The organism is Rheinheimera soli, from assembly GCF_031457405.1.
GTDB lineage: Bacteria > Pseudomonadota > Gammaproteobacteria > Enterobacterales > Alteromonadaceae > Pararheinheimera > Pararheinheimera soli_A.
This window is the reverse complement of the sequence record NZ_JAVDWR010000003.1, coordinates 1-345,330: the sequence shown is the minus strand read 5'-3', so window position 1 is coordinate 345,330 and position 345,330 is coordinate 1. Positions and strand designations below refer to the sequence as shown.

The 345,330-nt window shown below is 46.7% G+C and carries 292 protein-coding genes and 4 tRNA genes; 99 read left to right on the top strand and 197 right to left on the bottom strand.

All coding sequences use genetic code 11. The annotated features are described in order from the left end of the window. Positions 1-152: 152 nt before the first annotated feature. The gene (locus J2W69_RS07975) at positions 153-1,049 is read right to left on the bottom strand and encodes a carboxylesterase family protein (RefSeq protein ID WP_310276419.1); all 897 of its coding nucleotides are present in this window, start codon (positions 1,047-1,049) and stop codon (positions 153-155) included. Positions 1,050-1,400: 351 nt separating this feature from the next. Here J2W69_RS07975 and J2W69_RS07970 point away from each other — a divergent pair, with 351 nt between their 5' ends. Beyond that, complete coding sequence (locus J2W69_RS07970; protein ID WP_310276416.1) at positions 1,401-5,255, top strand: PAS domain S-box protein; 3,855 nt, start codon at positions 1,401-1,403, stop codon at positions 5,253-5,255. Between the two features lie 59 nt (positions 5,256-5,314). On the opposite strand, the gene J2W69_RS07965 is transcribed toward J2W69_RS07970, so the two are convergent. The 3 genes from J2W69_RS07965 to J2W69_RS07955 form a co-directional block, all read right to left on the bottom strand. Continuing rightward, positions 5,315-6,970 carry a diguanylate cyclase gene (locus J2W69_RS07965; protein WP_310276413.1) on the bottom strand — a complete coding sequence of 552 codons (1,656 nt, stop codon included), beginning with the start codon at positions 6,968-6,970 and terminating at the stop codon, positions 5,315-5,317. A 156-nt stretch (positions 6,971-7,126) separates the two neighbouring features. Beyond that, the gene (locus tag J2W69_RS07960; RefSeq protein WP_310276410.1) at positions 7,127-8,386 is read right to left on the bottom strand and encodes an ABC transporter permease; all 1,260 of its coding nucleotides are present in this window, start codon (positions 8,384-8,386) and stop codon (positions 7,127-7,129) included. Continuing rightward, positions 8,380-9,075, bottom strand: coding sequence for an ABC transporter ATP-binding protein (locus J2W69_RS07955; RefSeq protein WP_310276406.1), 696 nt, complete (start codon positions 9,073-9,075; stop codon positions 8,380-8,382). Before J2W69_RS07955 ends, J2W69_RS07960 begins: the two co-directional genes overlap by 7 nt. Positions 9,076-9,142: 67 nt before the next feature. On the opposite strand from J2W69_RS07955, the gene J2W69_RS07950 reads away from it, so the two are divergent. Beyond that, a complete protein-coding gene (locus J2W69_RS07950) occupies positions 9,143-9,700 on the top strand; it encodes a DUF3299 domain-containing protein (protein WP_310276402.1) in 558 nt (185 codons plus the stop codon). Between the two features lie 72 nt (positions 9,701-9,772). On the opposite strand, the gene J2W69_RS07945 is transcribed toward J2W69_RS07950, so the two are convergent. After that, a complete protein-coding gene (locus tag J2W69_RS07945; protein WP_310276436.1) occupies positions 9,773-10,330 on the bottom strand; it encodes a ZrgA family zinc uptake protein in 558 nt (185 codons plus the stop codon). Positions 10,331-10,500: 170 nt separating this feature from the next. Here J2W69_RS07945 and J2W69_RS07940 point away from each other — a divergent pair, with 170 nt between their 5' ends. Genes J2W69_RS07940 through J2W69_RS07925 form a run of 4 tightly spaced genes read left to right on the top strand, consistent with a single transcriptional unit; the run spans position 10,501 to position 16,218 of the window. Continuing rightward, entirely contained in the window at positions 10,501-12,036 is a 1,536-nt protein-coding gene (locus J2W69_RS07940; protein ID WP_310276399.1) for a cryptochrome/photolyase family protein, read from the top strand. After that, entirely contained in the window at positions 12,033-13,376 is a 1,344-nt protein-coding gene (locus J2W69_RS07935) for an FAD-binding domain-containing protein (protein WP_310276396.1), read from the top strand. Before J2W69_RS07940 ends, J2W69_RS07935 begins: the two co-directional genes overlap by 4 nt. After that, positions 13,373-14,890, top strand: a complete 1,518-nt coding sequence (locus J2W69_RS07930) for a cryptochrome/deoxyribodipyrimidine photo-lyase family protein (RefSeq protein ID WP_310276391.1) — start codon at positions 13,373-13,375, stop codon at positions 14,888-14,890. The genes J2W69_RS07935 and J2W69_RS07930 overlap by 4 nt, the downstream gene beginning before the upstream one ends. A gap of 59 nt (positions 14,891-14,949) precedes the next feature. Then, a complete protein-coding gene (locus J2W69_RS07925; protein ID WP_310276388.1) occupies positions 14,950-16,218 on the top strand; it encodes a pirin family protein in 1,269 nt (422 codons plus the stop codon). Between the two features lie 16 nt (positions 16,219-16,234). Here the strand turns inward: J2W69_RS07925 and J2W69_RS07920 are convergent, their stop codons facing one another. Next, complete coding sequence (locus J2W69_RS07920; RefSeq protein ID WP_310276386.1) at positions 16,235-17,167, bottom strand: M28 family peptidase; 933 nt, start codon at positions 17,165-17,167, stop codon at positions 16,235-16,237. A 13-nt stretch (positions 17,168-17,180) separates the two neighbouring features. Next, positions 17,181-18,347: a tetratricopeptide repeat protein gene (locus tag J2W69_RS07915; protein WP_310276383.1), complete on the bottom strand. Its 1,167-nt coding sequence runs from the start codon at positions 18,345-18,347 to the stop codon at positions 17,181-17,183. Positions 18,348-18,562: 215 nt separating this feature from the next. On the opposite strand from J2W69_RS07915, the gene J2W69_RS07910 reads away from it, so the two are divergent. Continuing rightward, entirely contained in the window at positions 18,563-19,258 is a 696-nt protein-coding gene (locus J2W69_RS07910; protein WP_310276379.1) for a flagellar brake domain-containing protein, read from the top strand. A 38-nt stretch (positions 19,259-19,296) separates the two neighbouring features. Here the strand turns inward: J2W69_RS07910 and metH are convergent, their stop codons facing one another. From metH to metA, 3 genes are read right to left on the bottom strand one after another with little or no spacing between them, the layout of a single operon-like run. After that, on the bottom strand, positions 19,297-21,924 hold the full coding sequence (gene metH / locus J2W69_RS07905) for a methionine synthase (RefSeq protein ID WP_310276375.1): 2,628 nt from the start codon (positions 21,922-21,924) through the stop codon (positions 19,297-19,299). Then, positions 21,924-22,988 (bottom strand): homocysteine S-methyltransferase family protein, encoded by a 1,065-nt coding sequence (locus tag J2W69_RS07900; protein ID WP_310276372.1) that lies wholly within the window; start codon positions 22,986-22,988, stop codon positions 21,924-21,926. Before J2W69_RS07900 ends, metH begins: the two co-directional genes overlap by 1 nt. Beyond that, the gene (metA, locus tag J2W69_RS07895) at positions 22,985-23,911 is read right to left on the bottom strand and encodes a homoserine O-acetyltransferase MetA (RefSeq protein WP_310276370.1); all 927 of its coding nucleotides are present in this window, start codon (positions 23,909-23,911) and stop codon (positions 22,985-22,987) included. Before metA ends, J2W69_RS07900 begins: the two co-directional genes overlap by 4 nt. 170 nt (positions 23,912-24,081) lie before the next feature. Here metA and J2W69_RS07890 point away from each other — a divergent pair, with 170 nt between their 5' ends. Next, complete coding sequence (locus tag J2W69_RS07890) at positions 24,082-24,960, top strand: hypothetical protein (protein ID WP_310276367.1); 879 nt, start codon at positions 24,082-24,084, stop codon at positions 24,958-24,960. Between the two features lie 174 nt (positions 24,961-25,134). Here J2W69_RS07890 and recA read toward each other — a convergent pair whose 3' ends face one another. Both recA and J2W69_RS07880 read right to left on the bottom strand, forming a co-directional pair. Continuing rightward, positions 25,135-26,193: a recombinase RecA gene (gene recA, locus J2W69_RS07885; protein WP_310276364.1), complete on the bottom strand. Its 1,059-nt coding sequence runs from the start codon at positions 26,191-26,193 to the stop codon at positions 25,135-25,137. Positions 26,194-26,259: 66 nt separating this feature from the next. Continuing rightward, positions 26,260-26,751 (bottom strand): CinA family protein, encoded by a 492-nt coding sequence (locus J2W69_RS07880; RefSeq protein ID WP_310276361.1) that lies wholly within the window; start codon positions 26,749-26,751, stop codon positions 26,260-26,262. Positions 26,752-26,783: 32 nt separating this feature from the next. Between J2W69_RS07880 and mutS the strand changes: the two genes are divergently transcribed. Together mutS and J2W69_RS07870 are read left to right on the top strand one after the other, a co-directional pair. Further along, the gene (gene mutS / locus J2W69_RS07875; protein ID WP_310276358.1) at positions 26,784-29,369 is read left to right on the top strand and encodes a DNA mismatch repair protein MutS; all 2,586 of its coding nucleotides are present in this window, start codon (positions 26,784-26,786) and stop codon (positions 29,367-29,369) included. 144 nt (positions 29,370-29,513) lie between these two features. Next, positions 29,514-31,361: an alkaline phosphatase D family protein gene (locus tag J2W69_RS07870; protein WP_310276355.1), complete on the top strand. Its 1,848-nt coding sequence runs from the start codon at positions 29,514-29,516 to the stop codon at positions 31,359-31,361. Between the two features lie 84 nt (positions 31,362-31,445). Here the strand turns inward: J2W69_RS07870 and J2W69_RS07865 are convergent, their stop codons facing one another. After that, positions 31,446-32,201 (bottom strand): SDR family oxidoreductase, encoded by a 756-nt coding sequence (locus tag J2W69_RS07865; protein ID WP_310276353.1) that lies wholly within the window; start codon positions 32,199-32,201, stop codon positions 31,446-31,448. 137 nt (positions 32,202-32,338) lie between these two features. Between J2W69_RS07865 and J2W69_RS07860 the strand changes: the two genes are divergently transcribed. Beyond that, entirely contained in the window at positions 32,339-33,256 is a 918-nt protein-coding gene (locus J2W69_RS07860) for an AraC family transcriptional regulator (protein ID WP_310276350.1), read from the top strand. On the opposite strand, the gene J2W69_RS07855 is transcribed toward J2W69_RS07860, so the two are convergent. The 23 genes from J2W69_RS07855 to xerD all read right to left on the bottom strand — a co-directional run bounded on the left by J2W69_RS07855 (position 33,220) and on the right by xerD (position 58,770). Then, positions 33,220-34,101 (bottom strand): transglutaminase family protein, encoded by an 882-nt coding sequence (locus tag J2W69_RS07855; protein WP_310276347.1) that lies wholly within the window; start codon positions 34,099-34,101, stop codon positions 33,220-33,222. The genes J2W69_RS07860 and J2W69_RS07855 overlap by 37 nt on opposite strands. Before the next feature lie 62 nt (positions 34,102-34,163). Continuing rightward, the gene (locus tag J2W69_RS07850; RefSeq protein WP_310276343.1) at positions 34,164-36,635 is read right to left on the bottom strand and encodes a circularly permuted type 2 ATP-grasp protein; all 2,472 of its coding nucleotides are present in this window, start codon (positions 36,633-36,635) and stop codon (positions 34,164-34,166) included. Between the two features lie 2 nt (positions 36,636-36,637). Beyond that, on the bottom strand, positions 36,638-37,597 hold the full coding sequence (locus J2W69_RS07845; protein WP_310276341.1) for an alpha-E domain-containing protein: 960 nt from the start codon (positions 37,595-37,597) through the stop codon (positions 36,638-36,640). 3 nt (positions 37,598-37,600) lie between these two features. Further along, entirely contained in the window at positions 37,601-39,052 is a 1,452-nt protein-coding gene (locus tag J2W69_RS07840; protein ID WP_310276338.1) for a circularly permuted type 2 ATP-grasp protein, read from the bottom strand. A 167-nt stretch (positions 39,053-39,219) separates the two neighbouring features. After that, positions 39,220-40,218 (bottom strand): RNA polymerase sigma factor RpoS, encoded by a 999-nt coding sequence (gene rpoS / locus J2W69_RS07835; RefSeq protein ID WP_310276335.1) that lies wholly within the window; start codon positions 40,216-40,218, stop codon positions 39,220-39,222. Between the two features lie 99 nt (positions 40,219-40,317). After that, a complete protein-coding gene (locus J2W69_RS07830) occupies positions 40,318-41,166 on the bottom strand; it encodes a peptidoglycan DD-metalloendopeptidase family protein (protein ID WP_310276332.1) in 849 nt (282 codons plus the stop codon). Between the two features lie 3 nt (positions 41,167-41,169). Then, on the bottom strand, positions 41,170-41,748 hold the full coding sequence (locus tag J2W69_RS07825) for a YqaA family protein (RefSeq protein ID WP_310276329.1): 579 nt from the start codon (positions 41,746-41,748) through the stop codon (positions 41,170-41,172). A gap of 17 nt (positions 41,749-41,765) precedes the next feature. Next, a complete protein-coding gene (locus tag J2W69_RS07820; protein ID WP_310276327.1) occupies positions 41,766-42,404 on the bottom strand; it encodes a protein-L-isoaspartate(D-aspartate) O-methyltransferase in 639 nt (212 codons plus the stop codon). 3 nt (positions 42,405-42,407) lie between these two features. Beyond that, on the bottom strand, positions 42,408-43,160 hold the full coding sequence (gene surE / locus J2W69_RS07815; protein ID WP_310276324.1) for a 5'/3'-nucleotidase SurE: 753 nt from the start codon (positions 43,158-43,160) through the stop codon (positions 42,408-42,410). 28 nt (positions 43,161-43,188) lie between these two features. Then, positions 43,189-44,241, bottom strand: coding sequence for a tRNA pseudouridine(13) synthase TruD (truD, locus tag J2W69_RS07810; RefSeq protein WP_310276322.1), 1,053 nt, complete (start codon positions 44,239-44,241; stop codon positions 43,189-43,191). Further along, positions 44,241-44,723, bottom strand: a complete 483-nt coding sequence (gene ispF, locus J2W69_RS07805; RefSeq protein WP_310276320.1) for a 2-C-methyl-D-erythritol 2,4-cyclodiphosphate synthase — start codon at positions 44,721-44,723, stop codon at positions 44,241-44,243. Before ispF ends, truD begins: the two co-directional genes overlap by 1 nt. Next, positions 44,720-45,421 carry a 2-C-methyl-D-erythritol 4-phosphate cytidylyltransferase gene (gene ispD, locus J2W69_RS07800; RefSeq protein WP_310276316.1) on the bottom strand — a complete coding sequence of 234 codons (702 nt, stop codon included), beginning with the start codon at positions 45,419-45,421 and terminating at the stop codon, positions 44,720-44,722. Before ispD ends, ispF begins: the two co-directional genes overlap by 4 nt. Beyond that, positions 45,418-45,702, bottom strand: coding sequence for a cell division protein FtsB (ftsB, locus tag J2W69_RS07795; protein ID WP_008898114.1), 285 nt, complete (start codon positions 45,700-45,702; stop codon positions 45,418-45,420). The genes ispD and ftsB overlap by 4 nt, the downstream gene beginning before the upstream one ends. 104 nt (positions 45,703-45,806) lie before the next feature. Continuing rightward, entirely contained in the window at positions 45,807-46,451 is a 645-nt protein-coding gene (locus J2W69_RS07790) for a hypothetical protein (RefSeq protein WP_310276311.1), read from the bottom strand. 74 nt (positions 46,452-46,525) lie between these two features. Then, positions 46,526-47,821, bottom strand: a complete 1,296-nt coding sequence (gene eno, locus J2W69_RS07785; protein ID WP_310276308.1) for a phosphopyruvate hydratase — start codon at positions 47,819-47,821, stop codon at positions 46,526-46,528. A 59-nt stretch (positions 47,822-47,880) separates the two neighbouring features. After that, positions 47,881-49,518 carry a CTP synthase gene (locus tag J2W69_RS07780; RefSeq protein WP_310276305.1) on the bottom strand — a complete coding sequence of 546 codons (1,638 nt, stop codon included), beginning with the start codon at positions 49,516-49,518 and terminating at the stop codon, positions 47,881-47,883. Between the two features lie 203 nt (positions 49,519-49,721). Continuing rightward, entirely contained in the window at positions 49,722-51,143 is a 1,422-nt protein-coding gene (locus tag J2W69_RS07775; protein WP_310276302.1) for a tetratricopeptide repeat protein, read from the bottom strand. Between the two features lie 3 nt (positions 51,144-51,146). Beyond that, complete coding sequence (locus J2W69_RS07770) at positions 51,147-52,454, bottom strand: P-loop NTPase family protein (RefSeq protein WP_310276299.1); 1,308 nt, start codon at positions 52,452-52,454, stop codon at positions 51,147-51,149. A gap of 150 nt (positions 52,455-52,604) precedes the next feature. Further along, positions 52,605-54,131 (bottom strand): lysine--tRNA ligase, encoded by a 1,527-nt coding sequence (lysS, locus tag J2W69_RS07765; protein WP_310276296.1) that lies wholly within the window; start codon positions 54,129-54,131, stop codon positions 52,605-52,607. Positions 54,132-54,156: 25 nt separating this feature from the next. Next, positions 54,157-55,255 (bottom strand): peptide chain release factor 2 gene (gene prfB, locus J2W69_RS07760; protein WP_310276293.1). Its coding sequence is split into 2 segments (ribosomal slippage): positions 54,157-55,179 and positions 55,181-55,255, totalling 1,098 coding nucleotides; the frame shifts between segments, so codons are not numbered across the junction. A gap of 137 nt (positions 55,256-55,392) precedes the next feature. Next, positions 55,393-57,123, bottom strand: coding sequence for a single-stranded-DNA-specific exonuclease RecJ (gene recJ, locus J2W69_RS07755; RefSeq protein ID WP_310276290.1), 1,731 nt, complete (start codon positions 57,121-57,123; stop codon positions 55,393-55,395). A 12-nt stretch (positions 57,124-57,135) separates the two neighbouring features. Next, entirely contained in the window at positions 57,136-57,843 is a 708-nt protein-coding gene (dsbC, locus tag J2W69_RS07750) for a bifunctional protein-disulfide isomerase/oxidoreductase DsbC (protein ID WP_310276287.1), read from the bottom strand. A gap of 21 nt (positions 57,844-57,864) precedes the next feature. After that, entirely contained in the window at positions 57,865-58,770 is a 906-nt protein-coding gene (gene xerD, locus J2W69_RS07745; protein ID WP_310276284.1) for a site-specific tyrosine recombinase XerD, read from the bottom strand. A 25-nt stretch (positions 58,771-58,795) separates the two neighbouring features. Between xerD and fldB the strand changes: the two genes are divergently transcribed. Continuing rightward, positions 58,796-59,401, top strand: coding sequence for a flavodoxin FldB (fldB, locus tag J2W69_RS07740; protein ID WP_310276282.1), 606 nt, complete (start codon positions 58,796-58,798; stop codon positions 59,399-59,401). 10 nt (positions 59,402-59,411) lie between these two features. Here fldB and J2W69_RS07735 read toward each other — a convergent pair whose 3' ends face one another. After that, positions 59,412-60,155 carry a substrate-binding periplasmic protein gene (locus J2W69_RS07735; RefSeq protein WP_310276279.1) on the bottom strand — a complete coding sequence of 248 codons (744 nt, stop codon included), beginning with the start codon at positions 60,153-60,155 and terminating at the stop codon, positions 59,412-59,414. Positions 60,156-60,371: 216 nt separating this feature from the next. Between J2W69_RS07735 and J2W69_RS07730 the strand changes: the two genes are divergently transcribed. Continuing rightward, entirely contained in the window at positions 60,372-64,283 is a 3,912-nt protein-coding gene (locus J2W69_RS07730) for a Dyp-type peroxidase (protein ID WP_310276276.1), read from the top strand. A gap of 86 nt (positions 64,284-64,369) precedes the next feature. Here J2W69_RS07730 and J2W69_RS07725 read toward each other — a convergent pair whose 3' ends face one another. Together J2W69_RS07725 and J2W69_RS07720 are read right to left on the bottom strand one after the other, a co-directional pair. Beyond that, positions 64,370-65,563, bottom strand: a complete 1,194-nt coding sequence (locus tag J2W69_RS07725; protein WP_310276273.1) for an amino acid aminotransferase — start codon at positions 65,561-65,563, stop codon at positions 64,370-64,372. A 51-nt stretch (positions 65,564-65,614) separates the two neighbouring features. After that, positions 65,615-66,304 carry a GAF domain-containing protein gene (locus tag J2W69_RS07720; protein WP_310276270.1) on the bottom strand — a complete coding sequence of 230 codons (690 nt, stop codon included), beginning with the start codon at positions 66,302-66,304 and terminating at the stop codon, positions 65,615-65,617. 139 nt (positions 66,305-66,443) lie between these two features. On the opposite strand from J2W69_RS07720, the gene J2W69_RS07715 reads away from it, so the two are divergent. Further along, on the top strand, positions 66,444-66,842 hold the full coding sequence (locus J2W69_RS07715) for a translation initiation factor (protein ID WP_310276267.1): 399 nt from the start codon (positions 66,444-66,446) through the stop codon (positions 66,840-66,842). A gap of 40 nt (positions 66,843-66,882) precedes the next feature. Then, entirely contained in the window at positions 66,883-67,680 is a 798-nt protein-coding gene (locus tag J2W69_RS07710; protein ID WP_310276264.1) for a response regulator, read from the top strand. A 40-nt stretch (positions 67,681-67,720) separates the two neighbouring features. Here J2W69_RS07710 and J2W69_RS07705 read toward each other — a convergent pair whose 3' ends face one another. The 4 genes from J2W69_RS07705 to J2W69_RS07690 form a co-directional block, all read right to left on the bottom strand. Then, positions 67,721-69,394, bottom strand: a complete 1,674-nt coding sequence (locus J2W69_RS07705) for a M28 family metallopeptidase (RefSeq protein ID WP_310276261.1) — start codon at positions 69,392-69,394, stop codon at positions 67,721-67,723. A gap of 42 nt (positions 69,395-69,436) precedes the next feature. Beyond that, positions 69,437-70,735 (bottom strand): amidohydrolase family protein, encoded by a 1,299-nt coding sequence (locus tag J2W69_RS07700; RefSeq protein ID WP_310276258.1) that lies wholly within the window; start codon positions 70,733-70,735, stop codon positions 69,437-69,439. Between the two features lie 11 nt (positions 70,736-70,746). Next, positions 70,747-73,830 carry an amidohydrolase family protein gene (locus J2W69_RS07695; RefSeq protein ID WP_310276255.1) on the bottom strand — a complete coding sequence of 1,028 codons (3,084 nt, stop codon included), beginning with the start codon at positions 73,828-73,830 and terminating at the stop codon, positions 70,747-70,749. 87 nt (positions 73,831-73,917) lie between these two features. Next, positions 73,918-76,911, bottom strand: a complete 2,994-nt coding sequence (locus tag J2W69_RS07690; RefSeq protein WP_310276253.1) for a bifunctional diguanylate cyclase/phosphodiesterase — start codon at positions 76,909-76,911, stop codon at positions 73,918-73,920. Positions 76,912-77,018: 107 nt separating this feature from the next. Between J2W69_RS07690 and J2W69_RS07685 the strand changes: the two genes are divergently transcribed. Beyond that, entirely contained in the window at positions 77,019-77,471 is a 453-nt protein-coding gene (locus J2W69_RS07685) for a c-type cytochrome (RefSeq protein WP_310276250.1), read from the top strand. A 44-nt stretch (positions 77,472-77,515) separates the two neighbouring features. Here the strand turns inward: J2W69_RS07685 and J2W69_RS07680 are convergent, their stop codons facing one another. Next, a complete protein-coding gene (locus tag J2W69_RS07680; RefSeq protein ID WP_310276245.1) occupies positions 77,516-78,157 on the bottom strand; it encodes a cytochrome b/b6 domain-containing protein in 642 nt (213 codons plus the stop codon). Positions 78,158-78,217: 60 nt separating this feature from the next. On the opposite strand from J2W69_RS07680, the gene J2W69_RS07675 reads away from it, so the two are divergent. Continuing rightward, complete coding sequence (locus tag J2W69_RS07675; RefSeq protein WP_310276242.1) at positions 78,218-80,569, top strand: penicillin acylase family protein; 2,352 nt, start codon at positions 78,218-78,220, stop codon at positions 80,567-80,569. A 168-nt stretch (positions 80,570-80,737) separates the two neighbouring features. Further along, entirely contained in the window at positions 80,738-81,904 is a 1,167-nt protein-coding gene (locus tag J2W69_RS07670) for a chorismate mutase (RefSeq protein WP_008898092.1), read from the top strand. Here J2W69_RS07670 and J2W69_RS07665 read toward each other — a convergent pair. Continuing rightward, positions 81,899-83,305 carry an MBL fold metallo-hydrolase RNA specificity domain-containing protein gene (locus J2W69_RS07665; RefSeq protein WP_310276237.1) on the bottom strand — a complete coding sequence of 469 codons (1,407 nt, stop codon included), beginning with the start codon at positions 83,303-83,305 and terminating at the stop codon, positions 81,899-81,901. The two genes, J2W69_RS07670 and J2W69_RS07665, sit on opposite strands and share 6 nt — an antisense overlap. Positions 83,306-83,439: 134 nt before the next feature. Here J2W69_RS07665 and J2W69_RS07660 point away from each other — a divergent pair, with 134 nt between their 5' ends. Further along, the gene (locus J2W69_RS07660; protein ID WP_310276233.1) at positions 83,440-84,318 is read left to right on the top strand and encodes an LOG family protein; all 879 of its coding nucleotides are present in this window, start codon (positions 83,440-83,442) and stop codon (positions 84,316-84,318) included. A 57-nt stretch (positions 84,319-84,375) separates the two neighbouring features. Here the strand turns inward: J2W69_RS07660 and J2W69_RS07655 are convergent, their stop codons facing one another. From J2W69_RS07655 to J2W69_RS07635, 5 genes are all read right to left on the bottom strand, one after another. Then, on the bottom strand, positions 84,376-86,643 hold the full coding sequence (locus J2W69_RS07655) for an arginine/lysine/ornithine decarboxylase (RefSeq protein ID WP_310276231.1): 2,268 nt from the start codon (positions 86,641-86,643) through the stop codon (positions 84,376-84,378). Positions 86,644-86,947: 304 nt separating this feature from the next. After that, positions 86,948-87,151, bottom strand: a complete 204-nt coding sequence (locus J2W69_RS07650) for a hypothetical protein (protein ID WP_310276228.1) — start codon at positions 87,149-87,151, stop codon at positions 86,948-86,950. A gap of 134 nt (positions 87,152-87,285) precedes the next feature. After that, positions 87,286-87,984, bottom strand: a complete 699-nt coding sequence (mtgA, locus tag J2W69_RS07645; protein ID WP_310276226.1) for a monofunctional biosynthetic peptidoglycan transglycosylase — start codon at positions 87,982-87,984, stop codon at positions 87,286-87,288. Positions 87,985-88,102: 118 nt separating this feature from the next. Next, complete coding sequence (gene tyrA, locus J2W69_RS07640) at positions 88,103-89,257, bottom strand: bifunctional chorismate mutase/prephenate dehydrogenase (RefSeq protein WP_310276224.1); 1,155 nt, start codon at positions 89,255-89,257, stop codon at positions 88,103-88,105. A gap of 9 nt (positions 89,258-89,266) precedes the next feature. Continuing rightward, complete coding sequence (locus J2W69_RS07635) at positions 89,267-90,349, bottom strand: 3-deoxy-7-phosphoheptulonate synthase (protein ID WP_310276222.1); 1,083 nt, start codon at positions 90,347-90,349, stop codon at positions 89,267-89,269. A 348-nt stretch (positions 90,350-90,697) separates the two neighbouring features. Between J2W69_RS07635 and J2W69_RS07630 the strand changes: the two genes are divergently transcribed. Continuing rightward, positions 90,698-91,045: a DUF3135 domain-containing protein gene (locus J2W69_RS07630; protein WP_310276219.1), complete on the top strand. Its 348-nt coding sequence runs from the start codon at positions 90,698-90,700 to the stop codon at positions 91,043-91,045. Between the two features lie 105 nt (positions 91,046-91,150). Further along, complete coding sequence (locus J2W69_RS07625) at positions 91,151-91,729, top strand: response regulator (RefSeq protein ID WP_310276215.1); 579 nt, start codon at positions 91,151-91,153, stop codon at positions 91,727-91,729. Between the two features lie 131 nt (positions 91,730-91,860). On the opposite strand, the gene J2W69_RS07620 is transcribed toward J2W69_RS07625, so the two are convergent. The 7 genes from J2W69_RS07620 to ffh form a co-directional block, all read right to left on the bottom strand. Then, complete coding sequence (locus J2W69_RS07620) at positions 91,861-93,087, bottom strand: threonine/serine exporter family protein (protein WP_310276212.1); 1,227 nt, start codon at positions 93,085-93,087, stop codon at positions 91,861-91,863. A 127-nt stretch (positions 93,088-93,214) separates the two neighbouring features. Next, entirely contained in the window at positions 93,215-93,925 is a 711-nt protein-coding gene (locus J2W69_RS07615; RefSeq protein ID WP_310276209.1) for a DNA-J related domain-containing protein, read from the bottom strand. Positions 93,926-93,946: 21 nt separating this feature from the next. Next, positions 93,947-94,306, bottom strand: a complete 360-nt coding sequence (rplS, locus tag J2W69_RS07610; RefSeq protein WP_008898080.1) for a 50S ribosomal protein L19 — start codon at positions 94,304-94,306, stop codon at positions 93,947-93,949. A gap of 22 nt (positions 94,307-94,328) precedes the next feature. Further along, complete coding sequence (gene trmD / locus J2W69_RS07605) at positions 94,329-95,105, bottom strand: tRNA (guanosine(37)-N1)-methyltransferase TrmD (protein WP_405047874.1); 777 nt, start codon at positions 95,103-95,105, stop codon at positions 94,329-94,331. After that, complete coding sequence (gene rimM / locus J2W69_RS07600) at positions 95,105-95,632, bottom strand: ribosome maturation factor RimM (RefSeq protein ID WP_310276200.1); 528 nt, start codon at positions 95,630-95,632, stop codon at positions 95,105-95,107. Before rimM ends, trmD begins: the two co-directional genes overlap by 1 nt. Positions 95,633-95,664: 32 nt before the next feature. Beyond that, positions 95,665-95,916 carry a 30S ribosomal protein S16 gene (gene rpsP / locus J2W69_RS07595; RefSeq protein ID WP_008898077.1) on the bottom strand — a complete coding sequence of 84 codons (252 nt, stop codon included), beginning with the start codon at positions 95,914-95,916 and terminating at the stop codon, positions 95,665-95,667. A gap of 167 nt (positions 95,917-96,083) precedes the next feature. After that, positions 96,084-97,451: a signal recognition particle protein gene (gene ffh / locus J2W69_RS07590; RefSeq protein ID WP_008898076.1), complete on the bottom strand. Its 1,368-nt coding sequence runs from the start codon at positions 97,449-97,451 to the stop codon at positions 96,084-96,086. A 167-nt stretch (positions 97,452-97,618) separates the two neighbouring features. On the opposite strand from ffh, the gene J2W69_RS07585 reads away from it, so the two are divergent. Both J2W69_RS07585 and J2W69_RS07580 read left to right on the top strand, forming a co-directional pair. Further along, positions 97,619-98,428 carry a cytochrome C assembly family protein gene (locus J2W69_RS07585; RefSeq protein ID WP_008898075.1) on the top strand — a complete coding sequence of 270 codons (810 nt, stop codon included), beginning with the start codon at positions 97,619-97,621 and terminating at the stop codon, positions 98,426-98,428. 92 nt (positions 98,429-98,520) lie between these two features. Then, positions 98,521-99,789, top strand: coding sequence for an HlyC/CorC family transporter (locus J2W69_RS07580; RefSeq protein WP_310276196.1), 1,269 nt, complete (start codon positions 98,521-98,523; stop codon positions 99,787-99,789). 49 nt (positions 99,790-99,838) lie between these two features. Here the strand turns inward: J2W69_RS07580 and J2W69_RS07575 are convergent, their stop codons facing one another. The 3 genes from J2W69_RS07575 to J2W69_RS07565 all read right to left on the bottom strand — a co-directional run bounded on the left by J2W69_RS07575 (position 99,839) and on the right by J2W69_RS07565 (position 102,731). Beyond that, the gene (locus J2W69_RS07575) at positions 99,839-100,456 is read right to left on the bottom strand and encodes a transglycosylase SLT domain-containing protein (RefSeq protein WP_310276194.1); all 618 of its coding nucleotides are present in this window, start codon (positions 100,454-100,456) and stop codon (positions 99,839-99,841) included. Between the two features lie 135 nt (positions 100,457-100,591). Then, the gene (gshA, locus tag J2W69_RS07570) at positions 100,592-102,166 is read right to left on the bottom strand and encodes a glutamate--cysteine ligase (RefSeq protein ID WP_310276192.1); all 1,575 of its coding nucleotides are present in this window, start codon (positions 102,164-102,166) and stop codon (positions 100,592-100,594) included. A gap of 109 nt (positions 102,167-102,275) precedes the next feature. Then, positions 102,276-102,731, bottom strand: a complete 456-nt coding sequence (locus tag J2W69_RS07565; RefSeq protein WP_310276190.1) for a CBS domain-containing protein — start codon at positions 102,729-102,731, stop codon at positions 102,276-102,278. Positions 102,732-102,824: 93 nt separating this feature from the next. Between J2W69_RS07565 and J2W69_RS07560 the strand changes: the two genes are divergently transcribed. Further along, positions 102,825-104,372: a methyl-accepting chemotaxis protein gene (locus J2W69_RS07560; protein ID WP_310276187.1), complete on the top strand. Its 1,548-nt coding sequence runs from the start codon at positions 102,825-102,827 to the stop codon at positions 104,370-104,372. Between the two features lie 64 nt (positions 104,373-104,436). Here the strand turns inward: J2W69_RS07560 and clpB are convergent, their stop codons facing one another. The 3 genes from clpB to rluD form a co-directional block, all read right to left on the bottom strand. Next, positions 104,437-107,022 (bottom strand): ATP-dependent chaperone ClpB, encoded by a 2,586-nt coding sequence (gene clpB / locus J2W69_RS07555; RefSeq protein WP_310276184.1) that lies wholly within the window; start codon positions 107,020-107,022, stop codon positions 104,437-104,439. Positions 107,023-107,114: 92 nt separating this feature from the next. Next, complete coding sequence (gene pgeF, locus J2W69_RS07550; protein WP_310276182.1) at positions 107,115-107,849, bottom strand: peptidoglycan editing factor PgeF; 735 nt, start codon at positions 107,847-107,849, stop codon at positions 107,115-107,117. Further along, complete coding sequence (rluD, locus tag J2W69_RS07545) at positions 107,849-108,823, bottom strand: 23S rRNA pseudouridine(1911/1915/1917) synthase RluD (RefSeq protein ID WP_310276179.1); 975 nt, start codon at positions 108,821-108,823, stop codon at positions 107,849-107,851. The genes pgeF and rluD overlap by 1 nt, the downstream gene beginning before the upstream one ends. A gap of 126 nt (positions 108,824-108,949) precedes the next feature. On the opposite strand from rluD, the gene J2W69_RS07540 reads away from it, so the two are divergent. Continuing rightward, positions 108,950-109,702, top strand: a complete 753-nt coding sequence (locus J2W69_RS07540) for an outer membrane protein assembly factor BamD (RefSeq protein ID WP_008898066.1) — start codon at positions 108,950-108,952, stop codon at positions 109,700-109,702. A gap of 97 nt (positions 109,703-109,799) precedes the next feature. On the opposite strand, the gene radA is transcribed toward J2W69_RS07540, so the two are convergent. Continuing rightward, positions 109,800-111,158, bottom strand: a complete 1,359-nt coding sequence (gene radA, locus J2W69_RS07535) for a DNA repair protein RadA (RefSeq protein WP_008898065.1) — start codon at positions 111,156-111,158, stop codon at positions 109,800-109,802. A gap of 115 nt (positions 111,159-111,273) precedes the next feature. Between radA and J2W69_RS07530 the strand changes: the two genes are divergently transcribed. Then, the gene (locus J2W69_RS07530) at positions 111,274-113,826 is read left to right on the top strand and encodes a PilZ domain-containing protein (RefSeq protein WP_310276175.1); all 2,553 of its coding nucleotides are present in this window, start codon (positions 111,274-111,276) and stop codon (positions 113,824-113,826) included. On the opposite strand, the gene J2W69_RS07525 is transcribed toward J2W69_RS07530, so the two are convergent. Together J2W69_RS07525 and serB are read right to left on the bottom strand one after the other, a co-directional pair. Next, positions 113,823-114,719 (bottom strand): alpha/beta fold hydrolase, encoded by an 897-nt coding sequence (locus J2W69_RS07525; RefSeq protein WP_310276172.1) that lies wholly within the window; start codon positions 114,717-114,719, stop codon positions 113,823-113,825. The two genes, J2W69_RS07530 and J2W69_RS07525, sit on opposite strands and share 4 nt — an antisense overlap. Then, entirely contained in the window at positions 114,719-115,792 is a 1,074-nt protein-coding gene (gene serB, locus J2W69_RS07520) for a phosphoserine phosphatase SerB (protein WP_310276169.1), read from the bottom strand. Before serB ends, J2W69_RS07525 begins: the two co-directional genes overlap by 1 nt. Before the next feature lie 83 nt (positions 115,793-115,875). On the opposite strand from serB, the gene J2W69_RS07515 reads away from it, so the two are divergent. Further along, a complete protein-coding gene (locus J2W69_RS07515) occupies positions 115,876-116,490 on the top strand; it encodes a hypothetical protein (RefSeq protein WP_310276166.1) in 615 nt (204 codons plus the stop codon). Positions 116,491-116,514: 24 nt separating this feature from the next. After that, positions 116,515-117,372 (top strand): DUF2971 domain-containing protein, encoded by an 858-nt coding sequence (locus tag J2W69_RS07510; protein WP_310276163.1) that lies wholly within the window; start codon positions 116,515-116,517, stop codon positions 117,370-117,372. Here the strand turns inward: J2W69_RS07510 and J2W69_RS07505 are convergent. The 7 genes from J2W69_RS07505 to J2W69_RS07475 form a co-directional block, all read right to left on the bottom strand. Beyond that, positions 117,367-118,173: a TatD family hydrolase gene (locus J2W69_RS07505; RefSeq protein WP_310276161.1), complete on the bottom strand. Its 807-nt coding sequence runs from the start codon at positions 118,171-118,173 to the stop codon at positions 117,367-117,369. The genes J2W69_RS07510 and J2W69_RS07505 overlap by 6 nt on opposite strands. Next, positions 118,164-118,802 carry a pyridoxamine 5'-phosphate oxidase gene (gene pdxH / locus J2W69_RS07500; RefSeq protein WP_310276159.1) on the bottom strand — a complete coding sequence of 213 codons (639 nt, stop codon included), beginning with the start codon at positions 118,800-118,802 and terminating at the stop codon, positions 118,164-118,166. The genes J2W69_RS07505 and pdxH overlap by 10 nt, the downstream gene beginning before the upstream one ends. Before the next feature lie 53 nt (positions 118,803-118,855). Next, the gene (gene argS / locus J2W69_RS07495) at positions 118,856-120,595 is read right to left on the bottom strand and encodes an arginine--tRNA ligase (RefSeq protein ID WP_310276157.1); all 1,740 of its coding nucleotides are present in this window, start codon (positions 120,593-120,595) and stop codon (positions 118,856-118,858) included. A gap of 24 nt (positions 120,596-120,619) precedes the next feature. After that, positions 120,620-122,206 (bottom strand): peptide chain release factor 3, encoded by a 1,587-nt coding sequence (gene prfC / locus J2W69_RS07490; protein ID WP_310276155.1) that lies wholly within the window; start codon positions 122,204-122,206, stop codon positions 120,620-120,622. 174 nt (positions 122,207-122,380) lie between these two features. Beyond that, on the bottom strand, positions 122,381-122,827 hold the full coding sequence (gene rimI, locus J2W69_RS07485; protein WP_310276153.1) for a ribosomal protein S18-alanine N-acetyltransferase: 447 nt from the start codon (positions 122,825-122,827) through the stop codon (positions 122,381-122,383). 3 nt (positions 122,828-122,830) lie between these two features. Then, on the bottom strand, positions 122,831-123,226 hold the full coding sequence (locus J2W69_RS07480) for a hypothetical protein (RefSeq protein ID WP_310276151.1): 396 nt from the start codon (positions 123,224-123,226) through the stop codon (positions 122,831-122,833). A gap of 12 nt (positions 123,227-123,238) precedes the next feature. Further along, a tRNA-Trp gene (locus J2W69_RS07475) sits at positions 123,239-123,315 on the bottom strand. Positions 123,316-123,543: 228 nt separating this feature from the next. Here J2W69_RS07475 and J2W69_RS07470 point away from each other — a divergent pair. Next, complete coding sequence (locus J2W69_RS07470; RefSeq protein WP_310276149.1) at positions 123,544-123,960, top strand: CBS domain-containing protein; 417 nt, start codon at positions 123,544-123,546, stop codon at positions 123,958-123,960. 70 nt (positions 123,961-124,030) lie between these two features. Here J2W69_RS07470 and J2W69_RS07465 read toward each other — a convergent pair whose 3' ends face one another. From J2W69_RS07465 to J2W69_RS07425, 9 genes are all read right to left on the bottom strand, one after another. Next, positions 124,031-124,795: a hypothetical protein gene (locus tag J2W69_RS07465; RefSeq protein WP_310276147.1), complete on the bottom strand. Its 765-nt coding sequence runs from the start codon at positions 124,793-124,795 to the stop codon at positions 124,031-124,033. 376 nt (positions 124,796-125,171) lie between these two features. Next, a tRNA-Arg gene (locus J2W69_RS07460) sits at positions 125,172-125,248 on the bottom strand. Positions 125,249-125,287: 39 nt separating this feature from the next. Beyond that, positions 125,288-125,364: transfer RNA gene (locus J2W69_RS07455), tRNA-Arg, on the bottom strand. Positions 125,365-125,381: 17 nt separating this feature from the next. Next, a tRNA-Ser gene (locus J2W69_RS07450) sits at positions 125,382-125,471 on the bottom strand. 158 nt (positions 125,472-125,629) lie between these two features. Next, a complete protein-coding gene (csrA, locus tag J2W69_RS07445; RefSeq protein WP_008897327.1) occupies positions 125,630-125,833 on the bottom strand; it encodes a carbon storage regulator CsrA in 204 nt (67 codons plus the stop codon). Positions 125,834-125,948: 115 nt separating this feature from the next. Next, entirely contained in the window at positions 125,949-127,157 is a 1,209-nt protein-coding gene (locus tag J2W69_RS07440; RefSeq protein ID WP_310276144.1) for an aspartate kinase, read from the bottom strand. A gap of 6 nt (positions 127,158-127,163) precedes the next feature. Next, positions 127,164-129,782, bottom strand: coding sequence for an alanine--tRNA ligase (gene alaS, locus J2W69_RS07435; protein ID WP_405047875.1), 2,619 nt, complete (start codon positions 129,780-129,782; stop codon positions 127,164-127,166). 9 nt (positions 129,783-129,791) lie between these two features. Beyond that, entirely contained in the window at positions 129,792-130,277 is a 486-nt protein-coding gene (locus tag J2W69_RS07430) for a regulatory protein RecX (protein WP_310276140.1), read from the bottom strand. Between the two features lie 2 nt (positions 130,278-130,279). Further along, complete coding sequence (locus J2W69_RS07425) at positions 130,280-131,002, bottom strand: hypothetical protein (protein ID WP_310276138.1); 723 nt, start codon at positions 131,000-131,002, stop codon at positions 130,280-130,282. 256 nt (positions 131,003-131,258) lie between these two features. On the opposite strand from J2W69_RS07425, the gene J2W69_RS07420 reads away from it, so the two are divergent. After that, positions 131,259-132,269, top strand: coding sequence for a DUF5924 family protein (locus tag J2W69_RS07420; RefSeq protein ID WP_310276136.1), 1,011 nt, complete (start codon positions 131,259-131,261; stop codon positions 132,267-132,269). A 123-nt stretch (positions 132,270-132,392) separates the two neighbouring features. On the opposite strand, the gene J2W69_RS07415 is transcribed toward J2W69_RS07420, so the two are convergent. Continuing rightward, positions 132,393-134,555 (bottom strand): S46 family peptidase, encoded by a 2,163-nt coding sequence (locus J2W69_RS07415; RefSeq protein ID WP_310276134.1) that lies wholly within the window; start codon positions 134,553-134,555, stop codon positions 132,393-132,395. Between the two features lie 180 nt (positions 134,556-134,735). On the opposite strand from J2W69_RS07415, the gene J2W69_RS07410 reads away from it, so the two are divergent. Together J2W69_RS07410 and J2W69_RS07405 are read left to right on the top strand one after the other, a co-directional pair. Beyond that, positions 134,736-135,245, top strand: coding sequence for a TIGR00645 family protein (locus J2W69_RS07410; protein WP_310276132.1), 510 nt, complete (start codon positions 134,736-134,738; stop codon positions 135,243-135,245). A gap of 140 nt (positions 135,246-135,385) precedes the next feature. Beyond that, positions 135,386-137,518, top strand: coding sequence for a DUF6351 family protein (locus J2W69_RS07405; protein WP_310276129.1), 2,133 nt, complete (start codon positions 135,386-135,388; stop codon positions 137,516-137,518). Positions 137,519-137,573: 55 nt separating this feature from the next. On the opposite strand, the gene pelA is transcribed toward J2W69_RS07405, so the two are convergent. The 17 genes from pelA to kduD form a co-directional block, all read right to left on the bottom strand. Then, positions 137,574-138,791, bottom strand: coding sequence for a pectate lyase (pelA, locus tag J2W69_RS07400; protein WP_310276127.1), 1,218 nt, complete (start codon positions 138,789-138,791; stop codon positions 137,574-137,576). 1 nt (position 138,792) lies between these two features. Beyond that, a complete protein-coding gene (locus J2W69_RS07395) occupies positions 138,793-139,041 on the bottom strand; it encodes a VOC family protein (protein WP_310276125.1) in 249 nt (82 codons plus the stop codon). Between the two features lie 141 nt (positions 139,042-139,182). Next, positions 139,183-140,805 carry an NADP-dependent glyceraldehyde-3-phosphate dehydrogenase gene (locus tag J2W69_RS07390; RefSeq protein WP_310276123.1) on the bottom strand — a complete coding sequence of 541 codons (1,623 nt, stop codon included), beginning with the start codon at positions 140,803-140,805 and terminating at the stop codon, positions 139,183-139,185. An 11-nt stretch (positions 140,806-140,816) separates the two neighbouring features. Beyond that, the gene (locus J2W69_RS07385) at positions 140,817-141,767 is read right to left on the bottom strand and encodes a sugar kinase (protein ID WP_310276121.1); all 951 of its coding nucleotides are present in this window, start codon (positions 141,765-141,767) and stop codon (positions 140,817-140,819) included. Positions 141,768-141,789: 22 nt separating this feature from the next. Beyond that, the gene (gene eda / locus J2W69_RS07380) at positions 141,790-142,446 is read right to left on the bottom strand and encodes a bifunctional 4-hydroxy-2-oxoglutarate aldolase/2-dehydro-3-deoxy-phosphogluconate aldolase (RefSeq protein ID WP_310276119.1); all 657 of its coding nucleotides are present in this window, start codon (positions 142,444-142,446) and stop codon (positions 141,790-141,792) included. Continuing rightward, on the bottom strand, positions 142,443-143,942 hold the full coding sequence (locus tag J2W69_RS07375) for a mannitol dehydrogenase family protein (RefSeq protein WP_310276117.1): 1,500 nt from the start codon (positions 143,940-143,942) through the stop codon (positions 142,443-142,445). The genes eda and J2W69_RS07375 overlap by 4 nt, the downstream gene beginning before the upstream one ends. 11 nt (positions 143,943-143,953) lie before the next feature. Next, a complete protein-coding gene (gene uxaC, locus J2W69_RS07370; RefSeq protein ID WP_310276116.1) occupies positions 143,954-145,378 on the bottom strand; it encodes a glucuronate isomerase in 1,425 nt (474 codons plus the stop codon). A gap of 9 nt (positions 145,379-145,387) precedes the next feature. Further along, a complete protein-coding gene (locus J2W69_RS07365) occupies positions 145,388-146,935 on the bottom strand; it encodes a UxaA family hydrolase (RefSeq protein ID WP_310276114.1) in 1,548 nt (515 codons plus the stop codon). 54 nt (positions 146,936-146,989) lie between these two features. Then, positions 146,990-148,429: a glycoside hydrolase family 28 protein gene (locus tag J2W69_RS07360; protein WP_310276112.1), complete on the bottom strand. Its 1,440-nt coding sequence runs from the start codon at positions 148,427-148,429 to the stop codon at positions 146,990-146,992. A gap of 190 nt (positions 148,430-148,619) precedes the next feature. Further along, complete coding sequence (locus J2W69_RS07355) at positions 148,620-151,583, bottom strand: diguanylate cyclase (RefSeq protein ID WP_310276109.1); 2,964 nt, start codon at positions 151,581-151,583, stop codon at positions 148,620-148,622. 101 nt (positions 151,584-151,684) lie between these two features. Beyond that, positions 151,685-152,725, bottom strand: a complete 1,041-nt coding sequence (locus J2W69_RS07350) for a LacI family DNA-binding transcriptional regulator (RefSeq protein ID WP_310276107.1) — start codon at positions 152,723-152,725, stop codon at positions 151,685-151,687. Positions 152,726-152,737: 12 nt separating this feature from the next. Continuing rightward, positions 152,738-153,514 (bottom strand): IclR family transcriptional regulator, encoded by a 777-nt coding sequence (locus J2W69_RS07345; protein WP_310276105.1) that lies wholly within the window; start codon positions 153,512-153,514, stop codon positions 152,738-152,740. A gap of 8 nt (positions 153,515-153,522) precedes the next feature. After that, the gene (locus tag J2W69_RS07340; protein WP_310276103.1) at positions 153,523-154,818 is read right to left on the bottom strand and encodes a TRAP transporter large permease; all 1,296 of its coding nucleotides are present in this window, start codon (positions 154,816-154,818) and stop codon (positions 153,523-153,525) included. Further along, positions 154,818-155,318, bottom strand: a complete 501-nt coding sequence (locus J2W69_RS07335; protein ID WP_310276101.1) for a TRAP transporter small permease — start codon at positions 155,316-155,318, stop codon at positions 154,818-154,820. Before J2W69_RS07335 ends, J2W69_RS07340 begins: the two co-directional genes overlap by 1 nt. Next, the gene (locus tag J2W69_RS07330; protein ID WP_310276098.1) at positions 155,311-156,327 is read right to left on the bottom strand and encodes a TRAP transporter substrate-binding protein; all 1,017 of its coding nucleotides are present in this window, start codon (positions 156,325-156,327) and stop codon (positions 155,311-155,313) included. The genes J2W69_RS07335 and J2W69_RS07330 overlap by 8 nt, the downstream gene beginning before the upstream one ends. A gap of 129 nt (positions 156,328-156,456) precedes the next feature. Then, entirely contained in the window at positions 156,457-157,299 is an 843-nt protein-coding gene (gene kduI, locus J2W69_RS07325; RefSeq protein WP_310276096.1) for a 5-dehydro-4-deoxy-D-glucuronate isomerase, read from the bottom strand. A 34-nt stretch (positions 157,300-157,333) separates the two neighbouring features. Further along, positions 157,334-158,092, bottom strand: coding sequence for a 2-dehydro-3-deoxy-D-gluconate 5-dehydrogenase KduD (kduD, locus tag J2W69_RS07320; protein ID WP_310276094.1), 759 nt, complete (start codon positions 158,090-158,092; stop codon positions 157,334-157,336). A 422-nt stretch (positions 158,093-158,514) separates the two neighbouring features. Here kduD and J2W69_RS07315 point away from each other — a divergent pair, with 422 nt between their 5' ends. From J2W69_RS07315 to J2W69_RS07305, 3 genes are all read left to right on the top strand, one after another. Further along, the gene (locus J2W69_RS07315; RefSeq protein ID WP_310276092.1) at positions 158,515-161,292 is read left to right on the top strand and encodes a TonB-dependent receptor; all 2,778 of its coding nucleotides are present in this window, start codon (positions 158,515-158,517) and stop codon (positions 161,290-161,292) included. Positions 161,293-161,404: 112 nt separating this feature from the next. Next, the gene (locus tag J2W69_RS07310; protein WP_310276090.1) at positions 161,405-163,873 is read left to right on the top strand and encodes a DUF4861 family protein; all 2,469 of its coding nucleotides are present in this window, start codon (positions 161,405-161,407) and stop codon (positions 163,871-163,873) included. Between the two features lie 31 nt (positions 163,874-163,904). Beyond that, on the top strand, positions 163,905-165,572 hold the full coding sequence (locus J2W69_RS07305) for a pectinesterase family protein (protein ID WP_310276088.1): 1,668 nt from the start codon (positions 163,905-163,907) through the stop codon (positions 165,570-165,572). On the opposite strand, the gene J2W69_RS07300 is transcribed toward J2W69_RS07305, so the two are convergent. Both J2W69_RS07300 and J2W69_RS07295 read right to left on the bottom strand, forming a co-directional pair. Further along, entirely contained in the window at positions 165,569-166,756 is a 1,188-nt protein-coding gene (locus J2W69_RS07300) for a winged helix-turn-helix domain-containing protein (protein ID WP_310276086.1), read from the bottom strand. The two genes, J2W69_RS07305 and J2W69_RS07300, sit on opposite strands and share 4 nt — an antisense overlap. A gap of 3 nt (positions 166,757-166,759) precedes the next feature. Continuing rightward, a complete protein-coding gene (locus J2W69_RS07295; protein WP_310276084.1) occupies positions 166,760-167,488 on the bottom strand; it encodes a tRNA1(Val) (adenine(37)-N6)-methyltransferase in 729 nt (242 codons plus the stop codon). Positions 167,489-167,601: 113 nt separating this feature from the next. Between J2W69_RS07295 and srmB the strand changes: the two genes are divergently transcribed. Further along, positions 167,602-168,861 (top strand): ATP-dependent RNA helicase SrmB, encoded by a 1,260-nt coding sequence (srmB, locus tag J2W69_RS07290; protein WP_310276082.1) that lies wholly within the window; start codon positions 167,602-167,604, stop codon positions 168,859-168,861. A 76-nt stretch (positions 168,862-168,937) separates the two neighbouring features. Here srmB and J2W69_RS07285 read toward each other — a convergent pair whose 3' ends face one another. The 3 genes from J2W69_RS07285 to yaaA form a co-directional block, all read right to left on the bottom strand. After that, a complete protein-coding gene (locus tag J2W69_RS07285) occupies positions 168,938-169,783 on the bottom strand; it encodes a hypothetical protein (RefSeq protein ID WP_310276080.1) in 846 nt (281 codons plus the stop codon). 183 nt (positions 169,784-169,966) lie between these two features. Further along, positions 169,967-171,265 (bottom strand): inosine/guanosine kinase, encoded by a 1,299-nt coding sequence (locus J2W69_RS07280; protein WP_310276078.1) that lies wholly within the window; start codon positions 171,263-171,265, stop codon positions 169,967-169,969. A gap of 120 nt (positions 171,266-171,385) precedes the next feature. Then, positions 171,386-172,165 (bottom strand): peroxide stress protein YaaA, encoded by a 780-nt coding sequence (gene yaaA, locus J2W69_RS07275; RefSeq protein ID WP_310276076.1) that lies wholly within the window; start codon positions 172,163-172,165, stop codon positions 171,386-171,388. Between the two features lie 296 nt (positions 172,166-172,461). On the opposite strand from yaaA, the gene tal reads away from it, so the two are divergent. The 3 genes from tal to J2W69_RS07260 all read left to right on the top strand — a co-directional run bounded on the left by tal (position 172,462) and on the right by J2W69_RS07260 (position 175,402). After that, positions 172,462-173,418 carry a transaldolase gene (tal, locus tag J2W69_RS07270; RefSeq protein WP_310276074.1) on the top strand — a complete coding sequence of 319 codons (957 nt, stop codon included), beginning with the start codon at positions 172,462-172,464 and terminating at the stop codon, positions 173,416-173,418. Between the two features lie 58 nt (positions 173,419-173,476). Beyond that, positions 173,477-175,105 (top strand): glucose-6-phosphate isomerase, encoded by a 1,629-nt coding sequence (gene pgi / locus J2W69_RS07265; RefSeq protein WP_310276072.1) that lies wholly within the window; start codon positions 173,477-173,479, stop codon positions 175,103-175,105. A gap of 120 nt (positions 175,106-175,225) precedes the next feature. Beyond that, entirely contained in the window at positions 175,226-175,402 is a 177-nt protein-coding gene (locus tag J2W69_RS07260; RefSeq protein ID WP_008897291.1) for a DUF3545 family protein, read from the top strand. Positions 175,403-175,479: 77 nt separating this feature from the next. On the opposite strand, the gene ung is transcribed toward J2W69_RS07260, so the two are convergent. From ung to J2W69_RS07225, 7 genes are all read right to left on the bottom strand, one after another. Next, the gene (gene ung / locus J2W69_RS07255) at positions 175,480-176,142 is read right to left on the bottom strand and encodes a uracil-DNA glycosylase (protein WP_310276070.1); all 663 of its coding nucleotides are present in this window, start codon (positions 176,140-176,142) and stop codon (positions 175,480-175,482) included. A gap of 3 nt (positions 176,143-176,145) precedes the next feature. Then, entirely contained in the window at positions 176,146-177,435 is a 1,290-nt protein-coding gene (gene thrC, locus J2W69_RS07250; RefSeq protein WP_310276068.1) for a threonine synthase, read from the bottom strand. 9 nt (positions 177,436-177,444) lie between these two features. Further along, complete coding sequence (gene thrB / locus J2W69_RS07245; RefSeq protein WP_310276066.1) at positions 177,445-178,377, bottom strand: homoserine kinase; 933 nt, start codon at positions 178,375-178,377, stop codon at positions 177,445-177,447. Between the two features lies 1 nt (position 178,378). Next, a complete protein-coding gene (gene thrA / locus J2W69_RS07240) occupies positions 178,379-180,838 on the bottom strand; it encodes a bifunctional aspartate kinase/homoserine dehydrogenase I (protein ID WP_310276064.1) in 2,460 nt (819 codons plus the stop codon). A 214-nt stretch (positions 180,839-181,052) separates the two neighbouring features. Further along, the gene (locus tag J2W69_RS07235) at positions 181,053-182,021 is read right to left on the bottom strand and encodes a GGDEF domain-containing protein (protein WP_310276062.1); all 969 of its coding nucleotides are present in this window, start codon (positions 182,019-182,021) and stop codon (positions 181,053-181,055) included. Further along, positions 182,021-182,632, bottom strand: coding sequence for a hypothetical protein (locus J2W69_RS07230; protein ID WP_008897285.1), 612 nt, complete (start codon positions 182,630-182,632; stop codon positions 182,021-182,023). Before J2W69_RS07230 ends, J2W69_RS07235 begins: the two co-directional genes overlap by 1 nt. Beyond that, positions 182,629-182,994, bottom strand: a complete 366-nt coding sequence (locus J2W69_RS07225; RefSeq protein WP_008897284.1) for a response regulator — start codon at positions 182,992-182,994, stop codon at positions 182,629-182,631. The genes J2W69_RS07230 and J2W69_RS07225 overlap by 4 nt, the downstream gene beginning before the upstream one ends. Before the next feature lie 274 nt (positions 182,995-183,268). Between J2W69_RS07225 and J2W69_RS07220 the strand changes: the two genes are divergently transcribed. Continuing rightward, positions 183,269-185,023: a sensor histidine kinase gene (locus J2W69_RS07220; RefSeq protein WP_310276059.1), complete on the top strand. Its 1,755-nt coding sequence runs from the start codon at positions 183,269-183,271 to the stop codon at positions 185,021-185,023. Positions 185,024-185,137: 114 nt separating this feature from the next. Continuing rightward, a complete protein-coding gene (rdgC, locus tag J2W69_RS07215) occupies positions 185,138-186,034 on the top strand; it encodes a recombination-associated protein RdgC (RefSeq protein WP_310276057.1) in 897 nt (298 codons plus the stop codon). 53 nt (positions 186,035-186,087) lie between these two features. Here the strand turns inward: rdgC and J2W69_RS07210 are convergent, their stop codons facing one another. The 16 genes from J2W69_RS07210 to J2W69_RS07135 form a co-directional block, all read right to left on the bottom strand. Beyond that, positions 186,088-186,927 (bottom strand): HDOD domain-containing protein, encoded by an 840-nt coding sequence (locus J2W69_RS07210; protein WP_310276055.1) that lies wholly within the window; start codon positions 186,925-186,927, stop codon positions 186,088-186,090. 103 nt (positions 186,928-187,030) lie between these two features. After that, the gene (locus J2W69_RS07205; protein ID WP_310276054.1) at positions 187,031-187,450 is read right to left on the bottom strand and encodes an HIT domain-containing protein; all 420 of its coding nucleotides are present in this window, start codon (positions 187,448-187,450) and stop codon (positions 187,031-187,033) included. After that, positions 187,440-190,106, bottom strand: a complete 2,667-nt coding sequence (locus J2W69_RS07200) for an ATP-binding protein (protein WP_310276052.1) — start codon at positions 190,104-190,106, stop codon at positions 187,440-187,442. The genes J2W69_RS07205 and J2W69_RS07200 overlap by 11 nt, the downstream gene beginning before the upstream one ends. Positions 190,107-190,181: 75 nt before the next feature. Next, entirely contained in the window at positions 190,182-191,018 is an 837-nt protein-coding gene (locus tag J2W69_RS07195; protein ID WP_310276050.1) for an MBL fold metallo-hydrolase, read from the bottom strand. Positions 191,019-191,026: 8 nt separating this feature from the next. Then, positions 191,027-192,322 carry an NCS2 family permease gene (locus tag J2W69_RS07190; RefSeq protein ID WP_310276048.1) on the bottom strand — a complete coding sequence of 432 codons (1,296 nt, stop codon included), beginning with the start codon at positions 192,320-192,322 and terminating at the stop codon, positions 191,027-191,029. Between the two features lie 114 nt (positions 192,323-192,436). Then, positions 192,437-193,975 carry a M17 family metallopeptidase gene (locus tag J2W69_RS07185; RefSeq protein ID WP_310276045.1) on the bottom strand — a complete coding sequence of 513 codons (1,539 nt, stop codon included), beginning with the start codon at positions 193,973-193,975 and terminating at the stop codon, positions 192,437-192,439. A gap of 156 nt (positions 193,976-194,131) precedes the next feature. Beyond that, positions 194,132-194,344: a (Na+)-NQR maturation NqrM gene (nqrM, locus tag J2W69_RS07180; RefSeq protein ID WP_233078599.1), complete on the bottom strand. Its 213-nt coding sequence runs from the start codon at positions 194,342-194,344 to the stop codon at positions 194,132-194,134. 160 nt (positions 194,345-194,504) lie between these two features. Then, positions 194,505-195,731: an NADH:ubiquinone reductase (Na(+)-transporting) subunit F gene (nqrF, locus tag J2W69_RS07175; protein ID WP_310276042.1), complete on the bottom strand. Its 1,227-nt coding sequence runs from the start codon at positions 195,729-195,731 to the stop codon at positions 194,505-194,507. Between the two features lie 25 nt (positions 195,732-195,756). Beyond that, a complete protein-coding gene (gene nqrE / locus J2W69_RS07170; RefSeq protein WP_310276040.1) occupies positions 195,757-196,365 on the bottom strand; it encodes an NADH:ubiquinone reductase (Na(+)-transporting) subunit E in 609 nt (202 codons plus the stop codon). A gap of 10 nt (positions 196,366-196,375) precedes the next feature. Then, positions 196,376-197,005, bottom strand: coding sequence for an NADH:ubiquinone reductase (Na(+)-transporting) subunit D (locus tag J2W69_RS07165; protein ID WP_310276038.1), 630 nt, complete (start codon positions 197,003-197,005; stop codon positions 196,376-196,378). Continuing rightward, complete coding sequence (locus J2W69_RS07160) at positions 196,998-197,786, bottom strand: Na(+)-translocating NADH-quinone reductase subunit C (RefSeq protein WP_310276036.1); 789 nt, start codon at positions 197,784-197,786, stop codon at positions 196,998-197,000. The genes J2W69_RS07165 and J2W69_RS07160 overlap by 8 nt, the downstream gene beginning before the upstream one ends. Then, positions 197,779-198,984 carry an NADH:ubiquinone reductase (Na(+)-transporting) subunit B gene (locus tag J2W69_RS07155; RefSeq protein WP_310276034.1) on the bottom strand — a complete coding sequence of 402 codons (1,206 nt, stop codon included), beginning with the start codon at positions 198,982-198,984 and terminating at the stop codon, positions 197,779-197,781. The genes J2W69_RS07160 and J2W69_RS07155 overlap by 8 nt, the downstream gene beginning before the upstream one ends. Positions 198,985-198,986: 2 nt before the next feature. Further along, positions 198,987-200,321, bottom strand: coding sequence for a Na(+)-translocating NADH-quinone reductase subunit A (locus tag J2W69_RS07150; protein ID WP_310276032.1), 1,335 nt, complete (start codon positions 200,319-200,321; stop codon positions 198,987-198,989). A 322-nt stretch (positions 200,322-200,643) separates the two neighbouring features. Beyond that, complete coding sequence (gene fabV, locus J2W69_RS07145; protein ID WP_310276030.1) at positions 200,644-201,837, bottom strand: enoyl-ACP reductase FabV; 1,194 nt, start codon at positions 201,835-201,837, stop codon at positions 200,644-200,646. Positions 201,838-202,032: 195 nt separating this feature from the next. Then, entirely contained in the window at positions 202,033-202,374 is a 342-nt protein-coding gene (locus J2W69_RS07140; RefSeq protein ID WP_310276027.1) for a BolA family protein, read from the bottom strand. 123 nt (positions 202,375-202,497) lie between these two features. Beyond that, positions 202,498-203,121 carry an alpha-ketoglutarate-dependent dioxygenase AlkB family protein gene (locus J2W69_RS07135; protein WP_310276024.1) on the bottom strand — a complete coding sequence of 208 codons (624 nt, stop codon included), beginning with the start codon at positions 203,119-203,121 and terminating at the stop codon, positions 202,498-202,500. A 32-nt stretch (positions 203,122-203,153) separates the two neighbouring features. On the opposite strand from J2W69_RS07135, the gene J2W69_RS07130 reads away from it, so the two are divergent. The 5 genes from J2W69_RS07130 to J2W69_RS07110 all read left to right on the top strand — a co-directional run bounded on the left by J2W69_RS07130 (position 203,154) and on the right by J2W69_RS07110 (position 207,225). After that, positions 203,154-204,293, top strand: coding sequence for a methyltransferase (locus J2W69_RS07130; RefSeq protein ID WP_310276021.1), 1,140 nt, complete (start codon positions 203,154-203,156; stop codon positions 204,291-204,293). 2 nt (positions 204,294-204,295) lie between these two features. After that, positions 204,296-204,850, top strand: a complete 555-nt coding sequence (locus tag J2W69_RS07125) for a YajG family lipoprotein (RefSeq protein ID WP_310276019.1) — start codon at positions 204,296-204,298, stop codon at positions 204,848-204,850. 3 nt (positions 204,851-204,853) lie between these two features. After that, the gene (locus tag J2W69_RS07120; RefSeq protein ID WP_310276017.1) at positions 204,854-205,459 is read left to right on the top strand and encodes a peptidylprolyl isomerase; all 606 of its coding nucleotides are present in this window, start codon (positions 204,854-204,856) and stop codon (positions 205,457-205,459) included. Positions 205,460-205,526: 67 nt separating this feature from the next. Then, the gene (locus tag J2W69_RS07115) at positions 205,527-205,847 is read left to right on the top strand and encodes a hypothetical protein (RefSeq protein ID WP_310276015.1); all 321 of its coding nucleotides are present in this window, start codon (positions 205,527-205,529) and stop codon (positions 205,845-205,847) included. Between the two features lie 55 nt (positions 205,848-205,902). Continuing rightward, positions 205,903-207,225 carry an AmpG family muropeptide MFS transporter gene (locus J2W69_RS07110; protein ID WP_310276013.1) on the top strand — a complete coding sequence of 441 codons (1,323 nt, stop codon included), beginning with the start codon at positions 205,903-205,905 and terminating at the stop codon, positions 207,223-207,225. A gap of 29 nt (positions 207,226-207,254) precedes the next feature. Here the strand turns inward: J2W69_RS07110 and J2W69_RS07105 are convergent, their stop codons facing one another. The 3 genes from J2W69_RS07105 to J2W69_RS07095 form a co-directional block, all read right to left on the bottom strand. Then, positions 207,255-207,500, bottom strand: coding sequence for a helix-turn-helix domain-containing protein (locus J2W69_RS07105; RefSeq protein WP_008897260.1), 246 nt, complete (start codon positions 207,498-207,500; stop codon positions 207,255-207,257). Between the two features lie 369 nt (positions 207,501-207,869). Further along, a complete protein-coding gene (erpA, locus tag J2W69_RS07100) occupies positions 207,870-208,211 on the bottom strand; it encodes an iron-sulfur cluster insertion protein ErpA (protein ID WP_310276010.1) in 342 nt (113 codons plus the stop codon). A gap of 47 nt (positions 208,212-208,258) precedes the next feature. Further along, positions 208,259-208,993, bottom strand: coding sequence for a DUF6776 family protein (locus J2W69_RS07095; RefSeq protein ID WP_310276009.1), 735 nt, complete (start codon positions 208,991-208,993; stop codon positions 208,259-208,261). Positions 208,994-209,050: 57 nt separating this feature from the next. Here J2W69_RS07095 and J2W69_RS07090 point away from each other — a divergent pair, with 57 nt between their 5' ends. The 4 genes from J2W69_RS07090 (at position 209,051) to hemL (ending at position 213,647) form a co-directional block, all read left to right on the top strand. Continuing rightward, positions 209,051-210,754 (top strand): chloride channel protein, encoded by a 1,704-nt coding sequence (locus J2W69_RS07090; protein ID WP_310276007.1) that lies wholly within the window; start codon positions 209,051-209,053, stop codon positions 210,752-210,754. Further along, positions 210,754-211,185 (top strand): CopD family protein, encoded by a 432-nt coding sequence (locus J2W69_RS07085; RefSeq protein ID WP_310276005.1) that lies wholly within the window; start codon positions 210,754-210,756, stop codon positions 211,183-211,185. Before J2W69_RS07090 ends, J2W69_RS07085 begins: the two co-directional genes overlap by 1 nt. A gap of 90 nt (positions 211,186-211,275) precedes the next feature. Then, positions 211,276-212,280 carry an aspartate carbamoyltransferase gene (locus J2W69_RS07080; RefSeq protein WP_310276002.1) on the top strand — a complete coding sequence of 335 codons (1,005 nt, stop codon included), beginning with the start codon at positions 211,276-211,278 and terminating at the stop codon, positions 212,278-212,280. A gap of 80 nt (positions 212,281-212,360) precedes the next feature. After that, positions 212,361-213,647: a glutamate-1-semialdehyde 2,1-aminomutase gene (gene hemL / locus J2W69_RS07075; RefSeq protein WP_310276000.1), complete on the top strand. Its 1,287-nt coding sequence runs from the start codon at positions 212,361-212,363 to the stop codon at positions 213,645-213,647. A gap of 5 nt (positions 213,648-213,652) precedes the next feature. Here the strand turns inward: hemL and J2W69_RS07070 are convergent, their stop codons facing one another. From J2W69_RS07070 to J2W69_RS07040, 7 genes are all read right to left on the bottom strand, one after another. Then, positions 213,653-215,734 carry a winged helix-turn-helix domain-containing protein gene (locus J2W69_RS07070; RefSeq protein ID WP_310275998.1) on the bottom strand — a complete coding sequence of 694 codons (2,082 nt, stop codon included), beginning with the start codon at positions 215,732-215,734 and terminating at the stop codon, positions 213,653-213,655. Positions 215,735-215,801: 67 nt separating this feature from the next. Further along, entirely contained in the window at positions 215,802-216,014 is a 213-nt protein-coding gene (locus J2W69_RS07065) for a hypothetical protein (RefSeq protein ID WP_310275996.1), read from the bottom strand. A gap of 92 nt (positions 216,015-216,106) precedes the next feature. Next, on the bottom strand, positions 216,107-218,254 hold the full coding sequence (locus J2W69_RS07060; protein WP_310275994.1) for a winged helix-turn-helix domain-containing protein: 2,148 nt from the start codon (positions 218,252-218,254) through the stop codon (positions 216,107-216,109). Between the two features lie 17 nt (positions 218,255-218,271). Continuing rightward, positions 218,272-220,533: a penicillin-binding protein 1B gene (gene mrcB, locus J2W69_RS07055; protein ID WP_310275992.1), complete on the bottom strand. Its 2,262-nt coding sequence runs from the start codon at positions 220,531-220,533 to the stop codon at positions 218,272-218,274. Further along, complete coding sequence (gene hrpB, locus J2W69_RS07050; RefSeq protein ID WP_310275990.1) at positions 220,530-222,989, bottom strand: ATP-dependent helicase HrpB; 2,460 nt, start codon at positions 222,987-222,989, stop codon at positions 220,530-220,532. Before hrpB ends, mrcB begins: the two co-directional genes overlap by 4 nt. A gap of 195 nt (positions 222,990-223,184) precedes the next feature. After that, positions 223,185-224,474 (bottom strand): aminopeptidase PepB, encoded by a 1,290-nt coding sequence (gene pepB / locus J2W69_RS07045; protein WP_310275988.1) that lies wholly within the window; start codon positions 224,472-224,474, stop codon positions 223,185-223,187. Positions 224,475-224,553: 79 nt separating this feature from the next. Continuing rightward, the gene (locus J2W69_RS07040) at positions 224,554-225,363 is read right to left on the bottom strand and encodes a sulfite exporter TauE/SafE family protein (protein ID WP_310275986.1); all 810 of its coding nucleotides are present in this window, start codon (positions 225,361-225,363) and stop codon (positions 224,554-224,556) included. 300 nt (positions 225,364-225,663) lie between these two features. Here J2W69_RS07040 and dksA point away from each other — a divergent pair, with 300 nt between their 5' ends. The 7 genes from dksA to J2W69_RS07005 all read left to right on the top strand — a co-directional run bounded on the left by dksA (position 225,664) and on the right by J2W69_RS07005 (position 239,582). Continuing rightward, positions 225,664-226,113, top strand: a complete 450-nt coding sequence (dksA, locus tag J2W69_RS07035) for an RNA polymerase-binding protein DksA (RefSeq protein WP_008897238.1) — start codon at positions 225,664-225,666, stop codon at positions 226,111-226,113. A gap of 2 nt (positions 226,114-226,115) precedes the next feature. Then, the gene (gene gluQRS, locus J2W69_RS07030) at positions 226,116-227,009 is read left to right on the top strand and encodes a tRNA glutamyl-Q(34) synthetase GluQRS (protein WP_310275983.1); all 894 of its coding nucleotides are present in this window, start codon (positions 226,116-226,118) and stop codon (positions 227,007-227,009) included. 76 nt (positions 227,010-227,085) lie between these two features. Beyond that, the gene (pcnB, locus tag J2W69_RS07025; RefSeq protein WP_310275981.1) at positions 227,086-228,528 is read left to right on the top strand and encodes a polynucleotide adenylyltransferase PcnB; all 1,443 of its coding nucleotides are present in this window, start codon (positions 227,086-227,088) and stop codon (positions 228,526-228,528) included. After that, positions 228,521-229,006, top strand: coding sequence for a 2-amino-4-hydroxy-6-hydroxymethyldihydropteridine diphosphokinase (folK, locus tag J2W69_RS07020; RefSeq protein ID WP_310275979.1), 486 nt, complete (start codon positions 228,521-228,523; stop codon positions 229,004-229,006). The genes pcnB and folK overlap by 8 nt, the downstream gene beginning before the upstream one ends. A 72-nt stretch (positions 229,007-229,078) precedes the next feature. Beyond that, positions 229,079-229,870 (top strand): 3-methyl-2-oxobutanoate hydroxymethyltransferase, encoded by a 792-nt coding sequence (panB, locus tag J2W69_RS07015; protein ID WP_008897234.1) that lies wholly within the window; start codon positions 229,079-229,081, stop codon positions 229,868-229,870. 13 nt (positions 229,871-229,883) lie between these two features. Next, positions 229,884-230,726: a pantoate--beta-alanine ligase gene (panC, locus tag J2W69_RS07010; protein WP_310275977.1), complete on the top strand. Its 843-nt coding sequence runs from the start codon at positions 229,884-229,886 to the stop codon at positions 230,724-230,726. Between the two features lie 135 nt (positions 230,727-230,861). After that, positions 230,862-239,582, top strand: a complete 8,721-nt coding sequence (locus tag J2W69_RS07005; protein WP_310275974.1) for a glycoside hydrolase family 94 protein — start codon at positions 230,862-230,864, stop codon at positions 239,580-239,582. Positions 239,583-239,586: 4 nt separating this feature from the next. Here the strand turns inward: J2W69_RS07005 and J2W69_RS07000 are convergent, their stop codons facing one another. Both J2W69_RS07000 and J2W69_RS06995 read right to left on the bottom strand, forming a co-directional pair. Next, entirely contained in the window at positions 239,587-239,994 is a 408-nt protein-coding gene (locus J2W69_RS07000) for a GFA family protein (RefSeq protein WP_310275972.1), read from the bottom strand. Positions 239,995-240,023: 29 nt separating this feature from the next. Further along, on the bottom strand, positions 240,024-240,221 hold the full coding sequence (locus J2W69_RS06995; protein WP_310275970.1) for a PspC domain-containing protein: 198 nt from the start codon (positions 240,219-240,221) through the stop codon (positions 240,024-240,026). A gap of 136 nt (positions 240,222-240,357) precedes the next feature. On the opposite strand from J2W69_RS06995, the gene J2W69_RS06990 reads away from it, so the two are divergent. Continuing rightward, on the top strand, positions 240,358-241,083 hold the full coding sequence (locus J2W69_RS06990; RefSeq protein ID WP_310275968.1) for a sulfite exporter TauE/SafE family protein: 726 nt from the start codon (positions 240,358-240,360) through the stop codon (positions 241,081-241,083). 11 nt (positions 241,084-241,094) lie between these two features. On the opposite strand, the gene panP is transcribed toward J2W69_RS06990, so the two are convergent. Then, positions 241,095-242,735, bottom strand: coding sequence for a pyridoxal-dependent aspartate 1-decarboxylase PanP (gene panP, locus J2W69_RS06985; RefSeq protein WP_310275966.1), 1,641 nt, complete (start codon positions 242,733-242,735; stop codon positions 241,095-241,097). Between the two features lie 334 nt (positions 242,736-243,069). On the opposite strand from panP, the gene J2W69_RS06980 reads away from it, so the two are divergent. Beyond that, positions 243,070-244,947 (top strand): EAL domain-containing protein, encoded by a 1,878-nt coding sequence (locus J2W69_RS06980; protein ID WP_310275964.1) that lies wholly within the window; start codon positions 243,070-243,072, stop codon positions 244,945-244,947. Between the two features lie 128 nt (positions 244,948-245,075). Here J2W69_RS06980 and J2W69_RS06975 read toward each other — a convergent pair whose 3' ends face one another. The 4 genes from J2W69_RS06975 to mpl are packed head-to-tail and all read right to left on the bottom strand — an operon-like array spanning position 245,076 to position 248,756. Further along, positions 245,076-245,846, bottom strand: a complete 771-nt coding sequence (locus tag J2W69_RS06975; RefSeq protein ID WP_310275962.1) for an ABC transporter permease — start codon at positions 245,844-245,846, stop codon at positions 245,076-245,078. Further along, a complete protein-coding gene (locus J2W69_RS06970) occupies positions 245,843-246,769 on the bottom strand; it encodes an ABC transporter ATP-binding protein (protein WP_310275959.1) in 927 nt (308 codons plus the stop codon). Before J2W69_RS06970 ends, J2W69_RS06975 begins: the two co-directional genes overlap by 4 nt. Further along, positions 246,766-247,380 (bottom strand): flavin prenyltransferase UbiX, encoded by a 615-nt coding sequence (locus tag J2W69_RS06965; protein WP_310275957.1) that lies wholly within the window; start codon positions 247,378-247,380, stop codon positions 246,766-246,768. The genes J2W69_RS06970 and J2W69_RS06965 overlap by 4 nt, the downstream gene beginning before the upstream one ends. A 26-nt stretch (positions 247,381-247,406) precedes the next feature. After that, positions 247,407-248,756, bottom strand: coding sequence for a UDP-N-acetylmuramate:L-alanyl-gamma-D-glutamyl-meso-diaminopimelate ligase (gene mpl, locus J2W69_RS06960; RefSeq protein WP_310275955.1), 1,350 nt, complete (start codon positions 248,754-248,756; stop codon positions 247,407-247,409). A 201-nt stretch (positions 248,757-248,957) separates the two neighbouring features. Here mpl and J2W69_RS06955 point away from each other — a divergent pair, with 201 nt between their 5' ends. Then, positions 248,958-249,932 carry a class 1 fructose-bisphosphatase gene (locus J2W69_RS06955; RefSeq protein ID WP_310275952.1) on the top strand — a complete coding sequence of 325 codons (975 nt, stop codon included), beginning with the start codon at positions 248,958-248,960 and terminating at the stop codon, positions 249,930-249,932. Between the two features lie 315 nt (positions 249,933-250,247). Next, a complete protein-coding gene (ppa, locus tag J2W69_RS06950) occupies positions 250,248-250,778 on the top strand; it encodes an inorganic diphosphatase (protein WP_310275950.1) in 531 nt (176 codons plus the stop codon). On the opposite strand, the gene J2W69_RS06945 is transcribed toward ppa, so the two are convergent. Further along, positions 250,766-251,101, bottom strand: a complete 336-nt coding sequence (locus J2W69_RS06945) for a hypothetical protein (RefSeq protein WP_310275948.1) — start codon at positions 251,099-251,101, stop codon at positions 250,766-250,768. The two genes, ppa and J2W69_RS06945, sit on opposite strands and share 13 nt — an antisense overlap. Before the next feature lie 16 nt (positions 251,102-251,117). Between J2W69_RS06945 and J2W69_RS06940 the strand changes: the two genes are divergently transcribed. Continuing rightward, complete coding sequence (locus J2W69_RS06940) at positions 251,118-252,188, top strand: methyl-accepting chemotaxis protein (RefSeq protein ID WP_310275947.1); 1,071 nt, start codon at positions 251,118-251,120, stop codon at positions 252,186-252,188. Between the two features lie 65 nt (positions 252,189-252,253). Here J2W69_RS06940 and J2W69_RS06935 read toward each other — a convergent pair whose 3' ends face one another. After that, positions 252,254-254,470, bottom strand: a complete 2,217-nt coding sequence (locus J2W69_RS06935) for a bifunctional diguanylate cyclase/phosphodiesterase (RefSeq protein ID WP_310275945.1) — start codon at positions 254,468-254,470, stop codon at positions 252,254-252,256. Between the two features lie 310 nt (positions 254,471-254,780). Here J2W69_RS06935 and J2W69_RS06930 point away from each other — a divergent pair, with 310 nt between their 5' ends. Beyond that, entirely contained in the window at positions 254,781-255,695 is a 915-nt protein-coding gene (locus tag J2W69_RS06930) for a TIGR03899 family protein (protein WP_310275943.1), read from the top strand. Here the strand turns inward: J2W69_RS06930 and J2W69_RS06925 are convergent. The 4 genes from J2W69_RS06925 to J2W69_RS06910 all read right to left on the bottom strand — a co-directional run bounded on the left by J2W69_RS06925 (position 255,667) and on the right by J2W69_RS06910 (position 260,105). Next, complete coding sequence (locus J2W69_RS06925; protein ID WP_310275941.1) at positions 255,667-257,832, bottom strand: response regulator; 2,166 nt, start codon at positions 257,830-257,832, stop codon at positions 255,667-255,669. The two genes, J2W69_RS06930 and J2W69_RS06925, sit on opposite strands and share 29 nt — an antisense overlap. Before the next feature lie 106 nt (positions 257,833-257,938). Further along, on the bottom strand, positions 257,939-258,688 hold the full coding sequence (locus J2W69_RS06920; RefSeq protein ID WP_310275939.1) for a TIGR04219 family outer membrane beta-barrel protein: 750 nt from the start codon (positions 258,686-258,688) through the stop codon (positions 257,939-257,941). A 3-nt stretch (positions 258,689-258,691) separates the two neighbouring features. Beyond that, entirely contained in the window at positions 258,692-259,669 is a 978-nt protein-coding gene (locus J2W69_RS06915) for a DUF2333 family protein (RefSeq protein WP_310275937.1), read from the bottom strand. 10 nt (positions 259,670-259,679) lie between these two features. After that, positions 259,680-260,105, bottom strand: coding sequence for a copper chaperone PCu(A)C (locus J2W69_RS06910; RefSeq protein ID WP_310275935.1), 426 nt, complete (start codon positions 260,103-260,105; stop codon positions 259,680-259,682). Positions 260,106-260,432: 327 nt separating this feature from the next. Here J2W69_RS06910 and dusB point away from each other — a divergent pair, with 327 nt between their 5' ends. The 3 genes from dusB (at position 260,433) to purH (ending at position 263,544) form a co-directional block, all read left to right on the top strand. Continuing rightward, positions 260,433-261,407 (top strand): tRNA dihydrouridine synthase DusB, encoded by a 975-nt coding sequence (dusB, locus tag J2W69_RS06905; protein ID WP_310276426.1) that lies wholly within the window; start codon positions 260,433-260,435, stop codon positions 261,405-261,407. Between the two features lie 18 nt (positions 261,408-261,425). After that, on the top strand, positions 261,426-261,716 hold the full coding sequence (fis, locus tag J2W69_RS06900; protein ID WP_008897208.1) for a DNA-binding transcriptional regulator Fis: 291 nt from the start codon (positions 261,426-261,428) through the stop codon (positions 261,714-261,716). 241 nt (positions 261,717-261,957) lie between these two features. Then, on the top strand, positions 261,958-263,544 hold the full coding sequence (purH, locus tag J2W69_RS06895; protein WP_310275932.1) for a bifunctional phosphoribosylaminoimidazolecarboxamide formyltransferase/IMP cyclohydrolase: 1,587 nt from the start codon (positions 261,958-261,960) through the stop codon (positions 263,542-263,544). Between the two features lie 65 nt (positions 263,545-263,609). Here purH and sixA read toward each other — a convergent pair whose 3' ends face one another. Then, positions 263,610-264,095 carry a phosphohistidine phosphatase SixA gene (gene sixA, locus J2W69_RS06890; RefSeq protein WP_310275930.1) on the bottom strand — a complete coding sequence of 162 codons (486 nt, stop codon included), beginning with the start codon at positions 264,093-264,095 and terminating at the stop codon, positions 263,610-263,612. 169 nt (positions 264,096-264,264) lie between these two features. On the opposite strand from sixA, the gene J2W69_RS06885 reads away from it, so the two are divergent. The 5 genes from J2W69_RS06885 to suhB all read left to right on the top strand — a co-directional run bounded on the left by J2W69_RS06885 (position 264,265) and on the right by suhB (position 270,668). Beyond that, positions 264,265-266,391: a TonB-dependent receptor gene (locus J2W69_RS06885; RefSeq protein WP_310275928.1), complete on the top strand. Its 2,127-nt coding sequence runs from the start codon at positions 264,265-264,267 to the stop codon at positions 266,389-266,391. Between the two features lie 19 nt (positions 266,392-266,410). Then, positions 266,411-267,841 (top strand): hypothetical protein, encoded by a 1,431-nt coding sequence (locus tag J2W69_RS06880; RefSeq protein ID WP_310275927.1) that lies wholly within the window; start codon positions 266,411-266,413, stop codon positions 267,839-267,841. 163 nt (positions 267,842-268,004) lie between these two features. Then, positions 268,005-269,276, top strand: coding sequence for an ATP-binding protein (locus J2W69_RS06875; protein WP_310275925.1), 1,272 nt, complete (start codon positions 268,005-268,007; stop codon positions 269,274-269,276). Continuing rightward, the gene (locus J2W69_RS06870; RefSeq protein ID WP_310275923.1) at positions 269,273-269,785 is read left to right on the top strand and encodes a response regulator transcription factor; all 513 of its coding nucleotides are present in this window, start codon (positions 269,273-269,275) and stop codon (positions 269,783-269,785) included. The genes J2W69_RS06875 and J2W69_RS06870 overlap by 4 nt, the downstream gene beginning before the upstream one ends. 79 nt (positions 269,786-269,864) lie before the next feature. Then, positions 269,865-270,668 carry an inositol-1-monophosphatase gene (gene suhB, locus J2W69_RS06865; RefSeq protein ID WP_008900039.1) on the top strand — a complete coding sequence of 268 codons (804 nt, stop codon included), beginning with the start codon at positions 269,865-269,867 and terminating at the stop codon, positions 270,666-270,668. Between the two features lie 47 nt (positions 270,669-270,715). On the opposite strand, the gene J2W69_RS06860 is transcribed toward suhB, so the two are convergent. The 3 genes from J2W69_RS06860 to rpmE all read right to left on the bottom strand — a co-directional run bounded on the left by J2W69_RS06860 (position 270,716) and on the right by rpmE (position 272,433). Beyond that, on the bottom strand, positions 270,716-271,090 hold the full coding sequence (locus J2W69_RS06860) for a rhodanese-like domain-containing protein (RefSeq protein WP_310275918.1): 375 nt from the start codon (positions 271,088-271,090) through the stop codon (positions 270,716-270,718). Positions 271,091-271,433: 343 nt separating this feature from the next. Then, entirely contained in the window at positions 271,434-272,000 is a 567-nt protein-coding gene (locus tag J2W69_RS06855; protein ID WP_310275916.1) for a HutD/Ves family protein, read from the bottom strand. A gap of 220 nt (positions 272,001-272,220) precedes the next feature. Further along, the gene (gene rpmE, locus J2W69_RS06850) at positions 272,221-272,433 is read right to left on the bottom strand and encodes a 50S ribosomal protein L31 (protein ID WP_264345568.1); all 213 of its coding nucleotides are present in this window, start codon (positions 272,431-272,433) and stop codon (positions 272,221-272,223) included. Positions 272,434-272,629: 196 nt separating this feature from the next. Here rpmE and priA point away from each other — a divergent pair, with 196 nt between their 5' ends. The 5 genes from priA (at position 272,630) to J2W69_RS06825 (ending at position 277,807) form a co-directional block, all read left to right on the top strand. Beyond that, positions 272,630-274,792 (top strand): primosomal protein N', encoded by a 2,163-nt coding sequence (priA, locus tag J2W69_RS06845; protein WP_310276423.1) that lies wholly within the window; start codon positions 272,630-272,632, stop codon positions 274,790-274,792. A gap of 29 nt (positions 274,793-274,821) precedes the next feature. Then, a complete protein-coding gene (locus tag J2W69_RS06840) occupies positions 274,822-275,388 on the top strand; it encodes an SPOR domain-containing protein (RefSeq protein WP_310275912.1) in 567 nt (188 codons plus the stop codon). A 119-nt stretch (positions 275,389-275,507) separates the two neighbouring features. Further along, the gene (gene hslV / locus J2W69_RS06835) at positions 275,508-276,026 is read left to right on the top strand and encodes an ATP-dependent protease subunit HslV (protein WP_046520987.1); all 519 of its coding nucleotides are present in this window, start codon (positions 275,508-275,510) and stop codon (positions 276,024-276,026) included. A gap of 11 nt (positions 276,027-276,037) precedes the next feature. Further along, positions 276,038-277,369 (top strand): HslU--HslV peptidase ATPase subunit, encoded by a 1,332-nt coding sequence (gene hslU, locus J2W69_RS06830; RefSeq protein WP_310275909.1) that lies wholly within the window; start codon positions 276,038-276,040, stop codon positions 277,367-277,369. A gap of 27 nt (positions 277,370-277,396) precedes the next feature. After that, complete coding sequence (locus tag J2W69_RS06825) at positions 277,397-277,807, top strand: gamma-butyrobetaine hydroxylase family protein (protein WP_310275907.1); 411 nt, start codon at positions 277,397-277,399, stop codon at positions 277,805-277,807. Here J2W69_RS06825 and J2W69_RS06820 read toward each other — a convergent pair. The 4 genes from J2W69_RS06820 to J2W69_RS06805 form a co-directional block, all read right to left on the bottom strand. Then, a complete protein-coding gene (locus J2W69_RS06820; protein WP_310275905.1) occupies positions 277,804-278,514 on the bottom strand; it encodes a substrate-binding periplasmic protein in 711 nt (236 codons plus the stop codon). The two genes, J2W69_RS06825 and J2W69_RS06820, sit on opposite strands and share 4 nt — an antisense overlap. Positions 278,515-278,520: 6 nt before the next feature. Then, positions 278,521-280,401 carry a methyl-accepting chemotaxis protein gene (locus J2W69_RS06815; RefSeq protein WP_310275903.1) on the bottom strand — a complete coding sequence of 627 codons (1,881 nt, stop codon included), beginning with the start codon at positions 280,399-280,401 and terminating at the stop codon, positions 278,521-278,523. A 148-nt stretch (positions 280,402-280,549) separates the two neighbouring features. Next, complete coding sequence (locus tag J2W69_RS06810) at positions 280,550-281,074, bottom strand: phosphatase PAP2 family protein (protein WP_310275901.1); 525 nt, start codon at positions 281,072-281,074, stop codon at positions 280,550-280,552. A gap of 76 nt (positions 281,075-281,150) precedes the next feature. After that, a complete protein-coding gene (locus J2W69_RS06805) occupies positions 281,151-283,148 on the bottom strand; it encodes a putative bifunctional diguanylate cyclase/phosphodiesterase (RefSeq protein WP_310275899.1) in 1,998 nt (665 codons plus the stop codon). A gap of 385 nt (positions 283,149-283,533) precedes the next feature. Here J2W69_RS06805 and rraA point away from each other — a divergent pair, with 385 nt between their 5' ends. Together rraA and J2W69_RS06795 are read left to right on the top strand one after the other, a co-directional pair. Further along, complete coding sequence (gene rraA, locus J2W69_RS06800) at positions 283,534-284,019, top strand: ribonuclease E activity regulator RraA (RefSeq protein WP_008899164.1); 486 nt, start codon at positions 283,534-283,536, stop codon at positions 284,017-284,019. A gap of 3 nt (positions 284,020-284,022) precedes the next feature. Then, positions 284,023-285,054, top strand: coding sequence for a formimidoylglutamase (locus J2W69_RS06795; RefSeq protein ID WP_310275896.1), 1,032 nt, complete (start codon positions 284,023-284,025; stop codon positions 285,052-285,054). Here the strand turns inward: J2W69_RS06795 and J2W69_RS06790 are convergent. Together J2W69_RS06790 and hutI are read right to left on the bottom strand one after the other, a co-directional pair. Further along, the gene (locus J2W69_RS06790; protein WP_310275895.1) at positions 285,051-286,586 is read right to left on the bottom strand and encodes a putative bifunctional diguanylate cyclase/phosphodiesterase; all 1,536 of its coding nucleotides are present in this window, start codon (positions 286,584-286,586) and stop codon (positions 285,051-285,053) included. The genes J2W69_RS06795 and J2W69_RS06790 overlap by 4 nt on opposite strands. A 73-nt stretch (positions 286,587-286,659) precedes the next feature. After that, positions 286,660-287,970, bottom strand: coding sequence for an imidazolonepropionase (hutI, locus tag J2W69_RS06785; protein ID WP_310275893.1), 1,311 nt, complete (start codon positions 287,968-287,970; stop codon positions 286,660-286,662). A gap of 50 nt (positions 287,971-288,020) precedes the next feature. Between hutI and hutC the strand changes: the two genes are divergently transcribed. The 4 genes from hutC to J2W69_RS06765 all read left to right on the top strand — a co-directional run bounded on the left by hutC (position 288,021) and on the right by J2W69_RS06765 (position 294,202). Then, positions 288,021-288,746 (top strand): histidine utilization repressor, encoded by a 726-nt coding sequence (gene hutC / locus J2W69_RS06780; protein ID WP_310275891.1) that lies wholly within the window; start codon positions 288,021-288,023, stop codon positions 288,744-288,746. Between the two features lie 13 nt (positions 288,747-288,759). Then, positions 288,760-290,436, top strand: coding sequence for a urocanate hydratase (gene hutU / locus J2W69_RS06775; protein WP_310275889.1), 1,677 nt, complete (start codon positions 288,760-288,762; stop codon positions 290,434-290,436). 16 nt (positions 290,437-290,452) lie between these two features. Continuing rightward, complete coding sequence (hutH, locus tag J2W69_RS06770; RefSeq protein WP_310275887.1) at positions 290,453-291,988, top strand: histidine ammonia-lyase; 1,536 nt, start codon at positions 290,453-290,455, stop codon at positions 291,986-291,988. Between the two features lie 186 nt (positions 291,989-292,174). Further along, positions 292,175-294,202: a methyl-accepting chemotaxis protein gene (locus J2W69_RS06765; RefSeq protein WP_310275886.1), complete on the top strand. Its 2,028-nt coding sequence runs from the start codon at positions 292,175-292,177 to the stop codon at positions 294,200-294,202. A 461-nt stretch (positions 294,203-294,663) separates the two neighbouring features. Here the strand turns inward: J2W69_RS06765 and J2W69_RS06760 are convergent, their stop codons facing one another. After that, positions 294,664-295,281, bottom strand: coding sequence for a restriction endonuclease (locus J2W69_RS06760; RefSeq protein ID WP_310275883.1), 618 nt, complete (start codon positions 295,279-295,281; stop codon positions 294,664-294,666). A gap of 191 nt (positions 295,282-295,472) precedes the next feature. After that, complete coding sequence (locus J2W69_RS06755; RefSeq protein ID WP_310275881.1) at positions 295,473-296,372, bottom strand: bifunctional GNAT family N-acetyltransferase/hotdog fold thioesterase; 900 nt, start codon at positions 296,370-296,372, stop codon at positions 295,473-295,475. A 35-nt stretch (positions 296,373-296,407) separates the two neighbouring features. On the opposite strand from J2W69_RS06755, the gene J2W69_RS06750 reads away from it, so the two are divergent. Beyond that, positions 296,408-297,025 (top strand): class I SAM-dependent methyltransferase, encoded by a 618-nt coding sequence (locus tag J2W69_RS06750; RefSeq protein WP_310275879.1) that lies wholly within the window; start codon positions 296,408-296,410, stop codon positions 297,023-297,025. Here the strand turns inward: J2W69_RS06750 and dtd are convergent. Genes dtd through J2W69_RS06730 form a run of 4 tightly spaced genes read right to left on the bottom strand, consistent with a single transcriptional unit; the run spans position 297,003 to position 300,339 of the window. After that, complete coding sequence (gene dtd, locus J2W69_RS06745; RefSeq protein WP_310275877.1) at positions 297,003-297,440, bottom strand: D-aminoacyl-tRNA deacylase; 438 nt, start codon at positions 297,438-297,440, stop codon at positions 297,003-297,005. The genes J2W69_RS06750 and dtd overlap by 23 nt on opposite strands. Next, positions 297,437-298,411 carry a prolyl aminopeptidase gene (gene pip, locus J2W69_RS06740; RefSeq protein ID WP_310275875.1) on the bottom strand — a complete coding sequence of 325 codons (975 nt, stop codon included), beginning with the start codon at positions 298,409-298,411 and terminating at the stop codon, positions 297,437-297,439. The genes dtd and pip overlap by 4 nt, the downstream gene beginning before the upstream one ends. Beyond that, entirely contained in the window at positions 298,408-299,298 is an 891-nt protein-coding gene (locus J2W69_RS06735) for a virulence factor BrkB family protein (RefSeq protein WP_310275873.1), read from the bottom strand. Before J2W69_RS06735 ends, pip begins: the two co-directional genes overlap by 4 nt. A 6-nt stretch (positions 299,299-299,304) precedes the next feature. After that, entirely contained in the window at positions 299,305-300,339 is a 1,035-nt protein-coding gene (locus J2W69_RS06730) for an FAD:protein FMN transferase (RefSeq protein ID WP_310275871.1), read from the bottom strand. A gap of 203 nt (positions 300,340-300,542) precedes the next feature. Between J2W69_RS06730 and J2W69_RS06725 the strand changes: the two genes are divergently transcribed. Together J2W69_RS06725 and J2W69_RS06720 are read left to right on the top strand one after the other, a co-directional pair. Next, entirely contained in the window at positions 300,543-302,612 is a 2,070-nt protein-coding gene (locus J2W69_RS06725) for a S9 family peptidase (protein WP_310275869.1), read from the top strand. Positions 302,613-302,745: 133 nt separating this feature from the next. Beyond that, complete coding sequence (locus J2W69_RS06720) at positions 302,746-303,489, top strand: ferredoxin--NADP reductase (RefSeq protein WP_310275867.1); 744 nt, start codon at positions 302,746-302,748, stop codon at positions 303,487-303,489. Between the two features lie 17 nt (positions 303,490-303,506). On the opposite strand, the gene J2W69_RS06715 is transcribed toward J2W69_RS06720, so the two are convergent. The 3 genes from J2W69_RS06715 to J2W69_RS06705 all read right to left on the bottom strand — a co-directional run bounded on the left by J2W69_RS06715 (position 303,507) and on the right by J2W69_RS06705 (position 305,908). Then, positions 303,507-304,232, bottom strand: coding sequence for a hypothetical protein (locus J2W69_RS06715; protein WP_310275865.1), 726 nt, complete (start codon positions 304,230-304,232; stop codon positions 303,507-303,509). 199 nt (positions 304,233-304,431) lie between these two features. Continuing rightward, positions 304,432-305,082, bottom strand: coding sequence for a substrate-binding periplasmic protein (locus tag J2W69_RS06710; RefSeq protein WP_310275863.1), 651 nt, complete (start codon positions 305,080-305,082; stop codon positions 304,432-304,434). A gap of 103 nt (positions 305,083-305,185) precedes the next feature. Continuing rightward, the gene (locus J2W69_RS06705) at positions 305,186-305,908 is read right to left on the bottom strand and encodes a substrate-binding periplasmic protein (protein WP_310275860.1); all 723 of its coding nucleotides are present in this window, start codon (positions 305,906-305,908) and stop codon (positions 305,186-305,188) included. A gap of 200 nt (positions 305,909-306,108) precedes the next feature. Here J2W69_RS06705 and J2W69_RS06700 point away from each other — a divergent pair, with 200 nt between their 5' ends. Continuing rightward, complete coding sequence (locus J2W69_RS06700; RefSeq protein ID WP_310275858.1) at positions 306,109-307,026, top strand: alpha/beta hydrolase family protein; 918 nt, start codon at positions 306,109-306,111, stop codon at positions 307,024-307,026. Positions 307,027-307,056: 30 nt separating this feature from the next. On the opposite strand, the gene J2W69_RS06695 is transcribed toward J2W69_RS06700, so the two are convergent. The 4 genes from J2W69_RS06695 to J2W69_RS06680 all read right to left on the bottom strand — a co-directional run bounded on the left by J2W69_RS06695 (position 307,057) and on the right by J2W69_RS06680 (position 310,658). After that, positions 307,057-308,865 (bottom strand): ABC transporter transmembrane domain-containing protein, encoded by a 1,809-nt coding sequence (locus J2W69_RS06695; protein ID WP_310275855.1) that lies wholly within the window; start codon positions 308,863-308,865, stop codon positions 307,057-307,059. A 3-nt stretch (positions 308,866-308,868) separates the two neighbouring features. Next, entirely contained in the window at positions 308,869-309,267 is a 399-nt protein-coding gene (locus J2W69_RS06690) for an MAPEG family protein (protein WP_310275853.1), read from the bottom strand. A 93-nt stretch (positions 309,268-309,360) separates the two neighbouring features. Beyond that, complete coding sequence (locus J2W69_RS06685; protein ID WP_310275852.1) at positions 309,361-310,308, bottom strand: HAAS signaling domain-containing protein; 948 nt, start codon at positions 310,306-310,308, stop codon at positions 309,361-309,363. After that, a complete protein-coding gene (locus J2W69_RS06680) occupies positions 310,308-310,658 on the bottom strand; it encodes a PadR family transcriptional regulator (RefSeq protein ID WP_008899139.1) in 351 nt (116 codons plus the stop codon). The genes J2W69_RS06685 and J2W69_RS06680 overlap by 1 nt, the downstream gene beginning before the upstream one ends. A 262-nt stretch (positions 310,659-310,920) precedes the next feature. On the opposite strand from J2W69_RS06680, the gene J2W69_RS06675 reads away from it, so the two are divergent. Then, complete coding sequence (locus tag J2W69_RS06675; protein ID WP_310275847.1) at positions 310,921-311,796, top strand: bile acid:sodium symporter family protein; 876 nt, start codon at positions 310,921-310,923, stop codon at positions 311,794-311,796. Here J2W69_RS06675 and glpK read toward each other — a convergent pair. The 4 genes from glpK to J2W69_RS06655 all read right to left on the bottom strand — a co-directional run bounded on the left by glpK (position 311,776) and on the right by J2W69_RS06655 (position 316,922). After that, positions 311,776-313,284 (bottom strand): glycerol kinase GlpK, encoded by a 1,509-nt coding sequence (gene glpK, locus J2W69_RS06670; protein ID WP_310275845.1) that lies wholly within the window; start codon positions 313,282-313,284, stop codon positions 311,776-311,778. The genes J2W69_RS06675 and glpK overlap by 21 nt on opposite strands. Beyond that, positions 313,284-315,239, bottom strand: a complete 1,956-nt coding sequence (locus J2W69_RS06665; protein ID WP_310275843.1) for a monovalent cation:proton antiporter family protein — start codon at positions 315,237-315,239, stop codon at positions 313,284-313,286. Before J2W69_RS06665 ends, glpK begins: the two co-directional genes overlap by 1 nt. A gap of 170 nt (positions 315,240-315,409) precedes the next feature. Further along, positions 315,410-316,375 carry a universal stress protein gene (locus tag J2W69_RS06660; protein ID WP_310275841.1) on the bottom strand — a complete coding sequence of 322 codons (966 nt, stop codon included), beginning with the start codon at positions 316,373-316,375 and terminating at the stop codon, positions 315,410-315,412. A 211-nt stretch (positions 316,376-316,586) separates the two neighbouring features. Then, a complete protein-coding gene (locus tag J2W69_RS06655) occupies positions 316,587-316,922 on the bottom strand; it encodes a type II toxin-antitoxin system Phd/YefM family antitoxin (protein WP_310275839.1) in 336 nt (111 codons plus the stop codon). A 154-nt stretch (positions 316,923-317,076) separates the two neighbouring features. Here J2W69_RS06655 and J2W69_RS06650 point away from each other — a divergent pair, with 154 nt between their 5' ends. Both J2W69_RS06650 and J2W69_RS06645 read left to right on the top strand, forming a co-directional pair. Next, positions 317,077-317,361 carry a type II toxin-antitoxin system RelB/DinJ family antitoxin gene (locus J2W69_RS06650; protein WP_310275837.1) on the top strand — a complete coding sequence of 95 codons (285 nt, stop codon included), beginning with the start codon at positions 317,077-317,079 and terminating at the stop codon, positions 317,359-317,361. Next, positions 317,358-317,633, top strand: a complete 276-nt coding sequence (locus tag J2W69_RS06645) for a type II toxin-antitoxin system RelE/ParE family toxin (RefSeq protein ID WP_310275835.1) — start codon at positions 317,358-317,360, stop codon at positions 317,631-317,633. The genes J2W69_RS06650 and J2W69_RS06645 overlap by 4 nt, the downstream gene beginning before the upstream one ends. 191 nt (positions 317,634-317,824) lie before the next feature. Here J2W69_RS06645 and groL read toward each other — a convergent pair whose 3' ends face one another. Beyond that, positions 317,825-319,462 carry a chaperonin GroEL gene (groL, locus tag J2W69_RS06640; RefSeq protein ID WP_310275832.1) on the bottom strand — a complete coding sequence of 546 codons (1,638 nt, stop codon included), beginning with the start codon at positions 319,460-319,462 and terminating at the stop codon, positions 317,825-317,827. A gap of 51 nt (positions 319,463-319,513) precedes the next feature. Next, positions 319,514-319,804 carry a co-chaperone GroES gene (locus J2W69_RS06635; protein WP_008899128.1) on the bottom strand — a complete coding sequence of 97 codons (291 nt, stop codon included), beginning with the start codon at positions 319,802-319,804 and terminating at the stop codon, positions 319,514-319,516. A gap of 231 nt (positions 319,805-320,035) precedes the next feature. Here J2W69_RS06635 and cutA point away from each other — a divergent pair, with 231 nt between their 5' ends. The 6 genes from cutA to prmA all read left to right on the top strand — a co-directional run bounded on the left by cutA (position 320,036) and on the right by prmA (position 325,926). After that, positions 320,036-320,356, top strand: coding sequence for a divalent-cation tolerance protein CutA (cutA, locus tag J2W69_RS06630; protein ID WP_310275830.1), 321 nt, complete (start codon positions 320,036-320,038; stop codon positions 320,354-320,356). Continuing rightward, the gene (locus tag J2W69_RS06625; protein ID WP_310275828.1) at positions 320,349-322,163 is read left to right on the top strand and encodes a protein-disulfide reductase DsbD; all 1,815 of its coding nucleotides are present in this window, start codon (positions 320,349-320,351) and stop codon (positions 322,161-322,163) included. Before cutA ends, J2W69_RS06625 begins: the two co-directional genes overlap by 8 nt. A gap of 254 nt (positions 322,164-322,417) precedes the next feature. Beyond that, positions 322,418-322,876 (top strand): type II 3-dehydroquinate dehydratase, encoded by a 459-nt coding sequence (gene aroQ / locus J2W69_RS06620; protein ID WP_310275826.1) that lies wholly within the window; start codon positions 322,418-322,420, stop codon positions 322,874-322,876. Between the two features lie 15 nt (positions 322,877-322,891). Beyond that, positions 322,892-323,347 (top strand): acetyl-CoA carboxylase biotin carboxyl carrier protein, encoded by a 456-nt coding sequence (gene accB, locus J2W69_RS06615; RefSeq protein WP_310275824.1) that lies wholly within the window; start codon positions 322,892-322,894, stop codon positions 323,345-323,347. 16 nt (positions 323,348-323,363) lie between these two features. Continuing rightward, positions 323,364-324,707: an acetyl-CoA carboxylase biotin carboxylase subunit gene (accC, locus tag J2W69_RS06610; RefSeq protein WP_310275822.1), complete on the top strand. Its 1,344-nt coding sequence runs from the start codon at positions 323,364-323,366 to the stop codon at positions 324,705-324,707. A 334-nt stretch (positions 324,708-325,041) separates the two neighbouring features. Beyond that, entirely contained in the window at positions 325,042-325,926 is an 885-nt protein-coding gene (gene prmA / locus J2W69_RS06605; protein WP_310275820.1) for a 50S ribosomal protein L11 methyltransferase, read from the top strand. A 67-nt stretch (positions 325,927-325,993) separates the two neighbouring features. On the opposite strand, the gene J2W69_RS06600 is transcribed toward prmA, so the two are convergent. The 4 genes from J2W69_RS06600 to dusA form a co-directional block, all read right to left on the bottom strand. Beyond that, positions 325,994-326,203: a PspC domain-containing protein gene (locus tag J2W69_RS06600; RefSeq protein WP_310275818.1), complete on the bottom strand. Its 210-nt coding sequence runs from the start codon at positions 326,201-326,203 to the stop codon at positions 325,994-325,996. A 697-nt stretch (positions 326,204-326,900) separates the two neighbouring features. Continuing rightward, a complete protein-coding gene (locus J2W69_RS06595) occupies positions 326,901-327,026 on the bottom strand; it encodes a hypothetical protein (RefSeq protein ID WP_272941642.1) in 126 nt (41 codons plus the stop codon). Positions 327,027-327,028: 2 nt separating this feature from the next. Beyond that, positions 327,029-327,295: a hypothetical protein gene (locus J2W69_RS06590; RefSeq protein WP_310275816.1), complete on the bottom strand. Its 267-nt coding sequence runs from the start codon at positions 327,293-327,295 to the stop codon at positions 327,029-327,031. Between the two features lie 184 nt (positions 327,296-327,479). Further along, complete coding sequence (gene dusA / locus J2W69_RS06585) at positions 327,480-328,481, bottom strand: tRNA dihydrouridine(20/20a) synthase DusA (RefSeq protein ID WP_310275814.1); 1,002 nt, start codon at positions 328,479-328,481, stop codon at positions 327,480-327,482. Between the two features lie 235 nt (positions 328,482-328,716). Between dusA and J2W69_RS06580 the strand changes: the two genes are divergently transcribed. The 3 genes from J2W69_RS06580 to J2W69_RS06570 all read left to right on the top strand — a co-directional run bounded on the left by J2W69_RS06580 (position 328,717) and on the right by J2W69_RS06570 (position 330,981). Continuing rightward, the gene (locus J2W69_RS06580; protein WP_310275811.1) at positions 328,717-329,757 is read left to right on the top strand and encodes a linear amide C-N hydrolase; all 1,041 of its coding nucleotides are present in this window, start codon (positions 328,717-328,719) and stop codon (positions 329,755-329,757) included. Positions 329,758-329,888: 131 nt separating this feature from the next. Continuing rightward, positions 329,889-330,338 (top strand): transcriptional repressor, encoded by a 450-nt coding sequence (locus tag J2W69_RS06575; protein ID WP_008899543.1) that lies wholly within the window; start codon positions 329,889-329,891, stop codon positions 330,336-330,338. A gap of 178 nt (positions 330,339-330,516) precedes the next feature. After that, on the top strand, positions 330,517-330,981 hold the full coding sequence (locus tag J2W69_RS06570; RefSeq protein WP_310275809.1) for a chemotaxis protein CheX: 465 nt from the start codon (positions 330,517-330,519) through the stop codon (positions 330,979-330,981). Between the two features lie 29 nt (positions 330,982-331,010). Here the strand turns inward: J2W69_RS06570 and alr are convergent, their stop codons facing one another. The 6 genes from alr to rpsF form a co-directional block, all read right to left on the bottom strand. Continuing rightward, positions 331,011-332,108 carry an alanine racemase gene (gene alr, locus J2W69_RS06565; protein WP_310275807.1) on the bottom strand — a complete coding sequence of 366 codons (1,098 nt, stop codon included), beginning with the start codon at positions 332,106-332,108 and terminating at the stop codon, positions 331,011-331,013. Continuing rightward, positions 332,108-333,499: a replicative DNA helicase gene (dnaB, locus tag J2W69_RS06560; RefSeq protein WP_127685147.1), complete on the bottom strand. Its 1,392-nt coding sequence runs from the start codon at positions 333,497-333,499 to the stop codon at positions 332,108-332,110. Before dnaB ends, alr begins: the two co-directional genes overlap by 1 nt. A gap of 193 nt (positions 333,500-333,692) precedes the next feature. Beyond that, on the bottom strand, positions 333,693-334,145 hold the full coding sequence (gene rplI, locus J2W69_RS06555; protein ID WP_310275804.1) for a 50S ribosomal protein L9: 453 nt from the start codon (positions 334,143-334,145) through the stop codon (positions 333,693-333,695). Between the two features lie 39 nt (positions 334,146-334,184). Then, the gene (gene rpsR, locus J2W69_RS06550) at positions 334,185-334,412 is read right to left on the bottom strand and encodes a 30S ribosomal protein S18 (RefSeq protein ID WP_008899548.1); all 228 of its coding nucleotides are present in this window, start codon (positions 334,410-334,412) and stop codon (positions 334,185-334,187) included. Between the two features lie 10 nt (positions 334,413-334,422). Next, positions 334,423-334,728 carry a primosomal replication protein N gene (gene priB / locus J2W69_RS06545; RefSeq protein ID WP_310275800.1) on the bottom strand — a complete coding sequence of 102 codons (306 nt, stop codon included), beginning with the start codon at positions 334,726-334,728 and terminating at the stop codon, positions 334,423-334,425. 7 nt (positions 334,729-334,735) lie between these two features. After that, positions 334,736-335,113: a 30S ribosomal protein S6 gene (gene rpsF / locus J2W69_RS06540; protein ID WP_008899550.1), complete on the bottom strand. Its 378-nt coding sequence runs from the start codon at positions 335,111-335,113 to the stop codon at positions 334,736-334,738. A 233-nt stretch (positions 335,114-335,346) separates the two neighbouring features. Between rpsF and J2W69_RS06535 the strand changes: the two genes are divergently transcribed. Then, positions 335,347-336,711 carry a class II fumarate hydratase gene (locus tag J2W69_RS06535; RefSeq protein ID WP_310275797.1) on the top strand — a complete coding sequence of 455 codons (1,365 nt, stop codon included), beginning with the start codon at positions 335,347-335,349 and terminating at the stop codon, positions 336,709-336,711. A 41-nt stretch (positions 336,712-336,752) separates the two neighbouring features. Here J2W69_RS06535 and rlmB read toward each other — a convergent pair whose 3' ends face one another. From rlmB to J2W69_RS06500, 7 genes are all read right to left on the bottom strand, one after another. Further along, complete coding sequence (rlmB, locus tag J2W69_RS06530; RefSeq protein ID WP_127685143.1) at positions 336,753-337,487, bottom strand: 23S rRNA (guanosine(2251)-2'-O)-methyltransferase RlmB; 735 nt, start codon at positions 337,485-337,487, stop codon at positions 336,753-336,755. A gap of 91 nt (positions 337,488-337,578) precedes the next feature. Then, positions 337,579-340,011, bottom strand: coding sequence for a ribonuclease R (rnr, locus tag J2W69_RS06525; protein WP_310275794.1), 2,433 nt, complete (start codon positions 340,009-340,011; stop codon positions 337,579-337,581). A gap of 57 nt (positions 340,012-340,068) precedes the next feature. Continuing rightward, entirely contained in the window at positions 340,069-340,701 is a 633-nt protein-coding gene (locus J2W69_RS06520; protein WP_310275792.1) for a tetratricopeptide repeat protein, read from the bottom strand. A 70-nt stretch (positions 340,702-340,771) separates the two neighbouring features. Beyond that, on the bottom strand, positions 340,772-342,100 hold the full coding sequence (locus tag J2W69_RS06515; RefSeq protein WP_310275790.1) for a S41 family peptidase: 1,329 nt from the start codon (positions 342,098-342,100) through the stop codon (positions 340,772-340,774). A gap of 265 nt (positions 342,101-342,365) precedes the next feature. Next, positions 342,366-343,664 (bottom strand): adenylosuccinate synthase, encoded by a 1,299-nt coding sequence (locus J2W69_RS06510; protein WP_310275788.1) that lies wholly within the window; start codon positions 343,662-343,664, stop codon positions 342,366-342,368. Between the two features lie 133 nt (positions 343,665-343,797). Next, on the bottom strand, positions 343,798-343,986 hold the full coding sequence (locus tag J2W69_RS06505; RefSeq protein WP_127685139.1) for a DUF2065 domain-containing protein: 189 nt from the start codon (positions 343,984-343,986) through the stop codon (positions 343,798-343,800). Then, positions 343,987-345,150 carry an aminotransferase class V-fold PLP-dependent enzyme gene (locus J2W69_RS06500; protein WP_310275785.1) on the bottom strand — a complete coding sequence of 388 codons (1,164 nt, stop codon included), beginning with the start codon at positions 345,148-345,150 and terminating at the stop codon, positions 343,987-343,989. Positions 345,151-345,330 lie beyond the last annotated feature (180 nt).

Here is a 345,330-nt window from a genome sequence, read left to right as displayed (position 1 = left end):
CGTTCTGCAGTTGCGCTTCACTTCGTTCACTGTAGCCAGCTTACGGCAGGACTTTCACCTGCAAGAATGCGCCCATGCTGGGCGCACAAGCAAAAGGCCACCGCAAGGTGGCCTTTTACTTTATTAAATCGCCAGCTCAGTCAACCAAAACCCTACTTCCCCTGCCCCAATAACCAGCCATAAATATCCCAGCCTTCGTACACTTGCCGCCAGGCGTCGTGTTCGGCTTGTTCCAGCATACTAAAGCGCACGTTGGTATGGCCTGACTGGCGCAGTTTCTCAATGCCCGGATAAAAGTTATCTTTATTAATAGCCGAATCACGGCCTGCAGCAATAACCCAAAGCGGTAGTTTAGCTGCAGCTATAGATGGCATTAAATCCGGATGCCCCCAGGCCACGACAGGAGCAGCTGCTGCAAATAACTCCGGGTGTTTGCTCGCCATATACCAGGTGCCAAAACCACCGTAGCTGATACCAGAGATATAAAGTCGTTTGGTATCTGTGTGGTAATTTTTTTGCACTGTGGCAAGCATAGCCAGCAAATCCTGCTCAGCCTTCTCCCAGCCATCTGGCAATAACACAGGCACTTTAGAGATATCAGTCACGGCCTTAGCTGGTTCTATCGCTTTATCCGATGAGAACATCGCAGGGCGTGCAGGTACACCTTCAGTCAAGCGCTTAGGTATATCCTCTTTGCTGCGGTTGGCAATATAAGGCAGCTTGTCCATATCAAACATATGCAATTGCGGCACGACCATAATAAAAGGCAGGTCGCGTTTTTGCACCCATGCCTCATATAAAGGGCCGTGAACCATGGTGTAATCCAGCTCATCCAGGCCATTGCCCCTTTCACCATTGCCATGCAAAAACAACAGTACAGGCCATTTTTGTGCAGCTTTTTGATCACAACCCGCAGGCAAATAGACAAAATACTGCCGCTTTAAGCCATCTACCGTGCTTTGATAATCTTGCCTTAACAGCTGCGCTTCTGACGCTTGCGCAACACTTACCAAAGACATCAGACATAAAAATAGAATTTTGCAGAACATAAAAACTCCCTTTGATACTAAGGCCGCAGGGCTGCTGCTCTGAGTCAGCCAGAATTCCCTGTATTTAAACCCCATGCTCGTCGACTTTGTTGTTTTTGTCATGTCACTTTGTCGAAATTTCAGCCAAAGCTACTGTAGTTTGAGTTATATGCAACAGCGCATTGCTTGCCACAGGAATCGCCGCATTTTCCTTTTGCTACAACAAGTCAGGCTAAACCCTGGTATGCACAACATAGTTTTGTATTTATTCCCGCATTAAAATGCTAAATACATGCTTTGTTTCTTCTTTTTGTTTAAAAGCTTCTAAATTTACAGTTACACTCAATTCATATCTATTGTCTGGAATTTGGTATGCGGGCAGCTTTTCCACCCAATGAAACACAACGTTTAACCACTCTGCATTCGTTGAACATTCTTGATACAGCGCCTGAGGCGGCCTTTGATGCACTGGTACAATTAGCCAGTCATATTTGCCAAACCCCTTATGCTGTGCTGACACTGGTGGATAAAGACAGGCAATGGTTTAAAGCCAAAATTGGTTTTGATCATCATCAAACCTCAAGAGATATTTCCTTTTGTGCCCACAGTATCTTAGAGCCAAATAGTCTGACTTATGTCTCAGATGCCAGCGCAGACCCTCGTTTTGCCGACAACCCTGATGTGCTGAAAACTGAAGGTATACGTTTATATGCGGCTACCCCGCTGACCTTAAGTGATGGAGCTGTGCTTGGTACTTTGTGTGTGGTGGACACCAAAATAAGGGAGCTGACGCCTGAGCAACAACACAGCCTGACATTACTTGGTATGCAGGCAGTGCAGCTATTAGAAGCACGGCAAAAGGCTGAACTTTATTATCGGCAACAACGTACTTTAACCACAGTGATAGAACATGCGCCCTTATTATTAGGCCAGGTTGACACCCAGTTTCGCTACCTGTTTTGTAACCACAAATATGCTGAATGGTTTGAGCTGGAACCCGGCGATATGTTGGGAAAAACTATTCTTGAAGTGTTTGGCGAAGCCCCTTTTGCCGAAGCAAAACCTTCGCTGGAGCTTTGCCTGACCGGAGAACAAGTACATTTTTATGCAAAACCGGACAGCGGTCAGGTTTTTGAAGTCAATTTTGTACCTCAAAAAAATAAACGTGCTGAAGTGGAAAGCATTTTGATTATTGCAGCCAATGTCACAGAAGTGCATCAGCAACAAGCTCAGATCAAGCAGGAACATGACCGGATGGACGCCATTATCAACGGCTCCAACCTTGGCACCTGGGAGTGGAATGTCCAAACCGGAACTACTGTTTATAATCAGCGCTGGTTTGAACTACTGGGCCTGCAACCACAAAGTTGCACTTCGGTTAGCTTGTGGGCTGAGCTCACCCATCCAGACGATTTACTTCAGTCACAACAGTTATTAAACCAGCATTTCGCCCAACAAAGCCCTTATTACGATACCAAATTCAGAATGAGGCATCAGGATGGGCACTGGGTATGGATCCATGCCATAGGTAAAGTGATGAGCTGGACCAGCGATGGTCAGCCGCTATTGATGTTTGGTGTACACACAGATGTCACGCAAGCATTAGAAAAAGAAACCGAAATTCTGCAAACCCGCTCCTGGCTTCAGGCCATTATTGACTCCTCCACTGAAGCAGCACTGATTTCTGTAGACCCAGGCGGCACCATTCAGCTGTTTAATACAGGGGCTGAACGTATGCTGGGCTACAGCGCAGACGAACTGGTGGGTCAGCATAGCCCTGCCTTGTTTCACGATCCGGCAGAAGTTGAAGCTCAGGGTCAGCTACTGAGTAAAAATCATCAGCAGAACATTCAGGGCTTCGACGTCTTTGTCTACCTGGCCAGGCAAGGTCAAAGCGAAACCAGGCAGTGGACTTACATTTGCAAAAATGGCGAACGAAAACAAGTACGGCTGAGTGTGTCGGCCATGCGCGACGAACAAAATAATATCCGCGGTTTTTTAGGTGTCGCTATTGATGTGACCCAGCTGGAGCACTTAAATCATGCCCTGCTGATGAGCGAACAACGTTACCGTTCTATGTTGGATAACTTGCCAGGTGTAGTCTACAGATGCCGTAACGACGCCAACTGGACCATGCTTTTTATCAGTGACGAAGTATTTGCACTGACGGGTTATAAAGCCCAGCAGCTCATCCGCAGCAAAGAGATGAATTTTGGCAAACTTTATCATCCGGACGATGCGGAAAGAACCAACGATTCTGTGCAGCAAGCTTTGGCCAATAAGCAACGTTTTAGTGTGGAATACCGGCTCTATCATAAAGATGGCAGCCTACGCTGGGTACAAGAGCTGGGTCAGGGGGTTTTCGATGAGCAGGGTGAACTGTTATATATAGATGGCTTTATCTGGGATGTATCTTCGCAACACGAAGCCTTACAAGCCTTAAGCTCGAGCCAGCAAAAGTTATCCTCTTTGTATCAGATGGCACCATTGGCGATAGTGCTGAACCGTTTCACCGATGGTGTTTTTCTTGAGGCAAACCCCGAGTTTTATCGCATGCTGGGTTATCAGACTATGGGGGACAGTAGTCAGAATCCATCATTTGTCGACTATGCCACTCTGGCAAACGAGCATATAGCGCAGCTGCAGCATTATGGCCGTTATGGGCCGCAAGAACATGAATTATTGCACTATGACGGGCACTTGGTGCCTGTGTCTGTCACTGGAGTACTGATCCAAAACCATGAAGGTGAACAACAAATCTGGTCCATTATTCAGGATATCACTGAGCGTCGCCGTATTGAGCAGATGAAAAACCAGTTTGTCTCCATGGTAAGCCATGAACTACGCACTCCACTGACTTCTATTTCCGGCTCTCTGGCATTGGTTACTGGAGGTGTGTTGGGTCCTGTGCCAGCCTCCGTGAGGCCTATGCTGGATATCGCCAAAGATAACAGCGCCAGACTCAGCCAGTTGATCAACGACTTGCTGGATATAGATAAACTGGTGGCAGGCAAAATGCATTTTGATATGAGCCTCTGTCTGATTTCAGATCTGCTGGACAAGGCTGTACAAAGTAATCAGCCTTATGCTGCTAAATACGAGGTTCAACTCCAACTGTCTGAGATGCAGGACGCCTTGGTGATGGTGGATGCGATGAGATTTCAGCAAATCATGGCGAATTTATTGTCCAATGCAGCCAAATTCTCCCCTGCAGGTTCAGTCGTTAAAGTACGGTCCATACTGGACGAAGATCAGGTTCGTATTGAGGTAGAAGACCAGGGGCCGGGCATCTCCGATGAATTTAAAGCTTTTATTTTTGAGAAGTTCTCACAAGCTGATGGTGCAGACAGCAGAAAAAGCGAAGGCACTGGTCTGGGTTTATCTATAGTCAAAGAGCTGACCGAACATATGGATGGCAAAGTGGGCTTTTATAACCTGAATAGAGGAGGCAGTTGCTTCTATCTGAGCTTTGCAGAGGCCAGACAAGCCAGCCTGAATCAGCCGAAAATACTGGTGGTGGAAGATGATCCCCATGTCGCTGGATTTATTATGCAACTGCTGCACAGTCAGGGTTATCAAAGCCGTTGTGCTGCAACCCTGAAAGAAGCAATAGCCGCTTTGGATCAGGACCAGTATCAGGCCATTACACTGGATCTGAACCTGCCCGATGGCCACGGTTCAGCTCTTTTTGCTGAACTGCGCAGCCGCAGCCAGTATCAAACCACTCCGGTGTTGATCGTCAGTTCAGAATCCAAAGACAACCATACTCAGTTACTAGGCGGCATCAATGCGCTGGATTGGCTGGATAAACCAGTGTCGCCCTCCTCGTTGTTAGGAAAACTGGAATTATTATTAGGGGCGGATAAAAAACACAGCACCCGGATTTTACATGTGGAAGATGATCCGCACTTAGGCCAAATACTGGCGATGCACCTGGCTGATTTTGCGTCCTCTGTGCAAGCTACCAGTGTTAAATCAGCCTTACAGCTGCTCAACAATCAAAGATTTGATTTAGTCATACTGGATATAGGTTTGCCAGATGGCTCAGGGTTGGAATTGCTGCCTGAATTAGCGGTTCGACAACCACAAATCCCAGTGGTGATTTGGTCGGCTCAGGAGTTAAATCAAGCGCAGCGGCATCAGGTGGACCTGGTGTTAGCCAAAAGCCGAATCGACTTACCTGCTTTATTACAGCAGTTAAAAAACTTACTGCCACCTGTGCAGTAGCACCTGGAGCTGAAACGCTGCATCTTGAGGATCACTTTAGGTAAGCTGCTGAGTTGGTGTTATGCAGGGGGTTGATACAGTTGAGTTTGATTTCGCCCTGCATGTTTAGCGGCGTATAAGGCTTTATCGGCCTGGTCGATCACTTGATCGGTCTGATCTGTGGCTGTCGCCTGGCAAATACCAGCACTGAAAGTACAGTGGAAATTCTGGTAGTCAAAACTAAAAGGCAAGCTGGCAAAAGATTGTCGTAATTGCTCAACCAGACCAAAAGCTTGCTGCTGATTACAGTCAGGTAAAATTAATAAAAACTCTTCGCCGCCATAACGACCAATAATGTCGGTTTTACGCAATTGCTGCTTCAGTAAGCTCGCTAAACTGCTGATCACCTGATCACCAGTCAGATGACCATAGTTATCATTCACCTTTTTAAAGTGGTCAATATCCAGCATCACCACACTTAAAGGCTCACCTGTACGTTCACTGCGTTGCAGCTCATGGCTCAGTCGTTCTTTTACTCTGGCGTGTTGTAATAAGCCGGTTAAGCTGTCTTTTGTCATCATATCGGCCAGTTGTCTGGCGCGTTGGGCTCTGGCAAAAACGGCCACTATTAACGCAGTGTCTGTGATAGGTTTAGTCAGGAAATCATCGCCCCCTTTCACTAACGCCGCCAGTTGGCGTTCACCATCTGTTTCTGAGGACAAATAAATAATAGGTACGCTGAGCCATTCATCCTGTAAACGGATCAGTTGAGCCAGTTCAGGGCCTGAACAACCGGGCATCAATACATCCAGCAAAATAACATCAGGGCGGAAACGGCTCAGGCCATCATAAATTTGTGAAGGGTCCAGCAAAATCTCAGCCCGCAGGCCAGCGCCTTGCAGCACTAAAGCATAATGTTCAGCCAACAGCTGATCATCATCTACTATCAGCACTCTGAAGGCCTCACGCCGCCTTACAGCCAATAAACGCTGTAAGCGGGCTTCCAGCGCTGTGGTATTTAAAGGCTTCACAAAGTAGCCCTGAGCGCCGATACGCACGGCCTGCAGGTGATGTTCAAAGCTGTCATGACTGGTTAATACCAGCACAGGTAAAGCTTCGGATAAACTCTGCTGAAATTCAGCAATATAATCCAGACCCGTTTGTTCTTCATCCGGCAAGGAGATATCAAGGATCAATGCATCAGGTAGCTTCGTTTTCAGCGCCTGATCCAATTCAGCAATGCGCCTGTAACTTTGGAGCTGATAGCCAAAAGTGGCTAAAGTCAGGGTCAGATGATTGGCTATCTCTTCGTCATCTTCCAGTACGTAAATGGTCGCCTTTTGCTCATGCAACAGATCCAGTTTGGCAGAAGTCAGGTTCATCACCTGATGCCCGCTTTGATGGGCGTACTGCACCTGCTGAAAAGTGGTCATAAAACTATTAATTTTGCCAAGATCCGGCACAGACTCGTCTTCCAGCCAGTCTTTTAGCTGCAATTCCAGATTTTTTGCCAGCTTGCCTAACTGCGGCAAACCAAAAGTACCGGCTGAACCCGCTAAAGTATGAAACTTATGTTTAAGCGCAAGCACCACAGAACGCCAGTCCGACTGAGCAGATAAGGTCACCAGGGTACCGACCTGAGAGGCTAAAACTGGAATATCGGCTTGTAACCGTTCCATATATTGATGGTGAAGCTTAGCCAGTTGTTGCTCTAATTTGGATTGCTCTGCAGTCATGCTCTGTCATTTTTCTATTGTAGATGCAGTTCTACTATAACAAATGATTAAACAAATCCCAGTGAGAAATACAAATTTGCCAGGAAATTTGTACGCTATGTGATTAAAACAACAACAAAATTTGGGCATAAACCAGAACGGATATGCCCAAATCAGTTACAACCTGACCATCAGCCCTGAAGCTAAAGCTCTGCGATACGCTAAAAAGGCCGGAATAGCACCCAACAATAAGGTCAGGCCAAGCACAGCTGCCAGTAACAATGCGGTTTGGTCATGCCATGGATTGATGCTGATAAAAAGCCCGTACTGACTGGCTAATAATTCACGGAAGCCCCAGAGACCAGCGACTAAAATAACAAAAGCAGAGCCTATGGATAATAACGCCATCAACAATAACTCCAGCTCGATCAGCAAAAATACAGTGGCAGCCGGAGCACCTACAGCACGTAATATGGCCATTTCACGCTGACGTTCTTTTAACCCTGCCAGCAAGGTTGTAACTATACCGACCAGAGTCGCCACTATGACTAATACAGTGATCAGCAGCAGCATATTTTCCACCATGCTGAGCATTTGCCACAGCTCGGCTAAAGCAACACCTGGCAAAATGGCGGACAGTGGTTCGCCTTTAAATTCATTCAACTGGCGTTGTACAGCAAAAGTTGCCATTTTAGATTTTAGCCCCAGCATATAAGCGGTAATGACTTTAGGCTCTAAATCCATAGCCAGGCTTTGTTCAGCACTGACACTCCGGCCTGGCGCAGGCATACCACCGCCTTGCCAGCCCAAATGAATAGCTTCAATGCCTTCAAGCGGTATATGCACACTCTGATCCACAGGAGTACCAGTGGGAGCCAGAATACCAACCACTTCAAAAGGCTTGTCTTTGTGCTGAGCAAAACTGACGCTGCCAACACCATGCGACAAAATAATTTGTTCGCCCAATGTATAACCGAGTTTTTGTGCGACTACAGAACCTAAAACCGCCTGATACACGCCAGCAAAAACTTTACCCTGCGCCAGTTTCAGTGGCTGCTTTTCACCATACTGATAAAACTTAAAGTAATCTTCGTTGGTGCCTATCACCCTATAACCCCGGTGAGAATCCCCTAAGGAAAGCGGAATACTCCAGGCCACCTGCGGATGAGTTTTTACCTGCAGATAATTCTTCCAGCCGATATTATTGGTGGCATTGCCAATACGAAACACTGAATACAACAACAAGTTCAGTTGGCTGGAACGGGCACCTACAATCAAATCTGTGCCTGATACTGTGCTGGTGAAACTGCTTTTGGCTTCATGACGAATATGATCGATGCCCAATAACAAGGCGATACTGATGGTTAACGAAATAACCGTCATCAGCACTGTGCCTTTGCGGTTCCATAAACTGGCTCTTGCCAACTGCATTAACATGGCTGAACTCCTTTATGTAACTGTTCCATATCCAATTCAAACTTAAAATACGAACGCAAAGCCGGGTCGTGACTGACAAATACCACTGTAGTGCCACACAATTCAGCTTCAGCAAGCATCAGCTGCATAAAGCCGTCTCTGTGTTTATGGTCCAAAGCTGAAGTAGGCTCATCGGCAATCAATAAAGCAGGCTGACTCAACAAAGCGCGAGCTATTGCCACCCTTTGTTGCTGGCCAACACTTAACTGATTGGCTGGCGCTTGCCACAACTGTTGCTCTAAGCCCAGCTTTTGTAACAAGTAACGGGCTCGTTGTTCTGCTTGCGGGATTTTTTTGGCAAAAGCACTGACCAATAATACGTTTTGCAATACCGACAAATATGGAATTAAGTTCAGTTGCTGAAACACTACCCCTATAGAAGAGGCACGTAATTGATCCCGTTTGGCCGCTGATGACGCAGCCATAGACTGACCGGCAATCAAAATATCACCGTACTTACAAGGGTAAATTCCGGCCAGCAAATTCAGTAAGGTGGTTTTGCCTGAACCGGATGAACCATAAATAAATAAATGCTGGCCCTGCTCTAATTGCAGTTTCGGTATATCCAATAAAGCGGCTTGACCCGGCCAACTGAACACTAAAGATTTGAGTTCAAGTGCCGGAATTTTCAGGTCTGTGTGCTCTGACATTACAATGCTCATGTTATGATACGGCTTCTTTTGAGACCTTATAACATAAGCAGAGGCTGAGGCTCCAATGGTTAAATCGTTATACATGGCGTTAATTCTGACTTTGGTCGCATTTACTGCGTTACCGGCAAAAGCTGAAGATTACAAGACATTGGAATGGACAGATTTATTACCGGAAGAAGATTTAAAAAAGATGGAACAACTGCCGGAAATCAGCCATGAAGGTGGCGAAGCTCCAGCGGGCAGTCCATTAAATCAGGCTTATGCTAATCAGGATCCGGCCGCAGCTGCATGGAATGAAGTGTTGATGTCTGCCAATGTAAAGGGCGAACTGAATAACAAAAAGGTGAGGGTTCCTGGTTTTATTGTGCCAGTAGAATACGACGCAGACCAAAACGTCACAGCCTTCTTCCTGGTACCTTATTTTGGCGCTTGTATTCACGTGCCACCACCACCACCAAACCAGATTATTTTTGTCACTAATAAGCAAAAAATTCAGGGTGACATGATTTATTCGCCGTTCTGGATCAGCGGTACTTTAACCACTGAAACCATGAGCCATGATTTGGCAAAATCGGCCTACTCAATGAAAGCCGATAAAATTGAAGAATATAGCTACGAGTAAGTGATTTCTTTCACCCAATAAAAAAATCGGCTTTTTGCCGATTTTTTATTGGGTGATTAATGCTCTGTTGACTTACTGCGACGTAAGAAACAAAGCGCCAGATCCCGCAGCCCAGTCCGCAGCCCCTTGTTCACCGTTCACTATCCACTGCACTGTTACTTTTTCCACTCCAGCAGCAATAGCAGCTAAGTCGAGCGTCAATGCCTGTAAACGTGCAGGATTCTGGCAAACCAGAGTGTAATTGGCATTTAAATCTGCGTGCTGCGGCTTAGTGGTACGTTCTGCTGTTAAATCTGAGCTGATGTCTGTACCGGTTACAGTGCAGTGAGCTTGCGCGTCAAAACTAAACCAGGTGGCGGCGGTAAAATCAGCAATCATTTTTTGCACCAGTTGTTGCTGCGCATCATCTTTAGCCTGATGTTCAAAACCTACCACGTTCGCCGTAGGAGTGGCAAAAGCCAACTCAGCTTCATTGCCTTCCAATACAAAAGTCAGAGTAGCCTGGCCATGAGTATGGCTGCCGTGTTCTTCATGATGATGTTCCTGCGCTGTAATTGCAGCGGCAAACAGACTGCTGGTAAGAAACAGCCCTGATAAGATTGTTTTAGTATTCACGCTTTTTGATTTCATCACAGCACACTCCGAAGCAAAAATTCTGCTTTATCATAACCGCAGCAGCGCCAGTATAAGCGGTCTGCACTGGCTTTTCGCCGCAGCTTTTTGTTCATCCAACGGTATCAGCCTTTTATAACACTCATTGATCTGATTGACAGCCCCTGCCGTATCAAAAAGCAAACTAAATGGCAAAGTCTATGGCGAAGTTAATACTGGTGTTGGGAGATCAGCTCAGCCCTGCACTGCCTTCTTTACGTGACCTGCAACCGCAAGACAGAGTTTTAATGGCTGAAGTAGCCAGTGAAGCCAGTTACAGCCCTCACCACAAGCAAAAAATCATCTTGATCTTCAGTGCTATGCGCCATTTCGCTGCGGTACTGCAGCAACAAGGCATCAATGTCAGCTATATAGATTACCAGCAAAAAGTCAGCAGCCTGACCGAAGCTGTCGCCATTGAACTGGCGCGCTATCCACAGCTGGACCAGATTTGTATCACCGAATGTGGCGAATACAGGTTAGAACAGGAAATTTTAAGCTGGCAACAGCAGTTCCAACGCCCTTTACTGCTGCTGGAAGACGACAGATTTATTGCCACAAAAGCCATGTTTCAGCACTGGGCTCAAGGCAGAACACAATACAGAATGGAGTATTTTTATCGCGAAATGCGCCGCTATACCGGCCTTTTGATGCACAACAATCAGCCTGTTGGCGGTCAGTGGAATTTTGATGCCAGTAACAGAAAGGCCCTGTCCTCAAAACAACAGTTACCGAACATACTGAAGTTTGAGCCAGACGACATCACCATAGCGGTCATAGCTTTGGTTAAACAACAATTCGCCAGCAATATGGGTGATGCAGACAGCTTTAATTACGCTGTCACAGGCAAGCAGGCGCGCCAGGCCTTTTTGCATTTTGTTGAGCATCAGTTGCCACTCTTTGGTGATTATCAGGATGCAATGCAGCTGAATGAACCTTATTTGTTTCACAGCATTTGCTCTATGTACTTAAACTGCGGTCTGTTGGATGTGCGCTGGGTCTGCCAAAAAGTGGAGCTGGCTTATAAGGAAGGCAAAGTGCCGCTGAATGCTGCCGAAGGTTTTATTCGTCAATTGATTGGCTGGCGCGAATATGTGCGGGGTTTGTACTGGTTACTGATGCCAGAATACAAAGAGCGTAATTTTCTTCAGGCTCACACCGCTTTGCCATCCTATTATTGGACAGGCGACACCAAAATGCGCTGTATGCAACAAGCCATTGGCCACACGATAAAGTACGCCTACTCGCATCATATTCAACGGTTGATGATCACCGGCAACTTTGCACTTTTGGCAGGCTTGTCGGTAGATGAAATTTGTAACTGGTATCTGGCTGTGTATGCAGACGCCTATGAATGGGTTGAATTGCCAAACACCCTGGGCATGGCGCTTTTTGCGGATCAAGGCGTGTTGGCCTCCAAACCTTATGCCGCCAGCGGTAAATACATTCAGCGGATGAGCAATTACTGCAAAAGTTGTGTCTACGACGTTAGTGAAACCACAAGCCCCATGGCTTGCCCTTTTAATGCCTTGTACTGGAATTTTCTTGAACGGAATCAGACGCTGCTATCCGGCAACGCAAGAATGCAGCTGAGTTATCAGAACTGGTTTCGTAAATCGGCTGAAGAACGATTACAAATTACTGAAAAAGCTCAGCAGTTGCTAATCCATTTGGAGCAACTATGAGACGGGCTTTGGTGCTGTTTAACCAAGCCATGCGCTGGCATGACAATCTGCTGTTATCCGAACAGGCGGACTTTGACCAACGGATAGCTGTGGTACTGCTGGATCCTGACGAGTATTTGAGTACGCAATATGGCATGCCCCGTGCGAGCATCCAGCGCTTGCAAGCTCAGTTAAAACTGCTGCTGAACTGGCAACAGCAGTGGCAGCACAAGCGAAGGGTGCTGCATATACGTATTGGTCCAACAGCTTTTTGTTTGCAACAACTGGCAGAATTGTACGATGCAGACACTTTAATAGCAGCAGAACCCACAGCACCAGAGCAGTACCAACAGCTACAGCACTCAGGCCTAAAGCTGAAACTTTTTGATATCAACTCTTTATTGCAGCATCAGCTCAGGCCTGATTTAGCTACGCTGCCAAAAAGCTTTTCGGCATTCAGACGAGAACGTGAACCCAATCTTTGGGTACAGCCACCAGAACAGCATGCAGTTTCTGCACAGTTTTATGCAGACCCCAGCCTGGCTCTTGATACCACAGCTTTGGATTTTATCAGCCGTGATCATCAGCCAACAGCAGCACTTTTTAATGAAGCTGCAGGCTTAGAGCGCCTGATGCAATTTATTTGGCAACAACATGCCATCATTCGTTATAAACAAAACCGTAATGCATTGGATGGGGACTGGAACAGCAGTTTGTGGTCTTTTTATCTGGCTAATGGCACTTTATCCCCTTGTTATATCTGGCAACAAGTGCTGGAGTTTGAACAACAGCAGGTCGCTAATGAATCCACCTACTGGCTGCGTTTTGAATTGTTGTGGCGAGAGTATTTCCGCTGGCAAATGCGCCAGCATGGCCGGGCCTGGTTTAGCAAAAATGCCTTTCGGCCACCCCTGGATTTCTCTTCGCCTCAGGCCGATCCACGGTTTGAACTCTGGTGCAAAGGTGAAACTGGCCTGCCTTTTGTCGATGCCAATATCAAGATGCTGTTGCACACAGGCTGGATGTCAAACCGTGGCCGGCAAAATGTGGCCAGCTACCTTATTTTTGAATTGCAGCAGGACTGGCGTTTAGGGGCAGCCTTTTTTGAGCAGCACTTATTGGATTACGACTGCGCCAGCAATTGGTGCAACTGGGCTTATATCGCCGGAGTCGGCAATAGCAGCGCCCGGCAGTTTAATCAAATAAAACAAGCTCTGACTTATGATCCTAAAGGAGATTTTGTCCGGCATTGGTTACCGGGCAAAACTGCAACAGGCTCCTTAGTTCATCAACCAGAGCCACAGGTGCCTGTTCAAGAGTTTTGGTTGCCTTTTTTACAACAACTAAAAGTCAGCTCATGATCAGTCTGGTTTGGTTTAAACGGGATTTACGCATTGACGACCATGGCCCTCTGGCAGATGCAGCAAGGCACGGTGCTGTATTACCTGTTTATATTATTGAACCAGATTATTGGCAACAACCCGACACCTCAGTGCGGCAATGGCTCTTTATTGAACAAAGCTTGCAGCTTTTAAATCAGCAGTTAACAGCTTTAGGTCAGTCACTATTGGTACTAAAAGGCCCTGCTACCCAGGTGCTGCGACAGCTCTGTCAGGAGTTTCCGATAACTCAAGTACTCAGCCACGAAGAAACGGGCAATTTATGGACTTTTCAGCGGGATCTGGCAGTTAAGCAGCTACTCAAAGAGTTGGCTATTCCATGGCTGCAGTATCAACAACATGCGGTATTTCGGGCACTGAAAAACCGGGATCTGTGGGCTGAACAAGCTGATACTTATTTATCAGGTACTTTGTATCCAAAACCAACAGCCTTGCCCTTTCTTTGCCATAGCCGTCAGCCGCTGCAGCCTTTTCGACCACACAGAGCTTTGGATTTAATACCCTGCAGTTCGGCTCAGACTGCCTTTGTTTTGCCCGATACATTACAAAGCTTTTTTAATTACAGAGCCAAAGACTATAGCCGGCATATTTCGTTACCCGATAAAGCACAACACAGCAGTTCTCGCCTGAGCCCTTATCTGGCTTATGGACAACTCAGTTTAAGAGCCTTGCAGCAGCAAACCTTAAGGCAGATCAAACAACAAGCCGCGCTGAGCTTTGGCTTGTCATCTTTTTACAGCAGGTTACGCTGGCATTGTCATTTTATTCAGAAGCTTGAATCCGACCCGTTAATTGAAACCGAGGCCTTGCATCCGGGCTACGCCCGCTTGCGTAAGCAGGACTTTAATTCAGATTGGTTTTGGGCCTGGTCGAATGGATATACAGGCTATCCGCTGATTGATGCCTGCATGCGGTCGTTGCTGGCGACAGGCTGGTTGCATTTTCGTGCCAGGGCCATGTTAGTGGCTTTCGCCTGCTACCACTTATGGCTGGACTGGCGACCGGTTGCTTTACATCTGGCCCAGTGTTTTGTCGACTACGAACCAGGCATTCATTATCCACAAATTCAAATGCAAGCCGGCACCACGGGTATCAATCCAAACCGAATGTACAACCCTGTGCTACAAAGTCAGCAAAAAGATCCACAAGGGCATTTTATCAGACGCTGGTGCTCTGAGTTACGGCTGTTGCCAGACAGTTGGCTGCATCAACCCTGGCTCATGCCACTATCCTTGCAGCGCCAGTATGGATGCTTGTTGGGCACTGATTACCCTATGCCAGTGGTGGACTTGCAACAGGCAATGCGACTGGCCAAACAACGCATCACCGAATGCAAACAGCAGCAGGACTCAGAGTGGTGGCGTGAGCAAAAACATCAGGTAGTGCAACGCCATGCCAGCCGGAAAAGGCCGTCACGGCCTGGTGTTAAATCGGCAAGCTCAGCAGGACAACTTAGCTTAGATCTGAACGAATAGAACTTATACAAGTCTATTTAAGTTATGCTGAGTTCAGTTACCTTAAAAAGGATTTATTTATGACCATCACTGTCAGCCAACATACACCGGGGCAAATACGTCAGACCATCCAAATCAGCAGCCATCAGTTGAATGCAGATGTATCAGAAGCAGCCGGAGGCTCAGCGACAGGGCCGGATCCGCATGATTTATTTGATGCTGCACTCGCCACCTGCAAGGCCATGACGTTACAGCTTTACGCAAAACGCAAAAATATCCCGCTGCAAGAAGTAAAAGTTGAAATCAGTCGGGATGACAGTGCTGAAGCAAAAGGTCTGTACCAGTTGCATGTCCGTCTGGAGTTAATTGGTGAATTAACTACAGAGCAACGGGAGCAATTGCTGACTATTGCTGACAAATGCCCCATTCACAAGCTAATGACTCAAACCGAAGTGCAAGTGCACACCAGCCTGAAAGCTGAACCGGCACCAACAGGCCTGGCAGAACCTCTGATTATTCAGCCACAAGAACGTGATATTGGTTTTATCATCAAACGTTTGTTGCCTGCCAAAGCACAGCGCCGCGTTGGGCCCTTTATTTTTGTTGATCATATGGGCCCTGCTACTTTTACTCCAGACAGCACCGAAGGTGACGTGCGCCAGCATCCACATATTGGTCTGGCGACTGTGACCTACTTGTTTTCCGGTGCTATGCAGCATAGAGACACTCTTGGCAATAATCAGCGCATTGAGCCAGGTGCAGTCAACCTGATGCGTGCTGGTCGTGGCATCGCCCATTCCGAACGTATTCCTGCCGATATTCGTACTGAACAAGTGAAAGTTGAAGGCATGCAAATCTGGTTAATCTTGCCAGAAGACGAAGCAGAATCAGAACCAGCTTTCCAGCATTATCCTGCCGCATTATTTCCGGCAATTCAGGTGCCAGGCAGTGAGATACGAGTACTCTTAGGCGACTATTTTTCCCAGACCTCAGTCGTAAGTTTTCCAGCCCGCTGTTGTTATGCTGAACTGAAACTGACGCCATGCAGCAGCCTGAATTTGCCTAAATCTGAGCAACAGCTGGCCATTTATCTGGCTGCTGGTTCACTGAAAGAACCAGTACTGAGTGCAGGACAAATGCTGGTGATGACCGAAGATTTAACAGTGGTCGCTGGTGATGACGGTGCACATTTTATGGTGTTGGGAGGCGATGAGGTGGAAGATCCAGTATTGCTAAACTGGAACTTTGTAGCTCGTAGTCCGGAGCGTTTAGCCCAGGCTAAAGAAGAGTGGAACAGCGGTGCTTTCCCTCGCTTGGCTGACGATCCGGAGTGGATCCCAGCTCCTTAGCCTCTATCAGAGGAAGTTATTTAGTTTTTCGTGCCGCCTGATACCATTCAGGCGGTTGTCTGTCTAACCAGAGCACCACCTGACTCAGACTGTCAAACATCCGCTGCAAATAAGCAGGGTTAATTCTCTGCCAGTCATCCTGCGGCGTATGATAGTCTTTGTGCGAGTCGACCCCAAAAAACAAAAAAGGAATTCCGGCACGCCGAAAGGGTGCATGATCGCTGGCGTTAGCCCAGTCCAACTGATGCTTCCCTGTTAATCCTTTGCCTCTTTTACGCAATTTCAGCTTCACCGAAAACTCTTGAGTTTTTAAATAGTCCGCTACACCAGGCAAAGAAAATGCACCATACAGATACAACTGATTAGCCCGTTCTCCCCGACTGAGCATATCCAGATTGAGATTTAACACTATGTGCTGCAAGGCTACTGGTGGCGCAGCGACAAAAGCTTTTGCACCAAAAAGCCCCGACTCCTCTGCATCAGTGGCAACAAAAAGATAACTATAATGAGGGCAAGGCTGAGTTTTCAGCAGTTCTGCCAGCGCCAGCATAGCCGCTACTCCAGAGGCATTATCGTCAGCACCGTTGTATACTTTTCCAGCAACAATACCTAAGTGATCATAGTGAGCCGTCATCACAATGTAGGCATCAGGGTGAGTACAACCTTTTAGTTCAGCAATCAGATTAATACCTTCTTTGTCAGAAAAGCCGGACCTGTAACTAAAAGGATGCTGAAAATCTGCTTTTAATGCGGTTAAACCTAAATCAACAAAGCGCTGCTGAATATACTGTCGTGCAAGTTGTGCCCCTTCTGTGGCCGTTTTCCTCCCGCTCATACGATCATCAGATAACTGCTGAATATCATGCAATAAAGCCGATTGAGCCTGCAGAGCACAAGGCGCCAGAGTGCAGAAAAACAGCCAGATAAAATAAACAAAACGACACAGCACTGGCAGAAGTCTCTTAATGTTGCGCAGCCGCAGCTGTCAGCAGTTTTAGTTTGTATTGATAACGTTCACGTTCGCTGCGATTGGGAGCTGATTGTTCGGCCGACTGCAAGTACTGCTGAGCCTTGGCTTTTTGCCCTAGCGACAAGTGAGCTTTGGCCAGACCAAACATAGCCTCAGCTGATTTTTTATCTAAGGTAAGGCTCTTTTTGTAGTACTCAATAGCCTGCAGAGGCAGTCCTGAAGCTAAAGATTCGTGCCCCAGCATAATGTGATAATAGGGATTCAGTTCCCTTTTTGCAGCCACTATACGTTTTAAATGGGTAGCCTTATCTGTTTGTCCCATCACTTCGTAAAGCAAAGCAAGGTTTGCTCTGGAGTTAAGCTGGTCAGGGGCCATTTTCGCAGCTAGCAAATAAGCCTTTTCTGCCAGTTCAAAGTGTTGCTTCTGTCTGTATAGAACAGCAAGGTTATTCCAGCTTTCAGCAGCTTGGGGATCAACAGAAATTGCCGCTTTCAGATAGGCATATGCCAAATCATCTTTGCCATAAATCATAGCTTCAGCAGCCTTATTATTATAAAACATGCCAATGATCTGTGGCTGTTTCAGCGGCACTGACGGAAAATGGCTCTTATTACTTTGCACATCAAAATCAATCACATAATTAAACATATTGTAATTAATACTGCCATGTTTACCTATACTTCTGCCGCCCAAAATATTCAGGTTCACATGACCATTCAACAGGCTTTGACCATTGTTCTGGGTCCAGTATTCTGGGATCTTTATATCACGGAATTCAGTATTCAGGCCCATCTCCTGAGCCAGACTATAGGACAAAATAGTTAAAGATAAACAATTCGCCTGACGAGCGGCTAAGGTTTCTGCAGCAGTCAGGGTCGCATCGTTTTGATAAAGTAAACTGCTGCCTTTTTTTTCAAATAAATAGTTCAGCAACAAATCAGTTTTTACCCGAATGGACTGAGCTGAACCAGTTAAACCCTGAATTTCTGCTTTGGTTTGTTCTGGCAAAGCAAAAATTTGTTCCGGAGTTTCAATAGTCGCATCAACAGGGTTAAACAAATGGTCATTCAGCAGAGCGCCAGGCGCTATGGTTGGAATATTGTTTTGCTGGCATGCAGTTAAAAGCATAACCAAACCAATGCTCAGAAGAAGTTTCATGGCCGTCATCTGTCTTAGCTTTTCATTATTAAACTATAGGGCATTTTTACCAGTAGCGGCTTTTTTCGTATACAGCTCCCATCCCATTTTTTCACCCTTTGGCATAATTGATAAAATCAGTTTCCAAAACGGAAAATAACTTTGCATTTTTATCATATTTGCACTATTAATCAAATATTCGTTCTTGTTTATTTTTTAATCAGGGGTAGTTATCGATGGAACAGTCGTTACTTTCACCCGTGGTGCATGAAAAAATCCGCCACTTACATCCCGGCTCATTAGTGGATTTACAATTTTCACAGCCCAGTAGTTTAAGGATCCGAACTTCCCTGGTTGGTTATGAAAAAAACCGCTATTTGGTGCTCAAACTTCCACAACAAGTGATAGACGGTGCTTATAAAGAGGCATTTGTTGAAGGTAATATAACGGTAGTACGTTGCCTGCTTGAAGGTGACTTAGGTGAATGTATCGCCTTCAGAGCCAGCATTAAAACTATTTCTCATCATCCGGTTCATCTGCTGTTTCTGGAGTATCCGCAACAGATTGAAAACCGATCTTTGCGGGCAAAACAGCGGATCAGGGCTTTTATTCCGGCTTATGTGAACCCGGTGGAACAAGGAGCATTACCAGAGAACTTTTCACTTTATAATGGCTTTGTCATTGATATCTCGCCTTGTGGCTGCCGTTTTTCGATGAAAGTACATGCAGACTCCAGCCAGATCAATAAAGTATCAATAGTGCTGGAGTTACTGGTACCAGGAGAAGAAGAACGTATTCAGATCCCGGGCGAGATTATGAACTGCCATCTGGAATTACAGGAGCTGTCTTTAGGTATTAAGTTTGAACTACCGGAGCGACAAGTCGCTAAAATGCTGCAACGTTTTATCGTAGACACTGCTATCGCCAGCTAGTTGCAGGGTCAGAGCCTTGGCTCTGACCCACCTGTCTATCAGCCTAAATTCGGTGCCAACCAACTTTCCGCTTGTTCAGCACTCCAGCCTTTTTTCGCGGCGTATTCATCTTTTTGATCAATGCCAATTTTGCTGACGGCAAAATACTTGCTGTCCGGATGCCCAAAGTACCAGCCGCTGACAGCAGCGCCCGGCCACATGGCATAACTTTCAGTCAATTGGATGCCGGTTTGCGCTTCCACATCCAACAGCTGCCATAAAGTGCCTTTTTCAGTATGTTCAGGACAAGCCGGATAACCAGGCGCAGGTCTTATGCCTTGGTATAACTCACGAATCAGCTGCTCGTTATCCAGAGTTTCTTCCGGAGCATAACCCCAGAATTCACGTCGAACTTTCATATGCAGGTATTCAGCTAAGGCTTCGGCTAAACGGTCAGCAAGAGCTTTGACCATAATGCTGTTGTAGTCATCGTGCTGAGCTGCAAACTCAGCTGCCAGTTCATCAGCACCAAAACCAGTGCTGACAGCAAAACCACCTATATAGTCAGCAATGCCAGACCCAACCGGAGCCACAAAGTCAGCTAAACAGCAGTTTGGGTTGTCGTTACGCAGCTGTAACTGCTGACGCAAATTAAACAAGCGGCAACGCTCAACTGTTCTGCTTTCGTCTGTGTAAACAATAATGTCATCACCGGAGCTATTGGCAGGGAAAAAGCCAAATACAGCTTTGCCCTGCACTTTTTGCTGCTTAATCATTAAATCCAGAATAGCGTTGGCGTCTCTGTGCACCCGACGTGCTTCCATACCCACTTCAGGATGATTCAAAATGGCCGGGAATTTACCGGACAACTGCCAGGTCAGGAAAAATGGCGTCCAGTCGATATAATCACGCAGCTTTTCTAAATCAACATCCTGCCATAAATGGACACCAGGCTGTTTTGGCGCTGGTACCACTTTGGTTAAGTCCAGTTTGAATTGATTAGCCCGGGCTTGTTCCAGCGTCAGTAGTTTTTCACCTGGCCTGCTGCGGGCATGCTGCTCACGGGCTCTGGCGTATTCGTCATTCACCCGTTCCAGAAAGGCAGGTTTATGTTCTTTGCTAATCAGCGACTGCACCACAGACACACTGCGTGACGCATTAGGCACATAGACCACACCATGTTGGTAATTGTGTGCAATTTTTATCGCGGTATGAGCTTTGGATGTAGTAGCACCACCAATCAATAGCGGTATATCAAAACCTAAGCGGGTCATTTCTTTGGCTACATGCACCATCTCGTCCAAAGACGGCGTAATAAGGCCAGATAAACCAATAATATCGACATTCAGCTCTTTGGCTTTTTGCAGTAAAGTGGCGCAAGGCACCATCACACCAAGATCGATGACTTCATAGTTATTACACTGCAGCACCACGCCAACAATGTTTTTGCCTATGTCGTGCACGTCACCTTTGACTGTCGCCATCAGCACTTTGCCCTGAGCACGAGCGCCGGTGCCAGCTTTTTCCAGTTCGATAAAAGGCTGTAAATAGGCCACAGCTTTTTTCATCACACGGGCGGATTTGACCACCTGAGGTAAGAACATTTTGCCTTCACCAAATAAGTCACCGACCACGTTCATGCCGTCCATCAAAGGACCTTCAATCACATGCAAAGGCCGCTCTACCGTTAAGCGGGCTTCTTCGGTGTCCTGATCGATAAAGTCGGTAATACCTTTGACTAAAGCATGTTCAAGACGTTTATTCACAGGCCAGGCGCGCCAGGCTTCGTCTTCTTTTACGGCAACAGAGCCATCGCCTTTAAATTCAGCGGCAATATCCAGTAAGCGCTCTGTGGCGTCGTCGCGGCGGTTTAAGATCACATCCTCAACCCGCTCACGTAATAACTCTGGAATATCGTCATACACAGCCAACTGGCCTGCGTTGACTATGCCCATGTCCATACCAGCCCCAATGGCATGGTACAAAAACACCGAGTGCATGGCCTCACGCACCGGGTCGTTACCGCGGAACGAAAAAGAGATATTGGACACACCACCAGAGATTTTAGCGTAAGGGCATAAGCGTTTGATTTCACGGGTGGCTTCAATAAAGTCGACGGCGTAGTTGTTGTGTTCTTCTATACCTGTCGCCACGGCAAAAATATTAGGGTCGAAAATAATATCTTCCGGCGGAAAACCAATCTGATGAACCAGAATGTCGTAAGCACGCTGACAGATTTCAACTTTACGCGCTTTGGTATCGGCCTGACCTTTTTCATCAAAGGCCATCACCACCACTGCTGCACCATAACGGCGTAACAATTTAGCCTGATATAAAAACGGCTCTATGCCTTCTTTGAGCGAAATCGAATTGACGACAGGTTTACCCTGAATACATTTCAGCGCCGCTTCAATCACTTCCCACTTGGACGAGTCGACCATAATAGGCACACGGGAGATATCAGGCTCGGACGCCAGTAAATTCAGGTAACGCACCATGGCTGCCTTGCTGTCGAGCATGGCTTCGTCCATGTTGATATCAATGATCTGAGCGCCACTTTCGACTTGCTGACGGGCAACATCCAAAGCTTTTTCGTATTCGCCTTCTAATATCAGCTTTTTAAAACGGGCTGAGCCTGTGACGTTGGTACGTTCACCAACGTTAATAAAACGGGCTTGTTGTCGCATTACCACTCCAGACCAAAAGCTTCTAAACCAGACAAATGAAACTGATGTGTTTTTTCTTTCGGTTGACGTGCAGGTTTTCCTGCCACCACATCACTGATAGCCCTGATATGTTCAGGCGTGGTGCCACAACAACCACCGACAATATTTAAAAAACCCTGCTCTGCCCAATCCGCAATTTCTTTGGCCATCTCCACAGCGTCTAAGTCGTATTCACCAAACTCATTGGGTAAACCAGCGTTTGGATGCACTGAGACATAACATTCTGAAATGCCAGATAGAGTCTCCACATAAGGCCGTAATAAATCCGGGCCTAAAGCGCAGTTCAGGCCAAAGCTGACCGGCTCTACATGAGCTAATGAATGGTAAAAAGCTTCAGTGGTTTGGCCGGATAAAGTGCGGCCTGAGGCATCGGTAATAGTGCCGGAAATCATCACAGGTAAATTGAAACCCAGTTCATCAAATACTTTCAGTACAGCAAAAGCCGCAGCTTTAGCGTTGAGCGTATCAAAAATGGTTTCCAGCATGATGATGTCGGCCCCACCTTCAATCAGCGCATGAGTGGATTCACAATAGGCGGCAACTAAAGTATCAAAGTCGACATTACGATAACCCGGATCGTTTACATCAGGCGAAATAGAAGCAGTTCTGTTGGTGGGGCCTAATACACCAGCAACAAAACGTGGTTTATCTGCCGTGCTGAATTCATCACAAGCCTGACGGGCTAAAGCGGCCGACTCACGGTTGATGCGCGCAGATAAATGCGACATATCATAATCAGCCATGGCTATAGGCGTGGCGTTAAAGCTGTTGGTTTCCAGAATATCAGCACCAGCAGCTAAATACTGGCGATGAATATCCAGAATCAGTTCAGGTTTGGTCAGCACCAATAAGTCGTTATTACCTTTTAAATCAGTAGACCAATTGGCAAATTCAGTGCCACGATAATCGGCTTCCTGTAACTTAAACTGCTGGATCATAGTGCCCATAGCACCATCTAACACCAGAATACGTTCCGCCAACAGTGCACGAAGGGCATCTGGGGTTAACACACTGCGATTGGTCATGACTGCTGCCCTATCTGCTGAATATCAAAAGGTGTGGCCTGATACACATAATAATTCAGCCAGTTGCTGAATAATAAAAAGGCATGGCTTTGCCATAACTTATGTGGACCTTTGGCCGGATCATTTTGTTTATAGTAGTTCTCAGGAATTTTTGGCTCAAGACCTGCGGCCAGATCGCGCTGGTACTCATCATTCAAGGTGGTTAAATCATACTCAGGATGACCAGTGACAAAAACCCGGCTGCCGGTGCTGTTTTGCAGCAAATAAGCGCCTGTCGCATCAGCTTCTGCCAAGACATGCAAATCCGGATGATGTTGGTATTTTTGTTTTGGCACCTGGGCATAACGTGAATGGGGCACTAAAAACTCATCGTCAAAACCCCGAACCAAGGGGCTTAAAGGCTGAGAGACGTTTTGCCAATAGACACCAGATAATTTCTCCCCCCGGATTTCACGCTGCAAGCCATAGTAATGATACAAAGCCGCATGAGCAGCCCAGCATAAAAATAAAGTAGAAGTCACATGCCGGTCAGCCCAGGTCAGAATTTCTGAGAGCTGTGGCCAGTAACTGACATCTTCGTAATTGACTAAACCTAAAGGCGCACCTGTGATAATCAAGCCATCATAATTTTGCTGCTGTACATCCGAAAAATAGCGGTAAAAGCAGTCCAGATGATTTTGTGGTGTATTTTTGCTGACATGGTTGTCGAGTCTTATCAGCTCAACATCCACCTGCAGCGGGCTATTGGCCAATAAGCGCAGCAGCTGAATTTCAGTCGCGACTTTATTTGGCATTAAATTCAGAATAGCAATTTTCAGCGGCCGGATATCCTGCGATAAAGCCCGGCTTTCAGTCATGACAAACACGTTCTCTGCAGAAAGAGCTTCAACAGCAGGCAACTGATCAATGACTTTAATAGGCATAGCATCTCCGACAAGGCTGAAAAATGAGGTTACTCTGGCTCAAAGCTTTGGAAATGTCAACTTCTAAACGTTTAGACGTCTAAATTAAAAAAGTAAAAATCTGCTTTGACGTTTCCAACTGGCTTATTCCTGTTTATGCTTAAAAAATCTGTCACCAACAGGACATACTGATGCAAAAAACATGTTATCCGCTTTTGCTGTTATGTTGTTTGCTGTGGTGTTTTTCCGCTTTGGCAAAACCTATCACTATTTATATCCGAGATGATGTTTACCAGGATTATCTGGCTTTTCTGGATGGTCGTGATGTATTAGAACTGAAAGACTTCAGCGGCAGCTTTATGCGACGGGATGTAGCCGACATGGTATTGCTGCAACAGGCTCTGAAGCTGGGAGGTTTCCATAAAAATTTTCATTACCTGCCGGGTAAAGTGAATTTCCGTAATACCAAAATGCTGGAGAATGGCGAGCTGCTGCTGAGTTTTGATACCTACTGGCTTAGTGATGCCAACAAATTGTCCGATAAGGTCTATATATCCAGTCCTATCGTAAAACGTGGTCACTATATGGCTGGCATTTACGCCAGCCCGGACAATGCCAAAGTATTTGCGATAAAAGAGTTGAATGATCTGCAAAAACTGACCGCTGTGTCGACCCCCAAATGGCATACCGATTGGGCAACTTTATCTGCGTTACCATTAAAAGAGCTGATCAGAGAAGACGAATGGTTAAGTCAGGCCCGAATGGTGCATATGCAATGGGTTGATTTTATGTTGATGCCTTTTTATCCGTCCTCTGACGGCAGCTTTGTGCTGGAGCAAATTAAACTGCAACTGGTGCCAAATGTCGCTGTATTACTGGATGACAGCCGGCATTTTGTTATCAGCAAACAGCACCCGCAAGGCAAGCTGGCTTACACAGCTTTAAATAAAGGGCTGGCATTGCTGGAGCAACAAGGCCGCATTGAGCAACTTTATTCGCAAGCTGGTTTTTTTATCGACCAGAAAAAATACAAAGTGCTAAACCCTTCGCAGCAAAAGGCTAAGCAATAAAGGCAACAAGTAGCGCTATATCCCCGCCACATCATACTTCTGCATAAAAAAATGCACCAAAACAAAGCCGGTAAAAACAACAAACCCGACCTGAGCCGGGTTTGTTTTGCATTTCGTATTGATGTCAGCCTGAGCTACTGCAGCTTGAGCCAGTACAGCTTGAGCCAGTACAGCTTACAGATCCGCTTCTGCGTCAGCTGGCAACATACCAAAATCTTCTGCTGGTGATGGCGCGCCTTTAGAAGGTTCCAATAACAGCATTCGACGTAATTCGTTTTCAATTTCTTTGGCAACAGCAGGGTTTTCCTGCATGTACTTCATGGCGTTCGCTTTACCCTGACCAATTTTGTTGCCTTTATATGCGTACCAGGCACCAGCTTTGTCGATCAGTTTATGCAGTACACCTAAGTCGACTAATTCACCATCTTTGCTGATACCAGCGCCGTACATAATAATAAATTCGGCCTGTTTAAAGGGCGGTGCTACTTTGTTTTTCACCACTTTGACACGGGTTTCGTTACCCGTCACTTCATCGCCATCTTTGACAGAACCGGTACGACGAATATCTAAACGCACTGAAGCATAGAATTTTAATGCGTTACCGCCAGTCGTGGTTTCTGGTGAACCAAACATCACACCAATTTTCATCCGGATTTGGTTGATGAAAATACATAAAGTGTTTGAACGTTTAATATTACCTGTCAGTTTACGCAGCGCCTGAGACATTAAACGTGCCTGTAAACCTACATGGCTGTCACCCATATCGCCTTCAATTTCAGCGCGTGGTGTTAAAGCAGCCACTGAGTCTACAACAATCACGTCTACCGCAGCAGAACGGACTAACATGTCACAGATTTCCAGCGCCTGTTCACCCGTATCTGGCTGAGACACTAATAAATCATCGACGTTTACGCCTAACTTTTTCGCATATACAGGGTCCAGAGCATGTTCAGCATCGATAAAAGCACAGGTTTTACCCATGCGCTGAGCTTCAGCGACGACCTGTAAAGTTAAAGTCGTTTTACCTGAAGATTCAGGACCGTAGATCTCAACAATACGACCACAAGGCAAACCGCCTATGCCGAGCGCTATATCCAAACCTAACGAACCTGTAGGGATAAAGTCGATATCAAGCGCTGTGCTGTCGCCCAGACGCATAATTGAACCTTTACCAAACTGGCGTTCGATTTGACCTAAGGCTGCGGTCAGTGCTTTTTGTTTATTGTCGTCCATTGCTCTCTCCGGTGGATTCTTGGATGCACTCAAAGTGCTGTATGCTCATACAGTAGTCTTTTTGCTTTAGTCTGTCAATAACAAGATCAACTGCTGTAAGACAAAATCGATCGCCTGCTGGCGTACTGTCGCTCTGTCACCATCAAAGATGCGATGCGACAGTACCTGATTGCCCAAAATTTCAAAACAAAAATGCACAGTACCCACAGGCTTAGTGACAGATCCGCCATCAGGGCCTGCAATACCAGACACAGCAACCGCCACTTCAGCCCCGGCAGCTTTGGCTGCACCTACCGCCATTTCCAGTACAGTTTCTTTGCTGACAGCGCCATATTGCAACAAAGTTTCAGCTTTTACACCCAACAACTGTTGCTTGGATTTATTGCTATAAGTGACAAAAGAGCGGTCCAGATAAGCTGAACTACCTGGCACTGCGGTCAACACATAAGCAATACCACCGCCGGTGCAGGATTCTGCTGTGGTGATACTGAAGTTTTTCCGCAATAATAGCGCTCCGAGATCCGCCGCCAAATTGTAGGTGGTTACTGGAATTGTCATCTTTGGTCCAACGCAGGAATTATTAAGCCATTATGCCGCCAGAACAGAAAGACGGGCAAGCCCTAAGCCCGCACACTCCGATGATGCAACAGTACCTTGGCCTGAAGTGCCAGCATCCTGATATTTTGCTGTTTTATCGTATGGGTGATTTTTACGAGCTGTTTTACGATGACGCCAAAAAGGCCTCTGCCCTGTTAGATATTTCCCTGACCAAAAGAGGCCAGTCGGCAGGACAGCCTATTCCTATGGCAGGCGTGCCTTATCATTCGATTGAAGGTTATTTAGCCCGTTTAGTGCAACTGGGTGAATCCGCTGCTATTTGTGAACAAATTGGCGATCCGGCCTTAAGCAAGGGCCCGGTTGAACGTGCTGTGGTGCGTATTGTCACGCCAGGCACAGTCACAGACGAAGCACTGCTTAATGAACGCCAGGACACGCTGGTCTCGGCTTTGTATCAGCAAAAAGGCAGTTATGGTTTTGCTTATCTGGATTTAAGCAGCGGCCGTTTTTTAGTCAATGAAGTTACCCATCTGGATGACTTATTGGCGTTGTTGCAGCGCTTAAATCCGGCAGAAATTTTATATGCCGAAGAGCAGGACTGGCCGGATAGCGTCATTAACCGCAAAGGTGTACGCCGCCGCCCTGTCTGGGAATTTGAGTTAAGCAACGCCAAACGTTTACTGACCCAACAATTTGGCACCCGCGACTTACAAAGTTTTGGTGTGGAACAAGCCCCGGTTGCGCTGATGGCCGCAGGCTGTTTAATGGGGTATGTCAAAGACACCCAGCGCGCTCAGTTACCTCATATCCGCTCTATTGCCTTAGAACGCAATCAGGACTGCATAGTACTGGATGCAGCAACAAGGCGTAACTTAGAGCTGACCCAAACCCTGGCAGGCCAGTTTGATCACACCCTTGCGGCAGTACTCGATCAATGCCAGACCGCCATGGGCAGCCGTTTACTCAAACGTTGGATCCATGCGCCGCTGCGCGATCAGGCCTTGGTGTCAGGTCGTCATCAGGCTGTGGCTGAATTACAGCAACACCATCAAAGCCTGCAGCCACTGTTTAAACAAGTGGGTGACACAGAACGCGTTATCGCCCGTTTAGCACTGCGAAGCGCCCGGCCCCGTGATTTCTCCCGTTTACGCGCTGCATTGCAGTTATTGCCCGAGCTGTCACCTGAATTGAGCCAATTACAAAGCCCTTTATTGACGCAGCTCGCTGCTAAATGCCAGCCACTGCCAGAACTTTGTGATTTATTAGAGCGAGCAATAGTAGAAACCCCACCAATGCTTATTCGCGATGGCGGCGTGATAGCTTCAGGCTACAACGCAGCATTGGATCAATGGCGGGAACTGGCGACAGGTGCCACTGATTATCTGGAGCGACTGGAGCAACGCGAAAAAGAGCGTACTGGTATAGCGTCACTCAAAGTTGGTTTTAACAGAGTGGCGGGTTATTACATTGAAACCGGCCGCAGCGCTGCCGATCAGGTACCAGCGGACTATATTCGCCGCCAGACGTTAAAAAACAACGAACGTTTTATTATTCCTGAATTAAAAGAATACGAAGACAAAGTGCTTGGCAGTCAAAGCAAAGCTTTGGCTTTGGAAAAACAGCTGTATGAAGAGTTGTTTGATTTAACGGCGCCCTACCTCGCTGAATTACAGCAACTCTCAGCAGCATTGGCCGAACTGGATTTACTCACCAACTTTGCAGAACGGGCTGAACAACTGAACTACCATCAGCCAGAGCTGACGCCAGAGCCAGGTATACAGATTGAAGCAGGCCGTCACCCTGTGGTTGAACAGGTGATGACTGAACCTTTTATTGCCAACCCACTTAAGCTTTCACCAGAACGGCGCATGCTGATGATTACAGGCCCGAATATGGGCGGTAAATCGACTTATATGCGTCAGAACGCGCTGATCGTCCTGATGGCTTATATAGGTAGTTTTGTACCAGCAGAGCGCGCTGTCTTAGGCCCGGTCGACCGCATATTCACCCGTGTGGGTGCATCCGATGATTTGGCGTCTGGTCGTTCTACTTTTATGGTGGAAATGACAGAAACCGCCACTATTTTGCATCATGCCACAGCACAAAGTTTAGTGCTGATGGATGAAATAGGCCGTGGTACCAGTACTTATGATGGCTTGTCTTTAGCATGGGCTTGTGCTGAATATCTGGCGCAGCAACTGAAAGCCATGACCTTATTCGCCACCCATTATTTTGAATTAACTGAACTTGCATCGCAGTTACAGGGTTTAGCCAATATCCATCTGGATGCAGTAGAACACGATGAACATATTGTGTTTATGCATCAGGTGCAAGACGGCGCTGCCAGTAAAAGTTATGGTTTACAGGTGGCGCAACTGGCTGGTGTGCCGCGGGTGGTGATCCAAAAAGCCAAACAAAAACTGGCCCAATTGGAACAACAGTCAGTGGTCAGCGCCAAAGCACCAGTTGTAGCTAAAACAGCAGAGCCGTTGCAACAGCAATTATTTGTCGAAGCCGAACCTCATCCAATACTGGAGCAGCTGGCCAAACTGGATCCGGATCAGCTGTCAGCCCGTCAGGCTTTGGATTTGTTGTATCAGCTCAAAGCCAGCTTGTAAAAATGGGGTTGAAAAAGGAGTGTTGTTATTTCTGAACTTAGTTTGCCCCAAGCCGCCAGCTCTGCTCCGTTAGTCTGGGCTGGTCCTATTTTGCGCCGTCTGACGTCAGGCAGGATTTGCCTGTGGTTAGCTACTTGTGAACCAGTGGAATTGAAACTTGAGCTTCAGCCTGAACAAGGTGCAAGGCTCGAGTTTGACGCAAAACAGCTGCAACCCTTTGTGCAACAACTTCAGCTGGCCGGCAAATTGTATCTGGTTTTTCTGGATTTGGAACTGACAGAGACGCTGCCCACTGAACGCTGGATTAGTTATGACTTGCAACTAAAAACCAGCACAGGCGACTGGCAAAACTGGCGGCATTGGGCAGAGGATTTAGTTTATCCAGGGCGTGATTTACCTGGTTTTATTATCAAACCCAAAGTGCATTCGGTATTACATGGTTCCTGTCGTAAACCGCATTTTAGTGCTGATGATGGTTTAGTCCGTGCCGATCAGCAGTTAAAAGACACAACACCGGAGCAATGGCCGTCCTTACTGATGTTAAGTGGTGATCAGGTGTACACAGACGACGTGGCAGCACCTACGCTTTATGCTATTCATCAACTGATAGCCAAACTGGATTTTGCTGACGAAGAACTCCCCTGCTCTACCTTAAGTTCTGCTCACGAACTGCATAGCAAAACGCCCTTTTATTACCAACGCGAGAAACTTCTGCCGGCTACCGAGGCCAGCTATCAGGTATTAAAACAGCTGTTCCAAGGCGCAAAAAAGCCGGTATTTACCACAGACAGCGCTCACAACCATTTGATCTCTATGGCTGAAGTGTTTTCGATGTACCTGCTGGTCTGGTCACCTGCACCCTGGCAGGGCCTTGACTTGCAGATGCCGGAAGGGTTGCTGAAAAGTTTTAGTCCGGCGAGGCAAAAACGTTGTGCCAGCTACACTCAAAACCTGACAGAGTTTAAAGCAGGTTTAGGCCAGGTCAGACGTTTGATGGCTCACCTGCCAGTCGCCATGATATTTGATGATCATGATATTACCGACGACTGGAATTTAACTGCAGAATGGGAAAAAACCGCCTACGAACACCCTTTTTCTCGCCGCATTATTGGCAATGCGCTGATGGGTTATCTGCTATTTCAGGGCTGGGGCAATGCGCCAGAAAAAATACAAGAGCTGTTGCCTTTGTGTCAGCACGCTTTAAACCAACCCGGCACTGAAACGCATGATGAATGTATCAACAGCCTGCTCAAATTCTCTGAATGGCATTACAGCTGGCCGACCCAACCGCCATTGTTAGTACTCGATACGCGCACCCAGCGCTGGCGTTCAGAAACTTCTTTGGAAAAGCCTTCAGGTTTAATGGACTGGGAATCTATTACTGAATTGCAGCAACAACTGCTGGGCCATGACGCTGTATTGCTAGTCTCCCCTGCTCCTGTGTTTGGCGTCAAACTGATTGAAACTATTCAGCGTATGTTTACCAGCTTTGGCAAACCTCTGATGGTAGATGCTGAAAACTGGATGACCCATCCGGGCTCTGCTTATGCGCTATTGAATTTATTCCGCCATCCAAAAACACCACGCAACTTTGTCATTTTATCCGGCGATGTGCATTACAGCTTTGTATTTCAGGTAAAGCTTCGACACAAACAACAAAGCCCATCCATCTGGCAAGTGACCAGCAGTGGCCTGAAGAATGAATTCCCCCACCGGCTACTGGCCATTTTAGATACAGCCAACCGCTGGCTCTACGCCTCCAAATCGCCACTGAACTGGTTTACCAAAAGACGACGTATGAAAATCACTCACCACAAGCCCATAGGCGAAACTAAAGGCCGTCGTCTGGTTAATGCTGCTGGTATAGGGCTATTGGAGCTAACAACTGAAGGTGTGCCCTGCAAAATTCAGCAGCTGTGCTCTGATGGTGAAACCGTCAGTTTTGAGCTGGAAAAAGGCGATGATGAAATGGCGCTGGATTTAAGTTTGTAGAAAAGTTTGCAGAACATCAGCCAATCAGAGTCTTCAGATAAAACAGCTGCACCCGCTTAACGGCTGGGTGCAGCTATAAGCAGCTTAAATACCCTGCCCACCTGAGACTTCAATACGCTGGGCATTGACCCAACGCTGATCTTCCGACAATAAACTGGCCACCATAGGGCCTATATCATCAGCAACTCCGACCCGACCTAAAGCCGTCATATCCGCGAAGAACTTATTAAAGTCCGGCGTATCACGCACTGCACCACCAAAGAAGTCGGTTTCTATCGCACCTGGCGCTACCGTATTAACAGCTATACCACGGCCACCAAACTCTTTTGCCATATAGACGGTCAGCATTTCCACTGCGGCTTTGGCTGCAGCATAAGCAGCCCAGCCAGGAGCTGAAACCCGTGTTAAGCCAGTAGATAAATTCACAATACGGCCACCATCTGCCAGCAAAGGCAACAGTGTCTGCGTCAGGAAAAACACACCTTTAAAATGCACATTCACCAGTTGGTCAAATTGAGCTTCAGTGGTGTGCTCAATGAGCGCATAGTCACCGTGACCGGCATTATTTACCAAATGATCAAAGGTATCGCGTTGCCAGATATCAGTAAGCAAAGTGCGCAGCCGTGCTGCGAAGTTGGCAAAACCTGCAACAGCGCTTGTATCCAGTTGTAAAGCAACAGCTTTGCGTCCCATAGCGCGGATTTCTGTCACTACAGCTTGCGCCTCTTGCTCGCGACTCTGATAAGTGATGATGACATCTGCGCCACGACGGGCAATATTCAGTGCGGTATTACGGCCAAGCCCACGGCTGGCTCCTGTTACTAAGGCAATTTTAGTCATGCGGTTTCTCCTGTGGTTTAAGACCAGTGCATGCTAAAGAAAAGCTGCTTAAGGGTCTTTACCCGAAGATCCGCATTTTTTGCATAATTCTCCAAAGCTCTTGGCGACGTTAACTCCGATAGCCTAGAGTTACACCTATGAAAGATACGCTATTGAACACTGTGCGCCGTTATGTTGAGGCTTATGCCAACCCAAATGGACTTGCACAAACGCCCATTACCGGCCTGACCACTATTCGTTCGAATACCCCAAGCGGGCTCGAATATGCCATCTCGCGCCCACTGGTTTGTCTGGTGTTGCAGGGCCGTAAACAAGTGGTGATGGGCTCAGAGGTGTTTGATTTTAGTGCCGGTGATTCTTTGCTGATCAGTGCCGATGTACCAACCATCAGCCAAATTACAGAGGCAAGCCCTGATGCCCCTTATATCTCACTGGTGCTGGATTTGGATCTGAGTGTGATTGCTGAACTGACGGAACAAATGGTACAGCCCGGACCAGGTACAAAGCATCCGGTGCAGATTCAACCTACCGATCAGCAAGTAGCAGACGCTGCTTTTCGCCTGATGAACTTGTTAGACAGGCCAGAGGCGGTGCCAGTGCTGCACAAACAACTGGTGCGGGAAATGCACTACTGGTTGTTAGCAGGACGCCATGGCGCTGCCATTCAGCGACTTGGCTATCAGGACAGTCATATCAGACAAATAGCCAAAACCGTGGCTGTGCTCAGAGCCGATTTTCGTCAGCCACTGCAGATGGAACAACTGGCTGCTATTGCAGGCATGAGCCCTTCATCCTTTTATCAGCACTTTCGCGCTGTGACCTCTTTGTCACCGCTGCAATTTCAGAAGCAATTACGGTTGATAGAAGCACGGCGTTTAATGCGCGCAGAAGGTCTAAAAGCTGGCAGCGCTGCTTTTGCAGTAGGCTACGAGAGCGTGCCACAATTCACCCGTGAATACAGCAGGATGTTTGGCTTGACTCCGCAAAAAGATACGCTACAAGGAAAAACCAGCACAATTCAAACAGGCACTACATCCACTTCCACTTCTAACTGATGCACACCATGGCCTTGCAGCAAGCCCTTCAGTGGTACAACATCGGCGTAATCGCGGCCATAAGCAAGGGTGATATGACGTTCAGCCGGCATCAGATTATTGGTCGGGTCAAAATCGACCCAACCCAGTTCAGGATCGTACACAGCAAACCAGGCATGAGACGCATCAGCTCCTATTAAACGTGGCTGGCCGTCCGGCGGTGTGGTTTCCAGATATCCACTGACATATCTTGCTGGAATACCTAAGGCTCGCAAACAGCTGACCGCCAGTTGGGCGAAATCCTGACAGACACCTTTTTTATGCAGCAGCACTTCGGACACAGGCGTGACAACGGAGCTGAACTCAGGGTCGTATTCAAACTGCTGAAATATCAAATCAGTTAACTGCTGCGCCAGCTGCAATACGGTAAGCTTCGGGTCAGCGATGCTTTGGATCAGCGCTTTTGTTTCCTCAAGTACAGGGATCATCCGGCTTGGACCTGTGCATAACAGTGCTTTGAGTTGCTCTGACGAATAGCCTTGTTGCTGGCGGAAAAAAGCTGCGACTTCTGGCCAGGGCTGAGTTAAATCCAAAGCCAGACTGCGTTGGCGTGGTAATACTTCCACCACTGAAAAAGCGCTCACCGCCAGTTGCTGATGGGGTGGCTGTAAATGGATAAAATGCTGGGTATTACCAAAGGTATCAGTTCTGGCATAAACCGAAGAGGCTGTTGGCGACACCTGTAGCTCAAAACTGCATAGCTCCTGCGTCGGCAATTGCCGTGGTCGCAGGCAGGCTAAGTTGTAACTGTTGGCCACCGGATGCTGGTAGCAATAACGGGTCAGGTGGCGGATCTGGTACTTCATAAGTTCGGCCTTGTAGGGGCGGGGCTTGTCCCCGCCCGCCTGAAATTCAAATTAATGCCCATTTAAAAGCTCTGCCAGGATTTGCCCGCTTCCGCATGGCTGAAATAGGACAAGGTAATGCTGTCGGACAATTGCCTGAGCACAAGATGCAACTGCTGTAATAAATGACTCAGCTCTGGTGTAGCCTGCAACTGATCATCAAATAAGTGTTCAGGTTCAGCCAGTTGCAGTAAAGATACCAGTTCCACTGCCAGTTTTTGCTCACGGCTTAAAACTGCAGCTGCACCGGGTTTAGGCAGTTGCTGTATTTGACTGGCAAGCCTTGCACACTGATAACCCACTGAACGTGGTGTGCTGTCATCCAGCAGCAGCAAATCAATCACCGCCAGCGGATGCAGCTCGGTTTTATAACGACGTCTGTAGGTCATTAAGGTATCGGTCATACGCAATACAGACTCCATCAACGAAGCGCTGCAGTTACGGCCCTGATCAAAGACAAAGACTTCCTGTAATAAGGTGACACTTTGCAAAGCCCTTTCCATATGCTGACCCAAATCCATAAATCTTAAGGTTTGAGTACGACTCATGGTTTCGTTATTCAGACCATAAATAGCGGTCTGCAATAATATGACTTCATCCAGCAAACGCACCATTTGCTGTGGCTGCTGCCAGTTCAGTGGATTCGGCCATTGCGTCAGCGCCAGCTGTAATTTATCCAGCACATACCAGGTGTCTTCACTGAAGTATTCCCGCACCGACTGCGCATTAAACAATAAATTTTTTAATACCTGCGCCAAACCTGCCGGGTGCTGCAGTGAAAACAATTCACTTAAAGCCTGCTGTAAAGCGCTGGTTTGTTGCAACGAACTCAAAGCTGCACTACCCGGCATAGTGCCATTGGCCTGCAGGCAAAAACGGACTAAGGCTCTGCTGTCATTTTGTTGACCACCTGTCACCTGAAAGCTGGTTAAAAGCGGCACTGTGTAGCGTAAAGCACGGCAGACTAAATTCAGCCGCTCGTTATACCGTCCCAGCCAGAATAAGTGATCAGCGACACGGCTTGGCAGCAAGCCACTATGGCGGGATAACAATATGCGTTTTTGGGTATTTTGCAGCAAGCTGACTGCATGATCCTGATCAGCCAGCACCCAGACATCTTTCGCCACAAAGCCCATACCGTACTGATGTTGCAAACCTTTTGCATCAGGGCTGATGCGTGCCAAAGCACCTGGCATTACCGCAGGCGCATGTTGTTCAGACAATAAACCAAATAAACGCAACACCCCATACTGCTGATGCTGGCCTTGATTCGCGTTCCAGCACGGCACAGCGCTTAAGGGCAACAAGCGGATAGCAATAAAAAGTGTGGGTTCGGCCTCTAGTTGCTGCTGTAACTGCTGTTGTTGCAGCGGGTCCAGTTCAGCCCAAAGCCAGCTTTGGTTGGTGTCTATTCTGCGGAATCTATACTGTGCGGCATCTTGAAGTACATACTGCAACTGATCTGCTTTGCCACACCAGATAGCTGTTGTAGTGGGTAATAGTAATTCTTCATTTAATAGTGCGCGGCACAGCTCTGGTAAAAAAGGCAATAACACGCCAGAGTCCAGCAAGGCGGCTCCTGGCGGATTAGCACAAAACAACTGCTGCTGGCGAATACTTTGTAATAAACCTGCAGTGCCTGTTGAATCGGGATCCAATTCCAGCGCATCACAACGAGCATCAGGTAAATAACGCATCAGACTGTCGACTTGCTGTAAACCTGTGACTGTTTTTAGCCACAAAGCACCATCTTTAAACATCAGATCGGCACTGTGCATCAGGGCTATATCTAAATAATTGGCTAAAAAGGCATGTTCAAAATAAGCAGCATCGCGCTTGCCATGGGTCAATAAACCACAAAGCGGCCGCCGCCCCTCTGCGGTATGGCCTGTGCCCTGCGCAAACACCAGCTGCAATTTACGGAAAAAACCTGCCAACTGGCTTTTGCCAATACTGTGGTTCAGCTCCCCTATACAATGGTTAAATGCCAGCCTGTGCTCCAACACAAAACCTAAGCCTGCCGGCATCTGACTTTGATCGGCATACACACAAAAGGCACCACTCTCATCACGGCCAATATCGACCGCCAGCAAACTCAGCCACTGTTGATGAGTGGGTACCAACTGATGGCAAGGCAACAGGTAGTTTTTGTTCTGGAAAATCAGTTCAGCTGGCAACACTCCTTGTTGTATCAGTAACTGTGGGCCATATAAATCCTGCAGTACTAAAGCAAGCAACAATTGGCGCTGTTTTACGCCTGCCTGCAGCTGTTGCCACTGCACATCACTAATCAGCCATGGCATTAAATCCAGCTGACGTTGTTGCTCCAGCCAGGGGTCAAAAGTGGCACCATTTTCCCGCAACTGATGTTGCAAGTCGGTATGCAGCTGCACCAACTGATCCTGGCTTTGCTGCTGCCACCAGAGTTGCAACTGCTGCCACTGTGGCAAATCAACCCAGCACTGCGGTTCGTTAAACGCTTGGTTTTCTATCATTGTCAGGCCGACATTTGCTGGCTGAGCTCTGTGGAAAATTCCAAATTTGGCGTACTAATCACCTGATGCAATTCAATAATCCCTGTCTGAAATTGGTCAATCAGCTGATGCAGCTGCCCTGTAGTCAGTTCTGCTAAGCTTTGTGTTTTTAACAAGTCCTGCAACAACCAAACCCGCTGCAATATAGCAGCACTATGAGGTAAGCCTTTGGCTGAAGCCGCCACACGATGCAAACAGTAAGCGATGGAACGTGGAAAATCAGCGTAAGTCAGCAAGTAATCCACTGCATCCACCTCTGTGCTTTGATGCGCCAGATAATAGTGGTACGACTCTACGCCGCCTAACGCATTTAAAATTGAAGTCCAGCGAAAACGTGGCCGTTTGATATCCGTAGGCTGCAGCTGCTGCAATACCATCACATCCATAATACGGGTGGTCATATCGGCCCGCTCTAAGTGCCGGCCAATATTAAATAAATCAAAAGCGTCGCTACGCAGCATAGTGCCGTCCAATACGCCAACCACCATCTGGCAGCGACGGCTGACTTCAGTCATTAAGCGGTATCTGTGCTGACGTCCCTGCAACTGCTGGCAATGCTGCTGTAAAAACAAATCCAGTGAATTCAGCTCTTCCCACATATCACGTGGGATCAGCTGTCGCACTGTTCTGGCATTTTGTTTTAGCGCAGTGCAGGCCGAGCGGATAGACACTTCACTGTCGGCATCTGTGATTAAAAAGCCCATCACCTGCTGCTCAATCGTCAAATCGCTTTCGGGTAACTGGCTTAACAGTTCAGCACCATTTTGCCCTAACACATCCAGCAATAATGGCCAACTGAACTGGCTGTCTTTGTGGCTGTCGATCAGCAAATGGCTGGTGGCATTAATTAAGCGCGCCGTGTCGTCCAGCCGCTCCAGATAACGACCTAACCAGAACATATGATCCAAAGATTTTAATAACATAGATCAGACCTCATCGTTAATGATCCAGGTGTCTTTGCTACCGCCGCCTTGCGACGAGTTGACTACCAAAGAGCCTTTTTTCAGCGCCACCCGGCTTAGCCCACCAGTGGTGCAATACAAATCTCTGCCCTGCAAAATAAAGGGCCGCAAATCCAGATGCCGGGGCTCCAGCACACCATCACATAAGGTAGGAGCTGTGGATAACGCCAGAGTGGGCTGAGCAATAAAATTACGTGGATTGGCTTTAATGGCTTGTGCCATTTGTTGTTGCTCTTCTTTGGTCGAACGAGGGCCTATTAAAATGCCGTAACCACCAGATTCATTCGCAGGTTTCACCACCAGTTGGTCCAGATTGGCCAATACGTACTCGCGCTGTTTTTTATCCAGACACAAATAGGTAGGAACATTGTCGATCAGTGGCTGTTCACCCAGATAATAATTGATGATTTCTGGCACATAAGCGTAAATCACTTTATCGTCGGCTACACCCGAGCCAGGTGCGTTAGCAATAGACACATTGCCTTTGGCCCAAGCTTTGATCAAACCCGGAATACCTAAAACTGAGTCTGGCCTAAAGGCTTCTGGGTCGATAAAAATATCGTCGACCCGGCGGTAAATGACGTCCACCCGCTGCAGGCCGTGCAAGGTTTTCAGATAAACAATGTCGTCCTGCACCAGTAAATCGGTATTTTCTGCCAACTCTATTCCCATCTGTTGGGCTAAAAAGCTGTGCTCAAAATAGGCAGAGTTATAAACACCAGGCGTCAACAGCACTATGCAAGGCACATCACCCGGGCGAGGCGATAAAGACGCCAGCATACGCCACAGCTGATGCGGGTAGTCGTCTACAGGGTAGATAAAGGAGTCGGCGAATAATTCCGGAAATACCCTTTTCATCACAGTGCGGTTTTCCAGCATATAAGACACACCGGATGGCACCCGCAAGTTATCTTCTAATACTAAAAACTGACCAGAGCCATCCCGCACCAGATCGGTCCCGCAGATATTAGCCCACACCCCATAACGGGGCGAAATGCCCTTACATGGTGCAAGGTAGTTGCGTGAATCCAGCACTAAGTCAGCTGGCACTATTCCCTCTTTGAGAATGCGTTGATCATGGTACAAGTCGTCAATAAACAGGTTCAAAGCGGCTAAGCGTTGCTTCAGGCCAGCACTGGTTTTTTGCCATTCAGAGCTTGGGATGGTCCGAGGCATCACATCTAAAGGCCAGCAGCGATCGATATTGTTGCCATCTGAATACAAGGTAAAACAAACACCCATAGCGCTAATTGTTTGATTTAACTGCTCTTGTCTTTGAATTAACTCAGCAGAACCGTGGCGGTCGATAAAACGGGCTATAGCCGCAGCTGGTGGTCGTATTTGTCCGTCCGCCTGCACCAGCTCATCAAAACACTGGTCAATTTGTTGATAGTGCCCAAAACTTTTTGCACCCATTGGCGACTCCTTCCCGTCCGATACAAGCCGAACATCATCAGTTCAAGGCCTGTTTTTTTTAGTTCTGTATCAGAAAAGAGCAAGGGTTATGCCAGCACAAAAACAAAAGGGGCTTGCGTCACAGATCTTGTGCGATCAGTGACGCAAACCCCCTTTAGCAGAGAGCGTTATTCCTGGAATAGAGTTTCGATATTCAGCCCCTGGTGAGTGACAATTTCACGCAGGCGACGTAATGCCTCCACCTGAATTTGCCGCACTCGTTCACGGGTTAAACCTATCTCTTTACCTACATCTTCCAGCGTAGAGGGTTCATAACCTAATAAGCCAAAACGGCGGGCTAATACTTCGCGCTGTTTAGGATTCAGCTCGTCCAGCCATATCACCAGATGCTGACGAATATCGGCATCCTGTAATTCGGTCTCAGGGCCCAGCTCTTTTTCATCAGCCAATACGTCAAGTAATTGCTTTTCTGAAGATCCTGCAACAGGAGTATCAACTGAAGTTATTTTTTCATTCAGTTTCAACATCTTGCGTACTTCTTCGACAGGCCTGTCCAATGCTGCTGCAATTTCTTCAGGTGTAGGTTCATGGTCCAGTCGCTGTGATAACTCACGGGCAGCCCGCAGGTAAATATTCAGCTCTTTCACTACATGAATAGGCAAACGAATAGTACGGGTTTGATTCATAATGGCCCGCTCTATAGTTTGGCGGATCCACCAGGTGGCGTAAGTTGAAAAACGAAAACCACGTTCAGGATCAAATTTTTCCACAGCCCGAATTAAGCCTAAATTGCCTTCCTCGATCAGATCCAGCAAAGCCAAACCACGGTTGATATAACGGCGGGCAATTTTCACCACTAAACGTAAGTTACTTTCAATCATACGTTTACGGGCAGCTTTGTCGCCCTTGAGCGCAAGACGGGAAAAATACACTTCTTCTTCGGCGGATAATAACGGGGAAAAACCAATTTCACCCAGATAAATCTGAGTAGCGTCCATAGCTCGCGCGCTATCATTGGCGGTAAATACGTCGTCTGGGGTATTGTCTTCTTCCGCAGCTAAAGCGGCTAAATCGGGTTCAGCGTTATCGTCATCGGCTAAACTAACGTCATCCGTCAATTCAGCTTCTTTGAATTCGATTACATCATCTTCATCTTTATGGCCCATTTCCTTCTCCCACTTCTACAAGCTTTGGGTATCACCTGAACTGCCTGGTTTCCTTACCTCTTCGCCCTTCCGGGGTGATATTTTTATTATTGTATTTAATTATTTTAAGTATCGTGTTGGATCAACGGACTTACCACGGAAACGGATTTCAAAGTGCAACCGGACAGAGGGTGCATCTGTGTTGCCCATTTCAGCTATAGTTTGCCCGCTTACAACAGTATCACGCTCTTTCACCAGCAATTTACGGTTATGCGCATAAGCACTTAAGAAGTCGTCATTGTGCCGGATAATCACCAGATTGCCGTAGCCTCTTAATGCGTTACCCGCGTAAACCACTTCACCAGCTGCTGCTGCTTTTATAGGAGTACCTGCTTTCCCCCCTATATCTAACCCTTTGTTTCCATGTTCAGCGTTGGAGAACCCTGCCAATATAGGTCCACGAACTGGCCAGGCCCACCGCACTTTAGAACTGGAAACAGAATTTGTTGCTGAAGTTGCATTTTCCTTTACTGTCTGCTTCTGAACATAACCCGTTTGATTGTTGCGCGCAACCGCTTTGTTAGCAGTTGTTAATTTACTTTGGCTTTGTTTTGCTGTTTCTACAGTACTGGTCGTACTTTTCTGGCTCTTTACCGCCGAAACAGGTCTTTCAGGCGCGGAAGATGATAATGGAATGTTATTAAAATGTATCTTTTGACCAACTAAAATACGGTAAGGTGGCGCAATATTGTTTAATTTTGCCAGTTGCCGGTAGTCCATACCTGCACGAAATGCAATGGAGTATAAGGTATCGCCCGGCTGCACTGTATGCACAGAACCAGACTGACCTTGAGGGTATTTTTTATAATAATTTTTGATGTCATTTAGTGTGGTGACGGGTGCTGGCGATTGCCTTGAGCTACAAGCGCTTAACACCAAAACCAGACAACACAGACTAAAGAGTTTCATCAGTTAGCGATACACCAGATATAAAACACCGCCCAAAGCTACGGTACCCCAGCCCAGCCAGTCCACTATATCGCGCAATTTTTGCTGCATTTTTTCACCACCCCAATACATTAATCCTGCTACCAGAAAAAACCGGCTGGCACGACCCACAAAAGAAGCGATCACAAAAGGAAAAAATGCCATGCTCATCAGGCCGGCACCTACAGTAAATAACTTATAGGGGATAGGTGAAAAACCAGCGATAAACACTACCCACACGCCGTAAGTCGTAAACCAATGTTCTACTTTAGCAAAAGTCTCCTGGTAACCCAGATACTCAACCACAGGCACTACAACGGGTTCATATAACCATAACCCAAGGAAGTAACCACAGATGCCGCCTAGTACTGAAAACAAGCTGGTGACCCAGGCAAAACGCCAGGCTTTCTCTGGCTGGGCTAATGCCATAGGCGCCAGCATCACATCAGGTGGAATAGGAAAAATGACGGATTCAGTAAAACTTAGCCCCGCTAAGTAACGTTCGGCGTGTCGATGTCTGGCCCAGACTAAAGCTTTGTCGTACATCCACTGAAAAATTTTCAACTACATTGTCCTTTTAATCAAGCCAGTTCGCCCGGCACTAATGGCACAAAACGTACCGCCTCGACATCTTTTTGTTCAAACTCATCACCCATACGGGTAAAAACTCTTAATACCTGTTCCTGAGCACCCACTGGGATCACCAGACGGCCACCTTCAGCAAGCTGCTGTAATAAGGCTTGTGGCACCTCATGAGGCGCAGCTGTGACTATGATGCAATCAAAAGGGGCTTTGGTGGCCCAACCCAGCCAGCCATCGCCATGTTTCATCGACACATTATGTAAATCCAGCTGTTGCAGGCGGCGTTTGGCCTGAAACTGCAATGACTTTATCCGCTCAACACTACAAACCTGTGAAAACAAACGAGCAAGCACAGCGGTTTGATAACCAGAGCCAGTACCAATTTCAAGCACCTTCTGACACTGCTGGGATTGCAGTAACAGCTCGGTCATTTTTGCCACTATATAAGGCTGGGATATCGTCTGGCCCTGGCCTATAGGCAAAGCCGTATTTTCATAGGCTTTGTGAGCCAATACAGCCTCGACAAATAAATGTCGTGGAGTTTGTGCAATAGCAGACAAAACCCGACTGTCCTGAATACCATCCTGCTGAAGTTTTTGTGCCAAAACTGCGGCACTACGATGAGTGACTACTGCCATAACTTAACACTCAATTCCATCTAACCAGTCCGTTAATAATTCCATGCTGCGATAGGCTGTCATATCCACGTGCAAAGGTGTGATAGAAGCATAACCCTGAGCTATGGCGTAAAAGTCTGTGCCAGGACCTGCATCAAGCTCCGGTCCTAAGGAGCCATACCAATAAATAGGTCTGCCCCAAGGGTCGTTTGAACTTTGCATAGTTTCAGCTTTATGCCGCCGCCCCAAACGAGTGACCTGAATACCACGAAGTTGATCTAAGGGCACTGCGGGCACATTAATATTTAAAATCTGGTCCGCAGGCAGCGGATGGGATTTTAATTTTTTAATCACCTGTACTGTAACATAAGCTGCAGTCGCAAAATGCTGTTCATCACGCCCGGCTAAAGACACCGCAATAGCAGGCAAACCTAAATGCCGGCCTTCAGTGGCGGCCGCCACTGTGCCTGAATACAGCACATCGTCGCCTAAATTAGCACCGTGGTTGATACCAGCCACTACCAAATCAGGAGCATCGGTCATTAGCTGACTGATGGCTAAATGCACACAGTCTGTGGGGGTGCCATTGACTGCAATAAAACCGTTGTCCAATAGCTGAGTACGCAAAGGATTCAACAGCGTTAGCGAGTTACTGGCACCGCTGCAATTGCGATCAGGTCCTACTGTGGTCACCTCTGCAATTTCTGCCAGGGCTTTGTGCAAAACCTGTATGCCTTTGGCGTAAACGCCATCATCATTACTTAATAAAATCCGCATTGTTCATCCGCCTTCGCCTAAAAATCACTTAATCCAGTGTGGCGTAATTACGTTGTACGTCCTGGTAATTCACCAGCTCCCGTAATACGGAAGTGGCAAAACAACCGGAATAAAGTTTAAAGCTAACTTTTACATTCTGATCTTGTACTTCGGCTTTCAATTCTGCCGGTAACACCCGGATGGAGCGCCGTTCGGCTCTGACATTCAGTTGTGCCAGCTTGTCGACCCAATGTTGCCACAGCTGCAGGCTTTGTTGCTCAAAAGCCAGTGCGTCCGCTGTGATTAATGGCTCACCCAAACCAGGCAAGCCTGCTGTTGGATGAATATCAGCTTCTGACAAACGTTGACGCAGAGTATCATCCACTTCCGGTACTTTGAAAATGGAGCCTGACCCATCCAGTTGTACCACTTCGCCAGTCAAAATCTGATTAAAAGTACCAGCTTTGACCCGTGCATCGACCTGCAGATTAAACAAAAAAGAACGGCTGGCCGACAGCGCTAAGCCACGTATTTTCCGATCTTCAATGCCACCGCCAGAAAACAGCTGTTCGGCTAAAGCTAAATTACCACCCTGAATACCAAAACGTTGTTCGCCGTAATAATTAGGTACACCTTGTTTCACCAGCTCTAAGCGCTGCAATAATGCCGGAATATCGCTGACATCCCGTAAGGTCAGACTAAATTCGTTGTATTTTATCGAGCCTAACTTTAACCGGCGCTGATGGCGGATAGTATCGAGGATTTTAACGCCCTCAATGTTCCATTCCTGCCAGTTCAGCTGTTGCTTGATTGGTACTGGTACACAAAACCACTGACGGGTTACAGCGTGCCTGTCTTTTAAACCTGCATAACTGACCTGACGGGCTTTACAGCCGACTAACTCTGCCAGCAGCTTAGCGACATACTGGGTATTCTGACCAATTTTTTCCACCAGCAACAGCATATGCTCGCCTGCGCCAGTGGGTGTAAAACTGAGCTCCTCAACCACAATAAAGTCATCAGGTTGTACACGCAATAAGGCTGTAGTTTCAGGCTGGCCGTATAAATAACTTAGTTTTGGCAGCTCCACTTTTTTTTGCATCAGGACTTCACCAACAGCACTACAGCTTCTACGGCTATGCCTTCTTTACGACCGACAAAACCCAGTTTTTCAGTGGTGGTGGCTTTGACATTGACCTGCGATAAACCACAAACTAAATCTTCCGCAATACAGGCACGCATTGAATAGACATAAGGAGCCATTTTTGGCGCCTGCGCCATAATAGTCACATCCAGATTGCCGACTTCGTAACCCAAAGCTTTGACATCAGCAAAGACTTTGCGCAATAAAATACGGCTGTCTATGTCTTTAAAGGCTGCGTCTGTGTCAGGGAAATGATGGCCTATATCACCTAAGGCCATGGCGCCTAATAACGCATCTGATACGGCATGCAGCACTACATCACCGTCAGAGTGCGCCAGCAAACCTTGCTGATAAGGGATTTTTACGCCCCCCAAAGTAACAGGGCCTTCGCCACCAAAAGCGTGCACGTCAAAACCGTGGCCAATACGAAACGGCATCATACAGAATGCTCCAGATAAAAAGCGGCCAAAGCTAAATCTTCAGCCTGAGTAATTTTGATATTGTCAGCATGCCCCTGCACTAGAAGCACAGGCAGTCCAGCCCATTCCATAGCGCTGGCTTCATCAGTGATAGCCACAGCCTGAGCTAAAGCCTGCTGCAGTGCATCCCTGAGTAAAGCGGTGGGAAATAATTGAGGGGTATAAGCATGCCATAAACCGGTTCGATCTACAGTGTGCTCTACAGTCTGCTCTGCAGTGTCAGAGGCTCGTTTCATCGTATCCCGCACCGGCGTAGCTAAAATGCCACCCTGACCAGCTTCGATACAGCTATCAATTAAAAGTTCGATATCGCTGACCCGCACCACAGGACGGGCAGCGTCATGTACCAGCACCCAGGGATAGGCTTTGGCATCAATTTGAAGTAAAGCATTAAGCACTGAATTAGCGCGCTCCGCACCACCTTCCACTCGTTGGATCTGTGGGTCAGCAGCTACAGATAATTCAGGAAAATAAGGATCGTCCGGGCTTAACGCCAGAAAAAATTGTTGCAGCGCAGGAACTTGTTTCAGCCGATGCAGAGTTTGCTCCAGCACAGTCAGACCACAAAGCGGCAAGTACTGTTTGGGCTTATCCGCCTTCATTCGTTTGCCAACACCAGCGGCCGGGATCACAGTCGCAATAGCAGGAACAGCGGTCATTTTTTATCCAGAGGGGTAATGATCCGGAAAAATACTTCGTCATGTCGGATCAAACCCAATTCATTGCGGGCTCGCTCTTCAATAGCATCCAAACCTATTTGCAGATCGGTGACGTCCGCTTTGAGTAATTTATTACGTTTGGTCAGTACTTCATTTTGTTGTTCCATTTTAGCCAATTCAGTTTTATGTGCCCAATACTCCATCACGCTGTGCTGGCCAAGCCATAAGCGGTATTGAAGTGCTGCAAGCAGCGTAAGTAGCAATAAAACTAACAGGCGCATAACGAACCAAAAAATAAAGAGATAAAGGTATTATGAAGCTTATCGGCCAGACTGGAAAGCCCTAATAAAGCCGAAAACAAAGGCTTGCTGTGGAAAAATGCGGCTTAAGGTTGAAAAGGCTTAGCAAAGTTCTGCCAATTCAGCCGGCTGGCCAGCAATAACTCTCTTAAACTCAGCACTCGTGGTATTTTGCGCTCGCTGTTGAGCCACTGATGACCACAACAAGCAGCTGTCATTAAGCTTTTGGTTGGCTTAAGCAGGAATTTATCGCTGTTTTCGTCGGTGAGTGGCGTGCCATTAAAACTAAACCAGCCATGTTCGTTGCAGTGCAGTCGTTGTCCAGCCAGATCAATTTCATCCACTGAATCCAGCCAAACTGTCTCCAGAGACTGCTGATTCTGATACACAGGCACTATCAAAGCCAATTTTTTGTGTTTTAAATAAAACTGCTCAATTTGTTCAATACCCTGCTCTTTGGCCGGACACTGTGGGCTCTGACGTCCCATCCAACTGGCATTCTGGCTATCAATTTCAAGTGGGGATTTATGTGACAAAATACTGCTGGCAGCGCGACGGATATAAAAAGGTAAACTGGCTAAACGTTTTTGCAGACTGGCGAAAAATTCGGGCGGCATTTTGGCATAACGCATTAATTCCCGTTCATACAAAGCATTACAAAGCTCTGTATAATTCAGGTCCTGCGCCGGGCCATGCCACAGCTGATGTTGATCGGCTGAATGTTTTTTCATCCGTTGATGGTAATCAAGGGAGTAAAACCAATCAAGGGGTCAGTTGACCCCTTGTTCAGTTTATCTGACCTGGCTTACGCCTGGCCTTTAATTTCTACACGGCCACGGTACGGAGCCTTAGCGCCTAATTCCTGCTCTATACGCAGTAACTGGTTGTACTTAGACACGCGGTCTGAGCGGCATAAAGAACCTGTTTTGATTTGACCAGCAGCTGTACCTACAGCTAAGTCAGCAATAAAGGAATCTTCAGTTTCGCCTGAACGGTGTGAAATAACTGCTGTGAAACCTGCATCTTTCGCCATTTTAATAGCGGCTAAGGTTTCAGTTAAGCTACCGATTTGGTTAAATTTGATCAGGATAGAGTTACCAATGCCCTGCTCAATACCACGGGTCAGAATCTTCGTGTTGGTGACGAATAAATCGTCGCCCACCAGCTGGATTTTATCGCCCATTTTATTGGTCATGTCTTTCCAGCCATCCCAATCAGACTCGTCTAAACCGTCTTCAATAGAAATGATAGGGAAACGTGTGGCTAAACCAGCCAGGAAGTCGTTGAATTCATAAGAAGTGAATTCTTTGCCTTCGCCAGACAGCTTGTATTTGCCATCGACATAAAATTCAGATGCTGCGCAGTCTAAAGCTAAAGTGATGTCTTTGTTCAGCTCGTAACCTGCTGAAGCCACAGCTTTAGAAATCACAGTTAAAGCTTCTTCGTTTGATTTCAGATCAGGAGCAAAACCACCTTCATCACCTACAGCTGTATTTAAGCCCTGGCTGTGCAGTTCTTTTTTCAGTTGGTGGAAAATCTCAGCACCCATACGCAGAGCTTCAGCGAAAGTTTTAGCGCCAACAGGCTGCACCATAAACTCCTGAATATCGACGTTGTTATCCGCATGCTCACCACCGTTGATGATGTTCATCATAGGTACTGGCATGGAGTACACACCTGGTGTGCCGTTTAAGTCGGCAATGTGCTGATACAGTGGGATTTTTTTGTCAGCAGCAGCTGCGCGGGCTACAGCTAAAGACACAGCCAGAATAGCGTTAGCGCCTAATTTAGATTTAGACTCAGTGCCGTCCAGATCGATCATGATCTGATCCACTTCTGCTTGCTGATAGGCATTTTTGCCGACTAAAGCGGCTTTGATTGGGCCATCGATATTGGCCACTGCAGTACGTACGCCTTTACCTAAATAACGGCTTTTGTCACCATCACGCAGTTCTAAAGCTTCACGGGTACCGGTAGAAGCACCTGATGGCGCGCAACCACGACCCATAGCACCACTGGCCAGGAAAACGTCGGCTTCTACTGTTGGGTTACCGCGTGAATCCATGATTTCACGGGCGATGATATTGACGATCTCAGACATGTAAATCCCCTTCTGTTTGTCGCATAAAAAAGCCGGACTGATAGCCCGGCTGCAACTGGTTAAACGAGTTGCTGTTTCTGATATTTATAAGCGGCGGCCACGAAGCCCTGGAATAACGGATGTCCGTCACGTGGTGTTGAGTTAAATTCCGGATGGAACTGACCCGCCACAAACCATGGGTGTGTAGGTATTTCAATCATTTCAACCAGCTGGTTGTCCGCCGACAAACCAGAGATCTTTAAGCCAGCCTCTTCGAGCTGAGCAACAAAGTTGTTGTTCACTTCGTATCTGTGGCGGTGACGTTCGGCGACGATGTCCTTGCCATAGATCTCGCGGGCTTTTGTATTGGCTTTGAGGTTACAGTTTTGACTGCCCAGACGCATAGTGCCGCCCATATCAGACTTGTCAGTCCGTTGTTCGACTTTACCATCTGAGTCCAGCCATTCTGTGATGAGACCCACCACAGGGTAAGGCGTGTTCTTATTAAATTCGGTCGAGTGCGCGTCTTTCATAGCAGCGACATTGCGGGCATATTCAATCAGCGCCACTTGCATACCTAAACAAATGCCGAGGTAAGGCACTTTGTTTTCACGGGCATAACGGGCGGCCATAATTTTGCCTTCCACGCCACGCTCACCAAAACCACCTGGTACCAGGATCGCATCCACAGTAGAGAGAATATCTGTGCCTTTGCTTTCTACGTCCTGTGAGTCGATGTATTTGATATGCACAGTTAAACGGTTTTTTAAACCTGCATGGTTTAAGGCTTCGTTCACTGATTTGTAAGCGTCCGGCAGCTCAACATATTTGCCTACCATACCCACAGTGATTTCACCTGTAGGGTTGGACTCCTGATACAGCACCTGTTCCCATTCGGTCAGATCTGCTTCAGGGCAAGTAATATGGAAACGACGTACCACTAATTCATCCAGACCCTGTGATTTTAACAGCGCAGGAATTTGATAAATGCTGGATACATCTTTTAACGAAATAACAGCACGTTCTTCCACGTTGGTGAAGAGTGCAATCTTGGCGCGTTCGTTCGATGGTATAGCACGGTCAGAACGACAGACCAGAATATCCGGCTGAATACCAATAGAACGCAGCTCTTTGACAGAATGCTGAGTAGGTTTGGTTTTGATTTCACCGGCAGTGCCCAGGTACGGCACCAACGTCAGGTGCATATACATGGCGCGTTCGCGGCCAAGTTCAGTACCTAACTGACGAATAGCTTCCAAAAATGGTAAGGATTCGATATCGCCTACAGTGCCACCAATTTCAACGATAGCAATGTCATAACCTTCAGCACCAGCAATCACACGACTTTTGATTTCGTTGGTGATATGAGGAATAACCTGAATAGTGGCACCTAAATAATCACCACGGCGCTCACGACGTAATACGTCTGAGTAAATACGGCCTTGGGTGAAGTTATTACGTTTGGTCATTTTAGTGCGAATAAACCGCTCATAGTGACCTAAATCGAGGTCGGTTTCTGCGCCGTCTTCTGTGACGTACACTTCACCGTGCTGAATTGGGCTCATGGTGCCCGGATCCAGGTTGATGTACGGATCCAGTTTAAGGATGGTCACTTTCAGGCCACGGGCTTCTAAAATAGCTGCTAACGATGCAGCAGCAATGCCTTTACCTAAGGATGAGACAACCCCACCCGTCACGAAGATGTATCTTGTAGTCATGAGACCCCTGAGACGCCATTGGCAATAAAGAATTTACGAACTTAGGACGGGGGAAAATTATAACAAAGGGCGGCTGACTGCTCAATCAAAAGGCTGGATAAAAAAATAATAAATCTGCAAAGCACTGGAATGAGTTCAGGTTTGGGCTTAAAACAGAAGAATTGCTTAATTCCCCCCTGTTTACAATAGACACATGGATAACACTAAAAATATTTATCCTGAAGCTGTTTCACAAATTTTGCTTCGGAAAGGTTAGCTTGAGTAGTCACGTCAAGAGCTTCTTGCAGATAAGCTTTAGCATTAAGTCGATCTTCTGGCTTCCCCCTAACCATCCATAATTTAGCGATTTTAGCTTTGCTTAACGCTAAATAAATACTATCTCCTAGTTTTTCAAATGCAGGAACACAAGTATCTAAATATATATGCAGCGCTTCACTTAACTCGCCACGAGCAGCCAGAATATCTGCGACTTTACTTTGTACTATTACAAATTCTCTAGAATCCCCCAGTTCTTTAAATGCTGGAAGTTCTTTTTCAATGCGAATAGATAATTCCGCTTCATAATTTTTTTGCATATGTAAAATATCGGCAACGCGGCCATAAGCAAGAGCAACATCTCGTGCATCACCAAATTGCTGGAAACCAGGGATACTGTCATTCGACAAAATATCTAAAGCAGTATCTATTTTACCAAGTGCTATATAAGCATCAGCAATTTTGAGCTGAGTCATCGCAACTCCACGTTTATCACCAAGCTTCTGATGAACTGGCAATTCAAGCTTCAACCTTATATCTAAGGCCTCATTTAAATCTCCACGAGATTCTTTAATATCAGCGATGCAACTGTATGTAACAGCTATAGAATGAACATCATCCAGTTTGGTGAACAACGGCAAACATTGAGACTCATAAACGGATAAAGCATCATCTAAGTATCCCATTTGATGATACAGACACCCCATCTCCAATGCCAAAGGTGCTGCTATTTCAGGCTCAGTATTTTCATATTGAGCCAACCAGCTTCGAAGCTCGGCTATACGGGCAGCTGCCTTAGCTTTGCTTAAGTTCAGCCTGCTCACATGATCAAAGTTAGGCTGAGGTGGGCTTAGCCCAACCTCATGCTCAGCGCTAAATGTATAAACCCCGCTGCGCCATGCCCACCAATCCGGTGCCTGGTTAATCATTTGGTTGATTGCCGTTTCATCCAGCCATAACACTAATTTGCAGTTTACTGACTGGGCAATATTTTCCCGCAGCAAATTAAATTCTTGCCAGCGTTTTCCATCAGGAACAACGTTAAACCATGCTGCTGCCTGTGTTAGCTGAATTAACTGGTGTGACACAGCTAACTGTTGCAGCCGTTGTTGCAGTTCAAATACATCGGGGATATCAGCACTAAGTGACAGCTGGTTCTCTGCAAAACCAGCCTTTTGACAGACTGCACTTAAAAGCTTTTGTAATTGTTGTTGTAACAATTGGTCGCGACAATCAACCAGCAGCAATTGAAAATCAGGACCATACACTACTTTTTTGCACAAACGACTGAAGCTTTCAAAATGAGCAGGAGTTAAAACGCTGGCACTTTCAAGTACCAATTGATCCACTGCAAATTTTTGCGAAGTCATAATTTAGCCAGCCGACGCTGCGGTATAACCATCCAGCAAACGTACTACAGGATGACTGCGACGCCAGCTGCCGTCGTTGTATTCCATCAATGCCAGTTTATACAACAGATTTTGAATTTGAGTACTAGTGCCTTGATGGCTGTTTTCTGCATCTATTTGCACCAGCAATTGATAATCTTCTGCCGTTAAAAAGCGCCGATAATCAGAAGCCAACTGGTAAGTGGCTTTTTTAAGGTCGTCCATACCAATACGTTCATCGGCAAATTCACAGCACAGCTGTAATAGCCGCAACATTTCACGGGGATGGCCGCCGCTTTTTTTTACTAATTCAGCAATCACTGCTTCATCGGTAAATAAGGAAGGGTCCACACGGCGTATCAGTAGCTCCCTCATTACGCTCAGACCTAAATTACAATCGCTATTGTCGCGCTCCTGCAATTTAATCATAGGCAACACAATATCCTGCAATTTGCCGACTAAATTGCCCTGATATTTTAAGTACAAAGGCGCTGTGTAAATGACAAAAGTCTCAATAGCCAATAGTTGCTCAGCGTCCTGCACAAAAAACCGTTCTGTATCTTCGCTGCGCATTTTATCTGTGCCATCAAGCAAAAATACAATACGCTCAGCACGGCCTTGTTGTTTTAACGCTTGCTCAGCCTCACGCAACAAATGGTTAAATGCATCCGCCAATTGACTGAATCTGTTGCGAACTTCTTCACGCCAGGCAGTTTTGCGATTTGAGCCGGTTTTTGCCGTACTGGTAATTTTACTTAAGAGTTTAAATAAACCAGGTAAACCTGCCTGAACAGAGACTTCACCGCTAATACTGGCGGAAAGCTCGTGAGCTTCCTCTTTGCGGTGTTTTATCTGGCTAAACCACTCAATCACGGGTCTCAGTGCTTCGTCAGTGACAGTGTAGCCATCCGATGTGAGCTGCTCAGCCAGACGTTCGGCCATTGCCAGCATAGTTTCGCTGTACTGCAGGTTATTGCGGTCAAGCTTACTCATCACATCGACTTCAACTACGTAGTATTTTTTAGTCTCATTTAACTGACTGGCGTACTGACGTAACTCGGTGGTTTTACCACTGCCTACATGACCAAAAAGCAACAAATGTACATTAGCCGGAGGCATAAAAACTTTGGATGCAGGGTTAAAACCAAATTTTTTGGCTAATCTCTGATAGGTCTGCTGACTACCCCGGGCTTCCTGAGTTTCCACATAACGTGGATCATCTGCGGTTAATGCCTCTTCATATTGAATTTGCTGCATTACTTCCATCAGATCTTTAGGTGCTTGATAAGTCATGTTCAGTGTTAAACCCTGGTTGATATAAGCAGATAGTAACCTGCCCACTGCGATAGCTCAAGAAACGGCTCGGGACAGCAAGTTAAAACGCTAAGAAATGACAAAGGGCTGTATCAGACAGCCCTTTGTTTAGTTACCAAAGCATTACACTTATGAACCGTGTTTATCTGTATGACGCATATGCGGGAACAGGATCACGTCGCGGATGCTTGGCGCGTCAGCCAGTAACATCACCAGACGGTCGATACCAATACCCTGACCTGCTGTTGGTGGTAAACCATGTTCAAGTGCTGTGACGAAATCTTCGTCGTAAAACATGGCTTCATCATCACCGGCTTCTTTTTGCGCAACCTGTTCACGGAAACGTTCAGCCTGATCTTCGGCGTCGTTTAATTCGCTGAAACCATTGCCTAATTCACGACCACCGATAAAGAACTCAAAACGGTCAGTGATTTCCGGATTGTGGTCGTTACGACGGGCCAGCGGAGAAATCTCTGCCGGGTATTCAGTGATAAAAGTAGGTTGTTGCAGCTTGGTTTCGACCAGCTCATCAAAAACTTCCATCAGAATACGGCCATGGCCATAGTTGGCTTTGACTTCAATACCTAACGACTTAGCCAATTCAGCTACCGCTTCACGGGTCGTTAACTGCTCGATTTTCAGTTCAGGGTTGTAGTGCAGAATAGATTCAGTCACCGACATACGGGCAAAAGGTTTACCAAAGTCAAACAGGTTGCCTTGATAAGGAACTTCAGTAGTACCCAGCACAGACTGCGCCAAACCACGGAATAACTCTTCAGTGATATCCATTAAATCGTTGTAATCGGCATAAGCCCAGTAGAATTCCAGCATAGTGAATTCCGGGTTATGACGGGTGGAAACGCCTTCGTTACGGAAGTTACGGTTCAGCTCAAATACTTTTTCAAAACCACCGACCACTAAACGCTTTAAATACAGCTCTGGTGCAATACGCAGGAACATTTGCATATCCAGCGCATTGTGGTGAGTCTCGAACGGACGAGCCGAAGCACCACCTGGAATGCTTTGCAGCATTGGGGTTTCTACTTCTAAAAAGCCTTTGCTGTTAAAAAACTGACGGATATAAGCCACAGTTTTTGAACGGATTAAAAAGGTTTTGCGTGACTGATCGTTCACAATCAAATCTAAATAACGCTGACGGTAACAAGCTTCCTGATCGGTTAAACCGTGGAATTTATCCGGCAAAGGACGCAGCGCTTTGGTCAGCAAACGGATGTCGTCTAACCATACGGTCAGCTCACCGGTCTGAGTTTTAAACAACACGCCGCTACCGCCAACTATGTCACCTAAATCCCACTTTTTAAAACCTTCGTTGTAGACATTTTCTGCCAGACTATCGCGTGCTACATACAACTGCAGCTTGCCGCCCACGTCCTGAATAGTAGTAAAGCTAGCTTTACCCATAATGCGGCGCAGCATCATACGGCCAGCCACAGTAACCCGGACTTTTTTCTCTTCCAGCTCTTCTTTGCTCAGATGCTCGTACTGAGCATGGATCTGATCCGAAGTGGCATCACGGCGAAAGTCATTTGGAAAAGGGTTACCCAGTTCACGTAAGCCAGCCAGCTTATGTTTACGCTCAGCAATCAGTTTATTAACGTCCTGATGTTCTTCAATTGGATTGTTCTGTTCAGACATAGTAAGTTCCTGATAGTAAGCTAAATTACAAACCGGCTTTTAAGCTGGCTTCAATAAATTTGTCTAAGTCGCCGTCCAATACCGCCTGGGTATTGCGGGTTTCCACGCCTGTGCGTAAGTCTTTAATACGCGAGTCATCCAGCACATAGGAGCGGATTTGACTGCCCCAGCCGATATCTGACTTGGTGTCTTCCAGTGCTTGTTTTTCGGCATTTTGTTTTTGCAGTTCAAACTCATACAGCTTGGCGCGTAACTGTTTGTAGGCGTTATCGCGGTTTTTATGCTGTGATCTGTCGTTCTGACACTGCACCACAATATTGGTTGGTAAGTGAGTAATACGGACCGCTGAGTCGGTTCTGTTGACGTGCTGACCACCAGCGCCTGAAGCACGGTAAGTATCTATACGTAAGTCGGCCGGGTTGATTTCGATTTCAATATCGTCATCCACTTCAGGCGACACAAAGACTGAGGCAAAAGACGTATGGCGACGGTTGCCTGAGTCAAAGGGGCTTTTACGCACTAAACGGTGTACACCGGTTTCAGTGCGTAACCAACCATAGGCATATTCGCCGGTAAATTTAATGGTGCAGCCTTTAATGCCTGCGACGTCGCCGTCAGTCACTTCGTACAATTCAGGTTTAAAGCCTTTGGCTTCGCCCCAACGCAGATACATACGCATTAAAATACTGGCCCAGTCCTGAGCTTCAGTACCACCAGAACCAGATTGAATATCCAGGTAACAATCGGCCGGATCACTTTGACCGGAAAACATACGACGAAATTCCAGCTTAGCCAGCTGAGTTTCTAAACCCGCCAGTTCGGTCTGAGCTTCGATAAAGGTGTCTTCGTCTTCGGCTTCAACAGCCAGCTCCACTAAGCCGGCCACATCTTCCAAACCCTGATCCAGCTTGTCTATGGTACCGACAATCTGCTCCAGCGCTGAACGTTCTTTACCTAAAGCCTGAGCATATTCAGGCTTATTCCACACACCTGAATCTTCCAGCTCGCGGCTGACTTCTTCTAGCTTTTCTTTTTTGGCGTCGTAGTCAAAGATACCCCCGAAGCACGTTAGTGCGTTCAGTCAGATCTTTAATGGCGTTGTATACCGGATTTACTTCAAACATGATTTAAGGCGCTTAGGAAAAAATTGGTGGCGATTGTAGCAATTTTTCTACAGACATGCAGCCATCCCGACAATTTTCTAGTGAGGATTCTGCAGAGGTTTATTTAAAAACCCCTGCAAAACCTGCTTTTCAGGCAACTAGCCGATTTTTTCAATCAACCGCACAATTAACTGCACCGATTGTTGGTCACGGTAATCGTTGATATCGAGCTGATAGGCGACGCGGATCTTTTTTACATTCGCATCTGGCCAGGCTTTGTTATCGGCATTAAACCAGATGGCATCCACCAGAACGCCATCACTGGATTCCAGCATCAGTTTGAGGTGTTTATCCGCCAATAAACGCTGTTGACGGATCACAAAGCCACCTTCAAATACAGGTTCAGGGAAAGCCTGTCCCCAGGGGCCAGCTTGCTGCAACAACTGTGCAAAAGGCACTGACAAGCAATCACTGCCCAAATCACCGTCGGTATAAAGCACTGCGGTCAAAAGCTCTGGCGTCAGGTACTTTTTCGCAACAAAGTTCAGCGCCAGCTTAAAGGTATCAAAACGCTCTTCGGCAATAGTTAAACCCGCCGCCATAGCATGGCCGCCAAACTTTTTAATCAGACCAGGGTATTGAGTGGAGACTTCATCCAATAAATCGCGGATATGTAAACCAGGAATAGAACGGGCAGAACCTTTCAGCTCGCCTGCATCACCTTGAGCAAACACCAACACTGGTCTGTGGTATTGCTCTTTAATACGACCAGCCAGAATTCCTATCACGCCCTGATGCCAGTCGCTCTGGTACAAACACAACACATCCGGCAATTCATCAGAGGCGAAAGACAAAAGCTGCAGATAAGCCTGAGCTTCCTGTTGCATGCCCTGCTCTATTTCACGGCGTTCTACGTTTAAGCTGTCGAGCTCTGCCGCATACATACGGGCACGGGGTAAATCGGGCGCTAATAAACAGCTGATGCCAAGGCTCATATCGTCTAATCGCCCTGCTGCATTTAAGCGCGGCGCTAAGGCAAAACCAAAATCCTGCGCTGTCAGCTTTTCCGCTTTACGGTTGGCGATATCAATTAAGGCCTGAATGCCTGGCCGGGCTTTGCCACTGCGGATACGCTGCAGGCCCTGATGCACCAGAATTCTGTTATTGGTATCCAGTGGCACTACATCTGCTACTGTGCCTAAGGCCACTAAATCCAGCAGATCCGCTAAATTAGGCGCAGGCTGGGTTTCAGTAAAATAGCCTTGGGTCCGAAGTTCAGCGCGAAGCGCCAATAACAAATAAAACGCCACTCCCACACCGGCCAGTTGTTTGCTGGGGAAATCACAATCGGGCTGGTTTGGATTGACAATAGCGTCAGCGTCCGGCAGTTCGTTGCCCGGCAAATGGTGGTCTGTGACCAGCACTTTGACGCCCATTTTTTTCGCCAGCGCTATGCCGTCAATAGCTGAAATACCGTTGTCGACTGTGACTATCAACTGAGCGCCCTGAGCGACCGCAATTTCTGCCATCTCTACAGATAAGCCATAACCGTATTCAAAACGGTTAGGCACCAGATACTCCACATGCTTAAAACCCAGGCTTTTTAAGCCCGTCAGCAAAGTAGCAGTACTGGTGGCACCATCGGCGTCAAAATCGCCGACTATGACAATATGCTGTTGTTGCTGCAAAGCCTCAATCAACAAAGCTACAGCTGCAGATATGCCTTTGAGTAAGGTAAAAGGCAACAACTGAGCTGCGCCTCGCGCCAGTTGCAGCGAGCTTTCAATACCCCGGCTGGCGTAAATTTGCTGGATCACCGGATGGTATTGCGAGAGTTCCGACGAAATAGCCGGCACAGGCCGGCACTGAATTGTTTTGCTGATACTCAAACTGAAACCTGCTTAGGGCGCATCTTGACTCAAGGTGGCAGCTAAAGTTGCTGCTGGCTGGTAACCAGGAATTAAACGGCCATCCGGTAAAATGAGTGCAGGAGTACCATTGATGCCAAAACTTTGGCCTAACTCATACTGCTGAGCCACAGTGTTTTTACAACTGGCTTGTTTTACTGCTTTACCTGCTTTACCGTCAGTCATCGCCTGTTGGGTATCTTTAGCACACCAAATCGACTGCAGTTCATCATAAGTTGCAGACTGTACACCTCCTCGTGGGAAGGCCAGATAACGCACTGTGATACCGGCTTTATTAAAATCGGCCATTTCGTTATGCAACTTGCGGCAATAACCACAGCTGGTGTCCGTAAATATATGCACCACGTATTTTTCATCAGCGGCTTTAAACTCGATGACTGAGTCGTTAAATTCTTTGACACCCGCTTTACGGATATCTTTCAGAATGTCTTCATTGACCAGTTTTTTGTTTTTTAAGTCGTAAATATTGCCTTCAAACAGATACTGCTTATTTTCCGACATAAAAAATAAGCCTTTGTCGGTTTGTACCTGCAACATGCCTGGCACTGTCGAATCCGCTACAGCTTTGACATTTAAACCCACTTCAGAAAAGGCTTTGTTCACTTCAGGCAAACTGACCTGAGCTGTTAATCCGGTACTTAAAAAGGCAGCCATAACGGCGAGATAACTAAACTTCTTCATCTGTATTTCCTGCACCCAAAGTCAGCCTCTGGGATGATGTTGTTGATGTAAACTTTGCAGACGCGCCTGCGCCACATGAGTATAAATTTGGGTGGTCGATAAATCGCTATGCCCTAATAACAACTGTACGACCCTTAAATCTGCACCATGATTCAATAAATGAGTGGCAAAAGCATGCCGTACCGTATGCGGTGACAACTCTGCACTAATGCCCGCCACTTTGGCATAAAATTTAATCCGGTGCCAGAAAGTTTGTCGGGTCATTTGTTGTCCCCTGTTGCTGGGAAAGACTACGTCACTCTGACCATCGAGCAACAAACCACGGCCTTGCTTCAGGTAATTGTCCAGCCATTCCACTGCAGTTTCACCCAAAGGCACCAGCCGTTCTTTTTTACCTTTGCCTGTGACACGCACTAAACCCTGACGCAAGTTGATTTGTTGCAAGGTTAAACCGACCAGCTCCGATACCCGAAGACCGGCCGCATAGAGAATTTCTAACATCACTTTGTCGCGAAACTGAATTAAATCACTGACATCCGGAGCTGACAGCAATAAATCCACATCCTGCTCGGATAAAGTTTTAGGCAAAGAGCGACCAATCTTCGGGTTGAAGACGTCCGACAGCGGGTTTTCTGTGATCTGTCTGGTTTTATGCAAATGACGATAAAAACGTCGCAAACTGCTTAAAGTTCTGGAAGTGCTGCGGGGACTAAAACCTTGATCCACCCGAAACGCCAGGTAGCTATTGAGCAGCATCTGATCAACAGAGCTCAGTTGCTGGCCCTGTTGCTGCAAAAATAATGCGAATTTAGTCAAGTCTGTGCCATAAGCACTTAAAGTGTGTTCACTGACACCTTTGTCCAGCCAGAGCTGATCTAAAAAGGCTTTAATCAGCTGTTGTTCTGAAACGGCCAACACTAATGCCACTTACCTGCTCCCGGGTTAATTTACCTTGTCTGACTTTGTTGGTTTCGACGCTTCTGCTACACTGCTGCCCACAGAAAATGCTGAGTCCCGTCAGATGAAAATTGGTCTTTTTTACGGCTCTACCACCTGCTACACAGAGATAGTGGCAGAAAAAATTCAGGTGCTTTTAAGCACCGACCCAAGCCTGCCGGATGGCAGCAGTGTAACACTTCATAATATTAAAGATCAGCCTCTGACGCTGATGGCTGACTATGATCTGCTTATTTTAGGCATTTCAACCTGGGATTTTGGTGAGCTGCAGGAAGACTGGGAAGCCCATTGGGATGATATCGCTGAAGTGGATTTAAGCGGCAAAATTGTGGCTATTTATGGCATGGGCGATCAGCTGGGCTATGCCGAGTGGTTCCAGGATGCTGTAGGTATGTTGCATCAGGCCATAGCGCCACAAGACTGTATTCGTATTGGTTTCTGGCCTGTTGAGGGTTATGACTTTATTGCTTCCAAAGCAGTCACAGAAGACGGTGAGTGGTTTTATGGCTTAGCTTTGGATGAAGAGAATCAGTACGATTTAACCGACCAGCGCCTGAATCAATGGCTGACTCAACTGATGAATGAGCTGATAGCCCTTTAACATCAAGAGCTTAAAAGCGACTGGTCATTACGTTCTGAAACAGCTGAGTTTTTTGTACTTCAAGATGAGCCTGCTGCAGCTTTTTCACCAGCTCAGCGTCAGTGTTTTTGCTGGCGGCCAGATAAGTTTGTTGCTCCAGTTGCGGAATAGCCAATACAAAAGTTGTGATGCCGGCAGGCAGGGTTAATTGCTGCTCCATTGAAGACAATGCAGCTTGGTCATCGATCACGTAGTCTACTTTGCCTTTGAGCAGTAAACGCCAGGACTCCAGAATATCAGCCGATAAATGCAACTCTTTGCCTTCTTTCATGCCTTGCTGTTTAAGCCATTGGCCCGAAAAGTCCCCTCGTTGCACAGCAATCACAGACGAACCTAAATCTTTAATATGGTTTGGGTTTAAATCTGTGCGGTCCGTTAACCGCACCAACCCAAACCGGTATTTAGCCACAGGTCCAATCCAATGGAACTCGTTTTCCCTCTGCGGTGTTCTGGCCATATTGTAAATCAGTACATTGGGTGTGGAACTGGCGATATAAAAAGCTCTGGCCCAGGGATAAACTTCAATACGGCTTTGCAGTCCGGCTTGTTTTAATGTCGCCTCTACAATCCGAGTACTAAGCCCATCCACTTTGCCCTCGATAATCGTCTGATGAGGGGGCGATAATTCAGTCACAACTCTTAATGCAGTTTGTGCCAAAACAACGGGTGCAAACAACAGCACCGAAACTATACAAAACCGAAAGGTAAGATACATAAGGGGTACAACTCACAGCTTTGATTAACCTCTGATTTTAATCTAGCTTACTCTGCTGCACTGCGCATGACAACGTCAGATACAAGGCTGTCAAAGCATCATAAAACACAGTTTAAGTCCCCTTATTGGAAATATTCAGAGTCTTTGCCTACACTGCTGACTCTGTTCCAGAAACAAACTCTTTGTTTTATTTTCAATCAACACAAGGACTTGACCATGTCACCACAGCACTCAGCACTGACCGAACTTGACTATGACCAGCGTTTAAAAGAGATCTGGCGCTACAGCCAACGAGGTTTGGTGTATCCGGCACCTGAAGCAATTTTCAGCACCTTCTGGTTGTCAGGCCCCATCAGTCGCCTCATGTTAAAAGAACTGATGGCGGAAATTCGTACACAAATTCATCAACAGGCCGGGCTCAAAGATGCCAACACCAGCGTAATTCTTGGAGTGTCTTCAGAACAGTGGCGCCGTATCTGTGCAGAAGAAGCTTTATCTCTGCCTAAAGGATTAGCATTCAACTTTCCAAAGCAGGACAATCCAGCTCACAGTGCCTTATTTGATGGTTCCATAGGAGCTTTTCAGGACTCCGAAGGCGACTTGTGGTTTCATATCAAAAGTGACAAAGCCAAAGCCTGCGAATTAGTGCTGGATTTAATCAGCGAAAGCTTAGCTTCTGTGACAAAATTTCAGATCTCCCAGGCTGCCGCATCCAAATCAGAACGGCAAGATGGCTTAAAAGGCAAAGTACTGGGTTGTCGTTTTTCAGAAAACCTGAATAACCCTGCCGATCCTGTGTCTGTCTCTAAACATTGTATTACCGGCTTTGATGATATAGAGCACCTGGGATCCTCTTATGTACTGGCCCAGCGTTTTATCATCAACTGGGATCAAATCAATGCTATGTCTGAAGATCAGATTGAAGATCTGATAGGCCGTAAAACCAACGACACTATTATTCCGGACAGAGACACCCGCTCCCATATTAAATCAGCCCGGATGCAAGATACTCAAGGCAATACCACGCCCGTATTACGTTTGGGGTTGCCTTTTGGCAAAGCCAGTTTGGTAGGCCAAAGCAGCCGCAGCCCCAAAGGAGCAACTGTCGCCGATGAGCAGGGTATTTATTTTGCCGGTTTCACCAAATCTTTTGCCATTCTGGAAAACATCATGCAAAACCAGATAGGCGCTGTCGCTGGTTTTATGAATGATCGGCTGTTTAACCATGTGAAATCGGATCTGGGTGGGTTCTTTTATATTCCCAGTCTGGCCGATTTAGGTTTACTGGATGAGCCCCGTTATCACAATGATTTCAGCGCCTTGCACCAAAACGACTGGAGCCGCTTCCCCGGAGTCGACTGGTCCAGACTGGACCGGCATTTTGAAGCCGCATCGCCGAACGGTTTAATGTATTACAACCATAAAAACTATCTGTACAAAATGGCGACTATGCCGGAGCAGGAACGTCTGAAATACAATCCACCTTCAGCCCGGATATTGAGTTTGCTGGAGAACATTTTTTCGCTTTGGCAGGACAACTGGTACATCAACAGAAAACAGCAAGAAATAGCTCATGACATTGCCTATTACCTTAAGCAGTATCAAGGCGAAGACACTCCCGCTGATATCTGGCAGGAATCTGTGATGGTGCGTAAAGGCTGGGCTATCCGGTTAACTCTGCATTTATTGGCCAGCCCTGATTATGGTTTCAGAGGCCGTAGAGTGCGTTTGCCGGATGGCAGTCTGGCGCCTTTTTGTGGTCATGCCAATCAAAGAGGTGATGTAGTCTATGGCTCTGATACGTACCGTATTTCAGCCGAAGAAATTATTGTTGGCGCTATGCCGAACCTGTCACTGGGTGAAGGCCGTTATGTGATGAAATACCTGACGGATCAGGAAAGGCAGGATGGTTTTCTGGCCAATTTAAGCGAAGCGTCAGGGGTGGGTCATGTGATCCCTGACTACGAACAGGCTTTGCTTTTAGGGCTGGACGGCATGCTGCAGCAGATCCGGCACTATCTGCAAAACGCAACCAGTGACGCGCAACGCGACTTATATCAATCCAGCCTGCTGGCACTGCAGGGAGTCAGCGAATACTGCCTGCGTTACGCCGCGCTGGCCACAGAAATGGCAGAGCAAATGAGTGCCGGTCAGCAACTGGAAAAACAGAATCTGCTGCAAATAGCCGGGCGGATGCAGAAATTATCTAAAGCCAGGCCTGATACTTTTGTTGAAGCTGTGCAGTTTATTTTTACCTTGCATACCTGCTTGCATCTAAACGGAGAGCCTACTGCTTTGGGCCGGTTGGATCAGTTACTACAGCCATTTTTCGACAAGGACAGTATCAGTCTGCAGCAAGCTCAGGAAGTGATAGATGCGTTTTATATTAAGCTGGATGAAAAAGTGCAGCAAAACCGGATCTTTATGGAAGATCATCAGCCTTTTGGTAATCTGGCGATGGGCGGCAGTTCAGGGCCTTATCCTCAGGGCGCATCTTTAGGGCAATGGATCCAGCAACTGACAGTAGGTGGCACTGTGGCCGATGGTTCTGCGCCTTTCAGTGCCACCAAAGCCGCTTACAATGACATGACCAAGGTATTTATCCGCTCCTCACGTCGTTTGCCGTTAAACGCCCCTTGCCTGTCGTTGCGGACCCGTAAAGATATTCCGCAAGATATATTGGAAGAAGCCGCCATGGCGATCTTATCCGGCGGTGCCCATCCTATTTTGTTAAACGATGAGAAAATCATAGCCGGACTCTATCAGAGCGGCGATCAGGTCGGCGGTGATTTAGACTCAGACCCAAGTGGCGTCTGGCGTTCAAAAGTCAGCCTGCCATCGGCTCAGAACTACGCTTGTGATGGCTGCTACGAGCCTCAGTTCCCGGGTGAAAACTGGTTTTCATTAGGTGGATTTTCGACTTTGCAGCCATTGGAATGTGCCATCAATCAGGGCCGTACTTATTCCTCGGCAGGCCAGAGCTATTTATATGGCCAAATGATTTCAATGACCACCAAAGCACCGGATCTGATTGAGTCTTTTGACGAATTATTGGATTTGTATTTCCTGCATTTTGATTTACTGAACCGCAAAGCCATCAATGGCCAACTGATGGGTTATGGCGCCAATACCGCGTTTTGCCCTTCCCCTTTACTTAATGTGCTGATGAAAGACTGCCTCGCCAAAGGCAAGGATTTTTACAGTGGCGGCACCAGATACAATGTGTATGGCCCTTGTTACATAGCTTTAGGTTCTACTATTAACTCTTTGTATGCCATCAAAAAAATGGTGTTTGATGATAAAGAGGCAGTGACTACTTTAGCTGAATTACTGGAGTGTTTGTGCTGTGACTGGGGCTATAAGATGACGGAACCTTTTATCAGCCAACTGGCGGGGGAAGGCCGTATTGCCGCCCGTTCAGACCGCTTTAAACGTTTGCGTCAAACCGCTTTGGCGATGCCAAAGTATGGCCGCGGTAACGCCGGGGTCGATGAACTGGGCAATTTTGTCATTAGTCGTATTGCCGATATAGCGGTCGAAACTTTTACTCAGCCTTTAGCCCAAACCAAGGCGACTATGCAAAGATTAGCTCAACAGTTTGGCAGCAAAGAATTTCCTTTTGGTCTGCAAATTCAGCCTGGCGTTGGTACTTTTGAAAATCATGTTGAAATGGGTGCATGGAATGGAGCCAGCGCTGATGGCCGTCGTGTTGGCACGACTATAGCCTCAGATATGAGCGCTACCCCTAGTCCGGCCGATTTAGCTGTGGACCATCAATGGGCTGGTTTTGGTCAGGCTCTGGCAGGTTTTGCCGGTTTAGGTGCTGAGAAAATGAGTGATGGTGCGCCCACAGACTTTAATATCAAAGAAGATTTCCCGCTGGAAGCCTTAACCGCTGTACTGCGGCAATTTGCCGATGGTCAGTCGTCTAATATTCTGACGGTCACAGTCGCCAATCCTGACACTTTCAGTGCTGCTGTGACTCAGCCAGAACAATATGATTTACTGCGGGTGAGAACCGGCGGCTGGACGAACTTCTTTACATCCGTCTTCCCGGTGATCCAGCAGCAGCACCAAAGACGGCCATTATCAGCACCGGATGCCAAATGTCCTTTTCATAAAAGTTAAAGAATAAAACGGCTGAAAATAACAAGGGCGACTGATGTCGCCCCTGGTTTATTTGTAGCTTGCATGAAAGCGTGGGAAATCAGGGATTAACCTTTTAACACTTGTGCCATGGCTTTAGCGAAATAATCTATATTGCTGTGATTTAAACCTGCAATACTGACGCGGCTGGAGCCAACCATATAGATGCTATAGTCCTTACGCAGACGTTCAATCTGTTCCTTGTTAATGCCCAGGAAAGAGAACATACCGTGTTGTTTGGTAATAAAACTGAAGTCCCGCGTGATGCCTTCAGCAGCAAATTTATCGATGATCAACTGGCGGTAGTCGTTGATACGATTACGCATCACAGCCAGTTCCTGATGCCATAAAGCCGTTAATTCCTGACTATCCAGAATATGACTGACTACAATAGCGCCATGGGCAGGCGGCATAGAATAAATACTGCGCACTACACTTAACAGCACTGATTTAGCAATGTCTGCCGTTTTGCTGTCGGCTGCCACTATGCTGCAGGCTCCAATACGTTCACGGTATAAACCAAAGTTTTTTGAGCACGAGCTGCACAGGAGCATTTCTTCAACCTGATCCGCTAAATAACGTAAGCCCTGGGTGTCTTCATCCAAACCTAAACCAAAGCCCTGATAGGCCATGTCCACCAGCGGTGTAAAACCTTTTTCTTTGGCCAAATCAGCAAACTGTTTCCACTGCTCAAAGTTTAAATCCATACCACTTGGGTTATGGCAACAGGCATGCACTAATACCACATCACCGGCAGGAACTTGCGCCAGTTCAGTCATCATGGCATCAAATTTTAAACCTTTGGTTTCCCAGTCGTAGTAAGCATATTCTTTTACTGTCAGACCAGCCGCCTGAAACAAGGAGATATGGTTAGCCCAGGTTGGGTTAGTAACCCAGACTGTAGCGTCCGGATTGGCTTTTTTTATAAATTCAGCAGCCACCCGTAAAGCACCAGTGCCACCTGGAGTATGAGCTGTAGTGACACGGCCTGATAACAGTACTTTGTGCTGACCAAAGGCCAGCTTTTCGATATGGCTGTTAAAAGATAAATCACCAGCCATGCCAATATAGGTTTTACTGTCTTCGTTTTTTAAACGCAGTGCTTCGGCTTTTTTCACACAATCCAGCACAGCCGTATGACCTTGCTCGTCTTTGTAGACACCAACCCCAAGGTCCACTTTTAATGGATTTGGATCTTCTTTATAAGCGGCCATTAAACCTAAAATTGGATCTATAGGGGTTGGCTGTAAGTGCGAAAACATAGTTATTACCTGTTAGTTGCGGTGTGAATCGGTCTGTTTCAATTTATCTTATCATGCGGGCAACAGCCCTGGCAGCACAAGACAGATGGCGACTAAGCGGACCAGCGCATCTGTATGGTAGGCCTGACGTTTAAAGGCCTCGGCGTCAATAATACCTGCCAGTTCACCTTTGCCGTTAAATAAAGGCAAACAAGCTTCGGATAAGACCTTTGGATCGCAGGTGTAATACTCACCACCCGCTGTTAAATAAGCTGTGACATCGTTGATCACTTTGGCTTTGCCAGTAAGCCCAACATTACTGTTATTGCTGATGGCTGCAAATTCTGCAGTTAAAGGAAACTCAGCACGGGAAGCGGCACCAAAATAGGCCAGTTTCACCAGTACAGTGTCACCTTGAGGGTTCTGACGTTTTTGGTAAATACCAAACCAGTCGCTGTCATTGGTTTGCTGATAGCTCTGCACTACTGCAGTGAGCTGAGTTAAAGCTGCTGTTGTTGCTTCGTTTTGGCCCAGAGTAGCCGCCAGATCATAAGGTTCATCTGCCAACTGACCAAATAAAGAACAAGCACCGCCTTCACCTAATTCAGGCACCTGATAAGACCAGATTACGGCTGGAGCCGCTGCAACAGAGAGTTGTTTTTTTAATGCGATAACAGCCTGCTCTATAGCCGTCTCTTGCCCTTGCAATACTGCCGCTAACCCAGACTGTTCCAAATACAAGTTAATAGACACTTCAGCCATCCAGATTTCTAAAATTAGCCGTAGTTTACCAGAAGCCTTTTATTTGCCAATGGCTTTTTTTACAGCTTTCATTTCAAACTTGCTGTTTGTTAGTAACTTGTTTATCGTGCGCTTTCTGACGACTTACACAGATTGTTTTATGAGTGGCAAAAAAATCTCGTTAGCCGACTGGCAACAACAATTGGGGCGACCTGCCGAAGCGGCTACAGCAGCAAAAGCAGACGACTTGGTCTACAGTACAGATTCAGGCCGTATTGATAAACCCAAACAGCAAAAAGCTGTGGCTCAAAGTTTTACGGATGGCCATGCACGTTTAAAACGTGAAACCAAAGGCCGCAATGGCAAAGCTGTCATCACTATTTCTGGCCTTGCTGAAAGCACAGAAAAACTGACAGAAATAGCAGCTTTATTAAAGAAAAAGTGTGGTTGTGGTGGTTCGGTCAAGGATGGCGTGATTGAAATTCAGGGCGATCAACGCGAACTGGTGCAACAAGAGCTAACCAGGTTAGGTTACAAACATAAGTGGGCTGGTGGTTAAGCCGCCCCATTTATACCCAAGTCTATTAAGCGAGTGTCTGATGCAACAACTCTGTCCTTCCGATTTATCTATTCTGTTGATTGAACCTTCTGATGTTCAACGCAAAATTATTATTAAACAGCTGGCCGAAGAAGGCGCCACCCAGGTCAGCACAGCCGACAGTATTGCCACTGCTATGGTGCAGCTAAAGCAACATAAAGCCGATCTGGTGATCAGCAGTTTGTATTTTGAACAAGGTACCAGCCTGGAACTGCTGGCAAAGCTAAAAAACGACGCTGATTTAGCGGATGTGCCTTTTGTATTAATTTCTTCTGAAACAAAAAAGGCGCAACTGGAACAGTTTAAGCAATCCGGTGTGGTAGCCATTTTACCTAAACCTTTTAATTCTATTCAGTTAGGCAAAGCCTTAAATGCAGCCATCGATTTATTAAGTCCAGCCGAGCTGGAACTGAGTTTATTTGATGTACATGATGTGCGGGTTTTGGTGGTCGACGACAGCCGTCTGGCCCGTAACCATATTAAACGTGTACTGCAAAATCTGGGCATTCAGCACTTAACTGAAGCCGAGGATGGTCAACAGGCTATTGAGCTTTTGAAAAACAACATGTTTGATTTGGTAGTGACGGATTTTAATATGCCGGAAGTGAATGGTCAGGAGCTGACGCAGTATATTCGTGAACAGAGCCAGCAAAGCCATATTCCGGTCTTGATGGTGACCAGCGAAGCTAATGAATCTCATCTGGCTAATATTGCACAGTCTGGTGTCAATGCCTTGTGTGATAAACCTTTTGAACCAGAAACAGTACGGGCTTTATTAAGCCGTATTATGGAACACTAAAAAGAAGACGGGTCAGAGCACGAGCTCTGACCCGTATCAACTACTTCTGTCTGTTATAGTCTTTACCAAAAATCTTGCCAAAGAAACTGTCTTTTAACCAGACAGGCCGCTGTGGATTATTGGCGACTTCAGTGGTAATACCGAAGTTAATATCCGCAAACACAGCACCTGCATCATAACGGATGGCACCAAAGTCAGCCGTTAAACCTGCAATATCATCTGTAGGTTTGTGGTAATGCTTAGCAAAAAACTTACCCCAGACTTCGCCGCCTTTTTGTTTTGGATCTTTGGATGTAAAGCCTGTCATCAGGAAAACAGAGGGCACACCTTGTTGCACCAAAGTGTAATGATCTGAACGGGTGAATATCGCCTGTTCAGGCATTGGATCCGGGCTTTGCGTGATACCCACTGCAGCTGCCGCTGTGTCGACTGTAGCCCCTAAACTGGAATGATTGGCACCAAATGCAACTATGTCGGCAAAAGGATACAACAACACCGGCATGTCGATATTGACGTTGGCCACCAGCTTATCGATAGGACGGGTTGGGTAATGAGCAAAATAGTCAGCACCTAACAAGCCTTTTTCTTCTCCTGTCACCGCCAGGAACAAAATAGAACGTTTTGGTCGTTCTGCTTGCTGCGCAAACAAACGTGCAGTCTCCAGCATAATACCCACACCTGCTGCATTATCCATCAGGCCATTGTTAATTTTATCTTTGCTACGCACATCGTTAGAGAAACCAATGTGATCTGAGTGGGCCGTTACCACCACATACTCATCTTTAAGCACCGGATCAGAACCTGGCAATACTGCAACCACGTTCGGGCTGCTGATATCTTCCATAGTGGATTCACGCTTTAAATTGATGCTGCCTTCTAAAGCAAAACCTGTGGGCACTTTTTCTGCAGCTAAATCCGCAAAAATATCGTCCAGAGAACGGCTGGCCCCTTCAAATAAGTTTTTGGCGGCGTCCGGATGTAAGTAAGCACCACCCAATAAAGACTCAAATTCACCTTCTGCTTTCCCGTCTTTATGCAACCAGCGCATACGAGGGCTGGTTAAATACATCAGGCTATTGGCATAAGGCCGCACTTTTTCTTCTGCAGGAGTATGCAGGGTAATGACACCTACAGCACCACGTTCAGCCGCGTTTTCTGCTTTTAAACTTTGGATATGAGCCGCTTCTTCACTGGGTAAAAATTTAGGGCGACCACTGAGCATCACCACTATTTTGCCTTTCACATCCAGATTGGCGTAGTCATCCAGACTAAACTCTTTAGACACTAAGCCATAGCCGACAAAGACCAATGGCGCTGTGACATCGGCTTTCGCATGCAAAGTGCTGGGGCCCGTAAAAAACTGTTTTGGATAATCAAAGTCTGTGGTTTTGCCATCTTTAGTCAGCGACATTTTGGCACTGCTTTGCACCAGCATGGCTTTGCGTAAAGGCACAGACTGAAAATAGCCCTGCTCACCGGCTGGCGCTAAACCTAAAGCGGCCAATTGAGTGGCAATATAATTCGACGCAATTTGATGACCACGGCTACCGGTATCCCGGCCTTCCAGGCTGTCATCGCCTAAAAACGTCATATGAGCTTCAATGGCTTTAGCACTGGCTTTTGGCAAGGTTGCTACAGAAGAAGGTGTTGGGGTACTTTGACAACCCGCCAGCACCAGCATGACGGATAAAGCACTGATTGACATCAGTTTCATAGTGTTTCCTTAAAAAAGTCAGGGGCTTTCGCCCCTGACTACTCAGTTTTTAGCCTGATAACGCTGCTGATATTTATCATGTAACTGTTTGTGCCTGTTGTTTAAATCAACAGAACGGCCATCAATCCACATGTAACGCACTTTGTGTCCCAGATAGTCAAAAATATCACCATCAGACACCACCAGAGTGGCAGCCTTACCCACTTCGATGCTACCGATTTTATCAGCCACACCAGCAATTGCCGCTGCATCAAGTGTAACAGAACGTAACGCCTGCTCCGGGCTTAAGCCATAGCTGATCGCCTGGCCTGCAGCAAATACCACGTTGCGGGTATCCCAGTAGCCATCCAGTGACAACGCAAATTTCACCCCTGCTTTCGCCAACTGAGCCGGAGTCTGGAATGACTGGCTGCTGGCTTCATCTGCACGTTCAGGAATGCCATAAGGCGAGGTATAAATCACAGAGACATTAGCGGCAGCAAGTTGGGGGGCAATACGCCAGGAGTCCCGGCCACCCACTATGGTCAGAGCAAAACCATAGTGCTTGGCAAACTTCATGGCTTGTTCAATTTGACGCTCGTCATTGGCATGTACAAACACAGGTAATTCGCCTTTGAAAACCGGGATCATCGCCTGCCAGCGCGAATCCACCGGCAGTTTCACCCCATCGCCCACAGCTTCTGCATAAGCTTTGGCTGTTTTGAAGTAGCCTTCCAGTTCAGCCACCGCTTTTTGATTGGCTTTACGAATATCCTCTGTTTTTTGCGGGCGCCGTGGATTAGAGATCACGTCAGCCCGTGGCCATTTGATATGTAAAGCCACTGCTTCCACCACTGTGGCATCTTTCCAGTTCCAGGCATCCAATTGCATAAAAGCGGATTGGCCCATAATTAAAGATCCATTTGGATACACCAGAGTGTAACTAAACCCATTGGCACGGATGGTAGGTACTACTTCAGAATCCGCGTTGTAGGCGACCTGAGCTTTGATATCCGGGTTGGTTTGAGTCACTTCAGTGCTGTCGTCCGTGGCCCGCACTGCTTCAATTTCAGTTAAACCCAGCTGATTCGCCAAAGCAATCAAGCCCGGATACAAGTGTTTGCCTTGCAAAGACAGCACTTCTGCGCCAGCTGGCACAGCCAGATCTGTGCCTATAGCACTGATTTTTCCGTCGACCAGTAACACATCTGTGTCTTTTAATACGCCCTTTGTCACTGTATGCACTGTGGCATCCTGTAACAAAATGGGGGTGCTTTGTTTAGGTGCCGGCACTATATCGTTCGCTTGCGCTGTCAGACTCAGCGCTGCGGTCACCAGTAAAAAAAGTTTTGTGTGTTTCATTGATGACTCCATTAGTGCTGGTGATCAAAAGCCAGGGATAACACATCATGGTTATCTTCACAGTGCCAAACCGGGTTATTGGCTTTGTACGACGCGCCAGAACCTGCTTTTTCGCTGTCAGAAGCCTGTAACACTTTCTGGATCAGCTGTTGTTTTTCGCTTTTGACCTGCTGTTGTAACTGTTCGTCTGCAGTCAACTGATAATAAGGTGCTCCTTCAATCCAGGTTTGCTGAGCACGGGCGTACACAGACAATGGATGAGCAGACCACAATACGAAGTCAGCTTGTTTACCTTCTTCCACTGAACCTACTTTTGAGTCAATTTTCAGCTGTATGGCCGGGTTAATAGTGACCATATTCAAAGCTTGTTGCTCATCCATACCACAGTACACCACAGCTTTAGCTGCTTCCTGGTTCAGGCGGCGCTGCAAATCCGGACTGTCAGAGTTGATGCTCACCAACACACCTTGTTGCTGCATTAAACAGACATTGCCTGGAATAGCATCCTGCACTTCCATTTTATAAGCCCACCAGTCGGCAAAACTCGAAGCGCTGGCACCATGAGCTTTCATCTCGTCTGCTACTTTATAGCCTTCCAGAATGTGCGTAAAAGTGGTGATATTAAAGCCCATTTCGTCAGCTAATTTGATGATCATCAGAATTTCAGAGGCCACATAAGAGTGAATATGGATAAAGCGTTCTTTGTCTAAAATCTCGACCAAAGTTTTGATGCGGTAATCCACCCGAGGCGGTGCAGTTTTTGCGCGCTCTGAGCTGGATAAATCTTCATACTCAGCCCACTGCGCTTTGTATTCTTTAGCTGCCTGGAAGGCATCACGAATAATGGTATCGACACCACTGCGGGTTTGTGGGTAACGGCTGACAAAATCTTCACCCCAGTTGGATTGTTTGACGTTTTCACCCAAAGCAAGCTTGATGCTTTCTGGTGCACCTTTGAATTTCAGTTGTTCTGAGCTATCCCCCCAACGCAGCTGAATAATTTGAGCCTGGCCGCCAATAGGATTGGCGCTGCCATGCAATAACTGAGCTGTAGTAGTGCCACCAGCTAAACCGCGGTAAATATTAATATCATCGGCGTCTAACACATCGGCAATTCGCACTTCAGAGGTCACAGCATCTGAGCCTTCGTTAACGCCCTGATCAATAGCGATATGCGAGTGTTCATCGATAATACCAGCAGTCAGGTGCATGCCAGTCGCATCAATGGCTTGATAACCTGAAGGCGTAGACAAGTTTTTGCCAATTTTGACAAACTTGCCATCCTTCACCAGTAGGTCCGTATTTTCTAACTTACCAGCCTTAGCTGAAGTCCAGACTGTGGCATTTTTAATATGCACATTTTGCCGCTTTGCTTGTTGTGTCACACCAAAAGCGCGGTTAGGCATAGTCAGCTTTGACAGCAACACAGGTTGTTCTGTGGCTTTTTTCTCATCAGCTTTAGCCACCAAAGGTTGTTGCAGGCTGCTGATGGCAACTATAGCGCCCTCTGCAGTGACTAACTTTCCTTGCAAGGTTTTGCCTTTGAGCTCACCACTAAACTGTGCAACTCCAGAACCTTGTCCCAACGCCTTTAAATCCACCGCAAATTGCAGCTGATTTTTTTGCACAGCCACATGATCCAGTTTGCTGGTTTTATCGCCCAGTTTGACCGAGCCTTCGACTGAGCCTTTTTTATCTGTCAGTTCCAGCGGCAAGCTGCTGCCATTGATACTCAAAGAATAAGTACCGGCAAAGGCTGGTAAGTCCATAGCTGTAAATTCTTGCTGCTGACCACGAACCCAGGTTGCCACTATTTCGCCATCAGCAAATAAATCACCTTTACTGACCACTAAGTCAGCCTGATAACCTTCTGCAATTTTGCCAATCTGCGTATCCAGACCCAGCCATTTCGCAGGTTCAGTGGTCAGCGCCGCCAAGGCTTTTTGCTGACTTAAGCCATAAGACACAGCTTTACGTAAGTTCGGCCAGAACTGCTCTGGTTTCTCCAGCTTGTGCAGGGTCAAAGCAAAGGGAATTTTCGCCTGTTCTAACACAGCAGCGTTAGACGGAGCTCTTTCCCAGTGCCTTAACTGGGCCAGTTCCACATCCAGTTGATCATTCAGTTGTTGCACGGCAGGAGCTGCCGGAAAGGCCAGCGGTAAAATCAGCGGACGTCCCGTCGCTTTGACCTGTTCAATACGACTGTATTCATAGCCAGAAGCCACCAGCGTCGCTTTATCCAATCCAAATTCTTTTAACAGCTTATCAGCGCGTAACAAAGCCTGATCGTCCGTGGCTTCAAACACCACCCCCTGAGTTTTCAGCTGAGCTAAAGCGGCTAAATCAGCATTAAACTCAATAGACTGATTGTAAAAACGCCAGTTGCTTTTACCATAAGCCTGGCTGTACCAATTGGCATCGGCCAGGGTCTGACGGATCAGGGCTATGCTGCCCATCAAAGAAGATGGATAACTTTGAACTGAAGTACCTTTACCAAACGCCATAAACTGATTGGCCTGGGCGCGTAAAACTGCCTCGTTCGGCAAGCCAGAGACCAGGGACGCAACCAAAGCCTGACCGCGAAAGATGCCATCAAAACGCGCGGATTGAACTGTAGTAAAGCCCTGCTGCTGGTAACTTTTTGCTTGTTCAGCATCAGGTTTAAATTCATTGACCCACAGCTTACGGGCATGAATAGCTGCATTACTGGCATTGCCGCCTTTGCGGTCATTTCTGTAGTTCGGCTTACGGCCAAATTCAAAGCCATTACCTTTTCCAGCTTTAGGCAAACCATATTGACTGTATAAATCGATAAAACCCGGATAAATAAAATAACCAGTGGCATCTATGGTCTGATAGCCAGCTGGCACAGCAGCTTTATTTTGAATTTTGCTGATAGTGCCGTTGCTGATCAGTACAGTGGCATTGTCCAGACGTTTGCCTGGTTCAGTGATCACAGTGGCGTTGGTTAAAGCGTAAAGTTGTGGCGATTTATCACGTATGCCTTGAACAGGCGTAGTTTGGTCCGCCGAAGCAGCAGGCAATAAAGCGCAAAGCATTGCCGTACTGCACAAGGACAGTCTTAGTTTGATCATGGATCTTTCCTGGTTGTAGTGGGGCTTTACCCAGAAAAATGCAGCAGGAAAAACAAAGCACAAGGCTGGCTTATTCCCAACAACAGCTTAGAGTTCAGCAGCCCCTATTAGTAATGGTTGATAGCTCAGGTTATATAAGTCCTGCTCTGCCCTTGGCATGCTGAAGTAATAACCTTGCACCAGATAGCAAGCATTGTTTTTTAAGAATTCGATCTGTTCTATAGTCTCAACGCCTTCAGCTACGACCCGCAGGTTCATTTTTTGCGCCATAGCGATAATGGCCGCCACTATGTCCATGTCGTTGGTGTCTGCCGGAATATCTTTAACAAAAGAACGGTCTATTTTCAGCTCGTCTACCGGGAACCGCTTTAAATAACTCAGCGATGAATAGCCTGTACCAAAGTCGTCAATAGATAAAGTCACCCCCAGTCCTTTTAACTCATTTAACTGGGCAATAGCCGCATCAGTGTCGCCCATCAGCATCGACTCGGTAATTTCAAATATCAGTTTGTCAGCGCGGGCGCCGGTGCGTTGCAGTACCCTTTCAACAACTTCGGCCAGGTTTTGATCGGTAAATTGCCGTGCCGAAAGGTTGATAGAAATAGTCACATCATGGCCTCTGGATTGCTGACGACTGATAAAACGACAGGCCTCCCAGATAATCCATTCGCCTATTTCCACAATCAAACCTGTGCTTTCTGCCACCGGAATAAACCGCAGTGGCGGGATCATAGAACCATCAGGCCGGACCCAGCGTAATAAAGCTTCATAACCAATCACCACATTAGTGCGAATATCGATTTTTGGCTGGTAATACAACACAAACTGATGTTCACGTATGGCTTCGCGCAGATGGTTTTCTATTTGCAGTTTTTCTTTGGCGGCGTCGTTTAAATCCTGACTGAAAAAATGGTAGGTATTACGGCCACGGGCCTTGGCTTCATACATAGCCAAATCAGCATGTTTGAGCAACAGCTCTTCATCGGCCGCATCTTCAGGCGCTATGGTAATGCCTATACTGGCACTGATAGCGACTTCCTGGCCTGTCAGTTTGACCGGAGCTGCAAAACTTTGCTGCAGATTTTCTGCGATCAAGGCCGCATGGGCTCTGTCTTTAATACCACTTAAAATCACTGCAAATTCATCGCCGCCCAAACGCGCTATCGTATCTTCTTCACGTAAACGGCTGATGAGCCTTCGCGCTACCTCTTTCAGCAGCTCATCCCCGGCATCATGGCCTAAGGTATCGTTAATACGCTTAAATTCGTCCAGATCAAAATACAACAAGGCAAAATGGTAATAACCACGGGACGACATAGCGATGGCTTTGCGTAACTGGTCACGAAAATAGCTGCGATTTGCCAGGCCAGTTAACATATCGTAATAGGCTAGTTGCTCCATCTTGCGCTGGCTTTCTTTGATAAAAGAAATATCCTGCATAGCACAGACATAGTTGCTGATATCGCCTTTTTCATCCCGTATTGGTGCTATCGCCAGTGACACCCAGAGTTTTCGCAACACATGTTGCAGCAACATATCACCACGCCAATGGTGGCGCTCTTTCAGAGTTTGGCTTATTTCTTCGCCGACAAAAAACATCTCAGCGGCAAATAAAGAGGATAACGGCTTCTGCATCATATGTTCGGCGGTGCACCCCATCAGCTCCAGCATAAAAGGGTTTACATATTCGATATGCAACTCTTTATCTGTCAGTAAAATACCAGAACTGGAAAAGGCGACAGCTTTTGTCAATTTACGGGTGGCTCGTTCGGCTTCTTCTTTTTCGCCTATACGGGTATTTAAGCCTGAGATCAGTTGGTGGATTTCTTCAGCCATGCCATTAAAAGCGCGATTGAGCATACCAATTTCATCGTCATTCTGATCCAGAGTAATTTGCTGTAAATCGCCCCTGCTGATCCGTTGCACCGCAGAAGATAAACGGGTTAAACGCTTTAAAATAAACTGGTAAATGAAAAACTGCAGAGACAAAGCCACGACAACAGCAACAGCTAAAAATATCAGCATCACCTTGTCCCGAAAATCCTGCAAACCGCTGACAACCACCTGCTTATCCTGATACAAGGTCAGGTACCAGTCTAAACGTTGTACTTTGGCCGCTGACACCAGATAGTTAGCTAAATCGGCCTGCAGCAGTTCCGACGCTGTTGGATTTGTGGTCACTTGCTGAATAAAAGCGGCCAGTTCCGGCTTCCGTGGCGCCACTGAGCTGTATCGGGCATCAAAGTTTTGTTGACCGCTGTTTTGCAGTGGTACAGGTTTTTTGCCATCCAGTAACAAGTTGCCCTGAGGATCAAACAACATACTGCGCAAACCTTCGGACGATTGTTCAATGCTGGCTAAATCAAGAAACAATTCATCCAGAATATAGTCACTGCCTGTGACCCCTAAAAACTCATCTGCGGCATACACAGGGATCACCAGGCTGGTCATCCATTTTTGCCAGATAGGATCGTAATAAATAGGAGTCCAACGCGGTAAACGGCTGGGGTTTTGTTCAGGGGTCGCAATATCAAAGAAGATATCTTTGGTGAAATCATGAGTAACAGGCACTTCTAAGGCCCAGTCTGCCGGCGCAATACGGATCAAACCTTGTTTAGAAATAAAGTAAAAGTTAAAAAACTCTTCCAGCATCAAAGGTGCCAGTTGCTGCCATAGCTCTTCACTTTGAACTAACCAGGCGGTTTGCTGCGGATCTAATTTTGACTGCGGAATAAAAGCTGCTGACAAATCATCCTGAATACGTACACTGCCATCCGGCTGAGCAGTGGGTAAAGCCGGAGAAGAGGCTGTGGTTTTGCTGAGATACCGCACCACAATGTTGTTGGCACTAATAGCCTTTTTTTCACGGGTTAAAAAACCGGCATCCAATTCGCGGGCATATTTTTCAGACTGCCGTTTTAATTCGTGCTTTTCCTGTTCAATGAGCACATTTTGTTGCAGCATCAGCACCGCATAAGCGATAGCCGCACTGGCGACTACAGTCAGCATAAACACCAGTAGCGCAAACTTGATGCTAAGGGAATTCATACCTGTAGGTTTGTGAAAATTAACTTCCTTCACATGATTTCCTGAGTTGACAGCGACGGGGTTCAGTTGTAATGCTATTGTGACATACAACAACATCAAACCATTATTGCATCAAAATCAAACAAATGAGAATTAAGCCAATGAAAAATCTGTTCATCTTACTGTCTTTGGGATTGTCTTCTGCTTGCGCTATGGCGGGCAGCGCTTTTACCGACGCTGAAGACGCTGTCACTTATCGCCAGCATAGCTTTCAATTAATACGGCATAATTTCGTCGATTTGGGTGACATGATGCGTGGCAAAGTGCCTTTTGACGCCAAACGTGCGGAAAAACGAGCAGACGCTCTGGCAAGCCTGACCACCTTACCCTGGGAAGCTTTTGAAGTGCCAGGCGCTGATAAAGTAAAAAGTGAGGCAAAAGCAGACATCTGGAAAAACCTGCAGGATTTTCAGCAAAAAGCCCAGCAATTCCAAACTGATGCTTTAGCGCTACAGACTGCGGCTAAATCAGGCGACCAGGCGACTATTAAACCAGCTTTTGGCAATTTCGCCAAAAACTGCAAAGCCTGTCACGACCAATATAAAGCCGACTGATCTCCTTTGTAGCGGGCGGGGACAAGCCCCGCTCCTACGGCGCATTACCATTGTTGATACAAAGACAGTCCTTGCCAGAGCGCAAAAAATCCGGCAAAAACCAGCACCAGCAGCAGATACCACCGCGATGACTTGATTGCGGGTTGTTGTGCTTCAGCATTCAGTTTGCCATGCAACATAGCGCCTAAGACCCCATCTTTTTTCAGCCCGTGAAAAAGCGCTGCAACCACATGCACAGCAATCAGTATCAGCAACAAATCAAAGTTATTGTGATGAAACCAGGACGCAAAAGAAGACCAGTCAGACGACACTGAACCGTATAGTGGCCCTTCGGTCATCACATCATCAGTGGTCATTAATCCAGAGATAAACTGCAATAAAATCAGCGTCATTAAAGCCAGGCTCATATAACCTGACAAGCCTCTGTGGCCTATACCATGCTTAGCTTTATTCCACATCCGCACTAACTCAAGCGGGCTTTGCAGAAAATGACTGAAACGTGCGGTCTCGCTGCCCACAAAACCCCAGATCAAGCGGCTGAGTAGAATAGCAGCAAGTGAATACGCCAGAACCTGATGCACCACGAGATAGCCCTGATCAGCGGTAAACCATAAGCCAGCCAATAACAACAGCTGACTCCAGTGGTAAAATCGTATGGCTTTATCCCATAACTGAATCACTTTCATCTTTTCTCAGTCCTCTATTATGATAAGTTATTGATTTTAACCCATTGGAAGCAAAAACCTATGCTTTGGTTCAAACGGATTTCTATTGCCTTACTGATGCTGATCCTGCTGGTCGCTGGTTTTTTATATTTTGCCCTGCGCAGCACCTTGCCGGCTTATGAAGGCGAATTGCCTGCCGATGTCAGACAACAGGTTGAAATCAGCCGGGATGCACAAGGTTATGCCAGCATCAAAGGACAAAATCGCAATGACGTCGCTTATGCTCTGGGTTTTGTCCATGCTCAGGAGCGATTTTTCCAGATGGATTTATTGCGCCGAAATGCAGCCGGAGAGCTGTCCGAACTTTTTGGTGAAATGGCGCTGGATTTGGATAAAAAACGCCGCATCCACAGATTCAGAGCCAAAGCGCAACGGGGCTTTGCGAAGTTACCAGCTGACCAGAAGCAGTTGCTTCAACGTTATACAGCAGGAGTCAATGCAGGGTTGGCCGCATTAGGCTGGCCGCCCTTTGAATACGCTTTATTAGCACAGGCACCACGCAGTTGGGTCGAAGCTGATTCCTTTTTAGCGCTCTACAGCATGTATCTGGATTTACAGGGCTCTGAAGGCAAAGACGAGCTGGCCATGGGCCTGATGCTACAAAAACTGCCACAAGACTGGTACGACTTTTTATTCCAACACAGCCCGGAGTGGCAGGCCGCCATGGATAACAGCAAAGTCAGCTTTATCCCTATGCCAAAATCAACCTACCCGGCGCTGCTGGCAGGACAAAAAACAGCATGCACTGACTGTACCTTGCATGACAGTGCCGATATCGGCAGCAATAATTTTGCCGTGTCCGGTCAAAGAACCAAAGATGGCCGTGCTATTTTGGCCGACGATATGCATTTAGGGATCCGTGTACCGGGCACCTGGTTTAAAGCTCAGCTGAAATGGACAGAAAACGATCAGGCTTTTGAAGTTGCAGGGGTCAGCTTACCTGGCACTCCAGCCATAGTAGCTGGCAGCAATGGCCATATAGCCTGGGGTTTTACCAACAGCACAGCAGACTGGTCTGATGTCATAGCCTTGAAGCTGGATGAAAAAGGTGAAAAGTACCAAACTGCTGATGGCTGGCAGGAATTCAGTTACCAGAATGAAGTATTTAAAGTCAAAGGCCAGCCGGATGAGCTGGTGCTGCAAAAAGAAACCATCTGGGGCCCTGTGTTGTCACCGCCTTTCCAGAATTATGCCTATCGTTGGGTGGCTCATGATGTGGAAGGTGCCAACTTTAATTTATTAACTCTGGAAAAAAGTCAGGGCGTACGTGAAAGCTTAAAACTGGCGGCACAGATTGGAGTTCCAACCCAAAACTTACTGGTAGCAGATAAAGACGGTGCCATCGGCTGGACTCTGATGGGTGCTTTGCCAGAACGTAAAGTACAGCATATGGATACGCCTCAGGACTGGAGTAATGGCCAGAATCACTGGACAGGGTATTTGTCACAAAGCCGTTACCCACAAATTTACCAGCCCCAATCCGGCCAGCTCTGGACAGCCAACAGCAGAATGATAGGCGGCAAAGACTTAGCATTAATTGGTAATGGCGGTTACGACTTAGGCGCCCGGGGCCAGCAGATCCGTGATGCTTTAACAGCAACAGCACAGCATAGCGAGCAAAGCCTGCATGATATTCAGTTGGATCACCGCGCCTTAATGCTGGCCCGCTGGCAACAGCTGTTATTGGACACAGTGCTGACCAAAGAATTTGTCGCAGAACATAACTTAGAGTCTTATCTGGACTATGTAATGAAAGATGCCAGCCATGCCAGTATAGGTTCAGTAGGCTACTCACTGTTGCGGGCCTTTCGGGCCAAAACACTGGAGCTGACCTTTGCCCCTTTAACGTCCCTGCTGGAAGAAAACAACTTATCAGGCAGGGACCTGAAATTCTCTCTGGAGACTGCGGGCTGGGAAATGCTGCAACAACAGCGTACCGACACTCTGCCTGCCGCATTCAATTCCTGGCGCACCTTATTGCAACAGGCCGTTCTGCAAAGTAAAAAAAAGCTGGAAACAGATTATGGCAGTTTAGCCAACGCCAGTTGGGGTACTATCAATCAGAGCGCTATAGTGCATCCACTGTCAGCTGCAGTGCCTTTTTTCGGCGACTGGCTGAATATGCCAGCAATGCCAATGAATGGTGATAGCCATATGCCCAGAGTACAACACAAAGTGCATGGGCAGTCACAACGTATGGTGGTGTCACCGGGCAAAGAAGCCGAAGGCATTTTAGTCATACCGGCAGGCCAGTCGGGTCATCCGTTATCCCCTTTTTATGATGCCGACCACGATTTCTGGTTAAAGGAGCAGGCTTTAGGCTTTTTACCTGGTGAGCAAAAATACTTGCTGAAGTTACAACCTAAAGCTTGACTTTAGACGTCCAGACTTACTATTGTGGTGGCCATGAAACCAATTCAGATCGCTCGCTTTTTTCGCCTCTTTACCACCCCAACGGGGAGGCGGTAAGTCGCGCGCGCGTGATAAACCAAAAAACCTCCCAGCATCGGGAGGTTTTTTTTTAGCCCAAAGGACGCTTTTATGAGCATAGATTTAGACCACATTCGCCAGCAGATCAGCAGTACAGATAAAGACTTGCTGCAGTTACTGGCCAGCAGACGTCAGCTCGCATTAAGCGTAGCTGATGCAAAACTGGCACAAAACAAACCTATTCGTGATCAAAAGCGCGAAGAAGAGTTGTTGGTGTCACTGATTGAACGCGGCAAGGTACTGGGCTTAGACGCACAGTACGTCACCAAAATTTACCATGTGATTATTGAAGACTCAGTGCTGCAGCAGCAAGCCAAAGTACAAGGCCAACTGAATGGCGACAATGGCCCTGTTTGCCGGGTTGCCTTTTTGGGCCGTCAGGGTTCATACAGTTACTGGGCTACACAAAAGTATTTCACCCGCCGTGCGGAGAAGCTGATTGAAATTGGCTGCGACAGCTTTAACGAAATAGTGCAAGCGGTAGAAACAGGCCATGCCGACTATGCTGTGCTGCCTATTGAAAATACATCGTCCGGCAGTATCAACGAAGTGTACGACTTATTGCAGCATACCCGTTTGTCGATCGTCGGCGAACTGACCCACCCTATCGAACACTGTTTGTTGGGTGTGGAAGGCACTGAGCTGAGTAAAATTCGCCAGATTTGCGCTCATCCTCAGGTAATAGCTCAATGCAGTAACTATTTACAGGGTTTATCCAACGTCAAAATTGAATACTGTGATGCCTCTTCCGATGCCTTTGAGCGGGTACGTAAAGCTCAGGATAAATCTGTGGTCGCCATTGGCGGTGAAGAAGGTGGCAAGCTCTATGGCCTGGAAGTATTAGGCCGTGGTTTAGCTAATCAAAAAGACAACGCCAGCCGTTTTATTGTAGTGGCGCGTAAAGCTATTAATGTGGCAAAAGCCATACCAGCCAAAACCACTTTTATTATGTACACAGGCCAGCAACCAGGCGCTTTGGTGGATGCCTTAACAGTGTTAAAACAACATGGCATCAGCATGGGTAAACTCGAGTCCCGCCCTATTCCGGGCAATCCATGGGAAGAGATGTTTTATGTGGATGTATTCGCCAATCTGGACGATTACGCTATGACCAGAGCCCTGGATGAACTGAACCGCATTACACGTTTTGTCAAGGTGCTGGGCTGTTATCCAAGCGAGGATGTCAGCCCAACCCTGATCACTCAGCAACCTTCATAGTTTGATCTGCTCACCTTTTTCGGCAATTTGGCAATGCAGACCGTAGTCCAGCATACGGCTCTGCAATGCCAGCTGAGCTTTAGGTTCACCATGCACCAGATAAAAGCGTGGCTGACCGCCAATCATTCTGGCCCAGCCTAATAACTCATCCTGACCTGCATGAGCGGAAAAACCACCTATGGTGTGTATGGCGGCTTTAACAGCTACATTTTGACCAAACAATTTCACCCGTTTTTCGCCATCCACCAAACGACGGCCCAGCGTGCCTTTCGCCTGAAAACCAACAAAAATCAGATGATTGCTGCTTTTCCATAAGTTGTGTTTTAAATGATGCACAATACGGCCGCCGTTACACATGCCTGAACCTGCGATGACAATAGCGCCGCCACTGATACGGTTCATGGCCATAGACTCTTCCATACTGGATGCCAGTCGTAATATAGGTAAAAAGGACTGCAAATCACGGGCGCCATAGCCATGCAGCACTTTGGTGTCTTTGCGGTCAAACTCAGCCATCAGCTCACTGTAGATTTTAGTGATCTCTATCGCCATAGGGCTGTCCAGCACCACCATCTTTTGTTTCAACCGGCCCTGATGGTACAAAAGCCCGAGGTAATACAAAATCTCCTGACTACGACCTAAAGCGAAAGCCGGAATAAATACATTGCCGCCTGCTTTGTGGGCTTCATCCAGCGCATTCGCAAACTCTTCCAGCGTATTTTGCAATGGCTGGTGATTGCGATCGCCATAGGTACTTTCCATCAGCACAAGATCGGCAGTCTTTACCGGGCTGGGGTCTGGCATCAGCACTGTAGCCGGGTTGCCTAAATCACCGGAAAACACCAACTGGCGCATCGCCTTACCTTGCTTAACTGCAAGTTGCACTATGGCAGAACCCAGAATATGGCCGGCATCCAGAAACTCCAGTTCCAGACCTTCACAGACCGTTACTTTTTGCTTGTAACCAACAGGCTGACAGTACTCCAGCACTTGCTCCACATCCTGCACTGCCATGACTGGATCCAGCAGCTTTTTACCTTGCCGGGCCAGGTGCTTATTTTGCCAATCTAAATCTTTTAAATACAAATGCACTGAATCTTTTAACAGCACACCAAGCAACAAAGCTGTGCCCTGAGTACAATAAATTTTGCCCTGAAACCCCTTAGCGACCAACAAAGGCAATAAGCCACTGTGATCTATATGAGCGTGCGATAAAATCACGTAGTCGATATCTTTAGGACGAAAAGCAAAACGGAATTTATTCCATTCTGTGATTTGGTTTTCGCCCTGGGTCATGCCACAGTCGAGCAGAATTTGTGTGTTTGGCAGCTTTAACAGATAACAGGACCCTGTCACCTGCTCGGCGGCTCCTAAAAAGGTTAAACTGGCATCTAAAGGCATTGGGTACACTCCGACTTTCTTCTTGGCTGTGGTGATGCTATGTCCATGTTATAACTGAACTGAAGTGTTAAAAGATTAGTCTATATCAAACAAGATGTTAGTTTATTCAGCTTTCCTTTGTATGGAGCTCTTTTATGTCCGCTGATAACCCCTTATACCAACGCCACCTGAGTTCAGCCCGTGAAGCAACGGAGCAACAAAGTCAGGATTTACTCGAACACCCGTCCTATCGACTGGCTTTTGCTGATAATGATTTTTTAATGCAGGACGAATTACGCCATGTGCGTTTGCAACTGGAGTATTTAAAACCTCAGCTGATCCTTGAACAACATCAGGTGAAAGCGACTGTCGTTGTCTTTGGCAGTGCCCGTTTTGTTTCACGACAACAAGCTGAACTTCTGGTCACACAAGCGCAGGATCAACTGGCTTTGGCGCCCGCCGACGCACAACTGCAACAACAATTAAAAACAGCAGAACGTCAGTTAAAAAACAGCTGCTATTACGAAGCTGCTGCCGAGTTTTCGCGACTGGTGACAGAACACAGCCAAAGCTGTCCTGAAACAGCCTTGATGATCATCAGTGGTGGCGGACCCGGCATTATGGAAGCGGCCAATAAAGGCGCTTATGAAACAGGGGGCCAAAGTATAGGTTTGAACATAGTTCTGCCACACGAACAAAAACCAAACCCCTATATCACTCCGGAGTTTTGTTTCCGCTTTCATTATTTTGCCATTCGTAAAATGCACTTTTTACAACGTGCGCGGGCTTTAGTGGCTTTTCCCGGCGGTTTTGGCACTTTAGATGAACTCTTTGAAACTCTGACTTTATTGCAAACCGGCAAAGCCAATACAGTGCCTGTGATCCTGTATGACAAAAATTTCTGGAGCCGTTTGATTAACTTTGATCTGCTGGTCGAGGAAGGATTGATTAAAGCTGAAGATATGCAACTGATCCAGTTTGTCGATACACCGGAACAAGCCTGGCAAGCCATTTGCCATTGTTATCAATTGTAGGGGTCAGAGTAAAATTAATGACCTGGCTATTAATTTTACTCTGACCCCAATTTCAGCTTATTGAGCTTTTACGCAGTCAACAAAGTATTCTTTTTTACCGTTACGTTCTTCACAGACTAAGCCATGGATATAGGTCTCAAAGCCTGGGAAAGCACCGTTAAATTCGCGGGCGAATTTCAGGTAATCTACAATGATGGTATTAAAGACTTCACCCGGCACCAGTAGCGGAATTCCTGGTGGATAAGGCGTTAACATCACAGCTGTAATGCGGCCTATCAGATTATCCAGTGGCACCCTGTCGAGTTCTTTATGTGCCATAGCAGCAAAAGCTTTGGACGGTTTCATCGCTGGTACCAGCTCAGATAAATACATTTCAGTAGTCATCTTAGCGACGTTGTTTTCACGGTAAATCTGGTGAATTTGATCACATAAATCTTTTAAACCAATGCGTTCATATTGCGGATATTTAGCAATAAACTCCGGCAATACCCGCCACAAAGGCGCGTTTTTGTCGTAATCGTCTTTAAACTGCTGCAGCGCTGTCACCATAGTATTCCAGCGGCCTTTGGTTATGCCTATGGTAAACATAATAAAAAACGAATAAAGGCCAGTTTTTTCAATGACTACACCGTGTTCAGACAGATACTTAGCCACAATAGCGGCCGGAATACCCGACTCATCAAAGTCGCCGTCTACGTTTAAACCAGGGGTTAAAATAGTGGCCTTGATAGGGTCGAGCAGGTTAAAGCCTTCAGCTATATCACCAAAACCATGCCAGCTTTCGCCTGCTTTTAACATCCAGGCATCACGGTGATCCAGACCTTCGTCTGTTAAATCATCCGGTCCCCAGACTTTAAACCACCAGTCATCACCGTATTCATCGTCCACTTTACGCATAGCACGGCGGAACTCCAGAGCTTCGTCCAGCGACTCTTCTACCAAAGCTGTACCACCAGGCGCTTCCATCATGGCAGCAGCCACGTCGCAGGAGGCAATAATGGCGTACTGTGGACTGGTTGAGGTATGCATCAGGTAGGCTTCGTTAAACAAATGCTGATCCAGCTTGTTCTGCTTTGCGTCCTGCACCAGAATTTGTGAAGCCTGTGAAATACCAGCCAACAGTTTGTGTGTTGATTGAGTAGAAAACACCATAGAGGTTTCACAACGTGGACGGCCTTCACCTATCGCATGGTAATCCCCATAGAAATCATGGAAAGCTGCATGGGGTAACCAGGCTTCATCAAAATGCAGAGTTTCGATTTCACCATCGAGCATAGACTTAATTTCTTCGACGTTATACAAAACACCATCATAAGTCGACTGGGTAATAGTCAGAACCCGTGGTTTAACATCTGGATTTTGTTCCAGCTTTTCACGGCAGAATGGGTTTGCCATCATCTTCTTACGGATAGTGGCAGGTTCAAACTCGCTACGAGGAATAGGACCAATAATGCCGTAATGGTTGCGTGTTGGCATCAGGAAGACCGGCACAGCACCTGTCATCATAATGGCGTGCAAAATAGATTTATGGCAGTTACGGTCAACCACAACTATATCACCCGGAGCTACAGTGGAGTTCCAGACAATTTTGTTGGAGGTTGAAGTACCGTTGGTCACAAAAAACAAATGGTCGGCGTTAAAAATACGAGCTGCATTACGCTCAGACGCTGCCACTGGACCTGTGTGATCCAATAGCTGCCCCAATTCATCGACCGCGTTACAAACGTCGGCACGTAACATGTTTTCACCAAAAAATTGGTGGAACATCTGGCCTACAGGCGATTTTAAAAATGCCACACCACCTGAGTGCCCAGGGCAGTGCCATGAGTAGGAACCATCCTGTGCATAGTTGGTTAAAGCGCGGAAAAACGGTGGCGCCAAGGTATCTAAATAGCTTTTTGCTTCACGGATAATATGCCGCGCCACAAACTCTGGCGTGTCTTCATGCATATGAATAAAGCCATGCAGTTCACGCAAAATAGCATTAGGAATATGACGTGAAGTCCGGGTTTCACCGTACAGATAAATTGGAATATCCGGGTTGCGATGACGGATTTTATCGACAAAACCTTTTAAGTTTGCCAGCACTGAGTGGCTGTCTTCTGCTGAGCCACCACCAAATTCTTCGTCATCAATAGACAAAATAAAACCAGCAGCCCGGCTTTGTTGCTGAGCAAAAGAGGTCAGGTCGCCATAACTGGTGTAACCCACTACATCCATGCCTTCGGCTTCAATGGCTGCAGCCAGTTCACGAATGCCTGAACCACTGGTATTTTCGGTTCTGAAATCTTCATCTATGATGATCAGAGGAAAGTAAAAACGCATGGAGTACCCCAAGCCGGTTAAAAGTGGGCAAAGGATACTTTATTTTGCAGAAAATTCCTCTAATCCGACCTGTTTTTCCTGCAGAAAAATCGCAAATCAGCCGAATTTGAGCTGAAACCACAATTTGAATACGTATTCACAGTGACGGAAGTGGCTATTGTCACAGAACTGACACAGATATTGGCCATCTTAACTACGGCTGCAGCAAGACGTAGCTCTATTCCTGTTCTATACCCAGACATTCAGGGACTGCATGCAGTCCCTGCTTTTTTGCATTTTTATACCGACAAAACCCAGCTTAAACTCAGCAGTGTTCTGAATTAGCCAGCTCCGCATGTTGTTCAGGGGTATAACCGGCTTCAAGCAGCAAATCCACCAGCTCTTCTTCACAGACACCAACAAAACGCAAATGCTGTTCTGCCTCTTCTATAGGTTGACCTTGCTGTAAACCGGCCCGGATAGTTTTTATATGCACAGAGCGCATAAATTCAGATGTTCTTTTGCCCATGATTAAACTCCGCTTCAACTCTTCAGTTGCGCCGGATCCTAAACAGCCTGAGCAAAGTTTGCATCGAAAAAGCGTTAAAAATCAGAAATCTTCATCGAACAGTCATACCTGAGTCATAAAAAAGTCACACTTGTTTAATTATCAGCTAAACGTTGTTCTATAGGGGCCAACTGTCCCATTTGCTTTAAAATCCATTGCTGGCGTTTATACACGTAAGGGGAAGGGTCTTGCACTTTAAAACGCAGTGGATTGGGCAAAACAGCGGCTAACAGCGCTGCCTGATGACGACTCAGCTTACTGGCTGGCCGCTTGAAAAACTTCTGTGCTGCAGCTTCCACCCCAAAGACCCCTGGACCAAACTCCACACTGTTTAAATACACTTCCAGAATTCGTTCTTTGCCCCATACCAACTCAATCAGGCCGGTAAAGACCAACTCCAGCCCTTTGCGAAACCAGCTGCGGCCCGTCCATAAAAATACATTTTTTGCCGTTTGCTGACTGATGGTAGAAGCGCCTCGCACTTTCTGTCCCCTGCTGTTATAGGCCAGCGCTTTTTCAATTGCTTCGGTATCAAAGCCATAATGATCCGGAAATTTTTGATCTTCAGCAGCCACTACCGCTTGTTTCATCGCTGAAGAAATGTGCTCAAAAGCGACCCACTTGTGCTGTAAATCAAAGTTTTTCTGTGAGCTCCACATGGCTTGAATATGCCGTTCTATCATCACGCCAGTGACAGGGACTGGCACAAAAGCAAAGATCAGCACCAAGCTTAAAGCCAGAATAATCAGGTATTTAATAAGTTTTAGAAATTTACCAAACCAAAGTGAAATCAATGACTTTCCATACAGATAAAAGTTTTCATCAGGTTTGAGTGTAAAGCGGCATAACAAAATGAGCCAGCTTTAGTTGCTGGCTCTTTCGGAGTAGTTCGTGTTTGAACAGCGTGACACTTTAGCTGCGCTCGTCTGACGCTTTTTGTAACAAACGACGGCTTTCCTGCAGGAATTGTTCGGCTAAGGGTCCAAAAAATTGTTGGCCTTTGGCAAACTCCGCCATTAAACCTGCTTTGTCACCCGCAGCTAATAAATGCGATAGCTGATTAAATCTGTGCTGATACCGTTGCAACAAACCAGTGACTGCGCTGGAAGACAACATAATATCTGCATACAGCTCCGCATTTTGTGCAAACAAACGCCCTACCATCGCCAACTCCAGCCGGTAAATAGGTGAACTTAACTCCAGCAATTGCTGCAAATCAGCCTGTTCTTCTGCCAGATGCACACCGTACACCAAAGAGCTGAAGTGGCGCATTGCCTGGATCAGCTGCATCAATTCATCATGTTGCTGCGCTGATTTTTCAGTCAGTACAGCGCCCCACACCTTGAGTTGCTGTATCAGCCATTGATAGTTTTCTAAGTCGCGGCCATGACTAACGACAACCACTTGTTTGGCGATATTACTGATATCAGGGCCAAACATAGGATGTAAACCCACTACAGCACCGCTGTGTGTTTTCAGCATAGCATTCAGAGGCCCGGTTTTGGTGCTGGTTAAGTCAGCCAGCACAGTATCCGCATCCAATTCAGGCAATTGCGCTATCACCTGTTCAGTGACAGCAATAGGCACAGCTATTAATACCAAAGCAGCGCCCTTGACCATAGCCTGAGCCTGATGCCAGTTGTCTTGTTCCAGCACTTCAACCTGAAAACCAGAACGCTGAAATAAACTGACAAAACGTTTGCCTAAAGCACCGGCACCACCCACTACCACCACTTTATCGCCGCTTTGGCGACAGCAAACAAAACCAGCTTCCTGAGTCTGGTACGATTCACGCATTACACGGCGTAATACATCTTCAGTCAGATCAGCAGAAACACCTGCTTCTTCAGCTTGCTGACGGCGGGCTTTAATTAAGGCTTGTTCACGTTCTGGCACATATAAAGGTAAAGCATACTGCTGCTTCACCCGCCCTACTTCAGCAGTCACTGCCGCTCTTTTGGCCAATAACTCCACCAGTTGGCTATCCAGCTCGTCGATTTGCTGACGCAGCGGCAGCAGAGCTGCCATCGGATCGTCTTTCGCTGATTTACTCACAACGTCATTCATCTGTAACTCTCAGGCTGCAACTTCACGTGAGGATTCTTCTGACAATTCTTGTGACGATAGCTGTTGATCCAGATCAGCCAATAAGCCAGCTGTACTTGCCCAGTCGATACAAGCGTCTGTCACTGACACGCCATAGAGTTCAGCTTTACCTTCGACTAAATCCTGGCGGCCTGCATGAATATGGCTCTCAAGCATAATACCTATAATAGCTTTGTTGCCTTTGAGGCGTTGTTCAATCACTGACTGAGCCACAATGCCTTGTCTGTTGTGATCTTTACTGGAGTTGCCATGACTGCAGTCAATCACCAAAGCTTCAGGTAAACGGTGTTTACGCAGCGCTGTTAAAGCTGCCTGCACACTGTCTTCGTCATAGTTAGGTTTAACGCCACCCCGTAAAATGACATGACCGTCCGGGTTACCTGCAGTTTGCACCAGAGACACCTGACCTTTTTGGTTGATACCAATAAAGCTGTGGCCACTGGCGGCTGATTGCAGCGCATTCAGTGCAATATTTAAATTACCATCAGTGCCATTTTTAAAACCAACAGGCATCGACAAACCACTGGCCATTTCACGGTGAGTTTGTGATTCCACAGTACGGGCACCTACGGCTGCCCAGCTGATTAAATCAGACAGGTACTGTGGGCTGATAGGATCCAAAGCTTCAGTCGCGGCTGGTAGCTCCATCTCAACTAAATCCAACAGTAAACGGCGACCTTTGGTTAAGCCCGTTTCCAGATCAAAAGAATCATCCAGATGAGGATCGTTGATAAAACCTTTCCAGCCAACAGTAGTGCGCGGTTTTTCAAAGTACACCCGCATCACAATGTACAGAGTATCTTTGAATTGCAGTTGCAGCTGTTTCAGGCGGCGGGCGTAATCCATAGCTGACACAGGATCATGAATAGAACAAGGACCAGTGATCACCAGTAACCGTGGATCGCGGCCATGTATTATGTCGGCAATGTCCTGACGGGATTTTTGAATAAAGTCAGAACCTGCGCCAGATAAAGGTAGAGCCTGCTTTAACACGGCTGGCGGGCTTAATAACTGCTCAGAGACTATACGTAAATCATCAACAATCTTGCTCATTTTTATGCTCCTGTTTGCATCATGCGTTGCCAAAGCGCCGGTTTTTACTTGATAAATGCAAGCAGAACACCAGTAAACTTATATTTACAACACGTATTTAATTAATTACGAATGCAGGCATATTAAAAACCAAACACACACAAGTCAACCTTTAAAGCCAAACAAATTAAGGAAAGCAAGCAAGATCAACAAAAACAAAATTCGTATAACTATCGTTACATCGATGTCATTTAATCAATTTAGCCCAGATCAAACTTTGTGTTTAGTGCTAAAACCACAGGAACAACGGTCAGAACTGGATGGTCTACACTAAAACTTAACCCACTCTCACTCTGTGTAGGCTAGCTTATGGCTGCTCCCCCTTTTTCACCGCTGCCCGCTTTTGATGAGTTACTCAGCATGGCAAAACAGAACCCGACCGCACTGGATGAGTTACAGAAAAAATTGAATCAGGAGCTTATTGATGCGCAAAGTGACGATAGAGGGAAAAAAGCCATTCAACAAACCTTGTTCAGGCTACAGTCAGAACAGCTGAGATATAAAGCCCCTCTGGTCCGGCTAACCAGAGCCTATCAATTAATGTTGTCGGAAATGAACCGGATGCAGGATGCCCTGGAGCAGTTATGCACGACGCAAAAACCGCCGCAAAAGCCCTGTGCTACCATTTTGCCTTTCAGGTCAAAGGGTCAGGAGTGATAAGTGAAAAAAAAGCGGTTGAAAATCACAAAAAATAAAGTGACAGCGACCTGTGTTCTCGTCTAGAATTGATAAAAATACAAAATATGATACCCATTAACCTGTATGAACAAAAGTAAACACACAGAACCTTTATTGTCGACTCAACAAGCTGCTGATTTACTTGGTGTTTCTTTACGCACCGTGCAGTTGTGGGTTGAGAAAGGTGCTCTGGACGCCTGGAAAACTCCTGGTGGTCATCGTCGTGTCACCCAATCTTCTGTCGAACGCCTTCTGCTGAAAAATCAGACCCAACCTGTTGATAATTCAGTTCGCATTCTATTGGCAGAAGATGATGAGCTACTGAAACAACTTTACAGCCTGCAAATTGAATCCTGGGGTTTACCTATCAGTTTGCAGTCAGTCACCAACGGTATAGCTGGTTTATTAAAAATTGGCGAATGGGCACCACAAATTCTGATCTCAGATTTGCAGATGCCTGAACTGGATGGTTTTCAGATGATCCGTGAACTGAAGTTATCTCCACGCCACGAGAATATGAAAATCATTGTAGTGACTGCTTTAACGGATGCAGAAATTACAGCTGGTGGCGGTTTACCCGACACTGTGCAGTTGATGCGTAAGCCGCTGCTATTCAGCGACTTAAAAGACCGCCTAGAGAAGCTGTTACAAGAGCTGCGTTAATCGCAGCTTATGTCCATGGAGGGACTGTATGTCGCAACTGTCCGGAACGTTATTGCGACGATGTCCATGGAGGGACTGTATGTCGCAACTGTCGGGAACGTTGTTGCGACGCACTTCCACAACAAACCTCACTACAAGGCCTTTCTCGGCGGTAATGCGACATTCGCAAAAATAAACCCAGCCACTAATGACATAAAAATCAAAAAGGTTTGCTGACCTAATTGTTCAGTGGACACCATTTGTTGCCCTGAAACAAAAGCATTTAAACCCATATAAGTTTTACTGCCTGGCACCAGCACTATCATGCCCTGCAAAGAGACGATGCTGGCCGGTGCATTCATCAGCCGGTTAAATAAGTTACCGTATAAACCTACAGCAAAAGCACCGACAAAAGCTCCCAATGCCAGTCCTAGGTAATAAGCGCCCCATATGCTGGCTGCATAGGCGATAAAGCCAGAGGCTAATCCCCAAAGCGCATGTTTCAGCCTGGCTTTAAATACCACCACTAAGCTGCCGCATAAAATAGCGACGGCCAGCCAACTGGTCCATTCTGGCACTGAAGGTGCGATTTGCGGAGGGATCTGGCCAAATAACACCTGACCTAAAGCGACCCCTAAAAAGCCACCAAAATATAGCTTAAACAGCAGCATAACTGCATCCATCACCCTGGCTGTACCTGACACCAAATGCCGGGCCGCCAACTCTGCTAATCCCAGGGTTAAAGCCAGACCTGGAATAAATACAATAATGGAAGACAATACCACCAGGGGTACATTGATCATCGGGTCAATATAGACAGCAACAGCAGTAGCCAACAATGCTGAAATTAGCGCCACCAGTGGTTCCAGCATATGGGCAACACGGCGTGACTTCATCGACCAGAGCACAAATAAATAGACGATAAGACTCAGCACTGTGGCCCAGAAAACATCGTGCCAGCTGGCGCGCATTAGCATAGCAAAAGCACCACCTGCAGCACCAAAAGCAGCAAAAGTGGCCCAGCGGGAATAGGGATTTGGCGCTGCAGCTATTTGATCCAGTCGCAGATTGACATCCTGTAAGGTGAGTTTACTGCTGGCGAGCGCATCCACCAGTTCATCCGTATAAGATAAAGCACCTAAATCCAGTTCGCCTGGAGTCACCCGGGAGATATGGGTGTATTCATTCTCATCGCCAGGGATCCAGAGCACAAAAGTCAGCACTGTAGGCGTAATAGCAAAAGAGCCACCAATTTTCAGCAGCTGTGCCACTTCCTGTAAGTGCGCCTCCAAACGATAAGCAGGTGTACCAAACTTATGCAGCATTTTGCCAAGCTTGACGATAAAACGGCGTTTTTCAATAAAACTGGCGGAATCCACTGTTGGGTCCTTTGTCGCGTTGCAACACAATACAGCTATTGTAGTGGGCTTTATCAACTAAGCATAGAAGTTGATAAGGCTAAGTAGTTGATTAACCCTAAGTTAACCAGGCTAGTCAAACCTGGATTCAGGATGAAAATTCAGCCAGCAACCATTGGTATTCCTGTTGCAGCAGTTGAAAAGCCGCAGCATCGCCGCCTTTATCCGGGTGCAAACGCAGTGCCTGTTGCCGGTAGTTTTTTTTCAGCTGAGCCACTGAATAAGGCTGAGTTAACTGCCATTTTTGTTGAAGCGTGCTAGTGTCGAGCGTTTTGTTCTGCTGGTACAACGCCAGCTTTTTCCAGAATTCATCCAATACAGCCTGCAGTTTATCACCCGTCATAGCCCGCATATTTTGCCAATCCAGATAATAAGCGGCTTTGTCCTGTTGTTCCTGCCATAACGCCAGCGCATTGTCAGGCAAAGCTGTGACTGTATAGACCACAACCTTGGCAAAACCAATATGTAATAAAGCTACTTGCTCCTGCTGCCACTGCGCCTGCAATACAAACAAATGGTGATAAAGAATAAAGTGTTGCTGGAATAACAAGGAGTCGACAGCGAGGCTACGAGGTTCGGGGAAAAAGGCTTTTAATTGATGCAGCAACTCCTGCTCGCTGATCTCTCCTTGTCTGGCTAACAGGAAAGCTTCGAGTGCGGCAACTAAATCGGCTTGCAGTTCGGTATGCATAGTCACATTACAGACCAAAAAATTGTCAGGATCAATTTTTAACAATGCGAAGCGTTGGCCCAAAGGGTGAGCGCCAGGGATGGCTGCGAATAAAAAAAAGGCTGACACAAGGTCAGCCTTTCCAGTCGCTTAGTTAAGCTTTTCGCGGATACGCGCTGATTTACCTGAACGATCGCGTAAGTAGTAAAGCTTGGCACGGCGAACTGCGCCACGGCGTTTCAGCGTAATGCTGTCAATCATAGGGCTGTGCGTCTGGAATACACGCTCAACACCTTCGCCGTTGGAAATTTTACGAACTGTGAAAGCTGAATGCAGACCACGGTTACGTTTGGCGATAACTACACCTTCGTAAGCCTGCAGACGGGTTTTGTCACCTTCTTTCACTTTAACCTGAACAACTACAGTGTCACCTGGGCCAAATGCTGGCACGTCAGTTTTTAACTGTTCGTCTTCAAGTTGCTTGATAATGTTTTGGCTAACTTTGCTCATAACAATCTCACTTTACCTGGAATTAACTATCGTGTTGCTGCAACGCCTGGTGTTCCAATTGGAATTCATCCAGTAATTTGCGTTGCTCCTTAGTCAGAGCCAGGGCATTTAACATATCCGGCCGTCTTAACCAGGTTCTACCAAGAGCCTGCTTCAGACGCCAGCGTCGTATATTTTCATGGTGTCCACTCAGCAACACCGGTGGAACCTCTTTGTCTGCTAACACCGCAGGTCTGGTGTAGTGTGGGCAGTCTAACAAACCAGTTGCAAACGAATCCTGTTCTGCCGACTCTTCGTGCCCCAGTACGCCTGGTACCAGTCGCGATACCGCATCAATCAGCGTCATCGCAGGCAACTCGCCTCCACTCAGCACGTAATCCCCAATTGACCATTCTTCGTCAATTTCGGTTTCAATTACGCGTTCATCAATGCCTTCGTAACGGCCTGCCACTAACAGCAGTTTCGGGTAACGTGAAAGTTCCTGTACACCTTTCTGATCTAATTTGCGGCCTTGCGGCGACAAATACACCGTATGTACATTTCCTCCGGCAGCTTGCTTGGCGGCGCGAATAGCGTCAGTCAGCGGCTGCACCATCATCAGCATTCCGGGACCACCACCAAAGGGGCGATCATCGACGGTATTGTGTTTATCGCAGGTATAATCCCGCGGATTCCAACACTCCACCTGTAACAACCCTTGCTTTACAGCACGGCTTGTTACACCAAACTTTGTAATAGCATCAAACATCTGCGGGAACAGAGTAATAACCCCAACCCACAAACCAACTTGCTGCGACATTAAAAGTCCGGATCCCAGTCTACTAAGATACGTCTTTGCGCGTTATTCACATCCTTAATGACAGAGTCAATCAGGAAAGGGAGTAAACGCTCCGTCTTGCCAAATGCATCGGATTTATTGGCTTTCACAACGAGAACGTCGTTTGAGCCTGTTTCCATCATGTCGACCACTTCACCTAAGTGATAACCAGCCTCGTTCACTACAGACATGCCCATCAGGTCACGCCAATAGAAATCACCCTCAGCAAGCTGGGGTAATGCAGAACGCTCTACTGCGATATCCGCATTGACGTAGAGTTGAGCCTGGTCGCGGTCAGCCACGTCTGCCAGTTTTACGATAAGGCCGTTGCCATGTCGTTTTTTACCGGAGATTTGCATTTGACGCCAGTTACCCTGCACTTGAATTTGCCAGGGTGTGTAATCAAAAATCCCTTCCGGGATATCGGTATAGGAGTTTACTTTTAGCCACCCGTTGATGCCGTAAACAGCACCAAACTTACCTAAGACAACTAAATCTTTACCGTTCAAGGTGAAACTCCGACCTTTATTTATTTTAGCTATTAAGCAGCAGTTTTCTTAGCAGCTTTCACCAATGAAGCAACGCGGTCGCTTAAAGAAGCGCCTTGCGATACCCAGTGGTTGATACGCTCTAAGTCAATACGCGTTTGCTCTTCAGTACCGCTAGCGATTGGGTTGAAAAAACCCACGCGCTCAATGAAGCGGCCATCACGGGCAAAACGGCTGTCCGCTACCACAACTTGGTAAAATGGACGCTTTTTCGCGCCACCACGTTGTAAACGAATAGTTACCATACCGTCCTCTAATAATCGTTCAGGATTTAAAAAAATAACAAACCCCGCGGTCAGACCGTGGGGTCGGTGAATTGTACGGATTTTTACCTGCATTGCAAGGTTTTTCGGGCTTTGGCCGCATATTTCAGCTTTTGCCAAAACCCAACAGTCATAGGGCAGAAAAGGGCTTAACGTGGAGGTAACAGACCTGGTGGTAACTTGCCCCCCATACCCCGCATCATCTTCATTAAGCCGCCTTTACCTGACATCTGCTTCATCATTTTCTGCATTTGGGTAAATTGTTTCAGCAGCTGGTTTACATCCTGCACTTGTGTGCCAGAGCCGGCAGCTATGCGCTTTTTGCGTGAGCCTTTAATCAAATCCGGAAATAAACGTTCTTTTTTAGTCATGGAATTGATGATGGCTTCCATTTTATTGAACTGTTTATTGCCCATCTGATCCATAGCACCAGCAGGTAAGTTTTTCATGCCGGGTAATTTATCCAGCATTGACATCATGCCGCCCATACCACGCATCTGCACTAACTGGTCACGGAAGTCTTCCAGGCTAAAGCCCTGCCCTTTCATCACTTTGGCAGCAACTTTAGCAGCTTGTTCTTTGTCGACCTTCTGCTCGATTTGCTCAATCAGGCTCATCACATCGCCCATACCCAGAATACGGGAGGCGATACGATCCGGATGGAATGGCTCTAAAGCGTCAGTTTTTTCGCCCATACCGATAAACTTAATCGGCTTGCCAGTGATATGGCGGATAGATAAAGCAGCACCACCGCGGGCGTCACCATCGGCTTTGGTCAGGATCACGCCAGTCAAAGGCAAAGCTTCATTAAAAGCTTTAGCCGTATTGGCAGCATCCTGACCTGTCATGGCATCGACCACAAACAGTGTTTCGACAGGGTTGACCGCGGCATGCAGGGCTTTAATTTCGCCCATCATCTCTTCATCAACATGCAGACGACCTGCAGTATCGACGAGCAACACATCAAAAATTTGTAAGCGGGCGTGAGCTATAGCAGCGTTAACTATATCTATAGGTTTCTGACCTACATCGCTTGGGAAAAACTCAACGCCCACTTCTTTGGCTAAAGTTTCTAACTGTTTAATAGCTGCAGGGCGATAGATGTCAGCAGAAACCACTAATACTTTTTTCTTCTTACGCTCTTTTAAGAATTTCGCCAGTTTAGCCACAGAGGTGGTTTTACCCGCACCTTGTAAACCCGCCATTAAAACAACGGCTGGCGGCTGAACATTGAGCGCCAACTCTTCGTTGGCTTCGCCCATCGCATCTTCTAAGGCTTTACGGACGATTTTCAGAAATTCCTGACCAGGTGTCAGGCTTTTGCTGACTTCAATGCCAACAGAACGTTCTTTGACCTGATTGACAAAGTCACGCACCACAGGCAAAGCAACGTCAGCTTCTAATAAAGCCATACGTACTTCACGTAAGGTTTCTTTGATATTATCTTCAGTTAAACGACCACGACCGCTGATGTTCTTCAGCGTTTTGGTTAGGCGGTCCGACAGGTTTTCAAACATAACTTAACACCTGAGATACAATATGGCCGGATTATACCCCAGAGCGAGTAAGGAGTCAGCCGCCATCTTAGCTGAAACTGTCACGCCAATTAGGTGAGCTTGAGCTGTCAAATGCGAGTAATTTGCAATAGAATGTTAAATCTTCACGAATCAACAGGATCTGATTTATGGTAGTTGAGCTGTTACCCGGTGTGGCATTGGTTGGTTATTTGCTGGCAACCGGCATGCTATTGTCTCGTCTGGTGCATCCACAAGGCCCTAACTATAAATTGATGTTCAGCGCCGCTTTGTTGGCTATTGTTTGCCATATGCTGTTTCTGGCTGATTCTATTTTTGCCGACGCTGGTCAGAACTTCAGCCTGCTGAATGTCATTTCACTGGTATGCTGGTTGATCAGCACTGCTATTACTATTACGGCGCTGCGCACTCCAACAGTACTGCTGCTGCCCATTGTCTATGGTTTCTCAGCCCTGACTCAGTTGGCTGTTTTAGTTTTACCTGCTGAAGTGCAAATGCAGCATTTTGAACAGAGCCCAATTTTGCTGATGCATATTATTGTCGCTTTTGTCGCTTACACCTTATTAATAGTGGCCACTTTGCATTCACTGCAAGTGAACTACATCAGCAAAAAGCTGAAACAAAAAGATTTTATGTTAGGTAATCAATTTTTACCCCCATTACTTCAGGTTGAGCAGTTGCAGTTCAGAGTACTGCTGCTTGGTACTTTGTTGTTGGGTTTAACCTTATTCAGTGGCGCCGCTTTTACTGATAACTGGCTGGACGCACAAAACCTGCATAAAAACATACTGAGCTCAGCGGCTTTTCTGGTCTTTGTGCTGTTATTATGGGGTCATGCTCAGTTAGGCTGGCGTGGTCGTCTGGCGATAGCCTTAACCTTTACCGGCAGCATTTTGTTGACGCTGGCTTATTTTGGCAGCCGTTTTGTCCGTGAAGTGATGTTAGACAGGCTCGGATAACAGCTTTTTGCCGCGATAGCCCATTAATTCTTGACTTGATGGGCTGTTCGTAATATCAAATAACTTCGATTAGCCCTACAGGTAAACTACTTTTGGACGATATCTCAACCAGCACCCTTTTTATTGTCTTGGGCTTGCTGGTGTTGTGTTCTGCATTTTTCTCAGCTTCTGAAACCAGCATGATGTCGCTGAACCCCTACAAGCTTAAACACCTGGCCAATGAGCAGCATAAATCGGCTATACGTGTGACCGCTATGCTGGAACGTCGTGACCGGTTAATTGGTTTAATTCTGGTTGGCAACAATCTGGTGAATATAGCCGCATCAGCCACAGCGACAGTGCTGGGGATGAGACTATACGGTGATTTCGGTATAGCCATTGCGACCGTAGCTCTGACTGTGGTTATTCTGATATTCGGTGAAGTCACCCCAAAAACTCTGGCCGCTTTGCATCCTGAAAAAGTAGCCTTCCCAAGTTCAGTGATTTTAAAACCATTGATGAAGCTGTTGTACCCTGCCGTATGGTTACTGAATAAAATCTGCAATACCTTGTTAGGCTGGCTTGGCGTCAGTGCTGAGCAACATCATGGCAATAGCTTAAGTAGCGAAGAATTACGCACCGTAGTCTATGAAGCTGGCGCACTGATCCCGGAACACAACCAAAGTATGCTGGTGGGCGTGCTGGATTTAGAAAAAGCGACAGTAGAAGATATTATGATCCCACGCAACGAATTGGTTGGCATTGATATCAACGACGAATGGAAAGACATAGTGCGTCAGTTGTCCAACAGCCAGCACAACCGTATTTTGTTGTACCGCGACAGTGTGGATGATGCTTTAGGTTTTATTCATAGCCGCGATCTGGCACGTCTGGCGTTAAAAGAACAACTGAACAAAGCATCTCTGTTGCGCTCGGTACGGGAAATTTATTTTATTCCGGAAAATACCCCACTCAATACCCAACTGCACAAGTTTCAAAGCTCCAAAGAGCGTATAGGCCTGGTGGTAGACGAATACGGCGATATTCAGGGCCTGGTGACGTTAGAGGATATACTCGAAGAAGTGGTAGGTAACTTTACGACAGATATAGCAGATAACCAGAATGAAGAAATTCAACCTCAGGTTGATGGCAGTTTTCTGGTGGACGGAGGTATCAACCTGCGCGATTTAAACAGAGATATGCAGCTAAACTTCCCTACAGACGGACCTAAAACTTTAAATGGTCTGGTACTGGAATATCTAGAGGAAATTCCGGAAGCCAGCTTAGGTTTAACTCTGGCGGGATGCCCAATGGAAATTGTCGAAGTGCAGGATAATATGATTAAAACAGTGCGCTTAATGCCCCATTTGCAAAAAAGTTAAAAGCAAAAGGGCGCCTTGAGGCGCCCTTGTTACATCTGTTCTTGTGCGGTTAACCAAACAAACCAAAAAACCAGCCGCGTTTAAATTCATCTTCGCAGCTTTGTAATTGTTGCTGATACATAGTCGCTCGTTGCTGCACCTTACGGGCCGTTTCCATCAGCCAGCGTTTTTTATAATAAGTACCACGTTTATAGCCGCCCCAGCCTTCGTGATAATTCAGATACTGGGCATAGGCATCTGATTTAGCCACTTTATTGATTTTAGTGCTTTTATTCATATACCAGCCCATAAAATCCAGCGCATCATCAAAGTTCGAGCGGGCAGCAAAATAGCGGCCGGTTTCCCGGCCATAGTCTTCCCATGTCTCATCTTTGACCTGAGCATAACCATAAGCCGTACTGGCTCTGCCTACAGGAATAAATCCAAACCAATATTCCATAGGTGGCTGAGCATTATGTTTAAAGCTGCTTTCCTGATACATCATCGCCATAGGCACATGAATAGGCACATCCCATTTGTCCCGCATATCGGATGCCGCATCATACCAGTCACCATGCTCGCGGAAAATTTCACATAAATTAGAACTGTTCTTCGGGGGGGCTGTAGCACAACCTGTTACTACAGTAGCGAGCGATAAGAAGAGTAAAGTTTTTTTAATTTTTTTCATCTGACGCTGAACTTTTTAAAACACAACCAAGACTAACCCAATGAACGGATTCAACCAAGTTTTTGTTTTTCATCCCTGGATTATCCTTATCCTTAGTTTTCACGGCCAGCTTGCTGGCCGTTTTTTTTAAATCCTTTATAGATCTGCAAAATACTGTTCAAGGTACTGATCAAAATTAAGCTCATCGGCCTGTTCAATTTTTTGTTGATCCAGCAAGGATAGCTCCGCCATCTGTTTAAACTCTGCTTCGGTATAAAGCTGATAGTCCATTGCTGCCAATTGTTGTCTGTATTGCTCAGCTAAAGCCAGAGCATAATAAGGACTATCCTGCTGCTGAGCTATTAAGCGGCTTAATAACTTGCCTGAATAGGTTTGATTCGGGTCTAACAAGCCTAAGTAAAACTCTTTGATAGCAGCGCTGTACGAATCACCGCTGTGAGCTGCGTCCATCCAGTTGGCTATAGGCATCAGATCAGCAAACAGCTGTTCAGCCCAGTCCAGCATTAAACGGGGCTGACCATTCTCATTCAGATCTAAATTCCGCTTACGGCCTTCAGTCACCACTTTACGCAGGTTTTGTTCTGTCACCGTCTGTTCATCAGCCGATAAATCCGGGCTTTTTTCCAGTAAACAGTAAATTAAGAACAAATCCAGAAAACGCATTTGTTCGGCATTGATACCCACAGCGCTGAACGGATTCACATCCAAAGCCCGCACTTCAATATATTCGACACCCCGGCGTTTTAAAGCGCAGGTTGGGCGTTCACCGCTTTGAGTGGTGCGTTTAGGTCTTATGGTCGAATAAAACTCGTTTTCAATTTGCAGAATATTGCTGTTGAGCTGTTTGTACTGCCCATCCACTTTGACGCCTATAGAAGCATATTCAGCAGAAGGCGTTGAAATGGCCTGGCGCAAACCTTCGATATAATCCGGCAGATTGTTGTAGCTGATATTCAAACTGGACTGAGCGCTGTTGGTATAGCCCAAGTCACTCATTCGTAAAGAGGTCGCATAAGGTAAGTATAAAGAGCCTTTGCCCAACGTCTGGAACTTGTATTTAGGTTCACGGCCTTGTAAAAATGAGCTGCACATAGCAGGGGATGCGCCAAACAAATACACCACCAGCCAGACATATCTCTTGTAGTTCCGGATAAGGTGCAGGTACTGAGCAGAAATAAAATCCTGCAAGGGACCAGTATCGCCAAGCAATTGCTGATATTCCTGCCAGAAAGCTTCTGGAATAGAGAAATTAAAATGCACACCGCTGATGGCCTGCATCATACTGCCATAACGGTTTTTCAGGCCCTGACGATAGGCAGTTTTCATAGTTCCAACGTTGGAGCTACCATACTGCGCCAGTTGGATTTCATCCTGACGCTCTATAAAACAAGGCATAGAGCCAGCCCAAAGCCGTTCTTCGCCTATATGGGATAAAGCAAACTTATGAATATCAGTCAGTTGCTTTAAAGTCACATCAATATCAGTGTGTGCCGGGGTAATAAACTCCAGCAAAGACTCTGAAAAATCTGTCGTAATTAAAGGGTGAGTTAAAGCCGAACCCAAAGCTTTTGCATGACCAGTTTGCGCCAGTTGACCGTCCGGATTGATCCGTAATGTCTCCCGCTCAATACCCCGTCTGATCCCTTTAATTGCCGTTTGAAATGACGTGGTGCCAAGCGCAGCCAGACGTTGTTCGAGGAAATGACTCAAGCTGATCCCTTATTCTGATAAAAATCAAACTTTAAAATGGGGTGACTCAAATTAAAAAACAAGAGTGACCAAAGATTAAGTTTCTCTGACACTAAATGAGATGATTATTCTACTCTTCTTCTTGCGCAGCGCCATAGGCCAATCTGCTTTTACGGGCCGCCTGCAACACCACCACCCGCATAATATCTTTCCAGGATACTATGCCGATAGCTACATTGTCCTGATCAGTCACAGGCAAACAACCTATATTATGTTTGAGCAATAAAGCTGCAGCTTTAACCACTGGATAATCCTCTGGCACTGAAATAACGGGGCTACTCATCACATGTTTGATTTTGCGGCTGGTGACAAAAATATCTAAGGTTTTTTCAGAGGCTGAGTCCATCACTGGTGCCAGAGCTTTGAAATAATCTTTGACGGAAACTATACCTACCAGGCGTCGCCCGGCGTCAATCACTGGCACATGTTGAAATTTGGACTGGTTAAAAATGCTTTTTAAGGCAGATAAACTCATATCCGGGTCAACCATCGTCAATTTTCTGGTCATAATGGCAGATACTTGCATAATGCTCCTAAGCTCGCTTATCAGAGAGATCTTTGAAATAATGCTGTAGCTTTGATCCAGATTAACTGAATGATAAATAAAAAGGAAATATGCATGAACCGCCGCAACCAGCAGCTTGTTGACCAGGAAGTTCAGTTCGACGCCGGACAGGAGTTAGTTTCTACTACAGACACACGTGGCGTAATCACTTATGCCAACCCGGCTTTTTGTCAGGTAGCAGGCTACACAGAAGATGAACTGTTAGGTAAAAATCATAATCTGGTGCGCCACCCGGATATGCCGGCCGCTGCTTTTGCCGATCTGTGGACTCACTTAAAACAAGGACAATCCTGGCGTGGCATGGTGAAAAACCGCTGCAAAGACGGCCGTTATTATTGGGTTGATGCTTTTGTCACCCCTATTTATCAACAACAGCAACTGGTGGGCTACCAGTCTGTGCGGGTCAAAGCCAGTTCCGACCTGATCCAAAAAGCCGATCAATGTTACAGAGCAATCAACTCAGGCAAGTCTGTCAGCCAGTGGAGCGGTAACAGCAATTTACGCCGCCTTATTGCGCTTTGCAGCAGTTTTATTTTGATAACAGCAGGCGCATTGTTATGGTCACATGCTTTATGGCTGGCCTTGTTGATCCCGGCACTATTCTTTGTGCTGATGTATGACGAATTAGTGGATATTCCAGCTCAGTTAAACAAAATGCGTCAGGACTTCGACTCTGTATCCCGTTATGTCTACAGCGGAAAAACTGCGTTTTCGGTGGCCGATTTCAGAAACCAAATGCAACAAGCCCGTTTACGTACTGTATTAGGCCGCACTAAAGACAGCACCAATAAACTCACCAGTATCGCCGATACACTGGAAGAAGCAGTGCATTTAACCGAACGTGGCATTCACCAGCAAAGCCAGGAGCTGGTCTCTATTGCAACAGCGACTCAGCAATTAAGCAGTACAGTGCTGGATATAGCTGAACGCACAGGTGAAACCAATCAGAAAGTGGGCGAAGCTCAACAAATTTGCCAACAAGCTGAACAAGTGATGCAACTAACAGCCAACACAGTAAAAAAACTGGCGGTTGAGGTACAAGGCGCAGCCAGCACTGCAGATAACTTAGCGGTGGAAGCTGAACGCATTGGTGCTGTGATGACAGAAATTCAGGGCATTGCCAATCAAACCAACTTACTGGCGTTAAACGCTGCTATTGAAGCAGCTCGGGCTGGTGAACATGGCCGTGGTTTTGCTGTGGTTGCCGATGAAGTAAGGGCCTTATCATCCCGCACTCATAAAGCCACAGAGCAGATCCAACGTTCTATTGGTGAGATTCAGCAAACTTTATTGAGCTGGGGTAAAACCATGACCCAAAGCCGCGAGCAAGTGGAAGAGTGTGTGACTCAAACCAGCCACAGCACAGAACAGTTGTCGCAAATTGTCGCTATGGTCAACACCATCGATCATTTATCGTCACAAATTGCGACTGCTGCGACTCAGCAAGGCCAGGTTGCCAGCGAAGTAGCCAGCAATGTGCAAAATATTCAGCATATTGCCGATGAGAACTTAACCAACATGCAACTGGTGGCCGACAATAATAAACGTCTGCACCAGCAAGCTGCTGAGATTGCCAATTTAAGTAAAACGTTCAGCCATTAATCGGCCACTAACAGGCCGTGCAAAAAAAGCCCGCAGCTGCGGGCTTTTATATTTTTCACAGAGGTTAATGTGGGTGGGACGAACCTATCACAAATTTCCCTTCAGCGGCATCCACTGTCACTACTGAGTTCGGCTTAATCTGGCCTTTCAGTAAAGTCTGGGCCAGTGGGTTTTCAATATAGTGCTGAATAGCCCGTTTTAATGGCCGGGCACCAAAGACTGCATCAAAACCTGCTGCTGCCAGCAGATCCAAAGCAGCATCTGTCACCGACAAAGCAAAACCTTTATCCTGCAAACGCAAACGTAAACGCTGCAACTGAATAGACGCAATATGGCGGATATGAGCACTGTCCAGCGGGTGAAATACCACAGTCTCATCCAGTCGGTTTAAAAACTCAGGCCTGAACTGTTTACTCAACACTTCCATCAGCATATCTTTCATTTGCTGATAATCCTGATGCTGGTAATGCTCCTGAATAAGGTCTGATCCTAAGTTCGAGGTCATAATGATCACAGTGTTTTTAAAGTCGACTGTACGGCCCTGCCCGTCTGTTAAACGGCCATCGTCCAGCACTTGCAGCAAAATATTAAACACATCTGGATGTGCTTTTTCCACTTCATCCAATAACACCACAGAATAAGGTTTACGCCGCACTGCTTCAGTTAAATAGCCACCCTCTTCATAGCCGACATAGCCAGGAGGAGCACCGACTAAACGTGATACAGTGTGTTTTTCCATAAACTCCGACATATCAATGCGAATTAACGCATCTTCGGTATCAAACAGAAACTGCGCCAGGGCTTTGGTCAGTTCAGTTTTACCTACCCCAGTAGGGCCTAAAAACAGGAAGGAACCTATAGGCTTATTCGGATCAGCCAAACCTGCACGGGAACGGCGGATGGAGTTGGACACGGCTTCCAGGGCTTCAGCCTGGCCTACCACCCGTTTTTGCAGGTCCTGCTCCATACGCAGCAGTTTATCGCGCTCTCCTTCCAGCATTTTGCTGACAGGAATACCAGTGGCTTTGGATAACACATCAGCAATTTCCTGCTCAGTCACTTTGTTCCTGAGCAGCGTCATTTCATGCATTTCCACTTGTGAGGCTAAATCCAGTCGTTTTTCCAAGGCAGGAATACGTTCGTATTTCAGCTGCGACATCCGGTTTAAATCACCGGCACGGCGCGCGACTTCCATATCCAGCCTGGCTTGTTCTAAGTCCGCTTTGATATTCTGAGTACCTTGCAAGGCGGCTTTTTCTGAAGACCAGACTTCATCAAGCTCGTTGTATTTCAAATCCAGCTCACGAATTTGTTCCTGGATCATGTCACGACGTTTTTTCGTCGCTTCGTCTGTTTCTTTTGCCAGCGCATTGTCTTCCAGCTTCAGCTGAATAATACGACGCTCTAATCTGTCCAGCTCTTCGGGCTTGGAGTCCATTTGCATCCGGATACTGGATGCTGCTTCGTCAATTAAATCAATGGCTTTATCAGGCAGTTGCCTGTCGCTGACATAACGATGCGATAAAGTGGCAGCAGCTACTATGGCCGGATCGGTAATTTCTACCGCATGGTGCAGCTCATAACGCTCTTTTAAGCCCCGCAAAATAGCAATAGTGTCTTCGACTGAAGGCTCATCCACTAATACTTTCTGGAAACGCCGCTCCAAAGCTGCATCTTTTTCAATGTACTTGCGGTATTCATCCAAAGTGGTGGCGCCTAAGCAATGCAGTTCCCCCCGAGCCAGGGCAGGTTTAAGCATATTGCCGGCATCCATAGCACCGTCGGCTTTGCCTGCACCGACCATGGTATGAATTTCGTCAATAAACAGAATAACCCGGCCTTCTTCTTTAGAAAGCTCGTTCAGTACTGCTTTTAAACGCTCTTCAAATTCACCACGATACTTAGCACCCGCCAATAAAGAGCCCATGTCCAAAGACAAGACACGTTTATCTTTTAAGCCTTCAGGCACTTCTTTATTGATAATACGCAGCGCTAAACCTTCGACTATGGCGGTTTTACCCACACCAGGTTCACCAATCAGCACAGGGTTATTTTTAGTGCGGCGCTGCAATACCTGAATACAACGGCGGATTTCTTCATCACGGCCTATCACTGGATCTAACTTGCCGGCTTCAGCCCGTGCCGTTAAATCGACAGTGTACTTAGTGAGTGCCTGGCGACTTTCTTCGGCATTGGGATCATCAACATTCTGGCCGCCACGAATTTGTTCTATGGCTTTTTCAACTACGGCTTTGTCTACACCTAAGAGTCGTAATAAATGGCCTAACTCAGATTTGTCTTCACAGGCGGCTAAAACAAATAACTCGCTGGAAATATACTGATCTTTACGTTTTTGCGCGTATTTGTCGCATAAATTCAGCAAATTAATAGTGGCGGCTGACAGCTGCACATTGGCATCTGCACCTTCCACTTTAGGCACGCGCTCTAAGGCCTGGGATAATTTGGAGCGCAGTTCGTTGGTATTGACACCAATTTTACTGAACAGATCTTTGGTGGAGCCACCTTCCTGATTCAGCAAGGCAAATAGCAAATGAATGGGTTCAATAAACTGATGATCACGGCCTAACGCCATAGACTGAGCTTCGGCTATTGCCAATTGGAATTTACTGGTAAATCTGTCAAGTCTCATAACTTCTCCGCATACATCAAACTGCTGTTGGCATTAAGATGGGGCAGAGCCGGTTAATTATCAAGCGATAAACGTCAAAAATTTGACTTAGATCAGTCCAGCCAGATACAGGACGCCATCCGGCCCGTTTGACCATCCCGACGGTAGGAGTAAAAACGTTCTTTGTCGCTGTAGGTGCAAAAGCCGCCACCATAAACGCCTGACACACCTGAAGCATTTAAACGTAAAGCAGCCAGCTGATATAAATCAGCCAGCCATTTATCGGTTTTATCTGGCACAGCAATAAAAGCTGCGGCGGCTTTGGCATCTTTTTGAATAAAAGCCAAACGCACTTCGTTCCCCACTTCAAACGCCGTGGGGCCTATTGCCGGGCCTAACCAGGCCATCACTGTCCTGGGGTCGGCAAACTGTGCCAGGGTTTGTTCCAGCACACCATCCACTAAACCCCGCCAGCCGGCATGAGCGGCGGCCACCTGAGTACCAGCCGCATCACAAAACAATACAGGCAGGCAATCCGCAGTGAGAACCACTGACACCACACCTTTGATTTTGGTTGTACTGGCATCGGCAGCAAAAGGACCCACTGAAAAATCAGTCTGTTCCAGCACCACACAATCTGTGCCATGCACCTGATTGAGCCAACATGGCTCTGCCGGCATCTTTGCCCCTTGCCTGAACAGCTGACGGTTCAGCAGCACAGCTTCATGCATGTCGTTGACATGACTGCCTAAGTTCAGGCCATCGTAAGGGGGCAAAGAAACCCCACCTGCTCTGGTGCTGACAGCAGTTTGTACATGTGAAGGTGCAGGCCAGTCAGCGTGGAACATCAGGCAAAGTCCAGACCGTGAATATCAGTATCTACACGTAAGGCCATTGTCAACTCGACCATATCGTCAGGGATTGGCGCATGCCATTCCATAATTTCACTGGTGATAGGGTGAGCTAAACGCAACATAGCTGCATGTAAAGCCTGGCGTTTAAAGCCACGCAATACAGTTAATAAGGCTTCATCGGCTTTACGTGGTGGACGTGGACGGCCTGCATACACTGGGTCTCCGACCAACGGATAGTTGATATAGGTCATATGCACACGAATTTGATGAGTACGGCCTGATTCCAGACGTAAACGCAAACGAGTGTGAGCACGGAATTTTTCCATGACACGATAGTGAGTGACTGCCGGACGACCTGAGCTGGTCACTGCCATATGAGTACGTTTGGTTGGGTGGCGGCCAATAGGCTCATCCACTGTACCACCCGCTGTCATAGTGCCGTGGCAAATCGCTTCGTATTCACGGGTAATTTCCCGCTCCTGCATAGCTTCGACTAAATGAGTCTGAGCAGGAATAGTTTTAGCTATCACCATTAAACCTGTGGTGTCTTTATCAAGACGATGCACTATGCCAGCACGTGGCACTTCAGCTATCGAAGGACAGTGATGCAATAAGGCATTTAACAAAGTACCATCCGCGTTACCTGCCCCCGGGTGCACCACTAAACCCGCAGGTTTATTGATCACCATAATATGTTCGTCTTCGTAAACAATATTCAGGTCTATAGGTTCAGCTTCAAAACGCTCGTCATCCGGTAACTCGGCCTGGATCAATACAGACTCCCCACCCAGCAATTTTTCTCTGGGTGTGTTACACAGCTGACCATTGATTTGAACCCAATCGGCTAAAATCCATTCTTTTATTCTGGAACGCGAATAGTCTGGGAACATTTCGGCCAATACCTGATCTAAGCGTTTACCAAATAAATGGTCAGGTACAATTTCTGCAAGTTTTATCTGTTTTGTCATGTCGGAACCAGTTATCCTGTGTGCATACCCGAACAGTCTGGGTTAGAATCGGGCCTTAAAAGGTTATTTTAACGGTTTTACTCCAGACTAAATAGCCAATAGGTTTAAGTAGTAGCGGATTTTTAAATGAAAGTGAATTTTTTAGCCATAATCGCCCTAGCTTTAACACTAACCGCCTGTGCGGGGAACAAAAAAGCTGAAGAAGAACTGGTCAATACGAACCAGTCTGCTCAGCAAATGTATGAAGAAGCCAAAAATGTGCTGGATTCTGGCCTGTATAACAGAGCTATAGAATTACTCAGAATGATGGAAAGCCGTTATCCATTTGGTCCTTTGTCCCGTCAGGTGCAATTGGATCTGATATACGCTTATTACCAAAGCGGTAATACCACGCAATCTTTAGCCAGCATAGACCGTTTTATCCGTCTGAATCCAAACCATCCGGACTTAGACTATGCCTACTACATGCGTGGTTTGAGTAACGTAAAAGTTGATGAAAATGCTTTTCAGGAATTTGTTGGTATAGACCGTGCGGACCGTGATATGTCCAGCACCAAACAGGGTTTTGAAGACTTCAAAATACTGGTCAGCACTTACCCGAACAGCAAATACGCCAACGATGCCAGAAAACGTATGTTTGCCATTAAAGAAAGACTGGTGCGTTACGAATTGCTGGTTGCTGATTATTACACCCGCCGTGGCGCTCATTTAGCGGCAGCCAACCGTTGTAAATACATTGTCGAGTACTACCGTGATTCGCCTCAGGTAGAGCAGGCGTTGCTGATTATGGTTGATAGTTACGACAAATTAGGTTTAGTGAAATTACGTGATGACGCCAAAGCTGTATTGTTACTGAATTTTCCTAACGCTCTGAACTAATATCCCCGTCGTACTATGACTTAGGGAATAAAGACAGAAATAAAAAAAACGGCTTTTATGCCGTTTTTTTTATTTCTGTCTGTGGGTAACTTTGCGGTTACAACGCATCCAAAGCTTCAGATAATTTACTGACCGCTACTACTGTCATTCCCGGAATTGCTTCTTTAGGTGCATTGGCCACTGGCACTATGGCGCGTTTGAAGCCATGTTTTGCCGCTTCTTTTAAACGCTCCTGACCACTGGGTACAGGACGGATTTCACCGGACAGGCCCACTTCACCAAAGACCACCAACTCATTTGGTAAGGCTTTATTTTTAAAACTCGACACCAGCGCCAATAAAGTGGCTAAGTCAGCGCTGGTTTCATTGACCTTAACACCGCCCACCACGTTGACGAATACATCCTGATCGGCCATTTGAATGCCCGCGTGCCGATGCAATACAGCCAGCAACATCGAAATACGGTTTTGTTCCATACCCAAAGTAACCCGGCGAGGATTATTTAATGGTGAATAGTCAACCAGACCCTGAATTTCGACCAACAAAGGTCGGGTACCTTCCCACAACACCATCACAATAGAGCCTGGCGTATCTTCTTTGCCACGGCTTAAAAAAATCGCTGACGGGTTTTTTACTTCCCGCATGCCCTGGCCAGTCATCGCAAAAACACCCAGCTCATTGACAGCACCAAAGCGGTTTTTATTGCCGCGCAGAGTACGGAATCTGTTGTCGGTATCGCCATCCAATAAAATAGAGCAGTCGATGCAATGCTCCAGCACCTTAGGGCCAGCCAGAGAGCCATCCTTAGTGACATGACCGACCATAATGACAGCTACATTATGTTGTTTAGCAAAACGGGTTAAGTAAGCTGCGCTTTCCCGCACCTGAGATACGCTGCCAGGGGCAGACTGAATATCAGACATTTGCATCACCTGAATCGAGTCGATGACCATAATGCGTGGTTTTTCCTGCTGCGCCAGCTGGCAAATAGTTTCAACGTTAGTTTCAGCCAGCATCATTAAATTCTGAGTCGGTAAACCTAATCTGTTGGCTCGCAAGGCCACTTGCTGCAAGGACTCTTCACCTGTGACATACAAAGCTTTGTCTGTCACAGCCAGTCCACACATGATTTGCAGCAGCAAGGTACTTTTACCAGCACCAGGACTACCACCAATCAATATCGCTGAACCCGGCACTATACCGCCACCCAACACCCGGTCAAATTCAGCGAAACCTGAGCTAAAACGGGGTACATCCTGCAAGTCGACCTGATCCAGCCGGATCACTTTAGCCGCAGTAGCTCCGGCATAACCGTCAAAACGCTGTTGTTTTGTTACACTGGGTAAACGTACTTCGCTGATACTATTCCAGGTGCCGCACTCTGTGCATTGGCCCTGCCAGCGCACAAAGTCTGCGCCACAGTCATTGCAGACGTACGCGCTCTTGGTTTTAGCCATTTTTTATCTCATTTAATTAAAAGGCACGATTATTGCTTTTACATCGTACTGGTTTTACTCTAACCCAAATTATTCATACAGGGCTTGCCACTGCCCTGTAAGTGTTTAAGCGAGCATGACAACAAACGACTTACAAGCTTATAGCAGCGTCCTGGAACGTCTGAAACCCCTTATCAACACCCAGTTGTTTGATGAGGAGTTTCGGCTATTGACCGGGGACTTAGCCAAATCGCAGCAATTTCTGATCAAAATGGAATTAAAGCGTCTGGCGCAGCCGTGCACCTATTATATCGATTTACGTGGCAGGGTCGACGGCGAAGTGCGTCCCTTTGAGCATAAAGGCCAAACCCATTATCTGGATGAAGTTGCAATCCAAACCTTTGAAAATGGTTTAAAGCAGTACGGCCAATACACTATTGGCATTTTTGAGGATGTCACCAATACCAATAACAACTTCAGAGTACGACATCAGCAGGAAACCAATAAAAGACTGCAGGACGTATTATCTGGGGAGACGTCGGACAAAACAGTCAACTTAGCAACACTGCCGTCGGATATGGACTCAACGGCCAATGACTATAAAGCCGCTCAACTGATCCGCTTTGCCGGCTATAGCGTTCGCCGTGAAGAGCGAATGAATTTTTCCATTGATATTGAAGTGGTGTTGCAGGATGAAGAACGTTTTCCCGCCAGCACCAGTGACCTGTCAGTATCTGGCTGTAAAATCAAAATCCCGCTGGCGATAGAAATGACAGCCGGGCAAAAAGTTGCCATATTTTTCCGCGGCTTAGAGCAGGAGTTTGCCCTTGGGATCAATAACGGCATCCCTTATCAGGTAATTGATGTAGAGCCAGCAGACAAAGGTTATTACGTGCGGTTAAAACGTTTGCCTTTGGCTGACGAAAAAGGGTTCTCGGAATTTCTGCAAAATTTTATTCACGGCAATAAAAGACGTTACAAAGTGAATCTGGATAACACCTACGAAGCGGTGTTTATTAAAGGTTATGAGCAATTTTATTTACCCCGTATCAGCTCTTTACCTGTGTTTCTGGCAGTCAACGACGGCAAAGCAACCCCATCCTGTGTTTTAACCACAGAAAATAACAGGCACCTGATGCATTATTTTCAGGATGAACGTCAACAGAATGTCTTGTCACAACTGCTGCACGTACGCAGGTTAAAACAATGTCTGGCCAAAGAGGCTAATGAAAACAGCACCGTACTTTATACTTTTACCCATGCGGCCAAAGGCAGATTGTTTTTTTATTCGGCCACAACAGAAGAATTGCTGCAACACCCTGAACTGAAAGCGGTGTTTTTTGGTTTTGGTGCAGCCAAACCCAGCTTCCGGGCATTCCGTATGTCGGTATTACGCACTGTGCCTGCTCATGCTCATATTCCGCTGTCCTTACCCACTACAGCCGATCAGGAAGTACAAAAGCTAAATCAGCCGCCTACACCTTTGATCGCAAATTTTATTCGTAACTTACGCTATATAGTGGCACTGACGGATATCAGCACGGCCCAAAGCAACAGCTTGTATAAAGCTATTACTTACGATGCGGCTTTGCTGAATCAGTTAAAAGTGTTTGGGCATGCCAAACTTGAGCAAATACCTCCTATTGAAAGCGCCTCGGTACAGTATGTGAATTTGCGTTCTGAAAGCCGGTTTTTATACAAAACCACTGTATTGCTGGAGCGCGACAAAGGTGGCGATATTCAGGCCTTTAGCCGTGACTTCTCCAGTAAAGGCATTCAGTTGGAATGTGCTGAACCTGTTGAATTTGCTAAAGGTGATACAGTGCAAATCAGTTTGCCTGAACTGCAAAAGATTACTACTAAACATCAGTTATCGGCTTTACCTTATGAAGTGATGGCGGTCAGTAAAAACAAACTGATTATGAATATGAGAGTGATAGATCCAACCAACGATCATCCAGGCAAAATATTTTTTCAGCAGTTGATTAATAACAACAGAAGCAAACTAACGATGGCTGAGGAAACACCTAAATTCCCTGGTCTTGGCCCTGCTTTACGTAATATGTATATCAAAGCTTTGGATACCTTTGCTTTTTATGTGCACCGTCAGGGCGTTCGTTACAATCTGGATGTAGTAGCACTGGGTGCTAAACCTAATGCTTTACATAAGTTACTGGCTCAGTTCAGTGATGGGCCTGACTCTATAACAATGTTGCCGCTGCTGAAAAACAATGCCACCAATTTGCAGTTTGCTAATCAGCTGAAAAAAATGAAGCGTCAGGAAATCCCCTTTAGCTATGAAGTCTTTTTGCGTTTTACGCCGGATCAGGACAACACAGAACATAGCTTTGAAACAAAGTTTGATTTTGATTTCCAGCTCCATAGCGCGAAAAAAGCTTTTGTGGATGACGTGGTGAATAAAGATTTACTCTTTGCTTTTAAGATTTTTTTATCGCGCACAGGCCGCCCTGATACAGAACATATTGCCAAAGAATTGGGCTATGTCAGTACTTATGCCATCCATAAAGCCAAAGTACTGGAAGAAGAACTCTGGAGTGTGGTGGGCGTGGGTGATGTAGTGGATATCACAGATGAAGTGCTGCTGCGTTTTAACTTAAGCAATGAACAAATAGCAGAGCAGCAGAAAAAACGGCTGACCCTGCTGGCCGGTATCAAACAACCTGTTTAGCTCTGTTTAAGCCACACAGCCAGTTCGGCAAAATGATCCGCACTGGCGCTGGGGTGAGTCAGCATCGAAATATGGTCATAGTCCTGCTGGTGACCATACCTTTTACCCAGCACAGTGTAACGCCCTGAGTTTAACCCTGTTTCTGCCAGAAAGGCCTGCACATCCTGCGGATGGCCTAACAGCTGATCCTTGATGGCAGCAAAATGCCAGCTCTGAGGCCAGCTTATATCTACGCAGGCTGAGGCATAATCAAAACCATCAGTTTGATCGACAAAAGCCCCACCGCGGATCCAGGGAATAGTATCCAGTAAATACTGAGCGGGTTCATTATCAGCACCAAAACGCCATTGTTTTGCCGGTAAATAGCCATAGAAATGACAAAGCAGCGGCGAAAGCCGATTCCAGACCAGATCAATATGCAAACGTTTTTTCAAGCCTCTGACGCTGATTACTCTTTTGCTGCCAAAAGTCACTATGGTTTTAACCTTAGGCAAAAGTTCAGGAAAACGTACTAAACTGGCCGCCAACACCACACCTGCCCAGGAATGCGCCATCACAATGACAGGCTGCTGATGTTGCTGGTACAGATGATTGACTAAAGCCGGAATATCCAGACAAATCAGTTGTTGCTGGCTGTGATTAAAACGCCTGCTGGCTTTAGGGCTGGATAAACCTCGACCCGCGAAATCAGCACAAGCGACCTCAAAACCCCGATCGGCCAGAAAACAGCCTAAACCACGGCCTTTTTCATTGTAAAAGATCCGGCTGTTTTCAATAGCGCCATGCAGCATCAGTATTGGATAAGCTGAATCTGCTTTATCCGGTGTCAACTGCCGCAAATGCAGCTGATAATCGGCGACATTAAGCCAGGTTGAGCTTTGCTGGTGTTGCATCAGCTTTCCAGTAAATACAGCAGTTGCAATAACGAGCCCTGACGTATCGCTGCTTTGGCCTGAGCCTGTACCTTAGGTTTGGCGTGAAAAGCCACACCAAGGCCAGCGACTGCCAGCATAGGCAAGTCGTTCGCGCCATCACCAATAGCCACAGTCTGACTGGCAGGGATCTGATACTGACGGGCAATCTGTTGCACTACATCAGCTTTGGTCTGAGCGTCAACTACAGCTCCCAACACCTGCCCCGTCAGCTTGCCATCGACAATCTCCAGTTGGTTGGCAAAAGTAGCTGTCAGTTTTAAGCGCTGCTTTAAGGCTTCGGTAAAATAAGTGAAGCCACCTGATGCAATCACCACCAGCCATTGATGCTGTTGTAAAAATGCGACTAAAGCTTCTAAACCCGGCATCAGTGGCACAGCATCCAGCACTTGTTTCAGCACTGTATCAGGGGCGTCTTTTAAGGTGGCTACACGCTGACGTAAGCTTTGCGCAAAATCCAACTCACCATTCATAGCGCGGGCAGTCACTGCTGCCACCTGCTCACCTACACCAGCCAGCTTGGCAATTTCATCAATGCATTCAATCTGAATAGCAGTGGAATCCATATCCATCACCAGAACACCTGGTTGCTGCAAAAACACCGGAGCAGGCAAATACACCAGTTCGACAGTCCAATCTTCACTTAACAGGCGTAAGGCCTGAATTTGTTCTGCATTTAAGGCTAAAGGAAAATCGATGCGTACTGCCAAGGCTAAATCTGCATGAGGACGATTCAAACTTAAAGAATAAGCTGCATCAGCAGGTAACAATTGCAGCACAGCAAAAAGCTGCTGCAACGTTATTGTGCCGGAAAAAATCCGCAGACTGGCGGTACTTTGCCCTGTCACTAATCCAGACCAGAATTCTGGTGCTCTGAGGTGATCTGCTGCTTTTTGTTCGCTTTGATAAAAGCCTGAAGCATGCATTAACACAGCGCTACCCGCAGTGCTGGCAGCTGCGCCTTGTGCAGTTAACCACTGAATTAAACTAATGTCGGCAAAGGAGTTTGGGTCAATCTTATAATAAAAGCTCAAAGGGCCACCTGTACTTCATTCTGTTGCCGTGGCATTCTACCGACATTTTTAAAGCATTGTCAGTGTAAAAATCAGGCGAATTGATGCAATTCAGCGGACACCACAGCGGTAAAAACTCAAAATACTTCCGGCTAGCCCAGCTATTGCTGGCACTGCTGGGTATTTGGGTGCTGTCGCAATGGTGGTGGAACAGTAACCAGCAAGGCGAACTTTTGTTCCAGCAACAAAGTACTGAACTGATGCGCTCAACTTTGGTGGCTTTATCTCATACTGCAGCTTATCTGATTGATAACGACCAACTGGAAAGCTTAAATCAACTGACCACTCATATTGCCGCCACGCCTTATTTGCAGGATGTGGTGGTTTATGACGCTAATGGCGTGAAATTATCGGCCTCAGAAGGCACAGCCGCAGCTCAGTTGTTGTATGCGCCTCAGCATGAACAAGCGCTGCTTGCTATGGTGCAGGAGATCACTCAGCAAGACAGGGTGATTGGCTATATCAAAATCAGTATGAAACTGGACGCCAGCTTATTGCCTGTAACTCAAGCCTGGCAACAGCTGATGCGACAAGTATTCTGGATGTTATTACTCTCAGGTGTAGTCGCCTTTATGTTACGCGGCAGTTGGAGCAAAATTGTGCATCAGTGGCAAAAATGGCGAAAAAGCAAACAGGCGGATGCGGCGAATTTGCTTTAGGCAAGATAAGGAGTATTGCTATTTATGAGACTATTCAAATTCAGGCAAGGAAATAGCGATGATTTGAAAGCTCTTGAAAACAGCCAACTGTGGTTTGCCAAAATAGACACTCTAAATGACGAAGAAGAATTCAGTTGGGTGCTCGATAAGAATGTGTCAGATGCTGAATGGGTAAACTTGCTGTGTGAATTTTATCAACGACGTCTCGCCAGATCCAATACGCCAGTGCAGCTTGACGATATGATCAAGACTGTTATTCGTATGCAACAGCCAAAAGCAGAAATAAACGACATACCCCATATTTTTCTGAAAGGTATTGACTCGTTTTTGCATGATATAAAAAACTCCATAGGGATCTGTTCTATGGCAATGGCTTCTGAAGAGCATATTTATCCCTACCCTTTGACAAACCCAGATATTTGGAAAGAATACGCGAAGCATACTGAAGGCACAGCGACTTCTAAATGTTATTGCCTAGAATATGACAGCACAGTTTTGGATAGTTTTTTTGATTCTGGGGAAGATGGCAAATTTACCCATGGTAGGGTTCAATACTCAGAGAACAACAAAGTCATCATCACCGTATCAGATTATGCAGCATACTTGAAAAATGAGCGTAGTTCGGATTTATTGCGTAAAACTAGTAAGGCAGCATTTACAAAAAAATCCAAATGGATGGATGAAGTAGAATACCGTTTTATTTCAGGACGTGTAGGACTGCAATCAATCCCTGTTGAGGCGCTAAAAGCTATTTATGTGCCTAACACGCTTGAAGAAAAACTAAGAGACAAACTATTCGGCATAGTAGAGCGCCAGTACCCTAGTGCGGAAAAAATCGAGTTAACATTGGAAACTCCTTCCGTTGGATTTAGAAAGTTATAACTGGTATTGGAACAGCTGAACAGTGTTGTTATAAAGCACTTGTGCAATTTGCTGCTGATTTTCGTCTCTTAATTCTGCCAGCTCTTTCAGCACCAAAGGCAACTGAGCTGGTGTATTGATCTCGCCCTGAAAACCATTTAGCGGCATAGAAGGTGAATCAGTTTCCAGCACCAACGCGGTAAGCGGAAACTGTTTTACTGCATTGCGGGTTTTCTCTGCCCGCTCATAGGTAATAGTGCCGCCTATCCCGAGTTTAAAGCCGAGATCAATAAAAGCCATGCCTTGTTGGAAACTGCCGGAAAACGCATGCAAAATGCCGCCTTGGGTAAATTGTTGCTGTTTGATGATCTGCAGTAATTCATTCTGTGATTTGCGGTGGTGCAAAATTACTGGCTTTTTTAATTTGCCTGCCAGTTGCAGCTGAAACTCAAAACACTGTTGTTGCAGAGCAAAACTCTGTGCATCCAGCGCAAAATCCAGCCCTGTTTCACCTATGGCGTTTACTTCGGGTAAAGCCGCTAAAGCCTCAAGTCCCTCCAGAGCATCCAGCTGTGTTTGACTTGCCCACCAGGGATGTATACCCAGAGCTATATAAAAACCATAACGTTGTTTTAGTTCCAGCAAAGGCAACCAGGCTGAAGATTGCACTGCAGGCACTAAAAAGCCTTCAACGCCCACAGCTTTGGCCTTGGCCAGATGCAACTCAAGTTCAGGCAATAACTCTGGTAAATCCAGATGGCAGTGGCTATCAAATAATACAGGCCGCATATCGGCGGCCTGTAAAGGAGGGACTATGGACATAAACGCTCTATGGCCCAGCTGCTGCCTGCTTGCTGCTTATACATAAAGCGGTCATGCAGCCGGTGCTCACCGCCTTGCCAGAATTCAATCTGATGGGGTTTGACTAAATAGCCGCCCCAAAAAGATGGAACCGGCACTTCGCCTTGCTCAAATTTATGTTTAATTTCAGCAAATTTTTGCATCAACACCTGACGGGTGGAGACAGGACGACTTTGCTCTGAAGCCCATGCCGCCAGCTGGCTTTCTTTAGGTCTGGATAAGAAATAACTCATCACCTGACTGGTCGGAACCCGCTCTGCCGTGCCATAGACTATCACCTGACGCTCCAATGGATGCCATGGGAAATGCAGACAAACTTTAGGGTTTTGCTCCAGCTCAGAGGCCTTACGGCTACCTAAGTTGGTGTAAAACACAAAACCTTTGCTACTGACATCTTTCAGTAAAACCAGACGTTGTGACGGCTGACCTGACGCATCCACTGTGGCTACACACATAGCTGTTGGGTCTGGTAATTCTGCAGCTACTGCGTCTTTCAGCCAGGCTTCAAACTGCAGAAAAGGATCGGCATTGAGTTTATCCAGATCCAGTTTATCCATGCTGTAACTACGGCGAATATCTGCGATTTTCATCAGTTTGTCCTTTTACACCAAAGGTCTGTATGAAGCGACTGGAGCAAAGCGGATTACATCCGCTCCATTACCTCAATACCTAATAAGTCTAAGCCTTGTTTTAAAGTACGGGCCACCAGAATACTCAGCATTAAACGGCTGTTTTTCAGGTCTGGTTCAATGCCTTCTTTTAATATAGGGCAAGCTTCGTAGAAACTCATAAACTGGCTGGATAACTCGTATAAGTAGTTACACAGCAAGTTCGGCACCGCATCTTTCATCACGGCCTGTAAGGTTTCTTCTAAGCGTAACAGTTTGACGGCTAACTGCTTTTCCTGCTCTTCCAGAAGTTGCAGCGGAGCAACAAAGCTCTCATCTATACCGGCACGGCGCAAAATACCGCTAACTCGGGTATAAGCGTATTGCAGGTAAGGGGCTGTGGCACCTTCAAAACTTAACATGGCATCCCAGCTAAACACATAATCGCTGGTGCGGTTTTTCGATAAGTCAGCAAACTTCACCGCACCTATACCTACTTTACGCGCCACTTCAGCCATTTCTTCAGCGCTTAAGTCTGATGATTTTTGCTCTACGACGGCCTGAGCACGCACTACGGCTTCTTCTAACAATTCAGCCAGTTTAACAGTGCCACCGGTACGGGTTTTAAATGGCTTACCGTCTTCACCCATCATGGTGCCAAAGGGGCAGTGATCATAAGCCACATGATCTTTTAATAAACCCGCTTTACGGGCCACTAATTCCACTTGTTTAAAGTGCAGCGCCTGACGGGCATCGGTAAAAATCACAATGCGATCGGCAGCTAAATCAACACTACGGTACTGGCAGGCCGCTAAATCTGTAGTAGCGTACAGGAAGCCACCACCGGTTTTTTGCACGATAAAAGGTGAAGGATTACCTTCTTTATCAGCCAGCTCCTGCAAAAACACCACTAAAGCGCCTTCACTTTCCACAGCTAAACCCTGCTGTTTTAAGCTATCCACTATAGGCTGCAGCATAGAGTTGTAGGCACTTTCAGGCTTGATATGCTCATGGCCTAAAGTCACTTTTAAGGTTTTGTACACTTCGTCGCTGTGTTTAATGGAGGTGTCGATAAACAGCTGCCATAACTTCTGGCAATGCGCATCGCCACTTTGTAGTTTCACTACATAGTCACGCGACTTATCAGCAAAACCTGCTTCATCGTCAAAACGTTTTTTCGCTTCGCGGTAGAAATCTTCCAGATCGGCTAAAGCCACTTGCTCTAAGTCGATACCAGCGGCCAGTTTGTCTTCCAGATGCGCAATCAACATACCAAACTGCGTACCCCAGTCGCCCATATGGTTCTGACGAATGACTTTGTCACCCCAAAATTCCAGACAGCGCACTACTGCATCCCCAATAATGGTGGAACGCAAATGGCCAACGTGCATCTCTTTGGCCAGGTTTGGCGCTGAATAATCCACTACTACAGTTTGAGGAGCCGGATTAGCGCTTAAGGTTAAACGTGGGTTTTGTGAAGCACCCACCAACTGTGCCGCTAACCAGTCTTTGCGTAAAGTGACGTTAATAAAACCTGGGCCTGCAATCTCTACTTTTTCAGCCATATCGGCTAAATCCAGTAGTTGCACCAGCTGCTGCGCCAAAGCACGCGGATTGGTTTTTAATAACTTGGCAGCCGCCATAGCACCGTTGATCTGGTAATCACCAAATTCAACTTTAGTGCTGATGGTGACAGCAGTATTGGTATCGGCAGGTAAACCCAAAGCCAGCATAGCGGCTTGGGTTTTGGCGGATAATAATTCTTTGATATTCATAAAAAACCTTTGTTCGAGCCTGAATTAATGTTCACGGGTCTTATGGAATTTGATCTTCGGATAACGCTCTATCGACAAATTCAGGTTGACCATAGTAGGTGCCAGATAGGTCAGGTTATCACCGCCGTCCAGTGCCAGGTTCATGCTGGCTTTGCTCTTTAATTCGGTCATTGCTTTATGATCGTCGCTATAGACCCAGCGTGCTGTCGTCACGTTGACGCTTTCGTAAATCGCATCCACGCTGTATTCAGAACGTAAGCGATGCACTACTACGTCAAACTGCAGCACACCCACAGCGCCTACGATCAAATCGTTGTTATCCAGCGGACGGAATACCTGCACTGCACCTTCTTCCGACAACTGCACTAAACCTTTGAGCAGTTGCTTTTGTTTTAACGGGTCGCGCAAACGGATACGGCGGAATAATTCAGGCGCAAAGTTTGGAATACCTGTGAAGTTAAACTTCTCACCTGAAGTGAATGTATCACCAATCTGAATAGTGCCATGGTTATGTAAACCTATGATATCGCCGGGAAACGCTTGTTCCACATGTTCACGATCGCCGGCTAAAAAGGTTAAAGCCTGTGGCACCAGCATATCTTTGCCAATACGCACATGGTGCATTTTCATGCCCTTTTCATATTTACCTGAACAGATGCGTAAAAAGGCGACACGGTCACGGTGTTTCGGGTCCATATTGGCCTGAATTTTAAAGACAAAACCGGTAAAGGCTGGTTCTGACGGCTCAATAACACGAGTGGTGGTAGCACGGTGTTGTGGTGCAGGCGCCCATTCGGTTAAACCATCCAGCATATGATCCACACCAAAGTTACCTAAGGCTGTACCAAAAAACACTGGGGTGAGTTCACCTTTACGGAACAGTTCTAAATCAAACTCGTGGCTTGCGCCTTTGACCAGTTCCATTTCTTCACGTAACTGATCGGCGTAATAACCAACTCGTTTATCCAGTTCAGGGTTATTGATGCCTTTGATCACATCCAGTTCCTGGATGGTATGGCCCATACCTGATTTGTATAAAATAATTTCATCACGGTAAATGTGATACACACCTTTGAACTCTTTACCTGAAGCTATTGGCCAGGTGATAGGAGCACAGGCGATTTTTAATACACTTTCTACTTCATCTAATAAATCAACAGGATCACGAATATCGCGGTCCATTTTGTTCATAAAAGTGATGATTGGCGTGTCACGTAAACGGGTAACTTCCATCAATTTAATGGTACGGTCTTCAACACCTTTGGCGCCGTCAATTACCATTAAACAAGAGTCTACTGCCGTTAAAGTACGGTAGGTATCTTCCGAGAAGTCTTCGTGACCCGGTGTATCCAGTAAGTTGACCAGACAATCCGCATAAGGGAACTGCATCACAGAAGTGGTCACCGAGATGCCCCGCTCTTTCTCCATTTCCATCCAGTCGGAGGTGGCGTATTGACCAGACTTTTTACCTTTGACCGTACCTGCTTTTTGGATCAACTGTCCAAACAACAACACTTTTTCAGTGATAGTGGTTTTACCGGCATCCGGGTGAGAGATGATCGCAAAAGTGCGGCGTTTGTTAATTTCTTCTAAAAACAGTTCGGTAGTCATGCCATCCAACTTGATCAATAAACGAAGCCCACAACATAGCCAAGAAGCAGAGTGGGCTTGGGTTACTTGGGTATAAAGGGAAATTTCGCGCGATTATAACAGCAACCAAAGCGCAGGCACAGAATTTAGCCACTTCAGGCCGGTAAATTATCTGCCTGAGCAGATGATGCGGCTTTAACCTAAAGGCAAAGCCATTAAAATTGCGTCTTCGCGGCCTGTGGCCGTTGGGTAATAACTGGGGCGTAAACCGGTTTGGATAAAACCGCATTTTTCGTACAACTTGATAGCATTGGCATTGGACTGACGTACTTCCAGCCAGCAATCCAGTGATCCCAAGTCTTGTGCCTGCGCAATAAAGTGCTGTAGCAGTTGCTGGCCATAACCTTTGCCCTGAGCTTCGGGAAGCAGTCCTATATTAAATAAACTGGCTTCCATTACGACTTTTTCACCTATGTAAAAGCCGATCACTTCGTCGTTATCATCCATCAACACTGCATTAAAATAACGTTCGCTAAAGCAGGTGCTAAAGGTGCCTTCCGACCAGGGATGGCTGTTGGCGGCTTGTTCTATCTGCAGCATCGCTGGGATATCGGCAGGGGTGGCACTACGTATTAACGGCATGCATCAGCTCTCTTGCTGGAGGCACAACCAGAGCAGCTTTTTCTGCTGAGCTGACTGCAATAATTCAATCGAAGGTGTTACTAAGAGTCCGTTTTGCAACATAGGTTCAGTACAGGCAGGGTTTAACCGCCACTGCAGATCGGGTTGATACTCACTGAGCGCCACTAACACGTCTTTGGCAAAAGTCAGTTCCGGGTTCGGTTCAGAGTAGGATTCAGTATAAACAGGCTCTGCTGGCTGAGCTGTTTCAATCCCAACAGAGATCTCAGCAACTGGTTCGGCCAAAGCTACAACTTCAGCTTCAGGCATTTTAGCCATAGCAGAAAACTCTTGATGTAATTCAAGTGGTTGTATCTGGAGTAAATGCAGCAGTTGCTGCTTAGAAGATAAAGAATTCATATCAGAATGAAGTGGCAGGGGCAGAGGGATTCGAACCCCCAACCATCGGTTTTGGAGACCGCTGTTCTACCAATTGGAACTATGCCCCTAGCGTTGGAGGCGCCATTATACAAAAGAGAGTTCAAAGGTAAAGCAAAAATCTGTCTGCACTGATTTAACTGCACATAAAACATACGTTTCATTCCTTCAAGACCCCTTCCCTGCTTGTTATCCAGTTTTCTAATCAAAAATTACGATACTGGCAAGCTTATTAATTCGTTTTCACCGAAGCATTTATCGGGCTTATGCTGCTTCCATCGCTTCAAAGGAGAAAAGCCATGAGCAAAGTACAAGATATATTCCAACGTGAATTTCCGCGCCTGCAACAAGACGATACGATAGTTCAGGCTGTGCAGCAACTACGACAGTTTAACCTGACTGGCGCACCAGTGTTTAATAAAGAAAATAACCTGGTCGGTTATTTGTCTGAGCAAGACTGTTTAGCCGCTATGTTACACGCCAGCTATTTCTGCAGCCTGCACAATACAATAGCTCAAGTGATGAGTAAAAAGGTGGTCACTGTGCTGACGTCCGATAGCGTTGTAGATAGTGCAGTGATCTTTACCAGCCTGCATTTGCATCAGTTGCCTGTGCTGGAGAATGGTCTGGTGGTTGGGGTACTGAATAGAGGTCAAGTGGTTAGAGCTCTTGAGGCGTCGCTTTGGGACTGTTATGGGGGTGAGAGAGCGGCTTAGGGTTTGGGGCAACCACTTATTTCGTTGGTGAAAGCTTAAAAAGCTTCACCAACTACTGAAGGAACTCAGATTACTTGCCAAGTATTGCTTCAACCGTAATTTGACTAGCGCTGGATGGATACGTGATGCTCTCACCATAGCAATAGCGTTCAGTGATTTTCTTTAAATCGATGATGTCAGCTTCGTATAAAGTAATTCGCATACTTTTTCTGTTGTATTGTGCTTCTGGCTGAGTAACCAACTCGAACTCAAAAAAGAATTCTCCCTTTTTCCAAATAAAATTTTTCTCAAATAATCTCTTAAAAGGAACAACTTTATCTTCAACTGCTATTTTGGGAGGTGGAGGCGCAGTAGAGCTCCATGGCTGATAAAGCTCTTTTTGAAGCTCCTCTTGAGCTCGTTTATAGTCAATTTCATCATCCCGGTCTAGATAGTTCCAAAAACACAAAGTTTGCCCCCAATTTGTGTCCTTTTTTAAATGGAAGGGATAAAACTGTCTTGTAACTAATGGGCTACTTGGATTGTTTGAAGATTCATAGAACAAGTTTGCATTCAAAGTAACTAAATGATTTTTCTGATTTCTGATATGTAGAAACAGTTTTGTTATTTTTACATCATGATGCCCGAGATTCTTAATGCTGACATAGGTCACAACACTAGGATTACCGATCAAGTGTGAAATTGTAATACGCTCATGTATGTCTATTTCTAGTTCTGGTTTTGAAAGGAAAGATCTTATAAGAGGTAATTGGGTCAGTGCCAACGCAAGCAGAGCAAGCATTGTGTTCCAAAAATCCCAATCTAAATAAAGAGGACTAGCTGTTGATTCCATCAAAAATTCTTCCTTTTCCCAGATTCTATCCGAACTATATATGTTAGCTATCTGTATAGACAAGATTTTTAGACGTATCACAAAAGTAGAAGTGCTTGAGAGTATATTTTGCTGTAAAAAAATTACTCAATTACCTGAGCATAGAAATGTAACGGCACCAATGAAGCTTTCTACTTGCCGAATGCAAAAGTTCGCGGCAGGAGGATTGCGTTTGCCGTCCTGGCAAACGTCCCTGCGGGACCGCGCGGAGCGCGTCCAAAATCGTTCCTGACGATTTTGTCGAACCTTGCGGAGGATCTCATCCGCCTGTGTCCACCATCGCCGATCTATTTAGCTGAATTTTAGGCACAAAAAAACCTGCATTTAGCAGGTTTAGTTGTGGTGGACGCAGGAGGATTCGAACCTCCGACCGCTCGGTTCGTAGCCGAGTACTCTATCCAGCTGAGCTATGCATCCATCTGGTACTTTCTTTTTTGCTTCGTCGTTGTAGTTAAGTGGTGGACGCAGGAGGATTCGAACCTCCGACCGCTCGGTTCGTAGCCGAGTACTCTATCCAGCTGAGCTATGCATCCAATCTTAACAGTACAACTGGCGGAGAAGGAGGGATTCGAACCCTCGATAGAGTTTCCCCTATACACCCTTAGCAGGGGTGCGCCTTCAGCCACTCGGCCACTTCTCCGCACTACGTTGCGGCGTGTATATTAATGTCTCAGGAAAATAAGTCAAACAATTTTTGGAGCTGGAAAGCGTGTTTGCTGACCTTTTAAACAATTCGACTAAATATTCGCTACAAAGGCTTAAAAATATACAACTTCTAAAAATGCTAACTATTAAAACTTATTGATCGTCATCGCCGCTAAAGCCACCAGGAGTGCCTTTTTCAGCCTGAATGCGCATATAAATCTCTTCTCTGTGCACTGAAACTTCTTTTGGTGCATTCACACCGATACGAACCTGATTTCCTTTAACACCTAAAACTGTGACTGTGACTTCATCACCAATCATCAGTGTCTCACCAACACGACGCGTTAAAATAAGCATTCTTTGCTCCTTTTGTATGATCCCAGCTTCCAATGGTCACGCTTGTTGTAATCACACTGCGTATACCTGTCCGCTTTATGATAACTCAGCTGACAAATTTATGAAAACCTTGAAGTTAATTAACTGAACCTAATAAAGCAGAGTGTAAAGCGACCGCCACTTTATTCAATTCAGCTTCTGGCACTACGATAGATAATTTAATTTCAGCACAACTGACAGCAACTACCTGCACTGCTAATAACTGCAATTGTTCAAATACTGTCGCCGTAATGACAGGATTTGATTTCAACCCTATCCCTACTATAGATAATTTGCCCAAAGACTTCCTGCTTTGCAGCGTAAAATTTTGCTTCTTTTTCAGTTCATTACAAATATCTTCTACAGTATTCAGATCGTTTTGGTTCAAACTGAATTGCATCTGCACTAAACCGGACGGCGCATACTGCACCTTTAACATGTCGGTCTCAATGGCTAAACGGGCGAACTCCTTCAGCAATGCGATATGTAGCTCGCTACTGAGCTCATTCAGCTCCAACCAGACCTCTCCGGTCTGGCATGCAAGTCCTGTAACTGCAGGCACACTCATGTTCTGGTCCTCATAACAGACTAAAGTTCCCTGATCGGGCCTGAAGCTGGATAACACCCTTACCGGCACCTGATGCATAGCTGCATATTCGACAGAGCGGGAGTGCAATACTTTGGCACCTAAGCTTGCCAGCTCCAGCATACTAGAGGCATCCACATAAGGCAGCCGGAACGCATCAGCACAAATACGCGGGTCCATGCTGTAAATACCGTCGACATCAGTAAATATCTGACATTCGTCGGCTTTTAAGGCCGCAGCTAAAGCCACTGCTGTGGTATCAGAACCGCCACGACCTAAAGTAGTGATATTGCCTTCAATATCTCTGCCCTGAAAACCAGCAGCTATCACAATATGGCCCTGCTCCAGCTCTTGCCATAAACGTTCAGTACCCACAGATAAAATACGGGCGCGGCTGAATTTATTGTCAGTCAGAATTCCTATTTGGTCTGCTAATAAAGAAACCGCAGGATGACCCCGTTTAATCAGCGCCATCGCCAGTAACGCAATACTGACCTGTTCACCACTGGCGGCGAGCATATCGAGCTCACGAGTCGCAGGGCGGTTGTCAATCTGATGCGCCAGCCCAAGCAGCCTGTTGGTTTCCCCTGCCATAGCAGACACCACCACTACTACTTTATGACCAGCATGCACGGTTTGAATGACCTGCTCTGCCACAGCTTCGATACGTTCGGGGGTACCCACTGAGGTACCCCCGAATTTTTGTACATATAAAGCCACTGAGCTTTACAGCTTAGCCGCAATATAGTCTGCAGCAGCTTTCAGCACGCCAGGTAAAGCAGCCACATCAGTGCCACCTGCCTGAGCTAAGTCCGGCTTACCACCGCCTTTACCACCTACTTGTTCTGCAGCCCAGCCAATCAGCTGCCCAGCTTGAACTTTGCCAGTTAAGTCAGAAGTGACACCAGCAATTAAACTGACTTTGCCTTCAGCAGCTGTGGCCAGCAACAAAATACCTGAACCTAATTTGTTTTTCAGCTCATCCACCATAGTGCGGAAAGCTTTTGGATCAGCGCCCTTAAGCTCTGCAATCAGCACTTTCACACCGTTAATAACCTGCACCTGCTCCAGTAATGAAGCACCGGCAGCGCTGGCTAACTTAGCTTTTAATTGCTCCAGCTCTTTCTCTAAAGCTTTGCGGCTGTCCATCGCCTGTTGTACTTTGTCAGCAATAGAAAATACATCGCCCTTCAGCATCGAAGCCACAGTTTGAGCCTGTTGTTCCAGCTTATGCACAAAAGCTAAAGCGCCTTCGCCAGTTACAGCTTCAATACGGCGAATACCTGCCGCTATACCGCTTTCGACGACAATTTTAAATAGGCCGATATCACCGGTGCGCGACACATGAGTACCACCACAGAGTTCAATCGAGAAGTCGCCCATACTCAGTACACGCACTTCGTCATCGTATTTTTCACCAAACAGCGCCATAGCGCCTGCAGCTTTGGCCTCATCGACATTCATCAGACGAGTCAGCACTTCGTGGTTTTGTTGCACCTGCTCGTTGACTAGTTGTTCGATACGGCGGATTTCATCCGCTTTTACCGCTTCAAAATGCGAGAAGTCAAAACGTAAACGCTCTGAACCTACTAAAGATCCTTTCTGCGTCACATGCTCACCTAATACGGTGCGCAGCGCTGCGTGTAATAAATGGGTGGCTGAGTGGTTTTTACGAATAGCTTCACGACGGGCATTGTCGATGGCTGCATCCACTAGATCGCCAAGAGCCAAAGCGCCTTTTAAACTGCCTTTATGGGCAAAAGCTTTACCTACTTTAATGGTATCAGCCACAGTAAACACAGCACCATTGGCCAGGGTTAATACACCAGCATCACCGGATTGACCACCTGACTCGGCGTAAAATGGCGTCTGATCCAGAATCACCAAGGCTTGCTGTCCATCCGTCAGTGTATTGACTGCATTGCCTTCCAGCAGAATTTCGACCACTTTGGCTTTGCCCTGAATTTGGCTGTAACCGGTAAAGTCGGTGCACTGGGCAGAAGTTAAGGCCTGATTGTAATCAGCACCAAAGTTAGAGGCTTGCTGAGCACGTTTACGCTGTGCTTCCATTGCCGCTTCAAAACCGGCCTGATCCACAGTTAAACCACGCTCACGCGCCACATCACTGGTTAAATCCAGCGGGAAACCGTAAGTGTCATACAGCTTAAAGGCTACTTCGCCCGGGATCACAGTACTGCCATGAAGCTCTGCCAAAGCCTCTTCCAGAATACCCAGACCACGCTCTAAAGTTTTACCAAACTGCTCTTCTTCCAGCGCCAGCACTTTTTCAATCACGGCCCGCTTTTCAATTAGTTCAGGGTAAGCTTCACCCATTTGTTCGGCCAAAGCGCCCACCAATTTACTGAAGAACACACCTTTAGCACCCAGCTTGTTGCCATGACGGATAGCGCGGCGAATAATACGGCGCAGCACATAACCACGGCCTTCGTTGGATGGCATCACGCCATCGGCCACTAAAAATGAACAGCTGCGTATATGGTCAGCCACTACACGTAACGACTTGTCGTTTAAATCAGTTGCGCCTGTGATGGCTGCAGTGGCTTTAATCAAAGCAGCAAAGGTATCGATTTCGTAGTTGCTGTGTACGTTTTGCAAAATAGCTGCAATACGCTCCAGGCCCATGCCAGTGTCCACGCTTGGTTTTGGCAGGGGTTCCATCCGGCCATCGGCATGACGGTTGAACTGCATAAAAACGTTGTTCCAGATCTCAATAAAACGGTCGCCATCTTCTTCCGGAGAACCTGGTGGGCCACCCCAGATATGGTCGCCGTGATCGTAGAAAATTTCAGTACAAGGACCACAAGGCCCTGTGTCACCCATAGCCCAGAAATTGTCTGAGGCGTAAGGTGCACCTTTGTTATCACCAATGCGGATAGCACGCTCAGCTGGCACACCAATATGTTTGGTCCAGATATCAAAAGCTTCGTCGTCTGTGGCGTAGACAGTGATCCAGAGTTTTTCTTTTGGCAGCTTGACTACTTCAGTCAAAAATTCCCAGGCGTATTGAATAGCGTCCTGTTTGAAGTAATCACCGAAGCTGAAGTTACCCAGCATTTCAAAGAAGGTATGGTGACGGGCTGTATAGCCTACGTTTTCTAAATCGTTGTGTTTACCACCGGCACGTAAACAACGTTGTGCTGTCACAGCGCGGTTGTAGCTGCGTTTGTCCTGACCTAAAAACACATCTTTAAACTGCACCATACCTGCGTTGGTGAAAAGTAAAGTCGGGTCATTGCCCGGGATCAGTGAACTGCTGCTAACGATTTGGTGGCCTTTACTGGCAAAAAAGTCCAGGAAAGCGCGGCGAAGTTGTGCCGAAGTCATATACATATCTTACTCTTCTTTAAGCTCTGCAAATACAAGTTGGATAGTGTCACTGCCAAAGCCCCGGCTTTGTAAGTAACGCATCCGTTTAAGTTTGTCCTGATAATCCGCTATGGGTTTATCCGCATATTTTTTCCGGTAGGCTATCGTTGCTACCTCAAACCAGTCGATATCCAGTTCTTCCAGCAGTTGCTGTTGTAGTTCTTTTTTAATGCCCTGCTGTGCACAAAACTGGCTAATGTAAAACCATCCATAGCCTTTATGCAACTTTGCATTGACCTGCATACGGGCATAACGTAATTCATTTTGGTAATCCCGTTGCTGTGCCCAGTCCAGCAGTTCAGTAATTTGCTCAGCATCAGCGCCTTTTTGCTTTAACTTTTGCTTCAGCTCCAGCGCGCCGTATTCACGGCGTGATAACAAGCCCAACAGCCATTGCCGCAATTCCTGCTCTGTCTGAGGCTTTGGTTCTTGCGAAGGCTGAGACTCTGTCATGCTTATACTTCCAGCACAGAAGGTGCGGAGTCATCCAGCTGCAAAGCAAAAAAGGCGCTGAACGATAAAAAGAAGGCGATTTGCAACACAGGAATGATCACAATAAAAGCGAAACCAAAAGTAACAATACCTAACATGCCCAGTGCTACAGCCATACTACCAAATAAGGTTAAGGCACCAACATTACGCCAACAGGCTGTCAGGCTTGCAGTTAAAATGGCCTGCAAACGTTGTTCATTCAGGAAATAAGCTATAGCTACTGCATAAGCAAATAACATAAACACCAGACTCAGTACTACAACCAATAAAAACATAGTGGCTGGGTCTGCAATCCCTGCCTGAGTTTGTTCCATCACTTTTGCGGCTAACAGCATCAAAGGAATATTCGCCAGTAAATTAGCACCAGCCAACCGGATAAAAGTGCGACGGTAACGGGCTTCACTAAACACACTAAAAATGAGCTGAAAACTCACTTCTTTTTGCTGTTGCAGCAGTACTATGCTTTTGTAGAAACCAGCAGTTAAAAATGGATTTGCCAGCACCAGCAAGACAGCAAGTACAGGATGCAACTGAGCCACTAAACTCAGCACCGTCATAAAGGCAACCATAGCTATCATAGTGGACGGCGCCAGACGGAATAATTCCCAGGCTTTGGTCAGCCATGAAAGAGCGGCCTGCATGGGCACCCGGCGTATGATTAGTTTTACCTGAACTTTCTGATCCACGAACTATAACCCTTCTGTCACTTCTGCAGCCGCAACCCAGATGGTCACGAAATGAGGTGTATCTTACTGCAAAAGCAGGGTTACTAAGAATAGCTGGAGCAGAAAAAGGCGGTTTTAGCTGTGGATTCTGTGAATTAACAGCAAGTGCCATCAATCTGCAACCAAAACAGCTTTCCAGAGTCATTACAGCGTATAGTGCGGCAGCATAAATTCAAACCGCCGCAGAAGGACAGGAATGAATACTGTTGGGGGTTTGATGAATAGAATAAGCAGTGTTTTTGTCTGGATTATTGAGTTAACAAAAAAATACTCCGGCCTGATGGCCTTATTTGGTTTTTGCACCGGCTTATTCAGCTTATGGCAGATGGAGCAGCGAGAGCAGTTTGCCCAGTTTTTTGCCATCTTAATGGTGATAAGTTGGTTATGGCTGACAGGTGAATATTGGCTGCGTAAAGGCTTATTGAAAAAATTTGGGGTGAGTTTATCCAAAGACTTAACCTGCTTTGTGACCCAGTTACTGCATCAGGAAAGTTTGTTTTTTGCGCTGCCCTTCTTTCTGGCGGCCACCGATTGGGACCAACCCCAGGCACTTTTTACCTCGTTACTCTTGTTCTGCGCTGTAGTAGCCGTAATTGACCCGGTGTACAACAAATTACTGATGAGACGACGTGCTTTATTTCTGGTCTACCACTGCTTTTCTTTATTTGCCGTCTTGATGGTGATATTGCCCCTATTGTTTTTTATGACCACCACTCAAAGCCTGGGGCTGGCTTTGCTGATTTCGGCTGTACTTAGTCTTCCCAGTATCCGTCCTTTACTGACTCAGCCAGGACGCTGGCGTGTGCCTGTGTTGATGCTGCTGTTAGTTGCCATGACTACTGGCATCTGGTTTGGCCGCAGCTTGATCCCTGCTCCTGTGTTGCGCTTAAACGACATTCAATTGAGCCAACAGCTGGATTATGAGCAACGTTTACCTGGTTCAGCTTTTACAGAGCTGACACTGGCACAATTGCAAACAGGCGTATATGCCTATACCTCAGTGCGGGCACCACGGGGTCTGAAAGAGCAGATTTATCATGAATGGGTGCACAATGGTGAGTCAGTTGAACGTATTCGGCTGGATATTTCCGGCGGGCGGGAACAAGGCTACAGAGCCTGGACCCGTAAACAACATTTTCCGAAAAATGCTGTGGGTGAGTGGAAAATTCGTGTGGTGACAGACTCGGGGCAATTGCTTGGGGCTATTAGTTTTACTGTGGCGCCTTAAAGCAACAGTCCCCGGTTTTGATTTGAATTTGAGACGGGCGGGTTGTAGGGGCCGCGGCTTGTCCCGGCCCTTCCATCTGTACCGCGGTGTCGTCTAGACGGGCGGGGACAAGCCCCTACAGGGCTATTCTTTAACTATTGTCATTTCTTTCAGAAGGTTAGTAGCACCATCTACTTTCTCCATCTGCCACAGCATATAACGGCTGTCGACGTGGATAGAGCGGTTGGTGGCCGGGTCGTAGTCCCAGTTGCCTATTATGCCTTCAATCACCCCATCAAATAACAAACCCACTAGTTCAGCTTTGCCATTCAGTGTGGGTGAACCTGAGTTTCCACCTGTGGTATCCACTGTGCTTAAGAAATTCACCGGCAGATTGTTATACACAGCATCTTTGTAGATGCCAAAGTCACCTTCTTTTAAGGCTTTAACCTGAGCTGCTGGCGCATCAAAAGGGTCTATGCCGGTTTGCTTTTGCAAAATACCAGCAGCTGTTGTAAATGGCTGATAAGACACCGCATCTTTTGGCTGGTAACCTTTGATAGATCCATAAGTGACACGTAAAGTGCTGTTGGCATCGGCATACACCGCCTTACCGTTGGCTTTATTAAAAGCAATAATGGCTTCCATCACTTGCGGACGGGCCACCGCCAGTTTACCTTTGTGTTCTTTATCTGCAGTTTCCAAAGCCATATCAGTGTCGTACATAGCCACAGCGTATTGGATCAATGGGTCTTCGCTGGCTTTAAAATCATCCACAGATTTACCCATCCAGGCTAAACGTTCCACTTCATCCGACAAAGTTGTAGCCTGATACACCCCTTCGAGCTTAGTGCGAAGTGCTGCAACATCCAGCTCACCAGAACCTATAGCAAAATAGCCATCCAGAGCTTTTAACCGCTGATCTTTGGGTAGTTTGGCGTAATGTTGCAGGAAATGCAGCATCAACTCCTGCTCTACTTTGGCATCGAAGCTGCGGGATAAACGTTTCATGCTGGCAGAAAAACGTTCTAAATCACGCTCTTGATAACCCATTTCACGTTCTGCATCTGGTTTTTGCTGTTCATGAGCTAAGCGGTATAAACGTTTGGCCGTGTTAAACAACTGACCATAACTTAAATAACTCAAAATCAGATCACGTTGCTGCTTCTCCTGCTCTTCTGCCAGTAATTGCTGCAGGCTGCGCACTGCAGGTGCATATTTTGCCTGACGAGCCGGGCTGGATTTGATCCACAGGTTCAGTCCTTTATCAAACAGGTCTTTACGCTGCTGGATATCACCGGTTTTGTAGCTGTGGATCATACCTTCAAAGTTTTTTGCATAGTTCGCCAAAGACGCCAGAATGCTTTCGTATTTAATTCGCTCTTCTGAACCTTCAGCCGAATGCTGTTTGATCACTGCAATAGCTTCTTCACGGTAGGCTTTGGATAGCGGCAGCACTTGAGTGAACTGGTTTTCTACTTCGGCTGCAGTGTTGTATCTGTTAGTCCGGCCCGGATAGCCTACCACCATCACAAAATCATTTTCTTTCAGTGGCTTGGCTGACACCTTTAAATAAGAAGGTGGTGTAAAAGGAATATTCTCAGCGTCGAAATCTGCCGGCTGACCGTCTTTACCTACATAAGCGCGATAAAACGCATAGTCCCCTGTATGACGTGGCCACATCCAGTTGTCGATATCACCACCAAATTTACCTACACCTGCAGCTGGCGCATGCACCAGGCGCACATCGCGAATTTCCATTTGTTTGATCAGGTAATATTCCAGCCCACCGTGAAAACTATAGACATCACAGCGATAACCCGGCGTTTCACAAGCGGCAATTTGCTCTTTACGCAACTGGCTGATCCGTTCAAAACGCTCTTTGCCTTTAAGCTGGGGGCTTAACTCCTGATTAATCTGAGCTGTGATATTGGTCACTTCCTGAGTGACGAATACCTTAGAGCCTGGTGCAGCCGGTAATTCTTCGTTTAAATCTTTGGCTAAAAAGCCTTTCGCCAGCAGGTTGTTGGTCGCAGTGCTGTTGTGCTGAATACTGCCATAAGCACAGTGATGGTTAGTAACAACTAAGCCCTGATTAGAGACAAAAGACGCAGTACAGCCGCCCAAACTAATGACTGCATTCATTGGAAAAGCGGTTAATTGGGCGATACTTTTGACATCAATTTCCAAACCTTTTTCTTTAAGGAGTTGTTCAAGTTCAGGTAATTGATGAGGTTGCCACATGCCTTCATCGGCATGAGAGAAAGTGGCGATGGACAAAGCCAGCGCAAGCAGAGTTTTTTTCATTCGGAAGTTCCTTGGCATAGAGGCCCAGACAAACTAACAGCATCAGGAAAAAACGCCGATGCTGTTGCGGGTAACGGCGCTCATTGTGCGATATTTTACAAAAAAGTAAAACGGCCAGAGGCTTGAATTTCTGTAGTATTTGCCCCATAAAATGGAGTCGCGAATCAGACAGGAGTACGAATGGAACAGCTAATAGAAAAAACAATGTATGCCACCCGCTGGTTAATGGCCCCCATTTATCTTGGGCTGAGTTTAGCGTTGCTGGCTCTGGGTATTAAGTTTTTCCAGGAAGTGCTGCATATTGTGCCTGTCATTTTCAGCATGAAAGAAGTGGATCTGATTTTAGTGGTACTGTCTTTAATAGACATCTCGCTGGTTGGTGGCTTATTAGTGATGGTGATGTTTTCAGGCTATGAAAACTTTGTCTCCCGAATGGATATTGATGACAATGGCGACAAACTAGGCTGGTTAGGTAAGCTTGACTCCAACTCACTGAAAAACAAAGTAGCAGCTTCTATAGTAGCTATTTCATCTATTCATTTGCTGAAAGTATTTATGGATACCCAAAATATCCCGAATGATAAAATTATGTGGTATTTGCTGATCCACCTGACTTTTGTTTTATCCGCTTTTGCTATGGGTTATCTGGATAAAATCACCAAAGACGCAAGTAAAAAAGATAACTTTTAAAACCTGAAGGATCCCGCCCACTGAACCGGAGTTTTCGTATTCAGGCAACAACAACCTTATGTTCTGGTTTTGCACTATCTGGCTGGAACTGACCCATTCTTTAGCTAAGCTTAACGGACAGCAGCCAACGGAGCTGTCCGATGTTTTCAGCGTTCAGACGTCATAAAATCCTTTGGTTCACACTGCTGCTCTGCCTGCTCTTCGGCCTGCTTTATGTCAGCAGTTTAAGTCCTGGACAACGTTGGCGGGAGCCCAACCCTGTATTGGCCACAGCGCCAGCACAAGCTGGACTCTTGCTGCCAGTATCCAGACATCTGGCTTTTAGCCCACGCCCGGCTGAAACCTTTACTTTCCCTATCGCAGTGGGAGGCACTGGCCCCACTATGCCGCTTTATGCTGGTGGTTTGCACTACCCGCTTTACTGCGGCTATCTGCAGCAAGGCATAACCCAGCCCCAACCAGACAATCAGGCGGGTTGGGGTATTGCCCTTTACAACGACAATGGCAGCCTTAGCGGCTACAGTAAAGACTGCCAGCATCCAACACAACTGTACTTTTATGTACTGGACAGCACTGGACAGCTGGCGACCTATCAGGGCGGCGCCATAGCCGCAGACAGCCTGCTGCTGCGGCTGGAGCTGGGTACAATCAACCGTTTTTTTTATTACATTATTATGCCCATCAGTACGGCAGAGTACGGTTCACAACAAGGCGCATCAGAATGGAATGGCAAACTGATTTATCAGTTTCATGGCGGTGTAGGTATAGGCTATCGACAGGGACATTTAAGCACCACAAGGTTGATCAGGGACCGACAGGAAGAACTGCGTTCAGGTTTCGCCATACTCAGCTCCAGCGTCAATAAGACCAGCCATACCTATAACTTTTTATTGGCAGAAGATACAGCCCGACGGGTCAAGCGGCAGTTTGTTTCTTTGTATGGTGCACCTGAGTATACGCTCGGTATTGGCGGCTCAGGTGGCGGCATAGCTCAGTACTTGTTGTTACAAAACAGCGAGGATCTGCTCGACGGCGGTATTGCCTTATATAGCTACCCCGATATGTTAAGCCAGACGCTGTACGCACTGGATTGTGACTTACTGCACAACTATTACTACTTCAACGCCAGCGATAAACAACACTGGCGACAAGGCGTCAACCGACAGTTGCTGGAAGGGTTAAGTTATTCATCTGATTCCAGCAGCAAATACAGTGCCCAAATCAGCCTGGCGCAGTTGCTCAGCGGCCTGTGGCCAAGCCCTATGTATGGAGCAAGCCAGTGTTTAAATGCCTGGGTCGGTTTGTCTTCATTAGTGCATAACCCTCAGCAAGGCAGGTTGAAGCGTTTTGTCCGTGACGAGCTGCTGAGTCAGGTGAACTGGAGTTACTGGGCTGATCTGCATAGTCTGTTCGGCACAGACGAGCAGGGTGTTGCACATAGCCTCTGGGATAATCAGGGTGTGCAATATGGCCTTCAGGCGCTTAAAAGTGGCGCGCTCAGTGTTGCAGATTTTATTGAAGTGAATGCCGCAGTTGGCAGTTGGCGCCCGCAAAGTAAGATGCAGGCTGAACAGATTTTTTATGACCCTGTCACTGACAGCCCGATGCTGTTATCCGTCTTTGGCAAACATAATATTACCCCCTTGCAACGCATCAGCACTGCAGAGCCTGTCGCAGCGCGTTACAGAGCGAACCTGCACGCAACAGAAAGAGCTTATCGATATGGTCAGTTGTTTCTTGGTATGACCAACAAACCTATCATCGACTTACGTCATTATCTCGATCCAAAACTGGATATGCATCATCTTCAGCCGTCATTTTCAGCCAGACAACGTTTAAAGCTTCGTAACGGGCATGCCGATAATCAGCTGATTTGGGTCAGTCACCCTGACTATACACCTCTGCCAGAAGCTTTAGCTTTAATGGATCAATGGCTGACTCAGGCAGCCAAACCGTCGCAAGCCCAGGATCAATGTTTTACCTCTGAGGGGTCAGTGATAGCAAAAGGAGGCAATGTCTGGCAGCCAGATGGTCAGTGTGCAGCCGTTTATCCGACACTGAGCAACAGCAGGTTGCAGGCCGGTGCGCCGGAGCATGGCTTAATGTTCCATTGTGCTTTAATCAGTGTGGCAGACGCCATCAGCCGGGGTGACTATCTGCCCGCACAGATGCAAGGTTACCAGGCCGAACTGGAGGCCATATTTCCAGCCGGAGTTTGTGACTACAGCCAACGAGATCAGGCCTTACCTGCAGATTTAGACTTCGTGTATTGATAAGCCTATGTTGCTCAGGTGCACAGGAGACTAGATTTAAACACCTGCCAACGGTTCAAAGATGAGCGTCTTTATCTCTGGCCAGCATTGCTTTCCAGCCTGGATAGGCCTTGAGCACAGCCTCAGCATGAGATTGATACCAGCCATAGCCTTGTTGTCGCTCTATCGACAATTCAGCCATGCTGCTGACCACTGTTCCGTCACGATCAACAAAAAGCGGCTGCTGTTTGTCTAAATCATAAAATCTGGCCCACAAAGCTTGAGCCCCGGCTTTTTGCACAAAACGGACGCCCTTGTCACTGCGTTGCATTTCAGTGTTATTGATTTGCTTTTGCCGAAACCAGGCAACCGCCGCCTCTACACTTTGGATCACTGCAGTTGAAGGCTCTGGCAGCTGCATCAGCAACAAGGTGACTTCCGCACTTTCACTACTGACCAAAGCTGGTAATTCATAAGCTCTGGCTTGAACTGCATCAAGAGTCAACGGATGATGTTGGGCAGCCCAAACGGTCAATGTGCCATTCAGCCTGATTTGAGCTTTTAATAACAGCGCTATGCCAAGCTCAAACTGACGTTTTGCCTGATGCCTGAGCCCGGCCTGAACAAAAGCAAACTGCGGCTCTGTGGCAACCTTATTTAATAAGCTTAACAGTTCTGTCATCACATGATCGTTCAGCGTAATGGCATCGTGGTAACCACCACGTAGCGGGTAGGTCTGAGCAAAACCACCATTGGGGTATTGGGCCCTTAATACAAAACGGATAGCACCTTCAATAGCTTGTTGCAGCTCTGGCCTCATTTGTTCAGGGGCATAAGGCAAAAAAGCAGCTAACCAGAGAATTTGTGTGCTGGTGGCCTCATTATCAAAGGTAGGAATATAGTTGGCTTCTGTGCCATACAACTGACCCGGCTGGCGAGCTTGAGTAGCCATATCTGTTCTTTTACTCCAGCCGCCCGACGGCGTTTGAAAAGACACAATCACCTTCGCGATACGGCGGGCTTCTTCGGATAACCAGAACGCTTCGTCAGGCTCAGTCGGAAAGCCAAATTTCAGATGCCTGATTGGTAAGGTGGGGACTGTTTGGGGCAACTGACTCAATTCATGATCCAGTTGTTGCTGATCCAGCAGTTGTAACTGCTTTGAACGTGAAAAATACTGCTGCCACTCTGGTTCCGCCGTCAGTTGTTCCCGCCAGGAGTTACTAAGTGGTTCTGCTGCAAAGACTTCTGCAACAAGACTCAAAGCCACTACCGCCATGTGCAGTCTAAACATACTAAGTCTGATTCAAAACCGCGCCACGACGACACAGCTGCAATGCCAGCCCCCAGGGATCGCGCAGCATCAATAGCAAAGAGCCGTCCGGTAAATTCACTTCATCGACTTGTTGCGCGCCAGCCTGTTGCAGCCTGCAGCTGTCGGCATAAGGATCGGAGCTGACCAAGGCAAGATGCAATAACAAGGGATGCATTTTTGGATAATCCGGCACCTGTTCGGCAGGATTGCAATAAACCTCCAGCATCATCTGATCGCCATCATCGACCAGAAAATGGGTCTGAGCTTCGTCAGCTAAAGCACGCCGGACTCTAATACCTGTCTGCCATCGCTTTAGGTTCGGCGAAATTTAGCGCCACATGCTCAAATCTCATCGTGTTTTTCCACTCTATTAAAACAGAAAATCTGTGGCTAAAAACTGCGATGAACCTTGCTTGATCATCTCTTTCATCAGCGTTATTTGTTCAGGGTTGTATTTACAGGCCACTAAGGTGGGAATAGAAAACTGCAGCAAGGCATCTTCCACCGACAAAGTGCCTTCGGCTGAGTTTTTCCGTCCGGTAAAAGGGAAACTGTCCGGGCTGCGCTGACATTGGTTGTTGATATTAATACGGCCCACCTGATTGGCGAACAGATCCACCAACTCACCTATTTGTTGTGCGTCCTGACCAAAAATACTCAGCTGCTGGCCGTAGTCTGAGTGGATCACATAGTGGATCACTTCGCTGATATCGTCATAGGGCACCACAGGCACTAAAGGTCCAAACTGCTCTTCCTGATACAACCTCATCTGACTGTTGACCGGATACAACAAAGCAGGACGCATTAACGAGCCAGCGCTTTGGCCACCTTCAGGATTTATCACTTTAGCGCCATGCTCTATGGCATTGGCGATTAAGCCTTTGAGAAAGTCAACTTTGCCAGGTTCAGGCAAAGGCGTAATTTGCACTTGGTTTGTCCAGGGTAAACCCAGCTGCAATGCACTGATAGCGTCCGACAATTGCTGGACAAAAGCGTCTGCAATGGTTCGCTGCACAAAAAAGATTTTTAGTGCTGTGCAGCGCTGGCCATTAAAGGACAAAGCACCGGCAACAGCTTCTTTGACTGTTAAATTTAAATCTGCATCCGGCAGTACTATGGCCGGATTTTTTGCGTCCAGCCCAAGTACTGCACGCAGGCGATGTGGCCTTGGGTGCAGTTTTTTTAAATCACTGGCGCCTTTATTGGTGCCGATAAAAGCAAATAAGTCGACACTGCCACTTTCCATTAAAGCTCCCACAGTTTCCCGACCACGGCCGTAAATCACGTTAATAACACCGGGCGGAAAAGACTCTGCAAAAGCTTTTAATAAAGGTTGTATTAATAACACACCATATTTAGCAGGTTTAAAAATAACAGTGTTGCCCATAATCAAGGCGGGGATCAAAGTGGTAAAAGTTTCGTTGAGCGGGTAGTTAAAAGTCCCCATACAAAGTGCCACACCTACAGCAACCCGGCGTATTTTGCCTAAAGTGCCCTGCTCTATGACAAAGTGGCTGGCACTGCGGTCTTGCTGTTTTAAGGCCTGAATAGTGTCGCGAATATAGTCGCAGGTGCGGTCAAACTCTTTGGCTGCGTCCGGCAAAGGTTTACCAATTTCCCACATCAATAAACGGATCACGGCGTCACGTTGCAGCAGCATAGCGGCAAGGAATTTCTCTACCGCCACCACACGTTCCATCACTGCCATCGAAGGCCAAACCCCACGGCCTAAATCATAAGCTTTTAAGGCGGCATCCAAAGCAGCTTTGGCGGCGGCTTCATCCATTAAAGGAGTCGCGCCTAATAAAGTGGGTGTCAGTTCGCCTGCACTGTTACGAAGCGCGACCGGGCTATAGACAGGAGCTAAATCGCCCTGCCATTGACAGAGGGTGCCGTTGAGTAAGTAGTCACGCTGCTCAATCAGACCTGTGAGTTGCCATTGAACAGGGATCTCAGCCGGCGTTGGAAAATACAAAAACAGATCAGCGGACATACACACTCCCCTTAACTAAATGTACTCAAATTAAAACGGCCGGAAAAACTACGGAATTGCTCTTTGCTGACAATAGCGCCAGTGTGTTCAACCACAAAGCTGGCTAACGCCGCAGCGTATTGGCAAGAAGCCAAAGGCGATAAGCCATTGAGTCGGCCTGACAAATAACCACCATTAAAGGAATCTCCTGCTGCTGTGGTATCTATTACTTTTTTAACAGGCACTGCAGGGCTCTGGAAACTTTTGCCATCGCTATAACCCAACACACCTGCCGGGCCATTTTTGACGATGATTTCTTTGACACCCAACTTCTGTAGTTGCGCCAATACATCGGCGGCAGTGGCACTGCCATACAAGACTTTATGGTCGTCCAGCCCAGGCAAGGCCAGATCCGACAAGGCATAGGCTTTGTCAAAATTAGCGCGGCAAAGGTCGGCATCAGGCCAGAGTGCTGGCCTGTAGTTTGGATCAAATACGATCTGCACGCCGTTTTGTTTTAACTCTTTAATTAAATCAAACAGATAGGTACGGTCTTCAGGCGATAAAATCGCCAGACTAATACCAGAAAAATAAAATACATCTGCAGGTAACAACTGCGCCACAGAGCCCTGCTGACGAAATAAGGCCAGGCTTTGTTTGGCCGCTGAGCTGTCGCGCCAGTAGACAAAACTACGTTCGCCAAAACAGTCGGTATTGATCATATACAAGCCTGGGCGGGCTGTTTTGCTGCGAAACACCAAGGAGCTATCGAGTTTTTCCTGCTCCAGCTGGGCGATCAGTTTGTCGCTGACTAAGTCAGTGCCCACTGCAGATAAAAACTTCAGATTCAGTTGCTGTGCTGCGCTGCGCTTGCAGTACACAGCTGTGTTGTAAACATCGCCGGCAAAAGCCTGATGGTAAACGTTATCCACCAACTGGAATAACTCGACCATACATTCGCCAAAAATTATGACTTGTTTCATGGATTTATCCTTTCTTTCAGCCTCAGGCAACGCGGCTATGCTGCACCCGGCTTTGTTCTGCTACAGCAACAGACTGGCGGGTTAATTCAGTAATGGCTGCCCAGTTTTGTTGTTGCACTAAATCTTTAGGCGACAACCAGGAACCACCAGCGACAAACACATTAGGTAAAGCTAAAAACTCTGCCAGATTATTTAAGTGCACGCCACCGGTCGGACAAAATTTAACCTGCTGAAATATACCAGCCAGAGCTTTCAGCATCTCTATGCCGCCAGCTAAATGCGCCGGGAAAAACTTTAATTCTGTTAAACCTAATTCCAGCGCCATCGCCATTTCAGAAGGCGTAGCCACGCCTGGTGCTAAGGCCAGTTCGGTATTCATCATGGCTTTGAGTAAATCGGACGTACTGGCAGGGCTGACCAAAAACTGCGCACCAGCAGCTTTGGCATTATTAGCATCTTTAGCCGATAAAATAGTACCAGCGCCAGTTAAAAGTTCCGGCACTTCAGCACGAATAGCACTGATGCAATCCAGGGCTGCTGCAGTGCGTAACACCACTTCCACAGCTGTGACACCGCCTTGTTGCATCGCCTTTGCAACAGCTACAGCCTGAGCTGGTTGCTCAGCCTGAATAATGGGCAACAACAAGCCACCTTTGAGTAAGGAAGATAAAGAGGTCATTCAACAAGGTCCTGTAAAAAAGCGGCAACATCAGTGCCTTTGGGTAATAAAAGTAAGGGGCAAAGCTGCTGGTAAGCAGTAGTTAATTCAGCTTTAAAAGCATCTGATTGCTGCAATGCAGGAGGAAACACCTGCCTTAACGCCAAAAACAACGCAGTGTCAGTGTCCGCATTACCAGTACAAGCCGCTGCACAATCCAATAAAGGTGCAGCAAACGGATCAACCAAAGCAGTATCGGGTTGCTGTTGATACCTTAGCCTGATAAACAACAGCCAGCTGGCAACCACCAGACTTAATAACTTGATGGAACGACCAGTGGCTAAGTTATCCAGAATGATTGGAAATACCCGCATCGGCAGTTTTTGTGAACCATCCCAGGCAATTTGAGCCAGCAAATGCCGGATAGCCGGGTTGTCAAAACGCTGGAAAATATCAGTGCTGTACTCTGCCGGGTTTAATTCAGCAGGCGCATGAAAAGAGCCAATAATTTCGTCCTGCGCCAGCTTTTGTACAAATTTGCGTAACGCAAGTTGCTGCATCGCATCAAACACAGTTTCCAAGGCACACAAAGAGCCTAAATAAGCCAAAGCCGAATGGGGTGCGTTGAGTAACCGCAGTTTGGCTTTTTCAAAAGCTTTGACGTCCTGAGTGTAAGTCACACCCACCTGATGCCAGGCCGGTCTGTTGGCGGGCAGAATATCTTCGATCACCCACTGACAGAATTTTTCGCGTTTAATAGGCCAGTTATCCTGATACCCCAGTTCTGCCGCCAGCTGTTTTGGCAGTTCTTCATCTGTGGCAGGGGTAATACTGTCGACCATAGTGCAAGGGCACAACAGTTGCTGTTCCAGCCAGTTGGCTAAAGCAGGTTGTTTTTGCCGGGCAAAGGTCAGCAAGGCATGACGTAATTTATGGCCATTGTCGGTCAGGTTATCGCAGCTCAGCACGACAAAAGGAGGTACATTGGCAGCGTACCGCAAAGCCAACGCCTGCACTAATAAACCTATAGCAGAGCGGGCTTTCACGTTAGTTTCTAAATCATGCTGAATATCGGCATGAGTTAAATCCAGCTCACCCAATGTATTTAAGCAGTAGCCTTTTTCGGTGATGGTTAAGGTGACATAAAAGCTGGTTGGCGCTGCTAAACGCTGCAACACCTGCTCGTACTGCTCAGCCGCGACCAACAGCTCACGGATAGACCCCACCACCTGATACTCTGTTTTTTTATCCAGCAATACCAGACTGTATAAACCCTGCTGCGGAGTTAAGGCTTTAGCTAAATCGTTTGACCGCATCGACACCACAGAAATGCCCCAGTCACCACCGTACTTCAGCGCGAGGTCTGTGTACCAGGCCTGATGTGCCCGAAAAAATGCACCTGGGCCTATATGCACTATGCCAATGCCAGTGGCGGACGGGTCATAAGCTGGCAGCTTGAGTTTGCCTTGCAGCTGTTCCAGCAAGGCTGGCTGTAAACCTGGAATATCAATACTCATGCTTTGTCCTTTTAATCCAACTGATAGGCTTGTTTCACCAGCTGATAGGTCAGCTGCTGCGCCAGTTCATGCGCTTCATCTTCGTTTAAGCGATGTTCAGCCACTAAACCTGCTAAAAAACGACAGTCAATACGGCGCGCTACATCATGACGGGCCGGAATAGACAAAAACGCACGGGTATCATCGTTAAAGCCTACTGTGTTGTAAAAACCTGCGGTTTCCGTGACCTGATGCCTGAAACGCAACATACCTTCAGGGCTGTCATGGAACCACCAGGCAGGACCGAGTTTTAACGCCGGATAATGCCCAGCCAAAGGCGCCAGTTCACGGGCATAAGTAGTTTCATCCAGGGTGAACAGAATAATTTTCAGCGCAGCATTGTTACCGTATTTATCCAGCAGAGGTTTTAAGTTGCTGACAAATTCAGTAGGGCTTGGAATATCCGCGCCTTTATCAGCACCAAAACGCTCAAAAATAGACGGGTTATGGTTACGGAAGGCACCAGGGTGAATTTGCATCGTCATGCCATCTTCACTACTCATACCGGCCATTTCCGTCAGCATCTGGCCACGGAATAACTCGGTTTGCTCTTTACTGGCCCTACCGGATAAACACAGCTGAAACAAAGCGCTGGCTTCATACTCTGATAAATTCGCTGTTTTGGCTGTTGGATGACCGTGATCTGTGGCTGTAGCACCATGATCGCGGAAAAACTGCCGGCGAATACGCAGCGCCTGTAAATAACCTTGCCAGTTGTGCGTGTCTTCACCTGTTTGATCAGAAAGCTTCTGGATATTGGCCAGAAAATCAGCACGGTCAGCGTCTATCACGTCGTCTGGTCTGAAGGTGGTGATCACGCGTTTTTCATAACCAGTGCCTTTTAAAGCGGCATGGTGTTTCAGCGAATTGACTGCGCCTTCGGTCGTCGCAATCAGTTCGATATTAAATTTATCCAGCAAAGCACGGGGCTTAAATTCAGGTTTGACCAACTGTTCGTTGATGCTGTCGTAATACAAATCGGCGGTGTCCCTGTTTAACGCATGCTCTAAACCAAAGACGTCATGAAATACGCTGTCGAGCCAAATGCGGGAAGGCGTGCCACGGAACAAGTGATAATTTTTGGCAAAAGTGTGGAAAATTTTGCGGTAATCCGTTTCGACCGGCGTACCGTCTTTGCTGCGGATACCCAAAGATTCCAGCGAGATACCCTGGCTGTATAACATGCGAAACACATAATGATCTGGCAGCAGCAGTAAGCTGGTGGCATTGTCAAAATTAGCGTTGCTAGCGAACCAGCTTGGGTCGGTATGACCATGTGGGCTGACAATAGGCAAGTCTTTAATGCCGGCATACAAACGTCTGGCTATGGCGCGAACTGTTGGATCGGCCGGAAATAATCTGTCTTGATCAAGTACTAAAGGTTTAAAGTTGGCCATATTAAGTCCTTACAGGGTCACGCCATTTTTCCAAATGGCAATTTCTTTGTTGTCTGATAATTCGTTTTGCGTCTGCTTGCCTGAGGCGATATCAATCAGGTAGCGGAAAAACTGGTAAGAAAAATCCTGCGCATTCTGGCCTTGTTGCAACAAAGCGCCGGCATCAAAATCTATCCACTGCGGTTTACGTTTGGCTAAATCGCTGTTGGAGGAAATTTTTACTGTAGGCACAGGAAAACCCAGAGGGGTGCCACGGCCTGTGGTAAACAGCAGCATGGTGGCGCCACTGGCCGCTAAAGCAGTGGACGACACCGCATCATTGCCTGGGCCTTGCAGCAAAGTTAAGCCTTGCTGCTGCACTAAAGCACCATAAGGAATAACCTGCGTCACTTTGGCAGAGCCACCTTTTTGAATAGCACCTAAGGACTTTTCTTCCAGCGTGGTTAAACCACCGGCTTTATTGCCAGGGCTTGGGTTTTCGTAAACGGGCTGTTTGTTGTCGATAAAGTACTGCTTAAAGTCGTTCACCAGAGTCACTATGTCGGAAAACACAGCTTCATTGACAGCACGGCTCATCAGCACTTGCTCAGCACCAAACATTTCAGGGGTTTCAGTCAGCACTACTTTGCCGCCTGCAGCACAGACTAAATCTGCAATACGGCCCACCAGCGGATTCGCCGTTAAACCACTTAAACCATCTGAGCCACCACATTTCATGCCGACCACTAAATCGGACACAGGGCATGCTGTACGTTTGTCTTGTTGCATCAGTTGAATAAGTTCAGCTGCAGCCTCAAGGCCTTGCTCTAACTCATCTTCTACTTGCTGGGCATTAAAAGAGCGTAAACGGTTTTGGTCCAATTCAGGGCAGGCTTTAAGTAAAGCTGCCAGCTGATTGTTTTCGCAGCCTAAACCCAAAACCAGCACAGCACCGGCATTGGGGTTTTGCATCAGCCCAGCCAAGACAGCGCGGGTATGGTTTAAATCATCACCTAACTGAGAACAGCCAAAAGGATGGGTATAAGCAAAGACACCGTCTGTTAAACCAGCAAATTGTTGATTGGCTTTTTCAGCGATTTTCATCGCAGCACGATTGACACAACCTACGGTGTTTAAGATCCACAGCTCGTTACGGGTCCCTACTCTGCCATTGGCGCGGCGATAGCCCATAAAATGCGTAGGTAATTCGGTTGGGAAAGTTAAATCCTCGGCGTTACAGCCCTGATACTGATAGTCAATCTGATCAGACAATAAGGTTTTCAGATTATGTGAATGCACCCAGCAGCCTGCAGGAATATCGTCCTGCGCAAGGCCTATGGCATACCCATACTTGATCACGGCTTCGCCTTTTTTAATCAGCTTCAGCGCCACTTTATGACCTGGCTGAATATCTTCTTTTGCCTGTACATCTTGCCAGGGTTCAATCAAAGCCTGACCAGAAGCTAAAGGCTGCAACACCACCAATACATTGTCGCGTGGATGCACCTGTAACAGGCTCAGCTGAATAGCCGCTGGGTCGGCAATATTTGGGCTACAACCTTTTGTTTGTTCTGTCATGTTTAACCTGCTAAATAGCTTGTCTATCGGTGGCAAATTGAATTTAAAAAAACACTAGCTGCTCTGCTTTAACAGAGCGGCAGTGAGTGCTTTACCATTCAGACTGACGTTTTCCAGTTTAAAATCACTGCTATGCTCCAATACACCTAAGCTTGCTTGCTCAAAGTTGACATCCGTCATCTGAATACCGCTGATACCAGCACGGGGTAAGCCACGAATTTCAAAAGCACGCTGGGCCTTTTTCACTCTGAAATTGCTGATCTTCAGATCTTTGACTTGAGGTAAGAAGTTCCCGGCATCGCCTTCTTCGTAGTAAAAGTTAATCACAATGGCGTCTTTCACTTCACCAATTTCAATATCATCTACCGCAATTTGTTCAATTAAACCGCCGCGCACTGAGTTGGTTTTAATGCGTAAACCCCGCTCCAGATTTGGACTACTCATGCGGCAACGGCGGGCAAATATTTGTTTAGCTCCGCCGGAGATTTCACTGCCAATCACCACCCCACCGTGGCCGGATTTCATCAGGCAATCCTGAATAACCACTTGCTGCACAGGAGTCGCTAAACGACGGCCATCGGCATTGCGGCCAGACTTTAAGGCGATGCAATCATCACCCGTATCAAACAGGCAATTTTCAATCAGTACCCTCTGACAGGATTCAGGGTCGCAACCATCAGAATTGGGGCCAAAACTGATACAGTTAACACCACGGATCACCACGTCTTTACACAGCACAGGGTTGATCAGCCAAAACGGCGAATTACGAATAGTCACGCCTTCAATCAATACCCTTTCACAGCCATAAGGCTGAATAAAAGGTGGCCTTAATCTGTTATTGTCCAGAACACGTTTTTCAACCGGCACACCAGCTTCAGCCATAGCAAACAGCTGATCACGACCTGGTTTTTGGTCCGTTGCAGGGTCCAGCTTCCATGGCGTATGTTTCCATACCCCTTTCCAGGGCCACCAGTTTTCACCACTGGCATTGCCTTCCAGAATGCCTTCACCTGTCACCGCTATATTCTGTTGCTGATAAGCATAAATTAACGGTGAAAACCCCATCAGTTCCACCCCTTCCCAGCGGGTAAAGACTTCCGGTAAATAAGCTTGTGGATCGGTGACAAAAGACAAGACGGCATTTTTTTGCAGATGTAAATTCACGTTAGATTTTAAATGCACGGGACCAGTGGACCAAACCCCTTCAGGCACCACCACACGGCCGCCACCTGCTTTATGGCAAGCGGCAATTGCTTTTTTAATGGCTGAATCACAACGTTGATTTTTTTCAGCACCAAAGGCCGTGATAACAAAATCCCGCTGCGGAAAGGATGTAAGTTTTATATCCCGCAGTATTTGTTCAGCCATAGCCCAGACAGGGTCCACAACTTTAGGCGCAGCAGCCGTCACTTTAAAACTTAACAAAGGTTGCAGTACCGCCGAAGCAGCACAAGCTTTGAGTAAAAAACGTTTTTTCAGATCAGGTATCAGCATTAGTTTTCCCTTTTTCTGCATAAAGCTATGGGTTTTCTGCTGCTTTATGCTTATTTAAAAAGCATAATAACGCATTTGCCACCGGTAGCAATAGCTTAACAAAAAATTTTGCCACCGATGGCAACTGGTCAGAGAACTTCAAAGGAAAGATTCCATTATTGAACTCAAAAGCAGAGAAAACGAGCTGAAATCAGGCAGCGCAGACGCGATTCCGACCTTGTTGTTTAGCCTGATACAAAGCCTGATCGGCCAAAAACAGCAGTTGTTTGGCATCATTCAGTTCATCACTGATAGCAATACCAATACTGACCGTAATACTGATGCCTTCAGCTATCTCCAGCCAGTCCAAAGCCATAATCTCCAGTCGCAAACGTTCACACACCAGCTGCGCTTGTTCCAGACTGGTGGAGGGCATCAATAACGCAAACTCTTCACCCCCCCAGCGGGCAGCACAGTCTACAGAACGGGAATGCTGACGGATTTTTTCCGCTATGGCCACCAATGCCAAATCACCGGCATTATGAGACCATGTATCGTTGATTTGTTTAAAATGATCGACATCAATAAAAGCTAAAGCCAGTGGCTGCTTTACACGTTGCGAACGCATAAATTCTTTACTTAACACTTCATCAAAAGCGCGGCGATTGGCAAGACCAGTCAAACCATCCTGCCTGGCCTGCAAAGCTAAAGCTAAAGTCTGCTGATGCAACTGAGCTAACAATATTGATTTTTCTTCATCTGCCGCCTGCAAACTGTTGGCTTTTTGCTGCAGTTCTGCCGTTTTTTCCGCCACCTGACGCTTTAAACGTTGCTCAGAATTCCTCAGGCTGGACATACGCCAATACAATAACAGCAACAGCACAGCGACAAAACCTAAGCTCCCCAGCCACTGAAATTGGCGGGTTTGCCACCAGTACGGATGTTTAATCAATTCGATGCGCGCCGATTCACTCCATGGACCACCCGAATTTGCCGCCTGCACCAAAAACTCATAACGACCCGGCGCCAGATTGGTGTATTCAGCAAAGTTCTGTTTGCCTCTGTCCAGCCAGTGGGCATCAAAGCCTACTAAACGGCTTCGATACTGAATACGTTCTGGCATCACATAACCTAAACCTGCAAAATGCAACTCCACCCTGTCACTGTCCGGTGGTAATTCAATACTGCCACTAATTTTTTTTGCTACCCCATTCACCAGCAGCTCTTCCAGAACCACAGGAGGTATAGCTTCAGCAAATGCAGCCAAACGGCTCGGCTGTACCCTGCTGACGCCCGAAGCCGTGGCAAACCATAAAGCGCCATCCGCTGCCATCATAGCGGCAGGGTTTGAGCCGCCATTGGCCTGAGCGCTGAGCATACCGTCGCTTTCACCAAACAAATCAAAAGGAATACCCGCCAGGGTGCCATCAGCTACCGCATTAGCGTCCTCGCGGCTGATCCGCAAAATACCTCTGTTACTGCTCAACCAAAAGTTGCCATGCAAATCAGCCTGCACCTGAAAAAATTTATCAAAGGGCATACCGGCTTTACGCCCCACCATCGCCAGTTCTGCCGTGTCTAATCGATAGCGCACTAAACCCCGGTCTGTCGCCAGCCACAGTAAGTTTTTTTCCGGTTGTTCATAAAAATCAAAAGCGTATTCAGCCTGATCGAACTTCGATAAAGATAAGGACTCAAATTGGCCATTCACCAGACGGGTGACCCCAGTGCCGGTCCCCACCCATAACACATCATTTGTTTTGTGCAGTGCTATCACAAAATCTGCGGGCAAGCCTTCGCGAGTGGTGTAACTGCGGATTTTTTGATGCTGATAATGATTCAGGCCCTGTGCTGTCCCGAGCCAAATATCCCCTTCAGGTAAAGGTAAAATAGCCCTGACTTCGTTGGATAATAAACCTGAGTTGCGATCCAGCAGTTTGGTTATCTTGCCTTGGCTATAGTGAAAGACTCCGGACGAGTAAGTTCCTATCAGCACATCGCCCTTTGTCATTTCAGCAAGACTTAACACCGACTGTTCCGGCAGCAGGTTAGCCGCAGCGAGCAATTGGCCGTCTTTGTAACGTGCCACACCTCGTGCTGTACCAATCCAGACACTGCCATCCGAATGCTGTAATACAGTGCGGACAAAATTATCAGGCAGGCCCTGCTCAGTACTTAAAGTGGTAAAAGGCGCATCCCGTAAACGAAATAAACCACCGTTTGTACCAAGCCAGATGCTGTGTTCATTGTCTTCATAAATAGCCAGCACTCTGTTATTTGGCATACCGTGCTGAGCTGTCAGTTGCTCCAGGCCATAATTACTCAGACGGAACACACCTTCCTCAACAGTGCCTATCCATAAATCGCCCTGATGATCGACTAATAATCTGGAGATGGCGGTTTGATGCAGTTCAGGCTGCACTAATACAAAGTCGTTTCCTTGTTGCTGATACAAACCTCGTTCAGTGCCGAGATAAAGCTTTCCCTGATAATAAACCAAAGCGAAGACTGGTAGTTTTGGGCTATTGGCCACAGTGCTTAGTTTGCCCTGATGCAAATAAGCTAAGCCTTCAGCTGTGCCAACCCAAAGCCCTTCGTTATCATCATGCAACAGGCTGTACAGAGTATTGCTGGGTAAACCATGATGCCGGGTCCATTGCTGACGAGAGCCGTCCGTTTGCAGGCAAAACAAACCTCCGCCTTCAGTGCCAACCCAAAGCTGGCCTTTGGCATCTCCCCGAACTTCATTGACTAAAGAAGATACGGCATCCACTGGACGCCATTGCTGATCCTGCAACAAAGCCAAACCACCACGGGATCCACCGATCAGCAAACGTCCTTTGGGATCCAAATGCAAAGCTCTGATGCCGGAGTCTGGCAAACCAGTTTGTTGTTCACGGCCAAAGACTTTAAATTCGCGACCATTGTAACGAGCCACACCTTCCCAGGTAGCAAACCAAAGGTAACCGTCCGGAGTCTGGCTGATACTGTTTATGGTGTTATGAGGTAAGCCCTGGCGGGTATTCCAGCTTTCGCGAAAGTAATCCGTTAAAGCCGCTGTTGCTGCAGTGGCAGAAAATGGCAAAGCCAAAAAAAGCTGCAGCAAAAGTGCAGTGACAATCACACTGAAATTTTTGTTATTTAATAATTTGATAAATTCTGCAAAAATAAACATCAGCGTCATCCCAGTCAGCAGATGGTTTCATTTTTTCTAATAAAACCACTTTACTCTATTTATCAGACCGGGAAAACTAAAAAACAAAAATTCTGCTGAGCTTAGGAAGGAAGTGCCGTCGCAGCCTTGGCTGTGGATTCCCGCACCACCAGGGTAGGCGCTACTTTAGCCGCCACTTGTTGAGCCGCTTTGTCATTTTGTTCAATCACCATAATCATTTTGGTGGTTGCCAGCTGCGCCATTTGCCGCACTGGTCGCCTTATAGTTGTTAATGCTGGTATCACTCTGGATGCCAGTAAGTTGTCATCAAAACCAGCCACCGACAATTGCTCTGGAATAGCTATACCCATTTGATGCGCCACTTTTAGCACGCCAGCGGCCATCTGATCGTTATTGGCAAAAATTGCCGTAGGTAAAGGGCTTTGACTCAACAGACTGCGGGCACATTCAATACCTGTTTCATAGGTATTATTTCCTTCCAAAACACGTTCGGCTTTCAGAGCTATGCCATAAGCAGATAAACCTAATTTAAATCCTTCCATCCGCTCGGTAGAGGATTTATAACGCTGAGGACCACTGATAAAGGCAATATCCTGATGGCCTAACTGAGCAAAATAACGCGCCATTTCCGCAGCAGCGGATCTATCGTCCGACACTACTATATGTTTAGCTTCGTCAATAGCCACAGAAGTCAGTCGTACATAAGGTCGTCCGGCGTCTTTCAGCGCTTCAGCCAAAGACTCCAGCTCAGAAACCGGAGGCAATACAATGACACCATCCAGTTTGGATCTGTTAATAAAGTTCAGGCAGTCCTGCACCAGGGTTTCACTGCGATAACGACAAGGATGCACCACCAGTTCATACCCCAGAGTAGAACAAATTTCCAGCACGCCTCGTTGCACGTCATCTAAGTACAAAGCATCCGGGTTATCGTAAATCAAACCTAATAAATAAGAACGGCTGGAAGCCAGGCCACGAGCCTGAGTATTTGGCGAATAATTCAGTTCAGCGATAATTTTCTCGACCCGGACTCTGGTGCTGTCACCCACACTCAAAGAGCCATTGATCACCCGCGACACTGTGCGTTTTGATACACCAGCCAGTCGGGCAACATCATTAATGGTCGAACTTTTTTGTATCATCCACTTGTCCTGTTATTTATCATTGGCCAGCAAAGCCGGCCTGTAGCACGCCAGACTAATATCGATAGCAGCTTGTTTTACAGCGGCAACCAACAGCGGTAAACGTTGTTTGCATAAAATACTGCTTAAGCCTGTCACCCCAACAGAAGCAACCACTGATCCCTGTGCATTGCGGATAGGCACAGCAATACAACGCACGTTGGCTTGATACTCCTGATCGTCCAGCGCATAACCCCGACCTAAAACGCTTTGCAATTCTACCCGCAAGCGACTGAGATCGGTAATGCTTTGTGCTGTTCTGGCGCTCATTTGCTGCAATCCGGGTAAAGTAGCCAGTTGATCAAAGTAGTTAAAAGCTAAAAACACTTTGCCACCGGCAGAACAATGCAGATCGGCCAAAAAACCTGGTCTGGCAGCCAGATGACTGGGATTAGGGCTGTCACAGACTTCGGCAATTAAAGCACCGTCTGGTCGCGGTAACGCCAGATGACTGGTGAGGCCAGTGCTGATCGTCAATTTATGCAGCACAGGCACAGCCAACTGATGCAAATGATGGTGCTGCAATAAATCCAGTCCCATCTTGTACAAACTGCTGCCCACCCGGTATTTTTTGCCTTCTTTAAACAACATTTGTTGCTGACAAAGGGTTTGTAAAATACGAAAAGCACTGGTTCGGGGCACCGCCAGTTGTTGTTCCAACTGGGATAAAGTTAAACCCGAACCAGAAGCCGCCATTAACTCCATCATACGACAGGCATTGGCAAGATTTGGGATCAAATAACTGGTCATAACAGCTCCTAAAGCCCAAACAAATTAGGCAAAAATTCACTGATAGCCGGCACATAAGTCACCAGCAATAAAACCGCCACCATGGCCAGATACATAGGTAATAGCGGCTTGATCAAGGATTCCAGTTTAGTTTTGGCCACAGCACAAGCGACAAAGAGCACACTGCCGACAGGAGGTGAAACTAAACCGATAGACAGGTTCAAAATCAGCATAATGCCAAAATGCAGTGGGCTCATGCCCAACTCCACCGCCACTGGCAGAAAGATAGGGGTGAAAATCAGCACTGCTGGTGTCATATCCATAAAGGCCCCGACCACCAGTAAAATGATATTGATTAATAACAAAATCAGCAGCGGATTTTCGCTTAAGGTTAATAACCCCTGGCTGACAGTTTGTGGAATGTTTTCATAAGATAATATCCAGGACATAGCAGCGGAGGTGGCGATTAGCGCCATCACTATGGCTGTAGTTTCAGCCGATTTCAGTAAAATAGCCGGCAGCTCTTTAACTTTTACTTCGCGATACACACAGACAGCCAGGACAAAGGAATAGACCACAGCAATAGCACCAGCTTCTGTTGCGGTAAAAGCACCGCTGATAATGCCGCCTATCACCAGCACTATCATCAACAAACTTGGAATAGCTGCGGCCAGCTTTTGGAAAGTTAAAGACAAAGGCAAGCGGGCAGCCAGCGGATAACCTTTCATTTTGGCGTAGCCAGCACAAACCAGCATTAAAGCAGTACCTAACAAAATGCCAGGCAAATAACCAGCCACAAATAAAGCGGCAATAGAGACACCACCACTGGCGATGGCGTAAACGATCATAATATTGCTGGGGGGGATCAACATGCCTGTGGTTGCCGCCGCTGCAGTGACTGCAGCGCTGTAGTTGACGTCATAGCCTTGCTTTTTCATCTCCGGCACCATAAAGCTGCCTATAGCAGAAGTCGCTGCAACTGCCGAACCTGAAATAGCACCAAATAACATACAGGACAATACATTCACCAGTGCCAGGCCACCCGGCAAGCTGCCTACCAAAGCCATAGCAGCTTCAATTAATCGTTTGGCGATACCGCCCCGCCCCATCAACAGCCCTGATAACACAAAAAACGGGATAGCCAGCAAGGCAAAGCTATTTAAACCACCCGCCATGCGCTGCGCCAGCGTAGTGACAGCTGGCAATAAATCCATCGACAGCAACATGGTGCATAAAGTGGCTAAACCAATACAAAAGGAAATAGGCACGTTCAATAACAACAAGGTAAAAAATACCGAAATTAAAATAAGTACAGACCATTCCATTATTCAGCCTCCTCTGCCGGGACTAATTGAATTTTTGCCGCCAGACAGCGCAACTGACACACCCCATAAAAAGCGATCAAGAGCCCGGCCAAAGGCAAGACCAGATAGATCCAGGCTATGCGGATCCCAAGTGCTGCTGACATTTGATTCAGCTCCCAGGTTAGCCACACAAGTTCGCCACCTCCCCACACCATCACAATGGACGCAAACACCACCACAGCAGCAGTCAACACAAAAGCGATACGGTGCTGCCACAAAGGCGGCATCCGGCTGGTGACAATATCCAGACCTAAATGCTGGCCTGTACGATAGGCATAAGCTGCACCTAACATGGCAATCCACAATAATAAACAGCGGGCAATTTCTTCGGTCATTGAACTGGGATTGGTCAGTAAAAAACGTGACAACACCTGCCAGCACACCACCAGCACTATGCTGGCCATCAGCAGCATTAAACTGCGCTTTAATAGCCAATCGACCCACAACACTAATTTAGTCATTGGATGCTCCTGCAGTTTCAGCCTGGATCAACGCAATTTCTGCCATCAAATCGCCCACTTCAGTACCCTGCAGCGACTGATGCAGTGGCTTTACTGCCGCGGCAAAAGCGGCTTTATCCGGATAAATCACTTCCACACCAGCAGCTTTGACTTTCGCTAAGGCATCATCACTGGCCTCTTGCCACAATTCACGCTGATAGCGCACTGAATCATTCATGGCTTGTTGAACCCAGCCTTGCTGCTGTGTATTCAGACTTTCCCAAACAGGTAAACTCATTAAAATCACGTCCGGCACTGAGGTGTGTTCGTCCAGACTGTAGTATTTGGATAATTCGTAATGACGGGATAAATAGAAACTGGGTGGATTGTTTTCGGCACCATCCACTACCCCTTGTTGTAAGGCAGTGTAGAGCTCACCCCAGTCGACGGGAGTCGCAGCGCCCCCCAAGGTTTGTACCATCTGCACAGCAGTCTGGCTGTTAGGTACGCGGAACTTTAAACCTTTTAAATCAGCAGGCTGATGCACAGCTTTGTTGGTGGTATAAAAACTGCGGCTGCCTGCATCGTAATAACCCAAACCATGCAAGCGGGCCTTTTGCATCGAATTGAGTAAATCCTGGCCTATGGCGCCATTCAGCACAGCCCATAAATGCGCGCTGTCCCTGAACACATAAGGCACACTGAACACCTGCATCTTAGGCACAAAACCTTCCAGCGGACTGGCCGACACTTTAGTTAAAGCCAGGCTGCCAATCTGCAACAGTTCTATCAGTTCACGCTCTGAGCCAAGCTGCCCACCACTGTAAATCTGAATATGCATCTGGCCTGCAGAATAATGCTCCAGCCGCTCCGCCATATAAACCATAGCTTTGTGAACCACATGCTCCTGATCCAGCGTATGGGCCATGCGTAAGGTGATCTGCTCTTGCTGGCGCTGACAGCCCACCGTAAACAGCAGCGTCACCAAACTGCAGCACAGCAGTACGCCGCGCAGTGTAGTAATGTTCATCGTCTAACCTGCCTGTTGTCTCTTTTATAAGTCAGCGCTCGTACTACTGGCGCTGTCGAAGGGCTACTGTCTGTCGCAGCAATTACGCCCGTATCATTAAACGAAGCCCTCCCCAGAGCCCCGTGCCCTTTATCTCAATTGATCAGGGCCAAATTTATCCATATCGTGATAATCCAGATTCTCACCCGCCATACCCCAGATAAAGGCGTAGCTGCCAGTGCCGACGCCACTGTGAATAGACCAGGGTGGAGAGACCACAGCCTGCTCATTACCCATCCACAAGTGACGGGTTTCATCAGGTTGGCCCATAAAGTGACAGACAGCCTGACCTGGTGTCAGATCAAAATAAAAATAAGCTTCCATTCGTCTGTCGTGCTGATGGGCTGGCATGGTATTCCAGACACTGCCCTGACTCAGCACAGTTAAACCCATTTGTAACTGACAGCTTTGCACTACTTCTTTAATCATTAACTGGTAAATAATGCGTTCGTTACTGGTGGCTAAAGCACCCATTTCCAGCTTTTTACAATCCGTCATCCGCACATGCTGTATCGGATAAGCATGATGAGCGGGAGTGGAATTTAAATAGAATTTGGCCGGAGTTTCGCTGTTCAGGCTATGGAAACAGACATCTTTACAACCCATGCCCAGATACAAAGCTTCTTTGTTCGCAAGCTCGTATTTATTGCCATCCACTTCAACGAAGCCAGTGCCACCTACATTGATCACACCCAGTTCGCGGCGCTGCAGAAAAAACTCAGCTTTTAGTGCATCCACTGTTTGCAACAAGACGGGAGCCCGAACAGGCACTGCACTGCCGACAATCAAACGTTCGTAGTGGGTGTAACACAACACCAGTTGATCGGCCTGCATCAGATTGTCGATCAAAAAGTTCTGCCGCAGCTTTTCAGTGTCATAGTGCTTGACATCATCGGGCGCTGTGGCAAAACGGTTTTCAAAAATTACATTCATTCTATTCTCCTGCAAATACTGGCGTTAATTAGCCCTACCGGGCCAGCCAGCCTCCATCTACAGCCAACACATGGCCATTGACATAATTACTGGCGCTGCTTGCTAAAAATACAGCTGCGCCTGCTAAATCTTCAGGCTCACCCCAACGACCTGCCGGGATGCGCGCTAATATCGCCTGATTACGAACTTCATCCTGCTGCAAAGCAAAGGTATTGTCGGTACGGAAATAACCCGGTGCTATGGCATTGATATTTAAACCAGAAGTGGCCCATTCATTCGCCAAAGCTTTGGTTAAACCTGTAATGGCGTGTTTACTGGCGGTGTAAGCTGGTACCGTAATACCGCCGCTGTACGACAACATAGATGCAATATTGATAATTTTACCTTGCCCACGTTTAAGCATTTGTGCGCCAAGCAACTGGCTTAATAAAAAAGCCGAATCCAGATTCACCCGCATCACGGTCTGCCACTCTTGCATCGGGTAATCCACCGCAGGAGCACGGAAAATAGTGCCACCGCAGTTCACCAGTATATGTATCTGGCCCAAAGCTAAGGCTTGCTCTGCCAATAAACGCACCTGATCCAAATCAGACAAATCAGCCGCCAGCGCATAAGCCTGACCACCTTGAGCTTCAATCTGACTGGCTGTGGCGCTGGCCCCTTCTACTTGAGAGCTGCAGCAAATCACAGAAGCACCGGCTTCTGCCAATGCCTGTGCAATAGCTTTACCTAAGCCACGGCTGGCACCTGTGACTAAAGCCCTTTGCCCTTTTAACGAAAATAAAGCCGACATTGTTTGACTCCTTTTTTTGTCTGAATCACTGCTCTTTGTTATTGCACTGTTATCGCACAGTCAGGATAGATTTAATGCTCAAAATGCCCGTGAAGTTCAGTCCAATCAGAATTAATTTCATATCTGGAACAAAACCTATTTTATCTGGCGCCAAACTATGCAACATTACCGATACAAAACAACAAGTTAACCATCATCTCCACATAAAACCTCAGGACATGGCTGATTTTTTTTTGTGCGACATTTGACAGTAATCTAAGCTTGGTGTTAGCTTTTTGCCATCGGTGGCACAAAATTGCAAGCATTTTTTGCCACCGGTAGACAAATCAACAGGGAGTCGCACAAAGCGTCTTCCATTATTAAAAATACAGCTGGCATGTACTGGCTGAACGCTTTGAACCAGACAGGACGAGGTAGAGATCATGGCCAAAACCAACACGCCATTTCACCCGAATAAAGTTGCTTTAGCTTTGGCTATTGCAGGTTGTACTTCACTATTTTCTGTATCGGCCCAAGAAACAGCTGAAACTGCACAAGCAGAACAAAGAATTGAAGTGATCGAAGTGAAAGGCAGTTTCCGCGATTCGTTATCCAACGCTTTAAATCAAAAACGCCAGTCGGATGGCGCTATCGACACTATTCTGGCTGAAGATATTGCCGACTTCCCGGATTTAAACCTGGCTGAATCCTTACAGCGTATTCCAGGTATTGCTATTTCGCGTGCAGCAGGTGAAGGCCGCCAGATTTCAGTACGGGGCCTGGGCCCTGAATTTACCCGTGTTCGTATTAACGGTATGGAAGCAGTATCCACCAGTGGTGGTACAGACCAGATTGGTGGTGCCAACCGTGGCCGTGGTTTTGACTTCAATACCTTTTCTTCCGATTTATTCAGCTCTTTGACAGTACGTAAAACCGCATCAGCTGATGTTGAAGAGGGTTCATTAGGAGCAACTGTTGATTTAAGAGCCGCACAGCCTTTTGACTACGACGGTTTTACTTTTGCAGCCTCAGGCCAGATGGGTTACAACGACTTGTCTGAGAAATCGGATCCTAAAACCTCATTTTTAGTCAGTAACATTTTTGCAGATGGTAAGCTAGGCGCTTTATTTTCCGCCTCTTATTCAGAACGCCAAATTAAAGATCAGGGCTCCAGCACAGTACGCTGGAACAGTGTCAACGACTTTGGTTTTTACCAGGGCAATGCTACAGCGCCTGAATTGGAAGAAATTAACGCCGCAGCCAGACCACGCTTACCACGTTACGATTCCTACACTCATAATCTGGACCGTTTAGGTTTAAGTTCATCTTTTCAGTTCAGACCTAATGACGATACAAAAATTGATTTAGATATTTTGTATGCAAAAACAGATGCGACCCGTAATGAAGTATTTTTACAGGGTATTTTAAACGCTGGGGCAAACAGACCAACCACAGCTACTGCAGCCTCTGGTAATACAGGTGTGATGAATGTTGTCGATTATTTTATCGATAATACCAATACCATGACCTACGGCAGTTTTGAAAATGCCACTATCCGTGCCGAAAACCGTTTTGATGAGCTAGGTACTGAGTTTTTGCAGTACAACCTGAGGCTGAAGCAACACCTGACCGATAACCTGAGTATGGATGCCATGATAGGCACAGCCACATCAGAGTTTGATAACCCGGTGCAAACTACTTTGGTAGCAGAAAAACGTGGGGTTGAATTTGCCTATGATTATCGCGGCGCCAACAGAGAAAACCCTGATTTAACTTTTGGTGCCGGTGTCTTTGATCCTAATGACTGGACCTCCAACAGCCTACGATTACGTCCGCTGGGCGCAGAAAATACCTTTGATACCGCAGAGCTTAATTTCACCTATCTGCTCACCGACAATATGACTTTAAAAGCAGGTTTACATTACAAAGACTTTAGTTTTGAAACCTACGAAGCCCGTCGTCAAGCCGAAAACGGCGCAGGTATTGTTTATACGCCAGATATGCTAATGCAATATGATTCAGGTTTAGGCAGCCAGCCTGTTTGGTTAGTGCCTGATTTTGCTGCCATAGATGCTCAGTATGGTATTTACAGCAACACAGGTGCTTTTGCTGTTAGTGCAGACTTCCGCCGTCCTGATAACTATTCAGCCAATGAAAAAAGCTTAGGCGCTTACCTGCAATTGGGTTTTGATACTGACATCAACGATATGCCTCTGCGTGGTAATGTCGGTGTACGTCATGTCAAATCAGACCAGACCTCTACAGCCTGGGCTACTATTGCCGCCAGCCCGACTCAGATCACTGCCGAACATGATTACAATGAAGTCTTGCCGTCACTGAACCTGGCGTTAGAGCCATGGGACGATGTGATCATACGTTTTGGTGCAGCAGAAGTAATGGCTCGCGCTGGTTTGGGTGCTATTCGTCCTGATGTATCTGTTTCTGTATCAGGTGGCAGCCGCACTGTAGGTGGTGGTAACCCACAACTGGAGCCAACCAAAGCCCGCACTTACGATTTAGGTTTTGAATTCTACTTCTCTGACGAGTCGATGTTAGGTGTAGCGTTTTTCTTTAAAGATATTGACAGCCATGTCCAGACTTTACGTGAAACCAAAGCTTTTACTGCAACTGGTTTACCTATCCAGGCAGCTATCGACGCCTGTACAGCTGGTCCTGGTTACAATGCTGATTGTAATGAAAATGTGGACTGGCAGGTGACTACGCCACTGAATGGCCCTGGTGGTGATTTAAAAGGTGTGGAAGTCAGCTATCAGTTGCCTTTTACCTTCTTACCAGAGTTCTGGAACAGATTTGGTTTTATCGGAAACTACACTTATGTTGATGCACAGATGGACTATGTCAGTGCTGCTGGTGTAGTGCAAGCCACCCGTGACTTAAATGGTTTGTCAAAAAACACCTCTGCCGCCACTATTTACTACGAGCATGAGGCGTTAAATGCCCGTGTCTCAATGGCGAAACGTGGTAAATACCTGACCACAGCTATAGGTCGTGATAACAACGATATGGAAGGCACCAACGCCACCACTAACGTAGACGCCTCCATCTCTTATTCCATCAACGACAACTGGAAAATCAGTTTTGAGGCATTAAACCTGACTGATGAAGTCGATGATCAATGGGTCGACTCAGCGGGTGACCGCCTGACCTATTACCATGAAACAGGCCGCCAGTACTACTTAGGCGCTCAATACAAGTTCTAATCTTTTTTGGATAAATAAAACTGGCTTAGCCAAGGATGGCGGCTTTGGCGTGACTTGTGATGTTCTGCTGCAAGTCACGATTTTGTTTTTACTTTCACAATAGGTATTAGCCGTGAGCTATGTTTTAAAGCGACCATTACTGATCTCCTGCCTCACCTTAAGTTTTTTAGCAGCCTGCGGTAAACCAACCCCAGCACCGGAACAACAGGCCGTGGTTGCTCAGGCAGCCACCACCACATCTGTCGCCACCTTAAGCATTCATAACCCCTCTGGTTTCGCCAGAGTGCAAGAAGCCATCTATGTTTCTGCTGCAGATTTAGGTTTAACAGAAAGCGCAGTACAGAATTCAGCTTTTATCGCGACCACAGCACAAGGCCAATTGCCATCCCAGTGGATTGACCGCAACGCTGATGGTCAAAAAGATACCTTAGTGTTAAGCCCTACTCTGAGTGCTGGTGAAACTTTAGCACTGCAAATCACTGCAGGCACAGCCACAGAGTTGCCAAAACAAACTCAGGCTGAAGTTTCGCAAAAAACCGGTGGACAGTGGCAGGACAAAAAATATGTCGGTGGCCATTTTGAAAATGTAAAGCACCTGACTCCGCCCCCCCAATACACAGATCACAGTGAATTTATCCGTTACGACGGCCCTGGTATTGAATCCGATAAAGTGGCTTACCGTATTTATCTCGACTGGCGTAACGGTTTTGATATTTTTGGCAATAAAACCGGTCAGCCTGTGTTAAATCAAATAGGTCAGGATGGTTACAGCTCCTACCATGAAGCTGCTGACTGGGGCATGGATGTGCTGAAAGTTGGCAAAGCTGTGGGCGCCGGTGGTTTTGGCTATTGGGATGGGTCTCAGGTAGAGCGAGTCTCTAAACTGGACGGCCACAGCGTTAATATTATCGAAAATGGCGCTTTGTATTCCGCCCTGACTATCGACTACAAAAACTGGCAAATTGCCGGTAAAACTCTGGACATCAGAGCACATTTGTCGATGACAGCTGGCAGCCGTTTGCTGCAAAATCGCCTGACCTTAAGCCAGCCACTGGATAATCTGGCGCTTGGCATAGTGAAACTCCCTGACACTAAGTTGTTAACAGGCACACTGGAAAGCAGCGGCCATACTTACACTTACCTGGCGACTTATGGCAAACAAAGCCTGGATGGCGCCAATTTAGGCATGGCGATTTTATTTAAACGCGGCAAGCTCAAGGAGTTAACCACAGACGAACATAACCATGTGGCTGTAATGAATGTGTCAGGACAGCATCTGGACTATTACCTGTTAGGTGCCTGGCGACATGAGCTGAATGGCATCACGAATGAACAGCAATTTGTGGAGTATCTGCAGCAGGAAGTGGAGCGTTTAACGTTAACACCACGTTTGAGCTTAAAAACAGCATTCACTAACACACAAACCAATCAGCCTCTGACCAGCGAACGGGCTTTATACTGGAGCCAGCAACTGGCTAACTCTGAGCTGAATCGCCAGGCTGGCCAGTATTATTGGGGCGGTTGGGACACTGAACGGGATAGGCCTGTCAGCTTTGAATACACCACAGGCTTATTGATCCAGGCTTTTGATGATTTAAATAAATACGCCGCAGATCCGGCTTATCAGGCCGTGATCAATAAAATGGCAGATACCTTTGTCACCGAAGACGGCAGCATTCACAGCTATGACGCCAGCAAATTTAATATCGACAGTATCAATAGCGGCAACCTGCTGCTGCGGGTATTTGAACAAACAAAAGAGCCCAAATATCAACTGGCAGCTCAAGCCTTACGTGAGCAATTAAAGCATCATCCTAAAACCTCAAACGGCGCTTTCTGGCATAAAAATATTTATCCGCATCAGTTGTGGTTAGATGGGGTTTATATGGGCATGCCGTTTTTAGCATATTACAGCAGCCTGTTTGAGCAAGGTGCCAGCCTGGATCAAGCCGTGCATGAGTTTGTCGTGACCCGGGAGCAGTTACGCGATGATAAAACAGGCCTGTATTTCCATGCCTGGGATGAGTCCAAACAAATGGATTGGGCTGATAAAGAAACAGGTCGCTCGGCTTACTTCTGGGGCCGTGCTATTGGCTGGTTAGCTATGGCGCTGGTGGATGTGTTGGATTATATACCAGCGGATAACACCGAATTACGCCAGCCACTGCTGAATATGGTAACCGAACTGGCAGCAGATTTAGCCAGGTATCAGGATGCCGAAACGGGCGTCTGGTATCAGATTATGGATAAAGCTGGTGAGCGTGGTAATTATCTGGAATCGAGCGGCAGCAGCATGTTTGTTTACTTTTATGCCAAAGCCATCAATAAAGGTTATTTGCCGAAAGAGCAGTATCTGGATGTCAGTAAAAAAGCCTGGCAAGGCCTTTTAAATGAATTTGTACTGGTGCATCCGGATGGCAGTATCAGCCTGACCACTATGGTACAGGTTGCAGGTTTAGGTGCAGGTCGGGATGGCAGCTATCACTACTACATGAGTGAGCCTGTCTACCGCAACGACAGCAAAGGCACAGGGCCTTTTATTATGGCTGGTGTGCAAATGGCACAGTTGTTAAAAGACTAAGCTGATGCGATTTCTGTTTATCAGGCTGAGTATGATTATATTCAGCCTGTTTTGCCTGAATCTGCACGCCAGTGAGCAACCACTGCGCGTGCAGGTCGCCTTAGATGGCTCAGCGCCTTTTAGCTCTATTCAGCAAGCGCTGGACTCCTTACCTTCGACCAAAGAATGGGCTTTGATTGAAATTGGCCCTGGTATTTATAAAGAAAAGCTCTACCTCAATCGCGACAAAGTGGTTTTGGCTGGCAGCGGTAAAACCAGCACCACCATTGAGTTTGCTGAACTTCGTAAAAACTATTTAAAACAGCAACCTGACGACTGGGGCTCTGCTGTGGTGAATATTAAAGCCTCGGATATAGTGCTGCTGGATTTAACCGTATTTAACAGTTATGGCTCTTTGTATGGCGACCACGACCATCAGTTTGCCATTCGTGGTTTTGAGCAGGCCAGCCGTATTATCACCGACCAATGCCGGGTGATAGCAGGTGGCGCCGACAGTTTAAGTTTGTGGAATAAAACCGGACTGTATTACCACAGCAACTGTTATTTTGAAGGCCATGTCGATTATGTTTGCCCACGCGGCACTGCATGGATAAAACAGAGCCAGTTTTATAGTCAGGCCACTGAAGCCTCACTCTGGCATGACGGTGAACTGGATCAAAATACGAAGTTAGTGGTCACAGACTCGAAACTCTCCGGTATTCAGGGCTTTTTATTAGCTCGCCGTCATTATGACGCCCAGTTTTACCTGCAAAATAATCAGTATTCACCTTTGATGGCAGATAAGCCGATATTCCGTAAAACCTATCCGGATGAACCCAACCGCGACAGAGCCAACTTATGGGGCGAGCGTAGCTATTTTAGTGGGTCCAGTGGTGCCAATTACAGCTGGATAAAAGATAACTGGCCCAAAAACACACCAAAAATCAATGCAGACTGGGTCTATCAGGGCCAGTGGCAGCCTGAACAGCAGTTAAACACCATTCGTAGCTGGTTAAAAGCCAAAGCCCATACTCCGCCAGCCAGACTCTATCTGGTGGGCGATTCCACTATGTCGGATAAAACCAATTTGGCATATCCGGAGCGCGGTTGGGGTCAGTTATTGCCTGAATTTATGCTGCCGCAACTGCAAGTGATTAATTTAGCAGCCAATGGCCGCAGTACTCTTCGTTTTTTAAATGAAGGCCGCTTGCAAATGCTGCTTGATGAATTACAAGCGGGTGATTATGTACTGATCCAATTTGGTCATAACGATCAAAAACAAGACGACCCCAAACGTTATGCCGAAGTGAATACGCGTTACCCAGAGTTGCTGCAGCAGTTTATCCGCGAGGTAAAAGCCAAAGCCGCTATTCCACTACTTGCCAGCTCGATCTGCAGGCGAAATTTTACAGGCAACAGCTTAAAGCGGGATTTAGCCGCTTATGCAGCCCAAGCCAAACAGCAGGCCGAATTGGCTCAAATCGACTTTTTTGATTTACAGAAGCAAAGCTGCGATTTCTGGCAAAAGTCAGGACCGCAAGGCAGTCAGCCGTATTTTATTCAGGTACCAGCTGCTTTGTATCAGAAGTTTCCGGATGGCAAAACCGACAATACCCATTTATCGGTGCAGGGGGCTTCAAAAGTTGCTCAGCTTTTTGTACTTGAGCTTCAGAGACAACAGCATGCTTTGGCGAAGTACATCTACCGAACCAAGCTTTAACCGATAAGCCAGTCGTGAATTTTTGCACTGGCTTTGACCAGTTGCCAGCTTTCACAACCATTAAAAAAGGCATATTCCAGCACAGCTTTGGTCAAAGCCGCTTTTAATGCGTCCGTCAATTTCACTTGCTCATTTAATACTAAATGCTGCAACAATAAGGTTTTGCTGGCTCTGTCTGCTTTGACATCGACCTGGCCTATAAACTGATCTTTATACAATACAGGCAGGCTGTAATAACCTATCTGACGTTTGGCCGCTGGCACATAAACTTCGATCTGATAATCAAAATTAAATAGCTGCTTTAACCTGTCACGCTGGATCACTAAGTTATCAAAAGGCGACAACAGCCAGACTTTATTGGGCAGTTTTTGGGAGATATTGTGAGTAAGCGCTAACTGGGGCCTGTAGTAATATGTCTTTCCATCCAGCAGAAAAGTCTGCAGCCTGCCCTGCTCCAGCTGTTGGTTTAGCTGCTGCTTGAGTGCCAACTGCATATTCTTACGCAGGTAACCTATCTGCTGCATTGTCGCCACAGCCTGACTTTGCAGGCAACGCTCTATTAAATAATCAGCAAACTCAGAGTCTGTAGGTGGCAGATGTTGATGATGATCAGGCCAGACCCGTTCCGCCAGATCATAGACTTTCTGGAACTTATCCCGCCGCGCCACCATCAACTTGCCTTGCATAAAGAGCTGTTCCAGCGCCTGCTTGGCTGGTTGCCAGTCCCACCAGGCACCGTTTTTCTTGCCCGCATTTCCATTTTCACTGGCAAAATCACTGGCCTTCAGTGGTCCTTCGGCTTCAATACGGGCCAGCACTTCATTCATCAGTTGCTGCTCAGGATTAAACCAGTGATTGTTGCCGTTTTGCAGTAACAGCTTTCGCTGCAAACTAAAACGATAATCCTCCGATGGTAAAAATGCAGCGGCGTGCGACCAGTATTCAAAACTCTGTTTTTGCTCCAGCGCCTTGTCTAATAGCTTCGGCTGATAGTTTTTTACTCTGTTATACAGCACATGATGATGTGCCCGTTCCACTACATAAATCGAATCCAGTTGCACATAACTGATTTGCTTTAACACCTCTGCCACAGCCTCTTTACCGGACGCTGGTTTTAGCAAGCCCTGGTGCTGCAACACCAACTGGCGTAACTCTTTTGGGCTAAAGGGGCTGGAAGCGGTCATCAATTAAAACCTTAAATAAAAATCGGCCAGCAGTGTGCGATACTCATCACTGTACTGGCCCGGGCTTTGCTGTATCAAGAGTTCTGTGTGTTCACTCTGGCCAGTTTCGGCACCGGCACTAAAATCCAGTAACTGCAATTTAGCTGCTTTATGAGCAGCGGTTTTGACCAGACAACGCCGCTGTAAAGTCCAGCCCGCCAGTTCTGCCACGGAGATAAAATCAACATCCGCAGGCAAAACCAGACAAAAATGAGCATTCGTAGTAGCCAGCTTTTTAGCAACCACTGCTAAGTCCGTAAAAGATAAGCTATCGGTATGGCGGGCCTGATGCCTTTTTGAGTCAACAGCAGCTAAACTTTGCTGAAAATAAGGCGGATTGCTGATAATCAGCTCAAATCTATGCTCTGGTTGGTTATCCGTCGCCGCATAGGTTAGAATATCGGCCTGAATGACTTGGATTTGTGCCGCCCAGCGACTGGCCGCCACATTATCCTGCGCCTGTATGGCCGCATCCTGGTCCAGCTCAACCGCATAAACCAAAGGGTTCAGCCCTGATTTTTGCATTCGCTGCGCCAGCATCAGAGACAAAATGCCACTACCCGCGCCTATATCCAGCGCTGGGCCTGCCTTGGGTAAAGTTGCCCATGCGCCCAGCAGGAAGGCGTCCGTGCCGACTTTCATCGCACAGCGGTCGTGGCCAACAAAAAATTCTTTACACCGAAAGCCGCTCACTACTGTCCTTACTGACTAAGGCCAAAAGAGTGGCAGTGTATAAGAAGCTGTTTTGTATGTCAGTACAGAACATCATCTTATTAAACGTGATTTAAACAGAAGGTAAGAACAGCGTGAGCGAAATTAACACTGCACAGGAAAAAATGACCTTTGCTGAGTTTCAACTGGATGAGAGCTTAGAGAAAACCCTGAGTAAAGCGGGTTTCAAAGAAGCGACCAGCATTCAGAAACTGGCTATTCCTGTGGCTTTGGAAGGCCGCGACATACTGGCCAGTGCGCCTACAGGCACAGGCAAAACTCTGGCGTTTTTATTGCCGGCTATTCAGTACCTGCTGGATTTTCCGCGTCGTGATCCGGGTTTCGCCCGCGTATTGATCATGACGCCAACCCGTGAACTGGCCTATCAGATTTTTGAACAGGTGCAACAGCTGATTATGCTGACTGACCTGCATGCTGGTGTGATCACAGGTGGAATTAACTATGGCAGTCATAAAGAAACCTTAGAAAAAAATAACGATATTCTGGTAGCGACACCGGGTCGTTTAATTGAGTATCTGGATAACGAAAGTTTCCATGCTGACGAAGTGGAAGTACTGATCCTCGACGAAGCCGACCGTATGCTGGATATGGGTTTTGTCGGTGAAATGAACCGCATTATTCTGGAAGCTAAACGTCGCCGTCAGACCATGTTGTTCTCAGCCACTCTGGAAGGTAATGGCGTCAATAAGTTTTCTGAACGCGCCTTACGTGAGCCTGTGCTGGTTGAAGCCACACCTCCACGTCGTGAAAAAGCCAAAATTCTGCAGTGGATGCACGCAGCGGACGACGCTGATCATAAGCTGGCTTTACTTATTCATATTCTGAAACAGGAAGATGTCAGCAAAGTCATAGTTTTTGTGAAAACCCGTGAGCGTTTAGCCACCTTAACAGGTCAGCTGGAAGCCGCAGGCTTAAAATGCTGCTGGTTACAGGGTGAAATGGCACAGGACAAACGTCAGTTGGCTTTAGCCCGTTTCAGTAACAATCAGGTGCGTATTCTGGTCGCGACCGATATAGCGGCCCGTGGTCTGGATATCGACGATATCACTCATGTGATTAACTACGATATGCCGCGTACTGCTGATGTCTATGTGCACCGCATTGGTCGTACTGGCCGAGCAGGTAAAAAAGGCACAGCTATTTCGTTAGTGGAAGCCCATGATATTGGTGTGGTGGGTAAGGTAGAACGTTACACAGAGCAGCCATTAAAACGCCGTTTTATTGAAGGCATGCGTCCTAAACATAAAGAAGCTAAAGCGCCAACCAAGCAGAAAAAACCTAAAACCGCAGCCAAGAAAAAAGCGCTTAAAAAAGCTGCCAGAGCCAAAGGTTAATTCTCTATTCCATGGTCACAGAGTTCGCGGTAAAACGCAGCGAACTCTGTGACTTCAATCAAAGCTCTGCTTAGTCCTAATCTCCCAGCATCAGCCTGTTATAGTTCTGCACAAAGTCTTGTCGCCGCTCTGTCGGTACTGTTTTTAAATGCAAGTCCAGATAGGCTTGAGTACCAGCCAGTGAATCAATACTTTGATTCAACTGGTCGATAATAGCTTGTCCTGTTTCACTTTTATTGCAGGCGAAATAGGCCAATTGCAAAGGTTGTGCCTCCGCCACATTGTAACCTTCCAGTTTACTGGCATCCGTAGTCGCCAACATAAAAGGATACTCCAGTACAGCTGAAACTCTGTATTGCTGTAGCATAGGCCAAAGCTGAGCTATCTGTGCGCCACTTTGTTTAAAGTATAAATTACGGCTGACGGCATTCTCTTTGAACAACAGATCTAAATCCGAGCCATAAGAGCGCTCCATATCCAGCCCTATGATAAAGTCTGGTTCAGTCAGCAATAACTCACGCAATCTGACTTTACCGCCCCATTGCTTTAACTTGGTTTGTAGTCGCGGATGGAACAAGCTGTCTGCAGGCAAATAGAGTTTCAGCCCTTCAATGGCAGAAAATGGTTTACTGAACAAAAACTCTGCTTCACGTTGTGGATTTTTCAGAATGCTGGCCATGCAGCTATTGGATGAAGTTCGGGTCAATTCACTGGCTTTGGTATGGTTAACCAACGCAAAATCCGGGCGTAATCCAGAGTTATGCGCGAAAATCAGCCGCATTAAACTCAACTCTAAACTTTCGTTGCCAGCTGGCTCCTGGGCTAGCCAATCCGGGGGCATTTTACTTTGAAACTGTACATCCAAAGGTTCTGCTACGGCAAAAAAACTCAAACAACTTAGCAATATAACCTGCTGCCACACAGTATGTACCGGGTTTAGAACTCATAACCGCAGCATAGAAGCTTCTGGACCTTGCTGTAAAGCACTATGTTACATCAGGCCCAACCTGCTACAACCAGCCTGAAACCTCATCAACGCAGAGCTTTGATAAGGTTTCAGGCTGGTCAGTTCATGCTGATATTTTTACGCAGCATCAGACCTTTGTTATCTGTCCCAGTAGCTTTCTTCCAGAGAGTCTTCTTTTTCCGGTAAACCTTTGGATAAACGGGGTGCGTTTTGCACCAGAATAGCGTAGCTAACGCGGTTGGCGTATTTACAGATCTGAGCAAAGGACGAATACGCCAGATAAGGCTGTTCGTGTTTACTGGATAAAGGCAAAGTTTGACGGTGAAAATGATTGGCGGCTATATCATGCAAAATAGCAGCTAAAGCGCCATCGCCTGCTCCATTAGTATTTTTAATCCGCTCAGGCCCACCTAAATAAGGGTCGATGTGCGAGTAAACTTTCACTGGCTGCTGGCAGTCTTTTCTCTGCATAGGGCGGCTGAATTCGAATTCGTTGTAATCAGCCAAAGCACCGGATTTAATTGGATTGGTGGTTTCGCGTTTGACTGATGCGTCTGTGTATCCACATAAATACAAACCCTCAGGGCCTGCGGTTAACAGCACCATATCGACATAATCCAACGCCGCTTCTGCTGCTAACAAAGGATCAGCAAAACCAGTTAAAGCTTCAGCTTCCAGTTCATTCATCGCCAGCACATTGACATACTGTGCCAGAGTTTGCTGGATCACGACCTGATGTTCTTCCACTAAATGTTTAGTACCTAAGCTCATCACTACAGGTACATCAGCAGCTTTGGCATCAGATAAAGTTTTGACCATGGCTTGTTGGATGGGCTGGTCGGTCGCACGCAGCGGATAAGCACTGACCACTACGGCAGCAGCTTTGGAGATAATATCTGTTGGAATATAAGCAGCTGTCAGCTCATCCATATCACCCGGGTCAATCACAAAAGTGCGTTCGCCATCCGGAGTGATCAGAGTAATACCACGACCTATATCACCTGGCACACCTTGCAGATGGTTCATATCCACTTTGCTGCTGGTATGGCATAAGTAGTGATAGGCAGGAGAACCCAATTGGATATTGGACGACATCACACCCAATAACACAGATTTATCGTCGGCCAGTACTGAATAGTTGTGCACTGTGTTGCCAATAGTGCCGCCAGCAAAGTGATCAGAAATAGCATTGGAGCCTACCAGTTCCTGATAAATCAGATCGGCTTTGCCATGTTCGACTAAATTCGATAAGCCTTTGCCTATGCCGTACTTTTGCAGAAATTCATCGCTGACGTTGGCTATTACATCCACTATGGTTTGGTCCAAACCCACAATATAAGTGTCCAGTTCTGGCCGCACTTCGTAGCTGGGTAAAGTCAGCTTAGGCTGAGACACAGGAAAATAATGTTTGAGTTTACGACGACCAGGGAATTTCATAGGGCAACACTCAGATCAATAGAGCCGCGCATTTTAGCAAAAGCCAATTAAAAAAGCGCAACAAAAAGCCGCAGTTTTATGCGGCTTTTTCAGCTTACTTCGCCTAAAAACGGCGAAGTATTAGTTTTGTTGTTGCATCCGTGTAAACACCAGTTTGTCAGCTTTGGAGTCGGCACTGCTAAACTGATAACCGGCACTGTTAAATTGCTTTAAACCATCCAACTGATCAACTTGGTGTTCAATCACATAACGCGCCATCAGGCCTCGGGCTTTTTTCGCAAAAAAACTGATGATTTTATACTGACCATTTTTGAAGTCTTTAAATTCTACATTCACTACTTTGGCCTTCAGCGCCTTTTTATCCACAGCTTTAAAGTATTCCTGAGAAGCCAGATTCAACAAAGTTTGTGAATTTAGCTGTTCGAGTTGCTGGTTTAGTTCAGTACTGATGCGGTCGCCCCAGAACTGGTAAAGATTCTTGCCACGGCCATTTTCTAACGAAGTGCCCATTTCAAGACGGTAAGGTTGCATCAAATCCAGCGGCCTTAATACACCATATAACCCACTTAAAATACGCAAATGCTGCTGAGCATACTCAAGATCTTTTTGTTTCAGGCTGGACGCTTGCAAGCCCTGATACACATCACCATTAAAAGCAAAGACAGCCTGACGGGCGTTGTCCGGTGTAAAAGGCGTGGACCACTCTGCAAACCGCGCCGCATTAAGGCCCGCCAGTTTGTCACTGATATGCATCAGGCTGGACAGCTGAGCAGGTGTCAGATCGCGGCAATAAGGCATCAGTTCAAGGCTTTGATCCAGCAAAGCCGGTTGGCTGAATGCCTGGACTGGTAATGGGCTTTGATAATCTAAATCTTTGGCGGGTGATATCACCATCAACATGGGTTTTGGCTTCCTGTACAACTAAGGTTAGAGACTATATCAAAACATCAGCTTTGATTCGACAATAAAACTCAATACGGACGCGGCTTTGCCATGGTTTTTACTTTTTTTAATGTTAAGCTCAGGTTAACATGAAAGGCGCATGCTCCCTGCATTGCAACAGCTGTATCAGCACCCATTCGAAATGTCGGAAACTTGCCATAAAAGCAGGTTTTTATGTTGTAATTTTCCTACATTTATTTAGTATAAAACTTAATATCACGAAGTTGTGATCAGAAAAACGGTAATAAAACAATATGAGCACATTACTAGAACAGCTAAAAGCAGTGACTACTGTAGTAGTCGATAGTGGCGACTTAGGTGCCATTGAACAGTTCCGCCCTGTAGATGCCACCACTAACCCTTCTTTGTTATTAAACGCCAGTCAGTTGGAGTTTTCTACGCCTTTATTGGCTCAGGCTGTGGCTTACGCCAAAAGCAAAAGCTCAGATCTGGCGACACAAGTCAGCATCGCCAGTGATAAGTTTGCGGTTGATATTGGTACTCAGATCAGCAAGTTAGTTCCAGGTCGTGTTTCTACTGAAGTGGATGCCCGCTTGTCTTTTGATACCCAGGCCAGCATCACTAAAGCGCTGCAACTGGTCGCTTTGTATGAAGAAAATGGCATCAGCAAAGATCGGATTCTGATCAAAATAGCTTCGACCTGGGAAGGCATTCAGGCGGCCCGCCAACTGGAACTACAAGGTATTCAATGTAACCTGACGCTGCTCTTCCATATGGCGCAGGCCCGTGCTTGTGCTGAAGCTGGTGTGTTTTTAATTTCACCTTTTGTTGGCCGTATTCTGGACTGGTACAAAGCAGCCACCAAACAAGATTACACGGCAGAAACCGATCCTGGTGTAGTTTCTGTGCGCGAAATTTACCGTTATTTCAAAACTTATGGCCATAAAACCGTGGTGATGGGCGCCAGTTTCCGCAATATTGGCGAAGTTTTAGCTTTAGCAGGCTGTGACCGTTTAACCATCAGCCCTGGATTACTGGAAGAATTGAGTCAGCAGCAAGGCGATTTAACAGTTCATCTGAAAGATACAGGTGCTACCACACAAGAAGCTGCGGCTTTAACTGAAACAGAATTCCGCTGGGCACTGAATGAAGATGCGATGGCGACAGAAAAGCTGTCGGAAGGTATTCGTAAATTTGCCATTGATCAGCGCAAGCTGGAAAGTCTGATTCAGGCCCAATTACAGGCCTAGTTACAGGCCTGGTTACAAGCTTAATATTTTCACCACAGTGAACACTACAGGAGTTTATATGATGTCGTCTGCAGTCTGGGCTGAATTAAAACAGCTGGCGCAACAGCCTTTGTCCTTGCGTCAGGAGTTTGCCGCAGATCCAAAACGTGCTGAAAAATTTCAGGTTAATGCCTGTGGTATTCACCTGGATTTTGCCAAAAACCTGATCACAGATAGCATCTGGCAAAAGCTGCTGGAGTTGGCAAAACAAAGCCAGATCCAAAGCAAAATGCAGCAGATGCTTAACGGCGACAAAATTAACAACACTGAGCAACGTGCGGTCTGGCACATGGCGTTACGTGCAGATTCAAAAACTCCTTTAGTGTTAGATGGTGTTGATTTGCAACCAGAAATTCAGGCCTGCCATGCACGAATGGCGGAGCTGATTGGCCAGTTGCATCAGGGTGAATACAAAGGTTATCAGGGAGATGCCATCACGGATCTGATCTGGATTGGCATTGGAGGCTCTTTATTGGGCCCACAAATGGCCTGTGAAGCTTTAGCGCCTTTTAACCAAAGCCCGGTGCGTATTCACTTTGCCGGCAATATAGACGGCGCCGTTGTTTCTGATGTGGTGAAAAATTTAGACCCTGCAACGACTCTGGTCTTTGTTGCTTCCAAGTCTTTTGGTACCGAAGAAACCAAACAAAATGCCTTGGCTGTACGTCAGTGGTTCACTGATAAAGGCGCAGACAAAGCCGCTATAGCTCAGCATTTCTGGGCTACTTCGTCCAATATCAAAGCCGCAGCGGAGTTTGGTATAGTGGCTGAACATATTCTGCCGATGTGGGACTGGGTGGGTGGTCGTTATTCATTGTGGTCTGCCATAGGTTTCCCTGTAGCGTTGCAATTGGGCATGCAGCAGTTTCAGCAACTGCTCAAAGGCGCCCGTGATATGGACCAGCATTTTATCCATGCCCCACTTGAGCAAAATATGCCGGTGATTTTGGCCTTGCTTGGCGTCTGGTATATCAATGCCAAAGGTTGTCAGGCTCAGGCTTTGTTGCCGTACAGCCATTATTTACGTTTCCTGCCCTCTTATGTGCAGCAACTGGATATGGAAAGTAACGGCAAAGGAGTGGATGTCGATGGCAAGCCACTCACCGACGCCACAGCTCCGGTAATTTGGGGGGATGCAGGTACTAATGGTCAGCACGCTTACCATCAGTTATTGCATCAAAGTGTATTGGCTGTGCCGTCAGACTTTATTCTGCCAGCCAAAGTCAGCCACGAGCTAAAAGATCACCACCACAGATTAGCTGCTCATTGCTTTGCCCAGACTCAGGCCTTGATGCAGGGTAAAACCTTTGATGAAGCCAAAGCCGAAGTTTTGGCCACTGGTGCGTCAGAAGCTGAAGCTATTGCTTTGGCACCACATAAAGTGTCGCCAGGGAATAAGCCAAGCAACACTTTATTACTGCCGGAATTATCACCTTATTATTTAGGCGCCTTAATTGCGCTTTATGAGCAGAAGGTGTTTTGTCAGGGTGTATTGTGGAATATTAACTCTTTTGATCAGTGGGGTGTAGAGCTGGGTAAGCAGTTATCAACGCCTATTTATCAGGTGTTATCTGATCAACAAAAAAACAGCTTTGATGCGTCCACACAAGCACTTATCGCAAAATTTAAGCAGTTGAACCTGGGCTAAGCCGTTGAATGAACGAAAAACATTCATTTTTCGTTCATATTTGTGTCAAAGAGTTATTTTATTTTTAGACAAAGTGTGGTACTAATTTGTTGAAAATAACAACAACTCAGAGGGGCAACCATGGAAAGCTTCGAAGACTTACTGAATATGTTGGAGCGTCCTGCGACCAAGAGCCGTGCAGTAAAACGCAAGTGGCGCGAAATTGAAGCAGTCAAAGAACGCCAGCGCTTAAAACGAGAACTGGAAGACATAGACTGGACCATAGAGCCTGAGTTAGTTGACATCGAATTAAGTTAATAAAAAGCCCCGGCAGCAATGTCGGGGCTTTTTATTTGGCTGTAATTCAGGCCCAATTCTAATCAGGGTACCTCTGGTTACACCTGCCAGCAGATTGGTTGTTTGCCTTGTTGCTGCAGCAATTCATTTGCTTTGGCAAAATGTCCACAGCCCAAAAAGCCACGATGCGCTGACAAAGGTGATGGATGAGGTGCTGTCAGAATATGATGTTTTGTCTGGTCTATCAGCTGTGATTTTTTAATCGCATGGCTGCCCCATAACAAAAAGACGATGCCTTCAGCATTAGCACTGATAGCGCGGATCACCTGATCGGTAAACTGCTCCCAGCCTAAATTGCGGTGTGAATTGGCTTCATTCGCCACCACAGTCAAGGCGGTATTGAGTAACAACACGCCCTGCTCTGCCCAGCTTTCCAGACAACCATGTTTGGGCACCTGAAAATCCACATACTCCAGCGCCAACTCTTTGTAGATATTACGCAAAGAAGGTGGAATAGCGACTCCTGCAGGCACAGAAAAACTTAAACCATGGGCCTGATTGGGACCATGGTAAGGATCCTGCCCTATCACTACTACTTTCATCTTTGCAAAAGGCGTCAGCTTAAAAGCGTTAAACACCAGTGCCTCAGGTGGATAAATCACTTGCCCGGCGGCACGTTGTTGCTTTAAGTAATCCATAGTTTGCAGAAAATAGGGCTGATTTTTTTCAGCCCCAATCACGTCTTGCCAGTGTAAAGACACAGTTTATTTATCCAGAGTCAGTAAGAATTGGCGTAATTGTACAAAATCCGGCGCCATATCTGCACTTAAACTTGTCTCAGATGCCACAGCAGCTAACTCAGGTGGTAAGGCAATAGGACTGCCAAGGATGTTTTCGACCTGTTCTTTAAATTTCGCCGGATGCGCAGTGCCTAAGAAAATACCAAATTCACCGTCCTGCAAACTGCGTTTTAACGCTTTGTAGGCAATAGCAGCATGAGGTTCGCTGACATAACCTAAATGCGCCAATAAACGCATAGAGACCTGGGTATCTTCTTCGTCCACCATCACAGCTTCTAAATCGTCGCGTGAAATTTTACCTTGCGCCAATAAAGCTTCAACCCGTGGCCAGTTATTCGGCGCACTGACGTCCATCGCATTGGATAAGGTTGCCACAGTTTTGTTCGGTGCCCACTGGCCATCTTTCCAGTAACGCGGCACAGTGTCGTTTAAGTTAGTAGCAGCTATCATACGCTTGATAGGTAAACCTAATACCTTGGCAATCAAACCAGCGGTCAGGTTACCAAAGTTACCACTGGGCACAGCAATGACGATTTGATCACGTTTATCTTTTGGCACCTGAGCCACAGCTTCAAAGTAATAACAAATCTGGGCAAATAAACGGCTGATATTAATAGAGTTCGCTGAGTTAATATTTAGCTGTTTGACTAAATCGCGGTCGTTAAATACCTCTTTAACTAAAGCCTGACATTGATCAAAGTCAGCTTCTACCGCCAATGTGTGAATGTTATGGCCTAAAGTAGTAAACAACTTCTCTTGCAGTGGGCTGATTTTTCCTTTGGGAAATAAAATCACCACATCCACACCTGCCTGTTGATAAAAAGCATGAGCTACAGCTGCACCTGTATCACCCGAAGTGGCAGTGACAATAGTAGTTTTACTGACATTCTGCTGCTTTTGCGCCTGAATTAAAGCCTGTGCCATAAAACGGCCACCAAAGTCTTTAAAGGCTAAAGTTGGGCCATGGAATAACTCTAAACAAGCCACATCCTCTGTCACTTGCGCTAAAGGGGCCGGAAACTGAAAAGCGTTACTTACCATCTGATGAATTTGTTCAGCTGAAAGCTCATCACCTATTAAAGCGTGTAGCACTTTGGCGCTGCGCTCAACAAAAGGCAGCTCTAATAAAGCTTCTATATCCAGAGTTGGCCACTGGGTTGGGAAAAACAGACCTTGCTGCTCACCTAAACCAATACGCACTGCGTCCAAAAAACTAACTTGTTGTGAAGCGACTTTCGTATTTGTTAATTGCATTTTTACATCCTACAGCGCACGTGCGCCTTGTCTCGCCAGACGACAAACTGTAGTCATGGCATCTGAGTTTTTAGCGTAATGCTGTTGTAAATAATCATCGGCAAATTTGGCCTGAGTGTCATTTTGACAAACCGCAAAAATAGTAGGGCCAGCGCCGGAAATACCTACATGCCCTATACCCTGAGCTGTTAACTTTTCGCGTATTGGTGCAAGTTCAGGCATCAGATGCTGACGGGCAGGTTCTGCCACTAAGTCCTGCAAAGCAGCAAAAGCTTCGCTTTCATCTTTGGCATACAAAGCGCTGATAAAACGGCTTAACATGCCGGCAAAAGCTATGCTGTGTTTCAGCGTCAATTGCTGTGGCAATACAGCCCGGGCTTCTTTGGTCGACAGCACAGTACCCGGATAACAAAGCACCACTTGCCAGTGTTCAAACCAGGGCAAAGCCCGGCACAACAAAGGGCTGTCCGGCAACATCAATAACAAGCCACCGTAAAAGGATGGAGCCACATTATCGTAATGCACTGAACCACTGACGCCCCCTTCCAACTGCGCCATCAGCTGCAATAGCTGATAGTCATCCAGAGGTTTACCAAAGTAGTCATTAAAGGCATAACAGGCGACCACTATAGAGCAGGCACTGGAGCCTAAACCACTGCCTACCGGCAGGTTTTTCACCAGCTCCAGTTGCAGTCGCGGCAAAGTTCGGCCTATTGCCTTTTCAAAGGCATAAAAACACTTCAGCACTAAGTTATGGTCCGTGTCTTTTGGCAACTGATGCACATAACGGCCAGTCAGGCTTAAGCTCAGCTCTGCCTGCTCACTATGAATACGCAGTTCGTCACCAAACAAAGAGCCGTCCACAGGCTCAAAAGCAGCGCCTAATAAATCAAAGCCAACAGAAAAATTCCCTGTGGATGCAGGCGCAAAATACGACTTCATATTACATCTCCTGCTGCCAGGACAAAGTCCGCATCACATCACTGAACACACCAGCTGCGGTGACCGCAGCACCAGCACCATAACCACGTAACACAAAAGGAATAGGCTGGTAATACCGGGTATGAATAGCCAGCGCATTTTCACCGTCTTTCACTTTGGCCAATGGGTGATCCAGATCCAAAGCTTTGATGGCTACTTTGCAGCGACCTTCATTGATTTCGCCTATATACCTCAGCACCTGGCCTCTGGCTTTCGCTTCTGCAATGCGCTCTGCAAAGGCGTGATCAAGCTGTGGCAACTGCTGCATAAAAGTGGCTACATCTGTGCCAGGGGCAAAGTCATTGGGTAACACACCTTCTACTTCTACATCAGCTAAATTCAGCATCAGACCCGATTCACGAGCCATAATCAGTAACTTACGCGCCACATCCATACCGGATAAATCATCGCGAGGATCCGGTTCGGTAAAACCTAAATCACGGGCCTGAGTGGTTACTTGTGATAAAGCAACACCCTGCTCCAGCAAACCAAAAATATACGACAAAGAGCCGGATAAAATCCCTTCAAAAGCCACCAGCTCGTCACCGGCATTAAACAAGCCCTGTAAGGTGTCGATCACCGGCAAACCAGCGCCTACAGTGGTTTCATACAGGAAACGACGACGGTGCTGCTGTGCCACCTGACGCAACTGATGGTAATAGTCCAAAGAGCCCGTATTGGCTTTTTTGTTTGGTGTCACTACATGAAAACCGGCTTTTAAGAAATCAACATACAAATTAGCCACAGGTTCTGCGCTGCTGCAATCAATCAAAACCGGATTAGTTAAATGCTGCTCCTGCACAAAACGGCTTAAATCTGCCACAGAAAACTGCGCTTTGGCTTGCTGCATTTGCTGTTGCCACTGGCTTAACTCTATACCCTTTTCATCCAGCAACAAGGCCTTAGAGTTAGCAATACCATAGACTTTCAGCTTAACGTTACGTTGCTGTAAGAACTGCTGCTGACGCTGGAACTGCGCCAGTAATTCACTGCCCACCACACCACAACCGACCAGAAATACATCGATGCTTGGGATATGGCTGAAGAAGTTCTCGTGACAGACCTTCACCGCATTCTGACAGGCCTTTTGTTCTACCACAGCTGAGATAGAACGCTCGCTGCTGTCTTGCGCTATAGCCACTACGTTGACCCGTGCTTGCGCTAAAGACGCAAAAAACTTAGCAGCCACACCGCGATGCTGACGCATACCGTCACCTACCAGGCTCACGATCGCCATATCGGATAAGATTTGCAGTGGTCTTAATAACTTGCCTTGTAATTCCAGTTCAAACTCAGCTTCCAGCGCTTTTTTCGCAGCGGCTAAATCCAGTTGTGCCACACAGAAGCTGATACTAAATTCAGAAGACGACTGAGTAATTAAACTGACCGATACCTGCTCACGCGCCATAGTGGCAAACACACGCGAGGCCATACCGACCACACCTTTGAGTCCTGGGCCAGAGACAGTGATCAGCGCCAGATGCTCAAGGCTGGAAATGCCTTTAACCAGCGAATCACCATTATTATTTGCATCAATGCAGGTGCCCGAAGCTGCCAGATTTAAGGTATTTTTGATATAACAAGGAATTTGAAAACGAGCTAGAGGCCCAATGGTTTTTGGATGCAGCACTTTGGCACCAAAGTACGACAGCTCCATAGCTTCATCATAAGATAAATGGTCAATCAGTTTGGCTTGTTTCACCTGACGTGGGTCGGCGCTGTAGACGCCATCTACATCAGTCCATATCTCACAGACTGATGCTTTGACCGCAGCAGCGACAATAGCAGCTGAGTAGTCAGAGCCATTGCGGCCTAATAAACACAGCTCACCCTGCGCATTGCTGGAGACAAAACCGGCCATTACATAGACCTGCGCCGATTGTTTAGCCAAAGCTGCAGCAAAAGTTTGTTCAGAAGCAGGAATATCTGCCACCGCATTTAAATAATCGCCCTGACTTTTCACCAAAGCCACAGAGTCCAGCAGCACCACATCAACCTGACGGGATTTAAACAGAGCTGTCATCAGACAGACACTAAACTGCTCTCCCATCCCTAAAATTTGCGCCTTGATATGATCAGGGCAATAACTCAATAAGCTGATGCCTTGCAAACGTTCAGTCAGCTTTTGCTCTTGTTCGTCCGCCAGTTGCTGCACTGCTTTTAGCTGTTCGCTACTGACCCGCAAAGCAGCTTCTGCTATTAACTGTGCCAGACGCTGCTTCCATTGCAGCAGTAAAGGCTGATAATCCGAGCCTAAAAAAGCCAGATCTGTCAGTTCCACCAGTAAGTTGGTGACACCTTGAGGCGCAGACAACACCAGACCAACGCTCTGGTTACCCACTTGTTGTTGCACTATATCCGCCACCTCGAGGAAGCGGGTTACCGACGCCAGAGACGAACCACCAAACTTAAGCACCCTCATGTTTTACTCCTTGCTAAACGAAAAAGGCCCGTGACAGGGAGGTCACGGGCCTTTTTGAAAACAATACGCCGCCGACCTCCTACCCCGCAGGGTTGGTGGTAATAATAATGGTGAGTGTATTGCGGATTTGTGTCTTTTTCATACTCTCTATATGCTCAAAGTTTTAGACGTCTGTCAATCTAAATGTTTAGATTATTCTAAAATTCACTACGGCTTAATTCGCCTTCAGCAGAAATTCCGTTTCACCCGCACTAAAGACCACCACTCTGTTGCGACCATCTCTTTTGGCGTTATAAAGTGCTATATCAGCTTGACCTATCAGTACTTCGTGCGCTCTGTCACCCACAGCATCCAGTTGCGCCACACCTATACTGACTGATGTTGCTATAGATTGCTCATGGAATGTGACAGCTGTGCTGTTGACCGCCAGACAAACACGTTCAGCCACTTCCAAAGCACCAGCCAAAGCTGTATTGGTCAGTACTATGCCAAACTCCTCACCACCGTAACGGCCAAACCAGTCGGTATCACGTAACAAAACTCTGACCCGTGCCGTTAGCTCAATCAAGACACAATCACCACCTAAATGACCATACTGATCATTGAGCTGCTTAAATTTATCCAGGTCAAACAATAACAGCGACAAAGGCTGCTGATAACGCTGAGCTCGTTGCACTTCCAGTTTTAACTGCTCTTCCCAATAGCGCCGGTTTAAAGCCTGGGTTAAACCATCAATGCGGTTACTTAGTTCCAGTTTTTGTAAGGTGGTTTGTAAATGTTGCTGGTAGACAAAAGCATCAGTCGCGTCTTCAATCAACAGACAAACATAACGTCGGCCCTCTGGATCCTTCAGCGGCAGCATAGTGCAATTTTGCGCCATATATTGACTGGAACTGGTGACAGGTCTCAGATGCGGCAACTTAATAATATACTGCCGTTGCTCCCAACTGCTAAAGGATGGGCTTTGTAATTCGAGCACTGATGCAAACTTACGTCTGAGCCAGGCTTCAGGTACATCAGTGAATACCTGAAATAAGCTTTTCCCTTTAGCATCAGAAAGTTGTACTGAACTATGGCGTTGCAAAAAACTATTCAGATACACCAGTTTTAACTGTTCGTCTACCACCAGCACGCCACTATTTAATTGCTCCAATACAGGGCCGGTTAACCAGTCTTCAGACATCAATACTCTTCCAAAATCCGCTCAAGAATTTTCTGGATATTTAACACAGCTTCTCCTGGTATTAATAGCAACATATCGCAATTAAAAGAATGATCGACCAGTTGATAACTGATGTCTACCTTTAATGCCAGTTCCCAGTGAAAGGCGGTTTCCTGCAAAGCCTCTGAGACATTGTTTTGGCGGGATGACAACACCCTTGGAGCACTGTAGGACAAACTATTGTCAATTTGATCCGCCAGCCCATTTAAAAAAGTAGTGGTTAAAATAGAGCTGATGTCAGTGAGCATTTCAAGCTCAGAAGCACTGTCCGTGTCATAACCTAACAAAGCGGCAATACGATGCGCGTTGTCCAGTTGATACAAGACGATAGCCTCCCCTCTCAAGCCATCATTACCTAAAAAGCCCTGACTGACTAAGGCTGCTTCGGTATTGCTGTAACGGGCTTCAAATTGAGCAGGAATTTGAGCTGAGTTTACCAGCTCGATGGCAGGTACCTGTAAATGCACAAAGGTATTTAAAAAACGGGCAAGTTTGTCGCTGGCCAGGCCCATAGCAACATTGATCAGCTCCTGCAAACAATCCCTTTGTTCTTCAGAGAATACTGTACTCATATCAGTCCATATTGTTTCAAAATGACGACAAGTTTTTCCGGATTAACAGGTTTGTGGACAAAAGCCAAAGCCCCCAGTTCTGTCACCCGTTTTTGCATTTCCGGCTGAATATCAGCAGAAATCACAATAACAAAACAATCCAGACCATCCTGCTTAATAGCTTCAAGCACTCCTATGCCATCCAGCTCAGGCATGGTCAGATCTAAAAACACTAAACCAATCTCCTGACTACGCAGAATAGCCAAAGCCTCCACGCCATTGCCAGCAGTCAGAATATCGGCGTCAAAAGACTCAGGTAAAGATTTACGCACTTGTTTTCGTGCCAGTAAAGAGTCGTCACAAATTAATACAGGTAACGCCATTAACACAGCCTCGTTATTATGGTTTTATTTGTTTTCACGTCTATGCGTTCAATTATTGGACACTGATACCATACTGAATGCAACTGCAATTGAACACCATTAAATGCGTCTTTTGCCCTAATCTAACAATTTACTGCAGCGTATTGCCAAAGCAGCTCTTGTTGCCTAGTCTCTAAGTTATTTATTACATATAGTATTTTCATTTAAACAGATCTTCTATAAGTTAGTGTTTCAATGGTATTCATCATTAAGCCGAATCAAACAAGGTTGTTTCATGCAGCAGAAAAGTTTATCGCGTAAGCTGCTGACTAAAGTTTTGTCAGTGTATTTTATCCTGACCTTTATTGTGACTTTAGGCCAGATTGTTGCGGAGTACTTCAACACCAAAGATCATATCAACGGTGAATTGGCGACATTACAACAGACCTTTTCCGGCAGTCTGACCCGCGCTATTTGGGAGCTAAACACCCAACAAGCACTGATTATCGCTGACGGTTTGCTGGCGATCCCCGCCATCGAAGGCATTATAGTAAGGGATGATAGTGGCGCTGTTATTACACAACTGGGCCGTTACATAGATATCAGCGAACGTTACAGCAATCAACTGGTGCAGGAAGGTATTCGATTAACAGAACAAAACTCTGGTTTATTTGGTTATACCTTTCCGCTTATTTTTGAATTCTCCGGCCGTGCCACTCAGGTAGGCGATGTCACTCTGTTCTCCAGCCGCGCTGTGGTATTGGATCGGATAAAAATTGGTATTTATTTTCTGGTCGGTAATGCGATGTTAAAAACCACCTTTTTAATTATCCTGTTCTTACTGGCCTTCCGTAGTCAACTGACTTTACCCCTGAGTGAACTGACGCAACAAATTGAAGACCTGGAACTGGATCATCTGGAAGGCACTAAAGTTGAAGTCCGGCATGATGAAGCCAATGAACTCAGCGTGATGGCAGATGCCTTTAACCGCCTGATCGCCAGAGTCCAGGATTATAAAGTTCAGTTAGAAAGCACCCAGAAACAACTGCTGCATTCCAATGAGAAACTTGATCAGCACAACTTATTGCTGGAACAGGAAGTGGCCCGTAAAACCTCAGGCTTAAGTCAGGCCATGATGGATTTACAACAGCAAAAACAAGAGCTGGAAGTTAAACAACAAGCCTTACGGGAAGAAATAGAGCGCCGCCGCCATAGTGAAGAAGCTTTACGTGGTAAACAAAGCGAGCTGGAAAAAACTGTGGATGATTTAAAGCAAGCTCAGGATCGCTTAGTGCAGTCGGAAAAAATGGCAGCTTTGGGTGGTTTTGTCGCAGGCATTACCCATGAAGTAAATACCCCAGTGGGTATAGGCGTCACAGCCACCAGCTTTCTGGCAGAAAAACTGGCGGCGCTGGATCTGGCTTATAAAGATAAAACCTTGTCTCCTAAAGTGCTTGAGCATTTTATTGAAGAAGCCAAACAAAGCACCTCTTTACTGCAATCCAACCTGACACGTGCCTCTGAGCTGATTGCCAGCTTTAAACAAATAGCAGTAGACCAAACCAGTGATGCCATTCGTACTATTAATCTGGCCGAATATCTGCACGAAGTGATCCGGTCTTTACAGCCAAACTTTAAAAAAACCCGCCATCATATTGATGTGAACTGCCCCGAAAGCCTGATGTTGAGTTGCCCTGCCGGAGCCATTTCACAGATTTTCACTAACCTTTTAATGAACTCACTTATTCATGGTTTTGAAGAGCTGGAAGAAGGTTATATCCGCATTACCGTACTGGATGAAGGCCAGATGGTTGATATTACCTACTCTGACAATGGCCGTGGCTTGACTCAGGAGCAACTGGAAAAACTCTTCCATCCGTTTTTCACCACAAAACGTGATCAGGGCGGCAGCGGTTTAGGCACTCATATTACCTATAATCTGGTCCGTCAGACGCTGGGCGGTTCAATTCAGGTGAGCAGCGAACCTGGTCATGGCCTGAGCTACCATATTCGTTTCCCGAAAAATTTAAAACGTAATTCCTCAAGCTGATCCAAAGCCCGGTCTTGTGCACCGGGCTTTATTATTTTCAACGGAAAAAGTCAAAATCCTGCAGTTGAACTCTGTATACTAAGCCGCAATTCTTCAAGCTAGAGTAGTGAAATTATGTGGTTTAAAAATTTACGTTTATATCAGGTCACCGAAAACCTGAACACAGATCAGGACCAATTAGAGCAGGCCTTAGCTGCATTCAAATTTACCCCTTGCACCTCGCAGGAAGCCATTAAAATGGGCTTCACCAGCCCTTTGCATCCAAGCCTGAAACAGTATTGCCACCAGACCAATGACGTGATGTTGTTTGCGGTAAAACGTCAGGAAAAAGTGCTGCCAGGTTCAGTCGTCAACGAAGAGCTGGCACCAAAAATTGATGCGATGGAGCAGGAAAAAGGCCGTCCTTTAAGCCGTAAAGAAAAACAGGCGTTAAAAGAAGAACTGATCCAAACCCTGCTACCCCGTGCCTTCAGTAAATCCAGCGTGACGACCGCTTTGTATGACAAACAACAAGGCTGGTTATTAGTGGACACCAGCAGCGCCAGCAGAGCAGAAGAGTTACTTGCTTTGTTGCGTAAGGCTTTTGGCTCTTTACCTGCAATGCCACTTTTGGATAACCATCAGCTCAATCAGCAGCTGCATTTCTGGTTGCAAGGCAAAGAATTACCGGAAGGGTTTCAGTTAGGCGCTGAGGCCGAATTAAAAGCTCCGGATGAAGAAGGCGCTAAAGTACGTTTTATCAATCACTTACTCAGTGCTGACGAAGTGCAAAGCCATCTGCAGGATAAACTGGTAACTAAGCTGGCATTAGAGCAAGACGAAAAAGTCACCTTTTTGATCTGTGAAGACGGCAGTATTAAACGTCTGAAATTCCATGACTTGCTGTCAGGTTCTAACGAAGAAATGGGTTGGGATGATCTGATAGGTCGCTTAGATGCCGACTTATTGCTGATGACTGACGCCTTACGCCACGCATTGCTGCCACTAAAAGCCAATATTGCAGTTCAGTAAAACCTAATGTGAAAAGCCCTGCGTCACTGCAGGGCTTGATTCAAGTTTTTTTACTAGCTAAATAAAGCTTTTACTTCCTGAGAAATCAGACGAATTTCTGCGATGTCCATAAAGTTAGCGTCCGGCACTATATTGCGCTCAATATAAGGCTGAAACGCCTGCAAACGGGCTGTCCCTTCCAACGGACTCTGCACCAGAGCTCCCAGCCGGATAAAGTCGATATAACAAACCTGGTCAAGCTGATAGGACGAATTGTTCCAGTTCAGCACTATCTGTACGTAGGTATCTGAAAAATCCCAGGCACGCATAATGCTGGACCCTATCTGGCCAGATAAAGTGTTGAGGGCATTTTCTAAAAATTGTGGATCACCAAACACAGTTTGATAACGCTCAGCTTCAGTCAAAATGGGTAAAGCGCCAATCAGGTGCATCAAACCTGCCAGTGTCATCACGTCCAGATTTAAATTGCAATGTTTGTTCTCTGCCAGATAACGCTTTAAACAAGCCAGGGCTATGCTGGTGACATTGACGCTGTCACGCCAGACTTGTGACATCCTTTCTTTGATTTGCTCGTGCTGAGAGACAAAAAGTTGCTCCATCGCCATAGCAGTAGCAATATTTTTTACCTGACTTAAACCTATACGGGTAATGGCCTGATTCAGCGAGTTCACTTTAATAGAGCGCCCCATAAAAGCGCTGTTGGCTACTTTGATCATACGGGCGGCTAAAGCGGGATCCTGTGCTATCACATCCGTCATCATCTGCAGGTTACTGTCCGGATCGTCCGCTGTTCTCCTGACCCGAATAGCCATTTCTGGTAAAGTTGGCAGCACCAGCATATCTGTGCGGATCTTCTCAACCAATATGGTCAATAAGGCATTTTCAGCCGACATAACAAGGTTCCTTACAACAATAAATTTCAGACAATCAAGGCCTAATGCTAACTCAGATGCACCACAAAGAAAGTGGTAATTCTACTAGTTTAGGCCGAAACCATCATAAGGGTAGGGTTAATAACGCCAGCTTTTGTTTTAATTGCTGCAAGGCAGCTTCAGTATAAGCTCTGGCTGGTACTTTACCCCAGACAGGAGCGGGCCAGGCCAAATCATTCTCATAACGCACTATATGGTGCAGATGTAATTGCGGCACCATATTGCCAAGCGCAGCCAGGTTCAGTTTTTTGGCCTTAAAGGTTGATTTCAGGAAGACTGACAAATAAGCACTTTCCCGCCATAGCTGGTTCTGATCTTCCTGCGTTAAATCAATAATTTCAACCATGCCCGGACGTCTTGGGATCAAAATAAACCAGGGATAATTGGCATCGTTTTGCACGCGCAACTGGCACAAAGGCCAGTCGGCTAACCAGATACTATCGCGCTCGATCTCCGGCGCCAGCTCAAACCTATTATGACTCACTACTCACCTCCTGCTCTGTCCCTTGTTCTGCTGACACCAGAGCCACAAATTCAGCGATCAAAAGGCTAATCCGCTCAGTATCCGCACTTTTTGCCGCTTGCTCCAGTGTTGACATCAGTTCGGTTAACTGTGGATACCCCATACTGCCGGCACTGCCTTTGACACTATGAGCTTCATATTGCATACGACTCCAGTTGGCTGAAGACAACCACAGCTGGAAGTCGTGCAGCATGGCGGGCAGCGCCAGTTTAAAGTCTTGTTTGAGCTGTATGATGACAGGATCAGAGGCTAATTGTGCCTCCAATTGTTCATCCAGTGTAGTGCCTGCCTGACAAAACTTTTGTATCACAGCTAAGAAATCTTTTTGCACTATAGGTTTGGATAAAACCGCCTGACAGCCAGCTTTGAGATAACGGCTTTGATCTTCACTCATCACGTTGGCAGTCAGAGCCACTATAGGTAAGTCCATACCAGCATGACGTATCAAGGCTGTGGCTTCTTCTCCACCCATTTCCGGCATCTGCATATCCATCAAGACCAGATCAAAACTTTCCAGTAGCACCCGTTCAACGGCCTTATGGCCATTCTCCACAATCACAGCCTGAATACCTAACTTCTGCAACAACACCTGAATAAGCAGCTGATTGTCTGGGTTGTCTTCAGCCACCAGCAATTTGAGCTTGTGGTAATCTGTTGGCACTGCAAGCTCCAAAGCTTCCTCAGCAGGGCGCTGATAGCTGTGCACCAGACTAATATGCTGATGTTCACAAGCCATAATGATCTCAAAACAACTGCCAATACCTTTGACACTTTCCACCTGAATGTCACCCTGCATCTGTTCCATCAGTTTTTTTGAAATACAAAGGCCAAGCCCTGAACCACCAAAATTACGGGTGACGGCTGCATCAGCTTGCACAAAAGGCTGAAACAGCTTGCTAAGCTCTTGATCGGTAATACCTATGCCGGTGTCTTTAATTTTGATCCGCAGCACTTCTTCCGGGGTTTGATAGGAAACATGGATCACCACCTTGCCTTTCTGTGTAAACTTGACAGCATTTGAGGTCAGATTCAGCAGCACCTGACGAAATCTTAAGGTGTCGGTATAGATAAATTGAGGTAAGGGATAATTTAATTCCAGCAAACATTGCAGGCCTTTTTGTTCGGCCTGCTGTTTGGTCAGCTGATAAATATCATCCACTATGGCTAACAGATTGACCTGCTCGGTCAGCAACTCTAACTTATCGGCTTCTATTTTAGATAAGTCGAGAATATCGTTAATCAGTGCCAGCAAGTGATCGCCGCTACGCAGTACCCGACTCAAATAGTCCAACTGACGGTGAGGATCATTTTCATGGATAGCCTGCTCACTAAAACCAATAATGGCAGTCAGAGGAGTGCGAATTTCATGGCTCATATTAGCCAGGAACACGCTTTTTAGACGGTTAGCCTGCTCAGCCACTTCGCGTGCCAGAATCAATTGCTGATTGGCATCTTCCAACTGCTGATTGGCATTGGCTAAATCCTGAGTTCTGGCAGCCACTTTGTCTTCTAACTGCAGTTGATAAGCCCTCTCTCGTTCACGATACACTCGCAGTTGTCGTACCATGACGTTAAAAGCAGCAAACATATCACCTAACTCGTCCTGCTTTTTGACCGTCAATACAGTGGATAAATCCCCTCGCCCTACCGCAGTTTTAGCCACTGTGAGTTCCCGTATTGGCGTCAATACAAAACGGGCCAGCACCCTGTAAATCAATACGGGCAAACCTATACAAAACAGCACACAAAACAAGGCAATTAATGAGGGTTTATAGGCCATACTTTTGTCTAACAATGCAGGTTGAACCCCCATCACTAGTTGGTATGGGCCGGCTAAAGACACACCTGTTACCAACATGGATTGGCCAAGCAACAAGGTCGGAACAAACTGATGTTGGTCAACGCTGGCCTGAAGTTCAGTGAAATGCACCGGAGAAAACGCACTCCCCATCAGCAAGGCATTTTCAGCGAAGGTTATAGTTGCAGCCTGGCTAACCACTAAAGGAGCACGCAGATCCCCTGCTAACTGGCTTATTGCATGTTGAAAAAGTTGTGGTTTGATCACCAGAACCAGATAACCCCAAAGGCGTTTGATATCGCCGGCAGACTGTCCGGATAAATAGACTTTTTGTGCAACATACAAGTTGTTCTGACTGGAGCCTTGTTCACTGGACAGAAAAAAGCCGTTATCGTCCATCATCGACTGCAACGCAGAAAAATACTGGTTTCTAAATCTGCTGGTCTCAGCCGTCTTTTTCTGCAAAGGGATAGTTAACTGATAATCGCCATTTAAGCGAACAAACTTCACTGCACTAATGTCGGGATAAACACTGCGGTAGCGCTCAAATGTCTGCACTACTTCTGGTGCAAGCTGCAATTCGCCAGCGATAAAACGATCAACCAAAGGTTGAGCAGATAAAATCTGCAAGCTTTGTTGGTAAGAAGATAATGTAAGCCGTATATCTTGTTGCCTTTGTACCAGCTCATTTTTAATTTGCAAAAAAAGCTGTTGTTCGTAATAGCGGGCACTGAAGTGATAAGACAAATAACCCAGACATAATAAAGGCAAGACCAGGATAGGTAGCATGTAGACTACTAAAGTTTCACGTAACCTCATGAAGATCCTGGTTTATGCCCTAAAAGCGCTCTGGTATGTGGCAAAGCATAACCAGAGCGCTGAGGAACTACAAGACTAAGCTTTAAATAGCGTACGGATCCAACGTTCTTCGGTAATAAAGTTCCAGCTCCAGCTTTTCCATTGTGCTGACAAACCTTGCGTTACTATTTGGTCTTCAGTTTTGCCTTCCGCTTTCATCGCATTCACTTCAGCCAGTGTCTGCTCCATCATAGTTAAAAAGCGCTGTAAGCCGGCCTTATCCATTAAATCACCGTGGCCAGGGATTAACCTGGTCTTATCGTCGATTTGTCCCAGCAGGGTTTTGACGTTGTTTATGTAGCCAGCTACGTCGCCGCCACTGTTCAGATCGATAAAAGGGAAACGGTCAGCAAAAAACAGATCGCCCATATGCAGTACATTGGCTTCTTTAAACCACACCACAAGATCGCCATCCGTATGACTGACGGGCATAGTCACCAGCTGTAAATCAACTCCATTCAGCGACAGCTGTTTTTCACCAACAAAAGTCTCTGTGGGTAAGCCAGCAACCGGGAATTTGTTGTCGGCTTTTAACCGGGTTAATACATTGGTATGAGCAATAATCTGAGCGCCAGAGGCTAAAGCCGCATTGCCATTGACATGATCACCATGAAAATGGGTATTGATAAGAGTCTTGATCTGCACCCCGGCTTCTTTGCTTTCAAGCTCAGCCTTGATTTGAGGCACCATATGCTCGTACTGTGAATCCACCACCAGCGCACCTTCTGGCCCCACCACAGCGGCAATATTACCTCCAGCGCCTTTAATCATATATAAGTGAGGTGCCAACTGAGTGCTTGTGACCTGTACTTTATCCTGAGCTATTGCCGTAGCAGACAACAACAAAGCGAATAACACTGTAACTTTTTTCATACCCTTCCTTATGCAAAGAAAAATTTCGCAGCAAAGACAGCTGTTAATACCCAGACACTCAAGGTCGTTTTTGACAAACGCCCTGTGACCAAACACAGCACCGCGTAAGTAATAAAGCCCATACCTATGCCATCGGCAATTGAAAACGTCAGCGGCATCATCACCAGAACTACGACTACAGGTACGGATTCGATCAGATCATCCCACTCTACATGCTGCAAACTGCTCAGCATCAAAGTGGCCACATAAAGTAATGCCCCGGCCGTAGCATAAGCTGGCACCATGGCAGCCAAAGGGGATAACCAAAGCGCGGCTAAAAAGGCCAGCCCAACCACTATTGCAGTTAACCCAGTACGCCCTCCTGCACTGACACCAGCTGTACTTTCCACATAACTGGTAGTGGTGGACGTACCCAATAAAGATCCAGCTATAGTGGCGGAACTGTCAGCCAATAAAGCCCCTTTTAAACGGGGGATTTCCCCATTCGATTTCAACAAGCCAGCTCTTTGACTGACTGCCACCAAAGTACCACTGGTATCAAACAAATCTAAAAATAATAAACTCAAAATCACAGGCAACATGGCCCATTGTAAAGCCGCAGCAAAATCCAGCTGCAAAAAAGTAGGAGCTAAAGAGGGGGGCATAGCCACTATGCCATTAAATTCTGTATCACCCCGCCACCAACCAATAGCAGTGATCACTAAAATGCTGATAAATACTGCGGCATGTTGTTTACGGTGCGCCAGTGCAAAAATCAAAAAGAAACCTGCGATTGCCAGCAGTACTTTAGGGTCGTGCAAATTGCCCAAAGTCACTAAAGTAGCAGGGCTGGCCACTATGATATTGGCAGTTTTTAATGCAATCAGCGCCAGAAACATGCCTATACCAGCAGCTATGCCCATCTTTAACGCAAAAGGAATACTCTGGATAATCCATTCACGAATTTTAAAAATACTCAGCAGTAAAAATAAAACACCGGAGCAAAATACTGCGGCTAAAGCCGTCTGCCAGCTATGACCTTGTTCCAGCACTATCACATAAGTAAAAAAAGCATTAAGCCCCATACCCGGAGCCAAAGCCACGGGTAAATTCGCCAGCATACCCATTGCAATAGAACCAAAAGCTGCTGCCAGACAAGTGGCAACAAAAACAGCGCCGTGATCCATGCCGGTTTGCGCCAGCATACTGGGGTTCACAAAGAGGATATAACTCATCGCCATAAAAGTGGTTAAACCTGCGATCAGCTCTTTTTTGATACTGGTCTGGCGCGCCGTCAGCTCAAAATAACGATCTATAAAATTCATAAAGAATTATCCATTTGTGAAAAACCAATCTGTCACTTGCCTATGTGCCATGATCTATAGAGCAAAAACCCGAAGCATAGCCCCGGGTCTTTAAACAGCCAAGCAAATTTTAGTTTAGAGGCAGTAGTAAGCGGCCAAAGCAGCCACTGGTGCGGCTGATGGTTTACCATGTTGCCAGTCGCCGCCGTCCACACCACTGCCCGCTATATCTATATGACAATAAGGCAGTGGCTGTTCTGTGTTTAATGCATGCTGATCCAAACCAGCAGCGGCCACTAAAAAAGCCATAGGGAATTGATGTCCACGTGGCGTTACAGAAGAAGGTGCGTTGTTGCAGCTTAATAAGTCATCGGCAGAAGTGCGGCCTTTGATAAAGCTGAAATCTTCCCGACGACTGCGGGATATTTCACTTGGATCGGCCCACAAATCACCAGTCATAGCCAAATCGGCAGACAAACCTATACGACGGGCGGCCCCATTTTCTACCAAAGCAGTGTAAGGGCCAACAGCACGGGCAGCATGACCAGTTAAAGTGGCAATCGAATACAAAGTTGGATTGACAGCGGTTTTAGCGTCTTCACGTAAATGCGATAACAAATCGGCCAGTACCAGACGGCCTTCGGCGTCTGTATTACCGATACGTACCCGCACACCGGCATGGCTGGTAATAATTTCATCCGGCACAAAAGCGTCTGCGCCAATGCTGTTACGCACAGCGCCAATTTCAGCAATGATTTTTAAACCTTTGGGCTTGAGCACAGCCACAGTTTTCAGAAAACCAGCCACAGCTGCAGCACCGCCCTTGTCGCGGCTCATACCGGCCATACCGCCGCCGATTTTTAAGTCGGCACCCCCAGTGTCATAAACCAGACCTTTGCCGGCAAACAATAAGGTGTGTTCAATCTGACCTTCACCCTGATATTCCAGCCGGATCACTGCAGGTTTATGACGGTCCACCTGCAAAGAACAGCGCGCCACCGCCATCAACAATGGATACTCTTTTTGCAGCACGTCAACTTTGGTTTCTACCGATACCTGAACATCAGTGCCAGCAAAAGTTTCAACACAATAATCAGCAAAACGTCGTGGTGCCATGCGCTCAGGTTCAGTGCCACATAAATCACGGGCTACACGTTTCCCGGCTTCAACAGCACTCATATAACTGGCCTGCTGTTCCGACACTGCAATCACCCCAATCGCAATAACAGGTTCTATGGTGGCTTCACCGCGGGCTTCACGGCCCTCTAATGGCTGCCACAAGGCCTGACAAGCACCTAAATAAGCCACTTCAGCTGCATATTGATAAGCATCAGAATCTGGCGCTATCACATATAAAGCAGGAGATTTAGCACCTGCAGCTTTGGCCTGACTGATACCTTGTTTAGCAGCATCATAAAAACCACGGACATCATCATAATCTCTGTCCAGCGGGCCTGTAGGTGACAGCACCAAACGTTGTCCCGGCGCTTTGCCTGACAGCAACAACACTGTTTCTTTACCTATACGATGGTCGACAGCTGCAGCAGCGTCTATTTCTTGCTGTAACTCTGTCACAGCAGTAAAACTGGACGCGACAATAATAAGTGCATCCCATTGAGAGTCATTCAGTGCAGCCTGAACAGAAGAAACCGCGATAGCAACCGGATAAGACATAAAGGTGACCTCAGGAAAAAAATGAGCTGCATTATTGAATAAGCGGCGCTTTGAGGCAAGAGAACGAAATGAAGTCAGGTACAAGGCCTGTAGCTAAAAACTGACAAGCCAGCAGAAGCTGGCTTGATGGTCGTTCAAAAGTGCAAAGAAGTACTATCAAATAATTTTATTCTGCTGCCATTCCTGCTCTTTTTTCATCCGCTCTTTACGTTTCTCACAAGGCGTATCGCAATCACAGGCTTTTTCTATGCCTAAAGCACCTAAACCACCACAGCTGCCTGCTATGGTTTTACGTTGCACCATGTAACCTATAGCCATAGCAGCAACTACAACTATCAGGATGACAAAAGTAAAAATAAAAACTTCCATAGCAACCTCATCAAACTTAGAAGCATTGAACAAACAGTCTGCCTGCTTGCTCTGTAAAGGCGGCTATTGTAACAAGTTTCGACCACAATCCCTATGCAAAAACAAACTGCTGACAAATAAAAATGGGGTCCCAGGGACCCCATTTTCAATTTGCTTTGGCTTAACCGCCGAAGTCGTCCAACAGTATGTTGTCGTCTTCTACGCCTAAGTCTTTCAGCATGTTGATCACCGCTTTGTTCATCATCGGTGGACCACACATATAGAACTCACAGTCTTCCGGAGCTTTGTGGTTTTTCAGGTAATTTTCAAACAATACGTTGTGAATAAAACCTGTGTAACCAGTCCAGTTATCTTCCGGCTGCGGATCAGACAGCGCTGTATGCCAGACAAAGTTTTCATTTTCGGCAGCCAGCATGTCGAAGTCTTCAACATAAAACATTTCACGCTTGGAACGGGCACCGTACCAGAAGCTCATCTTACGTTTGGATTTCAGACGACGTAACTGGTCAAAAATGTGCGAACGCATTGGGGCCATACCAGCACCACCACCTACGAATACCATTTCTGCTTCAGTTTGTTTCGCGAAGAATTCACCGAATGGACCGGAAATCGTCACTTTATCGCCAGCTTTTAAGCTCCAGATGTACGAAGACATTTTACCGCAAGGTAAGCTCAGGTTATTTGGCGGCGGAGACGCGATCCGCACGTTTAACATGATAATGCCTTCTTCTTCCGGATAGTTCGCCATAGAGTAAGCACGAATAGTTTCTTCGTCTACTTTGGACTCCAGCGTAAAGAACTTAAAGCGTTCCCAGTCACCACGGTATTCAGCCGGAATATCAAAATCAGCGTACTTCACATGGTGCGCAGGCGCTTCAATCTGAATGTAACCACCGGCGCGGAAAGGCACTGATTCGCCATCAGGAATAGCCAGCTTCAACTCTTTGATAAAGGTTGCTTTGTTATCGTTAGAGATAACTGAACATTCCCATTTTTTAATACCAAAGATTTCAGGTTCAACTTCAATTTCCATGTCAGTTTTCACACTGACCTGACAAGCTAAACGACAACCTTCACGACGATCACCTTTAGTCAGGTGGCCCATTTCAACAGGTAAAACGTCGCCGCCACCTGCATGAACATGAACACGACACTGACCACAAGAACCACCGCCACCACAAGCTGACGACAGGAAAATACCTTTATCAGCTAAAGCGTTCAGTAATTTGCCGCCGGCTTTTGTCTGAATGGCTAACTTAGGGTCGCCATTCACTCCAATGGTAATGTCACCTGAAGACACCAGTTTGGCTTTCGCTGCTAAAATCATAACAACTAAAGCTACAACCAGCAGGGTGAACATCCCAACGCCAAGATATATCTCTTGCATTGTTCTTTCCTTTTACAGCTATTGCTTACAGTGAAACGCCTGAGAAGGACATAAAGCCCAAGCCCATTAAACCAACCATGATAAAACGTGAACCTAAACCACGCACGCCAGCTGGCATGTCGGCATATTTCAGTTTTTCACTGACGGCGGCCATTAAAGTGATAGCCAGAGTCCAGCCAATACCACTACCTATACTAAAAACTACGCTTTCACCAAAGCTATAATCGCGCTCAACCATAAAGGCGACAGCACCAAAAATAGCGCAGTTTACGGTGATCAAAGGTAAGAAAATACCTAAGGCGTTGTACAAAGCAGGAACGTACTTGTCTAAGAACATCTCTACGATTTGTACCAAAGCCGCGATCACACCAATGTAGGTGATAAAGCCAAGGAAACTTAAGTCTGTATCAGGAAAACCTGCCCAGGCTAAAGCACCAGGAGCCAACAGGTTGTGGTAAACCAAATTGTTCACAGGCACAGACAAGGCCAATACGAAAGTCACTGCCAAACCTAAGCTAAAGGCTGTTTTGACTTGTTTTGACACAGCAATAAAAGTACACATACCGAGGAAAAAGGCCAAAGCCAGGTTCTCGATAAAGACTGCACGGACAAATAAACTAATGTAATGTTCCATTTATAGCCCCTTATGCCTTCTCAACTTGCTCTGGACGGAAAGCCCGCAGAACCCAGATTAACAAGCCAATAATGATAAACGCACTAGGTGCAATCAACATCATACCCATTGGCTGATACCAGCCACCAGCGCTGACTAAAGGCAGAACTTCAACACCAAATAAAGTACCAGAACCAAACAGCTCACGTATAAAGGCAACAATCAGCAACAGCACAGAGTAACCCAGACCATTACCAATACCGTCCAGGAAACTCATACCTGGGCCAGTTTTCATTGCATAAGCTTCAGCGCGGCCCATAACGATACAGTTGGTAATAATCAAACCAACGAATACCGACAGCTCTTTCGCCACGTCGTAAGCAAAAGCTTTTAATACCTGATCTACCACGATAACCAGGGACGCAATAATAGTCATCTGAACTATGATACGAACGCTGGAAGGTATGTGGTTACGGATCAAGGAAATAAACAGGTTAGAGAATGCGGCTACCACAGTAAGCGCAATACCCATCACCAAAGCTTTTTCCATTTTGGTTGTTACTGCTAACGCAGAACAAATACCCAACACCTGCAAAGCAATAGGGTTGTTGGCAAAAATGGGGCCAAACAGAACGGTTTTAATTTCTTTTGCACTAGCCATTGTTTAATGCTCCGTCACGAACTTTGGTCAGGAAAGGTGCAAAACCTTTGGCTCCTGCCCAGAAATCGAAAGTATTCTGTACACCATTGCTGGTTAAAGTGGCACCTGACAGACCATCCACTTCATAAGCTGAAGTTGGGTTGGCGTTGCCTGGTTTCATCACTTTAATGGCTGGGGCACCAGATTCATCTAACAACTTTTTACCGACGAACTGAGCTGTCCACTTTGGATTCTGCACTTCACCACCTAAACCAGCTGTTTCGCCTTGTTCATAGTAGTTAATGCCTTTGATGGTATTTCCATCATTATCCAGAGCTAAAAAGGCATGCATAGTCGACCACAAGCCATACCCATGAACAGGTAAAACTATGGCAGATAAGTTGCCTGACTCAACGCCATCGTTGTAGGCAAAGTAGACAGGAGCTACATTGGCACGGCTTTTAATCGAAGCCATATCGTCTGCACCTGCCAGTCTGATACTGGTATCAGGTGCTTTCATGGCTCTGCGGTAGTCATAGCTTGCAGGGGCCATATCAACGAATTCACCTGTATTCAGGTCAACTAAACGTTCCTGAATATGTTTGGTGTATAACTCTTTGATATTGCCTTCTGTTAACAAACCCGTAACTGCCAAGACGTTTTTCTGACTGTCCAGCAACTTGTTTTCAATTTGTTTTGGACGCAATTGTACAGCAGCAGTAGCTACTAAAATCGCACAAACCAAACATAAAGCAATCACCACAAAAAAGGTTTTGCCAATACTATCGTTATTACTAAACATTACGGGCAAGCCTCCGTTTGATATTCCCCTGGGCCACCATGTAGTCAAACAATGGTGAGAATAAGTTAGCGAACAAAATTGCTAACATCATACCTTCAGGATAAGCAGGGTTGACCACACGGACCATCACCACCATAAAGCCAATCAGGAAACCATAAGCCCATTTGCCCGGGTTGGTAAATGAGGCTGATACAGGGTCTGTGGCCATAAAGAACATACCAATAGCAAAACCACCCAGAACTATGTGCCAGTACCAAGGCATAGCAAACATAGCGTTTGTTTCTGAACCTATCATATTGAACATAGTGGCAAACACAGCTGTACCAGCTAACACGCCAAGCACAATACGCCATGAAGCAATACGGAAATAGATTAAGGCTAAACCACCAATCATCAGAGCTAAGAAGGATGTCTCACCGACTGAACCCGGGATAAAACCATAAAAAGCATCCCACCACTGGGCATTGATTGACCAGTCAGCTACTTCACCGTTGGCCGCTTTGGACAACCAGGTTGCACCTGAAAAACCATCAGCCACTGTCCATACTTTGTCACCTGAAATCTCTGCCGGATAAGCAAAAAACAGGAAAGCACGACCAGCTAAAGCAGGGTTTAAGAAATTACGGCCTGTACCACCAAAGACTTCTTTTGCTACAACCACACCAAAAGTGATACCTAAAGCGGCTTGCCACAGAGGGATAGAGGCTGGAAGAATTAAAGCGAACAGGATAGAGGTGACAAAGAAGCCTTCGTTGACTTCATGCTTACGCACTGAAGCAAATAATACTTCCCAGAAACCACCTACGATAAATACAGTGGCATAAATAGGCAGGAACCAAACGGCACCGTACCACATTTTACTACCCCAGCCCGATTCCGCACTCAGCTCACCACCGAGTAACTGGAACAAAGCCACCTGCCAGGTATCAGGCGTACCAAAACCAGCCTGCAGCGCGATAACCGCCTGATGACCGATATTGAACATGCCAAAAAACAATGCAGGGAATAACATTAACCAGACAAAAATCATGATACGTTTCAGATCGATACTGTCACGCACGTGAGTACCCGCTTTGGTCACAAGACCTGGAGTATACAGAACTGTAGCTACGGCTTCGTATAAAGCGTACCACTTCTCGTACTTACCGCCTTTCTCGAACTGCGGCTCAATACTTTCTAAAAAATGCTTTAAACCCATTTTTAGCCTTCCTTCTGGATCGTCGTCAGGCACTCACGCAATGCTACGCCATAGTCATATTTACCAGGGCAAACAAAGGTACATAATGCCAAATCTTCTTCATCCAGCTCTAAACAACCTAAAGAGACTGCACCATCTGAATCACCAACCAACAGGTCACGTAATAACAGAGTAGGCAGAATATCCAGTGGCATCACACGTTCATAGTTTCCAATAGGAACCATAGCCCGAGATGAACCATTGGTAGTAGTGGTCATGTTAAACAGACGCTTTGGATTTAAATGCGATAAATAAGCACGGGTGACTGAGAATTTTTCAGAACCAGGCATAACCCAGCCTAAAAACTCTTTGTCGTAGCCTTCAGCCAACACAGACACCTGATTGTGGAAACGGCCTAAATAACCGTGAACACCAGTGGCTGCCGCACCTGCTAATACAGAACCGGAAATAATACGGTTCTGACCTTCCTGCAGCTCACCTGCGGTCAGTTCAGCCAGAGATGCACCAGCAATAGTTTTCAGCAAACGTGGATTTTTCACTACGGGACCGGCTAAAGAGACTACACGTTCAGCATTCAGTTGACCTGAAGTGAAGAGTGCGCCGATAGCAATGACGTCCTGATAGTTAATATGCCATACCACTTTTTTGATGCTGACAGGGTCAAGGAAGTGAATATGAGTGCCTGGTAAACCAGCAGGGTGTGGACCGTCGAACTCTTCAACCTGCACAACAGGAACTGAAGGAATGGTGGCACCCGCTTTTTTACACAAATAGACTTTATCAGACAAACGGGATAACACTGTTAAACCATTGCTGAAGTCTGCACTACGCTGCGCTATCACTACTGTCGGATCAGCAGCTAATGGATTGGTATCCATAGCAGTGACGAAAATAGCTCGTGGCGTGCTGTCAACAGCTGGCGAAGTGCTGAATGGTCTGGTGCGTAAAGCAGTCCACAAACCTGAACCAGTTAAGTTCTTCTTCACTTGTTCAACAGTTAACGAAGCAAGTTCTGCAGTGGTGAATGAATCAAAAGCAACAAAATCGTCACCTTCAGCTTCAATCACAACAGACTGCAACACACGCTTAGCGCCGCGGTTGATTTCTTTCACTGTACCGGCAACAGACGCCGTGAAAAACACGCCAAGGTTCTTTTTGTCTTCAAAAAGAGCCTGACCTTTTTTCACACGATCCCCAACCTCTACCAGCATTGTAGGACGCATACCGACGTACTCTTCGCCAAGTACAGCAACGTGTTTGATGGACGGGCCATCATGTATGTCTTGTTTGGGACTGCCCGAGAGGGGAATGTCCAATCCTTTTTTGATTTTTATCATACGTACTTGCACTTTTTAACGGGAAGAAACAGGGCCTGGTTTTATCGGCTGCTCGCCGCGCGTAGCATCCGGGACCTCAACAGCCTAACCTCTGTTGCAGGTGGCGGACACACGTACCAAAGTCGCGGATTCTAGCACTAAACATAAGTGCTATCTATGTTAATCAACAAAATTATCCGGCATTTCAGCCGACTGAAGCTCAGTGTAGCCAAGTTTTTTAACTTTGCCTTTTGTCTGTTGCTGCAATGGTTTCAAATTCAGTGAAATCAGCCAAAAACCAAAAATTTTCGAAAAAAAAGCCGCATTCAGCGGCTTCTTCAAGTTACTGCACCAAATTTTTCAGCGGCAATAAAGCCTGCACATCGGCGTTATAATCGACATGACCATAGCCAAAACCGAATAAGCGAAGGAACTCATTGTGATAGCCTTTGTAATCGGTCAGCTCATCAATGTTTTCTGTCGTCACCTGACCCCACAAGTCTTTTACTGCAGACTGGATATGATCAGACAATTCTTTGCCATCCATACGCAGACGACCGCCTTCATCTAAAGTACGGCTGTTGTTGTACAACGCTTGCTGGAACAAACCATAAATCTGTTCGATACAGCCTTCATGAGTGCCTTCGGCTTTCATCACACGGTACAACAGGGAAATATACAACGGCATAATAGGAATGGCTGAACTGGCTTGTGTTACTAAGGCTTTTAATGAAGCCACATAAGCGTGACCAGCAACCGAATCCAGTTTTTGTGTGATGGCAGCAGCAGCGCGATCTAAATCTTCTTTAGCTTTGCCGATAGTGGCTTTGCCATAGATTGGCCAGGTCAGTTCTTTACCAATGTAAGTGTAGGCAACGGTCTGGCAACCTTCAGCCAGCACACCGGCTGCATGTAATTGATCCAACCAGCGTTCCCAGTCTTCACCGCCCATTACTTTGACGGTATTGAAGATTTCTTCATCAGATGCAGGTTCAACTGAAACACTTTCAATTTCACGTTTGCTGGTATTTAAGGTTTTTGCTGTATAAGCCTGAGCTATAGGCTTTAATACAGAGCTGTACACTTCGCCAGTCACCGGATCTTTACGACGTGGTGCTGCCAGGCTGTAAACCACCAAATCAATTTTACCCATTTCACGACGGATTAAATCAATAGCCTGAGACTTTAGCTCGTCAGTAAAAGCATCACCGTTCAGATGCTTATTCCATAAACCTTCGGCAGCAGCAGCCTGTTCAAAAGCCACAGTATTGTACCAGCCGGCTGAAGCCGTTTTTCCTTCTGTCGGTTCTTTTTCAAAAAAGATACCTAAGGTTTTAGCGCCAGATGCAAAAGCTGATGTAATGCGGGAAGCCAGGCCGTAGCCTGTTGAAGCACCTATAACTAAGACGTTTTTTGGACCACCGGTAACTGTGCCCTGGGCTTTGACATAATCAATTTGTTCCTGCACATGAGCAGCACAACCGACCGGATGTGCGTTAGTGCAAATAAAACCACGAATTTTAGGTTGGATAACCATAACAAAACCTATTGTTGGTTGAAAATTGTCAGCTAGTTTAAGCCGTTAGCTTAAAAAACAGGTCTGATCAGCAAAAATAGCAGTAGTGGGCATTCAAAAACAAGAACTTAGTTCGATCTGGAACAAGAAGAATAAGGCAGAGTACAGCAGCAGACAAAGTTAAAGCGTCTTACGACGCTTCAACTTTATCGGATCTCAGGATTCCGGCAACGCAGTTTTTTCTCTTTTACTGCCGCCAAAACATTTTGGCGAAGCCGGTGGTTTTTCGGCGTAATACTCGTACCATTCACCAGGCGTATAGGTGTGCAAGGCTAAAGCATGAATTTTTTCGGCTAACTCCTCGGCCACTATCGCATTCACTGCTCTGTGGCGGTTTAACAATCTCATGCCATTAAAGGCATCTGTCACTATCACTACTTTAAAATGCGATTGTGAACCCGGTGCCACACTGTGCATATGGCTTTCATTGACCACGTCAAGGAACACAGGATCAAATGCGCTCAATAACTTCTGTTCTATTGCGGTATGAACCAACATAGCTGAACCCTTTTATTGCTCCCTCACCTCTACTCTAGTTAAGGCAATACGCCTTGTCAGCCCGCTTTTTCGCAAAAGTGAAGGAAAATCTGCTAAGCGACTGCTGCCATAGAGAAAATATAATTAAGTTGTTTTTTGCTTGATTTCACGGAAAGTCAGGTTTATGCGCCCCTCTGTAGCCGCTGCCATTTTTGGCACTCTGTGCAGCCAGTTTGCCTGGCATGGACCTGTCATCAGCAATAACGAACCCTGCCCCAGTTCCAGCTTTAGCTGTGTCCCTAAGCTCTTGTGTTTTAAATCAAAAAAGCGCTTTTGTCCCAAACTTAAAGAGGCAATATGAGGATTATTCCCAAGTTCAGGTTCATCATCACTATGCCAGCCCATATGCTGCTGACCATCAGCATACCAGTTCAGCAACACACTATTAAACTGGCTCTGACAAGCTTGATTGACCCTGTCTGTTAATTGCTTTACCAGCGGATGCCAGGGTTCAGGTTCAAACAGCACGCCTGAATATTTGTAACTGCAGTGAGGATCGCCCATCCATACCTGCTGTCTTGGTATAAGCACCGCCTTGCCAAAGATTTTAATAGCTGGCTGTTGCCAGTTGAGTTCGTGCGCTAATTGCTGATAACAGCGCTCTGCCTGCGCTTGCGGCAGCCATTCAGGCCAAAATAACAACTCCGCATCTGGTAATACAAAGTGTTGCAACGATCCATGGTTGTCGCTCTGGTGTGCTCGTGTCAAAATACAACCTTCTCTTCTTTAAGTTGAATGGCATGAATACTATTTTTACCGTCGCTGACAAGCAACTGCAGCTGGACAGATTACCTCTGGGGCAAAGCAATCGCAGCCTGCAAGCCTGGGATGCAGCCGATGAATTGCTGTTGCAGCAAGCTTTACCTTTGCTCAATGAGCGCGCTGGCTTAAAAGTGCTGGTGATGCACGATTTGTTTGGCGCTTTGTCATGCGCTTTAGGTGACTATCCGCACAGTCAGCAAAACGATTCAGTACTAAGCCAGCAAGCGACTGTTTATAACAGACAACAAAACGGCTTATCCGCAGATAGCGTCTGTTTTATTGACAGTGTTACGGCTTTGCCTGCCGATTTGGATCTGGTTCTGTTAAAAGTACCCAACAATCATGGTTACCTGCGCTTCATGTTACAGCAATTGAGCCAGGTGGTTCGGCCTGACACTCTGATTATCGCTGCTGCCAAAGCTAAAGATATTCATAAAAACTTGCTGGCTATTTTTGAGCAGGAATTAGGCCCAACTCAGGCTTCTCTGGCCCAGAAAAAATGCCGGACTATTCATTGTTCGCCTCGTGGTGAAGCCAGGGCTTTTACCTACCCTATTCAGTGGGAGTTGCCTGATTATCAATTGACGCTGGTCAATCACGCTAATGTGTTTGCCAAAGAGCAACTGGATATAGGTGCACGTTTCCTGCTGGAGCATTTACCAATGCTGGACGCAGGCGCTTTAGTGGCCGATTTAGGCTGCGGTAATGGAGTGCTGGGTCTAGCTTTATTAAAACAACAACCTGAAGCTAAAGTTATTTTTACCGATGACTCCTACATGGCTGTAGAGTCATCCAAAGCATCAGTCGAATTAAATGCAGCTGAACTAATGTCTCAGTGCGAGTTCAGAACAGACGACTGTTTAGCCGGTCAGGCCGATCAAAGCCTGGACTATGTGATCTGTAATCCGCCTTTCCATCAACAACAGGCAGTGACAGAACATATTGCCTGGCAGATGTTTAACGATGCCAAACGGTGTTTAAAAGCTGGTGGTAAGTTACGTATTGTGGCGAACAGGCATTTGCCTTATTACGAAAAAATGACGGTATTGTTGGGTGGTTGTCGCCATATTGCCAGCAACAACAAATTTGTGATCCTCGAATCAACCAAAAGGAAATAACTATGCGCTTTGTATTAGTGGCTTTCAGCCTGGCTTTAGCTGCCTGCAGCAGCACTTCATCTTCTTTTTTAGTCACACCTCAAGTGTTCTGGAATCAAAGCAAAACGCTGTCAGGTGCTGAGTTTGTGTTAACAGTGGTGGATCAGCGTCCATCTGACCAGACTTTATTTTTACGTAAAGGCACAGCAGTCACCAGTATGCCCACCAGTAATAACCTGGCTCAACAGTTAGAATCTACCTTGTCGGATGCAATGACAGCCCAGGGTGCTAAATTAACATCCAGCAGTGTGACTACTATGACCATACAGATCCTGAAGCTATCCGCTGATGCCGACCAACGTACAGTGGAACACGTAGTGAAAAACGATGTGGAACTTCGCATCGCTATTCAAAACAACAGTGGTTCTTTTGATAAAGTTTATGCTGGCAAAAGCAGCTTCTCTGGCCCATTTAAATTAGACAACGCTGCGGCCGAAGTGAAACTGCGGGTATTGACTGAACAAGTGCTGGCTGAACTGCTGAACGACAGCAGCTGGCATTCTTATGTGAAGGGCTAAGTGATGCGTCTGGTTACTTTCACTTTGCTTGCGCTGTTTTCTGTATCTGCTTTGGCTGTGGTTGATATGAAAAAACCAACGGGCAAATACGTACAGCAAGATAATCTGTTTCCTAAAGTAAAACTGGTGACTTCAGTGGGTGATATCACTGTTGAACTGGACAGAACCAGAGCCCCTTTGGCGGTCAATAACTTTCTGAGTTACGTTAATACCAAAGCCTATGACAATACGGTTTTTCATCGTCTTGAACCTGAATTTGTGATACAGGGTGGCGGTTATAAACCTGATCTGGCACCTATAGACGAATTCCCTGCTGTATTTAATGAGTCAGGTAATGGTGCTAAGAATCAGTTTGGCAGTATAGCGATGGCGAGGAACAACGATCCCCATAGTGCAACCAGTCAGTTCTTTTTTAACCTCAATGACAATGCAAGTCTGGATCCGGGACGAAACTGGGGTTACACAGTCTTTGGTCAAATCCAGGATGGCTTTGAAGTGCTGGAAAAAATCAAACTGCTGGAAACCCATACCGATGAAAAAACCGGCTGGCAAAACGTACCCAAACAACCCATTATTTTAAAACAAGTGATTTTACAGCCAGAACAATAAAGCCTGACTATACTAGCTCTGAGCGCACAGAGCTGGCGCGGTGCCAGCTCTGACAGGGATCAGACCTATGTTAGAGCCCTTTATTGAACAAAAATCACGTCAGCTGATTTATTATCTTTCCCGTTTCCTGCGGGGCCGTCTGCCCCACAGAGAACTGCATTTGTTCGTCTGGGATACGCTGGAGGAATGGTCACAGTTTCGCGTCAGAAGCTGGCGGCCTGAAACTTTGCGTGAGCAAGTGTTTTGGCATTTGCTCTACCAGATCGAATACTGGTCAGAACCAGAACTGAAACAAAACCTCAGACTAAGGCGCGAGTTGCAGTATTGCCTGAGCTTTTTACATGGTTATGGTCAGTTGCCCTGCTATTGTGTCGGGGTAAGGCCTTGATCTAATTTATTGAAGCTGTAAGCTGGTCTCATTTATTCCTGCACGGACTGCCGTCTTGTCTGCTATTGCTGCTTTTTTTTCCTCATTACAACTGTACTGCCAGCGTCGGGTACTGACCATTTTTATTCTGGGTTTCTCCGGTGGCCTGCCGTTAATGCTGGTATTTGGTGTCTTGTCATTCTGGCTCAGAGAGGCTGGAGTATCGCGTGAACAAATAGGTTACTTCAGCTGGGTGATTATGGTCTATGCGATCAAATTTATCTGGTCACCTTTGATAGACCATTTAAGCTTACCTGGCTTGAAGCAATGGCTGGGACGCAGACGCAGCTGGCTACTATTGTCACAAAGCCTGATTATTCTGGCCGTACTTTTAATGGCAAGTATGGACCCACAAACAGAGCTGAAGTGGATGGCCTTGTGTGCTGTGTTGCTCGCCATCGCCTCGGCGACTCAGGATATCACTATAGATGCCTATCGTATTGAAGCTGCACCAGAGCGTTTGCAGGCAGTACTGGCAGCAGCTTATCTGGCAGGTTATCGACTGGCGATGATTTTCTCATCTGCCGGTACTTTATGGATAGCAGCGTTATTTAGTACGACTGAAACAGGTTATGATCTGGACGCCTGGCAATCTACCTATCTGGTCATGGCAGGCTGCATGGCTTTGGGTTTACTAACTACCCTGCTCTCTCCTGAACCTGTTGTTGAACAGCAAATCCATATCAATACGGCGAAGAACTCTGTCAGTCAAAAAATGCTGAACTGGCTTAAGGTGGCCGTAGTAGGCCCTTTTGTAGACTTCTTTGCCCGTCACGGCCTGAATGCTTTATTGATCCTGAGTTTAATCGCCTGCTATCGCGTTTCCGACGTGGTCATGGGGGTGATGGCCAATGTGTTTTATGTTGATATGGGGTTCAGTAAAGAGGAAGTCGCCAGCGTATCCAAAGTATTTGGTGTACTGATGACCTTACTTGGAGCCGCTTTGGGTGGTTTGCTGATCAACAGCTTTGGCATTTTACGTATATTGTTATTGGGTGCTGTGCTGAGCGCATGTACCAATTTGCTTTATTGTTACCTGAGTACCCAAGGGCACAACATTCCACTGTTAGTCGCAGTGATCTCTGCTGATAATTTAAGCGCTGGTATAGCAACCAGTGCTTTTATTGCTTACTTGTCCTCGCTAGTTAACTTAGCTTTTACCGCTACACAATATGCTTTGTTTAGTTCCCTGATGTTGTTATTGCCAAAGTTCCTTGGCGGGTTTTCTGGTGGCTGGGTAGAAGTGATGGACTATCAGGCCTTCTTTATCATGACAGCTCTATTGGGGATCCCAGCTATAGTGCTCTGTTTAATACTGATAAAAAAAACGCCGCACTAATGCGGCGTTTTTTTTCAGATAAAAGCGGATTAGGCTTCAATCAGAACTTGCTTTAACCCATCCATAGGATCTATGGCCAGAGCCTGGCAATAACGAACGTATTCAACAACATCAAGACGACGTTCCTGATTCTCCACCTTACCGATAAAAGAGTGCGGAGTGCCTAAAATTTCAGACAAACTACGCATGGTATGGCCTTTTTCCTGACGCTGACGCTTCAGCCATACACATAATCTTTTATTCTCATCTGAAATAACGCTTTTAGTACCTTTCATTTGTTGTTCTCCCGGCGTGCGAACGCCTTCTGTTTACGACTTAAACTTCCTGCCAAAAAAAATCCAAAAGCCTATGGGAATGTCCCAATAAGCAAAAAAAGCTTTTCATTAAACCATAGCTTGTTCAGAGCGTATAGTTACATGGTTGAAAAAATAACCACTTATCTCTGTTTTTTGTCGATTAATCGTTCCGTTAAAATAACAGGAACGAACAGTTTTGCTTACACTACAGAGCCCAATGCAAGCTGCTATCAGCTATGTTTCCACAACAGGTCTGACTGGCAGCTGAATGAAGTTTTTAAGGAGTGCAAATTAAAAAGGCCTCCGCACTGCAGAAGCCTCTTTCTAAGTCGCACTGATCTGAATGGACTAAACGGAGAAACTGGATCCGCAACCACAGGTTGTAGTTGCATTGGGGTTTTGCACAATAAAACGGCTACCTTGCAGACCATCAGTGTAATCCACCACACCACCTGCCAGATACTGCAGACTCATTGGGTCTACCACCATAATCACGCCATTTTTTTCGACCACCAGATCACCTTCGTTTACTTTTTCATCAAAAGTAAAACCGTACTGGAAGCCTGAACAACCACCACCTGTAATATAAACCCGAAGTTTTAACTCAGGGTTTTCCTCTTCGGTGACTAAAGCCAATACTTTACTGGCGGCAGCGTCGGTAAACTGAATAGGAAGCTGTAACTCTGACATATGTCCTCCGGTATAACTGGGCGCGGATTATCTAATACCTGACTAATTTATTCAAGTATTTCGCCGGGCTGTTCGGTTGGCCAGAAAAAGCTCTTATCGACCTTGGCTGACTTGGCCGAACGGGCTGCAGCAACCTTTAATGCCACATCCACTTTTTCCGGTTTAAAGCCTTCTGGCAAAGAAAACTCTCCTTCGATGATCTGGAAATATTTAAAGCTAAAAGCTTTGTCACTTTTGCTGAATCCGGCCAATTGCAACAGATCGATACTGTCTCGTTTATCACCGGCAAAGCCATTTAATTTCAAGTCGACAGAGCCCTTGGCAAAATTACGTTGTTTATCCTGCTGAATCAGCACCAGATTAAATCTGTACTTAGCAGAAGAAGAACCGGGACTGATGCTGAAGCTATCAATAATCAGGCTATCCGCCTGTAATTCAGGAGAAATAATACGCTGGTAAAAAGCCAGTTCTTTACGGGTATCAAACAGCTTTTGCTGTTCGGTTTTCAGCTCTTGCTGGATCAACTGCCCGGCACTTTTTTCTACCGCAAGCTCAGCTGTTAAGTAATCATTTTGTTTTAGCTGCTCATTCAGGCTGGCTGTCAGACTGTTGGTTTTTTTCTGACTTTCTTCCAGTTTGGACGACAGCACATTCACTTGTTTTACATAATAATAATTGCCAAACAACTGTCCGGCCAAAGCAGCAAGCCCCATCAGGCCCGCTGTTACCACCACCAGTCTCCAGCTGCCTTTGAGCCAGAGCATAAACTGCATACGATTCATCAACCTACTCAAATAGTTATGTTACACTTTGCCTATCCCAGACTCAGACACTATAGCATGTTACTACCAGCAGACTGGCAAGCAAAATTACGACTTCGGTTAGCTTTCCCTCTTACGTCAGTACAACTCTGCCTGCTGGCCATAGTGGCAGGTTTTTTAGCCGCATTCATCATTCTGCTGTTCCGTCTGACTATTATTGGCATCCAAAGTTTCTTTTTAGAACGCACTGATGATTTTTCCGGTATAGCTGAAGGCTATCGCTGGGCCTTGCCTTTTATTGCCGCCATTCTGATTAGCATTATGGCTATGCTGGTTGGGCTTTCACATTACCGCATGGGCATCGCCTATGTGATCCACCGCATAAAAACCCGCTATGGTGTTATGCCCTTCTGGAATACCTTTAACCAGTTTTTTGGTGGCATCATCGCCCTGACCAGCGGTTTTTCTGTGGGCCGCGAAGGTCCTTCTGTACATTTAGGTGCTTTTGGTGCCGGCTTGCTTGGGCAGTATCTGCGCCTGCCGTACAACAGCATCCGCATTCTGGCGGGTTGTGGTATAGCTGCCGCTATCTCGGCTTCATTTAACACTCCTTTAGCTGCAGTGATCTTTGTGATGGAAGTGGTACTGAGGGAATATCGTATTCATGTCTTTGTGCCTGTGATGCTGGCTTCTGTGGTCGGCGCTTTGCTGACCCGTGGCGTTTTTGGTATGGGCAATGATCTGGAAGCTTTAAAAATTGTCTCTATCAGCGGCTGGCATCTGCCTTATCTGGTGCTTTGTGGTATTGCCATAGGCGCAGCTGCTTATGTTTTTAACCAGAGTATCTGGCGTATTTTAAAATGGTTTCAGAAATGGCATTTAGCGCTGAAATTATTGCTCGCTGCAGCTATTACCGCAGCTGTGGGGCATCTGGTTCCTCAGGCTATGGGGGCTGAAACAGGCGCCATATTTTATGCTGTGACCGCCTCCACTGAGTTCTGGTTATTGCTGACTATATTACTGGCGAAATTTCTGTTGACCGTAGTAGCTGTAGGTCTGGCCGTGCCAGGAGGTGTGATTGGCCCTGTTTTTGGTATCGGCATTCTGGCAGGTACTTTATTGGCCTTTTTACCTGTGTTTGTATCGGGCGATGCCAGCTTATCCGGCACCTACGCCACTTTAGGTATGGCAGGTTTTATGGCCGCCACTTTACATGCGCCTCTGGCTGCTTTAGTCGCTGTGATGGAGCTGTCTTACAACCCGGATATTATAGTGCCCGCCATGCTGGTGATTACCTGCGCTTATGTCACCACAGTACAGCTGTTTAAAAACAAATCCATTTTTGTATTGCAGCTGGAATTACAACAACTGCCCTATAAGCTGGCACCAGCAGACAATGTGCTGCAAAAAGTCGGTGTGCTGGCGATGCTGGATAAAGACTATTTGCTGATAACAACCGCAGAGCAGCAACAGATTGAGCAAAAACTGACGGAAAAAGAAGCTCACCAGCTATTGATCCAATACACTGGTAATCCAGAACAGCCTTTCCTCCTGATCGATTATGATTTGGACGCATCCATGACAGGTCAGTCGACTTTATTGCATCAACCTATACAGGGGTTAAGTCATCAGGCCACTATGGCGGAAGTCCATACGCTTCTGGACGAACAAAAAGGCGGTGTAGTCTATATTTACGACCCACAACAACCCCAACAGCTGCTGGGTCTGATCCGCTGGGAACAGGTCCGCGCCCTTTTAACTAAACAGAATAATTTAATCTGATGAATACATTACTTGTCATTAAAGCTTTGCATGTCAGTTTTATGGTGGCCTGGTTTGCCGGGATTTTTTATCTGCCGCGGCTTTTTGTCTACCACGCAGAAACTAAAGATCCAGCCGTTGATGCCCAGTTTAAAGTGATGGAAAGGCGATTATTGTATTTCGTCACACCTTTTGCTTTGCTGACCCTGGTATTTGGCTTATGGCTTATTCATCTGTACGGCGCAGCCTGGTTTGCAGTCAGTAGCTGGCTGCATTACAAACTGATATTGGTGATTCTGCTTTATATTTATCATGGCTACTGTTTTAAGCTGTTAAGCGATTTTAAACAGGGCAAAAACAGTAAAAGCAGCAGATTTTACCGTCTCTTTAACGAGTTCCCGGTGCTGTTACTTTTTGCCATTATTTTTCTGGCGATTTTGAAGCCGCTCTAGGCTGATTTTAAGCGGCTTATTTGCTATGATACGCGCCGACTTTCAGCCAGTTCCGGCGCCCCCGCAACCTCTAGCAGATGAGCACCCAGTATGAGTTTTAAAGGCGAACATATCCTCTCAGTCAAACAGTTTGACCGCGACAAAATTCAGCAGGTTTTTGATATTGCCCGTAGCATGGAACCTTATGCCAAACGCCAGAAGCGCACTACAGTGCTCGACGGTGCCATTTTAGGTAACCTGTTTTTTGAGCCCAGCACCAGAACACGGGTCAGCTTTGGTTGTGCTTTTAACTTATTAGGTGGCGAAGTTCGCGAAACCACAGGCATGCAATCTTCCGCCTTATCTAAAGGCGAATCTTTGTTTGATACTGCCAGGGTGATCAGTAGCTACAGCGATGTGATTGCGATGCGTCATCCTCAGGCAGGCTCAGTGGCTGAATTCGCCGAAGGCAGCCGGGTGCCGGTATTAAACGGCGGTGACGGTGCCAATGAACACCCAACTCAGGCGTTGCTGGATTTATTTACCATTGAAAAAGAACTGGCGGCGTCACAGCAGCCGATAGACGGTATGCATATCGCCATGATTGGTGATTTAAAGTTTGGCCGTACAGTTCATTCGTTATCCAAATTACTGGCTTTATATAAAAACATTCAGTTCACTCTGATAGCGCCCAAAGAGCTGGCGATGCCGGACGATATAGTGTCCCTGATTGAAAACGCAGGGCACAGAGTGACAGTGACGGATCAGCTGGCTGGTAACTTAAACGCTGATATTGTGTATCAAACCCGTATTCAGGAAGAGCGTTTCCCTTCGCAGGAAGAAGCCAATAAATACCGTGGTAAATTCCGTTTAAATCAGGATATTTATACCAGGCACTGTAAATCCAATACGGTGATTATGCATCCGCTGCCACGGGATTCACGTATTGAAGCCAATGAGCTCGACAACGACTTAAACCTGAACCCTCATCTGGCTATTTTCCGTCAGGCGGATAACGGCGTTTTAGTGCGTATGGCTTTATTTGCTCTGACCTTAGGTGTGGATCAGTTAGTGACTAAATACGAACGCGAAGTGCCCTGGTACAGCAACAAGTAAGCAGAAAGCCAACTCTCATTCATTTTGAGTCGGGCTTTGCGCCCGGCCTTCTTTTAAAGGTTTAGTTTTAAGGATCTTTTATGTCCAGGTCAGAACAGTTATTTCAGCAAGCACAAAAAACTATTCCAGGTGGTGTAAATTCTCCGGTTCGCGCTTTTAAAAGCGTCGGCGGTACACCAGTATTTATCGACAGCGCTAACGGTGCCTATTTATATGATGTCGATGGCAAAAGATATATCGATTACATAGGCTCATGGGGCCCCATGTTACTGGGTCATAACCACCCTGCTATCCGTGAAGCTGTGATTAAAGCAGCTGAAAAAGGCTTAAGTTTTGGTGCACCTTGCCCTGCTGAAATCACCATGGCAGAAACCATCTGCGAATTAGTGCCCAGCATGGAAATGGTCCGTATGGTCAGCTCAGGCACAGAAGCCACCATGAGTGCCATCCGTTTGGCTCGTGGCTTTACCGGCCGCAACAGCATTTTAAAATTCGAAGGTTGTTACCACGGTCATGCCGACTCTTTATTGGTTAAAGCAGGCTCTGGCGCTTTAACTTTAGGTGTGCCGAATTCGCCTGGCGTCCCTGCTGATTTTGCCAAATACACCTTAACGGCGGAGTTTAATAACTTAGAGCAGGTGAAACAGATTTTCGCCGAACAAGGCGCTGACCTGGCCTGTATTATTGTGGAGCCAGTGGCAGGCAATATGAACTGCATTCCACCTGCCCCAGGCTTTTTAGAAGGTTTACGGGCACTTTGTGACCAGTACGGTGCTGTGCTGATTTTTGATGAAGTGATGACAGGATTCCGGGTGGCTTTAGGTGGCGCTCAGGCCTATTACAACATCAAACCTGACCTGACCACTTTAGGAAAAATTATAGGTGGTGGTATGCCGGTGGGCGCTTTTGGTGGCCGTCGCGACATTATGCAGCATATAGCACCTTTAGGCGGCGTGTATCAGGCGGGCACTTTATCAGGCAACCCTATTGCTATGGCCGCTGGTTTAGCTGCGCTGACAGAGATCCGTAAGCCTGGTGTCTACGATGTATTAACAGCCAAAACCACGCAATTGATTGAAGGTTTAGCCGCTGTAGCCAAAGAAGTGGGTATACCGCTGGCGACCACTCAGGTGGGTGGCATGTTTGGGGTGTTTTTCAGTAATGAAGCGCAAATCACCAATTATCAACAAGCCACCCAATGTGATATCGCAGCCTTTAAGCGTTTCTTCCATCTGATGCTGGAGCAGGGTGTGTATCTGGCCCCTTCAGCTTATGAAGCGGGCTTCTTGTCTATAGCTCATTCTGATGAAGATTTGGCTTACACCATAGCAGCGGCTAAACAAGCCTTTATTCAGCTGAAAGCCTAGAGCTTTTATTCAACAGGCTCAGGATGCAACCAGACAATGTCGGTATCCTGAGCCCTGAATTGCTGCACAAACACAGTTCCATTGTCAGACATCAGGGCCTGAGCTGGCTGCGCCAGGGGCCACTGCTGCTGTTGTTGTATCTTCCAGTCGTAATAATTTAATGCGGTGCCATAACCAGACAACCAATACAAACCTGTTGTTGTGCTGACCCAGGCTCTTGACTCTGTAGTACGCCAGTTGATCTGTACCGGCAGTGTTGAGATCTGGCCCTGCCGCCATTGCTTCACATAAGCAGAATCCTGCTGCTGCAATAACAAGCTGTGATCAGGCCCACACTGTACATTGACTACATCTTTTAGTACTTCACTAACCTTGCCTTGCCGCAATTGCTGCAAGGCCCAGCTTTGCTGCTTTCGGGTTACCCAATACAAAGTATCAGCACAGACCACCAAACTTTCGCTATTCAGCTTTTTTTGCATAAAAGGGGCTAACTGGCCTGCTGAGAAATGGTACAGCTGCCGATCAATCAGCAGTAATAATTTACCTTCAAACCATAATAATTGCCCAATAGCATGTTGTGTTTCGAATTGGCTGATTTGTTCTGTTACCTGCCCTTGTGAGCGCCAGAGTTGGGGTAAACCAGAACGTTCTGACACAAAAAAGTACTGATCCTGATGGGCCAGTAATAAATACTCTGATCTGTTGCTTTCAGCAAAAGGCAAAGTGATTATCTGGTTATTCTGCTCCTGCCATTCTAACCGACGTAAATCAGTGACGGCCTGAGCAGGATAAGCCGCTAACAATGACTGTTGCCAGACCGAGCTGTCTGCCAGGTTAAAGGTCATTTCACCAAAGACTCTGCTGGTTCCGGTACGCAAAGACAAAACCTGCAATTGCCTGGCAGACTTATTCACCAACAGCTCGTTGTCGCCCCACCAGGCCAGCTGATTGGCAGAAAAATCAAACTCTGTGATAGTACGCCAGTCTGATTCAGCCAGATCAAGCTCCAGCAAAGCCGAGTAACTATAGCCAGACTGTGCAATGGCATAGGCCTTTTTGTTTTTCACTATTAAATGACTGACACCACGCCAGTGGGCTGGAAAGGTCATTAATAAACGCTGCGAACTGTCCTGTTGCCACAACCAGAGTTGGCTTTGGCCTGTGGCCGGGTCCAGATCCAGCCAATACAATCCTTGCGGCGTCATAGCCTGACCAGAAGCTATAAACTGGTGACAAGAAAATAACGGGGTTGCAGCTTCGAATTGCTGCTGCACTGTTTTGCGCCAGAAAGCACATTTCTGCTGCTGTTGAGCACGAAACACTATGTGTTCTGTACCCAGCCAATGAGGCTGAGAAAGCAACTGAAACTGTTGCTGATCCTGACGGATTTGCATTGAAGCCAGTTGCTGGACCACCCAATGCCAATGGGCACTGCCAGCCGGCTGATGTTGAAACACCAGCAGCGATTGATCTGCAGATAACAGTGGGGTTTGTTCTTTACCATCCAGCGCGCTGACAGGTGTCAGTTGCAGATAACGAGGCAAAGTAGCTTTTTCATTCATTTTGCTAAGCAGCACGGCAAAAACAAAGCTGAAGAGTATCAGAACCAGGGTGCTGCCCCAGATATACCGGATACGTTTGAGCTTAGTTAATTTTTTATCGTGCCATTTGTCTATGGCTTGTTGGGTGCCTATTAAATCCAGAGGCGCAGCCGGAGCAGGCTCTGTATCAGACTCTGGCGGTAAAGCCACTGGTGCAACAGCAGCCAGCCAGCAATAGCCTTTTTTCGATAAGGTGGCAATATAAACAGGTTCTACTCTGCTGTCCTGCAAAGCCCGTCGCAGGCCCGCTATGGCTCTGGTTAAGGATTCGTCCGAGCCGGACCCCTGCCCCCATACCGCAGTTAAAAGATCTTCACGGCTTAGCACCAGATCTTTGTGATCCAGAAAAAAGTTTAACAACTTGTGCAACCGTGGTTCCAGGGTCAATACCTCCGGATCAGCTGAAGCTGACAGAGACTGTAATTGTCCTATAGAACGCAGATACCGCCATTGACCAAAGGTCAGGTAGTCTGCCGTAGAATGCATAAGGGTCCGCCTACATCACTAAGTAGGCGGATTATAACCAATTCAGGCTAAAAGTAGAGGATTGTAATCAGGCTGTTTTGCTGATTACTACTACCCTGGCACCTGATAACTGAACAGTATCGTTTTGTTCAGTGACATTAACATCACGGCAAACTGGCCAAGTTGGACAGAATCCAGCAATCTCAAGATTCAGGTTTTGCTCTGTAGCAGGGCTTTGCTCAGCAGCAAAAGAAACAGAAGCTAAAATACCTGCGGCTACAATTAATTTAATAGTGTTCATACTAAAGTTCCCATTGGGCTGGTTGAATTCGACCAACACAGTATCCACTTGAAAACTAAAGATAAACTGATGATTTATTTATAAATTTATGATTATTTTATGGTTGTCAGCTCCAGTTTTGCTATATCTATATCCAGTGTTTCCCCTACCACTACAAAAATAAACTGACCATCATGGCTTAATGAAAAACGGGATGAATAAAGCTCAGACTTTAAATCCAAAGGGGTAATTTGTTTGGTGTTATAAGCGTAAAAATACAGCTGGCTTTGCTGATCTTCATTAAAGCCGGAAAAATAAATACCATTGTCCCAAAGTACTATGGTTGCCTCTGCAATCATTAAACTCTGCAACTCATCCGGCAATATTTCTTCGCCCTGTCCAGATAATAAGCTAAACACACCTGTGGTTGCATTACGTTGTAGCTGATATTTCCCACTACGGCTTTGCAAAAAGAAATCTACATCTTGCATATGTAAAGTAACCTGCTGCATCGTTAAAGAATAATGCATTAACTGCCAGCGGCCTTTTTGGTAGGTAGTGTAAAACACGGAGTCTGTATCTTTGCCCCAGCTCATATTTTTTACTACTTCATCAGCCTTACTAATAAGCTGTGAGCCGCCCTGTAAATCAAATACCCAGACTTGCTGATCAACCAGTGCCAACAGTTGTTGTCCATCAGGAGAAAATTTTAAATCCGTCATCACCACCAGGTTGGTAAAGTGACTAATCATTTGCTGACGGCCATCAGGATAAAATAACCAAATTTGGAACAAACCTGTACGCTTAGACACTGCTGCAGTAGGTCCTTTATGGACCGGATTTTCTTCGACCAAACGTTCACTGCGGTTGGACTTAAAGACTACAAGATCTGACGGGGTAGTATTCAGCATTGGGTTATTCATTTTTTTTACATAATAGTTAGCATATGCACCTATAGAACCATACAGCTCGCCATTTTTACCCAGCAGTATTTCATAAGCGTGATTATCGGTAAGCGCTACAGTTTTTACAGCACCGGTCTTAGTATTTACCGCTTCAATACTCCATTTTTGGGCTGGGTAATAAATAAACTGATCATCAGGACTCCAGGCTATATCCCCTGGGTAGCTGTCTTTCAAATGCAAAAGTAAAGAAGTTTCACCACTGGCTAAATCCATTAACCAGATTTGCACTGAATGACTGGCCACATCCCGTAAAAAGGCAATTTTATCGCCACTATTAGAATAACGGGCAGTAAAATCCCCCATACCTGTATTGCTGGGTAAGACCAGTTGGGTTTTATTTTTTGTGACTAAATCCAAAGAATATATCGCCATACGCTGAGGGCTGCTTTCATCACTGGTGTAAATTAAAGAGCCGCCATCAGCAGCCCAGGATAAACGGCTGGAAACACTGCTTTTACCACAGTGGGTTAGCAGCTCATCTGTCCATTCCGACTGGCCTGGCAGCCCTAAAAAAGTCAATAAACGAATTTCGCAGGACTCTCTGTGTCTTAGCCGCTGATAAGCGATTGCCTTACCATCTGGCCTGAAACTGACGCCATAATCGTCGGCGTCACTATTGGTTAACTGCTGGCTTTGATGATTCATCAGGTTTTGCAGCATTAATACATGGGGGCTGTTTTTATCTTTTTTATAGCTGTAGGCTAAAAACTGGTTATCAGCGGATAAAGCCGGATAATATTCAAAACCATCTTTAGACGATACCGGGTTCCACTTAACAAAAGGCACCTGCTCATTGGCAAACTCAGTGTCCGGCCAGAATAACCAGCTGGCGAAAGTGGCTAACAGCGCTGTTGCAGTGATTAAACTCGCCCACCAACGCAGGTTTTTTTTCCTTTCCTCTGCAGTCAGTGGCTCTTCTGCGGCAGCGGGATCTCGGATAACAATCTGTTCCTGCTCTATCACTTTGGCAATAAAACGGTAGCCCCGTTTGGGGATAGTTTCGATATAACGGGGTGACTTGACGCTGTCGCCCAGTACATCACGCAAAATACTAATGACACGGGCAACACGACCATCTGTCACTGAGGTCATGTTCCAGACTTCTTTCAGCAGCTCTTCTTTACTAATCAAACGGCCCGGGTTCAGTAAAAAGAAGTTCAATACGCTTTGGCATAAATGATCGAGATTAGCCTGTTCACAGACTTCCATCCTGCTGTTTAGTTTTGCCAGCTTATCCAGCTGCGGCAAATACCACCAGTCTTCAACTTTTAACTGCTTTTCTGGCTTGAACGACATAAGTCAATAATTCCCGTTTATTCGCAATCCATCACTAGTGTCACACTGACCACTTTGGGCAATAATAAAGTTCCGTCACAATGATCGGCCACAGCCCGGCCTGTACTGACGGAAAAACGTCCTAAGGTCACATCTGGTGGTACAGCTCTGAACAAAGAGTTCGGAGGCACCATTCTGAAGTACTGGCTGAATAAAGTTAAAGCCCCGGAACCTCCGGTTAAACCTATAGATTTATTATCATCTCGTCCTAACCAGACAGTAACCGAGCTTTCATGTTCAAAACCAGTAAACCAGCTGTCTTTATGATCGCTGGATGTGCCGGTTTTCCCCGCAAAACGTATACCAGCAAACTGATTTGCTAAAGTTTTTGCCGTGCCGCTGCGGGTACTTTGCTGCATCGCATATTGCAGCAGGTAGTCTGCTTCTTCTGTAACTCTTTGTTGCACAATGTTTCTGCGCTGATAAAGCATAGTACCGTCTGTTTTAGTAATTGACTCTATACTGGCTAATTTTATGTAACGGCCTTTGTTGGCAATAACCTGATACAGCTGCGCTACTTCAGCCGGAGTCAGCTCTACAGCCCCTAAAAAGGCTGCAGGTTGCAGTTTTAATTCACGTTCAATTCCCAGACGCTGAAAACCATCTTTTAATGCAGGTAAACCCAACTTTAAACCTAAACGCACTGTTGGCACATTAAGTGATTCTGATAACGCCTGCAGCAAAGTAACCTGACCGCGAAACTTTTTATCAAAATTTTGAGGGCTCCAGCCCTTAGGATTGCCTTTCAGATGAATAGGGCTGTCATCGAGCATAGTAGCCAGACTAAACTGATTGGGTTTCGCCAGCGCCTGCAAATACAATACAGGTTTTACTATACTGCCAATCTGACGACGGGCATCTAAAGCTCTGTTATAACCGGCAAAATGCACAGCTTTGCCACCCACTATGGCTTTGTATGCACCGGCCTGATAATCCGTGACTACCATAGCAGCTTCCAGTTTGCTATCCAGCTCAGACAATCGTTGTTTTACTGTGTGTTCTGCCGCCAGTTGAGCCTGAGGATCCATATAGGTAAAGATTTTCATACCACTTTCAATGGTGGCCTGATCTGTCACCAAATCTTTCAGTTCACGTTTGACCGCATCCAGATAAGAAGGTGAACGGCCTTTTAAATGATGGCCCATAGGGATCACGGCCAAAGGTTTACTGACAGCTCGTGTATATTCGGCTTCTGATAACAACTTTTCGTTACGCAGCATTTTCAGTACCAGATCACGCCTGTCTTTAGCTCTGGCACCAAAACGACGTGGATCGTAATAAGAGGGGCCTTTTACTATAGCCACCAAGAGCGCATATTCCTCCGGCAATAACTCATTCAGCGGCTTGCCAAAATAAAACTTACTGCCCAAAGCAAAACCATGTACAGCATTGTTATGGAACTGGCCGATAAATATTTCGTTCAGATAAGCTTCAAGAATTTGATCTTTGCTGTAGCGGTAATCAAGGATCAAGGCGATCAGTGCTTCATTTGCCTTACGGATCAGCGTTTGCTCTGACGTCAGATACATATTTTTTGCCAATTGCTGGGTTAACGTCGAACCGCCCTGCACTGTTCTTCCCGCCTGCAGATTGGCCCAGAAGGCCCGCATCACAGACCAGACGGACACACCATGATGCTGATAAAAGTCACGATCCTCTATCGTCAATAAAGCGTCTTTTATATGCTCAGGCAGATCAGCCAGAAACACCATTTCTCTGTCTTCCCGCTCAGAGGACACCAGATGTTGCACCAACTGAGGCTCAATTCTGGCTTTTTGTACTGACTTTTTCAGCTGATGATCATAAATGTTATGCACTCTCTGACCGGCAAAAGACACAGTAAAAGCTTCTTCCTGATCATAACCATCGGCAAACTGAAAAGCGCGGCGGAATACGACCACTTGATCGCCATTCTGACTGTATTGCCCGGGGCCTTTGATCACATCTACAGCTCTGTATTGCAACAAGTCCAGTTCACTGACTAATTGCTTCTGCGTCAGACTTTTACCAGGTATTAACTCCAGACTACGGGCATACACCTGAGCTGGAAACTGCCATTTGTGGCTGGAAAACAAGGTGGTAATTTTGCTGTCCAGATAAATCAGATAAATAAATAAAGTGAGCAGCAACACCAGGCCTAATTTCAGCGCAAGCCACAGCATTTGCCGGGCAAACAGTGAGCCTTTGGTAGTTTTAGCAACTGGTTTTTTTCTTGGGGTACGGCTTTGTTTTTGAGTCATTTTTGCATAGCTTTTTTAGTTTTATTAGTCGGCATGGCGTCTGCAGGATTATCTGGCCAATAGTGTTTTGGATAACGACCTTTCATTTCCTTTTTCACTTCGGCATAACTAGTAGCCCAGAAACTGGCTAAATCCTGTGTCACCTGTAAAGGGCGACGCGCAGGCGACAATAAATGAATTTTCATGGCTAAACGCCCCTTTGCCACTGCAGGAGTATCAAGCTGACCAAACATTTCCTGAATTCGGATCGACAAAATGGCTTCTCCTTCGTCGCTGTAGTGAACAGGGATCATAGATCCCACAGCTGAACGCCAACTGTCTGGCATACAGCTATTTAGCAACTGCTGCTCTTTGTAGGTTAAACGTTGCCACAATAAAGCGTAAAGGTCTAACTTATTCAAATCATTCAGTTTTGTAAACTTTCCTAAAGCAGGCGCTAACCAGACTTCTGCGTCAGCCCACAAAGTGTTTTCATCCACCCCAGGCAACTGATGTTCAGGCATATAAACTTGCATAAGCTGCAGCCTGTAACGCAATTGCAGGGCTTGTTCAGTCCAGGGCAAGACCTGCAAACCTTGTTGTTTTAACCAGTCCAGCCAGGCCTGTTGTTGTTGTGTTTCTGTCAGTTTGGCATGCAGAGGTTTACGCTCCAGTACACAACTGCCGAGCGTTAAACGTTGTTCTGCGATAAAACGTCCCTGCTGAGCATCAAAACCCAGATACTGCTGTTGTTGTAAATCAGCCTGCCATTCCTGCATCAGCTCCGCCAGACTCCAGCGCGCCGCCAGACTAATTTGAGTACTATGACCAAAATACAAATCACAGATCACCAACACTTCAGCACCAGACAAAGGGCTGTCCGGAAATAACAAAGCTCCGGCGCTGTTAGTCAGCAGGTAACCCTTGCCTCGCAACAAGGCTATTCTGTCAGGGAAAGCCCGGCTTAATAACACGGCTGTTAAATGCACAGGTAAATAAGCACAAACTTTGATCTGGTTTTGCCGGGCTAATTGCTTTGCCTGTTGCAACAAAGCCCCGTACAAAGGTTGCTGCAGCAACTGGTCAATGTCCTGCTCACGGCTGCGATTCGGATTTTCCAGCAGAGTAGCCAACACCACGGCCAACCAGCCAGCCCCTTGCTCACCTTGTTGTTCCAGTTGTTTGCCATGCAGCACTAAAGCAGCCAATCTGGGTTCAGTACCAGTGGCTAACAACTGCCTGCCAAAGTCGGTGATTTGGCCTTTGTGAGTGATGGCTTTAAGTTGTAATAACACCCAGGCCGCTGATTTCAGATTGGCCTGGGGGGGCTGATCCAACCAAAAGAGTTGCTCTGCTGAACAGCCCCAGGCCGAGATTTCCAACAACAGCGAGGTTAAATCCGACTGCAGTATAGAAGCTGGGGTAAAAGCAATTCGTCGTTGCCATAATTCAGCGCTGTCGATGCGATAACAGATCCCAGCCGATAAACGCCCGGCCCGACCCGCTCTTTGAATAGCGGCGGCCTGACTGATAGCTACAGTGTCGAGCCTGGTTAAACCATGTTTTGGATGATACAGAGCCTGACGACACAAACCTGAATCCACCACCACCTGAATACCTTCAATAGTCAGACTGGTTTCAGCAATATTTGTCGTCAGTACCAGTTTACGCCGCCCTGCCGGACTTGGCGCTATGGCTTGCTGCTGCTCAGCCAAAGTTAAAGCACCGGATAAAGCATAAATATCTAAATGGCTGTCCGTATTCTGTTCCAGCAACCAATCTCTGGCCTGATTAATATCACGCTGACCCGGCAAGAAGGTCAGAATACTGCCCTGATGTTTTTGGCTGGCTTGCAGACTTAATCTGGCACTTTGTAACCAGATGGGTTCGGATGTCGGAGCCTGATACAGAATATCGACCGGATAACTGCGACCTTCACTGCAGAGTACTGGCGCATCTAAAGCCGCAGCGAGTTTTTGTTGATCCAAAGTGGCGGACATAATCAGCAGTTGAAGTTTGCTGTTAAGCTGCTGTACTTCCAGTGCCAAAGCCAAAGCTAAATCGGCCTGCAGGGAACGTTCATGGAATTCATCAAAGACAATCAGGTTTATGCCTGTAAGTTCTGGATCCTGTTGAATTTTCCGGATCAACACACCTTCTGTGACTATCAACAGTCGGGTATTTTTGCTGAAACTTTTTTCATGGCGGATTTGATAGCCCACCTGCTGACCCACTGCTTCATTCAGTTGACTGGCCAAATAACTGGCAATACTTTTAGCCGCCAGCCGCCTGGGTTCCAGCAGCAACATAGTTTTTCCGGCAAAATCAGCGTGTTTTAATAAAAACAGCGGCAGATAGGTAGACTTACCTGCACCGGGCGGCGCAGATAAAATCACTTTATTGTGCTGCTTCAGGCTTTGGATCAGTGCCGGGCAAATCTCTGCAACAGGTAACAAATCAGATCTCTTAAAAAACAAAAAGCAGCCTTATCTTAGCTGCTTTTTCGGTTGAACCGATACCCTTCTTACTTGAAGCTGCTGCTTTGTTGACTTCGGTATCTCGCCCCAGTTACATAGGTAAACTATGCTCCTGGGGTCTCGAACACTTGTCGCCTCGCCGCAACTCCAATTACTTTGGGTATACTTCTGTCTTTAGCAGCAATGTGCCAAAAATCATTCCTGGCTTAGCGTTTGCGCCACTAAACGGATGCCCATACCTGTAGCGCCTGCGGCCCAGAAGCCATTGGCTGAGTTATGAAAAGCAGCTGCTAAATCTAAATGCACCCAGCCTTTGCCATCATTAGGCACAAAACGGCTTAAAAAACCTGCCGCATTGCTGGCTCCACCTGTACCACCACCTTTCACCGCTCTGCTGTTGGCGGTATCAGCATAAGGTGAAGGACACTGGCCCTGATGCCATTTCTCCAGCGGTAATTGCCATGCACCTTCCTGCACTTGGTCGGCATAACCTAATACCCGATTTGCCAGTGCTTTATCCAAAGCAAAAACTGCATTGTATTCAGTACCTAAAGCACTCATTGCTGCGCCGGTTAACGTAGCAGCATCAATAATAAGTTCAGGTGCCGCTTCTGCTGCTTTTTGTAAACCATCAGCCAGTACTAAACGGCCTTCAGCGTCTGTGTTCACGATTTCTACAGTGACGCCGTTTTTATAGGTCAAAATATCACCAAGTTTAAAAGCACCACCTGAAATCAGGTTTTCGGCACAGCATAAAATCAGCTGCACTCTTTTGTTTAAACCCTGCATGATCGCCAAAGCTAAAGCTGCTGTGACAGTGGCTGCACCGCCCATATCACATTTCATAGTCACCATGCCTTCGCTGGCTTTAATGGAATAACCACCCGAATCAAAAGTAATGCCTTTGCCCACTAAAGCAGCAAAAACAGCAGCCTCAGCTTTGCCTGTTGGGTTGTAATCCAGCACCAACATGGCAGGAGCACGATCACTGCCACGGCCCACCGCATGAATACCTACCCAGCCCTGTTCTAACAAGGCTGAGCCTGCAATAATTTCGCTGGAAACAGTACCTGCAGGCGCTACTGAACTGACAAAAGCCGCAGCCTGTTCTGCTAAAGCCACAGGAGCTAAATCTTCAGGTGTCTGGTTAATAATGGCTTTAGCCCAACTAAAGGTCTGGTGCAATTGCTGCAACTGTTGTTGTTCAGTTTCAGTGCCTGTCCAGCCGATAGCGCCCAACTTTTTCGCGTTACAAAACCCTTGATACAAAGCCCACTGACTATCGACAGTCCAGCCGTCACCTGCCAATTGAAATTGTTGAATACCTAAAGCATCCAGTTGACGACCGGCTTTTTGTACAGCTCGTAAATCAGCAGCTTTTACATGCAGCTGATAGCCAGTTGCGTCTGGTGTCAGCAGCACATTTTTGCCCCATTTGGCCTCAGCTGCAGCAGTACTTAAACGAATTTGGATCAGATCAGACATAGTGTTTATTCTCTTCATTTCTGGATATAAAGTCCGGATAACCTATGGGCCCGAGTGTATCACAAGCCTTCACAGCCCTTTAAGAGGTTAAGACGCTGTGCAACATTTTAGCGCTTAACAGGATAAGCAAGGCGGCAAATACTTTCTTTAAAGTGGCCACTGGTAGACGGTGCGCCAGCGAAGCGCCAAGGGGCGCAGTAAAATAACTGACAGAAGCTATCAGCAGCATAGCAGGCAAATAGACATAACCCAGACTGTAGTCTGGCAACTCAGCGCCCGCTGAAGCACCAGCAAGGAAATACCCTAGCGTACCACTGATGGCTATAGGTAAACCTACGGCGGCAGAAGTGCCAATGGCCTGCTGAATTTTGACATTACACCAGGTTAAAAAAGGCACGGTCAAAGAACCACCACCTATAGCCACTAAAGCTGATACGCCACCAATAATCAGACCCGTCAGGCTAAAGCCAACCAGTCCGGGTAGCTGTCGGCTGGCTTTGGGTTTAACATTCAGCAGCATTTGCACTGCAACATAAGTCATAAAACAACAGAAAAATATCGCCAAAGCCAACGAAGATAAAGCAGCGGCCAGATAAGCCGCAGCCACAGTTCCTGTTAAGATAGCCGGAGTTAACTTCCAGACCACAGGCCATAACACAGCACCATGCTTCTGATGACTACGCATACTGGAAAATGAGGTGACAATAATGGCGGCCATCGAAGTGGCCAGTGCCATATGCACAGACAATTCAGCCGGAAATTGTTGTGTTAAAAATAAAGCCGTCAGCACCGGCACCATAATACCACCACCGCCAACCCCTAATAATCCGGCAAAAAAACCTGTTGCTGCGCCCAGCAGCAAATAAGCAATAACCCATTCAATGGCCATATCAGCACCTGTACCTCAGAAAAAGAGCCTTACTTTAACAAACTAAAGCAATAAATATCTTCTGTTTTGAATAAGTTAACAGATGCAGCAAAGAACAATACTTCCCAAGCTGGCTTTGGGCGGTTTAGAGTGTTTCTTTTCTAAACCAGCCAAATTTGTAGACAACAGGAAAAAAGGTGACGCAGGCAGTTCTGCTCTGTATACTTCGGCGGCTTTTTTAATAGTGATTGCAGCTGTCATATTTTTCTGCTATCACTAGCCGCCAACTTTTTGCTTGGCACTGTTTTACAGGAGATGATCATGCCAGAAGGCAAAACCGTAAAAACCTTGGGACTGTTAGCCCTTGCTGGCGTAGAGCCATATCAGGCCGCGCAAGGCGAAGAATACATGAACCCAAAACAGCTGGACCATTTCCGCCGCATTCTGGACGCATGGCGTCAACAGTTACGTGAAGAAGTGGATCGCACCAAAAACCATATGGCCGATGAAGCTGCAAACTTCCCGGATCCAGTGGACCGTGCTGCTCAGGAAGAAGAGTTCAGTCTGGAATTACGTGCTCGGGATCGCGAACGTAAATTACTGAAAAAGATTGAAAAAACTCTGCAGAAAATCGAAGACGAAGACTTTGGTTACTGCGACACCTGCGGTATCGAAATTGGTATCAAACGTTTAGAAGCCCGTCCTACTGCCGATATGTGTATCGACTGTAAGACACTGGCTGAAATCAAGGAAAAACAACTGGGCGGTTAATTATGCCTGTTGTACCTCCTGCTTACAGGGGCCGGTTTGCGCCATCGCCATCCGGCCCTTTGCATTTTGGATCCCTCATTGCTGCTGTGGGCAGCTATCTGCAAGCCAAATCCCAACAAGGCCAATGGCTGGTGCGGATGGAAGATATAGATACCCCCCGTATGCAAGCTGGTGCAGCCGACAGTATTTTACGTACTTTAGAGCGTTATCAGTTGTTATGGGATGGCGAGGTCTGGGTGCAAAGCCAGAGATTAGACCGCTACCAGCAGGTACTGGAACAATTAAAACAGCAACAACTCACCTACGCCTGCAACTGCAACAGATCCCGTATTCAAGGTCTGGGGCAAGGTTATGATGGGTTTTGCCGTGACAAAAACCTGACCGAAGGCCCCCTTGCATGGCGTTTAAAAGCGCCTGCGACAGCATTAAGTTTTACCGACCAGCGGGCTGGTGAAATACAAATTCCGGCCACTCTTGCCGCAGAAGATTATATTTTAAAACGCCGTGATGGCTTATTTGCCTATCAGTTGGTGGTAGTGGTGGATGATATGGATCAGGGCATCACAGAGGTGGTGCGTGGTGCAGATTTAATTGACCTGACCACCAGACAACAATCGCTGTTTCATTTACTTGGCGCAGCAGCACCTGATTACCTGCATTTACCTTTAGCAGTGGTTGAACCAGGTTTTAAACTCAGTAAACAAAACCATGCACCAACAGTTGAATTCTGGCCTGTCAGCGAGACTTTAACTGCTGTTTTGCGTTTTTTGGGCCAACCGCCGCCAGCGGAATTAGCTGGGGCAGATGCCAAAGAATTACTGGCCTGGGTTGCTTCTCACTGGCAAATCAGACAAATACCCAGACAAACCGAACAAAAAGCTACAGATTTTCTATAAAGCATAAGGCCGCACATTCTATTTTTCCGGCTGCTGCGGTATCATTAGCCGCTTTTTTCATCGAGTTCATTTATAGATGCTCACAAGGAGTACTGCCATTATTTCGCGAGTCCTGGATTTTTGCCGCCGCACCCTTGGCAGCAAAAGCGTTGAGAGCGTTGCTCAACCCAAAAAAAGCCGTCAGTCCATTCTGCCAGAGCTGAAAAAAATCTCACGTGATGCTCATTCTGTGTCGCGTAAAGACATCAGCCCCAATGCACTCAAGGTGTTATACCGCTTAAAAGATGCGGGTTATGAAGCCTATCTGGTAGGAGGTTGCATCCGTGACATTCTGCTTGGTTTAAAACCAAAAGATTTTGACGTGGTGACCAATGCTCACCCTGAACAAGTTCGTCAGGTGTTTAAAAACAGCCGTCTGATTGGCCGCCGTTTCCGTTTAGCTCATGTGGTGTTTGGCCGTGAAGTCATTGAAGTGGCGACCTTTCGCGGTCACCACACAGGCGATGATGAAACCAGCCCTAAAGCCAGCCAGAGTGATGCAGGCCAGATTTTACGCGACAATGTGTATGGCACTATTGAAGAAGACGCAGAGCGCCGCGACTTTAGCATCAACGCCTTGTACTATTCTGTCGCTGACTTTGCCATTTACGACTTTGCCAATGGCATCGAAGCCATAGCGCAGCGAAAAATCGAACTGATTGGTGATCCTGAAACCCGTTACCGTGAAGATCCGGTGCGGATGCTGCGTGCAGTGCGTTTTGCCACCAAGCTGAATATGGACATAGCGCCAGGCAGCAAAGAGCCGATTAAAGAACTGGCGGTATTGTTGAAAAACATTCCGGCCGCCCGTTTATTTGAAGAATTCCTCAAGTTATTTATGGCAGGCAAAGCCTTTGATAACTTTGTGATGCTGAACGATTTGGGTATTCTGAAACAACTGTTACCACAACTGGCCAAAGTATTAAAACAGGACAGTAGCGGCAAAGTATTTAACCTGATCACCAAAGCCATGCAGGATACGGATCAACGCATTGCCATTGATAAACCTGTGACTCCGGCTTTCACCTTTGCCGCTTTGTTATGGTATCCGGTAGAACAACGCGCTGAAAAATTGCTGGTTGAAAGTGGCTTAAACGAAGTCGACGCGCTGAACATTGCGATGATGGAAGTGCTGGACGAAGTGCAGCGTTCTATCGCTATTCCAAAACGTTTTAGCCTGACCATTAAAGACATCTGGTTCCTGCAAAGCCGTTTAAGTAAACGCGCTGGTCGTCGCGCCTTTAAATTGCTCGAACAAGTGAAATTCCGTGGTGCTTATGACTTCTTACAACTTCGGGCTCAGGCTGAAGGTGGCGAATTGCTGGAATTAGCGAACTGGTGGCAACGTTTCCAACAGGACGACGAAGCAGGCCGTGAAATTTTAGTACAAAACCTCGGCAAAGAAGGCATTGAACGTCGGCCACGTCGTCGTCGCCCGCCAACTAAACGCCGCCCACCTGGCCCTGCAGCCAATGGCTGATACGCTAGCGTATATCGGGCTGGGAGCTAATTTAAACCAGCCTGTGCAACAGTTAGAACGGGCTGTTTTGGCCTTGCAGCACATCAAAGACACTGAACTGGTGCAGGTCTCTGGTTTTTATGGCTCCAAACCTATGGGGCCACAGGATCAGCCGGATTACGTTAATGCCGTAGCTTTGCTGAGCACCCGCTTATCTGCCGACGACTTACTGACCCGGTTACAACAGATTGAACTGGAACAAGGCCGGCAGCGCAAAGATGAACGCTGGGGGCCTCGTACTCTGGACTTGGATATTCTGTTGTTTGGTGATGAAAGTATTCAGACAGAACGTTTAACAGTGCCGCATTACGGCATGAAGGTGCGTGAGTTTGTGCTTTATCCGCTGGCAGAACTAAACTTAAGCCTGATGTTACCTGATGGTACCTCTCTTACAGAATTACTGGCCACAGTGCCTTTAAACGGTCTGAGTCGTCTCTGATAACTTGCGCGCCTCATGGTTTTATGCCATGGTGCGCCCCGAATTATTCCCTTGTGGTCGGATGAGAGAAAAATGGCAAAAATTACCACTGCTCAATTGCTGAAGTTGAAACAAAAAGGCGAAAAAATTACCGCCTTAACGGCCTATGATGCCAGTTTCGCTAAATTGTTTGCCGATGCCGGTGTTGAAGTCATTCTGATTGGTGACTCTTTGGGTATGGTGTTACAGGGCCATAGCGATACTCTTCCTGTGACCACAGCTGAAATTGCTTACCACACCCGCTGCGTCCGCGCTGGTGCGCCTTTGGCTTTTGTCATTGCCGATATGCCTTTTATGAGTTACGCCACAGTGGAACAGGCGATGCAAAACGCCACACCGCTGATGCAGGCTGGCGCCAATATGGTCAAACTCGAAGGCGGTGACTTCTTATTACCCACCATCAAAGCTCTGACAGAACGTGGTATTCCGGTTTGTGGTCATTTAGGCTTAACCCCTCAGTCTGTGCATGTATTTGGTGGCTTTAAAGTGCAGGGCCGCGATGAACAGGCCGCTGATTTAATGGTGCAGCAGGCCATTGCTTTGCAGGAAGCCGGTGCTCAGCTTTTGGTGGTTGAATGCATTCCGTCTGCTTTAGCTGAACGTATTTCCAAAGCACTGGTTATTCCGGTTATTGGCATAGGTGCGGGTAAAGAAACGGATGGTCAGATTTTAGTGATGCATGACTTATTAGGCATCAGCTCTGGTTATATTCCAAAATTCTCAAAAAACTTCCTGCAGGAAACCGGTGAAATAAAACAAGCCATCGGCAAATACATTCAGGATGTGAAACAAGGCCAGTTCCCTGGTCCGGAACATAGTTTCTAAAGGTCGGTTTCTTATGTTAATGATTCAGGATACAGCCCAGCTGCGTGCTTTGATACGCCAATGGCGTCAGGCCGGCGAGCGTATTGCTTTTGTGCCTACCATGGGCAACTTGCATCAGGGCCATTTACAGTTAGTGGATACGGCGAAGCAACATGCCGACAGAGTCATTGTCAGTATTTTTGTCAATCCGATGCAGTTTGGTGCCAATGAAGATTTAGACAAGTATCCCCGCACTTTAGAGCAGGATTGTCAGGGTTTAACTGAACATGGCGCTGATGCGGTTTTTACCCCTACACCACAACTGATCTACCCAAGAGGTCTGGATGTGCAGACTTATGTTGAGGTACCGCTGTTGGGCGATTATCACTGCGGTGCAAGTCGTGCCGGACATTTCCGTGGCGTATCGACCATAGTCACCAAGCTGTTTAATCTGGTGCAGCCTGATGTCGCCTGTTTTGGTCAAAAGGACTATCAGCAACTGGCTATTATCCGCCAGATGGTGGCTGACTTGTCCATGCCTATTGAAATCATCGGGGTGCCAACAATCAGAGCTGAAGATGGTTTAGCTTTAAGTTCACGCAACGGCTATTTAACGGCTGAACAACGCGCTACAGCACCTGCTTTGTACCGCACTTTAGAGTGGATGAAACAGCAGTTAAATCAGGGCTTCAGCGATTTACGCGCTTTGGAGCAACAAGCAAAAGAACAACTTGCTGCCGCAGGTTTTAAAGCGGATTACATCAATATCTCTAACCGCCAGACCTTAGTACCAGCGACAGATACCACTGCTGCTGTTGTCATACTGGCTGCTGCTGCTTTGGGCAATACCCGCCTGATTGATAATATCGAAGTCTGACTCTCAGAAAAACGACCTGTGGGTCAGAGCCAAAGCTCTGACTCTCTATACCACTTGGTCTGTACGACAACGAACTGAGAAAAAACCTCTGCTGTTCTAGCCTGTTAGCCTTCTCCTCAAGCAGGCTTTCGCTTTATGAATTCATTTCTGCATACAGCCTCTGGTTATGCCCAACTCTTTTGGCCGGAAAAAAATGCTTTAATCTGGCAGGATACAAACCCGGTTCGTGCTGAGTTATTTAGCGTGGAGCGGCTTGAGCAACACGCCATCAGTCTGGCCACAGAACAACGGGTCCTGAATAAAAAACAAAGTGCTTCAGGCTGGCGTGACTGGCAAAGCCCTTTGCATACCAGACTGGACAGCAATGCAACAGTGCTGCTGGCTGCCTACCGCGCCAGCGCTGCAGAACTTGCGGCTGGTCATACTATAGTTCCGGCCGCTGAATGGTTACTGGACAACTACCATGTGGTGGATCAGCAGATCCGGGAGATTTATGATGATCTTCCTGTAGGTTTTTACCGGCAGTTGCCCAAACTACAACAAGGCCCTTTTGTGGGCTATCCCAGAGTTTTTGCTATAGCCTGGGCTTTTATTGCCCACACCGACAGTCACTTTGACCCCGTTATTTTGCAACGATTTTTAAATGCGTATCAGCAAGTGGATGTACTGACTATCGGCGAATTATGGGCTGTCGCTATTACCTTACGCATAGTACTGATTGAAAACTTACGCCGCTTAACAGACCAAATTACTTTGGGTTTAACAGACAGAGCTGCTGCAGACCAACTTGCTGATCAACTGCTGCAACCCGATACCAGTCAACAGGCTCTGCACTCCTATATCAGTGGTATGTCTGGCACTACATTAAGCCATACCTTTGCTGCTCAGCTGGCTAAACGTTTACGGGGACAAGACCCTCACAGCACCCCGGCTTTGCATTGGCTGGAACAACGGCTATTGCACCAACGCAGCAGTATTGAATTGGTGGTGTTTTATGCACAGCAACGGCTGGGCGCTTCCAATGTCAGCGTGCGTAACGTGATGACCAGTATGAGACGTATATCCGCGATAGACTGGTCTGAATTATTTGAGCAAGTCAGTCTGGTGGACAGGTATTTATGCCAGCATAGCACCAGCGCTCTTTGTCAGGATCTATCGGCACCCAGTGCATATGCCGCCATGGATTTTGCCAGCCGGAATTTATACCGTAGTGCTATAGAGCAATTAGCGCGTGGCGCTGACTTGTCTGAATTTGATGTGGCCAGAGCCGCTGCAGAAACAGCTTTATCCGCAGAAGCCGGGGAAGACCCGGTACAACAGGCACGAGAAGCCGATCCTGGTTATTACCTGATTGGCGCTGGCCGTCTGAAGTTTGAACATCGAATTGGCTTTAAGCCAGCTTCAGGCTTAAAGCTGCACAGAGCTTTGGCCACTATAGGTCTGGCCGGTTATTTGTCCACATTGGCTGTGCTTACTCTGACTTTTTTAGCTCTGGCCTCACTGCTCCTTTCTGACTACGCTGATTACACTTTGTGGTGGTTGATGCTCATTCCTCTGGCGTTATTACCAGCCAGTGAACTCGCCAGCACCCTGCTGCAGTGTTTTATAACCCGCTCAAAAATCCCAAGCTTGTTACCTGCTTTGGATTTGACGGCAGGAGTGCCTGCCGCATTACGCACTTTAGTGGTTGTGCCTTGCATGCTGAGCCATGAAGCCGATGTACAGGAATTAGTGTCACGCCTGGAAGTCCATTACCTCTCTTGTGGCGGCGGGGATCTAAGCTTTGTGTTATTGACAGACGGCCTGGATGCAGCAGAGCAGGAACTGGCAACAGATCAGCCATTACTGTTGCTTGCCAGTCAGTTGATAGCGCAGTTGAATCAAAGCTACCCATCAGGCCCTGCAGGTCCAGCGTTTTTATTGTTACATCGCCGTCGTTTATGGAACAAACAAGAACAGCTCTGGATGGGCTGGGAGCGAAAAAGAGGCAAGTTGGTAGAACTTAATCTATTGCTGCGTGGCGCAACCAACACCAGCTTTATGGATGGATCTGTCGAATTACCACTGTTATCAAACAAGGTTCCGACCGGGGTCCGTTATGTCATTACCCTGGATGCAGACACCCAGTTACCCAGAGATGCTGCAGTGCGAATGGTGGCTAAGCTGGCTCATCCGTTAAACCGTGCTCAGTTTTGTCCGGAACAACAGCGGGTGATCAGCGGTTATGGCCTGTTGCAGCCGAGAGTGACACCAGCTCTGGCTTGTGGTCAACAAGGTTCGGCCTACCAGCAGCTGTATTCAGGCCCGGCAGGTCTAGACCCTTATGCAGCTGCAGTGTCGGACTTATATCAGGATCTGTTTGCTGAAGGCTCTTTCACAGGCAAAGGTATTTATGATGTGGATGCCTTTAGCGCCGCTATGGCAGGCCGTGTGGCTGACAATACCATGCTCAGTCACGATTTATTCGAAGGCATCTACGCTCGTGCTGCATTAGCTTCTGATATTGAAGTGGTTGAAGACTTTCCGGCCCGTTACGATGTTGCCTCTAAACGCCAACACCGCTGGACCCGCGGTGACTGGCAACTGCTGCCCTGGTTACTGGGCTGCCCACCAAAGCAGCAGAGCCCATCATCAACACCACTGCAATTGCCGCTGCTCGGACGCTGGAAGATGCTGGATAATTTACGCCGTTCCTTAGTGCAGCCAGCCTGTTTCATTTTGTTGTTGTTATCTGCTTTGTTGCCATTTCCAGCCGCCCTTTGCACTCTGCTATTGATTGCTTCTGCTTTGATGCTGCCTGCTTTATTGCCTTGCAGCCTGAATCTGTTACCGCACCGTAAAGGTATTCAATGGCCGAACCATCTGAACAATCTGCTGACAGATTTCAAACTGGCCTTGAGTACAGGCCTGCTGAGTCTGGTATTTCTGGCCGACCATAGCTGGCGTATGCTGCACGCTATTGGTATCACCTTGTATCGTGTACTGCTGAGTAAAAAACATCTGCTGCAATGGACTACTGCGGCACAAAACCAACGCGACTCCAGCTTAACTTTACCCCGATATTATGGGCAGATGAGTCCGGCTATACTGCTGGCCTGCAGTGGCCTGGGTTTTATGCTCTGGCTGAACCCGGCCAACTGGCCATTGTTTTTACCTTTACTGCTGCTCTGGTGTGCAGCTCCTGCTGTGGCTTTGGCGTTAAGTAAACCTTTTCGCATCCAACCCGCCTTGCAGCTGTCCACACTTCAGGAAACAGAACTGCGCCTAATCGCCAGACGCACCTGGCGTTACTTCGAGCGTTTTGTCACGGCAGAAGATCATATGCTGCCACCGGACAATTTCCAGCAACAGCCGCAACCTGCAGTAGCCCACCGCACTTCGCCGACCAACATCGGCATGTATCTGTTGTCTGTCGCTGCAGCACGGGATTTTGGCTGGCTTACCACAGGTCAGGCGATACAAAGACTGGAAGCGACTTTTAGTACGATGAAACAACTACGTACCTGCCATGGCCACCTGTTTAACTGGTACGACACCCGTGATTTACGCCCGCTTGAACCTGTTTATGTGTCCTCAGTGGACAGCGGTAATCTGGCAGGTCACCTGATTGCACTGGCCAATGCCTGCGATGAATGGCAACACCAGCTTTATAGCCATCAGGCCAGAACAGGCTTATGCGATAACTTAGCTTTAGCTCAGTTGAGCCTGCACCAGGCTCCTGATGCCGTGCTACAAAGCCAAAGTGGTTTGCAACTACAAAGCATTCTGAGTCAGCTGGATACCTTGCTGCAACAGTCGGATTGCCTGCAACACCAGCCTGATCCACTGACAGAACTCTGCCAGCAAGCCACGCTGATTGCCAGTGCACGACAAAGCGCCCCCTTTCAGCGCGACACAGATCAGCAAATATCAGCTCAGCACAGCCTGGTCTTTTATTTACAGGCATTACAACAGGCTCTGGCGGCACAGCTGGTACAGCTGCATTTGCCCGCCACAGAACAACAGCAGCAAATACTGCAGCTACAGCAGCTGGCAACAGAGTCGCGCCAATTTGCCATGGCGATGAATTTCGCTTTTTTTATCGACCCGGAGCGCAATTTATTATCCATAGGTTATGCGGTGGAAGAAAACCGGATGGATACCAGCTGTTACGATCTGCTGGCCTCTGAAGCCAGGCTCGCCAGTTTATTTGCCATAGCCAAAGGAGATGCTGATAGTAAACACTGGTTCCGCTTAGGCCGCAGCGCTACCCCTTTGGGCTATGGCTCAGCTTTATTATCCTGGTCAGGTTCTATGTTTGAATACCTGATGCCTTCCCTGGTGATGAGAGCTGCAGCCGGCAGTTTACTGGAACAAAGCAACAGACTTATTGTTGAACGGCAAATCAGTTATGGCCGCCAGCTGGGTATGCCCTGGGGTATTTCCGAGTCGGCTTACAATGCCAGAGATCTGGAGTTTACCTATCAATATTCCAACTTTGGTGTGCCTGGTCTGGGTTTAAAACGTGGTTTGGCGGAAAACAAAGTGATAGCGCCCTATGCGACTGCACTGGCCACTATGGTCGACCCTGTGGCCGCCTGTGCCAATTTCGAGTTGTTAAAACAGTCAGGCGCTTTGGCCGATTATGGTTTTTTTGAGGCCATAGACTATACCCCTTCCCGTTTACCAGACGACACCTCTTTCGCTTTAGTGCAAAGTTTTATGGCGCACCATCAGGGTATGACCATAGTGGCCATAGCCAATACCTTGCAACAGGGTTTGATGCGTGGCCGCTTCCACCGTGAACCTATGATCCAGGCCTGTGAGTTGTTGTTACAGGAGCGACTGCCACGTTATGTCGCCATAGCCCACCCTAAAGCAGAAGAAGTCAGTATTGCAGCCAACTCTGCTGCTGCGCAACAACTGACAGAACGCAGAATGCATGCAGAGGCTTCTGGTCCTCCGTGCAGTCATTTGCTGTCCAGCAGCGGTTATGCCGTCATGTTAACGGCAGCTGGAGCTGGTTATAGCCGCTGGGGCAATATCGCTATCACCCGCTGGCGCGAAGACAGCAGCAGGGATCCCTGGGGCGCTTTTGTGTTGCTGCGGGATAAACAAAGCGAGCAGATCTGGTCCAGTACCCTGACTCCACAACTGCCGGCACTCGCCAGTTCCGATCAATCAACGTTCAGTCAGAACACAGCTCCAGTGGCCATTTTCAGCGAAGATCATGCCGAGTTCAGTCGTCAGTATCATGATCTGACCTGCACTGTCGAAGTGGTCCTGTCGACTGAACACCTTGGTGAAGTCAGACGGGTTTCGCTGATCAATCACAGCTCCTTCAGCCGGGATATTGAATTAACCTCCTACGCAGAAGTGGTGTTGGCGACGGTCAATACAGACAACGCTCACCCTGCTTTTGCTAAATTATTTGTTCAGACCGAATTTGTGCCTGAATTTGCTGCTTTAGTTGCCACCCGCCGTTTGCGTTCAGCCGATGAAACTGCTGTGTATGCCGCGCATTTTGCTGTGGTCGAAGGTGAAATTTGCGCGCCCTTACAATACGAGACCAACAGAGCCTTATTTTTTGGTCAGGGCCATCAGATGGTGGACGCAGCGGCTATGCAAAATAAGGCGCTGACCAACAGCAGCGGCACTGTATTGGATGCAATTTTCTCCTTGCGCCAGTCGGTGCGTATTGCTCCCGGTCAGGTCTGCCGGGTGGCATTCTGGACCTTAGTGGCTTCATCGCGGCAGGAGTTACTGGATCTGGTCGATCAGCATAATGAACGCAGTGCCTATGACAGAGCCTGTACCTTGGCCTGGACTCAGGCTCAGGTGCAATTGCGCCATCTGGCCATCAGCGTCGCTGAAGCTGCTGACTTTCAGCGCCTGACAGGCCCGCTTTTATACAATGATCGTCGTTTCAGAGCCACGACTGCCACTATTACACGAGGTGCCGCAGCTCAGTCCGGTTTATGGCAACACGCCATTTCCGGCGATTTGCCGATAGTCTTGCTGCATATTGACGATATCGAAGACTTGTCTGTGGTACAGCAACTGCTGCGTGCCCACGAATACTGGCGTATGAAACAGCTGGCTGTGGATTTGGTCATTATCAATGAAAGAGCGGCTTCTTATGTGCAGGAACTACAAACGGCCATTGAAACCCAGGTGCGCAGCAGCCAAAGTAAACCCAATCTGGGCTTACGTTTAGCCGGAGGCAGTGTGTTTTGCCTGCGCGCAGATTTAATGACGGTGGAATCCCGGGCTTTATTGGCCGCTGTGGCTCGTGTAGTACTTTATGCAAACCGCGGTAGTCTGGCTACTCAATTAAGCCGGATCCCCGCTGCTGCAGCTGAACCTCTGAGGATCAATACTGCTCAGGCAGTCAGACAACCTGAACAGGAGCAAAAAGCAGAGCCTGCTCTACAGTTTTTTAACGGCTTAGGTGGTTTTAGTGAAGATGGCCGCGAGTACCATACTCATATGCAGCAGCATCAACGCCCTCCTATGCCCTGGATCAATGTGATTGCCAATCCGGCTTTTGGTTTTCAGGTCTCCACTTTAGGCAGTGGTTACAGCTGGTCGGAAAACAGCAGGGAAAACCAACTGACTCCATGGTCAAACGACCCTGTGACTGACCCTTGTGGTGAAGCTTTTTATGTACAGGATCAGGGTAGTTCTGAACTGATAAGCCCAACAGCTCAGCCAATCAATGACGGCGGTTTGTATACGGCCTGCCATGGTTTTGGTTACAGTAAGTTTGGCCATCAGGCGGCGGGTATAGACATGCAATTACTGCAGTATGTACCAGTGGCTGATCCTGTGAAAATATCGCGTTTAACCCTGACCAATAACTCAGCTCAAACACGAAATTTAACAGTCACAGCTTATACCGAATGGGTCCTGGGCAGAGATCGCAGCGCCAGCAGTGCCTTTTTACAAAGCTTTTTTCATCAGGACAGTCAGGCCATGTTGCTGTCAAACCCATGGAATACGGCTTTTGCCGGTCGTATCGCTTTTGCCGCTTTAAGCCGTCACAACACCACTCCGGGTTCTGCCGATCAGCTATCTGGCTGGACAGCGGATCGAACCGAATTTCTTGGCAGAAATGGCTCCTTGGCCAGCCCTTTGGCTTTAAGCTGTACACAGCCTTTGTCCAAACGTAGTGGTGCAGCTTTAGATCCCTGTACCGCCTTGCAACTTGAACTCAGTCTGGCACCGGGAGAACGTTGTGAACTGGTGTTTTTATTGGGGCAATCGGCCGACAGCCAAAGTGCGACAGATCTGGTACGGCAATATCAGCAGCTGGATTTACACAATGTATTACAGCAAGTGTGGGATTTCTGGCAGCAAAAGCTGAACGCTGTGCAGGTGAAAACACCGGATCCGGCCATGAACATTATGCTCAACGGCTGGTTGCTGTATCAAACCATAGTCTGCCGGCTCTATGCCAGAGCGGCCTTTTATCAGGCCAGCGGCGCTTATGGTTTTCGTGATCAGTTACAAGACAGCATGGCGCTGAGTTTTGCCGATCCGGCTTTTGCCCGTCAACATTTGTTAAAAGCCGCTGGGCGACAGTTTATTGAAGGCGATGTACAGCATTGGTGGTTACCCCATTCAGGTGCAGGCGTACGCAGTCGGATTTGTGACGATAAAGTCTGGTTAGTGTTCGCCTGCGCCAGCTATATACAAAGTTGTGGCGATCGGGCTGTGCTGACAGAACAACTGCCCTTTCTGCAAGGCCCTGCACTGACGGCCGATCAACACGATGCGTTTTATCAGCCTATGCCGTCGGATCATAGCGCCTCTTTGTTTGAACATTGCGCAAGAGGACTGGATCTTTGTATCGCTCAGACAGGGGAACTTGGTTTGCCCTTGATGGGCTCTGGCGACTGGAATGATGGCATGGATTTAGTGGGGGCCGAAGGCAAAGGCCAGAGTGTCTGGCTGGGTTGGTTAGTGCTTGCCAGCATTCAACTGTTTTTGCCTTTTGTGCCCAAGGATGAGCAGGACAGAGCCAGCCGCTGGCAGCGATATGCCAAAAGATTAACTCAGGCGCTGGAGCAACACGCATGGGACGGCGAATGGTATAAAAGAGCGACTTTTGATCAAGGCAGCTGGCTTGGCAGCAAGGCATCGCCTGAATGTAAAATTGATTCTATTGCCCAGTCATGGGCTGTGCTGTCTGAAGCAGCACGCCCCGACAGAGCCAAAATGGCAATGGCTTCAGTCGATCAGCATTTAATCAACACAGAACAAGGTTTAGCTTTGTTGTTCAGCCCGCCTTTTGAACATATTGAACCCAACCCTGGTTATATCAAAGGCTATCCGGCGGGCTTACGCGAAAACGGCGGCCAATACAGTCATGCCGCCATGTGGGCTATTTTTGCCTTTGCTAAGTTGGATCAGGCGGAAAAAGCCACAGAGCTGTTTAGTATGCTCAACCCCATTCAGCATGCTCTGACGTCAGAAGCTGTGGAGCGTTATCAAACTGAACCTTATGTGGTTTCTGCCGATATTTATTCAGTTGAGCCTCATAACGGCCGCGGAGGCTGGAGTTGGTACACCGGAGCTGCGGCATGGATGTACCGTTCTGGTATTGAAGCTATTTTAGGCCTGAGCAGAAAAGGCCAATGGCTGCAATTTGCACCTTGTATTCCAGCTGCCTGGCCTGGCTTTAGCATGAGCTTGTCTGTTGCCGGTACAGTGTATCAACTGGAATTGCAGCAGCATCAGTCTGCAGCTTCAGTCACTTTAGATGGCAAGGACATAGCTGCTGATCCACAGTATTACAACGAGGGAGTACTGCAATTACCGCTGGATGCCAAACACCACCTGTTAGTCTGGTGTATCGCAGCACAACCGCAGTAAAGTTTTAGCTTCGGCCTGGTTCATGGCCGTCATAACGGGGCAAAGCTGCATCCAGGTTTTCCCAGTTGGCTTTGGAAGACACAAAGTTATGACTGACAGGCCGCTCAGCAATAGCGGAATCCAGTATGCCTAAACGAATGCGGATCCGGTTCGGATCTGCAGCGTTTGAGCTATACACAGGAGAACCACAACGGGAACAAAAATGTCGTTGCCTGCCTTGTTTTAACGAAAACGTATTCAGCAGCTCTTTGCCCTGCACCAGACTAAATTCAGAACTCAACACAAAACCATTAGTGGCATAGGCTGTGCCGCTGGATTTGCGGCACAAGGAACAATGGCAATGAATAATATCGGTAATAGCTCCACGAATTTCAATTTTCACTTCGCCACAAAGGCATTGACCTGAATACATAACTTCCCCTTTGCTTCACTGATATCAGCTCAGAGGCTGTCTTTTTTTGGCATCAACAACCATAAAATGATGTAGACAAACAAACCTGGAAAAGCTGCTGATAATACAGACAGCAATACATAAACCAGACGTACTCCACCTTTGGACCAGCCAAAATATTCGGCTATACCACCACAAACTCCGGCAATCATCTTGTCATTGGATAAAGCTAAGGTTTTATCAGACATAGGTATTCCTTTTTGTTTCAGCACAAAATACTGCATCTAAAGTAGCGCCACTCAGGCACTGATGCAATGCCGCTGTTGTAAGCAACTATTTTTCTGGTGTTTTTGCCCAGACTTGATTACAACAAACAGATTTAAAATGATGGGTGTCACCATGTTAGCGCTGTTATTGATCATCTCCTGCCTGACGTCTCTGCTGGCTGCCTTGATAGGCTTTGGTGGTGGCATGTTACTGATCGCCATTCTGCCGTTGTTTTTACCTGCCATCGCGATAGTACCTGTGCATGGTTTAACTCAATTGGCCAGCAACAGCTCCCGGGCTTTGTTTTCGCCACAAGACGTGTTATGGCCTTTAGTGCCTGGATTTTTAGCAGGTTCAGTGCTGGGTGTGGCTGTCTTTGGCTGGCTCTGGACCCAGCTACCTGTGCAGCTTCTGCCGCTATTTATCGGCTTCTACATTCTGCTGAGTTTATGGCATCCTGGCTTTAAAGCGCTGATGAGCCGTTACGAAAACTTTATCTGGCTGGGCTTTATTCAAAGTGGACTGGGTTTGTTTGTTGGCGCTACCGGGCCTATAACAACCAGTCTTTTACTGAAGCAAAACGCAGATCAGAACAAAGTTATAGTCACTGCAGCCTTGATGATGTCCATCAGTCATTTGCTGAAAGTATTGGTATTTGGATGGATAGGTTTTGCCTACCTGGAGTATCTGTGGCCTTTGGTGGCGCTGATCACTGGTGCAGTGGCCGGTTCTTATCTCGGTGCAAAAATACGGCCCCAAAAGCCGGATCCCCGCTATATCCATTGGATTAAGCTGGGATTATCGGCCCTGGCGCTGCAGATGATGATTGCTGCGTTTATATAACTGGCGCTGGTTTAGCTGTCTTTAGCCATTTGTAATAATTTTGGCAGGAAATCTTTATCCAAAGCTGCAACCTGTTGCTGCTCTTCCAGTACATCAAACAAGATTTGATCGGTCGTCAATGGGTTCGCCAACACCACCCGGAACACCACTGTGTCCTGACGCTGATAACGTTCAGGTTTAATACGGGTACGGGAGACAAAAGAGCGGCCTTCTTCACGTTGGGTTTTCTGGATAAACTTAGTTAAGCCATTAATCAGCTCATTAAACTTATGCAGTTTTTCCGGCGAAGCCAGCGCCATAGCGCGTTGAACTTCTGCCGGCACATAACGATAAGTCAGCAAACACAGCTCAGGTTCAGTGATCAGCTCAAATTCTGCATGGTCCTGAATTAAACCGGCAAAATAACGGGCTTTATCTAAGCTGCGGTTGATCAGAATTTCATAACCCTGACGGCCAATCACCTGTAAACAGGCATGCACCAACATGGCCATACCCGGGCGCGAACCTTCCAGTGTCTGACTGCCTAAATCTTTAGAGCCTTTACGCAGAATATATTCTGCATGGTGTTCAATCGCATGAGCAGAGGACGGATGTTTAAACACCACCATACCAGCGCCCATAGGCACATACATTTGTTTATGTGCATCTATAGTCACTGAATCAGCGCGCTCTATGCCACTCAGCAAATGACGGTATTTATCCGACAATAAAGTAGCTCCACCCCAGGCGGCATCGACATGAAAATGACAACCCAGTTCAGCAGCCAAATCGGCCAAATCGTTCAGCGGGTCTACATTGCCGGTTTCAGTAGTTCCTGCCACACCAACAATGGCCATCACTTTGATATTTTTGTCATTCAGCTCGTGGCTGACCCGGCGCATTTCGTCACTTTGCACTTTATTATTGCCATCGGTTTTCACCGGAATTAAAAACTCACGACCAATACCTAAAATATCAGCAGCTTTACCTAAAGAATAATGACCCCGTTCTGACACTAAAATGGCTAAACCCTCATAGCCATAGTATTTCATCGCACGGAACAGGCCTTCTTTGGCGACACCTTTAAAATCACCATCGGCTTTTAATAAACGGTTACGGGCAATCCAAAGCGCAGTGATATTGGCAATGGTGCCACCTGAGCAAAAGGCACCTAACGAATGGTTGGCGCTGTGCATCCATTTTTTATAAAAGCTGTCGCCTTCACCATAAACCAGATGATGCATCATGCCGATGACCTGGCGCTCAAGCGGAGTAAAAGCTTTGGAGGTTTCGATTTTCACCAGATTCTGGTTTAACCCCACCATCATTTTTGACAGAGGCAAAACAAAATACGGCAAAGCCGAGGTCATATGACCTATAAAACTTGGGGCAGCCGTATGAACAGAATGCGCCACCAGCTTCTCCATCATTTGCTCGGCGTAGTCCGATACAAATTTAGGTTCAGAAGGGATTTGATGCGCCTGAAAATCACGCTCTATTTGCCACAGCGGCTTTTCGACTGCAACAATACTTTCGCGTAAAAAACCGGCCAGGTTCTGCGAAATATTCTGTTCGATGATACTTAAAGTCGAGTCCGGAGCCTCTGGCACAGTAAATATCCGCCACAAGGCTTCTTCAGAAGCTGTAGCCTGACGTTTGTTTAATTCTGTCATTCGTATCCTGTCTCACCGGGGTCGCGTTATCGGCTTCTTATTTTGTGTTTTCAGGCCGTAAAATCAGTAAGTCAAAAAGGAAGTCACTGTACTAAAAGCCCCTTTAAATGTCTTTAAAAAATTTCAGCTGTACATCATCTTGCGGTTATTTGCTGCAAAGAGCTGCAAAGAACCGCGTAAAGTCTGTGTTTTTACTGATTCTGGCCACCTGATTGCAGAAAATATCCGTAAAAGCGACAACAGAATTCAGATCAAAGTATTAGCTGTCAGCCCGAATTAAATCAGCTAAGCTATCAAGGTATTGTTTTCAGGTCCCTTTTTGACGAGTCATTGCATGCTACGGATCCGTTCAGCACATTTTATTGTTATCAGTCTGGTGGTGTATCTGCTCGCCATTGTTGCCTATGTGTATTATCAGTACCAGCAAACCTATCAGACCAAACTTGCTCAGCTTGACTTGCAACTGGTCAATGCGGTGAAAGCTGTGCCTTATCTGTTGGGTGATGACTACCACAACAATATCAGTGGTCCACAACATCTTCCCCGTGCTGAGTACCTGAAACTGGCGAAAAAACTCAGTCTTTATGCCAAAGATTTAAAATTACAGTATGTCTACAGCATGATTCAGGTGGATGGCAAAGTACACTTCACCTCTTCCAGCTATACAGAAGATGACTTGTTGCGTGGCCAATTGAGTTATTTTTACGATTATTACCCTGAAGCGACTGAAGCCAATAAAGCTGCTTTTGCCTCTTTAGCTCCGGTGTTTGAAGAGTCTGTTGATCAATTTGGTCATTTCCGCTCAGTACTGATGCCTTATCAAAGCTCAGACGGCACCATCTATTTAGCCGGAGCAGATATTGCCATTACCGATCTTGATCAATGGCTTTTGTCCAGTATGCAGCAGTCTGTTTTAAGTGGCTCAGTATTTTTTGGTCTGGCTTTGCTGTTGGCTTTAAGTTATGCCATGGTGCTGCGGTACAATCTGACTACAGACCGCAGTTCAGGCAAACGTAATGCATTGGCTTTGGAAGCTCACCTGCGGCATGAAAGCGGAGGCTTAAGCCAGTTAGCTATTTTGCAGGTAAACAACCTGGAAGAAATCTGTCATTTGTATGGCACTCCTGTTGCAGAACAAGCCTTTAACCAGTTTATTCAGCAGTTGCAATTGCATCTGGGACGTTCCTTCCGTTTATACCGTTTATCTTTTGAAAAACTGGCGATCCGCCGTGTTGCTGCTATTTCTGATAATGATTTGCATGACAAGCTAAAAAGCTTTGATTTCACTCAGCCAGTGCTGAACGAGCCTTACTTACTTTTTACTGTGACTTTAGGTGTAGCCTTATCGCCTGCTGCAGTAGTGCTGGAAAACGCGACCCTTGCCGTTAATACAGCCCGCTTGCAGCAACAGTCTTTGGTGGTGTATTCAGACAATTTACTGGCGCTGAAACAGCATCTGCATACCAATATTAAAATGGCAAAAGAAGTGCGGGAAGCTATAGGTCACGAGCAAATAGTGCCTTATTTCCAGCCCGTAGTGCAGATCAGTACAGGCGAAATATTCCAGTACGAATGTCTGGCCCGCATATTACGCAGTGACGGCAGCATACTGACGCCGGATCAGTTTTTAAGCATTATTAACCGCAGTCATCTGGATACAGAGCTGACCAAAATGATGTTTATCAAAAGCGCCAGTCAGTTTGTCGCCTCCGAAGTCAGCTGGTCTATTAACGTCAATTGCCGTGATTTACTGGATGATGACTTACAGCAATTTTTCCTCGATTATCTGCAGCATTACCCTAAACCAGAACGAGTCTATTTTGAACTGGCTGAAGCTGGCGTATTGCCTCAGTTTGACCGTTGCCGTGACGCTATAGCAGCTTTGCAAAAGGCTGGAGCCAAAGTGCTGTTGGATGATTTTGGTGTCGCCAGTGGCGTGGGTATGGCGGATTTACTGCAATTGCATGTGGATGGTTTAAAAATTCATGGCAGCTTAATTGAGATGATAAGCACCGACCCTGATGCTCAGTTATTTATTGAACATATCAGCTCATTTGCCAAACAAACTCAGTTGCTGATCATCGCGGAAATGGTAGAAAGCAAGCAGTCACTGGACGCACTGGAACGCTGTGGTATCAGTTATGCCCAAGGCTACTATTTCGGCCCGGCGGCACCAGTGCCGTTGCGGTATTACGAAAGGGGCACTGTGTAATTCCTGTAAAAAAGGCGCTGTTTAGGCGCCTTTTATGAATTGCGTCCATGCAATTCACCCTGCGGGCCAGCCTTCGGCTGTTAGAAAGTGCTTCCTGCACTTCCTTGCTTTGTTTGCCCTTAAAACCTTTAGCTTCTCAATCCAGTGCCTTTATTAATCAAGTACATAGCAACAGCAAAAAATACCGTAATTAAGCCGATGATCACAGAGAAAGCCAACAGCAAACTGACATCACTGACACCTAAAAAACCGTAGCGAAAGGCGTTGACCATATACACAATAGGGTTCAGTTGCGACACGTATTGCCAGAACTCTGGCAATAAACTCAGTGAATAAAACACGCCACCTAAGTAGGTTAAAGGCGTCAGCACAAAAGTTGGGATAATGCTGACGTCATCAAAAGTCTTGGCAAAAATGGCGTTAATTAAACCAGCCAGCGAAAACAAGGTCGCAGTTAACACCACAGTCGACATCAGAATAAACAGATGATGTACTTTGATATCTACAAAAAACAGCGATAACAAAGACACTATTAAGCCAACCAGAATGCCACGCGCTACACCACCGCCGACATAACCCAGCACTATGATGTAGTTGGGAACAGGAGCCACCAACAGCTCTTCGACATTACGCTGAAACTTGGCGCTGAAAAAAGACGAAGCCACATTAGAGTAAGAGTTGGTGATCACTGACATCATAATCAGGCCAGGTACAATAAACTCCATATAACTGAAGCCACCCATATCACCAATACGTGAGCCAACCAAAGCGCCAAAAATAACAAAATACAAAGTCATGGTAATGGCAGGAGGTACCAGAGTTTGCACCCAAATACGCATAAACCTGTTGATTTCTTTATATAAAATGCTCTGCAGCGCTATTAAATTACGTGAATTCATGCTTTGGCTCCGCGTCCGTTTTCAACCAGACTGACAAACAACTCTTCCAGACGGTTGGCTTTGTTACGCATCGAAAGCACCTGAATGCCCTGTGCTGTTAAGGCACTGAATACCGCATTTAAACCCTGAGCTTTTTCCACATCCACTTCAAGACTATGGCTGTCGGGCTGACGAAAGCTATAGCCCTCCAGGCTGATGGCAGCTTCAGTTGGCGCTATATCCAGTAAAAACGTTTCTTTGTTCAGCTTACTCAGCAGGTTCTTCATGCTGGTGTTTTCGACAATCTGGCCTTTGTCGATGATGGCGATATTGCGGCACAAAGACTCTGCTTCTTCCAGATAGTGCGTAGTCAGAATAATAGTCACACCTTGCTGGTTAATTTGTTTTAAAAACTCCCACATAGAGCGGCGTAGCTCAATATCAACACCGGCTGTAGGTTCATCTAAAATCAACAACTTAGGTTCATGCATTAAGGCGCGGGCTATCATCAGGCGGCGTTTCATACCACCAGACAGCTCACGAGAGCGGGCGTCACGCTTTTCCCATAAGCCAAGCTGGCCTAAATACTTTTCAGCCCGAACTATGGCAACAGAACGTGGCACACCATAATAACCGGCCTGATTCAGTACAATTTGCAGCACAGTTTCAAACTGGTTGAAGTTAAATTCCTGTGGAACTAAACCCAATTGGCTTTTGGCGTCTTCCAGTTGCGTATCCAGATCATACTCAAAGACTTTTACTGTACCGCTGCTTTTATTCACCAGCGAACTGATAATGCCAATACTGGTGCTTTTTCCTGCGCCATTAGGGCCTAATAAAGCAAAAAAATCGCCTTGCTGCACTTCCAGATCTATACCAGTTAAAGCCACAGTGCCACTTTTATACACTTTGTGTAACTGTTTGATTTTTAAAGCTAAGGTCACTGCTTTTCTCCATAGCCCCAACGGCTGACTAACTGTTGTTTCAGACCTAAATGGTCCAGAATACGCGCTACCATAAAGTCGATTAAATCATCAACAGATTGTGGCTGATGGTAAAAACCAGGCGCTGCCGGCATCACTACTGCACCAGCTTTAGATAAAGCCAGCAGGTTCTCCAGATGAATGGTACTTAACGGAGTTTCACGCGGCACGATAAGCAACTGACCACGCTCTTTAAGCACCACATCAGCAGCGCGTTCAATCAGATTGTCGCTCATACCATGCGCAATAGCAGCTGCTGTGCCGGTGGAGCAAGGGCAAATCACCATCTGTTTAGGCGCTGCAGAACCTGAAGCACAAGGCGAAAACCAGTCGTCTTTGCCATATACAGCTAACAGCTCTTTGCGGGCACCGGTTTTTTCTAAGATAAAGTCGCGACAGGCTTCAGGGCCGCCCGGCAATTTTAAATCATATTCAGTAGCAAATACGACGCGGGCTGCGCTGGAAATTAACAGATGCACTTTCACCTGTTGTGCCAGCAAGTTTTCCAGCAAACGCCAGCCATAACCAGCGCCTGAAGCGCCGGTAAAAGCTAAAGTGACTTCTTGGGTCATGGGGTTCTCTTTTTAAAGAAAGCTGATTAATCTGAAGACAAAGCATCGAGTAATTTTTGGTGTATACCACCAAAACCGCCGTTGCTCATGATCAGTATATGATCCCCTGCCGAGGCTTTTTCAACCAAAGCAGCCACTATTAATTCCACCGACTGAAACACATTCGCCCTGCCCGGCATTTGTTCTGCCACAGCAGCCAAAGACCAGCCTGAATTGGCAGGCTCAAACAGCAGTACTTCATTGGCATCATGTAAAGAATCGGCAATGGCAGATTTATGGACGCCCATCCGCATAGTATTGGATCTCGGCTCAAGCACAGCCCAAATTTTGGCCTCACCCACACGGGCTCTTAAACCAGCCAAAGTGGTTTCTATAGCGGTCGGGTGATGAGCAAAGTCGTCATACACTGCGATGCCTTTGACTGTGCCTTTAAGTTCCATCCGGCGTTTAGGTGAAACAAACTGAGTTAAAGCTTCAATAGATACAGCCACAGGTACACCGACATGGCGGGCAGCAGCTATCGCCATGACGGCATTTTCGACATTATGGTTGCCACATAAATCCCAGTGCAAAATACCTTGCGAAACACTCATATAAAACAACTCAAATACACTGCCATCCGCCTGCTTTAATGCCACAGTCCAGTCTTTGCCATAACGCTGCTGCTCACTCCAGCAGCCCATAGCCAAGGTTTGATCCACAGCGTCCACATGGGCCGGGCTTAGCACCAGGCCAGTAGATGGCACCATACGCAATAAGTGATGGAACTGGCGCTGAATAGCGGCTAAATCCGGGAAAATATCAGCGTGGTCGTATTCCAGGTTATTAATGACTAAAGTGCGGGGTCTGTAGTGCACAAACTTAGAGCGTTTATCAAAAAAGGCCGTGTCGTATTCATCGGCTTCAATGACAAAAAACGGCGAATCGCCTAAACGGGCTGAGCTGTCAAAATTCTGCGGAATACCACCTATTAAAAAGCCAGGCTTTAAACCTGCATACTCTAGAACCCAAGCCAGCATGCTGCTGGTGGTGGTTTTGCCATGAGTACCAGACACAGCCAGCACCCAGCGCTGATGCAATACCTGTTCAGCCAGCCACTGCGGGCCTGAGCTGTAAGGAATATTTTGATCCAGGGTATATTCCACAGCCGGGTTGCCGCGCGACATGGCGTTACCAATAATCACCAGATCAGGAGCGGGTTGCAGCTGCTTTGGATCATAACCCTGGGTCAATTCAATGCCCAGTTGCTCCAGTTGAGTACTCATAGGAGGGTACACATTAGCGTCAGAGCCTGTGACTTGATGCCCGAGACTTTTTGCTATAGCGGCAATACCGCCCATAAAAGTGCCACAAATGCCTAAAATATGAATATGCATACTGCATCCTTACTGCCTGTAAAACGGGTTCTGCGGCCATTCTAGCAAAGGACTCTGCAGAACAGCTGAAATAAAACCAGCATAAACCTGCAATTTAGCCTGAACTTGATTAAAATAGCTGCCGCTGTGGCCGACAGCCTCCAATCAAAATTAACACTGCGGCCAAAGCTTCCTCTACCTACACAAAAAAAGGATTGTTTTATGCGTCGATTGGCTCCAGCCCTGCGTCTTGATGGTGCAGATGCAGACCTGATAGATCTGATTAAAAGCATCGTAGCTGCCTGCAAAGAAATTTCGTTTCGCGTAGGCCAGGGTGAACTCTCAGATGTGTTGGGTTCCACTCTGAACGAAAATGTTCAGGGCGAAACCCAGAAAAAACTCGATGTCATCTCCAACGAACTGCTCAAAGATCTAATCCTCGAAACAGGTTCAGTGATGGCGATTTCTTCTGAGGAAGAAGACAGTACAGTTGCTGGTAATCCATCAGGTAAATACCTGGTGACCTTCGACCCGCTGGATGGCTCGTCTAACACAGATATCAACAGCTTAATTGGTACTATCTTTTCTATTCTGCCAGCACCCAAAGGTGCAGACCCTGCCGATCCGTCTATTTTCCTGCAACCAGGCACAGCTCAAATAGCCGCAGGTTATATATTGTATGGCCCGTCCACCCTGATGGCGCTAACCACTGGCAAAGGCACCAAAATGTATACGCTGGATAAAACCTATGGTGGTTTTCTGCTGACTACAGAAAACGTCACCATCCCGGGTGTAACTGCAGAATTTGCTATTAATATGTCGAACCAGCGCTACTGGCAGGCTCCGATGCAAAACTATGTGGCTGATCTCCTGAAAGGCAAAGAAGGCCCACGTGGCAAAAACTTTAATATGCGCTGGATTGCCGCTATGGTCGGTGACGTACACAGAATTTTATGTCGTGGTGGTATTTTTGCTTATCCCAGCGATGTGAAAGACCCAACAAAACCGGACAAACTCCGACTGATGTACGAAGCCAATCCAATGAGTTTTCTGGTAGAACAAGCTGGTGGCGCAAGCTCCACAGGTAAAGTACGTATTATGGACATTCAGCCTGTGGACATCCATCAGCGTGTGGCTGTGATTTTAGGATCAAAACACGAAGTAGAAAGCTGCCTGCAGTATCATCAGGCAACGTAGAGGCAGGATTTATCTCAGCCAGTCCCGACGTTAAACCTATTTTGCATCTAGGGGCGTGGTTTATCCGCGCCCGTCCAGATATCAAACCGATGTTGAGGGCAACAAAGCTGCAGCTTCAAGTACAACGGGTATTAACCTAAGTAATTGGAGTTGCAGCGCGACGACAAGTGAGCGAGACCCCAGGAGCATAGTTGTCCTATGTGACTGGGGCGAGTAGCGCAGGCAACAAAGCTGCAGCTTCAAGTACAACGGGTATAGCCATTTTTACGGCCGCCGTTATAATAGGCGACCACTATTCAGCATAAAGGAAGCGTTATGAGCTTAAGTCAGGTTGCCGCAGGTAAAAATCTGCCGGATGAAATTAATGTCATCATTGAAATTCCGGCCAATGCCGATCCAATCAAATACGAAGTAGACAAAGACACAGGCACAGTCTGGGTTGACCGTTTTATGTCTACTCCAATGTTTTACCCTTGTAACTATGGCTTTGTAAACCATACCCTGTCTTTAGACGGAGATCCGGTTGACGTATTAGTGCCAACACCCTACCCATTGGTGCCGGGCGCTGTGATCAAATGCCGTCCTGTTGCCGTATTAAAAATGGCAGATGAGTCAGGTGAAGACGCTAAAGTTTTAGCTGTGCCAATCAGCAAACTAACTAAAATTTACGACAACATTCAGGATCTGAACGACGTGCCAGAACTGCTGAGAAACCAAATTCAGCATTTCTTTGAACGTTACAAAGAATTAGAGCCAGGCAAATGGGTGAAGGTTGTTGGCTGGGGCGACAAAGCCGAAGCTAAAGCTGAAATCGTCAGTTCATTTGAACGCGCTCAGCAGAAGTAATATCCAGCACTGAAAACGGCACCCAGGTGCCGTTTTTTTATACAAAAAAGACCTATTGCCTTACTAGGTTTTCCTCTAACTGCACCACTGCTGCCCCCTTTGTTCAAAAGCCGTATTTTTTTAGCAAAAAACGCAAAATCTGATAAAAACTTCCGCAAATATCTGTTATTTTCAGCAACAGATTTGGTTTGGTTTTGCGGGCCATATTTCATTATTACAATAATAAATTCCACTTCAACAGCTTGTTTGAAGTCATTAGGGGTAAGGTTTATGGCTTTGTTTGAATTTGGGTCTGCACAGACCAAAATTGTGTTGTCCGGCATCAGCACTCTGGTTGGAATGCTGTTAGTTTTCACTGTATTAGCAGAGCAACACTGGCTTTGGTCCGCTTTAGTCATAGTTGTCACTTTGGTGTTGCAGTGGCTTTTGAGTCAAACCGCTTTAAACAGCTATCAAAGCTTCGTCGCAGAACAACAACTGCTGATCCAACGTTCTGTAAAAGAAAAAAGTCTGAGTCTGCAATTAAATACGGTAAGCACTGCAGATTTAGCTCCGGTTCGTGAGCAATTTAATCTGTGGCTAGTTGCCTTAAAGCAGCAACAGCAGGAGTCGCAAAGCCATAACGAAGAGTTAAAACAGCTGGTGAAATCAATACGCCATATTACCGCTGATGAGCAAAAACACCTGAGTCAATTAGAACATACAGCGGGCCAGACTTTAACCATGGTTGAGTCGATGAACCAAAGTGTGCTGGACGAAGTGCAAAGTGCCAAGTTAGCAGCAGAAGCAGCCAATCATTCCAATCAGATAGCCCAACAAGGCCAGCAAACTGTCGCCAGCACAGTGCAGAATATCGAACAACTGGCAGTGCATTTACAACAAGCCTCAGCCACCATAGCTCAGCTGGAACAGGACAGTAATCAGGTAGGTGCTGTACTGGAAGTCATTAAAGGCATAGCGGAACAAACCAACTTACTGGCGCTGAATGCCGCTATAGAAGCAGCACGGGCGGGTGAACAAGGCCGTGGTTTTGCTGTAGTTGCAGATGAAGTACGAACTCTGGCTTCCCGCACTCAAAAATCGACTGAACAAATTCAGCGTACTATTGAGCAACTGCAAAATGCAGCCCGTGAAGCAGTGCAAAAAATGAAGTTGAGTAGTGAACAAGCCGATTTAAGTGTGCAGTCCGCCAATCAGGCAGGCCAATCCCTGCAGCAAATCACCGGCAGTATTTCTCAGATTTGTGCGATGAATCAGGAAATTGCTACGGCTACAGATGAGCAACAGCATCTGACCAAAGCCATGGTGACTTATATGCGGGATATCACCAGCCACACAGCGCAAAGCCAACAAAACAGCAAAGATTTTCTGCAACTGGGTGAACAATTAGCCTTGATTGCTAATCGTTGACACTCCGCCAACCAGCCATGAAAAAGCCGACTTGTAGTCGGCTTTTTCATTCCAGGAATTACTGCTCAACTTTTAGATAAAAACTTGACTAAATCCGAAGCTGTCATCGGCTTGGCATACATAAAGCCTTGCACTTCTTCGCAACCCATAGCACGCACAGCGTCTTCCTGGGCCTTAGTTTCAATACCTTCCGCTATAGTTGCCAAACCCAGTTTTTGTCCCAGATTGATGATAGTTTCCGCAATCAAAGTGCCATTAGGGCGGTCAAAATCCTGAATAAAAGCGCGGTCAATTTTGATCCTGTCCAGAGGTAGCTGCTGTAAATAGCTTAAGGATGAAAAGCCAATGCCAAAATCATCAATAGCCACTTTAATGCCAAAGCCTTTTAGCTTGTTTAATGCCCCTATCACTATCTTCGGATCATCCATCACCACAGACTCAGTAATTTCCAGCTCCAGCAATGCCGGGTCGACCTGATAACGTTCGACACAATCGATCACAGACTGCACAAATCTATGGTTACGGAACTGAGGCATAGACACATTGACGGCTATTCGCAGATGAGCAAAACCTTGTGTTTTTAAACTTTGCAGCTGCTTACAGGCTTGCTGCAGCACCCAATCGCCTATTTCAATGATCAGACCAGAGTATTCTGCCAGCGGGATAAAAACGGCCGGAGAAATAAAGCTGCCATCAGGCTGAGGCCAGCGCAACAGCGCCTCCATCCCCAGCACATTGCCGCTTTTTAAACAAATTTGCGGCTGATACCACAACTGAAGTTTATCTTTCTGGAAATCAGAGCGTAAACTTCTGAGCATCACCAGCCGATCAACCATCTGTTCTTCCATCTGGGCACTGTAATACTCATAATTTTGTGCCAGATGTTTTTTCGCTCTGTTCAGTGCAATGTAAACATGCTTCAGGATAGTCAGTCCATGCAAAGCACTGTCACGTAAACGACAGAAACCAAAAGTTGCATTCACCTGCAAGGAGTGTTCAGAGCACTGGAAAGGCATCTCAAAGATACCAGACAAGGTTTCAGGGGTCAGGGCTTGTTCAGGGCCTATTAAACCAAACACATCAGCACCAATACGACCAATCTGGGCAATTTCTCCGAATTGGGCCACTAACCTGTGCGTGACGGCTATCAGCAGTTCATTGCCTGTTTCCTGGCCTAAACCATCGTTCACATCAGAAAAATGGTCGATATCAATTAATACTGCCACATTACGCTCAGGATCCAGCCGTCTGGTTTCCTGCAGCAAAGAAGTGAATTCATTGCGGTTTGGAGTTTTGGTTAAAGGATCAATATAAGCCGCATGTTTAAGTTGCTGAAACAACGTAACGTTTTCATAACCAATAGAAATATTGCTTAAAAACACTTCAATCAACTGACGGTCAAAGTCTTCCACAGGTCTGTTAGTTTCGATATAAACAGCTGCGGCGTGATCAATATTTCCCAGATAAAGCACCGTATCTTTGTCGGTAAAAATATGCCGCCGCTCTGCCAGACAAGTGGTGATTTGCTGGATAATTCTGCTGTTATTCAGCCGCTCCAGTTTGCATTTAATATAAGGCGCGTAATGCCCGGCTGCGCCCAGGACATAAATATTGTCACTGCTGCTGCCATCATCTTCAATCTGAGCACAAAGCACACCTTCTGCATGCAAGCCAATCAGAGAGGAGATTTGAGTAACCACCCCTTCAGAAAATTCATGCAACGAATGTTGTTCCAGCAAATTAGCACCGGCATTAATGATTTTCTGCAGGCCAATGCGGTTCTGGTTAATAGTGCGGATTTGCTGATAACTGCGAATAGAGGAAATAATGGCAGTCACCAGTTTATTGCGGGTCAGTTCGGTTTTCGTTTTGTAATCGTTAATATCGTATTCTTTGATCACGCTCTCTTCAGGTGCATAACCAGGCTGGCCAGTACGCAGAACTATACGTACTTCATCCATTTTTAATTCATCACGAATTTGCTGTACTACTTTCAGGCCCGCATCGTCAGATTCCATCACTACATCAAGCAAAATGACGGCTATATAAGGATTATTCACCAGAAACTTTAAGGCTTCTTTGCCAGAAAAAGCATGATGAAAAACCAGCTTACGGTCTAAAACCAATAAGTCGGATAAGGCCAGTTTAGTGACCGTATGAATTTCTTCGTCATCATCAACAATCAGCAGGTGCCATTCACCACTGGATTGTGTTTCTGCTTCCGAATCTGTTTCGTCTTCTGCGAGGAACAGAAAATCATCATCTGCTGCTTTTGACACCATGCTCCGACCTTTTTTACATCAGCTGTAGGGAAATACTTTTTGAAAGCATATCAAGGCACTATTGCATAAATACTAGCATATACCCTGAATCCGCTTTGGCAATCAGGGTCCACCCCACCGCTATCCTTTGTAAGCTTATAATCCAGTTTATCTACACTATACCCTCGGGCCAAAAAAGCAATTCATTTTATTAAAATCATTGAAAATCATAACCTTAACACTTTCACAAACTTCTTTTAGAGTCGTAGCCAAATTTTTACGCTATTGTGAAAATTCAGCAATAAAATCTGTCACCATCAGAGGTGTAATGATGCAGAAAGTATCTGCGGGCCGCGGACATCAACGTTTACTGCAATTGGCTCGTAGCCAACTGGGGCACGAATTCGCCACAAAAACCAGTTCTGGCGACACAGAACCAGCAAGTCATGTTCAAAGTAGCGACTTTAATCAGCGTCATCAACGTCTGGCGCAGCGATCCGGTGCCCCCCTGGCTGTGGATGCGGATATCAAAGGGCCAAGCCTGCATCAACGTGCCGAGCGGCGTGAACGCATGCATAAAGAGCGACAACAATCCAATTTAGAAAAGATCATGGCGCTGGCTTTAGACTATTGCCCTGATTATGTGGCGGATATAGATGTGGACCCGGACTGGTTTCAGCAATACTGCGATTTAGTATTGAATATATCGAACCAGACAATGCAACAGCTTTGGGCCAAAATACTGGCAGGTGAAATTGGCCAGCCGGGCAGTTTTTCACTAAAGACCTTATTTTTGTTGCAACGCATGAGTTTTAAAGAAGCTTTGGCTTTGCAAAAAGCAGCCAGCCTGACCTGCAGAGTGCGGCTGCAAGACAGTGGGCATATTTATTTTGGTTATGTACGCAAACCATCCATTTGGCAGATCCTGACCGGACGCAGCAGAGCACTGCTGAATCTGAGCCAGTTTGGCTTAACCTTTCCACAGATTTTAAGTCTGATTGATCTAAACCTGCTGCATCAGATTGAAATTGAAAGTGGCGAGTTGATCCCAGATCAGAGCTTGCAGCTGCAATATCACCAACATCAACTGACCTGCAAAGCCAGGCATTCAGGAGTGGTACTGCAGTATTATAAATTTACCGCTGTAGGTGTTGAGTTATTGCCTTTGTTGAACTGTCAGGCCAATCCGGCGTATCTGCAGGCCATGAAACAACTGTTCACCCCGGTATTGGAGTTTGAAGACTAAGCTGCTGACAGCGTCTGATCAAATCCGCTACTTTTTGTGTATCTAAAGGCTTAATGACCACATCATTCATACCTGCCTGATGGAACTCCTGGACTTCTTCAGGTAAAGCGTGCGCAGTAAAGGCCATAATGACGGTGTGCTGATGCTGTGGTAATTGCCGGATCATATGAGTAGCCAGAATACCTGACATATCCGGCAGCTGAATATCCATCAGGATCAGCTGATATCTGCTGCTTTTCGCAAGTCGGATGGCTTCTGTTCCACTTGCTGCAGTATCCACCTCAAATTGCTGCTGGCTTAGCATAGCTTTCACAAAATTCAGATTGGTTTGATTGTCATCCACCACCAGCAATCGCAAGCTGGCTTTTTTCGGCACCTGGCTAAGATGCTGCCGGATAGTCGCGGATAACATAGGATTGCTCAATACAGGACAATTCAGTACTGCAGTCCAATAGGATTGATGCGCTGTGTGACAAAAGGCCAGCATCTGACTGCAATCTGTGATCTTATTAAGCTCGCTCCAGACTTCAGTATTACCATCAGGTGCAGGCAGTTGCAGCAGAACCACATCAACCAGACGATGCTGTAACTCAGCTTTCAGTTGCTGCGGCTGCTGCAGGCAAATCACTTGTTCAGCCACTGAACCCACACTTTGTTTTAACACAGCTGCACCTATGCTGTTGCTGTCCAGGTAAATGGCAGTTTGGTACATAGGCAGCTCTTTGACTGAAACCGCAGTTAATGGCAACTCCAGGCGCACTGAGCAGCCCAAATCTTCCAGAGCGGAAATAGTTAATCTGGCACCAAGACGTGATAACAAACTGGCACAGAGTTGCTGTAACACCCCTGCGTTTTCGCCTTTTTCTGCATCAAGTATTTGCTGTATAGCACTACTTTGACCTGCATGATCAAACTGCAATAACAGTTTATTCTCGGAAAAAGCCTGCAGGTTAATAAACAAACTCAGCTCATGTTGCTGCAGATCCTGCAGGATCAAACTGAGGATCTGTTTCAGTAATTGTGCTGTATGTAGCGGACAAAACTCCACTTCTGACAAACTCAGAGCAGGGTCTTCCACCAGAAGAAAAGGAAGGTCCGCCAGCTCAAATTCCTGTTGCCACAACTCCATTTGTTGCGCCAGCCATTCAGGAAACCAGATGGTCTGAGGTTGTAATGGCGTTTTATCTAACAGATCCCCTTTCAATAACCAGTTCAGCAACTGGGTTTGTTGTTCAGGTTGCCCTGCTTGCTCCAACACACAAAGTTGTTGCCATTGTCGCAACTGATCCTGACTGTGTTTTAACTCGTGATTCAGTCTGGCTAGTTGCTGCTGATAACTGATTTCCAGTTGCTGACAGGCGGTGCTATGCGTCTGCCCCTGCTGTTGTTCGGCCTGATCTTGCTGCCGCAATTGCTGCTGAAACTGCTGTTGCTGTGCATAAAGCGAGCGAAATAACAGCGTCAGTTCAGTACCGTCAAAGTCTGACAGCTTTTTTCCATCAGCCACAGAAGGTACTAAAGAGCGCAGTTGCCTTAAAAAGCCTTGCCAGCGCAGATGCTGAGTTTTGAATATGCGTCGCTGCCATAACAAGGCCAAAGTGAGAATAATAAACAAGGAAGTGCCCCACAAGCTACTTTGCCACCACCAAAGCTGGGATAGCCGCAACGGAGAAATCTGAATAGCCACATAACCTAAAGTACTGCCTTCAGCGGCCACATTGTTGGTGTCGAAATAACTCATACTGGCAGGTGTGACCATCACAGCAGACCACAACAGATTGGAGCCATCCTGCAGCGCTTTTTGTCCTGTTAAATCACGGGTTGGACTGAAATTAAACAGCTCGCGGGGAAATTGAGTGGCAGCAAATAAATTGCCATCGGCCTGATAGACCAGAATAGCTTTGATAGGTAAGGTACTGGAGAAGCTGGTGGCCAGCAAATGGCCTTTGACCTGTTCCATTTTGTTTTTCACTAAAAAAGGTTCAACCATCAAAGACAAACTCATCAGCAATTGCTGCTCGGCTTGCACTCTGACTAAAGTTTCGTGACGTAATTGCAGTTGTGCTGAGGTGTAAAGACAAGCCACTATCAGTACAAAAGACCCCACCACCAGACCCAGTTTAGCTTTTAACGTCATGTCAATTGAACCTCTTTTCCTTGACCTGCACTATAAGCTGCCCCTCAAAGCAGAACAATAGTTATTCTGCTTTGAGTTTTGGATCAGACTATAATTTGTTCAGGTTTTAGAAATGCAGTTCTGCAGAAATAAAAGCACCGTCGAACGTTAAATCTGCGTCTATATCGTCAATGTCATCCAGTTTAAGCTTCGTCTTTTTAACACCAGCTTTTAATGACAGATCCACAGCCAGCGAGTCGATCAGTTCATAGGCAATACCAAACTGCATATCAGACAAAGAACTACCGTCGTAGCTGACATAATTAACTTCAGCAAAAATCTTCGTACCAGTGCCTAATAAGCCAAAACTACCATAGAGATAACCCATAGGAATAACAGCTGACAAATCCTGAGTTGCATTTCTGCCTTCAGTGGCCACACTAATATCACCATCTATGTATTTAGCCGTCACACCTAAATCCAGGCTGACTAAATCATTGTCCAGAATTTCATAATAAAAAGTGGCGTCGATATTGGATAAATCCACATCCTGAGCGACATTAGTGCCTACAGCAAAGATTTGATCATCAAATTCAAAAGTCCGGTTTAACGTGGTGTTACCGTTAGAACTTACGCTATTACGTTGTAGCTTGATGTTTGGCAACAAAGGCACAGGGTGTTCCACTTTGATATAAAAACTGCTTAAGTTTTCATCTTCAAAACTAAAGTTCTGCTGGTTGCCCGTTTGACCAAAACCACCTTTAGCATCGGCAAAATGCAAATCGGCGCCTATATAAAGGCCAGCAATGGTATCCGCCATTGCAACCGGAGCAGCCAGAGCTGCTACAAATACCATACTAAAAACAGACTTTTTCATGCTTTATCCTTGCGCTAATAATTCAGTTAAATCAAGCAGAGCCGCATTTGCCCTGGAGATATAATTCGCCATCACCAGACTGTGATTTGCCATAAAACCAAAACCCCGGCCATTCAGAATCATTGGACTCCAGACCGGTTCCTGGGTCGCTTCCAGTTCACGGATAATTTGCCTTAAACTAATCATCGCGTTTTTATTGGTCAGAACCTCCGCGAAATCCAATTCTATCGCTTTTAAGAAATGTAACAAAGCCCAGCAAGCACCACGGGCTTCATAAAACTCATCATCTATGCTCCACCAACTGGTTTTAATTTTGCTTGATTCTGCTGTTGCAGTGGATTGTCTGGCATTTCTGTCACCCGCTAAATCTGTGTTTAATCTGTCCTGCCCTACACTGACACTCAAACGCTGGCTATAACTGCCCATACGTTTTTCGACGTTTTTCAGCAAGTCGCGTAAATTATCTGCTCTGGTGTAAAACTGACTGTCTGTTTTTGCCGGGTCTAATAAAGCAGCACGGTACAAAACTAACTGTTTGATTGCACTTCTGTATTCTGTTTCAGCCGCAGGCACTGCCCAGCTGCGATGATCAATATTCAGCATAGGCTGCGCCAGTTTTAAATAGTGATTTTCTATGGACTGCGACTGTGAACGGCTTAAGTCTTTGCGTAAGGCCAAAGCCAAATCACGCGACATTTCCAGAGCGCCCAGCTCCCAGGCAGGCATATTGTCGAGCAAGGAAAATGACGGAGTCACATCATTACTTATAAAACCGCCATTTTTGCTTAATAAGGTTTCCAGCACCCGAATAAGCGCACTGGTGGTGGTATAACCTACAATGTGTTTGTGCTCAGGACTGAGTTGTGCCGACAAATCCCCGACATCAAATACTTCCGGTTCTCTGCTGGCCCACCAGGCTGTGCCGTAACCTAAAATAAAAACGAACAGCACGGTTAAACTGACAATCCTGAATCTGTTCATTTTATTGCTCCTAATGAGTGGGTATAGCGCTGACTTGAGCCTGAACGTCGATGGATTGACCATCTTTAAACTCTAAACGCAATGGAATTTGCTGGCCCTGAGTGATGCTGGTTTTGGCATCAAATAACATCAAATGTAAGCCACCTGGCTGAAACAGCACTGCTTCACCGGCGGCAATTTTTACAGATGACACCAGCTCCATCTTCATCATGCCATCTTTGTGGCTATGCTGGTGCAGCTCTACAGAACCAAAGCCCGGACTACTGGCACTGATAAGCTCCACTTCTGCAGCACTAGTATTGCTGATACTGAAATAACCTGCTGTCATACTGCGGCCTGGTAACATCTCCCGAACTGTCGCATCAGCGACCAGAACTTCAGCCGCAACCACACAACTGCCTAACCCCAACCAAAGCGCACATATCCACTGCTTCATTCAAACTTCTCCTTTAAAGATCATCACTTTATCTTACACGACTCAGACAAGGCAGACATACCCGACTAAAGAAAAGTATTGACTTTTTTGTGAACGGCTTTTTCTTTTACATTGGTGACAAAAACAACAGCTGTACAATTATCTGTAAGGTGCCCCCCTGATTTTATTGGGTTTTGTATTTCAGAAAGTCTAGTTTTCAGGCGTTTAGCTATTGTCAACCCATCAACCCCCTATAAATTTATACTTTTGTTTAAATAATAACCTTTGCATTGTTGGCAAAAATCCGTAAACTTAGCGCCCCTTTAGGGTAGAGCCTTGGTTTTAGCGGTGCGCATAGGTCCATATCAATTAACGAACAACGTAATCTGTGCTCCTATGGCCGGAGTGACTGATTACACTTTTCGTGAGCTTTGCCGTCGTTTTGGTGCAGGTTTAGCTGTATCAGAAATGATGTCGAGCAATCCTTTGGTCTGGCAAAGTGAAAAATCGCTAAATCGTATGACTCACCAGAATGAATCTGGTCTTCGCTCGGTGCAAATTGCCGGCTCAGATCCAATTCAGATGGCGGAAGCTGCCGTGTTTAATGTTGAACATGGCGCCCAAATCATCGACATCAATATGGGATGTCCGGCAAAAAAGGTGAATAAAAAACTGGCTGGTTCGGCACTGTTACAGTATCCGGATTTAGTACAACAGATTATTCAGGCCGTAGTTCAGGCAGTAACAGTACCTGTGACCTTAAAAATCCGGACTGGCTGGGACATCGAACATAAAAATGGCGTACAGATAGCGCAAATAGCGCAGGACAACGGCATTGTGGCTTTAGCGGTTCATGGCCGCACTAAAGCTTGTATGTATAAAGGAGAGGCGGAGTACGACACTATCCGCGCTATTAAACAAAAAGTGTCTATCCCGGTGATTGCCAATGGCGATATCACCACGCCGGAAAAAGCCAGATTTGTATTGGACTATACCGGAGCAGACGCGGTCATGATTGGCCGGGCCGCTCAGGGCAGACCCTGGATTTTTCGTGAAGTGGTGCACTATCTGCAAACTGGTGAACATCTGGCTTCGCCTTCAACGGGCGACGTCAGGGATATTTTGCTGGAGCATGTCCGTGGCTTACACCAGTTATATGGTGAAGTGCTTGGCCCACGTATTGCCCGCAAACATGTGGGTTGGTACCTGGCAGAGCATGACAGCGAAGGCATGTTTCGCAGTGAATTTAATGGTATCGAACAAGCCCAACAGCAGTTGGATACCTTAGAAGTGTATTTCGAGCAATTACTAGCAGCAACCTAACGTAAAAGAGACTAGGCAATGTTTAATCAAAACGTGACTTCGCCATTTATCACCAACGCCCATGTTCAAACGCAAGAAAAACCGCAGCCTTTAAGCAACGCGGTACAAAAAGCGGTGGCGAACTACTTACAACAACTAAACGGTCAGGACGTAAACGACCTGTACGAATTAGTGTTGTCCGAATTAGAAAAGCCGTTATTAGAAGAAGTGATGAAATACACTCGCGGCAACCAGACCCGCGCTGCCAACCTGATGGGCATCAACCGCGGTACTCTGCGTAAGAAGCTGAAACAATACGGCATGAGTTAATGCCCCCGCGGGAGGAGTCCCGCAGCAAAAAGCACCCTAGGGTGCTTTTTTCTTTTCCGCTTAGCGGAACCACTTTAAGTTATACCTGAAGTAAAAAAGGGATTTCACCAGCTGATCCCGGTGATAGCTTACAAAGCCATTTTTTTCTCTATTATTAGTGTCCTGGCTTTGAGTGCTATCCAAAAGCTGTGAACTACAGCAGTGCTGGTCCGAATTAACCATTACAGCGGAGAATGATCCAATGAACGCAGCTCGTCCAATCCGTCGCGCTTTATTAAGCGTGTCAGACAAAACCGGTATAGTTGAATTTGCCCGTGCTTTAGCCGCCCAGGGAGTGGAACTGTTATCCACTGGTGGTACAGCCAAGTTACTGGCAGACCAGGGTATTGCAGTGACTGAAGTGTCTGATTACACAGGTCACCCGGAAATTATGGACGGCCGCGTGAAAACGCTGCATCCAAAAGTACATGGTGGCATTCTGGCCCGCCGTGGTATGGATGAAGCTGTAATGGCAACCAACAATATCAAGCCTATCGATTTAGTGGTAGTGAACCTCTATCCGTTCGCCAACACTGTGGCCAAAGCAGGTTGTACTTTAGAAGACGCCATTGAGAATATCGATATCGGCGGCCCAACTATGGTGCGCGCTGCGGCAAAAAACCATAACGACGTCACTATTGTGGTGAACGCGGCCGATTACGACAAGGTATTAGCTGAGATGGCTGCGAACGCAGGTTCTACTACTCATGCCACCCGTTTTAGTTTAGCCATCAGCGCTTTTGAGCATACAGCTCAATACGACGGTATGATTGCCAACTACTTTGGCGCCATGCTCCCTGCCTACGGCGATGAAGATGCTAAGCCAAGCAAGTTCCCACGCACTTTTAACGCTCAGTTTGTGAAAAAACAAGATTTGCGTTACGGCGAAAACAGCCACCAAAACGCAGCTTTTTATGTAGAAAACAGCATTCAGGAAGCATCAGTCGCCAGCGCGACTCAGCTGCAGGGCAAAGAGCTGTCGTACAACAATATCGCTGACACAGATGCCGCTTTAGAGTGTGTAAAAGAATTCGACGAACCAGCCTGTGTGATCGTTAAACACGCTAACCCTTGTGGTGTAGCTATTGGCGACGACATTCTGGCCGCTTACGAGCGTGCTTATAAAACAGACCCAACTTCTGCCTTTGGTGGCATTATCGCCTTTAACCGCGAATTAGATGCAAAAACTGCAGAAGCTATTGTCAGTCGTCAGTTTGTTGAAGTCATCATAGCGCCAAGCGCTACAGCTTCAGCTGCAGCTGTGGTATCAGGCAAGCCAAACGTACGTTTACTGGTGTGTGGCGAATGGGAAAGCAAAACCACAGGTTTTGATATCAAACGTGTTAACGGTGGCGTGTTGGTACAAGACCGTGACCAGAAAATGGTCGGTCTGGATGATTTAAAAGTAGTCTCCAAACGCCAGCCAACAGCAGATGAATTACGTGACTTATTATTCTGCTGGAAAGTGGCTAAATATGTGAAATCCAACGCTATTGTTTATGCCAACGACAGCATGACTATTGGAGTTGGTGCAGGCCAGATGAGCCGCGTGTACAGTGCTAAAATCGCTGGTATCAAGGCCGCTGACGAGAATCTGGAAGTCAAAGGTTCAGTCATGGCATCAGACGCATTTTTCCCGTTCCGTGATGGTATAGATGCCGCAGCTGCTGCAGGTATTAAAGCCGTGATCCAACCAGGTGGCTCTATGCGTGATGCCGAAGTGATAGCTGCTGCAGACGAACATGGCATGACGATGATTTTCACTGGCGTGCGTCATTTCCGTCACTAACGTAAAGTCTTGTCTAAATAAAAAACGGCAGCCTGAGCTGCCGTTTTTTATTAGCTACAACAGCGCTACATAAATTTAGCAGGTACAGACCAGGCCAGTCGCACAGGCACTGTTGATTCAGAGTCCAGTTCCAGACAAGTTAAAGAGGCTTTTTTCAACTCGATAAAGGTTTTGTCCAGCCCCAATAATTCATTGATCAGTAAAGCCAATTCAGGTTCATGCCCTACCAGCAGCACTGCTTCATTGTCTTGTAACTGACTGAATAAATGTTCTTTTACTTCAGTCGCAGTGACCGCTGGCAATAAACAGTGCCATTCTTCAACAGCGGTTTTGACACCAGAATCTTTGCGCACTAAAGCAGCGGTTTGCACAGCTTTGGTATGTGGGCTACAAAAAATACGGTCCGGTATTAAGCCCTGTTTGTGCATAAAATCAGCGACACGGCGAGCCTGTAATCTGCCTTTTTCATTCAGGCAACGATCGGCTTCATCCACCAGTGAGTTTCGTATATCAGCAGTCGCATGACGCATCAGATAGAGTACAGCTTTCATCAATTTCACCTTTACAGCAGAAAATGATGGCAGCCTATAGCCAAGTCATGACATTTGTATGACTTAAGTTCTGTTTGTCCACGTTCCCTGAACTGCGACAATTTGTCGCATGCTGTTTTGTGTTTAAAGTCTGTAGGATTTGAACTTTATAAAGTTCAGGTACTTAGCTATGTCAAAAGCTATCATTTTTCCTTTCTGTGTGCTCAGTTTTATCTCTGTTTCAGCCCAGGCTGAGTTCCAGGACAAAAACGCCAAAGAACAACAAGTCGAAGTCATGGTGGTGACCAGTAGCCGGCAACAGCAGCAATTGAAGCTACTGGCAGAATCTGTGGCTGTGTTAAGTGAAGAAGATATTCGTAAAGTGAGTCCGGGCCATCCTGCAGATTTACTGAACAGAGTGGCTGGGGTCCATGTGAATGATTTAGGTGGGGAAGGCCATATGACAGCCATTCGTCAGCCTATCTCCACCAGCGGTGTTTATTTGTTTTTGGAAGATGGCTTGCCAACAAGGCCCACAGGTTTTTTTAATCACAATGGCTTGTATGAAATTGATATCCCACAATCTGGCCGGGTTGAAGTAACCAAAGGTCCAGGTTCAGCCCTTTATGGCAGTGATGCCATAGGCGGCATTTTTAATATTCTGACCAAAGCTGCCCCACTTAGCAGAGAAACTGAACTTAGTCTGGAAAGTGGCAGTGATGGCTGGAACAGGGGGTTAATTGCAGTTGGAGCACCAGTCACAGAGCAGAGTGCTGCGCGCTGGGATTTGAACTGGACCAAAAGTGACGGCTTTCGTGAAAACGCCGGCTATGACCGGCTATCCAGCAGTCTGCGACTGGATCAGGACTGGAGTACAGCCACTAAAATTAAGTATCTGGCCAGCTTTGGCAAAATTGATCAAAGCGGGGTTTCAGCTTTAAATGAACAAGAATATCTGCAGCGCCCAAAGACCAACTATTACAGTGGTGATATCGCCTTTCGTGACGTACAGGCATTGCGCTTATCTGCAGAAATTCGCCATCAATGGTCGGACTATTCCGAACTGATGTTACTGCCATTTTACCGCGACAACAAATCCAGCCTGATGCCCAGCTGGATGTTGAGCTACGACCCTGTCACAAGTCAGACTGAGTTTTACTCCATGGGATTACTGGCACAATGGTCCAGTCAGTTGAGTGATCAACTGCAATGGATCAGCGGTCTGGACTACGACTATAGCCCTGCCCGTTACAGCGAATGGCAAATTACAGTGCAGCGCCAGAATGGCATTTACACAGCTTATGAAAAAACAGGCCGCCTGCATTATGACTTTGACGCCGATCAAAGCTCTGTCTCGCCCTATAGCCAACTGCAATGGCAAGCAACAGCAGCTTTAAGTTTGACGGCTGGCGTGCGTTATGACTATTTCAACGTAGATTACCGCGACTTATTGCCAGCTTCAGTACCTGAAACTATAGGCCGTAGCAGCTGGCTCAGACCTGATAACACAAATTTGAGCTATCAGGCCCTGAGTCCAAAATTGGGTGCCTTGTACCAGCTCAGTGCCCGGCAGCAGCTTTACTTTAACCACAGGCATGCCTTTCGGGTTCCTTCTGTAGGTCAGGTTTTCAGACCGGGCTCCACAACAAACAGTACAGGCTTAGAACCGGTGAAAGCACGCAATTCAGAGCTGGGCTGGCGTTTACAGGGGCAAAACTACAGCCTGGATTTAGCCTACTATCAGTTGGATATCAAAGACGATGTGGTCAGCTATATCGACAGCAACGAACGTAAAGTCACCAACGCTGGTCATACCCGGCACCAGGGTCTGGAAGCGGCTTTAGTCTGGGCTCTGACAGATGAATGGAAACTGGGTAGTGGTTTTACCGTCACGGCTCAGAAGTACCTCGATTTCCAGTACCTGTATTCCTGTTTTCCACCTGCTTGTGCAGCGCCAGTGACCGAAACCCGTAACTTCAGTGGTTTTGATGTAGGCAAAGCACCAGAGCAACTGGCCAATGCCAATCTGAGTTACAACCCGGCTTATTTGCAGGCACTGCAACTGGAGCTGGAATGGCAAAAAGTCGGGGCCTACTTCACTGATGAAACCAATACCAATAGTTACCAGGGACACCAACTCTGGCATCTGCGGGCCAACTATCAATACAACCAGGCGCTGCGCCTGTACGCCAGACTAATGAACCTGAGCGATAAACTTTACTCCACCTATACCAGTAATCAGGTGGGTTCCAGTGCCATTGAATACAGACCAGGTATGCCACGCAGCCTTTTTGTTGGCATCAACCTGAGTTTTTAAGGATCAATGAGGATAACGAATGCAAAACAGAAGCCTGATGCGCTGGCACAAAAGACTGATTTGGTTGGGTGGCCTGACCTTACTCAGTTTTGCGGTGTCGGGATTTTTACATCCACTGATGAGCTGGACAGGGCCAACAGCAGCAAAGATGCAACCTCCTGCGATGCAGCTAAGCCCGCAGCAGTTGCAACAAGCCCAGCAACAGCTGCAGCAGAAACAAGGTGAGGCTTTTGCCTTAGTAAAGCTGCTGCCTTATCAGGATCAGATCTGGCTGCAACTGAGCAGTGATAAATCAGAACCCCGGCAGTATCAAAGTTTGAGCGGCATTGATCTGTCTGCACAAGCGGATCAGCAGATGGCAGTCTGGCTTGCAAGCTGGTATACCGGGATTGCGGAAACAGAGCTGCAGTCAGTGCAGTTTCAAACCACTTTTGACCATAGCTACCCCGAGGTCAACCGGCTGTTGCCTGTGTATAAAGTTCAGTTGGGGGATCTGACCGCTTACATTCATACAGAAAGCCAGAGCCTGGCGTCGCTGAGCAACAGCTACAAAGACAGTCTGCAACTGGTATTTCGTACTTTACATAGCTGGAACTGGTTAAAGGCAGTGCCTGAACTCAGGTTAGCCTTAATGAGCCTGTTACTGGTTTCTGTGCTGGTGTTATTGTTCACTGGTAGCTATTTGCTCTGGTCATTGCCATCAAAAATAAAACGCCGGGGCTTGCGGCTTTGGCACTACCGATTAGCCTGGATAGTCTTTATCCCTGTGGCCTGCTATGCCATCACAGGTTTTTATCACCTGCTGCATAACAGCCAAAAAGATCAGTTGATAGGTTTGGCTTTACCCGCCCCTGCCCTGTTGCCGGATTTCAGCACTGCAACTCAAAACTGGCCAGAACTGAATCAAAACACCGCAGTACGTCAGCTCACTTTGGTGCAGGGCCCGGAGCAAGGCTGGTATTGGCGTATAGCCATCACCACTGCAGAACTTAGTACTAAGCGGGAACAGCGCTTTCAGGGGCAAGCCACAGAGCAACAGGTTATTTACCTGCCGCTGCAACCAGAAAAAACCAAACAGAAACTTGATGACAGCAACTACGCAGAATTTCTGGCTAGTCTTTATTCACCAGACTGGCAAGCGGATACACTGCAGCAAGTCAGGCATTTTGGTATGAATTACGATTTCCGCAATAAGAGATTACCTGTGTGGCAATTGCAAACTGCTCAGGGCGACTTGCTGTTTGTGGATACATCAACAGGGCAAAGGATAGAGCAATTACGTCAGAGCGATCAGTTGGAAAGAACCAGCTTTTCCCTGCTGCACAAGTGGAATCTGCTGATGCCGCTGACAGGCCGCTTTTATCGCGATCTTATAGTGGAATTACTGATGCTGCTGATAGTGGTATTGGCTGCTGCTGGTTTTGTGATGCGATATAAAACCAGTCGCTAAGCAATGTGGCAAGAAGGTGCGACCTTTTGCCACATTGCACAAAACGCCAGAGCAGACCAGAATGACTCTGACTTCCATCAGATGACAAGGTGTTCCCACTCCTATAATCTGGATTGTCAGTTTTTTGCAACGGCTGCCTGGCAGCCGCTTTTTTTGAGACGCCATGAACAGCATTTTTTCCCGTGCCGAATTAAATACAGATCATCCACTAAAGCAACTGCAGCGTTTTCGTTGGGTACTTATCAGCTTAGAGCTGCTGGCCAGCCTGACCGCTTATCTGCTGCATTACCCTATCCATAGCTGGAGCCTGCTGTCTTTTGTATTAGCTGTGCATGTATTTACCAATATCAGCCTGAAACTCTGGCGTGGCGATAAAGACTCGGAGCAACGTTTTATCGCCGTCAGTATTTTTATTGATCTCTTTATGATCACCGCTTTATTGGCGATGACAGGAGGCGCCAACAATGGTTTTGTCGCCATTTTATTGCTGCCTGTTGCCGTAACTGCTGTGTTGTTTTCTGCTGGCCCGAGCTACTTGATGGCTGCTTTAGCTATTGGCTGTTACAGCCTGCTGTTACAAATTCCTCTGACGGGCGAGCATTCAGCACACCAGCATGCAGCTCAAACAAGTGCAGAGCCTTTTAGCCAGCATATCAGCCAAATGTGGTGGGCTTTTAGTTTCAGTGCTTTTATTGTCAGCTGGTTTATCAGCGCACAAACTCAACGCATTCGTACTACTTCAGCACAACTAAATAAACTGCAACAAAAACAATTGCAGCATGAGCAAGTGCTGGCGGTGGCTACTTATGCCGCCAATGCGGCTCACGATTTAGCCACGCCACTGCAAAACCTGGTGCTGCTCACTGACGAGCTGACAGAGCAACAACAAGACCCGGCTTTAGCAGCCGACTTGCGTCAGCAATTACAGCGTTGCCAGCAGATAGTTCAGCAACTTCGCAGCAATGCTCAGCAACTGCGAAAAGGTGAGCTACAATCCCAGCCTTTGTATGACGCTATAGAGCACAGTATTCAGCTCTGGCTGGTCAGCAGGCCTGAAATCAGTATGGAGCAACACTTCAGTAGCGATCAGTCCACTCTGAGCATAACCGACAGTATTAGCCTGGCAGCGGCTTTATTTAATATTCTGGACAATGCAGCAGATGCCAGCCTGCAAAACAAAGAACCAAAGTTAAGTTTGACGATGCAGCAACACAACAGCCAGCTTGAACTACAAATCCGGGATTATGGCCCTGGTTTACCCGACTCTGTTCTGGCGCAGTTGGGCAAAAGACCACAACAAAGTGAACAAGGCTTAGGCTTGGGTCAGTTTCTGGCTAATGTGTCGATTGATAGTTTAGGTGGCAAAGTGGAACGGGAAAATTGTGTTGAAAAAGGCGTGTTAACCCGTATTTTTTTTAGCGGAAAACAGTCATGAAACTGGTACTGCTGGACGATGATGTGACCTTAACACGCACATTAAGCCGCAGGTTGGAAGGCTTGGGTCATCAGGTGCAAAGTTACAACCACGCGGTAAGCCCTGATGAACTGATCGCAGAACAGGCCGATTGTTACCTGCTGGATTTACGTTTTGGTACTGCCTCAGGCCTTGATTATGTAGCGCCATTACGACAACAACTGCCGTTATGTCGCATCGTATTACTGACCGGCTACGCCAGCATAGCCACAGCAGTACAAGCAGTAAAAGCAGGAGCAGACGACTACCTGACCAAACCTGTTGATTTCGTCACTTTAACTCAGGCCTTAAGCGGACAAGTCAGCCAAACAGCGCCAAATGAAGCCGATGTTTTATCCACAGATCAGCTGGAATGGGAGCATATTCAACGGGTTCTGGAACAACATCAGGGCAATATATCCCAGACCGCTAAAGCCCTTGCCATGCACAGGCGTACTTTGCAACGCAAACTACAAAAACACAGGCCCTGAATTCGCTTTACTTTTTCCTGTCAGCGGCTACAATACGCGCCGCTCTTTTGACTGTTCTTTATACAATAAGGTAATCGTTATGCATCCGATGTTAAACATCGCAATTCGTGCTGCCCGCAGCGCAGGTAATGTCATCGCTAAAGCTTGTGGTCAAATGGACTTAGTTCAGACGACTCAGAAAGGCACCAATGACTTTGTGACCAACATCGATAAAGAAGCAGAACAGGCCATAGTGCATGTTTTACGTAAGTCATTCCCGGATCACGATATTATCGGTGAAGAGAACGGCGAATATGGCAACAATAATAGCGATTACCAGTGGATCATCGACCCGCTTGATGGCACCACAAACTTTATCAAAGGCATCCCTCATTTTGCTGTATCCATAGCTCTGCGTCATCAGGGCAGACTGGATCAGGCCGTGGTTTTTGACCCATTACGTGGTGAAGTATTCACAGCATCCCGTGGTGCAGGCGCTCAGTTAAATGGCCGTCGTATCCGTACCACCAATTTACCTGAATTAAGCGGCGCTATTCTGGCCACAGGTTTCCCGTTTAAACATAAACACCATTTAGATGCTTACACTGAAACCTTTAAAACTCTGATGACTCAGGCAGCAGACGTACGTCGCACTGGTTCAGCAGCGCTGGATTTATGTTATGTCGCAGCAGGCCGTTTTGATGGTTTCTGGGAAATTGGTTTAAAACCATGGGATTTTGCTGCAGGCGAGCTGATTTTACGTGAAGCCGGTGGCTTAATCAGTGACTTCGCTGGTGGTAACAACTACCTGCGCAGCGGCAACATAGTTGCAGGCAGTCCAAAAGTATTAGGTGCCATGTTAAAAGGCATGCGCCCACATTTGACTGAATCTTTACTGAAATAATACGCTGCGGGACGGTTTTATGCCGTCCCGCTTGTTTCTGCTCACCGTCAGACTTGTGGCTTAGTCAAAGGCAAACCTGCATTCACCCATGCTGTATAACCCCCCGCCAAACTCCAGACATCCTGATACCCCATCTTCTGCAACATATCGCCCGCTAAAGCAGAACGAAAACCACCACCACAATACAAAATCAGCGTTTGTTGTTTATCCTGAACAGCTTTTTCCACATCCCGCTCAATCACGCCTTTACCCAAATGAATAGCAGCAGGCAAATGCCCGGCCAGCCACTCTAAATCTTCCCGCACATCCACCAACACATAAGGGGTTGGAAACTGCTGTAAATCAGCAATAGTAAGCTCTTTAACCCTGCTTTTAGCATCGTCTACTACAGCGAGAAAGCCTGGGGAGTGTTGTTTGGACATAAAAATTCCTTAATAAATTTGATGCTCAGTTAAAACGCTTTCGCCGTAGGCGAGCCGCTTTCTTTTGCGTCGCCAAAAGAAAGTGGCGCAAAGAAAAGGCGACCCTGACCGCTGCGAAAGCCCGCTCAAAAAAGTGCGTCCAAGGCGACTCGGCAACTCGTTCGTCGCTACCGCTCCTCGCTCAAACACTCCTCGTCTTAAAACCTTGGCCACCCATTTTTGAACGGCTTGCGGTTAAGGGGATAAAAGCGGCAGCTTCGTTTTACATTTGTTTGTCGATAAAGCCAGCCAGGAAATCAGTGCCTTTATGTTACGCGCCTTGTCTGGCTTGTAAAAGAGGTCGTTAAATACAGATCCATACCAACTGGCAGGGCTCTGCACCGGTTTTCATCTGCAACTCCCCCGCCTCATCAGTGCATAACAAGCTTTGCCCTGCATCCAGTTGATAGCTCTGCCCTGCATAAGTCAGTTGAATATGACCGGAAACCAGATACAACAAAGATTCTTGTGCCAGCTGTAAAGACAAAGCTTGTGTCACTGACAATACCTGCAAACTGACTTTGACATCAGAACGTCTGGTCATCAGATTAAAATCCCGCACAGGCCCATCGATCAATGTGCAGTCAATTGCAGTTTCACCGGCAAAAGCAAAAGGACGCAAAGCTGTATCCAACACCACCGGCTGATCTTCAGCACCATGCAGACAAAAACCTTTGCCTTGCAGCAGCATAATAATACGGTCGGTTTGTTCAAAACGGGAAAAAGGACCATCGCTGGCCACTTCGGCTATGGATACACGCCAGCGCATACCAGCATGGTCGTCAGAACGGGCGAGTTGATGAGTAATACCACCTCCATTTTTCCAGGCCTGGGTTTGCCATTGGTTTGGGGATATCAGTTGTAGCGCCATAGGAAGAACTTAAAAGCTATTCAAAGTGGCTTATCTTAGGCGTACTGCAGCTATGACAAAAGAGCCTGGCCATAAATAAAAAACGCCCCTTTGCAGCGAGGCGTTAAACAATCACCGGGCTTTGTTGCAGTTTTTTGTAGGGGCCGGGTTTATCCCCGCCCGTCATGAATTACAGGCAACAAAAAAGGAGCCGAAGCTCCTTTTTGACTGATGCCTGAAATTACTTGGCGCCCAGTACTGCGAAACGTTTTTTGAAGCGGTCAACACGGCCGCCTACGTCTAACACTTTCTGCTTACCAGTATAGAACGGGTGGCAAGCTGAGCAAACGTCCAAGTGGATGTCTTTGCACAGTGCAGAGTGAGTTTTGAAAGCATTACCGCAAGTACAAGTTGCAGTGATCTCTTTGTATTCTGGGTGGATACCTGGTTTCATGGGTTACCTCGTTAGGCCGTATCGCTATCTGATCAACTTTTGTCAGACACCATACGCAATTTCAGTTAAATTAGGGCGCGTAGTTTAATTGGTAAGGCTCAAAGTTTCAACAAATTGACCAATTTATTTTTAGTGGCTTTGTCTATGCCAGAGCTTTAAACTAATTGATTGATAAAACAGGTGGATTTTGGCTGTGATGGTGATTCGGGTGGCGTTGCCCATTCCTCTTCGGGTGCATTTTGATTACCTTTGTGACGAACAGGTAAGCCCGGGTTGTCGTGTTTTAGTGCCTTTTGGTAAACGCGAACTGATAGGTATTGTCTGGCAATTGAACCCAAGCGACAGTTACGACGCAGCTCAATTGAAAGCTGTGACCCAAGTACTGGATCAAACTCCTGTATTAGCAGCCCCTATTCGCCAGTTACTGAGTTTTGCCGCTGATTACTACCATCATCCGTTAGGTGATGTATTGACCAGTGCCCTGCCCGCTTTATTACGTGATGGTAAAAATGCCGATCCGGTCAAAGGCCTTAGCTATAGCCTGACCCAAGCAGGCAAGCATTTAACCGAACAGCAGTTTAAAGCAGCGAAAAAACGACTGGCTTTATGGCAACAGCTGCAACAGCCTCAAACCGAAACCCAGTTACTGGAGCATTTCCAGCGCAAAGAGCTGCAGTATTTTGTCGAACAGGGCTGGGCTCTGGTTACGCCAGTCTTGTACGGCCCTTATCAAACGGCTGATGAACAACAAAAATCCTTACCTTTAAATCCAGCACAGGCGCTGGCTGTCACTGCAGTACAACAAGCCTTGGGCAGTTTTAGCTGTTTTTTACTGGAAGGGGTCACAGGCTCGGGCAAAACTGAAGTCTATTTGCAGGCGATAAGCCCAGTGGTGAAAAAAGGTGGCCAGGTGCTGGTGTTAGTGCCGGAAATTGGTTTAACGCCGCAAACTTTAGCCCGCTTTGAACAACGTTTTGGCGTGCCTGTTGGGGTCTGGCATTCCAATATGACAGATTTGGAGCGTTTTACTGTGTGGCAACGCTCCCAGACTGGTGATTTAGCTATAGTGATTGGCACCCGCTCTGCGTTGTTTTTACCTTTCCTAAAGCTTGATTTGCTGATTATCGATGAAGAACACGACAACTCCTTTAAGCAGCAGGACGGTTTTCGCTATCACGCCCGCGATTTAGCCATTAAACGTGCCTCGATTCAGGGCTGCCCTATTTTGTTAGGCTCAGCCACACCTAGCTTAGAAAGCCTGGCCAATGTGCAACAAGGCCGCTTTGCCCATTTGGAATTACCAGACCGCGCCGCTGGACAGTTAATGCCAACAGTCGAGCTGGTGGATTTGAAACAACAGCAAATGATGCATGGCATGGCAGGGTTAACCCGCCAGCGTATCGAACAACATTTAAAACTTGGCCAGCAAGTACTGCTGTTTTTAAATCGCCGTGGTTTTGCGCCAGCGCTGATTTGCCATGAATGTGGCTGGATGACCGAATGCCACAGATGCAGTGCTTTTACTACCTTTCATAAACAAAGCCGTCAGTTGGTGTGCCACCATTGTGGTGCCACTAAAGGCGTACCGCATCAATGTGGTGGTTGTGGCAGCACTCAGTTGGCTCCTGTAGGTCAGGGCACTGAACAGTTAGAAGAGCAGCTGCAACAACTTTTCCCCACTCATACAGTCACCCGACTGGACAGAGACAGCATCAGACGCAAAGGCAGTTTGCAAAAAGCTTTGGATCAGATATTACAAGGTGAGCCTCAACTTATTTTAGGCACTCAGATGCTGGCCAAAGGTCATCATTTTCCGAATGTGGGTTTAGTCGTGATTATTGATGTCGACTCTGCTTTATATAGCAACGACTTCAGAGCTCCTGAGCAATTGGCGCAGTTGTTAACGCAAGTCTCAGGTCGTGCCGGACGTGGTTCACAACCAGGCAAAGTTTTGCTGCAAACTCATTACCCGGGTCATGCGCTGCTACAGGATGTGATCCAGAATGGTTACGCCTCTTTTGCCCGCAGTGCATTAAAAGAGCGGCAGCAAACCTTTCTACCGCCTTTTATGTTCCTTGCCTTGTTCAGAGTGGAAGCCCATCAACTGGAACTCTGTAAAGAATGGCTGCAAAAAGTGGCAGACCATTATAAAGATTGGCCACAAGTGCAGTTGCTGGGACCATTGGCTTGCCCTATGGAACGTAAGGCGGGTAAATACCGCTGGCAAATTCAGCTTTTTACCAAAGACAGAAAACAATTACACCAAAGTCTGGACTCTGTACTGACCGAAGTCAGCCGCTGGTCGCTAAGTCGCAAGGTGAAATGGCAGCTGGATGTAGACCCACAAGACCTGAATTAAACATTTCTTTTTAACAAAACTGCAGTAGAATGCGGACATCAGGCCAGTTGTCCTTAGTTGTGAAGATGCCACAAAAAGATTATGTCAAAGCAGGTCGGGCCGCGCCCAGACCCAGAAAAAACACCAAAACAGTGAAACCTTTCCCCTGGCCATTAGTGATAACGGTCGGAGTTCTAGTGATTGGTTTTGCCTGGTTTTTATATCATTTATCGCAAAAAACTCCGGTAGCAGATCCTGTTACTCCTGTGATATCCGCGAAAAAAGATGACTTACCCCCTAAGCCTGCAAAAGAGCCTTACCAGTATATTGAAGAGCTGGAAAACAAAGAAATTCAGGTGACAGTGGAAGAACTGGAAGCCAAAGGACCGTTTTTAATGTTTTGTGGTACTTACCGTGCCAACGAAACAGCTCAGCAAATGAAAGCCAAAGTTGCTTTTGCTGGTTACCCTTCGGAAGTGCGGCGTATTGAAGGCAAAAACGGCGTATTTTTTCGGGTTACTCTGGGGCCTTACAGCAGTAAACGTCAGGCTGAAAGTGACAGAAGTCGTTTGATCCGACAAAAAGTAGCGGATTGCCGTATAGCGGTAGCAACATAAAGCCCCCTCTAGCCCTTAGTGCTTTTAGCCTCAGCTTTCAGTACTAAGGGCATTGAAAATCTGCATATCCACCCTTATCTCCTTGGTAATACGTTTTCCTCAGCCAAAAAGGGCTTCTGATGACCACTATTGTTTCTGTACGCCGCAATGGCCATGTTGCCATTGCAGGTGACGGCCAGGTATCGCTTGGCAACACTGTAATGAAGGGCAATGCCCGCAAAGTTCGCCGTTTATATCATGGCAAAGTGCTGGCAGGTTTTGCCGGCGGCACAGCCGACGCTTTTACCTTATTTGAACGTTTTGAAGCCAAACTCGAGATGCATCAGGGTCATTTAATGCGTGCAGCTGTTGAACTGGCAAAAGACTGGCGCACCGACCGCATGCTGCGCAAACTCGAAGCTTTGTTAGCCGTTGCTGATGCCAATTGTTCACTGATCATTACAGGCAACGGTGATGTGATCCAGCCTGAACATGATTTAATCGCCATAGGCAGCGGTGGACCTTTTGCTCAGGCGGCTGCCACTGCGCTTTTGGCGAACACTGAATTAAGCGCCCGCGAAATTGCAGAAAAAAGTTTAACCATAGCTGGTGATATTTGTGTGTATACCAACCATCACCAGACCATTGAAGAATTGTAAGGGTAATTTGAATGTCTGATATGACTCCAAGAGAAATAGTCCACGAACTGGATCGCCATATTATTGGTCAGGCCAATGCTAAACGTGCAGTAGCTATTGCACTGCGTAACAGATGGCGCCGTATGCAGCTGGACCCGGCTTTACGTCAGGAAATCACGCCAAAAAACATTCTGATGATAGGCCCAACTGGTGTAGGTAAAACTGAAATTGCCCGTCGTCTGGCCAAACTCGCCAACGCCCCTTTTATAAAAGTAGAAGCCACCAAGTTCACTGAAGTGGGTTATGTTGGTAAAGAAGTGGAAAGTATTATCCGCGATTTAACCGACAGCGCTGTGAAGATGTTCCGTGAGCAGGAAGTGGCAAAAAACAAATTCCGCGCTGAAGAAGCGGCAGAAGAACGTATTCTGGATGCCTTGTTACCACCAGCCCGTGATGCCTGGGGTCAAGCTGAACCCAGCGAATCAGACAACGGCACCCGCCAGACTTTCCGTAAAAAGTTACGTGAAGGCCAGTTGGACGATAAAGAAATTGAAATCGATCTGGCAGCCCCTGTGATGGGTGTGGAAATTATGGCGCCACCTGGTATGGAAGAAATGACCTCCCAGCTGCAGTCTATGTTTCAGAACCTGGGTTCAGACAAGAAAAAAAGCCGCAAGCTGAAAATTAAAGACGCCTTTAAGCAGCTGGTGGAAGAAGAAGCAGCCCGACTGGTCAATCCGGAAGAGCTGAAGCTAAAAGCGCTGGAAGCGGTAGAACAAACAGGTATTGTCTTTATTGATGAAATCGACAAAATTTGTAAGCGTGGCGAAACCAGTGGGCCAGATGTTTCGCGTGAAGGTGTGCAACGGGACTTGCTGCCACTCATCGAAGGCTGCACTGTCACCACTAAACATGGCATGGTAAAAACCGACCATATTCTGTTTATTGCCAGTGGCGCCTTTCAGATGGCAAAACCATCAGATTTAGTGCCAGAGTTACAAGGCCGTTTGCCGATCAGGGTAGAACTGGATGCGTTATCAGCCAATGATTTTGAGCGTATTCTGACCGAGCCTAAAGCTTCGCTGACCGAACAAAGTGTGGCTATGCTGGCGACCGAAGGTGTGCAAATACGTTTTGCTGAAGATGGCATTCAACGTATTGCCAATGCGGCATGGCAGGTCAATGAGCGCACTGAGAATATTGGCGCTCGTCGGTTATATACTGTGATGGAAAAATTACTGGAAGATCTTTCTTTTGATGCCGCCGATCATGGTGGCCAACAAATTTTGATCGATGCAGCTTATGTCGATTCGCATCTGGAGGCTTTAGTACAGGACGAAGACTTAAGCCGCTTTATTTTATAATCTGGTAGTTGATTTAAGGTGGACCCGATGACAGCACAGACTTCAGCTTCTTATACAGCTGCAAAAACCTCGCATGTGTCTGTGCTGCATTACCATAAGTTAAGTAAAGTTTTGGACGTTAAATTTTCAGATGATCAGCTCTTTAGTTTTAGTGCTGAATTTTTAAGAGTGTTTTCGCCTTCGGCTGAAGTAAGAGGTCATGGCAAACCCCAACTGGTCAGCCATAAAAAAGACGTAGCCATCAGCCAGATTGTGCCTGTAGGTTTATATGCGGTGAAGCTGGTATTTGACGATGGGCACCAAACGGGTTTGTATAGCTGGGCTTATCTGGCAAAACTGGCAGTTGAGCAGGATGAACTCTGGAAGGATTATTTACTACGTTTAAAACAGGCCAACAGCAACCGTGATAGTCAGCTCAGCATTAAACAAGTTTTTTAAGGTTTCACCACCTGTTGATAGGCCTGTTTTAGCTTTTCTACTGTTTTTGGAGCTGTGCTTTTACTGACAGCCAGATAAGCCTGCCGCTCCAACTCCGGGATCATCAGCACCAGTTCCAGTTGCTGCAACGCCAAATCAGTTTTACGCGCCAGCTCAGGTAGCAACACCGGGTTTTCGACAATTAAATCAACCTTGCCATTGGCCAGCAAACTCCAGCTTTGTTCTGCATCTGCAGCCAGCACCAGTTGTTTCTGCTCAGCAAAACCCTGGCTGATCAACCAGTCAAAAGTACTGTCCTGCCGCTGCACTGCTATCGTCAGCTGCTTTGCATCCTGCAGAGTGTTAATCCCGGCTTGCTGATTCCCTTTAAGACGGACAAAACCCAGCCTGAAAGAAGCAATAGGCCCGATCCAGTGAAACAAAGCTTCACGTTCCGTGGTTTTGGTGATGGCATAAATCAGCACATTGGGTTGTTGCAAAGCCAGACTATAAGCTCTGGCCCAAGGGTACATCTGAAACTCAGCCTTGAGCTCTGCCTGAGCCAGAACTTGCCGTACTAACTCCGTATTAGAACCGCTGACCTGCCCGTTTTTCATCACCTGAAAAACAGGCATAGGCTCAGTGACTGCCAACATAGCAGGTTTTGCAGCGGCTGGACCAGCAGCTGCAGCACAACATACCAAAGCAGAACACCATAGTCCCTTCATGTGTTTTTATGCTCTAAATTTATCTACGGTCTGATGCAACATACTGGCCTGATTGGCAACTTCTTCACTGATTTGGGCATTGTGTTTGGAAATATTTAACGAGTCTTCAGAAATATCCCGAATACGCACTACGTTTTTATTCACATCAGCAGCCACTAAACTTTGCTCTTCCACTGCAGTGGCAATTTGGGTGGTCATATCCATAATCTGAGCCACGTCACTGGTAATTTGTCGTAACAACTCTATGGTAGAGCCTGCCTGACTGGCACTTTCTTTGCCCTGAGTCTGGCAATTTTGCATCACAGCCACAATGTTTTTAGTGCGTTGCTGTAAACCTGAAATGATTTTTTCGATCTGGCCTGTAGATTCCTGAGTACGCTGCGCCAGACTACGAACTTCATCCGCCACCACAGCAAAACCCCGGCCTTGTTCGCCAGCACGCGCCGCTTCAATAGCCGCATTAAGCGCCAATAAATTGGTTTGTTCAGCTATACCCCGGATCACATCCAACACAGAACCTATAGTAGCGCTGTCTTGCTCCAGTTCAGTCAGAACCACTGAAGCTTGCTGCAGTTCCTGGGATAAACCATTAATACGCTGAACCGTTTGCTCTACTTCTTTTAAGCCTGTCATAGCGTTCGCATTGGTGTCTTGTGCTTTAGATGCCGTGTTTTCGGTATTGACTGCTATTTCATCGACAGTTGCGCCCATTTCCGTAACCGCAGTGGCCACCATATCGCTTTCCATCTGCTGCTGTGCCATGCCTTTGCTGGTTTCAGCCGTGGATTTTGCCAGTTCATGTGTTGCGACATCCAGCATTTCCAGCGCCTGGTTGACGTTACGCACCAGCCCCTGCACATCAGACAACATATGATTAAAGTCTTTGGCTAAAGTGGTCATTTCATCCTGACCTTCTTCCTCCACCCGTAAACGGAAATCGTTGTCTTTGCGCACTAAACCTATAGTAGCGCAGACTTTTTGTATCGGTTGCAGAATGCTGTTACTGGTCATCAGTACCAAAGCAATCACCAGAACCAGTACCAGGACAAAGAGGCTGATAGCCAGAGTTTCACTGGCGGAACTGGCTTGCCGCACTGCGGCTTCAGCTTCTTTTGACATAGATGCCAGGCTGTCTTCAGTCTGATGAATAGCGGAGCGCATTTGTCCCATCAGCCCCTGATCATGGGCCAAACCAATTTTTTGCTCCCCTTCCACTAATTGCACAAAAGCTACACCATAAGCATCTGCCAATTGCTGCAATTGCGACACCAAAGCAGGGTCTGAGATGTTTTGCTGAATTTGCGCGCGAAAGCTTGCGAGGCCTTTGTTAAAAGCTGTTAAATACTTCAGATCTTTACGCAGCATAAAGTCTTTTTCATCACGGCGCAGTTGCAATAACTGGGCTGTTAATTGCCAGTCACTGATGTCTTTAAAAGACTGGCCTAAAGCATGAGCTTTTGAGCGAAACTCGCCATACAAACCCGATTCATGGTCTAAACCCACTTCAACAGAAAGCTGCACCAGCTGATTAAACAACTGCTGATAGGTTTGAGTGAACTCACTAAAAGACTTCAAGGCTGTGGTGTCTATACCTGCTGCTGCAAGGCCATCTGTCAGCACTTTGACTTTAGTGTTCAGTTCAGTGGAAGACTTATTAAACTTTTGCTGATATTCGATATTGGAGCGTAGTAAAAAGTCCTTTTCATCACGACGCAATTGCAGCACTGCTGGCTTGAGGTTTTCAACCTCAAGTCGTAACTCTGATAAAGAATTAAGCTGGTTGCTTTGGAATAATAACAACCCCAACATAATTAACATCGACACAGCAACTGTCACTGCATTGAGTAATAAACGCTGACGTATTGAAAATTGACGTAAAAAGGCCATTTGAGCTACTCCACAAACAAAGGCAAGGTTAATCCAACGGACTGAATCGACGAAGGATAAGTCGGAACCCATTAATTATAGAGAAGCAAACAGAGAGAGCAGTACTTTAGTCGAATTAAATATGAAATATTTAGTAAAAAGTGCAGAATTAATGCAAAATTTGCTGTGCAATCAGGCTACTGGACACACCCAAAGAAGAACCGGCCAGAATATCCAGCGGAAAGTGTACCCCTAAAAGTATACGTGACAAGCCAATTAAACCTGCCCAGCTAAAGGCCAACCAGGCCCACTGTGGATAGAAACACAACAAAGCACTGGCCACAACAAAAGCCGCAGCTGTATGACCAGAAGGTAAGCTGAATTTATCTGAGGCTTCAATGTGGGCTTGCATCATACCCGCCATCAACTGATAGGGGCGTTGACGGCGAATCGAGTTTTTCAGTAACAGATACAAAGGTAGTTCGATGGCAAAGCTCAGCAATAGCAGCTCGGTAAAGGCACTGGCATGGGTCAGTTCTAATGCAAACAGCAGCGCAACCAATAACAGGTATAAAGGGCCGTCGCCGGTTTTAGAGCACCAGAAACTAAACTGATGGATACGTTTTCGTTCACTTTTGCTAAAAAGCGCAAGAAAACAGCGCTGGTCCCACAAGCCGAGCTTTTGTAACCACATAAGCCACCCGTCGTTTTACCCTGACTCTTGTAGCTTAAAGTGGCTTAGTGACAAAAACATGACAGCCCATAAATGGTCAGGGCAAGGTACAGCCATTCAACAAAGCCAAAGCTTCAGCTTCAGGCAAAGGTTTAGCCAGTAAGTAGCCCTGAATGGCATCACAGGCTAAAGTACGAAGTAACTGCAACTGGGTTTCTGTTTCAACCCCTTCCGCCAGAATACGTTTGCCTAAGCCATGAGCCAGGGTAATCATGGTTTTGACTATCATCATATCGGAATCATTAGCGGCCATATCGGTGACAAAACTACGGTCAATTTTGATTTTATCGATTGGCATTTTTCGTAAATAACCTAAAGATGAATACCCAGTGCCAAAGTCATCAATAGAAACACGAATACCCATTTGCTGTAACTCATTGATGTAGTTAGAGCCTTTTTCCATATCACTCATGGCAGTATTTTCTGTGATCTCAAGCTCCAGTACAGCTGGTGAAACCTGATACTTCAGCAATAACTGTTGAATGCGCCCTTTTAAACCATCCACCTGAAAATGCACTGGTGACATATTTACAGCTATGGGAATATGAATACCTTGTTTTTTCCATTCGGCTAAAGTGCAGACAGCTTTTTCCAGCAGCAACAAATCCAGCTCTTTACTTAATCCGACTTGCTCAACTAAAGGTAAAAACTGGCCAGGCATCAGCAGACCTTTTTGCGGATGCTCCCAGCGCACTAAAGCTTCAAAAGCCTCAATTTTTTGCTCACGAAGGTCCCATTGCGGCTGGAAATAAAACACAAATTGATCCTGTTCCAAGGCCAGTAGCAAGTCTTTTTCTAAATTCAGCAAACGGGCAGATTCTTCTTCCATGCCTGGCTGATAAAAGGTACAGCGTTGCTGCAGACGCTTACAGTGGTGAAACGCAATATTGGCTTTCTGCAATATCAGATCGGCTTCCACCCCATGCTGTGGTGCATTGGCTAACCCTATACTGGCCGTTAATTTGATCAAGCCGTTGTCTGTGGTAAACGGCTTTTCAATCAGTTGCTCCAGATGCTGCAACGTAAACAGCTTTTGTCGGTCTGTACTGCAATCTTCCAGCACCAAAGCAAAAATATCGCCACCAGTGCGGGCTATAAGCCGGGGTTTGACAATAGAAGATTCAAAACGCCGGTTAACTTCACGTAAAATACGGTCGCCTTGTTTTAAGCCAACAGACTCATTCACCACTTTAAAGCTATCCAGACCAATCATCAGCAAGGTCAATGGCGTATCTGCCTGCAACAATAACTCTAACTCCCGCAACAAAGCGTCCCGGTTTAAAGCGCCGGTTAAAGGGTCATGACTATCCAGATACTGGGTTTTGGCCGTTAATTCGCGGTTTGTGCTGCGCTCATCTTCCTGTAACCAGATGATCAGCCCTAAGCCTAAGATCACCTGGATCAACAGTTCCAGATGTTTGAAATACATAGCCACCTGATGGTAGTCGACTTCCGCATTCTGCCAGACGATAGCACTGGCACTGGTCAAAAACAGCAACCCCCAGGCCAGCATCGCACTGGCAACCACTTTGGTGGCAAAAATAAGTTTAGTTAAACTCCATAACCAAAATCCTGCCACGCATAAAGCAGCACCAATCAAAAATAGCCGCATATAAAGCTGCAGGTAAACCACCCAATCCTGGGCCTGAGGGAAAACCAGAAACGGCACTACAGATAAAAATGAAATTCCTGTCACCAGCAACAACAGCTGATTCACTGTTCTTGCGGCCAGTCGTTGTTGTTTTACCGCCTCAAAAACCCCAACCAGGATCCAAACGGCGAAGCCATAACAAAAACAGATTAATAAAAATTTAACCATCTGCCCCAACCAGACAGCGGCAAATACAGGTCGCCAGAACACATCAACCAGCACAAAAGCTGCGTAGGCAGTAAAACAACAAAAAGCTATAGCCCAGGATTTCAGGTAGTTGCGTTGATACACCCTGAAAAAATACCAAAGTAAAGCACAGAGGGTGATTGCAAACCCTATTTGCGTCAGGTGTAACAAGGTACGGGCTAACAGCTCTGAACTCAAAGGCGGGATCCTGATTAAACAACTTTAATTAAGGTAGCAAAGTCACCTTAACACTGGCAATACAGAGTCACAATCAGGCTGTGGAAGAATATCAGAATAAGCGGCTGGCGCTGTTATTACGAAAGACGATGGTGCTGAAGCGGTACACTGACCAAAGGAATTGCATTTGTGCAGAAGCCATGCCGTCAATAGCCTTGCAGCTTCAGGTGAGATGGGTTATTAGCCAAAGCAACTGGAGTTGCAAGTAGGCGACAGACGATTGAGTCCCCATGAGCATAGACAAACTATGTGATTGGGGCGATTGAGAGCTGTCAACGACCTTGCAGCTTCAGTTGAGACGGGTATACTGTGTTTTTGATCAAAGACTTAACCTTTGGAGCACAACATGGAATATAACACTTCGGAATTATGTGACCTCTATGCAGACATGATCGATGTGGTTGAGCCCATTTTCGCCAACTACGGTGGCCGCCGTTCTTTTGGCGGCACAATCCAGACGATTAAATGCTTTGAAGACAACGGTTTAATTCGTCAGGCTTTAGCTGAACCTGGCGTAGGTAAGGTCTTATTGGTTGACGGCGGTGGTTCAGCCCGTCGTGCTTTGATTGATGGCGAGTTAGCGTCTCTGGCTGCAACGAACGGCTGGGAAGGTATTGTTTGTTACGGCAGTGTGCGTGATGTTGATACACTGGAAGATTTTGATATAGGCATTCAGGCGGTCAACGCTATTCCTGTAGGTGCTGATGATCGTGGTTTTGGTGAACACGAAATTCCTGTTAATTTTGGTGGTGTGACTTTTTTACCTGGAGATCATCTGTATGCAGACAATACAGGTATTATTTTGTCACCTGAGCCTTTAGATCTGGAATAACAGATGAGTGATGTTGTCATTCGCTATCAGGCCGCCTCTTTGGCGGCTTTTCAACAACAGCGTGAAGGTGAAACCCGTTTAGGTCAGGCTTTACGTTATCCGGATCCCGGCTTGCCTTTAGCTGAAGCTTTGGCTTCTGCAAAACAGCAAGGCTGTACTTTTGTGTTATTGGGTGTGCCTGAAGATATAGGACCACGCGCTAATTTAGGTCAGGGCGGCTCCGATCTGGGCTGGCAGGCTTTTGTCCGTAAGTTTATTAACTTGCAACAAAATGAATTTTTAGATGGATCACAGCTACTGCTATTGGGAGAGTTGGACTGCGCCGACTTACAGCAGCAAAGTCAAAATGCCGACCTGGCCACGTTACGAGCCCTCTGTGCAGAAATTGATCTACGTTTAGAACCAGTGTTACTGGCCATCTTCAATGCGGGTTTAACGCCCATTGTTATAGGTGGGGGCCATAATAACAGCCTGCCGTTATTAGCTGCTTTAGCCAAAAGTGAACAAAAACCAGTCAACTGCATTAATCTCGATCCTCATGCGGATTTTCGTTTACTCGAAGGACGCCATAGCGGAAATGGTTTTAGTTATGCCAAAGCTGCGGGTCATTTAGACAGTTATCTGGTCATGGGTTTGCACGAGTTGAAAAACTCAGCCAGCTCGTTAGCACAAATTAAATCGGCTGGCGTGGATGTGCTGAGTTATCAGCAGCTGTTTGTCCGTGAGCAAGCAGCATGGCCAGAGCTGCTGAAACTCTGGTTAAGTTTACGCAATCCACAGCAGGTCTTTGGTATAGAGCTGGATACAGACGCTATTACCGGTATGCCTGTCAGTGCTTACAACAGCTGCGGTGTCTCAGTACAACAGGCGGAACATTTTGTTCATCTGCTGGCAAGCCAGGCTCAAAGCCGTTATTTACATCTGGCGGAAGCAGCTCCGGCTCAGCATCCGGCAGGTTTAGCCGCAGGTATGAATGATGCAGGCCAGATCTTAACTGCTTTAGTCTGTGCTTTCATATTTGGAAAACAAAACTAGTAAGTCGCTTTGCTATAACTCCACTGTTTCACCCATTCAGGGAAAGCGTCCAGTGCAAAGGGTTTGGCATATAAAAAGCCCTGCCCTCTGGCACACCCCATAGCAATCAGTTTTTGCTCCACTTCAGGTTGCTCTATACCTTCGGCTACCACCATAAAATTCATATTTTTTGCCATATCAATAATGGCGCCGGTAATAGCGGTATGCGTATCGGAGCGGTGCAAATCAAAAATAAAGGAGCAATCCACTTTCACCTGACTGATAGGTAATTCCCGCAAATAGGCCAAAGAGGAGAAGCCGGTACCAAAATCGTCCAGTGCCAGCTCTACACCAAGTTGTGCCAGATGGTTGAGCATCCGCATGGCTTTGTCAGGTTCTGCTACTAAAGCACTTTCTTTTAATTCCAGCACCAGTTGCGAAGGTTTAACCTTATACTTTTTAAGCAAGAGCTCTAAACTATCCACCAACTCATCCTGCAATAAATCTTTACTGGATATATTCACCGCTATTTTGCAATGGATCTCTTGCTGCGCCAGTTCAGCCAAAGTCATCACCGCTTTTTCCAATACCCACTGAGTCAGCGGATAAATCACGCCCATTTGCTCGGCCAGTTCTAAAAACTCAGCAGGGCCTAACAAGCCACGACGTGGATGATGCCAGCGTACTAAAACTTCGCCAGCCACAACCTGGCGTGAACTTAAGGCAATTTGTGGCTGGATATGCAGTTTCAGTTGCTGCTGACTAATGGCATGACGCAGCTCGGCCATTAAGCCCAGTTTCTCATTGTTGTAACTGATCAGATCCGGATGGAAAACTTGCGAGCTGGTCTGGGTCCATTGCCGGTTTTGCATCGCAAGATGAGCGCGGTCAATCAAATCAGATAATAACACTCCATGTTGGGGATAATGTGCAATACCACTTTTGAGCTGATATTCCACGGCACAGCCATGAATAAGTAAAGCTTCAGGGACCTTATGTTCCAGCCGGCGGGCAATTTGTTCAGCTGCATGTTGACGGGTGCTGGCATCCACCCACAATACAAAATCCACTCCGCCTAAATGTGCTACTTTGCTGCTTTGTTTGCCTTGCTGTTCCAGTACCAACAGTTCCTGATCCTGTTGCACTGCTGCATTAATACGCTGTGCTATCTGCAACAAAACCAAATTGGCATTCTGATGGCCCAGCGCCTGATTCACCCGTTCAAAGTTCTGAATTTTTAATAACAATAACGAGGCTTTCTGGTTGGAATGGCTGCGACACCAGAGCTCAAACTGCTGTTGTAACTGCAATTTATTCGGCAAACCACTGGTATCATCATGCAAAGATAAAAAGGACAGGTCTTGGGGTTTAGCTTCTTCTTCCACGGGTTGTTGCCGGGCCAGACGTTTTTTCAGCACCAGCACCCAGCCGGCTAACAACAGGACCAAGGCGGCTAACAACAGCACAATATAAAACAAAGGCTGGCCAGCCAGACTCTGGGCCAAAGCAGGGGCAGAGCTGGTCAGCAATACAACAGATAAAACAGACCGCAAAGGTAACAACACAGCTCACACTCAAAAGATCAGATAAGATCTTAAGATTACTCTGTTTTCCTGCCTTGTAAAGTTAGCTCAGTCCACGCAGATTGACATCCCGCCCGGCTTTGACCAATTGAGTTAAAGTGTTGACCCCAAACTGATAACAGAGCTCTGCCGGTTGACTGATTTGATAGAGTCCAAAGTCAGCCTGCTGCCCCACGGCTAAAGTACCTCTGTCTGTTTTACCCAAAGCAGCTGCCGCATGTCGGGTGACTCCGGCTATCGCCTCTTCCGGCGTAAAACGGAATAAAGTACAGGCCATATTCAGCATCAACAGCAGGTTACAGAAAGGCGAAGTACCAGGGTTTAAATCAGTAGAAATCGCCATAGGCACCTGATGTTTACGCAACAGTTCAAAAGGCGGTAACTTAGTTTCACGTAAAAAGTAAAAGGCGCCCGGCAACAGAACAGCCACAGTACCTGCAGCTTTCATTGCCAGCACGTCTTGCTCTTGTAAATATTCAATATGATCAGCTGATAAACCATTAAACTCGGCCACTAAACTGGCACCACCTAAATGCGATAACTGCTCAGCATGCGCCTTTACCGGCAACCCCAAAGTTTTGGCTTTTTCAAACAATAAACGGCTTTGTTCTACCGAAAACCCTATGCCTTCACAAAATACATCGACAGCGTCGACTAAGCCCAACTGATGCAATTGGGGCAACATTTGCTCCACCACAAACTGTATATAGTCATCAGGACGTCCGGCATATTCCAAAGGCAAAGCATGAGCACCTAAAAAGGTTTTCTGAATATCTATTGGATGAGTGCGATCAAGTTCTGCTGCTACTTCGAGGATTTTTTGCTCTGTTTCCAGATCCAGACCATAACCTGATTTGATTTCTACAGTCGTCACGCCCTGACTCAAAAGCGCATTCAACCGCTGTTTACTCAGCACAAACAAGTCTTCATGACTGGCGGCCCGGGTGGCAGCCACTGTAGATTTTATGCCACCACCTGCCTCTGCAATTTGCTGATAAGTCGCACCATTTAAACGCATTTCAAATTCATTAGCGCGACTACCTGCATAGACCAGATGCGTATGGCAGTCGATCAAACCCGGCAATAACCATTGGCCCTTACCGTCATATAAAGGGGTAGATAACAAGTCGGTTTCCGGCAATTCTGCTTTAGGCCCAAGCCAGGCAATACGGCTGCCTTTGACTGCCAAAGCGCCATGGGGAATAGCACCATAAGGCTGCCCATTGTCGGTCATAGTGGCTAAATTGACATTAATCCAAATTGCATCAAAGACTTGCATTTCATCCCCTTCATGGCTTTTGGCCTGATTTTTCAGCGCTGAAATTAATTCTACCCGAACAACTTGTATATACAACTAAATTCAGCTATTTTTCTTAGCATTAAACTCAAGGCGTCAAACCGATCATGGAAAACAGTTCAGGGCAAAAGAAGTTTGCCACTATCAAAGATTATATTTTGAGTCAGGTTGAAACTGCAGCCTGGCCTGAGCATAGTCGTATTCCATCGGAAAACGAGCTGGCAACGCAGTTTTCGGTCAGTCGTATGACGGCACGCCGTGCTTTGCAGGAATTAACCGAACAAGGCGTTTTGTATCGCACTCAGGGGGTCGGCAGTTTTGTCGCCTCGCCTAAGTCACAATCGTCCTTGCTGGAAATTCGTAATATTGCCGATGAAATTCAGCACCGTGGTCATTTTCATAAAGCTGAACTGGTGCAACTGACCAGCCTGCCTTGCCCTGGCGTGGTGGCTACAGCTTTAGGTTTAAGCCGCAACGCTCCGGTGTTTTTTTCACTCATAGTGCATTATGAAAACCAGCAGCCACTGCAGCTGGAAGCCCGTTATGTAAATCCACAGCAGGTGCCGGACTATTTAGCTCAGGATTTTGTATTACAAACGCCTCATGAATACTTAAGTGCTGTAGCGCCTTTAACAGACGCCGAGCATATAGTTGAAGCTGTATTGCCGGATGAACTGACCCGTCAACATTTAAAAATACCAGCTTCTGAACCTTGTTTACGCCTGACACGCCGCACCTTCAGCCGGGGTGGCGCAGTCAGTTTTGCTTACCTCACGTCTGCAGGCAGCCGCTACCGTTTAGGCGGCCATTTATCTATTAAACCGAAAACTTAATGAGAGAATCCCTATGAGCAATCCACGTTTAGACCCAAGCCGTGTGATCCGTGCCGCCCGCGGCAGTGAAATTACCGCCAAAAGCTGGCAGACCGAAGCCGCCAAACGTATGTTGATGAATAACCTCGACCCTGAAGTGGCAGAGCACCCAACCTCTTTAGTGGTATACGGTGGCATAGGCCGCGCGGCTCGCGACTGGGCTTGTTATGACAAAATAGTGGAAGTGCTGGACAGATTAAACGACGACCAGACCTTATTGATCCAAAGCGGTAAACCAGTGGGTGTATTCCCGACCCACCCGGACGCCCCTCGTGTCTTGCTGGCCAACTCTAACCTGGTGCCAAACTGGGCGAACTGGGAACACTTTAACGAGCTGGATAAACAAGGCCTGATGATGTACGGCCAGATGACAGCGGGTTCATGGATCTACATTGGTACTCAGGGCATAGTTCAGGGCACCTACGAGACTTTTGTTGCCATCGCTAAACAGCATTTTGCCGGTGAGCCAAATGGCAAATGGGTACTCACAGGGGGTTTAGGTGGCATGGGTGGCGCTCAGCCCTTAGCAGCTACTATGGCTGGTTTTCATATGATTGCCTGTGAAGTGGACGAGTCACGTATCGATTTCCGTTTACGCACTGGTTATGTCGACCAAAAAGCCTACAACCTGGATGAAGCTTTATCTCAGCTTGAAGCAGCTAAAGCATCAGGTAAACCTACCTCTATCGGCTTGTTAGGCAACGCCGCTGATATCTTCGCTGAATTAGCGCAGCGCAATATCATTCCTGATGTAGTGACTGACCAAACCTCAGCACACGACCCGTTAAATGGTTACCTGCCACAGGGCTGGACCATGGATCAAGCCAAAGCACGTCGCCTTGAAGACGAAACTGCGGTAGTACAGGCTGCTAAAGCCTCTATGGCAATCCAGGTTCAGGCTACTTTAGAAATGCAAAACAAAGGCGCTGTGGCTGTGGATTACGGCAACAATATCCGCCAGATGGCGCTGGATATGGGTGTGACTAACGCTTTTGATTATCCGGGTTTTGTGCCGGCTTATATTCGTCCACTGTTTTGTGAAGGCATTGGCCCATTCCGCTGGGTTGCGCTATCAGGCGATCCGGAAGATATCTACAAAACTGACGCTAAAGTCAAAGAACTGATCCCGGACAACCCACATTTACACCGCTGGTTGGATATGGCGCGTGAACGTATTAAGTTCCAGGGTTTACCAGCCCGTATTTGCTGGATTGGCTTAAAAGACCGTGCCCGTATTGCTTTAGCTTTTAACGACATGGTGAAAAACGGCGAACTGAAAGCCCCCATCATTATTGGCCGTGACCATTTGGATTCAGGCTCTGTGGCCAGTCCAAACCGTGAAACCGAAGCCATGATGGATGGGTCAGACGCAGTGTCTGACTGGCCATTGTTAAATGCCTTGTTAAATACAGCCGGCGGCGCGACCTGGGTGTCATTGCACCATGGTGGTGGCGTAGGTATGGGTTACAGCCAGCATTCTGGTGTGGTGATTTTAGCCGATGGTACAGAGGCAGCAGCACGCCGTTTAGGCCGTGTTTTGTGGAATGACCCCGGCACTGGTGTGATGCGCCATGCTGATGCAGGGTATGACATCGCCAAAAACTGTGCCCGTGAACAAGGTCTTGATCTGCCAATGATCAACCAGAACTAATTTGAAGGATAAGAATATGACTTACGCTTTAAGCATCACCCCTGGTGAACTGACTCTGGCGCAACTGCGTCAGGTGCAACAACATGCTGTGACTGTCACTTTAGACCCGGCCGCTTTGCCAGCCATTGAAGCTTCAGCTGCAACAGTGGCTAAAATAGTCGCCGAAAACCGTACTGTGTATGGCATCAACACTGGCTTTGGTTTATTGGCCAATACCAAAATTGATCAGGACAAACTTGAAACGCTGCAACGTTCCATCGTTTTATCGCACGCTGCAGGTTTTGGCGATTTAATGGACGACAGCACTGTACGTTTAATGCTGGTGCTGAAAATTAACTCCTTAGCCCGTGGTTATTCAGGGGTACGTCCTTTAGTGATCGAAGCGCTGATTAAACTGGTCAATGCTGGTGTCTACCCTTGTATTCCGAAAAAAGGCTCTGTTGGCGCTTCTGGCGATTTAGCACCTTTATCTCATATGGTGTTGCCTTTGATTGGTGAAGGGGAAGTTTGTATCGCAGGCCAGATTTATTCTGCCAAAGAAGGTTTAGCTATAGCGGGTTTAGAGCCAATTACCCTGGCCGCTAAAGAAGGTTTGGCTTTATTAAACGGCACTCAGGCTTCTACCGCTTTTGCTTTGGAAGGTTTGTTCCGTGCTGAAGACTTATACGCAGCAGGTTCTGTCATTGGCGCTATGAGTGTTGAAGCTGCTATGGGCAGCCGGTCACCTTTTGATGCCCGTATTCATGCGGTACGTGGTCAGTCAGGCCAGATAGATGCAGCTTTGATTTATCGCCACTTGTTAGGTGAGACTTCAGAAATTGCGGACTCCCACAAAAACTGTGAAAAAGTACAAGACCCATACAGCTTACGTTGCCAGCCTCAGGTGATGGGAGCCTGTTTAGCGCAAATCCGTTTTGCGGCTTCTGTGTTATTAGTCGAAGCCAACGGCGTGACAGACAATCCGTTGGTGTTTGCTGCTGAAGACGACATTATCTCTGGTGGTAACTTCCACGCTGAACCTGTGGCTATGGCAGCCGATAATCTGGCTTTGGCTATTGCTGAAATTGGTTCTATTTCAGAGCGCCGTATGGCACTTTTAATCGATTCACATTTAAGCAAGTTACCAGCCTTTTTAGTCAATAATGGCGGCGTAAACAGCGGCTTTATGATAGCTCAGGTGACAGCAGCAGCTTTGGCTTCAGAGAATAAATCTTTGGCGCATCCGGCATCTGTAGACAGCTTACCTACTTCAGCCAATCAGGAAGATCATGTGTCCATGGCCACTTTTGCTGCCCGTCGTTTAGCTGATATGGCAGAAAATACTTTAGGCGTACTGGCTGTTGAGTATCTGGCAGCTGCTCAGGGTTTGGACTTCCGTGCACCATTAAAAGGCGCTGCAGCAGTAGAACACGCCAAAGCAGTATTACGTCAGGAAGTCAGCTTCTATGATGTTGACCGCTACTTCGCGCCTGATATCGAAAAAGCCGCTGAACTCTTGCGCCATGGCAGCTTAAATTCTTTACTGCCTGCTAATGTATTAAGCAGTTTTTAAGCTTCTAGTTTTATTAGGGTTTTTAACAAAGGGCACCAAATTGGTGCTCTTTTTTTATTTGCATCGAATAAATTTGCACCAATCTGGCTAGACCAGTTGAAAAAACTTTGTTAGTTTCAGTTGTCTATTTTCTATCTATCACATTCTAACCAATACTAAAACCATAACAGCTGTTGGAATTATCCTATGAAACTTCGGGTTGCACATAAAATTTATCTGGGCTTTGGCTTTATTGCCTTGCTGTTATTAGTCGCCAGTTTATCTTCACTCTGGAGTTTTGCCGTAGTAAACAGCACCAGCGGTCAGATGAATGAAACGGCAGTGCCAGTGCAACAGCAAAGCAATATGGCACAAATTCAATTATTGAAACTCGCCAAGTTGTCTGCTTTGGGTTACACAGCTGAAGATGCAAGCAGAATTAAGAGTTATCAGGATGAATTTACTCAGGCAGCCGAAGTTTACCGCAACAGAATGGCCAGTCTGACGCCTTTAGTCGCCAAAGAGCCCACTTTACAAAAACCTTTGGCAGAAGCTCAACAAACTTATCAGGCCTATCAACAGGCTGTAGAACAATTATTTAAAGCCCGTTTAGAAGCCATAGCTCAGGGTGATAAGGCTGCTGCAGAACTGAAAGAACTTGAAAACCTGATAGATGCCGCAGGTGCTACCTTAGTGGATATTTCCTTTTTGGAAGCACCGGGTAAAACCAGTCAACTGGAACTCTTAGAAGGGGCGGCTGGCCGGGTAGATGGTCAGCTTTTAGGCCTGCTGAAAACAGTACGTGAAATTGCGGCAATGACAAATCCTGAACAATTAGCCAGCAGTCAGGAAAACTTAGGTTTTGCTTTTAGTGATATGCAAGGCAATCTGGATTACATCGCCAATATAGTGAAGCAAGTGAATGCAGAGGACTTTTGGCATGATTTCCTGGCTCAGCTGGACGACGCCAAAAGCCGGATTGAGGGCGAAAATAACTTAGTCAGTATCAAATTATTGCAGGTCAAACAACTACAAGCAGCGCGGCAGCAACTGGACCAGTCCGAGCAACAGGTAACCCAGGCTGTAGCAGCTTTAGATCAAATGATTAGCCAGGCAGACAGCCAGTTCAACTCGTTGCAGCAGGATCTATCCTCAGCATTAAACTCAGGCACAATCCGCGCTGTGATTATGCTGATTGTTTTGGTTGGCTTAGCTATAGGTGCTGCTTACCTGACCATCAAAGCCATGATCACCCCCTTGTCTGGGATCAACAGAGTCTTGGATCGCATAGCCCAAGGTGATTTAAGCCGCGAGCTGACCATCAATTCCGATGATGAATTTGGTGAGTTATCCGCCAATGTGAATACACTGATTAAAGCCTTACGCCAGTTGATTGAACAAATACAACAAGGGGTACTGGAGCTGAATCAAAGTGCCCGTTTATCCAGTCAGGAAGTCAGCGCTATTCATCAGGCTTTAAGTACCCAGCATCATCAGGTGGCTGAAGTAAACGGTATCACCCAGCAGTTAGCAACCAATACTCACCAAATCGCCGAACAAGCCGACCAGGCGCAGCAACAAATGCAGCAGGCGTTAAGCCAAAGCCTGCAAATTGATCAGGTTTCGGCGGCCAATAACACACTGATCCAGGAGCTGGCGCAGCAACTGAATGACACCAGTAATACGATGCAGGCTGTTAACGTTGAATCAAACAACATAGGCGGTATTCTGACGACCATTCGTGGCATTGCTGAGCAAACTAACCTGCTGGCGTTAAACGCCGCCATAGAAGCAGCCAGAGCCGGTGAGCAAGGCCGGGGTTTTGCGGTAGTCGCAGATGAAGTCCGTTCTTTAGCAGTGCGCAGTCAGCAAGCCACTGATGAAATCCGCACTATGATAGCCAGCTTACAGCAACAAAGTATGCATGCAGTGAAGTCGATTGAAAAAGGCCAGACCGATGCAAATAACTGTGTAGCGCAAAACAGTCAGTTGATGACTGCTTTGGCCGAAATTAATCAGGCTATTGAAGCTATGCATCAGATCAGTGACAACATTGCCACTACGACATCCAGTCAGTTACAACTTGGAACTGCAATAGAACAGAGCATGCACAGTATGGTGGATTTAGCAGAACAAAGTACTGAACGTGCAACCTCCACACTGGAACAAAGCGCTCAGGTAGCTACAGCAGCCAGCACACTGGAAAACGCAGTACGTAGCTTTAAATTGCATTAGACCGCTTGTAAATCATCTCCAGGCCAGAGCAACTGCTCTGGCTTTTTTATCTCCGTCAGGTACGCACTGACAAAGCTTTTTGTGCTTTAAAAGCAATGATCCAGATGCAAAGATTTCGCACGCTGTGGATCAATGATTGTTCAACTCAGGTGCAATTGTTTCTGCTGTTATTGGTTCAGAAGAATGGTCTGGTGGACGAACCTGAACAGAGGCACATACAGAATAGCGTTTCCAGCTTCTGATGCCATATAAGTCAATTCATTGGAAGAAACAGGTGATAAGTAGCAAGTAAACTGTCTGTGCTGAAGTAAAAAAAATGGCCAGACAGTGTCTGGCCAGGCAGGAAGTGTGTAATCCGTTATCTTTGTTCGTTCCATGTCTAACATTCGTAAACGCCTGATCATCATGACAAATTTGGCAAAAAAAACATGATGGAAGCTTTATATAGCGTGATAACAGCCTTATATCAGCGCTAATTGGTCGAAACTTTCAGCATTCATGTATTTTTTCAAACGTTGCTGGTCAAAAAGTTCTATACCTGCTTCAGCCGCAAAGAGCCGCACCTGACTGTTAATTTTGTGATAGCAGACAATCAAACCACGTTGGCAGTTGAGCGATAACATTTGTTGAAATACAGAACGAACCTGAGCCACAGTTAAAGCCTGATCTAATTCAGGTTGAATATAAAGCAATAAAGCCTGCTGCTGGCGACGCACTAAAAAGTGGGAATCACAGTCTTCCAGCGATTCCATCTCGCGGCCAAAAAACTGCAATAAAAGTTGAGTGTTTTCTTTAAACTGTTGCTGTTGCCGTGCAAGCTTATTACCTTGTGGCCACCACATTGGATTCAGCACTTCTTCCTGACGTTCCAGTTCCAGAAAGGCCAGAATGTTAAACAACAAGGCCAGCAGGAACATAGAAACAAAAAGCCATAACATGGCACTGGACCAGGTGGAGCTTAACACCCAGTTTTGGCTGCCGGATAAAACTGAATACTCAGAAAATAGCAGGTAGGTTGCGCCTGCAACTATTCCTGCGGCTGTCGCAACACATGAGCTGATCAACCATTTATTATTCATTAGTGGCACTCCTGACGGACTTGATGACTGTAGTATCAAATCTGTCAGGAGCTTTTACCTGAATTAAGCCTGATATTTGCTTGACATATCTCAATATAAAAATACTGCTTTATAGAGCTAAAGACGGGATGGGACAAGCTCTGTTGAGCACTGGATTGGAATTTTAGACGGGCGGGGACAAGCCCCTACGGCTATTTTTTTGGTATTACCGCAAAACGCCCCTCAAAAACAGCCACTTGTCTATCATCACAAAAAATACCCACTTTGATATCCAATCTGGCTTTACGTTGTTGATGCAAAGCAGAAAAGTCTGGTGCGCACTGATGTCGCCAGCAACGGCCTTCAGCAGTGCCGGTCACAGGTTTTAGATAACGGATATGTGCATCAGCCAATACAATATCTCCATCCAGTTGCTGATCTTTTAATAACAACCAGACCATACCCCACCCCGTTAAGGTGCCCAGGGTATAAATACTGCCGGCAAACATGGTGTGATGTAAGTTTATATTGGGATCTAAAGGCGCGACACAACAGATCTGATGTTGATCCACCGACTGCACCTGCAATTGCATATAAGCGGACAACGGAATTTTTTGCCAGAAGGTGCGCTGCAATTCCGGTCGCCATTGTTGTAGCAAATCAGTTGAAGCAGAAAAGCCTAAGGTTTTGACATAACGATGATGAGCTATACCAAATAGCGAATTGGCGGGCTCAAGGTAGCTGTAGCCTGCTTTTTGATAAAAACCTGAAGCTGTATCGCGGGCATTCAGAATAATACGCTGCATGCCCTGCTCCAGCGCCACCTGCTCTAACTGCTGCAGTACCATAGCGCCTAAACCATGGCCCTGCCATTGATCCGACACCGCCATATAACGTACCTGAGCAGTCTGCTCATCTACTTTATGCAAACGGCCAACAGCCACCACCTCGCCTTCTTCGGTGCAGACCATACGGTGAAAAGACACTGCTTCTGACTCGTCCTGCTCTGAGCCTTTAGGTTGATCCCAGGGGGCTCTTAATACCTGCCAGCGCAATTGATAATAAGCTAACCATTGAGCTTCAGTTTGTGGGGCGCTAAGCTGCCAGTTCACATCGTCGTCCTGTAGTCAGTTGATTTGAGGGTATTGTGGAACAAAAACCTGACGCTATACAACAGTTAGTCTGGTTTCAAGCGGGTCCGCCCCGGCTGGAACTAACTGAAGAAGGTCCTTTTTTATGCCTTTATCTGGATGGCATAATGCAAAGTAAGATGAACCAATTAGCACCAGCTGCGACACTTTCGCCGCATTTAGTGCCCATTTTACGTGCCCTGCAACAGCTAAAACCTGCGTCTGTATTACAGCTGGGATTGGGTGGTGGCGATATCAATCGTTTTATCAGCACTGTGTTGCCCAACACTCAACTGGTTACAGTGGAGCTGAATCAGACAGTGATTGATGCCTATCAGCGTTTTTTTTGCCTGAATGGCAAGGAGGAGTTAATAGCCCTGCCTGCTCAGGATTTTCTTCAGCACAGGACTGAGCAATGGTCTTTTGTACTCTGGGATATTTATCCGCTTTTTGACGGCTGGCAGCAGACGATGCAAAAGATAGTAGAGCAAAGCGGAACTATTTTGATTAATTTGTCGCAACCTGAATATCAGCAACAACTGGAAGCCTTACTGACGAAACGTAGTTATCAGTGCCATCACATAGAGGGTTATCTGAATCTGTTGTACGAGATTAAGTCTCAAGCAGAAAAGTGACAGGACCATTGTTCACCAGAGCCACCTGCATATCGGCGCCAAACTGCCCTGTAGCGACCTCAATACCACAGCTTCTGCAATAAGCGACAAAGTCCTGATACAGCTTCATCGCCGTATCAGGCACAGCAGCAGTGGAGAAACTGGGTCTTAAGCCTGAATTTGTGTCTGCGGCTAAGGTAAATTGCGATACCACCAACAAGGCGCCACCCGCTTGCTGCACATTCAGATTCATTTTGCCGTTTTCATCGGAAAACACTCTGTATTTCAGCACTTTATCAGCCAGCTTTTTTAACTGTAATTCTGTATCGTCTTTTTCTACACCAAGTAACACCAATAAGCCGGTATGGATGGCACCAACCAGTTGTTGATCGACAGTCACACTGGCAGAGCTGACCCGCTGGATCAAAGCTTTCATAGAGCCTCTACTTCCACAGTCTGCAACACATCCGCCATCACGAGACTGGCCTGATACAAGGCGCTGCGGATCCCAACTTCAGACGCTGAATGCCCCGCATCGACCACCCAATTTAATTCTGCACCAGGCCAAAGCGAAGCCAGACTAAAGGCATTTTCTGCTTTGCATACCATGTCATAACGACCATGCACTATCTGACAAGGTAAATGACTGATTTTATGTATGTGATTAAGCAATTGATCGGTTTCAAAAAAACACTGATGCTGAAAATAATGATGTTCAATTAAGGCTAAAGCTAAAGCCGACCGGGCATCCATGTCGCCGCCTCTGGAAAATTCATTAGGTAGCAAAGTAGCAATGCGCGATTCCCAGATACTCCAGGCTAAAGCGGCCTCCAGTCGGATGCTTTCGTCTTGATGATGCAACTGCAACTGATAAGCCTGCAGAATATCCAGATGTGACAGCTGCGCCACTGGTTTAATAAAGTCCTGATAATAATCAGGAAAAACCTGACTGGCACCAAAACCAGCCCGGTACAACCAATCGATGTCCTGCTTACGGCCAAGGAAAATGCCACGTAAGATAAAACCCAAACAACGGTCCGGATAAGCCTGTCCATAAGCCAAAGCCAAAGAGCTGCCCCAGGATCCACCTGCGACTACCCAACGTTGTATGTGCAAATGCTGACGAATTTGCTCCATGTCGGTAATCAAATGCCCAGTGCTGTTGTTTTCCAGTTGCAAAGCAGGAGTGGATAAACCACAACCTCTCTGGTCAAAAATAATAATGTGGTACAAAGCCGGATCAAACAGCTGGCGATGAAAAGGTGAACTGCCACCTCCAGGCCCACCATGGCAATAAATCACCGGAATGCCTTGCGGGTTACCACTTTGTTCCAGATAAATTTGCTGTCCATCTGCAGTGTCCAGCCATTGAGTCGAAAAAGCGTCTATAGCAGTAGCAGTATTCATGCTGTGGTGTCCTTTTCAGCTGCTTTCTCTGCTTCCGAAGCAGCTTGCAGATAACGTTCTTCCAGCAAAGCCGTTAACTCTGCCCCTAACAACACCACCAGCCACACCAGATAAATCCACAAAAACAAAATCGGCACTAAAGCCAAGGCGCCATAAATGGCCTGATAGGATGGAAAATGAGTGATATAAAGAGCAAAACCTTTCTTTAACAATTCAAACATGACGCTGGCGGTTACTGCGCCAATCAATGCATGGTGATACTGCACTTTGGCATTAGGCACTACCAGATACAGCAGGAAAAAAGCCAAAATAGAAAACACATAAGGTGTCAGTGCCAGTAGTACGCTGCTTAACCCCGGAGTGTAGCCGTCAGCCAGGCTGGAAAAAGACAGAATATAAGAAGTGACAGCAATGGATGCCCCAAGCAAAATAGGCCCAAAGGTCAGCACCATCCAGTAAATCGAAAACGAAATAATAAGTCTGGGCCGTTTTTTAATACGGAATATGCTGTTGATGGTTTTGTCGATATTGTGGATCAGCATTAAAGCCACCAGTACCAAAGCGCCAATACCTACAGCCGTCATTTTGCCAATATTTTCAACAAAACCAGCAATATATAGACGTAAATCATCGCCTTTCGCCGGTGCTACATTGGCATATAAAAAAGCCTCAAGCTGGTCGCGTAATTCCCCAAACATTGGGAAAGCGCCCATCACCGAAAACATCACAGCAATAAAAGGCACCAGGGACAATAACGAGATATAAGCCAGATAACCACCAATCACATTGATTTGGTCGTGCTGGCAACGTCTAAAATACAAAGTTAAAAAATCATTGCCCTTTAAACGCAACTGCTGCAGCTTGTCTTTATCCCATCCTTGCGCCATCAGGTTTTACTCCACGAAGCTGAAGGCAGTACCTGAAGCTAGAGCTTCAGTTAAGGCCTGGCTTGGTTTTTCAATAAAATCAGCACCTTGCTGATCAATAAATAACACAGGCAACTTCAGTTCATCTGCCACTTTTAGTCCCTGCTCGCTGCCCATACACAAAAAGGCGGTAGACCAGGCATCACCCCAGGTTGGGTCAGGTATCAAAATAGTGGTAGACACCGTATTGTGGGTGACAGGGGTGCCAGTGCGGGCATCCAGTACATGACTGTAGCGTACACCATCCAGATCATAAAAATGGCGATAAGTGCCGGAGGTCATAATAGATAAAGGCTCGTCTTGCTGCACACTGATGATTTTTTGTAGTTTTTGTGAATCAGGTAAAGGCTTTTCAATAGCGACACGCCAGGCTTTAGCTTCCGGCTTTTTGCCTTTACTGACCAGCTCGCCCCCTACTTCCACCAGATAATTCTGAATGCCGGCTTTATCGAGAATTTTTGCCAGTTGGCCTACTGTATAACCCTGAGCTATAGAGGATACATCCACTCTTAAACCCGGACTATGTTTCACCAGACGGCTGCCGTCACTGCTTACCTTGTCTAAACCAATGGTTTGTTTCAATGTCTGAATTTGCTCAGCACTGGGTTTGGTTAATTGATCACCCCGAAAACCCCACAGCTCAAAATAGGGTTTTACCGTTAAGTCGTAACAACCTTCACTGTGAGCCGATATTTGTTTGGCAATATCCACCATCAGCACCAGTTCTTCCCCTACTTCTACCAGCTCGTCGCTTTGCTGAGCATTAAAGGCCTCAATGACAGAGTCTGGTCTGTAGTTAGACATCAGCAGATCGATACGATCCAGTTCCTTTTTTAGTTGCTTCTCCAAAGCACTTTTGTCGATACCCTGCTCTGTCCAGAAACTGACTGTAAAGCTGGATCCCTGGGCAGGGCCTGAAATACGTTGTATCGGATCGGGTTGACTACAGGCGGTTAAACCAACAAGAAGGAGGGCCAAAACACTCAAACTTTTTAACGACATAAGAGACTACAAACCAAAAGAAGGGTGGCGCCAGTGTAAACAAAATGAGGGGTAAAATCCAGCTGCCAGCGCCGTAGTTACTGGCTCCAGGCTAAATAAGCAGGCAAACTAAACGCTTAAATTCAGGTTTTGGTCGCTGCTAAATTGTGCAGCAGAGCAATGCAGGTTAGTTTAGTCGCTGTCTTATCAGAAGAGGTTTACCGATGAAAAAGCCCGTGGCCTTTGCGCCCTTTATTTATTCCTGCATTGCCAGTGTCACTTTACTCTGTACCGCACCTGTTTTAGCTTCAGCTGCCACCAGCCCCTATTTTCAGTCTGAAGATATTTTTGCGCTGGAATATGCCAACGATCCGCAAGTGTCACCAGACGGCAAACAAGTTGTGTATGTGCGTAACAGTAACGATATTATGACAGATGGCACCCACAGCAGTTTATGGCTGCTGGACGTAAAAACCGGTCGCCAAAGCCCTTTATTTGTTGATCAGTTTAACTATGGCAGCCCACGCTGGTCTGAAGATGGCAGTCGTATTGCCTTTATTTCGGACCGCTCCGGCTCTCGCCAAATCCATGTGCATTACCTCAAAGAAAACAAAACTGCTTTAGTCAGCCAACTGCCAAAAAGCCCTGGTAACTTAAGCTGGTCGCCAGATGGCGAACATCTGGCATTTACCATGAATGTGCCGGCTCAGCCGACTAAGCTTGCCAAAGCCACCAAAATGCCGAAAAAACCAGAAGGTGCTAAATGGTCAGAGCCAGCTGTTCTCATTGAACGGGCTCAGTATCAGGCCGACGGACAGGGCTTTTTAAAGTCAGAGTTTCGCCATCTGTTTGTATTGCCTGCAACTGGCGGTAAAGAACGTCAACTGACCAGCGGTGATTTAAATTACGGTTCAGATTTAAGCTGGACACCAGACGGTAAAGCGCTGGTTTTTTCAGCCAACACTCACAAAGAATGGGAATATCAGCCACGCGACAGCGATTTGTATCAATTTACTTTGGCCAGCAGCGAGTTAAAACAACTGACCAGTATGGCTGGCAGGGAGAGCTCCGCAGTGTTTTCACCCGATGGCAAGTATCTGGCTTTTGTCTGGGGTAACAATGAAAAAGTGCCTTACACCAATGGCAAGCTGAAACTGATGGACTGGCGCTCAGGTGAAATAAAAGATCTGACCAAAGAGTTGGATCGTGACGTCGAAAACCCACAATGGCTGGACAATAGCAGTCTGGTGATCCAGTTTGACGACAAAGGCAAACGCACTCTGTCATCTGTGTCTTTATCCGGCAAGCTGCAGCAACTGACGGATCAGGTGTCTGGCGCTGGTTTACCTCAACCTTATTTAAGCGGTGAATACAGTGTCGCCAATGAAGTTATTGCCTTTACTCAGGGCAATGCCCAGCGCCCAGCCGATGTGGCAGTGGTAGTGAACGGCAAAACCCGCACTTTAACTCAGTTAAACGAAGATCTGCTGGGGCATAAAAAGCTTGGGCAAGTGCATGAAATTAATTACAAATCCTCTTTTGATGGTGAGCCTATCCAGGGCTGGTACATTATACCGCCAGACTTTGATCCCACTAAAAAATACCCTATGATGCTGGAAATTCATGGCGGCCCACATCTGGCTTATGGCCCACATTTCAGCGCTGAGATGCAACGTTTTGCCACCGAAGGTTATGTAGTGTTTTACAACAATCACAGAGGCAGCTCATCCTACGGTGAACGTTTTGCCATGTTGTTGCACGGAAAATACAGCTCGCCTGAAGACTATGCCGACCATGATTCAGGTGTGAATGCGATGATTGAGCTGGGTTTTGTCGATAAAGACAACCTGTTTATCGCTGGTGGTTCAGCTGGTGGTATAGCGACAGCTTATGCTGTGGGTTTAACTCAGCGTTATAAAGCAGCGGCTGTGGTCAAACCTATTATCAATTGGTTGAGTAAAGTACTGACAGGCGATACTTACCTGTACCAGACCTTTCACCAATTCCCAGGTGTGCCTTGGGAGCATGTTGAACATTATTGGCAGCGTTCGCCTTTGTCGCTGGTAGGTAATGTGACCACACCAACCCTGTTGATGACAGGTGAAAATGACAGACGTACCCCCATCAGTGAATCTGAGCAGTTTTATCAGGCCTTAAAAATTCGCAAAGTAGATACAGCCCTGGTGCGTATTCCTGGCGCGCCTCATGGCATCGCCAATAAACCCAGCCGGATGATCACTAAAGTGGAGTACATTCTGGCCTGGTTTGAGCAATACAAAACCAGTTCAAACTAAAAGCACATTACCACATCAAGCCCGGAATTCCGGGCTTTTTTTGCTCAGAAAAAAGCCTGAGAGTACAGTTGCTTGTATAAAAGTGCAGTTTTGTTAGTCTGGACTCAGGTAATAATCCGACAGGAAACAGCTTATGGCGCAGTGGCTTAAGGGTACAGTAACAGCAAATACGCACTGGACTGATACTTTGTTCAGTATCAAAGTACAGACAGAGCCCTTTGACTTTATTGCCGGTCAGTTTGTCCGGTTGGCTTTGGATACAGCAGATGGCAAGGCGCAACGTGCTTATTCGCTGCTCAATAGCCCAGGCAGCAAAGAGCAGGAGTTTTTAGTCAGCACTGTCGCTGATGGTTTACTTTCACCTTTGCTGCAGCAGCTAAAACCAGGCGATACAGTGCAAGTCAGCCAACCTGCCAGCGGATTTTTTATTCTGGATGAAGTCCCTGACGGCGAGAACCTCTGGCTGATTTCCACCGGCACTGGTATTGGGCCTTATCTGTCGATGTTGGGCACAGAGACCCCATGGCAACGTTTTTCTTCCATTATTCTGCTGCACAGTGTGCGCTTTGAAGCTGAATTGGTGTATCAGCCGCTGATCCGGCAATTTCAGGACAAGTATGGCAAGCAACTGCATTATCAGCCTGTAGTCACCAGAGAAAAGTCAGTGGGCGCTTTGCAGCAACGTATTCCGGATTTGATCCAAAGCGGCTTACTTCAAACAGCCTGTGGCCAAAGCCTGGATCTTCAGTCTCAAGTCTTATTATGCGGTAATCCACAAATGATTACTGAAACCAAAGCCGTGCTGGAAAGCCTTGGTCTGAAAAAGAACTTACGCCGCGATCCGGGGCAGATCACTGTGGAGCAGTACTGGAAATAACAATCCCCTTTGGACTGTTAACACTGAGTCACAGGTAATGTCAGCGAACCTTTTACAGCCTGCTGCTGATGAATTTCTACCAGACAGAGCTGGCTGGCAACAGCCTCTGAGCTGATTTTCAGCTGTGGCACTGTTTTACCTTTAATTTTCAGCTCAACCTGTTTGTCCTGCGCCAGTTGGTTCAGGCTATGCACCACACAAATATTGTTTGCCAGGCGATGATTCAGTGCCAGATCCAAATCTGCCACACCAGCCACCCTGCTGAGATCCCTGTCCAGATGAATACGCAAATCAGGCTTATGATCGGCAGTAAAACCGGCAAAGTGCAGATTAAATACCAGCACATCATCAAAGGCTAAATGGTCTTGTTCAGACTGAGGAAACTCCATCGTCAGTTGCTGTATCTCGCCCGGGAAGGCCACTTTGGCGACAGCTTCAGTACCAGGCCACACCGCCTGATTTAACCTCTCTAACCAGGTGGCGCCATAAATCCAGCGATACAAAGCGGTATGAGGTTCTTCACTGGCTTGTTGATACCAGGTATTTTGCAGAGCAGCTATTTTTTCGGCTTTCAGGTAATAACGCAGCGCCGTATCTTCCGGGCAGTTTGCCACAGAAAGTACAGGCTTTTTACCCAAAGCTATCACCTGGGTATTATTTGGATCCTGTTTGGTTTGCCACCATTCAGTTGCCATCACCGAATTGGCCGTTAAAGCCAACACTATTACTGCCGAAAATTTCATCACCACCCTCCAGTTGCCGCGCCATTGTAGGAGAACAAGGCCGATTTGCAACCATTCATATTGTCTGATTTGCCTGACTGGCGGCTGAATCTCAGAATAATTTAACCATCAGGGCAAATGCAGTGAAGTCAGATGAAAGAATCACCAAATAGTTTCAGCACTGAATGAAGAATAGGCGCACAAAGCCATTGCTGTTTAGTTAATAAAGAGGATGAGTGACCGGGTTCTTTTGACGCTCGTGGTAGCGCACAATAGCCTGATTTAATTTTGGCATAATATCCGGATTGCGGGCTATATAAGCTTTACTGATATAAATGCCAAAAGGGAGCTGCACTTCCAAATGCATAGAATACAAATCAGGGTCTAGTTTTTCCTGTTGCATCACAGCTTTTGCCGTCAGTTCAGGCAACAGAATAGCATCTACCCTGCGGGAATTTAACATGGTAAATAACATACGGATATTGCTGGGAGCTCCTGCCATTTTGTAGTTCTGCTTCACTACCCATATATAAGTATTACTGTTTAATTGAGCTGAAACTATGGCGTTTTTTTTGAAATCAGCCGAAGCAGGATTTAATTCTGTACGCTGTTTTAACCATACCCAGGTCCAGCCACTGTAAGACACCGCCTCAGAAAACTCAGCCACAGCATTACGTTCTTCGTTTTCAGAAGCCAGAAACAAACCATCAACCAGCTGATTTTGCAAATCCTTCACCGCCCTGCCGTAATTAGGCGCAGGCACAATAGTAAAACTCTGCTGCAGATCGGCCATGATACTGACAAAAGCCTCATAACCAAAACCTTGATAGGTACCATTTTGAATAGTGGTGTAAGGTGGGTAATCCGGCATCGCCATCCGTAGGGTTTCATCTGCGTTTAATGCCGCAGGCCAAAAAAGACAGCACAAGATGAAAAGGCGCAGGGTTCTGCCACCACCACTGTTGATTAACTGATCAGTCAGGCTGTATAGCATGAGTTCTGGCCTGATAACGACCAATAGCGGCGTTCAGTTTTTGCATAAAGTCCGGGTGTTTTTTCAGGTAATTTTTATTGATATAAATCGAGAAGGGTAAATTAATTTCCTGCTGAAAGCTGTACAAGTCAGCATCAACAGTCTGTTCTGCCAGTAAAGTTTTCACTGTCAGTTCTGGCAACAAAATTGCGTCCACTCTTTTGTATTTCAGTAAATTCAACAAGCCCCTGATATCGGTAGTTCCTGCTGTCACCTGATAGTTATGCTCTTTTAACCATCTGTGTATATTACTGTTGGATTGGGCTGATACCTGAGCATTGTGCTTAAAGTGGCTTGAATCCGGGTTTAAGTCTGAGCGTTGTTTTAACCAAACCCAGGTCCATTCAATCATTAAAACCGGCTCTGAAAACTCAGCCACTTTATTACGTTCTGCACTTTCAGTTGCCAGAAAAAAGCCATCTGCTACCCCCCGCTGCATATCGCTAATAGCATGACCAAAGTGCGGCACTAACTGCACAGAAAATGGCTGTTGAATATCCGCCATAATAGCTGCCACTGCTTCATAGCCTATACCCTGATTCTGTCCGCTCACCTGATAGGTATAAGGCGGATAGTCAGGCATCAAAAACTTTAATGGATGCTGTGCTGCAACATCCAAAGAGCAGGCCAGCCATAGCAGGCAACTGAACAAAAACTTAGCCATAAATCGCTACCACAAAAACAAAAACGACAGCTGATACTGCATTAACTCTAGCAGTATTTTGTGAAGCTTGATGGTAAAAACTGCCAGCCCTTCACAACACATGACTATTTCACATTGTTTTGACATTTGCTGCTTTATTCTGTGTGACAGGGGTCCACATCTTTGTTTGTAATAAAGAAAAAACAAAACAGGAAAAGGCTATGCCACTCACAAAAGGAAAAAAGATCATGCTGAGTATTGGCGTTGTTGTCGCTGGTATAGCGGCGCTTTGGTATGGCCTGTTTGGCTTAAAACCTTACAATCTGAGCACGGAGCAACTGGCCGCTCGTTACGCTTATAGTATGGAGCAGCAGGTGCAACTGAGTCTGACAGAACTCAACCCACAAAGTTTTGATTTTACCTATCAGAGCTTTGATGGAGTCAGAGTCAATGGCCGTATCCACTACCCACAAGATCTCACAACCATCACAAGCCCGGTTCCTGTGCTCATTGGCGCTCATGCGATGGGGCGTAGCCAAATTCGCTGGTGGCAGGACAGTTTTAAAGACCGCGCCACCTTTGAGCAAACCGACAAAATTACAGCTATGGCATTAGCTAAAGGTTATGCGGTAGTGGCTATAGATGCGCGACATCATGGTTTACGCAAAGATCCGAATATTACAGTCGCGGATATTATTGATAATTTGCACTGGTGGGGCGAACGTGAACCTTATGAACACATGCTGGTGGATACAGTTAGGGATCACCGTGTGCTGCTGGACTGGCTGGTGCAACAACCCCAACTTGATAGCAGCAAGATTAAACTGGCAGGCGACAGCATGGGCGCGCAAATCAGTTTGCTGTTGGCCGGAGTCGATTCACGCATCCACAGTGTCGCTGCCATAGTACCGCCTTATATGAACAGCACCACAGCAGTGGTTGCGCCACTGAATCTGATGGCAGGTCTTGCCGATAATCAGGTGTGGCTTTTCACCGCAGATGACGACGAATACGCCAGCATCAAACAGAATCAACAACTGTTTGATGCTTTGCCAAACGCTGACAAAAAGCTATTCCGCTTCGACAGTGGCCATCTGCTGCCAGCAGATTATGTGACCAAACTGGAACCCTGGCTTTAAACCAAAGCTCGTGATCAATATATATACCCGCTAATGGCTAAACTGCAAAGCTGCCAAACGGGCGTAGAGTTCACTGCTTTGCAATAGCTCTGTATGAGTGCCCTGAGCCACAATACGGCCAGCTTCCAATACCACAATACGATCAGCCGCCAAGACTGTTGCCAGCCGGTGCGCGATAACCAAGGTAGTGCGGTTTTGTGCTGCATTATCCAAAGCTTGTTGCACTTGTCGTTCGCTTTCAGCATCTAAAGCGCTGGTGGCTTCATCCAGCAATAATACTGAAGGATTACTTAAAATGGCTCGTGCAATAGAAATACGCTGGCGTTGACCACCGGATAAACGCACACCTCGTTCGCCTAAATAAGTGTTGTAGCCTTCAGGTAAAGCCAGAATAAAGTCGTGGGCTGCTGCCATTTTCGCTGCATCTTGTACTTCTTGCTCTGAAGCTTCAGGCCGTGCATAACGAATATTATCCTGCACTGAACCCGCGAAAATCACAGTATCCTGCAGCACTATGCCAAAAGGCTGACGGGCATCGGTTAAACGCAGATCTTTTAAATCCATGCCATTAAATTTTACCTGGCCTTGTTGTGGATCGTAAAAGCGCAACAACAGCTGGAACAAGGTGGTTTTGCCTGCGCCTGAAGGGCCAACCAAAGCTATATGCTCACCGGGTTTAATCTGCAGCGAAAAATCCTGCAAGGCCAAAGTATCAGGCCGCGACGGGTAACTAAAATGAACGCCGTTAAACTCAATACCAGTGCCAGCCAGATTATGTTCAGGCAACACCAGAGGCAAAGGATCAGCTCGCTCTACCACTGGGGATTGCACATTCAGCAGCTGCATTAAGCGCTCTGCAGCGCCGGCCGCACGTTGTAAATCCCCCCATACTTCGGCAATAGCGCCAATAGCTCCGGCTGTGAGTACCGCATATAAAATAAACTGCGATAACTCGCCGCCTGTCATTTCGTTCGCCAGTACAGCCTGAGCACCTAACCAAAGCACAAAAGAAATAGCACCAAACACCAAGACTATGGCGACCAAAGTCAGCATAGATCGGGCGCGAATACGGGATAAAGCCGTGGTAAAAGCAGTTTCTACTGAATCGCTGAAACGCAAAGTTTCGCGCTCTTCCTGCCGGTACGATTGCACTGTTGGAATGGCATTTAACACTTCACCTGCCACAGCACTGGCATCGGCAATACGATCCTGACTGTCACGCGACAACTTCCGGACTTTGCGGCCAAATAAGAAAATCGGCAAAATCACCAGTACTAAGGTCAGCAGAATATAAGCCGCTAATTTGGCGCTGGTGACAAAGAGCATCACCAATCCGCCAACCAGCAAAAATGTGTTACGTAAGCCCATCGACAAACTGGTGCCCACCACAGCCTGGATTAAGGTGGTGTCTGTGGTTAAACGCGACAACACTTCGCCGGTTTTGGTCAGTTCAAAAAACTGCGGGCTCATTTTTACCACATGACCATAGACAGCACTGCGTAAGTCTGCTGTCACCCGCTCGCCCAGCCAGGACACATAATAAAACCGCAACGCAGTAGCTACAGCCAACACCACAGAAAGGCCAAATAAGGCCAGAAAGTATTGATCGATATGACCAGCCTGATCGGTAGAAAAACCAGCGTCAATCAGATAACGAAAAGCCACAGGCAAGGTAAGAGTAGCCACAGCTGCCACTGTTAAGGCGATAAAAGTTAAGATCCAGCGGCTGGCGTAAGGAGTTAAAAACGGAATTAAACTAAAAAGCGGCCCAATTTTTTTGGCCGGAGCCTGAACTTCAGTATCAGGCTCTGCTTCGGTAACGAGGGATGTGCTGCTCATGAGTTATAAGCCAGCCATCATACGCAAAACAATACCAACAGCTGCGCCAATCATCAGCACCAGCAAAGCAACAAAACCAATCATAAAACCAGGACCACGGCTTTTCGCGTCCTTGATATAGCTAACCGCATAATACAAACGGCCCACTAACCAGACCAAACCCACTAAGCCAGCCCAGACCGGACTGACATATTCACTGAATAACCAAAGCGCAGGTAAAAACAACACCAGATGTTCCAGCGTATTCATTTGCACCCGGAATATGCGCTCAAAATCCAGATTGCCTGTAGTCGCAGGAGCTGCAACACCATATTTTGTCCGTGCCATCCCCACAGCCAGACAACTGTATAAAAACAAGAAAAGCGCCAGTAAAGTAACGATAGCAGGAAGATGTAAAGCCATGGTAAACCTTCAATAAGGTAGAGGCGGATTGCCTGAAAATGTTATGGGGGTGCAGTGAAACGAAATCAACAGCCCCCAACCGCTGAGTAGCACTTAATTCAGCTTGTTGAACCTGAACAAATCCCGTATTGCTTCATATGCAGGAATACATGCGGTGAACAGCAACCCATAAGTGAAGCCCTTCTCCAGCTGTAACAGGGTAAACAGGCTTTTCAGCTCAACAGGGCCAGCCTGAAGCAAAGGACCACTCACAGCCAGCGCGACAAAAAATGCAGAAAAAGTCGCGTTCACCAGAATGTTGCCCAGCAACAAACTGCGGTTCCAGATCCGTTGGCGTAATTGCCATAAACTACACAGCACTGACAAGGCCACCACAGGGCTAAACCATTGCATCATCAGCAGAGCCTCGGCTGTAAACATGACACTGCGATCCGCTATTTGTTCAGGATTCATCCATAACGGATGCCAAATGACAATCAATAGAAATAAACAGGTGGCTAAATCAGTAAATACATCGGTCATGCTGATGTGTTGCCAGCCCAAATCTGCTTTAGGTAACTGTTTTGGCGACCAGTCTTTGCCTGCACAGCGGCTTACCCTGTCTCCTGAGCTATTTACAACGGCAAAACTCAGCACTATAGCTGTAAAAGCAAAACAAGCGTCTGCCATAAAACCAGCAGCCAACTGCACTAAGAAGCGAATTAAATTGCCATCACTGCTGCCCATCCAATGGGTCGTAGAACCCACCAGTTGTACGACAAACAACACTCCCAACACCATATACAACACATGCTTCAGCAAAGGCATATCTTCAGCTGCCACTAAAGCTTTAGGTGGCACAAACTGATTAGCCACGGCTTCCGGTCGGCCCATTTGTTTCAGCACAGCCGCTATATCATCTTCTGACAACTGGCCATTTTGCTCTTTGAGCGCATCCAGTTGATCCATAATATTGGCACTTAACTCACGGCCTATTTCCTGCCTTTTCGTTTCAGGTAATTCACGCTGCACAGCAGCGACATAACGTTCAACCAGTTCCATTATTCTGTCTCCCCGCTTTGATCTTGTGTTAACAAAGGGCCCAAAGCCGAATTGAGTTGTAACCATTCATCGGTTAACTGCGCCAACAGCTCTTTGCCTTGCTCCGACAACAAGTAATAACGCCGCTCGCGCCCTTCCGCCTGTTGCCATTCGCTGTCCAGCAAACCTTGTTCCGCTAAACGCCGCACCAGCGGATACAAAGTGCCTTCGTCTATGTCTATGCCTCTATCCTGCAATTGCTTTCTAAGCGAGTAGCCATAATGCCGCTGCTTCAACGAGGCCAGCACGGCCAGCACCAGCACACCACGGCGCAGTTCCAGTCGCATTTTGTCCAGCTGTGAAGTGGTCATAAAAAATCCTGTTTTGTCTATATCACTTATACTGTGCAGCACACACTGTGCGACACACAGTGATACTAGGCAAGACACAGTATAGGTGCAAGCTTATTTTCTAAACAAAATTTAAGTAATTGGAAAACAAAGTTTTTTAGTTATTTCACTGCAAGATTAAAGTGAAAAAGCCGCACTGCAGCAGCCAGAATGGAGCAACTCTTGCTCAGTCAGGAATTCCAAGGTAGGTTAACCACACTATCTCTTTGAAGAACAACTAAAAATGTTTGAAGCTCTGACCCAAACTGGTTTACCTATAGCGCTAATACTGATTATGACGGGCGTTGGCATGAGCCTGCGGCTTGCCAATTTTTCGGAAGTAGTGCGTCAGCCCAAAGCGTTTTTTGTTGGTGCCCTGGCGCAGTTATTGCTGCTGCCGCTATGTGCTTTAGGGGTGATTTATCTGTTTGATCTGCAAGGTGAACTGGCTGTAGGTTTGTTTGTTTTGGCCTTATGTCCGGGTGGCACTACGTCCAATTTGTACAGCTACTTGTGTAAAGCCGATCTGGGGTTGTCTGTGGCTTTAACTGTGCTGGTTGGTTTTATCACCCCCTTTTCGTTACCTTTGCTGGCGGTGTGGGCCATAGAACACTTTTTAGGGGAAAACACTGCTTTTCAGCTGCCTTTATTAAAAACCTGGCTGACCTTGATGATCGTCAGTGTTTTTCCTGTATTGCTTGGCATGTGGTTTAACTTTAAATGGCCAGAACGCTCACAACGTTTTCAACCCATGATCAGCCGCTTTTCGGTGATAGTGCTGGTGTTATTAATCATCAGCATAGCTACAGATTTAGGTGCGGATCTTTGGCTGTTTTTACAAAAAACCGGACCAGCAACTTTGGCTTTAAATGTATTCACTATGCTGGCAGGTTATTGGTTGGGCCGGTTTTTGCTGCAGAAGGAAAAACAAGCCAGAACCATCTGCCTTGAAGTGGGCCTACAAAATGGCACGCTCGCTTTGATGATCACCACAGGTATTTTGCAAAACACCGCCATGTCGATAGCACCCAGCGTTTACAGCTTGCTGATGTTTATGACCGCCAGTTTGTTTACGGTATGGGTGTTACGGCGGGATAAATCACAACAGAACAGAATTTAAAGCTTTTTGCCAGCCGCTTAATAACTGACAGCGTTTATCGGCTGACATTTGCGGTAAAAACTGTTGAGCTTCAGAGCTAAACTGCACATCAGCCAGACTTTCAAACCAGCCCAGTGCTACTCCGGCCAATACCGAAGCGCCATAAGCTGACGCTTCGTTTTGACTGGGTTTAAGCACAGGCAAATTCAGCACATCAGCCAGATGCTGACACAGCCAATTATTCGCCACCATACCGCCGTCTATTTGCAGCTGTTCTACCTTTGCACCATCAGCCAACATGGCAGCAAGTAAATCTGCCGTTTGATAGACCACAGCTTCCAGCGCGGCACGGGCTATATGGGCTTTGCCTGTGCCCAGAGTCATACCGATCAAAGAAGCCCTTGCTTCAGGTTGCCAATGCGGTGCAGCTAAACCGGTAAAAGCCGGTACTAAATACACACCGCCGTTGTCCGGCAGGCTTTGCGCCAAAGCTTCGGTTTCACTGGCTTGCGTAATAACACCCAATTGATCCCGCAGCCATTTCACCGCAGCACCAGCGACAAAAATAGCACCTTCCAACGCATAAAAAGTTTGGCCCTGCACAGTAAAAGCTACTGTGGTCAGTAATCTGTGTTTGGAAAATAACGGACTGCTGCCGGTATTTAATAACGCAAAACAGCCTGTACCATAGGTACTTTTTAAAGAACCAGCGCTGATACAGCCCTGACCTAAAGCCGCAGCCTGTTGATCACCCACCAGCGCCAGCACAGGCAAGGCCAAACCAAATAAGCGGGTATCACAAAGGCCATAGGTATCAGCGCTTTGTTTTACCGCAGGCAGAATTTGCTCTGGTACGCCAAACAACTGCAGCAGTTCTTGATCCCAATTTAAGCTTTGCAGATTCAGCAATAAAGTACGGCTAGCATTGGTGGTGTCTGTGGCATGCACTTGCCCCGATGTTAAACGCCAGAGTAAAAAACTATCTATAGTGCCAAAGGCTAATTCGTTGTCAGCCAGGGCCTGCAGCACATCGGCATTATGAGTGAGTAACCACTGGATTTTGCTGGCAGAAAAATAAGGGTCGAGCAGTAAGCCGGTTTTTTGCTGCACTAAAGTTTCATGGCCCTGATCTTTGAGTTGCTGACAATAATCCGCTGTGCGCCTGTCTTGCCAGACAATAGCGGGCGCCAGCACTTTGTCTTTGGCTTTATGCCAAAGCACAGTAGTTTCACGTTGATTACTGATACTGACACCCAGCACTTCAATACCCAGTTGCACGGCCTGCGCCAACACCTGCCGACAGACCTTAAGCACAGACAACCAAATCAGCTCTGCATCTTGCTCGACCCAGCCTTGATCTGGATAGACACAATCCAACTCCTGCTGCGCCACTGCCACTACTTTGCCATCGCGGTTAAATAACAAAGCCCGGCTGGATGAAGTGCCCTGATCTATAGATAAAATGGCTTGCTGGCGCTTTAGTTCAGGCTCAGTCGTCATCTGCATCATCAGCCTCCAGTTGCTGTCAGTGCTGTCATAGTTTCGATTTGAGGCAGCTCACCAAACAACACCAACACATCCTCAACTTGTAACAGAGTCTCTGGGGCAGGATTCAGTTGTCGTTGCTGGGCCCTGACTAATGCCTGTAACTGCACTTGCTGCAACGGCAGCTCTGCTATCGTCCGCCCGACCCATGGGTGCTCTTGCGTCAGTGTCAAAGGATACAGCTGCGGCACTTCAGCACTCTCTGGTTGCTGCTGTTCACTATGAAACAGCTGATGCAATAACTGATAACGCTGTTTACGCTGCTGGGCTATCAACAATGCCACCCGGGCCGGAGAGACTTTTAAACTCAATAAAGCCTGAGACACCATCATCATGCCTGCCTCCAGCGTTTCAGGTATCACTTCGTCCGCCCCAGCGGCTCGCAAAGCGTCCAACTGACTATCGTCTCTGGTTCGGACCAGCACAATACAATCTGGATTCAGTTGCTTGGCAAAATACAAACTTTGTAATGCCGATGGTAAATCGTCATGAGCTATCAACAATAAACGTGCTTGCTCAATGCCCAGAGCCTTGAGCACAGTAGGGTCAGCAGCATCGGCATAAAACACAGGTTCACCCGCCAGACTGGCTTGTTTAACCAGGCTGGCATCCATATCCAGCGCCTGAAAAGGAATTTTTTCAGCTTCAAGAAAGTTACCCAATATTTGTCCTATGCGGCCATATCCGGCAATAAGAACGTGATTTTGCAGTGGTGGTGCCTGCTCAGCCTGCGGCACATCATCACCCACAGCTAACTTTTCTTTTGGGCTGAGTTTTTGCGCTATTTGCAGATTAAACTTAATCAGCACTGTGGCAATCACCATTGAGCACAATACAGTACCCAGCGTGATTTGCTGATACATAGCAGGCAGCACGTCGCCGCTCAGCGCCAGCAGTGCTAAACCAAATTCACCACCTACGGCCAGGATCAAGCCTGTTCGCCAGGACAATTGCCATGCCATTCCTTTGCGACGTAATAAAAACAGCACCAGCACAGTTTTTAGCACCAGCATCAACAAAGTCGCTAATACAATCCAGTGCCATTGCGGCACTATAGCGGCTGGGTCAACCAGCATGCCGACGCTGATAAAAAACAATCCCAGCAATACATCACGGAATGGTCTGATCGTGCTTTCGACCTGATGCCGGAATTCAGTGTCACCCAGCACCATGCCCGCCAAAAATGCGCCAAAGGCCATAGATAAACCCAGTTGCTCTGTCGCAAAACCTGCCAGCAAACAAACCAACAAAACGGTCAGGGTAAAAAGCTCAGCGGATTTTTTACTGGCCACAAGATGGAAAAAAGGCCGGAATAACAAGCGCCCCACACCTATCACCAGCACCATAGCCAGCGCAGCTTTAGCCACTGCCAAACCTAGTGACCCTGCTATTTCGCTCGCTACAGCTGTACCAAGCACAGGGATCACAACAATAAAAGGCACTGCCGTAATATCCTGAAACACAGACAATGACAGCGACAAACGACCATGATGACTGTTTGATTCTCCCTGTTCGGTCAATTGTTTGCTAATGACAGTGGTAGAAGACTGAGCCGCAATAGCGCCCAATACAAAAGCCACAGCAGGGTTTAAACCACAAGCCATCAGCAGCAAGGTCACCACCAGTGTAGTTAAACCAACCTGCCCCATGCCCAAACCAAGAATAGTATGACGCATGGCGTAGATCTGCGGCATAGTGAAGTTCAGACCTATAGTGAAGAGTAAAAAAACAATACCAAATTCGGCTATATGGGAGATCAGATTGTCATCAACTGAAGGACCGACTGTATTAGGACTCAGGAGTATCCCCACCAGCAAATAAGCAATACTGGCTGGCAAATGAAAACGCTGAAACAGCAGAATAATAACAACTGTCAGTAACAACAGGCTCAGCAACTGAAAAAACGGATCTGCAAACACAGCACACTCTCCTTAAGCACCAGTATCCAAAACAAAGCCTGACCTTACATCAAAACCGGAGCAGACATTGTAAACACCTGATCATACGGGTGAAGCTGTGAGATATTCAACAGCATCCTGACTAAAGCTGGCATAGCTGAGCCTCTGTTACTACGCCTCTGAAAAATAATTTACTCATCCAGAGTAACAGGTGTCACAAAACCTGCTGGCTTGACTGCCAATACTGAACAGTTCAACTGCTCCAGCATAGCTTCTGCAGTATTTCCTATCAGGAATCCGGCAATGCCAGTTCGGGCAACAGTGCCCATCACCACTAAGCCGGGTTCCAGTTCCTCCACTCTTTTCGCCAGAATATGCGAGGCGTCTCCCCGCAGTAACTCGAAATGAGGCTTGCAATAGTCATAGGCTGGTTGGCCAATCCATTTCGCCATCAGCAGTTTTAATCTGTTGATGCCAGATTGATGGGATGAATAAAGGCTTTGGTTATATTCAGCTTCGGCTTGTTCCGGATTGTCGCTCCACATTAATACCACTCCGGCAGACTCCAGTTGCCAGGCATGCAAAATATGTAAAGTTGCCGAATTGTGTATTGCAATAGAGCTGGCCAGTTCCAGTATTTGCCGGTTCAGTGGCTGCTCAACACTTTGAGGGTCATCCGGATTAAAATCTACAGTCGCAGCTATTGTGCTGTAAGTGGGTGCCACCTCAGGTTTGAGTAACCACAAAGGGCAAGGGCATTTACGCAGCAAGTGCATATCAGTGCCGCCAAACAGCCGTTTCACCCAACTGGCAGGCTCAGCCGTTTTGATCACTAAGTCGTGATGGTTACGCAAAACAGAGCGGATCACTTGAATAAATTCAGTACCTATTACTACTTTGCAGCGAATTTCAGCGCGCTGCTGATACCGCCCAGCCCTTGCCAGTAACTCATTTAAATGATGCTGAACATAGTCTTTTTCTATGTCCTGTTGCGGCCGTTCTGGTTTCATCAGATGAAAGCTACTCAGAGCAGGTAATACCATCAGCAAGGTAATTTCCGCAGAGTTTTGTTCAGCCAGCGTCAGCGCAGCTTCAAGTTCAAAGGGGTGTTCGCACTGAGCTTTGGCTACAAGCAAAATGTTTTTGAATCTTTTCATCGCTAAGTCCTCCTGAACAAAACAGTTAAAAATGTGTATTGGGATGAGCTGATACTAAACAGTTTTGAGGTCAGCAGTGTTGATACATATCAATTTAAGGTAGCAGCTCAGAGGGGTATGGCAACTAATACATTAGTTGTGGCGCCAAGCCGGGATTGTCGGTTAGATAGCTACTGGCCTTGGTGCTAACTCTGCTAACTCGATCCGCATTTCATGATTCATCTATCAGAAGTTTGCATGTTTCTTCCAGACTTAAAGTGTGGCCCAAAGCAATATCGGAAAGACCTGTTGCTACAGCTTTTACAAATCTTAATTCTTCTGCTGTTTTTGTGTAGTTATCCAGCCCTTGCAGGACAGCAACATCCTGTCCTTTGCTTGTCAAGAGCACAGGCTTATGCAGAATTTTGCTGAGCCGAACTACCTTAGCCGGGTTTTGTTTCAACTCAGACAAAGCAACAACCTTATCAAAATGGGATATTGGCATAAAAACTCTGGTTTTCTGAAAAGCTCTGCCCAACTTTTTAAGCTCTTTTTTATAGTTTTTCAACCAGGTTTTTAAACGTCACCAACATGGAGTTGTAGGCTGCACTCGGAGCGGAGCGACAGTGCAACCTGGCAACCTGGCAACCTGGCAACCAGATTTGGCTCATCTATACATTCAGTGCTAACATTTGTACACACACAACCTGAGAGGATTTGTTATGGAAACCAGAATTCAGTTCCGTGTTGATGAAGAAACCAAACGCCTTGCTCAGCTGATGGCTGAAAGTCAGGGGCGGACTTTAAGTGATGCCTGTCGCCAGCTTACTGAGCAGCTTGCTGCTGAACAACGAAAAGTCAGCGCCCATGATCAATGGCTCACAGAGCAAGTCAATGCTGCCTTTGAAAAACTGGATACAGGTAATGCGAAGTTTGTCAGCCACGAACAAGCGAAAAGCAGTATGGCCGAACGCAAAGCTAAAATCCGCAGCCGGGCTAACGAATGATTTACTGGGAAGAGGAAGCGCTGAACGACAGGGAAAAAATCTTTGAATACCTTTATGCCATAAACCCTGTAGCCGCCGAAAAAACCGATGAACTGATCGAAGCCAAAGTCGAAAATCTGTTGGCTCACCCGCTTATGGGAGTTCAGCGCGCTTCGGTCCGTGATCGTTTGCTGATTATTCCTGAAATATCCATGATTGTTTCTTATTGGGTGAATGGTTCAACTATTCACGTGATGCGGGTTTTACATCAAAAGCAGCAGTTTCCGGGGTAGATAGGTGATTTTGTTATCGGTTAGCTTTTTTTGTTTAGTCTTAAATTGAAGAGTCAGATGAGTTCGGCAAACTGGGGTCAGAGCAAATTTGCTTCGCAAATCTTGATCTGACCCCTTCGTGACGTGCCATTCCCCCTTAAAAACGACAAACCCGGCTTGCGCCGGGTTCGTTTTTTAGGGGGATGTGCGGATCACATCATCCCACCCATTCCACCCATGCCGCCCATATCTGGCATTGATGGAGAGTCTTTCTTCGGCAGTTCTGTGACCATAGCTTCGGTCGTGATCATCAGAGAACCAACAGAAGCTGCGAACTGCAGAGCAGAACGGGTTACTTTGGTTGGATCCAGGATACCCATTTCCAGCATATCGCCGTACAGGCCCGTTGCAGCGTTGTAACCGTAGTTGCCTGAACCGCCTTTCACGTTGTTTACTACAACTGACGGCTCTTCACCGGCGTTATCAACGATTTGGCGCAGAGGTGCTTCCATCGCACGCAGTGCGATTTTGATACCGTGGTTCTGGTCTTCATTGATGCCACGCAGGTCAACCAGCTTGGCCGCTACACGTACTAAAGCCACACCACCGCCAGGTACTACGCCTTCTTCAACGGCAGCACGGGTTGCGTGCAGCGCGTCTTCTACGCGGTGTTTTTTCTCTTTCATTTCGATTTCAGTGGCAGCGCCTACTTTAATCACAGCAACACCACCAGCTAACTTCGCCAGGCGCTCTTGCAGTTTTTCTTTATCGTAATCTGAAGTGGCATCTTCCACTTGCTGACGGATTTGCTTCACGCGACCGTTAATGGCGTCCTGCTCACCGGCACCATCAATAATAGTGGTGTTGTCTTTGGTGATCACAACACGCTTCGCAGTACCTAAATCTTCCAGAGTGGCTTTTTCCAGCTCTAAGCCGATTTCTTCAGAAATCACTACACCGCCAGTTAATACAGCGATGTCTTGCAGCATTGCTTTACGACGGTCACCGAAACCTGGAGCTTTCACCGCAGACACTTTCACTATACCGCGCATGTTGTTCACAACCAGAGTTGCTAAAGCTTCACCTTCTAAATCTTCTGCGATGATCAGCAGTGGTTTGCCTGACTTGGCCACGCCTTCTAATACCGGCAGTAATTCACGGATGTTGCTGATTTTTTTATCAACAGTCAGGATGAACGGGTTGTCCAGTTCTACCTGGCCAGCTTCCGGGTTGTTGATGAAGTACGGAGACAGGTAACCACGGTCAAACTGCATACCTTCAACCACAGCCAGCTCGTTGGCTAAGCCCTGGCCTTCTTCAACAGTGATCACGCCTTCTTTGCCTACTTTGTCCATGGCATTGGCAATGATTTGGCCAATTTCATCGTCAGAGTTTGCAGAGATAGTACCTACCTGAGCAATAGCTTTGGTGTCGGCACATGGCTGAGATAATAATTTCAGTTCAGCAACAGCAGCAATCACTGCTTTGTCGATACCACGTTTTAAATCCATTGGATTCATACCGGCAGCAACAGCTTTTACGCCTTCGTTGATAATGTTTTGTGCTAACACAGTGGCAGTAGTAGTGCCGTCACCAGCTTCGTCATTGGCTTTAGAAGCAACTTCTTTCACCATTTGTGCGCCCATGTTTTCGAACTTGTCTTCCAGCTCGATTTCTTTGGCAACAGATACACCGTCTTTGGTGATCATTGGCGAACCAAATGACTTGTCCAGAATAACGTTACGGCCTTTAGGGCCTAAAGTTACGCGCACTGCGTTTGCTAAAATGTTGACGCCCTTGAGCATCTTGTTACGGGCGTCATCGCCAAAACGTACTTCTTTTGCAGCCATTTTAAAAATTCCTCTGAATACTTTGAAATTAAATTAGAAAGTTCGGTTTAATTATTCGGTGATCACGCCAAGGATGTTGTCTTCTTTAGTGATGACATATTCCTGGCCTTCGATTTTCTCAGTGCGTTCTACGTAAGCACCAAAGATCACTTTGTCGCCGACTTTCACATCTAAAGGACGGACTGAACCGTTTTCTAAAATGCGGCCGTTGCCTACTGCAACCACTTCACCACGAGTAGATTTTTCAGCAGAAGCGCCAGTCAGCACAATACCACCAGCAGATTTGCTTTCAGCTTCTAAACGCTTGATGATGACGCGATCGTGTAATGGACGAATATTCATGCTTTTTTATCTCCTAAAAGCGATTTGAGTTTTAACATTGGGTGTTAAATTTGTTGTGCTTGCTATATGGGGCAATCTCCTTATGAACCCAAGGGCTTTGTTTTAAAAATTTTGTGTACTCAAGCCTTTTTGCTTGGTTTTTGTGCAAACAAATCGATTTATGCAACAAAATACGCTGTGAGCAGGTCTTGACTGCTGTGGCTTTGAACCAACAAGAATGAGGACATCACCATGATGATGGAACTGATTTTATGCAATTGTCCTGATTTACAGGTGGCAGAACGCATAACAAAGCATGTACTGGAGCGAAAACTGGCTGCCTGTGTTAACGTTTTGCCTGCGGTGCAATCACATTATGTCTGGCAGGGTGTGCTTGAACAGAGCACTGAAATTCCGCTGTTAATTAAAGCCAGAAAAGAAGACTTTATCGAAATAGAACAGGCCATTTGTGCTTTACACCCGTATCAAGTGCCTGAAATTATTGCCATAGCCGCGCAACAAGTATTTGCCCCCTATTTACAGTGGGTTCAAGAGGTAACGAGTCGTGATTAAGAGTTTTTTATTTAGCCTGCTGTTAAGCCTCTCTTTTTTAAGCCAGGGCCAAAGCACCAATGCGCTGGCCGCCTTGCAACAAGGTTCGCAGTTTCTGCCAGTAGAGCAGGCTTTTGTAATGGATTTTCGCCAGCAAGCCAGCTCTGGCGGACAAGAAAAGTTGCAGGTCAGCTTTACCATAGCCGACGGCTACTACTTATATAAAGACAAGTTTAAGTTTGTCGGTATAGATGCCGCCTTTTCTCATCCGCAGTATCCAAAAGGCATGATGATCCACGACGAATACTTTGGTGAATCCGAAGTCTATTTCCACCAGGTGGTGTTGGATATTCCGTTAAGCCAGTTGGGTTCTGAAGCTATGCTCAAAGTGCGCTTCCAGGGTTGTGCCGAAGCTGGTTTATGTTATCCGGTGCAAACACTGGATATTCCTTTAATAGCGCCAGCTTCAGCAGCAAGCGCCAGCACTGCAGACGCTGTTGCAGCTTTGGGCATTGTAGCTGATACGTCGCCAACTTCATCTGCTCCGGTTTCACAACAGTTACAACTGCTGGATAAACTGCAAAGCGACAGCACACTCAAAGCACTGTTTTTGTTTTTCCTGCTGGGTTTAGGTTTGGCTTTTACGCCTTGTGTTTTCCCTATGTATCCTATTTTAACCAGCATTATTGTAGGGCAAGGCCAGCAGTTATCCGGTAAACGTGCTTTTAGTTTGTCCATGGCTTATGTGCAGGGTATGGCCATTAGTTACTCCTTATTAGGTTTATTGGTCGCAAGCTTAGGTTTGCAGTTCCAGACCTACTTTCAGCACCCTATAGTTTTAGTTGCCATCAGCATTTTATTTGTCGCTTTGGCTTTGGCTATGTTTGGTGTATTTAACTTAAGCTTGCCGGAGAAATGGCAAAACAAAGTCAATAGCTTAAGCAACAAACAACAAGGTGGCAGCATTAAAGGCGCGGCTTTGATGGGTTTGTTATCAGGTTTAGTCGCCTCCCCTTGCACTACAGCACCACTGACAGCAGCACTTTTATATGTAGCTCAGTCCGGCGATTTAGCTCTGGGCGCTTTAACGCTGTATATCTTAAGTATGGGTATGGGTTTGCCTTTGCTGATTCTAGGCAGCACGGGCGGTAAGTTTTTACCTAAAGCCGGCGCCTGGATGGATGTAGTCAAAGCCAGCTTTGGTTTCCTGTTGTTAGCAGTGCCCGTCTGGTTACTCAGCCGTTTCCTGCCTGCTTATGTGGTGGTGATTGCCGGAACTCTAGTCTTGTTAATGCTGGCTGTGTATTTACACCGCTTATCGCAACAGCTGTCTACAGGCACAACAGGCCAAAGCATCAGTTGGATGCTGGCGTTAGTCATAGTGCTGGGCACTACAGGCGCTAACTTATGGTATTGGTTACCATCACCTGTAGTTGTTGCAGGCCAAAGTGTCCAAACACAAAGTACCGAGTTTAAACTGGTAAAAACTCTGGATGAGTTGCAACAGCAAGTAAAAAAATCAGCCGATGCGGGTAAACCTGTGCTGGTGGATTTATACGCCGACTGGTGTGTGGCCTGTAAAGAGTTTGAGCACATCACTTTTGCCGATGGCGAGGTGAAAAACTTAATGGCGCAATTTACGTTAATTAAGATAGATGTAACTCATGCCACTGCTCAGGATCAGCAATTATTGGATCATTTTCAGGTTTTAGGTTTGCCAACTTTGCTGTTATTTGACAAAAACGGCAGCGAATTAACGCAATCTCGCATCACTGGCTTCATGGGACCAAAAGATTTTAGTGCCCATTTAGGTCCAATACTGCAGTAAAAATTTCCACGACACTCTCGGCAAAGTCAGACTGGCTCTGACTTTGCCTGAATTCCCCAACTTCAGTTTCAACTTCGCAAAAAAGTTCCGTTCTGCTGATAAGACCAGTATTTTGCTGCCATTTGCAACGATTTCACTATAATAAGCGGCAAATCTGCAGCGACCGCTGGTCGCTGATTAAAAAAGATGCAATTGTTTTGTGCCTTTGGCAAGATAGTTAGCAATCAATAAAGATGACGGGAAATTCGCGCTATATGTCGACAAACTTACGTATTTTGCTGCTCAACGGCCCTAACTTAAATATGTTAGGCAAACGTGAGCCTCAAATTTATGGCGCCGCCACTTTACCGCAAATTGTTGATGGCTTAACTGTCCATGCCAAAGAGCTGAATGCTACTTTGACTCATCTGCAATCCAACGCCGAACATGAGCTCATCAACGCTATTCAGCAAAGTTTAGGACAACAGGACTTTATTATTATCAACCCGGGCGCCTATACCCATACCAGCGTGGCGATTCGTGATGCATTGCTGGCCGTGGCTATCCCTTTTATTGAAGTGCATTTGTCCAATGTACATGCGCGGGAAGAATTTCGTCGTCACTCGTACTTATCCGATATCGCCAAAGGTGTGATTTGTGGTTTAGGGGCCAAAGGCTACCACTACGCACTGGAATCGGCGGTGTCGTCCTTATCAACCATTCCATCAAATTAATTAGGCAACTACGTCATGGATATCAGAAAAATTAAAAAATTGATCGAACTGCTGGAAGAGTCAGGCATTAACGAGCTTGAAATTACTGAAGGCGAAGAATCCGTTCGTATCAGCCGCAATGGCCCAATGCAGCAATATGCTCCAATGCACTATGCTGCTGCGCCAATGCAACAAGCTCCAGCTGCAGCACCAGTTGCTGCCGCTGCTCCTGCTGAAGCTGCCAAGCCGCTAGTCACAGGTCACCAGATGCGTTCACCTATGGTAGGTTCCTTCTACCGCGCTGCATCTCCTACTTCTAAATCTTTTGTTGAAGTGGGCCAGAGCGTTAAAGTGGGCGACACCCTGTGCATTATCGAAGCGATGAAAATGATGAACCAGATCCAGTCTGACAAGGCCGGTGTGGTGACACAAATTCTGGTAGAAAACGGCGAGCCGGTTGAGTTTGACCAGCCACTATTTGTGATCGAATAAGTTAAAAGGCAGACTCATGCTAGAAAAAGTACTGATCGCCAACCGGGGTGAAATTGCACTGCGTATTTTACGTGCGTGTAAAGAACTCGGTATCAAAACGGTAGCTGTGCATTCCACTGTAGACCGTAATCTGAAACACGTGCTGCTGGCCGACGAGACCATTTGTATTGGTCCTGCGCCGTCACCACAAAGTTACTTAAATATTCCTGCGCTGATTGCCGCAGCTGAAGTAACCAATGCCCAGGCTATTCACCCTGGTTATGGTTTCTTAGCTGAACGTGCTGACTTCGCGCAGCAAGTGGAAGAAAGTGGCCTGGTGTTTATCGGCCCACGTCCTGAGTCTATCCGTTTAATGGGTGACAAAGTTTCTGCCATTGAAGCGATGAAAAAAGCCGGTGTACCTTGTGTACCAGGTTCTGACGGCGCTGTCGGCGACGACGACGAAGTCAACAAAGCCATAGCCAAGCGTATCGGTTACCCGATTATCGTGAAAGCTGCTGGTGGCGGTGGTGGTCGTGGTATGCGTGTAGTGCGCAGCGAAGAAGAATTGGTTGAATCTATTGCAATGACCAAAAACGAAGCAGGCACTGCTTTTGGTAATGACATGGTGTACATGGAGAAATTCCTGGAAAACCCACGTCATATCGAAATTCAGGTGCTGGCAGATGGTCAGGGCAGTGCCATTCACTTAGGTGAACGTGACTGTTCTATGCAACGTCGTCACCAGAAAGTAGTGGAAGAAGCGCCAGCTCCGGGTATTACTGAAGAACTGCGTAACTTTATCGGTGCCCGTTGTGTGCAGGCTTGTATCGACCTGAACTACCGTGGTGCTGGTACTTTCGAATTTCTGTTTGAAGACGGCGAGTTTTATTTCATCGAAATGAACACCCGTATTCAGGTAGAACACCCTGTGACAGAAATGATCACTGGTGTGGACTTGATTAAAGAGCAGCTGCGTATCGCCTCTGGCATGCCACTGAGCATTAAGCAGTCTGATGTTGTGATCCGTGGTCATGCTGTGGAATGCCGTATCAACGCTGAAGATGCCAAGACGTTCATTCCGTCGCCAGGCACCATCACCCGCTTCCACCCACCAGGTGGTAACGGTGTGCGTTGGGATTCGCATATTTATGCTGATTACACAGTGCCGCCAAACTACGACTCCATGGTTGGCAAGCTGATCACCTACGGTGAGAACCGTGATATAGCGATAGCCCGTATGCGTAATGCATTAAGCGAACTGCTGGTCGGTGGTATCAAAACCAATATCGAATTGCATAAGCTGATTATGACAGACGAGAACTTCAATAAAGGTGGAACTAATATCCACTATCTTGAACATAAACTCGGCCTGAAATAAATACCCTGCGTACTTGAAGCTGCAGCGTTGTTGCCTGCGCGCCCGAGCCCCAGTCACATAGGACAACTATGCTCCTGGGGTCTCAAGCTCTTGTCGCCTGGCTGCAACATCAATTACTTTGGGTATTGGTCTTGCCGGCGTACTTGAAGCTGCAGTGTTGTTGAATTCATGCTCTAGCCCCACATGGGTTTGAACATGAGACGGGCGGGGACAAGCCCAGCCCCTACAGAGCCACCTTCGCGGTGGCTTTTGTTTTTGCACCACCTAAGCGCTGATTTTAAGCCGCCAAACTGCTACAATTCGCGCCCATTTCCAGAAAGTGAAGAGCAAAGCCATGCCGTGGATCCAATTACGCGTAAACAGCACTGAAAAACAAGCCGAGCAGGTCAGCGATATGCTGATGAGCTGGGGCGCGCAAGCTGTCAGTTTTGTTGACGCCAAAGACACCCCTATTTACGAACCTCTGCCGGGTGAAGTCTTGTATTGGGAAAACACTGTGGTGGTGGGTTTGTTTGACGCTGAACATAAAATGGACAAAGTGGTTCGTCAGTTGGAAAAAGCCGCCATGTTTAAAAATGGGGTGCAGTACAAGCTGGAACAACTGGAAGACAAAGACTGGGAACGGGAATGGATGGATAACTTCCACCCTATTCGCTTTGGTCAAAGATTATGGGTTTGTCCAAGCTGGCGCGATATTCCGGATCCAACGGCAGTGAACGTGATGCTCGACCCGGGCTTAGCTTTTGGTACCGGTACTCACCCAACCACAGCGCTTTGTATGGAATGGCTGGATGCACAGGAATTGTCACAAAGCTTAGTGGTCGATTTTGGCTGCGGCTCAGGTATTTTAGGTATCGCTGCCTTAAAGCTGGGTGCTAAACGTGTTGTTGGTATCGACATTGACCCACAAGCTATTGAATCCAGCCTCGCTAATGCCACCCGTAACGGCGTGGAGCAACAGATTGAGCTCTATTTGCCCAAGGATCAACCTGCTTCATTAGAAGCCGATGTAGTAGTGGCCAATATTCTGGCCGGCCCGCTTGCACAATTGAGCAACATTATCAGTGCTTATGTCAAACCAGGTGGCCTGCTGGCGCTGTCCGGTATTCTGGAAAGTCAGGCTCAGTCGGTGATCGATGCTTATGCCGCAGAATTTGAGTTTGACCCTGTAGCGGTCAAAGAAGAATGGGTGCGCTTAACGGCGCGGAAGAACATATAATTTTATAACAACTTACCATCTCTACAGGCGACCTGCCCACCAGGCCGCCTGTTTTTGCGAACTCATCTTAATACACCCAACGTTCTGGCAGTATTAACGCAGCGGCGATATAAGCAACCACTACAGCAACCGGAAAACACAGCGCCAGCAATACTACAACTGCACGTACTAACCAGATTGGCTGATCATAAAAAGCGGCAAAACCTGCACAAACACCTGAAATTTTACGTTTAGCCTTATTCACAAACCAGGCACTTTTATCTTTTTCTAAGCTCATATGCTTACTCTCCAACCTTGTTATAAACCGCTCTGTCTAACAACCAGAGCAAACCAGCTAAAGCCCAGACCACGACAATATTGATAATAATCAGTGACATGTTCTGCTTCTCCTTAACCTCTGTCTGTTCAGACTTCGTCCACAGCCCAGCTGCCTACAATGCCAAACCATGCTAATACAACCATCAGTGCTGCTATTTCCATTTTGACTCTCCTTACCTTTGTTTATGTTTTTGTGATTTTGCTGATACCCATCAGCGCTTAGTTATTCAGACTTCGTCTGCAGCCCAGCTGCCAACAATACCGAACCAGGCTAATACAACCATCAGTGCTGCTATTTCCATTTTGACTCTCCTCAATTTTCATTAGTGGTTTAATTCATCATCAGTTCATCTGTTGATATCTATACAATGCAGCTGTTATGCCAACTTAAAAATAAAACATAAGCCACTGTTTTAATTAATTATTTTCATGGAAAAACAAAATAAGGTTATAGCTCGAATTTTATTCAAAACACAAAAATAGCGTTTTTAACTATTTTTTAGTTATTTTAAAACAAGGTGATTTCAATCAAGTTCAGGCATGCAGATGCAACCGGCTGGCACTAAAGAGAGATCAGAAAATTAGGGGCGTAAAAGGAGCCAGAGAAACGAGCTTAGCCATGGAAAAGGACTTAAAAAAACAAAACCCGGTACTACTTAAAACCGGGTTGAAGCAGGAATATCGAACGGGGGTAATAACCAATGCCAGATCACAGATACCAGGCCAACACTAACGACGGGCAATAAAAACAGCCCCAACAAGCCTAACGTTAAGCTCAGCATCCTTAGTTCACCTTAGCTGCCGCAACAACTGTTTGTTTATCAGTTTCAGTGCTGGTGACTAAAGTTGCTTCCAGTTCAGCCAGAGCTTTTTTGCTTTGTTCAGCAATGGCCGCTTTTAATTCAGTCATTTGCTGGCTCATCAATTCTGTAGCAAAATTGCTGATCGCTTGTGTATTGATTGAAGGTAAGCTCAGCTCATTGGCATGTGCTGCAGGGGTAACAGCAAAAGCTGCAGAGGTAATCAGGACTAACGTAGCTAGTGTTTTCATGGTCGTGCTCCTTAATGAGTAATGAAGTTCACTATCTCTATTTCAAGGTGCGTGCCATACTGAAAATATTTCTTAAGTCATTGATAATAAATAACTTAATTAAGAATAAACGGATTTTTCAAAACCAAAGAAAAAGACATAAAACAAAAAAGTGGTGAAATTCACCACTTTTTTGTTTTCAAGGTTAAAGCTGTGGCACCTTTTTCAGCGCATCCAACATCACTTGTGGACCACTGGTCGGCAGATGGCCTATTTCACTTAAATGTCGCCGCCATAAACGGGCGCCTGGTACACCCTGAAACAGCCCCAGCATATGGCGTGCTATATGCCAGAATCGGGCACCTTGCGTCATCTGACGTTCAATATAAGGCAACATTAACTCCACCATCTGATGGGGTGTTGGTACAGCTCGTGGATTGTTATAAATAGCAGCATCAATTTGTGCCAGCATCAAAGGATTACTGTAGGCTTCGCGGCCTACCATCACTCCATCCACATGCTGTAAATGGGTTAAACATTCAGCCAGTGTTTTAACACCACCATTGATGGAGATATCTAAATGTGGGAAATCTTTTTTCAGTTGATACACCCGTTCATAATCCAGTGGCGGAATTTCACGGTTTTCTTTTGGGCTTAGTCCACTCAGCCAGGCTTTACGGGCATGCACAATAAACTGGTTACAGCCAGACTCTGCAATAGTGCCGACAAAATCCACCAAAAACTGATAGCTGTCGTGATCATCAATACCAATGCGGCTTTTTACCGTGACAGGAATATCCACTACAGAACGCATTTCATGAATACAGGCGGCTACTAATTCAGGTCTGGCCATCAGGCAAGCGCCAAACATACCGTTTTGTACTCTGTCCGAAGGGCAACCTACATTGATATTAATAGCGTCGTAGCCCTTTTCCTGACAAAGCTTAGCGCTATGCGCCATATCTTTAGGGTCTGAGCCACCCAGCTGAACTACGACCGGATGTTCTTCGTCATTAAAACCAAGATAATCCCCCTGCCCATAAATAATGGCCCCAGTGGTCACCATTTCGGTATAGAGCACCGCATGTTCAGACAATAAACGGTGAAAATAACGACAATGTTTATCCGTCCAATCCAGCATAGGGGCTATGGAGAAACGGTGATCCATGATCACAGGCTTTGAAGGGGAAGTAGTTGAACTAGTCATAAAACGGCTGCCATCTGGTTAATCTGCTGCTTTCTATAGCTCAGAGCCCTGAGTGTAGAAAAATCGCGCGAGTATACACCAGAAGGCAAGACTTTTCAGTGCAATGCTTCTGGCTATACTGATTTTTAGCCTTGCTGCACTATGTGACTAAAATAGAAATGCAGCTACAGTCAGTTGCTGGAGCCTGACAAAATGACAGATTTGTAAGATGAAAAACTAAAACAAAGGAGCTTGTATGCGTAACTTTCTGGTGTTTATCTTTACATTGATTTGTACCCTGAGCCTGATCTCAACAGCAGAAGCCTGTACCAGAGCTGTTTATAAAGGTCCTGAGCAACTGGTGCTCACTGCCCGCTCAATGGATTGGCGTGATGAAATCCCTGTGAATCTTTGGCTATTTCCGCGAGGTATGCAACGTCAGGGAGAAGTTGGCCCTAACTCAGTACGCTGGACCTCGCGATATGGCAGCGTGGTCGCCAGTGCCTTTGACATTTCAAGCACTGATGGTTTGAACGAAAAAGGCCTGGTCGCTAATCTGCTGTGGTTAGTGGAGTCACGGTATGCCGACTATGACGGCAGTCAACCCGGTTTGAGTATTGCTGCCTGGGTACAGTATATGCTGGATAATTTTGCGACAGTGTCTGAAGCTGTAGCGGCCATGCAGAGCGAACCTTTTGTTGTTGTCTCTGCAAATATTCCCGGAACTGACCGTTTAGCCACCTTACACTTATCTTTATCCGACTCTTCAGGTGACAATGCGGTGTTTGAGTATATCAATGGAAAGCTGGTGATCCATCACGATCCGTCTTATACCGTGATGACCAACTCCCCCGTATTTGAAAAACAGCTGGCAATTAACGAATACTGGCGTGAATTAGGTGGCACCACTATGCTACCGGGCACAAACAGAGCAGCAGACCGTTTTGTCAGAGCCTCGTTTTACCTGCAAGCAACACCTCAGACCAGTGATCCCTGGATTGCGGTAGCCAGCCTGTTCAGTGTGATCCGTAATGCTTCAGTGCCCTTTGGCATTTCATCACCCACTGAGCCCAATATTTCATCTACCCGCTGGCGTTCTGTTTCTGATCACAAGGCACTACGTTACTACTTTGAGACTGTATTAACACCGAATACCTTCTGGGTTGACCTGAAACAAGCTGACCTGCAACAGGGGCAACCCGTGCGTAAACTTGCCTTGTCAGAGCATCAAACCTACGCAGGAAATGCGGTTTCACAATTCAGGCCAGCCGAAGCTTTTCAGTTTGCAGGCTTGTAGATGGCAACTGAACCATCACAACTGCAGTAAAACTTAACTTTTGTTTTGTATAAGGAATTACCAATTCAAAGGCTGGAGCAGACAAACTTCTGTGATAAACTGCCGCCATTGCTACCGGAGTAAGCTACCTTATGTCGATTGAATCTTTGGTCACCAGAGCCCGCCATATTTGTGATGTCAATGGCGCCCGCTTTACCAGCATTCGTGAAAAAGTGTTTCGTTTATTAGCGCAAACTCACGGTGGTATTGGTGCCTATGAATTACTGGAACAATTAAAAGCCAGTGAACCAGCAGCTAAACCTGCCACTATTTACCGTGCTTTGGATTTTCTGACCGAACAGGGTTTTATTCATAAAATTGAATCGACCAATGCATTTTTGCTCTGCCACCACTTTGAGCAACATCATCCGGCGCAGTTGCTGATCTGTGATCAATGTGGCCATGTGGAGGAATTACATTCATCCCCATTACAGCAAGAGTTCGTAAAATTAGCCTCAGAAAAAGGCTTTTTAATTCAACGACAAACTGTAGAAGCTCACGGAAGTTGCCAAAGCTGCCTTAAAAAAGCGTCAATCGACTGAATCCGCTTGACGCCTTGCTACCTCAGTGGCTATTTTAGTGACCAGAACCGAATAAAATTGTAAAGATTTTAGAAAAAATCATACCAAAACAATAAGCTAGACTTGTGTTATACGACATAGCCACCTAATCTTGAAGTTGGCAATGCACTCAGGTCCAGACTCCGAACAGGCTAATTAAATGAATGTTGAGTATGTAAATCCGTTTCTCTCTTCGTTAGTCAATGTGTTAGGTACCATGGCCAATACTAAAATTGTGCCAGGGCAGCCACGATTGAAGAAAGACGAGCAGGCTCGCGGCGAAGTATCAGGTTTGATTGGTATGATAGGCCCTACCACAAAAGGGTCGTTTTCAGTCACTTTTGAAGAATCCTTAGCGCTTGAAATCATGTCCAGAATGTTAGGCGAAAAGCCTGACTGCATTAATGCTGATGTGACTGATATGGTGGGTGAAATCACTAATATGGTGACAGGTGGTGCTAAGCGTATTTTAGGTGAAAAAGGCCACGAATTCAGTATGGCGACCCCTGTTGTCGTATCAGGCAAAGGCCACACCATTACTCATAAAACCACTGGTGCTAAAATTTTGATGCCATTTGATTCAGACTTCGGCAAAGTTTTTATTGAAGTCAGCTTCGACGAATAATTTGAGCTGCACCTACAAAAAAGCCGACTTCAGTCGGCTTTTGGCTGTTCAGCATTCATATATCTGAACTCGACCCTGCTGGTGATATTACACAGTAACTCATAAGGAATAGTCTGCGCCTGCTCTGCAATTTCTTCAACTGGCAAATCAGCACCCCATAACAGCACTTCATCACCAATCTGCACATCGGCTTTGCCAATATCCACTGTGGTCATATCCATAGAAACACGACCCACTATAGGATAACGTTTGCCTTTAATCAGCACAGGGCAACCATTGCCGGCCGCTCTTGGATAACCATCGCCATAACCCACAGCCACTATAGCCAGGCGGGTATCAGTTGGCGCAGTCCAGGTACCGCCGTACCCTACTTTGTCGCCTTGCTTTATGTCACGCACTGCAATAACGCTGCTGCTAAAGCTCATCACTGCTTTTAACTGGTGTTGTTCTGCTCTGCCTCGCTCCATCGGCGAAACGCCGTATAAAGCTAAACCAGGGCGGATCCAATGGCCATGGCTTTGTGCCCAGGCAAGAGTACCGGCAGAATTTGCCAGACAATGCTCGCCTGCCAAACCTTCAACCGTTTTCATAAAGAGATCGATTTGCTGTTGGGTGCTATCAACCGTCAGTTCATCGGCGCTGGCAAAATGAGTCATTAGCCGCATAGGCTGAATTACATTAGGACTTTGGCACAACTGCTGATAGGCCTGCAGAAACTCTTGTGGCAATAAACCTAAACGGTGCATACCACTGTCCATTTTCAGCCAGACATGGATTGGGGAATCCAGTTGAGCTGCAACTAAAGCCTCCACCTGACTTGGATGATGCACCACTACCTGTAGGTTACTGGCAACTATCTGAGGCAATTCGTCAGCATGAAAAAAACCTTCCAGCAGCACTATAGGTTTGACTATGCCACCAGCGCGCAACATCAAAGCTTCATCAATACGGGCCACACCAAAAGCACTGGCGTCTTTTAGTTGCTCCGCCACTTTCAATAAACCGTGGCCATAGGCATTGGCTTTTAATACCGCCAGCACTTTGCTGTTTGGAGCAGCGGCACGCACTTGTTGTAAATTATGCAATAAGGCCGCTAAATCAATGCGGGCCTGTGGACGACGACTCATTAATACTCGTCCTCAAAACGGGCAGAACCTGCGTAGTTGTCAAAACGTGAATAGCGGCCATGGAAGGTTAGGCGAATACGACCTATAGGGCCGTTACGTTGTTTACCTATGATAACCTCGGCCGTACCTTTATCCGGGCTGTCATCGTGATAAACCTCATCCCTGTAGATAAACATAATTAAGTCGGCATCCTGTTCAATTGAACCGGATTCCCTTAAGTCAGAGTTCACCGGGCGCTTGTCGGCCCGTTGTTCCAAACTACGGTTAAGCTGAGATAAGGCAACGACCGGCACTTTTAACTCTTTGGCTAAAGCTTTGAGTGAACGTGAAATTTCGGCGATTTCTAAAGTACGGTTTTCCGATAAACCCGGTACTGTCATCAGCTGCAGGTAGTCGACCATGATCATGCTAAGGCCACCATGTTCACGCGCTACACGACGGGCACGGGAACGCACTTCAGTAGGTGTTAATCCTGAGGCGTCATCGATATACATTTTGCCTTTGCTGTTCAGAAGTTCGATGGCAGAGGATAAACGCGCCCAATCTTCATCATCCAGCTGGCCTGTCCGCACCTTGGTTTGATCAATACGGCCTAAAGACGCCAGCATCCTCATCATAATTTGTTCGGACGGCATCTCTAAACTGAAAATAAGCACGGGTTTGTCGCTGGTAATAGCGGCGTGTTCACACAGGTTCATCGCAAAAGTGGTTTTACCCATAGAAGGGCGAGCCGCCACTATGATCAGATCCGACGGCTGCATACCGTTGGTCATTTTATCCAGATCCATATAACCCGTAGAGACCCCAGTTAAACCACCAGCGCTTGGGTTACGGAACAGCTCGTCTATTTTATCTATGGTTTTCGACAAAATACTGTTGATAGGCTCAGGGCCTTCATTGGAGTTAGCCCGCTGTTCGGCAATTTTAAAGACTTTGGTTTCTGCAAAGTCCAGCAGCTCGGCACTGTTGCGGCCTTGTGGGTCGTAACCTGCATCTGCAATGTCGTGCGCAACCGAAATCATATCCCGCACCACTGCGCGCTCTCGCACTATGTCGGCATAGGCCAGAATATTGGCCGCACTCGGCGTGTTTTTGGCAATTTCGCCTAAATACGCAAAACCACCGACGTCGGCTAATTGCTGACTACGCTCTAAGGTTTCAGACACTGTAATTAAGTCGATAGGCTGGTTGGCTTCAGCTACCCGCGACATGGCAGAAAAAATAAAACGGTGTGAACGTAAATAGAAGTCCTGCTCCACCACTTTTTCTGAGACTTTGTCCCAGGCGTCATTGTCCAGCATTAAGCCACCCAAAACGGATTGCTCAGCTTCAATGGAATGTGGCGGCATTTTTACCGCAGCGACTTGTTTATCTCTTTGCTTATTGTCCATAACACCAGAAGTTCTAGAAATTGTGCAACAGGTTTATATAGCTTGAATACAGCACCTGCATGGGAGCGATAGCCTACCATTAAAGCATGTATGAAGGTTTGGAAAAATCAGTAAAGCGGAATTTTTTTAACGTAAAACCAAGGTAAAACAGGGGAAGGATTGGGCACACAAATTTGTGTGCCCAAAAGGCTTATTAAGCCTCAGCAACCACTACTACTTTGATAGTAGTTGTTACTTCTGCGTGTAACTGCAGCGCGATGTCGAATTCGCCAGTTTCACGGATAGTACCGTTAGGTAACTTCACTTCAGCTTTCGTTACTGCAACACCTGCAGCAGTGATAGCATCAGCGATATCACGTGTACCAACTGAACCGAACAATTTGCCTTCGTCACCAGCTTTAGAAGCTAAAGTCACTTCAGCCAGAGCAGCGATCTTCTCAGCGCGAGCTTGAGAAGTTGCTAAAGTATCAGCCAGTTTGGCTTCTAACTCAGCACGACGCTGTTCAAATTTTTCGATGTTAGCTTTGGTCGCTGGAACTGCTTTTCCCTGTGGGAATAAGAAGTTACGAGCATAACCAGATTTAACAGTTACGTTGTCGCCTAAACCACCAAGGTTAGCAACTTTGTCCAACAGAATAATTTCCATTGTAATACCCTCTCTGTATACGGTTTAACCAGTCGCTGCTTAGCTGTGTGAATCGCTGTATGGTAACAAGGCCAGGTAGCGTGCGCGTTTGATAGCGCGTGCTAATTGACGTTGATACTTAGCGCTGGTACCAGTGATACGGCTTGGGACAATTTTGCCACTTTCAGTGACATAATTTTTTAACGTAGCTGTATCTTTGTAATCGATCTCAATCACGCCTTCTGCAGAGAAACGGCAGAATTTACGGCGACGGAAATAACGAGCCATGAAACTTCTCCTAACTTAATATTTCAATCTGTTGGGCATGCAGCACCAGTTTAGACTGACCGCTGCGGCTCTGATGCCGGTTTAAAAAACCTGTCACCCGAACTTTGTTTCCCAGTTTCAAATTGTGAGTTTGTTGCGTCAACCCGGTTCCTGCACAGACTACTTGTAATCTGACATAAACCTGACGGTTAAAACCGGCTTCCTGCTGCACCGATTGGTGCTCAATCACTAAATAACTGTGAGGAATACCGGCCGGACTTTCGCTGTGGTCGACCTGACGGCATAGAGTGCCAGTCACAACCAGGCTATTGTCCATCTGCAAATTACTCGTCGTTTGCTACCAGCTCATCTGAATCACGAGGAGCACGGTCACGACGTTCGTCACGTACCTTGGCCATTGGTGATGGCTCAGTCACGGCAGTGTTAGTGCGCATGATCAGGTTACGCAATACAGCGTCGTTGAAGCGGAAGTTAGTTTCCAGCTCGTCAATTACTGCCTGTGGCGCTTCTACGTTCATCAGAACATAGTGAGCTTTGTGCAGCTTTTCGATTGGATAAGCTAATTGACGACGGCCCCAGTCTTCTAAGCGGTGAATTGAACCACCAGCTTCTTTGATCGCGCCAGTGTAACGCTCGATCATTCCTGGAACTTGTTCACTTTGATCTGGGTGAACCATAAACACGATTTCGTAATGACGCATTGTAGCTCCTTACGGTTAGTTAGCCTCGGGTGAGCTCGACCAGACTCGCATAGAGGCAAGGAACGTTCTGGATGGTCGAAGGGGCGGTATTCTAGGGGTTTCTTGCTGTTAAAACAAGCTACGGAGCAGATTTTTATTAGTGCTGGCCTTAGTCTGGTTGCACTTTGTTGCTATTTAAGCAAAAAGCCCCCATAACCTTTGCAACTGAGCAAAAAACAAACAGGAATAAAGTCATGGCTTTCAGAACTGAACGCGACAGTATGGGCGAAGTAAAACTACCGGCAGAAGCTTTGTATCAGGCGCAAACTCAACGTGCTTTGGATAACTTTCAAATCAGCACTTTGACTATGCCTCCGGCTTTTATTAAAGCAGTGCTCAGAGTGAAACAAGCTGCAGCTGAAGCCAATCTTGAGCTGAACTTACTGCAGCCTGATGTTGCTTCGGCCATTAGTTCTGCTGCAGAGCAACAACTGCTTGAACTGGATATGGCGCACTACCCTATCGACTTGTTTCAGACCGGCTCTGGCACCAGCACCAATATGAACGTCAATGAAGTGCTGGCGACTTTAGCCAGCAAAAGTTCAGGCCTTAACATCAGCCCTAACGATCACATTAATCTGGGTCAAAGCAGTAATGATGTGATCCCAACAGCTATTCATTTAAGTGCAGCCCTCGCTAATCACCAGTTGATTGAAACACTCACCAGGCTGGAAGGGGTGATAGCCACTAAAGTTGTGGAAGTTGGTCATATAGTAAAAACAGGCCGCACTCATTTAATGGATGCGATGCCTGTGACTTTTGCTCAGGTGTTATCCGGCTGGCAGGCGCAAATTGCTCATGCACGGCAGCAACTGGAGTTTGTACAGCTACAGGTATTGGCCTTGGCTCAGGGCGGCACAGCAGTGGGTACAGGTATTAATGCTCATCCGGATTTCGCGACCTTGTTTTGTCAGAAGTTAAGCCAGCAGACAGGTTTAACATTCAAACCCAGCTCTAATTTCTTTTTAAGTTTAGGCAGCCAGGATTCTATTGTGGCTTTATCAGGTGCGACCAAAGTACTGGCTGTGGCGTTAATGAAAATAGCCAATGACTTGCGTTGGATGAACTCTGGCCCGCTGGCAGGTTTAGGCGAAATTGCTTTGCCTGCTTTGCAGCCTGGTTCTTCCATTATGCCGGGTAAGGTCAATCCAGTGATCCCTGAGGCTGTGGCCATGGTGTCCGCTCAAGTGATAGGCAACGACAGCACTATTACAGTGGCTGGCCAGTCTGGCAACTTTGAGCTGAATGTGATGTTGCCCGTGATAGCCCATAACATCTTGCAAAGCCTGGAGCTGTTAAGTTCGGCAAGCTCTGCTTTAGGTGAAAAAGCCATAGCAGCTTTTACAGTGCAAACAGACAAGATAAACGAGGCGTTATCGCGTAACCCTATTCTGGTCACAGCACTCAATCCATTGATTGGCTATTTAAAAGCCGCAGAAATTGCTAAACAGGCTTATAAAGAAAAGCGGCCTGTCATTGATGTGGCAGTGGAGCAAACCAGTTACAGCAGAGCAGAGTTAGAAAAGTTATTGGATCCAGCCCTGCTTAGTAAGGGCTAGAAGGCTTGGGGTCTGGCCACAAGGCTGACCCCATAACCGGATTACTGGCGCTGACGCACAGCTTCAAATAAGCAGATACCAGTCGCTACCGATACGTTTAAGCTCGATACAGAACCAAACATTGGGATCTTCATCAGCGAATCACATAACTCGCGGGTCAGACGACGTAAACCATCCCCTTCAGCGCCTAAAGCTATTGCCAGAGGACCATTCAGCTTCGTTTGATAAATAGTGGTATCAGTTTCACCTGCAGCACCCACCACCCAAATACCAGCGTCTTTTAACTCGCGAATAGTGCGGGCTAAGTTCGTCACCGTAATAAAAGGCACCACTTCTGCAGCACCACAAGCGACTTTACGCACCACTGGCGTGACTTTGACTGAGCGGTCTTTTGCTGCAACCACTGCATGCACACCGGCAGCGTCGGCACTACGTAAAATAGCACCTAAGTTATGCGGGTCGGTAATGCCATCTAAAATCAGAATAAAAGGACTGGATTGCTCGGCGATAATACGGGCTAAATCCTGCTCATTGCCTGATTGCTGAGCGCGGGCTCTTGCCACCACGCCCTGATGCTGCGCGCCATTGACCTTTTCATCCAAAGCTCTGCGGTTGCAGTACTGCACCGACACGCCAAAATCACGGGCGAATTTCAGCAACGGCTGTAAACGCTGATCGTCTTTGTCTTTTAAGATAAAAAGTTCAAGAACATCTTCCGGCGCACGTTCAAATAACGCACTTACCGCATGAATACCAAATACAAAATCTGCGCTCATCGCAACCTCTTTAAAAATGACCGAGCCCGGCAACACCGGGCTCAGTTTAACTGTCGGCTAGTGTAGCAAAAACACCAGCCTATTGCTTTTGCTACTTACGTTTACGCGGTGCTTTGCCAGGACGTGGACCAGCAGGGCTTTTAGCTGCAGGACCTTTTGTTACCGAGCTTTTGGCCGCTGGCTTGCTACCCGCTGGCTTTTTCGCTGCAGGCTTTTTCCCTGCTTTGCCTGGAGCAGTTTGCTCAACGCCGGCTTTACGAGCACCTTTTTTGCGCATAGACGCCTTTTCTTCCGCAGGTGTCATGGCCGCTTTTTTACTGGCGCTGACTTTGCGATTCGAGGTTGTGCGTTTTTCCATGCCCACTATGCCTAAATCAATTTTGCGAGCTTCCAGATTTACCGCCAGCACTTTGACTTCAATCAGATCGCCCATACGGTATTGCACATTGCTATGCTCACCTTTGAGCACCTGACGTTCGGTATCAAAGTGGTAATAGTCGTTTTGCAACGAGGTGACATGTACCAAACCTTCGATATACAAGTCGCTAATTCGGACAAACAAACCAAAGTTAGTGACGGTAGACACCACACCTTTGAAGCTGTCGCCAATGTGATCCTGCATATACTCACATTTCAGCCAGTCTGCTACTTCACGGGTTGCATCGTCAGCACGGCGCTCTGTCATCGAACATTGTTCACCCAAAGGATGAATTTGTTTTTCAGTGTAGCCTTTAGGCCCTGTCACTTTCTGGCCCTGAGTTTGCAAAATAGCTTTAATAGCACGGTGCAATACCAGATCCGGATAACGACGAATAGGTGAAGTAAAGTGTGCATAAGCTTCTAACGCCAGACCGAAGTGGCCCAGATTGTCGCCCTGATACACAGCCTGCTTCATTGAGCGCAGCATAGTGGTTTCAATCAGCTCTTTATCCGGTCTGTCCTGCAGTTTTTGCAAAGTCAGCATCAGATCCAGAGGTGTTGGCTCCACCGGCAGATTGGCTTCAATACCTAATTCAGCAAGGAAACGTCTGAAGTTGGCAAAACGATCCGCATCCGGGCGTTCATGCACACGGAACAAGGCAAAAGCTTCATGTTTTTCAATCAGCTTAGCGGCCGACACGTTGGCTAAAATCATACATTCTTCAATGATCTTATGCGCTTCGTTCCGGTGAATTGGCACTATCTGTTCAATTTTACGATGGCTGTTAAAGATAAAACGGGTTTCGACCGTTTCAAATTCAATAGCCCCCCGTTCGGCCCGTACTTTCGCCATTTGTTTGTACAGCGAAAACAGGTTATCGATATTGGTTAAATTGGCTTCATATTGCTGACGTAACTTAGGATCGCCTTCTAAAATGGCGTGTACTTTGTTATAGGTCAGACGCGCACTGGAATGCATCACAGCTTCATAAAACTGATAGCCATCCAGTTTGCCTTGTTTGCTGATATGCATTTCAGCCACAAAACAAAGCCGGTCTGTATGCGGATTCAGTGAACATAAACCGTTGGATAACACTTCAGGCAGCATAGGTACTACGTGATCCGGGAAATACACCGAGTTACCACGTTCCAGCGCTTCTTTATCTAAAGGCGTATCAGGCATTACATAAGCACTAACGTCCGCTATAGCGACCCATAAATGCCAGCCGCCATCGGCTTTGCGCTCACAGTACACTGCATCATCAAAGTCACGGGCATCTTCACCATCTATGGTGATTAAACCCAATTGGGTCAAATCAACACGGCCAGCTTTGGCTTCTACTGGTACTTCAGTGCCATAACCCGCCACTTGCTGTTCAACAGCTTTAGAAAACTCGTGGGGGATCTGATGGTTACGAATAGCAATTTCGATTTCCATACCAGGCGCCATATGTTCACCCAGCACTTCAATGACTTTACCTACTGCATTCACTCTTTTGCTTGGGCGCTGGCTGATTTCAACCAACACCACCTGACCATGACGCGCTGCGCCTTCTTCACCTGGTGGTATCACTATGTCCTGGCTCAGACGTGGATCGTCCGGTACCACAACACCTAATGCAAAATCTTTAAAGTAACGGCCTACTATAGGTTCATTACGGGCTTCTAAAATGCGGACTATACGGGCTTCTACTTTGTCGCGGCTGGCAAAATCGCTTTTCGATGCCAACACCACGTCGCCATGCAGCAGACGTTTCATTTCAAAGTTAGGAATAAACCAGTCTGGGCCACCTTGTTCCAGCTTTAAGAAGCCAAAACCATCACGGTGACCTAATACAGTACCTTTCACCAAATCCAGATCGTCGACCAAGCCATATCGTTTGCTTTTGTTAAACAGCAACTGGCCGTCACGTTCCATGGCGCGCAGACGTTTTTTCAGCGCAAACATCGCTTCATCGTCTGTCAGCTTTAATTCAGCGGCCAACTCTTCAAAGTAGGCAGGTTGTTGCCGCTGCTTTAAGTGTTCGAGGATAAATTCCCGACTAGGGATGGGGTTTTCATATTTTTCTTGCTCACGCGCAAGATGCGGATCTTTGACCGTCATGTTTTCTCTTTTTCACTAATTCAGCCTGCAGTGTAGCAGTCGCAGGTGAATTTTTCACTACAATGGCCTTTTGGCCCTCGTTAGCGCAGCACCCGGCATTTTTTTTGCCAACTGAGCTAACAGCTGTTGCACCTCTTGGTGCGTTTTGGTGTCGGCGATCACAGAGTGATGCAGCCAACGGTAACAATCTTCCATATCCAAAGGACTGGCATCGCCTTTGATCAGCATTTGGGCAAAACGCATTTGCGCTTTTAAGTTGCCTAAACCTGCGGCTTCACGCAGATATAACACAGCTTTGCTGTTGTCTTGCTGAACAAAACGGCCAATGTGGTAATAACGCCCCACTTGCTCCAGAGCTTCAGGTAAACCCTGAGATGCAGCCTGTTGCATTAAATCCCAGCCTCTCTCCACGTCTTTTTTAACACAAACACCAAAGGCCAGCATATCACCATATAAAAATTGATAGGCTGGCACTTTCATCACATCTGCTCTGGCCTGAATATCATTCACCAACTGGCAGTCGTCTTTTTGCACCCGCTGTAAGTGACTATTTTGTTTGATTAAGTCCAGTAATTCATCCTGAGTATAAAGCTGCACTACTGTTACTTCCTGGGCTTTGGAGCCAACAGAGCAAAGAAGCAGCGCAGCTCCTGTCAGAACTAATTTTCTTTTCCAGATCAATGAAACCACTTTATCACCTTGTCAGTCGGATACTGCTAAATAACTTTTTAAAACTGTAGCAACTAACAGGCCAACTTATCTAATAGTTTGTGCCAACTTTACCATGCTTCCACAAAGGCGATTGACTCAGCTTGTTGTGCTGTTTGCCTTGTGCTGTCAGGTTCGCACTACACTCATTACTCTGAATATACTGCATAGCCTCCGCCAGTAAAGGATCAGTTAAAGCCCCCCAATTGCCGTTTACAAAGTCTGTAACTTCACATTCAACAGCTAAGCCATCCAAAAAATCGCCCTGGCCTAACGCATTAAATGTCTGAAAATTCACAGCTGTCACTACTTTGTCGCAAATTTGTACAAAGTGCATACCATAAGGTTTACCACAGGTTTTTGCACCGATGCTCACCACATCAACAAAAGGACTCAAAGCATTGATCAACATCTCACTGGCAGAACAAGTAGCAGCTGAGGTCAGAATAAAAACCCGGGTTAAATTCAGAGGATCAGAAGCAGAGCCAAGGCTAAAATCAAAAGTTTTGTTGCTGCCTGAATTCTTGCTGTTGTACTTATACTGTAAAAAGGTTTTGTTTTTCACCTGATTCCAGGCCAGCTGCGACGCTAACTGATTTGCCAGTTGGATCAAACCACCGCCGTTGTATCTTAAATCCAGTACCAGTTCCTGCACCGATTGAGCAGAAAAATCTCTGAACGCAGTGATTAACTCCTGCTCTGTAGGTTGGACAAATTCTTTGAGTACTAAATACCCGACTTTACCCTTTTCGCTGTCAAACACCTGCCGATGTAATACAGAATTGGTTTTTACACTGGTTTTGACAAGCTGCTGAGTACGTAAACTACCATCTTGTTGTTGCCATTGATAAGTACGGGCTATACCTGCCTCATTTGGACCATGCATATCCTCATAGCTTGCTTGTCCTGCTTCGATTTCAGCAAGCCAGTCTGCAACGCTCTTATTGTCTATCGCAACAATTTTATCGCCTCTTTGCAGCAAAGCCTGATCTGAAGGGCTATTGTCATATACATATCTAACCAGCAGGCTTTGTCTGTCCTGGCTGGTTTCAGAAGACATACCAAAACCAAAATAAGTGGCGTTCACATACCGATCGTCATATTCCTGTTTGGTTGTAATAAAGCTAAAACGATCCTGTGGAGCGACAACAGCGGCAAGTAACGCAGAGGATGTGGCAAACTCCTTATAATCAACACTCGCTGGCAGTTGAGTATTCCAGTAATATTTATCTTGCAGATAATCAAACAGCAGCTGATTTTCTTTTTCTATGCTGCACTGCCCAGTCTCACCACCAATCACTGTAAGTTCATCTGAACCAGATTCAGTACAACCAATTAATACAAACGATAAAGCTAAATACGCCAGGTTAGTAAATTTCATGTGTTTATGTCCCTATTTATCCAGAGAAAACAGTAACATAAACAACACCAATGACAACACTTTTGTAACAGAGAAAAACCAACTACAGCGTTTTCAGCGAAAGCTTTAGCTGGCCCGAAGGGTAAGCCCCATGGATTGGTAAGGCGCATAAAAAATCGTCTGGAACGATTTTTAACAGCTTTAGCTGGCCCGAAGGGTAAGCCCCATGGATGGCGGCGCATAAAAAAACGCTGCACCTGGCAGCGTTTTTCTCTATTCACCCTAATTAAACGGCAAATGGATGACGCAGAGTGATGGTCTGAATTCGATCCGGGCCTGTTGAAATAATATCAATAGGTACGCCTGTGATCTCTTCCAGACGGCTGATGTAGTTGCGAGCCTGCACTGGTAACTCTTCCAGCTTCTGTACACCAAAAGTGCTTTGGGTCCAGCCCGGCATTTCTTCAAATACCGGAGTGACGATTTCATAACCTTCAGCAGCCATTGGAGGCACGTCAGTGATAGAACCGTCAGCCGCTTTATAGCCAATACAAATTTTGACGACACTTAAGCCATCTAAAACGTCGAGTTTGGTTAAACAGAATCCAGAGATACTGTTTAATTGCACAGCACGTTTTACCGCAACAGCATCAAACCAACCACAACGGCGCTTACGGCCAGTAGTAGCGCCAAATTCATGACCTTTAACACCCAAGTGTTCACCGACTTCACAATCCAGTTCTGTTGGGAATGGGCCTGAACCAACACGGGTGGTATAAGCTTTCACAATACCTAATACATAGTCTAAGTAACGTGGGCCAAAACCAGCACCAGTAGCTACACCACCAGCAGTTGTATTAGACGAAGTCACATATGGGTAAGTACCGTGGTCAATATCTAATAAAGTACCCTGGGCACCTTCAAACATGATTTCTTTACCGGCTTTACGGGCTTTATCCAGTAAATCGGTGACGTCTACGACCATAGGCTTTAACACATCAGCTATAGCTAAAGCGTTGTCTAAGGTGGTTTGGAAGTCGATCGCATCCACTTTGTAGTACTGAGTTAAAGTGAAGTTGTGTAAATCCATCAGAACTCTCAGCTTTTCAGCAAACAATTCAGGATTAAACAAGTCACCTACACGCAGACCACGACGCGCTACTTTGTCTTCATAGGCTGGACCAATGCCACGACCTGTAGTACCAATTGGCTTATCGCCACGTGCTACTTCGCGCGCTTTATCCAAAGCCACATGGAAAGGCAGGATTAACGGACAAGCTTCGCTCAACAACAGACGCTCTTTCACCGGAACACCTTTCTGTTCCAGCATGGCCATCTCTTTTAATAAAGCTTCAGGGGATAAAACCACACCGTTACCAATCACACATTTTACGTTTGCACGTAAAACACCTGATGGGATCAAATGCAGTACCGTTTTTTCACCGTCTATTACTAACGTATGACCGGCATTATGGCCGCCTTGATAGCGCACCACATAGCTTGCCTTGTCAGTTAACAAGTCAACGATTTTTCCTTTTCCTTCGTCACCCCATTGGGTTCCGAGTACGACAACGTTTTTGGCCATGGTTCCTACATCATGGAGAAAAATTAGGCGGGGATTCTACCAAATTAACAACCAAAGTTCAGCGCGATTAAGAAAAAAAAACCAGATATTTTCTTTCTGGTTCTTTTTCAACAACTAAAGGGGCAAAAAATGCTTATGGCGCAAAGAAAATCAGCAGTAAAACTCCGGCGATCACCAAAAACCCACCCAGCTGTTGCATCTGTATTGTAGGTTGATCTGCAATTTTCCGCAGGTATGCACGCCATCTGTTCGGAAAAAACATAGGACCCAGACCTTCAATGATCAACACCAGCCCTAAAGCGGCCCACCAGTAATCGGCCATTTAGCCAATATCCTTCAGGCAACTTAAGTTGTAATCTGCTGCATTGTGATACAAAGCAAATCCAAATCTTAGTCTGTCCCCCCGGTAATCCGTCATAATGCCCTGCTGCTTTAATGCTGAAGCAATACGGGCGACATCTTCTGCGGCAAAACGGAAGGTTAAAAACTGGCCTTGGTGCTGATTTTGTTTATCCAGCAAATGCTGGCGATTCAGCAGTGGATGTTGCATCTCATCCAACAGAAGAAGAAAAGCCTGCTGCAGACTGTGAATATAAGCCTGTGCCTTTTCTACTGTAATCTCTTGCTGGTGATACAAATCAAACACTGCCAAGACACGGTACAAAGCAGAACAATCCATGGTGGCACCGGCGAAGCGATAACCGTTGTTAGCGTATTGCACCTGGCCTTGTTTGGCATTGGCCAGCTCACCAAATTCAGCAAACCAGCCAGTGTAGATGGGTCTGTGTTCACTGCTTTGTGGCACGGCCATAAAACAGCAGCCCTCCCCACCCTGAGCATACTTGTAACTGCCGGCCAGATAAAAAATGCGCTGGGCAATAGCAGTTAAATCGGTTGGCACCGCCATAAAACCATGATAACCATCAACTACTATCATAGCGTCTGTGACTTTATTCAGTGCCTGCACCAAAGCGGTTAAATCTTTGATGCCCACACCTGAATTAAAAAACACCTGACTGAAAAATACTAAATCTGTGTGCTGTGCAGCCACTGCAGCTTCTAATCGCTCTGGCAAAGTAGCAAAAGGTTCTGTGGGTACCCGAATCACATTAACTGTATTTAATTCAGATAAACGATTGATTTGACGATGAAAGCTGTGAAACTCGCTGTCCGTGGTGACCACGGTTAGAGGGGTGGACCAGTCAAAGCAGCTTAATAAACGCATGACAAATTCATGGGTATTAGGCGCAAACACAATTTGCTCTGGCTCAGGCAGCTTTAAAATACGGGCTATATGCCGCTGTACTGCAGGTACTTTTTCACCAAACACCAGCTCCCATTTGTCGTCCACTAAACAAGCACTGTCATCCCAATAAGCCAAAGTGGCACCTCGGGTGACATCAGGCCAATAGTGGTGCGAATGGCAGGCAAAATGTTGTTTACCAGGATTGGCTTTTAAAAAGTGCTGATAAAACTGCTGATACATAAAGAGATCCTTACATAAGATGCAGCCAGAGTAACCGAAAGCCCTAAATCGTCGCAACAACCTTCCCGACAGTTGCGACGCACCGTGTAGTGGTCAAGTATTTCCGGACACTAACTTAGGTTGTTCTGCTATCACTGGCGGTAACCCAGCATTAAAGCTGTGTGGCCGCCTGTGGTTGTA

Excerpts from the sequence above, each read along its gene's own strand:
- J2W69_RS07975 (WP_310276419.1), bottom strand. The coding sequence starts at position 1,049 with ATGTTCTGCAAAATTCTATTTTTATGTCTGATGTCTTTGGTAAGTGTT.
- J2W69_RS07970 (WP_310276416.1), top strand. The coding sequence starts at position 1,401 with ATGCGGGCAGCTTTTCCACCCAATGAAACACAACGTTTAACCACTCTG.
- J2W69_RS07965 (WP_310276413.1), bottom strand. The coding sequence starts at position 6,970 with ATGACTGCAGAGCAATCCAAATTAGAGCAACAACTGGCTAAGCTTCAC.
- J2W69_RS07960 (WP_310276410.1), bottom strand. The coding sequence starts at position 8,386 with ATGTTAATGCAGTTGGCAAGAGCCAGTTTATGGAACCGCAAAGGCACA.
- J2W69_RS07955 (WP_310276406.1), bottom strand. The coding sequence starts at position 9,075 with ATGTCAGAGCACACAGACCTGAAAATTCCGGCACTTGAACTCAAATCT.
- J2W69_RS07950 (WP_310276402.1), top strand. The coding sequence starts at position 9,143 with ATGGTTAAATCGTTATACATGGCGTTAATTCTGACTTTGGTCGCATTT.
- J2W69_RS07945 (WP_310276436.1), bottom strand. The coding sequence starts at position 10,330 with ATGAAATCAAAAAGCGTGAATACTAAAACAATCTTATCAGGGCTGTTT.
- J2W69_RS07940 (WP_310276399.1), top strand. The coding sequence starts at position 10,501 with ATGGCAAAGTCTATGGCGAAGTTAATACTGGTGTTGGGAGATCAGCTC.
- J2W69_RS07935 (WP_310276396.1), top strand. The coding sequence starts at position 12,033 with ATGAGACGGGCTTTGGTGCTGTTTAACCAAGCCATGCGCTGGCATGAC.
- J2W69_RS07930 (WP_310276391.1), top strand. The coding sequence starts at position 13,373 with ATGATCAGTCTGGTTTGGTTTAAACGGGATTTACGCATTGACGACCAT.
- J2W69_RS07925 (WP_310276388.1), top strand. The coding sequence starts at position 14,950 with ATGACCATCACTGTCAGCCAACATACACCGGGGCAAATACGTCAGACC.
- J2W69_RS07915 (WP_310276383.1), bottom strand. The coding sequence starts at position 18,347 with ATGAAACTTCTTCTGAGCATTGGTTTGGTTATGCTTTTAACTGCATGC.
- J2W69_RS07910 (WP_310276379.1), top strand. The coding sequence starts at position 18,563 with ATGGAACAGTCGTTACTTTCACCCGTGGTGCATGAAAAAATCCGCCAC.
- metH (WP_310276375.1), bottom strand. The coding sequence starts at position 21,924 with ATGCGACAACAAGCCCGTTTTATTAACGTTGGTGAACGTACCAACGTC.
- J2W69_RS07900 (WP_310276372.1), bottom strand. The coding sequence starts at position 22,988 with ATGACCAATCGCAGTGTGTTAACCCCAGATGCCCTTCGTGCACTGTTG.
- metA (WP_310276370.1), bottom strand. The coding sequence starts at position 23,911 with ATGCCTATTAAAGTCATTGATCAGTTGCCTGCTGTTGAAGCTCTTTCT.
- J2W69_RS07890 (WP_310276367.1), top strand. The coding sequence starts at position 24,082 with ATGCAAAAAACATGTTATCCGCTTTTGCTGTTATGTTGTTTGCTGTGG.
- recA (WP_310276364.1), bottom strand. The coding sequence starts at position 26,193 with ATGGACGACAATAAACAAAAAGCACTGACCGCAGCCTTAGGTCAAATC.
- J2W69_RS07880 (WP_310276361.1), bottom strand. The coding sequence starts at position 26,751 with ATGACAATTCCAGTAACCACCTACAATTTGGCGGCGGATCTCGGAGCG.
- mutS (WP_310276358.1), top strand. The coding sequence starts at position 26,784 with ATGCCGCCAGAACAGAAAGACGGGCAAGCCCTAAGCCCGCACACTCCG.
- J2W69_RS07865 (WP_310276353.1), bottom strand. The coding sequence starts at position 32,201 with ATGACTAAAATTGCCTTAGTAACAGGAGCCAGCCGTGGGCTTGGCCGT.
- J2W69_RS07860 (WP_310276350.1), top strand. The coding sequence starts at position 32,339 with ATGAAAGATACGCTATTGAACACTGTGCGCCGTTATGTTGAGGCTTAT.
- J2W69_RS07855 (WP_310276347.1), bottom strand. The coding sequence starts at position 34,101 with ATGAAGTACCAGATCCGCCACCTGACCCGTTATTGCTACCAGCATCCG.
- J2W69_RS07850 (WP_310276343.1), bottom strand. The coding sequence starts at position 36,635 with ATGATAGAAAACCAAGCGTTTAACGAACCGCAGTGCTGGGTTGATTTG.
- J2W69_RS07845 (WP_310276341.1), bottom strand. The coding sequence starts at position 37,597 with ATGTTATTAAAATCTTTGGATCATATGTTCTGGTTAGGTCGTTATCTG.
- J2W69_RS07840 (WP_310276338.1), bottom strand. The coding sequence starts at position 39,052 with ATGGGTGCAAAAAGTTTTGGGCACTATCAACAAATTGACCAGTGTTTT.
- rpoS (WP_310276335.1), bottom strand. The coding sequence starts at position 40,218 with ATGGGCCATAAAGATGAAGATGATGTAATCGAATTCAAAGAAGCTGAA.
- J2W69_RS07830 (WP_310276332.1), bottom strand. The coding sequence starts at position 41,166 with ATGAAACTCTTTAGTCTGTGTTGTCTGGTTTTGGTGTTAAGCGCTTGT.
- J2W69_RS07820 (WP_310276327.1), bottom strand. The coding sequence starts at position 42,404 with ATGGCAGTAGTCACTCATCGTAGTGCCGCAGTTTTGGCACAAAAACTT.
- surE (WP_310276324.1), bottom strand. The coding sequence starts at position 43,160 with ATGCGGATTTTATTAAGTAATGATGATGGCGTTTACGCCAAAGGCATA.
- truD (WP_310276322.1), bottom strand. The coding sequence starts at position 44,241 with ATGCAAAAAAAAGTGGAGCTGCCAAAACTAAGTTATTTATACGGCCAG.
- ispF (WP_310276320.1), bottom strand. The coding sequence starts at position 44,723 with ATGATGCCGTTTCGTATTGGCCACGGTTTTGACGTGCACGCTTTTGGT.
- ispD (WP_310276316.1), bottom strand. The coding sequence starts at position 45,421 with ATGACCGCTGTTCCTGCTATTGCGACTGTGATCCCGGCCGCTGGTGTT.
- ftsB (WP_008898114.1), bottom strand. The coding sequence starts at position 45,702 with ATGCGCCTGTTAGTTTTATTGCTACTTACGCTGCTTGCAGCACTTCAA.
- J2W69_RS07790 (WP_310276311.1), bottom strand. The coding sequence starts at position 46,451 with ATGAAAAAACATTCAGCCGATCAACATCAGCTGTGGCATGGCCCGGCG.
- eno (WP_310276308.1), bottom strand. The coding sequence starts at position 47,821 with ATGTCTGAGATCGTCAATATCATCGCCCGTGAAATCATGGATTCACGC.
- J2W69_RS07780 (WP_310276305.1), bottom strand. The coding sequence starts at position 49,518 with ATGACTACAAGATACATCTTCGTGACGGGTGGGGTTGTCTCATCCTTA.
- J2W69_RS07775 (WP_310276302.1), bottom strand. The coding sequence starts at position 51,143 with ATGACTTCGCAAAAATTTGCAGTGGATCAATTGGTACTTGAAAGTGCC.
- J2W69_RS07770 (WP_310276299.1), bottom strand. The coding sequence starts at position 52,454 with ATGACTTATCAAGCACCTAAAGATCTGATGGAAGTAATGCAGCAAATT.
- lysS (WP_310276296.1), bottom strand. The coding sequence starts at position 54,131 with ATGTCTGAACAGAACAATCCAATTGAAGAACATCAGGACGTTAATAAA.
- dsbC (WP_310276287.1), bottom strand. The coding sequence starts at position 57,843 with ATGAAGAAGTTTAGTTATCTCGCCGTTATGGCTGCCTTTTTAAGTACC.
- J2W69_RS07735 (WP_310276279.1), bottom strand. The coding sequence starts at position 60,155 with ATGTATCTTACCTTTCGGTTTTGTATAGTTTCGGTGCTGTTGTTTGCA.
- J2W69_RS07730 (WP_310276276.1), top strand. The coding sequence starts at position 60,372 with ATGTCACCACAGCACTCAGCACTGACCGAACTTGACTATGACCAGCGT.
- J2W69_RS07725 (WP_310276273.1), bottom strand. The coding sequence starts at position 65,563 with ATGTTTTCGCACTTACAGCCAACCCCTATAGATCCAATTTTAGGTTTA.
- J2W69_RS07720 (WP_310276270.1), bottom strand. The coding sequence starts at position 66,304 with ATGGCTGAAGTGTCTATTAACTTGTATTTGGAACAGTCTGGGTTAGCG.
- J2W69_RS07715 (WP_310276267.1), top strand. The coding sequence starts at position 66,444 with ATGAGTGGCAAAAAAATCTCGTTAGCCGACTGGCAACAACAATTGGGG.
- J2W69_RS07710 (WP_310276264.1), top strand. The coding sequence starts at position 66,883 with ATGCAACAACTCTGTCCTTCCGATTTATCTATTCTGTTGATTGAACCT.
- J2W69_RS07705 (WP_310276261.1), bottom strand. The coding sequence starts at position 69,394 with ATGAAACTGATGTCAATCAGTGCTTTATCCGTCATGCTGGTGCTGGCG.
- J2W69_RS07700 (WP_310276258.1), bottom strand. The coding sequence starts at position 70,735 with ATGAAACACACAAAACTTTTTTTACTGGTGACCGCAGCGCTGAGTCTG.
- J2W69_RS07695 (WP_310276255.1), bottom strand. The coding sequence starts at position 73,830 with ATGATCAAACTAAGACTGTCCTTGTGCAGTACGGCAATGCTTTGCGCT.
- J2W69_RS07685 (WP_310276250.1), top strand. The coding sequence starts at position 77,019 with ATGAAAAATCTGTTCATCTTACTGTCTTTGGGATTGTCTTCTGCTTGC.
- J2W69_RS07680 (WP_310276245.1), bottom strand. The coding sequence starts at position 78,157 with ATGAAAGTGATTCAGTTATGGGATAAAGCCATACGATTTTACCACTGG.
- J2W69_RS07675 (WP_310276242.1), top strand. The coding sequence starts at position 78,218 with ATGCTTTGGTTCAAACGGATTTCTATTGCCTTACTGATGCTGATCCTG.
- J2W69_RS07670 (WP_008898092.1), top strand. The coding sequence starts at position 80,738 with ATGAGCATAGATTTAGACCACATTCGCCAGCAGATCAGCAGTACAGAT.
- J2W69_RS07665 (WP_310276237.1), bottom strand. The coding sequence starts at position 83,305 with ATGCCTTTAGATGCCAGTTTAACCTTTTTAGGAGCCGCCGAGCAGGTG.
- J2W69_RS07660 (WP_310276233.1), top strand. The coding sequence starts at position 83,440 with ATGTCCGCTGATAACCCCTTATACCAACGCCACCTGAGTTCAGCCCGT.
- J2W69_RS07655 (WP_310276231.1), bottom strand. The coding sequence starts at position 86,643 with ATGCGTTTTTACTTTCCTCTGATCATCATAGATGAAGATTTCAGAACC.
- J2W69_RS07650 (WP_310276228.1), bottom strand. The coding sequence starts at position 87,151 with ATGGGCAAAAGAACATCTGAATTTATGCGCTCTGTGCATATAAAAACT.
- tyrA (WP_310276224.1), bottom strand. The coding sequence starts at position 89,257 with ATGAATGACGTTGTGAGTAAATCAGCGAAAGACGATCCGATGGCAGCT.
- J2W69_RS07635 (WP_310276222.1), bottom strand. The coding sequence starts at position 90,349 with ATGAGCAAGATTGTTGATGATTTACGTATAGTCTCTGAGCAGTTATTA.
- J2W69_RS07630 (WP_310276219.1), top strand. The coding sequence starts at position 90,698 with ATGGCTGCTCCCCCTTTTTCACCGCTGCCCGCTTTTGATGAGTTACTC.
- J2W69_RS07625 (WP_310276215.1), top strand. The coding sequence starts at position 91,151 with ATGAACAAAAGTAAACACACAGAACCTTTATTGTCGACTCAACAAGCT.
- rplS (WP_008898080.1), bottom strand. The coding sequence starts at position 94,306 with ATGAGCAAAGTTAGCCAAAACATTATCAAGCAACTTGAAGACGAACAG.
- trmD (WP_405047874.1), bottom strand. The coding sequence starts at position 95,105 with ATGTCGCAGCAAGTTGGTTTGTGGGTTGGGGTTATTACTCTGTTCCCG.
- rpsP (WP_008898077.1), bottom strand. The coding sequence starts at position 95,916 with ATGGTAACTATTCGTTTACAACGTGGTGGCGCGAAAAAGCGTCCATTT.
- ffh (WP_008898076.1), bottom strand. The coding sequence starts at position 97,451 with ATGTTTGAAAACCTGTCGGACCGCCTAACCAAAACGCTGAAGAACATC.
- J2W69_RS07585 (WP_008898075.1), top strand. The coding sequence starts at position 97,619 with ATGGTAGTTGAGCTGTTACCCGGTGTGGCATTGGTTGGTTATTTGCTG.
- J2W69_RS07575 (WP_310276194.1), bottom strand. The coding sequence starts at position 100,456 with ATGAAAAAAATTAAAAAAACTTTACTCTTCTTATCGCTCGCTACTGTA.
- J2W69_RS07565 (WP_310276190.1), bottom strand. The coding sequence starts at position 102,731 with ATGCAAGTATCTGCCATTATGACCAGAAAATTGACGATGGTTGACCCG.
- J2W69_RS07560 (WP_310276187.1), top strand. The coding sequence starts at position 102,825 with ATGAACCGCCGCAACCAGCAGCTTGTTGACCAGGAAGTTCAGTTCGAC.
- clpB (WP_310276184.1), bottom strand. The coding sequence starts at position 107,022 with ATGAGACTTGACAGATTTACCAGTAAATTCCAATTGGCAATAGCCGAA.
- pgeF (WP_310276182.1), bottom strand. The coding sequence starts at position 107,849 with ATGTTCCACGCTGACTGGCCTGCACCTTCACATGTACAAACTGCTGTC.
- rluD (WP_310276179.1), bottom strand. The coding sequence starts at position 108,823 with ATGACAAAACAGATAAAACTTGCAGAAATTGTACCTGACCATTTATTT.
- J2W69_RS07540 (WP_008898066.1), top strand. The coding sequence starts at position 108,950 with ATGAAAGTGAATTTTTTAGCCATAATCGCCCTAGCTTTAACACTAACC.
- radA (WP_008898065.1), bottom strand. The coding sequence starts at position 111,158 with ATGGCTAAAACCAAGAGCGCGTACGTCTGCAATGACTGTGGCGCAGAC.
- J2W69_RS07530 (WP_310276175.1), top strand. The coding sequence starts at position 111,274 with ATGACAACAAACGACTTACAAGCTTATAGCAGCGTCCTGGAACGTCTG.
- J2W69_RS07525 (WP_310276172.1), bottom strand. The coding sequence starts at position 114,719 with ATGCAACACCAGCAAAGCTCAACCTGGCTTAATGTCGCCGATTATCAG.
- J2W69_RS07515 (WP_310276166.1), top strand. The coding sequence starts at position 115,876 with ATGCAATTCAGCGGACACCACAGCGGTAAAAACTCAAAATACTTCCGG.
- J2W69_RS07510 (WP_310276163.1), top strand. The coding sequence starts at position 116,515 with ATGAGACTATTCAAATTCAGGCAAGGAAATAGCGATGATTTGAAAGCT.
- J2W69_RS07505 (WP_310276161.1), bottom strand. The coding sequence starts at position 118,173 with ATGTCCATAGTCCCTCCTTTACAGGCCGCCGATATGCGGCCTGTATTA.
- pdxH (WP_310276159.1), bottom strand. The coding sequence starts at position 118,802 with ATGAAAATCGCAGATATTCGCCGTAGTTACAGCATGGATAAACTGGAT.
- argS (WP_310276157.1), bottom strand. The coding sequence starts at position 120,595 with ATGAATATCAAAGAATTATTATCCGCCAAAACCCAAGCCGCTATGCTG.
- prfC (WP_310276155.1), bottom strand. The coding sequence starts at position 122,206 with ATGACTACCGAACTGTTTTTAGAAGAAATTAACAAACGCCGCACTTTT.
- rimI (WP_310276153.1), bottom strand. The coding sequence starts at position 122,827 with ATGCCGTTAATACGTAGTGCCACCCCTGCCGATATCCCAGCGATGCTG.
- J2W69_RS07480 (WP_310276151.1), bottom strand. The coding sequence starts at position 123,226 with ATGAATTCTTTATCTTCTAAGCAGCAACTGCTGCATTTACTCCAGATA.
- J2W69_RS07470 (WP_310276149.1), top strand. The coding sequence starts at position 123,544 with ATGAGCAAAGTACAAGATATATTCCAACGTGAATTTCCGCGCCTGCAA.
- csrA (WP_008897327.1), bottom strand. The coding sequence starts at position 125,833 with ATGCTTATTTTAACGCGTCGTGTTGGTGAGACACTGATGATTGGTGAT.
- alaS (WP_405047875.1), bottom strand. The coding sequence starts at position 129,782 with ATGACTTCGGCACAACTTCGCCGCGCTTTCCTGGACTTTTTTGCCAGT.
- J2W69_RS07430 (WP_310276140.1), bottom strand. The coding sequence starts at position 130,277 with ATGACAGAGTCTCAGCCTTCGCAAGAACCAAAGCCTCAGACAGAGCAG.
- J2W69_RS07420 (WP_310276136.1), top strand. The coding sequence starts at position 131,259 with ATGAATAGAATAAGCAGTGTTTTTGTCTGGATTATTGAGTTAACAAAA.
- J2W69_RS07415 (WP_310276134.1), bottom strand. The coding sequence starts at position 134,555 with ATGAAAAAAACTCTGCTTGCGCTGGCTTTGTCCATCGCCACTTTCTCT.
- J2W69_RS07410 (WP_310276132.1), top strand. The coding sequence starts at position 134,736 with ATGGAACAGCTAATAGAAAAAACAATGTATGCCACCCGCTGGTTAATG.
- J2W69_RS07405 (WP_310276129.1), top strand. The coding sequence starts at position 135,386 with ATGTTTTCAGCGTTCAGACGTCATAAAATCCTTTGGTTCACACTGCTG.
- pelA (WP_310276127.1), bottom strand. The coding sequence starts at position 138,791 with ATGTTTAGACTGCACATGGCGGTAGTGGCTTTGAGTCTTGTTGCAGAA.
- J2W69_RS07395 (WP_310276125.1), bottom strand. The coding sequence starts at position 139,041 with ATGATGCTGGAGGTTTATTGCAATCCTGCCGAACAGGTGCCGGATTAT.
- J2W69_RS07390 (WP_310276123.1), bottom strand. The coding sequence starts at position 140,805 with ATGTCCGCTGATCTGTTTTTGTATTTTCCAACGCCGGCTGAGATCCCT.
- J2W69_RS07385 (WP_310276121.1), bottom strand. The coding sequence starts at position 141,767 with ATGAAACAAGTCATAATTTTTGGCGAATGTATGGTCGAGTTATTCCAG.
- eda (WP_310276119.1), bottom strand. The coding sequence starts at position 142,446 with ATGACCTCTTTATCTTCCTTACTCAAAGGTGGCTTGTTGTTGCCCATT.
- J2W69_RS07375 (WP_310276117.1), bottom strand. The coding sequence starts at position 143,942 with ATGAGTATTGATATTCCAGGTTTACAGCCAGCCTTGCTGGAACAGCTG.
- uxaC (WP_310276116.1), bottom strand. The coding sequence starts at position 145,378 with ATGGCCAACTTTAAACCTTTAGTACTTGATCAAGACAGATTATTTCCG.
- J2W69_RS07365 (WP_310276114.1), bottom strand. The coding sequence starts at position 146,935 with ATGACAGAACAAACAAAAGGTTGTAGCCCAAATATTGCCGACCCAGCG.
- J2W69_RS07360 (WP_310276112.1), bottom strand. The coding sequence starts at position 148,429 with ATGCTGATACCTGATCTGAAAAAACGTTTTTTACTCAAAGCTTGTGCT.
- J2W69_RS07355 (WP_310276109.1), bottom strand. The coding sequence starts at position 151,583 with ATGTTTATTTTTGCAGAATTTATCAAATTATTAAATAACAAAAATTTC.
- J2W69_RS07350 (WP_310276107.1), bottom strand. The coding sequence starts at position 152,725 with ATGATACAAAAAAGTTCGACCATTAATGATGTTGCCCGACTGGCTGGT.
- J2W69_RS07345 (WP_310276105.1), bottom strand. The coding sequence starts at position 153,514 with ATGACCAGTTATTTGATCCCAAATCTTGCCAATGCCTGTCGTATGATG.
- J2W69_RS07340 (WP_310276103.1), bottom strand. The coding sequence starts at position 154,818 with ATGGAATGGTCTGTACTTATTTTAATTTCGGTATTTTTTACCTTGTTG.
- J2W69_RS07335 (WP_310276101.1), bottom strand. The coding sequence starts at position 155,318 with ATGACTAAATTAGTGTTGTGGGTCGATTGGCTATTAAAGCGCAGTTTA.
- J2W69_RS07330 (WP_310276098.1), bottom strand. The coding sequence starts at position 156,327 with ATGAACATTACTACACTGCGCGGCGTACTGCTGTGCTGCAGTTTGGTG.
- kduI (WP_310276096.1), bottom strand. The coding sequence starts at position 157,299 with ATGAATGTAATTTTTGAAAACCGTTTTGCCACAGCGCCCGATGATGTC.
- kduD (WP_310276094.1), bottom strand. The coding sequence starts at position 158,092 with ATGTCGGCTTTATTTTCGTTAAAAGGGCAAAGGGCTTTAGTCACAGGT.
- J2W69_RS07315 (WP_310276092.1), top strand. The coding sequence starts at position 158,515 with ATGGCCAAAACCAACACGCCATTTCACCCGAATAAAGTTGCTTTAGCT.
- J2W69_RS07305 (WP_310276088.1), top strand. The coding sequence starts at position 163,905 with ATGATTATATTCAGCCTGTTTTGCCTGAATCTGCACGCCAGTGAGCAA.
- J2W69_RS07300 (WP_310276086.1), bottom strand. The coding sequence starts at position 166,756 with ATGACCGCTTCCAGCCCCTTTAGCCCAAAAGAGTTACGCCAGTTGGTG.
- J2W69_RS07280 (WP_310276078.1), bottom strand. The coding sequence starts at position 171,265 with ATGAAATTCCCTGGTCGTCGTAAACTCAAACATTATTTTCCTGTGTCT.
- yaaA (WP_310276076.1), bottom strand. The coding sequence starts at position 172,165 with ATGTTGATGGTGATATCACCCGCCAAAGATTTAGATTATCAAAGCCCA.
- tal (WP_310276074.1), top strand. The coding sequence starts at position 172,462 with ATGAGCACATTACTAGAACAGCTAAAAGCAGTGACTACTGTAGTAGTC.
- pgi (WP_310276072.1), top strand. The coding sequence starts at position 173,477 with ATGATGTCGTCTGCAGTCTGGGCTGAATTAAAACAGCTGGCGCAACAG.
- J2W69_RS07260 (WP_008897291.1), top strand. The coding sequence starts at position 175,226 with ATGGAAAGCTTCGAAGACTTACTGAATATGTTGGAGCGTCCTGCGACC.
- thrC (WP_310276068.1), bottom strand. The coding sequence starts at position 177,435 with ATGCAATTAACAAATACGAAAGTCGCTTCACAACAAGTTAGTTTTTTG.
- thrB (WP_310276066.1), bottom strand. The coding sequence starts at position 178,377 with ATGAAGTCGTATTTTGCGCCTGCATCCACAGGGAATTTTTCTGTTGGC.
- thrA (WP_310276064.1), bottom strand. The coding sequence starts at position 180,838 with ATGAGGGTGCTTAAGTTTGGTGGTTCGTCTCTGGCGTCGGTAACCCGC.
- J2W69_RS07235 (WP_310276062.1), bottom strand. The coding sequence starts at position 182,021 with ATGTCTGAAGACTGGTTAACCGGCCCTGTATTGGAGCAATTAAATAGT.
- J2W69_RS07230 (WP_008897285.1), bottom strand. The coding sequence starts at position 182,632 with ATGAGTACAGTATTCTCTGAAGAACAAAGGGATTGTTTGCAGGAGCTG.
- J2W69_RS07225 (WP_008897284.1), bottom strand. The coding sequence starts at position 182,994 with ATGGCGTTACCTGTATTAATTTGTGACGACTCTTTACTGGCACGAAAA.
- J2W69_RS07220 (WP_310276059.1), top strand. The coding sequence starts at position 183,269 with ATGCAGCAGAAAAGTTTATCGCGTAAGCTGCTGACTAAAGTTTTGTCA.
- rdgC (WP_310276057.1), top strand. The coding sequence starts at position 185,138 with ATGTGGTTTAAAAATTTACGTTTATATCAGGTCACCGAAAACCTGAAC.
- J2W69_RS07210 (WP_310276055.1), bottom strand. The coding sequence starts at position 186,927 with ATGTCGGCTGAAAATGCCTTATTGACCATATTGGTTGAGAAGATCCGC.
- J2W69_RS07200 (WP_310276052.1), bottom strand. The coding sequence starts at position 190,106 with ATGAGGTTACGTGAAACTTTAGTAGTCTACATGCTACCTATCCTGGTC.
- J2W69_RS07195 (WP_310276050.1), bottom strand. The coding sequence starts at position 191,018 with ATGAAAAAAGTTACAGTGTTATTCGCTTTGTTGTTGTCTGCTACGGCA.
- J2W69_RS07190 (WP_310276048.1), bottom strand. The coding sequence starts at position 192,322 with ATGAATTTTATAGATCGTTATTTTGAGCTGACGGCGCGCCAGACCAGT.
- J2W69_RS07185 (WP_310276045.1), bottom strand. The coding sequence starts at position 193,975 with ATGTCTTATCCGGTTGCTATCGCGGTTTCTTCTGTTCAGGCTGCACTG.
- nqrM (WP_233078599.1), bottom strand. The coding sequence starts at position 194,344 with ATGGAAGTTTTTATTTTTACTTTTGTCATCCTGATAGTTGTAGTTGCT.
- nqrF (WP_310276042.1), bottom strand. The coding sequence starts at position 195,731 with ATGCAAGAGATATATCTTGGCGTTGGGATGTTCACCCTGCTGGTTGTA.
- nqrE (WP_310276040.1), bottom strand. The coding sequence starts at position 196,365 with ATGGAACATTACATTAGTTTATTTGTCCGTGCAGTCTTTATCGAGAAC.
- J2W69_RS07165 (WP_310276038.1), bottom strand. The coding sequence starts at position 197,005 with ATGGCTAGTGCAAAAGAAATTAAAACCGTTCTGTTTGGCCCCATTTTT.
- J2W69_RS07160 (WP_310276036.1), bottom strand. The coding sequence starts at position 197,786 with ATGTTTAGTAATAACGATAGTATTGGCAAAACCTTTTTTGTGGTGATT.
- J2W69_RS07155 (WP_310276034.1), bottom strand. The coding sequence starts at position 198,984 with ATGGGTTTAAAGCATTTTTTAGAAAGTATTGAGCCGCAGTTCGAGAAA.
- J2W69_RS07150 (WP_310276032.1), bottom strand. The coding sequence starts at position 200,321 with ATGATAAAAATCAAAAAAGGATTGGACATTCCCCTCTCGGGCAGTCCC.
- fabV (WP_310276030.1), bottom strand. The coding sequence starts at position 201,837 with ATGGTTATCCAACCTAAAATTCGTGGTTTTATTTGCACTAACGCACAT.
- J2W69_RS07140 (WP_310276027.1), bottom strand. The coding sequence starts at position 202,374 with ATGTTGGTTCATACCGCAATAGAACAGAAGTTATTGAGCGCATTTGAT.
- J2W69_RS07130 (WP_310276021.1), top strand. The coding sequence starts at position 203,154 with ATGAATACTATTTTTACCGTCGCTGACAAGCAACTGCAGCTGGACAGA.
- J2W69_RS07125 (WP_310276019.1), top strand. The coding sequence starts at position 204,296 with ATGCGCTTTGTATTAGTGGCTTTCAGCCTGGCTTTAGCTGCCTGCAGC.
- J2W69_RS07120 (WP_310276017.1), top strand. The coding sequence starts at position 204,854 with ATGCGTCTGGTTACTTTCACTTTGCTTGCGCTGTTTTCTGTATCTGCT.
- J2W69_RS07115 (WP_310276015.1), top strand. The coding sequence starts at position 205,527 with ATGTTAGAGCCCTTTATTGAACAAAAATCACGTCAGCTGATTTATTAT.
- J2W69_RS07105 (WP_008897260.1), bottom strand. The coding sequence starts at position 207,500 with ATGAAAGGTACTAAAAGCGTTATTTCAGATGAGAATAAAAGATTATGT.
- erpA (WP_310276010.1), bottom strand. The coding sequence starts at position 208,211 with ATGTCAGAGTTACAGCTTCCTATTCAGTTTACCGACGCTGCCGCCAGT.
- J2W69_RS07095 (WP_310276009.1), bottom strand. The coding sequence starts at position 208,993 with ATGAATCGTATGCAGTTTATGCTCTGGCTCAAAGGCAGCTGGAGACTG.
- J2W69_RS07090 (WP_310276007.1), top strand. The coding sequence starts at position 209,051 with ATGTTACTACCAGCAGACTGGCAAGCAAAATTACGACTTCGGTTAGCT.
- J2W69_RS07085 (WP_310276005.1), top strand. The coding sequence starts at position 210,754 with ATGAATACATTACTTGTCATTAAAGCTTTGCATGTCAGTTTTATGGTG.
- J2W69_RS07080 (WP_310276002.1), top strand. The coding sequence starts at position 211,276 with ATGAGTTTTAAAGGCGAACATATCCTCTCAGTCAAACAGTTTGACCGC.
- hemL (WP_310276000.1), top strand. The coding sequence starts at position 212,361 with ATGTCCAGGTCAGAACAGTTATTTCAGCAAGCACAAAAAACTATTCCA.
- J2W69_RS07070 (WP_310275998.1), bottom strand. The coding sequence starts at position 215,734 with ATGCATTCTACGGCAGACTACCTGACCTTTGGTCAATGGCGGTATCTG.
- J2W69_RS07065 (WP_310275996.1), bottom strand. The coding sequence starts at position 216,014 with ATGAACACTATTAAATTAATTGTAGCCGCAGGTATTTTAGCTTCTGTT.
- J2W69_RS07060 (WP_310275994.1), bottom strand. The coding sequence starts at position 218,254 with ATGTCGTTCAAGCCAGAAAAGCAGTTAAAAGTTGAAGACTGGTGGTAT.
- mrcB (WP_310275992.1), bottom strand. The coding sequence starts at position 220,533 with ATGACTCAAAAACAAAGCCGTACCCCAAGAAAAAAACCAGTTGCTAAA.
- pepB (WP_310275988.1), bottom strand. The coding sequence starts at position 224,474 with ATGTCTGATCTGATCCAAATTCGTTTAAGTACTGCTGCAGCTGAGGCC.
- J2W69_RS07040 (WP_310275986.1), bottom strand. The coding sequence starts at position 225,363 with ATGGCCATTGAATGGGTTATTGCTTATTTGCTGCTGGGCGCAGCAACA.
- dksA (WP_008897238.1), top strand. The coding sequence starts at position 225,664 with ATGCCAGAAGGCAAAACCGTAAAAACCTTGGGACTGTTAGCCCTTGCT.
- gluQRS (WP_310275983.1), top strand. The coding sequence starts at position 226,116 with ATGCCTGTTGTACCTCCTGCTTACAGGGGCCGGTTTGCGCCATCGCCA.
- pcnB (WP_310275981.1), top strand. The coding sequence starts at position 227,086 with ATGCTCACAAGGAGTACTGCCATTATTTCGCGAGTCCTGGATTTTTGC.
- folK (WP_310275979.1), top strand. The coding sequence starts at position 228,521 with ATGGCTGATACGCTAGCGTATATCGGGCTGGGAGCTAATTTAAACCAG.
- panB (WP_008897234.1), top strand. The coding sequence starts at position 229,079 with ATGGCAAAAATTACCACTGCTCAATTGCTGAAGTTGAAACAAAAAGGC.
- panC (WP_310275977.1), top strand. The coding sequence starts at position 229,884 with ATGTTAATGATTCAGGATACAGCCCAGCTGCGTGCTTTGATACGCCAA.
- J2W69_RS07005 (WP_310275974.1), top strand. The coding sequence starts at position 230,862 with ATGAATTCATTTCTGCATACAGCCTCTGGTTATGCCCAACTCTTTTGG.
- J2W69_RS07000 (WP_310275972.1), bottom strand. The coding sequence starts at position 239,994 with ATGTATTCAGGTCAATGCCTTTGTGGCGAAGTGAAAATTGAAATTCGT.
- J2W69_RS06995 (WP_310275970.1), bottom strand. The coding sequence starts at position 240,221 with ATGTCTGATAAAACCTTAGCTTTATCCAATGACAAGATGATTGCCGGA.
- J2W69_RS06990 (WP_310275968.1), top strand. The coding sequence starts at position 240,358 with ATGATGGGTGTCACCATGTTAGCGCTGTTATTGATCATCTCCTGCCTG.
- panP (WP_310275966.1), bottom strand. The coding sequence starts at position 242,735 with ATGACAGAATTAAACAAACGTCAGGCTACAGCTTCTGAAGAAGCCTTG.
- J2W69_RS06980 (WP_310275964.1), top strand. The coding sequence starts at position 243,070 with ATGCTACGGATCCGTTCAGCACATTTTATTGTTATCAGTCTGGTGGTG.
- J2W69_RS06975 (WP_310275962.1), bottom strand. The coding sequence starts at position 245,846 with ATGAATTCACGTAATTTAATAGCGCTGCAGAGCATTTTATATAAAGAA.
- J2W69_RS06965 (WP_310275957.1), bottom strand. The coding sequence starts at position 247,380 with ATGACCCAAGAAGTCACTTTAGCTTTTACCGGCGCTTCAGGCGCTGGT.
- mpl (WP_310275955.1), bottom strand. The coding sequence starts at position 248,756 with ATGCATATTCATATTTTAGGCATTTGTGGCACTTTTATGGGCGGTATT.
- J2W69_RS06955 (WP_310275952.1), top strand. The coding sequence starts at position 248,958 with ATGCGTCGATTGGCTCCAGCCCTGCGTCTTGATGGTGCAGATGCAGAC.
- ppa (WP_310275950.1), top strand. The coding sequence starts at position 250,248 with ATGAGCTTAAGTCAGGTTGCCGCAGGTAAAAATCTGCCGGATGAAATT.
- J2W69_RS06945 (WP_310275948.1), bottom strand. The coding sequence starts at position 251,101 with ATGCCGGACAACACAATTTTGGTCTGTGCAGACCCAAATTCAAACAAA.
- J2W69_RS06940 (WP_310275947.1), top strand. The coding sequence starts at position 251,118 with ATGCTGTTAGTTTTCACTGTATTAGCAGAGCAACACTGGCTTTGGTCC.
- J2W69_RS06935 (WP_310275945.1), bottom strand. The coding sequence starts at position 254,470 with ATGGTGTCAAAAGCAGCAGATGATGATTTTCTGTTCCTCGCAGAAGAC.
- J2W69_RS06930 (WP_310275943.1), top strand. The coding sequence starts at position 254,781 with ATGCAGAAAGTATCTGCGGGCCGCGGACATCAACGTTTACTGCAATTG.
- J2W69_RS06925 (WP_310275941.1), bottom strand. The coding sequence starts at position 257,832 with ATGACGTTAAAAGCTAAACTGGGTCTGGTGGTGGGGTCTTTTGTACTG.
- J2W69_RS06920 (WP_310275939.1), bottom strand. The coding sequence starts at position 258,688 with ATGAAAAAGTCTGTTTTTAGTATGGTATTTGTAGCAGCTCTGGCTGCT.
- J2W69_RS06915 (WP_310275937.1), bottom strand. The coding sequence starts at position 259,669 with ATGAACAGATTCAGGATTGTCAGTTTAACCGTGCTGTTCGTTTTTATT.
- J2W69_RS06910 (WP_310275935.1), bottom strand. The coding sequence starts at position 260,105 with ATGAAGCAGTGGATATGTGCGCTTTGGTTGGGGTTAGGCAGTTGTGTG.
- fis (WP_008897208.1), top strand. The coding sequence starts at position 261,426 with ATGTTTAATCAAAACGTGACTTCGCCATTTATCACCAACGCCCATGTT.
- purH (WP_310275932.1), top strand. The coding sequence starts at position 261,958 with ATGAACGCAGCTCGTCCAATCCGTCGCGCTTTATTAAGCGTGTCAGAC.
- sixA (WP_310275930.1), bottom strand. The coding sequence starts at position 264,095 with ATGAAAGCTGTACTCTATCTGATGCGTCATGCGACTGCTGATATACGA.
- J2W69_RS06885 (WP_310275928.1), top strand. The coding sequence starts at position 264,265 with ATGTCAAAAGCTATCATTTTTCCTTTCTGTGTGCTCAGTTTTATCTCT.
- J2W69_RS06880 (WP_310275927.1), top strand. The coding sequence starts at position 266,411 with ATGCAAAACAGAAGCCTGATGCGCTGGCACAAAAGACTGATTTGGTTG.
- J2W69_RS06875 (WP_310275925.1), top strand. The coding sequence starts at position 268,005 with ATGAACAGCATTTTTTCCCGTGCCGAATTAAATACAGATCATCCACTA.
- J2W69_RS06870 (WP_310275923.1), top strand. The coding sequence starts at position 269,273 with ATGAAACTGGTACTGCTGGACGATGATGTGACCTTAACACGCACATTA.
- suhB (WP_008900039.1), top strand. The coding sequence starts at position 269,865 with ATGCATCCGATGTTAAACATCGCAATTCGTGCTGCCCGCAGCGCAGGT.
- J2W69_RS06860 (WP_310275918.1), bottom strand. The coding sequence starts at position 271,090 with ATGTCCAAACAACACTCCCCAGGCTTTCTCGCTGTAGTAGACGATGCT.
- J2W69_RS06855 (WP_310275916.1), bottom strand. The coding sequence starts at position 272,000 with ATGGCGCTACAACTGATATCCCCAAACCAATGGCAAACCCAGGCCTGG.
- rpmE (WP_264345568.1), bottom strand. The coding sequence starts at position 272,433 with ATGAAACCAGGTATCCACCCAGAATACAAAGAGATCACTGCAACTTGT.
- priA (WP_310276423.1), top strand. The coding sequence starts at position 272,630 with ATGGTGATTCGGGTGGCGTTGCCCATTCCTCTTCGGGTGCATTTTGAT.
- J2W69_RS06840 (WP_310275912.1), top strand. The coding sequence starts at position 274,822 with ATGCGGACATCAGGCCAGTTGTCCTTAGTTGTGAAGATGCCACAAAAA.
- hslV (WP_046520987.1), top strand. The coding sequence starts at position 275,508 with ATGACCACTATTGTTTCTGTACGCCGCAATGGCCATGTTGCCATTGCA.
- hslU (WP_310275909.1), top strand. The coding sequence starts at position 276,038 with ATGTCTGATATGACTCCAAGAGAAATAGTCCACGAACTGGATCGCCAT.
- J2W69_RS06825 (WP_310275907.1), top strand. The coding sequence starts at position 277,397 with ATGACAGCACAGACTTCAGCTTCTTATACAGCTGCAAAAACCTCGCAT.
- J2W69_RS06820 (WP_310275905.1), bottom strand. The coding sequence starts at position 278,514 with ATGAAGGGACTATGGTGTTCTGCTTTGGTATGTTGTGCTGCAGCTGCT.
- J2W69_RS06815 (WP_310275903.1), bottom strand. The coding sequence starts at position 280,401 with ATGGCCTTTTTACGTCAATTTTCAATACGTCAGCGTTTATTACTCAAT.
- J2W69_RS06810 (WP_310275901.1), bottom strand. The coding sequence starts at position 281,074 with ATGTGGTTACAAAAGCTCGGCTTGTGGGACCAGCGCTGTTTTCTTGCG.
- rraA (WP_008899164.1), top strand. The coding sequence starts at position 283,534 with ATGGAATATAACACTTCGGAATTATGTGACCTCTATGCAGACATGATC.
- J2W69_RS06795 (WP_310275896.1), top strand. The coding sequence starts at position 284,023 with ATGAGTGATGTTGTCATTCGCTATCAGGCCGCCTCTTTGGCGGCTTTT.
- hutC (WP_310275891.1), top strand. The coding sequence starts at position 288,021 with ATGGAAAACAGTTCAGGGCAAAAGAAGTTTGCCACTATCAAAGATTAT.
- hutU (WP_310275889.1), top strand. The coding sequence starts at position 288,760 with ATGAGCAATCCACGTTTAGACCCAAGCCGTGTGATCCGTGCCGCCCGC.
- hutH (WP_310275887.1), top strand. The coding sequence starts at position 290,453 with ATGACTTACGCTTTAAGCATCACCCCTGGTGAACTGACTCTGGCGCAA.
- J2W69_RS06765 (WP_310275886.1), top strand. The coding sequence starts at position 292,175 with ATGAAACTTCGGGTTGCACATAAAATTTATCTGGGCTTTGGCTTTATT.
- J2W69_RS06760 (WP_310275883.1), bottom strand. The coding sequence starts at position 295,281 with ATGAATAATAAATGGTTGATCAGCTCATGTGTTGCGACAGCCGCAGGA.
- dtd (WP_310275877.1), bottom strand. The coding sequence starts at position 297,440 with ATGAAAGCTTTGATCCAGCGGGTCAGCTCTGCCAGTGTGACTGTCGAT.
- pip (WP_310275875.1), bottom strand. The coding sequence starts at position 298,411 with ATGAATACTGCTACTGCTATAGACGCTTTTTCGACTCAATGGCTGGAC.
- J2W69_RS06735 (WP_310275873.1), bottom strand. The coding sequence starts at position 299,298 with ATGGCGCAAGGATGGGATAAAGACAAGCTGCAGCAGTTGCGTTTAAAG.
- J2W69_RS06730 (WP_310275871.1), bottom strand. The coding sequence starts at position 300,339 with ATGTCGTTAAAAAGTTTGAGTGTTTTGGCCCTCCTTCTTGTTGGTTTA.
- J2W69_RS06725 (WP_310275869.1), top strand. The coding sequence starts at position 300,543 with ATGAAAAAGCCCGTGGCCTTTGCGCCCTTTATTTATTCCTGCATTGCC.
- J2W69_RS06720 (WP_310275867.1), top strand. The coding sequence starts at position 302,746 with ATGGCGCAGTGGCTTAAGGGTACAGTAACAGCAAATACGCACTGGACT.
- J2W69_RS06715 (WP_310275865.1), bottom strand. The coding sequence starts at position 304,232 with ATGAAATTTTCGGCAGTAATAGTGTTGGCTTTAACGGCCAATTCGGTG.
- J2W69_RS06710 (WP_310275863.1), bottom strand. The coding sequence starts at position 305,082 with ATGCCGGATTACCCACCTTACACCACTATTCAAAATGGTACCTATCAA.
- J2W69_RS06705 (WP_310275860.1), bottom strand. The coding sequence starts at position 305,908 with ATGGCTAAGTTTTTGTTCAGTTGCCTGCTATGGCTGGCCTGCTCTTTG.
- J2W69_RS06700 (WP_310275858.1), top strand. The coding sequence starts at position 306,109 with ATGCCACTCACAAAAGGAAAAAAGATCATGCTGAGTATTGGCGTTGTT.
- J2W69_RS06695 (WP_310275855.1), bottom strand. The coding sequence starts at position 308,865 with ATGAGCAGCACATCCCTCGTTACCGAAGCAGAGCCTGATACTGAAGTT.
- J2W69_RS06690 (WP_310275853.1), bottom strand. The coding sequence starts at position 309,267 with ATGGCTTTACATCTTCCTGCTATCGTTACTTTACTGGCGCTTTTCTTG.
- J2W69_RS06685 (WP_310275852.1), bottom strand. The coding sequence starts at position 310,308 with ATGGAACTGGTTGAACGTTATGTCGCTGCTGTGCAGCGTGAATTACCT.
- J2W69_RS06680 (WP_008899139.1), bottom strand. The coding sequence starts at position 310,658 with ATGACCACTTCACAGCTGGACAAAATGCGACTGGAACTGCGCCGTGGT.
- J2W69_RS06675 (WP_310275847.1), top strand. The coding sequence starts at position 310,921 with ATGTTTGAAGCTCTGACCCAAACTGGTTTACCTATAGCGCTAATACTG.
- glpK (WP_310275845.1), bottom strand. The coding sequence starts at position 313,284 with ATGATGCAGATGACGACTGAGCCTGAACTAAAGCGCCAGCAAGCCATT.
- J2W69_RS06660 (WP_310275841.1), bottom strand. The coding sequence starts at position 316,375 with ATGAAAAGATTCAAAAACATTTTGCTTGTAGCCAAAGCTCAGTGCGAA.
- J2W69_RS06650 (WP_310275837.1), top strand. The coding sequence starts at position 317,077 with ATGGAAACCAGAATTCAGTTCCGTGTTGATGAAGAAACCAAACGCCTT.
- J2W69_RS06645 (WP_310275835.1), top strand. The coding sequence starts at position 317,358 with ATGATTTACTGGGAAGAGGAAGCGCTGAACGACAGGGAAAAAATCTTT.
- groL (WP_310275832.1), bottom strand. The coding sequence starts at position 319,462 with ATGGCTGCAAAAGAAGTACGTTTTGGCGATGACGCCCGTAACAAGATG.
- J2W69_RS06635 (WP_008899128.1), bottom strand. The coding sequence starts at position 319,804 with ATGAATATTCGTCCATTACACGATCGCGTCATCATCAAGCGTTTAGAA.
- cutA (WP_310275830.1), top strand. The coding sequence starts at position 320,036 with ATGATGATGGAACTGATTTTATGCAATTGTCCTGATTTACAGGTGGCA.
- aroQ (WP_310275826.1), top strand. The coding sequence starts at position 322,418 with ATGTCGACAAACTTACGTATTTTGCTGCTCAACGGCCCTAACTTAAAT.
- accB (WP_310275824.1), top strand. The coding sequence starts at position 322,892 with ATGGATATCAGAAAAATTAAAAAATTGATCGAACTGCTGGAAGAGTCA.
- accC (WP_310275822.1), top strand. The coding sequence starts at position 323,364 with ATGCTAGAAAAAGTACTGATCGCCAACCGGGGTGAAATTGCACTGCGT.
- prmA (WP_310275820.1), top strand. The coding sequence starts at position 325,042 with ATGCCGTGGATCCAATTACGCGTAAACAGCACTGAAAAACAAGCCGAG.
- J2W69_RS06600 (WP_310275818.1), bottom strand. The coding sequence starts at position 326,203 with ATGAGCTTAGAAAAAGATAAAAGTGCCTGGTTTGTGAATAAGGCTAAA.
- J2W69_RS06595 (WP_272941642.1), bottom strand. The coding sequence starts at position 327,026 with ATGCTGAGCTTAACGTTAGGCTTGTTGGGGCTGTTTTTATTGCCCGTC.
- J2W69_RS06590 (WP_310275816.1), bottom strand. The coding sequence starts at position 327,295 with ATGAAAACACTAGCTACGTTAGTCCTGATTACCTCTGCAGCTTTTGCT.
- dusA (WP_310275814.1), bottom strand. The coding sequence starts at position 328,481 with ATGACTAGTTCAACTACTTCCCCTTCAAAGCCTGTGATCATGGATCAC.
- J2W69_RS06580 (WP_310275811.1), top strand. The coding sequence starts at position 328,717 with ATGCGTAACTTTCTGGTGTTTATCTTTACATTGATTTGTACCCTGAGC.
- J2W69_RS06575 (WP_008899543.1), top strand. The coding sequence starts at position 329,889 with ATGTCGATTGAATCTTTGGTCACCAGAGCCCGCCATATTTGTGATGTC.
- J2W69_RS06570 (WP_310275809.1), top strand. The coding sequence starts at position 330,517 with ATGAATGTTGAGTATGTAAATCCGTTTCTCTCTTCGTTAGTCAATGTG.
- alr (WP_310275807.1), bottom strand. The coding sequence starts at position 332,108 with ATGAGTCGTCGTCCACAGGCCCGCATTGATTTAGCGGCCTTATTGCAT.
- dnaB (WP_127685147.1), bottom strand. The coding sequence starts at position 333,499 with ATGGACAATAAGCAAAGAGATAAACAAGTCGCTGCGGTAAAAATGCCG.
- rplI (WP_310275804.1), bottom strand. The coding sequence starts at position 334,145 with ATGGAAATTATTCTGTTGGACAAAGTTGCTAACCTTGGTGGTTTAGGC.
- rpsR (WP_008899548.1), bottom strand. The coding sequence starts at position 334,412 with ATGGCTCGTTATTTCCGTCGCCGTAAATTCTGCCGTTTCTCTGCAGAA.
- priB (WP_310275800.1), bottom strand. The coding sequence starts at position 334,728 with ATGGACAATAGCCTGGTTGTGACTGGCACTCTATGCCGTCAGGTCGAC.
- rpsF (WP_008899550.1), bottom strand. The coding sequence starts at position 335,113 with ATGCGTCATTACGAAATCGTGTTTATGGTTCACCCAGATCAAAGTGAA.
- J2W69_RS06535 (WP_310275797.1), top strand. The coding sequence starts at position 335,347 with ATGGCTTTCAGAACTGAACGCGACAGTATGGGCGAAGTAAAACTACCG.
- rlmB (WP_127685143.1), bottom strand. The coding sequence starts at position 337,487 with ATGAGCGCAGATTTTGTATTTGGTATTCATGCGGTAAGTGCGTTATTT.
- rnr (WP_310275794.1), bottom strand. The coding sequence starts at position 340,011 with ATGACGGTCAAAGATCCGCATCTTGCGCGTGAGCAAGAAAAATATGAA.
- J2W69_RS06515 (WP_310275790.1), bottom strand. The coding sequence starts at position 342,100 with ATGAAATTTACTAACCTGGCGTATTTAGCTTTATCGTTTGTATTAATT.
- J2W69_RS06510 (WP_310275788.1), bottom strand. The coding sequence starts at position 343,664 with ATGGCCAAAAACGTTGTCGTACTCGGAACCCAATGGGGTGACGAAGGA.
- J2W69_RS06505 (WP_127685139.1), bottom strand. The coding sequence starts at position 343,986 with ATGGCCGATTACTGGTGGGCCGCTTTAGGGCTGGTGTTGATCATTGAA.
- J2W69_RS06500 (WP_310275785.1), bottom strand. The coding sequence starts at position 345,150 with ATGTATCAGCAGTTTTATCAGCACTTTTTAAAAGCCAATCCTGGTAAA.